Annotated in this window: 375 protein-coding genes, 3 tRNA genes, 38 pseudogenes and 1 riboswitch (1 of these 417 running past the window's edge); of the genes and pseudogenes, 180 read left to right on the top strand and 236 right to left on the bottom strand. The window is 71.3% G+C overall.

The features are described from left to right. Positions 1-45: 45 nt before the first annotated feature. The 8 genes and pseudogenes from ACQEV8_RS39665 to ACQEV8_RS39630 form a co-directional block, all read right to left on the bottom strand. Positions 46-1,208, bottom strand: a pseudogene (locus tag ACQEV8_RS39665) (NAD(P)/FAD-dependent oxidoreductase). Continuing rightward, positions 1,205-1,567 (bottom strand): bifunctional 3-phenylpropionate/cinnamic acid dioxygenase ferredoxin subunit, encoded by a 363-nt coding sequence (locus ACQEV8_RS39660; RefSeq protein WP_432970890.1) that lies wholly within the window; start codon positions 1,565-1,567, stop codon positions 1,205-1,207. The pseudogene ACQEV8_RS39665 and the gene ACQEV8_RS39660 overlap by 4 nt, the downstream one beginning before the upstream one ends. A gap of 170 nt (positions 1,568-1,737) precedes the next feature. Continuing rightward, complete coding sequence (gene folP / locus ACQEV8_RS39655; protein WP_432973327.1) at positions 1,738-2,649, bottom strand: dihydropteroate synthase; 912 nt, start codon at positions 2,647-2,649, stop codon at positions 1,738-1,740. Positions 2,650-2,764: 115 nt separating this feature from the next. After that, positions 2,765-3,101 (bottom strand): annotated as a pseudogene (locus tag ACQEV8_RS39650) (chorismate-binding protein); the annotation flags it as partial. 87 nt (positions 3,102-3,188) lie between these two features. Then, positions 3,189-3,824: an MBL fold metallo-hydrolase gene (locus ACQEV8_RS39645; RefSeq protein WP_432970887.1), complete on the bottom strand. Its 636-nt coding sequence runs from the start codon at positions 3,822-3,824 to the stop codon at positions 3,189-3,191. Beyond that, on the bottom strand, positions 3,824-4,909 hold the full coding sequence (locus ACQEV8_RS39640) for an S-(hydroxymethyl)mycothiol dehydrogenase (protein ID WP_432970884.1): 1,086 nt from the start codon (positions 4,907-4,909) through the stop codon (positions 3,824-3,826). Before ACQEV8_RS39640 ends, ACQEV8_RS39645 begins: the two co-directional genes overlap by 1 nt. A 268-nt stretch (positions 4,910-5,177) precedes the next feature. Then, positions 5,178-6,755 (bottom strand): BCCT family transporter, encoded by a 1,578-nt coding sequence (locus ACQEV8_RS39635; protein WP_432970881.1) that lies wholly within the window; start codon positions 6,753-6,755, stop codon positions 5,178-5,180. A 296-nt stretch (positions 6,756-7,051) separates the two neighbouring features. Beyond that, a complete protein-coding gene (locus tag ACQEV8_RS39630; RefSeq protein WP_432970878.1) occupies positions 7,052-7,714 on the bottom strand; it encodes a TetR family transcriptional regulator in 663 nt (220 codons plus the stop codon). 278 nt (positions 7,715-7,992) lie between these two features. On the opposite strand from ACQEV8_RS39630, the gene ACQEV8_RS39625 reads away from it, so the two are divergent. The 3 genes from ACQEV8_RS39625 (at position 7,993) to ACQEV8_RS39615 (ending at position 12,274) form a co-directional block, all read left to right on the top strand. Continuing rightward, entirely contained in the window at positions 7,993-9,315 is a 1,323-nt protein-coding gene (locus tag ACQEV8_RS39625) for a UDP-glucose dehydrogenase family protein (RefSeq protein WP_432970875.1), read from the top strand. Between the two features lie 45 nt (positions 9,316-9,360). Beyond that, positions 9,361-10,569 (top strand): glycosyltransferase, encoded by a 1,209-nt coding sequence (locus tag ACQEV8_RS39620; RefSeq protein ID WP_432970872.1) that lies wholly within the window; start codon positions 9,361-9,363, stop codon positions 10,567-10,569. Positions 10,570-10,657: 88 nt separating this feature from the next. Next, positions 10,658-12,274, top strand: a complete 1,617-nt coding sequence (locus ACQEV8_RS39615; protein WP_432970869.1) for an MDR family MFS transporter — start codon at positions 10,658-10,660, stop codon at positions 12,272-12,274. A gap of 26 nt (positions 12,275-12,300) precedes the next feature. On the opposite strand, the gene ACQEV8_RS39610 is transcribed toward ACQEV8_RS39615, so the two are convergent. Beyond that, positions 12,301-12,675 carry a hypothetical protein gene (locus ACQEV8_RS39610; protein WP_432970866.1) on the bottom strand — a complete coding sequence of 125 codons (375 nt, stop codon included), beginning with the start codon at positions 12,673-12,675 and terminating at the stop codon, positions 12,301-12,303. Positions 12,676-12,774: 99 nt separating this feature from the next. On the opposite strand from ACQEV8_RS39610, the gene sigJ reads away from it, so the two are divergent. Continuing rightward, positions 12,775-13,692 (top strand): RNA polymerase sigma factor SigJ, encoded by a 918-nt coding sequence (sigJ, locus tag ACQEV8_RS39605; RefSeq protein WP_432970863.1) that lies wholly within the window; start codon positions 12,775-12,777, stop codon positions 13,690-13,692. On the opposite strand, the gene ACQEV8_RS39600 is transcribed toward sigJ, so the two are convergent. Together ACQEV8_RS39600 and ACQEV8_RS39595 are read right to left on the bottom strand one after the other, a co-directional pair. Beyond that, positions 13,689-14,612 carry a MerR family transcriptional regulator gene (locus tag ACQEV8_RS39600; RefSeq protein ID WP_432970860.1) on the bottom strand — a complete coding sequence of 308 codons (924 nt, stop codon included), beginning with the start codon at positions 14,610-14,612 and terminating at the stop codon, positions 13,689-13,691. The genes sigJ and ACQEV8_RS39600 overlap by 4 nt on opposite strands. 180 nt (positions 14,613-14,792) lie before the next feature. Beyond that, on the bottom strand, positions 14,793-15,965 hold the full coding sequence (locus ACQEV8_RS39595; RefSeq protein WP_432970857.1) for an epoxide hydrolase family protein: 1,173 nt from the start codon (positions 15,963-15,965) through the stop codon (positions 14,793-14,795). A gap of 82 nt (positions 15,966-16,047) precedes the next feature. Between ACQEV8_RS39595 and ACQEV8_RS39590 the strand changes: the two genes are divergently transcribed. Next, entirely contained in the window at positions 16,048-16,623 is a 576-nt protein-coding gene (locus ACQEV8_RS39590; RefSeq protein WP_432970854.1) for a CGNR zinc finger domain-containing protein, read from the top strand. Positions 16,624-16,800: 177 nt separating this feature from the next. Here the strand turns inward: ACQEV8_RS39590 and ACQEV8_RS39585 are convergent, their stop codons facing one another. The 3 genes from ACQEV8_RS39585 to ACQEV8_RS39575 all read right to left on the bottom strand — a co-directional run bounded on the left by ACQEV8_RS39585 (position 16,801) and on the right by ACQEV8_RS39575 (position 18,773). Then, positions 16,801-16,953, bottom strand: coding sequence for a hypothetical protein (locus ACQEV8_RS39585; RefSeq protein WP_432970851.1), 153 nt, complete (start codon positions 16,951-16,953; stop codon positions 16,801-16,803). 209 nt (positions 16,954-17,162) lie between these two features. Beyond that, positions 17,163-18,062 carry a dihydrodipicolinate synthase family protein gene (locus ACQEV8_RS39580; RefSeq protein ID WP_432970848.1) on the bottom strand — a complete coding sequence of 300 codons (900 nt, stop codon included), beginning with the start codon at positions 18,060-18,062 and terminating at the stop codon, positions 17,163-17,165. Positions 18,063-18,305: 243 nt separating this feature from the next. Then, positions 18,306-18,773, bottom strand: coding sequence for a GNAT family N-acetyltransferase (locus ACQEV8_RS39575; protein WP_432973324.1), 468 nt, complete (start codon positions 18,771-18,773; stop codon positions 18,306-18,308). A gap of 162 nt (positions 18,774-18,935) precedes the next feature. On the opposite strand from ACQEV8_RS39575, the gene ACQEV8_RS39570 reads away from it, so the two are divergent. Together ACQEV8_RS39570 and ACQEV8_RS39565 are read left to right on the top strand one after the other, a co-directional pair. Further along, positions 18,936-19,370 (top strand): VOC family protein, encoded by a 435-nt coding sequence (locus tag ACQEV8_RS39570; protein WP_432970845.1) that lies wholly within the window; start codon positions 18,936-18,938, stop codon positions 19,368-19,370. A gap of 229 nt (positions 19,371-19,599) precedes the next feature. Then, positions 19,600-20,784 (top strand): type III polyketide synthase, encoded by a 1,185-nt coding sequence (locus ACQEV8_RS39565; RefSeq protein WP_432970842.1) that lies wholly within the window; start codon positions 19,600-19,602, stop codon positions 20,782-20,784. Positions 20,785-20,789: 5 nt separating this feature from the next. Here ACQEV8_RS39565 and ACQEV8_RS39560 read toward each other — a convergent pair. After that, a pseudogene (locus tag ACQEV8_RS39560) lies at positions 20,790-22,951 on the bottom strand (SpoIIE family protein phosphatase). Positions 22,952-23,215: 264 nt separating this feature from the next. Between ACQEV8_RS39560 and ACQEV8_RS39555 the strand changes: the two are divergent. Beyond that, positions 23,216-24,184 (top strand): PAS domain-containing protein, encoded by a 969-nt coding sequence (locus tag ACQEV8_RS39555; RefSeq protein ID WP_432970839.1) that lies wholly within the window; start codon positions 23,216-23,218, stop codon positions 24,182-24,184. After that, positions 24,184-24,729, top strand: a complete 546-nt coding sequence (locus tag ACQEV8_RS39550) for a PP2C family protein-serine/threonine phosphatase (RefSeq protein WP_432973322.1) — start codon at positions 24,184-24,186, stop codon at positions 24,727-24,729. The genes ACQEV8_RS39555 and ACQEV8_RS39550 overlap by 1 nt, the downstream gene beginning before the upstream one ends. Positions 24,730-24,932: 203 nt before the next feature. On the opposite strand, the gene ACQEV8_RS39545 is transcribed toward ACQEV8_RS39550, so the two are convergent. Both ACQEV8_RS39545 and ACQEV8_RS39540 read right to left on the bottom strand, forming a co-directional pair. Next, positions 24,933-25,175 (bottom strand): DUF5302 domain-containing protein, encoded by a 243-nt coding sequence (locus ACQEV8_RS39545; RefSeq protein ID WP_432970836.1) that lies wholly within the window; start codon positions 25,173-25,175, stop codon positions 24,933-24,935. Between the two features lie 151 nt (positions 25,176-25,326). Continuing rightward, a pseudogene (locus ACQEV8_RS39540) lies at positions 25,327-26,741 on the bottom strand (DEAD/DEAH box helicase). 324 nt (positions 26,742-27,065) lie between these two features. On the opposite strand from ACQEV8_RS39540, the gene ACQEV8_RS39535 reads away from it, so the two are divergent. Together ACQEV8_RS39535 and ACQEV8_RS39530 are read left to right on the top strand one after the other, a co-directional pair. Beyond that, positions 27,066-27,749: a class I SAM-dependent DNA methyltransferase gene (locus ACQEV8_RS39535; protein ID WP_432970833.1), complete on the top strand. Its 684-nt coding sequence runs from the start codon at positions 27,066-27,068 to the stop codon at positions 27,747-27,749. Continuing rightward, a pseudogene (locus ACQEV8_RS39530) lies at positions 27,731-29,610 on the top strand (SpoIIE family protein phosphatase). The gene ACQEV8_RS39535 and the pseudogene ACQEV8_RS39530 overlap by 19 nt, the downstream one beginning before the upstream one ends. A 52-nt stretch (positions 29,611-29,662) precedes the next feature. Here the strand turns inward: ACQEV8_RS39530 and ACQEV8_RS39525 are convergent. Together ACQEV8_RS39525 and ACQEV8_RS39520 are read right to left on the bottom strand one after the other, a co-directional pair. After that, positions 29,663-29,803 (bottom strand): hypothetical protein, encoded by a 141-nt coding sequence (locus tag ACQEV8_RS39525; protein WP_432970830.1) that lies wholly within the window; start codon positions 29,801-29,803, stop codon positions 29,663-29,665. Between the two features lie 137 nt (positions 29,804-29,940). Beyond that, positions 29,941-30,156, bottom strand: a pseudogene (locus ACQEV8_RS39520) (NAD-binding protein); the annotation flags it as partial. Here ACQEV8_RS39520 and ACQEV8_RS39515 point away from each other — a divergent pair. The 5 genes from ACQEV8_RS39515 to ACQEV8_RS39495 all read left to right on the top strand — a co-directional run bounded on the left by ACQEV8_RS39515 (position 30,085) and on the right by ACQEV8_RS39495 (position 35,053). Further along, positions 30,085-30,348, top strand: a complete 264-nt coding sequence (locus ACQEV8_RS39515; protein ID WP_432970827.1) for a hypothetical protein — start codon at positions 30,085-30,087, stop codon at positions 30,346-30,348. The pseudogene ACQEV8_RS39520 and the gene ACQEV8_RS39515 sit on opposite strands and share 72 nt — an antisense overlap. Before the next feature lie 79 nt (positions 30,349-30,427). Then, positions 30,428-30,811, top strand: coding sequence for a hypothetical protein (locus ACQEV8_RS39510; protein ID WP_432970824.1), 384 nt, complete (start codon positions 30,428-30,430; stop codon positions 30,809-30,811). Between the two features lie 603 nt (positions 30,812-31,414). Then, positions 31,415-32,554, top strand: coding sequence for a PP2C family protein-serine/threonine phosphatase (locus ACQEV8_RS39505; RefSeq protein ID WP_432970821.1), 1,140 nt, complete (start codon positions 31,415-31,417; stop codon positions 32,552-32,554). A 108-nt stretch (positions 32,555-32,662) separates the two neighbouring features. Next, complete coding sequence (locus tag ACQEV8_RS39500; RefSeq protein ID WP_432970818.1) at positions 32,663-33,235, top strand: PadR family transcriptional regulator; 573 nt, start codon at positions 32,663-32,665, stop codon at positions 33,233-33,235. Between the two features lie 93 nt (positions 33,236-33,328). After that, positions 33,329-35,053 (top strand): acyl-CoA dehydrogenase family protein, encoded by a 1,725-nt coding sequence (locus ACQEV8_RS39495; protein ID WP_432970815.1) that lies wholly within the window; start codon positions 33,329-33,331, stop codon positions 35,051-35,053. A gap of 64 nt (positions 35,054-35,117) precedes the next feature. Here the strand turns inward: ACQEV8_RS39495 and ACQEV8_RS39490 are convergent, their stop codons facing one another. The 4 genes from ACQEV8_RS39490 to ACQEV8_RS39475 all read right to left on the bottom strand — a co-directional run bounded on the left by ACQEV8_RS39490 (position 35,118) and on the right by ACQEV8_RS39475 (position 40,114). Beyond that, positions 35,118-36,872 (bottom strand): lysyl oxidase family protein, encoded by a 1,755-nt coding sequence (locus ACQEV8_RS39490; RefSeq protein ID WP_432970812.1) that lies wholly within the window; start codon positions 36,870-36,872, stop codon positions 35,118-35,120. A gap of 239 nt (positions 36,873-37,111) precedes the next feature. Then, a complete protein-coding gene (locus ACQEV8_RS39485) occupies positions 37,112-37,777 on the bottom strand; it encodes an HAD family hydrolase (RefSeq protein WP_432970809.1) in 666 nt (221 codons plus the stop codon). 37 nt (positions 37,778-37,814) lie between these two features. Then, positions 37,815-38,807 carry an LLM class flavin-dependent oxidoreductase gene (locus tag ACQEV8_RS39480; protein ID WP_432970806.1) on the bottom strand — a complete coding sequence of 331 codons (993 nt, stop codon included), beginning with the start codon at positions 38,805-38,807 and terminating at the stop codon, positions 37,815-37,817. 98 nt (positions 38,808-38,905) lie between these two features. Continuing rightward, the gene (locus ACQEV8_RS39475; RefSeq protein WP_432970803.1) at positions 38,906-40,114 is read right to left on the bottom strand and encodes an MFS transporter; all 1,209 of its coding nucleotides are present in this window, start codon (positions 40,112-40,114) and stop codon (positions 38,906-38,908) included. Between the two features lie 90 nt (positions 40,115-40,204). On the opposite strand from ACQEV8_RS39475, the gene ACQEV8_RS39470 reads away from it, so the two are divergent. Continuing rightward, on the top strand, positions 40,205-40,966 hold the full coding sequence (locus ACQEV8_RS39470) for a DeoR/GlpR family DNA-binding transcription regulator (RefSeq protein ID WP_432970800.1): 762 nt from the start codon (positions 40,205-40,207) through the stop codon (positions 40,964-40,966). Positions 40,967-41,054: 88 nt separating this feature from the next. Here ACQEV8_RS39470 and ACQEV8_RS39465 read toward each other — a convergent pair whose 3' ends face one another. The 4 genes from ACQEV8_RS39465 to hisD form a co-directional block, all read right to left on the bottom strand. Beyond that, positions 41,055-42,842 (bottom strand): thiamine pyrophosphate-binding protein, encoded by a 1,788-nt coding sequence (locus tag ACQEV8_RS39465; protein ID WP_432970797.1) that lies wholly within the window; start codon positions 42,840-42,842, stop codon positions 41,055-41,057. Continuing rightward, positions 42,743-43,546: a ThuA domain-containing protein gene (locus tag ACQEV8_RS39460; RefSeq protein ID WP_432970794.1), complete on the bottom strand. Its 804-nt coding sequence runs from the start codon at positions 43,544-43,546 to the stop codon at positions 42,743-42,745. The genes ACQEV8_RS39465 and ACQEV8_RS39460 overlap by 100 nt, the downstream gene beginning before the upstream one ends. After that, complete coding sequence (locus tag ACQEV8_RS39455; RefSeq protein WP_432970791.1) at positions 43,543-45,153, bottom strand: APC family permease; 1,611 nt, start codon at positions 45,151-45,153, stop codon at positions 43,543-43,545. Before ACQEV8_RS39455 ends, ACQEV8_RS39460 begins: the two co-directional genes overlap by 4 nt. 95 nt (positions 45,154-45,248) lie before the next feature. Next, positions 45,249-46,574, bottom strand: a complete 1,326-nt coding sequence (gene hisD / locus ACQEV8_RS39450) for a histidinol dehydrogenase (RefSeq protein WP_432970788.1) — start codon at positions 46,572-46,574, stop codon at positions 45,249-45,251. Positions 46,575-46,702: 128 nt separating this feature from the next. Between hisD and ACQEV8_RS39445 the strand changes: the two genes are divergently transcribed. Next, positions 46,703-48,310, top strand: coding sequence for a PucR family transcriptional regulator (locus tag ACQEV8_RS39445; protein ID WP_432970785.1), 1,608 nt, complete (start codon positions 46,703-46,705; stop codon positions 48,308-48,310). Positions 48,311-48,334: 24 nt separating this feature from the next. On the opposite strand, the gene ACQEV8_RS39440 is transcribed toward ACQEV8_RS39445, so the two are convergent. Further along, on the bottom strand, positions 48,335-49,918 hold the full coding sequence (locus ACQEV8_RS39440) for a GMC oxidoreductase (RefSeq protein ID WP_432970782.1): 1,584 nt from the start codon (positions 49,916-49,918) through the stop codon (positions 48,335-48,337). 203 nt (positions 49,919-50,121) lie between these two features. Here ACQEV8_RS39440 and ACQEV8_RS39435 point away from each other — a divergent pair, with 203 nt between their 5' ends. Then, a complete protein-coding gene (locus ACQEV8_RS39435; RefSeq protein ID WP_432970779.1) occupies positions 50,122-51,702 on the top strand; it encodes a GMC family oxidoreductase in 1,581 nt (526 codons plus the stop codon). Between the two features lie 97 nt (positions 51,703-51,799). Here ACQEV8_RS39435 and ACQEV8_RS39430 read toward each other — a convergent pair whose 3' ends face one another. The 6 genes and pseudogenes from ACQEV8_RS39430 to ACQEV8_RS39405 all read right to left on the bottom strand — a co-directional run bounded on the left by ACQEV8_RS39430 (position 51,800) and on the right by ACQEV8_RS39405 (position 60,557). Continuing rightward, entirely contained in the window at positions 51,800-53,665 is a 1,866-nt protein-coding gene (locus tag ACQEV8_RS39430) for an RICIN domain-containing protein (protein WP_432970776.1), read from the bottom strand. Further along, positions 53,662-55,830 (bottom strand): beta-galactosidase, encoded by a 2,169-nt coding sequence (locus ACQEV8_RS39425; RefSeq protein ID WP_432970773.1) that lies wholly within the window; start codon positions 55,828-55,830, stop codon positions 53,662-53,664. Before ACQEV8_RS39425 ends, ACQEV8_RS39430 begins: the two co-directional genes overlap by 4 nt. Positions 55,831-55,879: 49 nt before the next feature. Beyond that, positions 55,880-56,811, bottom strand: a pseudogene (locus ACQEV8_RS39420) (carbohydrate ABC transporter permease). Positions 56,812-56,813: 2 nt separating this feature from the next. Continuing rightward, positions 56,814-57,731, bottom strand: a complete 918-nt coding sequence (locus ACQEV8_RS39415; protein WP_432970770.1) for a carbohydrate ABC transporter permease — start codon at positions 57,729-57,731, stop codon at positions 56,814-56,816. Position 57,732: 1 nt separating this feature from the next. Then, positions 57,733-59,121 (bottom strand): ABC transporter substrate-binding protein, encoded by a 1,389-nt coding sequence (locus ACQEV8_RS39410; RefSeq protein ID WP_432970767.1) that lies wholly within the window; start codon positions 59,119-59,121, stop codon positions 57,733-57,735. Positions 59,122-59,444: 323 nt separating this feature from the next. Then, entirely contained in the window at positions 59,445-60,557 is a 1,113-nt protein-coding gene (locus tag ACQEV8_RS39405) for a LacI family DNA-binding transcriptional regulator (RefSeq protein ID WP_432970764.1), read from the bottom strand. A gap of 635 nt (positions 60,558-61,192) precedes the next feature. Here ACQEV8_RS39405 and ACQEV8_RS39400 point away from each other — a divergent pair. Next, positions 61,193-62,308: an alpha/beta hydrolase gene (locus ACQEV8_RS39400; protein ID WP_432970761.1), complete on the top strand. Its 1,116-nt coding sequence runs from the start codon at positions 61,193-61,195 to the stop codon at positions 62,306-62,308. 146 nt (positions 62,309-62,454) lie between these two features. Here ACQEV8_RS39400 and ACQEV8_RS39395 read toward each other — a convergent pair whose 3' ends face one another. Continuing rightward, on the bottom strand, positions 62,455-62,739 hold the full coding sequence (locus ACQEV8_RS39395) for a DUF7336 domain-containing protein (protein WP_432970758.1): 285 nt from the start codon (positions 62,737-62,739) through the stop codon (positions 62,455-62,457). A gap of 747 nt (positions 62,740-63,486) precedes the next feature. Between ACQEV8_RS39395 and ACQEV8_RS39390 the strand changes: the two genes are divergently transcribed. Continuing rightward, positions 63,487-63,942 carry a MarR family winged helix-turn-helix transcriptional regulator gene (locus ACQEV8_RS39390; RefSeq protein ID WP_432970755.1) on the top strand — a complete coding sequence of 152 codons (456 nt, stop codon included), beginning with the start codon at positions 63,487-63,489 and terminating at the stop codon, positions 63,940-63,942. 86 nt (positions 63,943-64,028) lie between these two features. On the opposite strand, the gene ACQEV8_RS39385 is transcribed toward ACQEV8_RS39390, so the two are convergent. The 4 genes from ACQEV8_RS39385 to ACQEV8_RS39370 all read right to left on the bottom strand — a co-directional run bounded on the left by ACQEV8_RS39385 (position 64,029) and on the right by ACQEV8_RS39370 (position 66,177). Beyond that, the gene (locus tag ACQEV8_RS39385; RefSeq protein WP_432970752.1) at positions 64,029-64,454 is read right to left on the bottom strand and encodes a PPOX class F420-dependent oxidoreductase; all 426 of its coding nucleotides are present in this window, start codon (positions 64,452-64,454) and stop codon (positions 64,029-64,031) included. Positions 64,455-64,531: 77 nt separating this feature from the next. Further along, on the bottom strand, positions 64,532-64,927 hold the full coding sequence (locus tag ACQEV8_RS39380) for a nuclear transport factor 2 family protein (RefSeq protein WP_432970749.1): 396 nt from the start codon (positions 64,925-64,927) through the stop codon (positions 64,532-64,534). Between the two features lie 37 nt (positions 64,928-64,964). Then, the gene (locus ACQEV8_RS39375; protein ID WP_432970746.1) at positions 64,965-65,747 is read right to left on the bottom strand and encodes an MBL fold metallo-hydrolase; all 783 of its coding nucleotides are present in this window, start codon (positions 65,745-65,747) and stop codon (positions 64,965-64,967) included. A gap of 49 nt (positions 65,748-65,796) precedes the next feature. Further along, positions 65,797-66,177, bottom strand: a complete 381-nt coding sequence (locus ACQEV8_RS39370) for a VOC family protein (protein ID WP_432970743.1) — start codon at positions 66,175-66,177, stop codon at positions 65,797-65,799. 290 nt (positions 66,178-66,467) lie between these two features. Here ACQEV8_RS39370 and ACQEV8_RS39365 point away from each other — a divergent pair, with 290 nt between their 5' ends. Continuing rightward, positions 66,468-67,355 (top strand): SPL family radical SAM protein, encoded by an 888-nt coding sequence (locus ACQEV8_RS39365; protein WP_432970740.1) that lies wholly within the window; start codon positions 66,468-66,470, stop codon positions 67,353-67,355. Between the two features lie 30 nt (positions 67,356-67,385). Here the strand turns inward: ACQEV8_RS39365 and ACQEV8_RS39360 are convergent, their stop codons facing one another. Continuing rightward, positions 67,386-67,721, bottom strand: coding sequence for a winged helix-turn-helix transcriptional regulator (locus ACQEV8_RS39360; protein ID WP_432970737.1), 336 nt, complete (start codon positions 67,719-67,721; stop codon positions 67,386-67,388). A 65-nt stretch (positions 67,722-67,786) separates the two neighbouring features. On the opposite strand from ACQEV8_RS39360, the gene ACQEV8_RS39355 reads away from it, so the two are divergent. From ACQEV8_RS39355 to ACQEV8_RS39335, 5 genes are all read left to right on the top strand, one after another. Then, positions 67,787-68,854 carry an SDR family oxidoreductase gene (locus ACQEV8_RS39355; RefSeq protein WP_432970734.1) on the top strand — a complete coding sequence of 356 codons (1,068 nt, stop codon included), beginning with the start codon at positions 67,787-67,789 and terminating at the stop codon, positions 68,852-68,854. A gap of 44 nt (positions 68,855-68,898) precedes the next feature. Further along, a complete protein-coding gene (locus tag ACQEV8_RS39350; protein WP_432970731.1) occupies positions 68,899-70,371 on the top strand; it encodes a tyrosine-type recombinase/integrase in 1,473 nt (490 codons plus the stop codon). Beyond that, the gene (locus tag ACQEV8_RS39345; protein ID WP_432970728.1) at positions 70,368-72,200 is read left to right on the top strand and encodes a hypothetical protein; all 1,833 of its coding nucleotides are present in this window, start codon (positions 70,368-70,370) and stop codon (positions 72,198-72,200) included. The genes ACQEV8_RS39350 and ACQEV8_RS39345 overlap by 4 nt, the downstream gene beginning before the upstream one ends. 203 nt (positions 72,201-72,403) lie before the next feature. Further along, positions 72,404-74,395 (top strand): hypothetical protein, encoded by a 1,992-nt coding sequence (locus ACQEV8_RS39340; protein ID WP_432970725.1) that lies wholly within the window; start codon positions 72,404-72,406, stop codon positions 74,393-74,395. Next, positions 74,388-74,870 (top strand): hypothetical protein, encoded by a 483-nt coding sequence (locus tag ACQEV8_RS39335; RefSeq protein WP_432970722.1) that lies wholly within the window; start codon positions 74,388-74,390, stop codon positions 74,868-74,870. The genes ACQEV8_RS39340 and ACQEV8_RS39335 overlap by 8 nt, the downstream gene beginning before the upstream one ends. Before the next feature lie 140 nt (positions 74,871-75,010). Here the strand turns inward: ACQEV8_RS39335 and ACQEV8_RS39330 are convergent, their stop codons facing one another. Beyond that, positions 75,011-75,535, bottom strand: a complete 525-nt coding sequence (locus ACQEV8_RS39330; protein ID WP_432970719.1) for a hypothetical protein — start codon at positions 75,533-75,535, stop codon at positions 75,011-75,013. Between the two features lie 403 nt (positions 75,536-75,938). Continuing rightward, complete coding sequence (locus ACQEV8_RS39325; protein WP_432970716.1) at positions 75,939-76,556, bottom strand: TetR/AcrR family transcriptional regulator; 618 nt, start codon at positions 76,554-76,556, stop codon at positions 75,939-75,941. A gap of 72 nt (positions 76,557-76,628) precedes the next feature. Between ACQEV8_RS39325 and ACQEV8_RS39320 the strand changes: the two genes are divergently transcribed. Both ACQEV8_RS39320 and ACQEV8_RS39315 read left to right on the top strand, forming a co-directional pair. Further along, a complete protein-coding gene (locus ACQEV8_RS39320) occupies positions 76,629-77,570 on the top strand; it encodes a haloalkane dehalogenase (RefSeq protein WP_432970713.1) in 942 nt (313 codons plus the stop codon). Positions 77,571-77,923: 353 nt separating this feature from the next. Beyond that, positions 77,924-78,250 carry a TfoX/Sxy family protein gene (locus ACQEV8_RS39315; protein ID WP_432970710.1) on the top strand — a complete coding sequence of 109 codons (327 nt, stop codon included), beginning with the start codon at positions 77,924-77,926 and terminating at the stop codon, positions 78,248-78,250. 16 nt (positions 78,251-78,266) lie between these two features. Here ACQEV8_RS39315 and ACQEV8_RS39310 read toward each other — a convergent pair whose 3' ends face one another. The 5 genes from ACQEV8_RS39310 to ACQEV8_RS39290 form a co-directional block, all read right to left on the bottom strand. Next, complete coding sequence (locus ACQEV8_RS39310; RefSeq protein ID WP_432970707.1) at positions 78,267-78,656, bottom strand: hypothetical protein; 390 nt, start codon at positions 78,654-78,656, stop codon at positions 78,267-78,269. A 210-nt stretch (positions 78,657-78,866) separates the two neighbouring features. Next, positions 78,867-79,127: a nuclear transport factor 2 family protein gene (locus ACQEV8_RS39305; protein ID WP_432970704.1), complete on the bottom strand. Its 261-nt coding sequence runs from the start codon at positions 79,125-79,127 to the stop codon at positions 78,867-78,869. Positions 79,128-79,234: 107 nt separating this feature from the next. Then, complete coding sequence (locus tag ACQEV8_RS39300; RefSeq protein WP_432970701.1) at positions 79,235-79,624, bottom strand: hypothetical protein; 390 nt, start codon at positions 79,622-79,624, stop codon at positions 79,235-79,237. 97 nt (positions 79,625-79,721) lie between these two features. Then, a complete protein-coding gene (locus ACQEV8_RS39295; RefSeq protein ID WP_432970697.1) occupies positions 79,722-80,093 on the bottom strand; it encodes a nuclear transport factor 2 family protein in 372 nt (123 codons plus the stop codon). 135 nt (positions 80,094-80,228) lie between these two features. Beyond that, entirely contained in the window at positions 80,229-81,179 is a 951-nt protein-coding gene (locus ACQEV8_RS39290; RefSeq protein WP_432970694.1) for a haloalkane dehalogenase, read from the bottom strand. A 67-nt stretch (positions 81,180-81,246) separates the two neighbouring features. Between ACQEV8_RS39290 and ACQEV8_RS39285 the strand changes: the two genes are divergently transcribed. Continuing rightward, positions 81,247-81,885 (top strand): TetR/AcrR family transcriptional regulator, encoded by a 639-nt coding sequence (locus ACQEV8_RS39285; protein WP_432970691.1) that lies wholly within the window; start codon positions 81,247-81,249, stop codon positions 81,883-81,885. 141 nt (positions 81,886-82,026) lie between these two features. Here the strand turns inward: ACQEV8_RS39285 and ACQEV8_RS39280 are convergent, their stop codons facing one another. Further along, the gene (locus ACQEV8_RS39280) at positions 82,027-83,688 is read right to left on the bottom strand and encodes an MFS transporter (protein ID WP_432970688.1); all 1,662 of its coding nucleotides are present in this window, start codon (positions 83,686-83,688) and stop codon (positions 82,027-82,029) included. Between the two features lie 206 nt (positions 83,689-83,894). Further along, complete coding sequence (locus ACQEV8_RS39275; RefSeq protein ID WP_432970685.1) at positions 83,895-84,719, bottom strand: SDR family oxidoreductase; 825 nt, start codon at positions 84,717-84,719, stop codon at positions 83,895-83,897. A gap of 357 nt (positions 84,720-85,076) precedes the next feature. On the opposite strand from ACQEV8_RS39275, the gene ACQEV8_RS39270 reads away from it, so the two are divergent. Then, positions 85,077-85,700, top strand: coding sequence for a TetR family transcriptional regulator (locus ACQEV8_RS39270; protein WP_432970682.1), 624 nt, complete (start codon positions 85,077-85,079; stop codon positions 85,698-85,700). Positions 85,701-85,858: 158 nt separating this feature from the next. Here the strand turns inward: ACQEV8_RS39270 and ACQEV8_RS39265 are convergent, their stop codons facing one another. Beyond that, positions 85,859-86,287, bottom strand: a complete 429-nt coding sequence (locus ACQEV8_RS39265) for a tautomerase family protein (protein ID WP_432970679.1) — start codon at positions 86,285-86,287, stop codon at positions 85,859-85,861. 614 nt (positions 86,288-86,901) lie between these two features. Continuing rightward, on the bottom strand, positions 86,902-87,957 hold the full coding sequence (locus ACQEV8_RS39260; protein ID WP_432970676.1) for an aldo/keto reductase: 1,056 nt from the start codon (positions 87,955-87,957) through the stop codon (positions 86,902-86,904). 87 nt (positions 87,958-88,044) lie between these two features. Here ACQEV8_RS39260 and ACQEV8_RS39255 point away from each other — a divergent pair, with 87 nt between their 5' ends. Continuing rightward, the gene (locus ACQEV8_RS39255) at positions 88,045-88,668 is read left to right on the top strand and encodes a TetR/AcrR family transcriptional regulator (protein WP_432970673.1); all 624 of its coding nucleotides are present in this window, start codon (positions 88,045-88,047) and stop codon (positions 88,666-88,668) included. A gap of 405 nt (positions 88,669-89,073) precedes the next feature. Here ACQEV8_RS39255 and ACQEV8_RS39250 read toward each other — a convergent pair whose 3' ends face one another. The 4 genes from ACQEV8_RS39250 to ACQEV8_RS39235 form a co-directional block, all read right to left on the bottom strand. Next, complete coding sequence (locus tag ACQEV8_RS39250) at positions 89,074-89,361, bottom strand: hypothetical protein (protein ID WP_432970670.1); 288 nt, start codon at positions 89,359-89,361, stop codon at positions 89,074-89,076. Between the two features lie 566 nt (positions 89,362-89,927). After that, complete coding sequence (locus ACQEV8_RS39245; protein WP_432970667.1) at positions 89,928-90,950, bottom strand: alcohol dehydrogenase catalytic domain-containing protein; 1,023 nt, start codon at positions 90,948-90,950, stop codon at positions 89,928-89,930. A gap of 56 nt (positions 90,951-91,006) precedes the next feature. Beyond that, on the bottom strand, positions 91,007-92,443 hold the full coding sequence (locus tag ACQEV8_RS39240; protein WP_432970664.1) for a carboxylesterase family protein: 1,437 nt from the start codon (positions 92,441-92,443) through the stop codon (positions 91,007-91,009). Positions 92,444-92,751: 308 nt separating this feature from the next. Continuing rightward, positions 92,752-93,582: a helix-turn-helix domain-containing protein gene (locus ACQEV8_RS39235; RefSeq protein ID WP_432970661.1), complete on the bottom strand. Its 831-nt coding sequence runs from the start codon at positions 93,580-93,582 to the stop codon at positions 92,752-92,754. Positions 93,583-93,799: 217 nt separating this feature from the next. On the opposite strand from ACQEV8_RS39235, the gene ACQEV8_RS39230 reads away from it, so the two are divergent. The 3 genes from ACQEV8_RS39230 (at position 93,800) to ACQEV8_RS39220 (ending at position 96,006) form a co-directional block, all read left to right on the top strand. Beyond that, positions 93,800-94,195: an MmcQ/YjbR family DNA-binding protein gene (locus tag ACQEV8_RS39230; protein ID WP_432970658.1), complete on the top strand. Its 396-nt coding sequence runs from the start codon at positions 93,800-93,802 to the stop codon at positions 94,193-94,195. Further along, positions 94,192-94,560, top strand: coding sequence for an MmcQ/YjbR family DNA-binding protein (locus tag ACQEV8_RS39225; RefSeq protein WP_432970655.1), 369 nt, complete (start codon positions 94,192-94,194; stop codon positions 94,558-94,560). The genes ACQEV8_RS39230 and ACQEV8_RS39225 overlap by 4 nt, the downstream gene beginning before the upstream one ends. A 132-nt stretch (positions 94,561-94,692) precedes the next feature. Beyond that, positions 94,693-96,006 carry a replication-associated recombination protein A gene (locus tag ACQEV8_RS39220; RefSeq protein WP_432970652.1) on the top strand — a complete coding sequence of 438 codons (1,314 nt, stop codon included), beginning with the start codon at positions 94,693-94,695 and terminating at the stop codon, positions 96,004-96,006. Positions 96,007-96,247: 241 nt separating this feature from the next. Here the strand turns inward: ACQEV8_RS39220 and ACQEV8_RS39215 are convergent. Next, positions 96,248-96,421 (bottom strand): annotated as a pseudogene (locus ACQEV8_RS39215) (pirin family protein); the annotation flags it as partial. Between the two features lie 348 nt (positions 96,422-96,769). Here ACQEV8_RS39215 and ACQEV8_RS39210 point away from each other — a divergent pair. From ACQEV8_RS39210 to ACQEV8_RS39170, 9 genes and pseudogenes are all read left to right on the top strand, one after another. Beyond that, positions 96,770-97,096, top strand: a pseudogene (locus ACQEV8_RS39210) (transposase); the annotation flags it as partial. A 511-nt stretch (positions 97,097-97,607) separates the two neighbouring features. Beyond that, positions 97,608-98,648 (top strand): LacI family DNA-binding transcriptional regulator, encoded by a 1,041-nt coding sequence (locus ACQEV8_RS39205; RefSeq protein ID WP_432970649.1) that lies wholly within the window; start codon positions 97,608-97,610, stop codon positions 98,646-98,648. Positions 98,649-99,006: 358 nt separating this feature from the next. After that, positions 99,007-100,083 carry a sugar ABC transporter substrate-binding protein gene (locus ACQEV8_RS39200; RefSeq protein WP_432970646.1) on the top strand — a complete coding sequence of 359 codons (1,077 nt, stop codon included), beginning with the start codon at positions 99,007-99,009 and terminating at the stop codon, positions 100,081-100,083. Positions 100,084-100,090: 7 nt separating this feature from the next. After that, positions 100,091-101,050, top strand: a complete 960-nt coding sequence (locus ACQEV8_RS39195) for an ABC transporter permease (protein WP_432970643.1) — start codon at positions 100,091-100,093, stop codon at positions 101,048-101,050. 12 nt (positions 101,051-101,062) lie between these two features. Next, complete coding sequence (locus ACQEV8_RS39190) at positions 101,063-101,902, top strand: ATP-binding cassette domain-containing protein (RefSeq protein WP_432970640.1); 840 nt, start codon at positions 101,063-101,065, stop codon at positions 101,900-101,902. After that, on the top strand, positions 101,895-102,872 hold the full coding sequence (locus tag ACQEV8_RS39185; RefSeq protein WP_432970637.1) for a ribokinase: 978 nt from the start codon (positions 101,895-101,897) through the stop codon (positions 102,870-102,872). The genes ACQEV8_RS39190 and ACQEV8_RS39185 overlap by 8 nt, the downstream gene beginning before the upstream one ends. A 3-nt stretch (positions 102,873-102,875) precedes the next feature. Further along, a complete protein-coding gene (gene rbsD, locus ACQEV8_RS39180; RefSeq protein ID WP_432970634.1) occupies positions 102,876-103,271 on the top strand; it encodes a D-ribose pyranase in 396 nt (131 codons plus the stop codon). A 79-nt stretch (positions 103,272-103,350) separates the two neighbouring features. Then, positions 103,351-103,629: pseudogene (locus ACQEV8_RS39175) on the top strand (transposase); the annotation flags it as partial. 352 nt (positions 103,630-103,981) lie between these two features. Continuing rightward, positions 103,982-104,302 (top strand): annotated as a pseudogene (locus ACQEV8_RS39170) (tyrosine-type recombinase/integrase); the annotation flags it as partial. A gap of 194 nt (positions 104,303-104,496) precedes the next feature. Here the strand turns inward: ACQEV8_RS39170 and ACQEV8_RS39165 are convergent. Continuing rightward, a complete protein-coding gene (locus tag ACQEV8_RS39165) occupies positions 104,497-104,682 on the bottom strand; it encodes a hypothetical protein (protein ID WP_432970631.1) in 186 nt (61 codons plus the stop codon). Between the two features lie 75 nt (positions 104,683-104,757). Further along, the gene (locus ACQEV8_RS39160) at positions 104,758-105,519 is read right to left on the bottom strand and encodes a FadR/GntR family transcriptional regulator (RefSeq protein WP_432970628.1); all 762 of its coding nucleotides are present in this window, start codon (positions 105,517-105,519) and stop codon (positions 104,758-104,760) included. Positions 105,520-105,828: 309 nt separating this feature from the next. Here ACQEV8_RS39160 and ACQEV8_RS39155 point away from each other — a divergent pair, with 309 nt between their 5' ends. The 9 genes and pseudogenes from ACQEV8_RS39155 to ACQEV8_RS39115 all read left to right on the top strand — a co-directional run bounded on the left by ACQEV8_RS39155 (position 105,829) and on the right by ACQEV8_RS39115 (position 117,044). Then, positions 105,829-107,196: an ABC transporter substrate-binding protein gene (locus ACQEV8_RS39155; protein WP_432970625.1), complete on the top strand. Its 1,368-nt coding sequence runs from the start codon at positions 105,829-105,831 to the stop codon at positions 107,194-107,196. Next, the gene (locus ACQEV8_RS39150; protein WP_432970622.1) at positions 107,193-108,116 is read left to right on the top strand and encodes a carbohydrate ABC transporter permease; all 924 of its coding nucleotides are present in this window, start codon (positions 107,193-107,195) and stop codon (positions 108,114-108,116) included. Before ACQEV8_RS39155 ends, ACQEV8_RS39150 begins: the two co-directional genes overlap by 4 nt. Positions 108,117-108,171: 55 nt before the next feature. Next, positions 108,172-109,080 (top strand): carbohydrate ABC transporter permease, encoded by a 909-nt coding sequence (locus ACQEV8_RS39145; RefSeq protein WP_432970619.1) that lies wholly within the window; start codon positions 108,172-108,174, stop codon positions 109,078-109,080. An 8-nt stretch (positions 109,081-109,088) separates the two neighbouring features. Continuing rightward, positions 109,089-111,119 carry a hypothetical protein gene (locus ACQEV8_RS39140; RefSeq protein ID WP_432970616.1) on the top strand — a complete coding sequence of 677 codons (2,031 nt, stop codon included), beginning with the start codon at positions 109,089-109,091 and terminating at the stop codon, positions 111,117-111,119. Further along, positions 111,116-111,463 (top strand): L-rhamnose mutarotase, encoded by a 348-nt coding sequence (locus tag ACQEV8_RS39135; protein WP_432970613.1) that lies wholly within the window; start codon positions 111,116-111,118, stop codon positions 111,461-111,463. Before ACQEV8_RS39140 ends, ACQEV8_RS39135 begins: the two co-directional genes overlap by 4 nt. A 38-nt stretch (positions 111,464-111,501) precedes the next feature. After that, the gene (locus ACQEV8_RS39130; RefSeq protein ID WP_432970610.1) at positions 111,502-112,410 is read left to right on the top strand and encodes an amidohydrolase family protein; all 909 of its coding nucleotides are present in this window, start codon (positions 111,502-111,504) and stop codon (positions 112,408-112,410) included. 126 nt (positions 112,411-112,536) lie between these two features. Beyond that, positions 112,537-112,617 (top strand): annotated as a pseudogene (locus ACQEV8_RS39125) (PfkB family carbohydrate kinase); the annotation flags it as partial. Between the two features lie 35 nt (positions 112,618-112,652). Beyond that, positions 112,653-113,567, top strand: a complete 915-nt coding sequence (locus tag ACQEV8_RS39120; protein WP_432970607.1) for an aldo/keto reductase — start codon at positions 112,653-112,655, stop codon at positions 113,565-113,567. A 75-nt stretch (positions 113,568-113,642) separates the two neighbouring features. Next, on the top strand, positions 113,643-117,044 hold the full coding sequence (locus ACQEV8_RS39115) for an RICIN domain-containing protein (protein WP_432970604.1): 3,402 nt from the start codon (positions 113,643-113,645) through the stop codon (positions 117,042-117,044). Here the strand turns inward: ACQEV8_RS39115 and ACQEV8_RS39110 are convergent. Next, a complete protein-coding gene (locus tag ACQEV8_RS39110; protein WP_432970601.1) occupies positions 116,929-117,762 on the bottom strand; it encodes a DUF2397 family protein in 834 nt (277 codons plus the stop codon). The genes ACQEV8_RS39115 and ACQEV8_RS39110 overlap by 116 nt on opposite strands. A gap of 265 nt (positions 117,763-118,027) precedes the next feature. Further along, positions 118,028-118,993 carry a pirin family protein gene (locus tag ACQEV8_RS39105; protein WP_432970598.1) on the bottom strand — a complete coding sequence of 322 codons (966 nt, stop codon included), beginning with the start codon at positions 118,991-118,993 and terminating at the stop codon, positions 118,028-118,030. Between the two features lie 174 nt (positions 118,994-119,167). Here ACQEV8_RS39105 and ACQEV8_RS39100 point away from each other — a divergent pair, with 174 nt between their 5' ends. Genes ACQEV8_RS39100 through ACQEV8_RS39090 form a run of 3 tightly spaced genes read left to right on the top strand, consistent with a single transcriptional unit; the run spans position 119,168 to position 120,518 of the window. Next, complete coding sequence (locus ACQEV8_RS39100) at positions 119,168-119,650, top strand: MarR family winged helix-turn-helix transcriptional regulator (protein WP_432970595.1); 483 nt, start codon at positions 119,168-119,170, stop codon at positions 119,648-119,650. Next, entirely contained in the window at positions 119,647-120,093 is a 447-nt protein-coding gene (locus ACQEV8_RS39095; RefSeq protein WP_432970592.1) for a MarR family transcriptional regulator, read from the top strand. Before ACQEV8_RS39100 ends, ACQEV8_RS39095 begins: the two co-directional genes overlap by 4 nt. 50 nt (positions 120,094-120,143) lie before the next feature. Beyond that, entirely contained in the window at positions 120,144-120,518 is a 375-nt protein-coding gene (locus ACQEV8_RS39090; RefSeq protein WP_432970589.1) for a tetratricopeptide repeat protein, read from the top strand. Between the two features lie 65 nt (positions 120,519-120,583). Here the strand turns inward: ACQEV8_RS39090 and ACQEV8_RS39085 are convergent, their stop codons facing one another. Continuing rightward, the gene (locus tag ACQEV8_RS39085) at positions 120,584-121,993 is read right to left on the bottom strand and encodes a PepSY-associated TM helix domain-containing protein (protein WP_432970586.1); all 1,410 of its coding nucleotides are present in this window, start codon (positions 121,991-121,993) and stop codon (positions 120,584-120,586) included. A 179-nt stretch (positions 121,994-122,172) separates the two neighbouring features. Between ACQEV8_RS39085 and ACQEV8_RS39080 the strand changes: the two genes are divergently transcribed. Both ACQEV8_RS39080 and ACQEV8_RS39075 read left to right on the top strand, forming a co-directional pair. Beyond that, the gene (locus ACQEV8_RS39080; RefSeq protein ID WP_432970583.1) at positions 122,173-122,817 is read left to right on the top strand and encodes a peptide deformylase; all 645 of its coding nucleotides are present in this window, start codon (positions 122,173-122,175) and stop codon (positions 122,815-122,817) included. 24 nt (positions 122,818-122,841) lie between these two features. Then, positions 122,842-123,363 (top strand): annotated as a pseudogene (locus tag ACQEV8_RS39075) (ATP-binding cassette domain-containing protein); the annotation flags it as partial. Between the two features lie 53 nt (positions 123,364-123,416). On the opposite strand, the gene ACQEV8_RS39070 reads toward ACQEV8_RS39075, so the two are convergent. After that, positions 123,417-124,844, bottom strand: coding sequence for a dihydrolipoyl dehydrogenase family protein (locus ACQEV8_RS39070; RefSeq protein WP_432970580.1), 1,428 nt, complete (start codon positions 124,842-124,844; stop codon positions 123,417-123,419). A gap of 119 nt (positions 124,845-124,963) precedes the next feature. Here ACQEV8_RS39070 and trxA point away from each other — a divergent pair, with 119 nt between their 5' ends. After that, the gene (trxA, locus tag ACQEV8_RS39065; RefSeq protein ID WP_391112718.1) at positions 124,964-125,350 is read left to right on the top strand and encodes a thioredoxin; all 387 of its coding nucleotides are present in this window, start codon (positions 124,964-124,966) and stop codon (positions 125,348-125,350) included. Between the two features lie 110 nt (positions 125,351-125,460). On the opposite strand, the gene ACQEV8_RS39060 is transcribed toward trxA, so the two are convergent. From ACQEV8_RS39060 to ACQEV8_RS39050, 3 genes and pseudogenes are all read right to left on the bottom strand, one after another. Next, positions 125,461-126,897 carry an aldehyde dehydrogenase family protein gene (locus ACQEV8_RS39060; RefSeq protein ID WP_432970576.1) on the bottom strand — a complete coding sequence of 479 codons (1,437 nt, stop codon included), beginning with the start codon at positions 126,895-126,897 and terminating at the stop codon, positions 125,461-125,463. Between the two features lie 246 nt (positions 126,898-127,143). Then, entirely contained in the window at positions 127,144-128,193 is a 1,050-nt protein-coding gene (locus tag ACQEV8_RS39055) for a LacI family DNA-binding transcriptional regulator (RefSeq protein ID WP_432973319.1), read from the bottom strand. Positions 128,194-128,286: 93 nt separating this feature from the next. Next, positions 128,287-128,943: pseudogene (locus ACQEV8_RS39050) on the bottom strand (TetR/AcrR family transcriptional regulator); the annotation flags it as partial. Between the two features lie 130 nt (positions 128,944-129,073). Here ACQEV8_RS39050 and ACQEV8_RS39045 point away from each other — a divergent pair. Then, positions 129,074-129,634 carry an NAD(P)H-dependent oxidoreductase gene (locus ACQEV8_RS39045; RefSeq protein WP_432970573.1) on the top strand — a complete coding sequence of 187 codons (561 nt, stop codon included), beginning with the start codon at positions 129,074-129,076 and terminating at the stop codon, positions 129,632-129,634. 83 nt (positions 129,635-129,717) lie between these two features. On the opposite strand, the gene ACQEV8_RS39040 is transcribed toward ACQEV8_RS39045, so the two are convergent. The 4 genes and pseudogenes from ACQEV8_RS39040 to ACQEV8_RS39025 form a co-directional block, all read right to left on the bottom strand. Next, on the bottom strand, positions 129,718-130,842 hold the full coding sequence (locus ACQEV8_RS39040) for an XdhC family protein (RefSeq protein ID WP_432970570.1): 1,125 nt from the start codon (positions 130,840-130,842) through the stop codon (positions 129,718-129,720). Beyond that, on the bottom strand, positions 130,835-132,949 hold the full coding sequence (locus tag ACQEV8_RS39035; protein WP_432970567.1) for a xanthine dehydrogenase family protein molybdopterin-binding subunit: 2,115 nt from the start codon (positions 132,947-132,949) through the stop codon (positions 130,835-130,837). The genes ACQEV8_RS39040 and ACQEV8_RS39035 overlap by 8 nt, the downstream gene beginning before the upstream one ends. Continuing rightward, positions 132,946-133,937 (bottom strand): annotated as a pseudogene (locus ACQEV8_RS39030) (FAD binding domain-containing protein). Before ACQEV8_RS39030 ends, ACQEV8_RS39035 begins: the two are co-directional and overlap by 4 nt. After that, positions 133,934-134,476 carry a (2Fe-2S)-binding protein gene (locus tag ACQEV8_RS39025; RefSeq protein ID WP_432970564.1) on the bottom strand — a complete coding sequence of 181 codons (543 nt, stop codon included), beginning with the start codon at positions 134,474-134,476 and terminating at the stop codon, positions 133,934-133,936. The pseudogene ACQEV8_RS39030 and the gene ACQEV8_RS39025 overlap by 4 nt, the downstream one beginning before the upstream one ends. A 263-nt stretch (positions 134,477-134,739) precedes the next feature. Between ACQEV8_RS39025 and ACQEV8_RS39020 the strand changes: the two genes are divergently transcribed. Further along, positions 134,740-135,318 carry a TetR/AcrR family transcriptional regulator gene (locus ACQEV8_RS39020; RefSeq protein WP_432970561.1) on the top strand — a complete coding sequence of 193 codons (579 nt, stop codon included), beginning with the start codon at positions 134,740-134,742 and terminating at the stop codon, positions 135,316-135,318. Between the two features lie 45 nt (positions 135,319-135,363). Here the strand turns inward: ACQEV8_RS39020 and ACQEV8_RS39015 are convergent, their stop codons facing one another. Further along, positions 135,364-136,269 (bottom strand): LysR family transcriptional regulator, encoded by a 906-nt coding sequence (locus ACQEV8_RS39015; RefSeq protein ID WP_432970558.1) that lies wholly within the window; start codon positions 136,267-136,269, stop codon positions 135,364-135,366. Between the two features lie 115 nt (positions 136,270-136,384). Between ACQEV8_RS39015 and ACQEV8_RS39010 the strand changes: the two genes are divergently transcribed. Next, a complete protein-coding gene (locus tag ACQEV8_RS39010) occupies positions 136,385-136,615 on the top strand; it encodes a hypothetical protein (protein WP_432970555.1) in 231 nt (76 codons plus the stop codon). Positions 136,616-136,619: 4 nt separating this feature from the next. On the opposite strand, the gene ACQEV8_RS39005 is transcribed toward ACQEV8_RS39010, so the two are convergent. Next, positions 136,620-137,606: a metalloregulator ArsR/SmtB family transcription factor gene (locus ACQEV8_RS39005; RefSeq protein WP_432970552.1), complete on the bottom strand. Its 987-nt coding sequence runs from the start codon at positions 137,604-137,606 to the stop codon at positions 136,620-136,622. 56 nt (positions 137,607-137,662) lie between these two features. On the opposite strand from ACQEV8_RS39005, the gene ACQEV8_RS39000 reads away from it, so the two are divergent. The 5 genes and pseudogenes from ACQEV8_RS39000 (at position 137,663) to ACQEV8_RS38980 (ending at position 142,803) form a co-directional block, all read left to right on the top strand. Beyond that, positions 137,663-138,982, top strand: a complete 1,320-nt coding sequence (locus tag ACQEV8_RS39000) for an MFS transporter (protein WP_432970549.1) — start codon at positions 137,663-137,665, stop codon at positions 138,980-138,982. Continuing rightward, a complete protein-coding gene (locus tag ACQEV8_RS38995) occupies positions 138,979-139,953 on the top strand; it encodes an alpha/beta hydrolase (protein WP_432970546.1) in 975 nt (324 codons plus the stop codon). The genes ACQEV8_RS39000 and ACQEV8_RS38995 overlap by 4 nt, the downstream gene beginning before the upstream one ends. Before the next feature lie 50 nt (positions 139,954-140,003). After that, positions 140,004-140,301: pseudogene (locus ACQEV8_RS38990) on the top strand (helix-turn-helix domain-containing protein); the annotation flags it as partial. Positions 140,302-140,762: 461 nt separating this feature from the next. After that, positions 140,763-141,473 (top strand): annotated as a pseudogene (locus ACQEV8_RS38985) (helix-turn-helix domain-containing protein); the annotation flags it as partial. A gap of 139 nt (positions 141,474-141,612) precedes the next feature. Then, the gene (locus ACQEV8_RS38980) at positions 141,613-142,803 is read left to right on the top strand and encodes a CaiB/BaiF CoA transferase family protein (protein WP_432970543.1); all 1,191 of its coding nucleotides are present in this window, start codon (positions 141,613-141,615) and stop codon (positions 142,801-142,803) included. A gap of 9 nt (positions 142,804-142,812) precedes the next feature. On the opposite strand, the gene ACQEV8_RS38975 is transcribed toward ACQEV8_RS38980, so the two are convergent. The 3 genes from ACQEV8_RS38975 to ACQEV8_RS38965 all read right to left on the bottom strand — a co-directional run bounded on the left by ACQEV8_RS38975 (position 142,813) and on the right by ACQEV8_RS38965 (position 145,305). Continuing rightward, positions 142,813-143,802: a TerC family protein gene (locus tag ACQEV8_RS38975; RefSeq protein WP_432970541.1), complete on the bottom strand. Its 990-nt coding sequence runs from the start codon at positions 143,800-143,802 to the stop codon at positions 142,813-142,815. 85 nt (positions 143,803-143,887) lie between these two features. Beyond that, positions 143,888-144,532, bottom strand: a complete 645-nt coding sequence (locus ACQEV8_RS38970; protein ID WP_432970539.1) for a phosphoribosyltransferase — start codon at positions 144,530-144,532, stop codon at positions 143,888-143,890. A 116-nt stretch (positions 144,533-144,648) separates the two neighbouring features. Beyond that, entirely contained in the window at positions 144,649-145,305 is a 657-nt protein-coding gene (locus ACQEV8_RS38965) for a dienelactone hydrolase family protein (protein ID WP_432970536.1), read from the bottom strand. 156 nt (positions 145,306-145,461) lie between these two features. On the opposite strand from ACQEV8_RS38965, the gene ACQEV8_RS38960 reads away from it, so the two are divergent. From ACQEV8_RS38960 to ACQEV8_RS38935, 6 genes and pseudogenes are all read left to right on the top strand, one after another. Beyond that, positions 145,462-146,457, top strand: coding sequence for a GlxA family transcriptional regulator (locus tag ACQEV8_RS38960; RefSeq protein ID WP_432970533.1), 996 nt, complete (start codon positions 145,462-145,464; stop codon positions 146,455-146,457). Beyond that, on the top strand, positions 146,454-147,056 hold the full coding sequence (locus ACQEV8_RS38955; protein ID WP_432970530.1) for a DJ-1/PfpI family protein: 603 nt from the start codon (positions 146,454-146,456) through the stop codon (positions 147,054-147,056). Before ACQEV8_RS38960 ends, ACQEV8_RS38955 begins: the two co-directional genes overlap by 4 nt. Before the next feature lie 54 nt (positions 147,057-147,110). Then, entirely contained in the window at positions 147,111-147,566 is a 456-nt protein-coding gene (locus ACQEV8_RS38950; protein ID WP_432970527.1) for an archease, read from the top strand. Positions 147,567-147,615: 49 nt separating this feature from the next. Then, positions 147,616-148,722 (top strand): CapA family protein, encoded by a 1,107-nt coding sequence (locus ACQEV8_RS38945; protein ID WP_432970524.1) that lies wholly within the window; start codon positions 147,616-147,618, stop codon positions 148,720-148,722. A 76-nt stretch (positions 148,723-148,798) separates the two neighbouring features. Continuing rightward, on the top strand, positions 148,799-149,251 hold the full coding sequence (locus ACQEV8_RS38940) for a YbhB/YbcL family Raf kinase inhibitor-like protein (protein WP_432970521.1): 453 nt from the start codon (positions 148,799-148,801) through the stop codon (positions 149,249-149,251). A 153-nt stretch (positions 149,252-149,404) separates the two neighbouring features. Further along, positions 149,405-150,669: pseudogene (locus ACQEV8_RS38935) on the top strand (MFS transporter). Between the two features lie 31 nt (positions 150,670-150,700). Here the strand turns inward: ACQEV8_RS38935 and ACQEV8_RS38930 are convergent. Beyond that, the gene (locus ACQEV8_RS38930; RefSeq protein ID WP_432970518.1) at positions 150,701-151,129 is read right to left on the bottom strand and encodes a VOC family protein; all 429 of its coding nucleotides are present in this window, start codon (positions 151,127-151,129) and stop codon (positions 150,701-150,703) included. A 274-nt stretch (positions 151,130-151,403) separates the two neighbouring features. On the opposite strand from ACQEV8_RS38930, the gene ACQEV8_RS38925 reads away from it, so the two are divergent. Continuing rightward, positions 151,404-151,778, top strand: coding sequence for an SH3 domain-containing protein (locus ACQEV8_RS38925; RefSeq protein WP_432970515.1), 375 nt, complete (start codon positions 151,404-151,406; stop codon positions 151,776-151,778). 52 nt (positions 151,779-151,830) lie between these two features. Beyond that, a complete protein-coding gene (locus ACQEV8_RS38920; protein ID WP_432970512.1) occupies positions 151,831-152,208 on the top strand; it encodes a peptidase M23 in 378 nt (125 codons plus the stop codon). A gap of 71 nt (positions 152,209-152,279) precedes the next feature. Here the strand turns inward: ACQEV8_RS38920 and ACQEV8_RS38915 are convergent, their stop codons facing one another. Further along, positions 152,280-152,627 carry a hypothetical protein gene (locus ACQEV8_RS38915; protein WP_432970509.1) on the bottom strand — a complete coding sequence of 116 codons (348 nt, stop codon included), beginning with the start codon at positions 152,625-152,627 and terminating at the stop codon, positions 152,280-152,282. A 41-nt stretch (positions 152,628-152,668) separates the two neighbouring features. Continuing rightward, the gene (locus ACQEV8_RS38910; protein WP_432970506.1) at positions 152,669-153,118 is read right to left on the bottom strand and encodes a hypothetical protein; all 450 of its coding nucleotides are present in this window, start codon (positions 153,116-153,118) and stop codon (positions 152,669-152,671) included. A 243-nt stretch (positions 153,119-153,361) separates the two neighbouring features. Between ACQEV8_RS38910 and ACQEV8_RS38905 the strand changes: the two genes are divergently transcribed. Further along, a complete protein-coding gene (locus ACQEV8_RS38905) occupies positions 153,362-154,540 on the top strand; it encodes a hypothetical protein (protein WP_432970503.1) in 1,179 nt (392 codons plus the stop codon). Positions 154,541-154,609: 69 nt separating this feature from the next. On the opposite strand, the gene ACQEV8_RS38900 is transcribed toward ACQEV8_RS38905, so the two are convergent. The 4 genes from ACQEV8_RS38900 to ACQEV8_RS38885 all read right to left on the bottom strand — a co-directional run bounded on the left by ACQEV8_RS38900 (position 154,610) and on the right by ACQEV8_RS38885 (position 158,819). Beyond that, positions 154,610-156,190, bottom strand: coding sequence for a protein kinase domain-containing protein (locus ACQEV8_RS38900; protein WP_432970500.1), 1,581 nt, complete (start codon positions 156,188-156,190; stop codon positions 154,610-154,612). Beyond that, positions 156,187-156,990, bottom strand: a complete 804-nt coding sequence (locus tag ACQEV8_RS38895) for a serine/threonine protein kinase (RefSeq protein ID WP_432970497.1) — start codon at positions 156,988-156,990, stop codon at positions 156,187-156,189. Before ACQEV8_RS38895 ends, ACQEV8_RS38900 begins: the two co-directional genes overlap by 4 nt. An 87-nt stretch (positions 156,991-157,077) precedes the next feature. Next, positions 157,078-157,815, bottom strand: coding sequence for a class I SAM-dependent methyltransferase (locus ACQEV8_RS38890; RefSeq protein ID WP_432970494.1), 738 nt, complete (start codon positions 157,813-157,815; stop codon positions 157,078-157,080). Positions 157,816-157,877: 62 nt separating this feature from the next. Next, the gene (locus ACQEV8_RS38885; RefSeq protein WP_432970491.1) at positions 157,878-158,819 is read right to left on the bottom strand and encodes an SCO2400 family protein; all 942 of its coding nucleotides are present in this window, start codon (positions 158,817-158,819) and stop codon (positions 157,878-157,880) included. 317 nt (positions 158,820-159,136) lie between these two features. Here ACQEV8_RS38885 and ACQEV8_RS38880 point away from each other — a divergent pair, with 317 nt between their 5' ends. Then, positions 159,137-159,586, top strand: a complete 450-nt coding sequence (locus tag ACQEV8_RS38880; protein ID WP_432970488.1) for a spore-associated protein — start codon at positions 159,137-159,139, stop codon at positions 159,584-159,586. Positions 159,587-159,806: 220 nt separating this feature from the next. Continuing rightward, the gene (locus ACQEV8_RS38875; RefSeq protein ID WP_432970485.1) at positions 159,807-160,586 is read left to right on the top strand and encodes a restriction endonuclease; all 780 of its coding nucleotides are present in this window, start codon (positions 159,807-159,809) and stop codon (positions 160,584-160,586) included. 98 nt (positions 160,587-160,684) lie between these two features. Here the strand turns inward: ACQEV8_RS38875 and ACQEV8_RS38870 are convergent, their stop codons facing one another. Beyond that, a complete protein-coding gene (locus ACQEV8_RS38870; RefSeq protein ID WP_432970482.1) occupies positions 160,685-161,605 on the bottom strand; it encodes an EamA family transporter in 921 nt (306 codons plus the stop codon). A gap of 68 nt (positions 161,606-161,673) precedes the next feature. Here ACQEV8_RS38870 and ACQEV8_RS38865 point away from each other — a divergent pair, with 68 nt between their 5' ends. Together ACQEV8_RS38865 and ACQEV8_RS38860 are read left to right on the top strand one after the other, a co-directional pair. Next, positions 161,674-162,528: a LysR family transcriptional regulator gene (locus ACQEV8_RS38865; protein WP_432970479.1), complete on the top strand. Its 855-nt coding sequence runs from the start codon at positions 161,674-161,676 to the stop codon at positions 162,526-162,528. A 197-nt stretch (positions 162,529-162,725) separates the two neighbouring features. Further along, complete coding sequence (locus ACQEV8_RS38860) at positions 162,726-163,547, top strand: lipase family protein (RefSeq protein ID WP_432970476.1); 822 nt, start codon at positions 162,726-162,728, stop codon at positions 163,545-163,547. 33 nt (positions 163,548-163,580) lie between these two features. Here the strand turns inward: ACQEV8_RS38860 and fabG are convergent. From fabG to ACQEV8_RS38800, 12 genes and pseudogenes are all read right to left on the bottom strand, one after another. Further along, a pseudogene (gene fabG / locus ACQEV8_RS38855) lies at positions 163,581-164,299 on the bottom strand (3-oxoacyl-ACP reductase FabG). Positions 164,300-164,337: 38 nt separating this feature from the next. After that, positions 164,338-165,924: an MFS transporter gene (locus ACQEV8_RS38850; RefSeq protein ID WP_432970473.1), complete on the bottom strand. Its 1,587-nt coding sequence runs from the start codon at positions 165,922-165,924 to the stop codon at positions 164,338-164,340. Then, entirely contained in the window at positions 165,921-166,838 is a 918-nt protein-coding gene (locus ACQEV8_RS38845) for an NAD-dependent epimerase/dehydratase family protein (RefSeq protein WP_432970470.1), read from the bottom strand. The genes ACQEV8_RS38850 and ACQEV8_RS38845 overlap by 4 nt, the downstream gene beginning before the upstream one ends. Before the next feature lie 3 nt (positions 166,839-166,841). Next, a complete protein-coding gene (locus ACQEV8_RS38840; protein ID WP_432970467.1) occupies positions 166,842-167,372 on the bottom strand; it encodes a hypothetical protein in 531 nt (176 codons plus the stop codon). Beyond that, positions 167,369-169,030 (bottom strand): class I adenylate-forming enzyme family protein, encoded by a 1,662-nt coding sequence (locus ACQEV8_RS38835; RefSeq protein WP_432970464.1) that lies wholly within the window; start codon positions 169,028-169,030, stop codon positions 167,369-167,371. The genes ACQEV8_RS38840 and ACQEV8_RS38835 overlap by 4 nt, the downstream gene beginning before the upstream one ends. Then, a complete protein-coding gene (locus ACQEV8_RS38830) occupies positions 168,969-169,898 on the bottom strand; it encodes a hypothetical protein (protein ID WP_432970461.1) in 930 nt (309 codons plus the stop codon). The genes ACQEV8_RS38835 and ACQEV8_RS38830 overlap by 62 nt, the downstream gene beginning before the upstream one ends. Continuing rightward, the gene (locus ACQEV8_RS38825; protein WP_432970458.1) at positions 169,895-171,223 is read right to left on the bottom strand and encodes a beta-ketoacyl-[acyl-carrier-protein] synthase family protein; all 1,329 of its coding nucleotides are present in this window, start codon (positions 171,221-171,223) and stop codon (positions 169,895-169,897) included. The genes ACQEV8_RS38830 and ACQEV8_RS38825 overlap by 4 nt, the downstream gene beginning before the upstream one ends. Continuing rightward, on the bottom strand, positions 171,213-171,503 hold the full coding sequence (locus tag ACQEV8_RS38820) for an acyl carrier protein (protein ID WP_432970455.1): 291 nt from the start codon (positions 171,501-171,503) through the stop codon (positions 171,213-171,215). The genes ACQEV8_RS38825 and ACQEV8_RS38820 overlap by 11 nt, the downstream gene beginning before the upstream one ends. After that, positions 171,500-171,775, bottom strand: coding sequence for an acyl carrier protein (locus ACQEV8_RS38815; protein WP_031105264.1), 276 nt, complete (start codon positions 171,773-171,775; stop codon positions 171,500-171,502). Before ACQEV8_RS38815 ends, ACQEV8_RS38820 begins: the two co-directional genes overlap by 4 nt. A gap of 97 nt (positions 171,776-171,872) precedes the next feature. Beyond that, positions 171,873-173,285: a class I adenylate-forming enzyme family protein gene (locus tag ACQEV8_RS38810; protein ID WP_432970450.1), complete on the bottom strand. Its 1,413-nt coding sequence runs from the start codon at positions 173,283-173,285 to the stop codon at positions 171,873-171,875. A 6-nt stretch (positions 173,286-173,291) separates the two neighbouring features. Next, positions 173,292-174,527 carry a 3-dehydroquinate synthase II family protein gene (locus ACQEV8_RS38805; protein WP_432970447.1) on the bottom strand — a complete coding sequence of 412 codons (1,236 nt, stop codon included), beginning with the start codon at positions 174,525-174,527 and terminating at the stop codon, positions 173,292-173,294. Then, positions 174,524-175,342 (bottom strand): 2-amino-3,7-dideoxy-D-threo-hept-6-ulosonate synthase, encoded by an 819-nt coding sequence (locus tag ACQEV8_RS38800; protein WP_432970444.1) that lies wholly within the window; start codon positions 175,340-175,342, stop codon positions 174,524-174,526. Before ACQEV8_RS38800 ends, ACQEV8_RS38805 begins: the two co-directional genes overlap by 4 nt. A gap of 361 nt (positions 175,343-175,703) precedes the next feature. Between ACQEV8_RS38800 and ACQEV8_RS38795 the strand changes: the two genes are divergently transcribed. The 4 genes from ACQEV8_RS38795 (at position 175,704) to ACQEV8_RS38780 (ending at position 180,087) form a co-directional block, all read left to right on the top strand. Then, positions 175,704-177,035, top strand: a complete 1,332-nt coding sequence (locus ACQEV8_RS38795) for an MFS transporter (RefSeq protein WP_432970441.1) — start codon at positions 175,704-175,706, stop codon at positions 177,033-177,035. 240 nt (positions 177,036-177,275) lie between these two features. After that, entirely contained in the window at positions 177,276-178,793 is a 1,518-nt protein-coding gene (locus ACQEV8_RS38790; RefSeq protein ID WP_432970438.1) for a catalase, read from the top strand. Between the two features lie 193 nt (positions 178,794-178,986). After that, positions 178,987-179,850 (top strand): hypothetical protein, encoded by an 864-nt coding sequence (locus ACQEV8_RS38785; RefSeq protein WP_432970435.1) that lies wholly within the window; start codon positions 178,987-178,989, stop codon positions 179,848-179,850. A gap of 27 nt (positions 179,851-179,877) precedes the next feature. Then, positions 179,878-180,087, top strand: coding sequence for a hypothetical protein (locus ACQEV8_RS38780; RefSeq protein ID WP_432970432.1), 210 nt, complete (start codon positions 179,878-179,880; stop codon positions 180,085-180,087). Between the two features lie 9 nt (positions 180,088-180,096). On the opposite strand, the pseudogene ACQEV8_RS38775 reads toward ACQEV8_RS38780, so the two are convergent. The 3 genes and pseudogenes from ACQEV8_RS38775 to ACQEV8_RS38765 form a co-directional block, all read right to left on the bottom strand. Then, positions 180,097-181,064, bottom strand: a pseudogene (locus tag ACQEV8_RS38775) (pyridoxal-phosphate dependent enzyme). A 53-nt stretch (positions 181,065-181,117) separates the two neighbouring features. Next, positions 181,118-182,287 (bottom strand): DSD1 family PLP-dependent enzyme, encoded by a 1,170-nt coding sequence (locus ACQEV8_RS38770; RefSeq protein WP_432970429.1) that lies wholly within the window; start codon positions 182,285-182,287, stop codon positions 181,118-181,120. Between the two features lie 98 nt (positions 182,288-182,385). Further along, positions 182,386-183,054: a helix-turn-helix transcriptional regulator gene (locus tag ACQEV8_RS38765; RefSeq protein WP_432970426.1), complete on the bottom strand. Its 669-nt coding sequence runs from the start codon at positions 183,052-183,054 to the stop codon at positions 182,386-182,388. Positions 183,055-183,259: 205 nt separating this feature from the next. Here ACQEV8_RS38765 and ACQEV8_RS38760 point away from each other — a divergent pair, with 205 nt between their 5' ends. The 5 genes from ACQEV8_RS38760 to ACQEV8_RS38740 all read left to right on the top strand — a co-directional run bounded on the left by ACQEV8_RS38760 (position 183,260) and on the right by ACQEV8_RS38740 (position 189,453). Beyond that, positions 183,260-185,023, top strand: coding sequence for a hydroxysqualene dehydroxylase (locus tag ACQEV8_RS38760; protein ID WP_432970422.1), 1,764 nt, complete (start codon positions 183,260-183,262; stop codon positions 185,021-185,023). A 901-nt stretch (positions 185,024-185,924) separates the two neighbouring features. Beyond that, positions 185,925-186,434 (top strand): SRPBCC family protein, encoded by a 510-nt coding sequence (locus ACQEV8_RS38755; RefSeq protein ID WP_432970419.1) that lies wholly within the window; start codon positions 185,925-185,927, stop codon positions 186,432-186,434. Beyond that, positions 186,427-188,058 (top strand): phytoene desaturase family protein, encoded by a 1,632-nt coding sequence (locus ACQEV8_RS38750; protein ID WP_432970416.1) that lies wholly within the window; start codon positions 186,427-186,429, stop codon positions 188,056-188,058. Before ACQEV8_RS38755 ends, ACQEV8_RS38750 begins: the two co-directional genes overlap by 8 nt. Positions 188,059-188,080: 22 nt before the next feature. Then, positions 188,081-188,536 (top strand): hypothetical protein, encoded by a 456-nt coding sequence (locus ACQEV8_RS38745; protein WP_432970413.1) that lies wholly within the window; start codon positions 188,081-188,083, stop codon positions 188,534-188,536. Beyond that, positions 188,533-189,453 carry an SDR family oxidoreductase gene (locus ACQEV8_RS38740; RefSeq protein WP_432970410.1) on the top strand — a complete coding sequence of 307 codons (921 nt, stop codon included), beginning with the start codon at positions 188,533-188,535 and terminating at the stop codon, positions 189,451-189,453. Before ACQEV8_RS38745 ends, ACQEV8_RS38740 begins: the two co-directional genes overlap by 4 nt. Before the next feature lie 79 nt (positions 189,454-189,532). On the opposite strand, the gene ACQEV8_RS38735 is transcribed toward ACQEV8_RS38740, so the two are convergent. Then, entirely contained in the window at positions 189,533-189,937 is a 405-nt protein-coding gene (locus ACQEV8_RS38735) for an STAS domain-containing protein (protein ID WP_432970407.1), read from the bottom strand. 106 nt (positions 189,938-190,043) lie between these two features. Here ACQEV8_RS38735 and ACQEV8_RS38730 point away from each other — a divergent pair, with 106 nt between their 5' ends. The 3 genes from ACQEV8_RS38730 to ACQEV8_RS38720 all read left to right on the top strand — a co-directional run bounded on the left by ACQEV8_RS38730 (position 190,044) and on the right by ACQEV8_RS38720 (position 191,516). Continuing rightward, entirely contained in the window at positions 190,044-190,376 is a 333-nt protein-coding gene (locus tag ACQEV8_RS38730; RefSeq protein WP_432970404.1) for a helix-turn-helix transcriptional regulator, read from the top strand. Between the two features lie 36 nt (positions 190,377-190,412). Next, positions 190,413-191,081: a GAF and ANTAR domain-containing protein gene (locus ACQEV8_RS38725; protein ID WP_432970401.1), complete on the top strand. Its 669-nt coding sequence runs from the start codon at positions 190,413-190,415 to the stop codon at positions 191,079-191,081. Positions 191,082-191,222: 141 nt separating this feature from the next. Beyond that, entirely contained in the window at positions 191,223-191,516 is a 294-nt protein-coding gene (locus ACQEV8_RS38720) for a hypothetical protein (protein WP_432970398.1), read from the top strand. Between the two features lie 28 nt (positions 191,517-191,544). On the opposite strand, the gene ACQEV8_RS38715 is transcribed toward ACQEV8_RS38720, so the two are convergent. Beyond that, a complete protein-coding gene (locus ACQEV8_RS38715; RefSeq protein WP_432970395.1) occupies positions 191,545-192,129 on the bottom strand; it encodes a TetR/AcrR family transcriptional regulator in 585 nt (194 codons plus the stop codon). Between the two features lie 547 nt (positions 192,130-192,676). Between ACQEV8_RS38715 and ACQEV8_RS38710 the strand changes: the two genes are divergently transcribed. Both ACQEV8_RS38710 and ACQEV8_RS38705 read left to right on the top strand, forming a co-directional pair. After that, complete coding sequence (locus tag ACQEV8_RS38710) at positions 192,677-192,886, top strand: hypothetical protein (protein ID WP_432970392.1); 210 nt, start codon at positions 192,677-192,679, stop codon at positions 192,884-192,886. A 256-nt stretch (positions 192,887-193,142) separates the two neighbouring features. Then, positions 193,143-193,457, top strand: coding sequence for a hypothetical protein (locus tag ACQEV8_RS38705; protein ID WP_432970389.1), 315 nt, complete (start codon positions 193,143-193,145; stop codon positions 193,455-193,457). 442 nt (positions 193,458-193,899) lie between these two features. On the opposite strand, the gene ACQEV8_RS38700 is transcribed toward ACQEV8_RS38705, so the two are convergent. Both ACQEV8_RS38700 and ACQEV8_RS38695 read right to left on the bottom strand, forming a co-directional pair. After that, entirely contained in the window at positions 193,900-194,103 is a 204-nt protein-coding gene (locus ACQEV8_RS38700) for an ATP-binding cassette domain-containing protein (protein ID WP_432973315.1), read from the bottom strand. Between the two features lie 95 nt (positions 194,104-194,198). Continuing rightward, the gene (locus ACQEV8_RS38695; protein WP_432970386.1) at positions 194,199-195,629 is read right to left on the bottom strand and encodes an FG-GAP-like repeat-containing protein; all 1,431 of its coding nucleotides are present in this window, start codon (positions 195,627-195,629) and stop codon (positions 194,199-194,201) included. Positions 195,630-195,889: 260 nt separating this feature from the next. Here ACQEV8_RS38695 and ACQEV8_RS38690 point away from each other — a divergent pair, with 260 nt between their 5' ends. Next, entirely contained in the window at positions 195,890-197,281 is a 1,392-nt protein-coding gene (locus ACQEV8_RS38690; protein WP_432970383.1) for a Mucin-2, read from the top strand. 196 nt (positions 197,282-197,477) lie between these two features. Here the strand turns inward: ACQEV8_RS38690 and ACQEV8_RS38685 are convergent, their stop codons facing one another. Next, positions 197,478-198,866: a glycoside hydrolase family 43 protein gene (locus ACQEV8_RS38685; protein ID WP_432970380.1), complete on the bottom strand. Its 1,389-nt coding sequence runs from the start codon at positions 198,864-198,866 to the stop codon at positions 197,478-197,480. A 214-nt stretch (positions 198,867-199,080) separates the two neighbouring features. On the opposite strand from ACQEV8_RS38685, the gene ACQEV8_RS38680 reads away from it, so the two are divergent. The 4 genes from ACQEV8_RS38680 to ACQEV8_RS38665 all read left to right on the top strand — a co-directional run bounded on the left by ACQEV8_RS38680 (position 199,081) and on the right by ACQEV8_RS38665 (position 202,858). Further along, positions 199,081-200,505, top strand: coding sequence for an amidase (locus tag ACQEV8_RS38680; RefSeq protein WP_432970377.1), 1,425 nt, complete (start codon positions 199,081-199,083; stop codon positions 200,503-200,505). 20 nt (positions 200,506-200,525) lie between these two features. Continuing rightward, the gene (locus ACQEV8_RS38675) at positions 200,526-200,744 is read left to right on the top strand and encodes a hypothetical protein (protein ID WP_215117047.1); all 219 of its coding nucleotides are present in this window, start codon (positions 200,526-200,528) and stop codon (positions 200,742-200,744) included. Between the two features lie 134 nt (positions 200,745-200,878). After that, positions 200,879-202,369, top strand: coding sequence for an SPFH domain-containing protein (locus tag ACQEV8_RS38670; protein ID WP_432970373.1), 1,491 nt, complete (start codon positions 200,879-200,881; stop codon positions 202,367-202,369). Between the two features lie 42 nt (positions 202,370-202,411). Beyond that, entirely contained in the window at positions 202,412-202,858 is a 447-nt protein-coding gene (locus ACQEV8_RS38665) for a type II toxin-antitoxin system PemK/MazF family toxin (RefSeq protein WP_432970370.1), read from the top strand. On the opposite strand, the gene ACQEV8_RS38660 is transcribed toward ACQEV8_RS38665, so the two are convergent. Then, positions 202,843-203,688 carry a TIGR02452 family protein gene (locus ACQEV8_RS38660; protein ID WP_432970367.1) on the bottom strand — a complete coding sequence of 282 codons (846 nt, stop codon included), beginning with the start codon at positions 203,686-203,688 and terminating at the stop codon, positions 202,843-202,845. The two genes, ACQEV8_RS38665 and ACQEV8_RS38660, sit on opposite strands and share 16 nt — an antisense overlap. Before the next feature lie 289 nt (positions 203,689-203,977). Here ACQEV8_RS38660 and egtA point away from each other — a divergent pair. The 5 genes and pseudogenes from egtA to ACQEV8_RS38635 all read left to right on the top strand — a co-directional run bounded on the left by egtA (position 203,978) and on the right by ACQEV8_RS38635 (position 208,699). Further along, positions 203,978-205,278 (top strand): annotated as a pseudogene (gene egtA, locus ACQEV8_RS38655) (ergothioneine biosynthesis glutamate--cysteine ligase EgtA). Further along, positions 205,275-206,612, top strand: coding sequence for an ergothioneine biosynthesis protein EgtB (gene egtB, locus ACQEV8_RS38650; RefSeq protein WP_432970364.1), 1,338 nt, complete (start codon positions 205,275-205,277; stop codon positions 206,610-206,612). Before egtA ends, egtB begins: the two are co-directional and overlap by 4 nt. Continuing rightward, entirely contained in the window at positions 206,612-207,403 is a 792-nt protein-coding gene (gene egtC, locus ACQEV8_RS38645) for an ergothioneine biosynthesis protein EgtC (RefSeq protein ID WP_432970361.1), read from the top strand. Before egtB ends, egtC begins: the two co-directional genes overlap by 1 nt. Next, positions 207,400-208,362 carry an L-histidine N(alpha)-methyltransferase gene (egtD, locus tag ACQEV8_RS38640; protein WP_432970358.1) on the top strand — a complete coding sequence of 321 codons (963 nt, stop codon included), beginning with the start codon at positions 207,400-207,402 and terminating at the stop codon, positions 208,360-208,362. Before egtC ends, egtD begins: the two co-directional genes overlap by 4 nt. Before the next feature lie 121 nt (positions 208,363-208,483). Beyond that, positions 208,484-208,699, top strand: a complete 216-nt coding sequence (locus ACQEV8_RS38635; RefSeq protein ID WP_432970355.1) for a dodecin — start codon at positions 208,484-208,486, stop codon at positions 208,697-208,699. Between the two features lie 41 nt (positions 208,700-208,740). Here ACQEV8_RS38635 and ACQEV8_RS38630 read toward each other — a convergent pair whose 3' ends face one another. After that, positions 208,741-209,235, bottom strand: coding sequence for an LNS2 domain-containing protein (locus ACQEV8_RS38630; RefSeq protein WP_432970352.1), 495 nt, complete (start codon positions 209,233-209,235; stop codon positions 208,741-208,743). Between the two features lie 112 nt (positions 209,236-209,347). Between ACQEV8_RS38630 and ACQEV8_RS38625 the strand changes: the two genes are divergently transcribed. The 4 genes from ACQEV8_RS38625 (at position 209,348) to rpmF (ending at position 213,170) form a co-directional block, all read left to right on the top strand. Continuing rightward, positions 209,348-210,556 carry a right-handed parallel beta-helix repeat-containing protein gene (locus ACQEV8_RS38625; protein WP_432970349.1) on the top strand — a complete coding sequence of 403 codons (1,209 nt, stop codon included), beginning with the start codon at positions 209,348-209,350 and terminating at the stop codon, positions 210,554-210,556. 300 nt (positions 210,557-210,856) lie between these two features. Beyond that, entirely contained in the window at positions 210,857-211,303 is a 447-nt protein-coding gene (locus ACQEV8_RS38620; protein WP_432970346.1) for a DUF485 domain-containing protein, read from the top strand. Beyond that, positions 211,300-212,895: a cation acetate symporter gene (locus tag ACQEV8_RS38615; RefSeq protein WP_432973312.1), complete on the top strand. Its 1,596-nt coding sequence runs from the start codon at positions 211,300-211,302 to the stop codon at positions 212,893-212,895. Before ACQEV8_RS38620 ends, ACQEV8_RS38615 begins: the two co-directional genes overlap by 4 nt. 104 nt (positions 212,896-212,999) lie before the next feature. Further along, complete coding sequence (gene rpmF / locus ACQEV8_RS38610) at positions 213,000-213,170, top strand: 50S ribosomal protein L32 (RefSeq protein WP_381456582.1); 171 nt, start codon at positions 213,000-213,002, stop codon at positions 213,168-213,170. Here the strand turns inward: rpmF and ACQEV8_RS38605 are convergent. Further along, on the bottom strand, positions 213,153-213,863 hold the full coding sequence (locus tag ACQEV8_RS38605; protein ID WP_432970342.1) for a nucleotidyltransferase domain-containing protein: 711 nt from the start codon (positions 213,861-213,863) through the stop codon (positions 213,153-213,155). The two genes, rpmF and ACQEV8_RS38605, sit on opposite strands and share 18 nt — an antisense overlap. 134 nt (positions 213,864-213,997) lie before the next feature. Here ACQEV8_RS38605 and ACQEV8_RS38600 point away from each other — a divergent pair, with 134 nt between their 5' ends. Continuing rightward, on the top strand, positions 213,998-214,984 hold the full coding sequence (locus ACQEV8_RS38600; RefSeq protein ID WP_432970339.1) for an LLM class flavin-dependent oxidoreductase: 987 nt from the start codon (positions 213,998-214,000) through the stop codon (positions 214,982-214,984). Positions 214,985-214,995: 11 nt separating this feature from the next. Then, positions 214,996-217,370 (top strand): annotated as a pseudogene (locus tag ACQEV8_RS38595) (ABC transporter). A 4-nt stretch (positions 217,371-217,374) separates the two neighbouring features. Here the strand turns inward: ACQEV8_RS38595 and ACQEV8_RS38590 are convergent. The 6 genes and pseudogenes from ACQEV8_RS38590 to ACQEV8_RS38565 form a co-directional block, all read right to left on the bottom strand. Further along, a pseudogene (locus ACQEV8_RS38590) lies at positions 217,375-218,549 on the bottom strand (alanine--tRNA ligase-related protein). A 114-nt stretch (positions 218,550-218,663) separates the two neighbouring features. Beyond that, entirely contained in the window at positions 218,664-219,596 is a 933-nt protein-coding gene (locus tag ACQEV8_RS38585) for a lysophospholipid acyltransferase family protein (protein WP_432970336.1), read from the bottom strand. Further along, on the bottom strand, positions 219,596-220,363 hold the full coding sequence (locus ACQEV8_RS38580; RefSeq protein ID WP_432970333.1) for a GNAT family N-acetyltransferase: 768 nt from the start codon (positions 220,361-220,363) through the stop codon (positions 219,596-219,598). Before ACQEV8_RS38580 ends, ACQEV8_RS38585 begins: the two co-directional genes overlap by 1 nt. Before the next feature lie 256 nt (positions 220,364-220,619). Then, positions 220,620-221,369: a succinate dehydrogenase/fumarate reductase iron-sulfur subunit gene (locus ACQEV8_RS38575; protein WP_432970330.1), complete on the bottom strand. Its 750-nt coding sequence runs from the start codon at positions 221,367-221,369 to the stop codon at positions 220,620-220,622. Further along, complete coding sequence (locus tag ACQEV8_RS38570) at positions 221,366-223,315, bottom strand: fumarate reductase/succinate dehydrogenase flavoprotein subunit (protein WP_432970327.1); 1,950 nt, start codon at positions 223,313-223,315, stop codon at positions 221,366-221,368. The genes ACQEV8_RS38575 and ACQEV8_RS38570 overlap by 4 nt, the downstream gene beginning before the upstream one ends. 2 nt (positions 223,316-223,317) lie before the next feature. Further along, positions 223,318-223,989, bottom strand: coding sequence for a succinate dehydrogenase (locus ACQEV8_RS38565; protein ID WP_432973309.1), 672 nt, complete (start codon positions 223,987-223,989; stop codon positions 223,318-223,320). A 118-nt stretch (positions 223,990-224,107) separates the two neighbouring features. Between ACQEV8_RS38565 and ACQEV8_RS38560 the strand changes: the two genes are divergently transcribed. Next, entirely contained in the window at positions 224,108-224,992 is an 885-nt protein-coding gene (locus ACQEV8_RS38560; protein WP_432970324.1) for a LysR family transcriptional regulator, read from the top strand. A gap of 95 nt (positions 224,993-225,087) precedes the next feature. Here the strand turns inward: ACQEV8_RS38560 and ACQEV8_RS38555 are convergent, their stop codons facing one another. The 4 genes from ACQEV8_RS38555 to ACQEV8_RS38540 all read right to left on the bottom strand — a co-directional run bounded on the left by ACQEV8_RS38555 (position 225,088) and on the right by ACQEV8_RS38540 (position 229,967). Next, positions 225,088-227,232, bottom strand: a complete 2,145-nt coding sequence (locus ACQEV8_RS38555; RefSeq protein WP_432970321.1) for a putative bifunctional diguanylate cyclase/phosphodiesterase — start codon at positions 227,230-227,232, stop codon at positions 225,088-225,090. Continuing rightward, on the bottom strand, positions 227,229-228,041 hold the full coding sequence (locus ACQEV8_RS38550) for an SAM-dependent methyltransferase (RefSeq protein WP_432970318.1): 813 nt from the start codon (positions 228,039-228,041) through the stop codon (positions 227,229-227,231). The genes ACQEV8_RS38555 and ACQEV8_RS38550 overlap by 4 nt, the downstream gene beginning before the upstream one ends. 333 nt (positions 228,042-228,374) lie before the next feature. After that, positions 228,375-229,358 carry an SCO0930 family lipoprotein gene (locus ACQEV8_RS38545; RefSeq protein ID WP_432970315.1) on the bottom strand — a complete coding sequence of 328 codons (984 nt, stop codon included), beginning with the start codon at positions 229,356-229,358 and terminating at the stop codon, positions 228,375-228,377. A gap of 315 nt (positions 229,359-229,673) precedes the next feature. Further along, positions 229,674-229,967, bottom strand: coding sequence for a hypothetical protein (locus ACQEV8_RS38540; protein WP_432970312.1), 294 nt, complete (start codon positions 229,965-229,967; stop codon positions 229,674-229,676). Positions 229,968-230,130: 163 nt separating this feature from the next. Between ACQEV8_RS38540 and ACQEV8_RS38535 the strand changes: the two genes are divergently transcribed. The 3 genes from ACQEV8_RS38535 (at position 230,131) to ACQEV8_RS38525 (ending at position 231,830) form a co-directional block, all read left to right on the top strand. Further along, a complete protein-coding gene (locus tag ACQEV8_RS38535) occupies positions 230,131-230,262 on the top strand; it encodes a hypothetical protein (protein WP_432970309.1) in 132 nt (43 codons plus the stop codon). 55 nt (positions 230,263-230,317) lie between these two features. Next, positions 230,318-231,052: a DUF4239 domain-containing protein gene (locus ACQEV8_RS38530; protein ID WP_432973306.1), complete on the top strand. Its 735-nt coding sequence runs from the start codon at positions 230,318-230,320 to the stop codon at positions 231,050-231,052. A 217-nt stretch (positions 231,053-231,269) separates the two neighbouring features. Further along, a complete protein-coding gene (locus ACQEV8_RS38525) occupies positions 231,270-231,830 on the top strand; it encodes a hypothetical protein (RefSeq protein ID WP_432973303.1) in 561 nt (186 codons plus the stop codon). Between the two features lie 101 nt (positions 231,831-231,931). Here the strand turns inward: ACQEV8_RS38525 and ACQEV8_RS38520 are convergent, their stop codons facing one another. Next, positions 231,932-232,420, bottom strand: coding sequence for a hypothetical protein (locus ACQEV8_RS38520; protein WP_432970306.1), 489 nt, complete (start codon positions 232,418-232,420; stop codon positions 231,932-231,934). Positions 232,421-232,771: 351 nt separating this feature from the next. Here ACQEV8_RS38520 and ACQEV8_RS38515 point away from each other — a divergent pair, with 351 nt between their 5' ends. Further along, complete coding sequence (locus ACQEV8_RS38515; protein WP_391107345.1) at positions 232,772-233,440, top strand: class F sortase; 669 nt, start codon at positions 232,772-232,774, stop codon at positions 233,438-233,440. A 39-nt stretch (positions 233,441-233,479) separates the two neighbouring features. Here ACQEV8_RS38515 and ACQEV8_RS38510 read toward each other — a convergent pair whose 3' ends face one another. Both ACQEV8_RS38510 and lysX read right to left on the bottom strand, forming a co-directional pair. After that, the gene (locus ACQEV8_RS38510) at positions 233,480-234,313 is read right to left on the bottom strand and encodes a polysaccharide deacetylase family protein (RefSeq protein WP_432970302.1); all 834 of its coding nucleotides are present in this window, start codon (positions 234,311-234,313) and stop codon (positions 233,480-233,482) included. 89 nt (positions 234,314-234,402) lie between these two features. Continuing rightward, positions 234,403-237,693, bottom strand: a complete 3,291-nt coding sequence (lysX, locus tag ACQEV8_RS38505; protein WP_432970299.1) for a bifunctional lysylphosphatidylglycerol synthetase/lysine--tRNA ligase LysX — start codon at positions 237,691-237,693, stop codon at positions 234,403-234,405. Positions 237,694-237,782: 89 nt separating this feature from the next. On the opposite strand from lysX, the gene ACQEV8_RS38500 reads away from it, so the two are divergent. Next, on the top strand, positions 237,783-238,244 hold the full coding sequence (locus tag ACQEV8_RS38500) for a universal stress protein (RefSeq protein WP_189722485.1): 462 nt from the start codon (positions 237,783-237,785) through the stop codon (positions 238,242-238,244). A 31-nt stretch (positions 238,245-238,275) separates the two neighbouring features. Here the strand turns inward: ACQEV8_RS38500 and ACQEV8_RS38495 are convergent, their stop codons facing one another. After that, positions 238,276-239,430, bottom strand: coding sequence for a CapA family protein (locus ACQEV8_RS38495; RefSeq protein WP_432970295.1), 1,155 nt, complete (start codon positions 239,428-239,430; stop codon positions 238,276-238,278). A gap of 223 nt (positions 239,431-239,653) precedes the next feature. Here ACQEV8_RS38495 and ACQEV8_RS38490 point away from each other — a divergent pair, with 223 nt between their 5' ends. The 4 genes from ACQEV8_RS38490 (at position 239,654) to ACQEV8_RS38475 (ending at position 242,973) form a co-directional block, all read left to right on the top strand. Then, positions 239,654-240,199, top strand: coding sequence for a sigma-70 family RNA polymerase sigma factor (locus ACQEV8_RS38490; RefSeq protein ID WP_432970292.1), 546 nt, complete (start codon positions 239,654-239,656; stop codon positions 240,197-240,199). A gap of 153 nt (positions 240,200-240,352) precedes the next feature. After that, on the top strand, positions 240,353-240,865 hold the full coding sequence (locus tag ACQEV8_RS38485; RefSeq protein ID WP_432970290.1) for a hypothetical protein: 513 nt from the start codon (positions 240,353-240,355) through the stop codon (positions 240,863-240,865). A gap of 150 nt (positions 240,866-241,015) precedes the next feature. Beyond that, positions 241,016-241,675, top strand: coding sequence for a zf-HC2 domain-containing protein (locus ACQEV8_RS38480; RefSeq protein WP_432970287.1), 660 nt, complete (start codon positions 241,016-241,018; stop codon positions 241,673-241,675). A 116-nt stretch (positions 241,676-241,791) separates the two neighbouring features. Further along, complete coding sequence (locus tag ACQEV8_RS38475) at positions 241,792-242,973, top strand: PP2C family protein-serine/threonine phosphatase (protein WP_432970284.1); 1,182 nt, start codon at positions 241,792-241,794, stop codon at positions 242,971-242,973. A 7-nt stretch (positions 242,974-242,980) separates the two neighbouring features. Here ACQEV8_RS38475 and ACQEV8_RS38470 read toward each other — a convergent pair whose 3' ends face one another. The 3 genes from ACQEV8_RS38470 to ACQEV8_RS38460 all read right to left on the bottom strand — a co-directional run bounded on the left by ACQEV8_RS38470 (position 242,981) and on the right by ACQEV8_RS38460 (position 247,122). Further along, positions 242,981-243,844 carry an Fpg/Nei family DNA glycosylase gene (locus tag ACQEV8_RS38470; RefSeq protein ID WP_432970281.1) on the bottom strand — a complete coding sequence of 288 codons (864 nt, stop codon included), beginning with the start codon at positions 243,842-243,844 and terminating at the stop codon, positions 242,981-242,983. 22 nt (positions 243,845-243,866) lie between these two features. Continuing rightward, positions 243,867-245,954, bottom strand: a complete 2,088-nt coding sequence (locus tag ACQEV8_RS38465; protein ID WP_432970278.1) for a SpoIIE family protein phosphatase — start codon at positions 245,952-245,954, stop codon at positions 243,867-243,869. Positions 245,955-246,030: 76 nt separating this feature from the next. Further along, the gene (locus tag ACQEV8_RS38460; protein ID WP_432970275.1) at positions 246,031-247,122 is read right to left on the bottom strand and encodes a DUF6777 domain-containing protein; all 1,092 of its coding nucleotides are present in this window, start codon (positions 247,120-247,122) and stop codon (positions 246,031-246,033) included. Positions 247,123-247,254: 132 nt separating this feature from the next. Between ACQEV8_RS38460 and ACQEV8_RS38455 the strand changes: the two genes are divergently transcribed. Further along, positions 247,255-248,676: a lipase maturation factor family protein gene (locus ACQEV8_RS38455; RefSeq protein WP_432970272.1), complete on the top strand. Its 1,422-nt coding sequence runs from the start codon at positions 247,255-247,257 to the stop codon at positions 248,674-248,676. Here ACQEV8_RS38455 and ACQEV8_RS38450 read toward each other — a convergent pair. From ACQEV8_RS38450 to ACQEV8_RS38415, 8 genes are read right to left on the bottom strand one after another with little or no spacing between them, the layout of a single operon-like run. Then, on the bottom strand, positions 248,664-249,497 hold the full coding sequence (locus ACQEV8_RS38450) for an amidohydrolase family protein (protein WP_432970269.1): 834 nt from the start codon (positions 249,495-249,497) through the stop codon (positions 248,664-248,666). The genes ACQEV8_RS38455 and ACQEV8_RS38450 overlap by 13 nt on opposite strands. Further along, entirely contained in the window at positions 249,494-249,811 is a 318-nt protein-coding gene (locus ACQEV8_RS38445; protein WP_432970266.1) for an L-rhamnose mutarotase, read from the bottom strand. Before ACQEV8_RS38445 ends, ACQEV8_RS38450 begins: the two co-directional genes overlap by 4 nt. Then, entirely contained in the window at positions 249,808-250,794 is a 987-nt protein-coding gene (locus ACQEV8_RS38440; protein WP_432970263.1) for an aldo/keto reductase, read from the bottom strand. The genes ACQEV8_RS38445 and ACQEV8_RS38440 overlap by 4 nt, the downstream gene beginning before the upstream one ends. Further along, on the bottom strand, positions 250,791-251,546 hold the full coding sequence (locus tag ACQEV8_RS38435; protein ID WP_432970260.1) for an SDR family NAD(P)-dependent oxidoreductase: 756 nt from the start codon (positions 251,544-251,546) through the stop codon (positions 250,791-250,793). Before ACQEV8_RS38435 ends, ACQEV8_RS38440 begins: the two co-directional genes overlap by 4 nt. Next, complete coding sequence (locus ACQEV8_RS38430; RefSeq protein ID WP_432970257.1) at positions 251,543-252,886, bottom strand: L-fuconate dehydratase; 1,344 nt, start codon at positions 252,884-252,886, stop codon at positions 251,543-251,545. The genes ACQEV8_RS38435 and ACQEV8_RS38430 overlap by 4 nt, the downstream gene beginning before the upstream one ends. A 31-nt stretch (positions 252,887-252,917) precedes the next feature. Beyond that, on the bottom strand, positions 252,918-253,946 hold the full coding sequence (locus tag ACQEV8_RS38425) for an ABC transporter permease (protein ID WP_432970254.1): 1,029 nt from the start codon (positions 253,944-253,946) through the stop codon (positions 252,918-252,920). Then, positions 253,939-255,429, bottom strand: a complete 1,491-nt coding sequence (locus tag ACQEV8_RS38420; RefSeq protein WP_432970251.1) for a sugar ABC transporter ATP-binding protein — start codon at positions 255,427-255,429, stop codon at positions 253,939-253,941. Before ACQEV8_RS38420 ends, ACQEV8_RS38425 begins: the two co-directional genes overlap by 8 nt. Beyond that, a complete protein-coding gene (locus tag ACQEV8_RS38415; protein WP_432970248.1) occupies positions 255,426-256,499 on the bottom strand; it encodes a sugar ABC transporter substrate-binding protein in 1,074 nt (357 codons plus the stop codon). The genes ACQEV8_RS38420 and ACQEV8_RS38415 overlap by 4 nt, the downstream gene beginning before the upstream one ends. Before the next feature lie 166 nt (positions 256,500-256,665). Between ACQEV8_RS38415 and ACQEV8_RS38410 the strand changes: the two genes are divergently transcribed. Next, the gene (locus ACQEV8_RS38410; RefSeq protein WP_432970245.1) at positions 256,666-257,370 is read left to right on the top strand and encodes a FadR/GntR family transcriptional regulator; all 705 of its coding nucleotides are present in this window, start codon (positions 256,666-256,668) and stop codon (positions 257,368-257,370) included. Between the two features lie 33 nt (positions 257,371-257,403). Here ACQEV8_RS38410 and ACQEV8_RS38405 read toward each other — a convergent pair whose 3' ends face one another. Beyond that, on the bottom strand, positions 257,404-257,877 hold the full coding sequence (locus ACQEV8_RS38405) for a carboxymuconolactone decarboxylase family protein (protein ID WP_432970242.1): 474 nt from the start codon (positions 257,875-257,877) through the stop codon (positions 257,404-257,406). A 50-nt stretch (positions 257,878-257,927) separates the two neighbouring features. Further along, positions 257,928-258,767: pseudogene (locus ACQEV8_RS38400) on the bottom strand (glycoside hydrolase family 38 C-terminal domain-containing protein); the annotation flags it as partial. On the opposite strand from ACQEV8_RS38400, the pseudogene ACQEV8_RS38395 reads away from it, so the two are divergent. Beyond that, positions 258,751-258,906 (top strand): annotated as a pseudogene (locus tag ACQEV8_RS38395) (LacI family transcriptional regulator); the annotation flags it as partial. The pseudogenes ACQEV8_RS38400 and ACQEV8_RS38395 sit on opposite strands and share 17 nt — an antisense overlap. A gap of 66 nt (positions 258,907-258,972) precedes the next feature. Beyond that, positions 258,973-260,031 (top strand): alpha/beta hydrolase family protein, encoded by a 1,059-nt coding sequence (locus tag ACQEV8_RS38390; protein ID WP_432970239.1) that lies wholly within the window; start codon positions 258,973-258,975, stop codon positions 260,029-260,031. Between the two features lie 6 nt (positions 260,032-260,037). Here ACQEV8_RS38390 and ACQEV8_RS38385 read toward each other — a convergent pair whose 3' ends face one another. Both ACQEV8_RS38385 and ACQEV8_RS38380 read right to left on the bottom strand, forming a co-directional pair. Further along, positions 260,038-261,576, bottom strand: coding sequence for an alpha-L-fucosidase (locus ACQEV8_RS38385; RefSeq protein WP_432970236.1), 1,539 nt, complete (start codon positions 261,574-261,576; stop codon positions 260,038-260,040). A gap of 12 nt (positions 261,577-261,588) precedes the next feature. Continuing rightward, positions 261,589-263,451, bottom strand: coding sequence for a family 20 glycosylhydrolase (locus ACQEV8_RS38380; RefSeq protein WP_432970233.1), 1,863 nt, complete (start codon positions 263,449-263,451; stop codon positions 261,589-261,591). 254 nt (positions 263,452-263,705) lie between these two features. Here ACQEV8_RS38380 and ACQEV8_RS38375 point away from each other — a divergent pair. Both ACQEV8_RS38375 and ACQEV8_RS38370 read left to right on the top strand, forming a co-directional pair. Continuing rightward, positions 263,706-265,045: pseudogene (locus ACQEV8_RS38375) on the top strand (amidase). 206 nt (positions 265,046-265,251) lie between these two features. Further along, positions 265,252-265,674: a VOC family protein gene (locus ACQEV8_RS38370; RefSeq protein WP_432970230.1), complete on the top strand. Its 423-nt coding sequence runs from the start codon at positions 265,252-265,254 to the stop codon at positions 265,672-265,674. Between the two features lie 223 nt (positions 265,675-265,897). Here ACQEV8_RS38370 and ACQEV8_RS38365 read toward each other — a convergent pair whose 3' ends face one another. From ACQEV8_RS38365 to ACQEV8_RS38330, 8 genes are all read right to left on the bottom strand, one after another. Further along, a complete protein-coding gene (locus ACQEV8_RS38365) occupies positions 265,898-266,380 on the bottom strand; it encodes an N-acetyltransferase family protein (protein WP_432970227.1) in 483 nt (160 codons plus the stop codon). A gap of 57 nt (positions 266,381-266,437) precedes the next feature. Then, positions 266,438-266,611, bottom strand: coding sequence for a hypothetical protein (locus ACQEV8_RS38360; RefSeq protein ID WP_189722517.1), 174 nt, complete (start codon positions 266,609-266,611; stop codon positions 266,438-266,440). Positions 266,612-267,225: 614 nt separating this feature from the next. Beyond that, positions 267,226-268,728 (bottom strand): SDR family NAD(P)-dependent oxidoreductase, encoded by a 1,503-nt coding sequence (locus ACQEV8_RS38355; protein ID WP_432970224.1) that lies wholly within the window; start codon positions 268,726-268,728, stop codon positions 267,226-267,228. Positions 268,729-268,833: 105 nt separating this feature from the next. Next, positions 268,834-270,177: a wax ester/triacylglycerol synthase family O-acyltransferase gene (locus ACQEV8_RS38350; RefSeq protein WP_432970221.1), complete on the bottom strand. Its 1,344-nt coding sequence runs from the start codon at positions 270,175-270,177 to the stop codon at positions 268,834-268,836. Between the two features lie 144 nt (positions 270,178-270,321). Continuing rightward, positions 270,322-272,997 carry a PA14 domain-containing protein gene (locus ACQEV8_RS38345; protein ID WP_432970218.1) on the bottom strand — a complete coding sequence of 892 codons (2,676 nt, stop codon included), beginning with the start codon at positions 272,995-272,997 and terminating at the stop codon, positions 270,322-270,324. Positions 272,998-273,056: 59 nt separating this feature from the next. Further along, positions 273,057-274,277: a glucose-1-phosphate adenylyltransferase gene (glgC, locus tag ACQEV8_RS38340; RefSeq protein ID WP_432970215.1), complete on the bottom strand. Its 1,221-nt coding sequence runs from the start codon at positions 274,275-274,277 to the stop codon at positions 273,057-273,059. Positions 274,278-274,328: 51 nt separating this feature from the next. Further along, positions 274,329-275,480 carry a glycogen synthase gene (glgA, locus tag ACQEV8_RS38335; RefSeq protein ID WP_432970212.1) on the bottom strand — a complete coding sequence of 384 codons (1,152 nt, stop codon included), beginning with the start codon at positions 275,478-275,480 and terminating at the stop codon, positions 274,329-274,331. A gap of 39 nt (positions 275,481-275,519) precedes the next feature. Beyond that, on the bottom strand, positions 275,520-276,278 hold the full coding sequence (locus ACQEV8_RS38330) for a (2Fe-2S)-binding protein (protein ID WP_432970209.1): 759 nt from the start codon (positions 276,276-276,278) through the stop codon (positions 275,520-275,522). 209 nt (positions 276,279-276,487) lie between these two features. Between ACQEV8_RS38330 and ACQEV8_RS38325 the strand changes: the two genes are divergently transcribed. After that, positions 276,488-277,939, top strand: coding sequence for a DMT family transporter (locus ACQEV8_RS38325; RefSeq protein WP_432970206.1), 1,452 nt, complete (start codon positions 276,488-276,490; stop codon positions 277,937-277,939). Here the strand turns inward: ACQEV8_RS38325 and ACQEV8_RS38320 are convergent. Beyond that, entirely contained in the window at positions 277,929-279,149 is a 1,221-nt protein-coding gene (locus ACQEV8_RS38320) for a transglycosylase family protein (protein ID WP_432970203.1), read from the bottom strand. The genes ACQEV8_RS38325 and ACQEV8_RS38320 overlap by 11 nt on opposite strands. Positions 279,150-279,496: 347 nt before the next feature. On the opposite strand from ACQEV8_RS38320, the gene gndA reads away from it, so the two are divergent. Beyond that, complete coding sequence (gene gndA / locus ACQEV8_RS38315) at positions 279,497-280,936, top strand: NADP-dependent phosphogluconate dehydrogenase (protein ID WP_432970200.1); 1,440 nt, start codon at positions 279,497-279,499, stop codon at positions 280,934-280,936. A gap of 474 nt (positions 280,937-281,410) precedes the next feature. On the opposite strand, the gene ACQEV8_RS38310 is transcribed toward gndA, so the two are convergent. The 4 genes from ACQEV8_RS38310 to ACQEV8_RS38295 form a co-directional block, all read right to left on the bottom strand. Beyond that, positions 281,411-281,755, bottom strand: coding sequence for a GNAT family N-acetyltransferase (locus ACQEV8_RS38310; protein WP_432970197.1), 345 nt, complete (start codon positions 281,753-281,755; stop codon positions 281,411-281,413). 31 nt (positions 281,756-281,786) lie between these two features. After that, a complete protein-coding gene (gene panD / locus ACQEV8_RS38305) occupies positions 281,787-282,206 on the bottom strand; it encodes an aspartate 1-decarboxylase (RefSeq protein ID WP_432970194.1) in 420 nt (139 codons plus the stop codon). A 781-nt stretch (positions 282,207-282,987) separates the two neighbouring features. Continuing rightward, a complete protein-coding gene (locus ACQEV8_RS38300) occupies positions 282,988-284,652 on the bottom strand; it encodes a phytoene desaturase family protein (RefSeq protein WP_432970191.1) in 1,665 nt (554 codons plus the stop codon). Positions 284,653-285,070: 418 nt separating this feature from the next. Beyond that, entirely contained in the window at positions 285,071-286,312 is a 1,242-nt protein-coding gene (locus ACQEV8_RS38295; RefSeq protein WP_432970188.1) for a class I adenylate-forming enzyme family protein, read from the bottom strand. Between the two features lie 9 nt (positions 286,313-286,321). On the opposite strand from ACQEV8_RS38295, the gene ACQEV8_RS38290 reads away from it, so the two are divergent. Then, positions 286,322-286,462 (top strand): hypothetical protein, encoded by a 141-nt coding sequence (locus ACQEV8_RS38290; protein WP_432973454.1) that lies wholly within the window; start codon positions 286,322-286,324, stop codon positions 286,460-286,462. A 23-nt stretch (positions 286,463-286,485) separates the two neighbouring features. On the opposite strand, the pseudogene ACQEV8_RS38285 reads toward ACQEV8_RS38290, so the two are convergent. The 9 genes and pseudogenes from ACQEV8_RS38285 to ACQEV8_RS38245 form a co-directional block, all read right to left on the bottom strand. Then, positions 286,486-286,827 (bottom strand): annotated as a pseudogene (locus ACQEV8_RS38285) (AMP-binding protein); the annotation flags it as partial. Beyond that, positions 286,824-288,635: a CoA transferase gene (locus ACQEV8_RS38280; RefSeq protein WP_432970185.1), complete on the bottom strand. Its 1,812-nt coding sequence runs from the start codon at positions 288,633-288,635 to the stop codon at positions 286,824-286,826. The gene ACQEV8_RS38280 and the pseudogene ACQEV8_RS38285, both read right to left, overlap by 4 nt. Beyond that, complete coding sequence (locus ACQEV8_RS38275) at positions 288,632-289,453, bottom strand: class I SAM-dependent methyltransferase (protein ID WP_432970182.1); 822 nt, start codon at positions 289,451-289,453, stop codon at positions 288,632-288,634. Before ACQEV8_RS38275 ends, ACQEV8_RS38280 begins: the two co-directional genes overlap by 4 nt. A gap of 376 nt (positions 289,454-289,829) precedes the next feature. Continuing rightward, positions 289,830-291,398, bottom strand: coding sequence for a class I adenylate-forming enzyme family protein (locus ACQEV8_RS38270; RefSeq protein ID WP_432973300.1), 1,569 nt, complete (start codon positions 291,396-291,398; stop codon positions 289,830-289,832). A 1-nt stretch (position 291,399) separates the two neighbouring features. Further along, a complete protein-coding gene (locus tag ACQEV8_RS38265) occupies positions 291,400-292,770 on the bottom strand; it encodes a protoporphyrinogen/coproporphyrinogen oxidase (RefSeq protein WP_432970179.1) in 1,371 nt (456 codons plus the stop codon). Then, entirely contained in the window at positions 292,767-293,741 is a 975-nt protein-coding gene (locus tag ACQEV8_RS38260) for a UbiA family prenyltransferase (RefSeq protein ID WP_432970176.1), read from the bottom strand. The genes ACQEV8_RS38265 and ACQEV8_RS38260 overlap by 4 nt, the downstream gene beginning before the upstream one ends. Before the next feature lie 79 nt (positions 293,742-293,820). Continuing rightward, entirely contained in the window at positions 293,821-294,021 is a 201-nt protein-coding gene (locus ACQEV8_RS38255) for a DegT/DnrJ/EryC1/StrS family aminotransferase (protein ID WP_432970173.1), read from the bottom strand. Positions 294,022-294,092: 71 nt separating this feature from the next. Further along, a pseudogene (locus tag ACQEV8_RS38250) lies at positions 294,093-294,962 on the bottom strand (DegT/DnrJ/EryC1/StrS family aminotransferase); the annotation flags it as partial. Beyond that, the gene (locus ACQEV8_RS38245; protein WP_432970170.1) at positions 294,959-296,056 is read right to left on the bottom strand and encodes a DegT/DnrJ/EryC1/StrS family aminotransferase; all 1,098 of its coding nucleotides are present in this window, start codon (positions 296,054-296,056) and stop codon (positions 294,959-294,961) included. The pseudogene ACQEV8_RS38250 and the gene ACQEV8_RS38245, both read right to left, overlap by 4 nt. Positions 296,057-296,409: 353 nt before the next feature. Between ACQEV8_RS38245 and ACQEV8_RS38240 the strand changes: the two genes are divergently transcribed. The 6 genes from ACQEV8_RS38240 (at position 296,410) to ACQEV8_RS38215 (ending at position 302,282) form a co-directional block, all read left to right on the top strand. Then, on the top strand, positions 296,410-297,486 hold the full coding sequence (locus tag ACQEV8_RS38240) for a Gfo/Idh/MocA family oxidoreductase (protein ID WP_432970167.1): 1,077 nt from the start codon (positions 296,410-296,412) through the stop codon (positions 297,484-297,486). 1 nt (position 297,487) lies between these two features. Further along, positions 297,488-298,393 (top strand): sugar phosphate isomerase/epimerase family protein, encoded by a 906-nt coding sequence (locus tag ACQEV8_RS38235; RefSeq protein ID WP_432970164.1) that lies wholly within the window; start codon positions 297,488-297,490, stop codon positions 298,391-298,393. After that, positions 298,390-299,682 carry a M20/M25/M40 family metallo-hydrolase gene (locus tag ACQEV8_RS38230; RefSeq protein WP_432970161.1) on the top strand — a complete coding sequence of 431 codons (1,293 nt, stop codon included), beginning with the start codon at positions 298,390-298,392 and terminating at the stop codon, positions 299,680-299,682. The genes ACQEV8_RS38235 and ACQEV8_RS38230 overlap by 4 nt, the downstream gene beginning before the upstream one ends. An 82-nt stretch (positions 299,683-299,764) precedes the next feature. Then, positions 299,765-300,892, top strand: coding sequence for an Ldh family oxidoreductase (locus ACQEV8_RS38225; protein WP_432970158.1), 1,128 nt, complete (start codon positions 299,765-299,767; stop codon positions 300,890-300,892). Beyond that, on the top strand, positions 300,889-301,839 hold the full coding sequence (locus ACQEV8_RS38220) for a Gfo/Idh/MocA family protein (RefSeq protein WP_432970155.1): 951 nt from the start codon (positions 300,889-300,891) through the stop codon (positions 301,837-301,839). The genes ACQEV8_RS38225 and ACQEV8_RS38220 overlap by 4 nt, the downstream gene beginning before the upstream one ends. Before the next feature lie 29 nt (positions 301,840-301,868). After that, the gene (locus ACQEV8_RS38215; protein WP_432970152.1) at positions 301,869-302,282 is read left to right on the top strand and encodes a DUF6917 domain-containing protein; all 414 of its coding nucleotides are present in this window, start codon (positions 301,869-301,871) and stop codon (positions 302,280-302,282) included. A gap of 283 nt (positions 302,283-302,565) precedes the next feature. On the opposite strand, the gene ACQEV8_RS38210 is transcribed toward ACQEV8_RS38215, so the two are convergent. The 5 genes from ACQEV8_RS38210 to ACQEV8_RS38190 form a co-directional block, all read right to left on the bottom strand. Then, positions 302,566-303,099: an EF-hand domain-containing protein gene (locus tag ACQEV8_RS38210; RefSeq protein ID WP_432970149.1), complete on the bottom strand. Its 534-nt coding sequence runs from the start codon at positions 303,097-303,099 to the stop codon at positions 302,566-302,568. Between the two features lie 199 nt (positions 303,100-303,298). Then, positions 303,299-304,558 (bottom strand): nucleotide sugar dehydrogenase, encoded by a 1,260-nt coding sequence (locus ACQEV8_RS38205; protein WP_432970146.1) that lies wholly within the window; start codon positions 304,556-304,558, stop codon positions 303,299-303,301. 48 nt (positions 304,559-304,606) lie between these two features. After that, entirely contained in the window at positions 304,607-304,912 is a 306-nt protein-coding gene (locus ACQEV8_RS38200) for a hypothetical protein (RefSeq protein ID WP_432970143.1), read from the bottom strand. A gap of 377 nt (positions 304,913-305,289) precedes the next feature. After that, positions 305,290-306,098 (bottom strand): IS5 family transposase gene (locus ACQEV8_RS38195; RefSeq protein WP_432970140.1). Its coding sequence is split into 2 segments (ribosomal slippage): positions 305,290-305,778 and positions 305,781-306,098, totalling 807 coding nucleotides; the frame shifts between segments, so codons are not numbered across the junction. Positions 306,099-306,172: 74 nt separating this feature from the next. After that, a complete protein-coding gene (locus ACQEV8_RS38190) occupies positions 306,173-306,688 on the bottom strand; it encodes a hypothetical protein (RefSeq protein ID WP_432970137.1) in 516 nt (171 codons plus the stop codon). A 172-nt stretch (positions 306,689-306,860) separates the two neighbouring features. On the opposite strand from ACQEV8_RS38190, the gene ACQEV8_RS38185 reads away from it, so the two are divergent. Further along, positions 306,861-307,517, top strand: a complete 657-nt coding sequence (locus ACQEV8_RS38185; protein ID WP_432970134.1) for an isochorismatase family protein — start codon at positions 306,861-306,863, stop codon at positions 307,515-307,517. Positions 307,518-307,646: 129 nt separating this feature from the next. Next, positions 307,647-308,504: an acetylglutamate kinase gene (argB, locus tag ACQEV8_RS38180; RefSeq protein ID WP_432973297.1), complete on the top strand. Its 858-nt coding sequence runs from the start codon at positions 307,647-307,649 to the stop codon at positions 308,502-308,504. Here the strand turns inward: argB and ACQEV8_RS38175 are convergent. From ACQEV8_RS38175 to ACQEV8_RS38165, 3 genes are read right to left on the bottom strand one after another with little or no spacing between them, the layout of a single operon-like run. Continuing rightward, entirely contained in the window at positions 308,491-309,009 is a 519-nt protein-coding gene (locus tag ACQEV8_RS38175) for a GNAT family N-acetyltransferase (protein ID WP_432970131.1), read from the bottom strand. The genes argB and ACQEV8_RS38175 overlap by 14 nt on opposite strands. A gap of 35 nt (positions 309,010-309,044) precedes the next feature. Then, positions 309,045-310,619: an amidohydrolase gene (locus tag ACQEV8_RS38170; protein ID WP_432970128.1), complete on the bottom strand. Its 1,575-nt coding sequence runs from the start codon at positions 310,617-310,619 to the stop codon at positions 309,045-309,047. Between the two features lie 8 nt (positions 310,620-310,627). Further along, positions 310,628-310,840: an MbtH family protein gene (locus ACQEV8_RS38165; RefSeq protein WP_432970125.1), complete on the bottom strand. Its 213-nt coding sequence runs from the start codon at positions 310,838-310,840 to the stop codon at positions 310,628-310,630. 94 nt (positions 310,841-310,934) lie between these two features. Between ACQEV8_RS38165 and ACQEV8_RS38160 the strand changes: the two are divergent. Next, positions 310,935-312,040, top strand: a pseudogene (locus tag ACQEV8_RS38160) (alpha/beta hydrolase-fold protein). Positions 312,041-312,098: 58 nt separating this feature from the next. Here ACQEV8_RS38160 and ACQEV8_RS38155 read toward each other — a convergent pair. The 8 genes and pseudogenes from ACQEV8_RS38155 to ACQEV8_RS38120 all read right to left on the bottom strand — a co-directional run bounded on the left by ACQEV8_RS38155 (position 312,099) and on the right by ACQEV8_RS38120 (position 332,201). Next, positions 312,099-313,799, bottom strand: a complete 1,701-nt coding sequence (locus tag ACQEV8_RS38155) for an ABC transporter ATP-binding protein (protein WP_432970122.1) — start codon at positions 313,797-313,799, stop codon at positions 312,099-312,101. After that, the gene (locus ACQEV8_RS38150) at positions 313,789-324,720 is read right to left on the bottom strand and encodes an amino acid adenylation domain-containing protein (protein ID WP_432970119.1); all 10,932 of its coding nucleotides are present in this window, start codon (positions 324,718-324,720) and stop codon (positions 313,789-313,791) included. Before ACQEV8_RS38150 ends, ACQEV8_RS38155 begins: the two co-directional genes overlap by 11 nt. 57 nt (positions 324,721-324,777) lie before the next feature. Next, positions 324,778-326,565 (bottom strand): ABC transporter ATP-binding protein, encoded by a 1,788-nt coding sequence (locus ACQEV8_RS38145; RefSeq protein ID WP_432970116.1) that lies wholly within the window; start codon positions 326,563-326,565, stop codon positions 324,778-324,780. Then, a pseudogene (locus ACQEV8_RS38140) lies at positions 326,566-327,626 on the bottom strand (iron-siderophore ABC transporter substrate-binding protein). Positions 327,627-327,728: 102 nt separating this feature from the next. After that, positions 327,729-328,577: an ABC transporter ATP-binding protein gene (locus tag ACQEV8_RS38135; RefSeq protein WP_432970113.1), complete on the bottom strand. Its 849-nt coding sequence runs from the start codon at positions 328,575-328,577 to the stop codon at positions 327,729-327,731. 38 nt (positions 328,578-328,615) lie between these two features. Further along, positions 328,616-329,677 carry a FecCD family ABC transporter permease gene (locus tag ACQEV8_RS38130; protein WP_432970110.1) on the bottom strand — a complete coding sequence of 354 codons (1,062 nt, stop codon included), beginning with the start codon at positions 329,675-329,677 and terminating at the stop codon, positions 328,616-328,618. Beyond that, positions 329,674-330,734 (bottom strand): annotated as a pseudogene (locus ACQEV8_RS38125) (FecCD family ABC transporter permease). The gene ACQEV8_RS38130 and the pseudogene ACQEV8_RS38125 overlap by 4 nt, the downstream one beginning before the upstream one ends. Positions 330,735-330,845: 111 nt before the next feature. Beyond that, positions 330,846-332,201, bottom strand: coding sequence for a lysine N(6)-hydroxylase/L-ornithine N(5)-oxygenase family protein (locus ACQEV8_RS38120; protein ID WP_432970107.1), 1,356 nt, complete (start codon positions 332,199-332,201; stop codon positions 330,846-330,848). A gap of 246 nt (positions 332,202-332,447) precedes the next feature. On the opposite strand from ACQEV8_RS38120, the pseudogene ACQEV8_RS38115 reads away from it, so the two are divergent. After that, positions 332,448-333,394: pseudogene (locus tag ACQEV8_RS38115) on the top strand (methionyl-tRNA formyltransferase). Positions 333,395-333,523: 129 nt separating this feature from the next. Here the strand turns inward: ACQEV8_RS38115 and ACQEV8_RS38110 are convergent. Beyond that, positions 333,524-334,228, bottom strand: coding sequence for a response regulator (locus ACQEV8_RS38110; RefSeq protein WP_432970105.1), 705 nt, complete (start codon positions 334,226-334,228; stop codon positions 333,524-333,526). Further along, positions 334,225-335,853 (bottom strand): ATP-binding protein, encoded by a 1,629-nt coding sequence (locus ACQEV8_RS38105; RefSeq protein ID WP_432970103.1) that lies wholly within the window; start codon positions 335,851-335,853, stop codon positions 334,225-334,227. Before ACQEV8_RS38105 ends, ACQEV8_RS38110 begins: the two co-directional genes overlap by 4 nt. Before the next feature lie 106 nt (positions 335,854-335,959). Between ACQEV8_RS38105 and ACQEV8_RS38100 the strand changes: the two genes are divergently transcribed. Further along, a complete protein-coding gene (locus ACQEV8_RS38100; protein WP_432970100.1) occupies positions 335,960-336,937 on the top strand; it encodes a Bug family tripartite tricarboxylate transporter substrate binding protein in 978 nt (325 codons plus the stop codon). A gap of 2 nt (positions 336,938-336,939) precedes the next feature. Here ACQEV8_RS38100 and ACQEV8_RS38095 read toward each other — a convergent pair whose 3' ends face one another. Both ACQEV8_RS38095 and ACQEV8_RS38090 read right to left on the bottom strand, forming a co-directional pair. Continuing rightward, complete coding sequence (locus tag ACQEV8_RS38095; protein ID WP_432970097.1) at positions 336,940-337,446, bottom strand: hypothetical protein; 507 nt, start codon at positions 337,444-337,446, stop codon at positions 336,940-336,942. Positions 337,447-337,530: 84 nt separating this feature from the next. Next, on the bottom strand, positions 337,531-339,411 hold the full coding sequence (locus tag ACQEV8_RS38090; protein ID WP_432973294.1) for an ABC transporter ATP-binding protein: 1,881 nt from the start codon (positions 339,409-339,411) through the stop codon (positions 337,531-337,533). A gap of 225 nt (positions 339,412-339,636) precedes the next feature. On the opposite strand from ACQEV8_RS38090, the gene ACQEV8_RS38085 reads away from it, so the two are divergent. The 3 genes from ACQEV8_RS38085 to ACQEV8_RS38075 all read left to right on the top strand — a co-directional run bounded on the left by ACQEV8_RS38085 (position 339,637) and on the right by ACQEV8_RS38075 (position 342,784). Next, positions 339,637-340,620: a lysylphosphatidylglycerol synthase transmembrane domain-containing protein gene (locus ACQEV8_RS38085; RefSeq protein WP_432970094.1), complete on the top strand. Its 984-nt coding sequence runs from the start codon at positions 339,637-339,639 to the stop codon at positions 340,618-340,620. 43 nt (positions 340,621-340,663) lie between these two features. Then, positions 340,664-341,428 carry a crotonase/enoyl-CoA hydratase family protein gene (locus tag ACQEV8_RS38080; protein ID WP_432970091.1) on the top strand — a complete coding sequence of 255 codons (765 nt, stop codon included), beginning with the start codon at positions 340,664-340,666 and terminating at the stop codon, positions 341,426-341,428. A gap of 258 nt (positions 341,429-341,686) precedes the next feature. Beyond that, complete coding sequence (locus ACQEV8_RS38075) at positions 341,687-342,784, top strand: mechanosensitive ion channel family protein (RefSeq protein WP_432970088.1); 1,098 nt, start codon at positions 341,687-341,689, stop codon at positions 342,782-342,784. Between the two features lie 30 nt (positions 342,785-342,814). Here ACQEV8_RS38075 and ACQEV8_RS38070 read toward each other — a convergent pair whose 3' ends face one another. Further along, the gene (locus ACQEV8_RS38070; protein WP_432970085.1) at positions 342,815-344,371 is read right to left on the bottom strand and encodes a M1 family metallopeptidase; all 1,557 of its coding nucleotides are present in this window, start codon (positions 344,369-344,371) and stop codon (positions 342,815-342,817) included. A gap of 187 nt (positions 344,372-344,558) precedes the next feature. On the opposite strand from ACQEV8_RS38070, the gene ACQEV8_RS38065 reads away from it, so the two are divergent. The 3 genes from ACQEV8_RS38065 to ACQEV8_RS38055 all read left to right on the top strand — a co-directional run bounded on the left by ACQEV8_RS38065 (position 344,559) and on the right by ACQEV8_RS38055 (position 348,979). Further along, a complete protein-coding gene (locus tag ACQEV8_RS38065) occupies positions 344,559-346,778 on the top strand; it encodes an NADP-dependent isocitrate dehydrogenase (RefSeq protein WP_432970082.1) in 2,220 nt (739 codons plus the stop codon). A gap of 118 nt (positions 346,779-346,896) precedes the next feature. Then, complete coding sequence (locus ACQEV8_RS38060) at positions 346,897-347,685, top strand: N-formylglutamate amidohydrolase (RefSeq protein WP_432970079.1); 789 nt, start codon at positions 346,897-346,899, stop codon at positions 347,683-347,685. A 67-nt stretch (positions 347,686-347,752) separates the two neighbouring features. Continuing rightward, entirely contained in the window at positions 347,753-348,979 is a 1,227-nt protein-coding gene (locus tag ACQEV8_RS38055) for a cytochrome P450 (protein ID WP_432970076.1), read from the top strand. A 255-nt stretch (positions 348,980-349,234) separates the two neighbouring features. On the opposite strand, the gene ACQEV8_RS38050 is transcribed toward ACQEV8_RS38055, so the two are convergent. From ACQEV8_RS38050 to ACQEV8_RS38040, 3 genes are all read right to left on the bottom strand, one after another. Further along, positions 349,235-349,723 (bottom strand): hypothetical protein, encoded by a 489-nt coding sequence (locus ACQEV8_RS38050; RefSeq protein ID WP_432970073.1) that lies wholly within the window; start codon positions 349,721-349,723, stop codon positions 349,235-349,237. Continuing rightward, the gene (locus tag ACQEV8_RS38045) at positions 349,720-350,295 is read right to left on the bottom strand and encodes an RNA polymerase sigma factor (RefSeq protein ID WP_432970070.1); all 576 of its coding nucleotides are present in this window, start codon (positions 350,293-350,295) and stop codon (positions 349,720-349,722) included. The genes ACQEV8_RS38050 and ACQEV8_RS38045 overlap by 4 nt, the downstream gene beginning before the upstream one ends. Positions 350,296-350,357: 62 nt before the next feature. Beyond that, positions 350,358-351,788, bottom strand: a complete 1,431-nt coding sequence (locus ACQEV8_RS38040) for a S8/S53 family peptidase (protein WP_432970067.1) — start codon at positions 351,786-351,788, stop codon at positions 350,358-350,360. Between the two features lie 189 nt (positions 351,789-351,977). Between ACQEV8_RS38040 and ACQEV8_RS38035 the strand changes: the two genes are divergently transcribed. Then, complete coding sequence (locus ACQEV8_RS38035) at positions 351,978-354,545, top strand: CHAT domain-containing protein (RefSeq protein WP_432973291.1); 2,568 nt, start codon at positions 351,978-351,980, stop codon at positions 354,543-354,545. 107 nt (positions 354,546-354,652) lie between these two features. On the opposite strand, the gene ACQEV8_RS38030 is transcribed toward ACQEV8_RS38035, so the two are convergent. Then, entirely contained in the window at positions 354,653-356,398 is a 1,746-nt protein-coding gene (locus ACQEV8_RS38030; RefSeq protein ID WP_432970064.1) for a LuxR family transcriptional regulator AbsR2, read from the bottom strand. 95 nt (positions 356,399-356,493) lie between these two features. On the opposite strand from ACQEV8_RS38030, the gene absR1 reads away from it, so the two are divergent. Then, positions 356,494-357,579, top strand: a complete 1,086-nt coding sequence (gene absR1, locus ACQEV8_RS38025) for a beta-glucuronidase AbsR1 (RefSeq protein WP_432970061.1) — start codon at positions 356,494-356,496, stop codon at positions 357,577-357,579. A 363-nt stretch (positions 357,580-357,942) separates the two neighbouring features. Here the strand turns inward: absR1 and ACQEV8_RS38020 are convergent, their stop codons facing one another. From ACQEV8_RS38020 to ACQEV8_RS37995, 6 genes are all read right to left on the bottom strand, one after another. Further along, entirely contained in the window at positions 357,943-358,020 is a 78-nt protein-coding gene (locus ACQEV8_RS38020) for a 50S ribosomal protein bL37 (protein WP_370443954.1), read from the bottom strand. 262 nt (positions 358,021-358,282) lie between these two features. Further along, positions 358,283-358,356: transfer RNA gene (locus ACQEV8_RS38015), tRNA-Pro, on the bottom strand. Between the two features lie 65 nt (positions 358,357-358,421). Further along, a complete protein-coding gene (locus ACQEV8_RS38010) occupies positions 358,422-358,682 on the bottom strand; it encodes a hypothetical protein (protein ID WP_432970058.1) in 261 nt (86 codons plus the stop codon). Between the two features lie 178 nt (positions 358,683-358,860). Then, the gene (locus ACQEV8_RS38005; RefSeq protein WP_432970055.1) at positions 358,861-359,817 is read right to left on the bottom strand and encodes a M28 family metallopeptidase; all 957 of its coding nucleotides are present in this window, start codon (positions 359,815-359,817) and stop codon (positions 358,861-358,863) included. Positions 359,818-359,828: 11 nt separating this feature from the next. Further along, positions 359,829-362,519 (bottom strand): hypothetical protein, encoded by a 2,691-nt coding sequence (locus ACQEV8_RS38000; protein ID WP_432970052.1) that lies wholly within the window; start codon positions 362,517-362,519, stop codon positions 359,829-359,831. A gap of 213 nt (positions 362,520-362,732) precedes the next feature. Next, entirely contained in the window at positions 362,733-363,737 is a 1,005-nt protein-coding gene (locus ACQEV8_RS37995) for a LacI family DNA-binding transcriptional regulator (protein ID WP_189725946.1), read from the bottom strand. A 110-nt stretch (positions 363,738-363,847) separates the two neighbouring features. On the opposite strand from ACQEV8_RS37995, the gene ACQEV8_RS37990 reads away from it, so the two are divergent. Next, complete coding sequence (locus ACQEV8_RS37990; protein WP_432970049.1) at positions 363,848-365,011, top strand: Gfo/Idh/MocA family protein; 1,164 nt, start codon at positions 363,848-363,850, stop codon at positions 365,009-365,011. 4 nt (positions 365,012-365,015) lie between these two features. On the opposite strand, the gene ACQEV8_RS37985 is transcribed toward ACQEV8_RS37990, so the two are convergent. After that, on the bottom strand, positions 365,016-365,627 hold the full coding sequence (locus ACQEV8_RS37985; protein ID WP_432970046.1) for a TMEM175 family protein: 612 nt from the start codon (positions 365,625-365,627) through the stop codon (positions 365,016-365,018). Positions 365,628-365,700: 73 nt separating this feature from the next. Beyond that, entirely contained in the window at positions 365,701-366,735 is a 1,035-nt protein-coding gene (locus ACQEV8_RS37980) for a LacI family DNA-binding transcriptional regulator (RefSeq protein ID WP_432970043.1), read from the bottom strand. Positions 366,736-366,843: 108 nt separating this feature from the next. Between ACQEV8_RS37980 and ACQEV8_RS37975 the strand changes: the two are divergent. The 3 genes and pseudogenes from ACQEV8_RS37975 (at position 366,844) to ACQEV8_RS37965 (ending at position 369,925) form a co-directional block, all read left to right on the top strand. Continuing rightward, positions 366,844-368,000, top strand: a pseudogene (locus ACQEV8_RS37975) (phytanoyl-CoA dioxygenase family protein). Positions 368,001-368,008: 8 nt separating this feature from the next. Then, positions 368,009-368,785: an SDR family oxidoreductase gene (locus tag ACQEV8_RS37970; protein WP_432970040.1), complete on the top strand. Its 777-nt coding sequence runs from the start codon at positions 368,009-368,011 to the stop codon at positions 368,783-368,785. A gap of 135 nt (positions 368,786-368,920) precedes the next feature. Next, positions 368,921-369,925 carry a Gfo/Idh/MocA family protein gene (locus ACQEV8_RS37965; RefSeq protein WP_432970037.1) on the top strand — a complete coding sequence of 335 codons (1,005 nt, stop codon included), beginning with the start codon at positions 368,921-368,923 and terminating at the stop codon, positions 369,923-369,925. A gap of 18 nt (positions 369,926-369,943) precedes the next feature. Here the strand turns inward: ACQEV8_RS37965 and ACQEV8_RS37960 are convergent, their stop codons facing one another. Continuing rightward, on the bottom strand, positions 369,944-370,546 hold the full coding sequence (locus ACQEV8_RS37960) for a GOLPH3/VPS74 family protein (protein WP_432970034.1): 603 nt from the start codon (positions 370,544-370,546) through the stop codon (positions 369,944-369,946). A 100-nt stretch (positions 370,547-370,646) separates the two neighbouring features. On the opposite strand from ACQEV8_RS37960, the gene ACQEV8_RS37955 reads away from it, so the two are divergent. Continuing rightward, positions 370,647-371,663 carry a Gfo/Idh/MocA family protein gene (locus tag ACQEV8_RS37955; protein ID WP_432970031.1) on the top strand — a complete coding sequence of 339 codons (1,017 nt, stop codon included), beginning with the start codon at positions 370,647-370,649 and terminating at the stop codon, positions 371,661-371,663. A gap of 40 nt (positions 371,664-371,703) precedes the next feature. Here the strand turns inward: ACQEV8_RS37955 and ACQEV8_RS37950 are convergent, their stop codons facing one another. Genes ACQEV8_RS37950 through ACQEV8_RS37930 form a run of 5 tightly spaced genes read right to left on the bottom strand, consistent with a single transcriptional unit; the run spans position 371,704 to position 376,658 of the window. Then, complete coding sequence (locus tag ACQEV8_RS37950) at positions 371,704-372,723, bottom strand: Gfo/Idh/MocA family protein (protein ID WP_432970028.1); 1,020 nt, start codon at positions 372,721-372,723, stop codon at positions 371,704-371,706. A gap of 18 nt (positions 372,724-372,741) precedes the next feature. After that, entirely contained in the window at positions 372,742-373,644 is a 903-nt protein-coding gene (locus tag ACQEV8_RS37945) for a sugar phosphate isomerase/epimerase family protein (RefSeq protein ID WP_391112231.1), read from the bottom strand. A gap of 1 nt (position 373,645) precedes the next feature. Beyond that, on the bottom strand, positions 373,646-374,557 hold the full coding sequence (locus tag ACQEV8_RS37940) for an ATP-binding cassette domain-containing protein (protein ID WP_432970024.1): 912 nt from the start codon (positions 374,555-374,557) through the stop codon (positions 373,646-373,648). 5 nt (positions 374,558-374,562) lie between these two features. Continuing rightward, on the bottom strand, positions 374,563-375,639 hold the full coding sequence (locus tag ACQEV8_RS37935) for an ABC transporter permease (RefSeq protein ID WP_432970021.1): 1,077 nt from the start codon (positions 375,637-375,639) through the stop codon (positions 374,563-374,565). Beyond that, positions 375,639-376,658 carry a sugar ABC transporter substrate-binding protein gene (locus ACQEV8_RS37930; protein ID WP_432970018.1) on the bottom strand — a complete coding sequence of 340 codons (1,020 nt, stop codon included), beginning with the start codon at positions 376,656-376,658 and terminating at the stop codon, positions 375,639-375,641. Before ACQEV8_RS37930 ends, ACQEV8_RS37935 begins: the two co-directional genes overlap by 1 nt. A gap of 325 nt (positions 376,659-376,983) precedes the next feature. Between ACQEV8_RS37930 and iolC the strand changes: the two genes are divergently transcribed. From iolC to ACQEV8_RS37900, 6 genes are all read left to right on the top strand, one after another. Continuing rightward, the gene (gene iolC / locus ACQEV8_RS37925; RefSeq protein ID WP_432970015.1) at positions 376,984-377,961 is read left to right on the top strand and encodes a 5-dehydro-2-deoxygluconokinase; all 978 of its coding nucleotides are present in this window, start codon (positions 376,984-376,986) and stop codon (positions 377,959-377,961) included. 14 nt (positions 377,962-377,975) lie between these two features. Beyond that, complete coding sequence (locus tag ACQEV8_RS37920) at positions 377,976-378,854, top strand: Cgl0159 family (beta/alpha)8-fold protein (protein ID WP_432970012.1); 879 nt, start codon at positions 377,976-377,978, stop codon at positions 378,852-378,854. Between the two features lie 80 nt (positions 378,855-378,934). Beyond that, positions 378,935-379,828, top strand: coding sequence for a 5-deoxy-glucuronate isomerase (gene iolB, locus ACQEV8_RS37915; protein ID WP_432970009.1), 894 nt, complete (start codon positions 378,935-378,937; stop codon positions 379,826-379,828). Beyond that, on the top strand, positions 379,825-381,699 hold the full coding sequence (gene iolD, locus ACQEV8_RS37910; protein ID WP_432970006.1) for a 3D-(3,5/4)-trihydroxycyclohexane-1,2-dione acylhydrolase (decyclizing): 1,875 nt from the start codon (positions 379,825-379,827) through the stop codon (positions 381,697-381,699). The genes iolB and iolD overlap by 4 nt, the downstream gene beginning before the upstream one ends. 42 nt (positions 381,700-381,741) lie before the next feature. Then, on the top strand, positions 381,742-383,235 hold the full coding sequence (locus ACQEV8_RS37905) for a CoA-acylating methylmalonate-semialdehyde dehydrogenase (protein WP_432970003.1): 1,494 nt from the start codon (positions 381,742-381,744) through the stop codon (positions 383,233-383,235). A 21-nt stretch (positions 383,236-383,256) separates the two neighbouring features. Then, entirely contained in the window at positions 383,257-384,042 is a 786-nt protein-coding gene (locus ACQEV8_RS37900; RefSeq protein ID WP_432970000.1) for a GntR family transcriptional regulator, read from the top strand. A 9-nt stretch (positions 384,043-384,051) separates the two neighbouring features. Here the strand turns inward: ACQEV8_RS37900 and ACQEV8_RS37895 are convergent, their stop codons facing one another. Then, the gene (locus ACQEV8_RS37895; protein WP_432969997.1) at positions 384,052-384,867 is read right to left on the bottom strand and encodes a DUF427 domain-containing protein; all 816 of its coding nucleotides are present in this window, start codon (positions 384,865-384,867) and stop codon (positions 384,052-384,054) included. A gap of 131 nt (positions 384,868-384,998) precedes the next feature. Between ACQEV8_RS37895 and ACQEV8_RS37890 the strand changes: the two are divergent. Next, a pseudogene (locus ACQEV8_RS37890) lies at positions 384,999-386,341 on the top strand (PP2C family protein-serine/threonine phosphatase). A 31-nt stretch (positions 386,342-386,372) separates the two neighbouring features. Continuing rightward, positions 386,373-387,371 (top strand): MASE1 domain-containing protein, encoded by a 999-nt coding sequence (locus tag ACQEV8_RS37885; protein ID WP_432969994.1) that lies wholly within the window; start codon positions 386,373-386,375, stop codon positions 387,369-387,371. A 132-nt stretch (positions 387,372-387,503) separates the two neighbouring features. Here ACQEV8_RS37885 and ACQEV8_RS37880 read toward each other — a convergent pair whose 3' ends face one another. From ACQEV8_RS37880 to ACQEV8_RS37840, 9 genes are all read right to left on the bottom strand, one after another. After that, on the bottom strand, positions 387,504-390,092 hold the full coding sequence (locus ACQEV8_RS37880; RefSeq protein ID WP_432969991.1) for a non-ribosomal peptide synthetase: 2,589 nt from the start codon (positions 390,090-390,092) through the stop codon (positions 387,504-387,506). Positions 390,093-390,265: 173 nt separating this feature from the next. After that, a complete protein-coding gene (locus tag ACQEV8_RS37875; protein WP_432969988.1) occupies positions 390,266-391,090 on the bottom strand; it encodes an SDR family oxidoreductase in 825 nt (274 codons plus the stop codon). A 52-nt stretch (positions 391,091-391,142) separates the two neighbouring features. Further along, the gene (locus ACQEV8_RS37870) at positions 391,143-391,862 is read right to left on the bottom strand and encodes a thioesterase II family protein (RefSeq protein WP_432969985.1); all 720 of its coding nucleotides are present in this window, start codon (positions 391,860-391,862) and stop codon (positions 391,143-391,145) included. A 56-nt stretch (positions 391,863-391,918) separates the two neighbouring features. After that, complete coding sequence (locus ACQEV8_RS37865; RefSeq protein WP_432969982.1) at positions 391,919-392,134, bottom strand: MbtH family protein; 216 nt, start codon at positions 392,132-392,134, stop codon at positions 391,919-391,921. Positions 392,135-392,201: 67 nt separating this feature from the next. After that, positions 392,202-396,128 carry an amino acid adenylation domain-containing protein gene (locus ACQEV8_RS37860; RefSeq protein ID WP_432969979.1) on the bottom strand — a complete coding sequence of 1,309 codons (3,927 nt, stop codon included), beginning with the start codon at positions 396,126-396,128 and terminating at the stop codon, positions 392,202-392,204. A gap of 65 nt (positions 396,129-396,193) precedes the next feature. Then, positions 396,194-401,860 carry an amino acid adenylation domain-containing protein gene (locus ACQEV8_RS37855; RefSeq protein ID WP_432973288.1) on the bottom strand — a complete coding sequence of 1,889 codons (5,667 nt, stop codon included), beginning with the start codon at positions 401,858-401,860 and terminating at the stop codon, positions 396,194-396,196. Then, positions 401,857-402,567 (bottom strand): condensation domain-containing protein, encoded by a 711-nt coding sequence (locus ACQEV8_RS37850; RefSeq protein WP_432969976.1) that lies wholly within the window; start codon positions 402,565-402,567, stop codon positions 401,857-401,859. The genes ACQEV8_RS37855 and ACQEV8_RS37850 overlap by 4 nt, the downstream gene beginning before the upstream one ends. Positions 402,568-402,573: 6 nt before the next feature. Next, the gene (locus ACQEV8_RS37845) at positions 402,574-410,223 is read right to left on the bottom strand and encodes an amino acid adenylation domain-containing protein (protein ID WP_432969973.1); all 7,650 of its coding nucleotides are present in this window, start codon (positions 410,221-410,223) and stop codon (positions 402,574-402,576) included. Then, on the bottom strand, positions 410,220-411,518 hold the full coding sequence (locus ACQEV8_RS37840) for a cysteate synthase (protein ID WP_432969970.1): 1,299 nt from the start codon (positions 411,516-411,518) through the stop codon (positions 410,220-410,222). Before ACQEV8_RS37840 ends, ACQEV8_RS37845 begins: the two co-directional genes overlap by 4 nt. 263 nt (positions 411,519-411,781) lie before the next feature. Here ACQEV8_RS37840 and ACQEV8_RS37835 point away from each other — a divergent pair, with 263 nt between their 5' ends. After that, positions 411,782-412,924 (top strand): thiamine pyrophosphate-dependent enzyme, encoded by a 1,143-nt coding sequence (locus tag ACQEV8_RS37835; protein ID WP_432969967.1) that lies wholly within the window; start codon positions 411,782-411,784, stop codon positions 412,922-412,924. A 1-nt stretch (position 412,925) separates the two neighbouring features. Next, on the top strand, positions 412,926-415,013 hold the full coding sequence (locus ACQEV8_RS37830; protein WP_432969964.1) for a 2-oxo acid dehydrogenase subunit E2: 2,088 nt from the start codon (positions 412,926-412,928) through the stop codon (positions 415,011-415,013). A gap of 421 nt (positions 415,014-415,434) precedes the next feature. Here the strand turns inward: ACQEV8_RS37830 and ACQEV8_RS37825 are convergent. Then, positions 415,435-415,508: transfer RNA gene (locus ACQEV8_RS37825), tRNA-Pro, on the bottom strand. Between the two features lie 100 nt (positions 415,509-415,608). Here ACQEV8_RS37825 and ACQEV8_RS37820 point away from each other — a divergent pair. From ACQEV8_RS37820 to ACQEV8_RS37810, 3 genes are all read left to right on the top strand, one after another. Next, entirely contained in the window at positions 415,609-416,184 is a 576-nt protein-coding gene (locus ACQEV8_RS37820) for a DUF309 domain-containing protein (RefSeq protein ID WP_432969961.1), read from the top strand. A 219-nt stretch (positions 416,185-416,403) separates the two neighbouring features. After that, positions 416,404-417,174: a precorrin-6A synthase (deacetylating) gene (gene cobF / locus ACQEV8_RS37815; protein WP_432969958.1), complete on the top strand. Its 771-nt coding sequence runs from the start codon at positions 416,404-416,406 to the stop codon at positions 417,172-417,174. An 18-nt stretch (positions 417,175-417,192) separates the two neighbouring features. Next, positions 417,193-417,993, top strand: coding sequence for an HAD-IIA family hydrolase (locus tag ACQEV8_RS37810; protein ID WP_432969955.1), 801 nt, complete (start codon positions 417,193-417,195; stop codon positions 417,991-417,993). Between the two features lie 7 nt (positions 417,994-418,000). Here the strand turns inward: ACQEV8_RS37810 and ACQEV8_RS37805 are convergent, their stop codons facing one another. Together ACQEV8_RS37805 and ACQEV8_RS37800 are read right to left on the bottom strand one after the other, a co-directional pair. Then, positions 418,001-418,774 carry a sulfite exporter TauE/SafE family protein gene (locus ACQEV8_RS37805; RefSeq protein WP_432969952.1) on the bottom strand — a complete coding sequence of 258 codons (774 nt, stop codon included), beginning with the start codon at positions 418,772-418,774 and terminating at the stop codon, positions 418,001-418,003. 73 nt (positions 418,775-418,847) lie between these two features. Further along, a complete protein-coding gene (locus ACQEV8_RS37800; protein ID WP_432969949.1) occupies positions 418,848-420,035 on the bottom strand; it encodes a thiolase family protein in 1,188 nt (395 codons plus the stop codon). A 196-nt stretch (positions 420,036-420,231) separates the two neighbouring features. Between ACQEV8_RS37800 and ACQEV8_RS37795 the strand changes: the two are divergent. From ACQEV8_RS37795 to ACQEV8_RS37780, 4 genes and pseudogenes are all read left to right on the top strand, one after another. Further along, positions 420,232-420,490, top strand: a pseudogene (locus tag ACQEV8_RS37795) (WhiB family transcriptional regulator). Continuing rightward, positions 420,487-420,969 carry a Dps family protein gene (locus ACQEV8_RS37790; RefSeq protein ID WP_432969946.1) on the top strand — a complete coding sequence of 161 codons (483 nt, stop codon included), beginning with the start codon at positions 420,487-420,489 and terminating at the stop codon, positions 420,967-420,969. Before ACQEV8_RS37795 ends, ACQEV8_RS37790 begins: the two are co-directional and overlap by 4 nt. 35 nt (positions 420,970-421,004) lie before the next feature. Beyond that, positions 421,005-421,349, top strand: a complete 345-nt coding sequence (locus tag ACQEV8_RS37785; RefSeq protein WP_432969943.1) for a DUF3140 domain-containing protein — start codon at positions 421,005-421,007, stop codon at positions 421,347-421,349. 2 nt (positions 421,350-421,351) lie between these two features. Beyond that, on the top strand, positions 421,352-421,999 hold the full coding sequence (locus ACQEV8_RS37780) for an endonuclease (protein WP_432969940.1): 648 nt from the start codon (positions 421,352-421,354) through the stop codon (positions 421,997-421,999). A 24-nt stretch (positions 422,000-422,023) separates the two neighbouring features. On the opposite strand, the gene ACQEV8_RS37775 is transcribed toward ACQEV8_RS37780, so the two are convergent. The 9 genes from ACQEV8_RS37775 to ACQEV8_RS37735 form a co-directional block, all read right to left on the bottom strand. Further along, complete coding sequence (locus ACQEV8_RS37775) at positions 422,024-422,713, bottom strand: SDR family oxidoreductase (RefSeq protein ID WP_432969937.1); 690 nt, start codon at positions 422,711-422,713, stop codon at positions 422,024-422,026. Then, a complete protein-coding gene (locus ACQEV8_RS37770; RefSeq protein ID WP_432969934.1) occupies positions 422,710-423,591 on the bottom strand; it encodes a cupin domain-containing protein in 882 nt (293 codons plus the stop codon). Before ACQEV8_RS37770 ends, ACQEV8_RS37775 begins: the two co-directional genes overlap by 4 nt. After that, entirely contained in the window at positions 423,588-424,949 is a 1,362-nt protein-coding gene (locus ACQEV8_RS37765; RefSeq protein ID WP_432969931.1) for an amidohydrolase family protein, read from the bottom strand. The genes ACQEV8_RS37770 and ACQEV8_RS37765 overlap by 4 nt, the downstream gene beginning before the upstream one ends. Before the next feature lie 45 nt (positions 424,950-424,994). After that, entirely contained in the window at positions 424,995-425,975 is a 981-nt protein-coding gene (locus ACQEV8_RS37760; RefSeq protein WP_432969928.1) for an alpha-ketoacid dehydrogenase subunit beta, read from the bottom strand. Further along, positions 425,963-426,940: a thiamine pyrophosphate-dependent dehydrogenase E1 component subunit alpha gene (locus ACQEV8_RS37755; protein ID WP_432969925.1), complete on the bottom strand. Its 978-nt coding sequence runs from the start codon at positions 426,938-426,940 to the stop codon at positions 425,963-425,965. The genes ACQEV8_RS37760 and ACQEV8_RS37755 overlap by 13 nt, the downstream gene beginning before the upstream one ends. After that, the gene (locus tag ACQEV8_RS37750) at positions 426,940-428,277 is read right to left on the bottom strand and encodes a M24 family metallopeptidase (protein WP_432969922.1); all 1,338 of its coding nucleotides are present in this window, start codon (positions 428,275-428,277) and stop codon (positions 426,940-426,942) included. Before ACQEV8_RS37750 ends, ACQEV8_RS37755 begins: the two co-directional genes overlap by 1 nt. Before the next feature lie 52 nt (positions 428,278-428,329). After that, positions 428,330-428,518 (bottom strand): cupin domain-containing protein, encoded by a 189-nt coding sequence (locus ACQEV8_RS37745; protein ID WP_432969919.1) that lies wholly within the window; start codon positions 428,516-428,518, stop codon positions 428,330-428,332. Then, positions 428,518-428,967, bottom strand: a complete 450-nt coding sequence (locus ACQEV8_RS37740; RefSeq protein WP_432969916.1) for a helix-turn-helix domain-containing protein — start codon at positions 428,965-428,967, stop codon at positions 428,518-428,520. The genes ACQEV8_RS37745 and ACQEV8_RS37740 overlap by 1 nt, the downstream gene beginning before the upstream one ends. A gap of 146 nt (positions 428,968-429,113) precedes the next feature. Continuing rightward, positions 429,114-430,241 carry a sensor histidine kinase gene (locus tag ACQEV8_RS37735; protein ID WP_432969913.1) on the bottom strand — a complete coding sequence of 376 codons (1,128 nt, stop codon included), beginning with the start codon at positions 430,239-430,241 and terminating at the stop codon, positions 429,114-429,116. A 242-nt stretch (positions 430,242-430,483) separates the two neighbouring features. Here ACQEV8_RS37735 and ACQEV8_RS37730 point away from each other — a divergent pair, with 242 nt between their 5' ends. The 7 genes from ACQEV8_RS37730 (at position 430,484) to ACQEV8_RS37700 (ending at position 437,316) form a co-directional block, all read left to right on the top strand. Then, positions 430,484-431,224, top strand: coding sequence for a response regulator (locus ACQEV8_RS37730; RefSeq protein WP_432969910.1), 741 nt, complete (start codon positions 430,484-430,486; stop codon positions 431,222-431,224). A gap of 110 nt (positions 431,225-431,334) precedes the next feature. Then, the gene (locus ACQEV8_RS37725) at positions 431,335-432,159 is read left to right on the top strand and encodes a hypothetical protein (RefSeq protein ID WP_432969907.1); all 825 of its coding nucleotides are present in this window, start codon (positions 431,335-431,337) and stop codon (positions 432,157-432,159) included. A gap of 137 nt (positions 432,160-432,296) precedes the next feature. Beyond that, a complete protein-coding gene (locus ACQEV8_RS37720; RefSeq protein WP_432969904.1) occupies positions 432,297-433,109 on the top strand; it encodes an SAM-dependent methyltransferase in 813 nt (270 codons plus the stop codon). Positions 433,110-433,125: 16 nt separating this feature from the next. Then, a complete protein-coding gene (locus ACQEV8_RS37715) occupies positions 433,126-434,529 on the top strand; it encodes a glutamine synthetase (protein WP_432969901.1) in 1,404 nt (467 codons plus the stop codon). Between the two features lies 1 nt (position 434,530). Continuing rightward, a complete protein-coding gene (locus ACQEV8_RS37710; RefSeq protein ID WP_432969898.1) occupies positions 434,531-435,670 on the top strand; it encodes an amidohydrolase family protein in 1,140 nt (379 codons plus the stop codon). Between the two features lie 76 nt (positions 435,671-435,746). After that, positions 435,747-436,283: an NUDIX hydrolase family protein gene (locus ACQEV8_RS37705; protein WP_215117242.1), complete on the top strand. Its 537-nt coding sequence runs from the start codon at positions 435,747-435,749 to the stop codon at positions 436,281-436,283. A 31-nt stretch (positions 436,284-436,314) separates the two neighbouring features. Beyond that, a complete protein-coding gene (locus ACQEV8_RS37700) occupies positions 436,315-437,316 on the top strand; it encodes a glycoside hydrolase family 43 protein (RefSeq protein ID WP_432969894.1) in 1,002 nt (333 codons plus the stop codon). 67 nt (positions 437,317-437,383) lie between these two features. Here the strand turns inward: ACQEV8_RS37700 and ACQEV8_RS37695 are convergent. The 13 genes and pseudogenes from ACQEV8_RS37695 to ACQEV8_RS37635 form a co-directional block, all read right to left on the bottom strand. After that, positions 437,384-437,457, bottom strand: a tRNA-Pro gene (locus tag ACQEV8_RS37695). Positions 437,458-437,565: 108 nt separating this feature from the next. After that, positions 437,566-437,925: an MmcQ/YjbR family DNA-binding protein gene (locus tag ACQEV8_RS37690; protein ID WP_432969891.1), complete on the bottom strand. Its 360-nt coding sequence runs from the start codon at positions 437,923-437,925 to the stop codon at positions 437,566-437,568. Positions 437,926-437,955: 30 nt separating this feature from the next. Next, positions 437,956-438,489, bottom strand: a complete 534-nt coding sequence (locus ACQEV8_RS37685; RefSeq protein WP_432969888.1) for a GNAT family N-acetyltransferase — start codon at positions 438,487-438,489, stop codon at positions 437,956-437,958. Next, positions 438,486-439,065: pseudogene (locus ACQEV8_RS37680) on the bottom strand (helix-turn-helix domain-containing protein). The gene ACQEV8_RS37685 and the pseudogene ACQEV8_RS37680 overlap by 4 nt, the downstream one beginning before the upstream one ends. 46 nt (positions 439,066-439,111) lie before the next feature. After that, complete coding sequence (locus ACQEV8_RS37675) at positions 439,112-440,029, bottom strand: LysR family transcriptional regulator (protein WP_432969885.1); 918 nt, start codon at positions 440,027-440,029, stop codon at positions 439,112-439,114. A gap of 26 nt (positions 440,030-440,055) precedes the next feature. Continuing rightward, the gene (locus tag ACQEV8_RS37670; protein WP_432969882.1) at positions 440,056-441,258 is read right to left on the bottom strand and encodes a glycine C-acetyltransferase; all 1,203 of its coding nucleotides are present in this window, start codon (positions 441,256-441,258) and stop codon (positions 440,056-440,058) included. A gap of 35 nt (positions 441,259-441,293) precedes the next feature. Continuing rightward, positions 441,294-442,322: an L-threonine 3-dehydrogenase gene (gene tdh / locus ACQEV8_RS37665; protein ID WP_432969879.1), complete on the bottom strand. Its 1,029-nt coding sequence runs from the start codon at positions 442,320-442,322 to the stop codon at positions 441,294-441,296. 181 nt (positions 442,323-442,503) lie between these two features. Then, complete coding sequence (locus ACQEV8_RS37660; protein ID WP_432969876.1) at positions 442,504-443,076, bottom strand: GAF domain-containing protein; 573 nt, start codon at positions 443,074-443,076, stop codon at positions 442,504-442,506. Between the two features lie 61 nt (positions 443,077-443,137). Then, entirely contained in the window at positions 443,138-443,767 is a 630-nt protein-coding gene (locus ACQEV8_RS37655; protein WP_432969873.1) for a GTP-binding protein, read from the bottom strand. Continuing rightward, a pseudogene (locus ACQEV8_RS37650) lies at positions 443,745-444,114 on the bottom strand (DUF742 domain-containing protein). Before ACQEV8_RS37650 ends, ACQEV8_RS37655 begins: the two are co-directional and overlap by 23 nt. A gap of 2 nt (positions 444,115-444,116) precedes the next feature. Continuing rightward, positions 444,117-444,551 carry a roadblock/LC7 domain-containing protein gene (locus ACQEV8_RS37645; RefSeq protein WP_432969870.1) on the bottom strand — a complete coding sequence of 145 codons (435 nt, stop codon included), beginning with the start codon at positions 444,549-444,551 and terminating at the stop codon, positions 444,117-444,119. Positions 444,552-444,637: 86 nt separating this feature from the next. Next, complete coding sequence (locus ACQEV8_RS37640; RefSeq protein WP_432969867.1) at positions 444,638-446,509, bottom strand: ATP-binding protein; 1,872 nt, start codon at positions 446,507-446,509, stop codon at positions 444,638-444,640. A gap of 397 nt (positions 446,510-446,906) precedes the next feature. After that, a complete protein-coding gene (locus ACQEV8_RS37635) occupies positions 446,907-448,172 on the bottom strand; it encodes an MBL fold metallo-hydrolase (RefSeq protein WP_432969864.1) in 1,266 nt (421 codons plus the stop codon). Positions 448,173-448,296: 124 nt separating this feature from the next. On the opposite strand from ACQEV8_RS37635, the pseudogene ACQEV8_RS37630 reads away from it, so the two are divergent. Both ACQEV8_RS37630 and ACQEV8_RS37625 read left to right on the top strand, forming a co-directional pair. Continuing rightward, positions 448,297-449,474 (top strand): annotated as a pseudogene (locus ACQEV8_RS37630) (Glu/Leu/Phe/Val dehydrogenase dimerization domain-containing protein). Between the two features lie 63 nt (positions 449,475-449,537). Further along, positions 449,538-450,140 (top strand): TetR/AcrR family transcriptional regulator, encoded by a 603-nt coding sequence (locus ACQEV8_RS37625; protein ID WP_432969861.1) that lies wholly within the window; start codon positions 449,538-449,540, stop codon positions 450,138-450,140. A 36-nt stretch (positions 450,141-450,176) separates the two neighbouring features. Here ACQEV8_RS37625 and ACQEV8_RS37620 read toward each other — a convergent pair whose 3' ends face one another. From ACQEV8_RS37620 to ACQEV8_RS37605, 4 genes are all read right to left on the bottom strand, one after another. Further along, positions 450,177-450,962 (bottom strand): SGNH/GDSL hydrolase family protein, encoded by a 786-nt coding sequence (locus ACQEV8_RS37620; protein WP_432973285.1) that lies wholly within the window; start codon positions 450,960-450,962, stop codon positions 450,177-450,179. Positions 450,963-451,107: 145 nt separating this feature from the next. Further along, entirely contained in the window at positions 451,108-451,824 is a 717-nt protein-coding gene (locus ACQEV8_RS37615; RefSeq protein ID WP_432969858.1) for a DUF6250 domain-containing protein, read from the bottom strand. A 173-nt stretch (positions 451,825-451,997) separates the two neighbouring features. Continuing rightward, entirely contained in the window at positions 451,998-452,921 is a 924-nt protein-coding gene (locus ACQEV8_RS37610) for a M23 family metallopeptidase (protein WP_432969855.1), read from the bottom strand. Positions 452,922-452,925: 4 nt separating this feature from the next. Continuing rightward, positions 452,926-453,082, bottom strand: a riboswitch (cyclic di-AMP (ydaO/yuaA leader). Positions 453,083-453,413: 331 nt separating this feature from the next. Beyond that, positions 453,414-455,498 (bottom strand): alpha-galactosidase, encoded by a 2,085-nt coding sequence (locus tag ACQEV8_RS37605; RefSeq protein ID WP_432969852.1) that lies wholly within the window; start codon positions 455,496-455,498, stop codon positions 453,414-453,416. A 179-nt stretch (positions 455,499-455,677) separates the two neighbouring features. Here ACQEV8_RS37605 and ACQEV8_RS37600 point away from each other — a divergent pair, with 179 nt between their 5' ends. Continuing rightward, positions 455,678-456,475 carry a tyrosine-protein phosphatase gene (locus ACQEV8_RS37600; RefSeq protein ID WP_432969849.1) on the top strand — a complete coding sequence of 266 codons (798 nt, stop codon included), beginning with the start codon at positions 455,678-455,680 and terminating at the stop codon, positions 456,473-456,475. 8 nt (positions 456,476-456,483) lie between these two features. Here the strand turns inward: ACQEV8_RS37600 and ACQEV8_RS37595 are convergent, their stop codons facing one another. Beyond that, on the bottom strand, positions 456,484-456,603 hold the full coding sequence (locus ACQEV8_RS37595) for a DUF6126 family protein (RefSeq protein WP_037834720.1): 120 nt from the start codon (positions 456,601-456,603) through the stop codon (positions 456,484-456,486). Beyond that, positions 456,600-456,674, bottom strand: the 3' portion of a protein-coding gene (locus ACQEV8_RS37590; protein WP_432969844.1) for a helix-turn-helix domain-containing protein. The gene runs 531 nt beyond the window's last position; 75 of the gene's 606 nt are visible here — the last part of the coding sequence; the start codon falls outside the window, past its right edge; it ends in the stop codon at positions 456,600-456,602. The genes ACQEV8_RS37595 and ACQEV8_RS37590 overlap by 4 nt, the downstream gene beginning before the upstream one ends.

Below are 456,674 nucleotides of genomic sequence, written 5' to 3'. Positions count from 1 at the left end.
TCGTGGGTCGGTCCGTGCACGCGCCGGGGAGAGCGGTCGGCGCTGTCAGGACGCCGTGGCTGCGAGCTGCTTGCGCCAGCGCATGAACAGCCGCGGCTGGTTCATCCCGAGTACGGCGACCGGGTGTCCGGCACGCCGGTAGACGGCCAGGACGTTGCGCTCGTCAGGGGTGCCTTCCTCGATCGTCACGCTGTCGGCACGCGTCGCGTGACCGGCGAACTGGATCTTCACGCCGTACTGGTCCGACCAGAAGTACGGCGGCCGGGGTATCCCCGGTGCCGATTCCCCCAGGACAGCAGGGCCGCCACGGCCGCGTCGGGGCGCTCCCGCGCACCGGTCCAGTGCTCGACACGCCGGTGGCTGCCCGCGCGCGGGTCGTACCAGGATGCGCAGTCTCCCACCGCGACCACTCCGGGCATGCTGGTGCGGCCGTCGGCACCGCAGGTGACGCCGTCGTCGAGCTCGATGCCGGAACCTCGCAGCCAGTCGACGCAGGGACGCGCGCCGACACCCACGACGACGACGTCGGCGGGGATGCTGCGGCCGTCCTCGAGCAGGACGGCGTCGACCCGGGTCTCGCCGCTCAGGCCCTTGACCCCCACACCGCACAACAGGCGTACGCCGTGGTCCATGTGGAGGGCGGAGACGAGGCCGCCCATGGTCGCGCCGAGCGGTCCGGCAAGCGGCGTGGGCGCCGCCTCGACGACGGTCACGTCGAGTCCGAGAGCGCAGGCGGTGGAAGCGACTTCGGCGCCGACGAATCCGCCGCCGATCACGACCAGCCTTCCGCCCTGGGCCAGTTCGTCCCGCAGGGCGCGGGCGTCGTCGAGCGTGCGCAGGGTGTGCACTCCGGCCAGACCGTCCATGCCCGGAAGGGTCCGGGCGGCCGCGCCGGTGGCGATGACGATGCCGTCGGCCCGCACGTCCCGGCCGTCGAGGAGCCGCACGGCGCGGGGCGCCGTGTCGAGTCCGACGGCACGGGTCCCGAGCAGCCACTCGGCCCCCAGGTTCTCGTCCTCCGGCTCCAGCGCCAGCTCGGCCTCGCCGATGTCACCGGACAGGAACTCCTTGGACAAGGGCGGCCTGTCGTACGGTCGGTGGATTTCGTCCCCGATGACGACCAGCCGGCCGTCGTACCCCTGTTTCCGCAGTGAGCGCGCCGCTGACAGACCTGCCAGCGACGCGCCCACCACGGCGACCGTCCTCACGCGACCCCTCCGGCGAGGCGGGCCGCGATGCACGGAGGCAGGTTGGGGGCTGCCGTGGACAGCCGGACGTAGATCATGCCGTCCTCGATGAAGACCTCATGGGTGCGCACCGGGAGCTTGGCCGGCGGGGCGTCGACGGCTCCGGTCTTGAGGTTGAACTTCGAGGCGTGCAGCGGGCATTCGACCTCACCCCCCTCCAGCCAGCCGTCGGCGAGCGAGGCGTCCTGGTGGGTGCAGGTGTCGTCGATGGCGAAGAGTTCGCCGTCATCGGTGTGGAACACCGAGACCGGCGGGTCGATGTCGAGCCTGTGGGCCTCGCCTCGGGGCAGATCCACGAGACGGCACGCGGGAATCATCATGACACTCCGGGTGCGTATAGCGAAACGGATTGCGGTGAACGCAACGCCAGTTTGGAGGCGGCCTCAAACCCTTGTCAAGAAGTTCACGGGAGGTGGAACCCGCCGATTTCGTGTTGCCTGTCACGCAACGCCCTGCGCCATGGGAAACAGCAGGCGGCGAGGGGCACCTCTCAGATCAGGGGCGCCGGCGGCGCTGGGGCGTCGGCCTCGACGCCCCAGCGGGCGGCCACGCGCACCGCGTCCGCGGTCGAGGCGACGTCATGGACGCGCACGCACCAGGCGCCCTGCGCGGCGGCCAGGACCGACACCGCGGACGTGGCCGCGTCCCGCAGGTGCGGCGGCCGGGGCCGGCCCGTCTCGGGGTCCGTCAGCAGGTGACCCAGAAAGGACTTCCGTGCCGCCCCCACGAGGACCGGTCTGCCGAGAGCGGTGATCTCCGGGAGGCGGGCGAGCAAGCGCCAGTTGTGATCGGCGTGCTTGGCGAAACCCAGCCCCGGGTCGACGATGAGACAGTCCGGCGGGATACCTGCGTCCAGAGCGGCTTCGAGTCTCGCACGCAGCTCGCCGACCACGTCGGTGACGACGTCGTCGTAGACGGCGTTCGCCTGCATGCCGACGGAGTGCCCGCGCCAGTGCATGACCACGTACGGCGTGCCTGCCCCCGCCATCAGCGGCAGCATCGCCGGGTCGGCGAGTCCGCCCGAGACGTCGTTGACCAGCGCGGCGCCGGCCTCGACGGCACGGGAGGCGACCTCGGCCCGCATGGTGTCGACGCTGACGGCCGCGCCCGCGGCGGCGAGTTCGCGGACGACCGGCAGCACGCGCCGCGACTCCTCCTCGGGTGTCGGACGCGCGGCGCCGGGCCGGGTCGACTCTCCTCCCACATCCAGGATGTCCGCACCCTCGTCCAGCAGCGCGAAACCGTGTGCGACGGCGCGGCCGGAGTCGAACCACCGCCCACCGTCGGAGAACGAGTCGGGCGTGACGTTCACGACGCCCATCACCAGGGTCCGGCCGGGGCGCGGGAGGCCTCGCGGGCACGGAGCCGGAGCGGCCTGACCCGGCCGGGCGGCGGCGCTCATGCGAGGGAGAGCGAACAGGCGACGGGGCATGCGGGACTCACCATGGGACCTCGTTGCGCATAAGGGAACATCTTGCGATGTGTGCAACGAGTTTGGAGAGGGCCGCGCGGCACTGTCAAGGCAGCTGGAGGGCCGGCGCCTGCCGCTGCGGTCCCGGGGCCGGAGTCGGCAGCCGGGAGGCCTTCAGGCCGGTCCCGTCCCACTCCCGCTCGAGGTCGGACCCCCAGGTGATTCCGGCGTCCGTGCCGAAGCACGGCACGGACCCTCCCGGGGCGGAGCGGTGGAACCAGAAGGTGCGGATGCCCACGGCCGGTTCACCAATCCTCGGACCAGCCCGCGCCTTCCGCCGGTTCCCCGCGCACGGTGGGGACGAGACGCACCTCGGCGGGGACGAGAGGCACCAGCCCCGGGTGGGGCCAAACGGCACCCAGTGCCGCCGTACGTCCGGGGTCTGTCGCCCGTTCCGGGCTCGGGGCCGGTGCGTAGCCGGGACGGCCACCGCGTGCCGGTCCGCCCCGGCCCGGCACGCGGTGGCCGTGTCACCAGCCGCGGGCGGCCCACTCCTCCAGGTGCGGCGCCTCCGCCGCGATGGTGGTCGACGCGCCGTGCCCGGTACGGACGGTCGTCTCGCCCGGGAGCGTCAGCAGCCGCTCTCCGATCGAGGTGATGATCGTGCCGAAGTCGCTGTGGGAACGACCGGTCGCGCCAGGTCCTCCCGCGAACAGCGTGTCGCCGCTGAACAGTGCCCCCAGTTCGGGTGCGTACAGACACACGGCCCCCGGAGCGTGTCCGGGAGTGTGGAGGACGCGCAGGCCGATGCCCGCCACCTTGAGCTCGTCGCCGTCGGCGAGCGGGCCGTTGGGCAGCCGACCGGGGTGCACCATCTTCCACAGCACCTGGTCGTCGGGGTGCAGGAGAACGGGCGCGCCCGTGGCGAGAGCGACGTCCGGTGCCGCGCGCACATGGTCGTCATGGGCGTGGGTGCACACGATGGCCGACAGGCGGCGGTCACCGACGGCCGCCAGGACGGCGTCGGAGTCGTGCGCCGCGTCGATGACGACCACCTCGTCGTCGTCACCGATGATCCACACGTTGTTGTCGACGTCCCAGGTGCCGCCGTCGAGGCTGAAGGTCCCGCTGGTGACGAGGTGTTCGATCCGAGGTGCGCCGGCCATCACAGCACCACCACGGAGCGCAGTACGTCACCGCGGTGCATCTTCTCGAACGCCTCCTCCACGTCACCGAGGCCGATGGTCTCGGAGACGAACGCGTCCAGGTCGAAGCGCCCCGACAGGAACAGGTCGATGAGGGCCGGGAAGTCCCTTGAGGGCAGGCAGTCGCCGTACCAGCTGGACTTCAGCGCGCCTCCACGTCCGAAGACGTCCAGCAGCGGCAACTCCACCTTCATCTCCGGGGTGGGTACGCCGACCAGCACGACGGTGCCGGCCAGGTCGCGGGCGTAGAAGGCCTGTTTGTACGTCTCGGGGCGGCCGACCGCCTCGACGACGACGTCCGCGCCGAAGCCTCCGGTCAGCTCGCGCACCGCCTCCACGACGTCGCCCTTCGCGCCGTCGACCGTGTGGGTGGCCCCCATGGTCATGGCCCGGTCCAGCTTGCGCTGGTCGATGTCGACGGCGATGACCTTGCTCGCACCGGCCAGCCGCGCCCCGGCGACCGCGGCCATTCCGACGCCGCCGCAGCCGATGACGGCGACGGAGTCGCCCCGGCCGACGGCACCGGTGTTCACGGCCGCGCCGAAGCCCGCCATGACGCCGCAGCCGAGAAGGCCGGCGGCCGTCGCCGGAGCCGCCGGGTCCACCTTGGTGCACTGGCCCGCGGCGACCAGTGTCTTCTCCGCGAAGGCGCCGATGCCGAGTGCGGGCGAGAGCGGGGTGCCGTCCAGCAGCGTCATCGGTTGCGTCGCATTGTGGGTATCGAAGCAGTACCAGGGCTTGCCCTTGCTGCAGGCCCGGCACTGGCCGCAGACCGCACGCCAGTTGAGGACGACGAAGTCGCCGGGCTCGATGCCGGTGACCCCTTCTCCGACCGCCTCGACACGACCGGCCGCCTCGTGCCCCAGGAGGAAGGGGAATTCGTCGTTGATCCCGCCATCGCGGTAGTGGAGGTCGGTGTGGCAGACACCGCAGGCCTCGATCTCGACCAGCGCCTCACCGGGACCGGGGTCGGGGACGACGATCGTTTCGACGGAGACGGGTGCGCCCTTCTTCCGGGCTACGACGGCACGAACCTCATGAGCCATGAGCTGCTCCTCAGACGGGAAACACGCGCGAGTGCGTTGCCTCATTAGATACACGCACCGCTATACGCAACCGAGCATCGGGGAGGGGGACGCCGGGGGTCAAGGGGTCGGCCGGCTCCAACCGGGTGGACTCGGCCGGGTGCGGCGAGCGGGACGTGCTCGCCCGTCGGCACAAGAAGGGCCGCACCCCGGGAACACTCCCGGGATGCGGCCCCTAACATGCCTCTGCATCCGGCCGAGTCGTGTCCCCCTGCCCTCGGCCGGCAGCTCAGCCCGCGGGCTGTGAGTCGGCCACGGCTTCGGCCGTCCGCACACCGCCCGTCGGCTCCGGCTCCGGCTCGGCACGCAACGCCTTCACGAGGGAGACGCACAGGCCGATCATCACGAAGAGGAACGGGAACGCGGCGATGATGGCCACCTGTTTGACCGCCTCCAAGCCGCCCGCGAGCAGCAGCACCGCCGCGACCAGACCCGTCAGCGCACCCCAGAGGATCACGACGAGGCGTCCGGGACTTGTGCTGCCCCGACAGGAGAGCATGCCCAGCACCACGGAGGCCGCGTCCGCGCCGCTGACGAAGAACAGACCCACCAGCACGATCACCAATACCGAGGTGACGGGGAACCAGGGAAGGTTCTGCAAGGTGGCGAACAGGCCCGCTTCCTCGCCCTTGGCGACCGCGGCGGCCAGGTGACCGCCGTGCATCTCCTGGTTCAGCGCGGTGCCGCCGAGGATCGCGAACCACACGACACTCACCAGACTCGGCGCGATGATCACGCCGACGATGAACTCCCGGATGGTACGGCCACGGGAGATCCGCGCGATGAACGTCCCGACGAACGGCGTCCAGGAGATCCACCACGCCCAGTAGAAGACCGTCCAGCCGGACAGCCATTCGCCGCCGCCGAAGGCGCCCGTGGTGAAGCTCATCTTCGGAAGCGAGGCCAGGTAGCCGCCCAGCGCCTCGGTCTGACTCTCCAGGATGAAGACGGTGGGACCCGCGACGAAGACGAACAGCAGCAGGACGGCGGCCAGAATCATGTTGCCGTTGCTCAGCCACTGGATGCCGCGGTGCACGCCGGAGAGAGCGGAGATCACGAACAGGACGGTGAGGACCGCGATGATCGAGACGGCCAGCACGGTGGAGTCGGGGATGCCCCAGACCTCTTTCAGCCCCCTGTTGACCTGTAGCGCGCCGAGTCCGAGCGAGACGGCGGAACCGAAGAGCGTGGCGAAGATCGCCAGAATGTCGATGGCCTTGCCCAGCGGCCCGTCCACCCGGTCGCCGAGCAGCGGCCGGAATGCGGAGCTGATCAGGCTGTTGCCGCTCTTGCGGAATCCGAAGTAGGCGAGCGCCAGTCCGGCGACGGCGTACATCGCCCAGGGGTGGATCGCCCAGTGGAAGTAGGAGTACTCCAGAGCCAGGCGGGCCGCGCCCTCGCTGCCCGCCTCGGCGGTCCCCGGCGGCGGTCCGGCCATGTGCATGATCGGCTCGCTCGCGCCGTAGAACATGAGGCCGATCCCCATGCCGGCGCTGAACATCATCGCCACCCACGAGGCGGTGCTGAACTCCGGGCGCTCACTGTCTCTGCCGAGCCGGACGGAGCCGAACCGGCTTGACGCGAGCACCGCCGCCAGCACCACGAACCCGGAACTCGTGAGGACGAACAGCCAGCCGAAGTTGTCGAGGATCCGGTCCAACGTCGTCTCGGCGACCGTGGTGAGGTTGTCGGTGAAGAACACCCCCCAGGCCACGAACAGGGCGGACAGCGTGACAGAGATGTAGAGGACGGCCGGATCCACCCGTGCGAGGGCCGATGTCGTCTTCTTCGTCGAGGCGGTACTCATCCGCGGCCTTCCGACAGGGGGCGGGCATGGCGGGTCTGCGTCCCCGCGAGAGCATCGCGCACGGCGGTGCACAGGACGCAACTTCAAGCTCGATGTGCAACACAGTTCCTGCCGTGCCCCGGTGCGTCAACCCCCTGTACACCGACCGTTCTCGCCGTCCCTGACGTCAGACCAGCGACCCCGGGAGCGTGCCGAGGGGCAGGACCGCCACTGTCCCGGCACGGGTGAAACGGCCAGGGTCCTGCCTTCTCATGGCCGCCGGCCGCCCATGGCTCCCCCTGGCCCGGCGCTCGGGGTCAGGCATCACCGGCACGGCCTTCGCCCTCGTCCCCGACCGCCCCGCCGGCGTCCTCCGGCGCCGGGCCCAGCAGGACCTCGATGCCCGCTCGGAGGTAGCGCTCCAGCGTGGCGTCCGGCGCCGAGGCCAGGGCAGGCGGGCGGATCTCCGATCGCATCAGACTGGTGCCGAGCATCCAGGCCGCCAGGAGTTCCGCCCGCAGATCCGCGTCGGGGCCGCCGAGCCGGGCGGCCAGGCGCTGCGAGAACACCTCCGTGAAGTCCGCCCGCAGCCGTGCCACGGCGTCGTCCCGGCCGGAGGAGCGCAGCACGGACAGCACCGGGTGCGGGAAGTCCCCCTCCCTCGGCGGGCCCATGAGGAGCGCGCAGAACCAGTCGGGTATCGCCTCGACCGGCTCGTTCAGCAGCGGTTCGAATATTTTCCCCGTACCCGACACGTCGTTGAACAGCGCTTCTTTCGAGCCGAAGTAGCGGTAGACGAGGGCCGCGTCCACACCGACGTCGCCCGCGATGTCGCGCACGCTGGTGCCCTCGTAGCCGTACTTGCCGAAGCGGAACGCCGCGGCGGCCCGCAGCGCGGTACGCGTCCCCGACGCCGAGCGTTTGTGGGCGGGCCGGCATGCCTCCGCCTTCGACGCCTCGCCCTTGTGTGCTCCGGTCACGTACCGCACCTCCGTGGTCCACGGCCCCTCGGCCATCCGCCCATGTTCCAGTCTGCGGCGGCTGTCTCAAAGTCACCGACCGATGTCATCACTCGTTGACTTACGTTCTCGCCGCATGACATACCTGACTCAGGTCAACGATTGGTGACTTGAGTCCTCGCTCTTCCCGGGCCGTACGACGGAGTCGGCCCTTCCAGGTCTGCCCGCCGGAGGCGACGGAGCACGCACCGAAGCCGTCGTACGCGGGCACCCCCACCGACCGGAAAAGGTGATCTTCTGTGCCTGCTCGACGCGTCGCCGTCATCGGAACCGGCTACGTCGGACTGACAACTGGAGCCTGTCTGGCCTCTCTCGGGCACCACGTGGTGTGCGCGGACGCCGACCCGCACAAGGTCGAGCGGCTGCGCGAGGCCCGGGTGGACATCCTGGAGCCCGGTCTGCCCGAGACCGTCCGCGATGCCTTGGACGCGGCCCGGCTCGACTTCACGGGCGACACCGCGGCCGCCGTCGCCGAGGCGGAGGTGGTGTTCCTGTGCCTGCCCACGCCCATGGGGGCGGGCGGCGCGGCCGACCTCGCCGCGGTGGAGGCCGTGGCCGCGCAGATCCGCGACGTACTGCCGCCCGGCTGTGTCGTCGTCAACAAGTCGACGGTGCCGGTCGGTACGTGCGAGCGGGTGGCCGCGCTGCTCGGCCGGGACGACGTGGCCGTGGTGAGCAATCCGGAGTTCCTGCGCGAGGGCCGCGCCGTCCAGGACTTCCTGCACCCCGACCGGATCGTCATCGGCGCTGCCGACCGGGACGCCGCCCGGCGCGTGGCCGAGCTGTACACCGCACTGGACGCGCCGTTGGTGCTCACCGACGCCGCCAGCGCCGAACTGACCAAGTACGCGGCGAACTTCTTCCTCGCGATGAAGCTGTCCTTCGCCAACAACCTCGCCACCGTCTGCGAACGCTTCGGCGCCGACATCGGCGATGTCACCGAGGGCATAGGCCGGGACCCGCGCATCGGCTCCGCGTTCCTGCGGCCCGGTCCCGGCTGGGGCGGTTCCTGTCTGCCCAAGGACACCCACGCGCTGCTGACCGTGTGCGATCTGGCCGGGGTCGACTTCCCTCTGCTGCGCGCCACCATCGAGACCAACGTCGCCCATCAGCGGCAGCTCGTCGAGCGGGTCGCCGCCGCGTGCGGGCGTGCCGAGGACGGTTCGCTGCACGGCGTACGACTCGCCCTGTACGGACTGACCTTCAAGGCCGGCACCTCCGACCTGCGCGACTCCCCCGCGCTCTCCATCGCCCGGCTGCTGCGCGAGCAGGGCGCCGAACTCACGGCGTACGACCCGGCGTTGCGCGAGGAGCGGCCCGACCTGAGCGATCTGGTCGAACTCGCCGACGACCCGGTGCGGGCGGCGGAGGGGGCGGCGGCCTGTCTCGTCCTCACCGAGTGGCCTCAGCTGCGCGACCTCGACTGGGCGGCGATCGCCGCGCGCATGACCGGCCACGAGGTCCACGACTTCCGCAACCTGCTGGACGCGGACCGCATCGCGCGGGCCGGACTGACCTGGCAGGGCATCGGGCGCGCGAAGGCGCCGACAAGGGTGGCCTGACGCCTCCTCCCTCCCCCGAAGAGACTCCGACAGAAAGGCTCATCCATGCGGGTTCTGTGCACCACGCTCGGCAGTCCCTCCCACGGCCGTGCTCAACTGCCCCTGCTGCGCGCCCTCTCCAAGGACGGGCATCAGGTGCTGGTGGTCACCACCGAGGCCCTCGCCCCCGTCTTCCATGACGACGACGTACAAGTGAAGGCCGCTTTACCGGAGTTCGATCCACTCGCCGCGATGGGCCCGTATCTCGCCGATCTTCAGGACACCGCCGACCTCACGGAGCCGACGGCGGCGCTGACCCGGCTGCTGATGCGGCACGTGGCGGGGCCGGGCGTCAAGCCGCACCTGGACATCCTGCTCCCCCTCGCCCGGGACTTCCGGCCGGCTGTGATCCTGCGGGACGGCATGGACATGGGCGCGGTGCTGACCGCCGAGCTGCTGGGCGTACCGCAGTTGCCGACGCCTTCGGGGTTCAGCAACATCCTGGACCCCGCCGATGTGCTGCCACAGCTCAACGAGCGGCGCGAGGAGCTGGGGCTGCCCGTGCGGGACGACCCGCTGTCCCTCGTTCCGCACGGCCGGGTCGACTACGTGCCGCCCGCCTTCTCCTTCGCCCGGCATCTGCACGAGGTGTGGGCCTACCGGCAGACGGTGGACGTCGAGCGGGGCGGTGTGCTGCCGGAGTGGCTCGCCCGGCTGCCCACGGACCGGCCGCTGGTGTACGCGGCGATCGGCACGGCCCTGCCGGTGATGAGGGAACGCATGGCGGTCCGGGACACGCCTGTGCCCGTGAAGTTGCCGGACCCCACCGAGAGCCTCGACGCGATCGTGGGGGCGGCGGCCGAGCTGGACGACTGCACGGTGGTCGTGTCGACGTCCGGCATTCCGGTGGACACCGAGGGACTCCCCGGGCACGTCCATGTCGCCGACCGGGTGCCGCAGCCCCTGCTGCTGGAGTCGGTCGACCTGTTCGTCACCCACGGCGGCTTCAACAGCATCCGCGAGGCCATGCGCACCGGCACGCCGCTGGCGGTGCTGCCGCACTTCGGGGACCAGCCCGCCAACGCGGACCGGGTGGCGGAGCTGGGGCTCGGCCGTCACATCACGGACCGCGGCGCGGCCGGCATCGCCGACGCGTGCCGGGAGCTTTTCGCCGATCCCGGGCCCCGGGCACGGGCCCGGTCGGCCCAGCTGGCGATGCTGACGCTGCCGGAGGTCGACCAGGCGGTCGGCGACCTGGCGAAGATCGCGGGCTAGCCGCCCGGCCCCCGGTACGGGCCGCTCCGGAACCCCCGGGGCGGCCCGTACCCGCGAGCTGTACCCGCCCCCACCCCAAGGACGACACGTGACCTTCTCCGACACCCAAGAACAGGGCGCGTCCGGGGACATACCCCCGCGGCTCAGTCACCGGCAGATCACCACCGTCATGTCCGGGCTGGTCCTCGGCATGTTCCTGGGGGCGCTGGACCAGACGGTGGTCTCGTCCGCGCTGCGGACCATCGCCGACGACCTGCACGGGCTGACGGCCCAGGCCTGGGTGACGACCGCGTATCTCATCACCGCCACCCTCGCGACGCCGCTCTACGGCAAGCTCTCCGACATCCACGGCCGCCGGCCCGTCTACCTCGCCGCGATCGCCCTGTTCACCGTAGGCTCGCTGCTGTGCGGCTTCGCCACGTCGATCTATGAACTCGCGGCGTTCCGCGCCGTTCAGGGTCTTGGTGGCGGCGGGCTGATGTCGCTGGCGATGACGCTCATCGCCGACATCACCTCCCCGCGGGAAAGGGGCCGCTACCAGGGCTACTTCATGGCCGTGTTCGGCGGCGCCAGCATCGTCGGCCCGCTGGTGGGCGGTGCGTTCGCGGACCGGGCCGAGCTGCTCGGCATCGCCGGCTGGCGCTGGATCTTCCTGATCAACGTGCCGCTCGCCGCCGCGGCCGCGGTGACGATCATGCGGGTGCTGCGCTTCCCGCACCGGCGGGTGCGGCATCGGCTCGACTACGCCGGGGCTCTCGCCCTGTCCGTGGGCATCGTGCCGCTGCTGACGGTCGCGGAGCAGGGCCGCACCTGGGGGTGGGACTCGCCCCTGGCCCTGTCGATGTACGCGACGGGTGCGGCGGGGCTGGCCGTGTTCCTGGTGGTCGAGCGGCGGGCGGGCGACGCCGCGCTGCTGCCGCCGCGTCTGTTCCGCATCCGGACCTTCCGGCTGGGCGTCGGGCTGCACTTCGTCGTCGGCATCGGCATGTTCGGCGCGATGACGACCCTGCCGCTCTACTTGCAGCTGGTCCGCGGCATGAGCCCCATCGCGGCGGGCCTGGCCACCCTGCCCACGGTCGCCGCGAACCTCGCGGTGACGCTGCTGACGGGCCGGACGATCGCCCGGACCGGCCGGTTCAAGGTCCATCTCGTCGCCGGTGTCGGCTCGTTCACCGCGGCGATGCTCGTCTTCGCCACGCTACGGGCGGACACCCCGCTGTGGCACCCGGCGCTCGGCATGGCCCTGATGGGCGCGGGGCTCGGCGCGTCGATGCAGACGCTCACCACGCTCGCGCAGTGCGAAGTGCCCCGTACGGACATGGGCGCGGCGACGGCGTCGGTCAACTTCTTCCGCTCCAACGGCGGCACGGTCGGTACCGCGGCGTTCCTGTCGATCCTGTTCACCACGGCGGCCGGCAGCATCGCCGACCGGCTGGCCGAGGCCCGCCACGACCCGGCCTACCGCCACCTCCTGGCACAGCCCGACAACGCGCACGCCCTGACGGGAGTGCTCCGCCCCGACGGCGGCGTCGGCCTGGAGGACTCAGCGTTCCTGCGCGCCCTCGATCCGAGTGCTGCCCTGCCGTTCCTGGAGGGCTACGTCGCCTCGATGCGCGTCGTCTTCCTCACGGGCGCCGCGGTGTCCCTGGTCGCCTTCGTGATCGCGGCCTGGCGGGTCCCCGACCTCACCCTGTCCGACGAGTAGCCGGTGACCGGGTGCCGCGCCGAGCCTCAGCGCCTGGCCAGCGCCAGCACGCTCAGACCGAACATCAGGACACCCAGGGGGAGATGGACCGACGGTACGTGCGCGATGCCCACCGCGACCTGGACCGAGGCGAGTGCGAGGAAACCCGTGGCGTGCCAGACGGGCCGTTGCGATCCGCCGCCGGGCTTCCACGCCAGCACCGCCGCGAGCACGTAGAGCATCGATGCCCCGTACATCACCCGGGCTCCGACGTCGTGCAGCATCGCCCCGTAGGACGAGGTCAGCAGCAGTCCGGCCGAGACCGCCTGAAGGAAGATGGTCAGGGTCTGCAGGGCGATCGCGACCCGCAGGAACGAGGAAGTGCGCTGCGCGTTCGCCGTCGCCGTCACCTGAGTGGCCATGTCACGGTCCCCTTTTCCCGCCGTCGGGCGGTAGATCGATAAGGTCACACCAGCCCGACGACGCGGGCCTGCGAAAGGTAAGGCGAGGGGGCCGAAGCCATGGGGACGGTCGGGGCCGGAGCGGATGAGACAGCAGGCGAGCGACGCCAACTGATCAATGTCGCCTACCGGTTGCTCGGTTCGGTGACCGAGGCCGAGGACGCCGTACAGGATGCCTACGCGCGCTGGTACGGGCTGTCGCGAAGCCGGCAGGAGGAGATCCGGTCCCCCGGCGCCTGGCTGTCGACGGTGACCAGCCGCATCTGCCTGGACCTGCTCGGCTCTGCTCGGGCCCGCCGCGAACGCTATGTCGGCGCATGGCTGCCCGAGCCGCTGCCCGACCGCACCGAGTGGGACCACACGGGCGGCGCGGACACCACCGGCCCCGCGGACCCCGCCGACCGGATCGTCCTGGACGAGTCGGTGTCCATGGCCTTCCTCGTCGTCCTGGAGTCGATGACGCCCGCCGAGCGGGTGGCGTTCGTCCTGCACGACGTCTTCCGTTACCCGTTCGCCGAGATCGCCGGCGTCCTCGGCCGTACCCCTGCGGCCTGCAAGCAGCTGGCGGCCTCCGCCCGCCGGCGGGTGAGCGCCGAGCGGGCCCCGGTGCCGGCGTCCAACCGGGCCGACGTGGTGAGGCACGTCAAAGAGGCGTGGGAGACCAAGGACATCGCGGCCCTCGTAGGACTCCTCGACCCGGCCGCCGTGATGACCGCCGACGGCGGCGGCATGGCCGGCGCCGCCCTGCGCCCGGTCGAGGGCGGCGCGCGCATCGCCCAGTACATGGTCGCCATCGCCGACAGGGCTCCCGGTCTCGAACTCCTGGAGCGGTCGGTCAACGGTGTGCCCGGCCTGGTGGCCCAGCGCGCCGGCGTCGTCATGACCGTGGCCGCTTTCGACGTCTCCGACGGCCGTGTCACCCGGATCTGGGCGGTCCGCAACCCGGAGAAGCTACGGGCGTGGGCGCGGGAAGACTAGGCCGTGTCTTGGGTAGCGGGTGAGTCTTGGGCGGACAGTTCTTCGGCCAGTTCCATACAGCGCAGGCGGGCTGGGGAGAAGTCGTAGGGCATCTTGCCGGTGGCTTCGAACACGCTCATGGAGTCAGTCTTGCGCCTGCCAGAGCCGAGGTCGGCCTCGCCCTCGCCGTCATCGGTGCTGGCAGGGTGCAAGGTGTCCCAGGCGTCGAAGAGGGCATCGTCGTCCTTATCCAGGCCGGACTCCTCGATGACGGCATGCAGGGCGCTCTCGAAGGCGTGCCGCTCGACGGCCACTTGAGCCACCCGTGGATCATCGACGGCGACACTGTCATCGAGTGCCTCCTCGGCGGCGTCGATGCGGTCGGATTCCTCCCGCAGAGTGGGGTGCGTGGCCAGGACGACGAAGCGGGTGGCCTGGACGGCCGCGCCGAGCGGGCCGAAAATCCGCTCAGTGACCAGCAGACTGTCCAGGTCCGCCTGACGCAGGGAGCCCTCGGGCAGGCTCTTGAGGCGTTCGGTGACGAAGTCGGAGAGCAGGCCCATCCGGCTGCCTTCGGTGCGCATCCGCTGCACGGCGGCCCGTTGCCGCCGCAATTCCGCCTCCTGCTCGGCGAGGGTTTCCTCCAACCGCTCCAGGATGCCCGCGATACCTTCTCCGCTGTCCGCACCGGCCAAAGGCGTGCCGGTGGTAAAGGCGTCACGGATGTCGTCCAGGGCGATCCCGGCGTCGGCCATCTTGCGAATCCACAGCAAGCGGATCATGTCCTCGTACCCGTAGCGGCGGCGGTCATCGCCGCCCCGCTCGGGCTCGGGGAGCAGGCCGATCTCGTGGTAATGACGAATCGCCCGTGGTGTGCTGCCGACGAAGGCCGCCGCGTCACCGATCTTGACCTGACGTGGTGGCATGAAAGACGAATGCATGAACAGGGACCTTTCCTCAAGGCATCGGGACGTAAGTCCACCGGACCACATGCCGCTACGGAAGGTGCAACCTCATACACACCACGCCGCGCCAATGCCGGAAACGCGCCCTCCTCCGTAGTGACCGCAGGGCCGTCCCTAGACGGCTGATCCCGCGAGGGCCGGGTCGCCGAGCCGCGTTCACCGATGAGCGGCCAGCACTGCCGCGAGGCCCTCTTGCAGATCTTTGACGAAATACTCGGGAACCTCCAGCGACGGGAAATGTCCCCCGGCTTCGGGCGACCTCCATCGGACGATCCGTCGGTACCGCTCCTGCGCCCAGGCGCGCGGACACTTCTCGACGTCGCGGGGATACATGGTGATTGCCGACGGGACGTCGACCCGGAGTTCGGGGTCCAGCGAGTTGTGGCTCTCGTAGTAGATGCGTGCGGACGATGCCCCGGTCCGCGTCAGCCAATACAGGGTGACGTCGTCGAGAACCCTGTCCCTGGAAATCGTCTCGAATGGACTGTCCTCGGTGTCCGACCACTCGGCGAACTTGTCCAGGATCCAGGCGAGAAGCCCGACCGGTGAGTCGACCAGTGAGTAGCCGATGGTCTGCGGCCGGGTCGCCTGCTGCTTCGCGTAGGCCGCCCGGTGGCGCCAGAAGTAGCGGGTTTCCTCGGCCCATTCGCGCTCGACCGCTGTCAGCCCGTCCGTGGTCAACCCGGGCGGTCCCTCCGCGAACGTTGTGTGGATACCGAGAACGTGCGCCGGGAACCTGCCGCCGAGAACCGTGGTGATATTGCCTCCCCAGTCGCCGCCGTGGGCTGCGAACTCGCTGTAGCCGAGCCTTCCCATCAGTTGCACCCATGCGGCCGCGATCTTCTCGGTTCCCCAACCGGTGCCGGCGGGCTTGTCGCTGTATCCGAATCCCGGTAGCGACGGAACCACGACGTGGAACGCCGGCGCTTCTGCGTCTTTCGGATCTGCCAGCTCGTCCACTACATCGACGAACTCGGCGATGCTGCCCGGCCAGCCGTGCGTCAAGATCAGAGGGGTGGCATCTGCGCGCGCGGACCGGCGGTGCAGGAAGTGGATTCCCAGACCGTCAATGGTCGTGCGGAACTGGCCGAGCTGGTCAAGACGCGCTTCGAACGACCGCCAGTCGTACCCGGTGCGCCAGTAGTTCACGAGATCGACGAGGTCGGCGAGAGGAACGCCCTGTTCCCATCGGCGCGGGTCGGGCGCGGCGCGGCGGACCGTCTCGGCCTCCGGTAGCCGCGCCGCGGCCAGTCGCGCCCGCAGATCGTCGAGGTCGGCGTCAGTCGCGTGGGCTTCGAATGCTTGCACGTCGCTGGTGGGACGGGTCATGAGACCTCCTGACCATTACGGAACCGGCTAAGACGGTTCTAACAGGTTCCCGAGCCGCGCCGCAACCCTCTAAGGTGGTTCCATGTCTGCTGGATTCCCTGACTTCCGCCTCGGCAGCGTGCTGGCGACCAGCTTCACGGGGACTCTCTCGGAGCGTCATGGCGACGCCGTGGAGCGCATTCCCACGCCCCACCGACTCGTCGACTGGCTGGCGGTGTACGGCCTCGCCGTGGACTCCTGCACCACTGCCCAGCTCGACCTCGCCCGGGAACTGAGGGAGTCGATTCACGCCGTCGCGACAGCGGCCGCGCTCCAAGACGCTCTCCCCGCGTCCGCTGTCCAAGTCATCAATGACCGAAGCGCTGAGGGCCGGGCGGCGGCGATCCTCACGCCCGAGGGCGAGCGGCGATGGCGGCTCAGCTCGGCTTCCCGCGTGGAGGATGCGCTCGGCGTGATCGCCGCCGACGCGATCAGCATCATCGCGGGCGAACGAGACGGAAAGCTGGCCTTGTGCGCATCACCGACCTGCCTGGCCGCGTTCTTCGACACCAGCCAGAGCCGCACCCGCAAATGGTGTGACATGAACACGTGCGGAAATCGCCAGAAGAAGGCACGCTTCCATGCCAATCAGCGCAAGAACCTCAGATCAACGGAGTGATCGTCACCTCGAGGCATGGCGCGTCGGGTGTGGCGGCTCAAGGCCTTGAGACGGTCGATACATTCGGCGGTCCGGGGCGAGGGCGGTGGAGAACTCGACGAAGCCCCAGCCGGTCGTCGTGTCGTCGCCGCGGTGGCCCCACTCGAGGTCCGGCCTGTTGGGGATGCAGCTATCCGGTCACATTCGGCGGGCGGACGCCGGTCCGGTCGGCACCTGCAGATCCCCGTCCCGCAGCCGGCCGGTCGCCCACACGCTGACCAGGCCGGTCAGCGCCAGATAGCCGCAGGCCCACCACGGACTGCCCGAACCGAGCGCCAGCAGGGCGGTCATGATCAGAGGGAGGGACGCCGGACGCGAAGATGCCGGACACCTGGTAGACGAAGGACATGCCCGTGTACCGGACCGGGGTGGCGAACAGGGCGGCGAACAGGGTGCGGCGTACGGTCCAGCTTCAGCGTCTCACTCACACATGGTTACGCTCACTCACCCGGCCTTGAAGACCAGCAGTTGAAGACCCCCGCCGAGCTCAAGTGGGCCGGTCACACACTGGTTCCCAGGGCGAGGTTCTCCAGGACGGTGACCAGTCGGCGTCGGGCGCCGGAGGGCAGTCCCCGCAGGGGCAGCGGGAGATTCGGCTCGGGCGCGAGGCCCAGATGCGAGGCGGCCGCCGACATCACGCGCAGGCCGCCGTACTGGCAAAGGAGCTCCCAGAGGGGCCCCAGCCGCTCGGAGTGAGCCGTGGCGCCTGCCGCATCGCCGGACTGGGCGGCCCGGGTGAGGGCGAGGGCGGTGGCGGGGAACAGGCCGCCGACGACCGAGTACCACGCGTCACACCCCGCGTTCAGTCCGGTGGCCGCCGTCCAGTCGCCGCTCACACCGACGCTGACCGTGTCCGGGAGCAGTGTTCGCAACGCCGCGACGCGCTGTCGCGCGGCCGCCGGTTCCTCGGGCACCGGCGGAATCTTGACCGCTGCCACGTTCGGCAACTCGGCGATGCGGCCGTGGAGTTCGTCGGTGAAGTGGACGTGGGTGGTGCGGGGATTGTCGTAGACGCACAGCGGTACCGACAGCTCACGGGTGACGCTCTCGTACAGGCCGAACACCTCGTCGTCGGTGAGGGACTGATACGTCATCGGGGCGAGCAGGACCGCGGACACGCCGGCCTTCTGCGCGTCCTCGGCGACGGAGAGCACCTGCGAGGTGCGCAGTGCCCCGATGCCCGCCATGACCGGGACACCGTCGGCGGCTTCGACCGCGAGCCTCGCCACGCGGGCGCGCTCCTCGCGCGTCAGGTAGGCGTAGCCGCCGGTGGAGCCGAGGGCGCCGATGGAGTCGACGCCCGCTGCGGCGAGGCGGGAGACCAGGGCACTGAACGCCCGCTCGTCGATGCCCTCTTCCGTCGTGGGCGTGAGGGGGAAGGCACTGAGGCCGCGGAACATGGAAGGACTCCTCGGTATGGGTTCGTTCATCATGGCGCAGGCGGAGGGTTCTCGAGCAGCCCGGGCCAGGACGTGCCGGGCGTGCTCGTCCGGCGGGAAGACCGGGTGGAAGGGAAGCCGCACACCTCGGTCGCACCCGCTCTTCCGGCCTTCTCCATCCTGGTCCGTGGCGGACCGTCCCTCTCCCCCGCTGATCACCGCCGACGGTGTCGGCTGCCTCACCGGAGCGCGCGATGCCTCGATTCAGGCGGGGACTTCAAAGATGAGCTCGAGGCCGTCCTCCTCGTCCCATTGCTCTCCGACCTCCACGAAGCCGAACCCGGAGATCGTGGCCAGGGACGCGGCGTTGTCAGGGCTGATCGTCGCCCGCACGATCCTGACCTCGGCTTCGGCGGCGGCCCGCCGCACCAGCGCGGTCAGTATCGCCCTGGCGTAGCCCTGACGGCGGTGGACGGGGACCACCGAGTAACCGAGTTCCACCATGCCCGCCTCGTCCGGCGGCCCATGGAACCCGGCATATCCCACGACGACCCCCTCCGGCTCGGCCACCACGATCTGTGTGAGCCACCCCGCGCACCCCGGGTCCGAGGCCAGCTGATCGACCCGGTACCGCCACACCCACTTCGCCCTGTCGGTGACGAAGTACTCGGTGAGAGCGACACCCGCTTCGTCACTGGCTCCAGCCAGGTCGTCCTCCAGCAAGGCGACCATGGCCGTGCTCGACAACTCGACACATCGCACGGACTTCGTGCTCGTGGGGACTGAGGTCAGGCGCTCGGCTTTGTCTGTCACAGCGCGAATGGTCTGGGAGAGCCGACGACATGTCCAACAAATTCAGCGGTGGCCGGGCGGACGAGGCGCTATGGTGCGCCGATGTCATCGATCAAGCAGTTCCAAGTCACCTTCGACTGCGCGGATCCTGAGCGTGTCGCCCGCTTCTGGTGCGAGGTGCTGGGATACGTCGTACCTCAGCCGCCGGAGGGGTTCGCCACCTGGGACGAATTCAACCGCTCCCTGCCTCCTGAGGATCAGGGTGCGTGGTTCGCATGCGTTGATCCCTCAGGGGTGGGGCCGCGGCTGTTCTTTCAGCGCGTTCCGGAAGGCAAGGTCGTCAAGAATCGGGTGCATCTCGACGTGCGGGTCGGCACCGGGCTCGTGGGGGCGGAGCGCCTGGCCACGCTTGAGGCCGAATGCGCACGGCTGGTCCCGCTCGGCGCGGTACGCGAGCGACTGCTCGTCGCCGATGGTGTCAATGAGTCGTGCATCGTGATGCGGGACATCGAGGGCAACGAGTTCTGCCTCGACTGAGGGACCTCCGGGGCGACGAGTCGAGCAGTGTGCGCCATGTCACGCATGACAAAACTGCCTAAGTTGCCCAAATCACAGCGCAAATGTCCATTTAGCGTCCATTCTCGGAACGGCTGCCGAAGCCCGAAGTGGAGCGCGCCGGCATCGACTTGGACGTACCACGTCCAAGTGATCCATGACACAGCGTTCGTGATGCTCCGCCTCGTCACCCCGGAGAAAGGTGCCGACCATGGCCGCTTATCTGTACCCGCCTGCCGTGATACACGGCGAGCACACCGTGAAGACCAGCCAGATCGTCGCGGAAGTACGCGACCGGCACCCGGACGCCGCGTGGGCGCCGCGGATCGACGGCATCGCGGCCAGTACGGGCATCGAGAACCGCGGGTGGATGCTGCCGCTGGAGACCGCCGTCGCACCTGGCAACGGGAGCGCCCTGCCGGCTGCCGGTATCGGGCCCGCCCGGGAGGCCCTGACCGGCGACGGGTTCACCGAGAAGGACGTGGATCGCGTGATCGCCGCCCTCGAGTCGGTACCCGCGCCGCAGACCGTCCAGGAGCGCACCGCGCCGGCCTGGGCGGCCGTGCGGTCCTGCGGGGAGCATGCGGCACGCGGGGCCCTGCAGATCGCCGGGCTGGACGCCGCGGACGTCGACTGCCTGATCACCAGCCACTCCACCACCCCGGCGCTGCCGGGCCTGGACGTCGCCCTGGCCAACAGGCTCCCGCTCCGCGACGACGTGATGCTGCTGCCGGCCACGCAGTGGGCCTGTGTCGCCGGGACCCGCTCCCTGGCGCTGGCAGCTGATCTCGTGGCGGCGGATCCCGACCGGGTGGTCCTGGTCGTCATATCGGAGGCACTGAGCACGACCTACCAGCCCGCGGACGACACCCTGGAGTCCTTGATCGTCCGGTTGCTGTTCGCGGACACCGCGGTCGCCGCGGTGGTCACGGGCCGTCCGAAGCCCGAGTCGGTGCTGCGCCTGGACGCCGCCTGGCACCACACGCTGGCGGGCACCCAGGACCTGCACCGCCTGGAGACACGTGAGGACGGTACCCACTTCGTGATGGACCGGCGCGGGCCGCGCGCCGTACAGGAGACGGTCACCGCGATGTGGGAGTGGCTGCGCGTCCGCTACCAGGACGACCCCGACTCCTGGCACCCCGACGTCCTGCTCGCGCACCCCGGCGGGACACGCGTGCTGGAGTACATGGAGCAGACGATGCCCGACGGGTGGCCGTCGGGGCTGCTGGACTACAGCCGGGACAGCTACACCAGCGGCAACCGCGGAGGCGCCGCCGTCTTCGACATCCTGCGCAGGGCGTACGACGCCGGGCAGGAACGAGGCAGCCACGCCGTCCTGTACGCGGCGGCCCCGGGGCTCACGGCCACCGCTCTGGAAGGGCAGTGGCTGTAGCCGCTTCACCTCTCGACAGACGCCCAGACCACCTTCCCGGTGTCCGTCCACCGCACCCCCACCGGGTGGTGAGCCCATGCACGACGTGCAAGCCACGGCCACTGTCGTCGAAAAGCCCGCCCCGGCCCAGCCGCGGCCTGCCGTTGCCGGTGTCACCCACCTCGCACAGCAGCCCGTGGCCGGCCCTGATCAGCCGAATCGTGATCGGTCCCTCGGCGAAGCGGACCGCGTTGGCGACCAGCTCGCTGACCACCAGCAGCACGCTGTCCCGGGTGTCGCCTCTGGTGCGCCATTGCCCCAGCAGCGCGGAGACCAGCACGCGGGCCCGGGCGGCCGCGTCGCCGCGGGCGGGCAGACGCCAGGTCGCGGTGTCCTCCTTTCGGTAGCCGATCATGCGCGCGAGCAGCAGGGTCACGTCGTCGCGCCGGCGTACGGGGGCCAGCTCGGACACCAGGCGCCGGGCGGCCTGCTGCAGGGCATCCCAGGGGTGCACCGTGGACACGGCGTCCGCCAGCCTGCCGATGCCCTCGTCGATCGACAGGGCGGGATCCTCCACCAGGCCGTCGGTGTAGAGGGCGAGCAGCGAGCCCGGGGGCACGGCGAACACGTGCACGTCGAACGGCTCCCGCAGCGCGAACTCGGCGCCCAGCCCGGGGTGCGGGCGTACCGCGACAGAGCCGGCGGGCCCGTCCGGAGGCACCAGGACCGGGGGGAGGTGGCCGGCGCTGGACAGCGCCACCTGGTGGCTGACCGGGTCGTAGACGGCGATGCAGCAGGTCGACCCGAGGGCGCTGTAACCGGCCACCAGCCCGGACTCCGTGTCGTCCAGCAGCGTCACGGTCTCGTCCAGGTGCTCCAGCACCTCGTTCGGCGCCAGCCCCGCGGACAGCAGGGCACGGGCCTCCATGCTCAGCTGTCCCATGGTCGCCGCGGCTCCCAGGCCGTGCCCGACGACGTCTCCGACGACCAGCGCGGTACGGCCGTCCGGCAGCGGAAAGCTGTTCACCCAGTCACCGCCGACACCGGCGCTGTCGGGGGTGGCGGGCTGGTAGACACTGGCGGTCTCGATGGTGTCGCCGGCGGACCGTGGCAGCAGTCGGCGCTGCAATGCCAGCACCTGCGTGTGCTCGCGCTGGTGCTGACGGGCCAGGTCGACGTGGTGCGAGGTCCGGGCCACCAGCTCCTGCAGGTCGAGCAGCTCGCTGTCGTGGAAGGGGCGGTCCGCCCGCCGCCAGACCTCCGCCACGCCCAGCACCACGGGCGGCGCACCGTTCAGGACCAGCGGTATGTACGCCACACCCGCCGCACGGTCACCGGGCACCAGCGCACGTACCAGCCGCGGACTGCCGAGTACCCGCTCGATCTCCGCCCGGTCGGGTATGACGATGGCCTGAGCGGCGTCGTCACGCCGTATCGCCTGGGACAGCAGGCGACTCGCATCGCCGGGAAGATCGTCGCCCGGAGTCACGTAGCCGTCGGGCCAAGCCCGGTCCGGCACCAGGGCCGCGCGCCGCAGCCGGATGCGCCGCTGCGGCTGCTCGGTGACCACCTCCCCCGTCCACACGGCGAGGTCGAGGTCGATGGCGGCCACGTCTCCCCAGGCCAGCAGTGACTCCGCCAGCGACTGCGCGGTCTCGCCGATGTCCAGCGAGGTGCCGATCGCGGTCTCGGCGGCGTACAGGTGCAGCCTCCTGGCCATGGCGATCAGGGAGACGGTCAGGCCGTCCTGAGGCGGCGCGGCGGCCAGGATGCTCATCGAGACCACCAGCTCCGACCCGTCACCGCGCCGCAGGCGCTGGACCCGGGCGACATGCGGCTCACCGGTCTCGAGCACCTGCCGCAACCGCCGCGTGACCGTAGGTACGTCCCAGGGAGGCAGCAGATCGACGAAAGCGCTCCCGGTCACCGCCTCCACCCCCGCGAAGACGGGGGCGCCCAGGTTGGAGCGGGTGATCCTCAGATCCCGGTCCAGATTGACCGCGCCGAGGATCTGCTCCTGACGGCCGGTCGTCGGATCGGCGTGTACCCGTTGGCTGGAGGCGCTGTCGCCCCGCGGGGCGGCAGAACCGGCGGCCGCTGCCGCCCCGCCGCGTGGGATGTACTGCCCCAGAGCGCCGCTGACCATGTCGAACGGCGACGCGGACGAGGGGTAGGGGGTGGAGTCCATGCGGCTCTCTCAGCTCGCTCGCCAACCCCGGCACAGCGCCGGGGCCGTACCAGAACCCGGGCGACAGGGCCCGAGATTCCTGACCGCACACCTCATTCAATAACACTCGGGGCCGCTTCGCCCACACCAGCGGATCGCGCGGCGAGCACGGACATTGAGGGCAGGCGACGCCACCCGTGTCCTGCGCCCCGGCTGCCCGCCCACGCGGCGGAGGGGACGATGGAGTTGCCGAGGTTCGACGGGAGCCGGGAAGGAGCCTGGAGCATGGGTGCGGCTGAACCCTTCCGGGATGATCCCGGCACAGCGGATGTCGCTCCGTCCGGGCCGGGTGGGCTGCTCGACGTGCTGAACGTCGCCGCTGTCCTCCTCGACGCCGAGGGCAGGATCGATCTCTGGAGCCCGCAGGCCGAGATCCTCTTCGGCTACACCGCCGAGGAGGCACTGGGCCAGTACGCGGCCCACCTGCTGATCGACAAGAAGCACCTCGACACCGTCCTCACCCTGCTCGCCCAGGTCATGCGGGACGGCGAAAGCTGGGCCGGGGTCTTCCCCGTCCGGCACAAGGACGGCAGCACCCGACTGGTGGAGTTCCGCAACATGCGGCTGCAGGACGACCGGCACGACTACTGGGCATTGGGGCTGGCCACGGACCAGGCCACGCTGCGGAGTGTGGAGCGGAACCTGTCCCTGTCCGCCCGGCTGGTGTCCCAGTCACCGATCGGGCTGGGCATGCTGGACACCGATCTGCGGTACATCTCCGTCAACCCCGCGGAAGAACGGATGAACGGCGTGCCGGCCGCCGAGCACATCGGCCACCACATCCATGAGGTGCTGCCCTTCCTCGACGAGTCCTTCGAAGCGGCCATGCGTGAAGTCCTGGCCACCGGGACCCCATCCTGGACCAGTACGTCGTCGGGCGCACAGCGGCCGACCCGCACAACGATCATGCCTGGTCGATCTCGTTCTACCGACTCGAAGCCCCCAACGGGAAAGTGCTGGGAGTGGCCACCTCCAGTGTCGACGTCACCGACCGCCACCGTGCCGTGGAGGAACAGCGTCGCACCGCCCTCACCCTCCAGCGCAGCCTGCTCCCCCATCCCCCGCCGCGGCGGCCCGGCCTCGACATCGCCTACCGCTACCGCCCCGCCCAGGCCACCATCGAGATCGGCGGCGACTGGTTCGACGTCATCTCCCTGGCCGGCGACAAGACAGCCCTCGTCATCGGCGACGTGATGGGCAGCGGTGTCACCGCCGCTGCCGCCATGGGGCAACTGCGCACGGCCGCGAGAACCCTCGCCGACCTCGATCTGGCCCCCGCCCAGGTCCTGCACCACCTCGACCGCATCACGGACGGCCTCGGCACCATCGCGACCTGCGTCTACGCCGTCTTCGACCCCCGCACCGCGGAATGCCACATCTCCGTCGCCGGGCACCTGCCGCCCGTCCTTCTCCACCCGGGCGGACCCGAACTTCTCGACCTGCCCACGGGCGCGCCCCTGGGCGTCTGCGGCACCTCCTTCGACACCACCTCCATCGCCTTCCGGCCGGGGAACCAACTCGTCCTCTACACCGACGGCCTCGTCGAGACCCGCGACCAGCCGATCGACGCGCGCCTGGACACGCTCCTCGAAGTCCTCGGCCATGCCGGCCGTTCGCTGAACGCCACCTGCGAGCTGCTTCTGCGCACCCTGCGTGGGGAAGGAAACCCCGACGACGTGGCCCTGCTCATCGCCCGGGCCAGTCACAGTCCGGCGGACGAGGCACCCACCAGGGCCTGAGTATCGACGAAGGCACTGTGGCTGCTCGTCCGCGGCTGCTTCGGCCCGTCCCCGACGGTCACCGACGTTCCCGTCCGGAGTCGGCTGCGGGGAGGACCAGGCGGAAGGTCCAGCCCTCTCCCCGGGCGGTGTCCAGTTCGGGGCGCGCGAGTGGACAGCGCGCAGAGTGCCGGTGAAGCGGCCAGATCGCGGGACTGATCGACTCAGCCGCCGCTCTTACGCCTGAACGACCGCTGGTTCACCGCCGGGCCGTGCGCCCCGCGCACCTTCGACGCATCGCGGTTGGCGGCGATGTCAGCGGCGTCCGCCTGCGCACCGCGCTTGCGCGCCAGGGCTTCGCGGAACTTGCGCTTGAGGTCGTAGTTGCCGTCGCTGTCCGGCGCCAGAGGGGACGTCTCGGGCGTGGTCGGCTCCGAACCTTCCGGGGATACGGGCTCTGCGGTCATGGTGACCTCCTGGGTTCGGGGGGGTGAGCAAGCACAGCTTGTCATGCCGGGCGCCTTCCGGGGCGCAACATCATCCTGCTCCTTCGGCACGGGCCGGGCCGAGGGGTGCCGAACGCGCGGCCAGGACGTTCACTTCCCAGGGCAACGGCTCTCAGCCGTTGCGACGCACGAGGGCGGCCTTGCGGGCCTCGGCGAGCTTGCGGGCCTCGCCGGCCTTTCGGGACTTGCCACCGGCACCGCGGGAGGTGTCCTTGCTGGTGCCGAGGCCGCGGAAGGGAACGTTGGTGTTCTTGGGCCGGGGGGCGGCGGGCCCCCCGTCGAGCGGGGTACCGGAGGGAGCCTTGGCGCCGGTGACCCGGCTCAGCTCCGCCTCGCCCGAGCGCACCTTGGTGACGGTCGGTTCGATGCCGGCCTCGGACATCATGCGGCTCGTCTCGCGGCGCTGGGCCGCCAGCACGAGCGTGACCACGCTGCCGGACTCACCGGCGCGGGCGGTGCGGCCCGCCCGGTGCACATAGTCCTTGGGGTCGGTGGGCGGGTCGACGTTGACCACGAGATCGAGATCGTCGACGTGCAGGCCGCGGGCCGCGACATTGGTCGCCACCAGAACGGTGATCTGGCCGTTCTTGAACTGCGCCAGGGTCCGTGTGCGCTGTGGCTGGGACTTGCCGCTGTGCAGGGCCCCGGCGTGCACCCCGCTGGCCCGCAGATGCCGGGTGAGCTGGTCGACAGCGTGCTTGGTGTCGAGGAACAGCAGTACGCGGCCGTCGCGGGCGGCGATCTCCGTGGTGACGGCGTAGCGGTCAGGACCGTGGACGACCAGCACGTGGTGCTCCATCGTCGTGACCGTGCCCGCGGACGGGTCGACCGAGTGGACGACGGGGTCGTGGAGGTAGCGGCGGACCAGCTGATCGACGTCGCGATCCAGAGTGGCCGAGAACAGCATCCGCTGACCGTCGGGGTGCACCTGGTCGAGGACGTCGACAACCTGCGGCAGGAATCCCAGGTCGCACATCTGGTCGGCCTCGTCCAGCACGGTGATCCTCACCCGTCCCAGGCGGCAGGCGTTGCGCTCGATCAGGTCGTGGAGGCGCCCGGGGGTGGCGACGACCACTTCGGCTCCCTGGCGCAGCGCGGCGGCCTGCCGGCCGATCGACATGCCGCCGACGACCGTGGCCATCCGCAGCCGCAGTGCCTCGGCGTACGGCGCCAGCGCCTGGGTGACCTGCTGGGCCAGCTCCCGGGTGGGCACGAGGACCAGAGCGAGGGGCTGCTTCGGTTCGGCGCGCCGCCCGGCCGTACGTGTCAGCAGCGGCAGGCCGAAGGCGAGTGTCTTGCCCGATCCGGTGCGCCCGCGTCCCAGCACGTCGCGCCCCTCCAGGGCATCGGGCAGTGTGGCGGCCTGGATCGGGAAGGGTTCGCGCATCCCGAGTCCGCTCAGGGTCCGCTGCACCTCCCCGGCAGTGCCAGACCGGCGAAGGAGACAGCCGGGGGCAGCGCCGGGGTCGTGGCCTCGGGCTGGGCGGGACCGCCGTGAGCCGTGCCGGAGTCATCGGGATGCTTCATGAACAGCCTTCCGCAGAGGAACACACCGAGGAAAGCCCGGCAGGATCGAACAGCCCACGCACAAGCGGAACCGCATACGCGGGACCGTCCACCGCGACGACCACGCAAACGCGTGACATTAACACAAGGCATGACGTCACCGCCCGCCGCGCCTGCTGATCAGTGCAGGTCCTGGTGCGCCACTCCCGGCCCGCCTCCCAGCGGCTCAAGGCCGCCCACTCCATGCGCTGTGCGAGGGCTACCGTGCGTATGAGGATGTCGACCCGGACCCGACAGGGGAGGATATATGGAAAAATTACGCAGGATGGGCAAGGGGGTACGCCTGTGAGCAGCAGCCCTCCCGGCAAGCTGGGCTACGAGGACGAGCTGCCTGACCGCACCGGCCAGGCCGAGGCCTTCGACGCCATCGGCGACCACTACGACGAGGCCTTCCCGCACAAGGAAGGGCAGGTCGCGGCCGCCGAGTGGCTCGTGGACTCCCTGCCGGCCGGGTCCCGCGTGCTGGACCTGGGATGTGGCACCGGGCTCCCGACCGCCCGGCAGCTGGCGGAGGCCGGCTTCGAGGTCGCCGGCGTCGACCTGTCAGGCGGAATGGTCGCCCTTGCCCGCGAGCACGTGCCCGACGGCACATTCCACCAGGTGGACATCGCTGATCTGCGGCCGGGAGGACCCTGCGACCTCGGCCGGTTCGGCGCGGTGGCCGCCTTCTTCTCCCTGCTCATGCTGCCGCGCACCGAGATCCCCCTCGCACTGCGGACCGTCCGCCATCTGCTGGTGCCGGACGGCATGTTCGTGCTGTCGATGGTGGAGGCCGACGTGGACGACTTCTCGATCCCGTTCCTCGGAAGGACCATCCGGGTGTCCGGGTACCTGCGGGACGAGCTGCGGGAGATCGTCGAGGAGGCCGGCTTCGAGATCGTCGAGGAGGCCTCCTACACCTACGCACCCGCGAGCGCCGACGTACCGCCCGAGGTGCAGATCTTCCTGCGCTGCCGGCGGCACGGCTGACGGCCCTATCTCCGCCCGCACCGGCAGGGGCCCACCCAGACGGAAGCGACACAGTGACGAAGCACCTGGGAGCTCATGAACACCCCGGCAGGGGGGCCAGGGCGAAGGAGCATGTCACGCCCCCGCGTTCGCCACAGCTCCTCGGACCGCAGACCGACCGGCTCCGCTACCTCGACGAGGCGACGCGCCGGATCGCCCGCGGCATCGATCTCGACGAGGCGTTGCACGAACTCTGCCGGGCGGCCGTGCCGGCCTTCGCCGACACGGCCTTCGTCCACCTGTCCGATCCGCTGCCGGTCGGGGACGAAGGTCCTGGCGCCCCCGCTATGCTGCGGTTGCACAGCACGGACCGGGCGCCGCCGAGGGATCCGGCCGCCCGCGGGCCCGGTCTCCCCCGGAGGCCTCGGCGGACGTGGGACCGGCGGACGTCGTACGCCCGGCCGCCGACGGCCGGCTGGCCGAGCTGCTGCAAGCCGGGCAGCCCGTGTCGGGGGATGCTCCTGGGGTCGTTCCCGCCCTGACCGAGTTGCTGGGACCGCTGGGACCGGCGAGTCCTCCCGGAGCGGCGCACCCGGGACCGCGGCTGATCATCGCCCCGCTGCACGGCCGCCGCCACGTCATGGGCAGCGTCGTCCTCATCCGCCGCCCCGACCGGCCCGCCTTCACCGAAGACGACCTGCTCGTCGCCTCCCAGCTCGCCACCCACACCGCACTCGGCGTCGACAAGGCCGCGCTCTACCTGCGCGAGACATCGGTCGCGGCCGCACTGCAGCGCACGATGCTCCCTCCGGCACTGCCCCAGCCGACCGGAGTCCGGCTGGCAAGCCGTTACCTGCCCGCCTCGCGGGCCTCCGAGGTGGGCGGCGACTGGTACGACGCGATCCCCCTGCCCGGCAACCGTGTCGCGCTCGTGATCGGCGACGTCATGGGCCATTCCATGACGTCGGCCGCCATCATGGGCCAGCTGCGCACGATCGTGCAGACCCTGGCCGGGCTCGACCTTCCTCCCGACGAGGTCCTGCACCACCTCGACGAGCAGGCGGAGCGGCTGGGCAGCGAGCACATGGCGACCTGCCTGTACGCGATGTACGACCCCGTACTGCATCGGCTGCTGGTCGCCAACGCCGGTCACCCACCCCCGGTGCTCCTCCACACGGACGGCCGGAAGGAGGTACTGCCGATCCCGCCCGGGGCGCCGATCGGCGTCGGCAGCGGCGTCTTCGAGTCCACCGAGATGCACGCGCCGTCCGGAGCGACCCTGCTGCTGTACACCGACGGGCTCGTCGAGTCCCGCGACTCGGACGTGCTGTCCGGCGTGGAGCGGCTGTGCGCACATCTGCGCGCTGCCACTGCCGGTTCCACCACGGGTTCGGAGCCCCCGGCGCTGGAAGTGCTGTGCGACCAGGCACTCGGCACGCTGGGCACGCGCGACCGGGACGACGACATCGCGCTGCTCGCAGCCCGGTTCGAGGGCATCCTGCCCGAGACGGTGGCGTACTGGTACATGGCTCCACGGCCGCAGACCGCGGGGCAGGCACGCCGGCTGACGCGAAGGACACTGCGGCACTGGGGTCTTGACGCGATCGTGGAGCCGGCCGAACTGCTGGTCAGCGAGGTGGTGGCGAACGCCGTACGCTTCGCGTCCCGGCCGATCACCCTGCGCCTGCTCCGCACGGACGTACTCCGCTGCGAGGTGGGCGACGACTCGCCGCAGGTGCCGAGGATGCGGCACGCCAGGCTGAGTGACGAGGGTGGCCGGGGACTGTTCCTGGTCGACCAGCTGGCGGAGCGCTGGGGAGCGACCCGGGTGAGCACGGGCAAGGTCGTCTGGTTCGAGCAGGCGCTGCCCGGCCGGGAATGACAGGGGGCGGGTCTGGGTGGCCCGCCGTGTCGGCAGCGTCCGCCGGGCAGGGTCAGTCCAGGGACGGCTGCCGTTCGCGGTCGGCGTCCCAGGCGGCGAGGTCCACGACTCGGTCGTCCGGGAAGAGCGCGCACGTCCGGCCGTCGGCCACGAAGACGCTGAGCGGGGCGGCGTCCAGCACGGACAGGGCCACGGACGCGGCGACGATCTGCGTGACGTCGCAGACGGCACCGATACGGAACAGCGACCGCGACTCCCGGGTGACCTCGTCTCCCCGGCCCGCAGGACGATGCGCTGGTCGGCCGCGACCGCGCGGGTGGTGACCGCGACCGCGATGTTCTCCAGCCCGTCGGAGGCGACGGCCGCCAGCGCGCGGGCCCGCCGGACACAGAGGCGTTCGAGCAGGAAGCGGTCGCCGCCACGGCCCAGGACGACGGGGATGCCGAGGGCGCGGGCCAGGGGCAGACAGGGCGCGTGCGGATCACGCTCCACGGCGACGACGCGCAGCCCGAGGCGGCGCAGCCGGGCCGACAGGCGCAGGCCCACCTGCCCCAGTCCGACCACGACGACATGGCCTCGGCGCGGGATCGACCGGGCTCCCAGGATGGTCGTCATGCGGTGCCCGGTGAAGCGGTCGACCACACTGGCGGTGAAGACGGCCGCCAGGACCAGGGCGAAGAGCATGGAGAGGGCGGAGACGATCTTGTACCACCCGGGTCCGTGCTCGGCGGCCGGTGAGGAGCCGATCGTGGTGAGCGTACGAGCGGCGTGCCAGGTGGCGTCGGTCCAGTGCTCGTGCAGCACGAGGACGCCCAGGGTGACATCCACGACGAGGACCGTGAGCAGGGCGGCGAAGCTCGCGACGAGTGCCCTGGCCGAGGTGCCGAGCGAGCGGAACCAGGCGGGGAAGGTGCCGCGCGGCCGGGAGCGCCCGCCGGCGGTGAGGGCCCGCCTGGGGACCCGCTCGACGACGGCGGTCCGTCCCTCGTGGCGGACCCCGACCACGTCGTCGCCGGCCGGCAGGAGCATGGCGTACCGCGGTGCGAGACAGCCGGCGAGGAGGCTGGGCACGATGACGTCGGTCGTGCTCAGCACCGTGCAGTTCGGGACCGTCCGGGAGACCTCGTCCGCGACCGTGCGGTCGAAGATGGTCACGACCAGGCGGACGCCGGGCTTGAGATGCTCGGCCAGCAGCGCGTAGCGCAGGGCGACGATGTCGTCCCGGGAGACGATGACGATGCCGTCGGCCGGCTCCCGCAGACGCCTGCGCAGAGCGTCGTCGTCGGGGCGGCTCAGGCGGTCCGCGGTGCTGCCCCAACGGCTGATGCGCGCGGCGGCCGAGCAGCCCAGGGCCTCGTCGTCCTCGATGATGACGACGTGCTGCCCTGGTGCCGGGGCGGCGGCTGTGGCAGAGGCCGGGGCGTGCGGGTGGGCGTCGTCGTGCGATGTCCGTGGGCTCAACCCTTCGGCCTTTCTACGGCTGCCGGGGGCCCGGAGTACCCCGTGATCGGCGATGATCGGCAAGGGCGCGGCGGATGGCCTGGTCGAGGTGTGCGCAGGGGTGAGGCACAGTCGAGGGTGGGTGCCGAAGCGGTCTTTTTTGTACCACTCCCCCACGCGGGGCCGACTCGTCCGGCTGTCTGAAGTCTCCCGGCCGGATTCGTACGTCTGTCGAAGGGACCTGCCGCACCCTGGCGCCGCCCGGCGACCCGCAGACCGGCGTCCCCGGCACCGGCCGGCACGAAAGGCCGGTGTGCCCCACGGCCTGTAGAACGGAGAGAGCACCCCCTGCCCGGGAGTCCCCATGACCGGTACCCACCTCCTCCGCGCCCGGCGGAGAAGGCCTGCTCACGCCCCACAGGCCATCCAGCCACCGGGGAACGCCGAGCTGGTCGTCAGCGTGCTGGCGGTGACGGTCCTGGTCGAACTCCTCGGCGCCCTGTCCCGGTCCCCGGTGTGGCTTCTCGGGCTGCTGGTCTTCCTGCCGGGCACGGCGTCGGCCCTGTGCACGGTCCGGCAGACGCGGTTCGTCTCCGCGTGGGCCACGCTCGTCGTCACCCTCACCGTGCTGCTCCGCCACGACGAAGGGGGCGGATGGCTCGACCGGACGCTGCTGGTGCTGTTCACCCTCGCGCTGGGGACGACCTCGGTCTACGCCTGCCGGCGGCGCATCAGGCGCGAGGACGAGATGCTCCGCCTCCGCTCCACCGCCGCGGCCATGCAGCGGCACATCCTGCGTCCGCTCCCCCTGGTGACCGACGACGTTCTGGTCAACGGTGTCTACGAGCCCGTGCAGGAGGATCGTCTGGTCGGCGGCGACATCTACGACGTCGTGGCCTGCCCCTGGGGGACCCGGGTGCTGATCGGGGACGTGCAGGGCAAGGGGCTGGCCGCCGTGGGGGCGGCGTTCGCCGTGATCGGTGCCTTCCGCGAGGCGGCGCACCGCGAGCCCACGCTCACGGCTCTCGTCGACGCCCTGGACACCGCGGTCGTCCGCCACAACTTCTACGCCGAACAGACCGGCGACGACGAACGGTTCGTCACGGCGCTCATCATCGGGGTCGACGACGGTCCCGAGGCGCAGCTCGTCAACTGCGGGCATGTTCCGCCCTGGTTGATGCATGACGCCGAAGTGACCACACCGCCGCTGGACTCCGGTGTGCCGCTCGGTCTCGCCGGGCTTGCCGCCGAGCCCACGACCGTGCACTGGTTCGACTTCCCGGCCGGTTCGACGCTGCTGCTGGGCACGGACGGACTCACCGAGACCCGCGCGCCCGACGGCACGTTCTACCCGGTCGAGGAGCGGCTGACGAGCCACCTGGGGGTCTCCCCCACCACGCTGCCCCGGGCTCTGTTCGAAGACGCCCGCGCCTTCACCGACCACGACAACCGCCACGACGACTTCGCGGTCCTGACCGTCCGCCGCTCCCCGCACCTCCCTTGATCGAACGGCCCGCTCGCCTGAGGCAGGGAGGACGTGCGGGCGTGAGCCACGTCGCATCGGCATGGGTGAGACTTGCTATGCAACGAGTTGCATAGCACGATCGTCGTCATGGCGCTCGAACACGCGATCCTGGTGTCGCTCTTGGAGAAGCCGGGATCCGGCTATGAGCTGGCCCGGCGTTTCGAACGGTCCATCGGCTACTTCTGGACCGCGACCCACCAGCAGATCTATCGCGTACTGAAGCGCATGGAGAACGACGGCTGGGTCGAGGCCCGGGACGTCCCGCAGCAAGGACGGCCGGACAAGAAGGAGTACTCCGTCGCCGACCTCGGCCGGGCCGCGCTGTCCTCGTGGCTGCACGATCCGATCGAGCCGGAGAGCGTCCGCCACGACCTGGCGGTGAAGATCCGGGGCGCCGCCTTCGACGACCCCGCTGCCCTGATCCGTGAGGTGGAGCGGCACCGGAATGCGCACCGGGACCGGCTCGCGCACTATCTGGCAGGCGAGGAGCGGGACTTCACGGGTGCCGAGGCGGGAGCGGCCGTTCTGGAAGCGCCGCTCGACGCGGAGCGGGAACTCCAGCACGTCGTACTGCGCGGCGGCATCGCGTACGAGCGGATGATGATCGGCTGGCTGGACGACGTACTCGCCACGCTGGCCCGGTTCGGCCCCGGCCACTGACCGCGCCACCGCACCGGCCACAACCCCTCCTCCTCTTTGGCCGCCACACCTCTCGATTCCCATCCGTCCACCAGCCGAAAAGGGGTCCTCACCATGGCTGACCAACTGCTCTTCAACCCGCGCACCTACGACCCCGCGCACTTCGACCCCGAGACACGCCGCTTGCTGCGTGCCACCGTCGACTGGTTCGAGGAGCGCGGTAAGCGGCAGTTGATCGAGGACTACCGGAGCCGCGCGTGGCTCGGTGACTTCCTCGCGTTCGCCGCGAAGGAGAGCCTGTTCGCCACCTTCCTGACGCCGTCGTCCACCGCAGGGGAGGGGGAGCCGGACAAGCGGTGGGACACCGCCCGTATCGCCGCGCTCAACGAGATCCTCGGCTTCTACGGTCTGGACTACTGGTACGCCTGGCAGGTCACCATCCTCGGCCTCGGACCGGTCTGGCAGAGCGACAACACCGCCGCCCGCGCCCGCGCCGCCGAACTCCTCGCGCAGGGAGAGGTGTTCGCGTTCGGCCTGTCCGAGAAGGCCCACGGCGCCGACATCTACTCCACCGACATGCTGCTCGAGCCCGACGGCGACGGCGGCTTCCGCGCCACCGGCTCCAAGTACTACATCGGCAACGGCAACGCCGCCGGACTCGTCTCCGTCTTCGGCCGCCGCAGCGACGTCGAGGGCCCCGACGGCTATGTGTTCTTCGCCGCCGACAGCCGTCATCCGGCCTACAACCTGGTCAAGAACGTCGTCGACTCGTCCAAGTTCGTCAGCGAGTTCCGCTTGGAGGACTATCCCGTAGCGCCCGATGACGTCCTGCACACCGGCCGTGCGGCCTTCGACGCCGCCCTCAACACGGTCAACGTCGGCAAGTTCAACCTGTGCACCGCCTCGATCGGCATCTGCGAGCACGCGATGTACGAGGCCGTCACCCACGCGAGCAACCGCGTCCTCTACGGCCGCCCCGTCACCGCCTTCCCGCACGTGCGGCGCGAGCTGACCGACGCGTACGTCAGGCTCGTCGGCATGAAGCTGTTCAGCGACCGCGCCGTCGACTACTTCCGCTCCGCCGGCCCGGACGACCGCCGCTACCTGCTCTTCAACCCGATGACGAAGATGAAGGTGACCACGGAGGGCGAGAAGGTCATCGACCTGATGTGGGACGTCATCGCCGCCAAGGGCTTTGAGAAGGACAACTACTTCAGCCAGGCGGCCGTGGAGATTCGCAGCCTGCCGAAGCTGGAGGGCACGGTCCACGTCAACCTGGCGCTGATCCTGAAGTTCATGCGCAACCATCTCCTCGACCCGGCCGAGTACCCGAGCGTGCCGACCCGTCTCGACGCGGCCGACGACGACTTCCTGTTCCGGCAGGGACCGGCCCGGGGCCTGGGCTCGGTGCGCTTCCACGACTGGCGCCCGGCCTTCGAGGCGTACGCGCATCTGCCCAACGTCGCCCGCCTTCGCGAACAGGCCGACGCGCTCTGCGAGTTCGTCGCCGCGGCCGCCCCCGACGCGGAGCAGAGCCGCGACCTCGACCTCGTCCTCTCGATCGGCCAGCTCTTCGCTCTCGTCGTGCACGGGCAGCTCGTCCTGGAGCAGGCCGGCCTGACCGGACTCGACGAGGACGTACTCGACGAACTCTTCGCCGTCCTCGTACGGGACTTCTCCGGGCACGCCGTCGAACTGCACGGCAAGGACTCGGCGACCGAGCGGCAGCAGGGGTGGGCGCTGGCCTCGGTCCGGCGGCCGGTCGTCGACGAGGCACGCACGGAGCGGGTCTGGCAGCGGGTCGAGGCGCTGTCCGGCACGTACGAGATGGCCCAGTAGGCGCGCGGGGCCGTGTCCCCGCCCTGATCTCGGGCGGGAACACGGCCTCAGTCGCACGGCGGGGTCAGTTGGCGTTCACCAGGTCGTGCGCCGGCACGGTGACCGTCCGCTGACCCGGCTTGCCGCCGAGCACGATCTTCCGCAGGGCACTGTTGTTGTCGAGGTTGGTTTCCTTCAGCCGCTTCTCGGGGTTGGCCAGCACCTGGATGTAGTAGGTGCCGTTGGGCACACCGGTGATGTCGAAGGACTGGCCCGGCAGGTCCTGGGTGTACGTGTCACCGGAGCCGACGTCCAGCACCTCGCGGACGGAGATCGAGTTCTCCTCACCGCAGGCGGTGGCAAGATCGGTGTTGAACGGGTGCCAGTTGGCGTTCTTCACCGTGTAGTCGATCGCGTCGGTGTTGGCCAGGCAGAACGCTTCCTTGCCGCTGCGCACGGCCTCCTTCTTGTCGGCCTTCAGCAGCCGGTAGCTGGCGAAGTCGGTGAAGTGCCAGTGCACGTGCCCCGGGCGCGGGTCCCACTCCATGGTGCCGGTGGGGGTGTAGCCGACCTGCTTGCCCTTGGCGTCGTAGAAGTACTGGAAGGCGTCCATCTTGGCCTTGCCGGGCGAGCGGAACCCGTCCACCACGAGCTGTGCCGGACCGGCGTTCCAGACGTTGGCGCTGAACGCCAGGTAGTCCTTGCCCGGGACGTCCTTGTCGCCGTCGCCGATGGTGATGCCGTAGGCCGGCAGAGAGCGCAGATCCGGCTTGGGGACGTCCGGGACGGAGGCCTTGCCGGCGGGCCGCTTCGACAGCGGTTCGAGAGCGGGCGCCTGACGCGATCCGTCGGTCTGGCCACCGCTGTCCCGGGCCTGCTGGGACAGTGCGGACTGCTTCTTCTTCAGCGCCCACGGCAGGGCAGGCGGCGCGGCCTTCAGCGGACCGTGACCCACGTTGTACGAGGGGCCCGCACCGCTCGTCACCGGCGCGGCGGCCTCGGCGGGGGCCGGGGCGTGCCCGGGCCCGTGACCGGCGTGCGCGGTCGGCGCCTGATGACCGGCACCGTGCCCGGCGTGCTCGCCGGCCTTCGCGGAGCGGGGCGCCGCCCCGGTGGTGCTCTCTTCGTCCTCGTCGCTTCGTTCCACCACGGTCACCTTGACCGTGGCCGGTTTGTCGGCGATGCCGAACAGGTCGCGGTACTTCTTGGCGACACCGACCTTGGCCGTGTACGTACCGGCCGGCAGCTGGACCGGATCGGTGTAGGAGCCCGCGTAGGTGTTGGCCGCCCAGCCCTTCTCCACACCCCACACCGAGCCGAGAGTGAAGGGGTTGGTGGAGCAGCTCTCCGGATACTTGGAGGTGGAGGGCGCGTCGGGCCGCACCCGGCCGCTGGCGTTGTTCGGGCAGAAACTCTCGCTGCGGGTGAGGACCTTCTTGCCGGCTTTGTCGGTGAGGGTGATCTCTGAGAAGCCGGGCAGCCCGGAGAAGTCCTTCACGGTGCCCGTGGGCAGCTTCTTCGCCTTGGCCTTGCCGCCCTCGTACACGGTCTGGGTGACAGTCACCGGGTCCTTGTAGGACTTCCGGGTCACCTTGAGCTCCAGCGGCTTCCCCTCTGCGACGAGGTAGGTGCCGAGGTCCAAGTACACACCCGGCTCCTCCTTCCAGGTGGTGAGCGTCACCGAAGTGGTCGCCGCGACGAGGCCCAGCTCGGGGCCCGTCGCGGCCTTCGCAGGCTCCTGCGCCGCGGCCACGATGCCGGCCGTGACGGCCGTCACGGCGATGGCCGTGGTGCCGGCGAGCAGCGTACGCCGCAGCCGAGCGGTGCGTCTTCTGGTCATGGTTCCCTCGTCCTCCGGTGCTGTGAGAAGGAAGCAGGCGGCACGGCGCGTCCGCGAGGTCCGGGCCGGGGCTGTCCTGTGAGAGGCGATGTGCTCCGCCCGCGCTGTGAGAGGAACGGACCGGTAGCGCGGTTGTCCGAAGGACGGAAAGGGGTGGAGTGTTGGCCGAATGCCGTTGCGGTGACGAGATCCGGCCGTCGGTGCGACAGTGGCGTCCGCCCCCGGGCCTGTCGCGAGGACTACCGGTGGCTGCTGCCCGGCGGAGTCGTCGAATCCGGCGAGTATCCGTTGGCCGGCAGCCACGCGTCGATGACGCCCGCGAGTTCTTCCTGGCCGCTGAAGATGTGCCCGTCCATGCCGACGGCTCGCGCCGCGCGGACGTTCTCCTCGCGATCGTCGACGAAGAGGAAGTCGGCGGGTGCGGCGTGCAGGGCGGTGACGCAGTGCTGGAAGGCGGCCGGGTCGGGCTTGGCCGCCTGGATCTTGCCGGAGAAGGCGACGTGGTCGAGGTCGTGCAGCCAGGACTGGGCGGCGAGGAAGACGTCCGCGTGGTCCGCGGGGATGTTGGACAGCAGGGCGACCTTGGCGCGGTCTCGCAGGTTCCGCACGTAGGTGACCATGCGCTCGTCGACGCGGGACCAGCTGTCGATGTCGGTGAGCCGCAGCTCTTCGACAGTGTCGGCGTCGGCGGGGCGGGACAGCGCGTGCAGTACGTCTGTCCAGTACGCGGACGCCGTGTGCCGACCCGCGTCGTAGGGCGGGCGGTGGGTCCAGTAGGCCGTGGTGAAGGCGTCGAGGGAGGTGTGGCAGTGGGCTGCCATCTTCTCCAGAGCGCCTGGGCGTTGGTGACGGGCGATGACCCCGAAGAGGTCGAAGAGCACGATGCGGCGGCGGTCGGTGGACATGAGGGGCGGTTCCCTGGGGGTCTCGGGGGTGTTCGGTTCAGGGCCGGTGGGGCAGGGCGCGGGCGAGTGAGTCGAGTGCGGCCAGGGCGCCGGGGCCCGCCGGGGCGAGGACGACGCTGGTCGCGCCCGCCGCGTGGCGGGCGTCGATCGCCGCGCGGGCTTGGACGGGGGTGCCGGCGATGCTCAGCTGACGGACCCAGTCGGCGGGCATCGTCCGGGCGAACTGCCGGGCGTCGGCGCTGGCGTCGCGGTGCGCGCGCAGTTCGCCGGCGAAGGGCAGGGGGGCGATGTGCGCGGCCCACTCCGGTTCGCCGACCGACTCCAGGGCGGCGCGAACGCGGGCGAGGGCGGCTTCCTCGTCGTCGTCGACGGCGGCCGCGTCGTAGACGACGACCTCCCGAGGGTGCGCGGAGGCGGCGGCGCCCAGATTACGCAAGGAGGCGGTGATGTAAGCGGGGGCGGCGGGCTCGGCCAGGAGGAGTCCGTCGGCGACCTCGCCCGCGGCTGCCTGCGACTTGGGGCCGCGGACACCCAGCACGACCGGGGGCACGGTGTCCGGGATCTCGGTGAGGACGACGCCCTCGCAGCGTACGTACCGGCCGTTCTCCGGGCCGGGCTCACCGGCGATGAGCAGGCGCAGCGCGCTCGCGTACTCCTTGATCAGCGTCAGGGGGCTGGCGGGCCAGGATCCTGCCTGGCGCATCCAGCCGGGCATGCCGTGGCCGATGCCCGCGATGAGCCGGCCGGGGTGGAGCTGGGCGAGGGTGGCCAGTTCCATCGCGGCGAAGCCCACGTTGCGGGCGCCGGCGGGCATGATGCCGATCCCGACGGTGAGGTTCGTGGTGGAGGCCAGGACGGTGGCGGCCTGGGCGACACCGCCGCGCCAGCCGAGGTCCTCCACCACCCAGACCTGGTCGAACCCGAGCTCCTCGGCCCGTCGGGCGAAGGGCAGCACGTCGTGGACGGGGAGATCGCGGGGCAGCATGACACCGACCCGGCCGCGGGCGGGGTGTGCGGGGGACTCGGACATCGAGGGCTCCTTCGGTCGGCTGAGGGCCCCCGGCCATGGTGACCGGGGAGAGGAAGGCTTGTGCGGCACGGTTGTCAGGGACCGTGCCGCACAAGCGGTCAGTGGAGGCCGGCAGCCATCTCGCGGCGGCGGGCACGGTCGGACTCCGTGCGCAGGACGCGGGCGCCCACGGCGGTGGCCACGCACAGCAGGGTCAACAGGACGAAGGCGTGGTTGAGGGCGACGAGTTGGGTCAGCCAGCCGATCACTGCGGGGCCGGCGAGCATGCCGACGTAGCCGAGTCCGGCGACGCGGGAGACGTTGGCACCGGCGGCGGAGGGGTCGGCGTGCCCGGCCGCGCTGAACAGCTGCGGGACGCAGCCGGACAGGCCCAGGCCGAACAGTGCCCAGCCGGTGAACGCGGCCCACATCCAAGGGCCGAGGGCCACGAGTGTGATGCCCACGGCGGCCGTGGCCGCGCCGTGGCGCAGGATCGCCAGGGAACCGAACCGGGTGACGAAGCGGTCGGCCAGCAGCCGGCCGATGGTCATGGTCGCGGCGAAGGTGCCGTACGCGAAGGCCGCCGTGCCGGCGGGCGCGCCCAGGACGTCCTTCATGTGCAGGACGCTCCAGTCGTGGGCGGCGCCTTCGCACAGCATGGCCATCAGCGCCAGGACGGCCAGCAGCCAGACCCGGCCCGTGGTGCCGCCGGGCTCCGCGGCCGGTGAAGTCCCGGTCTCCTCCGCGGAGCCCGGACCCTCGACGGCGGGAGCGGCAGGCAGCAGGGCACGCGCCGAGGCCAGGGCGATCACTACGCCCACGGCACCCATGGCGGCCATGGCAGCCGCCGGGTTCAGGCCGGCGCTCGCCGCGCCCGCTCCGGCGAGCGCGGCGAGGACACCGCCGACGGAGAACGTGGCGTGGAAGCCGGACATGACGGGCCGGCCGTACGCCTTCTCGACGTGCACGGCGTGGGCGTTCATGCTCACATCCAGGCAGCCGTTGCAGAGCCCGAAGACCAGCAGCGCGCCGGCCAGGGTCCACGGATCGTCGGCGACACCGGGCAGCACCAGAGTGGCGCCGCAGAGTACGCCGCCGGCGGGTACCACGACGCGGGTGCCGAGGCGGTCGGTCAGGGGACCTGCCACCTGCATGCCTATGAAGGCTCCGAGCCCGAGCACCACCAGCAGGCCGCCGAGCGCGGCGTGGCCGATGCCCACGCGTTCCTCGATCGCCGGGATGTGCACCACCCAGGTGCCCAGCAAGGTGCCGTACAGGACGAAGTAGACATAGGTCGCCACGCGGGCGGCCCGCAGGGAACGTTCCATACCGTTCAGCGTAACGAACGTTTGAAGTGTTTGAAACTGGCCTCAACGAACAGATTGATTGTTCATTTCTCGGTAGTGTTCAATCACGGCATGAGCAACACAGACCGGCACGGGCTGATCGCGAAGGCCGTCAGGGACTCCGGAGGCGCCACGGTCCAGGAACTCGCGGAACTGACCGGCGCCTCGGAGATGACCATCCGGCGCGACCTCGACACCCTCGCCGCCCAGGGCGTCCTCGAACGTGTCCGCGGAGGGGCACGCACCCTGCTGCTCCGGGGTGAGGAGCCTCCCTTCGCGCTGCGCGCCCACGAGGGTGTCGACGCCAAACGCCGGATCGCCGCCGCGATCTCCGCGCTCATCGCCGACGGCGAGAGCGTCCTGCTGGACAGCGGCACCACCTGCCTGGAGGTCGCCCGCCTCCTTCGCGAGCGGCCCGTCACCGTGATGCCGCTGTCCCTGCAGGCCGTCCACCTGCTCGGCGAGACACCCGGCCCGGCCACCCTGGTCGTGCCCGGCGGACAGCCCCGCGCCGCGGAGGGAGCCCTCACCGGCCCCCTCACCCTCGCCTCCCTGGCCGCCCTGCGCTTCGACACAGCCGTCATCGGCTGCTGCGGGCTGACCGCGGCCGACGGCCTGACCGCCTACGACCTCGACGACGCCGCGGTGAAGAAGGCGGGCATCGCCTCCGCCCGCCGCGTCATCGCCGCAGCCGACGGCAGCAAACTCGGCCACACCGCCTACGCCTACGTCGGCCCCGCCGCCCTCCTGCACACCCTGGTCACGGACACCACCGCGGCCGCCGGTGAGGTCACCGCGCTCGAAGACGGCGGCACCATCGTCCAGACCGTTTGACGGACCCTTCGGCTCCGCCGGCGCCGATCGCCCGTGCGGCCGGGTCTCGGCTGCACGGGCGGCCGGCGTCACCGGGCGCGGGGTCTTCTCAGAGGTGCTGTTCGGAGGCCCGGGTGCGGTGGTACTCGTCCTGTCGCTCGTCCGTGATGTACGCCGGGATCGGGAAGTCCCACCAGCCGGGTACCCAGGGGCCCGCGGCGTCGCGGTCCGTCGGTACCTCGACCAGGGCAGGAGCTCCGGACTGGACGGCCTTGCGCAGGGTCGGTTCCAGGGACGCGGCGTCGCTGACCTTCCACGACTCGATCCCGAAGGCCCGGCCCATGGCCGCGAAGTCGGGGCTGTACGGCGAGCCGTCGGGGTGCGAGAACTCCGTGCCGATGTGCCGCGAGGTCTGCTTGCGCTGGCCGCCGCGGATCGACATGTAGCCCGCGTTGTTCTGCACGACGAAGATCACCGGCGCGTCGGCGGTGACGCTCAGGGCGATCTCCTGGGAGGTCATGAGGAAGTCACCGTCGCCGAGGACGCACACCACGGGGCTGTCCGGCCGGGCGAGCTTGGCGCCGACGGCGGCCGGGACGGCCCAGCCCATCGAGGAAAAGCCACCGGAGGTCAGGTGGGTGCGCGGTGAGTACACCGGGAAGGTCTGCTTCACCGCTCCCTGCGTGTTGCCCGAGCCGGCGACGATGATCGCGTCGCGCGGGAGCACGGAGCGCAGGGCGCCGAGCGGGCGCTGGGAGGTGAACGGGAAGCGGTCGCTGTCGCGGCGTCCGGCGAGCTTCTCCTCCCAGTCCTGTTTCAGCTGGGCGAGTTCGGCGAGGTACTCGGACCGGTCGACGCCCTTGGAGGGGAGGGAGTCGACGATGGCGGCCACGGCACGCTGCGCGTCCGCGACGATGCCCACTTCGGCCGGATAGTTCTTGCCGATCTCGTGCGGGTCGATGTCGATGTGGATGAGCTTCGCGGGCGGGATGGAGAAGGTGACGCCCTTGGCGTAGCTGGAGGCGGACCAGTCGGTGAAGCGGCAGCCGACGGAGATGACGACGTCGGCGGCGCTCGCGATCGCGTTGCCGGTCATGGTGCCGGTCTGGCCGACGCTGCCGGCGAACAGCTCGTGGTCCTCGGGGAAGGCGCTCTTGCCGTTCCACGTGGTGACGACCGGGATCTGCCACCGCTCGGCGAGCGCGAGGACCTGGTCGGACGCCTCGGACGTGATCGCACCGCCGCCGACCACGATGACCGGCCGGGTGGCCGTACGCAGCACGTCGACCGCGCGGTCCACGGCTTCCGGGTCGGGGTGCTGGCGGCCGACGGGGATGCGCCGTTCCAGGTCGTGAAGGTCCACGTTCGCTGCCTCGGCCTGTACATCCATGGGGACTTCGAGGTGCACCGGGCCCGGGCGGCCGGTCAGCATGGAGTTGAAACAGCGGTGCAGGACGAAGGGGAGCTCCTCGACCCGGGTGACGACCCAGTGCCGTTTGCTGACGGCCTCGGCCACCTTGGGGAAGTCGTTCGCCGTGTAGCGGTCGAGTTCCTGCAGCAGCCCGTGCCCGCGCATATGGGTCGGCGGGCCGCCCGTGACGACGAGAACACTGGTGGAGTCCGTGAACGCGGTGCCCATGCCGATGACGGTGTTGCTCGCGCCGGCGCCGATGGAGGTGACAGCGGCCTGCGGGCGGCCGGTGACGCGGTAGTAGCCGTCGGCGAGGTGGACGGCGCTCTGCTCGTGGAAGGTCTGGATGAAGGGGATCCTGGACTCGTCGTCGAGGAAGGCGTCGGTCAGTGACCAGATGCCGTGGCCGGGGATGCCGGCGACGACGTCGACCCCGTAGTTGCGCAGGGTCCGCGCGACGATCTGGCCTCCGGTGAGGACAGGCATGGTGTGCTCCCGATGAGCTCGGTTCGGACGGTGGGATCAGGCGTTCTGACGGGCGGCCCAGGCGAAACCCTGGGTGCACAGGCGGGTGACGTCCGGGTTCTGGAGGTCGTCGAGGTCGTGTCCGACCGCGCTGTAGAAGACGCGGCCCTGTCCCAGGTGCGGGTCCATGCCTGAGGGATCGTCTTTCCGTCCAGCCACGGCAGGTGCTCGCCGGTGAAGGCGGTCTCGGCCAGGACGTGGTTGTTGGGGTCGACGGACATGTAGTACTGCTCGGAGGCGACCCGGAAGTCATGCACTCCGGCGGTGATCGGGTGGCCGGTGTCCGTGACGGTGACCTGGTAGGAGTACTTCACGCCTTCGCCGGCGGGGTGTTCGAGGAAGCTGCCGCCGATGAGCCAGTGGTACTTGAGGCTCGTGCGGAACGCTGCGGCCGCGCCGTGCCAGGCGGCGATCCCGGTGCCGTTCTCCACCGCACGCAGCAGGTTCGACTCCTGGGCGGGGGTCAGCCCCTCGGACAGCAGGGCGTTGTTCCAGTTGAGCGCGATGAGGTCGTAGCCGGTGAGGTCGGCGTCGAGCGCGAAGATGTCGTTGGTCTCGTCGACGTCGAATCCGAGGTTCTTGAAGATCGGGAGGGCCCATTCCTCGGCCACCTGGTAGGGCTTGTGCCCCGGCCAGCCTCCGTACAGATACAGGACGCGGGTCATGCGTTGTTCCCTCCGGTCGTAAGGGGCAGGGCCGCGGCGCGGCTGCGCAGGCGCTCGGCCACCGCCATGGCGTCGCCTTCCGGCGCGGTGGACTTGCGCTCCGGCTTCGCGGTCAGCAGGTACACCAGGCCCACGGCCGAGACGACGAGGAAGCCGATGAGTGCGATCCACCGGTCCAGGAGCGCGGTTCCGGCGTCGCCGGTGGGCCAGGCGAGAAGGACCATCCCGAGCACGCCGTAGACCAGGGCCGCCACGTTGACCACGAATCCCCAGCGGCCGAGGGTCCAGGCTCCGGCGGGGCGCCAGCCCTTCAGGCGCATCCGCAGCGCGGCCAGTACGACCATCATGAACGCCGCGTATCCGGCCAGCACCTGGAACGCCACGATCTTGGTGAGGGAGTCGGGCGAGTAGTAGACGAACACGAAGATCAGCAGCGGGACGACGTTCACGGCCAGCAGCGCGTTCATGGGGACGCGGTGCTTGCGGGAAATCTTCGAGAAGACACGGGAACCCGGGAACATGTCGTCGCGGGCGAAGGAGAAGACGATCCGGCTCGCGGCGGCCTGCTGGCTCATCACACCCGCGATGAAGGACGTGATGATGACCGCCAGCACCGCCTTCGTGCCCACGATGCCGAGCGAGTTCTGCAGGATCGAGGGGATCGGATTGGTGTCCTTGCCCGAGAGGATCGAGGCGAGGTCCGGAGCCGCGAGGGCGTACCCGACGAACGCGAGAAGCGCGGCCACTCCCCCGACGGCCACGGTCAGCTGCATGGCTCGCGGGATGCTGCGGGAGGGGTTGGGAACCTCCTCCGCGATCTCGCCGCACGCCTCGAAGCCGTAGAAGAGGAAGAGTCCGACGAGTGAGGCCGCGATGAAGGCCGTGACGTAGCTGTCGTGGTTGGAGCTGCTGGTCTCGAAGAAGATCGTGACGGAGTTGTGCCGTTCGAAGATCAGCAGGTAGAAGCCCACAAGAACGATGCCGATCAGCTCTGCGGCAAGTCCGATCTTCGAGATCAGCGCAAGGGTCCTGGTGCCGAAGCAGTTGCAGACCAGGCAGACGGCGGTGACGCCGATCGCGATCCACAGGCGCTGGGCGGGCGTGGAGCTGATGCCGGGCGCGTCGGCGGTTCCGGCGAAGAGGCTGGCAACGAAGTCCGAGCTGAAGAGTGCGGTGCTGGTGATGCCGATGGTGATGCAACAGATGTACGTCCACGCGTTGAACCAGGCATAGCGCCCGTTCCAGAGCCTTCGGACCCATTGGTAGAGCCCGCCCGCGAGCGGGAACTGCGAGACGACCTCCCCGAAGACCAGCGCGACCAGGAACTGCCCGGCCCCGACGATGCCGATCCAGAAGATGGACGGTCCGCCGGCGGTCGCCAGTCCGACCGCGAAGAGGGCCACGACGCCCACCAGGGGCGAGAGGTACACGAAGCCCAGGGCGAAGTTCCCCCACAGGCTGACCTTGCGGTCGAACTTCTGCTCATAGCCCAGTGCGGCGAGCAGTTCGGCGTCCTCGGCCGATGAGACAGGGGTCGCGGTCCCACCCGAGGGGCCGACGGGGGTGGGTGTGGGCGCCGCGTGCGCCTCGTTGTCCGTAGCTGACATGACGATCTCCGTGGGTCGAGGGGGACGTGCTCCTTGTCGAACGGCTGCCGTACCGCGTCCGCGGTCCGGCCTAAGTCGCGAGGGGTCATCGCGGATCAGCTCTGGTCGAAGGTGTGGTCGATCCAGGCCGGCCGGGCCGATCCGTAGCGCGCGGCGCGGACGTCTCCCGAGCGCGCGTGTCCCTCGAAGTTCTCGATGCGCGAGGCCCTGCCACAGAGCTCGCCGAGCCGGGCACTGGACCCGGAGTCCCTGATCTCCTGGTAGGTCATGGTCTTGAGGTACTTGCCGACCCAGAGGCCGCCGGTGTAGCGGGCCGCTCCCAGGGTGGGCAGCACGTGGTTGGTGCCGATGACCTTGTCGCCGTACGCGACGCACGTCTTGTCCCCGAGGAACAGGGCACCGTAGTTGCGCATCCGGTGCAGGGCCTCGCGGGGCTCGGCGGTGAGGATCTGGACGTGCTCGCTGGCGTACTCGTCGGCGAGTGCGTAGGCGGCGTCCAGGGTGGGGACCAGGATCACCTCGCCGTGGTCGCGCCAGGCAGGCCCGGCGACGTCTCCGGTGGGCAGGTCCGGCAGCAGCTTGTCCACCCAGGAGACGGTCTGCCTGCCCACCTCCTCGGACGTCGTGATGAGCACCGTCGGGGAGTCGGGTCCGTGCTCGGCCTGGGACAGCAGGTCCGTCGCGACCACGAACGGGTCCGCGGTGCCGTCCGCAACGATCAGCACCTCCGTCGGCCCGGCGAAGAGATCGATGCCGACCTCGCCGAAGAGCTGCCGCTTGGCCTCCGCCACGTAGGCGTTGCCGGGGCCGGCGAGCATGTCGACCGCGTCGATCGTCTCGGTGCCCAGCGCCAGGGCGGCCACGGCCTGGACGCCGCCCATGACGTAGATCTCGTCGGCTCCGGCCAGATGCATCGCGGCGATGCTGACGGGCGGCGGAGCGCCGCGGTCCGGCGGGGTCGTCGCGGCGACCCGTTCGACACCCGCGACCTTGGCCGTCAGGACGGTCATGTGGGCCGACGCGGTGAGGGGATAGCGGCCGCCGGGCACGTAGGCGCCGGCCGCTCCGATGGGGATGTTGCGCTGCCCCAGGAAAACTCCGGGCAGTGTCTCCACCTCGAAGTCGGTGAGGGAGTCCCGCTGCGCCTGGGCGAATCCGCGGACCTGCTGCTGGACGAACCGCAGGTCGTCGAGGACCGTCTCGGGGACGGAGGAGACGACGGAGGCGATCTGGTCGGGGCCGAGCCGATAGGAGTCCGGGCTCCAGTCGTCGAACTTCTGCGACCAACGGCGTACGGCGGCGTCGCCGCCCGCTCGTACGTCGGCGATCACGTCCGCGACGGTCTCGACGATTTCCGGACGGCTGGTCCGCGACGTCTTCGCGGCGACAGGAGCCTTGATGGTCTTGTGTTGTGCTGACACTCTGCACTCCTTGCACGGGGTCGTGCCTGCGGGCTTGACCTGAAAGTCTGGATAAGCGGGGGGTGGGACGACAGGCACAGTGTGTGCAATATTGACTGCGGATCCTGCACACAACGAGGTTTTGGATCATGGCTGAAGTCCTGACTGTTCGCACCGCCCTGGAGCTTGAGGTGTTCACGCGCACCACCGTGCGTGTGTATGCCGGGGAGAGGAATCTGGACCGCCCTGTGCGCTGGGTGCACGCCGGTGAGATCCCGGACATCCATCGCTTTCTCACAGGTCAGGAGATGCTGCTGACGGCCGGCCTCGGCATGGGCGCGACGCAGCTCGAGCAGCGTGCCTTCATCCGGCGACTCGCGGACGCCCACGCGGCCGTCCTCGTCATCGAACTGGCCGGCCGCATGTTCGACTCCATGCCGGATGCTGTGATCGAGGAGGCGGCAGCGGTCGGCCTCCCTCTGGTGGGACTCGCGGACGAGATTCCCTTCGTCGAGACGTCGGCCCAGGTCCATGAGGTCCTGGTCGGGATGCGCGTCAAGCAGCTCATCGCCGAAGAGGCCACCAGCCAGGCGTTCATGGATCTGCTGCTGGCGGACGAGGACTACGTCGGCGTGGTCAGGGAACTGGCCCGTCGCACCGGGCACCCCGTGGTGCTGGAAGACGTCGCCCACCAGATGCTGGCGTACGGAGGCGCGACGCCGGAGGCCGACGGGGTCGTGGACGAGTGGAGTGCGCACTCCCGGGCGATTCACGAACGTCACCCCTCGCTCTCGGCACACGGCCCCGGCGTTCCCACCGCCTCGGCGGCGTCGTTCCGCGAGGTCGCGCCATGCGCTCGCCAGCCCGTGATCCTCCGGGGTGAGTCATGGGGGTGGCTGCACCTTCTGCACGGTGGAAAGCAGCCGAGCCCGCCCGAACTACGCACGCTGGAGCGGGCCGCCGCGGCCGTGGCGATCTCGCTGCTGAGCGAGCGGGAGAGCGGCGCCCGCGCGTCCCAGCGCCAGACGGCGCTGCTCAACCGGCTTCTGCTCGGCGACATCACAGGAGAGCGGTTCGTGACCCTCGGTCTGGCGCTCGGCCAGGACCTGCGCGGACGGGACCTGATCGTGGTCACGGCATGGGCGGGGGACGAGGAGCCCGTCAAAGACCACCTCCTCGCCCGTCTCCTGGACGAGGCCGGCTGGCCCGCCGTCGTGGGCGACACCGGAGACTTCGACGTGGCGGTCGTGGGCCTGCCCACCCGCGCGGACGCCGGCCATGTGCAGACCCTGCTGGCCGATCACGGAGTACGGGGCGGCATCAGCCGCATCGTGGAGCCGGCGGTGCTTCCGCTGGCCCTGCGCCAGAGCCGCAGCGCGGCGTCCGTCGCCGCGGCGGCCTCGACCACGGAAGTGCGTCATTTCGACGATCTGGGAGCTCTGCGCCTCCTCGTCGCCCTCTCCGAAGGTCCCGAGCTCAGACGTTACGTCGAGGACGAACTCGGTCCGCTTCTGGAGCACGACGCACTGGCGAAGAACCCTCTGCTGCCCACCCTGCGCACGTTCCTCGACTGCGGTGGCAACAAGGCACGGGCAGCGGAGGAAATCTTCATCCAGCGACGCACCCTCTACCACCGGCTCGACAAACTCTCCGAGATCCTCGGCCTCGACCTCACGCAGGTCAGCAACCAGCAGCGGCTGCAACTGGCCGTGCGCGGACACGACCTGCTGCGCAAGCCGACGCTGCGGCGGACCTGACCTGAGGACCTGACCGTTACGACGTCAGCCCTTCGTCGCCCTGGCGAGGGCCGGGGCGATCCGCAGGGCGTTGGCCCCGATCGTCAGGGCCGGATTGAGTGCCGCGGAGGACGGGAAGAACGAGGAGTCGGTCAGCCAGAGGTTCTCGACGTCATGGCTGCGGCACAGCGGATCGAGCACGCTCTGCTTCGGATCGTGACCGGCCACGGCCGTTCCGCACATGTGGGAGTTGGTCTCGATACCCATGCGCTGGGTGAAGATCAGCGGATAGCCGGCCCTGCGGACCGCCCGGGTCACCCGGCGCACGAGTTCGTGGTGGGGCGCGAGGTTGGTCGGCGTCCAGTCGATGAGGATGCGGTCCCCGTCCACGCGTACCCGGTTGTCCCGGGACGGGAGGTCCTCGGTCGTCAGATAGATGTCGAGGCTTCTGGCGGCCATGAGCTTCAGGGCCCATGCCGGTGCCCACGGACGCGCCGGCTTGAGCATGGGGGCTTGCAGCTTGCCCAGCATCTGGAGGTTCCCGAGCGGGAAGCGCGTCCCTGGCCCGGCTTCGTAGAAGTCGTTCAGACCGAGCGTCTTCTGCCACTTCGTGGGGTTGGTCCGCAGAGGGTTGACCCCGACGAAGAACGTGCTGTTGTGGACCATGTAGTTGCGGCCCAGCAGTCCGGACGAGTTGGCGAGACCCTCAGGGTGGGAGTCGTCTGCCGAACGGAGCAGCAGCGCGGCCGAGTTGACCGCCCCTCCGGCGAGGGCGAAGGTCTTGGCGTTGATACGGATGATCCGCCCCGCGTGCCGTGCCTCGGCGGCGACGACCTTCCGGCCGTCGGTCGAGGTGATCAGGCGGGTGATCTCCGCACCCGTGAGGATCTTGACGCCGTCGCGCAGCGCGGGGAGCAGGATCCGGTTCTCGGCGTCGGACTTCATGCCCGTCTCGTCCGGACAGCCGTCGGCGGCCGTCACAGCGGCGCGATCGGCCTGCGTGGCGATGTTCAAGGCGTTCGGGGTGTGGAACGGATGCAGGCCCTGCCCGCGCAGCGACCGGGAGAACCGCTCGATCTCCGGTTCATGCTGAAGCGCCGGATACGGGTAGGGCTTGGAGCGCGGCGGCTCGGTCGGGTCCTCGCCGGTCTGCCCGTGCACCTGGAGCAACTGCTCCATGACGGTGTAGAAGGGCTCCAGTTCGTCGTAACCGAAGGGCCAGGCACGCGAGACACCTTCGTGGTGTTCCACCTCGGTGAAGTCACTGCTCCGGAAACGGGGCAGCATGGCACCGTAGAAACGGGTGTTTCCGCCCACCCAGTAATACACACCCGGCGCGAACGGCTTGCCGGTGCTGCCGTCGTACCAATATCCGGCGTTCTTGTACCGGCCCTTGATATACATCTCGGCCGGTTGCGAGTTCTCGGGTTCTCGGGGAAGGAAACGGCCCCGTTCCGCTACGAGCACGTCGAGACCGGAGTCCTTCAGCGCCCAGGCCAGCGAGGACCCGCCCATGCCGGAGCCGATGATCAGGACATCGGTGCTGATCTCTTCGGGGGTGCCGACTGAAACAAGGGAATCGGGCCGAAGCTCCGGGGGTGTGTAATTCTGACGGACCGGGTCGGACATGAGTCGGGATCCCCTTAGGCGCTCGGGTGGGCGGAGGTTCCAAGAGAGCCTAAGCAGCGGCCTGGATGCAGCACATGCACGGAATGAGTAATGTCTGCCGCCTGATTTGCTCACGTCGTGCATAGGCCGAGCACGCCTGGCGTCTCTAGCGTCTCCAGGGACCACGCCGCCGATCAGGGCGACCGGACTTCCATGGAGGCGCAATGGACAGGGAATCGTATGACTACATCGTCGTCGGGGCCGGCTCGTCCGGCTGTGCGGTGGCGGGCCGCCTGTCCGAGGATCCTGATGTCACGGTCGCGCTGATCGAGGCGGGACCGCCGGCCCGGGGCCGCCTCTTCGAGATCCCCGCACTGTTCTCGCAGCAGCTCAAGACGACGTTCGACTGGGACTTCGAGACGGACCCCGAGCCGCAGCTCGGCGGGCGCCGCGCCTACCTGCCCCGCGGCCGGGTGATCGGCGGCACCAGCTCGATGAACACGATGCTGTACGTCCGCGGTCACCGCTACGACTACGACACATGGGAGCGGCTCGGCAACCCGGGCTGGGGGTATGACGATGTTCTGCCGTTCTTCAAGAAGTCCGAGGACAACGAGCGCGGCGCCGACGACTTCCACGGCGTCGGCGGGCCCCTCGCCGTCAGCAACCCCACCTCCGTCCATCCCCTTCTGACGGCATGGGTCGAGGCCGCGCAGGACGCGGGGTACAGGCACAACCCGGACTTCAACGGATCCGAGCAGGAGGGCGTGGGCTACCACCAGGTCACACAGCGAAACGGACTGAGGTGCAGTAGCGCGGTGGCGTTCCTGGAGCCGGCCGCGGGCCGTCCGAACCTCACCGTCCTGCCCTCGACGACCGCTCTGCGTCTCCGCTTCGACGGCACGCGGGCCGCCGGCCTGGAGGTCGACCACCTCGGCACCGTCCGGACGATCCATGTCAACCGTGAGATCGTGCTGTCCCTCGGGGCCTACAACTCACCCCACCTGCTTCTCCAGTCCGGTGTCGGACCGGCCGACGAACTCTCCGCGGGAGGGATCACACCCCTGCACGACCTCCCTGATGTCGGCAGGAACATGCAGGACCACACCGGGTGCTTCATCAGCTTCTTCAGCGACGCCGAGCCGCTCCTGGGACCGGACACCTCCCGGGAAGAGCGGCTCCTGCGCGAGCAGGCCACCGGCCCGATGGCCTGGAACGAGACCGGCGGCTTCTTCAGCTCCAGCGATGACGTGCCCGCCCCGGACATCCAGGTCCATGCCGCACTGGGCATCGTCCGCGACGAGGGTCTGGCCGCGCCGCTCGAGCCCGGAATGTCGTTCGGCCCTTACGTCGCACGGCCGGCGAGCCGCGGCTCGGTGCGGCTGCGGCATTCCCACCCCTACGCCAAGCCGCGCATCTTCCACAACTACCTCGACGACCCCGACGACCGCCGACGGCTGCGGGAGGGCGTCCGGCTGTGCATGGGCATCGCCCGTGAAAAGCGGCTGACGTCCCTGCTCCAGGCCGATCTGCGCGCGGCCGCCGACGCCGGACTCGCCCCGCTGTCGGACGGCGACCAGGACATCGACGAGTTCATCCGCACGCAGTCGTTCTCCTTCTACCACCCGTCGGGCACCTGCATGATGGGCAAGGTCGTCGACCACGAACTTCGTGTGCACGGGCTGGAGAACGTCCGCGTGGCGGACACGTCGATCATGCCGACCCTCGTCACCGGGAACACGAACGCTCCCGCCATCATGATCGGAGAGAGGGCCGCCTCGTTCCTGCGGGCGTCGGCGGGGTGAACCCCGCACGCTCGCCCGCTCGACAGCAGGGACCCGGTGCCCCCGACGGGACGGAGGCACCGCGTCCGAGCGTGTCATTCCCCCGGGCCGGCAGGCATCACGAGCCGCCGCGCCGGGTGTCCCGGACGAGCCGCCAGTCCTGCGAACCGTCATTGGCCGCGCTCTGGAGGGTCAGCGGCCCTCCCGCGGTCGCGCCGGTGAGATACAGACCGGCATTCTTGACCGACTGGAGCTTGTAGGAACCGTCGGCGTTCTTGACGAGGTTCCAGCTGCCTGTGGGGCTGTCGTCGACCCACTGGCCGATCCGCTGCCCGGCCGTGGCACTGCCCGTCCAGATGGCCGCCGCGCGTCCCCCCGACTTGTTGAGCAGGGTCGTACCGCCCTTCGGCTCGGTCACCACGTGCCAGTACTGGGTGTCCGGGTTCGCCGCGGCGCCGGCGTCCTCCAGGACCACGTCGGGGACGTTCCCGTTGCCGATGTTCGCGTCGTTGGTCCTGTTGCCGGTGCCGATCACCTGGCCGGTCCTGCGGTTCACCAGTCGGTAGTAGGCGCCTTCCGAGTCGCCGAGGTCGACCTCGGCGTAGGCGATCTGGGACGTGCCCTGGTTGTTGAGGATCGCGATACGGCCGGTGCCCTCGACGTACTGGAGGTTGCGGCTGTAGCCGGGCTGTGAGGTCGTCTGGTATTCCGTCCACACGCCGTCGCTGCGTCCGCTCTCGTTGACCCAGACGTTGCCGCTGTTCGCCGCGTTGTAGACCAGGCGCCCGTCGGGCAGCCGGATGATCACCGGGCTGCCGCCGCCCGAGAGCGGACGGGAACCGGCGGTGACGGGCAGCGAGGCGACGGACATGCCGGTCTGGGTGCCGCGGAAGAATTTCAGCGGGTCGTCGGCGATCACGTATCTGGTGTTGGCCCCGCCGCCCCAGTACTCGAACGTGAGCATCCACTTGCCGTCGGTCGTGCGGACGACGTTGGTCATGCCGGGACGGCCGCCGCCGATCTCCGTCTTGCCGCCGCTCATGTCCTGGACCGATCCCGAGACGTCGACGACGGCGTCGCTCCACCGCGCGCCGCTGCCGTCCCACGTGCGGTGGGCGAGGATCTGGCCGTGCGAGTCGGTGGCGGTGCCGTTCGCGGGGTCGGGCTTCGGAACGCCGGTCTTGGGGTCGAAGCCGAGGTAGTCGTTCTCGTCGGAGTAGTAGCAGACCAGCTTGCCCTTGTGGACCATCAGGTACGGCTCCCAGAGGGGATCGACCTGCTTGGTCTTGTTCGCGTCGGCGACGTTCCGGCCGATGGCACCCGCGCTGCCGCCCTGCCAGCCGCCCGTCGCGACGATGTTGAGGACCTTCCAGGTCCTGCCCTGGTCGGTGCTGGAGTACAGGGCGATCGCCAGGTCACTGCGGTCACCGTCGTTGTCCGGTGTCCAGCCGGGGTCGGCCGCCTTGTGCTCCGTGTAGTAGGCGTCGTCGCCCGACACGACGCTCGCCAGGAGCAGGGTGCCCGACTTGAGCTTTCCGACGTTCTGCGGAAGCACGTAGAGGTAGGGGTTCGTCCAGTTGCTCGTGTACTTGGCGTACTTGGGGTCCTTGGACAGGTACGCGGGTGCCTTGACCTCGGACAGCGGCTGCCAGCTCGTCCCGTGGTCGTCGCTCTTGTAGACGGGCAGGGTCTGACCGTCGGCGCTTCCCGACTCTGCCACGACGGTGGACTTCTCGAACGAGGCGACCAGGCGCCCGCCGGGCAGCTGTGCCGACTTCGGATAGACCGCGCAGTTGCCCCGGCCCTTCAGGCACGGCTCGCTGCCGAGCTGGTAGAGGGTCCCGCCCGTCGGGTTGTACGCCTGCGCGCTCCCGGCGGGTATCGCCAGCAGCGCGGAGGCCGCGGCGAAGGTCCCCAGGGCTCTGACCGTCCTGGCTGTTCTGGTGGCCCCTTTCGGGGACGACCACGGTGCGGCTCGGTTCATCGGTGGTGTGCCTCCTTCTCATCGGTTGCTGCGACGAAGACGCGCACGTCCCACGCGCCGAGTTGGACGGACGTGCCGGCCTGGAGCGCCTCTCCGTCCAGGACGTCGGTCAACTGCACCGGTGCTTCGGCCCGGGCGGGCTCGAAGCTCCAGTTGTGGACGACGTGGACGCGGCGGCCGTCGGCGGCCGTGCCGGTGGTGGCGGTGACGGACGCGGGGAGGTCGCGCCAGCCGCTGCGGGTCTCCGGCACGAGCCAGGTGGCGAGCGCCCGGGCGAGGCCACGACCGGGGACCGTGCCGACGTGGGTGACGCGGCCGGCTCCGTGACGGCGGGTGGTGAGCGCGGGCCAGCGTCCGAAGTGCGGGTGGTCGTACTCGCCGAGGACGTCGGCGTCGGTGACGGTCAGGCCGTCGACCCAGTGGGTCGCCGTCGCCTCCTCCGACACCTCCAGGGGGCTGCCGGCCGCCGCTCGCACCGGGACGGCACGCGTGAGGTTGCTGAACTCGTCGTACGACACCCCAGCGGCCTCGGTGAGGCGTCCGGGCGCCGCCTCGTGCCGGGCCCGGGCCTCGTGGTCGGCGTAGCCCGTGCGGGGGCCGAGGACCAGGTGGCCGCCCGCGTGGGCGTAGGCGGCGAGCCAGTCGAGCAGCTCGTCGTGGGCGATGTAGAGCGCCGGGACCACCAGGACCGGGTGGCGGTGCACGGCCTCCTCGGGGGTGAGGCCCGCGTTCTCGCCCCGCGGGTCGTGCAGTTGGCGGGCGTGGACGATGCGGACCTGGCGGTCGGCGTCGAAGGCGCCGCGGTAGAAGGGGTCGAGGATGCGGTGATAGGCGGCCGGGTCCGGTTCGCCGGCGGCGGTCGCCAGCGGCGGGTACTTCTGCATCAGCCACTTGCTGGGCGTGGAGTAGAGAACCGTGATGTCGGCATCCGGTTCGAGGTCCGCGACCAGCGAGCCCGCCCGGTCGAACTCGGCGCCCAGCCGGGCGATCTCGGCGTACGTCCGGCCGGGCTGACCGGTGTGCGGCAGGACTCCGCCCCAGTACGTCTCGGCGCCGAAGCGCAGCGTCTGCCACTGCCAGTACTCGATCATCCGCGCACCCCGCGCCACGTGCGCCCAGGCGGCCTGGCGCCACTGCCCGTCGTAGCCGGGCCGGTTGTCCCAGCAGAACCCGATGGAGTTCGCGTTGGTCTCGGTGACCAGGAAGGGCTCCTGGCGGGAGGAGAACATCCAGTCCGCTGTCTGGTACATCGACCAGACGCCGGTGGTCTTCCAGACCTGCTCGTGCTCTTCGGGCGTGGGGTCGGGCAGCAGCAGACCGTCCTGCATGTCGTAGTACGGGTTGCCGGAGGCGATGTCGAGCCGGGCGGACAGCTCGTCGTCCGCGACGCCCTGCCGGGTGTAGGAGATACAGGTGGTGACGAACTGGCCGGGGAGGGCGTACTCACGGACGATGTCCGCCTGCCAGCCGATGAACTCCGTGACCTGACGGGCCTGGAACTCCCGCCAGGCGACGTCGTACTGCGGCTGTTCGTTGCCGTCCGGAGTCCACAGGTCGGCCCAGGTGGACAGGCGGTGGGACCAGTAGACCAGGCCCCACTCCCGGTTGAGGGCCTCGACGTCCCCGTACTTCTCCCGCAGGTGGTCCGTGAAGCGCTGGAAGACGCCGTGGTTGTGGAAGAGGTGCAGGCCCGGCTCGTTGTCCACCTGCCAGCCGATGACCGCCGGATGGTCCGCGTAGCGGGCGACGATCCTGCGGATGACCCGCTCGGCGAAGAAGCGGAAGGCCGGGTGGGTGAAGTCGACCTCCTGGCGAGCACCCCAGCCGATGCGCCCACCGGTGTGCCGCTCCCCCGTGATCTCGGGGTACTGGCGGGCCAGCCACGGCGGCACCGCGTACGTCGGTGTGCCGAGGATGACGGAGATGCCGCGTTCGTGGGCGCCGTCGAGGACCGGCTGCAGCCAGTCGAGGTCGAAGCGGCCGTTCTCGGGCTCCCAGGTCGACCAGACCGACTCCCCCACTCGGATCACGGTGAAGTGCGCGTCGGCCATCAGGTCGAGATCGGTCTTCAGCCGTTCGTCGGGCCGCAGGCCGGCGTCGTAGGAGGGGGTGTACTCGTGGTAGTACGCGGCACCGAACAGCACGCGGGCGGGCAGATCCGCCATGGGAGGAACCTCCGTGAACAAGAAAAGGGGGACGAGGGCTGCGCGCGCCCTACTGCTTGACGCTGCCGGCGGCCAGGCCGCTCTGCCAGTAGCGCTGGAGCAGCAGGAAGGCCGCGACGAGCGGCACGACGGAGATCAGGGAACCGGTCACGACGAGGGGGAGCATGTCGCTGCTGGCGCCCGCGCCACCGTTCTGTGCCTGCTCCGCCCAGGACGACAGCCCGACCGTGACGGGGTACAGGTTCGGGTTGTTGAGCATGATCAGCGGCAGGAAGTAGTTGTTCCAGGTCGCCACGAGCGTGAAGAGCAGGACGGTCACCAGGCCGGGGGCCAGCAGGCGCAGCGCGATCCCGAAGAAGATCCGCGCCTCGCCGGCCCCGTCTATGCGGGCGGCTTCCAGGAGACTGTCCGGGACGGCGTCGGCGGCGTAGACGCGCATCAGGTACAGGCCGAAGGGGTTGACGAGGGAGGGCAGAATGACGGCCCACGGGGTGTTGACCAGGCCGACGCCTGCGAACAGCAGATAGGTCGGGATGGCCAGGGCGGTGGCCGGGACCATGATGGCGCCGAGGACCAGGTTGAAGGCCAGGCGGTCCCCACGGAAGCGGAACTTGGCGAACCCGTACCCGGCGGCGGCCGCGAGCAGCGCCGCCCCGACCGCGCTGACCCCGCGTACACGGCGGTGTTGAGCAGCCAGTGCGCGAAGACGCCGCCGTCCTGGGCGAAGGTCGCCCGGATGTTGGTCAGCAGCTGTGGGGCGTGCGAGAACCACAGGCCGAAGCTGTCGAACAGGTCCTGGGTGTTCTTGGTGGAGGCGACGAACAGCCAGAGCAGCGGCAGCAGGAAGTAGGCGAGCGCCGCCAGCATGGCGATGGTCAGCGGGGTGCTGCGGCGGGCTCGGGACCGGCGAAGCGGTGGATGCGCCGGAGTGTGCTTCCGCTCGGTTCGGCGAGCGGCGGTGGTGCCCGCGGAAGTGGTCATGGTCACGGGGTCCTCCTGCGGTTCGCCGTGAGCAGGACGCCGTAGGAGGCGATGACGATGACCAGGCCGAGGAGGAAGGAGACCGTGGCCGCGTAGTTGACCTGCTGGCCGGTGAAGGCGAGGGAGTAGGCGTAGAGGTTGGCGGTGTAGGAGCTGCTGATGACGTCGGGGGCGATCTTCATCAGCAGGTTCGGCTCGTTGAAGAGCTGGAAGCTGCCGATCACGGAGAACAGCAGCGTCAGCAGCAGGGCGGGTTTCAGTGCGGGGAGTTTGACGGACCGCGCGATGCGCCAGGGGCCGGCGCCGTCCATCGCGGCGGCCTCGTACAGCTCGTGCGGGATGGTCCGCAGGGCCGCGTACAGGATGATCATGTTGTAGCCGACGAACTCCCAGGTGACGACGTTGGCGAGGCTGCCGAGCATCCATCCGTCGCTGAGGAAGTTCGGTGCGGCGACGCCGAATTCGCGGCCCAGCTGGGCGAACGGGCCGAAGTCCGGCCCGTACAGATAGCCCCACATGAGGGCCGCGACCACGCTCGGGACGGCGTACGGCACGAAGATGCCCAGCCGGATCACTCGCGCCAGCCGCAGCAGTCCGCTGTCCAGCGCGAGGGCGAACACCAGCGCCAGCGCCAGCATCAGCGGGACCTGGACGATGAAGAACAGGGCCACGCGGCCGACACCGCTCAGGAGCAGGGGGTCGGTGAGGGCGGTGACGTAGTTGTCCAGACCGACGAACACCGTTCCGCCGATGAGGCGTTCCTGGAAGAGGCTCAAGTAGGCGGCGTAGCCGAGCGGGGCGAGGAAGAGCAGCAGGAAGAGGACCATGAAGGGGGCGACGAACAGGGGCCCGGCGACGCGGTGGCGACGCGGGCCGGCTCCCTTCGGCCCGGAGGCGGGGGGTGCGGTGGCGACGGTCATGTCACGTTCCCTTGACGGTGAAGCCCTGCTTCTTGGCGTACGTGGTCAGGCGCGTCTGCCAGGCGCCGAGCGCGGCGACCGTGTCGGTCTTGCCGGCGAGAGACGTGCCGACGGTCTCGATCCAGTCGGTCGCCGCCTGGTCGTAGAAGGGCGGCCACTGGAAGGCGGGGTCGACCGTGTCGCCGATGGAGGCGAACAGCTCATTCACCTTCTGACCGCCGTAGAAGGAGGCGGCGTCACCGGTGAAGGAGGGGTCGGTGAGAAGCGCCTTGGTGGCCGGGAAGAAGGACTGCTCCGTGGCGAAGAGCTTCGCGCTGGCGGGGTCGCTGTTGAGGAACTGGGCGAACTGCGCCGCGGCGATGGCGTTCTTGGTCGATCGCAGGACGGCCGTGGTCGAGCCGCCCCAGTTGCCGGAGGCCGGCTTGGACGCGTCCCACTGGGGCAGCGGGGCCGCACGCCACTTTCCGGCGGTGGACTTGGCCGAGCCGGACAGGAACGCCGGCCCCCAGGCCGCGGTGAGCCAGGTGGCGTACTTGCCCTTGTTGAAGCCCGCGTACCAGCCGTCGGTGAAGTCGGGGTCGGTGCTGATGACGCCCTCCTTGGCGAGCCCGCCCCAGTACGTGCCGAGCTTCTTGGAGACCGCGTCGTCGACGCTGATGGAGAGGTCGCTCTTGCCGGAGACGCCGTACGGGCTCGCGCCCGCCTGCCACAACAGGCCGTGCCAGGCGGCGGGTTCGTTAGCCGCGAGGTTGGTCAGGTAGACGTCGGGGTCGGCCTGGTGCAGCTTGCGGGCCGCGGCGGCGAAGTCGTCCCAGGTCTCGGGGACCTCGATGCCGTGCCGGTCGAAGATGTCCTTGCGGTACAGCATCCCCATCGGGCCGGTGTCCTGGGGTATCGCCCAGACCTCCCCCTTCGGTCCGCTGACCTGTCCCCAGGTCCAGTCGACGAACTTCCCGTTGAGGGCCGAGGCGCCGTGCGGGCCGAGGTCCAGCAGGCTGTCCGTGATCGTGAACGTCGGAATCGCCTGGTACTCGATCTGCGCCAGGTCCGGGGCCCCGCTGCCGGCCTTGAGCGCGGTGCGGAGCTTCGTGTAGTGCTTGATCCCCTGGCCGGCGTTGACCACATTGATCTTGATCGCGGGGTACTTCTTCTCGAAGAGGGCGACCTCCTGCTGGATGTTCGGGACCCAGGTCCAGAGCGTCAGCCGGGTCGGCGTCCGCATCGCCTTGTCGATGTCGGACTGGCTGACCGGTTTGGCCGCGGCGGACGAGCCGCTTGAGTCGCCACCGCCGCCGCAGGCGGACAGGGCCGCGCCGAGGGTCACCGCGCCGGTGGCGGTGAGGAAGAACCGGCGGCTCGGTGCGGACGAAGGGATGGGGGTTCTGGACATGCTGGACTCCCGCCGAGGCGAAGGACGAGGGAAGGCAGAGGCCTGCAGCGGCATGCCGGGGGAAATGCGAGCAGAACGAAGCGTGTGGACCGGTGACCGCGGACGTCGGGGTGGCCGAGCAGGGAAACGGGTCCTGCGCAGTGGGGCGTAGTAGGTGGCCCGGAGTGGGCCGGGTCCTGGACCGGTCGGGCGACCGCCGGTGGTGGGGCTTCCATGGCTGGGCGGGGCGCGGAACCTGGGACCGTGCTGACGGATGTCCGGTCACCTCGTGGTGCCCTCGCACTCCCCACGTGCGACGAACGCGGGCGCGTGGGGAGTCCCTCTCAGGCGGCCGGAGGGGCGTGCGCCTCGCCGGTCGGGGGGTGCTCGGTATGGTGCACCGCCGGACCCGACCCCGCCCGGGCCGGTGGCGGCGCGGTGGAGGAACGGACGACGAGCTCGACGGGTTGCCCCTGCGCCATCGGCAGCTCCGCCTCCGGATTCTCGATGGCGTGGACGAGCAACCGCAGGCCCTCGTGGGCCACCGCGTCGAACGGCTGGCGCACCGTCGTCAGCGGCGGTCGGACGTAGGCGGCCAGCGGGATGTCGTCGAAGCCGACCACGCTGACGTCCTGGGGCACCCGCAACCCGGCATCGGTGAGGGCGCTGATCAGGCCGACGGCCATGTCGTCATTGGCGGCGAAAACCGCGGTGAGGTCGTCCCTGGCGGCCAGTTCGCGTCCTGCCGCGTACCCGGACGCGGCGGACCAGTCGCCCTCGGCGACCGGGGGCTGCTCACGGCCACGCGCCGCGAGCGCCTGCCGCCAGCCCGCCAGCCGGTCCCGGGCGGCGAACCACCGCTCGGGGCCCGCGAGGTGATGGACTGTCCGGTGTCCCAGGTCCAGCAGGTGATCGGTGGCGGCCCTGGCCAGCGCCTCGGAGTCGACCCCCGCGGCGATGGTCCGCTCCCCCGTGCGGGTACCGGCCGGCGCCCCGAGGACCAGCACCGGAACCTCCAACGCGAGCGGCTCGGCGTCCTCGTCGATGGGCTCCGACACGACGATGCCGTCCACGCCCCGCTCCAGGAGTGACTGCACGGCGCCACCGACGCCGCCCTGGTCACCTTCGAGGGTGTTGACCACGCTCAACGCGTATCCGGCGTCCCGCGCCGCCCGCTCGACACCGAGGAGCAGCGAGGCAGGACCGTACAGAGCGGTTCCCAACGCCACCACGCCGATGGCCCGGGACCGCCCCGAGGCGAGGGCCCGCGCCGCGTTGTTGAGCCGGTAGCCGAGACGGTCGGCCGCCTCCAGCACACGGCGTTGCACGTCCACCGAGACGTATCGCTCGCCGTTGAGGACCCGTGACACCGTCTTCTGGGAAACGCCCGCGGCTCTGGCCACGTCGACGCCTCGCGGCGCGGCGGGACCGCCGTCCCGCCCCCTTGCTCGCGTCATGGCGTCTCCCGGTGTGCGGTGGATCGGATCGTGTGGACGGCCTCGGTCGCCCGCCGGTACCGCCGGGTGACTGCGCTGTCATGACTGCGCAGACATATCTACGCAGTCGAGCGCACCGCGTCAAGACCTCGCACGAAGTCGGCTTCTTCGACGGCCCGGACCTGTGAGGAATCGACCGTCCGGTCTGGACCGGACGACCAGGTGCCGAGCGAGGACGGGTGAACGGCTGGAGCTCAGGAGGTCCCACCCGTACACGAAGAAGTGCAGCTGTTCGCCGTCGACCGCGTGCCACGTCGAGGGCATCGGGAGGCTCAGATTCGACGCGACCGCCGCTGCCGACGCCTCCAGCACGGACAACGGGGCGGACTCGGGCCTCGAAGGCTGCGCACTTGCTCCCGACACCCGAGAAGCGCTGAGCCGCACCGGTCACCAGAGCAACGGCGCGGGTGTCCGGGAGGTGTCGGTGTGCCCTGTCCCATGACGCACACCCCGCGGCGTGGGGGGGCGAGCTTGTACCCCCTATAAACCCGACCTGCCACGCCTGGCGCAGAAGCGGTTCCCTGGAATCGTGCCTCGGTCACGACACCCCCGACCGTCGCGCCATTCCCCCACCGATCGGAGATGAGGTCCACTCCATGGAACGTCGCAAAGCGCTCGGCCTGATCGCCGCCACCGGCGCCGCCTTCACGCCTACGCCCGCCTTCGGCGCGGAGACCGGCCGCGCCGCGGGCGTCACAGGACGGGGCAAGGCCACGGCCAAGGGCTACTACACCTTCGCGCTGGACAAGAACGTCAAGCGGACTTCGGTGCGGTTCAAGAACCGTTACGGCATCGAGGTCGCCGCAGACCTCTACGTGCCGAAGAACGCCAGGGGCAAGCTGCCCGCCCTGGCGGTCAGCGGTCCGTTCGGCGCGGTCAAGGAACAGTCCTCGGGGCTCTACGCCAACGAGTTCGCCCGCCGCGGCTACGTCGCCCTCGCCTTCGACCCCTCCTTCACCGGGGAGAGCGGCGGCACGGTGCGCGACGTGGCCTCGCCCGACATCTTCACCGAGGACTACAGCGCGGCCGTCGACTTCCTCGGCCTGCAGAGGATCGTCGACCGCGAGCGGATCGGCGCGCAGGCCATCTGCGGCTTGAGCGGTATGGCGCTCACCGCGGCGGCTGCGGACAGCCGCATCAAGGCGGTCGCCACGGCCTCGATGTACGACATGTCGCGCAGCATGTCCCGCGGTCACAAGGACGGCTACACGCCCGAACAGCGCCGGAAGGTCGTGGACTACCTCAGCCGGCAGCGCTGGACCGACGCCGAGAACGGCACCTTCGCGCGGGGATCCCACGAGGTGCCCTTTGACGAGAACGGCAACGTCGCCCCCGCAGACCGCATCCTGCCCAAGACCCTCCCGGCGGACGCCGACCCGGTCACGGCGATCTTCTTCGACTACTACCGCACCGAGCGCGGCTACCACCCGCGCTCGATCAACTCCACCACCGCGTGGACCGCGACCACGCCGATGTCGTTCTTCGCCTTCCCGCTGACGACCGACATCGAACTGTTGGCGCCCCGCAAGGCCCTGCTGGTGGCCGGCGCCGACGCGCACTCCCGCTACTACTCCGAGGACGTTCAGGCGAAGGCCCCCGACACCGTCGACCTCGTGATCGTCCCGGACGCGAACCACGTCGACCTGTACGACCGCAAGAACCTCATCCCCTTCGACAGGCTCGACGAGTTCTTCACCAAGAACCTCACCTGACCGGACATGCCCCGAGGGGGCCGGAACCTGCCACCGGACAGCTTCCTAGGCCCTGCGCCTCACGAACCGAACGTCACGCAACTACGCCGAAGCCCTGGGGCTTCGTGACCACGGAACGGCATCCCACCGGGACTCTGCCCACTGGCCTACTCGCCCGGTGGAACCCGAACGAAGCCCTCGACCCAATGGTCCTCATCGAGCTCATAGGCGTCGAAGTGGAAGCACTCCGGTTCATCACGGAAACCTGGTAGCAGTCGAGCCTGACGCATACGCTCTTCAACCCGTTCGAGGGTGGAGTAGATACCGAGCAGCTTCACGTCGTCGCCGTCCACCTCGTCGCAGAACACGTCGCTCCCATCGACGTGCACTGTCGAGCCGTCGTCGCCGGCTTCGTTCTGGTGGCCGACATGCCACAGCGGATACACGATCACGGACGCGAAGCTATCAGCGCGCGAGTTCGTCGGGCCCACTACGTTCGGCGCCCCTCACTCCCTGGGACGCCACGAACACAAACCGGGCATCACGCGACTTCACCGAGGCCCTGCCAGCGGCTGTCCGGGGCTCGCTGACGCCCATTTCCAGTGATCAGGGACTCGCCCGACGTCGGGCTCGTCGCTCGACAGGGGTCGGTGAGCACTTTCTGCGTGGCGCATTGGGCTTCCCGGCGCGCGGCGACCGAACTCGGGGCATGACTTGCTTTGTAGTGCACGTGCGAGGCGTCCGGGCGCTGCCAGTGGACCGACCACGCCCACTGCCCGAGGGTCGGGGCCTGGCTCCACAACGGACGGCCGTCGAACGGCGCCGGGTCGGTCTTGGCCCACACCAGCTGATCGGGTTCTGGGATGGGAACTCACACTCTGGCGCAGCGGTGGCCGGCTCCGCAGGTCACGATGGAAAACAGCCAATTGCACCAGCAGCTCGTCGACCGCCATGCCACCGTCCGCAGATTGCCGACGCAGGCCACGCTCGGCCCGTAGCTGGCCCTTTGTCACCGACGACCGGCTGAGACCTTGGCTTCAACCCGTCCACGTCGGTACGTACACCCGGCATCCGCGGAGAGCTCCGACCGGTGACCTACAATTAACTGTCTATGGAAGATAATTCTTTGGAAGATGAGTAATGGCTGACGCTGACCTGAAGCTGCTGTACCGGGAGCTGGTCTCGCTGGAGATCGAGTTGTGGGCGGCATCGAGGAGCGGTTGCGGGCGGAGTACGACCTGGCGCTGACCTCGTTCGAGGTGCTGCACCTGCTGTTGAGGCAGCCTGGGCGGCGGATCCAGGACATCGCGGAGGAGTTCTCGATCACGGTGGGCGGCACGAGCAAGGTCGTCGACCGTCTGGAGGCGGCTGGGCTGTGTGGCCGGAAGGCCAATCCGAACGACCGCCGTTCCTCGATCGTCGAGCTCACCCCTGAGGGGCGGAAGCTGGTGGACGGGGCGCTGAAAGTCTTCGAGGAGGAGCTGGAACTGCGGATCGGGACGGTGATTCCCGAGGAGTCGGTACGCGAGGTGACCGCGGTCCTCAGCACTCTGCGGGCGGCCGGACGTGCTCTGGACGCGGAACGGAAGGCCGCGGGTCAGACGCCGGTTCCGGCGATGCGGGCGCCGAAGCAGCCCGGCCGGTCGGCCTTGTGAGCCAGGGCGTCGCGGGCACGCCGATGGGCGGCTGGTGCGGGGCAGATGACCATGCTCACCTGTCCCGCACCAGCCGCCATTGCCTGTCAGTCGGCGATGCCGTTGAAAGCGATGACTTTGCCGATGTGCGCACGGACGAGGAGGTTGCCGGGGCCGCCATTGCGGGCGGCGTACTCCTGGGCGCGGTCTTTGCCCATGTAGCGGGCGCCGAGAAGGCCGCCCCAGTGCAGCATCTCGTCGGGGTGCGCGGAGGTCTCGGCGTGTCCTTGGAGGATGACGAACGCGTATGGGGGATGGTCGTCGTCGATGCAGAGGGCGAAGCGCCCGTCGCGAACGAGGTTGCGGCCCTTGACTCCGTCCTTCTCGGTGGTGAACACGATGTCGTCGCCGTCGAGAAGGAACCAGACCGGTGTGACGTGCGGGCTGCCGTCGGCCCGGACCGTCGACAGCTTGCCGGTGCGGGTGCCGTGCGTGACGAACGCCCGCCACTGCTCGTCAGTCATCTTCCGCATGGGATGCCTCTCACTCTGGTAGGGCCGTTCGTCATGCACTGCGGCCGGGCCGACCGCAGTGCATGACCAAGTGGGGGTCAGCGGCCCCAGAAGGCGTCCTCGGCGTTCTGGTCGCCGGAGAAGAGCCACATCTCGGTGATCTTGCCGTTCTGGAGGCGCAAGAGATCCACGCCGTCCATGGCCATGGACGTGTCGCCGCGGCGGCCCGTGAAGTGGATGGTGGCGGCTACCAGGTCGCCGTTGCCCATCAGGGAGTGGATCTTGTCGATGGCGAAGGTGCCCTGGCTGGCCTCCATCATGCCGCCGAGCATCTGGAAGACGGCGCCCTGCCCCTTGTGCTCGCCGGAGAACCGGTTGGCGCCGGGCTGGTGCCAGACGATCGCCTCGTCGAGGAGATCGCCGAGGGTGGCCATGTCGCCGGTCTGCACGGCCTGAAAGTAGGCGCGGGCGATGTCGATGTTCGCGCTGGTCATGGTGTGTGTTCTCCAGAGTGTTCTGTGGGGACGGCTGTTAGCGGGCGAAGTCCAGGCATCCGGCCAGGCCGGCGTCGGTGAACGCGGTTTCGATCTCTTTTCGGCCTTCGGTGAAGTGGGCCCAGCTGTCGAAGTGGGCGGGGACGACCCGGCGGGCGCCGAGCGTCTTCGCGGCCTCGGCGCCCTGCGCGCTGTCGAGGGTGAGCAGGGCGCCGTCGAAGGCGAAGGGCATGCGGGCGCCGCCGAGGAAGAGGATCGCGGTGTCCACCGGGGCGAACCGTTCGGCGATCTCCTTGACGTGCTCCAGGGCGGCGTTGTCGCCGCTGACGTAGACCGGAGGCAGGTCGTCGCTGGTGAGCATGAAACCGATGACGTCACCGGTGATCGGTTCACAGCCGAGGGGGCCGTGCCGGGCGGGCACGCCGGTGACGGTCACGGTGCCGGCATCGGGCCGCTTGAGCTCGGCGGTCTGCCAGACGTCCAGCCCGCGGGCGTTGCCGCCCAGGCGACCGGAGCCGCTGACCGTGGTGAACACGACAGGGACCTCGGACAGACAGGTGCGGCCGGCGTGGTCGAGGTTGTCGTCGTGCTCGTCGTGGGAGAGCAGGACGGCATCGACGCGGCCCAGGTCGGCGGCAGTGACGGCGGCAGGGGCTGTCTTGACGAGCCTGTGGTCGCCCGGGAGCGGCATGGGGTACTCGCCGGGCGGGTCGAAGGTGGGGTCGGTGACGAACCTGAGCCCGCCGTACTCGATCACGGCGGTTGGTCCGCCGTAGACACGGACGGGGATGTGTTCGCTGGTGGCGCTGGCGCCGGGCATCGGAAACCTCCAGGCGGAGTACAGGCGGGACGCGGCCCCGCGGAACCGGTCAGGGGGCGGGCGGGGAGAACACGCCGAAGTGGTTGCCCGCCGTGTCCCGCAGCCGGGCGAAGGTGAAGCCCGCGGAGTCGGAGACCGGCGCCATGAGCACCTCAGCGCCCAGTCGTTCGGCGCGAGCGACGGTCGCGGCGACGTCCTGGACGACGACGTAGAAGACCGCGTAGTCGGGGAAGCCGCCTTCCGAGTCCCACACTCCGCCGGCCGGCTGCTGGGCGCCCGGTGTCATCACCGAGTGGTAGGTGACGCCCGGGGTGTTGGTGTTGAGGACGTACTTCCAGTCGAAGAGCTCGCCGTAGAACTCCTTGACCTTCTCGGGCTGGTCGGTGCCGAACTCGAACCAGGCGACCGAGTTGAAGGCGGGAACGATCATGACACTCACTCCTCACCCCCGTAGGGGCGCAGAACCACTTTGAGGTGGATTGGACTCGATGGGTGACGCGGCTCTGCGGCTGCGACTCGGCGAGCCGACCCGTGGGAAGCGTGACCGCGAGCCTCGATCAGCTGTCGCCCAGCCAATCATTTATGTTCCACGGAATCAACTTCCTGAGATTATTGTTCCATGGATGTGGGTCTGGCGGCGTCCCTCCGGCCGTCCCATGGACAGCTCAGGAGCCCGGCCGCCCAGTAGGCGGACGGTGAACAGCAGGAAGGAAGTCGGCCATGGAACCGGTCGAGATCGAGGCGAAGACTCTGATCCAGAAGTCGAAGACCCCGTCGAACGACTACGTCATCAACCCCTACACCGGCTGCGTGCTGGGCTGCGCCTACTGCTTCGCCTCCTTCGCGGGGCGGCAGTTCGGCCGGTCCGTCAAGGAGTGGGGCGACTACCTGTACGTGAAGAAGAACGCGGTCGAGCTCGCCCGCACAGAGCTGGTGAAGATGCCGCAGGACAAGCGGCGGGGCACGATGCTGCTCAGCTCGGTCACCGACCCCTACCAGGGCCACGAGACGAAGTACCGGCTCACCCGCGGCATCCTGCGCGAACTGCAAGCGGTCGGGTACCCGGGCCTGGTGCGCATCCTGACCAAGTCGCCCGTCGTCACCCGCGACATCGACCTGCTCACCAGTCTGCCGCGCGCCGAGGTCGGCATGACCGTGACCACCACCGACGACAAGGTCAGCCGCTGGCTGGAGGTCCGCGCCCCGCTCGCCTCCCGCCGCCTGCGCACCCTGGCCGAACTCAACGAGGCCGGCATCGCCACCTACGCCTTCGTCGGCCCGCTCCTGCCCCACTTCGCCACCCAGCCCGAGCTTCTGGACGACCTCTTCGGACAGCTCGTCGAGGCGGGAGTCGGAGAGGTGTTCATGGAGCACATCAACCTCAAGCGCTACATCCGCGAGCGCATGGACCACGTCCTTGCCGGCGAGTCCGAAGAGGTCCGCGAGGCGTACCTCCAGGCGCGGACCAAGGAGCACCGCGAACAGCTCGACGCGATCGTGGCGGAACTGCTGGACAGGCACGGACTGCGACTGCGCTTCGAAGAGGTCGTCCACCACGACGACAATGACGCCTTGCGGGAGAGGCTCGCATCCTCAGCGCGACCATGACCGTCACCAGGTCGCTGGGCCAGGCGTAGGTCAGGCGGTGACGCCGGACTCGGGGTCGGGCACCGCCATGGCCCAGGTCCCCATGGCCTCAAGGACCTCGCGCAAGCCCTCGCCGAGAGGAGTCAGCGCGTACTCGACACGCGGCGGGATCTCCGCGTAGGTCGTGCGAGTGACGATGCCGTGCCGCTCGAACTGACGCAGCCGACTGGTCAGAGTGTGCGGGCTGATGCCGGGCAGGACCTCGCGCAGCTGGTTGAACCGGTGAGGGCCGTGGAGCAGCTCGCGCACGATCAGAGTGGCCCACGGTCCGTTGAGCAGCGTGAGGAACCGGGCAACACCGCAGTCGGGCAGACAAGGATCAGTCACAGTTTTGAACCGTACCCCATTAGTGCAGTTGATGTAACTGGTGCATCACATGCACTAATGGCGCCATGACCTACGTGATTCATGGCACCACCGGCGCCCAGGGCGCCCCCGTCGTCGCCGCTCTCGCCGCCGCGGGCAAGACCGTGACCGCCCTGACCCGCAACCCCGACGCCGTCGTGCACGGCGCGCAGCGCGTGCTGGCCGCCGGATACACCTCCGCCGCCGACCTGACCGACGCATACCGAGGCGCCGAGGGAGTCTTCATCCACCTTCCGGTGGCCCCGGAGGAGGACCGCCAGACCTACGCGCACAACATCCTCACCGCCGTTCGCGAGGCCCGGCCGGACCGCGTCGTGTTCTCCACCAGCGGCTTCCCCATCGATCCCGCCATCGGCGGTGCCGCCGCGACCCTGGCCGCCGGCCTGTCCGACAGCGGCGTGTCCCACGCGGTCATCGCGCCCGAGCTCTACCTCGAGAACCTGCTCATGCCGCACGTCATCGGCTCCGTCCGCGAACGCGGCGTACTGCCTTACCCGATCCGGGCCGACTTCCCCGTCTCCTGGACCTCCCACCTGGACATCGCCGACGCCGTCGTCGCCCTGCTCGACCGCACGGACGTCACCGGCGTGGTCTCTGTCGGCCAGTACCCGGCCATCACCGGACCGGATCTGGCCGAGGCGTTCGGCACCCGACTCGGACGGGAGGTGGTCTTCGACCAGATCACCGCCGAGGAGTTCCGCACCTCAGTGACTCCCCTGATCGGGGCGAGCGCCGCCGCTGACATCGCAGGCGCCTACCAGGCGATGAGCGCCATGCCCGGCCGCTCGATCGCGCCGGAGACCTCCGCCCGGAAGCTGCTGGGAGTCACCCCCGGACCACAAGCCAGTGGCTGGCCGACATCGGCCTCTGACCACAACCGCTGTCAGCTCCCGCCGAGTTCGCCAAGGCTTGGCAGGCCGCCGTACTCGACAGGCGGCCTGCCCAGCCTTCAACTTCTGTCCACCGCCCGGGCCAGGACCGCCTCGACCGCTCGAACGCCGGCTGGTCGTTCCACACCACCAGCTCCCCGTTTATGTGAGCTACCACATGTGTCTCATCAACTGCCTCTGTACGTCGGCAGATCACCGGCGTGAGTGGTTTCTGAGCGGAGAGAGGGCGACTGTGCTTCGGCTTCGGGATGGTGGACGGATTCGGCGTAAACGAGGTGGTCGAAGCGGGAGAGGGCGGCGCCATGATCGCGGATCTGTGCATGACGAGCCGGGCTCGTTCGGAGAGCTGCCTGGGTGCTGCTGGCGCGGTGGCTGTGCTGGACCGTGTAGGTGTCCGCGAGGGTCAGCCGTTCATTTTGGCAGGGGACGGGTCGTATGACCTGCAACTGAACCGCTTTCTGCGGGAGTTGCCGAGTTGGGGTGTGCGTGCCGAGAACAGCGTTCTGGGATACGCCCGGGACATGATGCTCTTCGTCCGGTTCCTGGAGACCTCGCGACATGGAAAGCCGATTTGGGCGTGCGACGGCGATGATCTGCGGGCTTACAAGCGAGTGCGGTTGTGGTGTGACGGGCCGGGTGCTGTGTCGGTGGGGACGTGGAACCGGTCGGTGGCGGCGCTGGACAAGTGGGTGGCGTGGTCACTGGATGCCGGATTGCTGAAGCAGGTGCCGTTCCGGTACGTCGACAAGACGGTGATGACCCCAGTCGGCCCCCGCCGGGTGCACGTGAACTCAGAGATGGAGCAAGACCCGGAGGACGAGCCGCTGCGGTTCGTCTCCTTCGAGGATTACCTGCTGTGGCGGAACGTGGGACTGCGCGGGGAGCTGCCGGAAGGCGGCGTTGATCCGGCGTGGCGGGGGCGGCATGGCGAGCGTAACGCCCTGTTCGCAGACGGTCTTGTGCACAGTGGGATGCGGCTGGGTGAGGCGTCATGTCTGCTGGTGCCTGAGGTGCCGGCGCCGGGCAGTCTGGGGGAGTTCAGGGTGGCGGGCGCGGTGGCGAAACGGCGCAAGGGGCGCCGGGTGTTCCTTCCGCCGCGCAAGGTGCGCCAGTTCCACCACTTCATAGCTGTCGAGCGGGATGCGATCGTGGCCCGCTGTATGGCGCAGGGCCGGTTCCCGTCGGCGTCTGCGGACTGGACGGTGATCCGCACGGGCCGGTATGCGCTGGTGCTGGACGGCGGCGCCCGGAGCTGGCCTTACGGGCGTATCGGCCTTGCGGAGCGGCGACGTCTGGTGAGGCGCACTGGGGAACCGATGTGGTTGTGGCTGGCCGATGACGGGCGGCCGCTAGCGTCGGCCGCGTGGCAGGCGGTGTTCCGGCGGGCGAACGCGCGGTGCGCTTCGTTCGGGATCGATATCGAGGTGCACCCGCACACCCTGCGTCACACCTATGCCGTGTACATGCTGGGGCTGTTGCTGCGCCAGACAGTCCGGGCTCTGGGCCGTCGGCTGGACGGGCCGCTCGCGCACGCCGAGCTGCGGCGGCTTCTGATCGGTAATCCGATGAGGACCCTGCAGTTGCTCCTCGGCCATGCCCGCGAGGCCACCGTCTACGTGTATCTCGACGTGCTGGATGAGGCGCAGGAGATCGTGCTGGCCGCGTTGGCCGAGTGGGACGCGCAGAGCGTGGCGCTGGAGCGGGCCGGGGAGGCATCGTGAGTCGGCGGGTGCGGTTCCCCTCGCCGGAGGAGCTGCCGCTGGAGCCGGAGGTGGTCCCGGCGGTGGGACCGGTGATGTTCACCGCGAGGTTCTTCGGCGGGGTCGAGCGGTGCTACGACTTCTCCGCGCTGGCGTGCCCTCGGCTGGTGCGGCACCTGGCCCGGGCGCTGGCGGGACTGGCCGGAGTGGAGAACCGCCAGAAGTACGTGGGTACGACGGACAGCTACGCGTCCACGCTGACCGAGTTCATCACCCACCTGGCCAAGACCGGGGACACGCACAGCGACGTGGATCTGGAGGACCTGCACCCGGAGTTGCTGGATTCCTTCGAGACGAGCCTGGTCGCCCGGTACGGGGATTCCAGCACCACGCCGTACCTGCGGATACAGCAGCTGGTGAAGTTGCTGCGGCTCGTCCAGGAGGAACACCCGGACAGGCTGGGCACGGCGATGCAGGCCCGGCTGGGTTTCACCACGGTCCAGGCCGGCCAGGGCCGCGGCCGGCCGCTGGACGCCTACCCGGACGCGCTGTTCGAGGCGATCCAGGCTGCGGCCCTGTCCGACGTGCGGGCAGCCCGTGACCGGATGCTGGCCGGTGAACGGCTGGCCGCGGCCGGACGGGACCCGGCCGGCGGGGGCTGGCACGGCTGGACCCAGGAGAACGCGGCGTGGTACATCGCCCGCCACGGACCGCTGACGGGAGCACTGCGCGCGGAGCACGGCGCCATGGACAAGATCACGGATCTGGGCGGGATCGGCAGACTCAACAGCCACTTCTTCCTCACGGCGTACGACGTGCTGGCGTTCGTGGTGCTGCTGATGTGCCAGACCGGCCTGGAGCCGGAAGCCGCGTGCCGGCTGTCGGCCGACTGCCTGATCAACCCGGCCCGCGGGTATGTGAGTATCGCCTACGTCAAGAACCGAGCTCATGGCCAGTCCCGCAAAGCCCTGCGGGTGACCGACGGCGGCGCCGTGCACCAGCCGGGCGGCCTGATCCGCCTTGCGGTGCGGCTGACGGCGCACGGCCGCCGCCTGACCGGAACGGATCTGCTGTGGACACACGCCCTGCGCGACGGGCGGGTGATTGCCACCTTCGGTCGTCACCGGGCCACCACCCTCGCCACGGTCAAGCAGGCGTTCGTTGAACGCCATCAGCTCACCTCGCTGTTCGAGGCATCCGGCGAGGACGCGGTCTTGAACCTGCGGCGGCTGCGCAAGAGCTACAAATCGCGCCGCTACCGGCAGACCGGCGGATTGCTGGAGGACTTCGCCGAGGGCCACAGTCCCCGGGTCGCGGCCAAGCACTACGCCGACATCGACGCGCACCGTCCGCTGCATGAGGAGGCTGTCGAGAAGGGCCTGCGCGAGGCGTTGGACGCCGCGCTGGAAGCGCCTGTCGTTCTTGACGACCAGGGCCGCCGACTGGACACCTCGGCGGCCGAGGTCCCTCCCGATGAGGTTGCGGTGGCCTTGTCCGGGGACAGCGACGTGTGGCTGGCGTCCTGCCGTGACTTTTACGCCTCACCGTTCGCCCGCCGCCCAGGCTCAGGCTGCCCGGTGGCGGTGTGGGGCTGTCTGGAGTGCCCGAACGCGGTATTCACCACCCGGCACCTGCCCGCGATTCTCAGCTTCGCCGGATTCCTGAGCACCCAGCGCGAGGAGATGACGGTCCTGGAGTGGAACGCCCGCTATGCACTGGCGTGGGAGCGGATCACCACCGGCATCCTGCCGCAGTTCACCGGCGACCAGCAGGCCACCGCCCGGCTCATCGCGGAAAGCCACGACGGGTCCCTGCACCTGCCCGGCCAGATCCTTCAGGGACTGACATGACTCCCACGACCCCCTCTTCCGCCGCTGTCGAGCAGCCCGGTCCGGATCGGCCGACAGGACCTGCGCCTGTCCCGGGTGACGCGCCTGTGCTGCCCGACCATGTGCTGGCCGCCGCGGGTCATCCGGGGCCGGGGCCCCGCTTCGCCGACCCAGTCTGGGACATGGGGCCGTTCCTGCCGCGCAGCACTAGCGAGCGCACCATCGTGTTCGCATCGGTTGCCGACCCGGTCACGGCCCTGGTCCTGGTCCTGCGGGAATACCTCTACTCCCGCCTGCGGCGCGGCAATTCCTCCCTGGTCCGGCGAGGCCCGATGAAACTCACCGGTATCTTCGGGGCCTTCCACAAGGCCCGGACCGTCATCGCCACCTTTCAGGCGGTCGGCGCCCGCCGCCTGAGTGACGTGACGCCAGATCACCTGCAAGCCGCGTTGGAGCGGTGGCGGACCGTCTCGGCAGAGGAGGCGGCACTGCGGGTGACCGCCGTGAAGCACCTGTTCGCTCATGGGCCGTTCCTGACCGCTGACCGGCTGCTGGTCAACCCCTGGCCTGGCCGCTCCGGACACGCGGTGGCCGGAGTGATCCGCGACGGGGAGAACACCACCGAGCGCATCCCCGAGGAGATCATCGCTCCACTCGTGAAAGGCGCCGTCTTCTACGTCACCACCGCCGGCCCCGACATCCTGGCCGCGCAGCGCGAACACACCGAACTAACCTCCGCTCACCAGATACCGCGGCGCTTCTGCGGCAACGGCTCCGCCCGGGCCCGGATCGATACGTTTGTTGCCGAGCTGCGGGCCACCGGTCGCGGCGTTCCCGCCCTGCCCCGCCGCCAGGCCCCCCGCTACCCGAGCGTCCCCGTGATCGACGGAGTTCCGCAGGCGCCCAACACCGCGCTCGTCGCCCGCATGACCGGAGTGTCCGTCTCCGCCGAGGTCCGCCGGTACCTCACCGAGGCAGCCGCCGACCTCGGCTACCAAACAGGCGGCCTGCGGACTGCGCTGTCGATCTGGCCCGGCACCGGACGCCCGTGGCGGCCGGGCCTTGGCCCGATGGAACTGGCCACCGAAGTGGTCCAGTTGCGCATGGCTTGCTGGATTGTGATCGCTTACCTGTCCGGAATGAGGGACGCCGAAGTCAGGGAGCTGGCCCCCGACTGCGCGTTCACCGAGAACGGTCCCGACGGCCGTGTCCGCCACAAGCTGCGCGGCCGGGTCCTCAAGGGCCGCAAGCTCTCCGGCGAGGAAGCCGAATGGGTCGTGCTCGACATCGTCCACCAGGCCGTCGCGCTGGTCGCGGCCGTCAACGACGACCCGACCCACCTGTTCGGCCACAAGGGCATGACCAGCAACAGCCTTGTCCTGTTCGGATCGGTCAACAGGCGCCTGAATGACTTCCGTGACCACCTCAACGAACTGTTCAGCACCCCGGACGCCCCCTACCTGCCGCTCCACACGGCCGCGCCGTCGCCGGACAACGGCACGTCCGCTCATGAAGAACCGGGGAGTGAAGAAGGAGCGGAGGGCCTCATGCCGTGGCGGCTGAGTACCCGGCAGTTCCGCCGCACCCTGGCCTGGCACATCGCGCATCAGCCGTTCGGCGTCGTTGCGGGCGCCCGGCAGTACCAGCACGCCGAACTCGCCCTGTTCGAAGGCTACGCAGGCACCTCCGCCTCCGGATTCGCCGCCGAGGTCGCCGCCGAACGCGCCATCGCCCAGCTGGACTACGTCGAGGACCTCTACCGCGACTGGAACGACGGCCACCGCACCAGCGGAGGCGCCGCCGGTCGCGTGGACGCCGAGTTCGCCCGGATCCGCCGGGAGCTGGGCGATCTGCCGGGCATCGTCGCCAGCCCCGCCCGGCTGCGCACCATGCTCCAGCACCTGACGAAGACCCTGCACCCCGGCATCCTCAACGACTGCTTCTACCAGCCCTCCTCCGCCCTCTGCGCGAAGCGGGCCCAGCACACGGGCCGGCCCCTGCCGCTCCTGACCATGTGCCTGACCTGCCCTAATGCCCGCCGCTCCAGCATCCACCTGCCCCGCCTGACCACCGCCCGCGCCCAGGCCCAGCGCCCGCTCGACGCCCCGACTGGACTGGTCCGCCTCCAGACCGCCGCGCTGACCACCCACATCGCCGAACTCGACCACGCCATCGCAGAACTCCGCGCCTCACCGGACACCTCGACGCATGGATGACTCCGCCGCGCTGCGGCTGCGGCACGCCCTGGAACACGCCGGCGTTCCCATCCGACCGGGTACGGACCAGACCGTCCTCCACGCCTTCGAGCGAATTGTCACCGGAACCCCTGAACACACCAGCGGCGTCCTAACCATCTCCACGCTGTGCAAGGAAGCGGGCGTCTCGCGCGCTACCTACTACCGCTCACCCCTGGCGAAGATCATCACCGGGCTCCTCAAGAAACCCGACGTGCCCCGCCCGCAGACCGACGTCTTGGCCGCGGACATCTCTCGCCTCAAGAAGGCAGAGCGCACATTGCGCTCCCAGCACGCGGCAGAGCAGCGAGAGGCGCGCGCCACCATCGCCGCCTACGCCAACCACATCCAGGCATTGACGCTGCGTAACGCCGAACTCGAAGCGGAGAATGCCGCCCTGCGCGAAGCTCTCCACCAGCCCGGCGGCAACATAGCCTCCCTCCCGGTGACGTCTTGAAAGCTGCCGCCTGGATGAGTGGCTCCAGCTCGGTGCACGCACCTCCGGGGCACCCGCCCCTGGCCTGCGCAGGGCCAGTCGCAGCTGGCGACGTACGTCGGCGAGGGGACGGGCGAGCCGGGGCTGGGGGTGGGTGACGATCAGGCGCCAGGTCCAGCCGGCCGCGGACTCGGGAGGGTGAACTGTGGGGCGGCGGGGGCTCGGGAGATGATCGTGCTGAGGGTCCCGGTGTAGGTGGTGCCCAGTTCGGTCACGGTTCCGGGGAAGGGGCCCAGGCCGTGGCGCATGGCGCTGAAGTAGTTTTCGGGCAGGAGGACGCGGTCACCGACTTCGAGTGTGCCGGAGCCCTTCCAGCGGTATCCGTAGCCGTCGACGGTGACCGCCTGGCCCCCGTAGACCTCGAATCGACGGTTCCCGGCGTGGGGTTCGTTGCGCAGGATCCGTATCTGCCGCCCAACGTGTTCCACCTCGGCGGCCTCTGCGTGGTGCTTGCTTTCTTGCAGCCGGCCTGCCTCAAGGCCCTGCTGGTAGGCATCCACGAGCGCCTTATCGTGGTCGGTGGTGTGCAGTTTGCAGGCGAAGCCCGGGCCGGAGAACTGCGTACGGCAGGGGGTGCCGGACCTGGTGGGACGTCCGCAGGGCCGGTGATGTACCTCTTCGAACACGGGGGTTCCTCACGTGGTGGTGGCGTGGTAGCGGATGGTCGGCAGGGCAATCACCGGCTGGGAGATGTCTTGCGCAATACATCTGGGGTGCGGTGCGGCCCTCGTGGGCGTAGCCCGGCGCCGGGAGCAGTCCCGGGCTGCAGGGGCGCCGCTTCCCGAGTGACGACCTGCCGCCCCATCAACCGGCAGGGTCCCGGCGGTTGGCGGGCACGTAGCTGCGGTTGGACAAGGGTGCGGCCGCTCATGGCTGGCGGGCCAGATCTGGGCCTTGCCATGGATCAAGAGGCTTCCGGGTGCCGGTTCCGCGAGGGTTGCACCGCCAGAGCGTCGCGGCCCTGATCGAACGTCATAGCTGGCGCTGGGCGCGCTGATGGACCCGGTCCCACTGGCCTTGAGAAAGGTTTCAGCCGGGGGCGGTGAGTGCGGTGACCGTCTCCACGAGGAGGTCCTCGGAGGTGGCTTCGATGTGGGCGTGCAGGTCGCCGCCTAGGTCGAGGGATGCGACTCCGTGTACGAGCGCCCACAGTGAGCCGGCCAGCGCGCCGACGTCCCTTTCCTGTAGCACTCGGGCGGCGTCGAGTGCCTCGAGATGGACGGCGCAAGCGGCTTCGAAGGCGCGGTCGAGGCCGGGGTGGTCGGCGCCTTTGACCTCGGAGCCGAACATCACGAGGTAGAAGGAGGGGTGTTCGAGCGCCCAGCGCAGGTAGGCGCGGCCCAGCTCTATGAGGCGGTCGCGGCTGTCGTGGCCGTCGGGCGCGGTGCGGAGGGCGTCGTGCAGGCGTTGGAAGCCGAGTTCGGCCACGGTCGCCAGCAGGTCGGCCTTGTCGGTGAAGTGGCGATACGGGGCGGCCGTGCTCACGCCCGCCCGCCGTGCGACCTCGGTCAGGGTGAAGCCCTTGGGTCCCCGCTCGCCGATCAGGTCCAGAGCGGCGTCCGTCAGCGCCCGTCGTAGGTCGCCGTGGTGGTACGGGGCTGGTTTTCCGGTCCGGGGCCGGTCGGCGGATGCAGAGTCAGCTGGCATGTTGACGACCTTAACATTGGTCCGTATGTTAAAGGCATCAACATTGCTCAGCGTTGCCAAGAGAGGAGCGACATGTCGCTCTCATCAGCCAACATGCACATCGAGCGGACCCCGGACGAGCGTTTCGAAGGTCTCGCCGACTGGCCCTACGAGCCGCGGTACGTCACCGTCGGCGACGGTCTGCGGATGCACTACGTCGACGAGGGGCCGGCCGACGGCCCGGTCGTCGTCCTCGCCCACGGCGAGCCGACCTGGGGCTACCTGTACCGCAAGATGATCCCCGGACTGGTGGCAGCGGGCCGGCGGGTCCTGGTCCCGGATCTGATCGGGTTCGGCCGCTCGGACAAGCCGGTCGACCGGGCCGCCTACACCTACGAGGCTCACGTGACCTGGACCGGTGACTGGCTGGACCAGCTCAACCTCACCGACATCACCCTGTTCGGCCAGGACTGGGGCGGGTTCATCTTCAACGTGCACGTTGGGCTCACGCCTGACCGGTTCGCGGCCGTGGTCGCCGCCAATACGGGGCTAGCCGACCCGGACTACATGGCCACGCTGACGGAGGAGCAGTTCGCGGATACTTTCGGTGCGTTCCTGCAGTGGCGGGAGATGTCCGAGTCACCCGACCTGACGGCGTCGCTGGCGGTCGCCAGTGCTCTCGCTGTGACCGGCGATGTCCTGACCGAGGAGCAGGCCGCCGCCTACGATGCCCCCTTCCCCTCGGATCGGCACTTCGCCGGGGCACGGCAGTTCCCTCGCCTCGTCCCGCTCGACGAAGCGGACCCGCCCGCCTCGATGCTGCGGCGGGCCTGGGCCGGACTGGGAACCTTCGACAAGCCGTTCCTGACCGCCTTCGCCGAAGACGAACAGGTCACGCGCTCCCATGAGCCGGTCCTTCAGGCCCGCGTCCCCGGCGCGCAGGGGCCGGACCACGTGACGGTCCCCGACGCCGGTCACTTCCTGCAGGAACAGCAGCCCGACCTGCTGGTCAAGGCCATCCTGAGCCTCGGCTGACAGCCCGCCCGCACGTCGGCCCACCACGCCTGCCCGGCCCGCTCACGTGGCTGGGCGTGGTGGGCATAGCGGAGGCTGGCCTGACCTCTACCGGGACAACGAACACGACGGGAACGTCAGCCTCGTCGCCCAGGAACTCGCCGTACTGGACGTGTCGTCCGCCGAGAGCAGCGGGAAGCCCTTGTACGGCGATGCGACGTCCCGTGAGTTCTCCCCAGTCCCGCGACGATGCCCGACTCGTCGTCCCGCCTGGTCCCGCGCGTCGTCGAGGTCGTCACCTCCTCAGCGACCGGCCACCTTTCGGAGGGAACCGTCGCGTTGCGCCGCGGACGGCCGCGGGGGACGCTGCTCGCATGGCCTACGACGAAGGACTCGCCGAACGCGTCCGGGACGCCGTCGCGGAGCGCGCCACCTTCACCGAGCAGAAGATGTTCGGTGCCCTGGTGTTCATGGTCAACACGCACATGGCGGTCGGGGTCATGCGCGACGAGCTGTTGGTGCGCGTCGGCACGGACGGCCGCGAGGGCGCGCTGGCGGACGGCGCCCACGAGGCGAGTGTGGGGCGGGGCATGGTGGCGGCGCCGCCGGAAACCGCCACGGACGACGACGCGCTGCGAGCGTGGGTGAGCCGTGGCGTCGAGTTCGCGCTCGCGGCCCCGCCCAAGCCCGTGAAGCGCTAAAGGGTGGTGCGACGGCTCATCGGCCGAGGTCGTTGCGCAGCGCGACGGCCCCGGCGGCTGCAGCGGTCAGGGACACTCCCACACCCAGTGCGGCGGAGGTCGCACTGACGTCCTTCCTTTGGCCCGCGGCCAGGAAGGCGACGGCGTCGACCGTATCGATGAGCACGTTGATCTTGACGAAGGTCCTGGGCTCGCTGAACTTCTCAAGGTTCAGCAGCCCTGCGGCCAGGAACGCGGTGCGGATGCCGAACATGCGCCCGTAGGCGATCGCCGGGGTGCCGGTGGCCTTCATGCCAAAGGCGCGCGTGATCAACCTGGGTGTCAGCAGGTGGGTGGCAGCGACAAAGATGCGACCGCCGGCCAGCACTCGCAGCGGAAGCGAGTTCGTGAGCTCCGAGGCTGCCATGGTGTGTCCCTCAGTTCGTAGGTGTCAGGCGCTACCGTTTCCTGGATGACCAGGGGCGGTGGCGTGCGGCTGATGGCGTACTGGGTTCGCGGCAATGCGCCTACGTTGCTGTCGGCCGCGGTGCTTCGAACGGCAGCCGGTCGAAGATATAGCGGTTGGCAACGATTTTTCCGTTCGCCACGGTCACGCACTGGGCTGCGGGCGCACTTTTCACCGGCCCGTGCGGGTGTCGTAGGTGAGGACCGCGTTCTCGTCGTCGCCGAATGGGGCGATCAACTCGGCCAAGGTGAGGATCTGCGCGAACGGCTCCATGGACACGCGGTACGCCTCGGCACCTTCGATCCGCCCGGCGGGTGCGTAGCAGACGATGCCGTCGGCGATGTAGGTCATCGCACGGCCGACGTCGTGCGTGGACCACGCCTCGTCGTGGGCCAATCCGGTCCGAAGCGCGGGGCTTTCGTTCTCACTCAAGGGAACTGCTCTTCCGGAAGATGTCCAGCCGCTGCCGGCATGAGCCGGCCCGGCACAAAGCCGCCAGGCTCAGGCCGCGGACCGGCTGACTACTGGGTGGAGGCGACTCACACGGAGGGGGTGATGAGGAGCGCGAGGACGCCGAAGGTGACGGCGAGCAACGAGATCGCCGTACCCTGCGTGGCGGACTTCGCGCTGATGTCCTTCTGCCGGCCCTCGGTGTAGAAGGAGACGGCGTCGACCGCGTCGATGAGCACGTTCAAGGCGACGAACGTGGCCGGCGAGGAGAAGCTGTCGAGGTTCAGCAGCCCTACGGCCAGGACCGCGTTACGGATGCCGAACATCCGCCCGTAGCCGATCGCCGCTGTGCCGGCGGCGTTCACGCCGATGAGTCTCATAGCCCACTTGGGAGCGAACAGGTGGGTGCCAGCGGCGAAGATACGGCCGAATATCAGGAAATACAGGGGAAGTGAGGCCAGGACCTCCGAGGTCGACATGGCGAATCCTTAAGTTAGTAGGTGCTAGGCGCTACCGCCCTGGACGACCAGGGCGGTAGCGTGCGTCTGATGGCGTACTGGGTTCGCGGCAATGCGCCTATGTCCCTGGACGCTGCGGTGCTTCGAATGGCAGCCGGTCGAAGATGTAGTGGTTGGCGACGATTTTCCCGTTCGTGACGGTCACGCACTCGGCAGCGGGCGAGTTTTCGACCGGCACCGTGTGGGTGTCGTAGACGAGGACTGCCTTCTCGTCGTCGCCGAACGCGGCGATCAATTCGGCGGAGATGAGGATCTGTGCGAAAGGCTCCATGAAAGCGCGATAGGCCTCAGCACCCTCGATCAGGCCGCCGGGTGCGTCGCAGACGATGTTGTCGGCGATGTACGTCATCGCACGATCGAGGTCGCGCGCCGTCCAGGCCTCGTAGTAGGCCAGCGCGGTCCGCAACGCGGGGCTTGAGTTGTCGCTCAACGGAAGTACCTTTCTGAATACGGAGCGCATTTCGGCAGGCACCACGGGGCGGTAGGTCTGAGGCAGACCTCCGCTATACCCCCCACACCACTCGCGTGGGCGGCCGGGTGTGGGGCGTGGCGTGCGGGTGGACTGTCAGCCCAGGCTGAGAATGGTTTCCACCAGCAGGTGGGGCTGCCGTTCCTGCACGAAGTGCCCGGCGTCGGGGACCGTCACGTGCTCCTGCCCCTTCGCGCCGGGGACGCGGGCCTGGAAGATCCCCTCAAAGGGGCGCGAGATCTGCTCGTACTCGGAGAAGGCCGTGAGGAACGGCTTGTCGAAGGCTTCCAGCCCCGCCCAGGCGCTGCGCAGCGTCGAGGCCAGCGGCTCCGGGGTCTCGAGCGTGACCAGGTGGGGGAACTCGCGCACCCCGGCGAAGTACCGCTCGGAGGGGAAGGGGGCGTCGTACGCGGCGGCCTCCTCCTCGCTCAGGGTGTAGCCGGTCTGGTTGAGGGGGCTGTCGGGGCTGCCGACCGTCCAGGAGGCGGTCAGGTCGAGCGACGCTGACTGATCGCGCCACTGCACGAACGCGCCGAATCCCTGCGCGAAGGCCTCCGGGGTCAGCGTGGCCATGAAGTCCGGGTCGGTCAGGCCGGTGTTGGAGGCGACCACGGCCGCGAACCGGTCGGGCGTGAGTCCAACGTGCACGTTGAAGATGTAGCCGCCCCAGTCCTGGCCGAACAGGGTGATGTCGGTGAGACCGAGCTGGTCCAGCCAGTCACCGGTCCAGGCGATGTGGGACTCGTAGGTGTAGGCGGCCCGGTCGACCGGCTTGTCCGAGCGGCCGAACCCGATCAGATCCGGGACCAGGACCCGCCGGCCCGCTGCCACCAGACCGGGGATCATCTTGCGATACAGGTAGCCCCAGGTCGGCTCGCCGTGGGCGAGGACGACGACCGGGCCGTCGGCCGGCCCCTCGTCGACGTAGTGCATCCGCAGACCGTCGCCGACCGTGACGTACCGCGGCTCGTACGGCCAGTCGGCGAGCCCTTCGAAACGCTCGTCCGGGGTCCGCTCGATCTGCGCGTTAGCTGCCGAGTTCGACATGTCGCTCCATTCCTCGTAATGCAATGTTGATGCCTTTAACATACGCGTCGATGTTAAGGTCGTCAACATGTCAGCTGACTCGACACCCGCCGACCGATCCGCCGACCGGCCCCGGACCGGAAAACCAGCCCCCTACCACCACGGCGACCTACGACGGGCGCTGACGGACGCCGCTCTGGACCTGATCGGCGAGCGGGGACCCAAGGGCTTCACCCTGACCGAGGTCGCACGGCGGGCGGGCGTGAGCACGGCCGCCCCGTATCGCCACTTCACCGACAAGGCCGACCTGCTGGCGACCGTGGCCGAACTCGGCTTCCAACGCCTGCACGACGCCCTCCGCACCGCGCCCGACGGCCACGACAGCCGCGACCGCCTCATAGAGCTGGGCCGCGCCTACCTGCGCTGGGCGCTCGAACACCCCTCCTTCTACCTCGTGATGTTCGGCTCCGAGGTCAAAGGCGCCGACCACCCCGGCCTCGACCGCGCCTTCGAAGCCGCTTTCGGCACCCTGCTCGAAGCGGTCGACGCCGCCAGGTCCGACGGGACGCTTCAGAACAGGGACGCCAACGCGATGGCCGGCTCGCTGTGGGCGCTCGTACACGGAGTCGCATCCCTCGACATAGGCGGCGACCTGCACACCCACATCGAAGCCACCTCCGAAGACCTCGTCGTGCAGACGGTCACCGCACTCACCGCCCCCCGCTGAAACGGTTCTCAAGGCCAGTTGCTGCCAGGGCATCGCTCAGCCCACGGGCACGACCTCCTGCGTCTGCGAGGGGTGTGGGGGAAAGGAGGTCGACCTCCTTTCCCCCACACCCCTCGCGCGTCCAGCGCGCCGGGGCCGCGCTCAACGGGCCTCGCTGTCCACCAACTCCTTCTCTTCCTGCTTTTCCGCCGTCTGGGCGCCCTTCCGCCCCGGCAGCAGCGCCGCCACCAGCACGGTCCCGACGGCAAGGATCACCGCGCCGACCAGGCTGGCGTGGGCGACCCCGTCCGCGAAGGAGGATCCGACCGCGTCCGCCATCTGCCGTGCCCCCTGGGCGAGTTGGCCTGCCTGGGCCTTCAGCTGGGCGTTGTCGGTCTGGGCGGCCTGCGCGGCGAGCTGCTGGGCCTGGTCACCAATGGCTGCGGCGACCTGGTAGCCGGCGCCGACCGAACCCTGCGCGGCCTCCAGCGCGCTCGCCGGCAGGCCGCTGCCGTAGGTGGCGTCCGCGAGGTGCGAGGAGTACGACGTCCCCAGCAGCGAACCCAGGAGCGCGATGCCGAGTGAGCCGCCCAGCTCCAGTGAGGTGTCGTTGACCGCGCCGCCGACGCCGAGCTGGGACTCGGGGAAAGATCCCATGATCGCGTCCGTGCTGGGCGACAGTGCCAGGCCGACCGAGAAGCCCAGGAGGATGAGGGGCGCGACGAGATCGCCGTAGGAGGATCCCGCGTCGATCCGCGTGAGCAGGGCCATCGCGGTGGTGGCGCCGACCATGCCCGTGGTGACCATGATCTTCATGCCGACCCGCGGGGTGAGGTATCCGGTCAGCACCGAGCCCACGGAGACCGCTGCGGCCAGCGGCAGCATGCGCAGGCCGGTGCCCAGGGCGTCGTAGCCGAGGACGAACTGCAGGTGCTGGGTGAGGTAGACGAAGGCGCCGAAGACGGCGACGAAGAACAGGGCCACGGCGAGGTTGGAGCCCGCGAACCGGCGGTCGGCGAAGCGGCGTACGTCCAGGAGCGGGAGCGGGTGGCGCAGTTCCCAGAGGATGAAGGCCACGAGGCCCGTGCCGGCGACGACGGCCGCCGTGATCGCCTTGACGCCCCAGCCGAACTGAGGGCCTTCGATGATCATGTAGACGAGTGTGCCGATCCAGACGATGGACAGCAGTCCGCCGACGTAGTCGATCCGGCCGCGGATCTTCGCCTTGGAGGGCGGGACGAGGACGAGGGCGGCGACAACGGCCGCTGCGGCCACGGGGACGTTGATCAGGAAGGTCGAGGACCAGCCGTGGTTCTCCAGGAGCGCGCCCGCGACCAGGGGGCCGGCCGCGATCGCGAAGCCGGCGGTGGCGGTCCACAGGGTGATCGCCCTGGTCCGCTCCTTGCGCGGGAAGGTCGCTGCGAGCAGGGACAGCGTCGCGGGCATGATCAGCGCGGCGCCCACGCCCATGACGGCACGCGCCGCGATGACCCCGGTGGCCGAGCCGACCAGTGAGCCCGCGACCGACCCGCCGCCGAAGACGACCAGGCCGAGCACGAGCGCCCCGCGTCGGCTGTACTTGTCGCCGATCGCGCCGAGCAGCAGCATCAGCGCCGCGTACGGGACGGTGTAGCCGTCGAAGACCCACTGGAGGTCGGCGCTGGACAGGCCGAGGTCCTGTGTCATGTCGGGGGCGGCGACGGTGAGGGCGGTGTTCGCCATCAGGATGATCAGCAGGCTCAGGCAGAGGACGAGCAGGGCCCACCAGCGGCGCCCGTAGGGGCGGTCCATCTGCTCGACCGGTTCGTTCATGACGAGTCGCATGGCGGGAGTTGCCTTCCGGAGGTGCGGAACTTGAGTAGTGCCCACTCGTGTGGGCGGTCGGGTGCGGGTCATGGCGGGCGGGTGCCGGTCAGCCGGGGCTGAGGATGGTTTCGACCAGCAGGTCGGGCTGCTGTTCCTGCAGGAAGTGACCGGCGTCGGGGACAGCCCCGTGCCTCTGGCCCTTCGCGCCGGGGATGCGGCTTGCTCTAGGCGGTGGTGCCTTCGGCCTCGGCGGAGACTGTGGCCCACTCGTCCCACGTCTTGAGCCGCTCGGCGTAGACCGGCGGGGCTATGTGGAGGGGGGCGGTGCCGAAGAAGACGCGTACGGGCGGGTTGTCGGCGTCCACGATCTTCAGCAGGGCCGCACCGGAGGTGGCCGGGTCGCTCTTACCCACCCGGCTCGCCCCGGCGTGGGCGGCGGCGCGTACCTCGTCGTAGGCGGGCAGCGGTTCGGCGAAGGCGGCGGAGGCGCCGGCCCAGTCGGTGGAGAAGCCGCCGGGCTCGACGAGGGTGACGTTGATCCCGAAGCCGGCGGCCTCCTGGGCGAGGGCGTCGCTCAGTCCCTCCAGGGCCCACTTCGAGGCGTTGTAGCCGCCGAGGTAGGGGAAGGCCACGACGCCGCCGACGGTGGAGATCTGCACGATGTGACCGCTGCCCTGGGCCCGCAGGAGCGGCAGGGCGGCCTGGGTCACCCACAGTGCGCCGAAGAAGTTGGTCTCCATCTGGTCGCGGATCTGCTGTTCCGTCAGTTCCTCGACCATGCCGAACAGGCCGTAGCCGGCGTTGTTGACGATGACGTCCAGGCGGCCGAAGTGGTCGTGTGCGCGCTGGACGGCGTCGGTGGCGGCGGCCTTGTCGGTGACGTCCAGGGGCAGGGGGAGGATCGCCTCGCCGTGGGTTGCCACCAGGTCGGCGAGGGAGTCCGTGTTGCGGGCGGTGGCCGCGACCTTGTCGCCGCGCTCCAGGGCAGCCGTGGCGAACTGGCGGCCGAAGCCGCGCGACGAGCCGGTGATGAACCAGATCTTGCTCATGAGAACACTCCGATCGAGATGACGTCTTGATCGGAGACTCTACATTCACATGAGACTAAGTCTCAAGGGGAGTCTCTGTGCCAAGGGTCGCTTCCGTCCGCGCCAACCCGTCCCGCAGTCGGCTGGAAGCGGAGCGGGTGCGACGCTCCGCTTCGGCGTGGCCTGGTCGTCATCCGAGGGCAGCCCAGGCGGTTTGCGGGTGCGGTGGGAGTTCGTCGCATCGATGGGGCCTTCAAAAGGCCGACGGGTGGGCATAGCGAGAGGATTCCGGGCTGGACGTCGCGGGGCGGGGGTGCCCTGGGCGGCCCGTCTGCTGAGACTGAGTATCAGATTGAGTCGTTGCGGTACTCTCGCCGTATGAGCGACTCCGCGAGCACCGCCCCCCAGTCCCCGGCGAGACCGCCCGGCCTGCGTGAGCGCATGCGGGCAACGGTTCGGGAAGAAGTGGTCGCGGTGGCGCTCCGGCTCTTCTCCACTCAGGGCTTCGACCGGACGACCGTCGACCAGATCGCCGCCGAGGTGGGGCTGTCCCGCGCGAGTCTGTTCCGGTACTTCAGAACAAAGGAAGACATGGTGCTGGTCGGCCTGGAGGACAGTGGCCGACACATCGCGGAAGCCCTCGCCGCCCGTCCGGACGAGGAGCGGCCCTGGGTGGCGCTGCGCCGGGCGTTCGACGCTCTGCTGCGGCAGCACGAGGAATCGCTTGAGCAGACGCTCAGCTATGTGCGCATGCTCCAGGAGACCCCGTCACTACGGGCCCGGCAGCACGAGAAGCATCTGCAGTGGCAGGAGCTGCTGGTACCGGAGGTCGCCAGGCGACTTGCGACCCGTCCTGACCTGCCGGAGGACCCCAGGCCGAGTGCGCTGGTCGCGGCCGCCATCGCCTGCCTGGAGGCGGCCACCACGGGGTGGGTGGCCTGCGACGGTGCTGTTCCCATCGACGTGCTGCTCGATCGCGCGATGGGCGCGCTGGCGGAGTAAACCGGCCAGCTCCCGGTAGTCTCCAGGACACCGCCGCTCTCGGCATCAGGGAGGACCACCAGAAACTCACGTGAACCGGTGTCCACCCTTACGCGGGCACGTCGACTACGCGGACACGTCGACCGAAAAACCGTAGTTGAGGGTCCACAGGTGAGCTGCTATGTACTGGACAGCACCTCCCCGAGTACGTCCTTGTGGCGTTTGACCCAGGCCGCCTCTTCACCGGGGGCGGGCATGATCAGGCCGGCTTCCATGACGGAGGTTGAATCGAGTTCGTTGAGCCCGATCACCACGCTGCGGGGATGCTGACCCGTGGTGGCGGTCCAGGCTTCGGACAGCCGGGTCAGGAGTTCGGCGCGCGCCGTACGATCCCTGCCGGCCCGGATCGCTCCGTTGATCACCGACAGAGTGTTGGGCCTGCCGGCGGTGAAGAACTCCGACGGCTCGTACTCGGTGAACACGACGTGGACGAATCCCCGGGGGGCTCCGGTGACCGCGGTGTGCACGGTGGTGATTGCTTCCGCCAGCTCGGCGCGGCGGTCCGCATCGAGCGAGCCGGCCGGGACGAGACACTGATAGATCGGCATGTATTCCCTTTCTGTTCTGTCACCGGGTTCGATGAGAACTGCCCGGCCTGTCCGCGGGATTAGGGGGTCGGGGCGGGCGGCACTGGAATGTCCAGGAACACCAGCAGGTCCGCGAGTTTGGCGTCGAGCTCCAGGCCGACGTTGGCGAACTCGGGGTTGTCGAAGGTGGCGAACCGGGTGCTGGGCTGGTCGACCGAGAACCAGGCGGCCCCTGGTCGTCCTCGTGAATGGTCGTGCGCTGCGGGGCGACCAGCACGGCCGGGGCGCGGGTGTACACACGATGGGCGATCGTGTGGTTGCCCATGAGGTACGTGGTGCAGGAGCCGGTGTCCGCGGCCGCGTTCCGTCGCGCCGGCCCCCGGAGCTCCAGTACCGGACGAACCCGTGCGGTGCGTTCTCGGCGGTGGCGGCGAGGACGGCGTCCCAAGTGACCGGCTCGGGCGCCAGCTCACTGAACCGAGCGGTACCGAACGACGGCACGTCACGCTTGTAGCTGGTGCGGAAGTCGTCGAAAGACTCCCGTGTGGATCGAGAGCTGCACGACCTCGTGCGTCACCGTCGTGACGGTTCCGGGGGCGGCCTTGCCCATCGTGCCCTGTCCCGCTGTCCCGCTGTCAGGCGACGGGCACGATCGGGGGCCGGAAGTCGACGTCCGGGCCGCCGAGCAGTGTCGGGGTGCGCTCGGCCACGGAATCGTGGGGCTGGCCGAGGGGGATCCGGCTGACCTTGTCCAGGCGCTGGAACTGGTCCTCGCTCAACTGGACGTCCAGGGCTGCGAGGTAGGTGTCCAGCTGGGACACGTCGCGGGGCCCGATCACCGGGACCATCCCGGTCGTGGAGATCGCGGCCCGGTGTCGTAGCCACGCCACCGCGACCTGCGCCGGCACCGTCTGGAGCTCGTCGGCGACCTCGAGGACCGTGTCGACCACCGTGGTCTTCTGCGCGCTGTCCTCGGTGTGGATCAACTGCCCCAGCGTGGTGAGCCGTCCCTCCGTGTTGTGGCGGTACTTGCCCGTCAACAGCCCACCGCCCAGCGGCGACCACATTGTCGCGCCCAGGCCCAGCGCCTCGGTCATCGGCAGGATCTCGCGGTCGGCGGACCGTTCGACGAGGCTGTACTCGAACTGCGCGCCCACGATCGGCGCCCAGCCGCGCAACTCGGCGAGCGTGACAGCGCGAGCGGTGCGCCAGGCCGGGAAGTTCGACAGCCCGGCGTAGAGGATCTTCCCGGACCGCACAAGATCGTCCAGTGCGCGCAGGGTCTCCTCGATGGGGGTGACCGGGTCGGGGAAGTGCACCCACAGCAGGTCGATGCGGTCCGTGCGCAGCCGGGCCAGGCTGCCCTCGACCGCCCGGATCATGGCCTGGCGGGAGTGTCCCGTGCCCTGGACGCCCGAGGTGGGGTCGATCCCGATGGCGAACTTCGTCGCGAGGGTGAACCGGTCGCGCCGCGTGGACAGCAGCTCCCCGAGGATCTCTTCGGACTCGCCGGCCTGGTAGCTCTCGGCGGTGTCGATGAAGGTGCCGCCCGCATCTGCGAACCGGTCGAGCACCCGGGTGCTCTCGCCAAGGTCGCTGCCGGTGCCCCACCGGGTGCCGAAGGTCGCGGCCCCCAAGGCGTATTCCGAGACACGTAGGCCGTTGTTGCGTCCGAAGGTCAGGTACTGCATGGCGTCCTCCCAGTAAGTAAAGTGATCGCTGTACTTGACGGTAGCGGCCACTCCGTCAGAAGTAAAACGATCGCTATACTCGGGGGTGTGACCAATACCGAATCGATCCGCCGGGGCGGGCGGGGCGCGCGGGACCGCATCCTGCGGGCCGCGGCGGAACTGTTCGCGCAAGACGGCATTCACGCCACCGGCATCGCCCGCCTTACCGACGTGGCACAGGTGTCCACGCGCACCCTCTACCAGCACTTTCCCAGCAAGGACGCCATCGTCGCCGCCTATCTGCGGCGCTTCATTGACGAGACTCCGCGGCCCGCCGCGGTGCAGTTGGCGCGTGAGGATCTCGATGCGCGGGCGCGACTGCTCGCGGTGTTCCTCGTCGAACCCACGACCCGTCCGGACGGGGTGGTGCGCGGATGCCCGTTCCACAACGCCGCCGTCGAGGCCGCGGGAACCATGCCCGAGGTGACCGAACTGGTCGAGCAGCACAAACGGGAGTTCACCCGCCGCCTGGCCGAGGTCGCCGCCGAAGCGGGTGCCCGCGACCCGGAAACGCTGGCCCGGCAGCTGGCCCTGCTCTATGAAGGCACCCGCGCCCTCTCGACCTCACTCAACGACACCCAGCCGGCCCACGACGCGCACGAGCTCGCGAAAACGCTGATCGACCAGGCCATCACACCGCTCCGAGAGTCATCTCCAGCTACCGCATCCTGACGATGACCCTGACCTCGCTGAAGCAGATCACTGGTGCGTCGGGCCAGATGGTCGTGTTCCCGCGCAACACGCCGCTGTGCCGGAGGTTCGCCAGCCGCTCCTCGAAGCTGCGGGGCCGGCATCCGGAAGTTCTTCGTCCGACCCTCGGGGCTGGCCCATGAAGTGGAGCAGAGGTTCGGGCCGCAGCCATGCACATGCGGAACGCGAGCTCGCCGCGGTGCCTGAGGTGGAGAGGGACGAGAACAACGCCGGCCACGTCCCGGTTGGACAAGCCACCTGAGACACCGAGCACCTGAGACACCCGTACAGGTCGCATAACGCCGTCCAGCGCGGCCGCGTCCGGAAGCTGGCTGTTCTCTGGGGCAGAGGCATAAAGCGACGCCCCTCAAGGTGCGTCAGTGCAGCTCAGCGCTGGTTGGCATTGACGATATCCAATGCAACAGGTGCGGCGCCATCCTGTCCCGAGCGCGGACCAGCTCCGGCTTCGTGGGCGCGGGCGAACAGCGCGTTGACGGCGAACGCGGCCGCGGGGTCGGAGAGCCAGTTGACGGCGGCCCGCTCGTCCTCGCTGAGGGAGTCCAGCAGGCCGATGCGGGCGAGGGCGCGCAGCAGGGCGTGACGCAGCACGTCGGGTGTGACGGCGCGGCGGGCGGCTTCCACCTCCTGGTGGCGCTTGTCGTCCTGCAGCTGCACGATGCGCGTCCACTCCGCGACTTCGGCCGGGCCGCGCTGATCGTCGGCCAGGTCCTGTCCCCCAGCTTGGCCTCCAGCTTCTTGGTGGGCAGCTCCTCCAGCAGCGCCCATGCCACGGCGTCAAGGTCGACGGTGAACTCCAACGTCTCCACTCCACCAACAGGACCGTCCGCATTCACCGTGTACGTGTACGCGCGGGGCAGCTCAGTGCTCTTGAACCTGTCACGGCTGTCCAGAAGGAAGGTGAGGCGGCTGCGTGGTGGCAGCATCGGGATGGGCTGGGCCAGAACCCGCTGGATGACCTGGGTCAGGTCCGGTTCATCCCCCCACAGGAACCCACCGGACTCCAATGGTGGGTTGCAGGAGATGCGGACGTTACGCGCGACGGTTGGACCGCATTCTCGATGACCAGCAGGAGCGAACCGTCGTTGTGCCGTCAGAAAAACAGCTCCCCGCGCCTCCTCGACGGGCGCCGCCGGGCTGATGTACCCACTGCGCACGATGTGCGGGTTCGAGCCGATCGACTCGCTGTGTCCGATGGCCTTGTCGCGTCCCGCGATCCGTTTTCAGTCGTCCAGGACGACGACGTGCTTGCCCGGCGTGGTGCCGGACTCGAGGTCGGCCTGTGCGTCACGGATCTGTTCCAGGCCGTGGTAGACCTTCGCGACCGGGACCTTGAGGCGTCCTTCGGCGATGGCCTGGAGCTGGTGGGCGAGGACGTCGGCCGGGAGGTCGGCGGCCTCGCCCGCGTAGCTGGTCAGCCGCACCCCGCCCGGGATCATGAACGGACTGAAGTCGGGGATCGTCCACTGGCCCGCCAGGGCTCCGGTGAAGCAGACCGTGCCGTGCCGACGGACCGTGCGCAGGGTGTCGGCCAGGACCGAGCAGCCCACCAGTTCCAGTGCGGCGTCGACACCGTCCGGCATCTGCTCGCGCACCTGGTCGGCGAGGGTTCCGTTGTCGACGAGGGGATGGTCGGCGCCCGCGGCCCGCAGTTCCCCTGACCTCTCCGCGCTGCGGGTGGTGGACAGCACGGTGGCTCCGAGTTCCTTCGCGATCGTGGTCGCGCTCAGCCCGACCGTGGAGGTGCCGCCGCGGATCAGCAGCGTCTGCCCGGCCTTGAGGTCCAGGCCGGTGGTCAGCGATCCGTAGGCGGTCTGGAACATCTCCGGCAGCGCACCGACGACCTCCCACGGCAGGTCGGTCTCGAACGGGATGACCTGCGCCGCGGGGACGGTCACGTACTGGGCGTAGGCGCCGTCGTAGGAGCGGCCCATGCCGCCCATCATCGTGGCCACCTGCTGTCCTGGCTTCAGCGAACTGTTCTCGTCGGCCTGGTCGACGATGCCGACGCCCTCGATGCCGGGGATGCGCGGGTAGGTGACCTCCGCGTCCGACCCACCCTTGCGAGTGGTGACTTCGGATTCATTGACGCCGAATGCCTTCACCCTGATCCGCACCCAGCCGGGCTTGCGTACGGGCACTGGGACGTCCTTGATCTCCAGTGCGTCGAGGCCGCCGGGCCGGGTGACGACGACGGCCCTCATCGTCGCCGGTGCGGCGTCGCCGGCTGCTGTCGGTTGGCTCATACCGAGTACCTCACTCCGTGTTGTCCGCTGCGCTCTTCCGTATCGCCCGACGGCCGTCAGGGGCGGGCGATGCCCTCCCACAGGTCGAGGGCCCGCTGGTAGTGAGCGGTGCCCTCGAAGGGAGCGTTGCCGACGGTTTCCGCGGTGGGCTTGTCCGTGACGGCGGGCCACAGGCGGGAGTGCTCGCCGGTGGCGAAGTCGAGGACGATGTCGCGGATACGGGTATCGCGCTCGGCCTGCTCGGCGCTGCGGCCCGGCTTTTCCTGGCCGACCAGGGCGTACATCTCGGTGCCGTGCACGGCGGGCGCGCCCTCGGCGGGGCCGATCATCAGGAGGTGGGCGTTGCCGCCGGCGGCGGCGTGCGCCAGGGCGCCGCGGGCGGCGGGGAGCGCGAAGAGGTAGTCCGCCATGACCGCGGCGCGGACCTCGGCCGGGGTACGGCCGCCCTGGTCGTAGGCGTCGACGATCTTCTGCGCGCGGGAGCGGGAAACACGCCACCCCGCGACCTCGTCGACGACGCGGTCGAGGGTATGCGGGTCGAAGCGGTCGAGGTCGTTCGCCACCCACCAGCCCATGTCGTCACTGGCCATGCTCAGCAGGATGTCGACATCGCGGTGCGTGCCCGAGGCGAGGACGTCCATGGGGTGGGCGTGCACCACCGCGCCGGGCTGCCCGATGTCCAGGACGACGCCGGTGGCCTTGTTGTCCACCCCGCCGCGGACTCCGAGGTCCGTCGGGGCGACCTTGCGCAGGGCGTCCCGCAGGGAGAGCGGGTCGAGGTCGAGCAGCTTCTCCGGGTTGTCCGCGACACCGAGTTCGGTGACGAACAGGTGCGCGAGCTCCTCGGCCCACCAGGCCGGGATAGAACGCGCGGGCCCGCCGGAGAACCCGGCCAGGCGCCGGTACAGGCCGTCGGCGGAAGCGGCGCCGAGCAGTCCGAAGGTGGAGTAGGCGCCGGCACTGTGGCCGTAGACCGTTATGTTGTCGGGGTCGCCGCCGAAGTGGGCGATGTTCTGCCTGACCCAGGTGAGCGCGGCGATGATGTCCTGGAGGAAGAGGTTGCTGGCCTCGGCGAGCTTCCCGCCGTATTGCGAGAGCGAGAGCGGGCCCAGGGCGCCGAGCCGGTAGTTGACCGACACGCTCACCACCCGCCCTGTCGCGGCGAGTCCGGCGGCGTTCGAGGTGACCTGCGTGTTCGCGCCGTACTCGAATCCGCCGCCGTGGATGTACACGGTCACCGGGAGCGCCTTGTCGGCCGGCTGCTCGGGGGCCCACACGTTCAGGTTGAGGCAGTCCTCGCCCATCCCGCTGTCCGCTTCGAGCCAGTCGCCGCTGTCGGGCTGGACAGAGACGACGCCCTTACGGTCGTACGGGAGGCTTGGATCGAAGTCCGCGACCACGGGACGGCGGTACCGCTCGGCGGTGGCGTACGGGATCCCCCACCAGGACCGCACCCCTGGTGCAGTCGGAGCCTTGGGAGCGGAGGCGGTCATGACATGTCCTTCCAGCGCGATTCGGATACTTCGAGTGGTGAGTCGGCGGCTTGTCGCTCGCGGTGACGTCTCCCATCGTTTCCCGGGATACGACAAAACGACTGGCGCGCAGCGGTCACCTGGTGGTCAGCAGGTGACACTTCCTTGCTGAGCGATACGGCAAACGGCTGAAGGGCCGGGCCCTGTCGGCCGGACTGAAAGCCAGAGGGCAGTGCGCGGCCCGGTGTTCGCCACCCACCGCAAGCCGGGCCCCGGGCAAGGTGGCCGGCCCGCGGGCGGTCAGAGGTCGGTCAGCCGCCGCGCTCCGCTCAGGGGTGGGTCGTGGTGTCGCCGGCCGCGTAGGCGGCGGGGGTGAGGCCGGTGCGGTCGCGAAAGAAGCGGCCGAAGTTCGTGGGGTCGGTGAAGCCGAGGTGGGCGGCCACCGTCCGGGCGTCCCACCGGGCGCCGCCCAGCAGTCTCCGGGCTTCCAGGAGGCGCCGCTCGTCGATGACCTCACGCACCCCCTTGCCCGTGGCGTCCCGGGCGGCACGACTGAGGGTGCGGACCGAGCAGCCGAGCAACTCGGCGTAGTCCGCGGCTTGGTGCAGTTCGCGGAAGTGCAGTTCCAAGGCGTCCAGGAAGCGCCCGTACCGGTCGGCGGGGCCCGTGCCGACCGTGGCCGGGCCGACGGGGGCAAGGCCCGGGGTGTCGGCCAGGCGCAGCAACAGAGATTCGAGCAGGCTGCGGCGCAGGGCGTGGTGGACGTCGAGGGGGCGGCGCCCGAGGGCGCGGTGTTCGGACAGGAGCTGGAGTGCCGTCTGCCGGAGCCAGGCGGCGTCCTCGGGGTGCGGGCTCAGCACGGCGGGGGCGTCGTGTGCGGTGAGCGGGGCCAGGAGGTGGGCGAGGTCGGGCCGCAGTACGTCCGGTTCGAACAGGATGAAGGGGCCGCGGGCCGTGCCGGGCGGATGCCAGCACTGCGTGTGTCCGGGACGCACCCACAGCCACTGGCCGGGGGCGACGGTCCGCGTGACGTGGTCGACGTCGTGCCGCAGCTCACCCTCGGTGACCGCGATGAGGTAGTGGAAGGTGGCACGGCCCGGACGGGGCGGGTTCCACGGCCAGTCGTCGTGCTGGGCGAAGAAGTCCTCGACGGTACTCACCTCGAGGCCGTACGGAGTGCCGACCGGCGGCTGGAAACCGTACAACGGAAACACGGCCTGTCCGGCCCGCCCGCTCGGTCTGGGGTGTCGCTTGTCGACCATCACGTGTCCGCAGCCTACCGCCGTCCTCGTCGGTTTCGAGGGAAGGATGGGACGTGTTCCCGCCCGTATGCCTTCGCCACCGCAGTCCGTCATCGCCCGAGGAGGCCCACCGCCCATGAACGGACCGACCCTGCACAAGACCGCCGCCGACTGTGCGCAGGAACTCCCCGGAGCCCAGCTGGAGCACCCCTTCGGCCCCGACTGGGAGGTCTACAAGGTACGCGGCAAGGTGTTCACGCTGATGACCGAAGTCCCGGGGCGTCCCGTCGTGATCCTGAAGTCGGACCCCGCCGAGGCCCACGCCCTGCGGCAGCAGTACAGCCACATCACGCCCGGCTACCACATGAACAAGAAGCACTGGATCACGCTGGAGGGCGGGGAGGGCGTCGACAAGGAGCTCGTCCGGGAGCTCGTCACCGAGTCCTACCGGCTCGTCGTCGCCCTCCTGCCCAGGGCCGAGCGGCCCGTCGACCCGCACACCTACGGCACCGGCACGCGGGTGGCCGGGTGAGCGCGGCCGGCGACCGGATCCAGGACACCGCCCGCCGGGCGGCGCTGGCCCTGCCCGACGTCAGTCACGGCTACCCCTTCGCCCCCGGACTCGACGTCTACAAGGTCGCGGGCAAGGTGTTCCTGATCGTCACCGACGACCCGGACGAGCAGATCATCACGGTCAAGTGCGAACCAGAACACGCCCGCACGTACGTGCACGACCACGCCTCGATCACACCGGGCCGCTATCTCGACAAACGGCACTGGATCTCGCTCGGGGCAGGTCCCGGCATCACCGAGCGGCTGGTCACCGATGTGGTCGAGGACTCCTACGACCTGGCCGTCGAGCGGCTGCCGCAGCGTGACCGCCCCGGGGCTCGATGAGCGCCGCGAGCCTCCCCACGAGCGGCTGAGCCGACGCCTGAACCTGAGTACCGGCATCAATGTCAGTGCCCCGTGCGAGGCTCGTCATGTCCGCACACGTACGCACCCGTCCGCCTGCGACCCGAGAGACCGATGGAACCGACCGAAGCGACCCTGCCGCTCTTCGGCGAGGAGCCCGCCCGACCCCTCGCCGACCGCTTGCGCCCCACTCGGCTGGACGAAGTCGTCGGGCAGAACCACCTCCTGGCCCCGGACGCCCCACTGGGCCGCATGGTCGCCCAGCAGCGCCTCAGCTCCGCCGTCCTGTGGGGCCCGCCCGGCGTCGGGAAGACGACCATCGCCCGGCTCCTCGCGGACGCCGGCGACCTGGCCTTCGAACCGGTGTCTGCCACCTTCTCCGGCGTGGCCGATCTGCGGAAGGTCTTCGCCGCCGCTCGCAGCCGACGCGACATCGGCCAGGGCACCCTGCTGTTCGTCGACGAGATCCACCGCTTCAACCGTGCCCAGCAGGACAGCTTCCTGCCCTACGTCGAGGACGGCACAGTCACCCTGATCGGCGCCACCACGGAGAACCCGAGCTTCGAACTCAACGGCGCCCTCCTCTCCCGCACCCAGGTCCTCGTCCTCAGACGCCTCGACGAAGCCGCACTGTCCACGCTGCTCGACCGTGCCGAGCAGCTCACCGGCCACCGTCTGCCCCTGGACGACGACGCCCGCCGCGCCCTGATCGCCATGGCGGACGGCGACGGCCGCTACCTCCTCAACATGGCCGAACAGCTCTATGCCCTCCCGGACACCGGGACCACCCTGGACACCGCCGGGCTCGCCCATCACATCCAGCAGCGGGCCCCGCTGTATGACAAAGCGCAGGAGGGCCACTACAACCTGATCTCCGCGCTCCACAAGTCGATGCGCGGCTCCGACCCGGACGCGGCCCTGTACTGGCTCGCCCGCATGCTCGACGGCGGCGAGGACCCCCTGTTCGTGGCCCGCCGCCTGGTCCGCTTCGCGAACGAGGACATCGGCATGGCCGACCCGCACGCCGTCCAGCAGACACTCGCCGCCTGGGACGTGTACGAGCGACTCGGCTCCCCCGAGGGCGAGTTGGCGATCGCCCAGGCCGTCGTCTACCTCGCCACCGCCCCCAAATCCATCGCCGTCTACCGCGGCCTCAATGCCGCACACCGCGCCGCCCACCGCACCGGCTCACTCATGCCACCCGCCCACATCCTCAACGCCCCGACCCGGCTGATGAAGGACCTCGGCTACGGCAAGGACTACCAGTACGACCCCGACACCACCGACGGCTTCTCCGGCGCCGACTACTTCCCCGACGACATGCGCCGCGAGACGTACTACCAGCCCACCCGCAACGGCTACGAAGCCCAGATCACCGAGCGCCTGCGCCACTGGGCCGCTCTGCGCGCCCGTCGGCAACGCGGTTGACCGGCCGACGCCCACGAAGCCCTGTCAAGGCCGGAGAAGTGAAGGCAGCTCGGCCCCAGTTGTCCGTGACGTGCACTCACCAGCGTCGCCGACCTTGGGCGCACCATCGGTGCTCCCGCCCTGACGAGGCCCGACCTGCCCGATCAGCCGCCTGACGCCCCATCAGAACGAGCGTCAAATGAGCGTCGCAGCCCGACAGTCTTCCGCCCCGCGGCCACCAACGTTGACGCGTTTACGCAGGTCAGCGCACCCTTCCCCGCGGTTTCAACGGCACCGGCGGCAGTTCCGGTGCGGGCAGCGGAGCCCCGTCGCACCCCTTCACCTCCCCGAACCTTGCACCCTCCATCCAGTCCCGCCGCGCCTGCTCGATCTCCTCCTGGGTCCGCCCGATCCAGTTCCAGAACATAGCGGACTCTGCGCGCATCAGTACAGGTCAACGGCGTTCCGGACCGCCGACGGTTAGTAAACCGTCATCATCGGTCCCGGAGGAGTCAGCAACCATGAGCGCCACTGCTTTGGTTCGTGGGATGGGTTCGTTCTTCAAGGAGTGTGAGCATCCGCGGTCGCGGTGGTCGAAGTGCCCGCACCCGCACAAGGTGCGGTATCGGTCGGCGGCGGGGAAGCAGGTGAAGGAGTCCGGGTTCGCGACCCAGGACGGGGCGATCGGGCGTTTGACGGAGGTCTACAACGCGAAGCGGGCGGCGCCGCGGGGGCAGGCGAAAGCGGAGCGGATCGCGAGGTACGGGGTGATGCGGTTCGAGGAGTCCGCCACCGGGTGGAAGGCCGGGCAGCGGGATCCCGGGTCACCCACCTGCGCAACCTGCCCCTGCACCGCAAGGCCCAGAACCGGATCTGGCTGGAGATCGTGCAGATCGCTCTCAACCTGCTGGCCTGGATGCCGATGCTCGCTCTGACCGGCAAAGCCCGGCTCTGGGAGCCCCGCCGACTACGGCTCCGCCTTTTCACCACGGCCGGACAGCTCGTGACCACCGGCCGTCGGCGAATCCTCCGCCTGGCCCGGCACTGGCCCTGGACCAGCCACATCACCACAGCCCTCGAACGCTTCGCACTCCTGCCGAACCCCGGCTGACCAAGGGATCCCCGTTCCTACGACAGCAGCTCAACACCCGGAGCAGCGGAACCCGGCGCCACCCCGAGACGACACTCGGGTCCTGAGCATGCACAACCTCAGCCCACGGCACGAGAACGGTCCACCGACTCCGTCGCGGACCGTCACGAAACTTCGAGGCTAGGCAGTTGACGATCCACCGTGCCTCGTCCTCGTCCTCGTCCTCGATCTTGAGCGCCACAGCGGTCACCGCGCCCTCCAGATCGAACGGGTCACCCTTGAACTCATCATCGAGGGCCTCGACGAACACATCCCGCCGCGATGATCAGGTGATCACCGAGGTGGCGATCAAGGTCCCGCCCGATTTTCACCTACAAAGCAAGGTTTCGAACTCTTTACCAAATGATTTCGGGCAACCTCTTGCGCATCGGTGGATGAGCAGTCGATATTCATCGAACGCAACCGCATCAACTCGTGTTGACAACACGAGTTGATGCTTCCAGAACGCAGCCCCGAGCCGATGGAGGGTCTGATGGCAACTCGCCGCGACGTGGCGCGTCTGGCGGGCACCTCCGAGGCCCTGGTCAGCTACGTCCTCAACAACGGCCCCCGCAAGGTCGCCCCCGCCACCCGCGAGCGGATCCTCGCGGCGATAGACGAGCTCGGCTACCGCCCCAACGTGGTGGCCCGGTCCCTGAAGACCTCGCGGACCATGACCTTCGGGCTGGTCGTGCCCGACAATTCCAACCCCTTCTTCGCCGAGTTGGCCCGCGTCATCGAGGATGTCGGCTTCGCCTCCGGCTACACGATGCTGCTGGGCAACGCGATGGGTGACGATGCCCGTGAGGCGACGTACATCCGGACCCTGCTCGACCGGCAGGTGGACGGGCTCATCGTGGTCCCGATCCACGGCCCGCACAGTTGGGTCGCGGAGCTGTCCGACCAGACCGTGCCCCGGCTGGTGCTCGACCGCGAGCTGGACCTGCCAGGGGCGACGCAGGTGCTCACCGACAACGAGGGCGGCGCGTACCAGGCCACCGCCCATCTGCTCGGTCACGGCCGGGAGCGGATCGGGTGCATCGCCGGGCTGGAGGGCGTGCACCCGACGGTCGACCGGGTCGCGGGATGGCGCCGGGCCCTCGTCGAGGCCGGGCGGGATCCGGAGAGCGCGTCGCTGACACATGTGCCGTTCGGACGGGCCGACGGGTACCGGGCCGGCTGGCGGATGCTCGCGGAGGCGGGACATCCGGACGCGCTCTTCGTGGCGAGTGACGAGCAGGCCATCGGCGTCCTTCGCGCCGCCGCCGAACTGGGGCAGCGCGTCCCCGACGACGTGGCGGTCTGTGCCTTCGACGGTATCGACGGCAGCGAGTACACGGTGCCCGCGCTCACCACCATGCAGCAGCCCTTCGACGAGCTGGGCCGCTCGGCCGTCGAGTGGCTCCTGGCCAAGATCGCCGACCCCGACCTCCCGGTACGGCGCATCACCCACCCCACCACCCTGATCGCCCGCGGCTCCTGCGGCTGCCCGGACCTCACCGGGGGCGACTCGATGATCGGCGAGGGCTTATAGCGCCGACGGGCGAGCGGTCGGAGCGGGCGAGCGGTTATGGCGCCCGGCTCGCACCAATGCCCGACTCGTACGCCGCGTACACCCGTACGACTCGTACGACTCGTACGACTCGTACGACTCGTACGACACGCCTGACCCGTACGACGGACTACGACCTCACTTGGGCCCCGGGCTCACCTGGCCCCGACCTCGAACTCGGCCCCCGGTCCCGGACTTACCGGCTCCCGGACTCATGAACTCCCGGACTGCGACCCAGCCTCCCCTGGCCTCGGAGTCCTGGCGGCTCCCCGCGCCCCACGCCCCGCGCGGACCTCACCCCACCCCGTTTTGACGCAATGACGCGACGAAAGGCACTCCCATGAACACCAACGTCACCGCCCACTCCGGCGCCACCGCCAACCGCACCGCACGCAGAGTCCGTTCCGCCACCGCTGTCGCCGCCGCCGCGACGATGCTGCTGGTGGTGGCCGGCTGCGGCCGGGGCGGAGACAGCTCCGACAGCGGCAGCAAGGCGGGCGAGGCCAAGATCGCCATCGTCACCCGGAACTTCACCAACCCCTACTGGGCGGCGCTGCGCGACGGTGCGATAGCCGAGGGCAAGAAGCAGGGCGTCAAGGTGGAGGTCCAGGCGGGCGCGTCGGAGACCGACAGCACGGGTGAGAACGCCAAGATCTCCACCCTCGCGGGCCAGGGCTTCAACTGCTTCGGCGTCGTGCCGGTCAACGCCACCAACGTGATCACCCCGCTCGTCCCGGTCGCCCAGAAGAAGATCCCGATCCTCAACCTGGACACCCAGATCGACGCGAACGCCTCGAAGCAGGCCGGGGTGTCGTACGCCTCGTTCATCGGCTCGGACAACCTGTCGGCGGGTGAGCAGGCGGGCGAGGGTCTGCTGAAGCTCATGGGCGGCAAGGGCGAGGTGGCCATCCTCCAGGGCATCGCCGGTGAGCAGAACGGCATCAACCGCCAGAAAGGCTTCACGGAGAAGGTCACGGGCAAGCTGGACATCGTCGCCACCCAGCCCGCCGACTACGACCAGGCCAAGGGGCAGACGGTCACCGAGGCCATCCTCAAGGCCCACCCGAAGATCACCGGAATCTTCGCCGCCAACGACACCATGGGTCTGGGTGCCGCGCAGGCGGTCCGCAACGCCGGTCTGACCGGCAAGGTCTCCATCATCTCGGTGGACGGCATCAGCGCCGCGCTGGAGGCGGTCAAGGCGGGCACCCTCAGCGGCACGATCTCCCAGTACCCGTACGCCGAGGGCCAGTTGGCCGTGCAGGCCTGCATCGACCTGGTCGCCAAGAAGAAGGTGCCCAGCCGGATCGTCGCCCCGATCGCCCTGATCGACTCCACCAACGTGGACAAGGCGATCAGCTCCGCCCCGCAGCCGTTCGTCCCGTTCGAGAACCCGCTCTCCTCGGCCGGGAAGTGATCTGATCATGGCTGACACTCAGGCGCCGGGCCGGCTCGGCCTGGACTTCTCGGTCGAGGCGGCGGCACGCTACGCCGCCCCGATCGGGCTGGGCGTGGTGTTCCTCGTCTTCTTCATCGCCACGCCCGACTTCCTCACGACGTCCAACATCAGCGACCTGCTGGTGTCGGCCTCGATCCTGCTGGTCCTCGCCATGGGCCAGCAGCTGGTGGTCACCGTCGCCGGTATCGACCTCTCGGTGGGTTCCAACCTGCCCTGGTCGGCGGCGGTCCTCGGGTACGCCTACACCAACGGCTGGGGACTGACCGTCTCCATCGGCCTGGCCCTGCTGGCCGGGCTGGCGGTGGGCGTGGTCAACGGTCTGCTGGCGGCCCGGCTGAACATGACCGACTTCATCGTCACCCTCGGCTCGCTCTCCGTGGTCAGCGGTCTCACCCTGCTGCTGACCAGCGGCAACACCGTCCCCGTGAACTCGGACTTCCTGCGCGCGCTGGCGATCAACGGCATCGGCCCGGTGCGCTGGTTCTGGGTGCTGGCCTTCGTGGTGGCCGCACTGGTGGGCTTCCTTCTCTACCGCACCCGTACCGGCACCTATCTGCTGTCGACCGGCGGCAACATCGAGGCCGCGCGGGGTGTGGGCATCCACGTCAACCGGATCCGGCTGATCGCGTACGCGAGTTCCGGGCTGGCCTGCGGGGTCGCGGCCGTGCTGTTCGTGGCCCGCACGGGCGGCGCCGACCCCAGCCTCCAGACCGACCTGCTGCTCAGCTCCATCGCGGCGGTGGTCCTCGGCGGGTCCAGCCTGTTCGGCGGGAAGGCCTCCGTGCTCGGCACGGTGACCGGCGCGTTGCTGCTCCAGAGCCTCATCAACGGGTTCACCCTGCTCGGCATCTCGCAGTACTACCAGCCCATCGCGGTCGGCACCGTCGTACTCGGCGCGGCCTTCATCTCCCGGTTCCAGAAGTAGGAGAAGCCAGCCATGACCGACACTCCGGCCCGTGTGACGGGCACATCCTCCGCCGCCCCGGCCGCCACCCAGAGCGCCGCCTCGGCCGGTCAGGTCGTCTCCCCGCTCGTGGAGATCACCGGGCTGCGCAAGTCCTTCGGTGCGGTCCACGCGCTCCAGGGCGTGGACCTGGAGCTCGCTCCCGGCGAGGTCACCGCGCTCCTCGGCGACAACGGCGCGGGCAAGTCCACGCTGGTGCGCTGTCTGACCGGTGTGCACCCGCAGGACGCGGGCGAGATCCGCTTCCGGGGCGAGCCGGTACGGTTCCACTCCCCCGACGACGCCCGGCAGTTGGGCATCGAGACGGTGTACCAGACCCTCGGCCTCATCGAGGACCTACCGGTCTGGCAGAACCTCTACCTCAACCACGAGCTGACCAGCGGTCTCGGCCCGTTCCGGGTGCTGGACAAGAAGTCCATGATCGCCCAGAGCGGCGACATCCTGTCCCGGCTGGACGTGAACGTGCCGAACGTACGGGCCACCGTGCGGCGGATGTCGGGCGGTCAGCGGCAGTGCATCGCCATCGCCCGTGCGGCCAACTGGGGCCGCACCCTGGTCATCATGGACGAGCCGACGGCGGCGCTGGGCGTCCGGGAGACGGCGGCCGTGGAAAAGCTCATCGCCCGGCTCCGCGAGGCGTCGGTGACCGTGCTGCTGATCAGCCACGACATGGCGCAGGTGCTCCGGGTCGCCGACACCGCGTACGTACTGCGCCGAGGCCGGACCGCCGCGCGGCGGACCGTCTCCGCCACCACGGGTGACGAGCTGGTCGGCCTGATCACCGGGGCCGTGCAAGGGGACGCCCATGCCTGAGGCCGTGCCGGGTGCGTCACCGCAGGTCGTGGTGATCGGCTCGGTGAACATCGACCACGTCGTCGTCGCCGACGCCTTCCCCTCCCCCGGCGAGACCCTCCTCGGCCGTACCGCGTACGTCACCCTCGGCGGCAAGGGCGCCAACCAGGCGGCCGCGGCGGCCTCCGGAGGCGTTCGTACGGCGATGATCGCCCGGGTGGGCGAGGACGCCGAGGCGGGCCGGGCCCGTGCCCGGCTGGTCGCCGGCGGAGTGGACGTCGACGCGGTGACCACGGTGTCCGGTACCGAGACCGGTACCGCGTGGATCACCACGGCGGCCGGGGACAACACCATCGTGGTGGTCGCCGGTGCCAACCACCAGTGGCCGTCCGAGGGCGACCCCACCGAGGGCCTCGGGGCTCAAGCGGCCGTCGTACTGGCCCAGTTGGAGATCCCGCTGGACGTCGTCCGCCGCGCGGCGGACGCCTGCCGGGGGCGGTTCCTCCTCAACGCCGCCCCCGCCGCCGAACTCCCCGACGACCTGATCGCCCGCTGTGACGTGCTCATCGTGAACGAGCACGAACAGGCGGTGGTGTCGGGCCAGTCGGCGACGGATGGGGCGGAGGAGGCGGAGGGTACGCCGGAGACCGCGGCCATACGGAAGGCGCACGACGCGCTGCGCGCCCGGGGTGCCAAAGCCGTGGTCACCACCCTGGGCGAGGCGGGCGCTGTCGTCACCGACGCCGACGGCGTCTCCACCGCGCTCCCGGCCGTCCCCGCGACCGTCGTGGACACCACGGGCGCCGGTGACGCCTTCGCCGGGGTGCTCGCCGCCCGGCTCGCCGCCGGTGACTCACTCCTGGACGCCGCCCGCCTGGGCATCGCCGCGGGCTCCATGGCCGTACGGGTCTCCGGCGCGCCCCAGCAGTACGCCGACCTGGCCACGCTACGCGCCCTCGCCCCCACCACTCCCCCTACCGATAAGGACTGAACCGTGCAGCGCAACGGCATCATCCACCGCGAGCTGGCCGGGCTGATCGCCGGTCTCCGCCACACCGACACCTTCGTGATCAGCGACGCCGGGCTCCCCCTGGCGCCCGACACCCCCGTCGTGGATCTCGGCTACCGGTACGGCCAATCCCCGTTCCTGGACGTCGTCCAGACCGTGCTCAACGAGATCGTCGTCGAGCACAGCTGGGTGACCGACAAGATCCGCGAGGTCAACCCCACCGTCCACACCGGCCTGCGCTCCTTCGGGCTCGACCCCGAACCCATCGACCACGACGAGTTCAAGGCCAGGGTCCGGGACGTCAAGTTCGCCGTACGGACGGGCGAGGACACCTTCTACGCCAACGTGCTCCTCCGCGCGGGGGTCCCCTTCACCCCGTGACCGCCGCCTGCGTGACGGGCAGCCGGACCTGGAGGGAGGAGAACCGTGTGGTCGGGGCGGCGTTCTGGTTGTCGTCGCTGTGCAGTTCGCGACCAAGCCCCGCCTGGCCCGGGAGATGATCGCCGCCGCGTTGGACGCCGGGGTGCAGGCATGGTGGGTGACTGGCGACGAAGCCTACGGGCAGGACCCGCAGCTTCGTGCCGCCCCGGAGGCACGCAGGACCGGCTACGTGATGGCCGTCGCCTGCTCGACGCGGGTACGGATCAACTCACGCCGCGCTCCCGTCCGCGCGGACAGCGTCGCCGAACGCCTGCCCACCAGCGCCTGGCAGCGGCAGAGTGAAGGACAGCCCGCCCGGATTCGCCCCGACCGCTACCGCGGACGCGGGCTTCGTGGAGACCGAGCAATACTGAACGTTGCGCTGCGCCGGTCATAGGGGCACGTCGCGGACAGGGACAGCAGAATCTCCACGCCGTCCGTCCGTGCCCACTGAGTGGCCTTGGCCAGGTCGGCGCCCGCGCGCACAAAACCTGGCGAAGGCTGCCCCCGACGACGCGGCGCAGCCTTTTGGGCCGCCACTCGTCGAACGTCTTACGGTCACGCCGCCGCCGTGCCGCCACCCGGGATTCCCGTGCATGAGTCGGGCGCGGCACGGCCGGAGTTAGCCTGAGGGTGTGGCGAAGATGGGCAGCGCGCAGACCATCCAGTGATACGCCAACCAGCACGACACCATCGACGGCTACCTGCTGCGCCACCCCAGCGACCCGACCCGCACGTTCCCGCACTACCACATCGCCAACCAGTGGCAGCAGATCAAAAGGGCCGGCCAGGTCGACATCCCCGAAGGGATGGTCGTCTACGGCCTGCGCCACTTCTTCGCCTCCAACTGCCTCACCCACAACATCCCCATCACCGACGTCGCCGAGTGGATGGGCCACAAGACCATCGAGATCACCTTCAAGATCTACCGCCACCTCATGCCCGGCTCCCTCAGCAAAGCCGCCAAAACCCTCAACCACCACCTCACCGCACGAGACATGGAGGCCCGTCTCGCGGGCGACACGCGCATTGGAATGCCCCCGTGCCGCATGAAGCACGACATGCGCGCGGACCCGGGCCTGATGGGGAGTCTTGTAGCCGTACGTCATCTTCTTCAGCTGGTGCCTGTGCGAGGCGGTTAGCGATATCGGGCAGGCCGCGGCAAGAGGCAAGGCAAGCAAGCCAATCAGCAGCAGCGGAGCTTACCGGCCGGGGATAGGTACACGAAGCCCAGGGTGGAGTCGCCCCACAGGCCGACCTTCCGGTCGAACTTCTGCTCATAGCCGAGGACGGCGAGCATGTCCGCGTCCTCGGCCGGCGAGACGGGGCTCGCGGGCCCGCCCGAGGGGTTGACGGGGGCGGATGTGGGCACCGCGTCGGTTTGTGACCGCGGCCCGGTGAGACGCACCGCGGTGCTCTACACCCACCGGCATGTCTGGTCTGCAGGTCATCCGAACAGGCGCCGCTGGATCTCCCGCCGGTAGTCCTCCAGCGTCCGGTCGAGGTGTATCGCCGTGGCCTCGGCGGCCTCGTCGGGCCGGCCGTCACGAATGGCGCGGTAGATCGCCTCGTGTTCCTCGACAGCGGACGCGGTGCCCGCACCGAAGGTGTCGTGGAGGCCGATCGCGCTGGACTGGCGCTGCAGTCGGCGGGCGTCACGCACCGCGCTGCCGAGGAAAGTGTTGTGCGAGGCCGCGGCGACGGCCGCGTGGAAGTCGTCGTCGGCCTGGTTGAAGACGTCGACCTCGCCATGCTCGTACCCGTGCCGGCACTGCTGCATGGCGACTTCGATGGTGCGCAGTTCGGCGGGCGTGGCGCGGGTGGCCGCGAGGCTGGCGGCGGCCATCTCCTGCACCCGTCGGAACTCGAACAGCATGAGCACGTGATCCAGGTCCACAGGCCGGAAGAAGCCGCCCCAGCGACTGGTGATCAGCATGCCGTCGTCGTCCGCGACGAACAGTCCGCGCCCCTTGTGCGCCCGGACCCGGCCGAGCGCCGAGAGGATCTTCACGGCTTCCCGGACCACCGCTCGGCTGGTGTCCAACTGCTGCGCCAGGTCGTTCTCGGTGGGCATCCGATCGCCGGGGACCAGGCGTGCCTCGGCGATGAACTCGAGGATCCGCTCCGCCACGATCTCGTATCCGGGCCGGTAGTCGCGCCGCTCGTCCCCGCCGTTCACCACTACTGCCACGGCGGGCGTTTCCTTCATTTGTCCTGCCTCCGGGTGACTGCGACGACGCTGACTGCTCGGTCATGAAGCCGAAGTCATCATACCTCGGTCGGTAATGAGTCGTACTCATCTGGGAGAACCCTGATCGTAAACGTGTATTCGATTCACGGCTTTAGTGGCGTTTCGCCCTCCTTAACGGCCGATTAGAGCTACCTTGACACGCACCTTGAACCTCCAAAAAAGCCGTACACACCCCTTGACTCAATCGTTCGATAGGGCGGCTAATTTCTCTCGCGGAGACAACGACAGAGCCGTCAGCAGCGTCATGCAACCCCAGTGGAGTCGCGCATGTCCGTCTACAGGCCTTCGGCCGACCAGGAGACACAGACCAGCAGGAGACGTGTCGCGTTGCTGGCCGGCTGTGCCACCACCGTGATGCTCACCGTGGTGGCCTGCGGCAGTGGCGGCGGCACTGCCGACACGACCACCAAGGACGGATTCACCCAGGCCGCCCAGAACGACGGGGCGTTGATCGTCTGGGTGGACGCGACCCGCATGGAGGCCGCGAAGCAGTACCAGGCGCTGCACCCGGGCGTGAAGATGGACATCGTCAGCTACGACGGCAACGCCAACGGGTCCAACTACCTCCAGACGAAGGTCCAACTGTTCAACCGCACGGGCAAGGGCTGGCCGGACGTCGTCTTCAGCTCCCAGAACAACGAGGCGAGCTGGGCGGTCGACGCGGGCTTCGCGGCGCCGCTGAACAAGGGCCTGATCCCGGACGCGACCCTCGCCGGGTTCGCCAAGGGGGCCAACGACGTCTGCACGGTGAACGGCACGCTCTACTGCCTGCGCAACGACCTCTCCCAGGGAGTGCTCTGGTACAACGCGCCGCTGCTGAAGAAGTTCGGCTACGCGGTCCCGACGACCTGGGAGGAGTACCAGGCGCTCGGCGAGAAGGTCGCCAAGGAGCACCCCGGCTACCTCGTGGGAGACGCGGGCGACTCCTTCACTCCCGAGATCTACCTGTGGGCGAGCAAGTGCGGCGCCAACCACATCACCGGCCCCAAGTCCGTGTCGGTCAACACCACCAGCGAGGCCTGCACCAAGATGGCCAAGCTGATGGACGTACTGATCAAGAACAAGTCCATGTCGATCAGCGGTGTCTTCAGCACCGACTTCGCCAAGAACAAAGCCGACAAGGTCCTGCTCATGCCCGGCCCGGCCTGGTTCGGCGGCGCGGTCTTCAAGGACACTCTCAAGACCCCGGCCAAGCAGATAGCCGTGGCACCCGTCCCGCAGTGGCGGGGTGACACCTCACCCTCCACCGGCAACGTCGGCGGCGGCACCTGGCTGCTGTCCAAGCACTCCACCCACATCAAGGCCGCCACCGACTTCCTGAAGTGGGTCACCACCGACAACGCCTACCAGGGCGAGAAGGCCCCCGGCTTCCCGGCGTACGCGCCCGCGGCCGAGAACTGGCTGAAGGCACAGGCCGCCTCCGGGTACTTCGTCGGGGACCTCAATACCCTCAAGGACGCCTCCTCGCAGGTGTGGTCCGACTGGGGCTCGGGCCAGTTCAGCCAGGAGGCGATCTGGGCCGCCACCGTCAAGCCCGGCATCACGCAGGGCAGGACGATCGAATCGCTGCTGCCCGCCTGGCAGGACTCGATCGTCAAGTACGCCAAGTCCAACGGATACCAGGTCTCCCAGTGACCCTCACGGACTCCCCGGCCGGCTCTGGCCGACGGCGCCCTCGCGGCCCTCGCGGCCCCTTTCGGCAGAGCCGCGCCGGCATGGCATTCGTCGCCGGCTACGCACTGCTGCTGATCACCTTCGGCGTCCTTCCGACCTGTTACGCCGTCTACTTCGCGTTCACGGACGCCGGAGGCGCGTTCACCGGCTTCACCAACTTCGTCACCACGGCAAGGGACTTCCGCTTCGTCGACTCCCTGGGCCATGTCGCCCTGTATCTGGTCTTCTGGCTCCTCTCGCTCGTGGTGTTCGTGCTGGTCCTGGCGCTCCTCCTGCATCGGCTGGCCTCCGGGCCGCTCAGCCGGGCACTGCGCTTCCTCTACTACATCCCCGGAGCACTCGCCGGCGCCGCGAGCGTCCTGGTGTGGCTGTTCATGCTCGACCCGACGGTCAGCCCGGTCAGCTCACTGCTGGAGACGCTGGGGTTCCACACCTTCGGCGAGGTCATCGCCCCCGGCAACCTGGCGCTGCTGTTCACGATCATCGCGTTCTGGACCGGCGCGGGCGGCTGGATCGTCGTCATGTACGGCGCGCTCAACAACATCCCCAAGGACGTCATGGAGGCCGCCCGCATCGACGGCGCGAACGGCTGGCAGACCGCCTGGCGGGTGCAGATCCCCATGCTCCGCAAATGGATCGTCTACATGGTGATCCTGGCCTTCGCGGGCGGCGCCCAGCTCTTCGTCGAGCCGCAGCTGCTCTCCCTCGCCAGCGTGGGCGTGGCCGGACGCGACTACTCGCTCAACCAGCTGACGTACGACTTCGCCTTCCAGATGAACAACATCAATGGCGCCGCCGCGGTCTCGGTGGAGCTCCTGGTCGTCAGTGTGTCGGTCGCCGGTGTCTTCGTCGCACGGTCGGGGTTCTTCGATGCCGACTGAGACCCGCCCCACCTCGCCGGTCACCGCCCCACGGACGGAACGGGATCCGAACGTCATGAGCCGAACTCGACACGCGGAACCACGGCGACCCGGCCGGCCCGCGCGGCACCTGGGCACCCGGCTCCTGGCCGGGTCCGTGCTCACCGTGTTCGTGGTGTTCTTCGTGCTGCCGGTGCTGTGGCTGCTGCTCGCGGCGACCAAGACCGATCGGCAACTCGTCCACGACAGCCCGCTGTCCTTCGGTTCCTGGGACACGCTGAGCGCCAACTGGCACGCGCTCACCGCATTCCAGGACAACGCCGTGTTGCTGTGGCTGGGCAACTCCGCCGTCTACGCCGCGATCTCGCTGGTCATCACGCTCTGCCTGGCCATACCGGCCGGGTACGCGCTGGCGATGACCGAGTTCCGCGGCCGGCGCACGCTGCTGATCGCGACCCTGGTCGTGATGCTGATGCCGAACGCCACACTGGTCGTGCCGCTGTTCCTGGAGATCAACGCGGTGCGCCTGGTCGGCACGATGTGGTCGATCATCCTGCCGTACTCGTTCTACCCGTTCGGGGTGTACCTGACGTACATCTACTTCACCACCGCGGTACCCAGGGACCTCCTGGCCGCGGCACGGATCGACGGCTGCTCCGAGTTCGGTGTGTTCCGGCATGTCGCCCTGCCCCTGGCCACACCCGTCATCGCGCTGGTCGGGTTCTTCAGCTTCGTCGCCAACTGGACCAACTACTTCCTGCCGTACGTGATGCTCCCGGAGAGCGACCAGATGCCGATCCAGGTGGGCGTCGGCAGTCTGCTCAGCAATGTGCCGTCGTTCAACCCGGCCGTCGGCGAACTCGCGATCCAGCGCCCGCAACTGGCACTGGCGACGCTGGTGGCCATCACACCGGTACTCGTCGTGTTCCTGTTCGCCCAGCGCTTCCTGGTCAGCGGAATGCTCGCCGGCGCCACCAAGGAGTGACAGCTCTCATGCCCTTCGGCCCTCACCCCAACGGCTCCGGGGACGACACCCCGGCCACGGACCGGTCCGCCCCCGCATCCGGTGTCCGGGCCACGGTGCCGCTGCTCGAACCACCCGGCTGGGCCGTGGCCCAGCGCGCCCTGTTCGAGCTGCTCGACCACGCCTGGCGCCGCTTCGAGCGCGACTTCACCGGCCCCGACGGACGGTTGACCTACAACGACCGGCTGACCAGCCGCGACGGTGTGGACGACTTCTACGAGGTGTTCTTCAACTGGCCCCAGCTGTACCTGCTCGGCGGTTCCGGCGACCTGCTGCCCGCCAGCGAGCGGCACTGGGAGGGCGTGACGAGGCAACTGACCGAACTGCACATGCTGCGTGACGAGTTCGAGCGGGGCTACGACTGGTTCCACCAGGGCGAGAGCCTGCTGCTGCTCTACTTCCTGTGCATGGCCGCCCCCGAGCGCTGGGGCGAACGGGCGCTGCGCTTCGCCGAGTTGTACATCGACCCCGCCAAGGGCAACTACGACCCCGAGCACCGCGTCATCACCCGTCCGCACAACGGCAGCGATCCCGAGCGCACCGGCCTGTTCGACGGCGCCACGTACCCCTGGCTGCCCAATGAGGCGGAGACCTACGGTTTCCCTCTCGACTGGCTCCCCGAGGCCGAGGGCGGCCCCTTCCCACTGTCGGCTGACCCGCGGCTGGGAGATCAAATGCGGGACCGGATGGGCGTCGGCGACACCGCGCTCAACCTCGCCGCGGCCGGTCTGGTCCTCAACGCCTGGATCCTGTCAGGCGAGGAGCGCTACCGGGACTGGATCGTCGAGTACGTGGGCGCCTGGCGCGAACGCACCCGGACACAGGGCGGCCTGATCCCGGACAACGTCGGCCCGGACGGGGTCGTCGGCAGCCTCCTGGAAGGACGCTGGTACGGCGGCCACTACGGCTGGTCCTGGCCGCACGGCTGGCACAGCGTCGGTCACGCGGCCTGCGTGGCGGCGCTCGCGGCGGCGACGGTCACCGGGGACGACGACTACCTCTCCATGGTCGCGACCTCGCTCGACACCCTCATCGACCGCGGCAAGGTGATGCCGAACGCGGAGGCGGACTCCAGCCTGCCCTCCAAGTGGGTGGCGGAGCTCGGTCCGGACCGTCACACGCCCACGCTCCACCTGCCGTTCCGGCACAACGACTCGGGCTGGTTCGACTACAACCCGGCCACGCTCCCCGTTCCGGTGGCCCTGTGGCACCACACCTCGTCGGAGGCCGACCGTGCCCGGCTGGAGCGGCTACGCGAAGCCGACGGCATCGACTGGCGCACCGTGCGGCCGTTCCGCGCCAAGGAGGAGTCCGGTCACGAGAAGGCGTGGTTCGCCTTCCTCGCCGGTGACGACCCGGGCTATCCGGAGCGAATCCTCACTGCCGCCCAGGCCCAGGTCCGGCACCGACTACGGCGCATCGACCGCTACGGCGACCTGGACGTGCCCGAGCCCGACATCCACGTGTGGCAGCAGTGCAACCCGGTGGCCACCGAGGCCCTGGTGCAGCTGACCTGGGGCGGCCCGCAGGTGCTGTACAACGGCGGTCTGCAGCAGGCGAGGCTGCGCTACCACGACGCCGACGCCCGCCGGGCGGGGCTTCCGGCGGACGTCGCCGCCCTGGTCACCTCCATCGACCCCGAGGCGACCACCGTCGAGCTGGTCAACCTCTCCCCCGGCACCGACCGCACGGTCATCGTCCAGGCGGGCGCGTTCGCCGAGCACACCATCGCCGGCGTCCGATACACGACCTGCACGGACGACGGCTGGATCGGGGACATGTACGACTACGGCCACACCGACCCGGTGGTCTCCGAGAGCGAAGCCCTCTGCGACGGACCGTTCCTGACGGTCCGACTGCCCGCCTCCACACGTATCCGGCTCACCCTGCGGTTGAGGCTGCGCACCCGCACCCCCAGCTATCGCACGCCGTTCGACACCTCGGCCGGCCGGCCCATCGCAGACCCGAAATCGGCTGTCACGAAAGGGGAATCGGCGTGAAGCGCATCACCCAGACCATCAGGCTCCGCCCAGAACACCGCGAGAGGTACCTCCGGCTCCACTCCGCGGTCCGGCCCGGCATCGAAGCTGCCCTGCACCGGGCGAACATCCGCAACTACAGCAACTTCCTCCACGGTGACGTGCTCTTCGGCTACATGGAGTACCACGGCGATGACTTCGAGGCGGACATGGCGACCATCGGGGCCGACCCCGAGACCCGGCGGTCATGGAAGCTCACCGACCCGTGCCAGGAACCATGGCCCGACCGGGGCGAGGGCCGCTGGTGGAGCGAGCTCCCCGAGATCTGGCACCTGAGCCCGCCCGGCCACGAAGCCACCGTCTGATCCGGCCCGCATCGGCCCGACCCGACTTGGATCTCCTCGTGAACACACCTGTGCTCGTCGACGCCCACCACCACCTGTGGGACCTCTCCCACCGTCCGCAACCCTGGCTCGACGACCCCGGTCTGGGGTCGATCCGCCGCACCTTCACCGCGGAGGACCTGCGCTCCGCCGCCACCCACCCCGTCGTGGGCCGGCGGCTGCACAGCACGGTGGTCGTGCAGTGCGTGGCGGAGGTCGCCGAGACCGAGGACCTGCTCGCGCTCGCCGAGCGGGATCCGCTGCTGCAGGCCGTGGTCGGCTGGGCCGACCTGACTTCTCCGGCGATCGGTGACGTGCTCGACGAACTGATCGCCGGACCGGGCGGCGGGTATCTTCGCTCCCTGCGCCACCTCATCCAGGGCGAGACGGACCCCAACTGGCTGCAACGACCCTATGTGGAACGCGGGTTGGGGGCGGCAAGGGATCGCGGACTGCGCTACGACGTGCTCGTGCGCGACCACCAGCTCGACCAGGCAATCCGGCTCGCGGAGCGCTTCCCCGACCTGCCCCAAGTGCTCGACCACGCGGGCAAGCCGGCCATCGCCCGGCGTGACCTTGCGGACTGGGAACGCCGGATCCGGGTGCTGGCCGGACACCCGCAGGTGGTGTGCAAGGTCTCGGGGCTGATCACCGAGGCCGACCACACCCACTGGACCACCGCCGGCATCCGTCCCGTCTGGGACGTGCTGCTCTCCGCCTTCGGCCCCGGCCGGCTGATGTTCGGCTCGGACTGGCCGGTCGCCAACCTGGCGGGCGGCTGGAACCGGTGGGCCGCCACCGTGGACGAACTGCTCACCGGCTGGAGCCAGGGCGATCTCCACGCGCTCCTCGCCGGCACCGCGACCGCGTTCTACGGCCTTCCTCCCCCCGCCGCCAGGGAGGGCGACACCATCGCACAGACGACCTGACCGGCTCCCGTCGCGCGGCGAGAGCCACCGCCGCCGAGCCACATCTCACGCCACGAACCCGCCACCGCACCAGCGCCGGACACACAGCCACGGATGCCGAGCCACACCGCGCCCGGGTCATGGCCCACTCCCGGCGATGTCTCGATGGCCGCCCTCGCCGAGGTCGAGGCGCTCATCGCCGGCGGCTCGGCCCACGTCAGACGCTGACCGGCGTCCCTCACCCCTGTCCCCAGGAGCACGTAGTGGACCACCGGAAGATTCAGAACAAGCCGGTCACCGTCACCGAGTTCGGCTTCGGTGCCTCGGTGATCGGCAACCTCTACCGGGTGACCTCCCCCCAGGCCGCGCCGGCCGCCGTCGACGCCGCCTGGGACGCGGGCGTCCGCTACTTCGACACCTCACCGCACTACGGCCTCGGCCTCTCCGAACGCCGGCTCGGCGACGCCCTGCGCGACCGGCCCCGTGAGGAGTACGTCGTCTCCTCCAAGGTGGGCCGCCTCCTCGTCCCCAACGAACGGGCGCGGGGCGTCGATGACCAGGGGTTCGTCGTACGGGACGATCTGCGCCGGCATTGGGACTTCAGCCGTGACGGTGTACTGCGTTCCCTCGAGGACACCCTGCGCCGTACCGGCCTGGACCGGCTGGACGTGGTCTACCTCCACGACCCCGACGACCACTGGCGCCAGGCCGCCGACGTGGTGATGCTGGCCGGGCGCTACACCCTGCTCGACCGGTCCGCCCTCGACGACGTCCTGCCCGCCGCGCAGGCCCACGGCAAGAGCGTCGTCGCGGTCGGTGTCTTCAACTCCGGCCTGCTCTCGCGGGACCGGCCCGCAGGGGGCATGAAGTACGACTACCAGGACGCCCCGACAGACCTGGTGCACCGGGCGCCGGCCATCGCCGAGGTCTGTGAGCGGTACGGCACCACCCTGCCCGCCGCCGCCATCGCCTTCCCCTCCGCGCACCCGGCCGTCGTCAACGTCACCCTGGGCATGCGCACCGCGGAACAGCTCCGGCGCAACGTCGAACTGCACGCCCGGCGCGTCCCCGACGGCCTCTGGGACGAGTCGCGTGCACAGGGCCTGATCAGGGCTGATGTCCCCACCGCGAGCGGCGACGGCCGCCCGCCCTCGAAGCCCTCAGAGCCGACGCGCTGAGTATCCGCACCACCTCTCACCGACACCCCCTGGATTTTCATCAACCGCACGCAACACCCCCCGTGGAGCCGCCCCATGTACGCCTTCCCGACCATCCGAACCACCAGGAGGGGCAGACGCCCCGTCGTCTCCGCCCTGCGTGTCCTGCCGTCAGCGCTGGCGACGGCGGTCTCCGCCGTCCTGCTGGCCTCCCTCACGATGCCGCCCGCGGCCTCGGCCTCGGCCGCCATTCAGGCGAGCTACTACGTCGCCCCCGACGGCCACGACTCGAACGCCGGCACGTTCAGGGCGCCGTTCAAGACCCTGCAGCACGCACGGGACGTCGTGCGCAGGGTCAGCGACAATATGACCGGAGACATCAACGTCTATCTCCGCGGCGGCACCTACCCGGTGAGCAGCACCATCGGCTTCACCTCGGCCGACTCCGGAACGAACGGGCACCGTGTCGTGTACGCCGCCTACCCGGGCGAAAAGCCGGTCCTGGACGCGGGCGTTCAGGTGACCGGCTGGACACAGCACAGCGGGAACATCTGGAAGGCCACCCTCAACCGCGACAACAAGCTCCGTGCTCTCTACGTCAACGGCAAACGCGCCCAGATGGCCTCGAAGACGATCGACTCGGCCGGATGCTACGCGACCTACGAGATCAGTCCTCCCTTGCCTTCCTGGGCCTGGGAGGCGGGCAAGGAGTGCGACGGATCCAAGTACAGCCTCTCCGATCTGCCTGCCATCGCGTCCAACCAGGATGACGTAGAGATCAAACGCTCGACGACCTGGACCACGGCGATCGTCGGCGTCCGGCAGATCACGAAGAGCTCGGACGGCGCCCATCGCGTGGCCATGTTCCAGCAGCCTGGCGCGGCCATCGCCCAGGGACCTCCGAACGGCAACTTCAGCCCCACCGGCAGCCACACGTTCATGAACGCGTACGAGTTCCTGGACCAGCCGGGCGAGTTCTACTTCGACAAGACCAACCACGCGCTGTACTACTACAAGTCCAGTTCCGAGGACATGACCAAGGCGAAGGTCTTCGCGCCCAACAACGTGTCCACCGTCCTCAAGATCGCCGGCAAGTCCAGGACCGACCACGCGCGGAACATCACCTTTTCCGGTCTCACGGTCGAGCACTCCGACTGGAACCTGGTCAAGGTGGCGGGCTCCGTCTTCCGGCAGGGCCAGCAGGGCAACGCCAGCTCGAACGTGTACGCAAAGGGGAACTTCCACGTCTACACGTACCGCAACGTCGACCTGCCGCCGGCCATCATCCAGATCGAGAACGCCGACCGGATCATCCTGCGGCGCAACACGGTGCAGCACACCGGTGCCGACGGGATCGCCCTGGCCAACGACGTCAGGGACTCGCAGTTGACCGGCAACTACGTCAACGACATCGCCGGGTCCGCCATCAGCGTGGGGCACCCCCAGCACGTGTACATCGGGGATCACACCTCCGAGAACAAGGAGAAGTACCCGGTGAACGTCGAGGGGCTCGTCAAGAGAATCTCGATCACCAACAACTACCTCTACGACAGCGCGGTCCTGTTCCAGGGGTCCAGCCCCGTGTCGGCCTTCTTCGCCGACACCCTGTCCGTGCAGCACAACCGCATCGAGAAGTCCCCGTGGGCGGGCATCACGCTCGGCTGGGGTTGGTGGAACTTCGACGGTTCGGCGGGCTCCATCAACCCTGGGAACCCGACCACCACGGCGAGGAACAACACCGTCAAGTACAACGAGCTCATCGACACCATGCAGACACTCGGCGACTCGGCTCCCATCTACACGCTGGGCAATCAGCCGGGCACAGAGATCAGCGACAACTTCCTCCAGGGGGTGCCGGCCGGCCACAAGTACGGAATGCACCCCGACGAAGGCTCCGCCAACATCATCGAGCACGACAACGTCCTCGACGTGGACCCGAACGTCGCGTACGCCATCAACTCCGGCACCTGGGGCCGTCAGCACGACCTGTCCATCACCGACACCTACGGCCCCGTCAACACGATCTACAACAGGGACGTCCCGAACAGCACCATCGACGACGTGCGCGTGTACGCGGACCGCGTGTGGCCGTCGCAGGCCTACAGCATCGCCGTGAACGCAGGGCTGGAAGACGCCTACAAGAACGTCATCCCCGCCGGCAACGTAACCGCGCAGGACTACGCGCTGCCCGCCAGCACCTTCACCGGCAAGGGGGTGACGAGCATTCCGGTCCGCAGCCCCGGAGACAGGACCAAGACGCTCTGGCTGGCTCCCCCCGGTACGAAGACGTTCACCGCCGGTCCCACCAAGACCAGCGCGAGCGGCACCTCGTCGTCCATCCACGTACCGCAGTCGGCCGGTGACTACGGCCTCTACGTCGTGGACGCCCGGGGGAACGCGTCCGCCGCGTCGAAGGCTCTGGTGCGGCAGCGCTGGAACCACGTCGACGACAAGGCGGCCGGGGTGACCTACTCCGGCACCTGGTCGAACCGGAACGACGACAAGGACCTGAACGGGTCCGCGAAGTTCACGAGCCGTGCGGGCAACTACGCCGAGCACCCGTTCACCGGCTCGGGCATCCGGTACCTCGGCATGAAGCAGCCGAACATGGGCAAGGTGGACATCTATCTCGACGGCACCCTCGCCAAGTCGGGCATCGACGCCTACGCCTCGACGGTGACGAAGCAGGTACCGCTGTTCGAGAAGACGGATCTCGCCGCCGGCCCCCACACGATCAGGGTGGTGTGCACCGGGAGGAAGAACGCCGCCTCCTCCGGCACCGTCTGCGCGGTGGACGCGTTCGCCTCCATCTCGTTCCCCGCCACGAACGCCAACTACAAGATCCTCAACAAGGACAGCGCCAAGGCGGTCGATGTCTCGGGTGGATCGATGTCCGCCGGAGCCGACGTCATCCAGTGGAACGACAGCGGAGCCCAGAACCAGAACTGGCGGTTCGTCGCGGTCGGTGACGGCAGCTACGAGATCGTCAGCCGGAACAGCGCACTGCTGATGGACGTCAGCAACGCCTCCAGCGCGGACGGCGCCTCCATAGTCCAGTCGTCGGACAAGAACGTCGCGAACCAGCGCTGGACACTGATCGCCGCCGGAAACGGCTACTACAAGATCAAGAACGTCAACAGCGCCAAACTGCTGGACGTGTCCCCGAGGGAACTCAGCTCGTTCAGACGACGGACACGAACGCCGACAGCCAGCTGTGGAAGGTCATCAACGTCGACTGATGCGCGAGAGAGGGTGAAAGGCCTGCGGGACGGTGCCGGCGAAGGAGGCCGGCACCGCCAGCCCTCACGCCGAAGCACGGGAGTGTGCAGTAGGGCTCGAACCACCTCGCGGCATTCGTGGCCCTCCTGTCCGGTCCAGCCCTTCACCGGCGCCCAAGCTCCTCCACCAGCAGCGTTAACTCGAAGTCTCGCGTACTCACCACTCCGCCCCGTAACTCCACAGCGGCGGCGGTGCTTTCCACCGCAGGACGCAGTGTGATCAGCAGACGGCCGTCAGGGGTACGTGTGCGCCGGACACCCCCGCTTCGCTCCCGCACCGACAGGACGAGTCCCAGACAGGTCAAGAAGATCTCCGCCTCGGCGGAGTCCAGCTGACCGAGCTCCGACAGCCGCACCGGGCCTCTGTCTGCCAGCGACCGCTCCGCGGCTTCCGCCGTCGCGTGTTCCTGCTTCTGCCGGGCTGCCAGCAGGCTCTTGGCGCGGCGCGCGTCGCGAATACGCGGCGGGGATCCCGTGTGCGCCCGAGGCCCACGCGAGCGCAGCTCCGCCGACACTGGAGCCGGCTCACTCTGCCACCAGCCGACCTCGGGCCGAGCATCGCAGTCGTCCTCGATCACACCAGGATGGCCGAGGTGCCTGGACGAGTAGGCGCCGAAAGCCGTACGCCACAAGGCGATGGTCTCGCGCCCGCCGCTGGTCATGTCGAACCCTTCGAACCAGCCGGCCAGGGCCACCAGATCCGCCGTTCGGCGCGCCCGCCGGAAGCGCGGGTCGTTGATGTGTCCGACGGTCATGACAATGAAGGCGATCGCGTCGGAGGCCCGGTCGAGCAGCAACTCGGCGACCGGTGGGCCGTCTTCGGCGGCCACGAACCAGCGGCGCAAGCCCTCCCACATCTCTCCCATCCGCTGGGCCTCGCGGACGACGACCTCCTCGTGGCTGACACCCAGGACCGGCGCGGCCTCCAGAGCCGCCATCTCAGTGAACCGGTGCGCCTACACATGCGCAGAAGCTAGGAGAAGGACCTCGCATCCCCACCTGACAAGGCGTCAGCAAAGTCAGCATCAGGTCAGCAAGAGTCCTGCCACAGCCACCCACAGACAGCCACACCGTGGAATCGTTAACCGCACCGGCCTGAGCCAGCCGGCTGTTTGGACGCCGTCCGGCAAGCAGGTGGAAGACAGCGAGAAGGCCCGATCGTCTTCCGCCCTGCAGCCACCAACGCTGACGCGTTTCCGCAGTTCAGCGCACCCTTCCCCGCGGTTTCAACGGCACGGACGGCACTTCCGGTGCGGGCAGTGGAGCCCCGTCGTACCCCTTCACCTCCCCGAACCGGGAGCCTTCCATCCAGTCCTGGCGGGCCTCTACGATCTCCTCTTGAGACCGCCCGATCCAGTTCCAAAACATGATCAGCTCCTCCTCGAACGGCTCACCGCCCAGGAGCATCAGGCCCGCGTCCGACTCCGCCCGCAGGGGCAGTTCGCTGCGGCCGCAGCCGAGGTAGAGCATCGAGCCGGGCAGAACCGGGACGCCGTCGACGTGGGCCTCGCCCGACATGGACAGGACGGCGTACTCGAAGTCCGGTTCCAGGGGGAGGCGTACGTCCGCGCCTCGGGTCAGGGCGAGGTCGGCGCCGACGATCGGAGTGAACGCCGTGCCGGGCGAGGTCGCGCCGTCGAGGTCGCCGAGGATGAGTGTGGCCTTGACTCCGGGTGCCGTGACGACCGGCAGGTCGGCGTGGTGTTCGAAGCGCGGGTCGGTGTGGCGGTGGCCGTCCGGAAGGGCGACCCACAGTTGCGCGCCGTGCAGGAAACGGGCGTGCGAGCGAGGGCTCTCCTCGGAGTGGCTGATCGCCCGGCCGGAGGTCATCAGGCCCAGTTCGCGCGGGCGGATCGTCTGGAGGCTGCCGGTGGAGTCGCGGTGCAGCACCTCCCCCTCGTGCAGCCAGCTGACCGTCTGCAGACCCATGTGGGGATGCGGCGGCACCTGCATGCCGGGTTCGTCGGCGATGTCGTCGGGGCCGTAGTGGTCGATGAAGCACCAGGCTCCGACCATCCGGCGGCCGAGGTTGGGCAGCAGCCGGCGGACCTCGCTGGACTCGCCCAGTTTGACGCGCCGAGGACTGAGGAGTTCACGTACCGGCTCCGCCACCACGAAGCCCCGGCCACCGCACAGAGCGGGGACCGCCTCGCGCTCAAGATTGCTCATGGCCACAACCTAGTCCGGCGGGAGGCCTTGCGTCAGCGCGTCACCGCGTCATCCGGGCGGCCGTGTCCTGGCAGCCCGGGAACCATATAGTAGCCATGTACATAGTAGTTATGTACATAGTAGTTATGTACATGGTAGCCATGTACTGTATCGCTCATGAGCAACGGTTCGGGCATGAGCAATGAGTCAGAGGGCGCGACGCCCGGGTTCCTGGTGTGGCGGCTGTCGATGAAGTGGCGGGTGGCCGTCGACCGGGCCGTCGCCCCGCTGGGGCTGACCCATGCGCAGTACTCGCTCCTGGCCTCGCTGTACGGCATGCGACGGTCCGGCGAACGGCCCAGTCAGCGCCGCCTCGCCGACCACACGGGACTCGAGCCGCTCTACGTGTCCAAGCTCGCCCGCGCACTGGAGACCGCCGGCCTTCTGGAGCGCACCCGGGACCCGCGCGACCCGCGCGCTGTGCAGCTCGCGCTCACCGAGCAGGGGCGTGAGGTCGCCGCGCGGGCCATCACCGTCGTACACGGGCTGCTTCAGCAGCTCCTGGAACCGCTGGGCGGTCTCGACAGCGCGCGGACCAGGGAGTTCGCGCGCGACCTGACGGCCTTGCTCGACGCACCTCTTGATCCCTTCAGCGAGAACGAGACGGAGCAGTCATGACCACCACCACACAACTGGTCGGCCCCCGCGTCATCGCCCTGGCCCACTACGCCGGCCGGGCGATCCTCGAGACCGTACTGACCCGGCACGGCGTCACCTTCCAGCAGTCCGTCACCCTTCGCCTCGCGGCCGTCGCCGAAGGCCCGGTCGGGCGCGAGGAGCTCGTCGACGGCGTCACCGGCGCGCTGAAGGTCGAGGCCACGGAGGCGCACGGCGTGGTCGACGAGCTGATCGCCGCACGGCTACTGGCCCAGGGCGAGGCATCGGGCGTGCGGATCACGGACGCCGGGCGGAGGCTCCACGACAGGACCTCCGGCGAGACGGCTCCCATCACCGCCCGGATCTACGACGGCATTCCGGCGGAAGACCTGGCCGTCGCCGGCCGGGTGCTCAGCCTGATCACCGAGCGGGCCGACGCCGAACTGGCCGCCCTCACCAAGTAGTGGAATATTGAACCAACCCGCTCGGTTGTCGGCCTCGAAGGAGGCCACGAGTGAACACGACCCACGACGCCACGTACTACGACGCCACGTACTACGGCCACGGGACACCGGCGGAGCGCTGGGAGCGCGCGCAGCTGTTCTTCGACGCCAAGGACTACGCGGCCGCCGCGCGTGTCCTGGTCGGGCTGGTCGAGGAGGTGCCCGAGCAGACGGGGCCGCGGCTGCTGCTGGCGCGCTCCTACTACCACTCGGCCCAACTGTGGCGTGCGGAGACCGAGTTGCTGACGATCGTCGAGCGCGACCCCGTCGAGCACTATGCCCGGCTGATGCTCGGCCGCACGCTCCAGCGGCAGGGGCGGCACGAGGAGGCGGAGTCGCATCTGCGGATCGCCTCGGCGCTCGCGGGTGACTTCGAGCAGCGCTGACCGCCGGTGACAGAGACGGTGCCCGGCTCCGTGAGGAGCCGGGCACCGGTGTCTGCGGCCCTCCGCTATTTCGCCGGTGTCCCGGCTTCGTAGGACCGCCGTCCCCGCCGGTAGGCGATCTCGCCCAGCAGGATGTCGACGGCGAGGAAGGCCGCCAGCGGGATGCCGAACAGCGGCAGGAAGTAGCCGAGCACGGCGACCCCGGCGAGCAGCGGGACCAGGATCTGCGGCGGTACCTGCTGCCAGGCGCCGCGCGGGATCGGCCGGCCGAAGGCGGAGCCGCGGCCACGCTGCCACCACATGCGGTAGCCCCACACGATGAGCAGGATCAGGGAGAGCGTGAGCAGCATCAGGACGATCTGGTTGGCCAGGCCGAACAGGATGCCGGTGTGCAGGTCGATGCCCCACCGGGTGAGCTTCGCGAGCAGGGGGTAGTCGGCGAACCGCAGCACGTCCATGACCTCGCCGTCGGCCGGGTCGATCGCGACGGAGTCCTGCTTCTCGGGCCAGCTGCGCTGTACCTGCTTGACGACGTACGCCGATGTCGCGTCGGCCGGCGGCACGATCTCCACCGGGTCGCCGAGGCCCTCGGCCCGCGCCGCCGCCAGGACCTTGTCCAGGCCCACGCCGTGTGCCGCGTCTCCCGCCTGCCCGCCCGCGGAGCCGTGGCCGGCGTGTTCACCGCCCGCCGCCGCCGACACCGACGGGGTGGCGTGCCCCAGCGAGGTGCGCAGCTCGTCGATGTTGGCCCCGGCATAGGCCGACCAGGTGAGACCGGTCGCCGAGAGGAAGAAGAACCCGGCCGCCGCCCAGACGCCGACGCTGCCGTGCAGTCCGAGCGTGCGGCGCCGTCCGTTCGTCCCCCGCACCTTGCGCAGGGCACGGCGGCGGGAGAACCACAGGACCAGCCCGCCGGCCGAGATCACCCCCAGCCAGCTGGCCGCCAGCTCGCTGTAGTAGCGCCCCGGTTCGCCCAGGTGAAGGTCCCGGTGGAACTCGTCGATCCAGGTGCGCAGCGGCAACGCGCCGGTCGAGCCGTACTGTTCGAGGGAGCCGCGCACCTTCGCGGTGTACGGGTCGACGAACACGGCGAGCGCGTGCCCCTCGTCGACGCCCGGGACGCCGGACAGCATGACCCTGGTCGTCGCGTCCGCCTCGGGTGAGGGGCGCACGGCCGAGATGGTGCCCTCGGGGTGGGCCTTGCGGGCGGCGGCCACCTGCTCGCTGATCGGCAGCTTCCGCTCGCCGACCGGGACGGTCAGTTCGTGGTCGTACACGATCTTCTCGGCCTGGAAAGAGGCGGCGTACAGCAGGCCGGTGACGGCGGCGACGAGGAGGAACGGCGCCACCAGCACCCCGGCGTAGAAGTGCAGGCGAAGGACCAGCGGGCGCAAGGGTGCCCAGCTGCTCTTCGACGGTGCCGGGGCGGCTGATTTCGGGGCCTCGTCCGTGGTGGTCGAGGGAGCGGTGGTCATCGGCGGGATTCTCCGGGGGACGTCTTCTTTGGCCGTTGCGGTGCGGTGATCGTCGTTGTGGTCGCGGTGCGTGGTGGTCGTTGCGGTGCAGTAGTCGGGGCGGCGGGGCGTTCAGTTCCCGAGGAGTGCACGTGATGTGCATCACATGAGCGGGGAGGGTGCCGTGTCATCCTGACGCGATGGGAACTCCGAGTGATCGCGCACCGCTGGCCGAGCGGGTCGAGGAACTCCTCGCGGACGGCCTCCCGTTGACCATCGTCGCGGCCGGGGACCCGGTGCTGCGGCGGGGTACCGAGCCGTACGACGGTCAGCTGGAGCCCGCGCTGCTGGCCCGGTTCGCGGAGGCCCTGCGCGTCACCATGCGCGCGGCGCCGGGGGTCGGTCTGGCGGCGCCCCAGATCGGTGTGCCGCTCAGGATCGCGGTGATCGAGGACCCCGCTCCGGTGCCGGAGGACGTGCGTCTCGCGCGCGGGCGGGTGCCACAGCCCTTCCGGGTGCTGGTCAATCCCATGTATGAGCCCGTCGGCGACGCGCGGGCCGCGTTCTTCGAGGGCTGTCTGAGCGTGCCGGGCTGGCAGGCGGTGGTGGCGCGCCACGCCGAGGTGCGGCTGACCGGGCAGGACGAGCACGGGCGGGCGCTGGACGAGGTGCTCTCCGACTGGCCGGCGCGGATCGTGCAGCACGAGACGGACCATCTCGACGGCGTGCTGTTTCTGGACCGGGCCGAGCCGCGTTCGCTGTCGTCCAACCTGGCGATGGCGGAGCGCTGGGCTCAGCCGACGCCGGAGGAGGCCGCGCGGGCGCTCGGGTTCGAGCTGCCGTAGGACAGAGAAAACCGGAGGCGGCCCGCGGGGCCGACGACCCTGTTGCGCCTCCTCGCGGGCCGGGACACCCCCGACAGCGGCCGGGTGGTCCGCGGGCACGGGCTGCGGCTCGGCTATTTCGCCCAGGAACACGACACGCTGGATCCGGAGCTGACGGTGCGCGAGCACCTGGCCGGTGCCGCCCCGCACCTCACCGACGGCGAAGTCCGCCAGGTGCTGGGATCGTTCCTGTTCACCGGCGACGACACGGACAAGCGCGTCGGTGTCCTCTCCGGCGGCGAGAAGACCCGGCTCGCCCTCGCCGGTCTGGTGCACTCGGGCGCCAACGTCCTGCTCCTGGACGAGCCCACCAACAACCTGGACCCGGCCTCGCGCACCGGGGTCCTGGCTGCGGTGGGCACCTACCCGGGCGCCCTCGTCATGGTCACCCACGACGAGGGAGCGGTGGACGCGCTGCGGCCGGACCGGGTGCTGCTGCTGCCCGAGGCGGAGGAGGACCTGTGGAGCGACGACTACCGGGAGCTGGTGGTGCCCGCGCACGCGTGATCCGGTCCCGGCGGCCTACGGGCGGGCCCGCTGCCCGCCCGGGCCGGGCCCGGTCAGGCGTCCCGGTACGCCTCCAGCAGCCGGAGCCACACCTCGCTGATCGTCGGGTAGGACGGGACCGCGTGCCACAGGCGGCTGACGGGGACCTCACCGGCCACGGCGATCGTCGCGGAGTGGATGAGTTCGCCGACGCCCGGGCCCACGAGGGTCACGCCGCGAAGGATCTCGGCCTCGACATCGACGACCATGCGGGCGCGGCCCTTGTAGCCGTCGGCGTACAGGCCGGCCCCGGCGACGGTGGACAGGTCGACGTCGACGGCCTTCACCCGGTGGCCGGCCTGTTCCGCCTCGGCCAGGGACAGGCCCACCGCCGCAGCCTCCGGGTCGGTGAAGACGACCTGGGGGACTGCGGCGTGGTCGGCGGTCGCGGCGTGGGCGCCCCAGGGCTGGGCGAGGAGGCTCTCCCCCGTGGCCCGCGCGGCGATGGCGGCGCCCGCGACGCGCGCCTGGTACTTGCCCTGGTGGGTGAGCAGGGCGCGCTGGTTGACGTCGCCCACCGCGTACAGCCAGTCGTGGCCGGCGACGCGGAGGCTGTCGTCGACCGGCAGCCAGGAGCCGGGTTCCATGCCGATCGTCTCCAGGCCGATGTCGTCGGTGCGCGGCGCGCGGCCGGTGGCGAAGAGGATCTCGTCGGCCTCGATGCGGTCGCCCTTGTCGGTGACGGACACGACGATGCCCTCGCGGGTCACCGACTCGACCGACGTGCCGGTGCGGACGTCCGTGCCGGCCTCGGTGAGCGCCTCGGCGATCAGTTCCCCGGCGAAGGGCTCCATCCGGGGCAGGAGGCCCTTGCCGCGGACCAGCATGGTGACCTGGGAGCCGAGGGCCTGCCAGACGGTGGCCATCTCGGTGGCGACCACGCCGCCGCCGACCACGATCAGCCGGCCGGGCACGCTCCGGGAGCTGGTGGCCTCCCGGCTGGTCCACGGCCGGACCTCGTGCAGCCCGGGCAGTTTCGGGAGGGACGCGCGGCTGCCGGTACAGACGGCGACGGCGTGCCGGGCGGTCAGGACGTGCTCGGCGCCGTCGGGGCCGGTGACCGTCACCGTACGGGGGCCGGCGAGCCGTCCGTGGCCGCGGTACAGGTCGGCGCCGATGGAGTCGAGCCACCCGACCTGGCCGTCGTCCTTCCAGTGGGAGGTGTAGTAGTCCCGGTGGGCGAGGACCGCGGCGGCGTCGAGGGGACCCCGCACCGACTGGCTCAGACCGGGTACGCGGCGGGCGTCCGCCCGGGCGATGACCGGCCGCAGCAGGGCTTTGCTGGGCATGCACGCCCAGTACGAGCACTCGCCGCCGACCAGTTCGCTCTCCACGACCGCGGTGGTCAGACCGGCGGCGCGGGCGCGGTCTGCGACGTTCTCCCCCACGGGCCCGGCCCCGAGCACCACGACGTCGTACGCGTTGGTTTCCGTTTCCGTCATGGGGTCAGTCTGGTGGGTGGTGTGCGCCCTGGCCACACGGGTAGGGGCGCGGAATACCTACCAGGTCGGCCGTGTTGTGCCGACGGTTTGCCCCCACACCAGGAAGAGGGATTTACACCATGAGCAGCACCGTGGAGCTCACCAAGGAGAACTTCGACCAGACGGTCACAGACAACGAGTTCGTCCTGATCGACTTCTGGGCCGACTGGTGCGGGCCGTGCAAGCAGTTCGCCCCGGTCTACGAGAAGGCGGCCGGGGAGAACCCGGACCTGGTGTTCGGCAAGGTGGACACCGAGGCGCAGCCGGAGCTGGCCGCGGCCTTCGGTATCCAGTCGATTCCCACGCTGATGATCGTCCGCGACCAGGTCGCCGTGTTCGCCCAGCCGGGCGCCCTGCCCGAGGCCGCCCTGACCGACGTCATCGGCCAGGCCCGGGGCCTGGACATGGACGAGGTCCGCAAGGCCGTCGCCGAGCAGCAGGCGCAGCAGCCGCAGGGGACCGAGTAAGCCGCCCGGGGGCGATCGGACGCCCCCGAGCAACCGGATCCGGGGCCGGGCCGGGCCTGCTGGGGCCGGGCACGGCCCCAGGTCGCGTCCGGCCCCAGGTCGCGTCCGGCCTAGAAGGGGTACGGGGCCACGTCCGCGCGTACCGTCGTCCAGCGCAGTTCGGTGAAGGCCTCCAGATTGGCCTCGCCACCGAAGCGGGCGCCGGTGCCGGATGCGGCCACTCCGCCGAACGGCGCCACGGCCTCGTCGTTCACGGTCTGGTCGTTGATGTGGACGATGCCGGTCGGTATGCGCTCGGCGAGGTCCAGGCCCCTGGCCGTGTCCCTGGTGACGATGCCCAGGGAGAGGCCGTACGGGCTCTGCGCGGCCAGGGCCGCCGCCTCGTCGGCGGTGGTGAAGGAACGGACGGGCGCCACCGGGCCGAAGACCTCCTCGGTGTACGCCGGGGTGTGGTCGTCGACATGGGCGAGGACGGTGGGCCGGTAGAAGAGCCGGTCGTGTGTGCCGCCCGCGGCGATCTTGGCGCCCGCCGCCCTGCTGGAGTCGACCAGGCCGCTGATCTTGGCGAGCTGTCCGGAGTCGATGATGGGGCCCAGGTGGACGTGGTCGCGGTACGGGTCGCCGACGGCGAGGGAGTCCGCCTTGGCGGCCAGCCGCTCGACGTACTCGTCGTACAGGGACGCGTGCACCAGGTGGCGTCCGGTCGTCATGCAGATCTGGCCCTGGTGGAAGAACGAGCCCCAGGCGGCGGTGGAGATCACCGCGTCGAGGTCGGCGTCCGCCAGCACGATCATGGCCGAGTTGCCGCCCAGTTCCAGGTGGGCCCGCTTGAGGTGCCGGCCGGCGGCCTCGCCGACTGCCCGTCCGGCGGCGGTGGAGCCGGTGAACGAGATGACCGGCACGCGCGGGTCCGAGACCAGGGCCTGTCCGGCGTCCGGGCCGCCGGGGAGGACCTGCAGCAGGTCCTGCGGGAGGCCCGCGGCGGCGAAGACCGCGGCGAGGGCCAGGCCTCCGCAGACGGCGGTGCGCGGGTCCGGCTTCAGCAGGACCCCGTTGCCCAGGGCCAGGGCCGGTGCGACGGAGCGGATGGACAGGATCAGCGGTGCGTTGAACGGTGAGATGACGCCCACCACACCGGCCGGGACGCGGCGCGTGTACGACAGGCGCGGCGCCTCGCTGGGCAGGACCTGGCCGGCCGGGCGGGAGGCGAGCGCGGCGGCCTCGTAGCACTCCTGGGCGGCGACGTGCAGCTCGAAGTCGGCCTTGCCGGGGACGGAACCGGACTCGCGGACGATCCATTCACGCAGCTCGGCGGCGTGCGCGGTGAACAGGTCGCCCGCCTTACGGAGGACGGCGGCGCGGGCGAAGTGCGGGGCACGGGCCCACTCGCGCTGGGCGGCGGCCGCGCGCCCGGCGGCGGCACCGACGTCCTCGGGGGTGGCGAGGGCGAGAGTGCCGAGGGCCCCGCCGGTGGCGGGCTCGGTGACGGTGTACCCGGGCCCGGCCAGGGCGCGGGGCTGCCAGGTCCTGGTGTCGAGCAGCGGCATGACGGCTCTCCGATCGATCGGTCACCGGCGTACGGGGTGGGTGGAACTCCCGCTGGAACGTGGCCGGTTCGGCGGTCACAGGGCAGGGCGCGGCGATCCGGGCAGCCGCGTGTGCTGCGACCGCGTTCGCACGCGCCCCCGTTTTGTTGACGATGCAACATCCTAGTCATGCGCAGGACGATGACCGGTGCCGCCTGCCGGCCGGAGAATTCCGGCCGTCCGCCGAGGAGTTGTCTTCCGGTCGGGTCAACTCGAGTCGCGGTGCAGCACCGTCGCGCCCAGCACCTTGTGCGTCTCGGGCTCGGTCATGGGCTTGCGTACGGCGCGGTCGACCAGTTCGGCGAGTTCACGGCCGGAGGGCAGTTCCAGGTGGACCGTGCTCAGCCGGGGCCGCAGCAGCCGGCCGAGCATCAGGTCGTCGGCGCCGACCACGGCCGTCTCCTCCGGGATGCGGATGCCCTCGTCCTGCAAGGCCCGCATCAGCAGCATCGCGTATTCGTCGTTGTAGGTGAACACGGCGTCCAGACCGAGGGTCCGCCAGCGGGCGGCGAGACGTGCCGCGTCCTGTTCCTCGTGGGCGAGGGGCAGTTCGGTCACCGTGGCGCCGGTGCCCCGCAGGGCGTGGCGCACCCCGTCGAGCCGGGGCGCGGAGAACGCCTCGAGGCCGGGTTCCTGCGGGACGACGACGCCGATCCGGCGGCGGCCGCGGTCGTAGAGGTGGGCGCCCGCGCTGTAGCCGACGACGTCGTGATCCATGAGCAGGGCGTGCGCGCCCTCGATGGTCTCGGGGCCGAGGGTGACCACGGCCCGGGCCCCGGAGCGCTTGAGCACCGCCACTCCGCGCGGGCCGAGTCCGGAACCGGGCACCAGCACGGCCACGGGCCGCAGTTCGGCCCAGGCGCGGGCGGCGTCGTCGCCGTGCGGGCCGCCGGTGCCGTACTGCACCACCGTGTAGTCCAGGCCGCCGAGCGCGACCTGGAGATCGGTGAGGAACCGGCTGTAGAGGGGACCGACCGGGAAGGTCGGCGCGGGAATGAGGACCATACGGCTGTGCCCGGCGCGCAAGGAGCGGGCCGCCGCGTGCGGCACGTACCCGAGTTCCTTCGCGGCCTCGTGGACCCGGCGGCGGGTGGGCTCGCTGATCCGTACGGCGCTGGTGTTGTTGAGGACGTAGGAGACGGTCGCGCGCGAGACGCCGGCCAGGCGGGCCACATCGGCGCTCGTGGGCACGGAGCGCATCGGTGCGGGGGACGGGGGCGCGGGCGTTTTCGGTATCTGCACCATGACGTACGGCATCTTGGCAGAAGCCCCAATGCGCCCATCAGGCGGGGGAGTTGTGACGAAGCCGTGAGCGTTCACGGAGGGGCGGGCGGGCGCCCTAGGGGTGGATTCCGTGCCCGTCAGCCGGTCGACCAGGTCGGTCCACGCCTCCTCGAGGCGGGCCAGGGGTATCCCGCACTGCTTGGTCAGGTGGTGGATCAGGGCCGGGTCGAGCTGGCCCATCAGCGTGTAGGAGAGGATCTCGCAGTCCGCGCCGGGGGCCGCCTGCCGCAGGAGCATGGCCATGTGGTGCCGCAGCACACGGCGGGCGGGGACGACGAAGCGGCGGTTCGCGCCGGGTTCGGCCGCCAGCTGCAGTTCCAGTTCGTCGACCGAACGGCGCAGCATCGCGCGGCCGAACGCCCGCAGCCGCTCCACGGGCGGCGCGCCGGGGCCGAGCGGCGGCGGGCCGCTGAGGAACGCGGCCTGGAACTTCTTCTCGGAGTGGTCGAGCAGTGCCGTCAGCAGGCCGGTGCGGTCACCGAACCGGCGGAAGACCGTGCCCTTGCCGACGCGGGCCGCCGCGGCCACCGCCTCCATCGTGACGGCGTCCGCGCCGCGCTCCGCCACCAGCCGCCCGGCGGCCTCCAGCAGCCGGGCCCGGTTGCGCGCGGCGTCGGCCCGCAGGCACGGCTCGTCGATCTCCGGGGCGCTGTCGACCTGGAGCAGCTCGGGACGGGCGACGGGCTCCTGAGGCGTCGGGAAGGGGGGCGGGGCGGTGGACATGAAGCCAGCGTAAAGCATCGGGAACAAAACTGGACCGCGGTCCGGTTAGGATGCTAGAACATTAAACGGACCTCGGTCCGGATCGTAACGGCTGTGTTTCGCAGCAGTCTTTCTCTACGTGGGAGTCAGCATGTCTGTTCGCATCCTCGCGCTCGTCGGCAGCCTTCGCGCCGGGTCGCACAACCGCCAGCTCGCCGAGGCGGCCGTCAAGCTCGCCCCCGAGGGTGCCGAGGTGAACCTGTTCGAGGGCCTCGCCGAGATCCCCTTCTACAACGAGGACATCGACGTCGAAGGCAGCGTTCCGGCCGCCGCCGCGAAGCTGCGCGAGGCCGCCGGGGCGGCCGACGGTCTCATCCTGTTCACGCCCGAGTACAACGGCACCATCCCGGCCGTCCTGAAGAACGCCATCGACTGGCTGTCCCGCCCGTACGGCGCCGGTGCCCTCAGCGGCCTGCCGGTCGCCGTGGTCGGCACCGCCTTCGGCCAGTTCGGCGGTGTGTGGGCGCACGACGAGACCCGCAAGTCCGTCGGTATCGCCGGCGCCAAGGTGCTGGAGGACGTCAAGGTGTCCATCCCCGGCTCGCTGACCCGCTTCGCCGAGACGCACCCGGCCGACGACGCCGAGGTCGCCGCGCAGCTGACCGAGGTCATCACCCGTCTGCACGGCCAGGCCACGGAGCCGGCCGCCTGACCCGTCACGCGACCGGTGCGACCGGTGCCAGGGAGGGGCCGCAGCCGGCTACGGCTGCGGCCCCTCCGGCGTGCTCGACGGTGTCAGACCGCTCGGGGCAGCTGCTCGGTCCGGTGGATCGGGGTCCCCGAGCCGGTGAGCGGCAGGCCAGTTCCTCCGCGCCGTGCCGCGACGATCTCCGCCGCGATGGACACGGCGGTCTCCTCGGGCGTGCGGGCCCCCAGATCGAGCCCGATCGGCGACCTCAGCCGGGCCAGCTCGCGCTCGCCGACTCCCGCTTCCCGCAGCCGCCGGTCACGGTCCTGGTGGGTGCGGCGGGAGCCCATGGCACCGACGTAGGCGACCGGCAGGCGCAGGGCCTCCGTCAGCAGGGGCACGTCGAACTTCGCGTCGTGGGTGAGCACGCACAGCACCGTGCGCCGGTCGGTCTCCGTCGACCGCAGATAGCGGTGGGGCCAGTCCACGACGATCTCGTCCGCGTCGGGGAAGCGGGCCCGGGTGGCGAAGACCGGGCGGGCGTCGCACACGGTGACGTGATGGCCGAGCAGCTTGCCCGCCCGCACCAGGGCCGCCGCGAAGTCGATCGCGCCGAAGACGATCATGCGGGGCGGCGGCACGGCCGACTCCACGAGCAGGCTGAGACCGCCCGGGCAGTGCGAGCCGTCCTCGGAGAGCTCGACCGTGCCCGTGCGGCCGGCGTCCAGCAGGGCGCGGGCCTGGCCGATCACCGTGCGATCCAGGTCCGGGGTGCCGCCGAGACCGCCTGCGTGCGAGCCGTCGGGGCGTACGAGCACCGCCCGGCCGAGGAGCCCTGCGGGCCCCCGGGCCACCCGGGCGAGAGCCACCGGCTGGCCACGGGCGGCGGCCGACAGCGCGGCGGTCTGGGCTGTCTTCGAGGCGTCGTACGGGGTGATCATGACGTCGATGGTTCCGCCGCAGGTCAGACCGACGGCGAAGGCGTCCTCGTCGCTGTAGCCGAACCGCTCCACGAGCGTCTCGCCCTCCTGGAGGGCCTGGAGGCAGAGGTCGTACACGGCTCCCTCCACGCAGCCTCCGGAGACCGAGCCGATCACCGTGCCCTCGCTGTCGACGGCCAGGGCGGCGCCGGGAGGGCGCGGGGCGCTGCCGCCGACGGCGACGACCGTGGCGACGGCGAACTCCCGGCCCTCCTCGATCCACTCCTGAAGTGGTCGGGCGAGGTCAAGCATCGCCGCCCGCCATCAGGACACGGTCGGGCCGGATCGGCAGGTTCCGGTGGCGTACGCCGGTCGCGTGCCACACGGCGTTGGCGACCGCGGCGGCGGCACCCACGATGCCGATCTCGCCGATGCCCTTGATGCCGACCGGGTCGTCCGGGTCGGGGTCGTCGACCCAGTCGGCCTCGATGTGGGGCACGTCGGCGTGCGCGGCGACGTGGTAGCCCGCGAGGTCGGCGCCGTAGAGGCCGCCGCTGGCCCGGTCCCGTACGGCCTCCTCGTGCAGGGCCATGGAGATACCCCAGGTCATGCCGCCGACGAACTGGTTGCGGGCGGTGAGCGGGTTGACGATCCGGCCGGCCGCGAAGATGCCCAGCATGCGGCGGACGCGGACCTCACCGGTGGCCGGATCGACGGCGACCTCGGCGAACTGCGCCCCGAAGGAGTGCCGCTCCTTCTGGGCGAGGGCGCCGATGGCCTCGGTCGTGTCGGACCGCACGGTGATGCCCTCCGGCGGGATGTCGGCTCCCGGCGCGAGGCTTTGGCGCAGCTCGTCGGCGGCGGCCGTGACGGCCCAGGCCCAGGAGCGGGTGCCCATCGAGCCGCCGGCGATCATCGCCGGGCCGAGGTCGCTGTCCCCGATGCGGACCCGGACGCGGTCCGTCTCCACTTCCAGGGCGTCGGCGGCGACCAGCGTGAGCGCGGTCCTGGCTCCGGTGCCGATGTCTGCGGCGTTGATCCGCACCGTGAAGGTGCCGTCCGCCTCCGCGGTGACAGCCGCTGTGGAGGGCATGGCTCCGGCGGGGAAGGAGGCGGCGGCGGTGCCCGTGCCGAGCAGCCAGCGGCCGTCGCGGCGCACTCCCGGCCGCGGGTCCCGGTCCGCCCAGCCGAACCGGCGGGCGCCCTCACGGAAGCAGGTGATGAGGTTGCGGCTGCCGAACGGCAGCCCGGACACCGGGCCCACCTCGGGCTCGTTCCGTATGCGCAGCTCGATCGGGTCGAGGCCGCACCGCTCGGCGAGTTCGTCGAGCGCCGACTCCAGGGCGAACGAGCCCGGTGCCTCACCCGGGGCGCGCATCCACGTCGGGGTCGGTACGTCGAGCCGCACGATCCGGCTGGCCGTGTGGTGGGCGTCGGCGGCGTACATCGACCGGCTCGCCGCAGCGCTCGGCTCGACGAACTCGTGCACGGCCGAGGTGAGGTTCAGCGACCGGTGCTCCAGCGCGCGCAGCCGCCCGTCCGGGTCCGCGCCGAGCCTGACCCGCTGGGCCGTGGGGCTGCGGTACCCAGCGAGCGAGAACATCTGCCGGCGGGTCATGACGACCCGGACCGGACGCTGCAGGACGGTCGCGGCCATCACGGCGCCCACCTGGTGCGCACGGACACCCTTGCTGCCGAAGCCGCCGCCGACGTGCTCGGACCGCACCCGCACGGAGGCCGGGTCGAGGGAGAACAGGTTGGCGAGCTCGCCGGCGACCCAGATGGTGCCCTGGTTGGAGTCGACGACCTCGAGCCGGCCGCCCTCCCACCGGGCCGTCGCCGCGTGCGGCTCCATCGGGTTGTGGTGTTCCTCCGGAGTGGTGTACTCCGCGTCCAGCACGACGGCCGACGCCGCGAGCTCGGCCTCCAGATCGCCCTTCTCGACGACGCCCGGCATGTGGCCGTCCAGCGCGTACGCCTCGCTCTCCCGCTCGGCGGAGAACGCGATGTCGTGCGGCTCCTGGTCGTAGTGGACCTGGAGGGACTCGGCGGCCTCCCGGGCCTGTTCGGACGTCTCGGCGACGACCAGCGCCACCGGCCAGCCCCGGTGGGCCACCCGGTCGTGCTGGAAGAGGGCGATGCTCGGGTCCGGGGCCATGCCCATCAGCCCGGCGTAGTCGGTGTCGACACGCGGGGCGTTCTGGTGGTGGAGCACGGCGAGGACACCCGGCATGCCGAGCACGGGCTCGGTGTCCAGGGCGCGGACGCGGCCGCGGGCGACGGTGGACAGCACCAGCCAGCCGTGGGCGAGTTCGGCGAACGGGATCTCGCCGGCGTAGCGGGCGGCGCCGGTGACCTTGTCGCGGCCTTCCACGCGGGTGTGCGAGGAGCCGACGGAGCCCCTGGTGACGGTGGTCATCGGGTGGCCTCCTCGGCGAGTTCGCTCAGCACGGCCACGACGAGGTTGCGCATCAGGGTCACCTTGTATCCGTTGTGGGGCAGGGGCCTGGCGGCGGCGAGTTCGAGCTCCGCGGCGGCCGCGAACGTCTCGGCGTCGGCGGGGGCGCCGAGCAGGACCCCCTCGGCCGCGCGGGCCCGCCAGGGGCGGGAGGCGACGGCCCCGAAGGCCAGGCGCACGTCGTGCACGACGCCGTCCCGGACGTCGAGCGCGGCGGCGATCGAGCCGATGGCGAAGGCGTACGAAGCGCGCTCGCGCACCTTGCGGTAGCGGGAGTGGGCCGCGACCGGGGCGGGCGGCAGGGTGACGCCGGTGATCAGCGCGCCCGGCGGCAGGGCGGTCTCCAGATGCGGGGTCTCCCCACGGGCAGATAGAAGTCGGCGAACGGCACCTCCCCCGGCCCGTCCGCCGTCTCGTAGGACACGGTCGCGTCGAAGGCGGCCAGGGCCACGCCCATGTCGGAGGGATGGGTGGCCACGCAGTGGCCGGAGGCGCCGAGGACGGCGTGGTTGTGGTGCTCGCCCTCGATCGCCGGGCAGCCGCTGCCCGGGCTGCGCTTGTTGCAGGGGGCGGTGACGTCGGCGAAGTAGCCGCAGCGGGTGCGCTGGAGCAGGTTGCCGCCGACGGTGGCCATGTTGCGCAGCTGCCCGGAGGCACCGGCCAGTACGGCCTGCGCCAACGCCGGGTAGCGGCGCCGGACTTCGGGGTGCGCCGCGAGATCGCTGTTGGTGACGGTCGCCCCGATGCGCAGCCCTCCGTCCTCGGTGGGCTCGACGCGGTTCAGGGGCAGTTCGCGTACGTCGACGAGGAGGGCGGGCCGCTCCACGCCGGTCTTCATCAGGTCGACCAGGTTGGTGCCGCCGCCCAGGAAGCGGGCTTCCCGGTCGCCGTCGAGCAGCGCCACGGCGCCGGAGACGTCGTAGGCCCGCTGGTAGCCGAACTCCCTCATACCGCTGCCCCCTTGGACTCCGCGGCGCGGGCCACGGCCTGGACGATCGACACGTACGCGCCGCAGCGGCAGAGGTTGCCGCTCATCCGCTCCCTTATCTCTTCCGGCGTCAGGGGTGGTGGTCCTGCCTCGGGCCGTACGTCGTCGGTGGCGGCGCTCGGCCAGCCGGCGGCGTGCTCCTCGATCATCGCGATGGCCGAACAGATCTGTCCCGGCGTGCAGTAGCCGCACTGGTAGCCGTCCAGTTCGAGGAACGCCTGCTGCACGGGGTGCAGCCGGTCGCCCTCGGCCACGCCTTCGATGGTGGTGATCTCGCGCCCTTCGGCCGCCACGGCCAGTTGCAGACAGGCGACGCTCCGGCGGCCGTCGACCAGGACGGTGCACGCGCCGCACTGGCCCTGATCACAGCCTTTTTTCGTGCCGGTCATGTCGAGTCGTTCGCGCAGGGCGTCGAGCAGCGTGGTGCGGTGGTCGACGGTCAGCGTGTACTTCTCGCCGTTGACGGACAGGGTGAGGTCGCTGGACGTCGATGGGGGCATGGAAGCCTTCTCTCTCAGTGTCGCGAGGCCGGGGGGCGGGGGCGGGAGCGCTGTGGGGGGGGTGGTGCAGGTGGTGTTGCCGGTCGGTGACCGGGCAGGATGCGGGGCGGGTCGGCCGGGGTGCGGCCGTCGCGGGCTGTCCGCGCGGACGGCACATCGATACGATGGAGCAAGCGGACAGTTGTCCGCCTCCCGGAAACTTAACGGACAACTGTCCGCTTAACAAGGGCCGGGTTTCGGCCATGGGATCGCGAGGAGGGCGAGTGCGGCAGAAGAAGGACGCTCCGCTGCGCTCGGACGCGCAGCGCAATCGCGAGCGCATCCTGGAAGTGGCGTTGGAGGAACTGACGCGTTCGGCGGACGCGCCGCTGAGTTCGATCGCGAGGAAGGCGTGCGTCGGGCAGGGGACCTTCTACCGCCACTTCCCCAGCCGTGAGGCGCTCGTCCTGGAGATCTACCGCCACGAGATGCAGCAGGTCGCCGACACCGCCGCACCCCTGCTCGAGAGCCGGGAGCCCGACCGGGCGCTGCGGGAGTGGATGGACCGGCTCGCGCGGTTCGCCATGACCAAGGCGGGCCTGGCCGACGCCATCCGCCAGGCCACCAGCGCGCCGGGGCAGCCCTCGAAGCCGGGGCACACCCCCGTGACGGAGGCGGCCGAACTGCTACTGCGCGCCGCCGAGGAGGCCGGCACCATCCGTCCGGGAGTCACCGCGGACGATCTCTTCCTCACGATCGGCGGCCTCTGGACGATCGACCCCCACACCGACTGGCAACCGCGCGCCACCCGGCTGCTGGACTTCGTCATGGACGCGCTGCGGGTGGGGGCGCCGGGGCGCTGAGGGGTCCACTCCTCGGGCGCCGCCTGGTGCATGCGCCGCGGGCGGTCAGGCGACCGCCGTGCGGGCCAGTTCGCGCAGCTCCCGCAGGGCCGCCGCGACCGCCGGGCGGGCGTGGCCGCCTCCTCGGGTGCAGGTCAGGAGCTTGCGGTGAGGGTTGCCTGTGCAGCGGACCCGGGTGATCGGGAGGTGCGGGGTCAGATGGGCCAGGCGCGGGACGAGGGCGACGCCGAGCCGGTGGGCGACGAGGTGGGCGGTGACGTTCCAGTCCAGGGCGTGGTGGACGACGTCGGGAGTGAATCCCGCCGCGCCGCAGGCGGACAGGACGTGCGGTCGGCAGGGGCTCTCCTCCACCGGCGCGATCCACGTCTCGCGTGCCGCCTCTGCGAGGTCGACCCGGGCCCGCCCGGCGAGCCGGTGCCCGTCGGGGACGACCAGGTCGAACGGGTCGTCCAGCAGCGGCTGCTGGTCGAACCGCGTGTCGCTCAGCGGCGGGTTGAGCGGGGTGGCCTCGACGATCGCCAGGTCGGTCTCCCCCTCGAAGAGCAGGTCGAAGCTCTCCGGAACGCCCACCTCGCTGATCCGTACGGACAGCCGCGGGTGCCGCTCGCCCAGCCGGGCCGCCATCGGGGCCAGCAGCACCGAGACGGCCACGGGGAATCCGGTCACGCGCAGCACCCCGGAGGGTGCTCCGTGGTCGGCCCGTAGATCGAGTTCGGCCAGGTCCCAGCGGGCCTGGATGGCGTCGGCGTGCGCCAGGAGGCTCTCGGCGGCCGGAGTGAGACGCACCCCGCGCCCCTGGGGCTCCAGCAGATCGACGTCCAGGTCACGGGCGAGCTGCCGGATCTGCTGGGAGGCGGCGGACGGAGTGAAGTGCAGGGCCCGGGCGGCCGCGGTGACCGTGCCGTAGTGGGAGACCGCCCTGAGGACGTGCAGCCTGCGCAGGTCAATCATGTAGCCCAGGTTTCACAATGGCGTCCACAAAGTCAACCTGGACGTGTACGGATATCTCGACGCACCCTGGCTGTGTCGCGACGGTCAACCAGCCACGACGTACGAGGAGTCAGTCATGACCAGCACCAACGCCACCGCCTGCCCGCACTGCGGCTGGCCGGACGCAGGCGAGCCGTTTCAGGTGCTGTCCCGGCACACCACCGCGACGGGCCGCACGGAGTGGACGCGCTGCGGGTGCGGCTCGCTGCAGGTCCGGGTCGTCGACGGCTGCGGGACGCGCGTCGTCTCCCGCGGCGGTCCGGCCTCCGGTTCCGCTCCGGCACGCTCGGGCACGGCGTGCCGCTGAGCGCTCAGGCTCCGCCGTGCCGCGCCAGCCGCTCCCCCAGCGGGCTGCGCCGGTAGAGCACCCGGCGCCCGTCGCGGGCCCGGGTAACCAGGCCCGTCGCGTGCAGGACGCGCAGGTGCTGGGACACGGCACTCGGGGTCACGCCCAGGCGCCGGGCCAGCTCCACCGTCGGGAGCGGCTCGGCCAGCAGCCGCAGCAGCGTGGTGCGGGGGGCGCCGAGCAGGGCCGCGAGGGCGGTGGCGTCCGGCTCGGGTTCCGGCTCCCACAGCGTCGCGGCACCCCGGCTCGGGTAGGCGAGCATCGGCGGTTCCGCGGCGCTGACCGGGGGCGCCGGCTGGTGCGCGAACAGGGAGGGGACCAGACGCAGGCCCCGCCCCGAGCCGTCCACGTGATGGCGTCCGCGCATCCGGTCGACGCGCAGGACACCCTCGTCCCAGCGCAGGTTGCGGTGCAGATCGGCGAAGAGCAGCCGGGCACCGCCGGTGGCCAGCTGCCGTGCCCGGTGGGTGATGTCGGCCTCCAGGACGAGCCGCATCCGGGGCCAGGACGGCAGCAGCGCCGACTCCCAGTAACGGCGCAGGAGTGCGCACAGCTCGTCCAGCAGCTCCGCGACCGGCGCGTCACCGGGCGCGGCGACCGCCCGCAGCACGTCCGGCAGGGGCCGGGGCGCGTGGGCGGCGAGCAGGTCGCGGCGTACGGCCTCCGGTGGTGTGGCGCGTACGACGGTGAGCTGTTCGTCGAGGGTGGGCGCGAAGGACGTCGGCCTCGGGGTCAGGAAGTCGGGCAGGGCCAGGGTGTCCCCCACCAGGGCGGCCAGCAGCCGGGCGTCGGCCGGGTCGAGTGCCTGGAGCACGGTGGCGCGCCACCGGACGTGCAGGGGGTAGAGGGCGGGGGCGCGCAGGGCACGCAGGCTGCCCATCACCTCGCGCAGGGGCGAGATCGCGAAGCGGGTGTCGGCGAGGTCCTCGACGTCCAGCCGGAAGCTGATCATTAAGGCCCCCGCTACATTCTTTGGCAATCGCCCGGCCCTGGCGTGGACTTCGGCCCATGACGGATCACGACCACCGGCAGCGTACAGCGGAGCCGGGCGCGAGCCCCCGGCTGATCCTGGTGCTGGCCCTCGTCTGCGGCGCGGCCGTGGGCAATGTGTATTTCCCGCAGGCCGTCAGCCCGTTGGTGGCGTCCGGCCTGCGTGTCACGCCCGACGCGGCCGCCGCGGTCGTCACCGCGACGCAGTTCGGCTACGCGGCCGGGATCTGCCTGCTCGTACCGCTCGGCGACCGCCTCCCGCACCGCCCGCTGCTGGTCACTCTCCTCACCGTCACCGGCTTCGGGCTGCTCGCCGCGAGCGCCGCGCCGGGGCTGGTGCCGCTGGTGGGGGCCAGTGCCCTGGTGGGCGTGACGACGGTGGTGGCGCCGCTCGCCGGGCCACTCGCAGCCCGTCTCGTGCCGAAGGAGCGGCTCGGCGTCACCGGCGGCACGCTGCTGAGCGGCTCCCTCGCGGGCATGCTGCTGTCGCGCGCGGTCGGCGGTGCGCTCGGGGACTGGCTGGGCTGGCGGGCGCCGTACGTCCTGGCCGCCGTGCTGTCCCTGGCGGTGGCAGCCCTGTCGGCGCGCCTCCTGCCGCGGACGATTCCGCCGTCCGCCCAGCGCTACCCGGCGCTCCTGGCCGAGCCACTGCGTCTGCTGCGCACGGAACCCGAACTGCGACGCTCCTGCCTGTACCAGGCCCTGGTGTTCGCCGGCTTCTCCGCCGTGTGGACGGCTGTGGCCCCGCTGCTCACGGGGTCGTCGTACGGCATGGGCGCGGGTGCGGCGGGGCTGCTCGCCCTGGTCAACGCCGTGACCATGGTGTGCACGCCCGTCGCGGGCCGCCAGGTCGACCGGCACGGGCCGGACGCGGTCAACCGGGTGTGCTTCCTGGTGGTGGGTGTCTCGGCCGCGGTGCTGGCGCTGGGCGGTCTCGGTGGCGCGGTGGGGGTGGCGGCCCTGGTCGTGGGAACGCTGCTGCTCGACATCGGCATGCAGTCCGGGATGGTGGCCAACCAGGTGCGGATCCAGGCGCTGCGGGACGAGGTGCGCAGCCGGCTCACCACCGCGTACATGACCTGCGCGTATCTTGGTGGCGCCGTCGGCTCGTGGCTGGGCATCGTCGCGTACGGCCGCTACGGGTGGCTGGGCGTGTGCGCGCTGGTCGCCGCGCTCACCGCGGTCGCCCTCGCCCATCACCGCGGCGCCACCCGGCACCGCGGCGCCACCCGCCGAACGGCGGGCAGGTTCCGCCGCTCGGCGGCGCCCGCTGCCGGGGCGGCGGGGCCGACCATGGCAGCACGAGCCGCCGCGACCTCGCGTGAGGAGACGCCATGACGCATGTTCCGCCGCCGTTCGACCCGGAACTCGCCGGAGCCCTTGAGCTGATCAAGGACATGATCAGCCCGGGTCTCACACCGGACCAGATAGCCGAGGTGCGCCAGGGCCCGGGCATAGAGCTGCTGGCCGAGCTGGACCTGACGATGGGCGGGACGTTCGAGGTGGAGGACCGGCAGGTGCCCGGTCCCCAGGGCGAGCCCGACATCTCGTTGCTGATCTGCCGGCCTGCCGCTCCGGCGCCCGCCGGTGCCCGGCCCGTCATCTACCACGTGCACGGCGGCGGCATGGTCATCGGGAACAACCGGGTCGGGGTCGACGTCCCGCTGGCGTGGGCGCGGGCGCTGGACGCGGTCGTGGTGTCCGTGGAGTACCGGCTGGCGCCGGAGCATCCGCATCCCGCACCGGTCGAGGACGTGTACGCCGGGCTGCTGTGGACGGTCGACCACGCAGCCGAGCTGGGCGCCGACCCCGAGCGGATCGTCATCGCGGGTGCGAGTGCGGGCGGCGGGCTGTGCGCGGCCCTGGCCCTGCTCACCCGGGACCGCAAGGGGCCGCAGCCGATCGGGCAGCTCCTGATGTGCCCGATGCTCGACGACCGCAACGACACGCCCTCGACACACCAGATGGCGGGCCTCGGAGTGTGGGACCGCACCGCCAACGAGACCGGCTGGACCGCGCTGCTGGGCTCGCGACGGGGCGGGCCCGACGTACCGGCGTACGCGGCACCGGCTCGTGCCGAGGATCTGACCGGGTTGCCCCCGGCCTTCCTCGACGTCGGCTCGGCGGAGACCTTCCGCGACGAGGTCGTCGCCTACGCTTCGCGCATCTGGCAGGCCGGCGGCGTGGCCGAACTCCATGTGTGGCCCGGCGGCTTCCACGGCTTCGACGGTTTCGCACCCCAGGCGGCGCTGTCCCAGTCGGCGAGGGCAGCGCATCTGGACTGGCTGCGGAGGCTTCTGAACGGGTGACGGCAGGGCTCCACTCCTGACCGGGCAGCCGCATGGCGCACCATAGGCCTATGAAAGAGCTGGCCGGACGCCTGACCGCGCTCGACCCGGATGCCGGTGCGGCGGTCCGGGTCATCGCCTACTTCGACCGCCTGGCCGAGTCCAGGGCCGGTGTCGAGGCCCTCGTACGCGGCGCCGCCGTACTCTCCGGCTGCCCCGCCCGCCTGGTGGACCCCGAGCGCCGCGTCCACGTCCGCGTACGGCCCGACGGCACCCGCCAGGACACCGACACCCCGCCGGACCCCGCCTGGCCCTCCGCCCGGCTGAGCCCGAACGGGGCCGCGGTGCTGTGGCTGGAACGGGGCGGAACGGAGGGGGACGGGGGCGTCGCGGAGGGGGTCGTAGCCCACCCCGGGCCGGTCGGCGCGGAGGCCACCGGGGCCGGGAACCGTCTGGGCGATGCGGACAGGGCCGGTGCGGCAGTCGCGGAACCGGCCGGAGCAGAACCCGGCACAGGCGAGGCAGAGCAGGCCCCGCCGGCAGCCGGTGCGGTCATCGCGGAGAGTCCTGAGGCAGCCCCCCACCGAGTCGACGCACAGCACGCCGGGGCCTCGCCCGGTGCGACAGGCGCGGAGCAGGGCGGGGCAGGACCCGGCGCAGCCATCGCGGGGCGCGCCGGGGCGACGCCCAGCCGGGTAGGCGCGCAGCAGGTCGGGACCGCGCCCGGTGTGTTCGTCACGGAAGACGCCGGGGCGGCATCCGGCCGGGTCGGCGCCCAGCAGGCCGCAGCCGAATCCGGCCCGGCCGTCGCGCGGCCCGCCGTGCCCCCGCCCAGTGTCGTCGACGCGGTGATCCTCGAACGCGCCGCCGCTGCCCTGCGGCTCGTTCTCGACCGTACTCGTGGGCGGGCCCCGGCCGATGATCCGGCGTTGGTCGAGACGCTCCTCGACGCCACGGCCCCGGAGCAGGCCCGTCTGTATGCCGCCCGGCGCCTCGGTCTGGACCTCACGGCACCGGCGCGGGTTCTCGTGCCGCTGAACGACCGGCCTCGGGTCGAACCCGCCGGGGCGCAGGACGCGGGCGTCGCGGAGTCCCGCCCGGCTCCCCCGGGCGCCCGCTTCGGGGTCGGGCCCGCCGTGCCCGTGCTCGAGCTGCCCCGGTCATGGGCGGCGGGCCGTACCGCCCTGCGGTTCACCGCCGAGGGGACCCCGCAGGACCCCGGGCCGCGGGTCGTGCACGCCGACGAGCTGGGCGGGATCGCCCTGCTCGCCGACCTCGTCGTACCGGGAGCCGAGCCGCCGCCCGACGTCCGTGCCCTGGAAGCGGCCGCGGCGGCCACGCCCTGGTTGCCGGCCACCCTGCACGCGGTCGCGTCCAGTACGAGCCTGCGCGCGGCCGCCGCCGGGATCAACGTCCATCACTCCACGCTCCAGGACCGGCTGACACACGCGGAGCACCTGCTCGGCTGGCCGCTGCGCACCCCGCAGGGCCGCCTCCGGCTCCAACTGGCCCTGGCCATGCGGCACCTGGCCCGTCCGTAGCCGAGCGGCCGCGCCCGGGGGCCACCCGGTCGTGATACGCCCCGTCGTGATCCAGATCGCGCCACTGGCCCGTGCCACCGCCCGCTGCCCGGGAGAGACTGTCCGGGCGCCGTCCGTACGAGGTTCAGGAGCATGAGGCATGAGCGTGCAGCGTTATCCCCTGTCCGGGGTCACGGTGGTCAGTGTGGAGCAGGCCGTGGCCGCGCCCTACGCCACCCGGCAGCTCGCCGACCTCGGTGCCCGTGTGATCAAGGTGGAGCGGCCGGGCGGCGGCGACTTCGCCCGCCGTTACGACGCGACCGTGCACGGCCACTCCAGCTATTTCGTGTGGCTCAACCGGTCCAAGGAGTCCCTCACGCTGGACCTCAAGGACCCGCGCGGCCGCGAGATCCTGCACGATCTGCTCGACGGCGCCGACGTGTTCGTGCAGAACCTCGCCCCGGGCGCCGCCGGACGGCTCGGCCTGGACGCGGTCACCGTCACGAGCCACCGGCCCGGCCTGATCCCCTGCACGATCTCCGGCTACGGCACGACAGGGCCCTGGGCCGACCGCAAAGCCTACGACCTGCTCGTGCAATGCCAGACCGGGCTGGTGTCCCTGACGGGAACACCGGAGGGAACCGCCCGGACCGGGATCTCCGTGGCCGACATCGCCGCCGGGATGTACGCCTACAGCGGCGTCCTCACCGCCCTGTACACCCGCGCCACCACGGGCGAGGCCCACCCGGTGGAGGTGTCCCTGTTCGAGGCGCTCGCGGAGTGGATGGGCCAGCCCGCCTACTACACCCGGCACGGCGGCGTGCAGCCCCCGCGCCTCGGCACCCAGCACGCCACCATCGCGCCGTACGGGACCTACCCGGCCGCCGACGGCCAGGAGGTGCTGTTCTCCATCCAGAACGAGCGGGAATGGACGGCCCTGTGCGCGGAGTTCCTCGGCCGGCCTGAGCTCGTCGACGACCCGCGCTTCGCCACCGCCTCCGACCGCGTCGCCCACCGCGAGGAGCTCAACTCCGTCGTCGCGGGCCGCATCGCCCGCTCCGGCTCCGACGAGATCCTCAAGGACCTGGAGCGCATCGGCATCGCCTGCGCCGGGGTCAACGACGTCGCCGCGTTCCTGGACCACCCGGTGCTGGCCGGCCGCGACCGCTGGACCGAGGTCGCGGTGCCGGGCGCCACCGTCGAGGCCCTGCTCCCGCCGGCCGACCTCAGGGGCCTGCCCGCGCGCATGGACCCGGTCCCGGCGGTCGGCGAGCACACCGAGGCGATCCTCACCGAACTGGGCCGCACCGGCGAGGAGGTGGCGGCACTGCGCGCGGACGGCATCGTGTGACGAGAGGCCCTAGCGGGATCCGACGCCCCGCTGTGAGTTCCCCTCAGCCTCCTCGGCCTCCTGCTTCTTCGAGGCGCGCAGGCTGGTGATCGTCGTGACGGTCAGGACCAGCACGATGAAGCCCAGCGAGAAGGGAATGCTGATCTCGGGCACATGGACGCCCGACTCGTGCAGGGCGTGCAGCACCAGCTTCACGCCGATGAATCCGAGGATGATCGACAGCCCGTACGAGAGGTGGACCAGCTTCTTCAGCAGGCCGCCGATGAGGAAGTACAGCTGGCGCAGGCCCATCAGGGCGAAGGCGTTCGCGGTGAACACGATGTACGGGTCCTGGGTGAGGCCGTAGATCGCGGGGATGGAGTCGAGGGCGAACAGCACGTCTGTGGAGCCGATCGCGAGCATCACGACCAGCATCGGGGTCATGATCCGCTTGCCGTTCTCGGTGATGAAGAGCTTCGTGCCGTGGTAGCGGTCGGCCACCCCGAAGCGCTGCTCCGCCATCTTCAGCAGCTTGTTCTCCTGGTACTCCTCATCGTGCTGGTCCTTGCGCGCGTCCTGGACCAGCTTCCACGCGGTCCAGATCAGGAAGGCTCCGAAGATGTAGAACACCCAGGAGAAGGCGGTGATGATCGCCGCGCCGGCCGCGATGAAGATCGCTCGCAGCACCAGGGCCATCAGTACGCCGACCATCAGCACCCGCTGCTGATACTGCGAGGGCACCGCGAACTTCCCCATGATCAGGACGAACACGAAGAGGTTGTCCACGCTCAGTGACTTCTCGGTGATGTACCCGGCGAAGAACTCACCGGTGGGCCCGCTCCCACCGAAGTACCACAGCCCCAGCCCGAACAGCACGGCCAGGACGATCCACACCACCGTCCACGTCCCGGCTTCCTTGATCGACACGTCGTGGGGCTTGCGGCCGACGAAGAAGTCGACGGCGACGAGCACGCACAGGGCTGCCACCGTCAGCAGCCACACGGACAGCGAGACGTTCACTTGTTACTCCTGATGCAGGTGTGGGGATGGAACATCGTTGTCCGTCTTGGCCGATTTCCGCCAGTCCTGCAAGGTGAACAATTGGTCAAAGCTGCACGTGGAGGGCTTCCAGGACGTCCTGGTCCGTCAGCTGGTCGAAGTTCTCGTACCAGAGGCCCACGGCCATGAACGCGGCCGGCCGGTGGAGGCAGAGCACCTCGTCGGCCTCGGCGCGCATCAGCTCGGCCGCCTCCGGCGAGCACACCGGCGCGGCCAGCACCAGCCGTGCGGGTGCCTGACGGCGTACGGAGCGCAGCGCGGCGCGGGCCGTGGAACCCGTCGCCAGGCCGTCGTCGACGACGATCACCGTCCGTCCACGCAGGTCGGGAGCGGGGCGGCCCTGCCGGTACAGCCGCTCGCGACGGCGCAGTTCCGCCCGCTCCCGCTCGATGACGGGGGCGAGGTCGGCCACGCCGAGACCCAGGTGCCGCAGGGAGTCCTCGTCGAGGAGCGGCACCTCGTCCCCGGCCATCGCACCGACGCCGTACTCCTCCTGGAAGGGCGCCCCGATCTTCCGTACGACGAGCACGTCGAGCGGGGCGTCCAGCTCCTCCGCGACCTCGCTCGCCACGGCGACCCCGCCGCGGGGCAGGGCGAGGACGATCGGACGGGGCAGAGCCCCCGCCTCCTGCCGGGTGCGCAGCTGCTCGGCCAGTTCCCGGCCTGCCTGCCGGCGATCGCGGAACCGCATGACGGTCACCTCTGCTTCCCGCACGGAGTGGGCCCTCGGCCGGCCCTGCCTCCGCGTACCCCCTGCCCGGCGGACGACGCACCGGCGGCCGGGCCCTGCCGGGCCGAGCGGGTCCGTCAGCCCGCCGTGGTGCTCAGCCGTTCGTCGCACCACTGCCGGGCCGCCTCGGTGACGCGGTCCAGCGTGCCGGGCTCCTCGAACAGATGCGTGGCCCCGGGCACCACGTGGAGGGTGTGCGGGGCGTGCAGCCGCCGGGCCGCTTCCTCGTTGAGCCGCAGCACGTGCTGGTCCCGGCCGCCCACGATGAGCAGCACGGGGGCCCGGACGGCGGCCAGGGCGTCGCCCGCCAGGTCGGGCCGGCCACCGCGCGAGACGACCGCCGGCACCCGGCCGGGCCGTTCGGCGGCGGCGACCAGGGCCGCGCCCGCGCCGGTGCTGGCGCCGAACAGGACGACGGGCAGGCTCCGGGTGCCGTACCACTGCTCCAGCCAGTCGATGGCGGCCACCAGCCGACGCCCCAACAGGGGGATGTCGAAGCGGAGCTCGGCCGTGCGCAGGTCCTGCCGTTCCTCCTCCTCGGTGAGCAGGTCGATCAGCAGGGTGCCGAGTCCGGCGGTGCGCAGGCCGGCGGCGACCTCGCGGTTGCGGGGGCTGTGCCGGGAGCTGCCGCTGCCGTGCGCGAACAGCACGACCGCGCGGGCGTGAGGCGGCAGGTTCAGATCACCGGTGAGCGCGGCGCCGCCGGCCGGCACGGTGACCGTCTGGGTGATCATCGGAGGTCTCCTCTCCCCCCGGTTCCCCTGTGGGTCCTGCCGTCCGCCTACCCGCGCCGCGGCGGACGTCCCGCGTGCGGCATGGCACGATCTGTGGGGTGCGTGTCGTTGACGCCATGACGGGAGCGGACGGAGCGTGGAAGTGTGACTGCGCGAGTGACTCCACGTCGTATCGTCTTCGTCGTCTTCGACGGCTTCCAGCCGCTCGATCTCACCGGCCCGCACGAGGTGTTCCACGGCGCGGGCGACTACGCCTGCGAGATCGTGGCCTCCCGGCCGGGACCGGTGAGGTCGGCAAGCGGGCTGCTCGTGCACGCCGCGCACGGTGTGGCGGACCTCGACCCGGCGGCGACGGACACCCTGGTGGTGGTCGGCGGCCAGGGTGTCGACCGGGCTCGGGAGGACGCGGCGCTGGTCTCCTGGATCGCGGCCGCCGCGGCCGGTGCCAGGCGCGTCGCCTCGGTGTGCAGCGGAGTGTTCCTGCTGGCGGCCGCGGGGCTGCTGGACGGGCGGCGGGTCACCACGCACTGGGCCCGGGAGGAGCAGCTGGCCCGGGAGCATCCCGAGGTGCGCGTGGACTGCGACCCGATCTTCGTACGGGACGGGCGGGTGTGGACCTCGGCCGGGGTGACCTCCGGCATGGATCTGGCGCTCGCCTTGGTGGAGGACGATCTGGGCCGGAACGTCGCGCACGCGGTGGCCCGCCGGCTGGTGCTGTTCCTGCGCCGTCCGGGCGGCCAGTCGCAGTTCAGCGTGGCGCTCTGGTCACGGCAGCCGGCGACGGACCCGGTGCGGGCCGCCGTCGTCGCGATCCACTCCGATCCGGGCGCCCGGCACGACATCGCCGCCCTCGCCGCCCACGCCGGGCTGAGCCCACGTCACCTCCAGCGCCGCTTCACCTCCGAGCTGGGCGTGCCGCCCGCCGCGTATGTCGAGCGGGTGCGTGTCGAGGCCGCCCGGCGTGCGCTCACCGACGGGGACGAACCGGTCGAGGCGATCGCCCGCCGCTGCGGCTTCGCCACGGCGGAGACCCTGCGCCGCACGTTCCACCGCCGGCTCGGCGTCGCGCCGTCGGACTACCGCGCCCGGTTCCGCTCCACCACGGGGCCTGCCGGCGCCCACCCTGTTCCAGAGGAAGGAGAAACCGTATGACGACCTACGGACTGCTGGTCTTCGAGGAAGCCGAGGAGCTCGACTTCGTGGGGCCCTGGGAGGTCTTCACCGTCTCCGCCCGGCTGCGCGACGGCGCCGACACGGCCGTGCTCGTCGCCGAGCGTCCCGGCCCGGTGCGCTGCAACAAGGGCCTGCGTGTGCTGCCCGACCACACCTTGGACGACCATCCGCCCCTGGACGTGCTGCACGTGCCGGGCGGGCGGGGCGCACGTGAGGTCCAGCTGCACAACCCGGTGCTCACCGACTGGATCGGGAGGACGGCCAAGCGGGCCGCCTGGGTGCACGGCGTGTGCACCGGCACCTTCCTGCTGCATGAGGCGGGTCCCGCGCGCGGGCGCCGGGTGGCCACCCACTGGAGCCAGGAGGACACCCTCGAGGCGCGGGGCGACGTGACGGTCGTCCGGGACGTCCGCTATGTCGTGGACGGCAACCTGGTCACCAGCCAGGGCGTCTCGGCCGGCATCGACAGCGCGCTGTGGCTGGTCGGACGGCTGCACGGCCGGGACCACGCGCGGGCCGTGCGCCGCTACATCCAGTACGACCCGGCCCCGCCGTACCTCGCGGACGAACCCCTCTGACGGCTGCGGCGGCCGTCGCTGCATGGGTGGGCCGGTGTCGGGCAAGCGCAGTTCATGGGCGGTGACACGGGCGACGGCGGGCAGGGACGGCAGCCGGGCGAGTGCGGGCACCGGGCGGTGCCCCACCCGGGTGACGTCCGGATCGAGGCGTGGGCGGCGTGCCGGGAGCACTGTCTGGCGGAGGCTGTGCTGGCGTTGGTGGAGTGTTTCGCGGACGTCTCCGGGGTGCGGGGCACCGCCGTGGACCGGGTGCGCCTGGCCGAGGCCAGCGACGACGATCTGCTGGCCACGCTGCTGGACGAGGTCATCTTCCGGTGGGAGGAGTACGGCCAGGTGCCCGTGGACGTGGAGGCCGACGAGGCCGACGGCGGCCTGGACGTGCGGCTGGCGGTCATCGGGCTCGCGGACGTGGAGATCACCGGGTCGGTCCCGACGGCGGTGGCGTGGGAGGAGCTGCGGATCGGGCCGGATCCGTACGGGTGGTCGTGTGCGGTGAGGGTCGACGCCTGAGAGGCAAGAGCGGCCTGAGTGGCCTGGGCAATCGTCCTACCGTGGAGGTGTGGGCGGCGGCATCGTGACGCTGTTCCTGTGCGGTGACGTGATGCTCGGGCGCGGCGTGGACCAGGTCCTGGCGCATCCCTGCGATCCGGCACTGCGGGAGGCGTACGTCGAGGACGCGCGGACCTACGTCCGGCTGGCGGAGTCGGCGCACGGCCCGGTGCCCGCGCCCGTCCCGCCCTCCTGGCCGTGGGGCGAGGCGCTGCGGTTGCTGGACGAGTCCGCGCCGGACGCCCGGATCGTGAACCTGGAGACGTCGGTGACGAGCGGCGACACGTTCGCGCCGGACAAGGAGATCCACTACCGGATGCACCCGGCCAACCTGCCCGCCCTGGCCGTGGCCCGGCCCGACGTGACCGTCCTGGCCAACAACCACGTCCTGGACTTCGGCCGCGCCGGCCTGCTGGAAACCCTGGACGCGCTGGCCGGGGCCGGCCTGCGGACGGCGGGCGCGGGGCGGGCCGCCGCAGCGGCGTACACACCCGCAGCGGTCCCTCTCCCGGGCGGCCGCCGTCTGCTGGTGTTCGCCCTCGGGGCACGTTCCAGTGGGATCCCGTCCGGCTGGGCGGCGACGGCGGAGCTGCCGGGGGTCGCGTACGTGCCCGCGCTCTCGCCCGTCGCGGCCGACGCCGTGGTGCGGCACGTCCAGCGGACCGTACGGGCCGGTGATCTCACCGTCGTGTCCGTGCACTGGGGCTCGAACTGGGGCTTCCGCGTGCCCCGGGAGCAGGTCCGTTTCGCACGCGCCCTGGTGGACGGCGGTGTCGACGTCGTCCACGGCCACTCCTCGCACCACCCCCGCCCGCTGGAGGTGTACCGGGACCGGCTGATCCTCTACGGCTGCGGCGACTTCGTCGACGACTACGAGGGCATCTCCGGCTACGAGGAGTACCGCGACGACCTGCGGCTCGCGTTCCTCGTCTCGGTCGAGGCGGACAGCGGACGGCTGGCGGGGCTGCGCATGGTGCCGCTGCGGGCCCGGCGGATGCGGCTGGATCCCGCGTCCGGGGCGGACCGCGCCTGGCTGCGGACGACGCTCGACCGGATCAGCGGCGGGGTGGGCGTGACGCTGGAACCCGGCGGATCGCTCACGCTGGCGGGCGGATGATCCGGTGGCCACTCGGCCGGCCGGGCGATCGCCCCCGCACCGCATGTCCGGGTCCCGCAGGGGTACCCCGGGCCACATGACCGGCATCGAACTCAGCAGCAACGCGTTCAACGACCACTCCTTCATCGCGCGCCGGTACTCGTACGAGGGACCGAACCTCTCCCCGCCGCTGGCCTGGAGCGGCGTACCGGACGACGCGGCGGAGCTGCTCCTGCTCTGCGAGGATCCCGACGCCCCGTCGGGCACCTTCGCGCACTGGGTCGTGGTCGGCATCGACCCGCACAGCGACGGCGTCGAGGCCGGGCACTGCCCGCCGGGCGGCACGGAGCTCGTCAACAGCTACGGGCAGCAGGGCTGGGGCGGGCCGCATCCCCCGCCGGGTGACGACGCCCATCACTACTTCTTCCGGCTCTACGCCCTGTCCGAACCCTGCGTCCTGCCCGACGCGCCCGGTGCGGACCAGGTGCACGAGGAGGTCGAGAGGCGCCGGCTGGCGGACGGGACGCTGGTGGGGCTGTACCAGCGCTGACCCGGAAGCCAGGCTCCACCCACGAGGCCAAGGCACAACGATTGGTTGTGGCTCGGGTGCCGGACGGTTGTTTGCCCGCCGGGCCTGGTCCTCGCTTGGATGGCTCCCGGACAACACCGGGTTGTCCGCGGGAGCTGGGGGTGTGCGCCGGGTATGGCGGGCAGAGGGTCGCTGGGGCGGCGGTTCGGGTGGCTGTGGGGTGCGTACGCGGTCAGCACGGCCGGTACCTGGCTCGCGTTCGACGCGTTCGCCCTGATCGCGGTCCTCGTGCTGCACGCCGGGCCGACGCAGGTGGCCTTGCTGGCCGCGGTGGGACCGGCGGTCGGCGCGGTGGTGTCGGTGCCGCTCGGGCCGTGGGCGGAGGTCCGCCGCAAACGGCCGGTGATGATCGCGGCGGACCTGGTGCGGTGCGCGGTGCTGCTGAGCATCCCCGTGGCGTTCGCGCTGGGCCGGCTGAGCTTCGGGCAGTTGCTGCTGGTGTCGGTGGCCGTGGCGGCGGCCGACATCACCTTCAACGCTGCGGCCGGGGCGTTTCTGAAGGACTTGGTGCCCCGCCGGGACCTGCTCGTCGCGAACGGCCGGTTCGAGGCGACGAACTGGACCGCGAGCATGGTCGGGCCGCCGCTGGGCGGTGCCGCGATCGGGCTGTTCGGCCCGGTGACGAGCGTGGTGGCGAACGCGGTGAGCTACCTGCTCTCGGCGTTCGGGATCGGGGCGATCGGCGGCGGAGAGAAAACCCCTGCCCGGTGCCTGCCCGCCGAGGCCAGGCCCCGGGCGGGCGACCTGCTCGACGGCTGGCGGTACATCCTGGCCGATCCGGGCCTGCGCCCGCTGTTCTTCAACACGGTCCTGTTCAATGCCCTGGTCCTGGCGGCCTCGCCGCCGCTCCTGGTCCTGATGGTCGACCACCTGCGCTTCGCCCCCTGGCAGTACGCCCTCGCCTTCGCGGTGCCCTGCAGCGGCGGCCTGCTCGGCTCCCGGCTGGCGCCACGGCTCGTCGCCCGGTTCGGCCGGCACCGGGTCCTGCTCACGGCGGGGGTGCTGCGGTCGGGTTGGTCGCTCGGACTGGCCTTCGTCGGCCCCGGCGCGGCCGGTCTCGCGCTGGTCATGGCGGTCGAGTTCGGGCTGATCACCTGCTGCGCCGTGTTCAACCCGGTGTTCGCCACCTACCGCCTCGACCGCACCCCGAGGGCCGGGTCACCCGCACCCTCTCCGCCTGGTCCGCCACCGGCAAGGCCACCCTCGCGGCCGTGACCGCGCTATGGGGCGTCCTGGCGGGCCTGACCGGCCCCCGCACTGCCATCGCCCTCGCCGGGGTCCTCCTCCTCACCACCCCGCTCCTGCTCCCCCGCCAGGACCACGCTCCGGACGCCGGCCCCGGGCCGACCCACCTGCCGCTCAAGGCGGACGGCGGCTGACCGGGGCCGACAGTTTTGTTTCCGGGCCGGCTCAGACCGCCCCGGGCACGTCCTCCGCGACGCCGTTCAGCGGGGAGGACGGGTCGGTGCCGTACGGGCGGGTGATGATTTCCAGGCCGTGGCCCGCCGGGTCGAGGAAGTACACGCCTCGGCCTCCGTCGTGGCGGTTGATCTGGCGCGGCTGATTGCCGTGCGGGTCGGCCTGGATGGGGATCCGGGCCTCGACGAGACGGACGAGGGCCTCGTCGAACTCTTCCTCGGAGACGAGGAACGCGTAGTGCTGGATGGGAATGTCGGCGTCGATGGTGAGAAAGTCCAGGGTGACGCCGTTGTCGGTCGTCACCGGCAGGAACACTCCGGCCGGTGCCCCGACCTCGAGTCCCAGGATCTCCGCGAGAAAACGAGCGGACTTCTCCCGGTCACGGGACAGGACGATGGTGTGATTGAACTCGACTGACACTGGTCAATGCCTCCACGGGCATTTCCGCGGCGCCTCCATGCCTCACCCGGCCGGTGACCGGCACGCGAAGCCGCGCCGTGGATCGTAGACCGAGGCCGTGAGGGGCGTCGAGCGGTTTTCGGCCGCATCACGGCAGGATGGCCGAACGCCCTCGTCCCTGCCGCCCCGGACGACCCTGACAATTGTCAGGGACCGTGTCGCCCCGGGCCTCCCTACATTACTGAGCGTCGGCCACGAGCCGCACCGCCGCACATCAGTTCAGGGGGAAATCGACATGTCCACTCACATCTTCGCCAGGGCCGCGCTCGTCGGCGCCGGGGCACTCGCGCTGCTCGGCCCGCTCACCGCGGGAACCGCCGCGGCGTCGGCCGCCAGCCAGGAGAGCGTCACGCGCGTCAAGGCGGCGCCCTACGCGGTCGTGCCGTACGAGAACATCAACGTCCGCTACGGGCCGGGCACTTCCTACGGCAAGATCACCACCAGCCCGGCGGGGCAGCCGCTCGGCGCCTACTGCTGGACCCGTGGCGAGCGCATCACCGACAACGGCTACAGCAACGACGTCTGGGTGAAGCTCCTCGAGGGCTACGTCAGCGCCGTGTACCTCAAGGGCGACGAGTACGGCGACCTGCCGTCCTCGGCACGCTGCTGACCCGGACCATGACCACTCCCGACCACATCAACGTCCTACGGGGGACAGACACATGAAGCGACTGATCAGCCGTACCACCATGGGCCTCGCCGCCGTCGCGCTCACCGTCGGCGCGCTCGCCGGCACCGCCCACGCGGCCCCGGCCGCCGCGGCGAACAACGGCGACCCGACGCTCACCGACGTCTACATCTGGGCCACCGACGTCAATCTGCGTCAGCAGCCGACCACCGACTCCCCGCGTCTCGCGGTCCGTTCGAAGTGGTGGGGGGACGCCGTGTGCCAGACGCAGGGCCAGCGGGTGCACGACCCGGCCGTGGGCACCAACAACTGGTGGACCGCCGTCATGGAGTTCTCGGGCAGCGACATCGCCTGGGTGAACAACCTGTACATCCGGGGCGGCGAGAAGATCGCCGGAGTCCCGGACTGCTGACGCACCGTCCGCTCCACACGCCTGCGGCGGGTCACCGAGTGATCGGTGCCCCGCCGCGGGCTCCTGCCGGGTCAGCAGTAGCCCATCGGGCCCATGTCCGTGTAGTAGACGTAGTCGACCTTGACCCACCCGGTGACGTTGCCCCGGTGGGCGGTCAGGTAGATCCAGTGGCCGTCGCCGTTCCAGCAGTGCGCGGTGAACGTCTCGCGGAAGTACCCCTGGCCGTGGATCGTGCCGTCCACCGGCCTGCTGCGGATATTGACGCCGTCTCCGAGGAAGTAGCCGCCCCGGGACTGCACCTGCCGCGTGGACGTGCCCGAATCGGGCGCCTGCTCCTGGGCGTTGGCGGTGACGGGCGACAGCATCAGGGCCGCGCCCGCCAGGGCGAGACATGCGGCGCGCCGGATGTGTCCGCGCATGACTGACTCCTCCTTGTCGTCCTGTGTGGTGTGGGTGCGGCTCAGTACCAGCCGGTCGAGGTCAGGTCGTGGCCGTCGCACGAGAGCAGCGCGCGCGAGACGCGGCCGTTGAGGTTGTTGCCCATCTGCGTGTAGGCGTAGTTGATGCCGGAGTCGACGGTCTCGGAGACCCATCCGTCGACCCGTGCCGCGCCACTGTTGGAGCGCTGCAGCACGGCCGCGCAGCCGGGCCGGGAACTCTCGATCCGGGCGAAGGAACCGCACTTGTCGGAGTAGAAGTACTTCAGGGCCATGCCTTCGGCGTACTTGGTGGGCCCGATCTGCCGGAACGAGCCCGAGCAGAAGGAGGTGGTGGGGTACTGCCCCTCCATCCCGTAGGCCCCGTAGTCGCCGCCCGAGTACGGCGCGGCCTGGGCGGAGGTGGGGAGGAGCGCCATCACCGCGGCGGCGCCCCCGGCGGCCAGCAGTGTCCTGAGCGATCGGCGGCTCATGAGCTCTCTTTCGTTGTCGGCGGGTGGTCTGGTCGTGACCGTAAGGGCCGTCACCACATCCCCGACACCTGACATTTATCAGGGTCGAAGCCCCAGGTCGTCTCGTTCCGGGGGCTCCCTGACATACGTCTCCTGACATACGTCTCCTGACATACGTCAGGACCGCCCGCGCCTCACCTCCTCCTAATGTGGCGGCGCGGGGGCAGGTCCCGCCGGACACCCGGGCGACCATGAAGGGCAACCATGCGCACTCTCCTGCGCGGCGCCGCCGCGCTCGCGACCGTCGTCACGATCGTGTCGCTTCCGGGCGGCGCGACCGCGGTTCCCCGGTCGGCCACGGCCGTTCAGGCGGGCCGTAGTGCCGAGGCCGTCCAGATGCCGGACGGTGTCACCGCCGGGGTCGCCGTCTTCGACCGCCGCACCGGCACCTTCACCGAACAGGTCGACGAGAGCGCTCGGTTCCGCTCCGCGTCGGTCGTCAAACTGCTGCTGGCGCTGGACTTCCTGTGGGACCGAGGGCCCGACTACACCGTCCCCGAGGCCGACCGGGCCCGGCTGGAGCCGATGCTGCGCAGCAGTTGGGACGACGCCGCGGACCACTACTGGTCGAATTACGGCGGCCCGGCGATCATCGACCGGATGTCCGCCCGGCTCGGCCTGCGCGACACCGCGCCACCGCCCGCCGGGTACGAGGGCTACTGGGGCTACACCGCCCTGTCGGCCCGCGACACCGTGGCGGTCTACCGCTACCTCCTGGACGAGGCCCCCGCGCCCGTCCGTGACTTCGTCATGGACAATCTGCGCCGCTCCACGCGCTGTGCCTCGGACCGCTTCGACCAGCACTTCGGGGTCGCCGGTTCGTTCGAGCGGCCCTGGGCGGTGAAGCAGGGCTGGTCCGGGAAGTACGCGAAGGGGACGTGCGGCGCCTCGGGGGCGACGGCCGCGGCAGAACCGGCCGCCGCACCAGGAGCGAGGGCCGCCGCGGCCTTGGATCTCACCCGTCCCGCGCTGCACACCACCGGCACGGTGGGCGCGGACGACCGGACGATCGTGGCCGTGCTGACGCTGCATCCGGTCGGGACGTCGTACGGGAAGGCCTACACCGACCTCGGCCGGCTGACCCGCTCGCTGAACGTGCCGGGCGGGGTGCGGCCCTCCGGCACGTGGTTCGGCACCTGGGGCGAGTTCGTGAACGTCCGCAAGGGCCCGGCGACCGGCGATGCCCGGGTCACGCAGCTCCCGGCCGGGGTGGAGGTGCTGGTGGGCTGCCAGGTCCGGGGCCAGGTGGTGAGCGTGCCGCCCTACACCAACGAGTGGTGGGCCTTCCTGCCCCAGTACGGGGGCTACATCTCCAACATCTACATCAGCTCGCCGGACAACCGGCTGCCGAACGTCCCGGAGTGCGGCCCGGCGCGGCCGTGACGGGAGCGGGGGACGAGCGGCGGGCGGGGCCCTGACGGGTCCGGCCCACCGCTCGCGCGGGTCCGGGGGTCAGCGCTCGTAGGCAGCGAGATAGCGCAGCACCTTGTCCACGTGCGGCCGTACCCGGGCCGGGACGCCGCCCTCCTCGATGACGGTGCGGTCGCTGGTGCGGTAGCCGGCCGCGACCAGCGCGGGAAGGTCCTTCTTCGGCAGCCCGGCCTGTTTGAAGCGCTGGTCGAGCCAGCACACGTACAGGCTCATCGTGGCGATCGCGTCCGGCGGCGACATGTGGTCCTTGTCGCCGTCGCCGTCCCCGTCCACGGCCCAGGCGCGGAACACCGACGGGGTCCACATGGCGATGCCGTACTCCTCGCTCTCCGGGCGGGACGCCTTCGTGTCGAAGCCGCTCTCCGCCTTGATCAGCGCGGCGAGCAGGACGGGCGTGATCTCCTCGTCGGTGCAGCGGTGGGCGGCGCGGGCGATGACGGGGCGCAGCGCCTCGGGCACGTCGGAGTCCGCGGGTATCTCCCCCGGCACCGGTCTTCGCGCGCCGGTGACGGTGGCGGAGACACCGCTGTCACGGTCGTCGTCCCGGGTGCCGATGCCTCCACCCAGCAGAGCCACCCCGGCGACCGCTGAGGCGGCGAGGACGACGAGCCCGGCCGCGACGGCCGGCATCAGGCGTCGTCGGCTGTGGCGCGGACCGCCGGTGATGTCCTCGACCCGGGTGGCGATGTCGGACGCGGTGTGCGGGAGGCGGGCGGTGTGGTCCGGTGCCAGGCAGTCGGCGATCAGCCGCCGCGTGTCGTCGCCGAGGCCGGCGTCGAGCCGCAGGGGCGCGGTGCCGCGTGCGTAGGTCTGGGCGGCGAGCGAGCGGGCCCGGGCCGTCGCGCCCGCGAAGGGATGGAGTCCGCCGGTGAGCACCTGGTGGGCGAGGACGCCGAAGGCCCAGATGTCGGCGGTGGGCCGGACGACGGCGCCCTGGGTGCCGGTGCGCTGGGACCACCACTCGGGCGGCAGATGGTCGAGGGTGCCGAGCGGCGGCAGATGGGCGTGGGTGCCGTCGAGTTCGGTGGCCAGCCCGAAGTCGGCCAGCCACACCTGCCCGCCCGGGCCCAGCAGGACGTTGGCGGGTTTGAGGTCGCCGTGCACCCAGCCGGCGTCGTGCATATGGGCCAGTCCGGCGGCGACTCCGCGCAGGACGCGTTCGGCGCCGTCGATCGGAGGGCCGTTCCCGGCGGCGTCCAGTACGTCCTTCAGGCTCGCCTCCGCACGGTCCATCACCAGCGCGATCGCACCGTCCAGGGCGGGCAGCTCCGGGGCCTCGACGGTGCACACGGCGTGGGTCCGGACGAGGTGCGGATGGTCGGCCTCGGCGCTGAAGCGGACCTCGCGTGCCACGAGTTCGCCGAGCGCGGCGCGCTGGCCGGGGCCCAGGGCGCCGGTCGGCAGCACCTTCACCGCCACGGGCGTGCCGTCGGCGACCGTACGGGCCTCGTAGACGGTCCCCCAGCCGCCGGAGCCGATGACCGCGCCCACCTCCCAGCCCTCGATCCGGAAGCCCTCGGGGAGGCGGGGGCGAGGCGCTTCCAGGTCGTCGTCCCGGAGATCCTGGGGATTCCGGGGATCCTGTGCGTCGGGTGTCGTCATGCTCCGGCCTCCTGCGGGGTCAGGCGGCCGGCGCTGCGGGGCGGCAGCAGGCCGAGGTGCTCCTCGCGCACCAGGCCGAAGCGCAGGGCGACCGAGGCGAGCCGGGTGCGCTTGGCGCCGGTGCGGCCGCCGTCGGCTCCTGCCGCGGTCTCCTCGCCCAGGTCCAGGCGCAGTTTGGCGAAGGCGAGGTAGTCGATGTGGTAGTTGACCGCGGACCGGGTCAGGTCCCGGCAGGACTCCAGCGGACGCAGCCGCTCCACGATCTGTCCGACGCCGGGCAGCGCCGAGTCGGAGGGATCGCGCAGCCGGGGCTCGCACAGGGCCACCAGGACGAGGAAGTACTTGGACGTGGGGTCCAGGGCGAAGGGGTGGACGGTCTGTTCACCGCCGCCCGGCGAAGACCGCTCGCCGAGGTAGGCGTGCTGGGGTGCGAACACCTTGAAGGCGGCGTTGCCGGACAGGGCCGGGAGCACCACACGGGAGAACTCGAAGGGCACGGGCGCGCCGAGGCGCCCGGGGGCGACGGTGAGGTACTCGCCGGCTCCCTCCAGGTTCTCCACGACGTACGACACGCTGCGGCTGAAATTGGACAGCCGCCAGTAGTCCCCGGCCGCCTCGAGCTGCCCGGCGCGGCGGGAGACGCCGGGGTCGGTCAGGGTGATGCGCACGTCCGTGCCGCCGGGCATGCCGCGTCCGAAGTCGGCGATGTCCCCGGGCCCCAGGTGGATCAGTTCGGGACTGCCCGTCTCGTCCGCACCCCACTGTGCGGGACCGGGCAACTGCACGATGATCGTTTCCACAACGGATTCCCCCGATGCTGACGCCCCCGATTTGGTCGCGAGGATTGTACGGGCGGATTCCGGTTGCGCAGAGCCGGCGGGGCCGTCTCAGCCGGCGGATTCCGGACGTCGTGCGACGAACACGAACTCCCTTCCCGGCCGGTCGGGCGCGTCGCGTACGTCCTCCACCGAGAAGCCCTGCGCGACGAGTTCCGTCTCGACCTCCCGCCGCTCACGGAAGCGCAGCGTCGACTCCGAGGTCAGCACCTGTCCGTCGGCGGCGAACGAATAGACCTGACGGAACGTCACCAGCGGGCCGGACACGTCGAGCAGTTCGACCCAGTACGCGACGGCGCCGGCACCGGGGACCTCCGCCGCGGCATAGGTGGCCTCACGATTCCACTCCTTCCAGGCGCGGCGAGCCGGGACGCGGGTCTCGAAGACCAGGCGACCGCCCGGCCGCAGCGCCGCCCGGGTCCCTCGCAGGAACGCGCGCCAGTCCTCGGGGTCGGTGATCTCCTGGGCGGCGTTGCCCGTCATCGTCGCGAGGTCGGCGGCCAGGGGCGGCAGGGTGGTCGCATCGCCGTGGATCCACCGCACCCGCTCGCCGCCCGGCTTGCCGCGGGCCACGTCCAGGGACGCCCCGGCGGGATCGACGCCGACGACCCGGAAACCGCGGGCGGCCAGGCGCAGCGCGAACACGCCTGTCCCGCAGCCGATGTCGAGCACCTGACGCGCCCCGAACTCCTCCGCCATGCGCAGATACGGGTCGAGGTCGCCGCGGCCGGGGTCGAGCGGGTCGTAGACCGCGGCGAGCCGCGGATGCCGGAAACACTCGTCGGACATGCGCCCGAAGGTACGGAGAGCCGGGCACGGTCGGCCACCGGTTTTCGGCGACCGTCCTCTCGTCACTCAGCCCAGGCAGATGACGAGCAGGCAGAGCTCCTTCGGCTTCGAGTCCGAGTCGGAGTTCGAGCCCGACCCCGAGTTGGGGGAGAGGACGGCGTGGGGCTCGCCGACGGCGGGGGCGTCGTGGGGTCCGCGGGCTGCTGGGTGTCCGCACCGGTGTCGTCCGCGGGCGGTGTCGTCCGCTCGATGACCTTCGACGTGGACGTACCGGCGCCGCCGGTGATCGTGTCGACGGTGCTCGGGACGGTGGTCCGCTGCCGCGGGGTCGTCAGCGGCAGCTCGCGGGGCGTGGCGGCCGCGTCGGTCCGCGGGTCCGCCGGCGTGGTGCGGGGCGCCGCGGTCCGGGGCTGCTCGCGGTGCGGTGACTTGCCGGTTCCCGGCCCCGTGGGCGTGGAACTCGGGGTGTCGCGCCGGCTCGACGTCGGTTCGGTGTACGTCGGGGCCTCTCCCCCGGCGCCGCCCATGGTCGTGTCCTCCGGCGCCGTGGCCGCCTGGACGCCGGGCTTGGCGTCCCCCTTCATGGCGGCGACGGTCAGACCGCCTCCGACGAGCGCGACTGCGGTCGCCACCACGGCCCGGCGCTGGTTCTTCCTCCAGCGGGCCATCTGGCGGCGCCGGGCCGCCCGCCCCTGCTGCGGAACCTGGTAGTCGTCGGCCCCGGCGGCGTCCGCGCTCCCGTGGCCGACGGACGGCGCCGTGTCCGGGGTCCCGTGGCCATCGGCCGGGTTCGCGGCCGGGGCCTCGCGGCCTCCGGACGGCCCGGTGTACGCGAGGGGGAACTCCCGTGCGCGGGGCCGGTCCCACACCGTCCGGTCGTCCCACACGTTGCCTTCGCGCCACGCGGGGGACGCGCAGGGGTCGATGTCCGGGGCGTAGGCACCGCACCCCGGGCAGACCAAGGCGCCGTTGAGGTGCCGACGGCACGAGGAGCAGTAGTCCATGTGTGGTCTTCCCGATCTGGCTGGCTGTGTCGGCGTGCGCGCCGGCCGCAGCCTGGTCACGTTCGCACGTGGGATCGAGCCGTAACGCTAACGAGACTTTGAAAGGGCCGTGTGCAGCCTGTGTGACACCCCTGCACAGATCCTCTGCGCTTCGCGTGTGCCATAAGCGACCCGTGAGTAAAGCCGGATGAGGCTGGGCACACTCGGGCCTCCGCCGTCTCGCCTGATTTTCCCGGGAGTTGGCGCACAACCCTTTGGATGCCCTGCGGGTCACACCATGCAGGAGCAACCACCTCGAAGAGTTGCAAGGGGGAAATATGAGATTCACCCGTTCCGTCCTGGCCGCGTCCGCGGTGGCGGCGCTGTCGATGGGGACCATGACCGCCCTGGCGTCGCCCGCCTCCGCCGCACCCAACACCACCCCGCAGAAGGTCTGCGGCAGCGGCTACAAGACCGTGAACTCGGCGGCCGTCGGCTCGCTCGGCACGATCTACCTCACGTACAACGCGTCCAACGGGCACAACTGCGTCACGACGATCCGCAACAACCCGGGGACCGCCGTGGACATGTCCGCGTACATCTGGGTCCCCGACACCGAGGAAGGTGACTCGGACGCGGGGCTCTTCAAGTCGTACGCCGGACCGAGCTACGTCCGCGGCAAGGGCCACTGCGTCGACTGGGGCGGCAGCATCTCCAACGTGTACGTCCAGGTGGTCGGCTCCAACTGCGGCTCCCTGAAGGAACACCGGACCACCTTCACCCGCTGATCCCCCTCCAGCCGGGTCACCACACCCCCTCGGGGGACCGTGGTGGCCCGGTTCTTCACGCGGCCCCTTGCCCCAGGCCGCGACCTGCGCGAACGTACTCGCTGGCTTGGGGGGGGACCCTCGCGCGTGCCCGGAGGCTGAAGTTCCCGCGGGTGGCGGGCCCTGATCTTGGGCACACGGTGTAAATGATCTTCCCACCGGCCCCATCAGGGGGTATGCCGTGACCGCACCTGTGCGTCGTACACCACCTGCGAACCGTCGGCACGGGTTCGACCTTCGCTCGACCGCCCTGTTCTTCGTCCTTCTCGCTGTGGTCGTCACCGTCCTGGGCCTCACGGCTCGCATGGTGGCCGACGCTGTCGAGCGGCGTCCCGCCTGGGTGTTCGCCCTGGTCGCTGTAGGTGTCGCGGGCTTTGTGGGCCTGCGGCGCCGGGTGCATGTGGCAAGGGCGGCACGCCAGGCCGCAGCAGCGCTCGACGAAGCGGCGAGGGAGGCGGCAGACGAGCTGGAGACTCCCGCGATTCCCCCTCAGCGCCCGGCCGCTGAGGCCACCGCCGACTACGACACCCTGACGCCCGAGGAGTTCGAGGAGGCGATCGCCGCCCTCTGCGAACGCGACGGCTGCTCTGCCGTCGACGTCGCGGGGGGCGCCGGCGACCTGGGCGCCGACGTCGTGGCCGTGACCCCCGACGGGCACCGGGTCGTCATCCAGTGCAAGCACTACGGCGACACCCACTCGGTCGGCTCCCAGGATCTTCAGCGCTTCGGCGGCACGTGCTTCACCGTCCACGAGGCCGACATCGCCGTCCTGGTCACCACAAGCGACTTCACCACCCCGGCGCTGGAGTACGCCGACCAGTGCGGGATCGTATGCGTGGACCGGGAGACCCTCCGGTCATGGACGGACGGCACCGGCCCCCGGCCCTGGGAGGCCGCCGCCGTGGCAGGAGAGGCAGCGGGGTGGGGAACGGCAGGCGCCGAGACGCAAGGGCAGCGGTGAGGCCGAACTCCGCACCGGCGACCGGGGCCTGGGCCGACGTCCTCCGGCTCGCGGCCCGACCCACCACCCGGCGGTACTCGGCGAGCCACCGTTGCGGGTCAGGTGCGTGACGTGAGGATGCTGATCGCGTTGGCGGCCACGATGGCCGTGATGGCCGCCGCCTCGGCCCGGCCCAGGTTCTGGCCGAGGACGATCCAGCCGACCACGGCGGCCAGCACGGGGTTGACGCTCATGAAGAGCCCGAAGACCCGGGCCGGGACGCGGCGCAGGGTGAGGAGGTCCGCCAGGTACGGAACGGCCGAGGACAGGACGCCGGCCACGAGGGCACAGGCGACGGCCCCCGCGGTCGGCGGACGGTGAGCGACGAGGACGATGCCGACCGGCAGGAACATCAGGGCGGAGACTCCCGCCGCGGCGGCCGATCCCTGCACTCCGGGGACGCGTCGGCCTACGGTGCGGTTGAGCAGGATGTACGACGCCCAGCAGACGGCGGCCAGCAACCCGAGGCCCATGCCCAGGTAGTCGGTGGAGGGCTGCGGCCGCATCAGGGTGACGACGCCCGCCGCGGCGATCAGCGCGCAGCACGCGTCCACACGGCGGCGCGAGGCGGCGAGGGCGATGCTCAGGGGACCGAGGAATTCCAGGGTCACAGCGAGGCCGAGGCCGATGCGATCGATGGCGCTGTACAGGGACAGGTTCATCGTCCCGAACACCAGGGCCAGCAGCAGGACCGGCCACCACTGCTCCTTGGTGAAGGTACGCAGACGGGGGCGCCCGACGGCCATCAGGACGATCGCGGCGACGTACTGGCGTACGGCGACGACACCGATCGGCCCGAGGACGGGGAAGGCCAGGGAACCGATCGCGGCGCCGGTCTGATTGGACAGACCGCTGCCGAACATGGTGACCACACCGGCCAGGCGTTGTCCGCCGGGGTCCCGGGCGCCGAGGTCCGGGGCGGAGGACGTCACGAGGGTTCCCTGCGCGGGTGCCGGCGTCGGTGCGGAGGCTGCGTGCATGGCCCGATCCTGAGACGCCCCGGGGCTTGCGCAAAATGCATCCGTGGTTCCATCTATACGCTGGAGTCATGGATGTGGAGCTGCGGCAGTTGCGCTGTCTCGTCGCGATCGCCGACGAGGGCAGTTTCACCGACGCCGCCATCGCGCTCGGAGTCTCCCAGGCGGCCGTGTCCCGCACGCTGGCCTCACTCGAGCGCGCCCTCGGTGTACGGCTGTTGCGGCGGACCTCCCGTGAGGTGAGTCCGACCGGAACAGGACTGCGCGTGCTGGGGCATGCCCGGCGGGTGCTCGCCGAGGTGGACGATCTGGTCCAGGAGGCCACCTCGGGTCACACCACCCTGCGGGTCGGTTACGCCTGGTCGGCCGTGGGCCGCCACACGTTGGCCTTTCAGCGCCGCTGGGCCGAGATGCGCCCGGAGACGGAGCTGCGGCTCGTCCGCGTCAACTCCGCCACCGCCGGGCTCGCCGAGGGGGCCTGCGACCTGGCCGTGGTCCGCAGACCACTGGACGACCGCCGCTTCGACTCCGCCATCGTGGGCCTGGAACGGCGCCTCTGCGCGATGGCGTCCGACGACCCCTTGGCCCGGCGCCGCTCCGTGCGGCTCGCCGACATCGGCGGACGCACGCTGCTGATCGACCGGCGGACCGGCACCACCACGACACAGCTGTGGCCGGCGGACTCCCGTCCGGCGACCCAGGCCACCCACGACGTCGACGACTGGCTGACCTCGATCTCGCTGGGCCGCTGTGTGGGCATGACGGCCGAGTCGACCGCGCACCAGTACCCGCGCCCCGGCATCGTCTACCGGCCGGTGCGCGACGCGGAGCCGATCGCGGTGCGCCTCGCCTGGTGGCGGGACGAACCGCATCCCGCCGCCCAGGCCGCGCTCGAACTGCTCACGACGCTGTACGGCACGGGATGACGACCCGGCCGCACGTGCCGGGGGAGCGTCCCGGTTTGTGCCGACGGTGGCGTGCGGGTGACTCCGGGGCGCGCTGCCGCGGGTGCGGCCACCATCCGCGATAGGACGGGCTGACTCCCCCCTCCCCCGCCACCTCAGGGTGCCGTTTCCGCGGCCGGTTCAGCCGCCGTGTGCCGCACCCGGGAAAGGACCCGCTGGTGTCTGCGCCCCCCAGCATCGATCACTCCGTCACCCGATACAGCCTTCAGCACGCCTACTGGATGGCCAAGGCGTCCGACCTGGCTTACAAGGACCGGGCCACCATCGAGCAGCAGGCACGGCGGTGGGGTTTCAACCGGGTGCTCCATCACGAGACGCGGTTCACGCCGCCGTTTCCGCTGGAGGACACCCAGGCGTACAGGATGGCCAGTGACAGGATGATCATCATCGGTTTCCGCGGCACGGAACCGGTGCAGATCCGCGACTGGCTCACGGACGCCGTCACGCCGCCCGTACCGGGCCCGGCAGGCACCGGATACATCCAACACGGCTTCGGCGAGGCCCTGGAGTCGATCTTCCCCACGGTCCGGGACGGGCTCGCCGACCTGCGCGACCAGGAACAGTCGGTCTGGTTCACCGGCCACAGCCTGGGCGGGGCACTCGCCATGCTGGCGGGCTGCCGGATGTACCTCGAGGAGCCGCAGCTGCGGGCCGACGGCGTCTACACCTTCGGCCAGCCGCGTACCTGCGACCGGCTGCTCGCCAAGGCCTGCGACAAGGGCTTCAAGGACCGGCTCTACCGGTTCGTCAACAACAACGACATCGTCCCGCAGATGCCCCCGGAGCCGGCCTTCATCCACGTCGAGGCCCTGCGGTACATCGACTCCCACGGCAAGGTGCACACCACGCTGCCCTTGGTCACCGGCTTCGTCGACCGTGTCGGCGGCATGACCGCCGACGCCTTCGCCCCGGCGAGCGACGGAGTGCGCGACCACTTCATGAACAATTACGTCACCGCCCTCGAACGCAACCTGGCCTGAAGCACGGGGACGCACCGGACACCGGTCCCGCCCTCAGTGCCCCAGCCCGGCACCTCCGTCGACCGGGACGACGGCGCCGCGCACATACCCGGCACCGGCCAGGAACGCCACCGCGTCGGCGACCTCCTCGGGGCGGGCGAGGCGTCCTGCCGGGGTCCGGCTCAGCAGATGCTCGCGCTGCCGGTCGGTGAGGGCGCGGCTCATGTCCGACTCGGTGAGGCCGGGCGCCACCACGTTGCAGGTGATGTCCCTGGGGCCGAGTTCGTGGGTCAGCGACCGTGCGAATCCGACCAGCCCGGCTTTCGCCGCCGCGTAGTTGGTCTGTCCGGGGGCGCCGTGCAGCGCCGCCGTGGAGGAGACCAGCACGATACGGCCGTGGCCCTCGCGGAGCATCCCGCGCACGGCTCGCCGGGCGACCCGGAAGGCCCCGTGAGGTTGGTGTCGATGACGGAGGTGAAGTCGGCGTCGCTCATCCGCACCAGCAGACGGTCGTTGGCGGCGCCCGCGCCCGCGACCAGGACGGTGACCGGGCCGTGGGCCGCCTCGGCCTCCGTGAAGGCCCGGTCCACCTGTTGGCTGTCCGTCACATCGCACCGTACGGCGAGGAAGCCCTCGGAGGCGGGCGGCTCCGCGGCTCTGAAGGTCACCGCCACCCGGTCTCCCGCCGCAGCGAAGCGGCGGGCTATGGCCAGCCCGATCCCCCTGTTTCCCCCGGTGACGAAGACCGAACGGGTCGTTGCCTGCGCCGGCATGGTCTCCCTCTCCTGTTCTGCTCCCGTGCTGTGGTCACTCACGTGGATTCCACCGGTTCGTCCCGTGCCCCTCGTTCCGGGGCGTTCCGCGGTCGCGGTGCCGGTGTACGCAGCCCCGCGACGGCTACCGCGCATCCGACGAGGGCCAGTGCGGCGACGGCGAGGGTGGCGGCGTACATCGCGTCGAGGAAGGCCCGGTCCGCCGTGGCCGCCAGTTCGGGCAGGCGCAGTGAAGCGGCCAGTGAGCGGGCCGCCTCGGCGGAGGCACGAGCTTGCTCCTCGGCGGCCGGGGACAACCCCTGTGCGGCGCCGGGCAGTTCGGCGTCCGCCATCCGCTCCCGGTACACGCCGGAGAGGATCGAACCGGCCAGCGCCACTCCGAGCGTTCCGCCGACCTGCCGGGTGACGCTGTTGACTGCCGAGCCGGCGCCCGCGAGATGCGGTGGCACCCCGCTCATCATCGCGGCCGTGACCGGCGTTCCGACCAGGCCCATCCCGAATCCCTGGATCCACAGCAGCGCGACGACGACCCCGACCGGGGTCCGCCCGTCGAGCCAGGCGTAGGCGACGTAGGTGACCGCCGTGGCCAGGACACCGGCGGCGACCGTCCACCTCGCCGACAGCAGCCTGCTCAGGCCGGGGGACGCCTGGCTGCCCAGGACGATGCCGACCGCGGCGGCGATCATGACGGTGCCGGCCTCGGCGGGAGACAGCCCACGGGGCCCCTGGAGATAGAAGGCCGCGTAGAACAGGTGCCCGGCCAGAGCCATGAACGCGATCAGCAGCACCACGCTCCCGGCCGTGAACCCGGGCTGCCGGAAGAGCCGCAGATCCAGGCTGGGCGCCGGGGACTTGCGCTGACCGGCCACGAAAGCGGAGAGCAGGGCGCCGCCCAGGGTCAGCGGGAGGAGGACGTGCGGCCCGTACCAGACCTGTCCGTCACCGGCTTCGATGATCCCGTAGACCACGCCGCCGAGGCCGAGCACCGACAGGGCGAGGCCCGGGAGGTCGAGCGGTCTGCGCCGGGGACCCTTCAACTCGGGTACGACGGCGGCGACTCCGGCCAGGCACAGGGCGACGATCGGCACATTGACCAGGAACACCGATCCCCACCAGAAGTTGCTGAGCAGCGCCCCGCCCGCCACCGGGCCGACGGCCACGCCCAGCCCGCTGGAGGAGCTCCAGATCGCGATCGCCCGGGTACGTTTGGCCTCCGGGGTGCTCTGCACGATGACCGACAGGGTCGCCGGCATCAGCAGCGCGCTGCCCGCGCCCATGAACGCGCGCGCCACGACCAGCCATGCCGGGCTCCCCGCGAACGCGCCGGCGGCGGATGCCGTGCCGAACAGCGCGAGTCCGGCGAGGAGGGTGGCCCGGGGGCCGAACCGGTCGGCCAGCGCGCCGCCCGCGAAGAGACCGCCGGCGAAGACCAGGGTGTAGGCGCTCGCCACCCACTCCAGTTCGGCGGGCGTCGCGCCCAGGCCCTCGGCCGGATCGGCCAGGGTGGTGACGGCGACGTTGAGGATCGAGGTGTCCAGCCAGATCAGCATCTGGGCGCAGACGACGACCAGGAGGACGGCCCCCGGCCGGGACGGGACGGCCGCCGGCTCGCCGGACCCGGTCATCGCGCCCCCAGCCCGTCGCGCCAGCTCGGCCGCAGCGGTTTCCAGCCCAGCGTCGTACGCGCCCGGTCGTTGGACGCGCCCCGCGCCGCGGTGAGCTGATGGGCCGTGAACCAGCCGAGCAGCCGGGGCGCCATCGCCGCCGGAACCGTGCGCGGGGCGGGGGCGCCCAGCGCGCGGGCGTAGCGCGGCAGCCACTCGGCGGCCGGGGCCGGTTCGTCGTCCGTGATGTGGAGGGCCCCGGTGGTCTTTGACTCGACGGCCGCCACGGCCGCTCCCACGGCGTCCTCCACGTGCAGGAACGAGGTGATCCCCGACCCGCCTTCGGGCAGCGGGAGCTTCCCCGCCAGCACGCGCTGCCCTGTGCCGCCGGTGCGGGCGTACGCGGTGCCGGGGCCGTACAGGGTGCCGTACCTGAGGACCAGGCCGCTCAGGCCCTCGGCGCTCGACACCAGCCGTTCCAGATCGGCGACGGCCCGTACGGTGGCGGCCCAGCCGGGGTCCGGGGCGTCCAGGTACAGCGGTGCGTCCTCGTCGAGGACCGGATCCCCTGCCGGGGCCGCGGCGAAGGCGATGGACTGCGCGACCAGCCGCCGCGCACCGGCCGCCCGGGCCGCCTCGATCAGGTGGGTGGTGCCCTCGGTGCGCAGCCGCGCGGTCTGTGCGAAGGCGCCCGCGGGATCCTCGCGCAGCAGCCGCAGTGCCGTCATCTGGTGCACGACCACGTCGGGCCGGGCGGCCGAGACCGCCGGCAGCAGGGACGCGCGGTCGAGGGCGTCGGCGGTTACGGCCTCGTCCGCGTCCGGGGCCCTGGAGGCGTCCCGTACCAATGCGCTCACATGATGCCCGCGCGCCCGCAGTGCGCCCACCAGCGGCTGTCCGACCAATCCGGAGGCACCGGCGACAAGTACCCGCACCGCTCAGCCCTCCGTACCCGGGGCGACCCGCATCAGCAGGCGGCACGCCTTGTCGCCGTCGCGCAGACAGCTCTCGGCCCGGTTCTCGGTCAGGGTCACGCCGAGCCCCTCGGACCAGCCCGCGTGGATGTCGGTGCAGGGGCACCGGTAGCCCTCCAGCGAACCGGCCATCCGCACCATGGTGATGGCGAAGTTCCGCCGCAGCGTGAGGACGATCGTGTCGTCGCTCTCCACTTCGGTGGAGGCGTTGCGCAGTTCGGGAGGGAACATGCGGTCACCGCACTCGTCGTAGCGGCGGCGCAGTTCCTCCAGGTCCTTGCCGGTGTCGCCGCTGTCGGGCAGCGGGCCCGACCGGCGGGCGACGCGCTGCCCGACGTGCACGGCCACCTTGCGCATCGCCTCCGCGTTGATCTCGTTGGCGGTCTCCTGCCCGAAGCGCCCGGCCACCCCCTGGTACCAGTGGGCGTCGTGCTGCCACCACAGCCGGTACGCGTCCACCGTCTGCGCGCGGTGGTTCGTTTCGTCGTCCCTCACTCTTGCCCCCTGGCGGCGAACCGGTCGCGCATCACGCGTTTGAGTACCTTGCCCGTGGCGCCCTTGGGCACCTCGTCGGGTTCCGTCCGCAGGGCCCGGGCCACCAGCGGGAACCCGGCGGCCGCCAGGACCGCGTTGACCCGCTCGGTCCACGCCTCGCCCTCACCGGCCCGGGCGTCGTCGTCCGCGAGTTGGAGCAGCGCGTACGCCTCGGCCTCTCCCTCGCCGTCCCAGTCCGCCCGCACGCCCTCGGGGGCCACCCCGACGACCGTGCAGTCGGCCAGTTCGGGCAGTTCCCGCAGGAGCAGTTCCTCGGTCCGGGTGCTGAACAGGATTCCGTCGGGGGTCCGGATCGCGTCCGGCGCCCGGTCGAGGTGGTAGAAGTTGCCGTCCTCGTCCTGGTGGGCGAGGTCCCCGGTGAGCCAGTAGCCGCCCAGCCGCAGCCGGTTCCAGGTCAGCGAGTCGTTCCAGTAACCGGGCGTGAGTGTCGGCGACTTCAGGCCGAGGCGGCCGATCCGCCCCGGCGGCAGCGGGGTGCCGTCCTCGGCGAGCACGGCGGCTTCGGCGAAGCTGATCGGCTTGCCGACGCAGCGCGAGTAGGCCGAGGTGTCCTTGGTGTGCCGGTTGTGGAAGACGGAGTAGCCCGCTTCGGACGAGCCGAGCCCGTCCACGAAGACGGAGCCCTCGACCCGGGTACGCCGCAGATCGCGCCCGATCCTCTCGTGGCTGCCGTACCGCACCAGGGCCCGGATGTGCGCCTCGTGCGCCGCGTCCCCGGTGTTGAACCACACCTGGACGCTGTCGAGGTGGCGCCTCGTCAGGTCTTGTGCGGCCATCTCGCCGAAGGTCCCGGCGAAGGCCAGCACCGTGGTCGGCCGGTACTCCTCGATGGCGTCCAGCACATCGGTACCGCGCCGGCTGGAGAGCAGTTTGATGTCGGTGCGGAGCAACAGGCAGTACAGCAGGGTCGCCACCATGGCGTTGTGCGCGCCCGGCAGCCCGACCAGGGTGCGCTCCATGTCGGTCCCGGTGGAGTAGCGCAGCCGGTGCAGCTGCGCGTACATCAGCGTCCTGTGGGTGTGCGGAACCCCCTTGGGCATGCCTGTGGTTCCCGACGAGTGCGAGATGAGCACCGGGTCGGTGGGGTCGTGCCGGTACGGGTACGACGGCGGCAGGGCCGTGCGGTCCCCGGGCCGGATGCCGGCGGCGGTGACGCAGAACCCGAGCCCCGATCCCGACAGCAGCGCATGGTGCTCCGGGTCCGTGAAGGCGCCCACCGCGCCCTGTCCCCGCACGTACTGCCGGGCGGTCTCCGGGGCCAGGTCGCCGTTGACGAACGAGGGAATCGCGCCGAGGGACGTCAGCGCCAGGAAGTTCACCGCGAACTCGGTGCTGGAGTGGGAGTGCACGGCGACCGGGTCGCGGGGCCGCACTCCTCGGGCCGCGTACCAGCCCGCGTAGGTCTCGGCGGCCTCGGTCAGCTGCCCGAGCGTCAGCATCCGCGGACGGCTGCCGTCCGGGGCCTGCCAGCCGCCGTCCGTGCGCAGCACCGGCTCGTCGAGCGGGCGGCCGTACGCCGTCAGGCGCTCCAGGACGTTACCTGCGCCCAGTTCGGTGTCGGAGCAGATCCGGGCGCGCTCCTGCCTGCTGATGAGCATGGGTCTCCGTCTCCTTCCTTGCCTCGGAGTCGGCCGTGAGGACGAACGCGGGCGTCTGCGGCCGGGTCACCAGGAGGTGGCCGCCGCCGTCCCGCGCCAGCCGCCGGTGGCCGGCGGCCAGATCGAAGAGGCCCTGGATGCTTCCGGGGCAGGCGCCGGTCCCGGTGTCACGGCCGTGTGTCTCGTCCGCCCGGACCGTGACGGGAGCCCCGGCGCCGGGACGGGCGAGCAGCAGCGCTGCCGCCCTGCCGGCGTTCGCGGGGAGGTCCGCCAACGGGTGGTCGCCGACGGCCAGTTCCTGGTACACGGCGGCGGCCCGCTCGCCGCCGCCCAGCTCCACGCCCAGCACCAGCACCCGGTCCAGTTCCGGGTCCTCCAGCAGGAGATCCGCCATGGCCAGCAGTTCGGTCAGCGCGTCGTCGAGGGTGGAGAGGCTGAACATCTGCCCGGTGATCCCGAACTCCCGGCTCATGTGGCCCAGTACGGAGTTGGGGGTGGCCTGCATGAACAGCAGCGGGTTGTGGACCCGCCCGGCGACCATACGGCGGCTGGCCAGATCGGCGGTGGTCGTGTCGCCCATCAGGCCGGCCAGCGCCACGGCGGTCCGGGAGCCTTCCTCACTCTCGGCTTCTCCCCCACTCTCGGCTTCGCTCGCGCGGGGGGACCCCCATGAGCGGGAGGTGCCCCCATCGGTCCGTTCGGCCAGGCAGCGCCCGGCGACCTCGTACGCCAGCGGGCTGAACGCCGACTCCACGAAGCCGGGCAGCCTCGGCAGCGCGATGTCGTCCGGGTGCCCGGTGCCGTGGGTCGCGGTGGCGCTCGCCAGGATGCCGAGGGGAGAGCGCGGTACGGGCTTGTCCGTCGTCACGGCCGCTCCAGTACGAGTGCGGTGTTGGCGCCCCCGAAGGCGGCGTTGATGGTGAGGGCCCGGCGTGGGTCGGCCCGGCGCGGCCGGTTCGGCACGTAGTCGAGGTCGCATTCCGGGTCGGGCAGGGTGAATCCGGCGGTCGGCGGCAGCACACCGTCCGTCAACGTCAGCATCGTGATGACGAACTCCACGATGCCCGCCGCCTCCAGGAGGTGCCCGGTGGTGCTCTTGGTCGAGCTCACCGGGATCGACCCGGCCCGCTCCCCGAGGGCGGCTCGCAGCCCCCGGGTCTCGGCGCCGTCGTTGTAGCGGGTGCCGGTGCCGTGGGCGTTGACGTAGCCGAGGGCCGCTCCGTCCGGGTCGCCGGCCAGCCGCAGCGCCTGCCGTGCGGCCTGCGCCAGGCCGGCCCCCTCCGGATGCGGCTGGGCGATGTGGTGGGCGTCCGTCGCCGCGCCCCAGCCCGGCACGGACGCCAGCGGCCGGGCACCACGCCGCCGGGCGTGCTCGGCGGACTCCAGTACGACGGCCGCGACTCCGTCGCCGAGCAGCAGCCCGCTGCGGTCGGCGCTGAACGGGCGCACCATGCCGTCGCGGGAGAGCGCCCGGCCGGAGTCGAACTTGCCGAAGGTCTCCTCCTCCACGAGGTACCCGCCCGCGCAGACCGCCACGTCGATCCGGCCGGAGGAGATCAGCCGGCAGGCGTGGATGATCGCGGCGGAGGAGGCGACACAGGCGTTGGTGAAAGTGAGCCGGGGCCCGGTCAGCCCGAGGTGCCCGGCCAGCAACTCGGCGAGCCGGGCGGGAACGGCGTCGGCGAACCGCGCCGCACCCACGTCCGGCTCGGCATCAGGCCCACCCCGGGACAGCTCCCCCGCCTTCGGGGCTACGCCCTCGTCGGCAGCATCGTTCGGGACAGCGTCCTCGTTCCGGCCCGCGCCCTCACCGGCGACGCCGTTCGGAACGACGCCCCGGCGCCCCGATACGGACGTCGCTTCCCCCGTCCGCCTCCGCCAGTACCGCGTGACGCTCATGTGGTCGCCCGCGACCCCGAGCAGGGTCGCCGCCTCCGTGCCCGGGCCGAGGCCGGCCATGTCGAAAGCTTCCTCGCCGCAGCGGGCGAGTGCGTGACGCAGCGCCCAGTCCTCGACCGCGTCGGGTCCGTCGGGGGCGGCCGCAGCCATGGGCGTGCGGTACGGGCTGGTGTCGAACCGCGTGGTGGGGCGGAAGGCGGGGATCCCCGCGAAGACCCCGCGCCGCAGGGCGTCGGCGCCCGTGCCGAACGCGGTGCGTAGGCCGAAGCCGGTGATCGTCACGTCACCGCTCATCCCGGCCTCCCTCTTCCACCCGGCCGGTCTGCGCCGCGCGCAGATATCCGGTGAGCCGCCGCAGCGAGGTCAGCCCGGCGATGTCCTCGTCGGTGGGCTCGACGACCAGGCCGTAGCGCTCCTCGACCACATGGAGCAGCCACACCAGCCCGAGGGAGTCCAGGACCAGTTCGGCGTCCTCGCCGAGGTCGTCGGGCAGCCCGGGGAAGACCTTGCGGTCCGACAGCAACTGGCGGACGGTGTCAGTGGTGATGGGGGACGTCGAGGCTTCCGTGCTCATGCCCGCGCACCGCGTCGGACGACCTCGGCGACGAGTCCGCCGAGGGTGAGGGAGGCCAGCGGCTCGATGTCGGTGTCCGGGATCTCCACGCCGAACCGGGACTCCAGCCGCATCGTGAGCTCGATCAGGCTGAGTGAGTCGACGTCCAGCCCGCCGACGGTCACCGGGCTGTCGTCGGTGATGCCCTCACGGCTGGTCAGGATGTTCATCTCGTCGATCACCGCGGTCAGGACGAACTCGCGGATCTCTTCTTCCAGGGTCGATGTGCTCATGGTCGGAGAACTCCAGTGAGAAGTACCGGTGGGGAATCAGGGCAATCGGGGAGATCGGGGCAATCATGGGGAAGGTGTCCGGGCGGGCCGGGCCGGCCTACGACGCAGCGCTCGCCGCCGCCTGCAACGCCGCCGCCTGGCGCAGCAGCTTCCCGTTGGACGTACGCGGCAGGGTCTCCAGCAGCCGGATCACCCGCGGCAGCTTGTAGTCGGCCAGCCGCTCCCGGCACCACCGCAGCAGTTCCTCGGCGGAAGGTGACTCGGCGCCGGCGGCCACCGCGACATACGCCTCGGTCACGCCCTCGTGGACCAGGACCGCCTGCTCGACCGCCGGGTGCTCGCGGAGCACCTGCTCGACCTCGGTCAGATCCACCTTCAGACCGCCGATCACGACGAGCGAGTCGGCCCGGCCGTGCACGCTGACCGCCCCGGTGTCGTCCACGGTGGCCCGGTCCCGGGTGTGCAGCCAGCCGTCCGCGTACTGCGTACCGCCCGAGTCGAAGAGATACGGCGACTCGGCCAGCGCCACGTCCAGTTCGCCCCGGTACTGGCGTACGACCACGCCCGGCGCGGCCCGGCCGACCGAGGGCCGCAGCGCGCCGGCGACGTCGATGGCGACGATGCCGGTCTCGGTGGTGCCGTAGGCCTCGCCGACCGGGACGCCGTACCGTTCGGCGAACCGCGCCGCGACCGGCGGTGGCATCAGCTCGCCGCCCGACACCGCGATCCGCAGCTCGGGCAGGGCGGGCGGATCGAGGGCGGCCGCGAGCAGTTCGAAGTGCGCCGGCACTCCGAACAGGGCGGTGACCCGGTGGTCCACCGCGGTCCGCAGGATGTCGCGGGCGGAGACACGGGGCGCGAACACCACGGAGACACCGGCCGCCAGCGAGTACAGCAGTCCGCCGATCAGGCCGAAGCTGTGCGCCGTCGAACTGAGCAGCAGCAGCCGGTCGCCCTCTCCCGGCATGCGGGGAACCGCGGCGAACGCGTCCACCTCGGCGGCGAGCGACCGGACGGTCCTGCCGATCACCTTCGGCCGTCCCGTGGAGCCCGAGCTGAACTGCACCAGCCGGTGCCCGGTGGCGGCCGGCCGGCCGGGCCTGCGGCACTCGGTGGTGACCTCGTACTCGGGCCGGAAGCCGAAGGTCGCCCGGACGTTGGACCCGGCGCCGACGAGGAACTGCGGCCGGCAGACCGCGCAGAGGGCCTCCACCTCGGCCGGTTTGAGCCGGAAGTCGAAGAGCAGCACCTGGGCGCCGAGCCGCCACAGCGCGAGCAGCACCTCCACTTGGGTGAAGCTGGGCGGTGTCCGCAGGCCCACGGTGCTGTCCGGGCCGATGCCGTATCCGGCGAACACAGCGGCCTGTTTGACCACCCGCTCACGTAACTCCGCTCGGTTCAGCGTTTCCTGTCGGTGTATCAGGAACGGCAGGTCGTCGTCGTGCGCGTCGAACAGACGCTGGACCAGGGAGCCCATCGAGTCGGCCGGGTCTGTCGCGAGTTCGCGCATGAGGCCTCAGACCTCCTTGCAGAACTCGCCGATGGGCAGGCCGACATGGCGCTTGTCCGTGGCCAGGTAGCCGAGCAGTTCGTCACCGGTGCGCAGTTCGGTGACGTTGAGGACCTTACCGCCCGGGCCGAGCACCCGTACGTGCCAGTCGTCCTGCACGGTCAGGCTGACCAGCCGTCCGTCCTCGGCGTGGGTGCGGATCTCCAGCAGCGGCCGGGACTCCAGCTTGGCGCGGCCGACGACGACCCGCCGGGTTCGGCCGTCGGCTCCGACCGCCAGCAGGACGCTGCCGGAGCCCACCTCGCTCAGGTAGTTGGTGCGGTTGTCCGGTCCGAGGGTGTACGAGTGCAGGGCCCCGGCGTTGACCCGGAACGGCCGGGTCGGCATGTACGGCAGCGGGTGGGTCTCGCTGCAGCACAGGACGAAGCCGGAGGAGTACGAGCCGACGAGGATGCCCTCGTCCTCCTCGAAGTGCGAGCAGGTGTCCACGCAGACCCGGTCGCCGAGCCCGACGTGCCGGATGCTCTCCACGGTCAGCGTGGACAGCTCCAGCTGGGGTGTGGTGGCCTGCAGCAGCCGTGCCAGTGCGAACACCTCGTCGGCGCTGCGGGGCGCGTACAGGATGCCGTCCGAGCCGCGCTCCAGCACGTCGAAGACGATCGCCGCCTCCTCCAGGCCGTCGACGACGGTCACCAGCTTGCCGTCCGCGGACTCGGCGGCGGCCAGCACGATCTCCAGCGGGATCTTGGTCGGGTCGGCGAAGTGGATGACGGTGTACGGCAGTTTCATGGCACCGGCGCACGACAGCTGAAGTGTGCGGTCGTCCCGTACGTCGACGATGCCGGCGGCGGGTGTGCCCCCGGCGGCGCGGTTGCCGGCGGCGAGGGCGTCCAGCTCGTCCTCGGTGCCGAACCTCCGCAGCAGGACGTCGATTCCGGGGCCGGGCGCAGAGCTTCCGGACTCGGACGGGAACCCGGCGTCTGCGGTGCCCTTCGCCTCCTTGGCGCCGGGAGCCTTCCCGGCCGTGCCCGTCCCCTTCCCTTCTTTGTCACCGGGCTTCTTCGTGGCGGCCGGGCTCTGGCCCTCGGGCGCGAGCACCCGGGTGACGGTGGGGGGCAGGGTCTCGAGCAGCTCGGCATCGGCGGCCACCACTCCGCCCATCCGGGCGTGGACGGCCGCGTCGACCACCGCCTGGAGCTGCCGGCCGGGGACTTCCCGCAGATCGATCCATGCGAACCTCATGCGACTCCTGCCACGAACGTCGAGGGACTAGTCATGCTCATGTCATGCGAAACGCCGTCGCCGCCGTGCACGACCGCGGCGAGACGCGCCACCAGGGAGGCGGGCGAGGGGGCCGAGAAGATCCGCCGACCGACGGCCAGTCCCCGGCAGCCGGTGGCCATCACGGCGGTGCCGTACTCGACGAGGTCGGAGCCGTCCGGCGGCCCCCCTGCCGCGAGGACGGGAATGGGGCTGCCCGCCACCACCTCCGCCATCCGCTCGAGCGGCAGGGCGACGGAGGTCTTCACCATGTCCGCGCCCAGGTCCGCGGCGACGTTGGCCAGGTGGGCCAGGAGGGCGGGATCGCGCGGGTCCTCGATCCGGGGGCCGCGAGGGTAGACCATCGCGATCAGCGGCATGCCCCATGCGTCGCAGGAACGGGCCACCGCCCCCAGGTCGGAGAGTTGCCGCGCTTCGGTGTCCGAGCCGATGTTCACATGGACGCTGACCGCGTCCGCTCCGAGCCGCAGGGCCTCCTCGACATCGGCGACCAGCACCTTGGCGTGGACGTCGGCGGAACAGGCGGTACTGGCGCTCAAGTGCACCACCAGGGCGCAGTTCTTGAGGATGTCCGGCGCGAAGGCACGGGCGCGTCCCTTGTGGACGATGACCCCGTCGGCCCCGCCGTCCACCAGCGCCCGGAGCAGGTCGTCCCACTTGCCGGCGGGGACGATGGGGCCGTCCGAAACGCTGTGATCGAGAGGAACGAGCAGATGCCGGCCGTCACCCGCCGGCGAAAGTCTCCTCAAGCGTAATAACTTGCCGGATTTCAGCATGGGTAATACGCCTCCCCAGCCGGTGGCCGCATTAAAGTCCGAAAAACGATGGTCGTAGAACTTTCAAGTTGCGCCGCTGTGAGCATTTCCCGTGCGGCCACCGGTTGGCAAGGTGTGATCACCGGTCAATATTTATGCAGAACTTGGCATGAATATTGACAGCAATGCGACAGGTGCAGCGGGATTGACGACCGCAGGTAGGTGCTGTTCGTGGAGGCTCGGGCGCTTTGTTGCGGATTCCACGTGTAAACGGCCGACAATTATTCCGCCACCCCTCCGGTCTCGTTCGACAATTCGGACGACCGGATTTCCCTGACGCTTCCTTGTCGAATTCGAATTTCCGGGCCTAGGGTGACTTCCCATGCCCGAATCACTGTCCAAGACGACAGAGAAAGCCACCGCGAGGACCGAGGCCCCGCGAGTCGCCGTCGCGAGCCTGGTCGGCACCACGATCGAGTACTACGACTTCGCCGTGTACGGCACGGCCTCCGCACTCGTCCTCGGCCCCGCCTTCTTCCCCTCCGGCAACCCCGCCGTCTCCTCACTCGCCGCGTTCCTCACCTTCGCCGCGGCGTTTCTGTCCCGGCCCCTCGGCGTCGTCCTGTTCGGGACGATCGGTGACCGGCTCGGCCGAAGACAGGCCCTGGTCTCCTCCCTCTTACTGATGGGCGTGGCCACGGTCGGCGTCGGGCTGCTGCCCACGTACGAGACCGCCGGACTCCTCGCTCCCGTCCTGCTGGTGACACTCCGTCTGCTCCAGGGTCTCAGCATGGGCGGCGAGTGGGGCGGGGCGGTGCTGCTCGCCGCCGAGCACGCACCGCCCGGCCGCCGCGCGCTGTACGCGTCCGTCCCGCAGGCCGGCCCCTCACTCGGCTTCCTGCTGTCCAGCGCCGTCATCCTGCCCACGCTCCACATCGCGGGCCGGGACGGCTTCACCGACTGGGCCTGGCGCGTCCCGTTCCTGCTCAGCACCGCGCTCGTCCTGATCGGCCTGTGGGTCCGCACGACGGTCTCCGAGTCACCCGTATTCCGCGACGCGGCGCATCGCACAGCGCAGGTGGGGGTCCCGGCACCGGAGTCCCGCTTCCCGCTGGCCACCCTCCTCAAGCGGTACCCCGGCCGGCTGCTGCTCGGCACCGGCGCGGCGATCGGCGGTTCGGCCGTCTACTACCTGACGATCGTCTACAGCCTCTCGTACGGCCCGAAAGAACTGGGCATCCCTCAGAACACGATGCTGACCGCCGCGAGCATCGGTGCCGCGGCCGGCATCGCCATCACCCTCCCGGTCGCCAGGCTCTCCGACCGGATCGGCCGCCGCCCGGTGATGCTGACCGGAGCCGTCGGTTGCGTGCTGTGGGCCGTACCCATGTACGCCTCCCTGAGCTCGCGTGACGCCTGGCTGATCACCGGCGCCTACACGGTCGGACTCATGCTGCTCGCACTCATGTTCTCCCCGGTGGCGGCGTTCCTCCCCGAGCTGTTCCCCGCCCGGCTGCGCTACAGCGGAGCCTCCGCGGCCTTCATCCTCGCCAACACCCTCGGCGGCGGCTTCGCCCCGCTGGTCGCCACCTGGCTGAACAGCCGCTGGGATTCCCCGCTCGTCCTGGGCTTCTACACCGGCGGCCTCTGTCTGCTGAGCCTGCTGTGCCTGCTGGCCCTCCCGGAGACTCGCGACCAGGAGTTCGACACCTGACATCCGGGATCCGCACCCATCCGGGCGAGAAGGTGTCCGCAAGAGAGGGCTTCTTCGGCCTCGTCGGGCAAACCGGTCAGCGGCAAGGCAGACATGGCTCCAGAAAGATCAACGCATTGGTCGCGAAAGCGATGTTTGTGGCGGCCGATGAAGGTCACCTGGCCTGGACGGGGCCGACAGGCTCCGGGCGCGGGCAGCGTGCCTGGTTCGCCGCTGCTCCGTACGACGAAAGGCAGACTCATGACGGAGACCTCACCTGTCACCACGACCGATTCCGGCGCCCCGGTCGAGAGCGACGAGCATTCGCTCACCGTGGGACCCGCCGGTCCGATCCTGCTTCAGGACGCCTATCTGATCGAGCAGATGGCGCAGTTCAACCGGGAGCGGATCCCCGAGCGTCAGCCGCACGCCAAGGGGAGCGGCGCGTTCGGTCACTTCGAGGTGACCCACGACGTGAGCGCCTACACGAAGGCGGCCGTCTTCCAGCCAGGCACACGCACCGACCTGGTCACCCGCTTCTCGACCGTCGCGGGTGAGCGCGGCAGCCCGGACACCTGGCGCGACCCGCGCGGCTTCGCGGTGAAGTTCTACACCAGCGAAGGCAACTACGACATGGTCGGCAACAACACGCCGGTGTTCTTCGTGAAGGACCCGATGAAGTTCCAGCACTTCATCCGCTCCCAGAAACGCCGTGCCGACAACAACCTGCGCGACCACGACATGCAGTGGGACTTCTGGACGCTCTCCCCCGAGTCCGCCCACCAGGTCACCTGGCTGATGGGCGACCGCGGCATCCCGCGGACCTGGCGCCACATGAACGGCTACACCTCCCACACCTACATGTGGATCAACGCCGCCGGCGAGCGTTTCTGGGTCAAGTACCACTTCAAGACCGACCAGGGCATCGAGTACTTCACCCAGCACGAGGCCGACCAGATGGCCGCCGCCGACACGGACTACCACACCCGCGATCTGTTCGAGCACATCCGCGACGGCGACTTCCCCAGCTGGACCCTGCACGTGCAGGTGATGCCGTACGAGGAGGCCGCGGGCTACCGCTTCAACCCCTTCGACCTCACCAAGGTGTGGCCGCACGGCGACTACCCGCTGATCCCGGTCGGGCGTATGACGCTCGACCGCAACCCGACGGACAACCACGCGGAGATCGAGCAGGCGGCCTTCCAGCCCAACAACCTCGTCCCCGGCATCGGCCCCAGCCCGGACCGGATGCTGCTGGCCCGTCTGTTCTCCTACGCGGACGCGCACCGCCACCGGATCGGCGGCAACTACCAGCAGCTTCCGGTGAACGCCCCCGTCGTGGACGTCCACACCTACTCCAAGGACGGGGCGATGGCGTACCGGAAGACCACCGACCCGGTGTACGCCCCCAACTCCAAGGGCGGCCCCTCGGCCAACACCGCACGCTACTCCCCGCCCAGCTGGGAAGCCGACGGCTCCATCACCCGCGCGGCCTACGTCAGCCATCCCGAGGACGACGACTGGGGCCAGCCGCGCACCATGGTGCGCGAGGTCCTGGACGACGCCGCGCGCGACCGTCTGGTCGACAACGTCGTCGGTCATCTCCTCAACGGCGTCTCAGAACCCGTCCTCAAGCGGGCCTTCGAGTACTGGTCGAACATCGACGAGACCATCGGCGAGCGCATCGCTCAGGGAGTGCGCGCCAAGGTGGGCGAGAAGGATCCGAAGGCCGCCGAGCAGGGCAATCCCGCACGGCGCGACATGCAGTCCAAAGCCTGAGCCTGACGGATCGGGTCCTCATGGGTGGGCTTCCGCGTCCCGGCATCGCCGACGCGGAAGCCCACCGCCCTGTGCGCAGCCGACCGACCGAGATGCGCTGATCGCGCACCGATCGAGATGCCCTGACCGCGCATCGATCCACATAATGGATGAAAATGGTCAAAATATACGCCAAAAGCGCGGAGGCGTGGCGATGCGCGGCAACGCCGAGAACGACGAGGGCTCCGTCGAGGAGTACGACGAGCACGATGAGGAACTCGACGCCGAGGGCAGTGACGAGTACGCCGGTCCCGAGGCATTCGACGAGGAGGACGCGGCCGCTGTGAGCCCCGACGTCTTCCTCGACGTTCCGATCCTGAAGGTCGACGAGATCGACCTGGACGTCGAGGACCTGCGGGCGCATGTCTCGCTGCAGGCCGAGGTGCTGGATCTGCTCAAACTGAACGTGGGCGCCGACGTCACCCTCGGCCAGGTACACCTGGGCATCTCGGGCGTCGAGGCCCAGGCCCAGCTCAAAGTGCGACTCCACAACGTCGCAAAGATCATCGATCGAGTCCTCACCACGCTCGACCGCAACCCGGAGCTGCTGCACGAGCTGGCGCGTGGAATCGGGTCCGCCGTCCAGGACGTCGGCGGCGGAGCCCGTCAGGCCGTGGGAGAGGTGGGCACGGGTGCCGGGAGGGCCGCCCAGGAGGTCGGCCGGGGTGCCGGAACCGCCGTCCGGGACGTGGGCCAGGGCGCCGGAGCGGCCGTACAGGACGTGGGGCAGGAAGCCGGAGCCGCTGCCCGGGACGTGGCCGCCGGGGCAGGGAGCGCGGTGGAGGACGTCGGCCAGGAGGCGAGCCGGACCGTCGGAAGCGCCGGCGAGGTGGTGGGCGGCACCGCGGAAGGGGCCGAGCCGGCTGATTCGGCCGAGCGGGGCCGGGCCGGCCGGGGCCAAGCCGGCACCCGCACGCGCCGGGGACGCGGAGACGACGGGAAGCTGCCGCCCAGGACCAGTCGCCGTCAAGCCGCCAGGAAGCCTGCGGAGCCTGAGGAGTCTGCTGAGCCGCCCTGAAACCGAGGCGCGGGGGCCGGGAGCCCGGTGGAGGACATCTCGTTCCGGTCGACGGTCCACGCCGAACGGCTCCGCTTCACTCGGGAGCCCCAAACAGCTGTCCGCTTCCCCGGCACCGGGAAGCGGGAGTCGACGAGCCACAGCGACCGCACCCACCTGTCGGACCCGGTCGCTCCCGGTCAGGAGTACCAGGACGTCACCGTCGCGTACCACCTCGCGACCCGGCTCACCAGGTAGTCGGCTCTGTCAGCCGTTGATGATGTCGGTGAATCGCTGGGTGTCGATGTTTCCTCCGGAGGCGATGACGCCGATCCGCCGGGGGCGGCGGCCGACGTGTCCGGCGAGGAGGGCGGCCAGGGCGGTCGCGCCGCTGGGTTCGAGGACGATCTTGAGTCGTTCGAAGGCGAAGCGCATGGCGTCGCGGATCTCGTCGTCGCTGACGAGCGCGATGCCGTCCACGAGGTGCCGGTTGACGGCGAACGTGATCTCGCCGGGGGTCGGGAGAGCCTGTCCGTCGGCGAGGGTCCGGGGCACGGGGATGGTGACGCGCTCGCCGGCTTCCAGGGAGCGCTTGGTGTCGTCGCCGGTGTCGGGCTCGACGCCGACGACGTGGATACCGGGGTGGAGCGTCTTTGCTGTGATGGCGCTTCCGGCCATGAGGCCGCCACCTCCGACGGGCGCGACGAGAGCGTCCAGTCCCCCTGTCTCCTCGAGAAGTTCGAGGGCCGCGGTGCCCTGGCCGGCGATGACGTGCGGGTGGTCGTAGGGAGGGATGAGCGCGAGGCCGCGCTCGGCGGCGAGTGCCTCGCCGAGCGCGGTGCGGTCCTGGGTGTAGCGGTCGTAGGTGACGACTTCAGCGCCGTAGCCGATGGTTGCCTCCCGCTTGGAGCGCGGGGTGTCCTCGGGCATCAGGATGACGGCGCTGGTGCCGAGTTCCCGGGCGGCCAGTGCGGTGGCCTGGGCATGGTTGCCGGAGGAGTATGCGGCGATGCCCTTGGCCAGTCGGCCGGGGGCAGCTGTGCGGCGGCGTTGTAGGCACCGCGGAACTTGAACGCGCCGATGCGCTGGAAGTTCTCGCACTTGATGAACACCTCCGCGCCGACCAGGGAGTCGAGAGTCCGGGAGGTGAGCACGGGGGTGCGGTGGGCGATGCCGTCGAGGCGTGCGGCGGCGGCGCGGACGTCGTCGAAGGTCACGGGCAGGGCAGTGGTCATGGGGTGTCCTTGAGCGGGTCGGGGCGGCCGGGTGAGAGTGGTCCTGCCGCTGGTCACCAGCCGGTGACGCGCTCCCAGTCGGCCTGGATGGCGGGCGCGGCGTCCGAGGTCAGGGCGCTGTCGATGACGTGGTAGCCGCGGAACTGGGCCGCGGTCGCGCACGCGTGGTTTGGCAGGACGCGCAGCCGGGTGCCGATGGGCAGGTCGGGCAGGTCGGCGCCGTCGCGGGTGGTGAGGGTGCCGTGCTCCTGGCTCGCGGCACTCATGACCAGGTTCGGGATCAGGTTTCCGGCCAGGTCGAGGACCAGGCCGTAGCCCTGGTCCTGGGCCTGGCCGGCGGTGCCGCGGTCCCGGGACATGGCCATCCACCCGCCGTCGGTGACGATCCGGCCGTGTTCGGGACGGTGGCCGATGACGGTCACGGCCACCGAAAGGGCGAGGTCCTCCACTCGACAGACGCCCAGACCGGCCATGACCAGGTCGAAGAACACGTAGTTGCCGGCACGGAGTTCGGTGACGCCGGTGAGATCCTCCGCCGCGTGGGCGGTCGGCGTGGAGCCGACGCTGACCGTGCGGACGGGCAGCCCGGCGGCGCGCAGCCGCTCCGCCGCCGTGACCGCGGTGTCGCGTTCGTTCCTGGCCGCCAGGCGCTGTTCCTCGGGGGTGCGGGCGAAGTAGGACTCGCCCGCGTGGGTCAGAACACCGTCGAGGCATCCGGCCTCGTGCAGGACGCGGCCGATGCCGATGAGTCCGGGGGCGTCGGGTTCGAGGCCGCCGCGGTGGCCGTCGCAGTCGATCTCGATCTGCGCCGGGACGGCGAGGCCCGCTTCTCTGGCGGCGTGGGCGACGGAGGCGGCCTGTTCGCTGCTGTCGAGCAGCACACGTACGGTGACGCCGCGGCGCAGGAGGGCGACGACGCGGGGCAACTTGTGCGGGTCGATGCCGACGGCGTACGTGATGTCGGTGTAGCCGCCGTCGGCGAACGCCTCGGCTTCGGCGAGGGTGGAGACCGTGACCGGACACGGCGGGCCATCGTGCATCAGGGCAGCGATGTCGAGGCTCTTGGCCGTCTTCATGTGCGGCCGCAGGGCGACTCCGAGCCGCTCGGCCCGCTTCGCCAGTCGCTCGATGTTGCCCAGGGTCTTGTGCACGTCGACGACGGCGAAGGGAGTGCCGGGGTCGGCCAGCGTTGTCACGGGGTCCGGGGGCGGGGTGATGTTCACAGGGTCACGTCCAACTTCTCGCGAGGAGGGCCGGTCCCAGGCAGAGGCCCTGCGGACGACCCCGGAACTGGCGAAGAGCACGTTGCCGTCGATTCCGCTCACTTCGTGTAGGAGTAGACGCTGGCCCGGGAGATGCCGATGAGGTCGGCGATGGTCTGGGCGGCATTGCGGGTGTCGAAGTAGCCGTCCTCGTACAGGCGTCGGACAAGGTCCTTCTTCGCCTCCCGGGGCAGCGCCCGTGGGGTCGTGGAGCGCTCGGCGGCCGCTGTCTCGATGACTTCGCGCAGTTCCCGGCGGCTTCGGTCGCGCAGCGTCTCGAGCGGGGCGTCCCGGTTCTCGGGATCGGTCGCGACCAGGTTCGACAGCGTGAGCGTCATGGGTGACAGCGTCGAGATGTCCAGGTTCAGACAGAGGGCGGCGATGTACTGCCCGGCTTCGTTCTTGATCCCGATCGACGTGCTCTTCGCGGGGCGTCCGTCGGGGAACCGGCCGGCGTAGTTCTGGATGACGCCGGGGTAGTGCGGGTCCCGGATACGGGCGAGACCCAGTTCGGTGGCGGACTCTCCCACCTGGCGCCCCGACAGGTTGTTCTCGATGAAGCGGATGGCGTGATCCGGATCGCGCAGATCATGCAGCACGACCTCGCAGATACCGGGGAACATGCGACCCAGCCCCTGCGCGACCTTCTCGAACTCGGCCAGCAGGTGCTCGTCGTCCGGTGCCCCGGACACGGCCCGGCCGTCCGAGGCTGTGTCACCTTCGCTCATCTCCTGCTTCCCTGCTCCCGCCCGGTGCTCCGCACAGAGCTTTGATTTTTCATCCAACCCTATACAGACAATCTATCCACCCTTAGAGCCATCGTCCAGCCGGGGGTTGATACGACATCAAGCCAAAGTCACGCAGGCCGTCTTCCGGGATCGGCCCCTCGCTCATATCCTCGTGCGCCGGTGTTACCGACGGTAAGGGGTGGCGATGAGCGGCACCACGCGCAGAGGATTCCTGGGCACCGCCGCGGCCGCCGGCGGCGGGGTCGCCCTCGGGGCCCCACAGCAGGCTCGGGCCGAGGGCGGTGCGGCAGCGCAGACCGTGGCCGTACTGGGCGGGGGCGTCGCCGGGCTCACGGCCGCGCACGAACTCGCCGAGCGCGGCTTCCGGGTCACTGTCTACGAACGCAAGGCGTTGGGCGGCAAGGCCCGCAGCATGGACGTACCGGACAGCGCCACGGGCGGCCGTCGCCCCCTGCCGGGAGAGCACGGCTTCCGCTTCATCCCCGGCATCTACCACAACCTGCCCGACACCATGCGGCGCATCCCGTTCCCCGGCAACCCAGGTGGTGTCCACGACAACCTCGTCGCCCCCAAGGAGATGCTGTTCGCCCGGTCGGGCGGCCGCGAGGACATCCGGATCCCGCTGCCTTGGCCCGGCAGCACCCCGGCCGAACTCACCCCGGACGAGATCCGCCGCGCCCTCACCTCGGTCCTGGACACAACCTTCAACCTCCCCCTCCATGAGGCCCTCTACTTCGCAGGCCGTTTCCTGGTCTTCCTCACCAGCTGCGACGAGCGCCGCGACGACGTATGGGAGCGGACACCGTGGTGGGAGTTCGTGCGGGCGGGGCGCATGTCCTACGACTACCAGCGCATCCTCGCCGTCGGCATCACCCGCAACATCGTGGCCACCAAGGCGGAGGAGGCCAGCACCCGTACGGTCGCCACCCTGCTGGAGGCCTTCGCCTTCAACCTCCTCGGGCGGGGCGCCGACGGTCCACTGGACCGGATCCTCAACGCGCCCACCAACGAGGCCTGGATCGACCCCTGGGTGACGTACCTGCGGTCACTCGGGGTCGAGTTCCGCGTCGGCTGGACCGTACGGGACCTGACCCTGGACTCGGGTGTGATCGCCGGGGCCGTCGTGGAGGAGCCCGGAGGCGCGCGCAGGACCGTCACCGCCGACCACTACGTCTCGGCGATGCCGGTCGAGCACGCCCGCCGCACATGGAACTCCGCCGTACGCGCCGCCGACCCCCAACTGGCCGAGTGCGACCGGCTGGAGACGGACTGGATGACCGGCATCCAGTTCTATCTGACGGAACGTACGCCGATCCTGCACGGCCACCTCGACCTCATCGACTCCCCGTGGTCGCTCACCGCGATCGCCCAGGCCCAGCACTGGCCGGGACACGACTTCCCCGCCGACTTCGGCGACGGCACGGTCGCGGACTGCCTGTCCGTCGACGTCTCGGAGTGGGACCGTCCGGGCATCCTGTACGGCAAGACGGCCAAGCAATGCACCCGCACCGAGGTCGCCCGCGAGGTGTGGGCCCAGTTGAAGGCGGCGCTCAACGACAGCGGCCGTACGGTCCTGAAGGACTCCGTGCTGCACTCCTGGTTCCTCGACCCGGCCGTGGACGGACTCGGCACGCCGAACCCGGTCAACGAGGAACAGCTGCTCATCCACCCGGTGGGGACCTTCCACCACCGCCCGCGGTCGGCCACGAAGATCCCCAACCTCTTCCTGGCCGGCGACTACGTGGCCGTGCCCATCGATCTCGCCACCATGGAAGGCGCCAACACCTCGGCCCGGCAGGCCGTCAACGCCCTGCTGGAACAGACCGGCTCGACCGCCGAGCGGTGCACCGTGACCCCCTTGTACCGGGCCCCCGAACTGGAGGCGCTCAAGCGGCACGACCGCACCCGTCACCTCCTCCGGCTGCCGAATGTCTTCGACATCGGCTGAGAGCCCGTCAGGCCCGAGCCGCCACCGGCACGAACGTACTGTCCCGCCGGGACCGTCCGCGCCCCTCGCGGGCCCTATCCCCCTCGTGGTGGCGGTGTCCCTGGCGGTGGCGGGGCCGGCGTTGGCGCAGTAGGGCGTTTTCCCTGACGGGGGCGCAGCAGGTAGGGGAAGAGGAAGCCCACTACAGTTCCGGCCGCAGCACCGACCAAGAGTGCGAGAAGGACATTCCAGCCGACACCGGAGTCGAAGAACTCCGGTGGCCCCGCGACGATGGCTCCGAAGCCACCAAGGGCGAGCGCGCCACGCCAACGGCGGCGCAGACTCGACCGGTCCTTCTTCACGACTCGCTCCTCTCTGACCTGCGCGACCTCGTAGGTCGCCCTACCCCGGAACGCGTCCCAGCCAGGACCGGCTGGACCGGAACCGAGCCCCTGCACACAGCGCGCCGTTCCTGAAGGCATCGGCTCGGTCCTCGTTGCCACCGCCGAGCAACGCCGATCGGATCGATGCCCCCAATCCGTCCTGAGACCTCCCCGTACCGCCACGGCGGCAACGCATCCGACGCCCGTGGAGCAGACTGCGGCAGCTGCTGCCACGCCGAGGACGCCTCCCGCAAAGTCTCCAGGTTCTTCCCCGACGTCCGGCCATCGGAACAAACCGGTGGGGCGGCGTTACGGTCGCCGGGGTGGGCCCGCTCGGGGTTTGTGCAGCAGGGCCGGGTCCAGCTTCTGGTGCCCCGACCTCGCCGGATGAACGGATAGGCCGGAGCCGGCGACTGCTGCGCGGCCGGGCGGTCTCGGATGGTTCTGGGACAGCAAGGGTGGGTCAAGGCCTGTGGTATCCGGTTTGTCTGGTGTGGGCTGGGCACTTGGCTGTGGACCGGCGGACCTGGAGGTGTGGTGTGGCGGTACGGCATCGACTGATCAAGGTGAGTCCGCAGACTGTCTGGGAGGTCCTCGCCGACGGCGGCCGGTACGCGGAGTGGGTGGTGGGAACGTCGGCCTCCGAGCCGGTGCGGGGGCAGTGGCCGCAGACGGGATCGGCGATCGGCTACGAGGTTCGCCTCGGACCGATGCGGCTGACCAACGAGACGGTCGTCCGGCACTGCGAGGAGGGCTCCAAGCTGGGCCTGGAGGCACGGGCAGGAGTGCTGGGGACAGCACGGATCGCCATCGAGCTCCTCCCCTGGGGCGAGCACTGCCTGGTGATCGTGGACGAGCACCCCCTGCAAGGGACCAGCGGACGGCTCCACAACGTGGGAGTGGAGGCACTGATCCAGCTGCGGCACCGCGCGATGCTGGCCCGGCTCGCCAAGGTCTGCCAGGCGCAGGCCGCCGGGGCGGGCCGGCCTCAGAGCCTCAGGCAGCGGCGCAGCGCGGCAGCCCACGGTGACGGTGCTGGCCATGCCTGACGCCGTGGTGATCGGGGCCGGACCCAACGGGCTGGTGGCAGCCAACCTGCTGGCCGATGCCGGCTGGAGCGTGGAGGTCCTCGAGGATCAGTCCGACGCCGGTGGCGCGGTGCGCCACAACAGAGGTGTCGACCCCGAATTCGTCAGCGATCTCTTCAGCTCCTTCTATCCTCTGGCCGCCGCCTCACCGGTACTGGACCGCCTGCGCCTGGGGGATTACGGCCTGCGCTGGAGCCATGCGCCGCGCGTACTGGCCCACCCCCTCAGCGACGGCAAGTGTGCCGTGCTGGCCCGCGATGTCGATGCCACCGCCGACTCCCTCGACATGTTCCACCCGGGTGACGGGGATGCTTGGAGGCGTCTGCACGGGACCTGGGAGCGCCTTGGTCCCGACATTCTGGGGGCCCTGTTCACCCCCTTCCCGCCGGTGCGCGCCTCCGCCCGCCTCGCCCTGCGGCTCAAGGCGGCCGGCGGATTGCGGATGGCCCGGACCCTGGTCCTGCCGGTGCGCCGGATGGGCGATGAGGAGTTCCGCGGCGAGGGCGGAAAGCTGCTGCTTGCCGGGAACGCGCTGCACGCGGATCTCGCCCCCGAAGCGGCGGGCAGCGGAGGTTTCGGCTGGTTGATGTCCATGCTCGGCCAGACCTACGGCTTTCCCGTGCCTGCCGGCGGCTCCGGCGCCCTGACCGGGGCTCTCGTACGCCGACTGCGGGCGCGTGGCGGCACCCTGCGGTGCGGACAGCGCGTGCGCCGGGTCGTCGTGCGCGACAGGCGGGCCGTAGGGGTGATCACCGCCGACGGTGAGACGGTGGCGGCACGTCGTGCCGTCCTGGCGGATGTGTCCGCCGCAGCCCTGTACGGCGAGCTCGTCGAGGCGGAGCACCTCCCTTCCCAGCTCGCGTCCGACCTGAAGCGTTTCCAGTGGGACTTCGCCACCTTCAAGGTCGACTGGGCGTGCGACGGACCCGTGCCCTGGCAGACCGAAGCCGCCGCGCGGGCCGGAACCGTCCATCTGGCCGACGGGATGGACGAGCTCACCCGCTTCGCGGCCCAGATCGCCATGGGCCAGGTGCCGGACCGCCCGTTCGCCCTCTTCGGCCAGATGACGACCGCCGACCCTTCCCGCTCACCTCGCGGCACCGAATCCGCATGGGCCTATACACACGTGCCGCACGTCATCAAGTCCGACGCCGGTGGCGAGGGCCTGACCGGCGCCTGGAGCGCCGCGGAGCAGGAGGTGATGGCCGACCGGGTCGAGCGCCAGGTCGAGCGGTTCGCTCCCGGTTTCCGCTCCCGTATCCGAGCGCGGCGCGTGCTGGCCCCGCCCACGCTCCAGTCGCTCGACAGCAATCTGCACGGAGGCGCCATCAACGGCGGCACCGCGGCCGTACACCAGCAACTCGTCTTCCGTCCCGTACCCGGCACCGGCCGCCCCGAGACACCGGTGCACCGTCTCTATCTCGCCTCCGCTTCCGCACATCCAGGCGGAGGGGTCCATGGAGCCCCGGGAGCCAACGCCGCCCAGGCAGCGCTGCACCGGTACCGGCTTGCCGGCCTCACCCGCGCCCAACGCGTCCTCACCCACCGGGATCGCACCGGGCGAAAACCACCGCCGCTCCGCTGACGGCCACTGAACGGAAATGATTATGGACACTCATCGTGACGGACCGGACCGGGCCCACCAGCGTCCCGAGGGCGTCAGTGACGAGACGGTGGAAGCACTCGGTGCGCTGTCCAAGGCCCTGGAGATCACCGAACGCGCCAGAGGCCACCTCTACAGCTTCCACCAGATGACCGGCAGCGCAGACCTACAACTCGACCAGGCCGTCCAGCTGCTGCGCGAGTCCGGGCACCCCGAGTGGGCCGACCGGGTGAAGTCGGAGATCCTGGGCCGCAACGTCATCCCGGGGCACTGGACCTTCCAGATCGTCGAGGCCTACGACGCCACCTACCACCGGCCGTTCACGCACCTGAACCGTGCAGCCGTGAACCAGCTGGCACAGGGCCGCGACCACCTCTACGAGGCGGAGATGAAGGAGGCACGCCGCACTGCCGGCCACCCTGACCACGCCGCCCGCCCGGCCGACGCACCTCTGGAATGAGCAGGGCACACCAGGAGGGATCCACCGTGGACGGCAGCCCCGTCAAGGACCGCACGGTCGTAGTGACAGGAGCAGCACGCGGCGTGGGAGCGGCACTGGCGGACGCGCTCGCGCGCAAAGGCGCCCGCCTGGCCCTGCTGGATCACGACGAAGCCGCACTCGAGGCGACAGCCGCCGCCCTGCCGGACGCGCCGCTGGCCCTGTGCGTCGATGTCACCGACGGCACTGCTCTCGCCGAAGCCGCCGAGGTGGTCCGCGGGCGTCTGGGTCCGGTGTCCGTCGTCGTGGCCAACGCGGGCATCGCCGAAGGCGGCCCCTTCACCCAGGGCGACCCCGCCACCTGGCAACGCGTCATCGACGTCAACCTCACCGGCAGCGCCAAGACGGCCGCGGCATTCCTCCCCGACCTGCTGCAGACCGCGGGCTACCACCTTCAGATCGCCTCGCTGGCATCGATCGGTGCCGCCCCCATGATGAGCGCCTACTGCGCCTCCAAAGCCGGCGTGGAAGCGTTCACCCACACCCTGCGCGCCGAGGTGGCACACCACGGAGTGGCCGTGGGCATCGCCTATCTCAGCTGGACCGACACCGACATGATCCACGATGCCGACCGGTACCCGGCCCTGCGGGAACTGCGCACCCACATGCCGCCTCCCCTCGGGCGCGTCCATCCCACCGAGGACGTCGCCGCCCGCCTGGCCCGTGCCGTCGAGCAACGGCGCACCGCCGTCTACATACCCGCCTGGCTACGCGTGCTCCAGCTGGGCCGAGCCGCGATCCCGCCCCTCGTACTCCGCCGGACCCGGCACGTACTGCCCCGGCTGGAAGCCGAGGACACCTTGCACGCCACCGGCCTGCTGGGTGCCGGTGGACGCGCCGACAGCACCACCGCGACGGGCCGGCATCAGCTTCCCTAGCCGTCGCGTGCGGAGCCGGCAAGGCAAGCCGCAAGCGTCGACACCAGGTGGCGGGGCTCTGACCTTGGTGCCCGGCTGCTCAAGAGGCGGCAGCGTCGTCGACCGTTTCCCGAACCTGCAGGATGCTGTCGACTCCGGTGATCTCACAGAGCCGCTGAAGCTGTGGGGACGGCGCGACCACTCTCAGGTTGCCCTCTCGGTGGGTAAGGATCAGCAGGTTCAGAAGCGTCGAGTCCGCGAAGGTGACGCCGGAGGCGTCCAGGATCACCTTCGAGTACGTCCCGGCTGCTGTCTGCAATGCCTTTGCCAAGGGCGTGATCGAGTGCATGTCGTAGGCACCGTGGGCGGCGACGACCCAGGCTCCGTGCCATTCGTATTGACGCACCGCAGGCTCTTGCGGGACATGCCCGGCGACCTGTTGCGGCGACGGCTTCCCACCGGTGTTGTTCATAGGTGTCGGCATGACGGCCTCGTCCGAGGGCACCACAAGGCTCCTTCTACGGGTCTCCCCCAACGGGAGCATGTCATTCGTTACCTGAAATGTATGTCATGTATCTGCGATCAGGCAACAGCCTCGTAGAATGCCGAGCATGGTTGGAGTGCCCGAATCTCACACCGGATGGACGTTCATCACCAGCCACGCACGCGTGCTGGCAGCCATCGCCGACAACCCGAGCGTCCGTGTCCGTGACATCGCTGCCCACTGCCGGCTCACCGAGCGTGCCGTCGCGCGGATCATCGCCGACCTGGAGCAGGACGGCTATCTCTCCCACACCCGCGACGGGCGCACGAACACCTACCGCATCGAACCCGACAAGGTACTGCGCCACCCGGCCGAAGCAGGCCTTGCCGTGGCTTCCCTGCTTTCCCTCCTCGTGCAGGACGAGACCGAACGCATCGGCAAACCGGTCGCTCAGCAGTAACGCTCGCGGAACGCCAAGGCCGCCAGGCAATGGCGAATGAGACACCGAGCATCACCTCAGCCCCGTCCCGACCGCAGCTCCACCACCTCAGCCGGTCCGGCTCCTGCGCCACGAGTGTCTCGTGCTCTTTGGGTCTTTGGGTGGCACCTTCGCGTCCAGCGCCATACCGCTGCAGCGGTACACCGATGCCACCGCGAGGGTTGCGCGGAAGGCTGGATATGTGGGCAATCCAGGCGGCGCGAGCAGCAGCGGGGGGAAGTGGCCCACAGCTCGCAAGGCGAGCGGGTCTTCCGCATCGCCGACCTCACCGGCGAGCACCAGCGCCGGCCCGCCTACGCTCCGCAGGCCCATGCCCTCGGCGTGGGCAGCATGATGGGCCTCCTGCTGTTCACCGACGAGCAAGACCTCGGCGCGCTGAACATCTACTCCCGAAAGCCCGGCGCGTTCACCGAGAACAGTGAGCTGGCCGGCTGGCTGCTGGCCTCCCACGCAGCCGTCGCCTTCTCCAGCGCCCGCACCCACGCCCAGATGGAACAAGCCGTCTCCACCCGCCACACCATCGGTGAAGCCATGGGCATCCCCATGGGCGCCCGCCACCTCACCGAGGAGCAGGCCTTCGACGTGCTCCGCCGCTACTCCCAGGAGAAGAACATCAAGCTCCGCGAGGTCGCCCGCCCGGCCTGCGAACGGGGCAGCCTCGGATAAGCGGCTTCCCCGGCACGTTGGCTGAACCAGAGAAGCCTGGACCGGGCCAGTCCCCAGGGAAATACTGCAGAACCCGGCCTGCCCACCAAGTCCCCTGCCCGGCCGTGCCCACACCTGCCCAAGCAGCACCAGACTGGGGCGGTGGCCGACACGGGACGGAAGAGGTTGCTCATCGAGGGACGCGGGAGCGCCGTCAGATCTCGGCCGACGCGGGTTTCCTCGGCCGGCTGGGGCCCTTTCCGCACGAGGCTGGCCGCACTGGCGGCTGCCTGCGGGCTGGACAAGCCGGCGCCGGCCTGGTGGGTCAACTTCCGGGTGATCGACGAGGGCAGCTGGGGCTCGTCCGGCGGTGTGCTGTCGATCCTGCCGCTCCCTCAGAGCGGAGTGTTCACCCAGGAGCGGGTCAAGGCGGTCCGTGCCGCGCTGGGCACCTGAAGCCCGAGCTGTCGGGCGCGAGTCGGGCTCAGCCCTTGACCTCGGCGAGGATGACCACTCGCAACTGCTCGGCGGTGCGATCGAGGGGCTGGGTGCTGCGCTTGGCGCGGCACATGGCCACGGTTCCCTCGACGGCCGCGACGATGAGCGTCGCGAGGTTCGCCGCTCGCTCAGGCTCGGCACCGTGCTCACGCAGGGAGTCGGCGAGCAGCTCCTCCCCTGTGGTGAAGACGTCGGCAGCCGCCGCCAGGGCGGCGGACGTCTCACCGGCGGCCGGCTCCTCGATGGAGACCGCGAGGACGGGGCAGCCGGCCCGGAAGTCGCTGTCGACGACGATCTTGCGCCACAGAGCGAGGAAAGCTTGCAGACCGGCGACCGGACCAGCCCGCAGTTCCTCGCGCAGACTGCGCGCGGTCCACTCACCCGTGTGGCGCACGGCCTCGGTGACCAACTGCTGCTTGCCCTCGGGGAAGTAGTGGTACGTCGAGCCGAGCGGCGCCCTGGCGTGCTTGGCCGTCTCGCGGATGCTCGTCGCGTTCAGGCCACGCCGGCTGATCATGTCGGCCGCACCGGCCACGATCCGCTCACGCGCTGACGGACTGGACTTGGTCACCTGCGAACCCCTCTGATCCCTGAGCTATAACAATTGTCATATTCTACCGCCCTCGCCCTCGCCCTCCACGGAGAAAGCCGATGCACACCCCCCCTCACCGAGCCGCCCGCAGGAACGGGAGCCGAGCCCTTGGAGCACCAGAGGGCGGCCGTCACCCGCCTGGGACACGAACTGCGCGCACTGGTGGAAGCCACGGTCCGCACCGCCGCCTCACCTGGCACTCTCCACCGCGTGGCGGACGGCGTCCGTCATGTCACCGGCCAGTTGACCGGGCGACGGCGCGCACGAGCGGAGATCCCCGAAGTGGACGGGTTTCCCGGGGGGCCGCGGATGTACAGCCCTGTCGTCGGGCTCGGCAGCCCGCTGGCCCCGCCCGTGAGCATCACACCCACCGACGACGGCCTGATCGGTCACTGCACGCTGGGCATCGCCCACGAAGGCCCGCCCGGCTACGGCCACGGCGGCATGAGCGCCATGCTCCTGGACGAACTCATGGGCCAGGCCTGCACCGCCGCCGGAACACCAGGCCTGACCGTCTCCCTCCCAGATGCGCTACCACCAGCCCATCCCGCTGGAGACACCACTGCGCATCCTCGGACGCGTCACCGGCACGGACAACCGCAAGGTCTTCGTGACCGGGACGATCACCACTCAGGCGGCCCCTTCCACAGAGCTGGTCACAGCGGACGGTGTCTTCGTCACGCCCGGCCCCGACCGTGTCCACGCGCTGTTCCCCGGCCTGCGGGAAGAGACGTGACGGAGGGCTGGTCAAGAACTGCGGCCGAGGCCGGAACACCGCGAGCGATATCCGTGACCGGGCCGGTTTCCTGGAGCCCGCGCCGCGCCGCCCGGCGACGAGACGGTTGACGCATGCAGAGGGAGATCCGGGCCGCTGCGATCCGGGGCATCGATCGCCTCATCGACGACCTCGGTGGCGACGGAGCGGCGCTGCTGGCCGAGTTCGGTGTCACGCCCGCTGAACTGGATAGCGCGAGAAGGACTTCCACCTCGCCGTGGACGCCAGCTGCAACCCCGAGCGGTTGCGCAAGGCACTGCTGTCGGTCATGCCCGAGGGGCACGTCAACAGCGTCGGCATCTACTTCGACGACGTCCAGCTCCCCCTGCTCGCGCTGTACCAGCGCGGAGTCCACTTCCACAACGGCAAGGGCCACGCACGGCCGAACATGACACCGACCCTGGAGGCGGTGGCCGCCGGCACGCTCCACCCCGAGCTGGTCACCAGCGGAATCCACGACTGGGACGAGATCCCCGACGTGCTGACCTCCGGCCGGGCCGGCCACAAGCCGATCTTCGTCCTGGAGAACTGAGGCATCGGAGCCGTCGGCCTGTCGCGGAGAGCACCGCTCGAATCGGCGACTTCGAGGTGATCGGCGGGCGGTGCGAACGGTGCGGGCCGCTCAGCAGGCCAGGGCACCTCGTGCGTCCACGGACCGGATCGTCCGTCTGTCAGCGACGGAGGACTTCTCGCGATCAGAGCGTTGCGCCGGTCAGCAGGCCCACCTACGGTGTTCCCGCTTGAGTCGTGCCATGGTGCCGACTCACCAACGTGGCCTGCAACCGGCCGGCGAAGACGAACTTGTGGCTCGCCCCGACTCCTGAAGCCCGGTGACCCCAACACGCCACGATCACCTCACGCGCCCTCCCCCAACCATGCGCAGTTTCAACGAGCCACGTGGGCACCGAGCCACGGCCAACCGCGCACGAGACCCTTGAGGACACGGCCCTGCTGGTGCCCAGCTGTCCGCACTCCTACCGATCGAGCCTGGCCCTGCTCCAGGCCCAGCCCCATGTTTCCACGGCCGCAGGCACCTCGTGCAGGGCCAGGACCAGTACCGCACGGGGCAGTCGGCGGCGTACGGCTGCGAGTACGCGGGCAGCGGTGCGGGTGTCGAGGCCGGTGGTCGGTTCGTCGATGAGCAGGACGTCGGGGCGGGTGGCGAGGGCACGCGCGATGGCCAGGCGGCGTTGCTCGCCGCCGGACAGGCCCGCGGCGACAGCTTGATCACGATCCCCGACGGTCCTCTGACGAGGAGGGCCAAGAGGTTGGATCAGTCCGCCATCTGGCTGCCGAACAGGGGAGTGCCGGACGTGGAGACCTTGGCGGCGGTCAGGCCGATGCCTCGGCCTGATGTATTGATCTTCGAGCCGTCGGAGGCGAAGGCCACCACGTAGCCGTCGCTGTTGTTCTCCCCCGGCAGGCCGACCGTCAGGTCCGCCTTGCCGTCGCCGGTGGTGTCGGTGAGCAGCAGTTCGCCCCCGAAGCCGTCGTTCTTCTCGTTGCCTCCGGGCACGCCGGGCGTGTCCTGGGCCAGGGACTGGGCGGCGCCGCCCTGGAATCCGGATGTCGAGCCGTAGAGGACGGAGACCATGCCGGCGTCGGCGATGCCGTTCAGGTCCTCGCCCGGCGAGCCGATGGCGAGGTCGTCGTAGCCGTCGCCGTTGATGTCGCCGAGGGAGAGCTCCCAGCCGAAGGCGTCACCCGTCTCGCCGGTACCGGGAACACCGGCGCTGTTCTGCTCCAAGGTCCCCGTGCCACCGGTCGGACCGGTCGATGTGCCCCAGACGAACCGGATGGCACCGCCCTTGGCGGCCCCCGGGCTGTCCGAGGAGGCGTCCCAGTGGTTGCCGATGGCGATGTCGCCGTAGCCGTCGTTGTCGGCGTCGCCGATGTCGGAGATGAGCCCGGCCGGCAGTTTCCGGGCACCTGAGGTGGTCACACCGCCGGTGGAGCCGGGCAGGTAGTAGTTGGCGTTGAAGTGGTAGTCGCCGCTCGTCTCGCCCTCGTAGCCGTCGACGAGCAGGTCGGTGCGGCCGTCGTTGTTCACGTCGCCCGGTGTGAGGTTGAGGATGTCTTTGCCCTGCACCTTCAGGACGGGTGTGGTGACCTTGTAGTGGCCGCCGGTGGAACCGGACTTGGTGAAACCGCCGCGGTAGATGTCGATCGTGTTCTGGTCCGATCCGATGGCGAGGTCGTCACGGCCGTCGCCGTTGTAGTCGCCGGCTGCGAGCAGGGCGCCGAAGGAGTCGTGGCCGCTGCCTGCGGGGTCGGAGACCGCGGTGCCGCCTGACAGACCGGCGGAGCCGCCCCACAGGGTGACCGCGGTGCCGCCATTGGTGTCAGAGCCGACGTCCTCGCCGGGCACGCCCACGGCCAGGTCGGCATAGCCGTCGCCGTTGAAGTCACCGGCCGTGGTGTGCGAACCGAAGCCGTCGCTCGCCTCGGCGCCGCCCGGCACCCCGGTGCTGTTCTGGGAGAGCGTCTGGATCCTGGCGGCGCCCGCACCAGTGGGGGAGCCGTACAGGACCGTCACGGAACCGGCCGCCGCATGGCCGCCGACCGAGGCGCGCGGGGCGGAGACCGCTACGTCCTGGTACCCGTCGCCGTTGAAGTCGCCTTCCAGGCCGGAGACGGCCGCCGCGGGGCCGGCGACAGCGAAGAGCAGACCGCCGGTGAGTGCGCCAACGGCTGCGGTCGCCATGGCTGTGCGGAGGTTCTGGCGCATATGGCTCCCCTGCCGAATACGGATGGCTGCCCGTTGGCCCGGTGTTCTCCTGGACTCAACGGGGCGATTGCGGTGCAGGAGACATCTGGTGTGCGCGGATGGTTGTATGTCGAAGGAGAGATGGCAAGGGGTGGCGGAGCTTCAGCCCTGTGGGCCGGTGAGGTGGCGGAGGGCGCTCTACACGGCGGGACCAACAGTCGTATAGGCAGCCGACGGAGACACAGGGGTAGGGGATCATGGTCGCGTTCCACGCGTCCGCGCTGGACGGAATCGCCCGCAACCCGGCGCTGCCGACACCGTTACTGCTGCGCTTGCTCGCCTTCGACGGCGGCGGTGACGGCCCGCCCCGTCACGCCCTCCAGCGGGCTGGACTTCCCGAGCCGGCCGTCGCGGTGATCCTGGCTCACCCGAACCCGGGCGCTCGGATCGACTTCGCGATGAGCCCCAGGGCGGAGCCCGCGCAGCGGGCCCGGCTCGTGAACGACCCTTCCCCCAAGGTGCGGGCCGCTCTCGCGTACGGACCCGAGTGGCGCGCCCCGCGTACGACGGTCGCGCCGCTGCCGGACGACATGTGCGCCCGCCTGCTCGACGACCCCGATCCTTCCGTACGGGCGGCCCTGCTGGACTCGCCCCATCTGGCGCCGTCGTTCGTGGCCTCGCTGGCCACACACCGCGATCCGGCAGCGCGCCGGAACGCCGCGCGCGCATGGGAGAGGCTGCCCCCGGGCGTGCGGTCGGCACTGCTGGCCGATCCAGACCCCGAGGTGCGGCGGGCTGCCGCGCTGTGGGAGTGCCGACGGGATGCACGCCTCACCGCCGAACTCCTCCACGATCCGAAGTCCGGCGCCGAGGTGCTGCGCCGTGGGCTCTTCCACCGCGCCGACGCCGAACGGTGTGTCGCCGAGCGGACGCACCTGGCCGCTCTCGCCGAGAACCCGTCGCTGCCCGCCGACCTCGTGGAGCGGCTCGCCGTCGACCCCGATGAGGCCGTACGGCTCGCGGTCTCCCTCAGGCCTGAACTGGACGAGACACGACGCATGTCGATCGACTTCACAGTGGAGGCCTTCGCCAGGGGGGACGTGGGGTGGGTACGGGACGGGCTCGCCGACCACGAGGTGCTGCGACGGGCCGCGACCTCCGCCCACCCGCTGCTCCGGCGCACCGTCGCCCAGAGCCCTCATCTGCCGCCCGACCTCACGCGCCTGCTCGCGCGCACCGAGGACCCGTTGGTGGAGGACCTCTTGGGCATGCACCACCCCGACACCCCGGAGGAGGTCCTGATGCGTGTGTACGCGCGGCTCGGTGGCACGTTCTCCGCCTGGATGGCGGAGACGCACCCCCGCTTCCCCCGCGAGGGTCTCGCCGCGCGCTACGCGGATCACCCGGACGGCAACTACCGTCGGCTGGCCGTCCGGGACCCGGCCGCCACACCCACGTTGATCGAGCGGCTCAGCCGTGACCCCGCGGTCTGGACGCGCCAGGCGGCGGTCAGCGACCCACGCCTCCCGCTCCACCGGCTCCGCGAGGCACTTCATATCCCTGAACTGGCCTCCAGCGCGGGTGCCAACCGGGCGCTCCCCGAGGACGAGATGGCCGCCGTCCTGGACCGGGCCGATGTCCCCGCCTAAGGACTCCTCACCACAGTGGTGGGCTTGACCTGGTCAAAGGTCGGTGTCGTGCACGAGGCCGCCGGATAGCGGGATGCGGTCAGGCGCGAAATCGCACGCGACAGACCCGGCGATGTCGGCGATCATCTCCGGGATAGCGTGGAGGGAACTGCTCCGAATCTGCCGACGCGCTTGACCAGATCAGCAGGGGTGCAGGTCACGCCCAGGACGTCACCGGCACGAACGAACTGTCCTGCCGGAACAGGTCCGTCCCGTTCGAGCGTTCCACGCGGAGCTGGTAGGCGTAGTGGCGCAGGTAGTACCCCGGGTAGTTGTACGACTCGAAGCGGACGGATCCCGACGCCGCGCCGGTCCGGAGGACGAAGGTGGCGTCCTTGGCGAAGGTGCTCGTGCCGTCGTTGGGGTCGAAGCGGGCGCGGAAGTCCCAGTGGCGCAGGTAGTTGCCGGCCGCGTCCCGGAAGGAGCAGCCGTTCGCGTCGGCGAGGCCCGCGACGACCGTGAAGGTGGCGGCCTGCTTCTCGGCGGTGGTGCTGGAGCCGCTGACCACGGGCAGGTTGAGAAGCGCGGACTGCTGCTGCCAGTAGCGGGTCGAGTAGTTGGCGGAGCGGAAGGAGCGGGTGGTGTTCTTCGTCAGGCTCGGGCCGCCCGGGACCGTCTCCTTGACCACGGTGAAGTGCCGTGCCGTACCGGAGATCGCCGGCAGTGCGGCCGGCGCCGACCAGGTGGCGAAGACGTCGTGGCTGTCGCTGTAGTAGTAGTTCCCGTCGCCGTAGCCGTCGAAGAAGACGCGCCAGCCGCCGTTGTCCAGCTGGACCAGCGCGGGGCCCTCGCGATAGCTGCCCCAGCCCGCCCAGTCGCCGGTCCGGCGGATCGTGTAGGGGCCGGTGAGGTTCGTGGCGGTGGCGTATTCGATGTACTTCGTCGTCTCGTTCTTCGGGAAGGCGTGGTAGGTCGAGCCGATCCTCACGATGAACGTGTCGATGTGGTTGGCGCCGATGCCGGAGAGCGCGACCGGTGAAGTCCACGCCGTGAGGGCGGAGTTCGTGGCCCTCAGCCGGTACGGCGTGAAGATCCACTCGTCGTTCGTGGTGGAGCAGGACACGATGACGTTGACGCTGCCGTCGCTGTCGACGAACCATTCCGGCGCCCAGGCCCGGGAGAGGTTCGCGAGGGGGACGGTGTAGTCGTAGAGGAACGTCCAGTTGAGGCGGTCGGAGCTGCGGGCGAAGCCGATGGTGGTGCTGGTGTCCTGCCAGGTGTGCGTGGTGTAGGTGACGTAGTAGAAGCCGTCGGTGTGTCTGAGGACGCTCGCGTCGCGGATCCGGCCCGCCGGTGGCGTGTACGCGGAGGAGCGCAGCAGCCGGAAGTCGGTGGCGTCGTCCGACTGGTAGACGTTGACCGTGCCGTCGTCGCTGTTGAGGAACGGCACGATCGTGTAGCGGCTGGCCGAGCCGTTCGGGGGTGCGGCGGCCAGGGCGCTGCCGAGCAGCCCGGGAGTCTCGCCGAGCAGCAGCGCCGAGGCGGGCAGGGCGGCCGCGGCACGCAGCAGGGCACGGCGGGACGGGGTGGCGGGGCGGGGAGTCATGTGCGGCTCGCTCTCGACGCAGGGTGTCGAAATACCGAACAAGGTTCGGAAAGTCGGTCAGAAGGTAGAGCTGAGGCAGAAGTGCGTCAATGGTTTGTACGAGAGCCGCAGAACCCAGAAGGGACCGGTGAACAATCACTTCCGTCGCCGCCGTTCCGTCACCGGCCACCGGACGTTACCGTTCGGTAGACCGCCCGTTCCTGGAGGTGTCCGCATGACGCTCGACCGCGCCGCAGGCCTGGCGGAGACCGCCCGTGCGCTGGCCGCCGGGGAGGTGACGTCCCGCGCCCTGGTGGAGCACACGCTGGCGCGGATCGAGGCGACCCAGGGCAGCCTCAACGCCTTCCGGATCGTCCGGGCCGAAGCTGCCCTCGCCGAGGCCGAAGCGGCTGACCGGGAACTGGCCACGGGCGCGCGCAAGCCGCTGCTCGGTGTCCCCGTGGCGGTGAAGGACGACATGGACGTGGCCGGCGAGCCGACCGCCTTCGGCTGCTGCGGGGAGTTCCCGCCGGTCGTTGAGGACGGTGAGGCGGTACGGCGGCTGCGCGCGGCCGGGGCCGTGATCGTCGGCAAGACCAACACCTGCGAGTTCGGGCAGTGGCCCTTCACCGAGGGGCCCGCCTTCGGCGCGACCCGCAATCCGTGGAGCACGGAGCACACGCCCGGCGGATCGTCCGGCGGGTCGGCCGCCGCGGTCGCCGCCGGGCTGGTACCCGCCGCGCTCGGCTCGGACGGCGCCGGCTCGGTGCGGATCCCGGCCGCCTGGACCCATCTGGTCGGCATCAAACCGCAGCGCGGCCGGGTCTCCACCTGGCCGCGTGGCGAGTCCTTCCAGGGCATCACCGTCAACGGCACCCTGGCCCGTACGGTCGCCGACGCGGCCCTGCTGCTGGACGCGGCGAGCGGCAACCACGCGCAGGACCCGCACCAGCCGCGGCCCGTCGACGCGTCGGCGGCCGTCGGCCGCGATCCCGGGCGGCTGCGGATCGCGCTCTCCCTCAAGCCGCCGTTCACGGCGGTGCCCGCCCGGCTGCTGCCCGAGGTACGGACCCGGATCGTCGAACTCGCCGAGCGGCTCGCCGCGTTGGGGCACACGGTCGAGGAGGCGGACCCGCCGTACGGGCAGATCGGGCTGACCTTCGTGCCGCGCGCGACGGCCGGGATCGCCGAGCGGGTGGGCGAGGCGCCCTTCCCGGCGCTGCTGGACCGGCGCACCCGGGACGCGGCCCGGCTGGGCCGGCTGCTCGGCGGGGCCCCGCTGCGGGCGGCCCGGCGGGCGGAGACCGTCCTGCACCGCCGTATCGGAGGGTTCTTCACCTCGTACGACGTCGTCCTGGCGCCCACGACCGCCGCTCCCCCGCCTCGCATCGGCGCCCTGCTCGAACTCAGCGGTTTCGCCACCGACCGCGCGATGATCGCCGCCTGCCCGTACGCCTGGCCGTGGAACGTGCTGGGCTGGCCGGGCGTCAATGTGCCCGCCGGGTTCACACCCGACGGCTTGCCCGTCGGGGCGCAGTTGCTGGGGCCGGCCGCCAGCGAGCCACTGCTGCTGCAGGTGGCGGCCCAACTGGAGGCGGAGCTGCGCTGGTACGAGAAGTGGCCGTCGCCGCCGGTCACGGCGCGTTCCACTGCCGCCTGAGCGACCGTACGCTGTCTGTCATGGCGGACGCGTCGATGGTCGGGCTCATGGGGCGGGTCACCGGAACGATCGGGCCCGGGCTGGTCGGTGAGGTGATCGTCCGGGTGCGTGGCGGCGCCGAGCACTTCCTGGCTCATCCCGTCTCTCCGGCGGACCGCATCGAGCCGGGCACGGTCGTGACGGTGGTCGAGTACCTGCCCCCGAGGACCGTCTACGTCGCGGCGGCGTACGACAGTTGAGCCCGCCGCGACGCAGGTGAGAGCCGTACGCGTCAAGGTTTGGACAAGGATGCGCGGGCGTCTGTACCCGGGCCCCGTGCAGGAGCACACTCCCCTTCGTCCGGTGCCGAGAGGGCACCATCCCAAGGGGGCGAATGCCGATGGTCGTCGGCGTCGTGGCAGGGGCGGCGGTTGCCGCCGTTGCCGTTCTGATCGGTCTGTTCAAGCTCATGTGGCGGGTCGCCGAACCCAACGAGGCACTGATCATCTCAGGTTCCAAGCACCGCACGGACGGCATCGAGGAGGGCATGGGGTTCCGCATCGTCACCGGGCGCGGCACGCTCGTGATGCCCGGTGTGCAGGCGGTGCGCAAGCTCTCGCTCGACCTGAACGAGACCGAACTCCAGGTGGACTGCGTGACCCACCAGGGCATTCCGCTCAAGGTGCGGGGCGTGGTCATCTTCAAGGTGGGCGACGACTTCGTGTCGATCGCCAACGCGGCCCGCCGCTTCCTCGACCAGCAGAAACTGATGTCGGAGCGGGTGCACAACGTCTTCGCGGGTCATCTGCGGTCCATCGTGGGCGGGTTGACGGTCGAGGACATGATCAGGGACCGGGAGAAGCTCACCGGTCAGACGCGGGTCGCGTGCGGCACCGAGATGGAGAAGCTGGGTCTGATCGTGGACTCGCTGCAGATCCACGAGATCGAGGATCCGACCGGGTACATCCGGAATCTGGCCATGCCGCACGCGGCGGCCGTGCAGCGGGACGCCCGGATCGCGCAGGCGGAGGCGAACCGGCTGGCCACCGAGGCCGAGCAGCAGTCGTTCGCCCGAATGGCGGAAGCCACCCGGGACAGCGAGATCCTCCAGGCCGGCTATCAGGCCGAGCGCGACAAGGCCGCCGCCGAGGCCCAGCAGGCCGGGCCGCTCGCCGAGGCCGGGGCCAGGCAGGAGGTCGTCGTCCAGGAGACGCGGGTGGCGGAGCTGGAGGCGCACCGCCGCGAGCAGCAGCTCCAGGCCGATGTCCGCAAGCCCGCCGACGCGGCGGCCTACGAGAAGCGCACCCTGGCCGAGGCGGAGCGCGACGCGCGGATCTCGGGGGCGCAGGCCCAGGCGAAGGAGACGGAACTGGCTGCCGCAGCCGAGGCGACCCGGGTCAAGACGGCCGCGGGCGCCGAGGCCGAGGCGACCAAGGCGCGGGGCGAGGCGGCCGCGCAGGCCACCCGGGCCACCGGTGCGGCCGAGGCGGCGGCCGCGCAGGCCAGGGGACTGGCCGCGGCCGAGGCCGCCAAGGCGAAGGGTCTCGCGGAGGCCGACGCCATCAAGGCCCGCGCCGCCGCCCTCGCCGAGAACCAGGAGGCCGTCGTCGCCCAGCAACTCGCCGAGCACTGGCCGGAGATCGTCAAGGCCGGCGCGTCCGCCTTCGGCAACGTCGACAACATGGTGGTCCTCAACGGCGCCGACGGCATGGCGGACATGTTCGCCAAGGCGCTCACCATGGGCGGTACAGGACTGGGCCTGGCCCGTCAGCTGCTCGCGTCGATGAACCAGAACGGGATGAACCAGAACGGGCAGAGCCCCAACGGAGCTTCGCCCCTCAACGGCACGGCGCCCGCGCAGAAGGTTCCGATGGACGGCCAGTGACCCGTCGGGCGGTGACACGGGGGCAGCCCTTAGGGTGCCCCCGTGACCGCGTTTACCGATGAGAACGTCCCGGGCCGCCAGGGTCCCTCCGCCACTGTCCAGGCCGACCCGGGCAAGGTGGGCCGGGTCCGGACCGAGTACTCACCCGCCTATGACGGCGACCCCGACCCCGGCGAGATCGTCTGGACCTGGGTTCCCTTCGAGGAGAACGACGGGCGCGGCAAGGACCGCCCGGTACTCGTGGTCGCCCGCGAGTCTTCGGGGACTTTCCTCGCCGTGCAGTTGTCCAGCAAGCGGCATGACGGAGACCGGGAGTGGGTGCCGATCGGCAGCGGGCCGTGGGACCGCTCCGGCCGGGAGTCGTGGGTCGACGTGGACCGGGTCCTGCGCCTGCACGAGGACGGCATGCGCCGGGAGGCATGCGCGCTGGACCGTATGCGGTTCAACCTGGTCAGGCGCCGGCTGCAGGAACGCTACGGCTGGACCTGAAAGGTCTTCTCGAAGGCGCCCAGCACCGCACGGTCCGGCGTCCGGTCCAGGATGCCGAACGCCACGTGCTCGAAGGTCTCCGCGAACCGGCCGCCGGGCTCCAGCAGCGCCCGGAACGCCCCCGCCACCTGGGCCGGGTCGTTGCGGAACACCCCGCATCCCCAGGCGCCCAGTACGAGCCTGCGATAGCCGTGGGCGGCGGCCGTCTCCAGGACCCGTTCGGCCCGGACCGCCAGGGCCTTGGGCAGCTCGGGGGCCCGTTCGGGTGCCGTGCGCAGCACCACGCCCGCGTTGGGCGCGGGCGAGGTCAGGAAGCCGGCGGTGTACGGCTCGTCCAGCAGCCCGCCCCGGTCGTCACGGAAGACGGGCACGGCGGGTGAGTGGATGACACGGTCCGTGTAGAAGGGGTCGCGGTGGGCGCGGTGGTGGTCGTAGTACGCGCGGGCCTCAAGCAGGCAGGTGTACAGCGCGGAGGCCCGGCACAGGGCCTCCTCCTGGGCCTGGGCGCCGTTCAGGTAGCCGCCGCCGGGATTGCGGGCCGAGGCGAAGTTCAGCACGGCCACGTCCCCGCCGAGCCTGCGGGCGGCCTCCAGGCTGCTCTCGCCCGTGACCTCGATCCGCGTCTGTACCTGCGCCTGCGCCTGCGCCTGCGCCTGCGTCACCCGAACGGCGGGCACCGGTACCGGTTCCGGTCCGTACAGGCGCGTGCCCTCGCGCGCCGCCCGCAGTTCCCCGGCGATGGACACCTCGCGGCCGTTCGGCGCCCGGTAGGCCCCCGCCGCCACGATCTCCTCCGTCTGCCGCGCGATACCGCGCAGGCGCGCGCTCACGGCGCCACCCCCGTGTGCGCCGTGACCGCGTGCCCCGCGGTCTTCTTTGTCGTGCTCACGCAGGCATCGTGGGTGATAGCGGATCCGCGGCGCAACGGAGTTTTCGCCGTCGGGAAACGCCGGGGAAAGCACCGGGAAACGCCCGGTCGGCCCGGAAAACAGGCCCGGAACGCCCCGCTTCGCCCCCTTGTGCCGAGCGTCGTGAGGGTTTTGGGTGGACGGGTGATCCCGGCTCGGGCGCCAAAGAGCCCGGACCGATGGCATGGTGGAATCTCAGGAGGATCCCGACATGTCCGATTCGGCGAGTGGCTGTACCGAGCCACACACCGCCCTGTCCGCTGCAGACGTCGAGGCCCTGGTCCGCGGCATCTGCTTCAAAACCGGCCCGCCACGCCGCCTCGGGGTCGAGGTGGAATGGCTCGTCCACGAGCTGCGCGCACCGCAGCTCCCCGTCACACCCGAACGGCTCGAAGCGGCCTACGCCGCGGTACGGAACCTGCCTCTGAGGTCGGCGCTCACCGTGGAGCCCGGCGGCCAGCTTGAGCTGAGCTCGCCCCCGCCTCCTCGCTGACGGAGTGCATCGGTACCGTCTCCGCCGACCTCGACGCCGTCCGCACGGTTCTTCGCGAGGACGGCCTCGCGCTCGTCGGCCTCGGCCAGGATCCCTGGCACGAACCCCGCCGGTTCCTGCGCGAACCGCGCTACGACGCCATGGAGGCCTGCCTGGACCGTACGGGCCCCTCCGGCCGCGCCATGATGTGCACCTCCGCCTCCGTGCAGGTGTGCCTCGACGCCGGCCACGAGGAGCCCGGGCCCCTCGGCCTGGTGCGGCGCTGGTGGCTGGCCCATCATCTGGGCCCGGTCCTGGTGGCCGCTTTCGCCAGCTCCCCGCTCGCCGGTCACCGGCCGACCGGCTGGATGTCCTCCCGGCAGTTGCTGTGGACGCGGATCGGCACCGGCCGGGCGGGCGGACCGCCCCTGGACAGCGACCCGCGCGGCGCCTGGGCCCGGCACGTGCTGGACTCCCCCGTGATGTGCGTACGGCGGGAGAGCGCGCCCTGGGACGTCCCGGAAGGGCTCACCTTCCGGGAGTGGATCCGGACAGGGATGCCGAGACCACCCACGAGGGAGGACCTCGACTACCACGTGACGACGCTGTTTCCGCCGGTCAGGCCCCGCGGCCACCTGGAACTGCGCATGATCGACGCGCAGCCCGGGGACGACGGCTGGATCGTGCCGCTGGCCGTGACGGCGGCGCTGTTCGACGACCCGGAGGCCGCCGAGACCGCCTACCGGGCCGTGAAGCCGCTGGCCGAGCGGACGCTGGGGCTGCCCGCGCCGCACAATCCGCTGTGGCTCGACGCGGCCCGCAGCGGGCTGGCCGACGCCGAACTGCGCGAGGTGGCCGTCACGTGCTTCACGACCGCGCTGGACGCCCTGCCCCGGCTCGGCGCCGAGCCCGAGGTCCTGGAAGCCGTCTCGGCCCATCTGGACCGCTATGTCGTCCGGGGCCGCTGCCCCGCCGACGACCTGCTCGACCGACAGCGCGCCACGGACGGCCGTGCGCACGGGAAGGACATCCGACCATGACCGACACCGATCCCGCCGTCGACATCGACACCGTCGACCCCGAGATGCTCCGCGAGCGCGCGGTCGCCTCGCTGGTGGTCGCCCGCGAGCGCACCACGCTGCTGACGAGCTGTGTCGAGGAGCCGGACCTGACCGCGCAGCACTCGCCGCTGATGTCTCCGCTGGTGTGGGACCTGGCGCACATCGGCAACCAGGAGGAGCAGTGGCTGCTGCGGGCCGTCGCCGGGCAGGAGGCGATACGGCCCGAGATCGACAGTCTCTACGACGCCTTCGAGCACCCGAGGGCCGAGCGGCCGAAGCTGCCGCTGCTGTCGCCCGGGGAGGCGCGCACCTACGCGGCCGACGTCCGGGGGCGGGCGCTGGACGTGCTGGAGCGGGCCGCGTTCCACGGGACGCGGCTGACGGAGGCCGGGTTCGCCTTCGGGATGATCGCGCAGCACGAACAGCAGCACGACGAGACCATGCTGATCACACATCAGCTGCGCAGGGGTCCGCAGGCCCTGACCGCGCCCGACCCGGAGCCGGCGCCGCTGTTCACCGGCCCGTCCGAAGTCCTGGTCCCGGGCGGCCCGTTCACGATGGGCAGCTCCGGCGAGCCGTGGGCCCTCGACAACGAACGCCCGGCGCACCGGCGCGAGGTCGCGCCGTTCCACATCGACACCACACCGGTGACGAACGGCGCGTACCAGGCCTTCATCGAGGACGGCGGCTACGACGACTCGCGCTGGTGGACGGCGGACGGCTGGGCCCACATCCGCCGGAACTCCATCACGCACCCGCTGTACTGGCGGCGGGACGGCAGGCAGTGGCTGCGCCGGCGCTTCGGCCTCACCGAGGTCGTACCGCCCGACGAGCCGGTGCTGCACGTGTGCTGGTACGAGGCCGACGCCTACGCCCGCTGGGCCGGGCGCCGGCTGCCCACCGAGGCCGAGTGGGAGAAGGCGGCCCGGTACGACCCGGCCGGCGACCGTTCCATGCGCTACCCGTGGGGCGACGCCGATCCGGGCCCCGAGCACGCCAACCTCGGCCAGCGGCATCTGCGTCCGGCGCCCGCCGGGAGCTACCCGGCCGGCGAGTCCCCGCTCGGCGTACGGCAGTTGATCGGCGACGTGTGGGAGTGGACGTCGAGCGACTTCCTGCCGTACCCGGGGTTCAAGGCGTTCCCGTACAAGGAGTACTCGGAGGTCTTCTTCGGGTCCGACTACAAGGTGCTGCGCGGCGGTGCGTTCGCGGTGGACGCGGTGGCCTGCCGGGGCACGTTCCGCAACTGGGACCATCCGATCCGGCGGCAGATCTTCTCCGGGTTCCGCACGGCCCGCTCGGAGGATGTCTGATGTGCCGTCACGTGGCGTACGTGGGCCCGGACGAGCCGCTCGGGCGGCTCCTGGTGGGTCCCCCGCACGGCCTGTACCGGCAGTCGTGGGCACCCCGGCGGCAGCGGTACGGGACGGTCAACGCCGATGGTTTCGGCGTCGGCTGGTACGCCGAGGGTGATCCGGTGCCGGCTCGCTACCGCCGGGCCGGGCCGATCTGGGCGGATCTGTCCTTCGCCGATCTCGCCCGGGTCGTCCGGACGAACGCGCTGCTCGCGGCGGTGCGGGACGCGACCCTGTCGGGCGCGGACGCGGAGGCCGCGGCGGCGCCGTTCGCCGCGGGGACCTGGCTGTTCAGCCACAACGGCGCGGTCAAGGGCTGGCCGGGTTCGCTCGCGCCGGTGTCCCGGAGCCTGCCACCGGAGGACCTGCTGTCGCTGGAGGCCCGCAACGACTCGGCGCTCGCGTGGGCGCTGGTGCTCGCCCGGCTGCGCGGCGGCGACGAGGAGGGCCAGGCGCTGGCCGACACGGTCCTGGAGGTCGCCGCCGCGGCCCCGGGGTCCCGGCTCAACCTCCTGCTCCACAACGGCGACACCATCACCGCGACGGCCTGGGGCGACACCCTCTGGTACCTCACCCGGCCGGGCGGCGGCACGGTCGTGGCCTCCGAGCCCTACGACGACGATCCGCACTGGCAGGAGGTCCCCGACCGCACCCTCCTCGCGGCGAGCCCCACGGACGTGCTGCTCACACCGCTGAAGGAGCCGGCCGGCCCCCTCGTCCCCGCATCACCGAAGGAGCCCCGTACGTGAGCCCGTTCCGCCTCACCCGCACCCTGCCCGAGGACGCCACGGACGCCGCGCTGCGCGCCGACGTCCACCGGGGCCTGACCGGCACCCCCAAGACGCTGCCGCCGAAGTGGTTCTACGACGCGCACGGCAGCGACCTGTTCGAGAAGATCACCGAACTGCCCGAGTACTACCCGACGCGCGCCGAACGGGAGATCCTGCTCGCGCGCTCCGGCGACATCGCCGCGGCGACCCGGGCCCGCACCCTGGTCGAGCTCGGCTCCGGTTCCTCCGAGAAGACGCGGCATCTGCTCGACGCCCTCACGGAGCTGCACACCTACGTCCCCGTCGATGTCAGCGGGAGCGCCCTCACCCAGGCCGGGCAGGCGCTCGCCGCCGAGCGGCCAGGGCTCGACGTGCACGCGCTGATCGCCGACTTCACGGCGGAACTGACGCTGCCGGACACTCCGGGGCCCCGGCTGGTGGCGTTCCTCGGCGGCACGATCGGCAATCTCCTGCCGGCCGAGCGCGCCGCGTTCCTGGCGTCCGTGCGGGGCATGCTGGCCCCGGGCGACGCCCTGCTGATGGGCACGGACCTGGTCAAGGACGAGGAGGTGCTGGTCCGGGCGTACGACGACGCGGCCGGGGTGACGGCCGCGTTCGACAAGAACGTGCTCACCGTGATCAACCGTGAGCTCGGCGGCGATTTCGAGCCCGCCGAATTCGACCACGTGGCCCTCTGGGACGCCGAGCACGAGTGGATCGAGATGCGGCTGCGGTCCCGTACGGCCCAGACGGTCAAGGTGCCGGCCCTCGGCCTCGCCGTCGACTTCGCGGCGGGCGAGGAACTGCGTACCGAGGTGTCGGCGAAGTTCCGGCAGGAGGGTGTGCGTACCGAACTGTCGGCGGCGGGGCTGGACCTGGCGCACTGGTGGACGGACGGTGCGGGCCGGTTCGCGCTGTCGCTGAGCATGGCGCGCTGACACCCGGCGGGCGACGTCTCGCGCTTCGCCGCCGTGTGGGGCACGGTGGAGTGACGCGTGGCACATCCGTCCCGGAACGTCACGGGAAGTCACTGAAATTCGGCAGAAGAGGAGCAGCGGTATGTCGGACCACACCTACCGGGTCACGGAGATCGTCGGGACCTCGCCCGAGGGCGTCGACGCGGCCATCCGCAACGGCATCGGCCGGGCCTCGCAGACGCTGCGCAACCTGGACTGGTTCGAGGTGACCCAGGTGCGCGGCCAGCTCGAGAACGGGCAGATCGCGCACTGGCAGGTGGGGCTCAAGGTGGGCTTCCGGCTGGAGGAGGGCGAGTAGGCCGTTCCCGGCGGGGGTGAGCGCTCCGTTCACCCCTGCTCTCAGGTCCGGCCTTCCCGCTCCTGCGCTTCCTTCAGCTCGGCGGACCGGGCCGCCCAGTCGGCCCGGACGACGGTGAAGCCCGCGCGCCGGGCGTCCTCGCAGACCAGTTCGTCGTCGTCCACGAGGGCGCGGATCTCACGCGTGCGGGCGAGCCGTCGCAGGATCTCCAGCTTGGTGACCCGGGCGGGCCTGCGGTCGGCGTTCGGCCGCATGTGGACGCGCCCCTCGGGCAGGCCTTGCGCGGCCAGCCAGTCGAGCGTGTCGCGCCGGCAGCGCTCGGGCCGGCCGGTGAGATAGACGATCTCGCACTCCCGCGCGTTCTCCCGGACCATCGCGATGCCCTCGGAGAGCGGCGGGTCCTGCGGCGCCGCCGCGAAGAACCCGTCCCAGTCCCGCGGCCTGCGCTCCAGGAACCGCTGCCGGTGCGCGGTGTCGGCGAGGGTGTTGTCCAGGTCGAACACGGCCAGCGGGGCTTTGCTGCGATCGTCACTCACACAGCCCACCTTAGGCCGTGTCCGCCCGGCGCTTCCCGTCGTCGCCCGGCAACCTTCGTCCGCCGGGCGGCCACTGCTCTGCGACATCCAGCAGGCAGAGGCGGGAGGCCGTATGCGCAACACGAGGATCTGGTCGGCGGCGGTGACAGGGGCGGCGCTGGCCATGGCGCTGGGTGGTCCGGCGGGGACGGCGGCCGGCGCGGGAACCACCCTGGTCGTGGCGCCGAACGGGGACGACTCCGCCCCCGGCACGCTCGCCCGGCCGCTGAAGACCATCCAGCGGGCGGTGGATCTGGCGAAGCCCGGCGACAGCATCAGCGTGCGCGGCGGGACGTACGCACTCACGGACAACATCACCGTCACCACCTCGGGGACCGCTTCCCAGCCCATCACCCTCGCCGCCCGCCCGGGCGAGCGTGTGGTCGTCGACGGCGAGAGACTGCCCGCGAGCCATACGCCCGTGGGCGGCAGCATCCCGCGCGCCGAGCGCGGAGCGGTCCACATGGAGGCGTCGTACTGGCGCATCTCGGATCTGGAGATCGTCAACGGCCCGTACGGGGTGTACTGCGACGGCTGCGACGGCAATGTCTTCTCGCGCCTGAGCACGCACGACAACTACGAGTCCGGCTTCCAGCTCCAGGGCGTCTCCAGCGGCAACCAGATCCTGAACCTGGACAGTTACGGCAACCGCGACCCGCGCAAGAACGGGGAGAGCGCCGACGGCCTGGCCGTCAAGGAGGGCAGCGGCACGGGCAACGTGGTGCGCGGCGCCCGGCTCTGGAACAACGTCGACGACGGCTTCGACGCCTGGGCGTTCGCCTCCCCCGTGACGATCGAGAACACGGTGGCGTACGGCAACGGATTCAACCGCTGGAACTTCCCCGACTTCGCGGGCGACGGCAACGGCTTCAAGCTCGGCGGCGGCAGCCCGGCTCCGGCGGTGGCCCACACCGTGCGCGAGAGCGTGGCCTTCAAGAACGCGAAACACGGCTTGACCGACAACGGCAACCCCGGCTCCCTCGCGCTGAGCCGCAACTCCACGTACGGCAACGCCGGTACGGGTTTCGACGCCGACGTCTCGGGCGGGACCGCCCGGCTCACCGGCAACCTGTCCATCGCTGACCAGCGTGCGGCGGCCGTCGGGACGAAGACGGTCGTCAGCGGCAACTCCTGGAACGTCGGCGGCACATGGAACGCCTCCTCGGTGCTGAGCACCGACCCGGGTCCGCTCACCGGCCCCCGGGCGGCGGACGGCTCGCTGCCGAAGGCGCCGGCGTTCCTCGTCCCACGGAACGGCACCGCCGTCGGCGCCCGTTTCTGATCCCGCTCATTTGAGACAGCCTGACCGGGCAAATGGTCCGGACTATTTGGCCGGGGATGTGAACGAGGCATGACCACAAGTCAATCGACCATCACAGTTGATGACTCAAGCACGGCACTGACATACTCCCCGTGGCCGTCCCCGCGATTCCGGACAGCGATTTCCGGTTTCACGAGCCCCCCACAGAGCCCGCACCCCCTCACCGTGTCCGGCGCCCCTTCCACCCTGCTCGAAAGCCGGACGCGACACCTCCCCGACAGGGTCGAGTGCGGGGCACGAAGCAGCGAAGAAGGTGCGCCTGTGCCCGAATTCCCACCACGGCGGGAAGACACTCCCACATTCCCGCTTCCGCACATCGAACACACACCGCCGTCTCGTATATCCGACCATCCCGAATTCCACTCACTGCGTCGCGCGCAGCGCCGGTTCGGCATCCGGGCGACGATCCTGTCCGCCGGCGGATTCCTGCTGTATGTGCTGCTGTCGGGTTTTGTTCCCGCGCTGATGAATCAGCCGCTGTTCGGCCACCTCACGATCGGACTCGCCCTCGGGCTCGGGCAGTTCGTCATCATGGGTGTGACCGCCTGGTGCTATGTCCGGCACATGCGCGACCGGGTCGATCCGCTCGCCCGCGGTCTCAGGTCCCGGCAGCACGAGAACGACAACCGCCGCGCCCGTTCGGCCGCGGCACCCCAGGGCGCCGGGCAGCCCCTCCAGCACGGCACGAGGGGGTTCCGCACGTGGTGACGACCGCCGCCGCCATCGACGACAGCAGCCTGCAGCTGACCTTCGTCCTGTTCCTGACCGTGGTCGTGATCACCCTGTTCACGGCCCTGCTGACGGCTCCTCAGCGCGACGAGATCAGCGAGTTCTACCTCGGCAACCGCACCATGTCGCCGTTGCGCAACGGCCTGGCGATGTGCGGCGACTACCTGTCCGCCGCCACCTTGCTGGGCAGCACCGGACTGGTCGCCCTGACCGGGTACGACGGACTGATGTACCTCGGCGGCACCACCGTCGCCTGGATGATGGTGCTGCTGCTGATCGCCGAACCTCTGCACCGCACGGGGAAGTTCACACTGGGCGACACGGTGGCACTGCGCCTGCCCCGGCAGCAGCGGCCGGTGCGGGTCGCCCTCGCGGTCTGCATCCTGGCCATCACGACGCTCTACCTGGTCGCGCAACTGGTCGGCAGTGTCGCGCTGTTGACACAGTTCACCGGAGCACCGAGCGCCACCACCCGCACCCTGTGCGTGGCCGTGATCGGAACGTTCGTGATCCTGTACGCCTCCCTCGGCGGCATGCCCGGCGCCACGGTCATCCAGATCATCAAGGCCGTGATGCTGGTGGTGGGCGTGCTGTTCACCGCGGGCTGGGTGCTGTACCACTTCGACTGGAACCCCAACGCGCTGCTCGAGAGGGCGGCCGAACGCAGCGGCACCGGCCTGCAATTCCTCGAACCCGGGCTGCGCTACGGCGGGACCGTCAGCAACAAGCTGGACTTCTTCAGCCTCGAACTGGCCATCGTCCTCGGCCTCGCCGCCCTCCCGCACGTGCTGATGCGGCTGCTCGCCCCGCGCAAGAGCAGCGTGCTTCGCTCCTCCGTCCTGTGGGCCGTCGGCCTGGTCGGCGCGGTCTGTTTCGGGGCCGGCATCCTCGGCCTCGGCGCCACCGCGCTCCTCGGCCGGGACACCATCGAGAACACGGACCGTACCGGCAACGCCTCCGTCCTGCTGCTCGCCCACGAACTGGGCGGCAGCGTGCTCACCGCGCTGCTGACCTGTCTGGCCTATCTGACCCTGCTCGCCGTGGCGGTGGGCCTGACCCTGGCCGCGGCCTCGTCCCTCGCGCACGACCTGTACAGCGAGGTGATCCGCAAGGGCCAGGCCAGCGAGACGGAGGAACTGACCGTTGCCCGGCTGTCGGGAGCGGTCATCGGCATCCTCGGCATCCTGCTGGCCCTCGTCGCCTGGGGGGCGAACACCGCGACGCTCGCCTTCCTCGCCTTCGCCATCGCGGCGTCCGCGATCCTTCCTACGATCATCTACACCCTCTTCTGGCGGCGCTTCACCGCGAAGGGGGCGCTGCTCAGCCTCTACGGCGGCCTGGCCACCTCCGTCCTGCTCGCCGTGTTCTCCCCCGTCGTCTCCTCCGCCCCGGCCTCCTTCTACCCCGACGTCGACTTCGCCTGGTTCCCTCTCCAGAACCCGGGCATCGTCTCCATCCCCGCGGGCTTCCTGCTGGGCTGGCTCGGCACGGTGACGGACAAGGGCCCGGCCGAGGAGACCACCACGCACGAGGAGTTCGAGGTGCGGATGCTGGTGGGCGCCGACGACTGACGCACACCAGGGACACCGGCGGCCGGGCACTCGGGGACGCACATTGTTAATGGGATCCATTTTCATGTAGCGTCCTCGGTGCCCGTCCACCGAGGAGGAGTCCCATGGCTGTCCCGAAGCGGAAGATGTCCCGCAGCAACACCCGCCACCGCCGCGCCCAGTGGAAGGCGACCACGCCGGCCCTGGTCCCGGTCACGGTCGACGGCGTCCGCCACCTCGTGCCGCAGAACCTGGTCAGGGCCTACGAGCGCGGGCTGCTACGCCCGGACGGCTGAGCTCGCCGCCTCCGCGTAGAAGTGCGCGCGGACCCGGCGCAGCCATGCCTCGACCGGCGCCTCGTCGGGCTGGTCCGGCAGCACCGTGGGGCCGGCGTCGAATGCAGCCTCGTAGTGTCTGAGCAGGGGCAGCGCGACGGACGGGTCGGCGGCGACGCGCTCCCCGAAGGCGTGGTACTCCTCCGGGTTCTCGACGCGGATCGCCAACCGCCCGGTGGTGTACAGCTCCAGGCCCTGCCCGCACAGCCTCTTGAGATGCCGGGCGTGCTTCGCGGTGCGCCTGCGGGTGTCCGCCGAGAACGAGCCGTCGCCGCGCGCCTCGAGCCGCCGGAACTGCTGGGTGGCGTAGCCGAGGTAGGCGTCCCTGACGCGCCGGGCGCACAGGAAGGCCGTACGGATGCCGATGAGCTCGTCGCCGAGCGGGGTCCGCACCTCGTACAGCTCGTCCGGGAGCCACGCCAGCTCCATCGCGGTCGGATTGCCGCCCAGGGCGAGCCGGCACCATTTGGCGGCCTCGTGCAGCGTGCTGTCCGGCGCCGTGCCGACGTGGGACTCCTTGGGCCTGTGCAGACCGTGCAGCTCTGCGGTGGGCGCCGCGAACATGCCGAGGCGGTCGACGTCGGAGCCCTCGCGGGCGAGTCCGTACGCGGTCGATCCGACGATGCCGGAGAGCAGGACGTGGGGGACGGTCACGGTCGGCCGCCTTTCACTACGGGATACCAGGACATTGTCCTGACCTGCCAGGACACGGTCATCCGGTTTTCCGGCGGTGGTCCCCGCGCCCCGGCGGCGGAATACCGGCGGCCCCGTGCGGCGTAGAACCTCGTATGGAACCAGTACGCCTGTCCGTCCTCGACCGCTCCCGCACCCGCGAGGGCCACACCCACCCCGAGGCGCTGCGGGACACCGTGCGGCTGGCCGGGGAGCTGGAGCGGCTCGGGTATCACCGGGTATGGGTGTCGGAGCATCACGGCGTTCCCGGGGTCGCCGGGTCCGCGCCGACCGTGCTGGCCGCCGCCGTCGCCGCGGCGACCCGGACGATCCGGGTGGGTACCGGCGGTGTGATGCTGCCCAATCACCGGCCGCTGGTCGTGGCCGAGCAGTTCGGGGTGCTCGAGTCGCTGTTCCCCGGTCGGATCGACATGGGCCTGGGCCGGTCCGTCGGTTTCACGGACGGGGTGCGCAGGGCCCTGGGCCGCGACAAGGACGACGCCGAGGACTTCGAGGCCCAGCTGCGGGAGCTGCTCGGCTGGTTCCGGGGCACCTCCCCCACCGGGGTCCATGCCCGCCCCGCCGAGGGGCTGACCGTGCCGCCGTTCGTCCTGGCCATGGGCGAGGGCGCCGGGATCGCCGCCCGCGCGGGCCTGCCCATGGTCATCGGCGATCTGCGGAACCGGGAAAAGATGCGTCGCGGCATCGACCACTACCGCGACCACTTCCGCCCCTCCGTCTGGGCGCCGGAACCGTACGTCGTCATCTCGGGGACGATCGCTGTGGCCGCCACCCCCGAGGAGGCCCGGCGGCTGCTCGTCCCGGAGGCCTGGGCGATGGCGTACTCCCGTACCCACGGCACCTTCCCTCCCCTGCCGCCCGCCGAGCGCGTCGAGGCGCTCACCATGACGGCCAAGGAGCACGGCTTCTACACGTCCGGGCTCACCGGCCACATCGCCGGCACCGAGGAGCAGGTCGCCGACGAACTGGAGACGGTACTGAAGGAGACCGGGGCGCAGGAGGTCCTGGTCACCACCAGCACGTACGACCGCGAGGCCCTGCTGGACTCCTACCGGCGGCTGGCCGCGATCACCTCCGGTTAGAGTCGTTTCCCATGCACGACCGCGACCCTCATGACCCGTTCGTCCGCGTCCGCGGCGCCCGCGAGCACAACCTCCAGGGCGTCGACGTCGACATCCCTCGGGACGTGCTGGCCGTGTTCACCGGCGTGTCCGGCTCGGGCAAGTCGTCCCTGGCGTTCGGCACGATCTACGCGGAGGCCCAGCGGCGCTACTTCGAGTCGGTCGCGCCGTACGCGCGCCGGCTGATCCACCAGGTCGGCGCCCCGAAGGTCGGGGAGATCACCGGTCTGCCCCCGGCCGTCTCGCTCCAGCAGCGCCGCGCGGCTCCCACCTCGCGCTCCTCCGTCGGCACCGTCACCAACCTCTCCAACTCCCTGCGCATGCTGTTCTCCCGCGCCGGCACCTACCCGCCCGGTGCCGAGCGCCTCGACTCCGACGCGTTCTCGCCCAACACGGCGGCCGGGGCCTGCCCGGAGTGTCACGGGCTCGGGCAAGTGCACCGTACGAGCGAGGAGTTGCTGGTCCCCGACCCGTCGCTGTCGATCCGCGAGGGTGCCGTCGCCGCCTGGCCGGGCGCCTGGCAGGGCAAGAACCTGCGGGACATCCTCGACGCGCTCGGCCACGACGTGGACCGGCCGTTTCGGGAGCTGCCCGCCGCGGCCCGGGAGTGGATCCTGTTCACGGACGAGCAGCCGGTCGTCACCGTGCACCCGGTGCGGGACGCCGACCGCATCCAGCGGCCGTACCAGGGCACGTACATGAGCGCCCGGCGGTACGTGATGAAGACCTTCTCGGACTCCAAGAGCCCGACCCTGCGAGCGAAGGCCGAACGGTTCCTGGCCAGTGCGCACTGCCCGGCCTGCGGCGGGAGCCGGCTGCGCCCCGAGGCACTCGCCGTGACGTTCGGCGGCCGTACCATCGCCGAACTGGCCGCCCGGCCGCTCGTGGAGCTGGCCGCCGGTCTCGACGCGACATCGGAGACCGCCCGGGTCCTCACCGCCGACCTCTCGTCCCGGATCGCGCCCGTCGTCGAGCTGGGCCTCGGCTACCTCAGCCTCGACCGGCCCACCCCACCCTCTCCGCCGGCGAACTGCAGCGCCTGCGCCTCGCCACCCAGCTGCGCTCCGGCCTGTTCGGCGTCGTCTACGTCCTCGACGAGCCGTCGGCCGGGCTGCACCCGGCGGACACCGAGGCACTTCTCACGGTGCTGGAGCGGCTGAAGTCGGCCGGGAACTCGGTGTTCGTGGTGGAGCACCACCTCGATGTCGTACGCGGCGCGGACTGGCTGGTGGACGTGGGCCCGGAGGCGGGCGAGCACGGCGGGCGGGTGCTGCACAGCGGCCCGGTGGGGGAGCTGGCAGCGGTCGAGGAGTCGGCCACGGCACGCTATCTGTTCGACCGCTCCCCCGCTCCGGCCCGGGAGCTCCGCGCACCGAGCGGGTGGCTGAAGACCGGCCCGGTCACGCGGCACAACCTGCGCGGTGTGACCGCCGACTTCCCGCTCGGCGTGTTCACGGCGGTCACCGGGGTGTCCGGCTCCGGCAAGTCCACGCTCATCGGCGAGATCACCGAGGACACGGCGGGCACCGCGGGGGTGGACCGGCTGGTCTCGGTCGACCAGAGGCCCATCGGGCGCACCCCGCGCTCGAACCTCGCGACCTACACCGGTCTCTTCGACGTGGTGCGCAAGGTGTTCGCGGCGACCGACGGGGCGCGCGAACGGGGCTTCGGGGTCGGCCGGTTCTCCTTCAACGTGGCTGGGGGTGCCCCCTCTGGGGGAGGACGGTGTGAGACCTGCCAGGGCGAGGGCTTCGTCAGCGTGGAGCTGCTGTTCCTGCCGAGCACGTACGCGCCCTGCCCGGACTGCGGCGGGGCCAGGTACAACCCGCTGACGCTGGAAGTGACGTACCGGGGGCGGGACATCGCGCAGGTGCTGGACCTGACGGTGGAGAGCGCGGCGGAGTTCTTCGCGGACACCCCGGCCGTGGCCCGCAGCCTGGGCACCCTGCTGGACGTGGGCCTCGGCTATCTGCGCCTCGGCCAGCCCGCGACCGAACTGTCCGGCGGCGAGGCGCAGCGCATCAAGCTGGCGAGCGAGCTGCAGCGCGGCCGGCGCGGCCACACGCTCTACCTCCTCGACGAGCCGACCACCGGTCTCCACCCGGCCGACGTGGACGTACTCATGCGCCAGCTGCACGGCCTCGTCGACGCCGGGCACACGGTGATCGTCGTCGAGCACGACATGTCCGTCGTCGCGCGCGCGGACTGGGTGATCGACCTCGGGCCTGGCGGCGGCGACGCGGGCGGCCGGATCGTGGCGGCGGGGCCGCCCGCGGAGGTGGCCCGGGCTGAGCCGAGCGCCACGGCACGGTATCTGGGCCGGGCGCTCGGCCGGGAGCGGTCGTAGCCCGTCAGCGGGTGGCGAGCAGGCCGGCGACGAGGTCCCGGGGCAGGCCGTGGGTGTCGTGGAGGTAGTCGTAGTCCTCTTCGCTGAGCGGTCCCCGGTACTCGGGCCGGGACAGCAGACGGCTTCCCCGTTCGAGGAGTTTGCCGAACCGCTGTTCCTCGTCGAGGAGGACCTCCCGGACGAGGCCGGGGCCGACGGACTGGCGGAAGTGGCCGAGGGTGTGCTCGATCAGCTCCGGGGCAGGTCGGCGAGTGTGCGGGAGGAGTCGCCGCGCCCGAGTGTGGTCAGGAGACGGCGGATCAGCCGGCGCAGGACGTAGCCGCGGCCGGTGTTCGACGGCCGTACGCCGTCGCCCAGCACGACGACGCCGGCCCGCAGGTGGTCGCTGACCAGGCGGGTCGACGGTCCGTCCAGGCCCCACAGCGAGGGCACGGTCCGCATCCACGGTGCGAAGAGGTCCGTGTCGTAGACCGACCGGTGTCCTTGCAGGACGGCGACCAGTCGTTCAAGGCCCATACCGGTGTCGACGCCGGGCTGCCGCAGGGGGACGAGAGTGCCGTCGGTGTGGCGCTCGTAGCGCATGTGGACGTGGTTCCAGAGTTCCGTCCAGCGAGGGTCGGTGCCCGGGCTGCCCTGGGGCGGGGTGCCGGCCTCGCCGGTCCAGACGAAGATCTCCGAGTCGGGGCCGCAGGGGCCGGCCGGGCCGTTGGACCACCAGTTCTCCTCCCCGGCCCGCTCCACCGGCAGCCCCAGCTCCTCCCAGACGCGCAGCGAATCCGTGTCGGGACCGGCCTGCTCCGATCCGCCGAAGACCGTGACGTGCAACCGCTCGCGCGGGATGCCGAATCCGTCGTGCAGCAGCTCGTATCCCCAGCGAAGGGACTGGGCGTGGTCGTAGTCGCCCAGCGACCAGGAGCCGAGCATCTGGAACACCGTCAGGTGCGTGGTGTCGCCGATCTCGTCCAGGTCGGTGGTGCGCAGGCAGCGCTGGAGGTTGACCAGCCGCGGCCCCTGGGGATGCGGGCGGCCCAGCAGATACGGCGTGAGGGGCTGCATGCCGGCCGTGGTGAACAGCACCGGGTCCGAGGGCGGGGGCAGCAGTGTGCTGCCGGTGATCAGCCGGTGTCCGCGCTCGCGGAAGAAGTCGTTGAACGTCCGTACGGTCCGATCCGTGTCCATGGCGGTCTCCTTGAGGTCGGGGGACCGGAACGAACCGCGCGAGGGATACCGGAGAGTACGGAAGTACGGGGGTCCTGGCGGTCCGTTTCCGGCCGCCGGGAAGGGGTGACGAGGTCAGGCGTCGGCAGCCGGTGAGCTGGTCGCTCGCGCGGCTGCGGCGTCGGTGCGCTTGATGACCTCCATGGATCCGACGGTAACAGCGGGCGCCGGGAGAGTCGCGGGATTTCTCGTGCCGCCGTACGGCCGGGTCACCAGTGCGGCGTGGGTCCAGGCCGGCTGGGCGGGCCGCGCCGGCTGGGCGGCCCGGGCGAGCGAGCGCCGGTCGGGGTGGGCGCCCGGGGGTATGACGTCCTGGACGTCCACGTCGGCCACCAGCCCGCGTGCCGACACCACCCGCCAGACCGAGGCCGGCAGCGTGTCGTCACCGACGAAGGCGGGCGCGGTGCTGGTGGGCCCGCCGGCGATCCGGTACCGCAGACGCACCGGCTGGACGGCGGCCCCCGCGTCCAGCGCGGCCTGGAAGACCGCTCGGCGGAAGACGCCCTGGGAGCGGCCGCACCAGGTGCTGCCCTCGGGGAAGACTCCGACGGCGCGGCCGTCGCGCAGCACCTCGGCGATCCGGGCGACGGTGTCCGGCAGGGCCCGCAGCCGGTCGCGGTCGATGAACAGGACGCCGCCGCGCGCGGCCAGCGGCCCGGCGACGGGCCACCGCCGCACCTCGGTCTTGGCCAGCATCCGGGCGGGACGTACGGCGGCGAGCAGCGGGATGTCCAGCCAGGAGATGTGGTTGGCGACCAGCAGCAGTCCGCCGGAGGGTGCGGCGGCGCCGGTGATGCGGACCCGGACCCCTGCGGCCCGCACGATCCACCGGCACCACCGCCGGACCAGGGACGCCGGTACCCGTGCTCCGAACGGCGTCAGCACGATCCCGGCGAGGACGAGCAGGACGACAGCGGCGAGCCGCAGCACGGCCCACGGCGCGGCCCTCGCCACCGGTTCGACGCAGGTCCGGGGCGTACAGGGCGCGAGGGGCAGCCAGGCGCTCATCAGGCCGGAACGAGGGAGAGGAAGTGCCGCAGGTAGCGCGAGTTGACCCGGCTCATCGGCAGCAGCACGTACAGGTCGGCGACGCCGAAGTCCGGGTCGTGGGCCGGTTCGCCGCACACCCAGGCGCCGAGGCGCAGGTAGCCGCGCAGCAGGGCGGGCAGTTCGACGCGGGCGGCGGGTGCGGGACCAGGGATCCACGGCAGCAGCGGCTGGACGCGGAATTCGCGCGGCGACAGGTGCTTGTCGTTCACCCGGTCCCAGGTGGCGGAGGCGAGAGCGCCGCCGTCGGCGAGCGGGATGGAGCAGCAGCCGGCGAGCCACTCGTGGCCGCGGTCGACCATGTAGCGGGCGATACCGGCCCAGATGAGGCTGATGACCGCGCCGTCGCGGTGGTCGGGGTGCACACAGGAGCGGCCGACCTCGACGAGGTCCGGCCGGATCCCGCCGAGGGAGGTCAGATCGAACTCGCTCTCGGAGTACAGCCGCCCGGCGACCGCCGCGCGCTCCGGCGGCAGCAGCCGGTAGGTGCCGACGACCTGGCCGGTCGTCTCCTCGCGGACGAGCAGGTGGTCGCAGTACGCGTCGAACGAGTCGGCGTCGAGGCCCGGCTGCGGGCCGGTCAGCAGGGCGCCCAGCTCCCCTGCGAAGACGTCGTGCCGCAGCCGCTGCGCGGCACGCACATCCTCCTCGTTCCGGGCGAGGGAAACGGTGTAGCGGGTGGGGGCCGTGGGCTGCGCGGGGCGGTCGACGGTCAGTACGCCGGTCATGGCTCTCTCCTGGTCAGGGCCGGAGGCGGCGAGCGGTGCCGCCGCCCCCTGTTGTGCCCATGCCGCCTGTCGTGCGCGTGACGAGTGCCAGGAGCCCGGATGCCGGGAGGTTGAATGCCAGGGTCCCGGACGGCGAGACGGGGCCGGGGAGCACCTCCCGGCCCCGCCCGTCCGCACATTTCGGCGAACGTTCACTGTCCGTGCCCAAGGGCGCGGGGAACCGCGCGACCAGCCACAGACGGTCCGCACCCGGCACCTACCGCTTGCCCGCCCTCCGAGTGGCCCGCAGCCATTCCTTGTTCATGCTGGTGATGGACATCAGTGGAATCCCCTTGGGACAGGCCGTGGCACACTCCCCCGTGAGGGTGCAGCCGCCGAAGCCCTCCTCGTCCATCTGCTCCACCATGTCCAGCACCCGCGTCTCCCGCTCGGGCGCCCCCTGCGGCAGCACATTGAGATGGTTGACCTTGGCGGACGTGAACAACATCGCGGCCCCGTTGGGACAGGCCGCCACGCAGGCCCCGCACCCGATGCACTCCGCGTGCTCGAACGCGAGGTCGGCGTCGGGCTTCGGCACCGGCGTGGCATGCGCGTCCGGAGCCGCGCCCGTCGGCGCGGTGATGTAGCCACCGGCCTGGATGATCCGGTCGAAGGCGGACCGGTCCACGACCAGATCCTTGACGACCGGGAAGGCGGACGCCCGCCACGGCTCGATGTCGATCGTGTCGCCGTCCTCGAAGGACCGCATGTGCAACTGGCAGGTCGTGGTGCGTTCCGGCCCGTGCGCGTCCCCGTTGATCACGAGGGAACAGGCACCGCAGATGCCCTCGCGGCAGTCGTGGTCGAAGGCCACGGGGTCCTCACCCCGAAGGATGAGCTCCTCGTTGAGCGTGTCGAGCATCTCCAGGAAGGACATGTCGGGCGAGATGTCGTCCACCTCGTACGTGGACATCGTGCCGTCGGCGTCGGCGTTCCGCTGGCGCCAGACGCGCAGGGTGAGCTTCATGCGTAGCTCCGCTGGGTGGGGTGGACGTAGTCGAAGGCCAGGTCTTCCCTGTGCAGGGCCGGAGCCTCGCCGGTGCCGGTGAACTCCCAGGCGGCCGCGTAGGCGAACTCCTCGTCCTTGCGGGCCGCCTCGCCGTCGGGGGTCTGGGACTCCTCGCGGAAGTGGCCGCCGCAGGACTCGGCGCGGTGCAGCGCGTCGAGGCACATCAGCTCGGCCAGTTCCAGGTAGTCGACGACGCGGTTGGCCTTCTCCAGCGACTGGTTGAACTCCTCGCCGGTGCCGGGCACCTTGACGCGCCGCCAGAACTCCTCGCGGACCTGCGGGATGCGCTCCAGGGCCTTGCGCAGCCCCGCGTCGGTGCGGGCCATGCCGCAGAACTCCCACATGAGTTCGCCGACCTCGCGGTGGAAGGAGTCGGGGGTGCGGTCGCCGTCGACGGACAGCAGCAGGTTGAGGCGGTCCTGGGTCTCGGCCAGCACCTCCTGGACGACGGGGTGTTCGTCGGTGACCGGGTCGTGGTGCGGGTTGCGGGCCAGGTAGTCGTTGATGGTCGCCGGGAGCACGAAGTAGCCGTCGGCCAGGCCCTGCATCAGCGCGGAGGCGCCGAGCCGGTTGGCCCCGTGGTCGGAGAAGTTGGCCTCGCCGATCGCGAACAGCCCGGGGACGGTGGTCTGGAGGTCGTAATCGACCCACAGGCCGCCCATCGTGTAGTGCACGGCGGGGTAGATCCGCATGGGCACCCGGTACGGATCCTCGTCGGTGATCCGCTGGTACATGTCGAAGAGGTTGCCGTACCTCGCCTCGACGGCCCCCCGGCCCATCCGGGCGATCGCGTCGGCGAAGTCCAGGTACACGCCCTGGCCGCCGGGACCGACGCCCCTGCCTTCGTCGCACACGTTCTTCGCGGCACGGGAGGCGATGTCACGCGGCACGAGATTGCCGAACGACGGGTAGACGCGCTCCAGGTAGTAGTCGCGCTCGTCCTCGGGGATCTCTGCCGGGGGCCGCTGGTCCCCCTTGGCCTTCGGCACCCAGATACGCCCGTCGTTGCGCAGCGACTCGCTCATCAGCGTCAGCTTGGACTGGTGGTCGCCGGTGCGCGGGATACAGGTGGGGTGGATCTGGGTGAAGCAGGGGTTGGCGAAGTAGGCGCCGCGCCGGTGGGCCCGCCAGATGGCGGTGGCGTTGGAGTTCATGGCGTTGGTCGACAGGTAGAAGACGTTGCCGTAGCCGCCGGAGGCGAGCACGACGGCGTCCGCGAAGTACGTGTCGATCCTGCCGGTGATCAGGTCGCGGGCCACGATCCCGCGTGCCTTGCCGTCGACCACGATCAGGTCGAGCATCTCGGTCCGCGGATGCATCTCGATGTTCCCGGCGGCGACCTGCCGGCTGAGGGCCTGGTAGGCGCCGAGGAGGAGCTGCTGGCCCGTCTGCCCGCGGGCGTAGAAGGTGCGCGAGACCTGCACCCCGCCGAAGGACCGGGTGTCGAGCAGCCCGCCGTACTCACGGGCGAACGGCACGCCCTGGGCCACGCACTGGTCGATGATCTCGACGGAGATCTGTGCGAGCCGGTGGACGTTGGACTCGCGCGCCCGGAAGTCGCCGCCCTTGACGGTGTCGTAGAACAGCCGGTGGATGGAGTCGCCGTCGTTGCGGTAGTTCTTCGCGGCGTTGATGCCGCCCTGCGCGGCGATGGAGTGGGCGCGGCGCGGGGAGTCCTGGTAGCAGAACTGGACGACGCGATAGCCCTGTTCGGCGAGGGTGGCCCCGGCGGAGCCGCCGGCGAGGCCGGTACCGACGACGATGACGGTGTGTTTGCGCCTGTTGGCGGGGTTCACGAGCTTCGCTTCGAAGCGGCGCCGGTCCCAGCGCTCGTTGACCGGCCCGGACGGGGCCTTGGTGTCGACGACCGGCTCACCGGTCGCGTAGTCGGCGTAGGAAGTCATCTTCAGCTCACCACTCCGGTCATGACGCCCACGGGTACGGCGATGAAACCGGCCGTGAGCAGCAGCGCGAGAAAATTGGCGACGGTCTTCAGGGCGCGGTCGCGGCTGCGGCTGCCGACGCCGAGGGTCTGGGCGGCGCTCCAGAAGCCGTGCCGGATGTGCAGGCCGAGCGCGAGCATCGCGACGATGTAGACGACGTTGCCGTACCAGGTGGAGAACGTGTCCACGACGTTCTGGTAGGGACGGCCCTCCTGGAAGCCGCCGGGGTGCACGGTGCCGGTCGTCAGGTCCAGGATGTGCCAGACGATGAACAGCCCGAGGATGATGCCGCCCCAGCGCATGGTGCGCGTGGCGTAGGAGGCGCGCGGCTTCTTGTGCACGTACTTGCTGGGCCGCGCCCTGATGTCGCGGCGGCTGAGCTGGTACGCCGAGGTGGCGTGCGCGACGACGGCGACGACCAGCACGATCCGGACGAGCCAGAGCGTCCACTCGTAGTGCATGAACGGCTCGCCGACGACCCGCAGCCAGTGCCCGTAGTCGTTGAACTCGCCGGCCCCGAAGAAGATCTTCAGGTTTCCGATCATGTGGACGACCAGGTACAGCAGCATGATCAGCCCGCTGACCGCCATCACGGTCTTCTTGCCGAGGGTGGAGTCCCACACGGTGCGTGCCATGGACGGCCGTCGGTCCGTCCGCGTTGCCAGAGCCATGGCCAGAACGCTACGGACGTGCGACCGATCGGTCCAAGACATGGTCCGGCTTGATTCCATAGGCCGGGGCTATCGTACGAGTATGCAGTTCCAGCAGCTCCAGTACTTCGTGGCCGTCGCCGAGACCCGGCACTTCACCCGGGCCGCCGATCTGGTCCATGTCGCGCAGCCGTCGTTGTCGCAGCAGATCAAGGCGCTGGAGCGGGAACTGGGAGCGGACCTGTTCCGGCGCGCACGCGGCAACATCACGCTCACGGACGCCGGGGAGGCGCTGCTGCCCCTGGCCCGGCGGATCCTGGCCGACGCGGACACGGCCCGGCAGGAGGTGCAGGAGCTGGCACAGCTGCGGCGGGGGCGGGTGCGGCTGGGGGCGACGCCGAGTGTGTGCACGGGTCTGCTGCCGGATGTGCTGCGCGCGTTCCATGATCGATACCCGGGGATCCGGCTGCTGATCGAGGAGGGCGGCTCTCATGATCTGGTGCGGGAGCTGGCCCGTGGCGCGCTGGATCTGGCGCTGGTCGTGCTGCCGTTGCCGACGCCGTCGCCGGCGCTGACCACGGTGGAGCTGCTGCGGGAGGATCTTGTGGTGGTGTCCTCACCTGACGCGGCGAGGCCAGGCCAGGGCTCGCGTACCGTGCGGGTCGCCGATCTGGAGGGTGAGCGGATGGTGATGTTCCGGCACGGGTACGACCTGCGGGAGCTGACCGTGGCGGCTTGCCGGGCGGAGGGGTTCGAGCCGGACTTCGCGGTGGAGGGCGGGGAGATGGATGCGGTGCTGGGGTTTGTGCGGGCGGGGTTGGGGGTCGCTGTGGTGCCGCGGATGGTGGCCGCGAGGTCGGGTCGGGGGTTGCGGGTGACGCCGCTGGCGCGGCCCGGGCTTCATCGCACGATCGCTCTGGCGCATCGCAGTGATGTGGCTCCGCCTCGGGCCGCGCGGGAGCTGCAGCGGATGTTGCTGGAGCGCTGACTTCTCCGGAGCGCCGCTGAGTGTGAGCGTCATTCGGGGGTGCGGGTGCGTTGTGCTTGATCGCGCAGTTCCCCGCGCCCCCAAAAAAGGCCGACTCAGCCCGTGGCGTCCACAAGTGCCAGTTCGTGCAGCCTCTCCGGCGGGCCCGGCCTCGCGTAGTACCAGCCCTGGGCCGTGTCGCAGCCCATCATGCGCAGTTGCTCGGCCTGTGCGCCCGTTTCCACGCCCTCGACCGTGACCGCGAGGTCCAGGCTGTGGGCCAGGGAGACGATTCCCTCGACGATCTTGAGGTCGACGGGGTCGGCCGGGAACTGTTGCATGCTCTGGGTGAAGGAGCGGTCCAGCTTCAGGATGCTGACCGGCAGGCGGCGCAGGTTGGCGAGGTTGGAGTAACCCGTGCCGAAGTCGTCCAGGGCGATGTCGACGCCCATCTCCGCCAAGCGGCGCAACGGCTTCAGCAGGTCGTCGTCCGCGCCGATCAGGGCCGACTCCGTGACCTCCAGGCAGAGCGCGTTCGGCTCGATGCCGGTGCGCTCCAGGATGTCGACGGTGTCCTGGACCAGGCCGGGGTGGGTCAGCTGGCAGGGCGAGAGGTTGACGTTGATCCGCAGCGGGCCCACGGCCTCGGCGCCGCCGTGCAGTTCCCGCCACTCGCGGGCCTGCCGGACGGACTGTTCCAGGACCCAGCGGCCCAGCGGCACGATCAGCCCGGTGTGTTCGGCGAGCGGGATGAAGCGGTCCGGGCCGAGCACGCCGTGCTGCGGGTGCAGCCAGCGCACCAGGGCTTCCGCTCCCCGGACGCTGCCGTCGCCGAGGTGGACCAGCGGCTGGTACTCGATGAAGAACTCGCCCCGTTCCAGCGCGGTGGGCAGGGCGGTGGTCAGTCCGTGCCGGGTGATGGCGCGGGCATCGGCCTCGGCGTCGGCGAGTTCGAAGCGGTTGCCGCCCGCCGACTTGGCCCGGTACATGGTGATGTCCGCGCTGCGCAGCACCTCCGCCGGGCTGCGCTCCCCCGCCGGGCCCTCGACGATGCCGATGCTGCCGCGCACGGTCAGCTCCCGGCCGTCGACGCTGATCGGCGCGAGCAGCGCGTTCATGATGCGGCCCGCGAGCTCGTCGACCTCGTGCTGGGTGTCGGGGCCGGTGGTCAGCGCCACGAACTCGTCGCCGCCGAGCCGGGCGACCATCTCGCCGGGCGCGGTGGCGCAGGACTGCAGCCGGTCGGCGACCTCCACCAGCAGCCGGTCGCCGGCCGCGTGGCCCAGGCTGTCGTTGATGGTCTTGAAACCGTCGAGGTCGAGGTAGCACAGCCCGAACCGCTGACCTTCCCCGGCACCCAGTGCCTTCTCCAGGCGCTCGAAGAAGAAGGTGCGGTTCGGCAGGCCGGTCAGCGCGTCGTGCGTGGCCTCGTAGCGCAGCCTCAGGTTGAGCAGCCGCCGCTCGGTGGTGTCCTCCATGAGGGCCAGCTGATACTGCGGCTCACCGTCGGCGTCGCGCAGCAGGGAGACCGTCAGATTGGTCCACAGGACCGTTCCGTCGGGGCGGTAGAACGCCTTCTCCAAGTGGTAGTGCTCACGATCGCCGCGTACGAGCTCGTCGTAGAGCCGCCAGGTCTGCGGCGCGTCGTCGGGGTGGGTCCACTCCCTGACGTTGCGGCTGCGCAAGGTCGGCTCGGAGATGCCGAACATGCGCAGCAGCGCGCCGTTGACCTGGAGGATGTTGCCCTCGAGGTCGGCCATGCCGATGCCTATGGCCGCGCCCTCGAAGACCGCCCGGAACCGGGCCTCGCTCGCGTGCAGGGCCTGCGCCACCACGCCCTGCGCCTTCAGGGCGGCCTCGGCGATGGCCTCCTGCTCGGCCAGCGTCCGCTCGCGCAGCGCCCGGGCGAAGCCGGCGGACATCGCGTGCTGCAGTCGTGCGCAGCGCGCCCGCAGGTCCTCCTGGTCGCCGTCGCCACCGCAGTACAGGACCAGGTAGGCGTCCACGCAGTCCAGCGTGTGGCTGAGTGCCTCGGGGTCGGTGCAGTGCGCGTCCACGAGGGCGGCGCCCACGGCCTTGCCCTCGTCGGAGTCGAAGGCCCGGGCCCGCAGCGCCTCGCTCAGCCGCCGGGCCAGCGGCAGCAGTTGCTCCTCGAACTCCGCGCGGGTCGACGACGTCGAGGTCACCGGGTACACCGCCCGGCTCCAGATCGTCGCGAATCTGCGCAGTCTGTCCTCCGGCCCGTCCGGTTCCGCGATCACGCCGTACGCCCCACGCCCGCGAAACCGGAGAACGCGTACGGATCCTCGTCCTCCGGCGCGGTGTCGGGCCGCCAGCGTGGCATCGCCACCAGTCCGGGTTCCACCATGTCGTACCCCTCGAAGAACCGCGCGATCTCCTCGCGCGAGCGCATGATCAGCGGGTTGCGGATCTCCTCGTACACGTCCACCGCACCCCCGGCCCGCTCCGGCGGCAGCGGGATCCCCTCGTAGGAGGCATGGGTGAGCACGAGCAGGCTGCCGGGCGCGAGCGCCTGCCGCAGCTCGGCCACCGCCCCGTACGGGTCGTCCTCGTCCTCCACGAAGTGAAGTATGGCAACGAGCAGCAGGGCAACTGGCTGATTCAGGTCGATCAGCCGCTCCACCTCGGGGCTGCCCAGGATGTCCTGGGGCTTGCGGAGATCCGCGGCGACGACGCCTGCGCCGTCGTTGCCCGCCAGGACCGCCTGGCTGTGTGCCACGGCCACCGGGTCGTGGTCGACGTACACCACGCGCGCGCCGGGGCGGGCCGCCTGGGCCACCTCGTGCACATTGCCGAAGGTGGGGATGCCGGAGCCGATGTCCAGGAACTGGGTGATGCCCTCGTCGGCCGCGTAGCGCACGGCGCGGCGCATGAACGCCCGGTTCGCCTGCATGATCTTGGGGAGTCCCGGCAGGAACTCCATGGCCCTGCGGGCCGCTTCCCGGTCGACCTCGAAGTTGTGCGATCCGCCCAGATAGAAGTCGTACATCCGGGAAACGCTGGGCACCGAGATGTCGATGCTCCGTGGGGCCCAGGCGGGACGCTCCATCTATCTCTCCAAGGCGTTGGCGATCCGGTGTTCGAGCAGAGGCTACTGATCGCCCGCCAAGGGAGCGACCCGAAACGGAAATTGACCATCCGTTCCCGGTCACTGCCTGCGGCACGTGCCGAATTGATACCCGCCCGCATGCCCTTCGAACATATGACGAACAGTGTTCGAGGCATTCCGGAGAGTTCCGGTGCGGAAGGGGAAGAGTGTTGATAATTCGATGAGTTCAGGTGAAGCACGGCAAAACGGTCCGCCCCTCCGTGAGACACGGAGGGGCGGACCGGGACGGCTCCGCCGGGTGACGCGAGGGTCAACCCCGGGGAGGTCTCTCTGCTATTCCGACGCGCCGACCAGCTTTCCGTCGGGGCGCACGGCGTACCAAGTGCCGCCCACACCCTGGCCGTTGGTGTCGCCCGGAGCCTTGTCGCCGGCGAAGGTGTAGATCGGCGAGCAGTTGATCGTCTGCTGCTTGCCCTTGCCGTCGGTCCGGTCGAAGATCATGTAGCCCTTCTCCTGGATGCCCTTGGTGTCGGCGAAGTCGACGGGCTCCACGAGCGGCCACTTCTTCAGGCACTCGCCGGTGCAGTTGGAGACCGGCTTGGGCCAGGCCTTGTCCTTCTTGAACCTGTAGACGGTCATGCCGTTCTTGTCGACGACGATCTCGCCGAGCTTGGCGTCCTCACGGGTGGACAGGCCGGCCTCCACCTCGGCACCGCCGCCGCCGGCGGCGCCCGCACCGCCCTCCTGCGCCTTCTTGCCGTCGGGGGCCAGCGCGTACCACTTGCCGCCCACACCCTGGCCCTTGACGTCACCGGCGTTGACGTCCTTGGCGTAGCGGTAGGCCGGCCAGCCGGCGACGGTCAGCTGCTTGGTGCCGTCGGCCCGGGCGACCGAGCCGAGCAGCGCCTTGTCGATGCCCTCGCCCGCCTCGGCGTCGTCCGCGGGGACCGGCGGCCAGGTCTTGGCGCAGTCTCCGTCGCAGTTCGACTTGGGCGGCTGCTCGGTGTCCTGGTCGAACCGGTACAGGGTGAGGCCCAGGCTGTCGGTCACCACCTTGCCGATCTCATCAGCGGTGGAGACGGACAGCTTGCCCGCGGGGTTGGACGGGCTGGAGGCACTCGGCACGGCCGGGCTGCTGCTCGCGGTGCCGCCCACACCGGCGGTCCCGGAGCCGATGTTTCCGTAATCCCCGGGCGCCGCCGTGGCACCCACGTTCTGGCTGGCCGCCGGTGGGCTGTCCTGACCGCACGCCGTCGTCAGCGCCAGGACCGCCGCGGCGCTCGCCACGAGTGAGGCGCTCCGCCAGGAGGTCTTCATCGTCAACTCCCCATAATCGCAAGGGTGTTGCAGCGCCCTGCTGCGCCGCCGCACGGCCATGAATACGCACGGGAGCAGCGATCGTGTTCAACGACCGGCCAAATTTCTTTCCGGAAGTTGTGACGAGCGCCGCCAGCGCCCCGTGACGGGTGCCGCCCTTCGTCACACAGACATGCGTGTCGAGCACACCGCGGGCGAACGCCGATCAAACCGACGGCACCCGAAATTCCCTCTTTCGGGGCAATCCCCTTGCACTCCGGCACGTCCCGGCGGAACAGGGCTCATGATCTTCGTCGTGTATGGACCCCTCTCGATTCAACCCGCCGTTGCCGTAAGGGCCTTGGCGGTGGCGGCGCTGACCTGGGCGCTCGTCGGCGCACCGGGTTCAGTGGCGGTGGCCACCGCCTGCGCGTACGCCTCGACGGGGCCGGACGGCACGAAGGCGGTGGCGTACGCCGGGAGCAAGACCTGGCCGACCAAGCCGCCGTGCCCGACACCCACACCGACGCCCACACCCACACCGACCCCGACGCCCCCGCCGCCGAAGCCGTCGCCGACGCCGAGTCCGTCTCCGGACCCGACGCCACCGCCGCCGAAGCCGACTCCCACGGCCCGGCCCGAGCCGTCGCCACCGCCGCCGCCCGCTCCACGTCCGGCGGCGCCCCGGCCCGAGCCGACCCTCAGGCCCGTGCCACCGCCTCCGCCGCCCCCTCCCCCGGCTCCGGCACCCGAACCGTCGGCGACTCCGACGCCGCGTCCGTCCGCCTCACCCGTGCACTACCCGCGGTATCGCGCCGCCCCGCCCCGGCCACGGCGGACGAGCAACACGATGTCGCCGCTCACCTTCGTCCTGCTCGTCACGGTGCCCGCGGTGGTCGCCGTCGCCGCGCTGCGCGCGCGCTGATCTCTGAAAGCCCAGGAGGTACCTCTTGCCGGAATGGCTTGTTCTCACCCTCGCGATGCTGGCCGCGTGCGCCGTGGTGGTCATCATCACGCTCGTACGCCACCGCACGGCGTCCGACGACGAGGACCCCAGCGAGACCCCGGACGTCATCGAGTACATGACGATGTGGATCGGCGTGGTGTACGCCATCGTCCTGGGCCTGGCGATCGCCGGTGTCTGGGAGGGGCGCAGCGCCGCCCAGGACCACGTCCAGGCCGAGGCCACCGCGCTGCACGAGATCTCCGAGCGGGTCCGGGTCTACCCGGCCGACGCACGCGACCGGATCCGGGACGACATCGAGGCCTATGTGGGACACGTCGTCACCACCGAGTGGGACACCATGGCCGACGAGGGCCGTGTCACCGAGCGCGGTCACCGGCTCTTCGAGCGCGTCCGGCAGGACGTCACCGACTACGAGCCGAAGACGGACTTCCAGGCCCAGGCCTACCAGCCGCTCCTCGACCAGGTGACCGCGGCGAACCAGGCCCGCATCGCCCGGGCGGAGTCGACCGGGGAGACCATGCCGGGCGTGGTGTGGTTCGGGCTGATCGCCGGAGCCGTCGTCACCATCGGGATGATCTTCGCCCTGCAGATCCGCAGAACGACACGGGAAATGGTCCTGGCCGGGCTGTTCTCGGCGCTGATCGCCTTTCTGCTGTTCCTGATCTGGGACTTCGACTCGCCGTACAGCAGGGGCGTGACCGCGTCGGCGGACCCGTTCCTCAACCTCTTCCCGGGCGCCGGGGACTGACGGCGCCCGCACCACGGATCCGGCCCGGGAGACGCGCGACACGCCGTCGCCGTCCCCCGGCCGCGGTATCGGAGTTCCCCCGGGCGGCGCACACGCATGCCCCATTCGCGCTACTGCGATCGCGCCACGGCGCACCCGTTCCTAGCGTTTCGGGCAACGAGGTGCACACGTGAGCGGAACAGGTCCGCGGCTGCTCCTCGGGGACCCGGAGGTCACCATGCGCGCGATACGCGTCGCTTCGGCCGTACTGCTGGGCGCCGGCGCCCTCGCCTCCTGCATGCCGACCGCCTACGCGGCGGTCCGGACCGATTTCGGCTTCATTGTCGAGCCCTCAACCATCGCGGCTGGCGAAAGAGTCACGCTGCGGGTGGTCCGCAACGCGGCGTGCCGGGGAGAGGCGGTGGTGTCCTCACCGGTCTTCGACCTGGTCGCCATCCCGCCCCGGGAGTCTTCGGCGCGGGCCGTGGTCGACTGGGACGCCAAGCCCGGCGCCGTGTACGACGTGGAGTTCGTCTGTGACGAGTCGAGCGGCACCGCGCGCCTGACCATCGCGGGCGGCCGTCCGACGCAGCACCCCACACATCAGCCGACGCACCACTCCCCGCACCACCCGGGGGGCCACCACGGCCACCCGTCGAAGGGCGCGCACGCCGGAGAAGGCGGCACCCTCGCCGGCTTCGACCTCAAGGAGATCGGCCTCGGCGCCGCGCTCATCGCCGGCGCGCTGGGGACGACCTACCACCTCGCACGCCGCCGCACCGATGAGGAAACCGGCTGACCAGGCCGACGCGGACGCCGCCCAAGGGTTTGGTCCTCGCCCCGGGCCCAAAGAGGGATCCGGGGCGAGGACCGTACGTGCGATGCGCGATGCGGCCGGCGTCAGACGCGCCGCTCTGCCCGGCGCCGCATCCAGAACACGCCGCCGCCGAGGGCCGCCGCGGTCACGAGGCCGCCGCCGATGGCGACGTCGGTCGGCGTCGCACCAGTGGTGCTGCTGCCGCCGATACCGCCGCGGACACCGCCGATGACGGTGAAGGCCTGCGGCTTGGTCAGGGTCTTGCCGTCGCATCTGACCGTGATGTCGTACGGACCCGGGCGGGCGTTGTTCCTGATCGTGGCGGTGCCCCTCGCCGTCTCGTTGGCGCCGCGGATGGGCGAGAGCGTCGCCGGCATCGTGAACGCACTGGAGGTCGCCGTGCCGCCGTGGCGGCAGCCGTCGACCGTGATCGTCAGCTGACCACCGCGGGCGATCACGCTGGGCAGGGCGACGATGTTGCTCGGTCTGTCCCACGCGACGGCCGCGGGGGCGGAGAGCCCGAGGGCGGCGACCGCCGCGCCGGCGACCGCCAGAGCACGAGTGTTACGCATGTGAACCTCCGCGGAAGACGCCCCGGGACCCGTCCCCGGTCGATCGGCGAGAAAGCGCCTCCCAGAAAGACAGTCAGTTGCCCTGACCTGACCCGCATTTCGGGAATGGTCCGTCCTGGTGAGAGCGGGTACCGCGGAAAATCCACGCAATCGGATATCGCCGCAGGTCACGGTCCGTCAGAAATTTCCTCGCAGCGGCAACTCGGATGGCGCACCTGAAATACCCGGGCCGCCCATCGCGGACCCGGGCCACCCGTTCGCCGCCGCCCCGTCGCCGGTTTCACGCGCGGCACTTAGCGTTCTGATATGCGCGAAAGACACGGCGACGGCCGCGTCGAGAGGGGATGGCCCATGTCTGCGTCCGAGCTGGCCCAGGCCGAAGAGGAGGCGCGGCCGAGGAAGCGCGCCCCATGGGGCGTGATAGCGCTGGTCCTGCTGACCGGCCTCGCCCTCATCCGGAATGGCTCAGGGGAGTTCGACGAGGGTCCGCCGCAACCGGCGACGGCGGCCGCGACGGACAGCCGGGTGCCCGGCGCCACCTTCGCCGGCACCGTACAGCCCCTGCCCTACTCCCTCCCGGACCGGGTCAGGATCCCGGCGATCCAGGTCGACACGCCGATCATTCCCGTGGGCCTGGACGCGGACGGCTGGGTCGGCGCGCCCCCGCCGGAGGACCCGAACCTGGCGGGCTGGTTCACCGGGGCGGTCACCCCCGGCGAGAAGGGCACCGCGGTCGTCGTCGGCCATGTCGACAATCAGCTGGGCCCGGCCGTGTTCTACGCGCTCGGCGCCCTGAAGAAGGGAAACCGTGTCGAGGTCGCCCGGCAGGACGGAAAGACCGTCGTGTTCGAGATCTACGGCGTCGAGGTGTTCGAGAAGAACAACTTCCCGGGCGACCGTGTGTACGCGTCCAAGGGCGCGGCGGAACTGCGGGTCATCACCTGCGGCGGCGGTTTCTCCCAGCAGAACGGCTATGCGGGCAACGTCGTGGCATTCGCCCGCGCGGTCGAGGTGCGCTGAGCGTTCCCGGCCGGACGGGCGAAAGACTCACGGCGTCCGTCACTCGTAATGCCGCCGGGGGACGCTGACGTGGTATCCGGCGTCCAGCAGTTCGGGCAGATAGCGCCGCAGGGCCCGCACGCTCTGCGAGCGGTCGCCCCCGGCGTCGTGGGAGAGCACCACGACTCCGGGGGCGGCACCGTTCTCCACCCGGCGGACGATGGACCGGGCGCCGGGGGTGGTCCAGTCGAGGGTGTCGACCGTCCAGGCGAGGGATTCCATGCCGAGTTCGGCGCCGAGCCGGAACGCGGTGCGGTTCCAGGCGCCGTAGGGGGCGCGGAACCACTCGGGGCGCTCACCGTAGGCATCCTCGATGACGTCGCAGGTGCGTTCCATCTCGGAGCGGATCCCCCCGCGGGTGAGGCGGGTGAGCAGCGGATGGGACCAGGTGTGGTTCCCGACGACATGGCCCTCTTCGGCCATTCGCGCCAGCAGTTCCCTGTTGCCGGCGACCATGCCGCCGCATACGAAGAACATCGCGCGCACGTCGTACTTGGCGAGGGTGTCAAGGACGGCCGGGGTGTAGCGGGGGTCGGGGCCGTCGTCGAAGGTCAGCACCATGTGGCGGCCGCGGCCGGAGAAGCGCAGCAGCGGTGCGCGCCGTACCAGGGTCCGGCGGGGCGCGGCATGCGGCGGGCCGTATCCGGTCAGGGGCTGGAGCCGGTACGCGGAGGAGCTGAGCGGGCGGCGCGCCTGGGGCCCGCCGGCCGGGACGGTCCCGGCGGGGCCGCCCCCGGTGACCGCCGCGAACACACCGGCCGTGGCGGCGGCGCCCGCTGCGCCGGTGCCGGCGAGCAACACCCGGCGACGGGTGAGCAACTGATCCTTCTTCATGACTCATGAGTCGCCCGGCGGGAGACCGGCGCACCTGAGCAACACCGGTGCGGCGGCGCGGATTCACCCGTTCGGCCCACGCAGACGGGTCAGCGGCGGCGCACCAGGGGGAAGGGCAGGGTCTCCCGGATCGTCAGTCCGGTGAGGAACATGACCAGCCGGTCGACACCGATGCCGAGGCCGCCGGTGGGGGGCATGGCGTATTCGAGGGCGTCGAGGAAGTCCTCGTCGAGTTCCATCGCCTCGGGGTCGCCGCCGGCGGCGAGCAGGGACTGGGCGGTGAGGCGGCGGCGCTGCTCGACGGGGTCGGTCAGCTCCGAGTAGGCGGTGCCGAGTTCGGTGCCGAAGGCGACGAGGTCCCAGCGTTCGGCGAGGCGCGGGTCGGTGCGGTGCTGCCGGGTGAGCGGGGAGACGTCGGTCGGGAAGTCCTTGTAGAAGGTGGGCAGCTGGGTCTTCTCCTCGACGAGCCGCTCGTACATCTCCAGGACGACGTCGCCGGGGCCGTCGTCGGCGGTGTACGGCACGCCCACGCGGTCGCACAGCCGCAGCAGCTCGGGGAGTTCGGTGCCGGGGTGGATCGACTCGCCGAGGGCCTCGCTGATGGCGCCGTGGACGGTCTTCACGGGCCACTGCCCGGAGATGTCGTGCTCCTTGCCGTCCTTGTGGGCGACGGGGGTGCCGAAGGCGGCGGTCGCGGCGCCCTGGACGAGTTCGCGGACGAGGTCGAGCATCACGTCGTAGTCGGCGAAGGCCTGGTAGGCCTCCAGCATCGTGAACTCGGGGTTGTGCTTGTAGGAGACGCCCTCGTTGCGGAAGGTGCGGCCCAGTTCGAAGACCTTCTCCAGGCCGCCGACGCACAGCCGCTTCAGGTACAGCTCGGGGGCGATGCGCAGATACAGGTCGAGGTCGTAGGCGTTGATGTGGGTGGTGAAGGGGCGGGCGTTGGCGCCGCCGTGGATCTGCTGGAGCATCGGCGTCTCGACCTCGAGGTAGCCGCGGTCCAGGAGGCCCTGGCGCAGGGCCTGGACGGCGGTGGAGCGGGCGCGGATCACCTCGCGGGCGTCGGGGCTGGCGACCAGGTCGAGGTAGCGGAGGCGGACCTTGGCCTCGGGGTCGGCGAGGCCCCGGCGTTTGTCGGGCAGGGGGCGCAGGCACTTGGCGGTGAGTTGCCAGTCGGTGACGAACACGGTCGGCTCGCCCCGGTCGCTGACCCCTGCCTGGCCGGTGGCGGTGATGTGGTCGCCGATGTCGGTGTCGGCGGTGAAGCGGTCGAGGGCGGCGCCGGAGCGGTCGCGGGTGAGGGCGAGCTGGTGGTCGCCCGACCAGTCGCGGAGCACGAAGAAGACGATGCCGCCGAAGTCGCGGACCAGCATGATGCGGCCGGCGACGGTGACCTGTTCGCCCTTGGCGACCTCGGCGAGGGTGTGGGTGCGGGCCGGGAGGCCCACCGGGTAGGGGTCGGTGCCGGCGGCGCGCAGCCGGTCGAGTTTGCGGTGCCGGACACGGACCTGGTCGGACAGGCCGGAGAGAGGGTCGGCGGGCTCGGTCCCGTCCCCTCCGGCGAGGCCGAGCTCCGCCAACGACGGCAGCCCCTCCGTGGTGACGGGCCGCTGTCCGGCCTTCGGGTGCCCTCTTCCCCACAACGTGTGCATCGACGGTACGGAGACGAAGCCCTCGGCGATGCCGGAGGCGAGACCGACCTTGGCGAGGGAGGCGGCCTCCGCGTAGCAGAGGAATCGGGGGTACCACTCGGGGCGGTACTTGGCGTTGGACCGGTACAGGGCCTCCAGTTGCCACCACTTGGAGAAGAACAGCAGCAGGCGGCGCCAGAGGCGGAGCACCGGTCCGGCGCCGATGCGGGCGCCCTCCTCGAACACGGAGCGGAACACGGCGAAGTTCAGCGAGACCTTGCGCACGCCGAGTTTCGGGGCGGCGTGGCACAGTTCGGCGACCATGAACTCCATGACGCCGTTGGGGGCGGCGCGGTCACGGCGCATGAGGTCGAGGGAGACGCCGTCCCTGCCCCAGGGCACGAAGGACTGGATCGCGAGGAGCCGGCCGTCCTTGTCGTGGGCCTCGAGGAGGAGGCAGTCGCCGTCGGCCGGGTCGCCCAGCCGGTCCAGGGCCATGGAGAAGCCGCGTTCGGTCTCGGTGTCGCGCCAGGCGTCGGCCCGTTCGACGATCTGACGCATCTCCTCCTCGCTCAGGGTGGAGTGGCGGCGGACGCGGCAGCCGGCTCCGGTGCGCCGGACCCGGTTGACGGCCTGGCGGGTGACGCGCATGTCACGGCCGTCGAGGTCGAAGTCGAGGACGTGCAGGATCGCCTCGTCGCCGAGCTGGAGGGCGCCGAGTCCGGCGCGCACGAACGCCCTGGCGCCCTCTTCGGAGGCGCCCATCACGGCCGGTATCCAGGCGTAGCGGCGGGCCACGGCCTGCCAGGCGGCGATCGCGTGCGGCCAGGCCTCCCGGTCGCCGACCGGGTCGCCGCTGGCCAGGCATACCCCGGCCTCGACGCGGTAGGTGACGGCGGCCTTGCCGCTGGGTGAGAAGACGACGGCCTTGTCGCGGCGGGTGGCGAAGTAGCCGAGGGAGTCCTGGTCGCCGTAGCGGCCGAGGAGGGCGCGGATGCGGGCCTCCTCGTCGTCGTGCAGGGCGGCTTCCAGGCGCTGGGAGCGGAAGAGGGTGGCGGCGGCGTTCAGCAGGGCGAGCGCGCCGAACAGGCCGAGCAGGAAGTACAGGGCGTGCGGCGGGCGGCCGTCGAAGCTGCCCGCGGGCACCAGTCCGCCCAGGACCCGGTTCGCGGCCCAGGCCAGTCGCTGGTTGCCGGGCAGGGTGCCGGGGAAGGCCGCGACCAGGGCCCAGCCGGCCAGGATCGCCACGACCAGCCCGGCCACCAGGACGGCGAGGGCGCGGCGTACGGCGGCGCGGCGGGAAGCGGCGTAGAACTCCCCGCGGGCGACGATCAGCAGGGCCAGGGCGAGGCCGCACACCACGAAGGACGGGACGGACTCGGCGAACTGGCCGACGGCCATGCCGACGATGTCGGACAGGACCAGCAGGCCCAGGTAGACCACGACCAGCCACCAGGCGACCTTCTTGCGGGCGCCGGTGGCGGCGGCGAGCAGGAACAGGAAGACCGCGTAGGCGAGGTTGGCGCTGACGGGGACGAGCAGCAGGTCCAGGAAGCGGACGAGCGGGCGCAGTCCGGTGCGCAGCGGCGGGATGAGCGCCAGCAGGGCGCAGAGCAGACCGAGGGCGCCGAAGAAGACCGCGAAGCCTCCGGGTACCCGGCCCGGAAGGCGGTGGGTCCGGCCGCGGGGCGGCCGTATCGGGCCCCCGGTGTCCTTCTCGGCCGTCCCGGTGTCCGCGATGGCACTCATGCTTCCGACTCTAGGAACACCCGCCTCTTCTCGCCCGTCGAGCGCTCCCGGCCTGCGGGCGCGGTGGATGGCTCCGATAGCCTCGCGGCGTGACGGAACAGCACGCCCATCAGTTCGAGCGGGGCACGGACGGGCCGAAGGTGATCCTCGTCGGAGTGGACGGCTCCGACTCCTCCCTGCGGGCCGCGGCCTACGCTTCTGGCCTGGCCCGGCGGCAGCACGCGCTGCTCGCCGTGGTGTATGTGCAGCCGGTGCTGGCGGCGGGGGCGGCGCTCGGGGCGCCGGTGGCGGAGACGACCGACGAGATAGCAGAGGACCTGGTCGCACAGATCCGGGACGCGGCCGAGCGGCTCAAGGGGATATTCGAGGTCCGCTGGGAGTTCCACACGTTCCCCGGCGACCCGTACAACGGCCTGGTGCAGGCGGCCGACGAACTCAAGGCGGACGCCGTGGTCGTGGGCGCCTCCGAGCAGGCCGGCCACCGGATCGTCGGCTCGGTGGCGGTACGGCTGGTGAAGGCCGGGCGGTGGCCGGTGACGGTGGTGCCGTAGCGGGACCTGCCGGGGGCGCGGTGCTCCCGGCTCACTCCCCCATCACCAGTCCGTCCCCTGCCGCGCCCCTGCCGAGTACGACGGTCCGGATGCGGTCGCGGACGGCCTGGCCGTCGGCGCCCTGGGCGATCGCCCGGTTGAGGTTCACGACCCGGCCGGCGTCGACGTCGAACAGTTGAGGGACGAACTCGGCCTTCGTCACCTCCCAGCGGCCTCCCGGTCGTGCGGGCGGGGCGAAGGTGAAGCGGCCGAGGGTGGACTGGTTGCCGCGCGGGTCCTTGGCACCTTGGTGGTTGGTCATCTCGCCGGCGATCTGGTCGCCCATGCCGTAGATCACCCAGGTGCCGTTGACCTTCTCGTACGCCTGCGGGACGTGCGCGTGGGTGCCGAGGATCAGGTCGATGTCGGGGCGTGCGCCGCTGCGCGCCGCCGTGAGGTTCCGGGACAGGGTCAGCTGCCGCTCGTCGGGCGCGTCCTGCCACTCGGTGCCCCAGTGCAGGGAGACGACGACCACGTCGGCGCCCGCCCGGCGCGCGGCCCGGGCGTCCGCGAGGACCGTGCCCTCGTCGATGAGGTTCACGGCCCAGGGCTGTCCGGCCGGGAGCGGGATGCCGTTGGTGTCGTAGGTGTAGGCGAGATGGGCGATCTTCGCCGAGCCCGCCTGGAGGACGGTCACCGTGCGCGCCTCCTCCTCGGCGCGTGCCGAGCCGGCGTGCCGTACGCCCGCGCGGTCGAGGGCGTCGAGGGTGCGCCGGATGCCGTCGGCGCCGTCGTCCAGGGTGTGGTTGGAGGCGGTGGAGCAGCCGTCGTAGCCGGTGGCGGCGAGGGCCTCGGCCACCTCGGGCGGTGACTTGAAGGTGGGGTAGCCGGTGTAGGCCCCGTTCTCGCCGTAGACGGTCTCCATGTGGCACAGGGCCACGTCGGCCCGGGAGACGACGGAGCGGATCCCCGCGAGCATCGGCCGGAAGTCGTAGCCGGTGCCGCCGGCGTCGAAGCGGGCCCGGTCGATGATCGAGCTGTGCGGGAGGACGTCGCCGGAGGCGACCAGTGTGAAGCCGCGGGGCACGGCGGACGGTGCCGGGCGTCCCGGGCCGCGCGGTTCATGGCTGCCGCGGGCCTGGCAGGCCGCACCCGCGGCGAGGACGACGGTCAGGGCCAGGGCCACCTGTCGACTGCGTGCGATCATGCCATTCACCCCACTGTGGGCGTTGTGGTCGTATTTACGCACCATCAGGAAAGAAGGCTCCCGGCGTCCCACGCGGCTCCGACACGCTCATTAGCCCGTCCGGAACGCACCGGTCCGGGCGAGGTGACCGTTCGTCGAACCGTTCGTCGACGCGATCGACCGTCCGCCGCACGGGCGGGTACGTGCCCTGTCCCCCGGCTGCCCCCTGCTGTGGCATACGGCCATGACGGCCGGATCCACTCTCACGAACGGGACGACCGCCGAGCACGAGCTCGCCGCACTGCAGCGGGAGCACGGCCGGCCCCTCTTCGCGCTCCTGCTCCGGCTCTGCGACGGTGACCGGCAGCGCGCGGAGGATCTGCTGCAGGAGACGCTCGTACGCGCCTGGCAGCACCCCGAGGCCCTGCGCGCCGACGACTTCGAGTCCGTACGGCCCTGGCTGATGACCGTCGGGCGGCGGCTCGCGATCGACGCCCGGCGGGCCCGGCAGGCGCGTCCGGCCGAGGTCGGCGACGCGGTGCTGGAGAACGCGCGGGTCACCTCCGACCACGCCGAGCGGGCCGCGGCGATGCTCGACGTCCGCCAGGCTGTGAAGACACTCACTCCGGAGCACCGTGAAGTCCTGGTGCTCGTGTACTTCCAGGGGGCGAGTGTGGCGGAAGCCGCGGCGACCCTCGGGATCCCGCCCGGTACCGTGAAGTCCCGCGCGTACTACGCGCTGCGTGCCCTGCGCCGGGTGCTTCCCGGATACGCCGCCGACCTGCGCTGAAACCAATGCTCGGGTCAAGCCTCCGTAAAGCGCCTTGCTGAACACCCCGGTTGAGTAATCGGCTGTTCTCATCCGTGTTCCGGAAGAGGGCCGACAGCGCCCCCGGGGCCCGGTGTCGGGCTACGCGCACGTACCGGAGGAAGGCAGGAAGGGATGCTGCACAGAGGTGAAGAGAGCACGGACGGCGCCGACGGTGAACTGACCGTCCCCATGGCGTGGTTGTACGCCGAGTACATCGCCGACGAGCTGCTGCGGACCGGCGATCTGATGCCGCCGACGTCCTTCGAGTTCCGGGCGGGGCGGGACGCCCTGGCGCTGACCATCTTCCTCTCCGACACCGACGGGGAGCTGTCCGGCATCCGGGTCGTCACCCAGCTGGAGACGTGGCTGTCACTGACCGCGTACGACCAGCCGTGGCAGGAGTGGGTGCGCGAGCGGCTGGCCGAGCTGGCCGGCGTGGCCGCGGAGTCGGGGCTGCCCGCGCCGGACCTGGACCTGGCGGACGAGGCCTGGCGCTGGCTGCAGGAGACGGAGCTGCTCGCGCCCGATCTGAACGCGGTGCCGGGCGGGGCTCCGGTGGCCGGGGAGGACGAGGGGCCGAAGGTCTGGACGCCCGCCTGGCAGCTCGGACTGCCGCTGGGACACCTGGCGATCCATCTTTTTTAGATTTCTGTGCCTCGGACCAATCCGCCCGGCGGAGGGCTCCGAATCCATAGGTTGCGATTGTGTCACCGGCTTGAGTGATTCCGCTGCCTGGTCCGTACCGGTGGGAGCAAGGAGTAACCCCACCCGCACCCAACGGCACGAGGATTCGGCATGAGGTCCCTGGAACGGCATCGCGACGTCGGCGCCTACGCGCTCGGCGTGCTCGACGAGGCGGAGGCCTTCCGCTTCGAGGACCACCTCATGGAGTGCCCTCGGTGCGCTGCAGAGGTGACGGAATTCGGCGCCACGACACGGCAGTTGATGCTGTACCGGCGGGCGACCCCTCGGTTCGTGCACCCGATGGCGCAGCCCGGGCCGCGCATGCTGGACCGGCTGCTGGCCGAGGTGGCGACGAAGCGCCGGGCCGGACGCAGACGCCTGCTGTTCGCCCTGGCCGCCTCGGTGGCACTGGCGGTGTCCGTACCCGGCGTCGCGATGATGGCCCAGGGCAGCAGCGACACCGAGGGGCCCCTGACGGTCGCGGCGACCGACGCTCGCTCGGGCGTCTGGGCCCAGGTCACGGTCGAGGACAAGGCCTCGGGCAGCCAGGTCGAGCTGAAGGTCAAGGACGCGGCCGGTCCCCGCTCCTGCCACCTGGTCATCGTCGGCCGCGACGGCACCGAGGAGACCGCGACCAGCTGGCACGGCCCCGGGCACGACACCCACCCCAACACGATGATGGCCAGTTCCTCCAAGCACCCGGACGAGACCGCGCGCTGGGAGGTCCGCTCGGCGTCCGGGGAGGTCCTGGTGAAGCTTCAGCCCCGCTAGCGGGTGTCGTCCGTCCGCCCCTGTCGCCGGGCCCCTCGCGGGCCCCGGTGTGAGACTGCTGGTTGGCGCACCCGGGAGCCGGCCGGGTGTCCTCGGTCCGGACGAGGGGAGACGAGGTGGCGGCGTCACAGGACGGGGACGGCCGTCTGGAGGAGTACCTCGCCGATCCGGGGAACAGGGCGCTGGATCTGACCACGGCGGCGGCCCGCTGCACCGAGGCCCTGGGGCTCCGGCACTCCGCGGTCTACCTCGCCGACATCCAGCAGCGCCGGCTCGTGCCGCTCACCGACGTGGACCCACCCCTGCCCGTCGACGGCTCACTCGCCGGCTGGACCTACCGCACCCAGTCCCTGCGCGTGGAGGAGTCCGAGTCGGGCGGCATGACGGCCTGGATCCCTCTCGTGGACGGCGCGGAACGCGTCGGTGTCCTCGCCGTGCACTCGGCCTCGCTGACCCCGGCCGTGCTGCGCCGCGGCAAGGCCCTCGCCACGCTCCTCGCCATGATGATCACGTCCACCCGGGCGTACCAGGACTCGTTCGTCCGGCGGACGCGCACCGAACCGATGCGGCTGCCCGCCGAGATGCTGCGGGCTTTTCTGCCGCCGCGCACGATCGGCACCGCGCACGTCGTGTCCACGGCCGTGCTGGAGCCGGCCTACGAGCTCGGCGGCGACGCCTTCGACCACTCCCTCACCGAGACGGCCCTGCACGCCACGGTCCTCGACGCCATGGGACACAACCTGGCGTCCGGGCTCACCACGGCCGTGTCCCTGGCCGCGAGCCGCAATGCCCGGCGGACCGGGGCGGACCTGCCCGACCTGGTGCGGAGCGTGGACGACGCGCTGGCGCAGTGGCTGCCCGACCAGTTCTGCACGGGGGTCCTGGCCCAGCTGGACCTTGCCTCCGGGGTGCTGCGGTGGTGCAACTGCGGGCACCCGACCCCGCTGCTCATCCGTGACAGGCGGCCGGACGTCGACGCCATGCGGCGCGAGCCGGAACCGCCGATGGGGCTGCCGTCCCGGCTGGCCGGGCTGAAGCGGCGGACGCACGAGATCGCCCTGCAGCCCGGGGACCGGGTGCTGATGTACAGCGACGGGGTCACCGAGGCCAGGGCCGTCGACGGCGCGGAGTTCGGTCTTGAGCAGTTCGCCGACTACATCATCCGGGCGACGGCCGCGGGCGAGCTGGCGCCCGAGACGCTGCGGCGGCTCATCCACTCCATCCTCGACTCGTCCGGCAGCCGGCTGCGGGACGACGCGACCATCCTCATGTTCGAGTGGTCGCTCCCGGCCCGGTGACGGCGCGTCACTTCAGCAGCCGGGACATCCTGCGGTCCGCCAGCGGTTTGCCGCCCGTCTGGCAGGTCGGGCAGTACTGCAGCGAGGAGTCGCTGAAGGACACCTCCCGCACGGTGTCGCCGCACACCGGGCAGGGTTCGCCGGTGCGGCCGTGGACGCGCAGGCCGCTCTTCTTCTCGGCCTTCAGCCGGCCGGCCGCCACGCCCCGGGAGCGTTCGACCGCTTCGGTGAGCGTGTCGCGCAGGGCCTCGTACAGCCGGTGGGTCTCCTCAGTGCTCAGGGACGCGGCGAGTTTGAAAGGCGACATCCTCGCCGCGTGCAGGATCTCGTCGCTGTAGGCGTTGCCCACGCCCGCGATCAGGCTCTGGTCGCGCAAGGCGCCCTTGAGCTGGCGCCGTTCACCGGCCAGGAGTTCCGTGAAGCGCCGCTCGTCGAAGTCGTCGGCGAGGGGGTCAGGGCCGAGCCGGGCGACGCCCGGGACCTCCTGTGGGTCCCCCACGACGTACACGGCGAGCCTTTTCTGGGTGCCGGCCTCGGTCAGGTCGAAGCCGGCGCCGGTCTCCAGGGCCACGCGCAGCGCGAGGGGGCCCTTGCCGGGGCGGGGCGGGCCGTCGGGCAGGCGGTCCTTCCAGTGCAGCCAGCCCGCGCGGGCCAGGTGCGTCACGAAGTGCGGGCCGTCCGCGGTCGCGAGGTCGAGGAACTTGCCGTACCGGCGTACGGCGGCGACCTCGTGTCCCTCCAGCGCGGACAGGGGCGGGTCGTACGTCTTCAGGACGCTGATCGCGACGGGCAGCACCCGGACGATCTCGTGGCCGACGAGGTGCTCGGTCAGGAAGTCCTTGAGCGCCTCGACCTCGGGGAGTTCCGGCATAGGTCCAGAGTGCCACGCGGGGTCAGTCGCGGTCGGGCACCACGAACTCGCACCACACGGCCTTGCCGCCGCCGCGCGCCTCCACGCCCCACACGTCGGTGAGCAGCTCCACCAGCAGCAGGCCCCGCCCGGAGACGCCCGACTCGCCCGCCTCGCGGCGGCGCGGCAGGGCGCTGGAGGAGTCCTCGACCTCGACGCGCAGCCGGCGACCGGAGCCGGTGAGGACCCGCAGGGTGACGATCGCGGAGCCCTCGGTGTGCATCAGGGCGTTGGTGATCAGCTCGTCGGCGACGAGTTCGATCTCGTCGGCGCGGTCCCGGGCTCCCCAGACGCCGACGGCGGTGCGGATCATGTGCCGGGCCTCGGCCAGGGCCGCCGGGTCGCCGGGGGCCACGTGCCGCTGGAGCCGCCGGCCGGTCCTCGGGCCGTCGGGGCCGCGCCGGCGCAGCAGGAGCAACGCCACGTCGTCGTCGCCGCAGCGCTCGGCGGCCACGTCGATGAGCCGGTCGGCGAGGTCGCGCACGTCGTCGGGGCCGGTGGCGACGAGCGCGGTGAGGGTGCGCATGCCGTCGTCGAGGTCGGCTCCGGGCTGCTCCACCAGGCCGTCGGTGCACAGCAGCAGGGTGTCGCCGGGGTCGAGCTCCACGGTGCCCACCGGGTAGTCGAGGCGGCCGAACTCGGCGGACAGGCCGAGCGGCAGTCCGCCCTGGACGGTGACGCGGCGGCAGGAGCCGTCGGGCCGGCGCACGAGCGGGTCGATGTGGCCGGCCCGGACCACCTGGAGCACGCCCGTCGACAGGTCGGCCTCGGCGTAGAGGCAGGTCGCGGAGCGGTCGGTGTCGAGTTCGTGCAGGAAGACGGAGGCCCGGGCCATCACGGTGGCCGGAGGGTGCCCCTCGGCGGCGTAGGCGCGCAGCACGATGCGCAGCTGGCCCATGACGGCGGCCGCGTGCGTGTCATGGCCCTGGACGTCGCCGATGACGGCACCGACGCGGCCACCGGGCAGCGGGATGAGGTCGTACCAGTCGCCGCCGATGTCACGGCCGACGGAGCCGCCGATGGTGGCGGCGCGGTAGCGCACGGCGACGTCGGCTCCGGGCACGCTCGGGATGGTCCGGGGCAGCATGGCCTGCTGGAGGCCCTGCGCGAGGTCCATCTCCTGCTCGTAGAACATGGCTCGCTGCAGGCTCTGCGCGATGCTGCTGCCGAGGGCGACGAGGATGTTGCGCTCCTCGGGTGTGAAGCCGCGCCGGTCGCTGTAGAGCAGGCCCATCGCGCCGATGGGCTGAGCCTGGACGATGAGCGGCAGATAGGCGGCCGAGGTGATGTTCAGGTCGGTGATGTGCGGCCACAGGATCGGGTAGCGCTCGGCGAACTCCTCCGGCGATTCGATGAAGCGGGGGCCTAGGGTCCGCACGGCCTCGCTCATCGGGTAGGGCTCGTCGATCCGGGTCACGCGCGTGCCCGGCACGAAGCTGTCCGAGGGCCCCTCGGCGACCAGGCGGATGCGCCCGGCCTCCACCAGGCCCATGACCAGGCTGGTCGCGCCCAGGTGGGTGAGGCCGTGGGTGTCCTTCAGGACGTCGATGACGTCCTGCACGGTGCGGGCGTGGGCAAGGGCGGCCGTGGTGAGTTCGACGACGCTGGTCTGCTCCCGGCGGGCCTCGTCCCGGGCGGCCTGGTCGAGGCGGGCCTCGCTCTCGCCGAGTTCCTGGGTGGCGTCCCGCACGATGCCGATGATGCGGCGGGGCCGTCCGGTGTCGTCGCGCCGGATGTAGCCCTGGGTGTGGGTCCAGCGCAGGGTGCCGTCGCGGCGGCGCATGCGGAAGTAGGCGCCGTAGTTCTCGCTGCCGTCCTTCAGGGCCTGGGAGACGGCGGTGTCCAGGCGCTGGGCCTCGCCGGGCGGGACGCGCTTGGAGAGGGTCGCCGGGCGGTCGTCGTACTCGTCGGCGCGCACGTCGAAGATGTCGTGTGCCTGGGCGTCCATCTGCATCAGGCCGGTGTCCAGATCCCAGTCGAAACTGCCCATCCGGTTGAGCGCGAGGATCGGATCCGGGTGGGCGGGCCAGTCGTCCGGGAGTGACGGAGCGCTCCCTCCCCGATCAGCCATGGGCCCACCTTGCCAGGAAACATCCGATTCTTCGACCGATGTGCCGAGCTTACGGGCCTCCCGGCCGGAGCGTTCCTCAGTCGCCATCGGGGATCAGACCGGCTCCGTCGGGCAGGTCGGGGCCGTCCGGCACGGTGTCGGGGCCGACCTCGTCGGAACCGGCGGGAGCTGCCGGAGCCGGTTCGTCCGGAGCCGGGTCGGTCTCTTCCGGGAGTGGGGCGGGCGGGTCGGGAAGCGGGCCGGTCGCGTCGGGTGGCGGTACGGACGCGTCGCCCGGCGGTGAAACCGCAACCGCCGGGCTGCTCTCGTCCCGGGGAGCCTCACTGCCCACGCCCGGGGAGAGGGACGAGGGCGTGGGGGACGTCGCGGGCCGCCGCGCCCAGAGCGGTGGCGGCAGGGCCCGGTCGTGGCGTACGTCGTGGCCGGTCGGCCGTACGAGCCAGGTGCGGGAGGCGACGTCGATGATCGTGAAGTCGGTGATCACCTGCGGGGCCGGGGTCACCACGATCACCTGGCCGGGCCGGTAGCCGGGCCAGGGGCTGCCCCGGCCGCGCGGAGTGCCCCGCGTCGCGACCGGCGGACGGAGCGGGTTGCCGCAGGCGCAGCGGACGCGCGGCACGCCCCGGTCGTCGACCAGGACGGCGGTGCCAGCCTGGAGGACGGACTGGTAGCCGCCCGCCCGTCCGGCCCGGAAGCCGTGGTTGGTGACGCGGGTGTCGGCGCGCAGCACCACCGGGGTCAGCCGGCGTACATGGTCCGGGACGGAGGCCGGGGGGACGCCCGCGACCCCGGCGAAGGCGCGCATCCTGGCCCGGTCGCGGGTGAGGTGGCCGATCTGCCGCGCGATGTCGCAGCTGCCGGTCCGCTCGATGCCGCCGTACAGGCCGGGTGTCCCGCCGGAGAGCGAGCGCGGGCCGGCCAAGACCCGGGCCGCGCCGGACGCGCCGGACGCCCCCGGCGTTCGCGGGGCGAGGGACGGGGTAGCCGTCGTGAGGGCCGTGGAGTCCGTGAAGGGGTCCGGTCCCCGGGCCGCGGCCGGCTGGAGGAAGAGCTCTCCGCCCGCGTCCGCGTCGTCACCGTCGTCGTCGCCGTCGATGCCGCAGCCCGAGAGGAGGAGCGCCGTCGAGAGCGCACAGGCCATGACGAAGGTCCCGGTGTGTGTCCGCACCCAGCCCTCCTGCCTCGTTTTTGGCCATTCATCCCTATTGTTTGCTTCACTCGCTCGGGTCACGCAACCGGAGCGGCGTCGCACGGAGCGTGACACTGGGGTCCGGCGCGGCATCGGGAGGAGCGCACCGCCGTGGACTGGTTCACCGCATCCGACTACTGGCTGAGCCGGCTGGTCTTCCAGCGGGCGCTGGCCGCCGTGTATCTGGTCGCGTTCCTGACGGCCGCGCTCCAGTTCCGCGCGCTGATCGGGCGCCGCGGAATGCTGCCGGTGCCGGAGTTCGTCGAGCGGGTGCCGTTCAAGCGGGCGCCGAGCCTGTTCCAGCTGCACTACTCGGACCGCTTCTTCGCACTCTGCGCCTGGGCGGGCTGCGCGGTGTCGGCGGCGCTGCTGGCGGGGCTCGACTCGCTGCTGCCGCTGTGGGGCGGCATGCTGCTGTGGCTGGTGCCGTGGGTGCTGTACCTGTCGATCGTGAACGTGGGGCAGACCTGGTACTCGTTCGGCTGGGAGTCGCTGCTGCTGGAGGTCGGCTTCCTCGCCGTGTTCCTCGGCAACGACGAGGTGGCGCCGCCGTTCGTCGCGCTGTTCCTGCTGCGGTGGATCCTGTTCCGGGTGGAGTTCGGCGCGGGGCTGATCAAGATGCGTGGCGACGAGTGCTGGCGGAAGCTCACATGCCTGGACCACCATCACGAGACCCAGCCGATGCCGGGCCCGCTGAGCTGGTTCTTCCACCATCTGCCCAAACCCCTGCACCGGGTCGAGGTGGCCGCGAACCATGTCACCCAACTCGTGGTGCCGTTCCTGCTGTTCACCCCGCAGCCGGTCGCGACGGCCGCCGCCGCGCTGATGATCGTCACCCAGCTGTGGCTGGTGCTGTCGGGTAATTTCTCCTGGCTGAACTGGATCACGATCGTGCTGGCCCTGTCGGCGGTACAGTTCCCGGCCGATCCGCCGGACGTGCCCGAGGCCCCGCTCTGGTACGTGGTCGTGGTGCTCACGGTGGCCGCGCTGCTCGTGGGCCTCAGTTACCAGCCGGTCCGCAACATGATCTCCCGCCGCCAGGTGATGAACCGCTCCTTCGACCCGGTCCATCTGGTCAACACCTACGGAGCGTTCGGCAGTGTGAGCCGGGTCCGCTACGAGGTGGTGGTGGAAGGCACCGCGGACGAGGTGCCGCGCGAGGATTCGGACTGGCGGGAGTACGAGTTCAAGGGCAAGCCGGGCGATCCGCGGCGCTGGCCGCGCCAGTTCGCGCCCTACCATCTGCGACTGGACTGGATGATGTGGTTCGCGGCCCTCTCCCCCGCCTACGCCGGATCCTGGTTCGGCACGCTGGTGGAGCGGCTGCTGGAGAACGACCGGACCACGCTGAAGCTGCTGCGCCGCTCGCCGTTCCCGCCGGACGCGCCCCCGCGGTACGTACGCGCCCGTCTGTTCCGTTACCGCTACACGACATGGCGCGAGCTGCGGGAGACGGGCGCGTGCTGGGAGCGGACGTACGTACGGGAGTTCCTGCCGCCGACGCGGCTGGCGGAGAGCGCTCAGAGGCCGTAGACGCGGGTGGCGGTGGTCGCGAGGATCTGCTCGTGGTCCTGCTCGGAGGTCAGGCGGCGTACGAGGTCGAGGGTGCCGCCGTAGGAGGTGGCGAGCGTGCACACCGGCCAGTCCGAGCCGTACATCAGACGCTCCGGCCCGAAGGCCTCCAGTGCCACGTCGGCGTACGGGCGCAGGTCCTCGACGCTCCAGGAGGCGAGGTCGGCCTCGGTGACCAGGCCGGACAGCTTGGCGACCGTGTTGGGCAGGGCGGCGAGGGCGCGCAGGCCGGATGCCCAGGGTTCGAGGCTGCCGGAGGCGGCAGGCGGTTTGCCCAGATGGTCGAGGACGAAGGTGAGGCCGGGCAGGTCCGCGGCGGCCCGCGCGCAGGCCGGGAGTTGGTGCGGCAGGACCACGAGGTCGTAGACCAGCCCGGCGTCGGCGACGGCGGCCAGTCCCCGGCGTACGTCGGGGCGCAGCAGCCATTCCGGGTCGGGTTCGCCCTGGACCTGGTGGCGGATGCCCTTGAGGTGGCGGCCGCCGGGGAGTTCCCGCAGCCGGGCCAGTTCCTCGGCGACGCCGGGGCGGGTGAGGTCGGTCCAGCCGACGACGCCCGCGATCAGGTCGTGCTCGTCGGCCAGGGCCAGGAACTCCGGGCTCTCCTCGGGCACGGTGATCGTCTGGACGAGGACCGTGCGGTCCACTCCGGCCGCTCTCGCCTCGGGTTCGAGGTCCTTCATGGTGAAGTCGCGGCGCAGGGGCACGAGTTCGGGCCCGGTGATCCAGTCCTGGTCCCGTACGGAGAGGTCCCACACATGGTGGTGGGCGTCGACGACGGTCATGACGGCAGCTCCCAGACGACCGGCAGGCCGGCGTCGGCGCCCTCACCGGAGTAGTCGTGCACGACGTCCAGCAGCTCGGCCATGCGGGCCTGCCAGGCGACGTTGACCGGGAGCTTCTCCAGTTCGGCGAGGAGACGGGCGTAGTCCTCGCACTCCAGGACGTGGAACAGGTCGGTGCCGCTGCGCCAGATCGTCCAGGAGGTGGCGCCGGAGGCCCGGATGGCGTCGGTGAGCTCCTCCGGGACCTCGCGGTGGGCGGCCTCGTACGCCGTGATGCGGTCGGATCGGACCTTGGTGTGCAGGGCGACTCTCATGACGGCTCCTCGGCGGGGACGGGGGCGTCGGCGGGCAGCAGCCCCTTGGCGCGCAGGTCCTGCCAGAACCCGGCGGGCACGCGCGCGGCGAACTGGTGGGCACAGTCGCGGACCTCGTGCGCCGAGCGGGCCCCGACGAGGACGCTGGCGACGGCCGGATGGGCGGCGCAGAAGGCCAGGGCGGCGGCGCGCAGCGTGGTGCCGTGGCGGTGGGCGACGGACTTCAGCCGCAGGGCGCGCTCGACCAGCTCGGAGGGCGCGGCGGTGTAGTTGTACGTAGCGCCGGGTCTGGGGTTGGCCAGCAGACCGGAGTTGAAGGCGCCGCCGATGACGACGGACGTGCCGCGTTCGTGGGCCGCGGGCAGCAGGTCGGTGAGGGCGCTCTGGTCGAGCAGGGTGTAGCGGCCGGCGCACAGCACCACGTCCACGTCGGTGTCGCGGACGAAACGGGTGAGCATCTCCGCCTGGTTCATTCCGGCGCCGATCGCGCCGACCACGCCCTCGCCGCGAAGCTTCTCCAGGGCCGGATAGCCCTCCCGGAAGGCCTCTTCGGCGTGCTCGTCGGGGTCGTGAAGGTAGACGACGTCGATCCGGTCGAGGCCGAGCCGTTCCAGGCTGGCCTCCAGGGTGCGTCGTACGCCGTCGGCGCTGAAGTCCCACACCCGGCGGTGGGTGGCGGGCACGGCGAATCCGTGGGCCAGGTCGTCGCCGGTGCCCTCCGAGGGCTCCAGGCGGCGGCCCACCTTCGTGGAGATCGTGTACTGGCCTCGGGGGCGGTCGCGCAGGGCGGCGCCGAGGCGGCGTTCGGAGAGGCCGAGGCCGTAGTGCGGGGCGGTGTCGAAGTAGCGGATGCCCCGCTGCCAGGCGGCCTCCACGGCGTCGTGCGCCTGGGCCTCGCCGACTTCGGAGTACAGGTTGGCGATCGCGGCGGCGCCGAAGGACAGGGCGCTGACCTCGACGCGGCTGCCGCCGAGCCTGTTCACCGGGCCGCCGGGCGCAGCCGCAGGCCCTGCATGCCGCCGTCGACGGCGAGGGCGGTGCCAGTGGTGGCGCCGGAGAGGGGGCCGGCCAGGTAGGCGATGGCGCCCGCGACCTCGGCCGCGGAGACCAGGCGGCCGGTGGGCTGGCGGGCCTCCAGGGCGGCGCGTTCGGCGGCCGGTTCGGGCGCGGCGTCGAGGAGGCGGCCGACCCAGGGCGTGTCGACCGTGCCCGGGTTGACGCAGTTGACGCGGATGCCCTCGCGGACGTGGTCGGCGGCCATGGCGAGGGTGAGGGAGTACACGGCGCCCTTGGTGGCGCTGTACAGGGCGCGCTGCGGCAGGCCCGCGGTGGCGGCGATGGAGCAGGTGTTGACGATCGCGGCGTGCGCGGAGGCGCGCAGGTGGGGCAGGCAGGCGCGGGCGGTGCGGACCATGCCGACGACGTTGACGTCGTAGACGCGGTGCCAGTCGGCGTCGGAGTTGTCCTCGACGGTGCCCTGGGCGCCGATGCCCGCGTTGTTGACCAGGACGTCAAGACCGCCGAGGTCGGCGACAGCGGCCGCCACGGCCTGGCGCACGGACGCGTCGTCGGTGACGTCCGCGCGGTAGGCGAGCAGCGGCTTGTCGACCGGCGACGGGTCCAGGTCGAGGACGGCGACCTGGGCGCCGCGCTCGGCCAGGAGGTCGGCGGTGGCCCGGCCGATGCCGGAGGCGCCGCCCGTCACCAGGGCTTTGATGCCCTCGAAGTCGCTCATACGGCCTGGCCCTTCTTCCGCTCGTCGAGGTCGGCGGCCCAGAACTCGCCGCCCGGGTAGGTGAATCGCGCCAGTGACTCGGGCCGCATGGCGGCCGAGAAACCCGGTGCGGTGGGTGCCATGTAGTGAGCCTGGCGGATCACCACCGGGTCGAGGAAGTGGTCGTGCAGATGGTCGACGTATTCGATGACGCGGTCCTCGGTGGTGCCGGACAAGGCCACGTAGTCGAACATGGACAGGTGCTGGACGAGTTCGCACAGGCCGACGCCGCCCGCGTGCGGGCAGACCGGCACGCCGAACTTGGCCGCGAGCAGCAGGATCGCGAGATTCTCGGGAACACCGCCGACGCGGGCCGCGTCGATCTGGACGACGTCGAGCGCGCCGGCCTGGAGGAGCTGTTTGAAGACGATCCGGTTGTGCACGTGCTCGCCGGTGGCGACCTTCACGGGGGCCACGGCCCGGCGGACCGCCGCGTGGCCGAGGATGTCGTCGGGGCTGGTGGGCTCCTCGATCCAGTACGGGTCGAACTCGGCGAGGGCCTTGGTCCAGCGGATCGCCTCGTCGACGTCCCAGCGCTGGTTGGCGTCGACGGCCATGCGGATGTCCGGGCCGATGACGGACCGGGCGACGCGGCAGCGGCGGATGTCGTCGTCGAGGTCGGCGCCGACCTTGAGCTTGATCTGCCGGAAGCCGTCGGCGACGGCTTGTGACGCGAGCCGGGTGAGCTTCTCGTCGTCGTAGCCGAGCCAGCCGGGTGAGGTGGTGTAGGCGGGGAAGCCGCGCTCCAGCAGCCGGGCCGTGCGCTCCTCGGCGCCCTCGCGGCCGCGACGCAGCAGGGCCAGGGCCTCCTCGGGGGTGAGGGCGTCGGTGAGGTAGCGGAAGTCGATCTGGCGCACCAGCCATGCGGGCTCGGCCTCGGCGAGCAGCCGCCACAGCGGCAGTCCCGCGCGCTTGGCTGCCAGGTCCCACACGGCGTTGACGACCGCGCCGATCGCCATGTGCATCACGCCCTTCTCAGGCCCGAGCCAGCGCAGCTGGCTGTCGCCGATCAGGTCGCGGTTCAGGGTGGACGGGTCGGCGCACAGGTCGTCGGCCGAGCGGCCGATCAGGTGTCCGCGCAGCGCGTCGATCGCGGCGACCTGCACCTCGTTGCCCCGCCCGATGGTGAAGGCGAACCCGTGCCCTTCGTGCCCGTCGGCCGCGTCCGTGCGCAGGACGACGTAGGCCGCCGAGTAGTCGGGGTCCGGGTTCATCGCGTCGGAGCCGTCGAGCTCGCGCGAGGTGGGGAAGCGGATGTCGTGGGTGTCGACCGCGATGATGCGGGCGGGCGTCGGGGACACAGAGTGCCTTTCGGTTGCAGGGGCGGGGGCGTCAGTCCTGGGCCCGGCCGGTGGTGACCCGGGCGATCATGAGGGCGACCAGGATGATCCCGCCGTAGATGGCCTGGATCCAGAACGACGGCACCTGCGCGAGGGTGAGCAGGTTCTGCACGACCCCCAGAAGGAGTACGCCGGTCAGGGCGCCGAACATGGTGCCCTTGCCGCCGTCGAGGGCGATGCCGCCGATCACCGCGGCCGCGAACACCGTGAAGATCATGTTCTGGCCCTGGTTGGCGCTGATCGCGCCGACGTAGCCGGTCTGCATGATGCCGCCGACCGCGGCGAGGACGCCCGCGACGACGAACACGCCGAGCATGACGCGCTCCACCCGGATGCCCGCCGCCCGGGCGGCGTCCGCGTTGCCGCCGATGGCGTACAGGGCGCGCCCGACCCGGTGGTACTTCAGGACAAGACCGGCGACCGCGAAGGCGATCGCGGCGAGCCACACGGACAGCGGGACGCTGAGGAAGGTGGTCGTCGCCAGCGAGTAGAAGCTGTCGGGCATCCCGAACAGTGTCTTGCCCTTGGTGGCGCCGACCAGCAGGCCGCGCAGCACGATCAGCATCGCCAGCGTCACGATGAACGCGTTGAGCTTGAACTTCACGACCAGGACGCCGTTGAAGGCGCCGACGGCCGCACCCGCGACGAGGATCGCCAGCAGGGCGAGGGCAGCGGGGAGTTCGGTGCCCCAGCCGGACTGGGCCGCGGGCAGGACGAGCAGTGCGCCCACGGCGGGCGCGATACCGACGACCGATTCCAGGGACAGGTCGAACTTTCCGGTGATCAGCACGAGCGATTCGGCGAGCACGACCATCGCGAGGGCGGCGGAGGCGCCGAGGATCGAGACGATGTTGCGCTCGGTGAGGAACGAGTCGTTGACGACGGTGCCCAGCACCAGGAGCAGCAACAGGGCGGGTACCAGGGCGAGTTCGCGGGCCCGGCGGAGCAGGACGGCCTTGGCGGCACGCGGGTCGGTGGCTCGCGCGGGCGCGAGCGGCGGGGCCGCCTTGGTGTCAGCCATGGTCCACTCCTTCGATGGAGGCGATGAGCTCGTGGTCGCGCCAGCCCGCAGGGTGCTCGGCGACGACCCGGCCGTGGAAGAGGACGAGGACCCGGTCGCAGCGCCTGAGGTCGTCGAGTTCGTCGGAGACGACGAGCACGGCGGTGCCGTCCTCGCGGGCGGTGTCGACACGGGCGAGCAGGGACTCCTTGGACTTCACGTCGACGCCCGCGGTCGGGTTGACGAGGACCAGGAGCCGCGGGTCGGAGGCGAGGGCCCGGGCCATGACGACCTTCTGGGCGTTGCCGCCGGACAGGTCGGAGACGGGCTGCTCGGGTCCCGCCGCGTGGATGTCGAGGCGTTCGATCAGCGCGGTGGCGACATCGCGCTTGTTGTCGGTGCCGACGAAGCCGAAGCGGCCGAGCCGGTCCAGGACGCTGAGGGTGGTGTTGTCGCCGATGGACATGCCGAAGACCAGGCCCTGCTCGTGCCGGTCGCGGGGCACGAAGCCGACGCCGGCTTCCAAGGCCCTGCGGACATCGCCGAACGGCAGCGGTCGCCCGTCCAGCCGGACCGTCCCGCTCGTGGGGGTGTGCAGGCCCGTGAACGACTCGGCGAGCTCGATCTTGCCGCTGGCGCTCGATCCGGCGAGTCCGACGACCTCGCCGCGCCGGACGGTGAGGCCGACGTTCTCGTACGCGGCCGAGGTGAGACCCCGCACGTCGAGCAGGACGGGACCACTGGCCCCGAGGGTCCGCTGCCGCTCGGCCTGGTCGGCGATCGTCTCCCCCGCCATGGCCTCCACCAGGGCCTGGCGGGGAAGGTCGGCGACCGGTGCCGTGGTGATCCAGCGGGCGTCACGCAGCACGGTGACGGTCTGGCAGACCTCGTACACCTCCTGGAGGTGGTGCGAGATGAACAGGAAGGTGACGCCCGAGTCCTGCAGGGCGCGCATGCGTGTGAACAGCCGCTCTATCTCCCGGTTGTCGAGCTGCGCGGTGGGTTCGTCGAGGATGATGAAGCGGGCGCCGAAGCTCAGCGCCCGGGCGATCTCCACCATCTGCCGGTCCTCGACCTTGAGGTCGGCGGTGCGGGCCTGCGGGTCGACGCGCACGTCCCAGGTGTCGAGGAGCCGGGCCGCCTCGGCCTTCAGGCGGCGCCAGCTGATGAACCCGCGCCGGAGCGGCTGCCGGTTGATGAACAGGTTCTCGGCGACGGTCAGTTCGGGGACGACCGTCGGGTGCTGGTAGACGCAGGCGACCTTGCGGCGCCAGGCGTCCCGGTCGGTGAGCGGGGGCGCGGGGTCGCCGTCGAAGCGGACGGTGCCCTCGTCGGGGGCCTCGAGGCCGGTGAGGATCCTGACCAGCGTCGACTTGCCGGCGCCGTTGCGCCCGACGAGGGCGTGGGACTCACCCGGCAGGACGGTGAGCCGGCCGTCGGCGAGGGCGGTGGTGGGGCCGTACCGCTTGACGACGTCCCGTGCTTGAACGAGTGGCGTCGTCATTTGACCGTGTTGCCCCAGAGCTTGGGGTCGTCGACGTTGTCCTTCGTGACCAGCGGCGCGGGCAGCTGGTCCTCCAGGATGCCGCTGGGCAGCTTCACGATCGTCGAGTCGTGGTCGGTCGGGCCGGGCTTGAACGTCTTCCCCTGCATCGCCGCCTTGATGTAGTACATGCCGTACTTGGCGTAGGCGTCGGCGGGCTGGGAGACGGTCGCGTCGATCTCGCCCTTGCGGATCGCGTCGAACTCCTGCGGGATGCCGTCGTTGGAGACGATGGAGATGTGGCCCGGCTGCCCGGCCTTCTTCAGCATTCCCTTGGACTTGAGGGTCTGGAGGGTGGGCGCGAGGTAGACGCCGCCCGCCTGCAGGTAGATGCCCTTGATGTCGGGGTTGGCGTTGAGGAGGGTGTCGAGTTTGGAGGCCGCCGTGTCGGACTCCCACTTGGCGGGGATCTCCAGGACCTTGAGCTTGGGGAAGTTCTTCTTCACGCAGGCGCGGAACGCCTCGGAGCGGTCGCGGCCGTTGACCGAGGCGAGGTCGCCCATGATCTGCACGACCTTGCCGGAGGTGATGTGCTCGCCGAGGTACTGGCAGGCCTTCTCGCCGTACGCCACGTTGTTCGCGCGGACCACCATCGCGACCTTGCCCTTGTCGGGCGCCACGTCCACGGCGACGACCGGTACGCCCTTGCGCTCGGCCTGGTCGAGTCCCGCCTCGATGGCGGCGCTGTCCAGCGGGGCGACGACCAGGCCCTCGACGCCCTGGTTGAGCTGGTTGTTGATGTCGGTGATCTGCTGCGAGGGGTCGCTGTTGGAGTTGACGGTCTTCATCGCGTCCACCCCCTCGGACTTCGCCATCTTCGGCACGTAGTCGTTGTACGACTGCCAGAACGGCGAGGTCAGCAGGGGCAGGACGACCCCGACCTTGCCGCTGCCGTCGCCGCCGCCGGCCCCGGAGGCGCCGGTGTCCTTGGTACTGCCGCACGCGGCGAGCACCAGGGAGGCACCGGCGGCCAGCGCCACCGCGCCGACGATCCGGGACCTGTTCCGCTTCCGCACTGTGCTTCCGGGCATCTGAGGGCGCTCCCATCGACCGGTCTTCGAGCAGATGCCCGCATACTTATCAGACCACTCCCCCACCGGAACACCCTGCGACGGCACATTTTCCCGCTCCGGGCTCATAGTGGTCCGACCACCTCGCTGGTTAGACTGCGCCGGAGCCTGTGATCGGAGGAACGGCGTGGACGACGAGACCGCCCCGCAGAAGGGCACCGTGACGCAGCGCGCCATCGAGCGGATCAAGGCGATGATCGGCGAGGGCCGGCTGGAGCCGGGCCAGCGGCTGCCGACCGAGCGTGACCTGGCCGTCCAGCTCGGCATCTCCCGCAGCTCGATGCGGGAGGCGATCCGCGCGCTCACGGTGCTGGGCGTGCTGGAGGCCCGGCACGGGTCGGGCATCTACGTCACACAGCTGGAGGCCGGGGACCTGCTGGAGACGTTCGGTGTGGTGGCGGACCTGTCGCGCGGTCCGCGTCTGGTCGAGCTGCTGGAGATCCGGCGGATCCTGGAGTCGACGGCGACCGCGCTGGCCGCCGCCCGCATCACCGACGACGGGCTGGCCGAGGTCGAGAAGCACTTGGCGGCGATGAACGCCACGGACGATCCGGAGGAGATCCTCGCCCACGACCTGGCCTTCCACCGGGAGATCGCGGCGGCGGCGGGCAACGAGACCATGGCCGCGATCCTTGAGGGCCTGTCCTCAAGGACGTTCCGCGCCCGGGTCTGGCGCGGCTACCAGGAGGAGGGCGCCTTCGAACGCACCCGCCGTGAACACGCCGCGATCCACCGCGCCCTGGCCGCCCACGACCCGGAGGCGGCCCGCGCGGCGGCGGCCGCGCACGTGGGCGAGGTGGAGGAGTGGCTGCGGACGCAGCTCGGGCCCTGAGCCGTGTCCGCCGCTACTTGAACGTGCGCGCGGCTACTTGAACTGGCCGGGCCGGTAGTCGCCCGCCGGCTGCTCCAGCATGACGTTCAGCCGGTTGGCGGTGTTCATGAAGCCGATCAGGGTCACGAGGGCGGCGAGCTGCTCCTCGTCATAGTGCTTGGCGGCCCGCTCCCAGACCTCGTCCGGGACACCGCCGGCCCCGTCCGCGATACGAGTTCCCTGTTCCGCCAGTTCCAGCGCGGCCCGCTCGGCCTCGGTGAACACCGTGGCCTCCCGCCAGGCCGCGACCAGATGGAGCCGTACGGAGCTCTCGCCCGCGGCGGTCGCCTCCTTGGTGTGCATGTCGATGCAGACCGCGCACCCGTTGATCTGGCTCACGCGGAGCGAGACCAGTTCCCGGGTGACGGCCGGCAGCGGTGACTCCACGACCGACCGACCCAGGGCGGTGAACTGCTTGATGACCTTGCCGGCGCCGGGGAGGGCGAATACGTCCAGACGCGCGCTCATGGTGAGCTCCTCTGTCGTTGTCGATGCGTACACCCCTATGAGTCAGCGGCTCACCGCGATGTGACATCGACAGTTGTGACCTGCGTCACTGACTGCGCGCGCCGCAGCCGCAGCGTCATCAACTCGAAGGGGGCAGCCGCACCGCGATCCGCCCGTCCCGGATCTGCCGGTGCCGTCGCATGGGCCAGCGGCCGTTCCAGCAGGTCCGTGACCGAGACAGCCGCGACCTCGAAGCCGGCGGTGAGCGTGGCGCGCGTCCGGCCTCCGAAGGCCTCCTGGAACCGGACGACGACGTCCCCGCTGCCGTCGTCGGCCAGCTTGACCGCCGTGACGACCACCGCGTCCTGGTCTGCCGTCACCAGCGGCACCACCTCCACGGCACCGGTGAGCCGCCGCTCCGGCACGTTGATCCGCCAGCCCTCCCGCACCGCGTCGGCGATGCCCGCGCCCGGCACCAGCGCGTGCCGGAAGCGGTGGACGCCCTGGTCGGTCTCCGGGTCGGGGAGACGCGGGGCGCGCAGCGGGGAGACGCGCACGGTGGTGGTCGTACCGTGGTCGCCGTCGGTACGGACCGTACGGGTCACGTCGTGGCCGTACGTCGAGTCGTTGACGAGCGCGACGCCCCAGCCGGGTTCCTCCAGGTGGACGAAGCGGTGGTTGCACACCTCGAACTTGGCGGCCTCCCAGGAGGTGTTGGTGTGGGTGGGCCGGTGGAAGTGCCCGAACTGGGTCTCGGAGGCGTACCGTTCGGCGTGCACGTCGAGCGGGAAGGCGAGTTTGAGGAACTTCTCCGTCTCGTGCCAGTCGACCTCCGTGTCCACCGTCAGCCGCCGCTCCCCCGGCGCCAGTGACAGCAGCTGGGTGACACGGGAGGCGCCGAAGCTCCGTAACGCGGTACCGGCCGACGTGTCGGTGGTGGCCTGGGAGGACACCGCCCTCCTCGACGGCGGCCCGGCCCGGGCGGTACGGGTGCCGGTGCCGCGGCTGATCGAGCGGGACAGTACGGGGGGGGCGGCGCGGGGCACGTGAGCACGCCCCCGGGGCCGGGCAGCACGGACCTGCCCTCCTGGGCCCGGCGGAGTCACAATGGACCGTATGCGGCTACGGGGCACCGTCTGGGCCTCCGCCGGACTGCTGCTGACCGTCGCGGTCGGCTGCACCGGCGGCGGGGACGAGGACGCGCCCGGGACCGCTCCCACCTCGGAAAGGGCCGAGGCCGCTCCGACCTCGGCCCCCGCCACGAGCGAGCGACCTCGCGGCACAACCTCCCCCGCCCCCTCACCGGCCGACCCCGTCTCCCTCCCCGCCCTGATACGGCGCGAGCACACCGGCTCCGGGCTGCGCCTCGGGGCCGTGCTCGACCGGACCTCCGCCTACACCCGGTACGCCGTGACGTACGAGGCGAACGGCCTGACGATCTCGGGGATCATGAACATCCCGGAGGGCGACGGCCCGTTCCCGGCGCTGGTGCTGGCGCACGGATACATCGACCCGGACGTCTACTTCAGCGGCCAGGGCATGCCACGCGAACAGGACCGCCTGGCCCGCAGCGGCTACGTGGTCCTGCACACCGACTACCGCAACCACGCCCGCTCCGACAAGGACCCCGACAACGACGTGAACCTGCGGCTCGGCTACACCGAGGATGTCATCGGCGCCGCCCTGGCCCTGCGCGACTCGGGGCGCCCGGAGATCGACGGCGACCGCCTCGGCCTGTTCGGCCGGTCGATGGGCGGCGGGGTCCTGTACAACACGCTGGTCGTGGCGCCCGGTCTGTTCGACGCGGCCGTGGCGTACGCGCCGGTGAGCGCCCGCCCGCAGGAGAACATCGACCACTTCCAGCGGCCGGACGGCGACCCCCTCGTGGCCGAGATCGAGGAGAAGCACGGCACCCCCGAGGAGGACCCGGACTTCTGGCGCGGCGTCTCGCCTCTCACCTACGCCGACCGCGTGAGCGAGCCCCTGCTGATCCAGCACGGCACCGCCGACGACACCTGCCCCCTCACCTGGTCACGGGAGGTCTCCGCCACGTTCGAGGAGGCAGGCAAGGACGTCGAACTCCGCACCGTCTCCGGCGAGGGGCACACCTTCGGGCGCCGCTGGGCATCCGAGATGGACGTCACCGAGGCCTTCTTCGCACGCCACCTGCGCTGACCCCGTTCAGACCCGGGACCGGTACAGCCCGAACTCCGCGATCCGTACGGTCCCTCGCGCCCCGGTCACCCGCACCCGCCACCGCCGGGCCCGCACGGCGCCGGGCAGCAACAGGATCCGGCCGGCGCCGACGACGCCCGCCCGGGCCGCCTCCCTCCAGCCGCCGTCGCGATACGCCTCCACCACGAAGCTCTCCACCTGCTGGCCGTACCGGATGTCCTCCGCCAGCCGGACCCGGTCCACCGCCCGCTCCCGGCCGAGGTCGACGGTGACCCGGCCCGGTGAGCTGCTGGTCCGGGCACCGTGAGCCAGGTCCTCGGGCAGTTCGCGGTCGATACGCTCGCGGAACTCCCGCAGGCGCGTGACATCGGCGGCGGGCAGCAACCCGTCGGTGTCGGGCGGGATGTTGAGGAGCAGCACGGAGTTCCGGCCGACGGACCGGAAGTAGATGTCCGTCAGCTGCTCGACCGTCTTCGGCTCCTGGTCGGCGTGGTAGAACCAGCCGTCCCGGATCGACACGTCGCATTCGGCGGGCCACCACTGGAGGTAGTCGGCGACGGGTTGCGCCGCGGCCAGGGCGTCCCGGCTGCCCATGTCGGGGGCGTCGTAGGAGAGGGCGTAGTCGGTCCGCCCGTAGTCCTTCTCCTGGACGGGGACGACGCTCCACTCGTCCTCCCGGGCCAGCCCGCCCTCGTTGCCGACCCAGCGGACGTCCGGCCCGGTCACGGCGACGACGGCGTCCGGGGCGAGGGACCGCACGAGGGTGTACCAGCTGTCCCAGTCGTACTTCTCGACCTTGTCCGGCGGGATGTGCCCCTGGGCTCCGTCGAACCACACCTCGTCGACCGGTCCGTACTCGGTGAGCACCTCGTAGAGCTGGTTGAGCATATGGGCGCCGTAGTCGGTGGCGGGGAGCGTGTACGAGCGGGGCGGGGTGCGGTCGTCGCCGTCGACGAGGGTGGGGACACCGCGGTCGGCGCGGGCGCTGCCGTTGGCGTACACGCCGTGCAGGTACTGGTTCTCGTCGGCGGGCGAGATGTAGACGCCGACCTTGATGCCGTGCCGCCGCATGGAGTCGGCGAAGTCGCGCAGGACATCGCCCCGGCCGTCGCGCCAGTTGCTGGACTCCACCGTGTGGCCGGTGTAGCGGGAGGGGTAGAGGACGAAGCCGTCGTGGTGCTTGACGGTGAGGATGGCCAGCTTGAAGCCGCCGTCGCGCAGAGCGCGGGCCCACTGGTCGGTGTCGAGGCCGACGGGCTGGAAGACGTCCGGGTCCTCGTCGCCCGTGCCCCATTCCAGGCCGGTGAAGGTGTTCACGCCGAAGTGCAGGAAGGCCGTGCGCTCCAGACGCTGCCAGGTGATCTGCCCTGCGGTGGGGCGTACTTGGGAGGCCTTGCGGACCAGGTCCTCCGGGCTGTCGCCGGGGCCGACGGGGATACGGCTGCGCCGGGGGTCCGGCGGGACTGCCAGTGCGGGTGCCGTCGTGCCGCCGGTCGCGGCGAGGACGACGGCTGATGCGACGAACACGCGTCGGGACACGGCCATGGCGACGACTCCTCAGGTCAGATGCCAGACGGCGGGGGTGCGCTGATCGGGCGGGTACTGCGCGAGCCGGCCGTCGTCGGTCACGCTCACCGTCATCTGTGTGATGGCGTTGACGAGCCGGTAGCCGCCCCGTCCGGCCGGCGCCAGCTCCCAGCGCTGGAGAGTGGAGGCGGGGTAGCACGCCTGCGGCGTCACCTCGACGCCCGGCTGGAGGGGCACGTTGAGCGTGAGCTTCCCGCCCCGCACCTCCAGACAGCCGTCCTGGGTCCGCAGGGTGGCGTAGCCGTCGGCCGTGCGCCAAAGGGAGGCGGTGAACGACCGGCCACCGGACGTCCGGAACGTGTACGTCCCGTCCGCGACCGGCACCCGGGTCAGATCACGGAAGCCGGGCGCGTGGCCCACGGCCGTACCGCGCGCGGTGAACCCGTCGTACGTGGCGTCGGGACGCGGATCGCCCCAGGTGGCCTGGGCGATGTGCCGCAGGGCGGGCCACAGGGCGACGGCCACCTCGTTCTCGGTCTCCCCGCGGCCGTTGTCGGGCCAGAGACTGATCTTCGCTCCGGTGATGCCTTCGCTGGAGGTGAGCTTCTCGCCCTCGAAACTGCGCGGGTCCCAGCTCTGGTCGTACAGCGCCTCGGTGTCGGTGTGGAAGCCGCCGCGGACGAGGTAGAGGGCGTACGCCGCGTTCATCAGGGGGTAGCCGTCGGCGATGAGTCGACTCGGCTCGACCGCCACGTTCAGCCAGTGCTCGACCGTCGTACCGGCCGCTACCGGCACGGTGTTGGCGCCCGTGAGCCCGTCGTTCCAGATACGGAGCCGCTTGCCCTTGGACGTCGCGTAGGCGTGAACACGGTTGACGAAGTCGACGAACGCGTCCTGGGGTGTGGCGTCGGGGCCGTGCCTCTCCCGCGCGTACTTGAGGACCTGCGGGTACTTGGCGAAGTCGGAGCCGAGCATGTACTCGTCGGCGCCCATGTGCCAGTCCCGCCCGGGGAAGACCTCGGCGTACTCGTCCATGAGGCTGGTGTAGTAGGCGAAGGCCTCGGGCCGGGTGATGTCCAGCCGGGAGGGCTGCCTGGCGCCGTCCGTGTCGGTGAGCTGGAGGTCGGGGCGGTTCTCTATCCACGGGTCCATGTGGCCCGGGGAGTTGATCTCGGGAATGATCTCGACGTGGTACCTCTCGCCGAGCGCGACCAGCCGGCGGATCTCGTCCTTGGTGTAGTAGCCCCAGGTGTTGGCCTCGGGGTGGGCGCCGCTCTTCACCTTCAGTTCGAGGAGCAGCTGGTTGAGCTTGTGGTACGCCATCTCGCGCACCAGGTTCTCCAGCCAGGGCAGCGAGACATGGACGTAGCAGGCGCAGACGCCGACGCCCCGTTCCTTGTAGCGCGGCACGTCGACGGTGCGGCCGGCGGGGACGCGGTCGCTTTGGGCGAGGAGCTGGAGGAGGGTCCGGGTCCCGTAGAAGGCGCCGGTCTCGGTAGCGCCGGTCACCGACAGCCGCCGCCCCGCGTGGAGTTCGTAGCCCTCGGGGCCGAGCGAGGATCTGCCGGGCCGGATGTCGATAACGATGTCACCGGCCCGGGCTCCGCCCCCTACGACGGGGACCGTGCCGTGACCGGCTGCCCGGAGGTCGGCGGCGAGAGTGCCGGCGACCCGGCGCTCGGCCCCGGTGCCGGCGACCAGCCGGGTGCCCCGGCCGTAGGCGTAACTCCCGGATTCCGGGGACCAGTCGGTGAGTGCGGGCACGGTGACCGGGGTTCGCGACACTTCCGCGACCGCGGGTGCCGCCGGTGCCGCGGGTGCCGCCGTGACGAGCAGCGCCAGTGCCGCCAGGACTCCGGGCCACCACGTTCGCCGTCTCCTGCGCTGCGTCATACGGCTCCCCAATCATCGGACGTCTGATCATTGAGCTGACGTCGACGGCTGTCAATGGGGCGTGCAGACGTGAAAGTTGAGCCATTGATCGGATGTCCGGAGGTGCGTGGGGCGTATCGAGAGCCTTGTCCGGCCGTGACCTCGACGTGCGCCCCGTGCCGGTGCACAGTTCTCCCTACGTACTCGCCAGTAAGCCCGTCCCTCTCCCTTCCGATCCCTTCCGATCCCTTCCGATCCCTTCCGAGGAGTTGTCCGTGACCAGTTGGGCCGGCCGCACCGCCGCCGAGATATCCGCCGCCGTCCGCGAGAAGCGGGTCACCCCGCGCGAGGTGGTCGCCGAGCACCTCGACCGGATCGAGCGGCTCGACGGCCGTGTCGGGGCCTTCCGCACGGTGCGTGCCGAGGCGGCGCCGGCCGAGGCCGACGAGGTGGCCGCGCGCGGCGACTTCGCAGATCTGCCCCTGGCCGGGGTGCCCGTGGCCGTCAAGGACAACCTCACGGTGCGCGGCGAGTCCCGGCGCGTCGGCTCGGCCGCCACACCCCACACCTCCGCGGCCGAGGACCATGTGACGGTGGCCCGGCTCCGGGCGGCAGGCGCGGTGGTCGTGGGCCTGACGAACGTCCCCGAACTGTGTGTCTTCGGCACGACGGACGGCGTGCTGGGCACCTCCCGCAACCCCTGGGATCCGACGCGTTCGGCGGGTGGTTCGTCGGGCGGCAGTGCCGCCGCGGTCGCGGCCGGGATGGTGCCGATCGCCCTCGGCAACGACGGCATGGGTTCGCTGCGCATACCGGCCGCCAACTGCGGCCTCGTCACCATCAAGCCGGGCCACGGAGTGGTCCCGACCGGCGTCGGGGACAGCGACTGGTTCGGCATGTCGGAGAACGGGCCCCTCGCCACGACCGTCGAGGACGCCCGGCTGATGCTCTCGGTCCTCGCGGGCGCCGACTGGCCCCGGTCCGAGCCGAGCGCCCTCCGGGTCGCCGTGTCGCTGCGCAGCCCGCTGGCCGGGGTCACGATCAGCCGGCCGTACACGGCCGCCGCCCGGGAGGCGGCCGAGGTGCTGATGAAGGCGGGCCATCAGGTCCGGCGCGCCGATCCGCCCTACCCGATGTCGCTCCCCCTGACCTCGCTGATGCACTGGACGGCGGGCACGGCAGCGGACGCGCGGCACCTCGACCGGCGTCTGCTCAACCGCCGCACCCGGGTCCACGCCGCACTCGGCCGGCCCTTCGTGGCCACGGCACGCGCCGGGGCGAGCCGGGAACAGCTGCGCCGACGGCTGGAGCCCTTCTTCACCGAGTACGACGTGCTGCTCACCCCCGCGCTGGCCCGCCGCTCCCCGCAGGCCGCGCCCTGGCACGAGCGGGGCTGGCTGCGCAACGTGCTGGCGAACACGAACTACTCGCCGTTCACGCCCGCGTGGAACCTGACCGGCTGGCCCGCCATGTCCGTCCCCTGCGGAACCCTCCCCTCCGGCGCCCCTGCGCCGTGCAACTGGTGGGACGCCCGGGTACGGAGTCCCGACTCCTGTCCCTGGCCGAGCAGTTGGAGGCAAGAATCCCGTGGCGGCGTACGGCGCCCGTGGACTAGAGTCGGCCGGGTGACTGCCGGGTCGGCCGTAGGCCATGCACGAGTGAGGCGCCCGGCCTCGGCGTGAGCGCGGCGGGGGTGACCCCGCCCGGGCCCGTCCGAGTGCCGGCGAGGGCACGCGCCCCGCCTCTCGTCTCCGTTTCCCCGTTCCCCGCGCCGCAATGGCGCTTCACCACGGATCCCGAAACCCGGAGACGAACCCACTCATGTCCCACGCACAGCACACGCCGCCCGCCCTGCCGACCACCGTCGCCCACCTCAATCACACCGTCGTGTTCGCCTCGGACCGCCAGTTGTCCGCGGAGTTCCTGGCGGCCGTCCTGGGCCTCGAGGTCGGTGCCCCCTTCGGACCGTTCCTGCCCGTCGACCTGGGCAACGGCGTGACCCTCGACTACTACGAGAAGCGCGACGAGCCGATCCAGTCCCAGCACTACGCGTTCCTCGTGCCCGAGGAACGGTTCGACGCCATGATCGGCCGCCTGGAGGCGCTCGGGGTCACCTACTACGCCGACCCGAGCCACACCGAACCCGGCCGCGTCAACGACCTCTTCGGCGGACGCGGCGCCTACTTCGACGACCCGGACGGCCACAACCTGGAGATCATGACCCGGCCGTACGTCCGCCCCTGACGACCACCCCGGGATGCCGATGCCCTCGGCGCATACCCAGGGCCTGTCGTTTGGATCACGCCGCAGACGCGGGGTCCGGCACGCGCATCTGCCGCGTTGTCGTCGGTTGCCGATGCTCCGCATCGCCGCCCTCCTCCGCCTTGCAACTGCACGCACCAGACCCCGCTCACCGGCGATTTCCAGGAACCGTCAGTTTCCTGCGACCTGATCCAAACGACAGGCCCTAGAGCGCGCGGTACATGATGTGCAGCCCCACCCGGCCGTCACGGGGATGGTCGAACGCTTCCGGCACCGTGCCGAGGATCGTGAAGCCGAGGGAGGTCCACAGCTTCACGGCCGGGTTGGTCTCGACGACGGCGTTGAACACCATGCCCCGGTAACCCGCGGCCCTGGCTTCGGTCAGGAGGTGTTCGGCGAGGGCACGGCCGTAGCCACGGCCGCCCTGGCCGGGGTCGACCATGAAGCCGGCGTTGGCGATACGGGCGGCGGGGCCACCGTAGTTGGGGGTGAGATACGCGGAGGCGACGACGCCGCCGCTGTCGTCCTCGACGACGTAGACCTGTTTCGCCGGACTCATCCACAGGACCCGGGCCTCCTCCTCGGAGGTACCCGGGTCCCATGCGTAGGTCTCGCCCGCGGCGACGATGTGGTGCCAGAACGGCCAGATACGCGGCCAGTCGTCAGCCGTTGCTTCCCTGATCAGCATGGGCGTGAGTCTGGCACGCCCATGCGTCCGGCGAAGTTGGAGGGGGTGCGCCCTTGGTCAGTCGACGCTGGGCAGGATGTGGGGCTCTGCGAGGTCCTCCTCGTAGCCCGCGAGGCGGATCGGGGCCGACCGGGCCCACACGTCAAGGCTGCCGAGCTCGTCGGCCCGTCGGCCGGCGCGCTCGCCGCGTTCCTTGGGGCGCTGATCTCGATTCGTCTTCTCCGGTGTCACCGCGCACTCCTTATGTGTCGGTCACCCTCGGGACGCACGCGCCGGTCCTGCTGCGCCTGACGCCCGTATGGGTCTGATGTCAAAAGCAGTTCGGACGCGGTGGCGCCGGTCGACTCACGGGAGAGGCCGTGGTGAACCGGCTTGTCCCACGACGGACCGTTGGGTGTGGGTAGGACCCCGTACTGCTGTCCGTCCGGACCAGATTAACCAAATGAGCGGGCCCCCGCTCGATGGGGCTGAAAACGGCCGGTAACAATCGCGCGTCATCCGGTGTTCAACTCGGGTTTAGACGCCGTTTTGTTCACTCACGGGCGATTTGAGTACCACCCGAACGGCGTACAGGGGCGTAGGTGCTTTCGACACGGTTGCGTAGTTCGAGTGCCGTTGACCGAGTCGAAAGCTCGCCATGATCTGAGGTACACCAGCTGTGGCCCGGCGATCCTGCCGCCCGTGCCGACCACGCGGCCCACGCGGTGCGCGCCCTGCTCGGCATGGAAGTCCTGGCGGCACACAACTCCCGCCTCGGGGCGGTCGATCGGCGGGGAGGCGTCAGGGGCGCGGGGAGCTGCGCGCCCGGCCTGCCGCAGCCCGCAGACGTACCACCGGGTCCCCGACTACCACTTACCCGGCGCGTAGTCCTTCAGAAAGACCCCGTACACGTCTTCCCCGGCCTCACCCCGCACGATCGGGTCGTACACCCGCGCCGCTCCGTCGACAAGATCGAGCGGCGCATGGAACCCGGCCTCGGCCAGCCGCAGCTTGTCGTAGTGAGGCCGCTCGTCCGTGATCCACCCCGTGTCGACCGAGGTCATCAGAATCCCGTCGCCCTGGAACATCTCCTGCGCACTGGTGCGCGTCACCATGTTCATCGCGGCCTTGGCGGCGTTCGTGTTCGGGTGCCCCGCACCCTTGTAGCCGCGGCCGAAGACCCCCTCCATCGCCGAGACGTTCACGACGTACGCCCGCCCGCTCGTCGCCTTCTTCGCGGCCTCGGCCATCGCCGGGCGCAGGGCGCTGATCAGGATGAACGGAGACGTGTAGTTGCACAGCTGGGTCTCCAGCAGCTCCACCGGGGAGATCTGGTCGATGGTCTGCACCCAGGTGTTGGAGTCGACGACGTCGGGGACCAGGCCGCCCGCGTCGATCGCGGTGCCGTCGAGGTGCCGCTCGACGCTGGCGTTGCCCGCGACCAGGGCGAGGTCGGCGACCTTCTGCGCGTCGAGGCCGCTGGTGCCGAGCGGCAGCGCGGCCAGACCGTCGACCGCACCGGAGTTGAAGGCGCCGATGACGTGGTGGGCGGGGAGTTCCCCGGCGGGCAGCGGGGCGCTCTCGCCGTCGACCAGGGCGGCGTAGGCGGAGGGCAGCCGGCGCACGGTCTGCGTCGCGTTGTTGACGAGGATGTCGAGGGGACCGGCGTCGGCGACCTGGTCGGCGAGGGCCACGGCCTGTGCCGGGTCGCGCAGGTCGATGCCGACGACCTCGAGGCGGTGCATCCAGTCCGCCGAGTCGTCCATCGCCTTGAAGCGGCGGATGGCGTCCTTCGGGAAGCGCGTGGTGATCGTGGTGTGCGCGCCGTCGCGCAGCAGCCGGAGCGCGATGTACATGCCGATCTTGGCGCGGCCGCCGGTGAGCAGGGCGCGCTTGCCGGTGAGGTCGGCGCGGACATCGCGCTTGTCCCGGTTCAGGGTGGCGCAGTCGGGACAGAGCTGGTGGTAGAAGTAGTCGACTTCCACGTACCGGGCCTTGCAGGTGTAGCAGGAGCGCGGGCGCTGGAGTATCCCGGCGATCCTGCCCGTCTCGGTGGCGGACGACGGCAGGATGCCCTCGGTCTCGTCGTCGATGCGCTGGGCGGAGCCGGTCGCGGTGGCCTCCGTGACCGCCTTGTCATGGGCGGTCTTGGCGGCCCGGCGCTCCTGGCGGCGGCGCTGCTTGACCGTGCGGTAGACGCCCGCGGTGGCCCGGCGCACGGCCACGGCGTCCGGGTGGTCGACCTCCAGCTTGTCGAGTTCCTCGAGCACGCTGAGGCAGACGGCCAGACGCTCGGGGTCGATGCCGGGTCCGTACGAGAACCCGCTCGCCTCATCCATGGCCTGCGGGCCGTCCTCTGTCACCGTCATCGCCGCTGTCGTTCCCTGCTCTGCCGTCGCGGCGCGCCGGTCGCGCCCGCATTCGAAGGGCGAATTTTACGGAGCGCCGGGCCGGACCGCCAAACCCGCTCCTGATCAGGACTCGCAGGCCGTGATCAGTGTCCGCACCTCCTCCGTGACGGCGGCGGCGAATCGGTCGAGGTCAGGAACGGCCTCGGCGTCGGCGACGAGGCCGTAGTGGACGCTGCCCCGGTACGTCGAGACCGCCACCGCCAGGGAGTGGCCGGGCGGCAGCGGGGCGAAGGGGAACACGGCGGTGAGCGGGTGGCCTCCGAGTTTCAGGCCGAGACTGGGCAGGGGCACGCTGGTCACCAGGATGTCGAACCAGAGCCGTGCCGCCTGGCCGACCAGAGGGCCGCCGAGCCGGTGGGCGAGGGCGGGGACGTGGTCGGCCAGCAGGGCGACGGCGCCCGCGCCCCGGTTGGGGCCGGCGTCCTTGTTGCGGTCCATGGCGGTGCGGACCGAGGCGAGGCGCGCCAGCGGGTCCTCGTCGTCCACCGGAAGCCGTATCAGGTAGCCGGAGAGCCGGTTGCCCTGTGGGTACGCGGTGCGCGGGCGGCGCTTGGAGACGGGGATCAGGGCGCGCGGCTCCACGCCCTCGCTGCCGTCGCCGCGCTCGTCGAGCCAGCGGCGCAGGGCGCCCGCGACGACGGCGATCAGCACGTCGTTGACGGTGCCGCCGACGGTCTTGCGGACGCGGTGCACGTCGTCCAGGTCGAGCACCACTCCGGCGGTGCGGCGGGTGCCGCTGGGCTCGCAGGTGAGCGCGGGGGTGGAGCGCACATCGAGGGAGGAGCGGGCGACGGAGGCGCCGATGTCCAGGGCCCGGGACACGTCGGACAGGGCGCCGCGCACCAGCCCGGGCAGGTCGCGCACGTCCGGCAGCAGAGGGCGTGGGGGCGCGGCGGGGCGGGGCCGGGGCGCCGGCATGTCCATCGGGTCCATGAGCCCCGCGGCGAGGGCGAGTGCCCGGAGCCCGTCGGCCAGGGCGTGGTGGAACTTGAACAGCACCGCGAAGGAGCCGCCGTCCTCGCCCGGCAGGACATGCGCCTCCCAGGGCGGCAGGCCGCGCTCCAGCGGACGCCCCATGAGCCGCCCCGCCGTCGCGTGGAAGTCGGCGGTCGGGGCGTGCAGCCGCACATGGTGCTGGGAGTCGAAGTCCGGGTCCGGTTCCCGGGCCGCGCCGCCGAAGGCGTGCGGCCGGCGCAGCGCCGAGGGCAGCGGCTGCCACACGTCGCGGATGCGCATGCGCAGTCCGGGGACATCGGCGGCGCGGGCCGCGAGCAGGTCCGCGGCGTGGGCGCCCGCAGCCGGCGAGTGGGCCGGGAAGATCCCGAGCGCCCCGAGGTGCATCGGGTGCTCGGCGGACTCGAGGTTCCAGAACGCCAGGTCGAGAGGAGCGAGCAGGTCAGCAGTCAAGGGCTTGCCTCGCGTCGACGACGGGGTGGGTCAGCAGTCAACCGCCCCCAGCCGATTACGGTCAAGTACGATCAGGCTACGTACAGTTAACAGCAGATTAAGTCCCGCCCCGGCGAGGGGGCGGGACTTATGGTGCATGTGCCGTCAGTCCAGCACAGGTTGCGGCGCCGGGCACCCCGTGGGAGTCACCCGGGAGGCGTCATGGATCAACGCCTGGTGCGCCGCCTTGAGCCGGGCCGTGTCCGGTTTCAGGACCGCTCGGTCGTAGGTGAGGAAGCCGTTCAGCTCACCCTCGACGTCCGCGATCTGGGTGTACACGGCACCGTTGCTGCCCCGGCAGACCAGGGCCCGGACCTCGTCGAGCTTGGCCAGGTAGTCCCGCGTGTAGGTGGCCGGGTCGACGTCGACGTACGACTGCTGCACCGACCAGGCATGGCCGGGCACCGCGAGGCCCAGGCCGCCGTACTCGCCGCTGACCAGGGCGCGCTCGCCGTCAGGGCGCGGCGGCAGGGCGGGACTGGGATAGCCGTGCTCGTCCATGAGGTCACCGGTGCCGCCGTCGGCGCCCAGGTTCAGCCCGGACTGGCCGTTGACCAGCCGGGTGGGGTCCCACGCCTTGGCCTGCTCGGCGACCCGGCCCACGTCGTACTGGCCCCAGCCCTCGTTGAAGGTCACCCACATGACGACCGACGGGCTGCTGATGTGCTCGTCGATCATCTCCTTCATCTCACGCTCGTAGCGCGCACGGGAGGACGCGCTCGGGTTCACCCCGGCCGTCATCGCGGGCATGTCCTGCCACACCAGCAGCCCGAGCCGGTCGGCCCAGTAGAACCAGCGGTCCGGCTCGACCTTGATGTGCTTGCGGACGGAGTTGAAGCCGAGCCGCTTGTGCGCCTTCAGGTCGTAGGCGAGGGCCTCGTCGGTGGGCGCGGTGTGCAGGCCGTCCGGCCAGAAGCCCTGGTCGAGGGTGGCCATCATGAAGACCGGCTCGCCGTTGAGGACCGTGCGCGGGACGCCGTTGATCTTCTCGACGGCTATCGAGCGCATCCCGAAATAGCTGCCGACCCGGTCCGCGCCGACCTTCACCCTGAGCTTGTAGAGGAAGGGGTCGTCAGGGGACCACAGGTGCGGGTCGCGCACGGTCAGGGTCAGGGGGCTGCCGGTGCGGCCGCTCGCCGTGGCCACCTCGCGCCTCCCGTCGTACGCCGTCGCCGTGATCGGTACGCCGTCCCGGACGCCCCGCGCCTCCACGGCCAGCTTCTCGCCGGCCACGTCCGGGGTGAGCTTGAGGGAGTCCGCGTGGTCGCGGGCCACCGGCTCCATCCAGACCGTCTGCCAGATACCGGAGGACGGGGTGTACCAGATGCCGCTGGGGTCCAGGCGCTGCTTGCCGAGCGGCGGGTTCTCGCCGGATGCCGCGTCGGTGGGGTCGTAGACGCCGACGATCAGTTCCTGGGTGCGGCCCGGCTTCAGCGCGTCGGTGATGTCGGCGCCGAACTTGTCGTAGCCGCCCTCGTGCTCTGCGACCTTCGTGCCGTTGACGTACACCTCCGAGCGCCAGTCGACGCCGCCGAAGTTGAGCTTGAGCCGCTTGCCGGAGCCGATGTCCCAGTCGCGCGGGACCGTGAAGGTGCGGCGGTACCACATGCGGTCCTCGTGCCGTTCGACGCCGGAGAGCCGGGACTCCACCGGGTACGGGACGAGGATGCGCTCCTTCAGGTTCTTCCCGACGGGCGGCTGCTCGCCGGGCTCGGCGGCGGCGAACTGCCAGCGGCCGTTGAGGCCCTGCCAGTCCTCCCGGGTCAGCTGCGGGCGCGGGTACTCGGGATGGGCGTTGTCCGGCCCGACCTCGTCGGCCCAGCGGGTACTCAGCTGGTGCGTCGAGCGGTTGGGGCCGCTGCTCCAGAACTCCTTGACAACGTTGCCGTCGGTGCCGGAGAGGCCACCCCGACCGTCGTAGCGGATGTCGGCGGCGCCTCGGGCCGTGCCGGTCTTGTTGCCGACGACCGGCTCGTCGAGGGCGACCAGGAGTGACGTGGGGTCGGACGGGTCCGGTCGCGCCGCACCCAGGGGCCATTCGGCGCCGCCGATCACCGCCTTGAGGTGGCCGGTGAAGCCCGCCGGCGGTGCGGCCAGGGGCTGGGCGAAGTCCAGCTTGAGCGTGCGGCCGGTGGACTGCACCGTGGCCGCGAGTGCTCCGTCGTAGTCGAAGCCGTCGGGGAGGCGGAACGCCGACTGCGGGACCGGCTCCTTCGCGCCGCCGGGCGGGGTCCAGCGGAGGTGGAGGTTGGAGCCGCCGTAGTGCTCGAAGTACTCGATCTTGATGTCGTAGGCCTTGCCCGCGGTCAGGTCGACGGGCCGGCCGGTCTGTTCGCGGTCCCAGTCGTCCACCCAGTGGTCGACGACGGGCTTTCCGTCGATCCAGAGGCGGAAGCCGTTGTCGCCGATGACCGAGAACGTGTGGGCGCCGGTCTTCTCCGGGACGATCTTCCCGGTCCAGCGGACGCTGACGTCGTCGGACTGTCCGGTGGTGAAGTTCAGGCGCGGCTCCAGGTTGCCGAAGTCGAGGTCCTGGTCGAAGGTCGTCGCCTTGAGGGTGTGGAAGTCGAAGGCGCCGGGGGCGGAGTGGGTGAAGTACTCGCCCTTGAGGCCGTGGATCTCTTGGACGTCTGCGGGGTCGTCCGCCAGGGCGGGTGCCGCGGTCAGGCCGGTGAGGGCGAGCAACGCGGCGAGCAGTAACGCGAGCCGGTTCCTGAGAGGTCTGGGTCCGGTATGCACGGAACCTCCGTTTACAACGATGTCATATCCGGGCGCAGGCATGACAACACGGATTCCGCTCTTCGTCCAGAGGCAGGACAAAGTCCCCGGGCAGGGACCCGTCAGGTGACCAACTGCCCCTTCCCCAGGGCGATGACGCCGCCCTTGGACACGGTGTACAGCTCGGCGTCCCGCTCCGGGTTGACGCCGATCGTCGCGCCCGGCGGCACCTCGACGTTCTTGTCGAGGACGGCGCCCCGCACCACCGCTCCCCGGCCGATGTGCACGTTGTCGTGCAGCACGGAGCCCTGTACGACGGCCCCCGGGTCCACCACGACACCCGGCGACAGCACGGACCGCGTGACCTGGCCGCGCACGAGGCAGCCCGCGCTGATGATGGACTCGCTGGCGATGCCGCCGGCGTTGAAGCGGGCCGGCGAGAGCTGGTACGAGTGCGTGTAGATGGGCCAGCTGCGGTTGTACAGATTGAAGGCCGGGCGCTCGGCGATCAGGTCCATATGGGCCTCGTAGTAGGCGTCCAGTGTGCCGACGTCCCGCCAGTAGCCCTGGTCGCGGGTGGTCTCGCCGGGCACGTGGTTGGCGCTGAAGTCGTACAGCGCCGCCTCGCCCCGGTCGGTGAGCTGGGGCAGGATCGAGCCGCCCATGTCGTGCACGGAGGCCTCGTCCTCCGCGTCCCGCCGGAGCGCCTCGATGAGGGCCTTGGTGGTGAAGACGTAGTTGCCCATGGAGGCGAAGACCATGTCCGGACTGTCCGGCAGACCGGGCGGATCCGCCGGCTTCTCCAGGAAGCGCTCCACCGTCTGGCCGTCCGAGCCCGGCGTGATCACACCGAACGACGAGGACTCGGTGCGCGGCACCCGGATTCCGGCCACCGTCACGCCCGCGCCGCTCTCGATGTGCTGGGCGAGCATCTGGCGGGGGTCCATGCGGTAGACGTGGTCGGCGCCGAAGACGGCGACGTACTCGGGTTGCTCGTCGTAGACGAGATTCAGCGACTGCAGGATCGCGTCAGCGCTGCCCAGGTACCAGCGCGGGCCGAGGCGCTGCTGGGCGGGCACAGGTGTGACGTAGTTGCCGAGCAGGTTGGACATCCGCCAGGTGGTGGTGATGTGCCGGTCCAGCGAGTGCGACTTGTACTGCGTCAGAACGCAGATGCGCAGGACGTCGGCGTTGACGAGGTTGGACAGCACGAAGTCGACCAGGCGGTAGGTGCCGCCGAAGGTGACCGCGGGTTTGGCGCGGTCCGCCGTCAGGGGCATCAGGCGTTTGCCCTCGCCGCCGGCCAGCACGATTCCCAGGACCGAAGGACCACCACGACGCATGGCCGCTCCCCTCACGCCGATTTCCCGATGCCTGCCCCTGAGCGGGACGCGCTAAGCCTCTTTCAGGATCTCCTCGTAGAGCCGGACGGTGCGGCGGGCCACCGCGTCCCAGCCGAACTCGCCGACCGCCCGCTCCCGCCCGGCCTCGCCCATCCGCCGTGCGGTCTCCGGGTCGCCCAGGACGGTGTCCATGGCCCGGGCGAGACCCGCCTCGAAGTCGTCACCGGCCGGGACGAGCAGACCGGTCCTGCCGTCGTCCACGACCTCGGGGATGCCGCCGACCGCCGAGGCCACCACGGGCGTGCCGCAGGCCATCGCCTCCAGGTTCACGATGCCGAGCGGCTCGTACACCGAGGGGCAGACGAACAGCGCGGCGTGCGTGAGGAGCTGGATCACCTCCGGGCGCGGCAGCATCCTCGGAATCCAGAACACGCCGTCGCGGACCCGGCTCAGCTCCCCGAACAGCTCGCGGAACTCCTGGTCGATCTCCGGCGTGTCCGGTGCTCCCGCGCACAGCACGACCTGTGCGGCCGGGTCGATGTCCCGCACGGCGCGCAGCAGGTGGGGCACGCCCTTCTGCCGGGTGATACGGCCGACGAACAGGACGTACGGCCGGGAGCGGTCGAGCCCGATCCGGTCCAGGGCGTCCGTGCCGTGGTCGGGCCGGTAGAGGCTGGTGTCGATGCCGTTGTGCACGACGTGGACGTTCGCCGGGTCCAGGGCCGGATAGCAGCCGAGGATGTCCTCGCGCATGGCCCCGGACACGGCGATCACCGCGTCGGCGGCCTCGATCGCGGTGCGTTCGGCCCAGCTGGACAGCTCGTAGCCGCCGCCGAGCTGCTCGGCCTTCCAGGGACGCAGCGGCTCGAGGGAGTGGGCGGTCATCACGTGCGGGATGCCGTACAGCAGCTTGGCGAGGTGGCCGCCGAGGTTGGCGTACCAGGTGTGGGAGTGGACCAGCTCGCGGCCCTCCAGGGCGGCGGTCATGGCGAGGTCCACGGAGAAGGTGCGCAGCGCGTCGTTTGCCCCGTCGAGCGCGGACCAGGGCCGGTGGCGCCGCACGCCGTAGGCGCGCCCCTCACCCCAGCAGTGCACGTCCAGGTCGACCAGGTCTCTGAGCTCCCGGGCGAGGAACTCCACATGGACGCCCGCACCGCCGTACACATCCGGCGGGTACTCCCGGGTCAGCAGTCCCACTCGCACCCGCAACTCCCTGCTCTCAGCGGCCGTTCCCTTTCATGGTCACCCAGATGGGGCGTGTGGGGAAGAGCGGGGCGGCGTCGTGAAGCAACAGTCGCCGCAGAGACCCCCGCCGGGCACCCGGTAGTACAGACAGCAGCTGCGACGCCGAAAGGCGGTGCCGGTGAGGATTCCGGTGCCCGTGAGCAGGGGGTGCGCGAGGAGTTCCGCCGCCAGCGAGCGGGCCCGGGCGGCGGTGTCGCCACGGTCGTGCCGCCGGGCCCAGCGGTCGAGTTCGCGGGCGGCCCCCGCCAGCGCGGAGGCGGCGTTGCCGCGCAGGAGACCGGGGGCAAGGCGGTAGTGGGCGCGCAGGGCCGCCGCCAGGGGTTCGAGGTGACCGTCGAGGACGGTGGCCGCGAGAGTCGCCGCACCGGCCCCGGGAAGCGGCCGTACGTCCGTGAGCCACAGGTCGTCCGGAGTGCTGCCGTCGGCGTCCCAGCGCAGCAGCCGGGCGTCGAGGTCGGGGACGCCGCCGTAGAGGACGGCGCAGCCGAGCGCGACGGACCACAGGCGGGCGGCGAGGCCCAGGTGGGCCACGGAGGCGGCGATGCGCAACTCCGGGGCGTGCAGGGAACCGGCCACCTTGCTGACGCGAAAAATCAGGGGATTTCCGTACACGTCAGGTGACGTTTCGCGGTAGGCCTGTGCGAGAGTGGGAAGAGGCCTGACCGCCGCTCCTGCCGTGCGCAGCACGAAGAAGCCGCCGAGCGGGCGGAGCGCGGCGAGGTCGGGGTCGAGGTCCACGACGACCAGTTGTACCAAGGCCCCTAGGGGACGCGACCCGGTGGACCCGGCCATGGTCGCCCACCCTGGGGATGATGATGCTCCCCTCGTACTCCATCGGCAGTAGGACCCAATGAGTGCTCAGGGACGACGACGGGAAGACCTGGACACGGCAGGGTGTTGGTCATGAAAGCCGACCTTTCGCCGCGCCGGGCTGAGTGCCCCCGCCTGACGCAGAGGAGCAGCCGATGAGCGCCCTCGCGTTGTCCGTCCTGCTCTCCCTCGTGTCCGCCTTCGCGTACGCGGGCGGGGCGATCGTGCAGGAGCGGGTGGCGGAGTCCTCGCCGGGCGAGCAGTACGCTCCGCTGCGCCGGCCGGGCTGGTGGGCGGCGGTCGGGCTCAACGGTCTCGGCGGAGTACTGCACGTGGTCGCGCTGGCGTACGGTCCGCTGAGCCTGGTGCAGCCGCTGGGCGCGCTGACCATCGTGGTGGCCCTGCCGATGGCGGCGCTGTTCGTCGGCCGCAAGGCGGGTGCCACGGCCTGGCGGGGCGCGATCATGGCGACGGTGGGGCTCGCGGGTCTGCTGTCCCTGGTCGCCGCCTCCGACGCGCGGTCGCTGGACACGGCCCAGCGGGTGGCCGTGGCCGTCGTCACCGCCGGCGCGGTCGTGACGCTGATGATCGCCGCCCGGGCCGCGCACCGGCACCCGGCGGTCCGCAGCATGCTGCTGGCGACGGCCTCCGGTATCGCGTTCGGCATGTCCTCGGTGTTCACCAAGACCGTCGCTGTCGACTGGACCGGTGGTGTGTCGGCGGCCGACGTGCCCTCGCTCGCCGTGATCGGCGTCCTCGCCACGGCCGGCATGCTGCTGTCGCAGGCCGCGTACCGGGGCGCCGGCCTCACGGCCCCGCTGGCCACGCTGACGGTCGTGAACCCGGTGGTGGCGGCCGCGGTCGGCATCACGATGTTCGGAGAAACCTTCCGCTACGGCACGACGGGCACGGCGCTCGCCCTGAGCTGTGGCGTGGTCGCGGCGGGTGGGCTGATCCTGCTGACGACGGAGCGGCTCGCGCAGGGCCGGCCGGAGCCGGAGAGCACGGGGACGGTGCCGGGGTCGGTGGTCACGGGCACGGGCACGGGCACGGGCCTGGTCACCATCGACACGCACGTCGGGACGCCGGGGTCGGTGCCCGAGCCTGCCGGGAGGGGGCGGGGCCGGCTGGAGACGGTGGATGCCAGGTCCGCGTCCGTGGGCACGGGACATCCGGCCGGGATGGTGGGCGGCGTGCCCGGAAGCGGGGGTGCGCTGCGCGAGACGGTGAGGGCGTCGCCCGTCGGCGTGGGCAGCCCGGCCGGGGCGGTCAACGCCGCGCCGGAGCCCCGGAGCGCCCCGGCCGAGGTCGGCGCGCTGCCCCAGACCGTGGGTGCGCTGCCCCAGACCGTGGGTGCGCCGCCCGTGGCCGTGGGTGTGCTGCCCAAGACGCCGAGCGCGGGAGCAGGGGAACGTGGCGTGGCCGGGCGCGGCCCGTGCGGGGACGAAGCCGTGCCCGTGCCCCGGACGGCGGCCGCGGAGGAGTCCGAGGCCGCCCCGAGCGGGGAACCCGGCGGACGCCGCCCGCTCTCCTACGTGCCCTTCTACGGCGTCCCGTACGTCCCGCTGCCCACGGTCGACCGGCACCGCACGCGCGTCAGATCGTGACGCCGCCGGCCCTGAGATAGGCCACCGGGTCGACGTCCGAACCGAAACCGGGCCCCGTCCGCACCTCGAAGTGCAGATGCGGGCCCGAGCTGTTGCCGGTGGAGCCGGAGCGGCCGATGCGCTGGCCGGCGGTCACCGTCTGCCCGTCCCGCACGGAGATCGCCGACAGGTGGGCGTACTGGCTGTATCGGCCGTCGGCGTGCCGGACCACGACCTGGTAGCCGAAGGAACCGCCCCAGCCCGCGCTGACGACGCTGCCCGCCGCGACCGACCTGATGGACGTGCCCGTGGGCACGGGGAAGTCGACGCCGGTGTGGTAACCCTTCGACCAGGACGAGCCCGCCTTGCGGTAGGGCGTTCCCAGGGAGCCGCTGACGGGAGCGACAAGACCCTGACGGGCGGACGTGGACCTTCCGGCGCGCTCCTTGCTCTCGTCCTTGGAGCGCTCCTTGGCACGTTCCTTCGAGCGGTCCGGCTTCTTGGGCGACGGCTTGGCCGACGGGGCCGGCTTGTGCGCGGGTCGCGTCTTCGTAGCGCCCTCGCCGCTCAGCGCGAGCCGCTGACCTGGCACGATCAGGTCGGGGTCGGCTCCTATGGCCGAGCGGTTGGCAGCGTACAGCACCCGCCAGCCGCCCCGGACCTCCTGGTCGGACGCGATCCCGGAGAGAGTGTCGCCGCGGACCACGGTGTACATCTCGGCGCTGCCCGCCCGGGACTGCGGCGTGGACTGCGGCCGCACGTCCTCGATGGAGGTCTGGGCCCTTTTCTTCCCGTCGTTCTTCGCGTCCCTCTTCGTGCTCTCGGAGGCCGGGCGGATGTCGGGCTCGCCTCCGCCCCGGGTCAGTCCGGCCCGTACCGAGCAGACCGGCCAGGCGCCCGGGCCCTGCCCGTCGAGCACCTTCTCGGCGACGGCGATCTGCTGGTCCTTGGTGGCCAGGTCCGCGCGTCCCGCGTAGGTCCGGCCGCCGTAGGCCTCCCAGGTGGACTGGGTGAACTGCAGACCGCCGTAGAACCCGTTGCCGGTGTTGATGTTCCAGTTGCTGGTGGACTCGCAGGCGGCGACCTTGTTCCAGGTGTCGACGTCCGCCGCGTGGGCGGCGCCGGTGCCCATGAACGGCAGTGCCATGCCCGCGCCACCCGCCGTGACGGTGAGTGAGGCCCGGTTGATCCTGTTCGGCTGATACCGGCGGTGCCGGCCGCGTACGGCCATCGTTTGCCCCCTAGACATGCGTCAGGAGGGGCAAAAGTAAGCGCTGCGAACCGGCCAGAACAAGACGGCTATCAGCCGCCCGGGCGCCCAAATGGCCGGTATGAGGCCCCTGTTGCGCGACGTGCGCCACGGCGGTGCATCGCGTACGCCACCCGGTGCGCGTGTGCGACGTGCGCGGGTACGCGTACATCGGCTGAGTGCGACGGGGCTTTCGTGCGTATCACGCTGCGCGACGTCGTACGACCCGCGCGTGCGGACGGAGTAGCGGCACGTCAGGATGGTCGACGGGGGCATGCTGGTGGACACCACCGGCAGCACCGATACCGAGGTCTTTAGGAGCCAACCGTATGAGCAGTACAGCGCAGATCGGCGTGACGGGTCTCGCGGTCATGGGACGCAACCTCGCCCGCAACTTCGCCCGCAACGGCTACGCGGTAGCGGTGCACAATCGGACGCCCGCGCGCACGCGCGCCCTGGTCGAGGAGTTCGGCGGCGAGGGGGACTTCGTCGCGTGCGAGAGCGCCAAGGAGTTCGTCGCGGCGCTGGAACGGCCGCGGCGGCTGGTCGTGATGGTGAAGGCCGGTGACCCGACGGACGCGGTGATCCAGGAGTTCGCCCCGCTGCTGGAGCCCGGCGACATGATCATCGACGGCGGCAACGCGCACTTCGCGGACACCCGGCGCCGGGAGCGCGAGCTGCGCGAGCAGGGCATCCACTTCGTCGGCATGGGCGTCTCCGGCGGCGAGGAGGGCGCACTCAACGGGCCGAGCATCATGCCGGGCGGCCCGAAGGAGTCGTACGACTCGCTGGGCCCGATGCTGGAGAAGATCTCGGCGAAGGCGGCCGACGGTTCGCCGTGCGTCTCCCACGTCGGTCCGGACGGTGCCGGGCACTTCGTGAAGATGGTGCACAACGGCATCGAGTACGCGGACATGCAGCTCATCGGCGAGGCGTACCAGCTGCTGCGCGATGTCGCCGGCTACTCCCCCGCGCAGATCGCGGAGATCTTCCGCACCTGGAACCAGGGCCGCCTCGACTCCTACCTGATCGAGATCACGGCCGAGGTGCTGTCGCACGTCGACACGGAGACGGGCAAGCCGTTCGTGGACGTCGTGGTGGACCAGGCGGAGCAGAAGGGCACCGGCCGCTGGACCGTCCAGATCGCCCTCGACCTGGGCGTTCCGGTGTCCGGTATCGCGGAGGCCGTCTTCGCCCGCTCGCTCTCCGGCCACGCGGCGCTTCGGGAGGCCTCGCGCGGGCTGGCCGGCCCGAAGGCCAAGGCGCTCAGCGAGTCGGAGGCGCAGGCCTTCGCCGACCGCGTGGAGCAGGCGCTGTACGCGTCGAAGATCGTGTCGTACACGCAGGGCTTCCACGAGATCGACGCGGCCCGCGACGAGTACGGCTGGGACATCGACCTCGGTGCGGTCTCCGCGCTGTGGCGTGGCGGCTGCATCATCCGCGCTGCCTTCCTGGACCGGATCCGCTCCGCCTACGACACCCGGCCTGACCTGCCGAGCCTGCTGTCGGACGCGACGTTCGCGCAGGAGATCACGGATGCCCAGGACGACTGGCGCGAGGTGCTGGTCGCGGCGACGCGGCAGGGTGTGCCGACGCCGGGCTTCGGGGCGGCGCTCGCGTACTACGACGCCCTGCGCGCGGAGAGGCTCCCGGCCGCTTTGACGCAGGGGCAGCGGGACTACTTCGGTGCGCACACCTACCGGCGGGTGGACCGGGACGGCGCGTTCCACACGCTGTGGGGCGGGGACCGGTCGGAGGTCTCGGCGTAGGCGCTCGCCGCTGAGGGAACGGTGAGGGGCCGGTGGACAGCTGCCTTGGCTGCCCACCGGCCCCTTTCCCTTGTTCTCTTGCCGTCCGTTCAGGATCTCTTGTTCTCTCTTGCCGTCCGTTCAGGACAGCGGCGGGCCCGGCTCGGGGTTCGGTACGGGTTCCGGGCCCGGGGGGATCGGTGACGGGTCGGGACCCGGCACGGGGTCCGGCCCCGGTGGCGGGGTCGGGGACGGGGGCGGCGGGGTCGGCTCCGGGCCCGGCGGTGGCTGCGGATCAGGCACCGGGTCGGGGCGCGGCTCCGGGTGCTGGGGATCCGGGCCCGGTGTCGGCCCCGGATGCACGGGGTCGGGAAACGGATTGGTCATGAGGCCCTCCAGCCAGTCGATCGACTCCGGCTCTGGACTACTCCCCCGCCTACCCGGCACCTGCTTCGCCAGTCACTCCGGCGCGGGACGGGCAGGGGGCCAGGTGGGTCAGAAGCGGCCGGGGTGGGCGGACAGCCATTCCTTGGCCGCCGTCAGCAGGTCCTGATCGGCCGGGCGGGCCTCGTCGGGATGACGCTCGGCCCATCGGGTGACGTAGGGGCACAGCGAGGCGACCGGGCTGTGCTCGCGTCCGGCGATGGCGTACAGCTCGCGTGCGAGCGACCCCGCGATGCCCTGCCCCTCGTGGGCCGGTTCGACGATCGTGTGCACGGGCACGAGCGCACGCTCGGGGCTGTCGAGCACGAAGTACTCGATGCGGCCGACGACTTCACCGCCGGTCAGCGCCTCCAGGCGGCCCGCCGCCCGGTCGTCGCGGATCTCCAGGTCCTTCATACGGACGTGCTCCTGTCCCGTGTGCGTCCGGTCAGGCCCCGACGGCCTGCGGGCTGCGCTGCTGGTCCGAGTCCGGCACCGGCTCGGACGGGTCGGCACCCAGGGCCGCGATCCGGTTGTCGCGGTCCACGTGCACGACCCTGGGGGTGAGTGCCCGCGCCTCGGCGTCCGTCACCTGTGCGTAGCTGATGATGATCACAAGATCGCCGGCGTGCACGAGATGCGCGGCGGCCCCGTTGATCCCGATCACGCCGGATCCGCGCTCGCCCTCGATGACGTACGTCTCCAGCCGGGCGCCGTTGGTGATGTCCACGATGTGCACGAGCTCGCCGGGCAGCAGATCGGCGGCGTCGAGCAGGTCGGCGTCGATGGTCACCGATCCCACGTAGTGCAGGTCGGCCTGGGTGACGGTGGCGCGGTGGATCTTGGACTTGAACATGGTGCGCAGCATCGGAGTACTCCCAAAAGTAGGCTCCCTGCCTGCGTTTTTGCAGGTCAAGGGCTGTTTCCATACCCTACAACGAGTCGCATGTCCGGGCAGCTGTCCCCAGGTTTTTCAGGACTCATGCTGACCACTTGCCGACTTTTCTGATGCCTCGTCAGGCGACCGGAGGAGGGCTTCGCCCACTCTCGCGGACCCCACCGTGGCGACGGCCCAAGCCTACGCAGCACCCCCGAAGGACGTCCGTGATCACCGTCACGCGGACGGTCTGGACGGTGGGCAGGAGCGAAGGCGCTCGACCGGAAGTCGGACCACGCGCCACCATGGGTCAGCTGGCCCCGACCCCTCGTATCCCGCCTCAGAGAAGGAGGCACCCACAGTTCCATGAATCTGAGTGGCCGAAGCAGCGCGGCTGCATAGCGGCGGATCGCCGGTTGGCCAACCGGCCGATTCTCACGACCATGGCTGTGGCTCGTCCTGTGATTCTTGGCGGTGGCACAGGGGTATGTCCACGAGCTGGGACTATGGGGAGGCTTCGAAACTGGGCTTGAGGGCTACAAGCTCGGCCGAGGCAGGAACGCCGAGGTCCTGTGCAAGAGGACCGAGATCTTCAAGTGGCCGGAGCAGCAGAAGATCCATTGGAAGCGGGCCGTTTCCTGCCGGCCCCGGACTACAGACACCCAGCGGTCGTCGGCACGGCGGCCGCTGGAGATCCCGATGCCCCGACTTCCTCACGGCCGGTTTCGGCTTGCATCGCGTTGCTCGGTGTCCTGATCAGGACGAAAGCACCTCAGGCTGACCCCTTGGCCGAGGTACGCCCGGAACCGGTCGGTCGGGGTCGCACGCCATGGCGCAGCAGCCCTGCCCACAGGCGGGCCCGGCCAGCCCGGTCCAGGGCCTCGTGGGCGGCCAGCAGGCCGCTGGTGACCGCGCCGAGGAAGCCGCCGGCCAGGCAGTCCTGGCCCGAGAGGTACAGGCCCTTGACCTCTGTCCGTGGGCGCAGCCAGTCCGCCAGGCCGGGGCGGTGGCCGTCGCCGAAGCCGGCCACGTCCTTGGCCAGCCCGTACAAGCTGCCGCCGGGCCAGCCGGCGAAGTGCTCGGCCGTCAGCGGGGTGCCGAGCTCGTGGTAGGCCACCCGGCCTGTGGTGCGGGGCAGCTGGCGGTGGAGTTGCTCGAGGAGCTGTGCGGTGAGCTCGGCTTTGAGGGCCATGTAGGCGGGGTCCCGGTGTCGCCATCGTGAGCCGTGGAATGGCTCGAACAGCTCTGGCCGTACATAGGTCAGGATCTCTCCGGTCGACCGGCCGGGGTGGCGCGTGGTCCAGGTCGGGTCCTTGGCGCAGGAGAACGAGAAGAAGTAGCCGCTGGTCCGCCCGCCCGTGCCGTCGAAGAGGGCGTCGCAGTCCTCGTCGGTCACCATCAGGTTGTGGCGCGGCAGCCCGAGTTCCGCGGGGTCGCCGTCCAGTCCGAGGAAGAGCACCACGAACGGGAAGCCGCGCCGCATGCCGTCCAGCCGGTCTGCGCTGCGGTCGGGTCGGCGTGGCAGCAGGGTGCGGTACGTGTTCTGGGCACCTGCCGCGCTCACCACCACCGGAGCCCGCACGCGGGTGCCGTTCGCCAGCACCACGCCCGTCGCGCGCGACCCGTCCAGCTCGATCCGGGCCACCGGCGCCCGCACGAAGACCTCGCCGCCGGCGGCGCGGATCGGTTCCAGCATCGCCCGTGCGATCGCGGCACTGCCACCCACCGGGTACCAGGCGCCGGTCCGGAAGTGCTCGAACAGCACCGCGAGGAGGAAGAACGGCAGCCTTGCCGTGGAGTCGGCCAGCAGCAGCGCGCTCGGAGTGAGCACAGCCTGCCGCAGCCTCTCATCGCGAACCAGCCCTTCCACCACCTCCCGGGCCGGCCGCAGCGCCTGAGGCGGAACGGCCGTCGCCCGCAGGACCCGGGCCAGCCGCCGCACCACCGGGCCTGTCAGCCGTCCCAGTGCAAGCGCGGGAAGGACTGTCCGGCATCGCCTGATCAGCCCGAACAGCGCCTCGATGCCCGCTCGTTCGGCCGGGAAGCGCGCGATCAGACCGGACCGGTAGGCCGAGAAGCCGACCGGCGCCTGGTGCACCTCCCCCGCCAGGCGGTACTCGTCGTACGGGTCCCCGAGCGGGGCCCATTGCAGCGTGCCGCCGGTCAGATAATCCGAGAGCACACGGACCGGCTCTCGCTCCGTCAGCTGTCCCACGTAGTGGATTCCGACGTCCCACTCCCAGCCGCGCCGCCGGTAAGCGTGGGTGTAGCCGCCCGCGGTGTAGTGCTGCTCGAACACCGCCACCCGCCGGTCCTGGCGCGCCAGGCATACCGCGGTGGTCAGCCCGCCGGCCCCGGACCCGACCACCACCGCGTCGTACTCGTCCGTCACCCCGCCCGCCGCCAACGGCCGACCCACCAACACACGCCCCGTCATAGCCACCACCTTCCCCCGCAGCCCTGCACACCCGGGCTAAACGAGCTGTTCGCCCACCCAGTCACGCAACCGCATCGCTGCGAGCGACGACCTGTGGCTGACCCAGGGGACTGAAGTCCGGATATTTGCCCTCTCTGAGGGCTGCGTACGGCCGGACCCGCGCCCGTACCGGTGAGTTGCCGATGAACGCAACCGTCAGACAACCGCGCCTGGTTGACCATCTGCGAGTCACCCGACGGCCCATCAGGTCGACGACATCCCCCAGTCCCTCATCACCTCCGCCGAGGAGCCGCGAGGGCCTTCCTGACGGTGATGGCGTCCTGTTGCCACGGGCAGACGCCGCTCGCCCACCCGCGAGAAGAGCACCCGACGACGGGGGGGCTCGCTGCCGGGGTCTCCCATCCCGGGGAAGCCTCCCCTACGCCGGCTCCGCAGGTGGCGTTCTGTCGGATCCGCCCCGGCTGCTCTCCTCAGCCTCGCGAGGGCCCTGTGGTCTTTCCCGGGCAAAGCGCGCGGTCGCTCGGGACATCAGGGTGCGGTAGCAGACCTTCCCGGTGGGGCCGAGGGGCATCTCGTCGAGGACCAGGAGACGTTCGGGGTGTTTCCGGCGTGCCAGGCCACGGTCCCCCAAGTGGGCCGTGAGGTCGGACAGCGTGGGAACGGGTGTGCGCGGGGCCGGGCGGATGCAGGCGCACAGTCGTTCCCCGAGGTCCGGGTCGGGCACCGGGACGCAGACCGCCTCGGAGACCGCGGGATGGGTGCCCAGTTCGCGTTCGACCTCGGCGAGACTGATGTTGAGCCCCCCGCGCACGGCGATGCGTTTGAGCCGGCCCAGGACATGCAGCCTTCCACGCTCGTCCAGCCGACCGAGGTCGCCCGAGCGCACCCAGCCGTCGGAGGTGCGGTAACGGGCGTCCAGTTCAGGCGCGTTGACGTAGCACAGCGGCGTCATGGGACCCAGGGCCTCGATCTGACCGGTCCGGCCGGTGGGGAGCGCCGTGCCGTCGGGTCCGGTGATCCGGAGGCGGGCCACCGCGGGGTCCGGGGTGCCCACGCTGTCGCCCGGCGGGCGGTGTTCTCCGGCCGTGTGGCAGTTCACGCCGTCCGACGAGCCGTACACGGTCACCACCGGTCGGCCGAACCGTTCGCGGCATGCCTGCGCGGTGGCCGCCGGCAGGGGGGCGCCGCTGGAGACGACGGCACGCAACGACGATGTGTCCTCGTCCGGCCGCACCGGGAGGTCGGCGATGCGCCGGAGCATCGTGGGCACCGCGAAGAGGTGGGTCGGACGATGCTCGGCGACCATCCGCAGCGCTCCGGCCGGGTCGAAGGCCGACTGCACGATCAGGGTGCCGCCGAGGGCGGCGAGGGTGGCCGGTGTGCCCAGGGAACCGAAGGAGGAGGCCAGCGGGACGAGGACCAGGTGGCGGGGCGGCACCGTGGTGTCGGGGTGCAGGCTCCGGACGTACCGCGCACGACCGCCGGCCAGGGCGTGATGGCTGTAGGCGACCATCTTCGGCTCGGCCTCGGAACCGGACGACACCAGGATGCGGGCGGGGCCGTACGGGTCGGCCTGCCGCGGCCGCCAGGGACGATGGGCCAGGGTGTGCGGGGCGTGCAGCCCGTGCGCCCGTCCGTCGCCCGGGCCGGGGGCGAACACGGTGCGCAGGTGCGGAAGATCCGCGACGACCTGTGCCCGGTGGGCCGATGCGAGGACGGCGCCGCGGGCCCGCGAGCGGGCGAGCAGTGCCCGGAGGTCACGGTCGTCGCCGCCCGGGGGATCGGGAGGGCCACCGAGCCGATCGCGTAGACGGCGAGTTCCGCGGCCACGGCGTCGCGTCCGTTGGAGAGCATGATCGCCACTACGTCCCGGTCTCTCAGGCCCGCCCGGGCGAACAGGGCGGCGATCCGGCGCACTTGGACCTCCAGCGCCGTGTAGGAGAGCACTCCGGCGTCGTCCACCAGCGCCTGGCGGTCCGGGTGTTCGCGGACCCGGTCGGTGAACAGTGCGTAGAGGTCGGTGTCCGGGCACAGGCCCGCCGTCGCCCAGGCACGTCGTTGAGCGCGGGGCACCAGATCCGGGAAGCGCACTCCGGCGCGTGAGGTCCACACCGGCTGCCCGCCCCGGCTCGCGGGTGGGGCGGTACCGTGCCGGGTCGCGGGGGCGGCCGTCATGCGAACTCCCAGGGAGCGTACGGGCGTGCGTGGCCGGTGAACGGACCAGGTGGTGCGACGGCCGCCCGGAAGGCCGGGTCGCGGGCCGGAGCCGTCAGGTCGGTGAGGACGGGGGTCGCGGTCAGACCGGCCTCGGCCAGCCGTGCCGTCCACTCCTCGGTGGTGCGGCGGGCGAAGCGGGCCGCGAGGTCCTCGGTGGCCATGGCGCCGGCGCCGTCCAGGAGGCGGAGCACCTCCTCGGGGCGCGCCCGGACCTCGGGACCGAGGCACAGATGGCCGTCCGCTGTGCGCAGCGGCCGGTCCAGTGCCGTCCAGCGGGCCCGGTGCGCGGGTCGGGGAACGAGAGCGGCCGCGGAGACCAGGGAGGAGTCGACGCGGTTGCCCCGGCCGGTCGCCTCCCGAGCAGCCAGCGCGGCCAGCACCCCCTGGGCGCACACCAGCCCGCCGAGCACGTCGGTGAGGGTCATCAGGGAGGGGGCCGGAGGCTGGTCGGCCGGCCGTACCGCCGCGGCGAGGCCGCTGTGCACCTGGGCGAGGTAGTCGGTGCCCAGAGGCGGCCGGTCACCGAAGGCGTCACCGAAGCCGGACGCCCAGGCGTACACCAGGGCGGGGTGGCCGGGCAGCAGATCGGACGCGTCCAGGCCGAGCCGCGCGGCTTTTCCGGGGGCCCAGTTGTGCAGGAAGACGTCGGCCGCGGCGGCCAGCGCGCGGACCTTGTCCCGGCCCGGCGCGGTGGTGAGGTCGGCCTCGACCGACGGCTTGCCCGCGTTGAGGGCCGAGAACCGGGCCGAGCAGTCTCCCGCCAGCGGAGGGAGCCAGCGCATCGGGTCGCCGCCGGGCGGTTCGATCCGGACCACGTCGGCACCCAGCATCCGCAGGACGTGCCCGGCGAGCGGGCCCTGCACCCTGCGGGTGGACTCCACCACCCGCAGGCCCGTCAGCGGCAGCACGGCACCGGAGACCGGGGCCGCCGGGCGGGCGCCGGGCACAACCGTGTTCGGGTGCGCCCGGTCCTTGGTGACCGGTGCCGGTCCCGGAGTGAGGCGCCAGGGGGCCGGGCGGACGGCGGGGGCCGGGTCGGAGCCGACCGCGAGGAGGCTGACGCCGGTGTGGTGCGCGGCGGTCCGCAGCTCCGCCAGCGTGCGGCGGCGGGCGGCCTGGCGCAGTTCGTCGGGCAGCGGGCAGACGGCGGTGGCGAAACGCTGCTGGAAGGGCAGCCAGCCGCGGCCGGCGAGCGCGGGGGCCACGCCGAGCCGGGCCCAGAACTCCCGCCACGCCAGGGGGTCGAGGGTCTCGACCTCCACGCGGTCGTCGTCGGACGTCTCCAGCGTCGCCAGGCCGTCTGTCTGGGGTACGTCGGATGGGGCCACCGGCACATCCGGCTCGGGTGCACCGGAGCCGGCACGGGCCGTCGCGGCGGCGAGGTACTGGCCGACCGCCAGCAGTGCCCCCTGCGCCACCGAGGTCCGCACCTCACGCAGGTCCAGGCCGCGGGCCCGCGCGACGCGGAGAGCGGTGGCGCCCTGGGCGGCGAGCACTCCCGCCACCACCGAGGCGTAGTCGACGGCCAGTGGGAGTGGCCCGCCCGTCGCCCGGCCGTGGACATACATGAGACCGCAGGCGGCCTGTACGGCGCGCTCGTCCGGCAGGTCCGCCTCGACCGGACCCGCCCAGTCGACGGTGTACCGCACCGTTTCCCGGCCTGGGCCACTCGTCTCTCGCAGGTCCGGCGCGGCGTGCCGCAGCAGCCGGCCGGCGATCGTGGTGGCGACGGCCGGCCGGGCCGGGGTGCGCAGGCGCGGTGTCACGGTCGCTCCCGGCCGGGCCGGCGTCCCTGCACCGAGTAGAGGACGCTGGAGGCCGCGCGGAAGGACGGGTCCTGCATCAGCCGTCCCAACCGGTCCAGGTCCTCCTGGGTCATGCCCTGTTCCGTCAGCCGGTCCCGGAGGTTGCGGGTGTGGTTCAACTGGAGTCCGAGGCCGGGGTCCTGGGCGTGCCGTACGCCGATGTGGAGGTGGACGTCGATGGCGGTAAGCCCCGCCGCCCGCAGGGCCGCCGGCACCTTCCGCCCCCAGTGCGGATCCCCGCCCGCAACGCGCAGCGCTGCCGTCTTGGCCCGCAGGAACCGGACATAGAGCGTTTCCGCCTCCGCGTCCGGGGTCAGCAGGGGCGGCTCGTAGGAGGCGTCGATCTCGTCGATCTGCAGGAGGCCGCCGGGTTTGAGAGCGCGCAGGAGCTTGTGCAGGACGGCGTCGCGGGTGGGCACGTGCTGCAGGACCAGGCGGGCCACCACGAGGTCGTAGGCCGCCTCCGGAAGCGGATCGCGGGCCACGTCGAGCACGGCGACCTCCAGGCCCGGCGTGGGTGCCAGGTCGCGCGGGTCGAGGTCGGTGGCGAGCACGGACCCGCCCGGTGCCACCCGGCCCGCCAGCCAGCGCGCGATGCTGCCACCACCGGCGCCGACCTCCAGGCAGTGCCAGCCCGGGCCGACACCGGCGGCGGCCAGGCGGGGCAGGGTCACCGGGTCGTAGGCGGCGGCCAGGCAACGGTGCTGGTCGCGGCTGTGCGCGCTGCCGTTGCCGAAGACCGCGTGGGTGCCCTCCCGGGCGGGAGCGGGCTGGGACACGGTGTGGCTCCTCTCGTCAGAACGCGGCCCGGCCAGGCCCGGCGTCGTCATGTGCGGCCCGGACGGACTCGGAATCGTCATGTGCGGCCCGGACCGGCTCGGAATCGTCATGTGCGGCCCGGACAGGGCTCGGCGGCCGACACCACCGGGCTCGATACCGCCCCGTGAATCCGTCGGCGGGCGCCTACCCGGGCTGTCCGGTGCCGTCGAACCGGGGCCCGGACAGGCCCGGCGGCCGACATCGACGAGCTCGATGGCTCAGCCATGCACCCGGCGGGCGGGCATACACCCCGGCGGAAGGCGGGCTGTACCCCGGCGAGACTCCTCTCTGCGGGGAGCGGCCCCGACAGCCCGGCGCCGTCGAACCGCGGCCCGGTCATGTCCAGCGGCCGATGCCGGCGGGTGCGGTGCCGGTGAGCTGCCGTGCCAGGGCCGCGCGGCGGACCTTGCCGGTGCCGGTGCGGGGCACCTCGTCCCAGGTGAGGACGGCCGGGTCGCGCAGCGCCGGCAGTCCGTGCGTGGCCTGCTTCCAGGCATCCGGGTCCAAGCGGCCGTCGGCGGTGACCACGACGGGCAGCGGATCGCCGTCCGGGGCGCCGAGAACCACGCATTCCAGGACCTGCGGCAGTCGCTGCTCCAGTACGTCCTCGGTCCGCAGGCAGCTCATACCGGGCAGGGTGTCGGCGGCGCGGTCCAGGAGACTGACGCTGCCGTCAGGGTGGTGAACGCCCATGTCGCCCGTGGACCACCAGTCACCCACGCGTTTGGCGTCCCAGCGACCCTGTTCGGCGACATAGCCCAGGGCGAGGGAAGCGGTGCGGACGAGGAGCAGACCGGGACGGCCCCGCGGCACCGGCCGCAGCGTGTCCGGGTCCACCACGCGCAGCCGGGTCCGGCCCGGCACGGGACGGCCGAGCCGGCGCGCCGTGGTCTCCGCGTCCGGTGCGAGCGCGGAGCGCCGCGTGTGGAAGCGGAACGTCAGCGGTCCGGTCTCGGTCTGGCCCCAGCCCTGCATCCACAGCGGGCGGGCGCGGCGGCTGGCTGTCAGGTACGCGCGCAGGGCGGGCGGGTGCACGGCGTCGTAGGTGCTGATGTACAGGCGGACGTTCCGGAACGGGTTGTCCAGCCGGGTGGTGAGCGGCCGCAGCCGGACGTAGGAGGCGGGCAGGGCCTCGACGACGGTGGGTGGGTGGGCTCGAAGCAGCGGGTCGGCGGTCCCCGGGTCGTCGCCGGTGAGGACCACGATCCCGGCGGGCGCGCGCGACACGACCACGGCCGTCCAGCAGAAGGTGCGTCCGTGTCCGTATGCGCTGGCGTTGGCCAGGATGTCGTCCGGGCGGATGCCGATGCCAGGGCAGCGCACCGCTTCGAAGCGGGCCAGCTTGTGCACGAGTGTCCGTGTGGAGTGGACGACCAGCTTGGGCACGCCGGTCGTCCCCGAGGTGTGGTGGATGACGAGGGGTTCGTCGTCGTAGCGCCGCACCGGTACGCAGGGGCGGGACGCGTCCAGCGCGGCCAGGTGGACCGCGCCGGGCACGGCGGAGTCGACGGTGACGAGGATCCGGGCCGGTTCGCCGGCGTCGGTGCCCCGGCAGCGGGCCAGCACCGCGGAGGTGGTGACCAGCGCGGCGGGCCGCAGCCGCTCCAGCAGGGCGACGAGGTCCGCGGTGGCGAGCCGTGCGGACAGCAGCGCGGGTACGGCGCCGAGACGGACCGCGGCGCACCCGAGCAGGTCGTAGTCCCAGTGGTTGTCCTTCACGATCGCCACGCGGTCCCCGGGACCGACCCCGGCGTCGGCGAGGCGGGCCGCGGTGGCGCGGACCAGGCCGGCGAGTTCGGTGACGGTCCACCGGGTGCCGGCCCGAGGGGCGATGTCGAAGGGCCGGTCCAGGTGGACCACGGTCCGGGCGCCGCCCGCCGCCGCGTCGTCGAACAGGGTGCCCATGTCATGCGGTCGCAACGGTCTCCTCCGCTCGGTCGGGGCCGGCCGGGGAGTTCCGTCCGACCCTGCTCAGCACGCGTGACGCGGCCAGCGCGCCCGCCCGCACGGCGCCCTCGGAGGCGGGCCGCAACATGAGCCAGTCACCGGCGTACTCCACCGCGCGCACCGGCCGGGACAGGAAGCCGGCGCGTTCCCGCAGGGCCTGGGGTGTGGCTTCCGGCAGGCCGTGGCGGAAGGCGTGCACGAGACGGTGGCGGCAGGCGCCGCCGATGCCCGGGACATAGCGTTCCGCCGCACGGACGAGGACGTCGGCGGCCTCGTCGGGAGGGGCGTCCAACAGCTCGGGGACCCGGCGCGGAGCGGCCACGAGGGTGACCAGGCCCCGGCCGGCGGGGACCCGGCCGGGGTCCTTGGCGTGGTCGACGACGACGCCGGAGAGCACGTCCTCCTCGGCGGCCGGGGTGAGCAGAATGTGCACCGGCCGCCGGGCGTCGGGGGCGAGGGGGCGGTCCAGCAGGCAGCTGACCTTCAGCATGGGCGTGAAGGTGCAGGCGGTGAGGAACGGCTGCTCGTCGGCGCGGGCGTCCGGGCGGAGGACCGACGCGACGGGTGCCGGTACGGCGAGCACCGCGGCCCGCGCGGTGACCTGCCCGTCGTCGAACCGCAGTACGGCGTGCCCGCCCGCGTCGGTGACCTCGCGCACGGTGCGGCCGGTGACGACGTCGGTGTCGGCGGCGAGCCGGCGGGCCAGGAAGTCCATACCGTCCCGGTAGGTGCGCCAATGGGACGGGGAACCGGCCTCCAGCAGCAGGCTGACCATGGGGGCGGCCGTCGACCGGGCGGTGTCCCAGCCGAAGAAGCAGCCGGCGACCGGCTGGAAGAGGTAGTCGTGCAGGTCGCGGTGGTAGCGGGCGGCCACCTCCCGCACGGTGGCGGCGCCCAGCGGACTGTGCTCGGGACGGTCGCCGTCGAATCCGGCGCGGCGACGGCCGGTCCAGGCGGAGAAGACGGCCAGGTCGAGCCGCGCCCGGGCGGACAGGCCCGCTCCGGTGGCCACGGCCGTGCCCTCGCCGACGCCCAGGTGGGCGCGTCCGCCGCGCCAGACGGCCACCGCGCCGCCGACCCGGGGCACGTCCTCGGGAGTGACGCGCAGCCTGCGCAGCAGCTCCCACGTCGCGCGGTAACCGCGGGACGGGACCTGCTCGGCGCCCGTGTCCACCGTCCAGCCCTCCTGGCGGATGCTGCGCATCCGGCCGCCGACTTGCGGCAGTTGCTCGTACACCCGGACGGCCAGCCCGGCGCGGCGCAGTTCGTGGGCGGCGGTCAGGCCGGCGATGCCCGCGCCGACGACAGCGACATCGAGATCGGGCTTCATCGGGCGGCTCCCGTTCCGACGACGACGTTGGCGACGGTCATCAGCACCACGCTCAGCCGGTGCACCGCGAAGCCCGTCCGGCGGGCGGTCATGATGTCGCCGCGGACGAACCCGGTCAGGTACTGACGGGCCCGCAGCGCGGTCGCCGGCAGCATCAGCAGCACGAACCACCAAGGGGCCACCCCGGTCGCCGAGGCGACGGCGCCGATGAGGAACTCGGCGACCGACAGGGCTCCGATGAAGACGGCGTTGCCCCGCTCGGAGACCAGGGCGGCCACGGTCGGACGGCCCACGGCCCGGTCGCCGGCCACGTCGTTGGTGTTGGAGTAGACGCCGAACATCAGCGGCCCGAATCCGAACAGCACCGCCTGCACCATCAGGAAACCGGAGAAGCCCCCCGTCACCAGGCCGTAGGGAACGATCACCAGCACGGCGCCGAGGGCGACGAGGAACGCCTCCTGGAAACCGTGATAACTGATCTTCAGGCCGTACGAGTACTGCAACGACACCGCGAACAGCGCTCCCGCCGTCACCAGTGCCCACAGCGGGTGGTGCGGCGCGAGGGCGGCGGCGCCCGCCCACAGCACCGCCCCGGCCGCAGCGCAGGCCCAGGCGAAGCGCAGCGCCTGGGGCACCGTCAGCGCCCCGGCGACCAGGGGTTTGCGTGCCTTGCTGCGCAGCGGGTTGTCGGGGCCGTAGTTGGCGAGGTCGCTGCCGTCCCGGAACCCGGTGACGTCGTCCAGGGCGACCATCGCCATGAGGACCGCGACTTCGCCGGCCAGGAACAGCGCCAGCACCAGTGCCTGCCGGGCGGTGAAGGCGCCGGCCGGGAACAACGCGGCGGTCAGGGCGAGGAAGATGCCGAGGTAGTAGTCGTACACGTCCAGCTTGCCGAGCCGCGCGTAGGCGCGCAGTCGGCTGTGGCCGTGGACGGTGGCGGCCGGACGGCCGACCGCGATGTTGTCCGTCATGGGTGACCTCTTGAGAGTGGCTGCGTCCGAAGGGGGGTGCTCCTCGCCCGGGCGCTGTGTCCGGGGCGGCGGCCGCGCGTCAGCGGTGGCCGTTCGCGAAGGCGCACACGAGGTCGGCGACGTGCTCTACCTGCGCGTCGGTCAGCAGGTGGTGCACCGGGAGGGCGAGATGGCGGCGGGCGGCCTGTTCGGCGCGCGGCCAGCGGGCACCGGGCGGCGCGTAGGGAGCGAAGGCACGGTGGGCGGGCAAAGGCTGCGGATAGTAGACGTGCGTGGCCACCCCCACTCGGCCAGGTGGGCGCCGAGGGCCTCCCGGTCCTCGGCGAGGACCGTGTACACGTAGAAGCACCGGCCGTCCGGGCCTGGCGGCGGCGGTGCCACACCGTGGTCGGCCAGCGGGGTGAAGCGTTCGGTGTAGTACGCGGCGATCGCCGCCCGCCGCGCCAGCCGCGCCGGGAAACCGGAGTAGCGGTGCGTTTGGAAGGCGGCCTGGATCTCGTCGAAGCGGCTGTTGAGTCCGACGGCGTGGTGGACGAACCGGCGCCCGGCGTACTGGCCGTGGTTGCGCAGCATCCGCACCTTCTCGCCCACTGCCGGATCCCGGGTGACGACCACGCCGCCCTCTCCGGGCATGCCGCAGGTCTTGACCTGTACGAAGGAGTAGAGCCCCGCCTCGCCCCACAGCCCGGCCGGGACGCCCCGCAGCACGCCGCCCTGGGCGACCGCCGAGTCCTCCAGCAGGCGCAGTCCGTGCCGCCGGGCCAGTTCGGCGAAGCGTGGCATGTCCGCCATGACGGAGAACATGTGGGCAGGCAGCACCGCCTTGGTCCGCTTGTTGACGAGCCGCTCGGCCTCGTCCGGGTCCATGGTCATGGTGTCCGGCCGGATGTCGGCGAAGACCGGTGTGGCCCCGACATCGACCACCGAGGCGGCCAGGGGCGCGCAGCCGAACGCGGGCACGATCACCTCGTCGCCCGGACCGACGTCCATGGCCCGCAGCACCAGCGAGAGCGCGGAGGTGCCGCTGGAGCAGGCGACCACGTCGGCGGCCCCCAGGTCCTCGCGGAGCAGGTCCTCGAAGGCGGCGGTGCGCCTGCCCAGGATGAAACGCTGCTCCGGGTCGAGGCCCACCTCGCGGACCAAGCCGATCAGTGCGGGGCGGTCGGCTTCGAAGAGGGCGGGAGGGAAGAACGGGACGCCGGGAGGGAGCGATGCGGTCATGCGGTCGTCCTCGTTCCGGCGAGGAAGGGGCGGATGATGTCGCAGACGCGGTCCAGGTCGCCTGTTCGGAGATCGGGGTGGAACGGCAGGGCCACGGCGTGCCGGGCGGCCGCCTCTGCGTGGGGGAACTCGCCCTGCCGGTGGCCCAGGTGGGCGAAGGCAGGCTGGTGCGGCAGGGGCAACGGGTAGTAGACCTCGGTGCCGATGCCGTGCCGGTCGAGGTGGTCGACGAGGGCGTCCCGGTGCTCGGTCTCGATCAGGTAGACGTAGTGCACGTCGCGGTCGTCCGGTTTCCCGGCGGTGGTCCGCGGCAGGCGGATGATCCCCGGTGTGTCCCGCAGACGGGCGGTGTAGGCGTCCGCCAGTTCGGCCCGGCGCGCGATGTGCTCCTCCAGGAGGGACAGCTTGGCGAGCAGGACGGCCGCCTGGATGTCGTCCATCTTGCTGTTCGCGCCGGGCAGCGCGCTCTCGGTGGAGATGGCCGGGAAGTTGTTGAGTGTGCGGCCCGTCCTGCCGTGGTGGCGCAGGGCCTCGACGGTGGCCGCCACCTGCGGGTCGTCGGTGAGCACGGCTCCCGCGTCGCCGAGCGCACCGAGCGTCTTGGAGGGGAAGAAGGACAGGACGCCGCCCACCCCGTGCAGGCCCGCGTGCACACCGTGCCGGCGCATGCCGATCGCCTCGGCGCTGTCCTCGACGACCGTGAGGCCGTGCCGCCGGGCGACGGCGGTGACGGCTGTCATGTCGGCCATCGTGTGGAACAGGTGCACCGGCATCGCGAACCGGCTGTGTGGGGTGACGGCCGCCTCCAGCGCCGCGGGGTCCATCGCGTACGTCTTTGGATCGATGTCGACGAACTGCGGTGTCCCGCCTGCCAGTACGACGGCCGAGGCGGTGGCGAAGAACGAGTACGCCGGCACCAGGACACCGTCGCCGGGACGGACTCCGCAGGCGCGCAGCAGCAGGACCAGCGCGTCGGTACCGCTGTTGACGCCGATCACATGCCGGGCGCCGGTGTACTCCGCGAGCGCCGCCTCGAGTTGCCCGACCTGTTTTCCGTGGGAGAACTTACCGCTGTGGAAGACCTCCTCCAACACCTCTTCGATGGAAGGCCACAATCGTTCGAAAGTCGCGGCCTGGGAGAAGAAGGGAATGCGATCGGTCGTTCCCGGCACATGCGGTAATGCGCCCCCGGTGCGCGCCGGAATCTGTCCGCTGGAAGGCAATCTCTCACCTGTCTCCGTCGTGTCTGCGGAATGTCCACGCTAATCGGACTTCCGGTCGACGGGGAAAGGAAAGGATCATCTTCACACGTTCTGGGTAATGGCGTTCCGGACGTCTTGACCGTTTCCACGCGGGACAGCAACAGTGATGCGGCGCACCGGAGTTGTGCGCGGCGAGAAGAAATAAGCGCGCCCGTCTCCTTCCCGCTTACCTCTCAGGAGGCCTTGTGCTGCAGCCCCTCGTGGTCGGGCTCGGCCGGTCCGGATCAGGACTGCATCTGAACACCCTCGTCCGGCTGGCCCGGCGGACAGCGGCCACGGGTGATCCGCTCGTCGCTCTGCCCGCGGTCGGCTGCGACCCGCGTGCCGGCGCTCTGCACTCTGCGGGCATGTCCGACGAGGTCACGGCCGTCACCACGCTGGAACAGGCCCTGCAACACGTCGACCCCGCCACCGCGGTGGTCCACGTGTGCACACCGCCCCGGCTGCGCTACGACCTCCTCGCGGAACTGGCCGGACACGGCTTCCGCCGAATGATCGTGGAGAAACCCCTCGCGGCGTCCGCGGGCGAACTCGACGCCCTGGTCCGGCTGCGCCATGAGTCCGGCCTCGATCTCGTTGCCGTCGCCCACTGGACCACCTCCCGGCTCGCCGGCCAGTTGCGTCGGCTGGTGGGCGGCGGACGGCTCGGCTCCCTGCGCCGTATCACCGTCGACCAGCACAAGCCCCGCTTCCTGCGGTCCCTGGCGACCGACGGGCATCCGTCCGCCCTGGACGTGGAGATTCCCCACTCCCTGGCGCTCGCGCTCGATCTGGCCGGTCCGGCCGAGCTGCGCACCGCACGCTGGTGGGACCTGCGCTGCGAGGACCGCGGACTGCCTCGCCTGGGCGGCGCGCACGTCGAACTGGAGCACCGTTCGGGAGTGGTGACGCTGCTGCGCTCCGACCTCGGCGCACCCGTCCGGCAACGCAGCGTCGTCTGCGAGTTCGAGGGCGGGACGGCCACTGCCCACTTCCCGCTCAGCGAGGACGACGACCACGCGCAGTTGGTCATCGCCCCCTTCGACCGCGGTACGGCCGCCCCGCCGGCCGGAGTCCTCGACGCGAACGGAGTGCCGGGGGCCGGACACCACGTCTTCCGGGACGACGCCCTGACCGACTTCCTGGACGGCGCCTACCGCGGCTTCGCCTCCGGAGCGGCAGGCGTCGGGAACTTCCCGCTCGCCTGCGCGACCGCCCGGCTGCTGTGCGCGGCCCGGGAGCACTGCGCCGACACACCGCGCGCCCGCGCCGGGAGCCGCTGACATGTCCGGGAACAGCGCCACCGAGCGCCGTGTCCAGGGGTTCGGGCCGTTCGCCGGCATCGGCGACGAGGCGGCGCCCGGCACCGACGGGCAGTTGGCCGCCTTGCGGCGCCTGGGCTGGAACGCGGTCGAACTGCGCACGGTCGACGGCTCGGCCCTCGCCGACCTCTCCCCTGCCGCCTTCGGCGCGCTGGTCCGGCGGCTCGCCGAGGCCGGCGTCACCGTGACCGCCGTCGCCTCCCGGATCGGCAACTGGTCCCGTCCCATCACCGGCGACTTCGGCCAGGACCTCGCCGAACTCGACATCCTGGCCGGGCGCTGCGCGACCCTCGGCTGCCGTCTGGTGCGGATCATGTCGTACCCCAACGACGGTCTGACGGAGGCCGAGTGGGCCGATCGCGTCCTGGCCCGCACCGCCGTCCTGGCGAACCGCGCCGAGCGCGCGGGCCTGGTACTGGTACACGAGAACTGCGCGGGCTGGGCCGGGGACCGGGCCGACCGCGCGCTACGACTGCTGCGCGCCGTGGGCAGCCCGGCCCTGCGCCTGCTGTTCGACACCGGCAACGGTGTCCCGTACGGCTACCGCGCCCCGGACATGCTCCGCGACCTCGCCCCCTACGTCGCCCACGTCCATATCAAGGACGCCGTCCGCACACCGGACGGCGGCACCGCCTACACACTGCCCGGCGAGGGTGAGGCCGGGGTGGTGGAATGTCTGGAGTTGCTGGCCGCCCACGGCTACACCGGAGCACTGTCCCTCGAACCCCATCTCGCGGTGCGCCCCCACGAGGGACTGGCCCGCGCCGGTGAGGACGCCGCCGACCTGTTCGTCCGGGCCGGAAAGGCCCTGGCCGGGCTGCTGGGTGCCGGACAGCCGGTCACCGGCCCGCTGGACGGCCCGGTGTGAGCGACCTGTTCACCGACCGGCACCGGGAGTTGCTGCTGGACCTGCTGCGCCTGTCGAGCGTCAACCCCCTGGAGGCCGGCCCGGACGATCCGCCGTCCCGGTTGCCCGAGATCCTCCAGCGGTACGCGACGGCCGCCGCCGAAGCGGGATTGCGCACCGTCCACCTCGCCAGTCCGCCCGCCGCCTGCCTGGACCGTCCCGGCGTACCGTCCACGGTCCGCGCCGCCGCCGGCGATCCGCGCTTCCTCGCGGACCAGCCCAGCCTGCTGCTGCGGCTGGGACCCGAGCGTCCCCGAGCGCACACCGTGATGTTCAACGTCCATCTGGACACCGTCGCCGGACACACCCCACCGGCCTTCGACGGCGTGCGGTTCACCGGCCGGGGCGCGGTCGACGCCAAGGGACCCGCCGTGGCCCTGCTCGCCGGGCTGCAGGCCGCCGCGTCCGACCCCGCCGTCGGCCGGGACGTCACCGTCCTGCTCCAGGCCGTCGCCGGGGAGGAGGGCGGCGCCCTGGGCACCTACGGCACCCGCCCGCTGCTGGAGGCCGGGCACCACGGCCGACTCAACGTGTTCTGCGAGCCGACCGGGCTGCGCGCGCTGCCCCGGGCCACCGCCGCGATGACCGCGCGGATCACCGTCACGGGCGAGGACGCGGTGGACGACCGCCCGGACGCCGGACACAACGCCACCGTACTGCTGGGATTCCTGGCCCAGCACCTCGCCGCCCGCCTGGACGGGTCCGTACCCGGTACGCGGGTGTGCGTCGCCGGACTGCACACCGGCCGTACGCACAACCGCGTCCACGGCACCGGCACCCTGCTGATGAACCTGTCGTACCGCCGCACCGCCGACGGCGACCGCATGAAGACCGAGGTCACCCGGCATCTCGCCGACGGCCTGCGCCACTTCACCGAACGCTTCGCCCGCACCCGGGAGTTCGCGCGCACGGCGCGGGACGCGGCACGGATCACCCGGCTCGGCTGGGACAAACAGGGCCTGCCCGCGCTGGACGACTCCGACCCGTGGGCCGAGGAACTCCTGGCCCGCGCGGGAGCCCGGCCGGCAACCGGCGACCCCGGCTTCACCTGCGACGCCATCTGGGCGGCCGGCCTGGACGACGCCTTCACCACCGTCCTCGGACCCGGCTGTCTCGCCGCCAACCGTGCCCACGCGTCCGGTGAGTTCGTCGACCTCGCCGACCTGGAGGAGTTCACCGGCGTGGTCCGCCGGCTCGTCACGTTCTTCGCGGAAGCGATGCCGTCGCCGGCAGCCCACCGACCCCCGTAGAGCATCGCAAACCCCGTAGAGCATCGCGCCCCCGGGCGAACGACCTCCGAAGAGAACCACCCCGCCTCGTAAGGAATCCCGAATGACGGCACCCACCGCCCCCCGAGCGGCGGTCGAGCCCACATCCGTCCTCGTCGACCACGCGGAGCTGCAGGCTTCGCTCACCGGCCTCTTCACCGGCCACGGCATCCCTGACGCGCGGGCCCGGCTCGCCGCGGACGCGCTGTGTCACGGCGACCTGACCGGGCTGGACTCGCACGGCGTGTTCAACCTCACCCGGCTCTACCTGCCGTTGCTGGAGTCCGGCCGCTGCGACCCCCACGCCGAACCGCGGACCCTCAACGACCTGGGCGCCTGCGCGGTCGTCGACGCCCACCGCGCCCTGGGCCTGTGGGCCGCGGCCGAGGCCATGGACGACGCCGTGGCACGGGCCGGCCGGCACGGGGTCGGGCTGGTGTCGGTGCGCGGGGCCACCCACTTCGGGTGCGCCGGCTTCCACGCCGTGCGCGCCGCGCACGCCGGGATGATCGGCGTGGTCGCGAGCAACTGCGGCGGCCAGCGCATCGCACGGCCCCCGGGCGGCACGGTGGCGATGCTCGGCACCAACCCGCTGAGCGTCGCCGCGCCGGCCCTCGACGGACACCCGTTCCTGCTGGACATGAGCACCACCGTCGCGCCCACCGGGCGGGTCCGTGTCGCCGCCCGCCGTGGCATCCCGGTGCCCGACGGCTGGTTGGAGGACGCGGCGGGCGAGCCGGTGACGGACCCGTCCGCCTTCGACCGCGGCGAGGCCTTTCTGCGCTGGCTGGGCGGCACGGCCGAGACCGGCGTCCACAAGGGCTACGGGCTCGGCATCGCCGTGGAACTGCTGGCCGCCGTGGTGTCAGGCGCGGCCGTGGGACCCTCGCCCGCCGCCCTTGAAGGGGACGGTACGGCGCACGGCAGCGACGACGACATCGGCTTCTTCCTCCTCGCGATCGCCCCGGAGGTGCTGCGACCCGGCGCGGACTCGGCCGCCGCGACCCGGTCCCTGTTCGGCGCGCTCGTCGGCTGCCCGCCGGTGTCCGGCGGCGAGCCGGTGCGCTACCCGGGCTGGTGGGAGGCGGAACTCGCCGCCGAGCGTCGCCGCCACGGGATCCCCCTGCCCCCGCACCTCCACGCGGAACTGACCGCCCTCGGTCTCCTCGGCGGTACCGGGAGTCCGCGATGACTCGGCCCTTGCAGCTCGGCGTCGTCGGTCTGGGCGCCATCTCCCCCTACTATCTGGCCGCCGCGGAACGGCTGCCCGAGTGGCAGCTGACCGCTGTGTGCGACGCCCGTGCCGAGGCCCTGGAGCAGTTCCCCGGCCGGGCGGCACGCTTCACCGACCACCGCGCGCTGCTGGACCGGGCGCGACCGGACGCCCTAGTCGTGGCCGTTCCCAACGACGTTCACCTGCTCCTGTGCCGGGACGCGCTGGCCACCGGCGTCCCGGTCTGCGTGGAGAAGCCCCTCGCCCTGACCGCGGCCGAGGGTTCCGTGCTGGTGGATCTGGCGCGGCGCCGCGGAGTCCCGCTGATGACGGCGTTCCACCGCCGCTACAACACCGCCGTCCACGCACTGGTGCGCCGGACGGCGGGCCGGGAGATCCGCTCCGTCCGGGTCCGCTATCTGGAGCGCATCGAAGAGCATCTCGGCGGCGAGGACTGGTACCTGGACCCGGCCCGCTGCGGCGGCGGCTGCGTGTCCGACAACGGCCCCAACGCCCTCGACCTGGTGCGGCTGCTGCTCGGTGAACTCGCCGTCACCGGCTGCGAGATCCACCGCGACGGCTCCGGCGTCGACCGTCAGGCGATGATCCGTCTGCGTGGCCGCACGGGAGCCACGGCCTCGGTCGAGCTGGACTGGTCGTACCCGGGGGAACGCAAGGACATCGAGGTGGAGTTGGCCGGCGGCGAGATGCTGCACGCCGACATGCTGGCCGGACACACCGGCTTCAAGGGGTCACTGTGGCACGAGTACGAGGCGATCCTCACCGAGTTCGCGGCGCTCGTCCGCACCGGTGCCCCGGCGGGCACGGGAGCGCACGGCGGCCTGCCCGCGCTCGAACTGGTGGAGGCGGCCTATCGCTGTGCCCGGCCCGCACCGAATACGACGGCGGCGGGGGCGGGCCGGTGAATCCGGCGGAGGACGGCCCGAAGCGCGCCGTGAGAGCATCACTGGTCAAGGTGCTCGTGCACCGCCGCACGGACCGCGGCATGCGGCTGGAAGAGCACGCGGCACGCTGCGTACGCCGGGGCGAGGTGCACGAACTGGTCACCACCGACCAGTGGGACCCGCGCTCCGGCGCCCGGATCGACCGGGTGGGTTTCCTGGGCTTCGCCGAGCTGCTGTGCGGCGGTGTGATCGACCGGGGTGACCTGGTGCGGGTCGGGGACACGACAGTCGGCACGGTGCTCGGCTTCGACGCCTGTCACCTTCCGAACCACTACAACATCCTGATCCACGCGGCGCGTCCGGTCAGCGGCCGGGACCTGGGCCTGCGGCCGGAGACCGTCGTCACGTTCGTCCAGGGCCGGGCCGGGGACCACGGCACGGTCCCCGCACCGCCCGGCGCCTGACAGTCCCGCGCCGAAGCGGTCTCCGGCAGGGCATCCACAGACGCGGGTGACGAGAGGACAGACATCCGCGAGACGGTTCCGGACAGCGCTTACGCGGAAGCGGACGCGTACTCTCCTGCTCCAGACAGCGCCACCGCACAACAGGCGGACATGAGCAACGCGCCATTTCGCGAACAAACGGTCGCGCACCGGATGGCGCCGGCCCGCTGAACGGGCGGCGCCATCCGGTGACTCCGGAACCCGGGTGGTCGCCCACCCGGGTCAGAGCTGCCGCTCCGGCAGGTCAGCCGAGCAGCTCGACCTCCAGGCGGCCGAAGTGGAAGTCGCGGACGGTTTCCAGCAGTTCGTCCTCGGACAGCCTTCCGTCGCCGTTCCTGTCCACCTTCTGGAAAATGTCCCCGGCCTGGGAGACCGGCACGCCGACAGCGGACAGCCAGGCCTGGAACTCACGGGCGTCGATCTCGCCGTCGTGGTTGTCGTCGCACAGGCGGACCAGCGCCTTCACGATGGGAGAGAGCGCGCGGTTGAAGCTCGCCTCACCATCCTTGAACAGCAGCTCCCCCGTGGCGTCGAGGAACTGCTCCCGGCTGATGGCGCCACCGGCCGGGACGCCGGCCTTCTGGGCCAGGTGCTGGTACAGCCCCTGGAACGCGCTGTGGAGCTCCTTCACTTCCGGGGAGTCGGCGCTCTTGCCGAGGTTCTGGGCGATCCGGGCGGCCTCGCCCTGGAGGTCGCTCGCCTCCAGGACGCCGTTGCCGTTGGTGTCCCACTTCTCGAAGCGCTTCACCAGGCGGTCGTTGGCGACAGCGGTGCTCATGTGTCTCTCCCTGTCTCGGACGGAGGTCCGATGGTGTCGGATGGTGTCGGATGGATGACGGACCGCGGCACCTGGGCAGGGCCGCGACCGCGCAGGGCGGTACCGCTGCGCGGGCTCTGGGGCCGGCGAAGGCCGGCAGGAGGAGACGCCGGCTCAGGGCCGGCGCGAGGAGGCACCGGCTTACGCCGGAGCGAGGAGATCAGAGAAGGGTGACGCGGCTGCCCACGGCCTTGCCGCGGGTGTCGAGCAGGACGCAGCGAGCCTGCCCCAGTGCTTCCCTGGCGTAACAGGCGTGATCCTGCAACAGGATCGCCATATCGGCCTGGGCCATGGCTTCCTGGAGGTTTTCGGCGCGCGGCAGAGACCGGCCGCCGACAGTGAACTCGGCTATGTACGGGTCGTGGTAGGACACCTCGGCACCGGCGGCGAGCAGTCCTGCCGCCACCGGGTGCGCCGGTGTCTCCCGCACATCGGCCACATCCGCTTTGTACGTGATTCCGAGCAGCAGGACCCGCGCGCCCTCAGGGCGGCCCAGGACCTCGGTGAGCAGGGCCAGCGCTCGGTCCACGACATGGTTCGGCATACGGCCGAGGACCTCGTGGGCGGCTGCCAGCGTACGGAAGGCGAAGCCCTGGGATTCGGCCCGCGCTGCGAGATAGCGGGGGTCGACGGGTACGCAGTGCCCGCCGACGCCCGGTCCGGGCCTGAACGGCGCGAAGCCGAACGGCTTCGACGCGGCGCAGTGCAGCACGTCCCAGATGTCGATGCCGGTCTCGTGGCAGAACATCGCCACTTCGTCGACCAACGCCATGTTGACGTACCGGTAGGTGTTTTCGAGGAGTTTGGCCATCTCCGCCTCCCGCGTTCCACGGGCGACGACGAGATGGTCCACGAACCGGGAGTAGAACGCGACGGCGTACTTGGCGCACAGAGCGCTGCAACCGCTCACGACCTTCGGCGTGTTGCGGATGGTCCACGTCTCGTTGCCGGGGTCGATGCGCTGCGGCGAATACGCCAGGTGGAAGTCCTCGCCCGCCTGCAGCCCGCTGCCGTGTTCCAGCAGCGGGCGCACGACGTCCTCCGTGGTGCCGGGATAGCTGGTGGACTCCAGGACGACGAGCATGCCGGGGCGCAGCCGGGCGGCGACGGCCCGGGCTGCGTCCTCGACCGCGGACAGGTCGGGTAAGCGCTCCGGTGTGAGTCCGGTCGGCACACAGATCACCACGGTTTGAGCGCCGTCCAGGACCGCTGGGTCGGTCGTGGCATGAAAGCCCGCGTCCAGCATGACCGCGACCTCGGCGTCGAGGACGCCGCCGACATGGGAGCGGCCTGCGGCGAGTCCGGACACCACCGTGCCGGACACGTCGTACCCCACGGTCGCCAGACCGGCCGAGACCGCGGCTCTGGAGAGCGGCAGCCCGACGTGCCCCAGTCCGATGACGACGAGATCGGCGGCCATGTGTGTACGTTCTCCAGTGTGTGGGGGGGGAACGGGAACAGGGGTGGCTCAGGCGGAGAAACTGCCGCTGCCGGGCGCCACATGCGAGCCGTATCCGGGCTGCACGGTGAGGCCGGGGGTCAGACAGAACGGGTCGGCGTAGACGGTGACCGGACGATCGGTGTGGTTCGTCAGCACATGCGCGTCGGGCGGAAGCTTCTGGCATCCGTGCGGGTCGCTATAGGCAGTCAGCGGCGTCGATTCCGTACTGAACACCACAACGTCGCCCTGCTCCGCCGCGGCAGCGGTGCCGCTGGCGGCGTTTGCCGCGAGCAGCGCACCGGCGGCGAGCATGAAGGCACGGGCACAGCGCATGCATTGGTCCTTTCGGTAGCGTGTTGTCGAAATGATTCTTTTCGGGAGATGCACCCGTTAAGCACGGGCGCACCCTGATGCGCCCGTATCAGCGACGCCGTCAAATGAAGTTGACGCATCGGTTGGTGATCTGCGCGCCCCGTCGGTATCGGACGCGCTCGGGGCCTGGCATGGGTTCACCGTCACGGCGAGAAACCGGTTCCGGCTCAGGCGATCCCTCGTCGGTTCCCGACCAGCGCCCCCGGGGAAGGACGTGCCGCCCGCGGCAGCATCAAGGGCGGCAGCGCCGCCAAGCACGTCATGTATCACCACGTCTGCGGCGAATGGCGGCTGGCCGCTCCCCTGCGCGGCATGGACCCGTAGAGCTCGTAACACGATCATGGTCGGGCCTTCTTGAGGCGTCTCCAGCAGATGAGGCTGCAGGCCAGCGAGATGAATGCGTCGTGGAGTTCGGTTCGGCGTTCCCAGCGGACGGCGAGGTGCTTGAACTGGTGGAGGAGGGCGAAGGTCTGCTCGACGACGTAGCGGAGTTTGCCCAGGCCTTTGATGTTCGGGGCGCCCTTGCGGGAGATGACCGGCAGGATCCGTCGTTTGCGCAGCTCACGCCTGTTGGGGTTGGAGTCGTAGCCCTTGTCGCCGAGGAGTGAGTCGGGGCGGCGGCGCGGACGGCCGGGCCGTCCGGCCACGGGCGGGACGCCGTCGACGAGGGCGAGGGTCTGGGTGACGTCGTTGACGTTGGCCGCGGTGGTGATGACCTTGAGCGGGGTGCCGCGTCCGTCGCAGATCAGATGGTGTTTGCTGCCTGTCTTGCGCCGGTCGACCGGCGACGGACCGGTGTCGGCTCCCCTTTTTTCGCGCGGATGTGGGAGCCGTCCACACACGCGCGGGACCAGTCGAGTTCGCCGGCCGCGTTCAGTTCGGCCAGCAGGATGCGGTGCAGCTGGTCGAAGACCCCGGCCTGCTGCCACCGCTCCAGCCTGCGCCAGCAGGTCTGTCCCGATCCGAACCCCAGCTCCAGCGGCAGGAGTTGCCAGGCGATGTCCTGGTGGAGCAAATACAGGATCCCCTGCAGACACAGCCGGTCGTCCACCGGCCGCGGGCCCGGCGCCTTCTCTGGCCAGGGCGGCAGCAACGGCTCGACCAGCGCCCACAAGTCGTCGTCCACGATCCACGGCCGGGTGCTCACACATCACGAACGGCCGAATCATCACATCGGTCACGCCCGACCAGGACACCTCTACAAGATCGTGTTACGAGCTCTTATGAGAAGTGAGAGGACGCGTTGTCGTTCTTCAGAGCGGAGATCAGGTTCGTGATGTTGCAGTCCCCGTACGGACCGTTCTTCGCGAAGTACTGAGAGGTGCCGCCGTAGCCGGAGCTGAAGTACACGCGGTAGTTGTCGTCTCGGGCGCAGTTCTGCACGGACGCCGCGTTGTTCTTCATGTACTGGCCGTTGCCGTTGCCGCGGTTACCGAAGACGTACCGGTAGGTCGTCAGTGACGATCCCTGGTACTGGCTCGTGCCCCAGTGGTCGGACACGTTGCTGTAGAACGTCGTGTACGCCGACTTGATGTAGCCGTCCTGGATGGCGATGTCCTTGGAGTTGTAGAACAGCCACAGGTCACCGTAGGAGCAGGTGATCCATCGAACGTCACAGTTGTCCGTGACGGTGTACTCCGCCGCGTTCGCCGGCTGGGCGGTCGCCATCACAGCCGCCACGGCTGCGAAGGACGTGGCGCAGGCAGCCAACTTCGCCCTGAAGTGGGCACTCCTCATCACAGCTCCACCGACAGGTCGCTGATGTGAAGGGGATCTTCGCACCCCGAACCGTGTCATGACCATGAACTTTGCCTGATCTAGACCGGCAACCCATCACCGACTTAGGCTAGGCTAAGCTAATCAACTCCATGGAATCTGGAACGCGTTGCTCGGGGGGAGAGAATCAGCCATGGGCCTGCCGGACATCGGCTCCTACTCCATGCCGGATCGCTCCGCGATCCCCCGGTCGCAGGTCTCCTGGCGGATCGACCCGGCCCGTGCCGCGCTCCTGGTCCACGACATGCAGAACCACTTCGTCCGGGCCTTCCCCGCCGGCCGCGCCCCCGTGGTGGAACTCGTCGCCAACATCGCCGCGCTCCGGGAACTCGCCGGCACGCTGGACATGCCGGTCGTGTTCAGTGCGGAGCCGGCCGGGCAGCCGCCCGCGCAGCGGGGGCTTGCCGGTGACATGTGGGGGCCGGGGATAGGAGACGAGCCGGACGCCGCGGCGATCGTCGCGCCTCTCACGCCCCGCCCCGGGGAGCACCTCCTGGCGAATGTGCGCCACAACGCCTTCCTGCGCAGCCATCTCGGCAGGCTGCTGCGCTCCCAGAACCGGGACCAGCTGATCATCTGCGGGGTGCACGCGCACCTCGGCGTCCTGCTGACCGCCGCTGACGCCTTCATGAACGACATCCAGCCGTTCGTCGTCGCCGACGCGGTCGCCGACTTCTCCGCCGAGGAGCACACCTTGGCGCTCCGGTGGGCCGCGCGCAGTGGCGTGGTCTGTACGACGGACGGGCTGCTGCGCGGCCTGCTTCTGCACCGGGAGCGGAGGAACGCGTGACGACTGCGGCACGCGGCGTCGATACCGACCCTCGACTCACCCTTGATTTGGAGTGAATTCGTGAGCGTGACCCAAGCCGACCCGGTCGCGACAGGCTCTTCTCGCCTTCCCCGGCCGCCGGGAGAACTCCTGGGCAGCGCGGTCGTCGTGAAGTTCGGCGGCAACGCCATGGTGGACGCGAGCCTGCAACGGACCTTCGCCCAGGACCTGGTGGAGCTGTGGCACGCGGGTCTGCGCCCGGTCGTCGTGCACGGCGGCGGGCCGCAGATCAGCGCGATGCTCGACCGTCTGGGCCTGGAGACCCGTTTCGAGGCGGGCCTCAGGGTCACCACCCCGGAGACCATGGACGTGGTCCGCATGGTGCTGACGGGCCGGGTCCAGCGGGAGCTGGTCGGCCACATCAACGCCCATGGGCCCTTCGCCGTGGGCCTGACCGGCGAGGACGCGCACACGATGACCGCCGTACGGCGACCGGCCCGGGTCGACGGCAAGACGGTGGACATCGGGCTCGTCGGCGACATCATGGACGTGAACCCGGCGATGGTGCGCGCGCTGCTGGACCAGGGGCACATCCCGGTCGTCTCTCCCGTGGCACGCGGTGCGGACGGGCAGGTCTACAACGTCAACGCCGATCTCGCGGCGTCGGCCCTCGCCGTCGCCCTCGACGCCGAGCGGCTGGTGATGCTCACCGATGTGGAGGGGCTGTACGCGGACTGGCCGCGCAGCACCGAGGTGATCGGACGGCTGACCACCGGTGCGCTGGACGGGCTGCTGCCCGGGCTGGCGAGCGGGATGCTGCCGAAGATGGAGGGCTGTCTGCGGGCCGTCCGCGGCGGCGTGCGCAAAGCGCATGTACTGGACGGCCGGGTGCCGCACGCGGTACTGCGCGGCCTCCTCGCGGAGACCAGCCCGGGCACGACCGTGGTTCCCGACGCGGATTCCGACGCGGTCTCCGACTCGGTTTCCGGCGTGGTCACCATGTCCTGACCAGGACCTGCGCGTTGCGCCGCGGGTCCAGGGACTCCGCCCAGGACCGCGGCGCCTGGCATGCGGTCGTGGGCGTGAAGCCGTAGCGGAGGAACAGTCCGCCTCCGCCGGTGGTCGCCGTGAACAGGGCGTCGAGCGATCGGGCGCGGGCCATGGCCAGGACCGCGCGCAGCAGCCCTGCTCCGGCTCCGCTCCCCTGCTGGTGCTCCGTCACGCAGAAGTTGTAGACGACGCCTGCGGGTCGGGCGCCTTCTCCCCCGCCGGGATACGCCCGCATGCCCACGCACCCTTCCAGGGTGCCGTCCGGTGCCTCCAGTACGAGGAAGTCAGCGGCACGGTCGGCGTAGAGGGAGACGGGGCGTTCGCGCAGCGCTCCCGAGCGTACGAAGGGGAGGGACAGGGCGGCGAGTGCGGTGGCGTCGTCCGGGCGAGCGGTGCGCACCGAGGGTGACGGCGCGAGAAGAGCGTGCGGCAGCGCGGCAGGGCGCGGCATAGCCGTGGTCAAGGGAATCCTTCCTCGGTACCGGGGCCGGGCCCGGATCAGACGCGCGGACGGCTCGGGCGGCCGTCGACGTACGTCTCGACCACCTCGATGTCGCCTATGCGGGAGGTGTCGACGCGCCGGGGGTCGTCGCCGAGGACGACCAGGTCGGCGCGTTTGCCGGGGGTGAGACTCCCCAGACTGTCCTCCCAGTGGCAGGCGTGGGCGCCGGCGACGGTGTACGCGTGCAGTGCCTCGTCGACGGTGACGGCCTCGTCCGGGCCGATGAGCTGTCCCGAGGCCGAGGCGCGCTCGACCATGAACTGGACGGCCCGCAGGGGCGATCCGTCGGCGACGGGCCGGTCCGAGCTGCCCACCAGCGGGATGCCGTGATCCAGGAACGCCCGGCCCCGGTACATCCACGGTGCCCGTTCCTCGCCCATGATCGACGCGTAGTCGTCGCCGAAGTACCGCAGGAAGTTGGGCTGGATCACCGCGCTGACGCCGAGTCGCGCGAAGCGCGGGAGCTGGTCGGGACGGATCAGACCGGCGTGTTCGATGCGGTGGCGGGCCTCGGGCCGGGGCCGCAGGCGCTGGGCGCGGTCAAAGGCGTCCAGGGCCAGATCGGCCGCGCGATCGCCGATCGCGTGCACGGCGAGCTGCCAGCCGGCGAGGTGGCCGTCCACGATGAGGTCCGCGAGCGTCTCCGGGTCGTCCTGCAACTGCCCCGTGTGGTCGAGCCCTTCGTACGGGCTGGTCAGCGCGGCCGTACGGGCCATCATGCCGCCGTCGGTGTAGATCTTCAGCGCGCCCACGGAGAGCCGGTCGTCGCCGAACCCGGTGCGCAGGCCGAGGTCGAGTGCCCTCGGGATGCCATCGGTCTCGTGTGCCAGGACCGGGCTCAGCCGGTCCCCCGACACCATCAGCTGCACACGCAGGGGCAGCAGGCCCTTGTCCCGGGCGAGCTGGTAGGCGCCGAGTTCGACGGGGCTGTGGCCGAAGAGCCTGCCGCCGATGCCCGCTTCGGCGCAGGCGGTGACGCCCTCGGCGACGCAGGTGCGGGCGGCGCGGCCGATCGCCTCGGCCAGGTCCTCCTGGGAGTGCGGCAGGCGCAGGGCACGGGCGGCGCCCATGGCCTGCTCGGCGAGGAAGCCGTTCTCGTGCGGGACGTCGGCGGGCAGCAGGTCCAGGACGGCCGTGTTGACGACGCAGCCGTGGCCGGAGTCGTGCAGCAGGAAGATCTTGCGTCCGTCGCTGACCTTGTCGAGATCGGCTGCGGTCAGATGGCGGCCCAGCGCCCGCTGGTCGTAGCCGGCGATGCTCACCCAGTCGCCGGGGGCGGGGGTGCGGGTGACGGCTTCCGCGACGACCTCGAGTACGTCGTCGATCCGGGTGCGGCCGGCGATGCTCGGGGTGTTCTCCTTGAACCCGGTCCAGGCGAGGTGCACATGGGCGTCGATGAACCCGGGGAGCACGGTGGCGCCCTGCAGGTCGATCACCTCGCGGGCGGGCAGGGAGGTCACGGCCTCGTCGAGGCCCGCGATCCGGCCCTGCCAGATGCCCACGTCATGGGCGACCGGATGGTCCGGGTCCATGGTGAGGAAACGGGCGTTGGTCAGCCTGGTGCACAGCATCGGTGAGGTCAGACGTCCATCGTCGCGGCGAGGGACCTCGGGCGCAGGTCCGTCCAGTGGGTCTCGACGTACTCCAGGCACGCTTCTCGGGTGTTCTCCTCGAAGGCGGTCGTCCAGCCCCCGGGTACCTCGGCGAACGACGGCCAGAGTGAGTGCTGGCCCTCGTCATTCACCAGGACCAGGAAACGGCCCTCGTTGTCGTCGAAGGGGTTGGTGCTCATGTTCGAAGCCTCCTTGGAGGGCCAAGATTAGGTTAGGCTCGCCTAATTGATTGGAGCTTAGCCTTTGTCCCTTCCCTCTCACAAGGAGACGTTCATGCGCCTGGTCGCGGCCGACATGGAGGACGCCGGCGCCTTCGCCGGGTTCGGGCTGCCCGGCGCGCCCGGCACCGACGAGTTCTGGGCCGCCGCGGGAGCGCCCGCCTCGAGACCCGCCGACGACGGCGGTTGGGTGACCCTGTTCCTGTGGCGCGGGTCGGAGGCGCGGGTCGGTTTCGAGAGCTGGTCCGATCCGGTCGCCTTGCGCCGCTGGGCCGACTCGGACTGCTGGTACGCCGAGGTGCGGATGCCCGAACGCCTGCGGGTGACCTACCAGTTCCTGGTGGACGACGTGGCGTACGCCGATCCGTTCAACCCCGCCGGGGCGGGGGGTGACCGGTCCATCGCGGCGACGCCGGACGCGCCGGAGCAGCCGCACTGGCCGGCTGTGGGTGCCGACGAGGTCCTGCCCCTGCCGCGTACGCGGATCCGCTGGGCCAGTGAACGGCTCGGGGGCGGCGTACGGTGCGGGTCCATCCGGTGGGGGGCGGTGGGCCCGTGGTGCTGCTGCTCGACGGGGACGACTGGCTGTATCTGCACCCGGCCATGACCGCGTTCGACTCGGCCGTGGCCGCGGGTGAGATGCCGCCGGTCACGCTGGCCTTTCTGCCCGCCAAGGACCGGGCCGAGGAGTTCACGTGCCGGTCCGAGCTGTGGGAGGCGGTGCGGGACGAACTGCTGCCGCTGGTGGCGGAGTCGGGAGTGCGTGCCGATCTCGATCGGCTGGTGGTCGCCGGGCAGAGTCTTGGTGGGCTGAGCGCGGTGTACGCGGCGCTGGAGTTTCCCGAGTTGGTGTCGCGGGTTGCCTGTCAGTCGGGGTCGTTCTGGTGGAGGCCGGGTGCCCTGCGGGCGGCTGATCCGTTGGGGGGTCCGGTCGGGGGTGTGATCGCTGAGCGGTTGCGGGAACGGCCTGACCTGTCGGGGCTGCGGGTCGCGTTCGAGGTCGGGGAGCATGAGGCGCGGATGCTGCCGCACTGCGAGGTGGTCGAGGCCTTGGTTGAACAGGGCGGGGCGAGTGTGCGAGTTTCTCGGGCGGCGTCCGGGCATGACCGGGCGGGGTGGCGGCATGCGTTGGTCAGGGACGTGGGCTGGGCACTGAAGTAGTCTTCCGCGGGCCGGTGGGGGCTGGTCGCACAGTTCCCCGCGCCCCTGACGGGGCGCGTTACCGCGCCACCGCCAGGCAGTACGCCTCGTCGTTGGCCAGAAGGTTTCGGTGGGTGTCGTCCGCCGCGATGACGCCGTCGGCCAGGACCAGGACCCGGTCGGCGGCGTCCAGGAACGCCGGGCTGCTGGTGATGACGATGGTCGTGCGGCCTCGGCGTAGTTTCGCCACGTTACGGGCGACCAGTTGTTCGGTGACCGCGTCGACCGCCGTCGTCGGGTCGTGCAGGACGAGGATTTCGGTGTCGGCCGCCAGTGCCCGGGCCAGGGAGAGGCGTTGGCGCTGGCCTCCGGAGAGGTTCGCGCCGCGGTCGCGGACGCCGTGGTCGAGGCCTTCGCGGTGCAGGGCGACGACGTCGGTCAGCATGGACGCCTCGACGGCCTCGGGGACCGAACGGCTGGTGCCCGAGGGGTCGATGTTGGTGCGCAGGGTGCCCGCGAAGATCTCCCCGTCGTACGGGTTCACGAGGATGTGCTCGCGGACCGCCTCGACCGACAGGTCCGCCAGTTCCTGCCCGCCGATCCGTACGAGTCCTTCGTACGTGTCGGGCGGGACGTTCACGGCCAGGACGGCCGCCAGGTCCGCCGCGGCGCGCGGCTGGTAGGCGGTGATGGCGACGAACTCGCCGGCCGCCACCTGGAACCTCACCTTGTTCAGGGCGCCGCGGCGGACGCAGTCGATCTCCAGGTCCGCGCCCGGAGCCGGTCGCCCGGACCCCGGCGCCGTGACCGGCGGCGCCGACAGCACCAGCGCCATCCGCTCGGCCGACGCTCGCGCCATCATCACGTACTTGGGCATCTCCGAGAACAGCCGGAGCGGCTCCATGATGAACTGCGCCAGGCCCACGGCCATGACGAGTTCGCCGATGGTGATCCGGCCGTCGAACGCCAGCCAGCCCGCCGTCAGGGTCACGGCACCGGCCAGGACCGCGTTGAGGGCCAGCGCGGTGCCCGCGTACACGCCGTTCACCTTGGCGACGACGATCGACTGGTGCCTCGCCTCGGTGCTGACCTTCCGGTAGGAGCCGAAGGCCGCGTGGTTGCCGCCGAATCCGTGCAGCGGGCGCAGGCCGGTGATCAGGTCGGCGACCTTCGCACCGGCCCGCGCCACCCGGGCCTGCTGTTCCTGGGTGCTGCTGCCGATCCGCCGGGACATCACGCTCAGGGTCGACAGGATCGCGACGGTGCCCACGATCACCAGCAGGCCGAGCCGGATGTCGGCCATGCCCAGCGCGACGGCCGCGACGATCACCGCGACCAACGAGCTGATCAGCATCGGCACCACTTCGACGATGTCGGAGGTCTGGTCGGCGTCCTCGGTGGCGATGGTCAGGACCTCGCCGGACTTGAGGTCGACGTCCCTGGCCACCGGTTGCAGGCCGCAGGCCGCGACCTTCACCCGCCAGCGGTGTGCCTCGGTCGTGTTGGCCTTCTGCAGGATCCGCATGCCGAACCGCCACGACAGCGACACGGTCGTGATGATCACGGCCAGCGCGGCGATCGACAGGGCGAGCGCGCCGAGGCTCCGGTCGCCCCGCATCGTGTGCTCGACGATCATGCCGAGCGCGATCGGGAAGGCCGTCTCGCCGGCCTGGTAGAGGCCCATGAGGACGGTGCCGCCGGCCATGGCGCCGACGTTGCGGCGCAGGGCCGTGCGGAGGATGGCGGCCCCGGGGCGGGGCCGCTGCGTGTCAGTTGTCATCGAGGTGGCGGGCAATCGCTTCGGGGGTTCGCAGGGTGAACAGGTCTCGGATGGTGATCACGGGGCCGAACTCGCGGCGGAGCAGCCCGATCAGGCGTACCGCCAGCATGGAGTGTCCCCCGAGGGACACGAAATCGCTCACGGCGCTCACCTCGTCGTCGTCCAGGTCCAGTGCCTCGGCGAAGTACTCGCAGACCACGGTCTCGGTCTCCGTCTGCGGGCCCCGCTCCCCCACCGTGGTCAGCGCGCCGAGCGGCTTGGCCTCGGGCAGCGCCTTGGTGTCAGCCTTCCCGTTCACCGTCAGCGGGATGCTGTCGACCTGGGCGTAGTGCGTCGGGCGCAGGAAGTCCGGCAGCCCGGCGCCCACGTCGGCGGCGACCGCCGCCAGATCGGATCCGTCCAGCACGAGGTAGGCGGCCAGCCGGTAGGCGCCGTCGACCTGCGGGTCGGGCTGGGCGACGGCGGCGACGAACCGGACCGCCGGGTGCGCGGCGAACACGGCCTCGACCTCGCCGAGTTCCACCCGGTGGCCCCGGATCTTGACCTGCTGGTCGGTGCGTCCCAGGTACATCAGATTGCCGTCGGGCCGGCGGACCACCAGGTCACCGGTGCGGTACATGCGCTCCCCGGGCTCGCCGAACGGGCAGGCGACGAAGCGGTGCGCGCTCTGGGCGGGCTGCCCGAGATAGCCGCGCGCGATGCCGATGCCGGACACGTACAGCTCGCCGGGAACGCCGTCGGGCAGCGGTCGCAGCCAGGGGTCGAGCACGTACACGTCGGTGTTGTCGATCGCGACGCCCACCACCGGGTCCTCGCACTCGAAGGTGCCGACGCCCAGGGTGTTGATGGTGTACTCGGTGGGTCCGTACAGGTTGTAGCCGACCGTTCCCTCGGTCTCCGCGAGCCGCTGCCACAGGGTCGGGGTGACGGCCTCGCCGCCCAGCAGCACCAGTGCGGGCCGGCGTTCCGGGTTGTCCAGCAGGCCCTCGGCCACCAGCTGCTGCGCGTAGGTCGGGGTCACGTTGATGACGTCGATCCCGTGCTCCAGGCAGTACTCCACCAGCGCGGGCGCGTCACGGCGCAGCTCCTCGTCGCAGATGTGCACCTCATGGCCGTCGGCGAGCCACAGCAGTTCCTCCCACGACATGTCGAAGGCGAACGACACGGTGTGGGCGATCCGGAAGGTCCGGTGGCCGTGCTCCGCCAGTACCGGCTCGAAGATCCGGCGCTGATGGTTGATCAGCATGTTGGTGAGCCCGGCGTACTCGGTCACCACGCCCTTGGGCCTTCCGGTCGACCCGGAGGTGTAGATCGTGTACGCGGGGTGCCGCAGCCGGTCCGGGTCGTCCGGCGCGAACGTCACGTACGGCTCGGCCTCGGGAAGAGGCCGGTCCAGTTCGATGAGGTCGCCGGTCAGCCGGGGCGAGACGGCACTCACGGTGAGGATCACGTCCGGCCGGGCGTCGTCGACGATCGCGGCGATCCGCTCGTCCGGGTGGTCCAGTTCCAGCGGCACGTACGCGGCGCCGACCCGCAGCACGGCGAACAGCGCCGCGATCCAGTCGAGGGAGCGCGGGATCGCGAGCCCCACGGTCGTCTCGGGCCCGATGCCGCGACCCGCGAGCACACCCGCCACCGCCCGGCTGCGGTCCCGGAGCTCGGCGAACGTCATCGTCGCGCCGTGGGCGACGAGCGCCACCCGCTGCGGGTCACGGTCCGCCGCCTGGTCGAAACGGTCGACGACGGTGTCGGTTCCGACATCCGTACGCTCGTCCCGCGCGGGCTGCGGACCGAGCCCCCTCAGCGCGCCCACCGGGCCGGTCGACCGGGCCAGGTCTTCGAGCACGCTCAGGTAGTCGTCGAGCAGGCCGCGGGCACCCGCGGTGTCGCCGTCGCGGTACTCCAGTTTGACCGTGAGCCGGTCGCCGGGGGTGACGACCCAGGTGAACGGGTAGTGCGTGGAGTCGTCGGCCTTCACCGCGGTGATGCCGTGCCGGGCGTTCATCTCGGCGAACGCGTCCATGTCCAGGAAGTTCTGCAGCACGAACAGGTTGTCGAACAGGGCGTCGTGCCCGCTGGCCCGCTGGATCTCGCCGAGCCCCAGGTGCTCGTGCTCCATCGCCTCGACGCGTGCCGTCTGTACGGCCGACAGGTACTCCCGGACCGACTGCGCCGGCCGGGCCCTGGTCCATGTGGGCACGGTGTTGAGCAGCACGCCGACGATGTCGTCCAGGCCCTCGCCGTCACGGCCGGAGACGGTCACGCCGAACACGGCGTCGCTGCGGCCGGTGTGCGCGCCGAGCAGCAGGCCGAACGCGCCGGTCAGTACCGAGTTCAGCGTGACACCGTGTACCCGGGCCGCATCCCGCAGCGTCTCCGACTGCTCGGCGGACAGCGTGTGCACGAGCGCGCGCGGCAGGTCGTCCGAGAGGGCCGGCGCCGGTCCGGCGAGCAGCGTGGGGCCGGGAAGCGCCGCCAGGTGCTCCGCCCAGAAGCGTTCCGATACGGCCGGGTCCTTGGCGTCGAGCGCCCGGGCGTACTCCTCGAAGCTCGGCCTGGCCGGCGTCGGGTCGAGCGGCTCGCCCGCGAGGACGGCACGGTAGGCGTCGAACAGGTCCCGCAGGACGATCTCGCGGGACCAGCCGTCCCACAGCAGCAGGTGGTAGCTGAGCAGCAGGCCGTCGCGGTCGCCGGGCAGCCGCACCACGGTCAGCCGGATCAGCGGCGGCTCGCCCGGGTCGAACCCGGTGTCACGGTCCCGGGCGCGCAGGGCGTCGACCTCCGCGTCCGTCGACAGCGCGACCGTACGGACGTCGACCCGCCGGCCGGCCTTGAGTACCTGGACGGGATTTCCGTCGTCGTCCGTGCTGAAGCCGGCACCCACGACCGGATGCCGAGCGATCACGTGTGCCATCGCCGCGGCCAGCGCGTCGGTGTCCAGGCGCCGGTCGAAGGTGAACCAGCTCTGCGCGACGTAGTGTCCGGCCGTTCCCGCCAGCTGGGCCTGGAAGAACAGGCCACGCTGGAGCGGGGTGACCGGTGCGGTGCGCTCGGCCGTCGTGGCTGCGTCGGCGATGTGCTCCAGCGCTCCGCGCCAGTGCTCGGTGATCGCGTCGGGTATGCCCTCGGCGAGGGTGAACTCGGCGAGCAGGCTGCCGGTCGCCTCGTCGGTCCAGGCGTTGACCTCCACGGCGTACGGGCTGCCCTGGTCACCGGCGGTGAGGTGCGGCGCCTGGGACTCGCTGCCCCGGCCGAGGTAGTTGAACAGCACCTGCGGGCGGGCGGTGAGCAGCGGGGCCGTCTGCGGATCGAGGTACCTGAGCTGCCCGTAGGCGACGTGGGCGCGCTCGTCCGGCTGGCGTTCGGCGACCTCTCGGGCCGCGGCGACCGGGTCGGTGTGCGCGGTGAGCCGCACGGGTGCGATGGAGGTGAACCAGCCGACGGTACGGGTGTAGTCGTGCTGTTCGAGGACCGGGACCCGGCCGTGCCGCTCCAGTTCGACCGCGAGATCGGTGGGCGACGGCTGGACGCGGGTCAGCGCGGTGCGCAGCGCCCCGCACAGCAGCTCGGTGAGTCCGACGCCGAGTGCGGCGGGTGCGGTGCGGGTGAGGCGGTCGCTCACGTCGGGGGCGAGCACGACGGTGGTCTCGCGCAGTCCGCCCACCGTGGGCAGCAGTTCGGGCGCCTGGAGCGTGGTGGTCCAGTGGCCCAGGTCGTCGAGTGCGTGGGTGGAGTGGAGCGTCAGTGCGTCGGCGTACTCGGCGTACGACGTGGTCGGCGGGGCCAGGGGCTCGTCGCGGAGGGCTGTGGTCAGGTCGTCCAGCAGGATCAGCCAGGACACCGCGTCGACGGCGAGGTGGTGCACCGTGACCACGAGGGTGCGGGTGGCTTCCAGCCAGGCGAAGGCAATGACGTTGCCGGACTCGGGGTCGAGCTGTGCGGCGGCGGTGTTCGCCACGGCCGTGGCGTCGGTGGTGTCCGGGCGTACGACGGTGACTTCGTGGGCCGGTTCGGTGCGCAGGGCCCATACGCCGTGCGTGGTACGGAGGCGCAGTCGCAGGGTTGGGTGTGCTGCGACGACCGCGTTCGCGGCGCGCTGGGCGTCCGTGAAGGTGGTGCCTTCCGGGGCTTCGAGTGTCCTGGCCTGGGCGAATCGGGTGAGGGAGCCGCCCAGTTCGCGTTGGCGCAGGATGATCGGGGTCGGGGTGAGGGGGCCGTCCTCGCGGCGGGCGGGTGCGGGGGCGGCTGTGTGCGGTGTGTTCGTCGCCAGGTTGTCGGCCAGTGCGCGGGGGGTCTTGAGGAGGAAGACGTCCCGGGGTGAGATCTGCAGGCCGAGGGTTCGGGCGCGGTTCACGACCGTGATGGCGACGATGCTGTCGCCTCCGGCGTGGAAGAAGTCGGTGTCGGGGTCGACGGCTGTGCCGGGCAGCGTCTGAGTGAAGATTTCGACGAGTGCGGCAATAGCCGAGTTCTTGTCTGCGGGCGCGTGGGGGCTGGTCGCGCCCCGCGGCGGAGCCGCATACGGATACAGCCCCGCGCCCCTTTGAGCGCGTTCGAGCAAGGCCTTCCGGTCCAGCTTGCCGTTCACCGTCAGCGGTAGGGCGTCGGTCGTGAGGACCTGGCTCGGGACCATGTGCACGGGCAGCTTCGTGGACAGCAACTCGGCGAAGTCGTCCGGCACCTGGCCCACCACATGCGCGACCAGGTGATCGCCGGTGTCCGCCACCGTGACGGCCACGTCCACCACACCGTCGAGTTCCCGTACGGCGGACTCCACCTCGCCCAGCTCGATGCGGAAGCCCTTCAGCTGTACCTGGTCGTCGGCACGGCCGGTGAACCGCAGCTCGCCGTCGAGGGTGCGGATGGCCAGGTCGCCCGTGTGGTACATGCGGGAGCCGTCGTCCGCGAACGGGTTCGCCACGAAGCGGCCGGCGGTGAGTCCGGGCCTGCCGAGGTAGCCGAGCGACACCTGGTCGCCTGCGACGTAGATGGCGCCGACCTTGCCGGGCGGGACCGGGCGGAGCCGGTCGTCCAGCAGGTAGGTGACCAGGCCGGGGATCGGGCCGCCGATCGGGCTGACGTCGTCACCCGGCCCGAAGTCCTCGTCGGTGAGCACCCGGTGGGTGACGTGGACGGTCGTCTCGGTGATGCCGTACATGTTGACCAGCTCGGGCCCGCCCGTGCCGTGCCGTTCGACCCAGCCTCGCAGCCGCCCGAGGTCCAGGGCCTCGCCGCCGAAGATGATCCGGCGCAGTGCGGGGAGGGGTTCGCCGGCGAGCCGGTCGGCCTCGATGAACTGGTAGAACGCCGACGGGGTCTGGTTGAGCACGGTCACCCCGCGCTCGCGGACGAGGCGGTGGAAGTCGACCGGGGAGCGCGTCAGGCCGTACTCGGGCACCAGCAGCTCACCCCCGTGCGCCAGCGCGCCCCACAGCTCCCAGACCGCGAAGTCGAAGGAGAAGGAGTGGAACTGGACCCACACGTCCTGCGGGCCGAAGTCCATGTCGGGCTGGGTGTTGGCGAGCAGCGTCACCACGCTGGAGTGCGGGACCGCGACGCCCTTGGGCCTGCCGGTCGATCCGGAGGTGTAGATCACGTAGGCGGGGTTGTGCCAGCTCACCTCGGGCTCGGTGGCGGCGTCCCCGACCGGCAGCTCGTCGCCCTGGACGAGCACCCGGGCCGGTACGTCCGCCCTGGCCAGCAACTCCGTGAAACGGTCGCGCTGCTCGCGGTCCACCAGGACGACCTGGGGGGCCGCGTCGGCGAGGATGTACTCCAGCCGGTCGTCCGGGTACGCCAGGTCGAGCGGGACGTAGGCGCCGCCGGCACTGACGATCGCGACCAGGGCCACGACCTGTTCCAGGGAGCGTGGGACGGCGACTGCGACCCGCTTGCCCGGACCGACGCCGGCCGCGCGCAGGGCGGAGGCCAGGTCGTTCTTGGTGTCGGCCAGTGCGCCGTAGGTCAGGGAGCGGATGCCGCCGTCGAGGCCGCACTGGGTGACGGCGGTGGCGGCGGGGTCGCGGCGCGCGGCGGTGTCGAACAGGTCGCCCAGCGTCGTCGGGGTGATCGGTGCGGGACGGCGCTCACTCCCGGGTGCCAGGTCTGTGACCAGGGCGTCCGGACGGGTGAGCAGGCCCGTGAGGATGTGGGTGAACGTGTGCAGGATCGACTGTGCGGTGGTCTCCCGCAGCAGTTCGCCGTCGTAGATCAGGTTGAAGCGCGGCCGTCCGTCGAGGGCACGCTCGACCACCAGCGTGAGCGGGTAGTGCGGGGCGCCTTCATTGACGAGGCCGGAGACGACCAGTGTGTCGCCGGGTCGTCGCAGGGCGGAGACATCTGTCGCCACGTCGAAGACCACGAGGGTGTCGAACAGGGAACCGGCGCCGGCCTGGCGGCCGATCCTCGCCAGGGAGACGTGCTGGTGCGGCAGGACCGCGCTCTGGTGCTCCCGTACCGAGGCGAGCAGGTCGCCGGAGGTGGTGTCGTCGGCCCAACGGGCGCGTACGGGGATGGTGTTGATGAAGAGGCCCACCATGTCCCCGATACCGGGCACCTCGGCGTCGCGGCCGGAGACGGTGGAGCCGAACACCACGTCGCCGCCGCGCAGGATGCCGCCCAGGGTCACGGCCCAGGCGCTGTGCACGGTCACGCTCAGCGGCACGCCGGCTTCGCGGACGGCGGCGTCGAGGTCGCCCTCGGGCTCCACGGCGATGTCGGCGAAGCGGTCGGAGGGGGTGTGGTCCTCGGCGACCAGTGAGGGGCCGGGCAGGTCGGAGAGTTCGGCGTGCCAGACGCGGTCGCTCTCGTCGTCGTCACGGCCGGCGAGCCAGTGCACGTAGTCGGTGAAGCCGCCGATCGGGTAGACGGTCCCCGGGGCGTGGTACTCGGCCAGCAGTGCGCGGAGCATCGGCGGCACGGACCAGCCGTCGGCGATGATGTGGTGCACCGTCTGGACCAGGACGTTCCGGCCGGATCCCGCGCGCACGAGTGTGTACCGCATCAGCGGGCCGGTGGCCAGGTCGAAGCCTTCGCGGCGGTCACGCTCGGCGAGGTCGCGTATCTCCTCGTCGGTGATGCCGGGGCGGTCGAGTGTGGTGAAGGGCGCCTCGACACCGCCCTCCAGCACGGAGACCACACGGCCGTCGGCGAGCGCCGTGAACCGTGCGGCCAGGTTCGGGAAGAGGGTGAGCAGGCGGGTGGCCGCCGTCGCGAGGCGGTCGGGGTCCACCTCGCCGTCCAGGGTGAGGAGTTGCTGCTCGACGTAGGCGCCCGCGGAGTCGTCGTCGAAGACGGAGTGGAAGTAGAGGCCCTCCTGGAGCGGGGTCAGCGGCAGGATGTCCCGCAGGGCCGGGCCGTCGAGGGTGTCGACGTCGGCCTGGGTGAGCGGCACCAGGGGGAAGTCGCTGGGCGAGTGGCCGCCCTGGTCGAGTGCGGCGAGGGAGGCCAGGGCCACGCGGAAGTAGTCGCCGATGGCGGTGATGTCCGCGTCGGTGAACATGCCGTCGGGCCAGGAGATGGTGGTGACCAGCTCGTAGTCGCCGGTGGAGGCTGCGGGTTCGGCGATCGCGTTGAACTCCAGGGCGCGCGGCAGGCGCATCCCCGGGTCACGCTTCTCGCCCAACTGGCCGGTGGTGCCCGCGAGCTGCCAGTCGCCGGGGGCGCCGGCGGCGAAGCGGCCCAGGTAGTTGAAGAGGATCTGAGGTGCGGGGGCGTCGAACTCGCTGCCGGCGAGGTAGCGCAGAGCACCGTAGGAGACGCCGTTGTCGGGGACCCGGGCGAGGTCTTCCTTGACCGACTTGAGGGCGGCGGCCAGATACGCGGGGGTGGTGAGGTCGGCCGCCGCGCCGGGGTCGACGGTCACCGGGAAGAGGGTGGTGAACCAGCCGACGGTCCGGGACAGTTCCGGTTCGAAGCCGGCGGAGCTCGCGACGAACTGTCCTTCGCGGCCGTGGCCTTCGAGTTCGATGTGCGCGAACGTCTGGTCCTGGCCGAGGTCGCGGCGCCAGCGGGCGAGGGCGACGGAGAGCGCGGTCAGCAGGACGTCGTTGACGCCCGCGTGGAACTTCGCGGGGATCTCGCCCAGCAGCGCGGCCGTGATCTCGGGACCGACCGAGACGGTCCGCAGCCGCTCGTGCGCGACGGTGTCGGCCTCGGACAGGGCCCGCCTGCCGATCAGCTGGTCCTCGCCCGGCAGGGGGCGCCGGTAGTAGGAGCTGTCCGCGTCGAACGCGGCGCGTTCCAGCAGCTGGGTCCAGCGCCGGAACGACGTGCCCACCGGGGGCAGTTCGATCGGCGTGCCCGAGGTGAACTGCCGCCATGCGGTGGCCAGGTCCTCCATCAGGAGCCGCCAGGACACGCCGTCGATCACCACGTGGTGGGCGACCAGGACCAGTTGCCGTTCCGCGCGGCGCCAGACGGCACGCAGCATCGTGCCGCCGTCCGGGTCCAGCCCCCCGGTGGCGAGCGCCACGCACTCCTCGACCGGCAGATCGCTCTCCTGCCAGGTCACGGACGCCCCGTCCGCCTCCGGGATGTCGAAACTCCAGGTGATGCCGCGCACCAGCTTGGCGCGCAGCATGTCGTGGTGCCGGACGAGGGCCGAGAGTGCCTCGTCGAGGGCGTCCGCGGTCAGGTCCGCCGGGGTGTTGAGCACGACGGACTGGACGAAGCCGTCGACGGCGTCCGTGGTCTCGCCGAGCCACTGCACGATGGGCGATCCGACGACGGTTCCGGTGGCGACGTCGGCGTGGTCCGCGGTGGAGACGTCCTCACGGCTCGCGACCGCCGCCAGGGCGCCCACGGTGCTGTGGATGAAGATCTGCCGTGCCGTGACGTGCAGGCCCTCGTCGCGCAGGGCGCTCAGCAGGGAGATCGCCAGGATGCTGTCGCCGCCGAGCTGGAAGAAGTCCTGGTCGACCCCGACCTCGTCGAGCCGCAGCACCTGCGCGACCGCGGCGCACACGGCGCGCTCGTCGTCGGTGGTGGGGCGGACGAGCGAGCCCGTGTCGATCGTGGGCTCGGGCAGGGCGTTGCGGTCGAGCTTGCCGTTGGCGGTGAGCGGGAACTCCTGCATCACGACGAGGTGGGTCGGCACCATGTACTCGACCATGTGCTCGCCGGCCCACGCCTTGACCTCGTCCGCCCGCAGGTCCTCGCTGCCGGCGGCCGGGATGACGTAGCCGACGAGGTAAGTGCCGCCCGCCGAGTTCTTCTTCGCGACGACGCAGGTGTGCCGGACCCGGGGGTGTTCGGCGAGGCCCGCCTCGACGTCCTCTATCTCCAGCCGCATGCCGCGGATCTTGATCTGGTTGTCGGCGCGGCCGAGGAAGTCCAGGGATCCGTCCGGGGCGAAGCGCGCGAGGTCGCCGGTCCGGTAGAGGCGGGAGCCGTCGGCGGCGAAGGGGTTGGCCACGAACCGGGAGGCGGTCAGGCCGGGGGCGCCCACGTAGCCGCGGCCCAGGAGGAAGCCGCCCACGTAGAGTTCGCCGCCGACGCCGACGGGGACCGGGCGCAGCTCCTCGTCCAGGACGTACAGCTGGGTGTTGGGGTTGGCCTTGCCGATGGACGTCGACAGGCGTTCGGCCGCGCCCCGGTAGATGACGTGCGAGACGCCGATGGTCGTCTCGGCGGGGCCGTAGCCGTGGTACATGGGGATGTCGAGCTTGGTGCGGAACCGCTCGTACAGCTCGGGGGTGAGTACCTCGCCGCCGCACCACACGTGCCGCAGGCTGTCAAGGCGGCCGGTGTCGCCGGCCATCTCCAGCAGCACGTCCAGCATGGACGACACCAGGTAGGTGAAGGTGACGCGCTGTTCGGCGATGACGCTCAGCAGGTGGTGCGGGTCGCGTTCGCCGCCGGTGCGAAGGACCACCAGCCTGCCGCCGGAGACCAGGGGCAGGAAGATCTCGTTGATGGATATGTCGAAGGACAGCGGAGCTTTGAAGAGCGACGCGTCGTCGTGGCCGAAGCCGAGGATCTCGTTGACCTGCCACAGCAGGCGTTCGCTGATCGCCTCGTGCCGGATCATCGCGCCCTTGGGCCGCCCGGTGGAACCGGACGTGAAGATGACATAGGCCAGGGCGTCGCCGTGGACGGTGACGCCGGTGCCCTCGGCGGGGTAGGAGGCGTATCCCCAGTCGCCGAGGTCGACGGCCACGGCCTCCGGTTCGGCCGGGTCGTGTTCGCCCGAGGCGTTGAGCTGCAGGACGACCCGGGCGTCCTCGATGACGACGGCCCGGCGCGCGCCGGGCCACTGCGGGTCGAGCGGCACGAACGCGTATCCGGCCTGGAGCGCGGCGAGCAGCCCGATCACCATGTCGGCGGAGCGGGACAGGGAGATGCCGACGACCTGTTCGTGGCCCAGTCCGCGCGCCATGAGGTGGCGGGCCAGCTGGCTGGAGAGCTCGGCCGCCTGGCGGTAGGTCAGCGACCGGTGCTCGTCGACGATGGCGACGGCGTCCGGTCTGGCCCGCGCCTGCTCCCGGAACATCTCGACCACGGTCGGGCGGACCCGGTCGGCCTCGTTGTCGTTCCACTCGGCCAGGGTGCGAAGCCGGGCGGCCACACTGGACGGGCCGATGGTGCCGAGGGGCCGGTCCGGGAAGTCCGCCAGGTCGTCCAGCGCGAGCTGCGCGTCGGCCGGCGTGACGTCTTCCGGGACGGTGATGCTCCGGCCGTCCGGGCTGACGTCCCAGCCGGCGGGTGCCGCCCCGCCGTTGTCGACCCAGCCGAGGACGTCGGCGAAGAGCGTGCCGGGGGTGAGGTCGATGCCGTCGGGGCTCTGTCCCGTCGCCCAGTACGACAGGCCGATGGCGCAGGCTTCGGCGATGGTCCTGTCCGGGTAGTCACCTGTGCGCCGGCGGACATCTGCCAGACGGGTGGGAGAAAGCAGTGCGAGACGAGCGCGCGGTTCCATCATCGAAGACTCAGCGTCCCTTCCAGAATATGGAGTTAGGCTAACCTAAATAAGGGTTGCCTAACTACCCTCTCGCCAAGCCCGCCACAGTCGTGCGTACCGGCCGCCCAGAGCCACCAGTTCCTCGTGTGTGCCCTGCTCCACGACGCGTCCCGCGTCCAGCACGGCGATCCGGTCGGCGGCCATCGCCTGGGTCAGCCGGTGCGCCACGAACAGCGTCGTCCGGCCCGCGCAGGCGGCCAGTACGGCCCGCTCCAGCTCGGCGGCGCCCTCGCTGCCGGCCTCCGCGGTCGACTCGTCGAGCACCACCACGGGCGCCCGGCCCAGTACCAGCCGGGCCAGGGCGATCTGGGCGACCTTGGTGACGTCCAGGCGCTCACCGCCCTCGCCGACCGAGGTGTGCAGCCCCTCGGGCAGCGCGTCGACCCAGCCGTCGGCGCCGACGGTGCGCAGGGCGTCCGTCAGTTCGGCGTCGGTCGCCTCCGGCGCGGCCAGCCGCAGATCCTCGGCGAGCGGACCGGAGAACACATGCGTCTCCTGTGTCAGGATGCTCACCAGGGCCCGCGCCCCGGCCTCGTCCAGGTCGGCGAGATCGGTCGGCCCGACCCGCACCGAACCGGCTTCCGGGATCCCGATGCCGGCGATCAGCGCGGCCAGGGTCGTCTTGCCCGCACCCGTCGCCCCCACCAGGGCGAGCGAACCACCGGCGGGAATGGTCAGGTCGACCTCCCGCAGCACCGGATCCTCGGAGCCGGGATAACGGAACGTCAGCCCCCGCACCACCACCGGGTACGAGCCGGCCTCGGCCGCCGGGACGGACTCGTCGCCCACCAGGCGCTCCTCGGCGGCCTCCCCCAGCACCCCGACCAGACGGGTCAGGCTCGCGCCCGACTTCTGCGCCTCGTCGAAGGTGAACATGATGGCGCCCAGCGGGGTGAACAGCCGGTGGAACAGCAGCGGAGCCGCCGACACCTCGCCCAGGCTGGCGGCGTCGGCCTCCAGCAGGGCGTACCCCACGACGAGGATCAGGACGAGACCGATGAACTCGGCGCGGTTCTCCCGGCCGACGAACCGGCCGAAGAACCGGAACACCTCGATGCCGAGGTCGCGCACCCGCCACGACTCGCTGGTGACCTTCTCGCGGAAGTCGCCCTCGAGGCGGTACGCGCGGACCGTGTCGATGCCGTTCAGACCGCTGATGAACGCCTGCGCCCGGTCGGCCTGGGCCACCCGCTGCTTCCGGTAGAGCGGGGCGGAGCGGGGCAGATACCAGCGCAGGGCCAGGGCGTACGCGGGCAGCGCGCCGGCGCCCGCCAGGCCGAGCCGCCAGTCGAGACCGAACATGCCGAGGGTGGCGATGACGACCAGCACGCCCGCCGAGAACACGGTGGGCACGGCCGTGCGGATGCCCTTGGACAGCACGGCCACATCGTCACCGACGCGGGAGAGCACGTCTCCCCGGCCCACTTGCTCGATCCGGGCGCTCGGCATTCCGAGCACGGCCCGGACGGCGCCCTCGCGCAGCCGGGCGAGCAGGTCCGCGCCCAGCCGTCCGATCAGATAGGTGGAGACCGCGGTGGCCGCCGCGCCGAGCAGCGCGGCGGCACCGATCAACACCCCGATCGTGACGAGGATCGAGCGTTCCTCGCCCCCGACGACCCCGTCGACCACCCGGCCGAGCAGGAGCACCGGGAGCACTTGGAGCGCCGCCCCCGCGACCGTGGTGAGCACGGTGGCGGCCGTCAGCCAGGGCATCTCACGGCAGTGCGCCGTGACCCATCGGGTGGCTTCGCGGCCGGTCGTCGTGCGCAGGGTCGCCGGGGCGGCATGCGTTTCGGTGGTGCTCACTTACTGATCGACCGACTTGACGAGCTCGTCGATCGCGTACGGCATGGACAGCAGGGTGCCCTGGGAGATGGCCGCGCCGACCGCGGGTCCCTCACTGTCGAGCAGGTACGACACGTTGCCCTTCTTCACGGCGTCCAGGTTGGCGAAGAGCTTGAACTTCTTCAGCGCCTCGGTGTCGGCCTTGTCGTTGATGACGAAGATGTGGTCGACGTCGACGAGGTCGACGCGCTCCGGCGAGAGCGTGGTGTAGAAGCTGCCGCCGGCGATCTTGTCGATCTCGGTCTGGTACTTGTAGCCGATGCCCGTGACGAGTCGTCCGCGCACGTCGGTGGAGGTGAACGGCGCCACCGAGTCCTTGTACCAGGACAGCGCGACGGCGGTTTCCTTGCCGAGCTCGGGGTGTTCCTTCTTGGCGGTGTCGAGCTGGCCCTGGATGTCCTGGACCATCTTCTCGCCCTCCTTGGCCTTGCCGAGGGCCTTGGCGATGTGGAGCGCGTTGTCCTGCCAGGGGGCGCTGAAGGGCTCCTTCTCGGCCTTGGTGCGCGCCACCGTCGGGGCGATCTTGGACAGCTTGTCGTAGGCGGCCTTGTCGATCTCGGAGTAGACCGCGACGATCAGGTCCGGGCGCAGGGCGGCGATCTTCTCGTAGTTGGGGCCGGAGTCGCCGTTCTTCATGACGACCTCGGGCTTGGTGTCGCCCCACTTGCCCTTCACCCAGGGCCACTGGGTGTTGATGTCGGGGCTCTTGCCCGGGGGTTCGGGTACTGGTCGACCATGCCGACGGGCTTGATGCCGAACGCCAGGATGGTCTGGTCGTCGGTGTAGCCGACGGAGACGACCCTCTTGGGCGCCTTGTCGACGGTCGTGGATCCGAAGGCGTGCTCCACGGTCACCGGGAAGGCGCCGGCGGACGCGGCCTGCGTGCCGTCGTTCTCCTGGTCCGTCTTGTCCGCCGAGTCGGAACCGCATCCCGCGAGGAGACCGACGCCGAGGGTGGCGGCGGTCAGAATCGCCGCCATGCGCCGCCAGGGCCTGCCGAGCGTCGTTCGGTGGAGGAGCATCCAAAACCCCTTGCTTTCGTGCTAGTTCGCTGCACCCTCGCCTAAGGGCAGGCAAACCTTACCGCGAGGAAGTGAGGTGAGCCTAGCCTTACTTCTTCGTCTTTATCGGGATGTGTCCAACTGGACGTGTGTGCGACCGATCGGGACGATGAGCGGCCGGTCCCCCACCGGGTCGTCGATGACCCGGGCGCGCAGCCCGAACGCCTCGTGCAGCAGCTCGGCGGTGATCACGTCGCGCGGGTGGCCCTGCGCCAGGATCGATCCCTCCCTCATCACCACGAGGTTGTCGCTGTAGCGCGTGGCCAGGTTGAGGTCGTGCAGCACCATGACGACGGTGCAGCCCGACTCGTGCAGGTCGTCCACCAGGTCCAGGACGTCGATGGCGTGCGCCAGGTCCAGATAGGTCGTCGGCTCGTCCAGCAGCAGCAGATCGGTGCCCTGAGCCAGCGTCATCGAGATCCAGACGCGCTGGCGCTGCCCGCCGGACAGCGCGTCGACCGGGCGGTCCGCCAGATCGGACACGCCGGTCATGGCCAGCGCGCGCTCCACCACCTCGGCGTCGTCCGAGGACCACTGCCGCAGCCAGCTCTGGTGCGGATGGCGGCCCCTGGCGACCAGGTCGGCCACCGTCAGCCCCTCCGGCGCGACCGGCGCCTGCGGCAGCAGGCCGAGCTTCTTCGCCACGTCCCGGGTCCTGAGCCGGCCGATGTCCTCGCCGTCCAGGACGACGCTTCCCCCGGACGGCTTGAGCAGCCGGGACAGCGTCTTCAACAGGGTCGACTTCCCGCAGCCGTTGGGGCCGATGATCGTGGTGACCACGCCCGGCGGTATCGCCACATCGAGCTCGTCGATGACGACCCGGCCGCCGTACCCGACCGTGACGCCCTTCGCTGCCAGCCGCGAGGCGTCATCGATCCCGGCTTTGGTCTGGGTGACGGACTGTGCGACCACAAGCCCCCCTTACTTAGGTATGCCTGACTTTTGTACACCTATCTACGGTTCGCCCGCACCAGCAGATAGACGAGGAAGGGGCCGCCGATCGCGGCGGTGACCACACCGACCGGGAGCGAGACCGGAAGTGCCGTACGTGCGAGAAGGTCCGAGCCGATCAGCAGCAGCGCGCCCACCAGACCCGAGGCCACCATCGGCGGTGTCGGGCACCTCGCCAGACGCATCGCCACCTGCGGCGCCACCAGCGCGACGAAGGGGACCGGGCCCGCCGCGCTCACCGCCACACCGGCCAGCAGTACGGCGCACAGCAGCAGGACCGCCCGTACGGCGGCGTACCGGACGCCCAGGCCGGCGGCGACCTCGTCGCCGAAGTGCATCGGCCTGAACTGGAACGCGACGAAGGACACCACGACGAGGAGGACGAGCGAGCACCACAGCGCGATCCAGACCTCGTCCCACGCGCGGTCCTCCAGCGAACCGACCAGCCACGCCTGAGCCTTGGCCACGTCCCTGATGTCGGCCGTGACGAGCAGCCAGGTCGTGATCGCCTCCATCACGGCACTCACCGAGATACCGATCAGGATGAGCCGGAAGCCGTCGACCCCGCGCCGCCAGGCCAGGAAGTACACCAGCAGGCCGGTGCCGAGCCCGCCGGCGAGCGCCGCCGCCGACAGACCCACGGAGTCCACGACCGCTGCCGCGGTTCCGCCCGACACGGTCACGGCGAACACCGCGACGGCGCTGGCGCCCGGAATGATGCCCAGAACGTCCGGGCTGGCCAGGGGATTACGGGCGATGGACTGCGTGAGCGCCCCGGACACCCCCAGCGCGATGCCCACGACGAGCCCGGCCAGGGCACGCGGCATCCGCAGATCCATGATCACGAACTGGTCGACCTGCTCGCCCCGCCCGAGGAGCGTCGCCATCACCCGCGACAGGCTGATGGGGAAGTCTCCGACGCCGATGGACAGGCAGAACACCAGGAAGGTCGCCGTCGCCAGCAGCAGCGTCACGCACAGGACCCAGGGCCGCCAGAAGAACGACATCCGGCCGAGCCGTACGCCCGGCAGCACCGACGGCTTCACATCTGTCACGTTCATGCTTTCCTGAACTTTCCGCGCCACACCAGAACCGCGAAGAACGGGGCGCCGAGGAGCGCCACGAGGACGCCCGCGTCCAACTCGCCCGGCCGCACCACCAGTCGGCCCACGATGTCGCAGACCAGCAGGACGACGGCCCCGAGCAGACCGGCACAGGGCACCAGCCAGCGGTAGTCCGGCCCGGTCAGGTACCGGGCCACGTGGGCGACCATGAGCCCGAGGAACGCGATGGGTCCGCAGGCGGCCGTCGCCGCGCCGGCCAGCAGGGTGATGGACGCGATGCCGACGGTCCGGCTCAGCGCGATGTTCACGCCCAGGCCGCGCGCCACGTCGTCCCCCAGGTTGAGCAGGTTGAGGGAGGGCAGCGTGGTCAGGGCCAGCACGAGACCGGCGGCGATGAAGGCGGTCACCGGCCAGATGACGTCGAATCCGACCCCGTTCAGGGAGCCCGAGTTCCAGAACCGCAGGGCGTTGAGAGCCTGCTGGTCCGAGAGCGCGACCGCCGTGGTCATCGCCGCCAGGAACACCGTGACGCCTTGTCCGGCCAGGGCGAGCGTCAGCGGGTTGCCGGCGCCCCGGCCGATGCTCGCCAGCCCGAACACGACGACACCGGCGATCCCCGCCCCAGGAAGGCGAACCAGACGTACTGGAACGGATTGCCGAACCCGAACACGGAGATAGCCACCACGACCGCGAACGAGGCTCCGGAGTTCACGCCCAAGAGGCCCGTGTCGGCGATCGGGTTGCGGGTGTACCCCTGGATCAACGCCCCGCCGACACCCAGGGCGATGCCCGCCACGACCCCGAGAACCGTCCGGGGCACCCGCACGGTCTGCACGATGAGCCGGATCTCGGTGAGCCGCTGGTCGGACTCCGGGGCCGCGAACAGCCCGTGCCACACGTCGGCGGGGCTCAACGCGCGTGCTCCGACGGCCAACGACAGCACCGTGGCGACCACCAGGAGCGCCACGAGGGAGCCCAAACCCACGACCCGCCGCCGACGGGCCTTCGACGAGCCCCTGGGCGCGGGGCGCTCAACCACAGCAGTCTGGCCCATGTCGACGTACGTTATCCCTTGTGCGGTCGGCGACTTGATCCGGACCGTCGTGCGCCGCCCGGGGCGAAATCCGGGCGGCGCACGACGGCAGGTGGTGGAACCACCCGCCCGCTAACGGGCCGGGCTGCCGGTGTCGTCGGCGAGCGTCCGGGCCTCCTCGGGGGCGGTCGCGGAGCCACGGCCGAGGAGCGAGTCGAGTATCTCGCCCACCCTGATGGCCGTGTTGGAGAGCAGGGACGACGTGATGCCGTGCGTGTGCTCGGTACCGCCCTGGAGGTAGATGCCGCAGCGCAGGTCGGGGTCGGTGGCGATGCGGTAGTCGCGCTCGACGCGCACCCGGCCCTCCTCGTCGCGGGCGCAGCGGCCCGCGACCTCGCCGAGCAGGCCGGTGGGGTCGGCCTGGCTGTAGCCGGTCGCGAAGACCACGACGTCCGCGTCCAGGTCGCTCTCCTCGCCGGTGACGAGGGACGTCACGGTGGCCCTGGCGCCGGCCGCCGTCTCCTTGACACCGGTGAGCCGGGAGACGTTGAGGAAGCGCAGCCGCTCGGTGCCCAGGACTTTCTCCTGGTACGACTGCCGGTAGAGGTCGTCGATGAGGTCGATGTCCACCACGGAGTAGTTGGTGTTGCCGTGGTAGTCCATCAGCCGGCGCTTGACGTCCTCGGGGGCCGAGAAGTAGTCGTCGACCGCCTGGGGGTCGAAGATCCGGTTGGCGAAGGCGCTGTCGTCGGCGGGGCTGTAGCCGTAGCGGGAGAAGACCGCGCAGACCTCGGCCTCGGGGAAGCGCCGGTGCAGGTAAGCGACGTTCTCGGCGGCGCTCTGTCCGGCTCCCACGACGACGAACCGGTCGGGTGACGTGCCCTCCAGCTCGTCGACCTTCGCGAGCAGTTCGGAGTTGTGCCAGACGCGGTCGCCGCGCTCCACGCCCTCGGGCATGAGGGGGCGCAGCCCGGTGCCGATGACGAGGTTGCGGGCCCGGTGGACCTCGAGCCCCTCGCCCGAGCGGACGGTCACGTCGAGGTACTCCACGACGCCGTCGCGGGTCACGGGCGCGACGCCGACGACCTCGTGGCCGTAGGAGACCATGTCGTCGACCTGGGCCGCCGCCCACTCGAAGTAGTCGTGGAACTCCACACGCAGCGGGAAGAGGTTCTTGTGGTTGATGAAGTCGATCAGCCGGCCCTTGCTCTGCAGGTAGCAGAGGAAGCTGTACTCGCTCGACGGATTCCGCAGCGTCACCAGGTCCTTGAGGAAGGAGACCTGCATGGTGGCGTCGTCGATGAGCATGCCGCGGTGCCAGCCGAAGCGGGGCTGCTGCTCGAAGAAGTGAGCGGTGACTGCCTCCTGCCTGCCGACGCGCGCGTTGTGCTCGCGGAGCGCGATAGCCATGGCCACATTGGACGGTCCGAAGCCGATGCCAATGAGGTCGTGGACCGGTTGTGCGTCACCAGGAAGAACCTGCGACATGTCACTCCCATCGTGCGGGGCAGCCGCGTGTCAGGTGTGGAGGGAACGAAAGGCGGGCATGCCAACGGAGCGACCCGCCACGGAACTTAGGTGAGCCTAAGCTAAACCGACGAAGGTGTCGACAGGACAAAAGGGACGCCCACCGAACAGGGCTCCGCAACTGGGGCGTGACGACCCCCCGTTGCAGACTAAGGTAAGGCTTGCTTTACTTGCCTCGGCCAAGCCCTTGCTCTGAGGAGGAACCCCATGCGGGTCGTCATGTTCGGTTACCAGACCTGGGGCCATCGCACCCTGCAAGCCCTCCTGGAGTCCGAGCACGACGTCGTGCTGGTCGTGACGCACCCCAAGAGCGAGCACGCCTACGAGAAGATCTGGAGCGACTCGGTCGCCGACCTCGCCGAGGAGCACGGCGTACCCGTGCTGATCCGCAACCGCCCGGACGACGACGAGCTGTTCGACCGTCTCAAGGAGGCCGACGCGGACATCATCGTCGCCAACAACTGGCGGACGTGGATCCCCCGCGCATCTTCGGCCTCCCGCGCCACGGCACGCTGAACGTGCACGACTCGCTGCTGCCGAAGTACGCCGGCTTCTCCCCGCTGATCTGGGCCCTCATCAACGGCGAGCCCGAGGTGGGCGTCACGGCGCACATGATGAACGACGAGCTCGACGCCGGCGACATCGTCCGGCAGGAGGCGGTACCGGTCGGTCCGACGGACACCGCCACCGATCTCTTCCACAAGACCGTCGACCTCATCGCCCCGGTCACCATCGGCGCGCTCGGCCTCATCGCCTCCGGCCAGACCGAGTTCACCAAGCAGGACCGCTCCCAGGCGTCCTTCTTCCACAAGCGCGCCGACGAGGACAGCCGCATCGACTGGACCTGGCCGGCTGAGGACCTGGAGCGCCTGGTCCGCGCCCAGTCCGAGCCGTACCCCAGCGCCTACACCTTCCACCGCGGCAAGCGGCTCGACATCCTGGCCGCCTTCGTGTCCGAGGGCCGCTACGGCGGCACCCCCGGCCGCGTCTTCTACCGCGAGGGCGACGGCGTGGTGATCGTCGCCGGCGCCGACGCCCGCAACGGCCGCAACCAGGGCCTCGCCATCACCCGCGTACGGACCGAGGACGGCCGGGAACTCCCCGCCGCCGAGTACTTCACCTCCATGGGCGGCTACCTCACCAACCGCCCCTGACGTGCCGGCCCCGGTACGGTCCCGGGGCCGGCCGCACATCGCCGCCGCGCGGACTCCGGTCCGCGCGGCGGCGATCGCGTCGCGATGACGCGGACGGTGCCCCTACCCGGTCCGTTCCGGGCGTGAGGATCACGCCCGCCAGGAGTAGCCGCGTTCCGGCCGTCCCGCCGCGCCGTACCGCAAGGTCACCTCCGCGCTGCCCGTGCCGTGGAAGTACTCCAGATAGCGGCGGGCGCTCACGCGGGAGATGCCGGTCCGGGCCGCGCACTCGGTCGCGGACAGCGTGCCGTCCGTCGCGCGCAGGGCCCGCTCGACCAGTTCGGCGGTCTCCACGCTCATGCCCTTGGGCAGGGTGTGGGCAGGGGCGGGGACGATCGCGCCGGCCAGGACGCGGTCCACGTCGGCCTGGCCCCGTACGACCGTCGTCAGCAGGCGGCCGCGCTGCGCGGCGTAGCGCTCCAGGCGGGGGCGCAGGTCCTCGAAGTCGAAGGGTTTGAGGAGGTAGTCGACGACGCCCCGGCGGACGGCGCCGCGTACCGTGCCGGCCTCCTGCGCGGCGCTGATGACCATGACGTCGCAGTCGTGGCCTGCGGTGCGCAGCCGGGGGATGACGTCGAGGCCGAAGAGGTCGGGGAGATACAGGTCGAGGAGGACGAGGTCGGGGCGCAGTTCGTCCACGGCCTCGATCGCCTGCCGGCCGGTGTGGGCCACGCCGACGACACGGAACGGCCGGACGCGTTCGACGAAGGTGCGGTGGACCCGGGCCACCATGAAGTCGTCGTCGACCACGAGGACGTCGATGGTGCCCGCCTCGCGGGGCGTTCCGGGGGTCATGGGGCCGCTCCTTCCGCCAGTGTGCCGGTGAGCCGGCCGACGGTCATGCGTGCCGTGAAGACCGCTCCGTCGGGGGTGTTGGACACCGAGATCTCGCCCCCGTGCCGTTCGCAGACCAGCTTGGTCAGGGCCAGTCCGATGCCGCGCTCGCCCTCGCGCGCGGCCTTGGTCGTGAAGCCGTGGGAGAACACCTCGCGGGCCAGTTCGGGAGCCACGCCGGGACCTGAGTCGCGTACCACGATCTCCACGCTGGAGGCGTCCTGCCGCAGCGCCACCTCGACCCACCGCTGCCCGTCGGGCGCGGCGGCGTCGACGGCGTTGTCGACCAGGTTGCCCACCACGGTCGCCACGTCGGCGGCGTCCTCCGGGGCCAGCCGTTCCAGTGCGGTGTCGTCGGAGATCCGCAGGCTGACCTTCCGTTCGGACGCGAGGGACGCCTTCGCCATCAGCAGCGCGGCCACCGCCGTGTCCCGGACGCGGCGGCTGAGGGTGACGTCCAGGGACTGGCGGCGCTGGTTCAACGCGCGGATGTAGCGCACGACTTCGTCCTGCTCGCCGATCTGGATCAGCCCGGAGATGGTGTGCAGCTGGTTGGCGAACTCGTGCGCCTGCGCGCGCAGCAGCTCCGAGGAGCTCCGGAAGGAGCCGATCTCCCGTTCCAGCCGGGCCAGTTCGGTGCGGTCGCGCAGGGTGGTGACGGAGCCGAGGAGCCGGCCGTCCTTGGTGACGGTCATCCGGTTCATCACCAGCACCCGGCCGCGGCGGACGACGACCTCGTCCCGCTTGTCGGCGGTGGTTCCGGCCAGCACGTCGCGCAGCCGTCCATCGATGCCCAGGCCGTCCAGGCTCTGGCCCACGCAGTCCTCGGGCAGATCGAGCAGGCGGCGGCCCATGGCGTTGACGAGGGTGAGCCGGTGCTGCGGGTCCAGGGCGATCACGCCCTCGGCGATCCCGTAGAGCATCGCCTCCCGGTGCTCGGCGAGCCCGGCGATCTCCCGTGGTTCCAGCCCGAGAGTCTGCCGTTTCACGCGCCGCGCGAGCAGCCAGGAGCCGGCCACACCGAGCCCGCTGGCGATGCCCAGATAGGCGAGCAGGTACGAGGAGGCGCCGCTGAGCCGCTGCCACACCGTCGGGTCGGCCTCGCCGATCATCACCGTGCCGAGGATCCGGCCGAGGTTCTCCTCGGCCGCCCCGAGGACGGGGACCTGGGCGGCCAGCTCGCGGTTGCCGTCCAGGGTCAGCTGTCCCGACCAGCCCCGCTTCCTGGTGGCGCCCGGCTCGAACGGCAGCCGCTCGCCGACGACCGTGGGGTTCGTGGAACTGACGATCCGGCCGGCGGCGTCGGCCACCGTCACCGAGGTCACCCCGGACTGCGCCTGCGTGGAGTGCACCAGCGGGGCGAGCGTCTCCCCCGGCGCGGGACGCACCAGCTGGCTGCGCACCAGGGGGTTGGCGGCCAGCTGTTCGGCCAGCGCGCTCACCCGGCGTCCTTCGACCCGGGTGAAGGTGGCCTGCGACTGGGCGAGGGAGACCGCGGCGACCGCCAGCAGCACCACCACGACGATGGCGAGCTGGAGCACCAGCATCTCGCCCGCGAGCGAATGGCGACGAAAGGTGGCGACCACAACGAACTCAATCTTCTCTGCGGACACAAGCGGGGAGGCTCGGTGGCGAGTCGGACAATCATGACGCCCACCAGTGGAAATCGAAAGGGATCGACAGGGAGGTGGCATGAGAGGCCCGGCGCGCGCCTTTCTCGGCACCTTCGCCGTCCTGGCACTGCTGGTGGTCTGCGCGTGCGGGGCGGGGCCGGGCGGCGACGCCGCGACCCTGCGGGTCATGGTGCCCAACACACCCGGTGGGGGCTATGACACCACGGCCCGTACCGCGGCCCGGGTGCTGGAGGAGACCGGGATCGCGTCCGGCGTGCAGGTGTTCAATCTGCCGGGTGCCGGCGGCACGGTGGGTCTGAAGCGCGTCGTCGACGAGAAGGGCAACGGCGAACTCGCGCTGCAGATGGGTCTGGGAGTGGTGGGCGCGTCACACGCGGCGGGCGCGAAGGTGTCCGTGGCCGACACCACCCCGATCGCCCGCCTGATCGAGGAGGCCGGCGCGGTCGTCGTCCGCGAGGACTCGCCGTACCGCACGATCGGTGCGCTGGTGGACGCCTGGCGCGAGGATCCCGGGCGCCTCAGGGTGGGCGGCGGCTCCTTTGCCGGCGGCCCCGACCATCTGCTGCCGATGGAGCTGGCCCAGGCGGTCGGCATCGACCCGCGGAAGGTCGCGTACGTCCCGTACGACGGCGGCGGCGATCTGCTGCCCGCGCTGCTCGACGGCAGGGTCGACGTCGCCACCAGTGGGTTCGGCGAGTTCCTGGACCAGATACGCGGCGGCCGGCTGCGGGTCCTCGCCGTCACCGGCGAACGGCCGGTCGGTGTCTTGCCCGGAGTCCCGACCCTGAGGTCCTCCGGGATCGACCTGGTCTTCGAGAACTGGCGGGGCATCGTGGCCCCGCCCGGCATCAGCGACACGGAGCGGCGGCGCTGGGTGGACGCCCTGACCGAGTTGCACGGCTCCCGCCGGTGGCGGGCCGAACTCCGCCGGCACGGCTGGACCGACGTGTTCGCCACCGGCCGCGCCTTCGAGACCTTCCTCGCCCGGCAGGACGCGCAGGTCGCCGGACTCGTCCGCCGTCTGGTACCGGAGTGACGTCAGGAGGGGTTCGCGGAGGGGCCGATGCCCTGCAGCTCCTGGATCGTGCCGCCGAGTCTGGCGCGCAGGGACTCGTACATGCCCGGCTTGGCGCTGACCACCCAGCGCATGCCGACGAGGTACTCGCCCCCGTACACGCTGGCCGACTCCAGCCAGGTCTCCTTGAGTTTCTCCTCGGGGAAGGTGGTGATGAGGAAGTCGCCCTTCTTCGTGTGGCACACGCCCTCGCGCAGCTCGTCCGCCTCGGTGCGGATCTTCGCCTTGCAGCCGGCCAGCCCGGCGATGACCTCGACCTTCGCCGGGGCGACAACACCGGCGGCGGGAGCGGCCGCCCCACTGGGCTTCGCCGCTTTGCCGCTGCCGGCCGGCTTCTCGCCGTCACCTCCGCCGCAGGCGGTGACCAGGGGGAGCACGACCAGGGCGCCCACCGCAGCGGCGGTGCGCAGCCGGTGGGCGCGGGACGGGGTCCGGCGGTTGGATGGTGCGTGCGGTTGCTGCTGGGACACGTCGCCTCTCCGGATGGGCGCTGTTCTGCCCTGGTGGGCAGGTGTGAGTACTCGCAGGAGGTACGGATACGCGCCCGGAGCCGTTCACGCGCTTTCGATGACCGTGCGCTCCGTCTCGCTGAACTGGGTGCGGTACAGCTCCGCGTACCGTTCGCCCGCCGCCAGCAGTTCCTCGTGCGTGCCCCGTTCCACGATCCGGCCGGCCTCGACGACGAGGATCTGGTCCGCCGAGCGGACCGTGGACAGCCGGTGGGCGATCACGACCGCCGTCCGGCCTTCGAGCGCTTCGGTGAGTGCCTCCTGCACGGCGGCCTCGGAGGTGTTGTCGAGGTGGGCGGTGGCCTCGTCGAGGATGACGACGCGCTGCCGGGCCAGCAGCAGCCGGGCGATGGTCATGCGCTGGCGTTCGCCGCCGGAGAGCCGGTAGCCGCGTTCGCCGACCACGGTGTCGAGGCCGTCGGGCAGGGACCGTACGAGGTCGTCGAGGCGGGCCCGGCGCAGGGCGTCCCACACCTCCTCCTCCGTCGCCGCGGGGCGTGCCAGCAGGAGGTTGGCGCGGACGGTGTCGTGGAAGAGGTGCCCGTCCTGGGTGACCATGCCGAGGGTCTCCCGCAGGGCCCGGGCGCTCAGGTCGCGGACGTCGACGCCGCCGACGCGTACGGCGCCCTCGTCGGCGTCGTACAGGCGGGGCAGCAGTTGCGCGACGGTCGACTTGCCGGCGCCGGAGGAGCCGACGAGCGCCACGGTCTGCCCCGGTTCGGCGCGGAAGGAGATGCCGTGCAGGACCTCGTCGCCGCCTCGTCGGTCCAGGGTCGCGACCTCCTCCAGGGAGGCCAGGGAGACCTTGTCGGCGGCGGGGTAGCCGAAGCGGACCTTCTCGAACTCGACCGCCACGGGCCCCTCGGGCACCCCGCGCGCGTCCGGCTTCTCCTCGATGAGCGGCGTGAGGTCGAGCACTTCGAAGACCCGCTCGAAGCTGACCAGTGCGCTCATCACCTCGACCCGGGCCCCGGCCAGCGCGGTCAGCGGCGCGTACAGCCGGGTCAGGAGCAGCGCCAGCGAGACGATCGCGCCCGGTTCCAGGGTGCCGCGCAGGGCGAACCAGCCGCCGAGGCCGTAGACCAGGGCCAGGGCGAGGGCGGAGACCAGGGTGAGGGCGGTGATGAAGGCGGCCTGGGCCGTGGCCGTCCGGATGCCGATGTCCGCGACGCGGCGGGCGCGTTCGGCGAACTCCTCCGATTCCTCCTCGGGCCGTCCGAAGAGCTTGACCAGGGTGGCGCCGGGTGCGGAGAAGCGCTCGGTCATGCGGGTGCCCATCGCCGCGTTCAGCGTCGCCGCCTCCCGCTGCATCCGGGCCATGCGGCTGCCCATACGCCGGGCCGGGATCACGAACACCGGCAGCAGCACCAGCGCCAGCAGGGTGATCTGCCAGGACAGGGTCAGCATCACGGCGAGGGTGAGCAGGAGCGTGACGAGGTTGCTGACCACGCCCGACAGGGTGTTGCTGAAGGCGCGCTGGGCTCCGATGACGTCGTTGTTGAGCCGGGAGACGAGGGCGCCCGTACGAGTGCGTGTGAAGAACGCCACCGGCATCCGCTGCACATGGTCGAAGACGGCGGTCCGCAGATCGAGGATGAGGTGCTCGCCGAGCCTCGCCGACAGCCTCCTGCCGATGATGCCGAGCGCCGCCTCCGCCACCGCGATCAGCGCGATGAGCAGCGCCAGGCGTACGACGGTGCCCTCGTCACCGGCCGAGACGATCACGTCCACGACGTCCCCGGCCAGGACGGGGGTCGCCACGGCCAGCAGGGCGGTCCCGACGCCGAGCAGGACGAAGAGGGCGATGCGGCGCCGGTGCGGGCGGGCGAACCCGCCGATGCGGCGCAGGGTCGAGAGGGCGAAGGGGCGGCGTTCCTCCTGGGCGGTCATGACGCTGTGCAGTTGTGTCCACGCTGTGGTCTCCATGCTCATGGCACGAAACCTAGAACCTTAAGCATCCTTGAGGTCAAGGCGCTCGCACATCGCCCCCGACATCCCGCACAATCAGCCCGATCCCCCTCTTCCCGTCCCCCGTCCGCTCCCCGCGCGAAGGCCCCTATGACGATCTCCTCCCAGCCGCTCCCTGTCCGCAATCCGCAGTCCCCGTTTCCGCAACCCGCCGTTGGCGCGGCGTGGGAAGCCTCTGCGGATGTGACAGCGGTACAACTCCCCGAAATCCGCCCGGGACGACTCCCCCGTCGCGTCCCGGTCCGCCGCCTGCGTCAGATCCTGTGTCTGCTGCCGCTCCTGCTCGTCACCGTGGTCGCGGTGCGGCACCGGTCGGTGCTGGCCGAGGGCTTCGCACACCTGGGCACCGCCGAGTGGCCATGGCTGCTGGCCGCGGTCGGCGCGACCTGTCTGACCTGGGTCGCCGCCTCCTGCACCCGGCAGGGCGCGGTCGTCGAACCGCTGCCCAAACGGCGGCTCCTCGCGACCCAGTTCGCCGCGGGCGCGGCCAACCACCTGCTGCCGACCGGGCTCGGCGCGAGCGCGGTCAATCTGCGGTTCATGACGGTGTGCGGGCTGCCGCTCGCCCGCTCCTCGGCCGCACTCGCGCTGTATCTGCTGGCGGAGAGCATCGGGCGGGTGGCCCTGCTGGGCGCCCTGTTCCTCGCGTTCCCCGACGCGCTGCGGCTGAGCGCCCTGGTCCCGGAGACGGCGTTCGGTCCGCTGCTGGCGGGCGCCGGTGTGGTGCTCGTGGTCGCGGCGGCCGTGGTCGCCCTCGTCGGGCGGGTGCGCTCGGCGCTGGTCTCCTTCCTGCGCACGGCACTCGGCGAGGCACGCTCGGTGCACACCCGCCCGGCCCGGGTCCTGGCCCTGTGGGGCGGGTCCTTCGCCTTCCCGGCGCTGCAGGCCTCCGTGCTGGTGCTGGTGGGGCAGTCGCTCGGGCTGGATGTGCCGCCCGCGCACATGGCGGTGGCCTACCTGGCGGCCACGGTCGCCGTCGCGCTGGTGCCGACCCCGGGCGGGATCGGCTCCGTGGAGGCGGCGCTGGTCGTGGCGCTGGTGGCGGCGGGCGGCCCGGCCGCGGTGGCCACGGCCGTGGTTCTGGCCTTCCGGGTCATCACCGTCTGGCTGCCGCTGCTGCCGGGCGCGGTGACGCTGGGGGCCCTGGTGCGGCTGAAGGTGATCTGACCCGGGTAGCGTGCCGACTCCGTCACGCAGAAGGGACTTCACCATGCCGGTGCGGATCGAGCGTCAGGAACACGTGACCACGGTCGTCCTCTCCCGCCCGGAGGCGCGCAACGCCGTGGACGGCCCGACCGCCGCCGACCTCGCCGCCGCCTTCCGGGAGTTCGAGGCGGACGAGGAGGCCAGGGTGGCGGTGCTGTGGGGCGAGGGGGGCACCTTCTGCGCGGGCGCCGACCTCAAGGCGCTGGGCACCGACCGAGGCAACCGGGCCGAGCCGGACGGCGACGGTCCGATGGGACCGACCCGGATGCGGCTGTCCAAGCCGGTGATCGCCGCGGTCGCCGGGCACGCCGTGGCCGGTGGTCTGGAACTGGCCCTCTGGTGCGACCTGCGGGTCGCCGAGGAGGACGCGGTGTTCGGCGTGTTCTGCCGCCGCTGGGGCGTGCCGCTGATCGACGGCGGCACCGTACGGCTCCCCCGGCTGATCGGCACCGGCCGCGCCCTGGACCTGATCCTCACCGGACGGCCCGTGCAGGCCGCCGAGGCCCACGACATCGGACTCGTCAACCGTGTCGTCCCGGTGGGCCGCGCCCGCGCCGAGGCCGAGGAACTGGCCGCCGCGATCGCCGGGTTCCCGCAGGCGTGCCTGCGCGCCGACCGTGCCTCCGTCCTCGACCAGGAGGGCCTGGACGAGCCGGCCGCGCTGCGCGCCGAGTTCCGGCACGGCACGGGCGTGCTCGCCGAGAGTGTCGAGGGCGCCGCCCGCTTCGCCTCCGGCGCGGGCCGGCACGGGTCGTTCACGGACCTGTGAACGAGGCGGATGCGAGCCAGGCGGATCCGGCGCGCGCGACGGCGCGTCATGTGCAGTAACTCACCCCCCGCTCACCCCCGTCTCCGGTACGAAACCCCTTACGGAATGCGGCAGGATGAACGATTGTGCCGACCCCGGGTCAGGGTGGTCGGGCGCGATTCGACTTCCCCGAAATCGAGCAGGTGACTACGTGACGAGACTTCACATCCGGCCGTCGACGACGGCGTTCGCCGCGGTTCTCGCCCCCGGAGGTGACCGGTGAACCGGGCGCTCACGGTGGACGACCTGGTCTTCGCCGGCATCGCCCTGGCCTCGGGCCTGCTGGCGGCCTTCGCGCTGCGCATCCTGCTGCGCTGGCTGGGCGGGCACGCGGACCGCACCCGCTGGAGCGGGGACGACGTCATCGTGCACGCGCTGCGGGCCGTGGTGCCGTGGGCCGCGGTCGTGGGCGGCGCGGCGGGCGCGGCGGCGGTGCTGCCGCTCACTCGGACGGTGCAGCACCACACCAACCAGGTGCTGACCGTGCTGCTCATCTTCGTCGCGACCGTGTCGGCGGCCCGGGTGGTGGCCGGCCTGGTACGCACGGTCACCCAGTCCCGTTCCGGTGTCGCCGGATCGGCCACGATCTTCGTCAACATCACCCGGATCCTGGTCCTCGCGATCGGCTTCCTGGTGGTGCTCCAGACCCTGGGCATCTCCATAGCCCCGATGCTCACGGCCCTGGGCGTCGGCGGTCTGGCGGTCGCGCTGGCACTTCAGGACACGCTCGCCAACCTCTTCGCGGGCATCCACATCCTCGCCTCCAAGACCGTCCAGCCCGGTGACTACATCAAGCTCAGCAGCGGCGAGGAAGGCTACGTCGAGGACATCAACTGGCGGCAGACGACGATCCGCAACCTGTCCAACAACCTCATCGTGCTCCCCAACGGTCAGCTCGCGCAGGCGAACATGACCAACTTCATGCGCCCCGAGGAACAGCTGACCATCCTGGTGCAGGTCGGGGTGGCCTACGACAGCGACCTGGACCATGTGGAGCGCGTGACCAACGAGGTCATCGCCGAGACGATGACCGAGGTCGACGGCGCCGTGCCGGACCACGAGCCCATCATCCGGTTCCACACCTTCGGCGACTCCCGCATCGGTTTCACCGTCATCCTGGGCGTCGGCGAGTTCAGCGACCAGTACCGGATCAAGCACGAGTTCATCAAGCGCCTGCACAAGCGCTACCGCGGGGAAGGCATCCGCATCCCCGCCCCGGCCCGCACGGTGGCGCTCCAGCAGGGCGCGGCCGTCATCCCGCAGCAGCGGACCGGCGAGTTCGAGCCGGGCGACATGACGGCCGCCCGGCTCGACTGAGACACCTCGGCCGACTTCTCCTCTGGGGCGTTACAGCGTCGCGGAGTTGTCGTGGTGCCCGCTGTCCCTCCGGCTGCGCGGAGCCGTGAGGGACGGCTTCACCGGCGTCACGGTCCAGTCCGGGTGGCCCGGCATCCTGGGCGTCTTCGTCCCGTACAGCCAGTCCCGCAGGAAGCTGGTGAGGTCCTGTCCGGAGACCTCCGAGGCGACCGCGATGTAGTCCTCCGTGGATGCCGTGGCGTCGCGGAACCGCTCCAGGAACGCGCACTCGACGGCGCTGAAGGCCGCCTCGCCGATCTGCTGCCGCAGCGCGTACAGGACGAGCACGCCGCCGAGGTAGCGCTGGCTGTCGAAGAGGTTGGCCGCGTTGGGCGCGGCGACCGGCCCGGAGGTGTGGCGCCACTGGTCGCCGAGGGCGTAGGTGTCCTTCATCCGGGCTTCCATGGTGGTCAGGCCCTTGGAGTCGGGCCAGCCGCGCTCGTAGCGGTACAGCAGGCCGTAGAAGTCGGCGTGGCCCTCGTTCAGCCACAGGTCGGCCCAGGTGGCGGGGCTGACGCTGTTGCCGAAGTAGGAGTGGACCAGCTCGTGCATCATGTGCGAGCCGATCTTGCTCTCCTCCTGGAGGAGGTAGTTCGGCTTGTAGAGCGTGAGCGTCTGAGTCTCCAGGCCGGTGAAGTCGAAGGCGTTCGGGTCGTCCGAATTGCACGGGAGCAGGCCGTACGTCTCGAAGGGGTACGCCCCGAGCCGCCGCTCGACCCATTCCACCAGGGCCGGGGTGAGCGACAGGGCGGGTTCCAGGGCGGCGGCGCGGGCGGTGGGGACGACGTCCCGAAGCGGCAGGCCGTGCGGGCCCTGCCGGTCCTTGATCGCGTAATCGCCGACGGTGATCTGCACCACCTCGGTGGCGATGGGCGAGCGGGAGCGGTACGTGTACGCCGTCCGGTCGCCGTCGAGCTGCTCGGTGCGCACGAGCCGGCCGCTCGCGACGCCCCGCAGTCCCCCGGGCACGGTGAGGCGGAAGGTGAAGCCGGCCTTGTCGGAGGGGTGGTCGTTGCAGGGGAAGACGGTGTGCGCGGAGTCCGGCTGGCAGCACACCGCGAAACCGTCCGGGGTGGCGACCCAGCCGGTGTGCGGCAGGGCGCGGCGCGGGTCGGCGGTGTAGTCCACGCACAGGGTGACCCGGGCTTTCGTCGGGAGCGTACGCGCGGGGGTGATCCGCAGCTTCTCGGCCACCTGCTCGAAGGCGGCCGTGCGGCCGCCGACGCGGACGGAGCGTATGTCCAGGCCGAGTGCGTCGAGGGAGAGGCGGCTCAGGGGCCGGGTGGTGCGGATCTTCAGGGTCGCGGTGGCCTCGACGAGCCGGGTCGTGGCGTCGTACGCGAAGTCCAGGTGGTAGGCGGAGACGCGGTAGCCGTCGTTCCCGAGGTCGGGGTAGACGGGGTCACCGAGGGTCTCCGGGCCCGGGGAGGCGTCCGTGCGCGCGGACTCCTCCGAGGCGGCCGCCCGGGCCGGGGCCCCCGTGGTCAGAGCCGCCGCCGTGCCGATCAGGGCGGCCGCCGGGGCCGTCACTCTGGTGCGATATCTCATGGTCCGCTTTCGCTCGGACGGCCGGGTGGTCAGGTCCGGCCGTGTCATGGAGTGAGTGATCTATGTCCATGACAAAGGAGCGGGTCGATCAGTTGCCCGAAACTGGCGGCGGACCCCTGTCGAGACGAGGCTGCTCACGAGATATCTTGATGTCGAGCAATGTTGCAGACGTGGAGCGGAGCACCCGGTGACTGACTCGACCATCATCTATACGCACACTGACGAGGCCCCCGCACTGGCGACGTATTCCTTCCTGCCGGTGGTGCGCGCGTATGCCTCGCAGGCGGGTGTCGCTGTGGAGACCCGCGACATCTCGCTGGCCGGGCGCATCATCGCCGTGTTCCCGGAGTACCTCACCGAGGACCAGCGCATCCCGGACGCCCTCGCGGAGCTCGGCGAGCTGGCCAAGACGCCCGCCGCCAACATCATCAAGCTCCCGAACATCTCGGCGTCCATCCCGCAGCTCAAGGCGGCGATCGCCGAGCTGCAGGGCCAGGGCTACGCGCTGCCGGACTACCCGGACGACCCGAAGACCGACGAGGAGCGCGAGATCGGCGCCCGCTACGACAAGATCAAGGGCTCCGCCGTGAACCCGGTCCTGCGTGAGGGCAACTCCGACCGGCGCGCCCCCGCCTCGGTGAAGAACTACGCGAAGTCGCACCCGCACCGCATGGGCGCCTGGACCTCCGAGTCCAAGACCAACGTGGCGACCATGGGCCAGAACGACTTCCGCTCCACCGAGAAGTCCGTGGTGATCGCCGAGGACGGCGCGCTGCGCATCGAGCTCGTCGGCGACGACGGCTCCACCACCGTGCTGCGCGAGTCCGTACCGGTCCTCGCCGGTGAGGTCGTCGACGCCTCCGTGATGCGGGTCGCCGCGCTGCGCGAGTTCCTGACCGCGCAGGTCGCCGAGGCCAAGGCCCAGGGCGTGCTGTTCTCGGTGCACCTCAAGGCGACGATGATGAAGGTCTCCGACCCGATCGTCTTCGGCCACGTGGTGCGTGCCTTCTTCCCGAAGACCTTCGCGCAGTACGGCGACAAGCTCGCCGCGGCCGGTCTGACCCCGAACGACGGTCTGGGCGGCATCTACAAGGGCCTGGAGGGCCTGCCCGAGGGCGCCGAGATCAAGGCCTCCTTCGACGCCGAGCTCGCCGAGGGCCCGGACCTGGCGATGGTCGACTCCGACAAGGGCATCTCGAACCTGCACGTCCCGTCGGACGTCATCGTCGACGCCTCCATGCCGGCCATGATCCGCACCTCCGGCCACATGTGGGGCCCGGACGGCCAGGAGCACGACACCCTCGCCGTCCTGCCGGACTCCTCCTACGCGGGCGTCTACCAGGCCGTGATCGAGGACTGCCGCGCCAACGGCGCCTTCGACCCGTCGACCATGGGCACGGTGCCGAACGTCGGCCTCATGGCGCAGAAGGCCGAGGAGTACGGCAGCCACGACAAGACCTTCGAGGTCCCGGTCACGGGCACGGTCCGGCTGGTCGACCAGAGCGGCACCGCGCTGATCGAGCAGACCGTCTCGGCCGGTGACATCTTCCGCGCCTGCCAGACCAAGGACGCGCCGATCAGGGACTGGGTGAAGCTGGCCGTCACCCGTGCCCGCGCCACCGGCGACCCGGCGGTGTTCTGGCTGGACGAGACCCGTGCGCACGACGCCAACCTGATCGCCAAGGTCAACGCGTACCTCACGGAGCACGACACCGAGGGCCTGGACATCCGGATCCTCAACCCCGTCGAGGCGACCAAGCTGTCGGTGGAGCGCATCCGCCGCGGCGAGAACACCATCTCGGTGACGGGCAACGTCCTGCGTGACTACCTGACCGACCTGTTCCCGATCCTGGAGCTGGGCACCAGCGCCAAGATGCTGTCGGTCGTCCCGCTGATGGCGGGCGGCGGCCTCTTCGAGACGGGCGCCGGCGGCTCCGCCCCGAAGCACGTCCAGCAGCTGGTCAGGGAGAACTACCTGCGCTGGGACAGCCTGGGTGAGTTCTTCGCCCTGGTGCCGTCCTTCGAGCAGCTGGCGAAGGTCACGGGCAACGCCCGCGCCCAGGTCCTGGCCGACACCCTCGACCGCGCCACGGCGACCTTCCTCAACGAGGACAAGTCCCCGACCCGGCGCGTCGGCGGCATCGACAACCGCGGCAGCCACTTCTTCCTGTCCCTGTACTGGGCGCAGGAGCTGGCCGAGCAGACCGACGACGCGGACCTGGCGAAGGCCTTCGCCCCGCTCGCCGAGACGCTCACGGCCAACGAGCAGAAGATCGTCGACGAGCTGATCGCCGCCCAGGGCAAGCCGGTCGAGATCGGCGGCTACTACCAGCCCGACCCGGCGAAGGCCGCGCAGGCCATGCGCCCGTCCACCACGTGGAACGAGACCCTGGCGTCCCTGGCCTGACGCCCGGGCCCGCAGGGATCCACTGACTCCGCCCCGACCGGCACACCGACCGGCCGGGGCGGAGTCGTGCATGGGTGAACTTGCCGCACGCCACTGACGACGCCCCCGGAGCCGCCCCATGACCGACGCCCCGCCTTCCTTCGAGCTGCCGGCCGGGGACGGCCGCTCCCCCGTGATCCTGCATGTCCCGCACTCCGCGCGGGAGATACCCGATGACGTACGCGCGGGGATCGTGCTCGGTGACGAGGAGCTGGAGCGGGAGCTCGATCACATCACCGACGCGCACACGGCGGAGATCGCGGAGGCGGCGGCCGGGCTTGCCGGGGTGACGCCCTGGCGGTTCGTCAATCGGCTGTCGCGGCTGGTCGTCGACCCCGAGCGGTTTCCGGACGAGCGCGAGGAGATGCGGGCCGTCGGTATGGGCGCGGTGTACACGCGGACCACGCACGGCGGTGTGCTGCGGCCCGAGGGCCTCGACCCCGAGCCGCTTCTCAAGCGGTACTTCCGGCCGTACGCGCGGGCGATGACACAGGCCGTGGCGGACCGGCTGGCGGCCACCGGGCGGGCCGTGATCATCGACGTGCACTCCTACCCGAGCCGGAGGCTGCCGTACGAACTGCACGGGGACGGTCCCCGGCCGGCGGTCTGCCTCGGCACCGACCCGTTCCACACATCGCCCGGCCTGCTGGACGCCGCCCGGGAGGCGTTCGGGGAGACGGGGCTCGACAGCCCGTTCAGCGGGACCTACGTCCCCCTGGCGTTCTACGGGAAACGGCCCGAGGTCGGCGCACTCATGGTGGAGATCCGCCGCGACACCTACATGACCGAGCCGGGCGGTCCCGCCGGGGCCGGACTGGAGCGGCCGGCCGGCGCGCTGGCCCGGCTCGTCGACGCCGTGTCCCGCTGAACGCCGGACGTCACCGGCTGGAGCACTCCCGCGCGACAAGCGTCCGGGGCCCGGCGAGGGTGGGTGCATGACGGAGGAGACCACCACGCTGACCGGCCGCCAGGCACCGCCCCCGGTACGGGACTGGCCCGCCCTCGACCTGGACGGGACGGACTTCGACCCGGTCCTCGCGGAGCTGATGCGCGAGGGGCCGCTGACCCGGATCCGGCTGCCGTTCGGCGAGGGATGGGCATGGCTGGCCACCCGCCACGACGACGTGAAGCTGATCACCAACGATCCGCGGTTCAGCCGGGCGGAGGTGACAAGGCGTCAAGTGACCCGGATGGCACCGCACTTCAAGCCGCGTCCCGGTTCGCTGGCCTTCGCCGACCAGCCCGACCACAACCGGCTGCGCAAGGCCGTCGCCGGGGCCTTCACCGTCAGCGCCATGAAGCGGCTGCGGCCCCGCGCGCAGGACATGCTCGACGAGCTGGTGGACGGGGTCGTACGGGACGGGCCGCCGGCCGAGCTCATCGAGCGCGTGCTCGAACCGTTCCCGATCGCCCTGGTCAGCGAGGTGATGGGGGTGCCCGCCGCCGACCGGGAACAGGTGCACGCCTGGACCCGGCAGATCATCTCCACCTCGGGCGGGGCCGAGGCCGCCGACCGGGCCAAGAACAGCCTGTACGGATGGATCACGGAGACGATCCGCTCCCGCGCGGACGGCACCGGCGAGGACGTGTACTCCCTGCTGGGCGCCGCCGTGGCCGCCGGCGACCTCAGCGAGCCGGAGGCCGTCGGCCTCGCCGGTCCGCTCCAGATCGGCGGCGAGGCCGTCACCCACAACTGCGGGCAGATGCTCTGTCTGCTGCTGACCCGGTCCGAGTTGCGGCAGTGGTGGCACGAGCGGCCCGAGGGCCGCGACGCGCTGCTGGACGAGTTGCTGCGCTACATCCCCCACCGCAGCTCCGTGGGCCTGGCGCGGATCGCCCTGGAGGACATCGACCTGCACGGACACCGCATCCGCGCGGGCGAGGCGGTGTACGTCTCCTACCTCGCCGCCAATCGCGACCCGGACGTCTTCCCCGATCCGGACCGGATCGACCCCGGCCGCGCCACCAACCCGCACCTGGCCCTCGGCAACGGACCTCACTACTGCACCGGCGCCGTCCTGGCCCGCCTCCAGACCGAACTGCTGCTCGGCACCCTGCTGGACCGGCTGCCGGACCTGCGGCTCGCGGTCCCCGCCGACCAGGTCGAGTGGCGGCGCAGGACGATGATCAGGGGACCACGGACCCTGCCGTGCACCTGGTGACCCGGGCGCGCCGGCCGACACCCTCACCGGGTGGGGCACGCCCGGCGGCCGGTGACCTGAGCCGCCGCTCCCGGTCCGGTACCTGAGGAGATCAGCCGCTCCGTCACCATCGCGCTCCGGTCGGCCCGCCGCCGCGGCCACAGCTCGCGGCTCGGCGACGTCGGGCGGATCCCACGCAGCCGAGAAGACCCCCGGCGCCCCGTTCCTCGAGCACGCCCGGCGATCAGTCCCCCGGGCGCGTCCGCAAGGGAGTGGCTAGGCCCGCAGCCACTCCGTCACCACCACGTCCCCGCCGGTCCGCAACCGCAGCGCGAACGGGCCCGAGAGCGGTACGTCGCCGGTGAAGCGGCCCAGGTCGTCGGCTGTGAGCGGGGAGCCGGGCCGCGGGCCGCCCAGGACCTCGATCCGGGCCGGCTGCGGCGGCAGCACCTGTCCGAGCAGTCCGTGCGTGGTCACCTCGACGTCGACGGTCACCTCGCCCGCCCGGAAGGTCAGCATCCGGGGCGCGTCGGTGACGCCCCGGACCGGAAGGGCGTCGACCAGCGAGTCGAAGGTCAGCTCGGCGACCCGGGCGTCGAGGTCGTGCAGCGCGTACGCGTCGACGGCGATCTGCTGGAGCTCCGCGGGCACCGGGTCCAGGACGGCCGCGGCCTGCCGCAGCTCCTCCTCCAGCAGCGCCGCGTCGAACTCCTCGCCCGTCCACTCCTCTTCGCCGATCAGGTCGTCGTCGTTCAAGTCGCTCATATCGCCCCCCGTGCCTCGAGCCGGGCCCGCAGACGCCGCAGACAGCGCTGACGCAGCGGCCCGATGCTGCCCACCGCGATGCCGAGCGCGGCGGACACGTCCTGATAGCTGGGCGGCGGTGTGGCCATCAGCACGCGCAGCAACTGCCTGCACCGCTCGCCCAGTTCCTCGAACTCCTGCCACAGCCGCCGTACGCGTTCGCTCTGGGCGGCGGCCTCCTCGGAGTCGAGCAGCGACTGTTCGGGCGTGCCCTCCTCGCTGACCCGGTCCAGGATCCGTGGATCGTCCGTCAGGGTCAGCCGTTGCGAGCTGCGGATGACCTTCAGGCACTCGTTGCGCGCCGTGCTCGCCAGCCACGCGCCCGCCTTGCCGGGTTCGCGGATCCGCCCGAGGTGCTGGGCGAAGCGGAACCACGCGGTCTGGTACACCTCATGGGCATCCGCGTCGGAGAGCCGGTGGGCCCGCACCACGGACCACACCAGAGGGCTCAGCCCCTCCACTAGCGCCTTCCAGGCCGCCGCGTCGCCGTCGGCGGCTGCCTGGACGAGCGCGCCGGCATCAGTTCGGTCCACGGCAGCCCCACCCCTCGAGTACGGCAGGTCATGGTACGCCGTGGAGGGGGCGGCTTCGGCCCTCACGAGCCGGGGACCAGGCGCACGACCGGGACCGGGCGCCAGGTGGGCGGACGCAGCGCGGGAACGTGCGCCCCGCGCACTTCGGCGAGCCCGGTGTGGGCGGCGAGCAGTTGCCGCCGGGCCGCGCGCGGGTCGGTCTCCTTGTGCGCCGTCATATGGGCGGCGACCATGCCCGCGGTCACGGGGGTGGCGAAGGAGGTGCCGCTCCACTGCGCGTACCCCTCGAACATCACCTGGTCCGGCTTCGCGACGGCGTTCTCGTCGCTCAGCACTCCGGTGTGGCGGGGGTGCCGGCAGGTGCAGCCGTAGCGGAAGCCGTAGCGGCAGGCGTCGTACGTGGAGTGCTGGTACACGTACGGGACGGGTGTCTCGAAGCCGGTGAGGGCGCTGGTGAGGCGCTCGCCGGGGGCGTAGACCCGCACCCAGGGGCCGTGGTTGGTGAAGCAGGCGCCGAACTCGCCGTCGCTGCGCAGGGCACCGACCGACAGCACGGAGTCCTCCCAGCCGGGGAGGTCGGCGTAGGCGGCGGGCCAGAACGGCGTGGCGCTGCCGTTGTTGCCCGCGGCGGCGACCAGCAGGGTGCGCTGCTCGCGCAGTTCCCGCATGAAGTTCTCCACGCCGAGCAGGCCGTCGGTGCGGCCGTTGGAGGTGCCGGCGGAGAGGCTGAGGACGTCGGGCCAGCCGCCGGCGTCGACGGCCTCGAAGAGCTTCTCGCCGAACTCCGACTCCAGGATGGCGCCCGCGTCGTTGAGGCTGCCGCGCACGGTGATGTCGGTGTTGGGCGCGACGGCGGCGACGAGCCCGGCGATGAACGTGCCGTGGCCGACGTACTGCTGGAGGATGCCCTGCTCGTCGCACTCCTGGACCTGGGCGTCGCCGCCGGTGTGGGAGAGCAGGCCGCAGGAGCGGTAGTCCTTCATCAGCCCCGTGTCGACGACGAGGACACCGACGGCGGTCTCCGGGTCGTGGGCCGTGTCGGCGGCCGCCGGGTTGAGCGGCTCGCTGAGCGGGACGGGGACCGGTTCGTCGCCGGGGCAGGCGTTGACCGCGATGTGGACGACATGGTTGCGGGCGGCCATCCGGTGCCCGGCCCGGTCCTCCCGTTCGCGCACGGACCGCAGTGCCTGTGCGACGGCGCGGTCGGCTTCCCGGCCGCCTGCACCGGGGTCGCCGACCCGGATGCGGGTGATGCCACTGCGGTTGGTCCGCGGGCCGGCCCGGCGGACCTCGTCCTGGTCGAGGTCGGGTGCCGCCGTGAAGTGCGCCCGTACGGTGTCCTCGACGATGCCGGCCTCCTCGCCGTCGCGGACGAGGACGACGCCCTTCTCGTACATGAACTCGGCCGAGTCGTCCGGGCCCATCGCGAGGGGGACGTCCGGCATCGAGCGCTGGATCTGTTCGAACTGCTCGTGGAATCGCTGAGGTGCCATGGCGGGTCCTCCCACTGGGCGACGGCGTCGATCGGTGCGGCGGAGCGGTCGTCGGTACGCGCCGATCCTCCTCGACATGAGCCGCCGGGCGGTCATTTGATACAGCGCCGGACCTGTGGGGTGGGGTCGGGGGCCACTACCATCCGAGGAGTGACAGCGGGAAACGACTCGGTGGCGGCGTTGCTGCCGATGGTGTTCGCCGATCCGGGCGAGGCTCTCACGAGGGCCCGGGCGCTCCTCGACGCCGATCCCGCCCCGTCGCACGCCTCCGTGGCCCATCAGGTGATCGGCATCTGGCAGCGGGACTTCGGCGATCTGCGGCTCGCGCTGAACCATCTGCGGCGCGCCCGGGAGTTCGCGGCGCGCGCGGACTCGGCCGACCGGGAGGCGGACGTGCTGGCCACACTGGGCGTGGCCCTGGTGCACGCGGGCCGGACCCGGGAGGGCCTGTCGGCGTTCGAGCGGGGGGTCGCGCGGGGCGGCGGGCTCACGAGGGCGCGGGTGCTGTACCGGCGGGCGTACGTGTGGTGGGTGCTCGGCCGGCATCGCGAGGCGCTGGAGGACGTTCGCCGGGCGGTTCCCGTGCTGCGGCAGGCGGAGGACGTGATCTGGACGGCGCGGGCGCTGACCCTGCGCGCGACGGTGCATCTGGCGCTGGGGTCGGTGGAGCGGGCCGAGGCGGACTTCACCGCGGCCGAGGCGCTGTGGGACACCACCGGCCAGGAGCACGACAAGGCCGACGCGGTGGAGAGCCGGGGGCTCGCCGCGTTCCGGTCCGGTGACGTGCCGGCGGCACTGCGGCTGCTCGACGAGGCCGAGGAGCGGTACGCCCGGCTCGGCACGCCGACGTTCATGCTGAACATCCGGCGCTGCGAGGTACTGATGGCGGCCGGGCTGGCGCCCGAGGCGCTGGCCGAGGCGGACGCGGCGATCAAGACGCTCGACGGGATCGGCGGGCAGTCCACCCGCAAGGCGGAGCTGCTGCTGGTCGCCGCGCGGGCCGCCCGGCCGGCCGGGGATCCGCACACCGCGATCGCCCGCGCCGCCCTCGCGGTACGGCTGTTCGCCGGGCAGCGGCGCACCTGGTGGGAGACGCACGCCCGGCTGGTGCTGATCGAGGCGCGGCACGCCGCCGGGCGCGGCTCGGGACGGCTGGTCGCCGATGCGGCGGCGGTGGCGGAGAAGCTGGCCTCCTTCGGGGCGCCGGCCGCGCCGGAGGCGTCGCTGCTCGCGGGCCGGATCGCGCTGGGCCTGGGCTGGACGGCGGACGCGGAGCGGCATCTGGCCGTCGCCGCCCGCAGCAGGCACAGCGGGCCGCCGCTGGCGCGGATGACGGGCTGGGCGGCACAGGCACTGCGGGCGCGGGCCGCCGGTTCGGCCCGGGGTGTGCTGGAGGCCTGCCGGCGGGGTCTGGACGTGCTGGACGACCACCGGATGACGCTGGGCGCCTCGGAGCTCAGGGCACGCGCCACCGAGCAGGGCGCCGAGCTGGCCGCGCTCGCCCAGCGGGCGTCTCTGGTCTCGGGCGGGCCGCGGCGGCTGCTGGTGTGGAGCGAACGCTGGCGGGCCACCGTGCTGTCCACGGCGCCGACCCGGCCGCCCGCCGACCCCGAACTGCTCAGCGGCATGACCGCGTTCCGTGAGATCGCCTCCCGTGCGGAGGCCGCCCGCATGGAGGGCCGGCCGGTTTTGGCGCTGGAGCGTGAACAGCGGCGCCTGGAGCGGGAGATCCGCTCCCGGACCCTGCACATGCGGGGCGAGGCGCCCGGGGACGGGGACCGCTTCGACGTCGGCAGGCTGCTGGAGCGGCTGGGCGACGAGGTACGGCTGGTGGAGCTCGCGGTGCTCGACGGGCGGGTGCAGGTGCTGCTGTGCGGGCAGGGGCGGGTGCGCAGGTTCGAGGCCGGACTGCTGGCCGAGGCGGAGACGGAGGCCGAGCACGTACAGGCCGGACTGCGGCGGCTGGCCCACCCCGGGGCCGACTCGCGCCTTCCGGTGGTGGAGGCGGCCGGGCGCCGGCTGGAGGAACTGCTGCTCGGCCCGGCGGCGGCGCACCTGGGCGGCGGCCCGGTGGTGATCGTGCCGCCGGGGCGGCTGCACCGGGTGCCCTGGGCTCTGCTGCCGTCGCTGCGGGAGCGGGTGCTCAGCGTGTCGCCGTCGGCGGGCAGTTGGCTGCGCGCCAAGGAGACCGCGCCGCCGCCGGACGGCTGCCATCTGCTGGTACGCGGCCCGGGCCTGGCGACCGGCGGCGCCGAGGTGCCCGAGCTGGCCGGCCGGTACGGCTGCGCGACGGTCCTGGAGGACGGCGAGGCTCGCGTGCCACGGGTGCTGGAGGAGCTGGACGGGGCGGCGCTGGCCCATATCGCCGCGCACGGCACGTTCCGCGCGGACAGCCCGCTGTTCTCCTCCCTGCGGATGGCCGACGGGCCGATCGTCGTGCACGACTTCGAGCGTCTGGACCGCAGCCCGTACCGGATCATCCTGTCCTGCTGCGACACCGCCCGCCTCGCGTCCGTCGGCGCCGACGAACTGCTCGGCCTGGTCACCGCGTTGCTGCCGCTGGGCACGGCCGGGGTGGTGGCGTGCAGCGCGCCCGTCAACGACGCCGCGGCGGTGCCGCTGATGCTGGCGCTGCACAAGGGCCTCGACGCCGGCCTGTCCCTGGCGGAGGCGCTGCGCGACGCCCGGGCCGCCCTTCCGGGCGACGCGCTGCACCAGGCCACGGGCTGGGCGTTCTCGGCGTTCGGGGCGGCCTGAGGGGCGGGCTCACGGCGGGGACTGAGGGCGTCAGCTGAGGGCGTGAGCTGAGGGGCGGCCTGACCCGTCCCCTGTGCGGGTCAGGCCGCCGGTCTCTCGGGTGCGGCTCAGGCCGGCTGGGCCTCCGGCACCTCGGTCAGCCACGGCAGGGCACCGCGGTCGCTCGCGCCGAGCCGTGCGTAGGCGCCGTACAGGTGGTTGCCGACGGTGCGGATCGACAAGGTGAGGCGTTCGGCGATCTGCCGGTTGCTCAGGCCCGCCGCCGCGAGCGTGACGATCTGCCGCTGCCGGGCGGTGAGTTCGCCGAGAACCAGCCCGGACAGCGCCGGCGTGCGCGCGCCCTGGCAGCGCCGGGCCAGTGCCACGGCCCGGGTGCGGGAGTGCCGGGCGGCACGGGGATCGCGGTGTGCCCCCACGGCCTGGGCGTGCGCCTCGGCAGCGAACAGCGTGAAGCCGCGCCGCTCCAGCTCCTCGGCGACCTCGTCCAGGGCCGGGCCGTCGGCGCGGGTGAGCGCGTCGGCGTGCCGGGCGAACACGCCGGAGAGCCGGTCGATGACCTTCTCGGGGGCGCCGAGCCGGACGGCGTCGTAGGGGTCGGCGAGGTGCGCGAGGGCGGTGTCCAGGCCGCCCCGGACGTCGACCGGAGGCTCGCCCAACAGGACGGAGGCGCGGTCGAGTTCGTCCTGGCACGACGCGTCCGAGGGTGTGCCGCGCAGCCCCTCCCCCGCCCAGGCCGCCGCCTCCCGCAACTCCCCGCGCAACCGGGCGAACCGGGCGCGTACGGCGGCGTACCCGCACGGCAGCGTGCCGCCCTCGGCGACCAGCCACTCCCCCACCGGCGTCGGCAGGGCCCGTACGTCGTCCTGGTCGATACGGTGTGCCAGTGCGGCCGACTCGGCGTCGAGGGCGGCGGCACAGGCGTCCGGTGTCCGGGACAGCCGGCGTGCCCGCAGCCGGCCGGCCGCCGCCCTGAGCACCGGGCCGTGCAGGGGGTGGGCGAGGCGGACGGTGCCCGCGTCGTCGACGCGGATCAGGCCGTCGGACTCCAGGACTTCCAGGGCACCGAGGTCCGCGTCGTCCGGACGCAGCGGCAGCGGTTCGGCGAGGGCGAGACGGTCCAGGGTCTCGCGTTCGCGGGGGCAGGTGCGGCCGAGGGCGGGGGCGGTGCGCTCACGCACGGCCGTGGTCAGCGGCACCGGGCCCCGCCACGCGCGTTCCTCGGTGCCCGGGCGGTGGGTGAGCCGCCCCCGCACCGCGCCCAGCAGGTCGCGCAGCAGCCGCAGATCGCCCTGGCTCAGCCGGTGCAGCCGGCCGACGGTGAGCGGGTCGAGCGGGCCGGCGCCGGCCGTGAGGAGCTGTGCGGTCTCCTCCTCCCCCGGCGGCTCCAAAGTCAGGCGCGGCAGCAGCTCCCCGGTCCACAGCCGGGAGATCGCGCCGGGCACCGGGGTGCCGTCCGTGGTGACGACCAGCAGTCGGGTGCGGCCGTGCACGGCGAGTTGGTGGACCAGGGCGGCGGAGGCGTCGTCGAGGAGGTGCGCGTCGTCCACGACCAGCGTACGGACGCCGGACAGGAGTTGGACCGCGCGGTGCAGGGTGAGCGTCTCGGGCAGCAGATGGGCGAACGCGGCGAGGGGAAGGGCGCGGCTCTCGGGCGTACCGGCCGCCCGGGCGCAGTCGGTGCCGCGGACCGCCTCGGTGACGAGACGCGTCTTGCCGCAGCCCGCCGGGCCCGTCACCACGATGCCTCGGCGTCCGCCGGTCAAGGACCTGCGGACCAGCTCCAGTTCGTCCTCCCGCCCGGCGAACGGCCAGGGCAGCTCCAGGGGCGTCGCGTCCCGCTCGTAAGTCGTCACACAAGCATGAGCGCGGCTGCTCACTTCTGATACAGGGCGACTTGAGTAGCCCCCGACTCAGGCGCCCGGGACAGCCCGCGAGGCAGGCTGAGGCCATGACCGCACGCTACTGCTCGCTGGCTCAGGCGCCGGCGCCAGCCTTCGCACCGGGGCTGGCGGCCGAGCGGCTGAGCGCGCTCGCGAGCGGGCGGCGGATGTGGGTCAACGGCACTGTTCTGCACTACTGGTTCTTCGACGGCGACAGCGACGCGTCCGTCATCCCCGTGCCGGGGAGGGGGATGACGCGACGCGTGTCGTGGGCCGGCGCCGAGGAGCAGCGGGACGTGGTGCGCGCGTGCTTCCAGGAGTGGCAGGACCTCGGCGCCGGGATCTCCTTCGCCGAGGTCGACGACCGCTCGGAGGCCGAACTGCGCATCGGGTTCCAGCTCGGCGACGGTTCCTGGTCGGCCGTGGGCCGCGACGCGCTTCTGGCCGGACGGCACGAGCGCACCATGAACTTCGGCTGGGACCTGACCGCGCCCGGGGAGCGCGGGACGGCCCTGCACGAGATCGGGCACGCGCTCGGCATGCTGCACGAACACCAGAGCCCTTTCGCCGGCATCCACTGGGACGACGAGGCCGTGTACGCCGAACTGGCGGGCCCGCCCCACCACTGGAGCCGGGAGAGGACGCACTACAACATTCTGCGCAAGCTCGACCCTGACGAGGTCAACGGCTCCGTCTGGGACCCGCAGTCGATCATGGAGTTTCCGTTCTCGTCGGGGCTGGTCCTGGAGCCGGAGCAGTACCGCGCGGGTCTGAACCCGCCCGGCACCCTGTCCGCCGCCGACAAGGAGTTCGTGCTCCGCTGGTATCCGTCGGCGGATCCTCCGGGACCGTCCGAACTGGTGCCGTTCCGCTCGGCACCGCTCGGTCTCGGCCCGGGCGAGCAGGCCGACTTCGTCGTCGACCCGCCGGAGACCCGCAGCTACACGCTGGGCACCTTCGGCGACAGCGACGCCGTCGTCGTGGTCTTCGAGGAACGGGACGGGGAGCCCCGTTACCTCGCCGGGCAGGACGACGGAGGGACCGCACGCAACGCCACGATCAGCGCCCGGCTCGTCAAGGGCCGCCGCTACCACGTCCGTGTACGCCTGTACTCCGCATGGGGTTCCGGCGAGACGGCGGTGATGTGCTGGTGACAGCACGGACGCGCCGCGCGGACACCTGAGCCACAGTCCGGCACCGGGGGAGCGGTCGAGGACGTCACCCATGGGGGTGGGTGACGTCCTCGACCTCGCCATGTCCTGGTTCACGTCCGGGGCGGGGGCGCACGGCCGACGGACGCGGTGCCGTCGCGGGCCCCGCCTAGGGCGGCGGCGCGGCGGACACGGGGCACACCGGCCCTGGTGCCGTGGATCCACCCCAGGGGTGGAGACTACGCAGGAACGGGGTGCCGGAGGCGCTGCCGATCTGACGGAACCTGGTCGTACCGTGCCCGCGAACGCATCGGGTGGGTGGCACATGCCACCCACCCGATGCGTCGGCACGACCGCGGGACTTTCTCAGGACTGCGGACGGCTGCCGTGGTTCGCGCCGTTCTTGCGGCGGGCCTTCTTCTTACGACGTCGCTTCGAGGACATCGAACCTCCTCTTTCCAGCTTCTTGGTCACTATCCACCGGATTGTCGCATCCGGTGATCACAGAGCGCCTTTCCAGCCGTCGCCACGGCAAACACACCTCATGGGGATGCACATGGGTGGCCTGCGTCACGGACGCCGGGAGCCCGGTGCGAGAAGAGATGGCTCACCTGATCACACCCTCGGATCGCAGGGCATCCCTAAAACGATCAAGAGGTCGTGTCGGATTCCTTCGACACGACCTCTGACCTGCGACTCTTGCAAGTCGGGACGACAGGATTTGAACCTGCGACCCCTTGACCCCCAGTCAAGTGCGCTACCAAGCTGCGCCACGTCCCGATGCGTCTCGCGCGGGTGAACCGCGTGATCACGCAGGTCAACACTACCGCACCCGGGGAGGGACCTCAGCCTCGCGGCCCTCGTGATGACTCCGGCCGATCTGAGCCCCCGGTCCGGCCGGCGAGGCCCCCGGTCGAGACGGCGACGGCGAGGACGGCCCACCAGGGGATCTCCGCCTTGGTCGCGTGCCCGGCGCAGGCCGCGACGGCCAGGAGTGCCGGGACGGCACCCCCGATCAGTCCGGCACGCCGGACGGGTCGGTGCCGCGTCTCGTCCACGTCGTGGTCCCCCTTCGCCTGCGCGATCGCGCGCCCTGGGGAGCTCAACTCCCGGGCATATGCCGCAAACAATACGCTAAGTCGACGGCAACTCCCTACCAGGGCATACAGGTTGAGACGGACACCGGATGATGTGTCCCTGATCGCCTGATGTCCCTCGAAGCGCCGTGGTCCGGCCGGTGCGAAGGCGGTCGGTGGCGCCGTTCAGGGCTCTCACAGAGCTCAATCAGGGGAGGGCTTCGGCCAGTACGGTCGCCAGGGTGAACCTCGTGATGTCGGCGAGATAGCCGTAGTCGAGCGTGTCCGGAGCGTCGGAGGTCTGGTGGTAGTGCGGGTTGCCGTCCCCTTCGTAGGCACCGATCGCCACGTCGCCCCTCGCTTCGAACGGCATGTAGTCACTGGAGTAGATGGGTCCGAGCCGCACCGGCAGCGCCGTGTGGTCCGCCGCCGCCTGCGCCATGACCGCGCCGAAGGCGTGCGAGGCCGCGTCATTGCCCGGTACGGCGTTCCCCAGGTCGCGCTCCACCGTGACGGTGCCGTCCGCCGGCGGTCTGCCCACCATGTCCAGGTTCACCACCCGCAGGACCGAGACCCCCGCGGCCTGGAGTGCCGCCGCGTACGCCGTGGCTCCCCACAGCCCCTGTTCCTCGCCCGAGAAGGCCACGAACCGGACCGTGCCGGCCAGGGCGACCGGGGCGAGCAGACGGGCAATCTCGAGTGTCGCGGCCACCCCGCTGGCGTTGTCGTCCGCGCCCGGCGCGCGTGCCGTGGCGTCGTCCGGGTTCTGCATGCGGCAGTCGTAGTGGGCGCACAGGATGATGACGGGCCCGTCGGCCGCCGTGCCGGGCTTGGTGCAGATCACGTTGTCGGCGCTGTGACCGGCGTTGGTCCAGGTGCGTCTGGTCACCTGCGAGTATCCCGCTGCCGACAGCCGGCCGACGACCTCGTCGGCCGCCGGCCCGATGAACGGCGAGAAGGTGTGCCGCGTCGGGAAGTCCGCCAGTGCCTCCACGGTGTCGCGCAGCGCGTCCGCCGACACCGCGGCGACGAGCGGGGCGATCGACTCGTCCGTCCGCTTGTCCGTCACGCCGCGTTCCGCCGGTACGAAGGGTTCGGCCGGGCTGGGCGGGTGGCCCTTGAGCGGTGGCGCGAGCGGCAGACCCTCGAGTACGTCGCGGTTCATCTTCTGCCTCCTCAGCCGGTGTGGAGGGCGGGTTGGCAGTAGGCACAGCCGGTGTAGCCGCGGGCGAGCGCGTCCTCGGCGCGCCGGAAGGGCACCCTGCTGCCGGCGCCGAGCCTGGACCAGTGCGGGCAGCTGGAAACGTGCAGTTCGCCGCTGCGCGGGTTGCCGAAGAAGAAGTCCTCCAGTTCCCGCACGGCCGTGATCTGGATAGTCATCCGCCCCGCGAGCTGCCCGTCCTGGTACTGGGTGGCCACGAACGGATAGAGCCGCAGGTGCTCCCCGTGCTGGGAGAAGTCGATGGTGATGTCGGCCGTCACCCGGTCGTCGGGCTCCAGCGTGAACCCGTCGACGACGGCTGTTCCACCTCCGGGCATCTCCAGCGTGGAGCGCACGGCGCCCGTCTCGGTCAGGGTGCAGCCGGTCAGCTCCGCGTCCCGCGTGACGCGGGTCAGCGTCCGGACCGAGACCCGGGCGTCGTCCGGCAGGGCGGTCGCGTCCAGCTGCCAGGAGCCGGCGGTCTCGGTGAGGCCGCCGCGCAGCGTGATCGTCATGTGTGTCCTGCCGCCCGGTGCGGCCAGCTGCGGCGCCACGTTCCGCTGCGCCACGTTGTTGTCGAACCGCACCAGGTGACCGTGCGGCACCGGCCCGTTGAGGGTGGCGGTGACGGCGGGGTCGGGGGCTCCGTGCACGACGGCGACCAGGCATTCTTGGTCGGCGATCTGCGGGGTCCACACGAGCGGCCCGACCCGGACCGCCCCGCCCGCGGGGATCGGCTGGTCGATCACCACGGTGCCCAGCGACCGGAAGTGCGTCGGCCACAGCATCCCCGTGCCCGGATCGCACGCGAAGGCCTCCACCCGGAACGCTCCGCTCGCGGCTTCCTGGGTCCCCCGGTTGTGCACCCGCACATAGAGGTAGTTGGGCCGGTCGTTGACGGGCGGCTCGTGGCCGAGTTCGGGATTGTCGCCCGCACTGATGTCGGTGTTGCGGACCCAGATGTCCGGCGACTCCCAGAACGGGACACCGCTCGGCACCGCGCCGAGGTCGGCGGGGTTGTCGCCGATGTAGACGTCGACCGGCCGCGGCGCCCAGAGTCCCTGGTTCACGAAGGCCTCGTCCATCACCTTGCTGTAGAGGCCGCCGGTGAGCGTGGAGTCGGCCGTGATACAGCCCTTCGCCATGCTCACGGCATGGCTGCGACCCGATGAGGTGTCGTCCGGCACGATGAGCAGCATCTCCAGCATCGTCCTGTTGATCGCGTCGGCCGCCGCGATCCGTACGGCGGGATCGGGCGAGTCGCCGCCCATGCCCAGGTAGCACCGCCACAGCGCGGTGCCGAGCATCGAGTTGCGCAGGTTGAAGTGGAAGCCGTTGAACGCCGGGGCGTCGAAGCGCTGAGGGACGTCGAGCCGTCGCTCGGTACTCCACTGGTTCGTCGCGTTGTTGTCGAAGGGGAACGTCTCCGTACGCCGGTGCCCCTCGGGATTGAACCGGTCGCGGTAGATCGCGGGCAGTGCGTCGCAGACGCTGTGCTCGTACGACAAGGAACCGCCGTGCCGTGCGTCGAGCCACTGGAACACACCGTGGGTGTATTCGTGGCCGATGACGCCGAGGTCGCCCGAGTCGGGTGCGCCGCCCTCGCCGAAGCGGATCCGCGGAGGTGTCACGGTGCCGAGCCACGAGCTCTGGTCCTCGCCGTTGTGGGCCTGGGCATCGACCTCGACCTTGACCATGCTGGTGTTGAGGGCCGCGTTGCCCAGACCGCGCAGGTAGCGCGCGAAGGAGTCGAGCCAGTAGTAGGCGTTCGCGCTCAGGAAGGCACGGTCGGCGGGGTAGGGCCGATAGGTGAAGTCCGGTGACGTCTCCTCCGGCTGAGGGAAGGCCGGGGTGTCCCAGTCGATACACCGGAACCAGTCCCCGTCGAGCCGGAACCTGCCCCCGACGGCCGGAGCGACCTCCGCCTGGACATCGTGGCAGAGGGCGTCGAGGGTGGCCGCGCTGGAACCGCCGTGCACCGTGCCGTCGTCGGACTCCGTCACGGGATCGGGCATGAAGACTCTGAGATTGGCCGTCACGTATTTCCCCGCGAGGGCGAGCCAGAGCACCTTGCCGGAGACGGCGTCCACGACGACCCGGAAATGTTCGAAGGGGCCGCTGGTCTCGACGAGCAGATCGTGGACGAGATGGAGGGCACCGTCCGGCTTCTGCCCCTTTTTCAGCAAGGCGACCGTCGCGCTGGGATAGTCGGTCTCCGGCAGCGGGGGCCTGGCCGTGTCCCGCAAGTACACCAGCTCGTCCCTGACGATTCCGGCGGACGCGTATGCGCCCTGGAACGGCGCGAGGGCGTTCTTCCGCACGGCGTCGAGCGGCTGGGCCGTACCGGGGTCGGGGGCATCCGTGACATCGACCTCCGCCGTGTGATCGACCTGGATGACGGCAGCCTGTTTCACATCGGCCACGGCCTGGACGGTGGCGCCCACGATCGGCAGATCGTGGTGGAACTGCTGGTAGCGCACGCGCAGGGTGGCCGCGCCCTCGGCGGAGTCCACCTCGCGCAGGTCGATGCGCCCGGTCCTGAGGTCCTGGGAGCGCGCCTTCATGAAACGGTCGATGGCCTTGCGAGCCGTCGGCGCGCGGGTCAGGGTCGCCCCGGGATCCACGTAGGTCCGCAGAACACCGTCGGCGTCCGCGTGTTCACCCACACCGGGAACCATTCTCAGCGGCTTGTGGGCCTCAGGGCCCGGCATGTTCCTCTGCTGTCCGGAGTGGTGCGCATTCATGAGATGCCTCCTCCAGCGAATCTGGAGGGAAAGAGAAGAAGACGCCAAGCCGCCTTGGCACTCTCGGATTTGGGGTGTCGGGATAAATTCTAGTCCCGCCTGTCAGGGGCGGCGACTCGGGAAATCCCGCCGGAATCAGCCTCGTTGAAAACGAAACGTCGTTCCCCGGACTTCCAGTGTCGGGGTCGCGAGGTGCACGCGCCCCTCTCCCCCGGGCCGTTCGAAACGGTCGAGGAGGAAGCGGGCGGCGCGGCGGCCGACCTCGTGGCCGGCGTTGTCGACGGTGGTGAGCCACAGATGGCGCAGCCGGGAGATGCTCGTGTTGTCGTAGCCGACGAGGGACACGTCGTGCGGGACACGCAGGCCCAGTTCCTCCGCCGCCGAGAGGGCGCCGACGCAGGTGATGTCGTTGACGGCGAACACGGCCGTGGGCCGGTCGGGGCGGTTGAGGAGGCGGACGGCGGCACGGTAGCCGCCCTCCTCGGTCATGTCCCCGGTCTCGACGACGGCCCGGTCCGCCAGGCCGTGCTCCCGCATCGTCGCCTCGAAGCTGCGGCGGCGCAGTTCGCCGACGGCTCCGTAACCGGCGAGGTGGGCGATGCGGCGGTGGCCGAGGCCGATGAGGTGCTCGGTGACCAGCCGGGCGCCCTTCTCGTCGTCGCCCGCGACCTGGTCCACCCCGGGCGGCACCGGCTCGCGTGCGCCCGCCAGGACGACCGGCATCCGCGCGGCGACCGCGCCGAGGGCCGCCGGGTCGGGCAGCGTGCCGACCACGACCAGACCGTCGACGCGCAGGTCCAGCAGCGGGTCGGCGGGGTCCTGGCCGGTGCGGCGGTTGAGGCGTGCGTCGGCCAGCAGCATGTGCAGGCCGTGGGCGTGCAGCAGGGAGTTCAGGCCGTCGAGGAGGTCGACGAACCAGGGGTTGCGCAGATCGTTGAGGAGGACGCCGACCGTGCGGGTGCGCTGTTCGCTGAGGCTGCGGGCGGCGGCGTTGGGCCGGTAGCCGAGCTCGCGGGCGGCCCGGAGCACGGCTTCCCGCTTCTCGGGGCGCACCTGGTCGGAGCCGCGCAGCACCAGGGAGACCAGCGACTTGGAGACGCCGGCGCGTTCGGCCACGTCGCGGATCGTCGGCGGTCTCATGGATGGACCGTTCCATGCGGGTCCAGGGCTTGTCAAAGGCTTGACAGCTGCGGGAAACCGCGCTCAGGGTGGGCTGGACAGGTTCTGGAACGGTCCAAAGAGGGGCTCTCATGGTGGACACGCTCGGCGTCGCCGTCATCGGATTCGGCTGGATGGGGCGGGTGCACACCCAGGCGTACGCGCGCGTGCGGCACCACTTTCCGCGGTTGCCCCTCGTCCCGGAGCTGGTGACGGTCGCCGAGGAGGTGCCGGGCCGGGCGGAGGAGGCCGCCGCGCAGTTCGGGTTCGCCTCGACGACACGTGACTGGCGCGACGTGGTCGCCGACCCGCGGGTGAAGGCGGTCAGCATCACCGCGCCGAACTTCCTGCACCGCGAGATCGGCGTCGCCATGGCCGAGGCGGGCAAGCACATCTGGATCGAGAAGCCGGTGGGTCTGACCGCCGAGGACGCCGGTGCGGTGGCGGACGCGGTGGCCAGGGCGGGTGTGCAGGGCACCGTCGGCTTCAACTACCGCAACGCTCCCGCCGTCGAGGCGGCCCGCGAGCTGATCGCCTCCGGGGAGATCGGCACGGTCACGCATGTCCGCATCCGGCTGTTCAGCGACTACGCGGCTCATCCCGAGGGTGCGCTGACCTGGCGGTACGAGCGGGAGCGGGGTGGCAGCGGGGTGCTGGGCGACCTGGCCTCGCACGGCACCGACCTGGCCCGGCATCTGCTGGGTGACATCACGTCCCTGACCGCCGACACGGCGATCTTCCTGCCCGAGCGGGCCCGCCCGACCGGAGCCACGGCGGGCCACAGCCGCGCCTCCGGTGGGGAGGTCGGCCCCGTCGAGAACGAGGACTACGTCAGCTGCCTGCTGCGCTTCGCCTCGGGGGCGCGCGGTGTGCTGGAGGCCTGCCGGGTCTCGGTCGGCGAACAGAACAACTACGGCTTCGAGGCGCACGGCACGAAGGGCGCGGTGTTCTGGGACTTCCGCCGCATGAACGAGCTGGGCGTCAGCCGTGGCACGACGTACCAGGACCAGTCCGTCACCACGGTGTACGTCGGCCCGGGCCACGGCGAGTTCGCCGCGTTCCAGCCCGGGGCGGCGAACGCGATGGGTTACGACGACCTGAAGGTCATCGAGGCGTACCGCTTCCTGCGCTCGGTCGCCGAGGGCACCCCCCACGGGGCGACGCTCACGGACGCCGTGCACAGCGCCGCCGCGCTGGACGCGATGGCGCGGTCGGCGGCCAGTGGCGCGTGGGCGGACGTGTCCGCGGGCGCGTGACGTCTCAGGCCTGCTTCTGAAGGCGGCGGCCGAGGAGGAACCTCACCGGGACGAGGACGAGCCACAGCCACATGGCGTGCGACCCCACCACCAGGGCCAGCGGGACGGTCACGGCGAACACCACCACCATCGTGGCGCTGTCGAGGAGGTAGAGCGTGGTGCCTGCCTCCGATGGGGTGCCGTGGCGGAGCCAGGGGCGTTTGGCCAGGAGGGCGGCCAGCGCCAGGTGGCCGGCGCCGATCGCGGCGACCGCCGCCGCGTAGACGGCGACCGAGACGGGCTCGTCGCCGTACTCCGCGAGCAGCCTGGTCGGGAAGGGCACCAGGGCCGCGACACCCAGTCCGGCGATGGACAGGGTGATCACCTGTCCGTCGACCTCCCGCACATCACGGAAGATCCTGCGATGGTCGTGCCAGAAGCTGCCGAGCACCGTGACGCTGAGCACGTAGGCCCCGAGATCCGGGAGCAGCCGGCGCAGCGCCTGGTCGTACTGGTCCGCGTCGAGTCCGCGCGGTACGTAGAGGTCCAGGACCAGCAGTGTGATGGCGATGGCGAACACGCCGTCGGCGAGCGTCAGCAACCGGTCGGGGCCGCCGTCCGGGCGCGATGTCCACATGAGGACGACGGTAAGGGCCGCGCCGCGTCACGTTCGGGATCCACGCCCGGCCGTGCGCCGGCCTCACCCCACCTCACACGCCCGGGGCCTGCGGCGGCATGTTGTACGGCGTCACCACCTGGATCGCGGACGGCAGGGTCGCTCCCGCCGGCGGCAGCGCGTCGTGCGCCCGCATGACGGTGTGGCAGGCCTCGCGTACGTCCTGGCGCAGGTCGTGGTGGAGCACGGCGGACAGGCGGTGCTCGCGCAGCAGCCGGGTGTTGTCGTGGTCGAGGTCGTGCGCGACGAACACGGCGCACTCGCGGCCGAGGTCCCCGAACGCCCTGAGCGTGGCGATGTTGCCGCCGCCGATCGAGTACACCGCGCGGATCTCCGGGTCACGTTCCAGCGCGGCCCGCACGAGGTCGTACTGGGTGGCGTCGAGGCCCTGCCCCTCGGCGATCTCGACCAGTGTCCGCTCGGGGTGCCGGGCGCGCATGCCACCGCGAAAGCCCATCTCGCGCTCCTCCTCGTTGCGGAAGAAGCCGCTGCTGAGGCTGGTGAGGATGTTGCCCGGACGGTCGCCGAGCCACTGCCCCATCAGATACGCGGCCGTCGCCCCCGCCGCCCGGTCGTCTATGCCGACGTAGGCACGGCGGGCGCTGGCGGGCAGGTCGGTCACCAGGGTCACGACCGGGATGTCGGCGGCTTCGAGCCGGCCGACGGCGGCCGTGACCTCGGGTACGTCCGGGGCCTTGAGGATGACGCCCTGCGAGCCGCGCCGGGCGATCCGGTCCAGGATCCGCACCAGTTCCCCGGCCGGGCCGGTCTCGCGGAAGTGGAAGCGGGAGCGCAGCACCGCCGGGTGCAGGGACGGCAGCTCGGCCTCCAGGGCGGCGCGGATCGCCGTGGTGAAGCGTTCCGGTGCCTGCATCACGATGTCGACCATGAACGTCCGGCCCACGAGCCGGACCTGGGTGCGCTGCCGGTCCAGGTCGGCAATCGCCCGGCGCACCTCCCGCGCGGTGCTCTCCCGCACCCCGCCCCGGCCGTTGAGCACCCGGTCGACGGTCGCCTCGCTCAGTCCCGCCTGACGGGCGATCTCCCGGATCGGGAAGGGGTGGCCCATGCGCCGGCTCCTTGAGGGGTTTTTGATGGCTGCCTGCTGGTTGTTCGAGGGGTTTGTACTGACAAGAATGACAGGGCTGCGTCGCTCCGTGACCCCGAAGGGACGACGATGTCCTTCACTTCCGTACACCACCGTGCCTGGCTGTCCGAGCAGGACTGCGACCTCGACGCGTTCCGCGCGCTGGTCGAGCAGACGACGGATCCCGCCGACTATCCGCACGCCTGTGCCGTGGAGCGGAACGTGCCGGTCTACGACACCGGGCTGCTGGAGGACGACCGGGTGGTCCAGGCCGAGCTGTCCCGGGCGCTCGCCGACGGCCCCGGCATCGTCGTCTTCCGCGGTGCCTTTCCCGACCCGGAGGTCGTGGACCGGGCCACCGCCGTGTTCGAGGCACTGATCGCCGAGCAGCGTGCCTCGGGCGCGACCGCCGGTGACCACTTCGCGAAGCCGGGCGCCAACGACCGGGTGTGGAACGCGCTGGAGAAGGCGGCCCTGTACGACGCGGAGACCTTCGCCGACTACTACGCCAACGAGGTGCTCGCGCTGGTCGCCACGGCCTGGCTGGGCCCCGGCTACCAGGTCACCTCCCAGCTCAACGTGGTCAACCCGGGCGGCGCCGCGCAGAGCGCGCACCGCGACTACCACCTGGGCTTCCTGTCGAACGAGGCCGCCGCGGCCTACCCCGCGCACGTGCACCGCCTCTCCCCGTGCTCACCCTCCAGGGGGCGGTCGCGCACTGCGACATGCCGGTGGAGTCCGGGCCGACGATGTATCTGCCGCACTCGCAGAAGTACGAGCCCGGCTATCTGGCCTGGCGGCTCCCCGAGTTCCGGGCGTACTTCGAGGCGCACCAGGTGCAGCTGTCGCTCGCGAAGGGCGACGCGGTCTTCTTCAACCCGGCCCTCTTCCACGCCGCCGGCACCAACCGCTCGGCGGACATCCGGCGCATGGCCAACCTGCTGCAGGTGTCGTCCGCGTTCGGACGCGCCATGGAGACGGTGGACCGGGAGGCCGTGGCGAACGCGGTGTACCCGGTGCTGAGCGAGCGCCGCGCCGAGGGCGCCGACCAGGCGTGGCTGGACCGGGTGATCGCGGCGAGCGCCGAGGGCTACCCCTTCCCCACCAACCTCGACAGCGACCCGCCGGTCGACGGTCTGGCCCCGCCCTCGCAGGCGGATCTCCTGCGGCGGGCGCTGCGCGAGAAGTGGACTCCGGAAGCGCTCCGTGCGGAGCTGCGGGCCGGCACCGAACGGCGAGAGAGCTGAGGAACTCGATGGGACTTCTCGACGACAAGGTCGTCCTGGTCAACGGCGGCAGCCAGGGCGTCGGCGCCGCCGTCGCGCGGGCCGCGGTCCGCGAGGGTGCGGTCGTGGCCGTCACCGGGCGGCGCCCCGAGCCCGGCGAGGCCCTGGTGGAGGAGCTGATCGCGGCGGGCGGCAAGGCCCTGTACGTACGGGCCGACCTGTCGGACGCCGAGCAGGCGAAGGCCTCCGTGGCCCGGGTCGTCCAGGCGTACGGCCGGGTCGACTGCCTCGTGAACTCCGCCGGGCTGACCTCCCGGGGGACGCTGCTGGACACCACGCCCGAGCTGTTCGACCAGCACATCGGGATCAACCTCAAGGGGCCGTTCTTCGCCATGCAGGCGGTGGTCGCGGACATGGTCGCGCGCGAGGCGCCCGGCACGGTCGTCAACATCATCACGTCGTCGGCTCACGGCGGGCAGCCGTTTCTCGCGCCGTACGTCGCCGCCAAGGCGGGGCTGATCGGGCTGACCCGCAACGCCGCGCACGCGCACCGGTGGGACCGGGTCCGGATCAACGGGCTGAACATCGGCTGGACCTCGACGGAGGGCGAGGACGCCACGCAGAAGGCCTTCCACGGGGCCGGGGACGACTGGCGTGATCAGGCCGCGGAGAAGCTGCCGATGGGCAAGCTGGGCCAGCCGGACGAGATCGCCGACTTCGTGGTCTTCCTGCTGTCGGACCGGTCCGGGGTGGTCACCGGGTCGATCATCGACTGGGATCAGAACGTGCTCGGTGGACTCGACTGAGGAGGTGCCGCGTTCTGTGACTGGTCGTGTGCGGCGCCGTGGTGGCTGGTCGCGCCCACGCGGCCGAGCCGCAAATCGACACAGCCCCGCGCCCCTGAGGGGGCGTTCCAACCCTGCAACAAGGAGCAACACCCCATGCGTATCGGAATCCTCGGCCTCGGCCGTATCGGCGCCTTCCACGCCGAGACCCTCTCCGGGCTCGACGCCGTCGAGTCGCTCGTCGTCACCGACCCGTTCGCGGGGGCAGCCAAGGCCGCGGCCGAGCGGTTCGGCGCCGAGGTCGTGGACTCGCCCGAGGCCCTGCTGGCCGCCGGTGTGGACGGCATCGTCGTCGCGGCGGCGACCGACGCCCACCCGGCGCTGATCCTGGCCGGGGTCGAGGCCGGTGTCCCGGTCTTCTGCGAGAAGCCCGTGGCCAAGACGATGAGCGAGGGCGTCGAGGTGCTCAAGGCCGTCCGGGGCAGGGACGTGCCGATCCAGATCGGCTACAACCGCCGTTTCGACGCCGGGTTCGTCGCCGCGCGGGCCGCCGTCCAGGCCGGTGAGCTGGGCACGCTGCACACCGTGCGGTCGACCACGCTGGACCCCGCGCCGCCGCCGGCCGCGTACATCGCCGCCTCCGGCGGCATCTTCCGCGACTGCTCGGTGCACGACTTCGACATCATCCGCTGGGTGACCGGCCGTGAGGTGACGGAGGTGTACGCCGTGGGCGGCAACCGCGGCGCCGACTTCATCAAGGAGGCCGGCGACGCCGACACCACCGGCGCGATCCTCACCCTCGACGACGGCACGATCGCGGTGGTCTCCAACTCCCGCCACAACGCCCGCGGTTACGACGTCCGCATGGAGATCCACGGCTTCACGGACTCCATCGCCGTCGGTCTGGAGGACAAGCTGCCGCTGCGCTCGGTCGAGCCGGGCGTGACCTTCCCCGCGGGCACGCCGCACGACTTCTTCATGGACCGGTTCACCGAGGCCTACCGCGCCGAACTGACCGCGTTCACCGAGGTCGTCGCCGGCACCCGCCCCTCCCCCTGCACGATCGAGGACGCCCTGGAGGCGGGTTGGATCGCCGACGCGTGCACCCTGTCGCTGCACGAGCACCGCCCGGTGACCATCGAGGAGGTACGGGCGGTCTGACATGGAGGTCGCCGCCGCTCACGGAGCGCGCCAGACGTTCGCGAACGCCTCGTCCTCGATGGTCCGCCGACGGCGGACGGCGTCCAGCTCCGTCACGGCGTCGACCACCGCGGCGAGTACGGCCCGGGCCGCGTCGTCGGGCTCAGGGAGGTCCTCGGGCACCTCGTCGCGCACCCCGACGGCGGCCGCGAGTGTGGCGAGCACCGGCTCGTCGGTCGCCCCGCGGTGCAGGGCGCGCTGCCGGGCAGGGGACTCGACCGGCCCCCGCCCGGTGCCGCGGAAGGGGATCCAGGAGGCCCGCGGCCGTGCGACGGCCCCCTCTTCCTGGAGGACGGTCAAGTACTCCTCGGCCAGTCCACGGCCCCTGCGCCACAGCCAGTCCTCGATCGGCTCGTACGGCGCCTCGCGCACGAGCGCCGTCGCGGCCCGCTCCAGCAGAGGGTCGTCGAGGGTCGGCGCCGGGCGGGACACGATGCGGTCGCCGTCCAGCGTCACCACCTCGGCACCGAGCAGATCGATCACCTCGGCACCGGCCAGCCCGAGCGACAGGTCGCCCTGCGTCACCGGCCGGCCGGCGGCCGCGTCCATCGCCACGATCATCAAGTCGCGTGCCGTACCCATCACCACTCCCCTCGGAGGCACTGATCACGCTACGCCGCGACCGCCCTCAGGGCGACCAGGATCCGTACGACGCGAGGCCACAACGAGGAGGAAGACAGGCATGAGCGAGCCAGACCGGGAACCCCTGCGCATAGGACTGCTGGGAGCCGCTCGGATCACCGAACGCTCCCTGATCGACCCGGCCCGGGCGACCGGCCACCGTCTCGTCGCGGTGGCGGCCCGCGACCGTGCCCGGGCCGAGGCGTTCGCCGCCCGGCACGGGGTGGAGCGGGTGGCGAAGTCGTACGCCGAGCTGGTGGCCGATCCCGAGATCGACGTCGTCTACGACCCGCTCGCCAACGGCCTGCACGGCCCGTGGAACCTGGCCGCCCTGGCGGCGGGCAAGCACGTCCTGTCGGAGAAGCCGTCGGCGAGCAACACGGAGGAGGCGGCGGAGGTACGGCAGGCCGCCCGGAAGGCCGGGACGGTCTTCATGGAGGCCTTCCACTACCTCTTCCATCCCGTCACCCGCCGTCTGCACGAGCTGCTGGCCTCGGGTGAACTCGGCGAACTGCGGCATGCCGAGGCCCTGGTCGCCATCGCCGCCCCGCCGGACACCGACCCTCGCTGGTCGCTGCCGCTGGCCGGCGGAGCCCTGATGGACCTGGGCTGCTACAGCCTGCACGCACTGCGGATGCTGGCCCCCTGGGCGGGCGGCGCACCGCGTCTCGCAGGGGCGCGGGGCGGGGAGCGGGCGGGTGCGCCCGGGGTCGACGAGTGGCTGGACGCCGATCTGGAGTTCCCCGGCGGCGCGACGGGCTCCGCCCGCTGCCACATGGCGTACGACGGGCTGGAGATGAGCATCCGGATCGTCGGCTCCCGGGGCGAGGCGACGGCCCCGAACTTCGTGCTGCCGCAGGAGGACGACCGGGTCGTGGTCCGCACCCCGGAGGGCGAGCGCACGGAACGGCTCGGGACTCGCTCGTCGTACACCTACCAGCTGGAGGCGTTCGCCGCCGCGGTGCGGGACGGCGCTCCGCTGCCGCTGGACGCGGACGACGCGGTGACGACGATGGAGCTCATCGACGCCTGCTACCGCGCGGCCGGGTTCGAACCCAGGCCTCGTACCCGGGTCTGACGCACACGGAGAGGGCCCGGGGCATGGTCCCGGGCCCTTCTCACGCGTACAGCGCGGGTTTCTCCCCGAGTTCGACCTCGACCCGGCCGCCGTCCTCCAGGGCTCGTACGCCCGCCTCGCACACGGCAGCGGCGGCGTAGCCGTCCCAGACGCCCGGGCCGGTGACCTCGCCGCGCCGGGTGGCGTCGACCCAGGCCTGGATCTCGTGGTTGTAGGCCGTCTCGAAGCGTTCGGTCCAGTCCTGGGCGATGGTGCCGCCCCAGCGGCCGGCCATGTTGGTGACCAGGGCGTGGCCGTCGCCGATGCGGGCGGTGCCGCGTTCACAGACCACCTCGGCCTGGACCTGGTAGCCGAAGCCGCAGTTGACGAAGATCTCGACGTCACTGAGGGCGCCGCCGTCGGTCTCGAAGACGACGAACTGGGGGTCCTGCAACGCGTCCGGGGCGCTGGCCGACGGGGTGGGGCGCAGCACCGTGACGGCTGTGATCTCGTGGTTCAGCAGCCAGCGGGTCGCGTCGGCCTCGTGGGCGACGGAGTCACTGATCAGCATGGAGCTGGTGAAGAAGGGCGGGCTGGCGACGTTGCGGTGCCGGTTGTGCAGCATGAGCGGACGGCCCAGCTGACCGGTCGTCAGTAGGGCCTTCAGCTTCGCGTACTCGGGGTCGTAGCGGCGCATGAAGCCGACCTGGACCCGGCGGTGGCCGAGTCTCTGTTCGGCTTCGAGGACGCGCAGCGCGGACGCCGCGTCGGGGGTGAGCGGCTTCTCGCACAGGACGGGCAGATCGTGCTCGAAGGCGGCGAGGAGGGTGGCCTCGTGGGCCGGGCCCGGGGAGGCGATCAGGACGGCGTCCACGTCGGCCGCCGTCATCGCGGCAGCCGGGTCGGTGTAGGCGGTGCAGCCGTCGACACGGGCGGCGACGGCCTTCGCGCGCTCCGCGTCGACGTCTACGACGGCCGCCACCCGTGCTCCGCTGGTGACTTCGTGGATGCGGCGCACATGGTCGGCGCCCATCCTTCCGGTACCGATGACCGCGACTCCCAGAGGGGCACGCTCCGTCATGGCCGTCCTTTCGGGTCGTCAGGCGCCGCAGGACCTCAGGAACTTGCGGGTACGCACCGCGATCGGCAGGGGCTTGTCCGGCTCACAGGGGTACATGTCCTGCTCGACGATGGCGAACAGGTCCACGCCCAGCTTCTGGGCGGCCGTGAGGACCGGGCCCAACTCGGGCACGCCCGCAGGCGGTTCGCACATCACACCGCGCGCGACGGCGGGACCGAACGGCACCTCGTTCTTGACGACGTCGGCGAGGATCTCCGGGTCGACCTGCTTGAGGTGGAGGTAGCCGATGCGCTCGCCGTACGTCTCGATCAGCTTGACGCTGTCGCCGCCGCAGTAGGCGTAGTGCCCGGTGTCCAGGCAGAGGTTGACCGCGTCGGAGTCGGTCGAGTCGAGGAACTGCTCGACGTGCTCCTCGGTGTCGATGTGGGTGTCGGCGTGCGGGTGGACGACGATGTCCAGGCCGTACTTGTCCTTCACCTCACGGCCGAGGCGCTCCATGCCCGTGGTGAGGTTGCGCCACTGCTCGGTGGTGAGCTCCGGGGGCTCCAGGATCTCGGCGGTCTTGTCGTCGCGCCAGAAGGACGGGATGACGACGAGGTGCTTGGCGTCCATCGCCTGGGTGAGCGCGGCGACGTTGCTGACCTGCTCCCAGGTGGAGTCCCACTCGGAGGGGCCGCGGTGCAGGCCGCAGAAGATCGTACCGGCGGAGACCTTCAGGTTCCGCTTGGTGACCTCGTCGGTGAGCCGGGCCGGGTCGGTCGGCAGATAGCCGTACGGGCCGAGTTCGATCCACGAGTAGCCTGCTTCGGCGACCTCGTCGAGGAAGCGGACCCAGGGCACCTGCTGGGGGTCGTCGGGGAACCAGACGCCCCAGGAGTCGGGGGCGGAGCCGACCCGGATGCGGTCGAGCGCGAGAGCCATGTCAGGACTTTCCTTCCGAGGACGCGGCTACGGGAGCGGTGAGGTCCCCTTCTTCGGGGAGCTCTTCGACGTCGACACCGTGGACCTGGCTCAACTCGTGCTTGAGGGAGGCCAGTTCGGCGCCGCCCGCCATGTGGTTGGTCAGCTCTTCCAGGCTGACGTCACTGCGCGAGGCGGAGAGTTCCATGGTGCCGAGCCGCAGCACGCTGAAGTGGTCGCCGACCATGTAGGCGTGGTGCGGGTTGTGGGTGATGAAGATGACGCCCAGGCCCTTCTCGCGGGCGGCGGCGATGTACTTCAGCACGACACCGGACTGCTTGACGCCGAGGGCGGCGGTCGGCTCGTCCAGGATGAGCACGCGGGCGCCGAAGTAGACGGCGCGGGCGATGGCGACGCACTGGCGCTGGCCGCCGGAGAGCGTGCCGATGGGCTGCTCCATGTCGTCCAGGACGATGCCCATGTTGCGCAGTTCCTCGTCCGCGGTCTTCTTCATCTTGTCGATGTCGAGACGTCGGACCGGCCAGGGGCCCTTGGTCATCTCGGAGCCGAGGAAGAAGTTGCGCCACACCGGCATCAGCGGGACGACGGCGAGGTCCTGGTAGACGGTGGCGATGCCCTTGTCGAGGGCCTCGCGGGGGGTGGAGAAGCGCACCGGTTCGCCGTTGACGAGGAACTCGCCCTCGGTGTGCTGGTGCAGACCCGAGATGATCTTGATGAGGGTGGACTTGCCGGCGCCGTTGTCGCCCAGGACACAGGTCACCTTGCCGGGGTGGACTTCCAGGCTCACGCCGTGCAGGGCGCGGATGTTGCCGTAGGACTTGCCGGCGTTGCGCAGCTCGACCAGGGAAGGGTCCTGCGTGGGCGGGGTGTCGGTGACGACGGCGCCGTGGGTGTCGGCTTCTTTGTTGGTCATTGCGATCACCTCCGGGTCGCTGACTTGCGGACCCACAGATTGATGAGGGTGGCGCCGAGCAGCATCGCGCCCAGGAAGGCCTTGAACCAGTCCGGGTTCCAGCCGGCGTAGACGATGCCCTGCTGCACCAGGCCGAACATGAAGGCGCCGAAGACCGGGCCGATCGCGGAGCCGGAGCCGCCGGTGAGCAGACAGCCGCCGACGACCGCCGCTGCGATGTAGATCAGCTCGACGCCGACGCCCTCCCCGGACTGCACGGTGTTGAAGGAGAACAGGTTGTGCATGCCGACGAACCAGGCACCGACGCCGACCAGCATGAACAGCGAGATCTTGGTAAAGGTCACGGGGACCCCCACCGCGCGGGCGGACTCCTTGTTACCGCCGGCCGCGAAGATCCAGTTGCCGTACTTGGTGCGCAGCAGCACCCAGGTGGCGATGGCCGCGAAGACCAGCCACCACACCACCGTGATCTTCACGTTGACGCCGCCGACCTCGAAGGACGAGGCGAAGAGGGCCTTGGCCTGGTCGAAGCCGTCCATGTCGCTGATGTCGTCGGTGGCAACGTTGTTGGTCACCAGCTTGGTGACCGCGAGGTTGGCACCCTGAAGGATCATGAAGGTGCCAAGGGTGACCAGGAAGCTCGGCAACCCGGTCTTGATCAGTACCCAGCCGTTGAAGAACCCGACACCGAGGGAGAGCACGAGCGCGAGGAGCACGCCCATCCACACGTTCAACGTCAGCTGATAGCTGATCATGCTCGCGGTCAGCGCCGAGGTGATCACGGCGACGCCGGACGAGAGGTCGAACTCGCCGCCGATCATCAGGAGCGCCACGGGCAGCGTCATGATCCCGATGGTCGACGAGGCGTAGAGGATGTTCGCGATGGAGCTGCCGTCGCGCACCGGCGGCGCCACGATCAGGAAGAACACAAACGTGGCGACGGCGCCGAGGAACACGCCGACCTCGGGCCGGGCTAGCAGCCGCAGCGCCAGCGGGCGCTGCCGCGTCCGGCCGTCGGACTGCTTGCGGCCGGGGGCCGGCGGTGTGTCCACCGCCGGCGTGGCCTGCTGGGCCATGCTCATCACCGGGTGCCCTTCGCGGCGAACTCCCCGATCTTGTCGACGTTCGACTTGTCGACGAAGGCCGGGCCTGTCAGCACGGGCTGCTCACCGCCACCGCTGTAGTTGCCGTTGTTCTTGTAGAGCCACAGGCCGTCGACGGCCAGGTAGCCCTGGAGGTAGGGCTGCTGGTCGACGGCGAACTGGATGTCGTCGCCCTTGATGGCCTTGATGAGGTCCTTGTTGAGGTCGAAGGTGGCGACCTTCGCCTTGCTGCCGGCGTCGCCGATCGACTGCACGGCGGTCAGCGCGAAGGGGGCGCCGAGCGTGACGACGTAGTCGATGGACGGGTCCTGCTTCAGCTTGGCGGTGATCGTCGACTTCACGGCCGGCATGTCGGTGCCGTTGACGTTCTGGGTGTCGAGCTTGCCCTCGAAGGTCTTCTCCACGCCGTCGCAACGCTGGGTCAGGCCGACGTTGCCCTGCTCCTGGACGACGCAGAGGGCGTGCTTGGCGCCGACCTCGTTGAGCTTCTTGCCGAAGGCCTCGCCGGCGACGGACTCGTCCTGGCCGAAGAACTCCAGCATGTTGAGCTTCTTCCAGTCGCTCAGGCCGGAGTTGAGGCCGACGACGGGTATGCCGGACTTCTCGGCCTTGCCTATGACGCCCTTGAGCGCGTCCGGCTTGGCGAGGGTGACGGCGATGCCGTCGACCTTCTGGTCGATCGCGTTCTGGACCAGGTTGGCCTGGTTGCCCGCGTTCGGGTCGGCGGAGTAGATGAGCTTGATGTTGTCCTTGGCGGCCGCGGCCTCGGCGCCCTTGCGGACGGTGTCCCAGAAGGTGTCGCCCGGCGCCTGGTGGGTGACCAGGGCGACGGTCATGCGCGGCGTGGTCGCTTTGCCGGCGGAGGCGTTCGCGGCGCCTTCCTCGGCACCCTTGCCCCCGGAACTGCTGGAGCAGCCGGCGAGAGTCAGAGCCGCTGCCGCGGCCACGGCGACGACGGGCACGATTCTGCGGGAGCGGGGGTGAGAAGAGCGGTCCATCTTTCCTGGCACCTCACTGTGCTACTGCGGGGGAAAGGGGAGGGGATCACGAAGGGGATCCGTGGTCCCGGAACCTTACGGAGTCCGGATCATGATGCCGCAAACAGACTGTGGCGATGCCACGGGATACAAGTCCCTGCCGCGCCCGCTGTCAATACTTTGTTAAGACATCATTTCACAAGCAGGTCCGAATGTAAGTACAAACTATTGACAGCGCCGCCCTCCGGGACCTACACCTGAGGGGCGGCAGGTCCCCTGAACCCACGCCCCCACCGTGTCAGGGCGTCCCGGGACCCGCATCCCCAGCTTCCCGAGGAGGTCGCGCATGGCCGGGCCGGCAGAGTATTTCGACTTGATCACGATGGGGCGCATCGGAGTCGACCTCTATCCCCTGCAGACCGGCGTCTCCCTGGACCGTGTGGAGACGTTCGGGAAATTCCTGGGAGGTTCGGCGGCCAATGTGTCGGTCGCCGCGGCCCGTCTGGGACGCCGTACGGCGGTGATCACCCGCACCGGCGACGACCCCTTCGGCACCTACCTGCACGAGGAGCTGCAGTCCTTCGGCGTCGACGACCGCTGGGTCACCCCGGTCGAGGACTACCCCACCCCGATCACGTTCTGTGAGATCTTCCCGCCGGACGACTTCCCGCTGTACTTCTACCGCCGCCCCAAGGCCCCGGATCTGGAGATCCACACCGACGAGCTGGACTTCTTCGCGATCCGCGGGGCCCGCATCTTCTGGATCACCGGCACCGGCCTGAGCGAGGAGCCGAGCCGCTCCGCCACGCTCGCCGCCCTCAAGGCCCGCGACAAGTCCGGCATCACCGTCTTCGACCTCGACTGGCGGCCGATGTTCTGGCGCGACCCCGAAGAGGCCCGCCCGTACTACCGCGAGGCGCTGCGCCACGCCACCGTCGCGGTCGGCAACCTCGAGGAGTGCGAGATCGCCACCGGCGTGCGCGAACCGCAGGCCTGCGCCGACGCGCTGCTGGAGGCGGGCGTGGAGCTGGCCGTCGTCAAGCAGGGCCCCAAGGGCGTGCTCGCCGTGCACCGCGACGGCACCCGGGCCGAAGTGCCGCCGGTGCCGGTCGAGGTGGTCAACGGCCTGGGTGCGGGCGACGCCTTCGGCGGCTCGCTCTGCCACGGTCTGCTCTCCGGCTGGGACCTGGAGAAGATCATGCGCCACGCCAACGCCGCCGGCGCCCTCGTCGCCTCCCGCCTCGCCTGCTCCTCCGCGATGCCGACCGAGTCCGAGGTCGCCGGCCTCCTCGCCGAGGCGTCGTCCCCGAGCACGAGCCTCTGAAACGGAGCCCGCAATTGAACATCGGCATCCCCGACCTCACCACGGTCAGAGCCCGGAACCCCGAGGCGGTCGCGGAAGCGGCCGCCCGCCGGGTGCGCCGCCCGCTGATCGGCGACAGCGGCCGGCTGATGATCGTGGCCGCCGACCACCCGGCGCGCGGCGCCCTCGGGGTCGGCGACCGGCGCCTGGCCATGGCGGGCCGCGCCGATCTGCTGGAACGGCTGTGTGTCGCGCTGTCCCGGCCCGGGGTCGACGGGGTGCTCGCCACCGCCGACATCCTGGAGGACCTGCTCCTGCTCGGGGTGCTGGAGAACAAGGTCGTCATGGGCTCGATGAACCGCGGCGGACTCGCCGGGGCCTCCTTCGAGATGGACGACCGTTTCACCGGTCACCGCGCCGAGGACATCGCCCGGCTCCGCTTCGACGCCGGCAAGCTCCTGGTGCGCATCGACTACGACGACCCGGGCTCGCTGACCACGCTGGAGTCCACGGCCCGTGCCGTCGACGCCATGGCGGCCCACCGGCTCCCCCTGTTCGTCGAGCCGTTCATCTCCCGGCGGGTCGACGGAAAGGTCCGCAACGACCTGTCGGCCGACGCCGTCACCCGGTCCATCGCCATCGCCTCGGGGCTGGGCGGCACCTCCGCCTACACCTGGCTGAAACTGCCCGTCACCGACGACCCGGACGACATGGCCGAGGTGCTGGAGACCTCCACCCTGCCCGTCGTCCTGCTCGGCGGCGAGGTGGGCGAGGACCAGGAGGGCGCCTACGAACGCTGGCGCAAGTCCCTGCGCCTGCCCACCGTCCAGGGCCTGGTCGTCGGGCGTTCGCTGCTCTACCCGGCCGAGGGCAGCGTGGAACAGGCCGTGGACACGGCCGTCGGACTGCTCTGACCGCACGTGGCACCTGCCGTGATGCAAAGGCACCTGCTGTGATTTCAAAGTGGCACCTGCTGTGACCCGAAAGGCACACGATGACGTATCACCTTCCCGCGGGTAAGGCCCTCGGCGGCCCCTACATCGTCGACATCACGCCCGAGAAGGCCGGCTGGGGCCACTCCAGCCTGCGGATCCTGGAGCTGTCGCCGGGCGGCACGCACACCTTCGAGACCGGCGACAGCGAGTGGATCGTCGTCCCGCTGAGCGGCGGCTGCACCGTCGCCGCTGCGGACGACTTCGGACAGGACACCTTCGAACTCCAGGGCCGCCGGGACGTCTTCAGCGGCGTCAGCGACTTCGCCTACGTGCCGCGCGACGCCCGGGCGACCGTGACGTCCGCCGCCGGCGGGCGGTTCGCGCTGACCGGCGCGCGCTGCGACCGCCGGCTGCCCGCCCGCTACGGAGCGGCCTCCGACGTGCCCGTGGAGCTGCGGGGCACCGGGAACTGCTCCCGGCAGGTCAACAACTTCGGCGCGGCGGGCGTGTTCGAGTGCGACAAGCTCATCGCGGTCGAGGTGATCACCCCGGGCGGCAACTGGTCGTCCTTCCCGCCGCACAAGCACGACGAGCACCGGCCGGGTGAGGAGTCCGTGCTGGAGGAGATCTACTACTTCGAGTTCGCCGGCCACGACGGCATCCCCGGCCTCGGCTACCAGCGGGTCTCCCCCTCCGGGCCCGGCCGGGACACCGATGTGCTGGCCGAGGTCCGCGACGGCGACGTCGTCCTCATCCCGGACGGCTGGCACGGGCCCTCGATGGCCACCCCCGGCCACCACATGTACTACCTCAACGTCATGGCGGGCCCGGAGGCCGAGCGCGCCTGGCTGATCTGCGACCACCCCGACCACGCCTGGGTCCGCGACACCTGGCCGGACCAGCCGGTCGACTCCCGACTCCCCCTCTACACCGCCCCGGAGACCTCCGCATGAACGCCCGCACCCGCCGACTGACGACCGCCCAGGCCCTGGTGCGGTTCCTGTCCGCCCAGTACACCGAGCGGGACGGCGTGCGGCGCCGGCTGATCGCCGGGACCTGGGGCATCTTCGGCCATGGCAACGTTGCCGGGGTCGGCCAGGCTCTCCTGGAGGCGGGCGAGGAGGTCATGCCGTTCCACCAGGGCCGCAACGAGCAGTCCATGGTGCACGCGGCGGTCGGCTACGCCCGGCAGCTGAACCGCCTGTCGGCGCAGGCGGTGACGACCTCGATCGGCCCGGGCGCCACCAACCTGGTCACCGGGGCCGCGCTGGCGACGATCAACCGGCTGCCGGTGCTGCTGCTGCCCGGCGACTACTTCGCCTCGCACGCACCCGACCCGCTGCTCCAGCAGCTGGAGCACCCCGTCGAGGCCGATGTGTCGGTCAACGACACGCTGCGCCCGGTGTCGCGGTACTTCGACCGGATCACCCGACCCGAGGCGCTGATCCCGTCGGCGCTCCAGGCCATGCGCGTGCTGGCCGACCCGGCCGAGACCGGCGCCGTCACCCTGGCCCTGCCCCAGGACGTGCAGGCGGAGGCGTACGACTGGCCGGAGGAGTTCTTCGCCGAGCGCGTCTGGTACGTACGGCGTCCCGCGCCGGACCCGGTGGAGCTGACCGCTGCCGTCGAGGCGATCCGGGCCGCCGAGCGCCCACTGGTCGTCGCGGGCGGCGGCGTCCACCACAGCGAGGCCGAGCAGGCGCTGAAGGCGTTCGTGGAGGCCACCGGCATCCCGGTCGCCTCCACCCAGGCCGGCAAGGGCTCCCTGCGCTTCGACCACCCCGCCGACCTCGGCGGCATCGGCCACACCGGCACGGCGGTCAGCGACGACGCCGCCCGCACCGCCGACCTCGTGATCGGCGTGGGCACCCGCTACACCGACTTCACCACCGCCTCCGGCACCCTCTTCCAGAACCCGGACGTCAGGTTCCTCAACCTCAACATCACCGGCTTCGACGCGCACAAGCTGGCCGCGCGCACACTGGTCTGCGACGCGCGGTCCGGCCTGGAGGGACTGCTGGAGGCGCTCTCCGGTCACCGCGTGAGTGAGGCGTACGAGGCGGAGTACCGCTCCGGCAAGGACCGCTGGGAGGAGATCGTCGAGGCCGTCTACCGCGCCGACGACGAGAACGCCGTGCCGACCCAGACGCAGGTGCTCGGCGCGCTGGACGCGACCGTCGGCGACGACGACGTGGTGATCAACGCCGCCGGATCGCTCCCCGGCGACCTGCACAAGCTGTGGCGCTCCCGCAGCCCGCGCCAGTACCACCTGGAGTACGGCTACTCCTGCATGGGCTACGAGATCCCGGCCGGCATCGGCGTCCAGCAGGCCGCCCCGGGCACGCCGGTCTGGGCGCTGGTCGGTGACGGCACCTATCTGATGATGCCGACGGAGATCGTCACGGCCGTCCAGGAGGGCCTGCCGGTCAACATCGTCCTCATCCAGAACCACGGCTACGCCTCCATCGGCGGACTGTCGCAGGAGACCGGCGGCGAGCGGTTCGGCACCGCCTACCGCTTCCGGGCCGCCGACGGCACCTTCACCGGCGCCCCGCTCCCCGTCGACCTGGCCGCCAACGCCGCCAGCCTCGGCATGGACGTGCTGCGCGCCAAGAGCGTGCGCGAGCTGCGCGAGGCACTGGCCGCGGCCCGCGCCTCCGACCGGCCGACCTGCGTCTACGTCGAGACCGACCCGGCCGCGACCGCTCCCGGGGCCGAGGCCTGGTGGGACGTGCCGGTGGCCGAGACCGCCTCCCGCGAGGCCGCCGTAGAGGCGCGCGAGCGCTACGACCGCCAGGTCGCCGATCGCCGCCGCCACCTCTGAACTCCCCGCTGACATCACGCTCCACGAAAGGCCCCGCACACCATGAAGACCATCACCCACTGGATCGACGGCAAGCCCGTCGAGGGCAGCTCCGGCCGCTTCGGCCCCGTCTACGACCCGGCCACCGGCGCCCAGGAGAAGCAGGTCGCCTTCGCGACCGTCGACGAGGTGGACGCCGCCGTCGCCTCCGCCAGGGCCGCCTTCGAGTCCTGGGGCGAGTCCTCCCTGGCCAAGCGCACGGCGATCCTGTTCAAGTACCGGGAGCTGCTGGACGCCCACCGCGACGAGATCGCCGAGCTGATCACCGCCGAGCACGGCAAGGTGCACTCCGACGCGCTCGGCGAGGTCGCGCGCGGCATGGAGATCGTCGAGCTCGCGTGCGGCATCTCCGTCCAGCTCAAGGGCGAGCTGTCCACCCAGGTCTCCACCCGGGTCGACGTGGCCTCGATCCGCCAGCCGCTGGGTGTGGTCGCGGGCATCACGCCGTTCAACTTCCCGGCGATGGTGCCGATGTGGATGTTCCCGCTGGCCATCGCCTGCGGCAACACGTTCGTGCTGAAGCCGTCCGAGAAGGACCCGTCGGCGTCCCTCAAGCTCGCCGAACTGGCCACCGAGGCCGGGCTGCCGGAGGGCGTCCTGAATGTCGTGCAGGGCGACAAGGTCGCCGTGGACCGCATCCTGGAGCACCCGGACATCGAGGCGGTCTCCTTCGTCGGCTCGACCCCGATCGCCAAGTACATCCAGCTCAAGGCCGTCGAGCACGGCAAGCGCGTGCAGGCCTTGGGCGGCGCCAAGAACCACATGCTCGTCCTGCCCGACGCGGACCTGGACCTCGCCGCCGACCAGGCGATCAACGCGGCGTACGGTTCGGCCGGCGAGCGCTGTATGGCCGTGTCGGTCGTGGTCGCGGTCGGCGACATCGGTGACGAGCTGGTCGGCAAGATCACCGAGCGGGCGAAGAACCTCAGGATCGGCCCCGGCAACGACCCGGCGAGCGAGATGGGCCCGCTGATCACCCGCGAGCACCGCGACAAGGTCGCCTCGTACGTGGCGAGCGCGGCCGAGCAGGGCGCCGAGGTCGTCGTCGACGGCACCGGCTACTCGGTCGACGGACACGAGAACGGCTTCTTCCTGGGCGTCTCGCTGCTGGACCGGGTGCCGCTGACGGCGGACGCCTACCGGGACGAGATCTTCGGCCCGGTGCTGGCCGTGGTGCGCGCGGAGACGTACGAGGAGGCCATCAAGCTGATCAACGACTCCCGCTGGGGCAACGGCACCGCGATCTTCACCCGGGACGGCGGCGCCGCGCGCCGCTTCCAGTTGGAGGTCAAGGCGGGCATGGTCGGCGTCAACGTGCCGATCCCGGTCCCGGTCGGCTACCACTCCTTCGGCGGCTGGAAGGACTCGCTCTTCGGCGACCTGCACATCTACGGCAACGACGGCATCGCCTTCTACACCCAGGGCAAGGTCATCACCACCCGCTGGCCGGACCCGTCCGACGGCGGTATCAACCTCGGCTTCCCGAGCAACTCCTGACACCCCAAGGGGGGTTCATCCATGGCGAAGACCGGTGACCGGGCCCGCACCACGGCCGCCCCTGCGCTCAGCCAGCTGGACTTCGCCCTGGACCGGGGCAGTCCCGTGCCGCTGTACCACCAGCTCGCGCAGCAGCTGGAGGCCGCGATCGAGCACGGGGTTCTCATCCCGGGCAACCTCCTGGGCAACGAGGTGGACCTCTCCGTGCGCCTCGGCCTGTCCCGCCCCACGGTCCGTCAGGCCATCCAGTCCCTCGTCGACAAGGGGCTGCTGGTCCGGCGGCGCGGGGTGGGCACGCAGGTGGTGCACAGTCAGGTCAAGCGCCCGCTGGAGCTGAGCAGCCTCTACGACGATCTGGAGGAGGCCGGGCAGGGCCCGACCACGGAGGTCGTGCGCAACGAGGTCGTCCCGGCGTCCTGCGATGTCGCGGCAGCGCTCGGCGTCGTGGAGGGCAGCGAGGTCACCGCCCTGGAACGGCTGCGCAGCACGCACGGCCAGCCGGTCGCCCTGCTGTGCAACTACCTGCCGTCCGCCCTGCTGGACCTCGACAGCGCCCGCCTGGAGTCGACGGGCCTGTACCGGTTGATGCGCTCGGCGGGCATCACCCTGCACAGTGCCCGCCAGACGGTCGGCGCCCGCGCCGCCACCGCGCAGGAGGCCGTCCGCCTGGACGAGCAGGAGGGCGCGGCGCTGCTCACCATGCAGCGCACGGCGTACGACGACACCGGGCGCCCGGTCGAGTACGGGACGCACATCTACCGGGCGTCGCGGTACACGTTCGACTTCCAACTGCTGGTCAGGCCGTGACCGGGCCGGTCACCGCCGGCGCAGCATCCGGCTGAACGGTGTGTCCGGGCGGTCCAGACGCTCTCCGTCCAGCGTGATGTCGACGACCTCGTTGAAGAAGGCGACGCGTCCCTGGACCGCCGTCACCGCGGGCAGCGGGGCGGCGTAGCTCCAGCCGATGTTGGGCGGCACGTCGCTCCCGCCGCGCCAGGACCAGTACTCGGCGGTGCCCTTGTAGGGGCAGCCGGTGCTGTGGTCGGTGGCGTCGAACAGGTCGAGGCGGACGTCCTCGCGGGGCAGGTAGTACCGGGTCGGCAGGGAGGTCTCGAAGAGCAGGACGGGGTCCCGGGTGTCCGCGACGACCTGACCCTCGATCTCGACCAGGACATGGCGGCTGCTCGGCAGCGCGTCCACGCGTTTGTGCGGGTCACGGGGGTGGATGAAGATCTCCTCGTCCTCCTCGTACCAGTGGTCGAGGCCCGTGTCGGTGCGCAGGAACCACTCGAAGGCGATGTGACCGGCCAGGTCGTCGGCGGGGAACGTCCAGGCCGCGTTGGAGCGCACCTCGCCGTCGGCGTCGAGGTCGTAGAAGATCCGGGAGCCGGTGTGCTTGCCGGTGGGCGGGTTCTTCGCCGGGCGGAGCAGGTCCATGCGGACGTCCGCACGCGGGAAGACGTACTGCGGCACCGGCAGCTGGGGCTCCCAGACGAGGACGGGGTGCCGGCTGTCGACGACGGTGACGTCGCCCTTGCGGCCGCGCACCCAGCGCTCGCTGGGCTCCCACAGGAGGCCCTCGGGGGTGGTCCTGATCGACGGTGCGGCGGTGTGGGCCGGGCGGATGGTCATGGCCGGTGCTCCTTCCGGAGGTCCGGATGTCCGGTTCCTTCCACGGTCCCACGGTCTCGGCGCCCAGGGTCCAGCCGGGCGGACCCGCACTAAGCTGTAGGGACCGTACTTCAGGCCACGAGGCGCTCGTGATGGCAGGAGAGAGGCGAGGTCGGCATCCCAGGCAGCCGCAGCTGCCCGACCTGCACGTGCGCCTGCGTTCCGAGCTGAACCGGATCGACGAGCAGTTGCGCGCCCTGCTGGACGCCATGGACCGGATGCAGGGCCTGCTGGACGCGGTGGTGGCCATCAGCCGGGAGATGGAGCTGACGGCGGTGCTGCACCGCATCGTGACCACGGCCATGGACCTGGTCGGTGCCCGCTACGGCGCGCTGGGCGTACTCAACGCGTCCGGCGAGCGCTTGGAGGAGTTCATCACCGCCGGTCTGTCCGAGCAGGAACTCGATGATTTGGCCGGCACCGATCTGCCTCGGGGTCTGGGCGTCCTCGGCCACTTGATCAGCCACCCCGAACCCCATCGGATCGACGACATCCTGGCCCATCCGTCCTCCGTCGGCTTCCCGCCCGGCCATCCGCGTCTGCGGACGCTGCTCGGCGTCGCCATCAGCGTCCGCGGCGAGATCTACGGGGATCTGTACCTCGCCGAGCGGCGTGACGGACAGCCCTTCGACATCCAGGACGAGAACGTCGTCACCGCCCTGGCCAGCGCCGCCGGCATCGCCATCGAGAACGTCCGCCTGTTCGAACAGGTGCGGGTCGGAGCCGAGCAGTTCCAGCGGCTTCTCCTGCCCGCGCTGCCCGACCTGCGGCCCTTCACCGCCGCCGCCGTCTACCGGCCGGCCGCCGAGCCCAGCAAGCTCGGAGGCGACTGGTACGACGCGATCCCGCTGTCCGGCGGCACCGTGGCGGTCGTCATCGGTGACGTGGTCGGCCACGATCTCAAGGCGGCGGCCGCCATGGCCTCCACGCGCAACATGCTGCGGGCCCTGCTGTTCGACCGGGGCAGTACGCCCGGCGCGCTCCTGGCCCGGCTCGACCGCATCCTCCAGGCCATCACGACCAACCCCGTCACCACCACCGCCCTGGCCCGCATCGAACCGGAGGGACCGGGCTGGCGCATCCACTGGAGCACGGCGGGCCATGTCCCGCCCCTGCTGATCACTCCCGACCGACGGACGGAGTACCTGGCCGCCGAGCCCGGACTGCCGCTCGGGGTCGACCTGGAGGAACCCCGCCCCGACCACTCCCGTTTCCTCCCCCGGAAGCCACCGTGGTCTTCTTCACCGACGGGCTGATCGAGCATCCCGCCCACCCCATCGACGAGAGCCTGGACGAACTCGCCGGGCTCGCCGCCGTCCATGCGCACCGGCCCCTGCCCGAGTTCGTGCGGGCGCTGGCCGACCACCACCCGAGCGACGGTCATGACGACATGGCCGTCCTGGCGCTGCGCACCCCACGGGGATCCGACGGATGATGGGCGAGAGGATGTCGAGGCGGAGGTCCCGATGACTGTCGCGCGGCATGCCGGAGCCCGGCGCGGTGGCGTGGTCGCCCTGGAGATCTGCGCCGTTGCCGCGCTGTACTGGGGCTCGGCCGAGATCGGACTGCTCCAGCAGCAGGTGCGTGGCCAGGTCACCCCGATGTGGCCGCCGAGCGGTATCGCAGTGGCCAGCATGCTCCTGCGCGGGCCGCGGGTCTGGCCCGGGATCGCACTCGGGGCGTTCCTGGTCAACATCTCGCTGGGGCCGTCGTTCCCGGCCGTACTCGCGATCGCGGCGGGCAACACGCTCGCACCTGTCTGCTCGTACGCCCTGCTCCGCCGTGCCGGGTTCCGCGGCGAGATGAACCGCCTGCGGGACGCCCTCGCCCTGATCTTTCTCGGCGCGTTCACCGGCATGCTGGTCAGCGCCACGGTGGGCACCGGGACGCTCGTCCTCGCGGGTGTGCTGGACGTCGGCGAATTCTGGGCTACGTGGTCGGTCTGGTGGACCGGCGACGCGGTGGGCGTACTGGCGGTCACCCCGATCCTGCTGCTTCTCCGCTCGGCACGCCTGCCCCGGGGCGCCCCGCTGTCCCGGTGGGTGGAGGGGACCCTGCTCGTTGGGGTCACGATCTGCGTCGGCCTCGTCGAGACCAGCACCACGCCGCTGTTGTTCCTCGGCTTCCCGCTGCTGATCTGGGCTGCCTTCCGCTTCGGGCTGGCCGGGGCCGCGCCCTGTGCCCTCGCCGTGTCGAGCTTCGCGATCATCGCGGCCGCGCAGAACACGGGCCCGTTCGCCGGTCACGACCTGTTCACCAACATGATCACTCTGCAGGCGTTCAACGGTTCCGTCTCGCTGACCGCCCTCCTGCTCGGAGCGGCGGTCAACGAACGAGCCCGGACCGAGCGGGAGATCGCACTGGCGTGCGGACAGCTCGCCGAGATGGTCACGAAGATCGCCGCGACGGATCGCCGACCGGCTCTGGGCCCGGAAATGACGAAGGGCCCCGCCCCACCGAAGTGAGGCAAGGCCCTGCCCTGGGAGATTTCCCGGGCACCCTGTCGGGACGACAGGACTGGACCGGCTCTGAGCCAGCCGCCCTGCGAGACGTGTCGTCGCCATGGGGGGAGCCTGAATGCCTCTGATCGCCTCCGGTCAGTTCCGCACGTGCTCGTCCTCGGCGTTGAGACTCGCCACCGCTCCGCGGACGGTCGGGGATCGGTACAGCTCCCGCAGCCGCAGGGACGGCAGACCGTGGGCGCGCAGAGCTGCACCGATACGGACGGCGGACAGAGAGTTGCCGCCGAGTTCGAAGAAGTCGTCGTCCGGGTGCACGGGCACGCCCAGCACCTCGCTCCAGATCTTCGTCAGGCTTGCGGTGAGGTCGTCGGCGGAGGCAGCGGCTTGGGCCGTGTCCCGCCCCGACGGGCACAGGGCGGCGGGCGCGGGGAGCTGGGTGGCGTCGAGCTTGCCGTTGGCCGTCAGCGGGAGTGCGTCCAGCGCGGTGACGGTGGCAGGGAGCATGTACTCGGGCAGGATGCCGGCGGCCCGCTCGCGCACCCCGGCGGGGTAGCCCCCGGACGACAGGGTCACATAGGCGTCGATCCTGGCCATGGCGTTGCCCGCCGGGTCGTCGCGGCGTACCAGGACGGCCGCGGTGCGCACGTCGGGGTCCTCCAGCAGTACGGAGCGGATCTCGTCGAGCTCGATCCGAAAGCCGCGGATCTTCACCTGGCTGTCGATCCGGCCCAGGTGTTCGAGCCGCCCGTCGGGCCGCAGGCGTCCGAGGTCGCCGCTGCGGTACATCGTGCCGCCGGTGTACGGGTCCGGCACGAACCGTCGACCGGTCAGCTCCTCCTGACCCAGGTAGCCGAGTGCCACGCCGGCGCCGCCGACGCATATCTCGCCTGCCACGCCCGGAGGCTGGAGCCGTCCGGCCGGGTCCATCACGTACAGGTGCCAGCCTGGCAGGGCGCGACCGACGGAGCGGGTGGCGGCGAGCGCCAGTTTCCGGGTGAGGGTCTGCTCGGTGACATGGACGGTGGTCTCCGTGATTCCGAACATGTTCACCACCCGGCAACAGCGCTCCGGGTGCCGGTCGAACCAGGGCAACAGCATGCGCGTGTCCAGCGGCTCACCGCCGAAGACGATGAGCCGGACGGACACGTCGGTGTGCTCGACGTCCAGGAACTGGGCGAAGGCCGACGGGGTCTGGCTGAGCACGGTGACCTTCTCGGCCACCAGCAGATCGCGGAAGTGGTCCGGTTCACGGGAGACGAAGTACGGCACCACGACCAGCCGCCCGCCGGTCAGCAGGCAGCCCCAGATCTCCCACACCGAGAAGTCGAAGGCACTGGAGTGGAACCAGGTCCACACGTCCGCTGCTCCGAGCCCGTACTCGTCGCGGGTCGCGTCGACCAGGGCGATCACGTTGCGGTGGGGGACGACGACGCCTTTGGGCCGGCCGGTGGAGCCGGACGTGTAGATGACGTAGGCGGCGTCGTCGGGTGAGGGGGGAGGTGGGCTCGTGTCCTCCTCCGGTGACGGCCAGCCGCCTCGCGGCTCTTCCAGCAGTTCGTTGGGGGTCACAAGCACGGAGTCCGCCACGGCCGGGATCTCCGGGAGCCGGGTGATCACCACGTCCAGATGCGCGTCGCGTGCCGTGTGGGCGAGCCGCTCCGCCGGGTATGCGGGGTCGAGGGGCACGTAGGTCGCGCCGGCCTTCAGCACGGCCAGCAGGGTGACGACGTGTTCGGCGGAGCGCTCCAGGCACACGCCCACCCGATCTCCGGCGCCGACTCCGCGTGCTCGCAGGCCGTGTGCCGACCGGGCGGCTCGCTGGTCGAGTTCGCGGTAGGTCAGTCCTGTGTCGCCGTCGGTCACGGCGGTGTGGTCCGGCGTCGCTGCCAAGATCTCTGCGAACGCACCGGGCAGGCTCAGCGGCTTGGTTGTCAGGGAACGGAGCGGGCGGCCGAGCGCCGCCGTGCGGGCCCGCTCTCCCTCGTCGAGGAGTTCGACGTCGTCCAAGGGAGTCTGCGGGCGGTGCAGGACCTGCTGGTGTACGTGGACGAGGTGCCGTACGAACTGGGCCGCGATCCGGGCGGAGAAGTGGCTGCTCAGGTGGTCGCAGCGGAGCCGTAGACCGCCCGAGTCCCGCAGGACGGATACGGTGAGCGGGAACGGGGGCGCGAGACAGGGCACGTATTCGGTCTCGTCCCTGCCGGGGAGGGAGGTGCCGTCCGAGTCCGCGCCGTCGGCATCGTCGGCATCGTCGACGAAGAGCAGACCGGTGAGTGCGGGGCCTGCCGCAACGGTGGGCTTCGACTCACCGAGCGTGGCGGCTGGTTCGACGGTGAAGACGCCGTGGTCGGTGCCGATGACCGGTGGGGTGTCGGGGTCGTAGCGGCGCAGGGTGATGGCGAGTGCCGTGAGCCAGCTCGCCTCGTCGCCGCCCTCGTCCAGGGCGACGGCATGGGCAGTGCTGGGGCCGTCGCCGCCCAGCCCCCAGGAGGGAGGGGGCGCGGCCGGGGACGCCGCGGGAGTCGGAGGGGCGTCGCTCGGGGCCACTGGCTTCCCGGCTGCGAGCCGGTCGACGGCCGTACGGTCCCAGCGCCCGCGTGGGGCGACGACGATCAGGTCGGACAGGCCGTCGGCGTAGCGCAGGAGGACGCTGCGCGGTTGGCGGCTCGGGCGGGCGAGTTCGGTGGCCCGTCGGCGCTCGGCGAGCGGGTCCGTCGCCGGCACGGAGATGTCCTCGACCCACAGCCCCGGTCGGCGGGCCGGGTCCGGGGGTGACCCGACCGGACGCGCAGCGCGTGGCAGTGGGTCGCATGGAGGAGGGGGTCGGGCAGCGACGCGGACACGGGCCGTACTCCTTGTTGTTTCGTGTTGTTCCAGCTCGACTTGCTGACGTGGTCTCAGCGGGCGCTGAATCCGCCGTCCACGGTCAGGACCGACCCGGTGACGTGCCGGGACTCGTCCGAGGCCAGGAAGACGACCGCGGCGGCGACGTCCTCGGGTTCGATCAGCGCGTTCAAGGGCTGCGCCTCGACGAAGGTCCTCTCGTGCTCGTGGACGGGCACCTCCAGTGCCCTGGCGATCTCGGCGAGCATCCTGCCCTCGGCCCACGCGTCGTCGCGCACGGACCCCGGGCAGACCGCGTTCACCCGCACCTTCGTCGGCGCGAAGTCGAGCGCGGCGGCTTTGGTGAGGCCGACGACGGCGTGCTTGGCGGCGACATAGCCGGCGAAGTGCCGGTAACCGACGAGTCCGGCGGTGGAGGCCACGTTGACGATGCTTCCGGCGCGCCGGGCGCTCATCGCCTTGCCGACCTCGCGGATCACCCGCCAGGCCCCGGAGAGGTCCACATCGATCATCAGGGACCACTCGTCCTCTTCGATCTCGTGCACCGGTTTGCCCGAGGGCGCGGCGATGCCCGCGTTGTTGACGGCGACGTCGATCCGGCCGAACCGGTCCTCGGCACGGGTCACCGCCTCCCGTATGCCGTGAGTGTCGCGGATGTCGGCCATCGCGGTGAGGACGGCCGCACCGGCGTCCCGGCACAGCGCGGCGGTGTGCTCCAACTGCCCGGCAGTGCCCAGCGGGTAGGGGACGCCCGGCAGGTCGGCACAGATGTCCAGCAGGGTGAGGTCCGCGCCCTCGGCCGCACAGGCGACCGCGGCTGCTCTGCCGAGTCCGCGGGCGGCGCCGGTGATGAGGACCGACTTGCCGTGCAGACGCATCGGGTACTCCCTGGAAGGTGTGGTGACGTGGGCAAGGGTGCTGGGGCGACGGCTAGAGCAGCTGTGAGGTGATCGCACGGACCAGGGCGGGTGCCGACTCGGTCAGGTACATGTGGCCGCCGGGGATCTCGATGTGCGCGAAGTCGCGGCCGCACGTCTTGTTCCAGGACGCGGCGTCGTCGCGGCCGACCAGGGCGTCGTCCTCGCCCCGGATGGCGGTGAGGGGCGCGTCCAGCGGAAGGGGAGTACTCGGTACGTAGGTCTCGTGCATCTCGACGTCCGCGCGCAGGGTGGGCAGGAGCATGTCGCGCATCTCCGGGTCGGCGAGCGCGGGATGGATGCAGCCCGCCAACTCGCCGACGCGGGCGAGGAACTCGTCGTCGGACAGGCCGGTGGCCCGCTGTTCACGGCCCTGGCCGGGGTGTGGCGACCCGCTGACGAACAGGTGGACGAGCTCGACGCCGGGCTGGGCGACCAACCGGTGTGCCAGTTCGTAGGCGAGGACGGCACCGAGGCTGTGCCCGAAGAGGGCCACCCGGTGCTCGCCATGGCCGAGCCGTTCCCGCAGCTGGGGCAGGAGTCCGTCGACGGCTTGGTGCACGTCCCGGTGGGGCTCCTCGTCGATCAGCCTTTCGCGGCCGGGCAGTTGGAGCGGCACGACTTCCAGCGCGTCCCCGGCCAGGGCAGTCCAGGGTCGGTAGAACGAGGCACCCGCTCCGGCGTACGGAAGGCACACCAGCTTGGTGGTGTCGGTCGGGGTGTCGATGGGCATGGCTGCCGGTCTCTCTGTGCGGGGGTGGGCGTTGTTGGGGCATGCCAGGGGGGTGGCTACTCGCCCATGGCCTCGATCAGGCTCTTGGGACGCATGTCAGTCCAGTGCTCGCCGACGTAGTCAAGGCAGGAGTGGCGGCTCGCACGTCCGTGCGCGACGGTCCAGCCGGCCGGCACCTCGGCGAAGGCGGGCCACAGGGAGTGCTGGCCCTCGTCGTTCACCAGGACCAGGTGCTCGATGCTGTCGTCGTCGAAGGGGTTGGTGGCGGTCATGACGGTTCCTTCTGTGGTGGGCGGTCGCGGTCGGTTGTGGTGGGCGGTCGCGCCCGGTGCTTTCGGACTACTTCCGGAGCCGGCTGTCCAGCACCGGGCCGATGCGGTCCAGTGCCGTGGGCCGGGTCATCTCTCCGTGCGTGCAGGGGATGTCGTGGTTGTCGACGTGGCCTTCGACGTACGGCTGCCAGGCGCGGTACCGGTCGGGGATCGCGTCCGGATCCTGTGCGGCGGTGAAGAAGAGCAGATCCCCCCGGTACTGCGTAGGGGCGAACTCACCCAGCAGGCGCCGGTTGTTCGCCGTCACGTCCACCAAGGCCGCCAGTTCGGCGTCATCGAGACTGCCGGGCATGTCGGGTACGCGGCGGACCAGCTCCGCGAACCGGCTCTCGGTCAGCGGTTCCGTCTCGTCGTCGGGTGCCGGCCGGCCGAGGATGGTGAGGAGGCTGCGCAGCAGCGTCGGGCGGTCCGGCAAGGTGGGGCCCTGTCGTATCCACGCCCCGGGAAAGGAGTCGAACAGCCCGAGGAGCGCGACCTTTTCTCCCGCCGCCTGGAGGCCGACGGCGACGTCGTACGCGACGAGGCCGCCCATGGAGTAGCCGAGCAGGTGGTAGGGGCCGTGCGGCTGTATCTCGCGGATGAGAGCGGTGTGCTCGGCCACCACCTCGTCCAGGCTGCCGGCCCGCTGCTGGCCCGGGATCAGGCCACGGGACTGCAGGCCGTACAGCGGGCGGTCGGGGTCGATGTGGCGGGCCAGCCCGGCGAAGCCCCAGGACAGACCGGAGGCCGGAGGAAGGCAGAACAGGGGTTCGCCATCGCCTCGAGTGCGCAGCGGGAGCAGGGGGCCGACGGGGGCCGTACCGGATCCGTCGCAGGCGCGCTGGTCACCTTCGTCCAGACGTCGGGCCAGCGCCGCCACGGTTGGCGAGTGGAAGAGGGCGCGCATGGGCAGGTCGACGCCCAGTTCGGCGCTGACGCGGGAGGTCAGGCGGGGTGCCAGCAGGGAGTGGCCGCCGAGGTCGAGGAAGCCGTCGTGGACGCCGACCTGGGCCGGGGCCAGGCGGAGTACCTCGGCGAAGAGGCTGCGCAGGACCCCCTCGAGCTCGGTACGCGGCGCCGTCTTCGCAGCGAGCGGAGCGTCGGGGGCGGGCAGCGCCTTGCGGTCCAGCTTGCCACTGGCGGTGTGCGGGAGGGCTTCGAGTGAGACGAACGCCGAGGGGATCATGTGGGCGGGGAGGGTGCGGGCGAGATGGTCGCGGAGGTCGTCGGCGGTCACGGCAACGGCTTTTGGAGATACGACGTAGGCGACCAGTTGTTTCTCGCCTCGCTGGTCCTCCCTCACGGTGGCTGCCGCCTTGACGACAACCGGATGTGCGGCGAGTGCGGCTTCGATCTCGCCCAGTTCGATCCGGAAGCCGCGAAGCTTGACCTGGTGGTCGGCCCGGCCCAGGAAGCGCAGTTGTCCGTCGGATCCGCGCACCGCCAGGTCGCCCGTGCGGTACATGCGCTCCCCCGGTCCGCCGAACGGGTCGGCGACGAACCGCCCGGCCGTCAGACCCGGCCTGCCGAGGTAGCCGCGGGCGGGGCCGCCGCCCGACACGTACAGCTCACCGACGGCCCCGTCGGGCACGGGATGCAGCGCTTGGTCGAGGAGGTGGACGAGGTTGCGGGCGAGGGGGCGGCCGATGGGTGGGGCGGTCCTGTCGTTCGGGCCGGCGTCGGACTGCCAGGCGGTGGCGTAGACGGTCGCCTCGGTGGGCCCGTAGAAGTTGACGAGCCGTGCTCCGGGGAAGGCGGCCTCGATGCCGGCCCCGAGCTGTTCGGGGATCGGTTCGCCGCCGAGGGCCACCGTGTGCGGTGACACGGCCGGCTGCTCGGCGAGCACGCCGGCCATGACCGTGGGTACGCCGCTGATCAGGCCTGCGTCCCGTGGGGTGCCGTCGGTGAGTGCGAGGAGGTTCTCGACGATCTCGATCCGGCCGCCGCACAGCAGCGGCGAGAAGATCTCGAACACCGACACGTCGAAGTTGAGCGAGGTCGAGAACAGCGTTCTGGCGAGCCGTTCGGGCCCGAACTCGGTGTGCGTCCACTCGACGAACTCGACGGCGTTGCGGTGCGTGGCCAGAACACCCTTGGGGCGGCCGGTGGAGCCGGAGGTGTAGGTGATGTAGGCGAGGTTGTCCGGGGTCAGGCTGCGCGGAGAGAGCCGGCTTTGCTGCTCTGCCACCGCACTGCCCGGATCGAGCAGGGGTGTGCCCTCCGGCAAGGCACCCGCCGTCTCCGCGGTGGCGAGGACGACGACCGGGCGAGCGTCGGCGACGATGTACGCCAGGCGGTCGGCCGGGTATGCGGGGTCGAGCGGCAGATAGGCGGCACCGGACTTCAGTACCGCGAGGACGGCGACGACCAGCTCCGCCGTACGGGGCAGCGCGATGCCGACGACTCGCTCGGGGCCTGCTCCCAGGGCCGTGAGCCGACTGGCCAATTGCTCGGCCCGGGCGTCCAGTTCGTGGTACGTGAGACGAGTGCCGCGGTCCAGGACGGCGTCGGAGTCCGGGGTGGCCGCGGCCTGGGACGACCAGAGGTCGGTGAGGGTGTGGGTGGCGGGCGGCGTGAGGCGGGTCCGCGGCGGGAGTTCCTCGGGTGCCAGGAGCCCCAGGCGGCCCTGCGGGAGTTCCGGGTCGGTTGCCATGGCCTCGAGGATGCGCACCAGGCGGTCGAGCGTGGCGTCGGCCCAGCAGGCGTCGAACAGTCCCGGGTGGTAGGCCAGCCGGAAGCGGGGCCGGGGACCGGGGAGGGCCACGAGGGTCACGGGATAGTGGGTGGCGTCGCGACCGCTTGATCCGACGAGGCGCAGCCGTCGGCCGTCGCCATCCGGCACGTTGCCGACTTCGCCGATGCCGCGCCCGTCGCCCGTGGCCTCCGGGTCCGCCGGATAGTTCTCGAAGACGACGAGGCTGTCGAAGAGCTCCGGGACGCCCACGGCCCGCTGGATGTCGGCCAGGCCGACATGGTGGTGGTCGAGGAGGCGGACGTAGCCGTCCTGGACCTCGCGGAGCAGGCCGCCCAGGCTCTGTTCGGGTCGCAGGCGAATGCGTGTCGGGATGGTGTTGATGAACAGGCCGACCATCGACTCGACACCGGGGAGTTCGGGCGGGCGGCCCGAGACGGTGGCGCCGAAGACGACGTCGTCACGGCCCGTCAGACGGCCGAGCAGGATCGCCCAAGCGCCCTGGACCAGGGTGTTGACAGTCACGCCGAGGCTCCGGGCCCGTGCCGTGAGGGTGGCTCCGAGGTCCGCCGACAGCTCGGTCCGGGCCTGTGCCGGGTCGGTGGCGCCCGGCGTCGCGGCCGGGGCCAGTCGGGTCGGTTCCGTCACGTCGGCAAGCGCGTCCCGCCAGGCGGCTTCGGCTGCGGTACGGTCCCCGCGCCCCAGCCATTCGAGGAAAGTGCGGTACGGCGGGACGGGCGCGAGCACGGCCGGGTCGCCGTCGGCGGCGTACAGCGCGAGCAGTTCCCGCAGGAGAACCGTGACCGACCAGCCGTCGAGCAGGATGTGATGGTGGGTGACGAGAAGTCGGTGACGGCGCTCGCCGGTTCGGATCAGGGTGCAGCGCAGGAGGGGAGGGGTGGCGGGGTCGAAGCCGAGGGCGCGGTCCTCGTCCAGCAGTTGTGTCCACGCCTTCGCGGGGTCGGTGTCCCACTCGGTCAGGTCGGCTTCCGCCCACGGCAGCGTCGCCCGGCGCGGGATGACCTGCACCGGCTGGCCGCCGCGGCGCCGCCGGAAGGCCGCCCGCAGGTTCGGGTGGCGTTCCAGCAGTGTCTGCGCGGCAGCGCGGAGGCGGTCGGCGTTCACCAGGCCTTCGAGTTCGAAGACAAGCTGCACGACGTACACGTCGGGGGCATCCCGTTCGTGCTCGTGGAGAGCGTGGAAGAGCAGACCCTCCTGGAGTGGGGTCAGGGGGAGCACGTCGACGGGCCCGGTCTGCGTCATGTCGTCTCGTCTCGTCTCGCTGTGTTCTGGCTCGGCTGGGCTGCTGGGTCTCGTCGGAAGTCGGGCTAGTCGAGGCCCGCGGTCAGCTCGTCGAGCTCGTCCCGGGACAGGCCCTCGACCGACATGCCGGCGCCGCCCCCGGCCCGGGACACGAGTGCGGTGAGCGCGGTGAACCAGGACTCGGCCAGCTCCCGCACTTCCGGCTCGCTCAGCACGCCCTCGCAGTACGCCCAGTCGGCCACCAGCCGCGGCCCGGCGGCCGTGTCGTGGACAACCGCGTTGAGGTCGAGGGCATGGGCGGCGGCGAGGCCGGGGTCACAGCCGGCGCCGAGTGCCGACGACTCGGGCGCGAAGGCCCACAGCCCGGTGCCGGTGGTTCCCGGGGCGCTGAACCGGCCGAGATAGTTGAAGCCGATGGCCGGTGTGGCTGCCTTGGCCAACTCGGGTGCCGTGTCCGGGTTGAGGTGGCGCAGGAGGCCGTGTCCCGCGCCGTGGTCGGGCAGTTCGCGCAGCCGCTCCGTGACCCGGGTGGCGGCGAGGTCGGCGGCGGGTCCGCCCGCCAGGGCGTCGCCCACGTCCACTCCCTGAAGGTCCAGGTGGACCGGGTAGAGGGAGGTGAACCAGCCGACCGTGCCCGACGGATCGAGCCCGGGCACCAGCTCCTCTCGGCCGTGTCCCTCGACGTCGAGCACGACGTGCGGGGAGTCCTGCCGGTCGGCGACGGCCAGCGCCAAGCCGGTGAGCAGGACATCCTGGACACCGGCGTGGAAGGCGGCCGGGACGCTGGTGAGCAGCGGCCTGGTGGTCTCGGGCGGCAGGGCGAGTCGCAGTGAGCGCGTGGTGGCGGCGGTGTCGCGGTCGGGGTCGAGTGGGCGCCGACCCAGCTTGGCACGCGGGGCGTCGGCGATACGGCGCCACAGCTCGGCCTCGGCGACCCGCGACGGCATGCTCGCCTGTCGGCCCAGCCCCATGGACCAGTGGCGGAACGACGATGTGACGGGAGGCAGTTGGGGGCCGCGCCCGGCGACCAGGGCCTCCCAGGCGGCCTTCAGATCGGATACGAGAATGCTCCAGGACACACCGTCCACGGCCAGATGGTGGACGGCCAGCAGCAACCGCCCCGCCCGGTCCGGTCCGGCGTCGAACCACACGGCTCGGACCATCGCCCCGGCAACCGGATCGAGCAGTCCCAGGGCCGTGTCGGACTCCTCGGCCACGCACGCGTGGAGTTCGTCGGTTCCGGACATGGCGAAGACGTCCCGGCGGTCGAGCAGGTCCGCGGCGCGGACGCCGCCGGCCGGGCTGACGTCGAGTTCCATGCTCGGGGTGAGCCGGGAGCGCAGCATGTCGTGGTGGTCGAGCACGGCCTGCAGGGCGTCGGTCAGCCGTGGCAGACCGGCGCCCGCCGGGACCGTCAGCAGGACGGACTGGCTGAACCGCCCGATGGGGCCGCCGCGTTCGAGCAGCCATCGCATGATGGGAGTGAGCGGGACCGGGCCCACACCGTTGACGTCATGGACGCCGTCCGCTCCCACGCCGTCGGCCGAGCCGTCGACCGTCCCCACGTTGCCGGGCCGGCTCACCGCTCCCCCACCGCCCACCGGCCCACGAGCCACCGCCGCCAGCTCCTTGACCGTCTGGTGCTTGAAGACGTCCCGGGCGCTGATCACGACTCCGGCCTCGGCTGCCCGGCTCACGAGTCGGATCGAGGAGATGCTGTCGCCGCCGAGGGCGAAGAAGTCCTCGTCGAGGGGGACTTCGGGCAGGCTGAGCAGCTCGCGGAAGAGTGCGGCGAGGACGCGCTCGGCCGGGGTCTCTGGTTCCTGCCCTCCGGCGGGCCCGGTGACATCGGCTGCCCCCGGCGCGGGCTGCACCTCGCGGTCCGGCTGTACGTCGGGCGTAGGCGTCGGCGCGTCGAGTTGCCGACGCGTGTCGTCCTCCGGGAGGTCCACGGACTCGATGCGCAGGTCGGGGTCGGCGGCGACTGCGGCCAGGAAGCGGACGAGGCACCGTGTGAGCCGCTTGGCCGTGGCCGGGTCGAACAGGTCGGTGCTGTACTCGGCGACGCCGTCGATGCCTGCCGGGGTGCCGTCGCCGTGGCGGCGCTCGCCCAGGTAGAGGCAGAGGTCGAAGCGGGCCGCGCCGGTCTCGACGGGCTCGCGTTCGACGTCCAGGCCGGGCAGGGACAGGTCGACGTCCGAGGCGTGACCGGTGAAGGCCAGCATGACCTGGAACAGCGGGTGGCGGGCGAGGGTGCGCCGCGGGCTGAGGGCGTCCACGAGGAGGTCGAACGGCACGTCCTGGTGGGCGTAGGCGGCGAGATCGAAGTCCCGGACACGGACCAGGAGTTCACGGAAGGTGGGGTTGCCAGAGGTGTCGGTGCGCAAAGTGAGACTGTTGACGAAGAAGCCGACCAGGTCGTCCAGCCTGCTGTCGGCCCGTCCGGCGACCGGCGTACCCATCGTGACGTCGGTGCCCGAACCGAGCCTGGTCAGCGTCGCGGCGAGCCCGGCCTGGAGCGCCATGAAGAGGGTGACCCGGGACTCCGAGGCCAGGTCGGCGAGTGCGGCGTGCAGCCCTGCGTCGACCGTGAAGCCGGCGCGGTCGCCCCGTCCGCTGGGCTCGGCGGGCCTGGGGCGGTCGGCGGGGAGCGGCAACTCCTCCGGAGCGCCTGCCAGGGCCTCTCGCCAGAAGGCCGTCTGACGTTCCAGCAGGCTCTGTGTCTCGCCTGTCGCCGTGTCGAGCAGTTCGCGCTGCCAGCGTGCGAAGTCGGCGTACTGGACGGGCAGCGGCCCCCACTGCGGGGCACATCCGGTGGTCCGGGCCGTGTACGCCGTCTCCAGGTCGCGCATCAGCGGCGCCATGGACCAGCCGTCGACGGCGATGTGGTGGGCGAGCAGCAGCAGGACGTGTGTGTCGTCGTCGAGCCTGAACAGGGTGGGGCGCAGCGGCGTTTCGGCGGACAGGTCGAAGCGGTGCCCTGCGGCGGCGGTGAGCAGCGCGGCGAGTTCCGCTTCGGTGGCCGGTACGACGGTGAGGCTCCGGCGTCCCGCCTCCGGGTCCAGGATCCGCTGGTACGGAATGCCCTGGAAGTCGGGGTGGAGGGTACGCAGCGGTTCGTGGCGCGTCACGACGTCGGTGAGCGCCGCCTCCAGGGCCGGACGGTCGAGGGGGCCGGTGAGGCGCAGGGCCCAGGGAACGATGTAGGTGTTGCTGCCGTCGAGGCGGCCCAGGAACCACAGCCGCTGCTGGGCGTACGACAGTGGAATCGGAGCGTGTCCGCGTTCCCGCGCCGTGAGCTCGGGACGCCCGGCGCCGCCCTCGCTCTCGCTGAGCCGCACGGCCAGCCCTGCGGGGGTCACCGCCTCGAACACCGCCCGTACGGGCAGCGCAGTGCCCAGCACGCTCCTCATGCGGTCGCCGAGTCGCATGGCGAGCAAGGAGTCGCCGCCGAGGTCGAAGAAGCCGTCGTCCGCGCCGACCTGGTGCGGGTCCAGGCCGAGAACGTCGGCGAAGAGCCCGCACAGGATCTCCTCCTGCGGGGTGCGCGGGGCACGGCCCCCGCTCTCCGTGGAAGGCGCGGGCAGGGCGGCGCGGTCCAGCTTGCCGTTGGAGGTCAGGGGCAACCGGTCGAGGACGACCACCGCGGAGGGGACCATGTGGTCCGGCAGCGTCCGCCCCGCGTGGCGGCGCAGAGCGTCCGCGTCGACGAGGACTGGTCCCACGGCATAGCCGACCAGCCGCCCGTCCCGTACGAGGACGACGGCCTGTGTCACGTCGGGGTGGCTTGCGAGCGCCGCCTCGACCTCGCCGAGTTCGATACGGAAGCCCCGGATCTTGACCTGGTCGTCCGCCCGGCCCAGGTACTCCAGCTCCCCTTCGGCCGACTGACGCACCAAGTCGCCCGTACGGTACATCCGTTCACCCGCGACGGCCGCGAAGGGGTCGGCGACGAAGCGCCCCGCCGTCAGCCCTGGCCGCCCGAGGTATCCGCGGGCCAGGCCCGCTCCCGCCACGTACAACTCTCCGGTGGCACCGGGCGGCACCAGTCGGAGACCCACGTCCAGGACGTAGGCGCGCAGGTCGGGGAGAGCGTGTCCGATGCCTGCTGTCCGAGGCCCTTCACGTACCGCGGGTTCGGTCAGGGGAAGACCCGTGACATGCACCGTCGTCTCGGTGATGCCGTACATGTTGACCAGTACGGGCGCGTCCTGCGGGTGCCGGGTGTACCACTCGGCGACCCGCGTGAAGTCGAGTGCCTCACCACCGAAGGCCACGTATCGCAGGACCAGTTCGCGCCTGACGTCGGGCAGGGCGGCGTCCGCGCGCAGGAGTTCACCGAATGCCGAGGGCGTCTGGTTCAGCACCGTGACGCGCTCGCGGGCCAGCAGCCGCAGGAACGCCTCCGGATCCCGGCTCACCGCGTGCGGGACGACCACGAGCGTGCCACCGTGCAGCAGCGCGCCCCACAGCTCCCACACCGAGAAGTCGAAGGCATAGGAGTGGAAGAGCGTCCACACGTCGTCCGGGCCGAAGTCGAACCAGTGCCGGGTGCGGTCGAAGAGCCGCACGACGTTGCGGTGCGTGACCGCCACGCCCTTGGGGCGGCCCGTGGAGCCCGAGGTGTAGATGACGTACGCGGCGTGATCGCTCCGCAGGTCCACGGTGGGTGCGTGGGGTTCGGCGGAGAATTCCGGGTCGTCGAGCAGGACGACGGGGATCTGGGAGGCGGGGAGGCCGGGGGCGACGTCGCCGGTGGTCACCAGCAGCACGGGGGCGCAGTCGGCCAGTGTGAAGGCCAGGCGGTCCGCGGGATATTCGGGGTCGACGGGCACATAGGCGGCGCCCGTCCTGAGGACCGCGAGGATCGCCACCACGAGTTCCGGCGAGCGGGGCAGCGCGAGCGCCACCAGCCGCTCAGGCCCCGCACCGCGGGAGGCGAGCAGCCGGGCCAGCCGTTCGGCACGGGCGTCGAGGTCGGCGTAGGTGAGCCGGGTGTCCTCGTACACGACGGCGGTGGCGTCGGGGGTGCGGGCGGCCTGGCGGGCGAAGAGCGCGGGCAAGGTGTCCGTCGGTGTGCCGGCCGGAGCCATGCCCTGCCACTTCTCCAGCATCCGCTGCCGCTCTCCCGGCAGCAGGATCTCCACTTCGCGTACGCGGCGCGTGGGATCGGCCACGAAGGCCTCCAGGACCGCGGCGAAGCGGTCCAGGAGCTGCCGGGCGCCCGTCTCGTCGTACAGGCCGGGCCGGTAGGACAGGCGCAGGGCGAGGCGGCGGCCGGGCAGGACGGCGAGAGTGAGGGGGTAGTGGGTGGCGTCGCGGCCGGTGAGCTGGGTGACCCGGGACGTTCCGGGGGCGCCGGCGGCCGGGTGGTTCTCGAAGGCCAGGAGGGAGTCGAAGAGTTCGCCGCCGCTCCCCGCGGCGCGCCGGATGTCGGCGAGGCCCAGGTGCTGGTGCGGCAGCAGGGCCGCCTGTCGCTGGTGGAGCTCGGTGAGGAGATCGTCGACGGTGCTGTCCTCGCTCCAACGCACGTGGGTGGGAACGGTGTTGATGCAGAAGCCGACCATGGACGCGATGTTCGGCAGTTCGGGCGGGCGGACGGTCACCGCCTGGCCGAAGACGACGTCGGTGCGGCCGGTGAGCCGGCCGAGCAGCACGCCCCAGGCGCCCTGGACGAGCGTGTTGAGGGTGATTCCGAGGGACCGGGCCGTGGCCTCACCGACGCTGGTCAGCTGCTCGGGAAGCTCGACGACCAGGTCCCGGGGCAGGACGGTGGTGGTGGCGCCGGTCGCCCCCGGGCGAGAAGCGTGGGCTCGCCCACCTCGGCCAGGGTCTCGCGCCAGGCGGTCTCGGCAGCGGTGCGGTCCTGCCGCCCCAGCCAGGCGAGGTAGTCGCGGTATGCGGGCGCCGGCGGCAGGGCGGCCGGGTGCTCGCCCGAGTGCAGCGCGGTGAACTCGCGCACCAGCAGCTGCTTCGACCAGCCGTCCAGCAGGATGTGGTGGTTGGTGAGGAGCAGGCGGTAGCTGTCAGCGTTCCATTTGACCAGCAGGTACCGCAGGAGCGGCGGCTTGGCGAGGTCGAAGCGGCGGGCGCGCTCCTCGTCCTGCAGCCGCTGCCATTCCTTGTCGCGCTCCGTCTCCGAGAGGGTGGACAGGTCGTCCTCGGCCCAGGGAAGTTCGACGTCCGTGGGCACGATCTGCAGGGCCCGCCCGGTGTCCCGGCGACGGAAGCAGGCACGCAGGTTGGGATGCCGGTCGAGCAGGGCCTGCCCTGCGGCGCGCACGGCGGCGGGGTCGACCTGGCCCGTCAGTTCCAGGATCTGCTGGGTGGCGTAGAGGTCGGGGGCCTGCTCGTCGTCGTACAGGGTGTGGAAGAGCAGGCCTTCCTGCAACGGCGACAGGGGCAGGATGTCGGCGATTCCGGAACCGGACCGAGTCACCGTGGGTTACCTCCACTCATTGCCGAACTCGGCTTCGAGTTCGTCGATCTCTGCTTGGGACAGCGACACCAGGGGCAGATCGGACGGGGTGTGCCCGCCCGTCGCACCGGTGCCCCTCTCGGCTTGGGCGTTCAGTTCCGCCACCCACCGGTCCGCGAGGGCGCGTACGTCGTCCTCGGACCAGATGCCGGGGGCCCAGGACCAGGTGGTGTCGAGCCGGCCGTCCTCGGTGGTCACGGCGGTGATCTCCAGGCCGTGGGCCACGGGCATCGCCGGGTCGTGCACGACACCCAGGTCGCGCAGCGCTTCCGGCGCGAGCGACCAGTCGCCGTCGCCTGAACGGGCCGTCCGGCCCAGATAGTTGAAGCCGACTTCCGGAGCCGGGAGGGCTGCGAGGAACGGCCCGTGGCCGGGGTCGAGGTGACGGAGCAGGCCGTATCCGATGCCGTGGTCCGGGACGGACCGCAGCTGTTCCTTGACGGTCTTGAGGACCTGAGGCGAGTCCGCGGTGTCGACTCCGGCGAGGTCCAGGCGTGCGGGTACGACGCTGGTGAACCAGCCGACCGTACGCGACAGGTCGACGCCGTCGGCGATGTCCTCGCGGCCGTGCCGCTCGATGTCCAGCAGCAGCGCCGGGTGCCGCCGCCATCCGGCGAAGGTGGCGGCGAGTGCCGCGATCAGGACGTCCTCGGGCCCGGCGTGGAACGCCGCGGGCACCTTGGTGAGCAGGTCGGAGGTGACCTCGGCCGGGAGGGTTCTGGTGAGGTGACGCATCGCGCCGACGACGTCCCGACCGGGATCCGGCCGACGGAGACCCAGCTGCGGGCCCGGGTCCTCCCACACCCCTCGCCACAGGTCCCGTTCGGCCTGCCGTCTCTGCGTACCGGCCTCCCGCTCGAGCAGGCGAGCCCAGTGCCGGAAGGAGGTACCCCGCTCGGGCAACTCCTCCTCGCGCCAGGCCGCGGCCAGGTCGGAGCACAGGATGTGCCAGGAGACCCCGTCCACCGCCAGGTGGTGGACGGTCAGCAACAGCCGTCCGGGCCGGTCGGGACCGGCATCACACCACACCGCACGCACCAGGCCGCCCGCCTCCGGGCGCAGTCGCGAGGCCGACCGCTGCGACTCGGCGGCGAAGTCCACCGGGCCGGTGACGCGGGCCAGCACCATGGCGGCGTCGACGGTCCCCGGAGGCGGAATCTCCGCCGACCGCCCGTCGGGCGCCAGACGCAGCCGTAGCACATCGTGATGATCGAGTACGGCCTGCAAGCTGGTCGTCAGCCGCTTCTCGTCGGCGCCCACGGGCGTGACGAGCAGGACGGACTGGCTGAACGCCCCGATCGGACCGCCGCGTTCGAGCAGCCGGTGCAGGGACGGAGTGAGGGGCAGTGGGCCGGTCGGCGCGTCTTGTTCCTGGACGGGGCCGACCGCCGGGCGAGCCGCCGCCGTGGCGGCCAGACCGGCGGCCGTACGCTGCTCGAACACGTCACGCGGGGTCAGCCTCAGCCCCGCGGCGAGCGCGCGGCTCACCAGGTGGATGGAGGTGATGCTGTCACCGCCCAGGTCGAAGAACCCGTCGTCGGCACCGATGCCGTCGACGGTGATCCCGAGGACCTCCGCGAACAGTTCCCTGAGCGTCTCCTCCTGGGGAGTACGCGGCGCCCGGCGGGCCGTCTCCCGGGCGGTGACCGGTTCGGGCAGGGCGGCGCGGTCCAGCTTGCCGTTGGGCGTCATCGGCAGCGCGTCGAGCGTGACGAGCGCCTCGGGGACCATGTGGGCGGGCAGCTGCCGGGCGGTGTGCGCGAGGAGGGCCGGGCCGTCGGCCTCGGCGCCTCCGACGACGTACCCGACCAGGCGCCGTACGCCCGCCCGGTCCTCCCGCACCACCACCGCGGCCTGGGCGACAGCCGGATGGGAGGTGAGCACGCCCTCGATCTCGCCGGGCTCGATCCGCAGGCCGCGGATCTTGAGCTGGCCATCGGCCCGCCCGCGCAGCTCCAGAGTGCCGTCGACCCGCCGTACGGCCAGGTCACCGGTCCGGTACATGCGCCGGCCGGACGGCCCGAAGGGATCGGCGACGAACCGCTCGGCGGTCAGGCCCGGCCGCCTCCAGTAGCCACGTGCCACCTGGTCACCGGCGACGTACAGCTCGCCCTCGACACCGACCGGTACGGGGTTCAGGCGGGCATCGAGCACGTACGCCCGGGTGTTCCACATGGGGCGGCCGATCGGCACCGGACCCGTCGGCAGCTCTTCACCGGGCTCGATTCGATGGTCGGTGCAGCCGACGGTGAGTTCCGTCGGGCCGTAGTGGTTGATCAGGCGTACGTCGGGGTGGTCCCGGCGCCAGCCGCGCAGGACCTCGCCGACCAGCGCCTCACCTCCGAGCATGAACTCCTCGGCCGGCGACAGATCGTGCGGCAGGGCGGGCAGCAACGGGAGGTGGCTGGGTGTCGCCTTGAGGAAGGTGTAGCCGCCGTTCAGGGGTGCCGCGCCCGCGTCGTGGAAGCCTGCGATGTGCACCCGACCACCTGCGGCGAGCGCCCCGTGCAGGGTGGTCACGGTGGCGTCGAAGGACATCGTGGCGTGCAGCAGCGAGGTGCCGCGCAGGCTCGGGTACGCCTCCACGCAGCGGGCCACGTAGGTGGTGAGGTTGCGGTGCTCCAGGACGACGCCCTTGGGGCGGCCTGTGGTGCCGGAGGTGTAGATCAGGTACGCGGGGTCGGCGGGCCGGGCCTCGGGCAGGGGCACGTCCGGATCGTCCGGGACGGCGTCGGGATCCACTACGGAGCAGCCGACCGGGCAGTGGGCAGGGCGCGGGTCACGGGTGATCAGACACACCGGCTCCGCGTCGGCGAGCAGACGGGCGGTGCGCTCGGCCGGCTGTTCCGGATCCTGCGGCAGATAGGCGGCGCCCGCTTTGAGAACGGCGAGCACGGCGACCGCCAGGTCGACCGAACGGGCCAGCGAGAACGCGACGATCCGGCCCGGCCCGGCACCGTGCGAGACGAGTACGCAGGCCAACCGGTCTGCCCTGAGGTCGAGTTGCCGGTACGTGAGTGACGTCGTGCCGTCCTCGACCGCGACCGCGTCCGGCAGCTCGGCGACGCGTGCCTCGAAGAGCCGGGGGAAGGTCGTGTCCGGCAGCTCGCGTGCCGTGTCGTTGAACTCTTCCAGCAGCCGGTGGCGTTCGCCGTCCGTGAGGATGTCGAGCGCACCGATCCTCCGGTCGGGCTCGCGAGCCGCGGCATGCAGCAACCGCTCCAGACGGGCGGCCAGTTCCTCGGCGGTGCGCCGGTCGAACAGGTCGGCGCTGTACTGGAGGAGGCCCTCGATGCCGTCCGGGGAGCCGTCGGCGGTGTGGTTCTCGCCCAGGTTGAAGGTCAGGTCGATCTTGGTGGCCCCGGTCTCCACGGGCAGCGTACGGGTGTGCAGTCCGGGGAGGTCGAGGCGGGGCCCGGCAGTGGGGCGGAAGGCCAGCATCACCTGGAACAACGGGTGCCGCGCGAGCGAGCGGGGCGGATTGAGGGCTTCCACCAAGTGCTCGAACGGCAGCTCCTGGTGGGCGTAGGCCGCCAGGTCGCTCTCCCGTACCCGGCCCAGGAGTTCCCGGAAGCCGGGGTCGCCCGAGGTGTCGGTGCGCAGGACGAGCGTGTTGACGAAGCAGCCGACCAGGTCGTCCAGCACCTCGTCGGAGCGGCCGGCGACCGGGGTGCCGAGCGGGATGTCGGTGCCTGCGCCCAGCCGTGTGAGGAGGGCGGCGAGTCCCGCCTGCACGACCATGAAAACCGTGGTGCCGGTCTCTCCGGCGAGCGCGCGCAGCCGCCGGTGCAGATCTGTGTCCAGCCGGACGGGGATGTCGCCGCCCTGGTGGGTGGCGTGTGCGGGCCGCGGGCGGTCGGCGGGGAGCGGGAGTTCGTCGGGGAGCCCGGCGAGTGCCTCGCGCCAGTGGTCGAGCTGACGCTCCCGGTCGTCGCCGAGCACCTCGTGCTGCCAGAAGCAGTAGTCGGCGTACTGCACGGGCAGTGGCGCCCAGTCCGGCTTCTGCCCGTTCTGACGGGCCCGGTAGGCGGCCGCCAGGTCGCGCAGGAGGGGGTCCAGGGACCAGCCGTCACCGGCGATGTGGTGCAGGACGAGGAGGAGCACGTGGTCCTCGGGGCCGAGGACCAGGAGGTGTGCACGGAACGGAGTGTCCTCGTCGATCCGGAACCCGGCTCCCGCCAGCCGACCCAGCTGATGGTGCAGGTCCGCCTCGGCGACGCGTTCGACGACTTCCAGGTCCAACGCGGCCGGTTCCAGGTATCGCTGGCACGGACGACCGTCGGCGTCCGGGTAGACGGTGCGCAGGATCTCGTGCCGGGCGGCGAGGTCGGCGAGGGCCGAGCGCAGGGCGTCCACGTCGAGGCCGGCTCCGGTCAGCCGTAGAGCGAGGGGGATGTTGTAGGCCGCGCTCGGACCCTCGAGACGGTGCAGGAACCACAGCCGCCGTTGGGCGGACGACAAGGGGGCCTCCCCCTGTGTCGCGCGCGGAGTCGGCCGCGGGGCGGGGCGTCCGGCAGTCGCGGCACGGTCCAGCAGCCGGGCCAGCCCGGTCGGAGTGGGCGCCTGGAAGACATCGCGCAGCGTCAGGCCGACGCCGAGGGTGGTGCGGATGCGGCCCAGCAGACGCAGGGCGAGCAGCGAGTGGCCGCCGAGCGCGAAGAAGCCGTCGCCGGGGCCCGCCTCCGGCCGCCCGAGCACGTCGGCGAAGAGCGCACACAGGACCTGCTCGTGCGGGGTGCGCGGGGCGGCGTGCGTCTGCGGTGCGGCAGCGTCGGGCGGCGCGGGGAGTGCGGCCCGGTCGAGCTTGCCGTTGGGGGTCAGCGGCAGCCGGTCGAGGACGACGACGGCTGAGGGGACCAGGTAATCGGGCAGGTGGGCTGCGAGATGGTCGCGCAGAGCGTCCGGGGCGGAGGCGACACCATTCGCGCACACCGCGTACGCGATCAGCCGCCGGTCACCGCCGGGCCGGTCCTCGCGGAGAACAGTCACCGCCTGCGCGACGTCGGGGTGGGCGGCGAGGGTCGCTTCGATCTCGCCGGGTTCGACGCGGAAGCCGCGGAGCTTGACCTGGCCGTCCGCGCGGCCGTGGAACTCCAGCTCGCCGTGGGCCGTCACGCGTGCGCGGTCACCGGTGCGGTACATGCGGGCGCCGGGCGGGCCGTACGGGTCGGCGACGAAGCGTTCGGCGGTCGCGCCCGGGCGACCCAGGTAGCCGCGGGCCACACCGGGCCCGGCGACGTACAACTCCCCCACCGTGCCCGGCGGGAGCAGCTGCAGGGCGGTGTCGAGGGCATAGGCGCGCATGCCGTCGAGGGGGCTGCCGATCGGCAGCGGATCGGGGACGGGTGTGTCCGCCGAAGAGGGCCGGGAGGTGGCGAAAGTGGTGGTCTCCGTCGGGCCGTAACCGTCGGTGACCGTCAGCCCCGGGCACGCTGCCAGCACTCGGCGCACGGAGTCGGCGGGGACAGCCTCGCCACCGGTCCACACCTGGCGCAGCCCAGCGAAACAGCCCGGATCCTCCGCGGCGGCGAGACGGAACAGCCCGGCGGTCAGCCACAGGGCCGTCAGACCGTGGAGCTCCGTCAGGCGGGCGACGGCCGCGGCGTCCACGTCCTCCTCCGGCCCGGCGACCACGGCGGTGCCGCCGTTCAGCAGCGGCACCCACATCTCGTATGTGGAGGCGTCGAACGCGGTCGGCGAGTGCACCAGCACCCGCGCATGCGCTCCGCCGCCGAACGCCGAGTCGGCGGCCAGGGCGACGACGTCGTGGTGGGCGACGGCGACTCCTTTGGGGGTGCCGGTCGAGCCGGAGGTGTAGCTGATGTAGGCGAGCTGGGCCGGACGCAGGAGCACGGCAGGGTCCGTGTCCGGTTCGGAGTCGAGCGTCGCGGCGTCGGCTCCGACCACGACCATGCCCTCGTACGACTCGGTGGGCACGGTGTCGCTCAGCAGGACCTTCGCACCCGTCTCAGCCAGGATGTGCCGCGTGCGGGCGTCCGGTGCGCGCGGGTCGAGGCCGACGTACGCACCGCCGGTCTTGAGCACGGCCAGCAGCGCGGTGAGGAGTCCGCCGGAACGGCTCATCAGGACCGCGACGCGGTCCTCAGGGCGGACGCCGAGGGCGATCAGTCGATGCGCGATCCTGTTGGCGCGGGAGTTCAACTGCCGGTAGGTGCTCTCGTGTTCGCCCTGGAGTATCGCTGTCGCGTCCGGGGTGGCGGCGGCGTGGGCGGCGAACACCTCGGGTACGGTCATCGCTCCCTCGCGGGCCACTGGGCCGGCGAGCTGAGCCTCCGCCCGCTCCTCAGGCAGGGTCACCTCGATCCGGCCGATCGGTGTGCCGGCGACGACGGACGCCGCGAAGTGCTCCACGAAGCGTGCGTAACGCCGGTGGTGGGCGGTGAGTTCGGTGTCCGTGTAGTGGCCGGGACCGGCGTCGAGGTCGATGCGGATGCCGTGGCCGTCCGCACGGTCGTACACGTTGACGGCGAGGTCCTCGATGGGCCCCGTGGACAGGTTGTGGCGTGTGGTGGCGTGCCCTGCGAAGCGCAGCTCCGGCCCGAACGCCATGATGTTGACGACGGGTCCGAAGAAGCGCCGCTCCCCCTGTGGCCAGTCCAGCTCACGCCGCAGGTCCTCGCCGCGGTAGCGCTGGTGCGCCAGCAGGTCGCGGGTGGCGGACGCCGCCTGGCATACGAGGTCGTGGGCGGCCGTGTCGGGCCGCACGGACAGGCGCAGCGGAAGCACGTTGGACGCCATGCCCGGCGTGCCGAGTTCGGTCTCGCTCTCGCGGGCGGTGACGGCGAGGCCCAGGAGGATGTCGCGGGCGCCGGAGAGCCGGTGGAGATAGGCGGCGGTCGCCGCGAGCACGACACGTGACCAGCGTGTGCCGGCCGATTCGGCTGCCGCGTGCACGACGTCCCCGGCGGCCTGCGAGAGATGACCGGTTCGGCGGAGGAAGCGTCCGGCCACGTGCGGGGCCCGGGTGGACAGGCTCACCGGCTCGGGTCGGTCGGCGAGCGCCGCTGTCCAGAACTCCCGGTCGAGGGCGTGCCGTTCTCCTGAGCGGTAGGCCTCGTCCGCCTCGATCAGCGGAGCAAGGGGCGCCGATGGCGGGGTGTGCGGTGTGCCCGCGACGAGGGCGCTGTAGGCGGCGGCGACCCGACTCGCGACGAGCGAGCAGCTGTAGCCGTCGACAGCGATGTGGTGGTAGGGCTGGTACCAGATCCAGTGGGCGTCGGCGAGTTTCAGCAGGGCGTACCGGAAGAGCGGGGACCGTTCGAGGTCGAAGGGCGCGGCGAAGTCCGCGGCCAGCCAGGCTTCGGCGGCGGACCGGGGGTCGGGCTCGCCCGTGAGGTCGACCACGGGCAATTCCGGGGTGGGACCGGTGTCCACGAACTGGCGGACGGAGTCGTCGGCGGCCGCGAAGCGGACCCGTAGCGCCTCGGTGGCGTCCACGACCTGTCGGACGGCCGCCCGGAAGCGCACCGGGTCGACAGGTCCGTGAATCTCGGTGTACTCGCCCACGTTGTAGGCGGGTCCGGCGGGATCGAGCCGCTGCCCGAACCACATGGAGCGCTGGGCGGCGGAGACCTCCAGAGCGCGCGGGGCGGTCATCGGACGCCCTCCGTGGCGGTCACGAAGCCGCTCGACTGCTCGGCCACCAGTCCGGCGACGGCCCGCGGGCCTTCTTCGCGGCCGGGCCAGGGCACGCGCAGCCAGGGCTCGGCGGATATGAGCGCCAGGTCGCGGGCCTGGCGGGCCCGGCCGCCGCCGGTGATGTTCAGCAGGACGAGTTCGTCGCGGCGGACGTGGCCGGACCGGGCCGCCTCGGCCAAGGCGGCCAAAGCCACACCGGCGCCCGGTTCGATGTCGATGCCCTCGACCTCCTCGAAGAGGGCCATGGCCTCGAGGGCAGCGACGTTGTCGGTGCGCAGGACGTCGCCGCCGCTCTCGGTGAGCACGTCGCGCACCCCGCCGCAGACCGCGAACGGCGGACGCCTGTTGGTCAGTTCGCGAGCCAGCGGCTCGTGCTCGCAGTCGGCCGGAGCCGCTCCGGTACATCGCCAGGCTTCGTACAGCGGCGCGAAGGGCGCGTTCTGGCACATGAGGAGGCGGGGCAGGCGCTCGCCGTCGGCGCGCAGCCGGTGTGCGGCCTCGTGGGCACCGATGGCGCCGGTGCCGCTGCCGACGGCCTGCACATAGGTCTCCGGCAGCCGCCCGAGAGCCTCGGCGGCGGTCAGCATGACGGTGCCCAGGCCGTCCCGACGGCCGATGTTGCGCGAGCCTCCCTCGGCGTGATGGCCGGGCAGGGCGGCGAGCAGGTCGGCGCAGGCGATGGCGTCGCTGTAGGTGGCGGTGCCTTCGAGGACCACGATCCGGACGCAGGGGTCGAGCGGGCCGGGGAAGCGCATCCGCTCCAGGGCCGGGGCGGGCACCACGAGCAGGCAGGGCACCTGGTGGCGGGTGGCCGCCCAGGCGAAGGCGGCGGCCGTGTTGCCCGCCGAGGGGATGACGAGTACAGGCGACTCGGCGGGCAGCCGGCCGAGCACCGTGTAGGCCTCCAAGTCCTTGAACGTGCAGGTGGGCAGGTGCGCCTCCCGTTCCGGCCAGTACCCGTTGAAGGCAACCCACAGCCGGTCGAGGCCGAGGCGGCCGCCGAGCCGTTCGGCAGGCCGGACGACCGGGCCGGGGACATCGGGGAAGGTACGCACCACCGGCAGCATCGGGGCGTGCCGGAAGAGACCAGTGTTTTCACCGACAGGGATTCCGCTTCTGTTGTAGTCGGTGCGCAGGAATGCCGGTTCGTGGAGACGGGCGCAGTCGAGGAGGAGGCCATCGTCCTCGTAGCGGGTCCCGCATGAGGAACAGACAACGCTGTAGTGACGTGTTCCCGGGCGTACTCCGGACATCTTCACTTGCCTTCCGCAGTGCCACGTTTCGCTGGTCAATTGGAACCGGGCCTTCGAGTCGGGCGGGCGACGTACGGATGACGCCTTGCTGACGTGCAGTTGACACATAGGAAGCGCTTGCCGCGACCGCGCCCCAGCAAGGGAAACCACCCGCGGACTGTTCAGTTCCGCTTCACTTCCCCTTTCCTGTCCGGAAGTTGAGAAAGCCCTCACTACAGAGAGCATCCAAGGCGCACGAGCCAAGATGAAAAGGCGGCGGAAGTATGGGCGATACGCCGACACATGCGACTGTGAGAAATCGGATGGACCCTTCTCCCTGGCTTCCTTCCCAAGTTCCGGTTTCTTTTCGGTCAAAGAATGGCAAGGCGCGGACACTCGACACCGCTCAGGGGCCGCGGAAGCGTGCGTATCCCGAGCCGCCGGCCGAGTCACTGCTGACGGCGTACCGGAAGATGGTCCTAGGGCGCCGCTTCGACGAGCAGGCGACGGCACTTGCCCGGCAGGGCAGGCTCGCGGTCCATCCCTCCAGCCTCGGCCAGGAGGCCTGCCAGGTGGGCGCCGCGCTGGCACTCCGCGCCACGGACTGGCTGTTCCCCACCTACCGCGACTGTGTCGCGCTGGTCAGCCGCGGGATCGACCCCGTCGAGACGCTGACACTGTTGCGCGGCGACGCACACTGTGGCTACGACCCAGTACGGCACCGCACGGCACCGCAGTGCACCCCACTGGCCACCCACGCTGCCCACGCCACAGGACTGGCCCACGGCGAGCGGCTCAAGGGCACGGACACCGTCGCCCTCGCTCTGGTGGGCGACGGCGCCACCAGCGAGGGCGACTTCCATGAGGCCCTCAACCTGGCAGGCGTGCTGAAGGCTCCGGTGGTGTTCCTGGTGCAGAACAACGGGTACGCCATCTCCGTCCCGCTGTCCGAGCAGTGCGCGGCGCCGAGCCTGGCGTACAAGGGAGTCGGTTACGGCGTGCGCGCGGAGCAAGTGGACGGCAACGACGCCGCGGCGGTGCTCGCCGTGCTGACCACGGCGGTCGAGGACGCCCGGTCGGGCGGTGGACCGTGGCTCGTCGAGGCGCACACCTACCGGATGGGCCCGCACACCAGCGCCGACGATCCCTCCCGGTACCGCACGGCCGCTGAGGCCGACCGCTGGCGGGAGCGCGACCCGATAACCCGGCTGGAGTCGTCACTGCGCGAGCGGGGTCTGCTCGCGGACGCCGATACCAAGGCGGCCGAGGCCGAGGCCGAGGCCTACGCCGCCGGCCTACGCGAACGACTGGCCGCAGACCCGGAGCTGCCGGCCCCCCACACCCTCTTCGACCACGTCTTCGCCGAGCCACTCCCACACCTTGTCGATCAACAAGCACTCCTGCGGGCCGCATGGGAGGACTGCTGACATGACCACAGCTGACACGGGGATGGCCAGGGCACTCAACGCCGCCCTGCGGGACGCGCTGGGGGCGGACGAGCGCGTCATCGTCTTCGGTGAGGACGTCGGGCGCCTCGGCGGTGTGTTCCGGGTCACCGACGGGCTGCGAAACGCCTTCGGCGACCGGCGCTGCTTCGACACACCGGTCAGCGAGGCGGGCATCGCAGGCCTCGCCGTCGGTATGGCGATGGCCGGCTGGCGGCCGGTGGTGGAGATGCAGTTCGACGCGTTCGCCTACCCGGCGTTCGAGCAGATCGCCTCGCACATGGCCAAGATGCGCAACCGCACGCGGGGCGCCCTGGCACTGCCCCTTGTCGTGCGGATCCCCTACGGCGGCGGCATCGGCGGAGTGGAGCACCACAGCGACTCGAGCGAGGCGTACTACGCACACACGCCGGGCTTGAAGGTCGTGACACCGGCTACGGCGGCGGACGCCTACTCCCTGCTGCGTGAGGCCATCGACGACCCGGACCCGGTGATCTTCCTGGAGCCCAAGCGCCGCTACTGGACCAAGGAGCCACTCGAACTCCCCGTCCGCGCCGAGCCCTTCGGCACCGCGGCCGTGCGCCGCACCGGAAGCGACGCCACGCTCGTCGCCTACGGGCCGTCGGTCGACACGGCCCTGGAAGCGGCTCATCTGGCCGCCGCGGAGGGCTTGGACGTCGAGGTGCTGGATCTGCGCACCCTCGTCCCCCTCGACGACTCTGCGCTGACCGCGTCGGTGCGGCGAACCGGTCGGTGCCTGGTCGTGCACGAGGCCCAGGGCTTCGCCGGAGTCGGCGCCGAGATCGCGGCGCGTGTGCAGGAACGGTGCTTCGACGCGCTGCGGGCTCCGGTGCTGCGGGTCACGGGGTTCGACATCCCGTATCCGCCCCCGCTGCTGGAGGACGCCCATCTGCCGGACGTGCGCAGGGTGCTGGACGGTCTGCACCGCCTGCTGCCCACCACTGCCATGGCCATCACGCGACCGGCCCACGGCGCCCCGGGCGCCGTCGGTACCGCCGCACCCGCCCGTACGTTCCTCCTCCCCGACCTGGGCGAAGGGCTGGCCGAGGCGGAGGTGCTGGAGTGGAAGGTCGCCGTGGGCGACCCCGTCGAGCACGACCAGATCGTCGCGGAAGTCGAGACGGCCAAGTCCGTGGTGACACTGCCGAGTCCGTACGCCGGCACCGTGACTGCGCTGCACTGCCGTGCCGGTGAGGTGGTCGGGGTGGGCGCGCCGCTGCTCACGGTGGGAGAGGAAGCAACGGCATCCGGTGCCGTCCTGACCGGCTACGGCACGTCGGGCCGGCCCGGACGCCGGTCGACGTCACGGCCGACGGCCATGCGGGCGACGACCACGCCCGCGACGTTCGAGGCCGCGCACGACGGGGGCGCCCCGGCCCGCCCCCTCCCGTCCGCCACCCGTACCCCGCTGGGCCCCGCGGCGGAGAAGTTCGTCCGTGGACAGCGTGACACGCCGGCCGTGACCATCTGGGCGGACACCGAGGCCGACGGCCTGCTCGCCGCCCGTGCCACCCGCGAAACCGGTCTGCTGCCACTGCTCGCCCGGGCGTGCCTGGACGCGCTCGCCGCGTTCCCGGAGCTCAACTCCCGCGTCGACGCCGACCGTCAGGAGCTCGTCCGGCTGCCGCAGGTGCATCTCGGCTTCGCCGCACAGACCGACCACGGTCTGGTCGTCCCGGTCGTACGGGACGCCGCCGGCCTCGGTCTCGACGACCTCGCCACGGAAATCCGGCGGCTCACCGCCCTCGCCCGCCGCGCGGAACTCCCCTCCGAGCACCTCACCGGCGGCACGTTCACCCTGAACAACTACGGCGGCTTCGAAGTCGACGGCGCCACCCCGATCCTCAACCACCCCCAGGCCGCGATGATCGGGGTCGGCCGCATCACCGACCGGCCCTGGGCGCGGGACGGCCGAGTCGAGGTCCGCAAGGTCGTCAACGTCTCCCTCACCTTCGACCACCGCGTGTGCGACGGCGGCACTGCGGCCGGCTTCCTTCGGCATGTGATCGACGGCCTCAGTTCGGCCGACCGTCTGGGCCGGGGCTTCTGAGCGAGTGCACCTTGAGGACGCGTATCCCAGGGTTGCGCCCTGGTGACGGGGTAGGCCCGCCGACCCCCGGGACACTTGGGTCAGGGCGACTCGCCGGGCCTGGTCACGGCCACGGCGTTCCCTTTGGGCGGTGTTGGCCAACCCTGTGGCGGTTGCCCGGGGCCTCACTGTGGTGCGGACCGGCGCGGTGAGGACCGCGAGGCAGCCGACGACCAAACCGATGCCGGCCCATCCCGGCAGGGGCAGGCGTTCACCGACGACAAGGACGGCCAGTACGGCCGCGACGGCGGGTTCCAGTAGCGAGAGGGTGGTCGCGGTGCTCGGACCCGCTGCCCCCGGTCAGGTACGCCGGTCCCCAAGAATGATCAAGGGCCGGTTTCGGATGGCTCCGAAACCGGCCCTGACCTGCAACTCTCACGAGTCGGGACGACAGGATTTGAACCTGCGACCCCTTGACCCCCAGTCAAGTGCGCTACCAAGCTGCGCCACGTCCCGATGCGCGCCCACTCGCGGTGAAACCGCGTGATCGCGCGAACAGCACCCTACCCCACACCCCAGGCCGCGCCGAAAACGGCCCGGGCGGGACAATCGGCGTATGGGCAGCACAGACAGCAGGGGAAGCACGGGAGACACGGGAGACACGGGGAGCACCTCCGCGGACCGGTCGGGCGACGCCCGGGACCGCGACAGCGAGGGGCGGGCTCGCAACGCGCGGCCGAGGGACGGTCTGGGGCGGCCCCTGCCGTACGGCGCGGACGGCGTGCCCCGGCAGCCCGAGGGCGTGGTCCGTACGCCGGAGGAGACCGTCGCCGAGGCACAGCGGCTGCTGGACGAGGGGAAGCCGTTCCACGCGCACGAGGTCTTCGAGGATGCCTGGAAGTCGGGCCCCGACACGGAGCGGGAGCTGTGGCGCGGTCTCGCCCAGCTCGCTGTGGGCCTCACGCACGCCGCCCGCGGCAACCTCACCGGCGGGGCACGGCTGCTCCGCCGCGGGGCGGCCGCGGCCGAGACCTGGGCCTCCGGCTCCGGACAGCCGCTGCCGCACGGCATCGACCTCGAGGCCGTCGCCGCCTGGGCCCGGGAACTGGCCCAGGACGTCGAACGGCACGGCCGCGCCGTGGACGCGGGCGCACGGGCCCCTCGGCTCCGGGGAGCGAGCGCGGGGCACTGAGGGGGCCGGCGCGGGGCGGTCGGTGAAGTGCGGCCTTGGGGAGGGCGGCCCGGGGCGTCGGGGCACGGGGCGTCGGGGCACCGGCCCTCGACGCTCGCGCCCGGGCTTTCCGGATCCGGTCACGCAGTCGGGTCCTCGACCCGAGCCGCCGAGTATGAGCGCGCGGGCCGACCCGTGGCGCGGTGCGGGGCTGTCCGCGGTGTGCGGCAGACTCGGGGTGTGCGAAGGATTCATGTCATCGGTATCGGCGCGGGCGACCCGGAGCAGCTCACCCTGCAAGCGGTGAGGGCGCTGCGGAGCACGGACGTGTTCTTCGTCCTGGACAAGGGCGAGGTGAAGGCGGACCTCACCCGGCTGCGGCGGGACATGCTCGACACGCACCTGGCCCAGGGGACGTACCGCGTCGTCGAGGCGCGTGACCCGGAGCGGGACCGGACCGCCGACGGCGCGGCCTACTCCCCCGCCGTCGGGGACTGGCGCAGCGCCCGCGCCGATATATACGAGCGGCTGATCGCGGAGGAACTCGGCGAGGAGGAGACCGGCGCGTTCCTGGTCTGGGGAGACCCCTCGTTGTACGACAGCACGCTGGGGATCCTGGAGGAGGTGCTGGAGCGGGGCGCGGTGGCGTTCGAGTACGACGTCGTCCCTGGCATCAGCAGCGTCTCGGCGCTCGTCGCCCGGCATCGGACAGGGCTCAACCGCATCGCACGGCCCGTGCAGATCACCACCGGGCGGCGCCTGGCGGAGGGTTTCCCGGAGGGCGTGGACGACGTGGTGGTGATGCTCGACGCCCAGCAGACCTTCCGGCGGTACGCGCAGGAGGACGTCGACATCTACTGGGGCGCCTATATCGGCACTCCGGACGAGATCCTCGTCTCCGGCCCGATCGCCGAGGCCGCGCCCCGCATCGAGCGGTTGCGTGCCGAGGCCCGTGAGCGCAAGGGCTGGATCATGGACACGTATCTGCTGCGCAGGCGCCCTGGGGACTGACACGGCTATCGTCCGGACATGGAGTCCGTGCGTGCCGTGCTCGTCGACATCGACGGGGTGCTCACCGTGTCGTGGCGGCCCCTGCCCGGGGCCGTGGAGGCGTTGCGGGAGATCCGGGAAGCCGGGCTCGCCGTCCTGCTGGTCACGAACACGACCTCCCGCACACGGGCTTCGATCGCCGGGACGCTGGCGGACGCGGGGTTCCCGGTGTCCGCCGAGGACATCCTGACCGCGCCCGCGGCCACCGCCGCGTACCTCGCGGAGCACTGTCCCGGAGCCCGGTGCGCCCTGCTGAACAGCGGCGACATCCAGGAGGACCTCGACGGTGTGACCGTCGTCGACGCGTCGGACACCGAGGCCGTGCCGGATGTCGTGCTGGTCGGCGGGGCCGGTCCGGAGTTCGGCTATGAGGCGCTCGACCGGGCCTTCGGGCATCTGCAGCGCGGGGCCCGGCTGGTGGCGATGCACCGCAACCTGTACTGGCGTACGGACGAGGGGCTGCGGCTGGATTCCGGTGCGTTCCTGGCCGGTCTGGAGCAGGCAGCCCGGATGGAGGCCGAGATCACCGGCAAGCCGGCGCGGGCGTTCTTCGAGTCGGCGCTCGCCCGGGTGGGCGCCGGTGCGGGCGAGACCGTGGTGGTGGGCGACGACGTCGAGTCCGACGTGCTCGCGGCACAGCGGGCAGGAGTCACCGGGGTCCTCGTACGGACCGGCAAGTTCCAGCCGGAGGCGCTCCGGGCCGCCGGCGGCACGCCCGACCACGTGATCGACTCCTTCGCGGACCTCCCGGTGCTGCTGCGGAGCTCCGCGCGGCGGTAGCTTCCCGTCAGCGCAGCAGTAGTTGCAGACCGCCCACGACGGTCGCCGCGATGACCAGCTGCTCGAACAGCCGCTGGTTGATCTTGTGCACCGCCCACTTGCCGAAGAGCGCGCCGGGCACGACGAACACGACGAGCGCCAGGTCGAGGAGCAGCGAGCGGCCGTCGATCAGGCCGAGACCGGCGCTGAAGGGCAGCTTGGAGACGTTGACGATCAGGAAGAAGAAGGCCGACGTGCCGAGGAAGCCGAGCTTGCGGAAGCCCGCGGAGAGCAGGTACATCGACATCACCGGGCCGCCCGCGTTGGCGACCATGGTGGTGAAGCCGCCGAGCACGCCGTAGGAGCGGGCCTTGACCCGGCCCGCACGGCTGGTGAGCGAGTCCGGTTGCTCCTCCGCGTCCGCCGTACGCCGTCGCCACACCGTCACGGCCGCCATCAGCAGCAGGATCGCGCCGATGGAGGTCCGTACGATCGCGTCGTCGGCCCACATCAGGAACACCGTGCCGACGACGACGCCCGCGGCGACCGCCGGGAACAGCCGCCACAGGGTGGGCCAGTGGGCGTGCCTCCGGTAGGTGGCGACGGCCAGCAGGTCACCGGCGATGAGGACCGGCAGCAGGACGCCGGTGGAGGCGCGGGCGGGCAGCACGGCGGCGAAGATGGCGAGGCTGACCGTGTTGGCCCCGCTCACGGCGGTCTTCGAGAAACCGACGAGGAGGGCCGCGAAGGCGAGTGCGGCGAACTCCCAGCCGGTGATGTTCCAGAGCGTCATCGTGTTCATGCGAACACTGATGCTATGTGCAACGAACAGGGCTCTGCAGTGCCGTCTCGCCTGGTGGCCCCGGCGCGCCGGGCTACCCCTGTTCGACGAGGAGCGCGCTCCCCTGCCCGACCCCCACACACATCGTCGCCAGGCCCCGCACCGCCCCCGTACGACGCATCCGGTGGAGCAGCGTCGTCAGGATCCGGGCGCCCGAGCAGCCCAGGGGGTGGCCGAGGGCGATGGCGCCGCCGCTCGGGTTGACCAGGTCCGGGTCGATGCCGAGCCGGTCCACGCAGGCCAGGGCCTGGGCCGCGAACGCCTCGTTGAACTCGGCCTCCTCGAGGTCGCCGACGCTCCAGCCGGCCCGGGCCAGGGCCTTGCGGGTGGCGGGGACCGGGCCGATGCCCATGACGTCGGGGTGGACACCGGCGGAGGCGCCGGCGACGTAGCGGCCCAGGGACTGGAGACCCAGCTCGTTCAGGGCCTCCTCGCTGACCAGGAGGAGGCCGGCGGCGCCGTCGTTCATCGGGGAGGCGTTGCCCGCGGTGACCGTGCCGCCGTCCCGGAAGACCGGCTTCAGCCGGGACAGCTTCTCGTACGAGGTGTCCTCACGGACGCACTCGTCGGTGTCGACGACCACGCCGTCGGGGCGTTCCACGGGCAGGAGTTCGTCGTCGAAATGGCCGTTCTTGCGGGCGAGAGCGGCGCGTTTGTGGCTGCGCAGGGCGAAGTCGTCCTGGCGTTCGCGGTCGATGCCGTAGCGCGCGGCGACCTCCTCCGCCGTCTCGCCCATGGACAGCAGGCCGTGCAGGTCCCGCATCGCGGGGTTGACCAGGCGCCAGCCGAGGCGGGTGTCGACGGTCTCGATGCGGTGGGGCAGGGCCTCATCGGGGCGGGGCAGGACGAAGGGGGCGCGGCTCATCGACTCGGAGCCGCCCGCGATCACGACGTCGGCCTCGCCGGCGGCGATGGTGCGGGCGGCCGTGGTCACGGCCTCCAGACCTGACGCGCAGAGCCGGTTGACCGTGGCCCCGGGGACGGACTCGGGGAGGCCTGCGAGCAGGGCGGCCATGCGGGCGACGTTGCGGTTGTCCTCGCCGGCCTGATTGGCGGCGCCCCAGTAGACGTCGTCGACGCGGGCCGGGTCCAGCGCGGGCACGTCCCCGGCCAGGGCGCGGATCACGGTCGCGGCGAGGTCGTCGGGCCGCACCGAGGAGAGGGATCCCCTGAGTTTGCCGATGGGGGTGCGGCGGGCGGCCGCGAAGTGGACGGGACGCACGGAAGGCTCCTCACACCGCACATTAATTAGCGCTGCTAGTTTCGGACTATAGACCCTCGTCCCGCCGCCTGTGAAGGTTCCGGGACCACGCGGCTGCGGAGCGGGTGTCGCCGCAGGTCGGCGCGTCACGGTGGGGCCCGGTCGCGAACGTGACCGGCCGCGTTTGCGCCGGTGCGCCCCGGGCACCCGCGCGGTCATGGAGTGGTTGCGGAACGCCGCCTGCGTGGACGAGGACCCCGAGTTGTTCTTTCCGGTGGGCACGGCGGGGCCCCGCCCTGCGGGACGTCGCGGCCGCGAAGCGGATCTGCGCGCGCCGCCCTGTGACCGGCCAGTGCCTGAGCTTCGCGCTGAGCAGCGGCCAGGCCTCGGGCGTGTGGGGCGGGACCTGCGAGCAAGAGCGTGACGCACTGCTCCGGACCACGAGGAACGACGCGAGAAGGAGAAGCGCCCCATGACGGCCGTGAGGAGCACACTGCCCGACGAGGCCCGCAGGGTCTCCTGCGAGGCACTCCAGGACACCCTGGTCGACCTGCTCGGACTCTCTCTGATCGGGAAGCAGGCCCACTGGAACATCGTCGGACCGCGCTTCCGGTCCATCCACCTCCAGCTCGACGAGGTGGTGTCGGCCGCGCGGAACTTCGCCGACACGGTCGCGGAGCGGTCCGCGGCGCTCGGTGTGCCGCCGGACGGCCGGCCGGAGACCATCGCCAAGACGTTCACGCTGCCCGCCCCCAAGGAAGGCTGGGTGCGTGACTCGGACGCCGTGCAGGTGCTGGTGGAGTCCCTGGGGGACGCCGTCCGCCGGCTGCGCGAGCGCATCGACGCGACCGAGAAGGCGGACCTGGTCACCCAGGACCTGCTGATCAGCATCACCGCGGAGCTGGAGAAGCAGCGGTGGATGTTCGACGCCGAGAACGTCCCCCGCGAGGACTGACCGGCGCACGCACATACGTACGAAAGGGGCAACCGATGACCGACGCCCTCGAACTCGACGCGCTGTGGGAGGACTTCCACCGCGTAGTGAACATGACCTCGCAGGAGCTCGCGGCCTGGCTGCGGACGCGGGACGCCGACGAGGACGCGGAGCCGCTGCCCGACCAGGCGGGAAGCGAGACCGGGCAGCACGTCCTGGCGATCCTCCAGAAGCGACGCACCGACCTGACCGAGGACGATCTGCGGGTGATGCGGAACGTCGTGGACAGGGTCACCTCCCAGGTGGACCTGGAGAACGAACCACTGCCGGAGATGACGGCCGAGGACACCCGCCGCCGGCACCGGCTGATGACGGTCGGCCACGATCCGCTGAAGGGATAGCCGTGTCCGGCCAGGAGCGCGTCGTCCGCGAACTCGTCGGCGCGCACGGCCGGACGTTCGCGGACGAGGCGGGCATCCTGCTGAAGGACACCCCGCAGCCGCTGTACCGGCTGCTGGTGCTGTCCCATCTGCTCAGTGCCCGTATCCGCGGCTCGATCGCGCTGGCCACCGCCCGTGCCCTGCACGAGGCGGGGCTGCGCGATCCGCGCCGTATGGCGGCGGCCGACTGGCAGGAACGGGTGGACGCGCTCGGGCGGGGCGGCTACCGACGCTACGACGAGCGCACGGCCACCCAGCTCGGAGACGCGGCCGAGCTCTTGAACGAACGGTGGGGCGGCGACCTGCGGCGGCTGCGCCGGGAGGCGGACGGCACAGTGTCCGAACTGCGCCGTCTCCTCCGGGAGTTCCCCGGGATGGGCCCGGCCGGCACCGACATCTTCCTGCGCGAGGTCCAGGGCGTCTGGCCCGAGGCAGCCCCCTACTTGGACGGCAAGGCCCTCCAGGGCGCCGAGCGCCTGAAGCTGCCGAAGGACCCGGAGCGCCTCGCCCAACTGGCCGGGAAGACCGGCCCGGCCGTCCTCGCCGCGGCGCTGGTGCAGGCGGCGGTGGACAAGGAGATCGCCGAAGACACCCTGCGGCGGGCCGGGTGACCGTCAGGTCCCCGGCCCGGACACTCACCCCAGCAGCCACCCTCCGTCCACGCTCAGTTCGACCGCGTTGACCGAGCGGTTGCGCAGCAGGAAGTCGACCGCGTCCACCACGTCCGCCATCGTGGCGAGGCGTCCCGTGGGTGTCTCGGTGCGCAGTGTGGTGAGCACCTTCTCGGGCTTGGCCTGCCAGTACGGGCTGTCGCCGACGACACCCGGATGCACGGAGTTGACCCGGACCGGAGCGAGTTCGACGGCGAGGGAGTTCATCAGGCCGCGCACACCCGCATTGACGGTCGCCACTGTCGTCGCGCCCGGATACGGACGTTCCTTGGCCTGTCCGCCGAACAGCACGATGGCGCTGTCGTCGTGCAGCCGGGTGCGCAGCGTGTGCACGACCTCGGTGTAGCCGACGAGCTTGAGGGTGACCAGCCGCAGCGCGGCGTCGATGTCGTACTCGGTCACCTTGTTGTCATCCCGGGAGACACCCGCGATCACCAGATGGTCGACGCGCCCCATGCCGGCCAGCGCCGCCGCGACCTCCAGCGGTCGTCCCAGGTCGAGGGCGATGCCGCGGGCACCGAACTCCTTGGCGAGCGTGTCGGCTCTGTGGGCGTCGCGGCCGGTCAGGACCACGTCGTCCCCGCACTCCGCCCGGCTGCGGGCGAATTCGAGGCCGATCCCCGACGTGCCTCCGACGACAAGGACACTGCTCATGACTCCTCCTCAAGCGCCTGGCGCAGGTAGTCCCAGTCCCGCGTGAACCGGTAGGAGTGTCGCGACGGCGGCTGCGGCGCCTGCGTCTCCAGCCACCTCAGGGGCCCCTGCCCGGCGTTGACGAACCCATGCACACAACCGGCGCCCGCCCACGCGAGGTCCCCGGGTTCCAGCCGGTACCGCTCGCCGTCGAGGGTGGCCTCCGCCACGCCCTCCAGGATCAGATACGTCTCCTCGAAGGGATGGTCGTGCGTGCCGATGACGCCGTCGGACGCGTACCGCACCATGAACATCGTCGAGGCGACCGCGCCCAGGTCGCCGTCGACCATCATCTTCACGGTGATCCCGCTGTAGACCAGCAGCGCGGTCCGCATGCTCGCGGTGACGGCCAGCAGGTCCTGGGACTGTCTGGCGGGATCCATCTGGTCGGGCTCGAAGTGCCCGAAGGTCCGGGTGCGCGGGTCACGGACGTCGATGGGGACCGGGTCGCGTGCGGGCAGCTCCGGTACCGCCTGGGTGTCGTGCCCGTAGCGCGCCCGCGGCACGGGGGCCAGCATGTCCGCCCAGCGCCCGCCGGTGTCCCCGGCCCCCCGCCAGGCGTGCGGAACGCCGGTCGGCAGGAGGCCGTAGTCGCCTCCCTCCAGGAGGTAGGACCCCTCGGGCACGTCGAGGATCACCGCCCCGTCGAGGACGTGGAAGGTCTCCTCGTACGAGTGCACATGGGCGGGCACGCGGCCGTCCGGCCGCAGTTCACAGAGGCCGAAGCCGGTGTGCACACTGCCGTCGTCCTCGCCGACCAGCGTCCGCCGCCGGTGGCCGTGGCCGTCGTACGGCGGATCGGCCCCGTCGGCGGCGCGGCGCACCAGGTGGTTCGTCATGCGGTGGCCCTCTCCCCCTTCGCCTCCTTCGCCGCGAGGAGCCGGTCGCGGGACTCCTCGACGAGCCGGCGGGCCCGCCCGGTGTCAGCGAGCAGCCTCCCGTCGCGCTTGTGGATCACGCCGTCGACCAGAACGGTGTCCACGTTGGAGACGTCGGCGCACAGGGCCACCGCGGCTGCCGCGTCGTGCACGGGAGCGACGTTCGGCGCGGTGGCGTCGATCGCGACGATGTCGGCGCGCTTGCCGGGCGTCAGGGAACCGGTGCGGTCCTCCAGACCTGCGACGTGGGCGCCGTTGACGGTGGCGAGCTCCAGCATCCGGCGCGCTGTCAGCATGGTGCTGGGCGCCGGCAGGTTGGCCTGCCAGCAGTCGGCGTTGACGCGGGCGCGTTCGGCGCCGAAGGCGGCGCGGATCTGGGTGAACATGTCGCCGGGCACGGTGGTGACGACGTCGATGCTGAGCGAGGGCCGCAGACCGTGCTCGATCGCCTGCATCACGGGCGGCCAGCCGTGCCCCATCTGGAGCTCCACCTGCGGCGCGACCGACACCGTGCCACCGCTGTCGGCGACCATCCGCCACTCCTCCTCGCTGAAGTAGCAGCAGTGGACGTAGGTGGTGTCCGGGCCGAGGAGTCCCATGCCGTGGAGCTGCTTGACCATGCCGAAGCGGCCGGCGAGGCGCCCCATGGCCACGTGCACGGTGATCGGGATGCCCAGCTCGCGCGCCAGGGCCCACTCGGCGGCGACGACCTCGTTGACGCAGAACCCGGGTCCGCGGGTGGCGAGGCCCATGGTCAGCAGGCCGTCGTCGGACGCGAAGTACCTCGACCGGATCCTGCGTACGTCGTCGGCCGGGATCGCGATCTTGCTCTCGAACCAGTACTCGGCGAGGGAGGTGTTGGCGCTGCCGTACGCGTACTGCGCCCGGATGCCGGACTCCTTCAGGCCCTGGATCGCGGCGTCCGGGTGCTCGGGGGTGTTGTTGATGTGCGACCAGTCGACGAGCGTGGTGATGCCGGCGTTGAGGCATTCGAGCGCGCCCGCGAGGTTGCCGGCGTAGACGTCCTGCGGGGTGTAGAGGGGTGCGAAGCTGTCGAGGACGTCGACGAAGTAGTCATCGAGGGTGGCGTCGGGTGCGACGCCCCGGAGCGGGGCCTCCCAGGTGTGGCGGTGGGTGTCGACGAATCCGGGGACGACGATGCGGCCGGTCATGTCGAGGACCTCGGCGTCGGCGCTGATCTCGGGCCGCACGGCCGCGATCCTGCCGTCCTCGACGAGGACGTCCCCCTGGGGCAGGTCCCCGATGTCGGGGTCCATCGAGATCACGTGACCGGAGCGCAGCAGTGTCCTGGTGGTCATCGCGCTTCCTCCCATGGGCTGTTCGGTGCGGGGCCGGCGGGCAGCTCAGTACGCGGCGAGTCTTCGGACCGCCGTGACGACCTTGTCGACGGTGGGGATGACCTGCTCCTCCAGCGCGTCGGCGAACGGCAGCGGGACGCACTCCCCCGCCACCCGCCGCACGGGCGCGTCCAGCAGGCCGAAACCCTCGTCGGCGACGACCGAGACGACGGTGGCGCCCCAGCCGCCCTGGTACGGGTTCTCCTCGACGGTGACGAGCCGCGAGGTCTTGTTCAGTGAGCCGAGGACCGTCGTGGTGTCCAGCGGGACCAGCGAGCGCAGGTCGATCACCTCCGCCTCGATCCCCTCCCCCGACAGCACGTCGGCGGCCCGCAGGGCCAGGGGCACCGTGGAGGCCAGCGCGACGAGCGTGACGTCCGTGCCCTCGCGCACGACGGAGGCCCGCCCCAGTTCGACGAGGTGGCCGGGCGGTGGCGGTGTCCCCTTGGTGGCCAGCAGGGCCTTGTGCTCGAAGAAGACCACGGGGTCGTCGCTGCGGATCGCCGCCGCCAGCATGCCGATGACGTCGGCAGGGGTCGCCGGTGCCGCGATCTTCAGGCCGGGGACGGTCAGCGCCCAGTTCTCGGTGGCCTGGGAGTGCTGGGCCCCGAAGCCGAGTCCGCCGCCGTTGGCGGTGCGCACGACGAGCGGCACGGTCACCTGGCCGCCGGTCATGTAGCGGACCTTGGGGATCTCGTTGGCGAGGTAGTCCCAGCAGCAGGCCAGGAAGTCGGAGAACATGATCTCCGCCACGGGCCGCATCCCGGTCATGGCGGCGCCCATCGCCGCGCCCACGATGGCCTGTTCGGAGATGGGCGTGTCCCACACCCGCTCGGGCCCGAACTCCTTGTGCAGCCCCACGGTCGTCTTGAACACACCGCCGGCCGCGCCGATGTCCTCCCCGAGGCACACCACCGACGCGTCCCGGCGCATCTCGCGCGCGATGCCCTCGGCGACGGCGTCCCGGTAGGTGATCACGTCCGCCATGCGGCACCTCCGTCGGCCCACACGTCGGTCAGCGCCTCCCGCGGGTCGGGCGGCGGCGCGGCCTTCGCCGTCTCGACGGCCCGCTCCACGACGGCCCGGGCCCGCTCGTCGGCCTCAGCGACCGCCTCCGCCCCGATGCCCAGCTCGGCGAGCCGTCCCCGCGCGAGGTCCAACGGGTCGTGCTTCAGCCACCGTTCGACCTCCTCGGCCGGGCGGTAGGTGGCGGGGTCGGCGCGGCTGTGACCGTAGTGCCGGTAGGTCTCGGCCTCCAGCACGGCGGGCCCGTCTCCCGCCCGGGCCCGCCCCGCGAGCCGGTCCACCGCTTCCGCCACGGCCACCACGTCGTTGCCGTCGACGACCTCGCCCGGGATGCCGTACGCGGGCGCCCGGTCGGCGGCGGGCCGGGGCACGGCCGTGACGTCGGCGATGGGGGTGTACTCCATGTACAGGTTGTTCTCGCAGACGAACAGCACGGGCAGCTTCCACACGGCGGCCAGATTGAGCGACTCGTGGAAGGCGCCGATGTTGGTGGCGCCGTCGCCGAAGAAGGCGACCGCGAGCTGCTCGGTCCCCCTGAGCCGGGCCGACCAGGCCGCGCCGACCGCCATAGGGAGGTGGGATCCGACGATGGCGTACGAGCCGTGCATGCCGGTGGCCGCCTTGGTCAGGTGCATCGAGCCGCCCTTGGCCCGGCACAGCCCGGTCGCCCGGCTCATCAGCTCGGCCAGGCACTCCTCGGGGCCGGCGCCCCGGGCGAGGGCATGGTGGTGGCCCCTGTAGGTGGCGAACACATAGTCGTCGGGGCGCAGGGCGGCACTCGCGCCGACGGCGATGGCCTCCTGCCCGGCGGCGAGGTGGGTGGTGCCCTTCACCAGCCCTTGCAGGAACAGGTCGTGGGCGGCCTTCTCCGTACGGCGGATGACGGCCATCCGCTCGTAGGCGTCGAGGAGCCGGGCCGGTTCCATCAGTCCGCCCCGTCGCCACGGGAGGTGTTGAGGTGGGACTGCGCCTCGCGGCGGGTGTTCAGCTCGCCGCCCACCGTCCAGTACTTGCGCCCGGCCACCAGCAGTTCCTCGGCGGGGAACTTGGTGATGACCTCGCAGCCGTCGGCGGTGACGACCAGTTCCTCCTCGATCCGGGCGGCGGACCAGCCGTCGGCGGCCGGCCAGTAGGTCTCCAGGGCGAACACCATGCCCTCCTCGAGGACTTCGGGGTGGTCGAGGGAGACCAGACGGCTGAAGATCGGCTTCTCCCAGATCGACAAGCCCACGCCGTGGCCGTACTGCAGGGCGAAGGCGGCCGTCTCGTCGGTGAAGCCGAACTCCTCGGCGCGCGGCCAGACCCGGACGATGTCGGCGGTGGTGGCGCCCGGCCGGACGAGCGCGATCGCCTGGTCCATGTACTCCCGGCAGCGCACGTACGCGTCCCGTTGCGCGCGGGAGGCGCTGCCCACGGCGAAGGTGCGGTAGTAGCAGGTGCGGTAGCCGAGATGGCTGTGCAGGATGTCGAAGAAGGCCGGGTCGCCGGGGCGGATCAGCCGGTCGCTGTAGACATGCGGGTGCGGTGAACAGCGCTCGCCCGAGATGGCGTTGACGCCCTCGACGTACTCGCTGCCGAGGTCGTACAGGACCTTGCTGACGACCCCGACGCACTCGTTCTCGCGGACCCCCGGGCGCAGGTAGCCGTAGAGCTCCTCGTAGGCCGCGTCGACCATGGCGCAGGCCTGGGTGAGCAGGGCGATCTCGTCGCCGGTCTTGATGCGGCGGGCCTCCAGGAAGACCTGCTGTCCGTCGACGACGTCGATGCCCTCGGCACGCAGGGCGGCGAGGACGGGCATCTCGGCGACGTCGACGCCGAGCGGTTCGTTCGCCAGCCCGTGCTCGCGCAGCTCGGCGGCGATCTTGGCGGCCACGTCCTCGGCGATCCCGGCGTCCGGGTGGAAGGCGCCGCGCAGGGTGGAGATGCCGGCGCGGGCGCCGGTGGGAGGGCCGCCCTTGCCGTCGCTGTAGTCGAGCCACGGGTTGTACAGCTGGTGGTGGCGGGCGGCGGAGCCGAAGTCCCAGACGACCGGTTCGCCGTCGCGCACCAGCAGGGCGAAGCGGATCAGCTTGTCCATCGCCCAGGTGCCGATATGTGTGGCCGTCATGTAGCGGATGTTGGCGAAGTCGAAGCTGAGCACCGCGCCCAGCTCGGAACGGTTCAGGGACTCGTGCAGCCGGGCCAGCCGCTGCCCGCGCAGCCGGTCCAGGTCGACGCGCTCTTCCCAGTCGACGGCGTTGGGGCCGTATGTGCGGATCGCCATGGCGACCACCCCCACTTCGGAGTGAACGCCCGGGTGACAGGAGTGTCAAGTGTCACTGAACATCGCCGGACACGAACCAGACGCCCACAGCGGGTACCTCTCCATCGTTGCGGTATCGGTGGGGAGTCGTCGACTCGAAGCAGACGGCATCGCCCGGGCGCACCGTGTACTCGTCGAAACCGAGGGTGAGGATCAGCTCGCCGGAGGTCAGATAGCCGTACTCGGCGCCCCCGTGCCGCATCAGGCCGCCGGAGCCCGCCGAGGAGCCGCCGGGCCGGTAGGTGACCAGCAGGAAGTCGACGTCCGCGCCCGGCACCCGCCCGAGGCGCTCCCACACGACCCCGAGTCCAGCTCCAGCGTCTCGCGCTCACCCGCGCCGACCAGCGGGCCGATCCGCCGCCCCGGGTCGGCGGCGAAGGCCGCGAGGGCGTGCGGGAGGGAACCGGGCGTGCTCGCACCCACCACGGGCGACGAGACCCGTGCGTCGAAGAGCGACTCCACGGAGATCCCCAGGGCCGTCGTGATCGCGTACAGCGTGCTGACGGAGGGCTGGCTCTTGCCGGTCTCGATCTGCGACACGAGACTGGCCGACACGCCGACCTCCCGGGCCAGCGCGCGCAGGCTCGTGCCGCGCTCCAGCCGGGCCTGCCGGATGCGCGCGCCGACGGGCGGCACGACGGCGGGTGACACGGGCGGCTCCTCTCACGCTCGGCGGGTCTGCGGCTTCGCTCCCCGGGTGTACGGCTTCGCTCGGCAGGTGTACAGCTTCGCTCGGCGGGTGTACAGCTTCATTGAACAGCGCACGGGAGCCCGGAAGCCAGGTGCGGAGTGGCCACTCACTGCTTCCCGGCCGGGAACACCGCCCGCACCTGCCAGCCCGCACCCGCTTCCCCGGCCGGGCCCCCGCGCGGCCCGGCGCGCAGTTCGCCGCCCAGCGCGGTCACCCGTTCCGTCAGTCCGACCAGGCCGAAGCCGCCGCCGTGGGCGGCCTCCGGGAGCTGAGTGCCGCCGTGGCCGTCGTCGGTCACCGTGACCTCCACCCGGTCGCCGGATCGGGCCAGACGGACGGTGACCCGTGTGGCGTCGGCCGCGTGGCGCCGTACGTTGGTCAGCGCCTCCTGGACGACCCGGAAGGCCGCCGCCTGAACCTCGTGCGGCAGGTCGTCGGAGACGGCCGGGTCGCGTTGCAGGGTGGACTTCTGGACCGGGCTTGCGAAGCCCGCGACCAGGTCGGAGATGCCGGCCAGATCGCCGACGGGGCGGCGGTCGGCGGCCTCGGGACCGGTGTCGCGCAGCACGCCGACCGTGCGCCGCATGGAAGCCAGTGCCTCGGTCGCGGCGTGCTCGATACCGGCCAGGACGGGGTCCAGGTCCTCCTGCGGTTGCCGGTCGGCCATCATGCGGGCCACCCGCGTCTGCACGAGGATCCCGGTGACGTGGTGGGCGACGAAGTCGTGCAGGTCGGCGGCGATCGCGACACGTTCGGCACGGCGGGTCTCGCCGACCGCGACGGTGCGCCGGTAGTCCAGGGAGCGCAGGTACGCGGCGGATCCGGCGGTGAACCCGATCAGGATCAGGCCGACCACGATGAACACGAGGGCGTCCGACAGCGACCGGAAGTAACGCCCCGGCAGCAGAAGCAGGGCGACCGCGTCGAGCACGCCGCAGAGCAGGGCCGACGGCCACGGGCAGTGACGTACGGCGATGAACAGCAGGCTCAGCAGGATCACCACCTCGCCCGGCCCGAACAGCGCCTCCGCGCGGTCCGTCAGCAGCACCCCCGCCGTGAAGAGCACGGAGATCATGGCGGGCACGGCGGTGCGCAGCTGCGGGGTGAGCCACGAGGGCCGCCGCTCGACCGGCCACAGCACGGCGGCGAACCCGGCGAGGAGCACCGTCGCCGACAGCCAGAGGCCGTGGCTGAAGGCGGCCGCGATCAGCAGGTCGTAGACCGAGGCCGCCACGAGGAGCCCGACGCCGAAGCCCCGCGCGCAGCCCCGGGGGAGGTGGATCTCATGCGGATCACGGTAGGCGAGACCCCCGCGCGGCGGGATCGGCCGAACGGCCGAGGGCCCGCTTCCGGGCCCGGCCGTTCGGCGGAGGCCCGCATCCGGGACCGCGGGCGAGGATGGAGCAGCTTCCGGAAGATGGAGCCGCTTCCACCTGACGCCCCTGCCCGGCCCCCGCCCTGAGGCATGATCGACCCATGACGACCCCCGTCCCACCGGGCCCGGCCCGCGCCTCCGGCGCCGCCGGTCGCTCCGGCGCTCCCATCCGGGTGCTCATCGCGGACGACCAGGACATGGTCCGCACCGGATTCCGTTTCTTCCTCGACGCCCAGCCGGACATCACCGTGGTCGCCGAGGCCCGCGACGGCGAGGAAGCCCTCGCGCTGGCCCGCCGTGAGCGGCCGGACGTGTGTCTGCTGGACATCCGGATGCCGAAGCTGGACGGTCTGGAGGCGACCCGGCTGCTGGCCGGACCGGATGTCGCCGACCCGCTGCGGGTGGTCGTGGTCACCACCTTCGATCTCGACGAATACGTGTACGGCGCGCTGCGCGGCGGCGCCTGCGGCTTCCTGCTCAAGGACTCCGGGCCGACCCTGCTCGCGGAGGCCGTCCGCGCCGCCGCCGCGGGCGACTCGCTGGTCTCCCCGTCGGTCACGGTCCGTCTGCTCAAGCACATCACCGCCGTCCCGGCCGCCGACGGCGTGCGACAACCGGCCCCCACCGCCCCGCTCCAGGAGCCGCTGACCGAGCGCGAACTGGACGTGGTCCGCCTGGTCGCCCTCGGCCGCACCAACGCCGAGATCGCGGCCGGACTGTACGTCTCCCTCTCCACGGTCAAGACGCACCTGTCCAGCGTGCAGCTGAAACTGGCCGCCCGGAACCGCGTCGAGATCGCGGCCTGGGCCTGGCAGAACGGGCATGCGCGGGCCGGAACATGAGCCGTCTTCGCTCCGGGCGGCGCTCACCCGATCGGTCCGGTGCCGGTGGTGGGCCGTCGGTGCCGGTGGTGCGCTGAGGACACGCGTCCCGTTCCCAGGAGGCACTCCCGATGACCCGTCGTCCGTCCCCGCTCGCCCGCGTTCTCTCCTCCGCTCTGGCGGCAGGCACTCTGCTCACCACCGCCGCCTGCTCGGACGGCGGCGCCGAAGACGGATCACGGGCGTCGGGCATCACCGCGACACAGGTCGCCGGGAAGCAGCAGACCCCCTCTCCCACGGCCACCCTCACCGAGAGCGGCGCCCGGACCGCGCTGATCACCGAAGCGGACATCGAGGACGACTGGACCCAGGTCAAGGACACGGAGGCCGAGAACTGGAACGACAGTCTGGTCATCGGCACGGTCGACGTCTCCGACTTCCTCACCGCCAAGACCGACGCCGCCGACTGCCAGCGCCTCATGAACTCCCTGTTCGACGACGATCTGCTGGGCAGGCCGTCGGGAGCGAACGCGCTGCGCGGCTTCGAGGAGGGCGACTCACGCCTGCTGTACCAGGTCGCCTCCTACGACCGGACCGACCCGCAGGACTCCCTGAACTGGATGGCGACCCTGCCGGAGAAGTGCGACCAGTTCACCGTCACCGAGGACGGCGAACAGCGCACCGTCCAGGTCATCGAGACCTCGCCGCCGAAGGTGGGCGACGCCCGTCAGGGCCTGCGCGTGACGGTGCAGGGGACGACCGGGGGTGCGGAGGCCACGCTGACCCTGACCGTGGCGGCCGTACGCGTCGGCAACGACGCCATCACCGTCACGGCGGGCGGGCTCGACGGGGACGAGCAGGACTCCGTCGAGCAGGCGGTGAAGACCGGCACCCAGAATCTGAAGGACGTGCTGGCCGGCAAGACGCCCTCCCCGGACCCCAGCCAGGTCGAGTAGCCCGGCGACGGCTCTCTCCCGCGACGCACCGAGGGCCCTGCCCGCTCCGCCGATTCCCGGGACAGCGTGATCACCGGAACGGCACAATGGCGGCGATGGCCGGTCCTCCGGTCGCTCGTGCGAGGAGAGGAAGAGACGTGAGTGAGAGCCACACCCCGTCGAGCGGCTCGGCGCGGCTGAACACCGGTGTGGCGCACAACGCCCGCGTGTGGAACTACTGGATCGGCGGCAAGGACAACTACGAGGTCGACCAGCGGGTCGGCGAGCATGTCGCCGGCATGTTCCCGATCATCCGGGACATCGCCCGGGCGGACCGGGAGTTCCTGGGCCGGGCGGTGTCGTTCCTGGCCTCCGAGCGTGGGGTGCGGCAGTTCCTCGACATCGGCACGGGGCTGCCGACGGCGGACAACACCCACGAGATCGCCCAGCGGGTCGCGCCCGATTCACGGATCGTCTACGTCGACAACGACCCGATCGTGCTGGTGCACGCCCGCACCCTGCTGACGGGCACCCAGGACGGCGTCACCGCCTACATCGACGCCGATGTGCACGACCCGGACGCCATCCTCGAACGGGCCGGGCACACCCTGGACCTCACCCGGCCCGTCGCCGTCATGATGCTGGGGATCCTCAACTTCGTGCTGGACACCGAGAAGGCCCGGGACATCGTGCGCCGCGTGATGGCCGCGGTCCCCTCCGGCAGCTTCCTGGTCCTCACCCACCCCACCTTCGACGACGAGCTCGGCGGCGCGGGCCAGATACCGGCCATGAAGTTCTGGAACGAGAACGCCACTCCCCCGATCACCGCCCGCAGCGGCACGGACATCGCCGCGTTCTTCGAGGGTCTTGAGCTGCTCGAACCGGGCCTGGTGTCGTGCGGGCAGTGGCAGGCCGAGGCCGGCTCGGCCGTGCTGGTACCGCAGTTCGGCGCGGTGGCCGTGAAGCCCTGACCGGAGGAAGAGGCGTATGACCACCCTTGCCGATCCCGTGCCCGGCGGCCGCCCCGGCGACGTCGAGCGGGCCACCGCGCTGAGCGGCGAGCTCTCCGGGCGGGGCGTGCACGGCGTCGTGCTGGCCTATGTCGACACCGCGGGCATCGGCCGGGTGAAGACCGTCCCGACGGCCCGGCTCGCCTCCGCCGCGGCCTGGGGCGTCGGCATGTCCCCGGTGTTCGACACGTTCCTGGCGAACGACTCCATCGTCACCACCGACGTCCTCGGCTCACCCGACGGCGACCTGCGCCTCTATCCGGACCTCGACCAGCTGGTGGTGCTGGCCGGGCAGCCCGGCTGGGCGTGGGCGCCGGTCGACCGGATCACGCAGGACGGTGAGCGGCATCCCGGCTGCGCGCGCACCTTCCTGCGCCGGATCGTCACCGAGGCGGCCGAGCGCCACGGCCTCACCTTCCGGGCGGGCATCGAGATCGAGTGGACCGTGGCCCGGGGCGACGCGCCCGACGACACGTTCGTGCCCGCGACGACCGGCCCCGCCTACGGCGCCACCCGGCAGGTCGAGCTCGGCGACTACACCGCCGACCTGCTGGCGGCCTGCGCGGCGCAGGGCATCGACGTCGAACAGGTCCATCCCGAGTACGCGGCCGGGCAGTTCGAGATCTCGGTGGGGGCCGTCGACCCGGTGGCGGCGGCCGACCGCAGCGTGCTGGTACGGCAGACCGTCCGCGCGGTGGCCCAGCGGCACGGGCTGCGGGTCTCCTTCGCCCCGGCCGTCGTGGGGCAGGGCGTCGGAAACGGCGGCCACGTCCACCTCTCCGCGTGGCGCGACGGTGTCAGCCTGCACTCCGGGGGCGAGGGCCGGTACGGCATGACGGCCGAGGCGGAGTCGTTCACAGCCGGCCTCCTCGCCCATCTGCCCGCCCTCACGGCCGTGACCGCCCCGAGCCCAGCGAGCTATCTGCGGCTCAGGCCCTCCCAGTGGGCCGGCGTGTTCACCGCCTGGGGCCGCGAGACCCGGGAGACCGCCCTGCGCGTCATCACCGGCACGGCGGGCCTGCGCGACCAGGCGGCCAACCTGGAGATCAAACCGGTCGACCTGGCGGCCAACCCCTACCTCGCGATCGGCTCCCTGATCGCCGCCGGGCTGGACGGCCTGACGTCCTCCGCCGCCCTGCCCGGGGAGATCACCGGGGACCCGGCAGGGCTGGCCGAGGCGGAGGCGGCGGCGCGGGGCGTGCGGCGGCTGCCGGTCTCGCTGCAGGAGTCCGTCGAGGAGTTCCGCCAGGACGCAGCACTGCGGGCGGCACTGGGCCCGGTCCTGGCCGACGCGGTGATCGCCGTACGGCGGGGCGAACTGGCGTCCGTGGCCGGGCTGGACGACGACCAGGTGGCGGCGGCGTACCGCTGGAAGTACTGACGTGAGCGCGGTCCGCGAGACGCTCGACGCCCTGAGGCTGGTGGACCACCACTGCCACGGCACCGTCACCGCCGACCTCGACCGCGCGGCGTTCGAGGCGCTCCTCACGGAGGGCGATGTCTGGCCGGGCCTCTCGCCCTTCGACAGCCCCGTGGGCGTGGCCGTGCGCCGCCACTGCGCTCCCCTGCTGGACCTGCCCCGGCACGCCCCGGCCGAGGAGTACCTGACCCGTCGCACGGAGCTGGGGTGGCGCGAAGTGCGGCGGCGCTTCCTGCGCGCCTCGGGCACGGACGTCCTCTGCGTCGACACCGGCTTCGCCGCCGACCGGCTCACCACCCCGCCCGAACTCGCCGAGGCCGCGGTCGGGTCCGCGTACGAGGTCGTACGGCTGGAGGGGGTCGCCGAGTCGGTGCATGCCGGCGGCGTCGAACCGGACGCGTACGCGGACGCCTTCCGCGCGGCCGCGCTCGACGCCGTGCGGCGGCCCGGTGTGGTGGCGGTGAAGTCGGTGGCGGCCTACCGCACCGGCTTCGACCTGGACCCGGGCCGCCCCTCGGACGCGGAGGTCACCGAGGCCGCCCGGCGCTGGTCCGCCGACGGCGGACGGCTGGCCGACCCGGTCCTCGTACGGCACCTGCTGTGGACCGCCGTCGACCTGGGCCTGCCGCTCCAGCTGCACACCGGGTTCGGCGACAACGACATCCGGCTGCACCGGGCCGACCCCGCCCACCTCACGGACTGGCTGCACCTGACCGCCGGGACGATCCCCGTCCTGCTGCTGCACTGCTGGCCCTACCAGCGGCAGGCCGCCTACCTCGCGGCGGTCTTCGAGCAGGTGTACCTCGACGTCGGTCTCACCCTGCACTACGTCGGCCCCGCCCGGGCCGGTGCGGTCCTCGCCGAGGCTTTGGAGATCACACCGTTCCGCAAACTGCTGTACAGCTCCGACGCATACGGTGTGGCGGAGTTCTTCCACCTCGGGGCCCTGGCCTTCCGGCAGGGGCTCGCGGGGCTGCTCCAGGAGCGGGTGGACGCCGACGAGCTGTCCCTGCCGGACGCGCTGCGCATCGCGCGGTGGGCCGGGCGGGACAACGCCCTGCGGGTCTACCGGCTGCCGGACGACATGCCAGGAGGGGATTAGGACGGCGTGTGGCCGGTCACAGTTCCCCTGGAGCGGCTATCCAGGAAGCCCGAACGGCTGAAAGTATGATCAAGCGATGTCTGACATGACCGATACCACGCCCGGCTGGCTGTCCTCCGACGAACTGGAGATGACACGTGCCCGCATGCCGATCCTGTACGTCGAGGCCGTCCCCGTACGCGTCGACGACAGCGGCGAAGTCACCAGTGTCGGTGTGCTGCTGCGCATCGGACCCGACGGAACGGTCAGCCGAACGCTGGTCTCCGGCCGCGTGCTGCACCACGAGCGGGTCCGCGACGCCCTGCTGCGCCATCTGGAGAAGGACCTGGGCCCGGTCGCGCTCCCCCGCGTCCCGGCGTCGCTGCAGCCCTTCACAGTCGCGGAGTACTTCCCGACCCAGGGCATCACGGCGTACCACGACCCCCGCCAGCACGCGGTGTCGCTGGCCTACATCGTGCCGGTGACGGGCGACTGCCGTCCTCGGCAGGACGCGCTCGACCTGGTGTGGTTCAGCCCGCAGGAGGCCGTCTCCGAGGCGGTGCAGAGCGAGATGCCGGGCGGACACGGAGTGCTGCTGAAGCAGGCGCTGGCCCATGCGGGCTGTGTGATCTGACCGGGGCGGACCCGCACGAAGGGGTGAGCTGATGCGGCTTCCCGACATCCCGCTGCACGATCCGTTCGTCGTCGCCGACGGCGAGACCCGCACCTATCACCTCTACACCTCCAACGTCCCGTCCGTGTCGGGCGTGGACGGCACGGGCACGATGGTCTACCGCAGCCACGACCTGCACGACTGGACGCGCCCCGTCGTGGTGTTCCGGGCCGCCGAGCAGGAGGGCATCTGGGCGACGGACGGCGCGTGGGCGCCGGAGGTGCACGCGTGGGACGGCAGGTACTACCTGTTCACCACGCTGCACAACGAGGACAGACCGCTCCCGGTCCCGCCGCCCAACCAGTGGGGCGTCCCGTTCCGGACCCCGACCCATATGCGCGGCACGATCACGGCGGTCTCCGACTCGCTGCTCGGCCCGTTCACCGTGCTCGACCCCGCACGCCCCGTCCCGCCCGAGCACCTCATGACCCTCGACGGCACGCTGTACGTCGACCCGTCCGGGCAGCCCTGGATGGTGTACGCGCACGAGTGGCTCCAGACCGTCGACGGGACGATGGAGGCGATCCGGCTGGCTCCGGACCTGTCCCGGACGACCGGCGACCCGGTGTATCTCTTCAAGGCCTCGGACGCCCCCTGGACCGCCGAGCAGATCCCCGCGGGCGTACCGCACCAGCTCCCGCCGTACATCACCGACGGCCCTCAGCTGTACCGCACCCCTGACGGGTCCCTGCTCATGCTGTGGTCGACCTACGAGAAGGACACGGCCGGCGAGGACGGCACCGTCAGCGGCGGCTACGTGCAGACCTACGCGGTGTCGAGATCCGGGGACGTCCAAGGCCCCTGGGAGCAGCATCAGCCTCTGGTCCGCGACGACAGCGGCCACGGCATGCTGTTCCACACCTTCGACGGCCGGCTGATGATGATCCTCCACCGGCCCTTCGAGAACGCGCGCGGGAAGCTGTACGAGATGGAGCTGCGCGGCCACCAGCTGGAGGTTCTGCGCCGGCGCGACGACCTCGATGGTGGCGGGTGACCCGCAACGCTGACGCCACAACGCAATCAGCGGGCCTGCCTTCCGGCAGACCCGCTGGTCGTTTCTGTCGGGACGACAGGATTTGAACCTGCGACCCCTTGACCCCCAGTCAAGTGCGCTACCAAGCTGCGCCACGTCCCGTTGCCCGTCTGACCTGGGGGTTCCCCCGGCCGAACGCGCAGGGAAACAATACCGCACTCGCACCGGTGATCGCGCATCCGTTTCCGGGGGCCGACCCTCCCGGGGACATCACTCCGCCGTCGGGAGTCCCAGCCGGGGATGCGCCTCCAGGAGCCGGTTCGGGGCCGCCTGACGCCAGGAGTCGGCGAGGATGACCCGCAGCTCGCCCTCGTCCTCCAGCGCGTCGAGCCGGGCCCGGACCCAGGCGAACGACGCCTCGTGGTCGGCGATCCAGAACTTCTTCGGCTCGGCGAGCACCAGTTCGTCCCGCTCCACCTTGGGACAGCGCACGGCGATGGACGTCTCGTCCTCGGGCAGCGTCGCGAACATCTTCCCGGCGACCCGGAACGTGGGCATGCTCCAGGCGATCTTCTCCGTCGTGTCCGGGAAGGAGAGGGCGATACGTCGTACGTCTTCGGCATCCGGCATGGCAGGCACGGTAGCCGCTCCCACTGACAATCACCTGGTGAGGGCGCCTGCCGGAACGTGCTTGTAGTAGATCGTCGTCGGCCGGAGCACTCCGTCGGGGCTCGCCGCGTAGTCGGGGATCGCGCCGATCGCGGTCCAGTCGGCGGAGCGGTACAGATGCTCGGCGGGGCTGCCGGTCTCGGTGTCCAGGTGCAGGAGGGTGACCCCGGCCGCCGCGGCGGCGCCCTCCGCCGTCGCCAGGAGCCTGCGGCCGAGGCCGCGTCCGCGGGCGTCCGGGGCCACCATGAGCTTGACGAGTTCGGCGCGGTGACGGCTGTTGGCCTTGCCCGGGAAGGCGAGGCTCGCGGTGCCCAGCAGCCGGTCCCCGTCATACGCCGCCCACACGACGAGCCGGCCCGCGGCCACGTCGGCGGCCCGCTCCGCCCACCAGGCGAGGGCCTCCGCGCGGTCGAGCGGGGCGAGGAAGCCGACCGAGGCACCGGCGTCGACGGTGTCGGCCAGCAGGCCTGCCAGTTCCGAGAGGACCTTGCGGAGTTGCTCTTCGTCGAGACGGTTGACGATCACGGCCGCACCACCGCCAGCAGATATCGCACGCCCTCGGGAGCGGCACACCGGAACCGGGTCGGCCCCCACACGCGCATGCGCAGGCAGTCGCCGGTGCCGAGGTGGTGCTCGGTGTCCTGCGCGGTCAACGTCGAGGGCGCCTTCCAGGATCCAGATGTGCTGCTCCAGACCGGCGACGGGCGGACGGTCGTAGGCGATGTCGGCGCCCGGCGAGAGGCGCGCCTCGACGAGTTCGCCGCGCAGGGCGGAGTGCGGAGGGGACACGGACCGCCGTACGAAACCGGAGGCCTGGTCCTGCCACAGGGGCTGGTCGGTCGCCCGCACCACGGGTGCCGGCTCGGCCTCGACCTCGCTGAGCAGCTGGGACATGGTCCGCCCGTAGACGGCGCACAGACGGTTCAGCAGCGAGGCCGTGGGACTGATCTCCGCCCGCTCGGCCCGGGACAGGGTGGACCGGCTCACTCCGCTACGATCGGCCAACTCACCCAGGGACCAGCCGTGTTCGGCCCGCAGCTCGGCCAGACGGACACCCAGTCGGGTGTCGACGGGGTCCGCGCCATCACCATCTGTTCTCATATTCGGGAAACTGTCCCAGATATGAAACAGCCAGGTTTCCCACTCCTCACACCGGCAGCGGCTGCGCCTGGGCCGCCGTGCGGAGCGCGTCCAGCACCGGGCGGATCAGGGGATGCTCCTCGGCTCCCCGGCGTACGGCGGCGAAGACGCGCCGGGTGGGGGCGGTGCCGTCGACGGGGCGGACGACCACGCCCGTGAGGTCCATGCCGCGCAGCGCCGAGCGCGGCACCAGGGCGACGCCGGCGTCTGCGGAGGCCAGGGCCACGACCGCGCGGAAGTCGTCCGAGGAGTGCTCCATACGGGGCTGGAAGCCGGCGTTCTCGCAGGCCAGGACCACCACGTCATGACAGGGATTGCCGGGGTACGGGCCGATCCAGGAGTCCTTGGCCAGTCCGGCGAGCGGGACCTCCGGCGCGCCGGACAGTGGGTGGGTGACCGGCACCACCGCGTCGAAGGGCTCGGCGTACAGCGGTACGTGGGCCAGTCGCGGATCGTCGGCGGGCGGGGCACCTCGGTACTCGACGGCGACGGCGACATCGACCTGCCGGTCCAGCACCATCGGCAGGCTGGCGTCGCCCTCGGCGTCCTGGACTCGGATACGGATCCCGGGCGCGGACTCGGCGAGCCTGGCCACCGCGGGTGCCACGACCAGGGCGATACCCGTCGCGAAGGAGGCGACCGTGACGGTGCCCGCGGCTCCCGAGCTGTACGCGGCCAGCTCGGCCTCGGCCCGCTCCAGCTGGGCGAGGACCGCGTTGGTGTGGTCGAGCAGGATCTCACCGGCGGGGGTGAGCCGTACGCCCTTGGCGCCGCGCTCGACGAGCCGGTGTCCGGTCTCCTGCTCCAGCGCGGCGAGCTGCTGGGAGACGGCCGAGGGGGTGAGGTACAGCGCGGCGGCAGCCGCCGTCACCGTACGGTGGTCCGCCACCGCACGGAGGATGTGGAGCCGCCGCGCTTCGATCATGCGATCGATTATCTCAAACGCGCCGCTCAGGCCTGCTCGGCGTCCAGCTCGGCCCGTGCCGCCACGAACGCGTCGACCGCGCGGTTGACGTCCTCCGTCGAGTGCGCGGCCGACAGCTGCACCCGGATCCGGGCCTGCCCCTGTGGCACGACCGGGTAGGAGAAGCCGATCACGTACACGCCGCGCTCCAGCAGCAGCTCCGCCATACGCCCGGCGACCGTCGCGTCTCCGATCATCACCGGCGCGATGGCGTGGTCGCCGGGGAGGACGTCGAAGCCCTCCTCGGTCATGCGGCCGCGGAAGAGGGCGGTGTTCTCGGCGAGCCGGACCCGCAGGTCGTCGGCGGACTCCAGCAGGTCGATGACCTTCAGGGAGGCCGCCGCGATCACCGGGGCGAGCGTGTTGGAGAAGAGATAGGGCCGGGAGCGCTGGCGCAGCAGGGCGACGATCTCGGCGCGGGCCGCCACATAGCCGCCGGACGCGCCACCGAGCGCCTTGCCGAGGGTGCCCGTGATGATGTCGACGCGGTCCATGACACCGTGCAGCTCGGGCGTGCCGCGCCCACCGGGGCCGACGAAGCCGACGGCGTGCGAGTCGTCGACCATGACCATCGCGTCGTAGCGGTCGGCCAGGTCGCAGATCTCGCGCAGCGGCGCCACATAGCCGTCCATGGAGAAGACGCCGTCGGTGACGATCAGCCGGCGGCGCGCGTCGGACGCCTCCTTCAGCCGGGCCTCCAGCTCGGCCAGATCACGGTTGGCGTAGCGCAGGCGGCGGGCCTTGGACAGGCGGATGCCGTCGATGATCGACGCGTGGTTGAGCGCGTCGGAGATGACCGCGTCCTCCGGACCGAGCAGGGTCTCGAACACGCCGCCGTTGGCGTCGAAGCAGGAGGAGTACAGGATCGTGTCCTCCTGGCCGAGGAACGCCGACAGCCGCGCCTCGAGTTCCTTGTGCACCTCCTGCGTGCCGCAGATGAAGCGGACGGAGGCCATGCCGTAGCCCCAGCGGTCCAGGGCCTCGTGGGCGGCGGCGACGACCTCGGGGTGGTCGGCGAGGCCGAGGTAGTTGTTGGCGCAGAAGTTGAGAACCTCGCCGGGGCGGCCACCCGCGGTGACATTGACGGTGGCGGACTGCGGGGTGCCGATCACGCGCTCGGGCTTGTGCAGGCCGGCGGCGCGGATCTCGTCGAGGGTGGCGCGCAGGTCGTCGCGCACGGAGTCGAACATGAGGGGGCTCCTGAGGTGCTTGCGGGACAGGGGATTCACGCGGTCCAGTCGAGGATGACCTTGCCGCCGCGGCCGCTCGCGGCGTCGGCGAACGCCGCCTCGAAGTCGTGGAAGCCGTACCGGCCGGTGATGACGGGCGCGAGGTCGAGGCCGCCTTCCAGCAGCACGGACATCGCGTACCACGTCTCGAACATCTCGCGGCCGTAGATGCCCTTGACGGTGATCATCGAGGTGACGATCCGGGCCCAGTCGACGGGGAACTCCTCGGCGGGCAGGCCGAGCATCGCGATACGGCCGCCGTGCGTCATGTTGGCGATCATGTCGCGCAGGGCCTCGGGGCGGCCGGACATCTCCAGGCCGATGTCGAAGCCCTCGCGCAGACCGAGCGCGCGCTGCCCGTCGGCGATGCCGGCGCCGGAGACATCGAGGGCGAGGCTCACCCCGACCTTGCGGGCCAGCTCCAGCCGCTCCGGGCTGACGTCGGTGATCACGACGTTGCGGGCGCCGGCGTGCCGGGCCACGGCCGCGGCCATCAGGCCGATGGGTCCCGCGCCGGTGATCAGGACGTCCTCGCCGACGAGCGGGAACGACAGCGCGGTGTGCACGGCGTTGCCGAACGGGTCGAAGATCGCGGCCACGTCGAGGTCGACGGGCACCCGGTGCACCCAGACGTTGGCGGCGGGCAGCGCCACGTACTCGGCGAACGCCCCGTCCCGGCCCACCCCCAGTCCCACCGTGGCCCGGCACAGATGACGGCGGCCCGCCAGGCAGTTTCGGCACTTGCCGCACACCAGATGGCCCTCGCCGCTCACCCGGTCACCGATGCCGATGTCGGTGACGTCCCGTCCGGTGCCGACGACCTCGCCCACGAACTCGTGCCCGAGCACGAGCGGGGTGCTGATGGCCTGCCGCGCCCAGCCGTCCCAGGCTCTGATGTGCAGGTCGGTGCCGCAGATACCGGTGCGCAGCACCTTGATCAGTACGTCGCCGGGCCCGACGGCGGGCTCCGGGACGTCCGTGAGCCACAGCCCGGGCTCCGCCTTCTCTTTGACCAGTGCCTTCACCGCTAGGGCTCCTGTGGGTGAGTCCCGGCTCCGGGCATGCCGAAGAAGCCCCTGGGCCGGGAGAGGAGTGGGATCGCACTGCAATCTGCCGTACGGCGGCCGCACCGGTCCATCGAGGATTTCTTAAGCGCCGCCTCAGCTTTCCTTCACGCCCTCAGGAGACCCCGGGGAACGCGGGCGCTCAGCAGGGCAGCGAGCCGTCCAGGCCCTCCAGCCGCAGGACGAGCTGCGCGGCGTGCTCCTTGATGGCCGTCAGGCCCGGCTTCCCCCAGGGCCGCGGCTCGACGTCCGCGACACTGACCGTGCCCAGCACCAGCCCCGTGCCGTCGAGGAGCGGCGCCCCCAGATAGGAGCGGATGCCGAACTCGTCCACCACCGGATTGCCCGCGAACCGCGGATAGTCGCGGACGTCCTCCAGGACCAGGGCCTTGCGTCGTGCCACCACATGGGGGCAGAAGCCATGGTCGCGGGGCAGGGCACGGCCCACCTGAGGGCTGGTGCCGTCGCCGCGCACCACCGGCGCGACAGCCGGGACGTACAGGCCGGCGTAGAACTGCCGCTGCTCGTCGGGAAAGTTGACCATGGCGTACGGCGCCCCGGTGAGTTCGGCGAGGCGACGCGCGAAGGCGTCGAGTGCGGGTTCGGGGCGCTCCCCCAGACCCAGTCGGCGCAGTCGGTGGGTACGGGCGGGGGCCTCCTTGTCCTCGGGGGTGAGCAGCAGACGACCGGCCGGGCGCGGCGGGTCGTAGCTCATGGGCGTACTCGGGAAGTGTGGGCATGCGTCATACAGGGGCTCCGTGGCAGGTGTGAGGGGGTCACATATGGGCGCCGTACCCCGTCGTGGGGGCCGGGGTGTGGGCGATGAGGTGGCGCACGAGGGTCAGCAGGGTCCGGACCCCGGAGCTGGAGATCCGGGCGTCGCAGCACACGACGGGGACGTCCGCGGCCAGGTCGAGGGCCGCGCGCACCTCCTCGGGGGCGTAGCGGTGGGAGCCGTCGAACTCGTTGACGGCGACGATGAAGCCGAGGCCGCGCTGTTCGAAGAAGTCGACCGCCGCGAAACACTCCTCCAGACGGCGGGTGTCGGCGAGGATGACCGCCCCGAGAGCGCCCTCGCACAACTCGTCCCACATGAACCAGAACCGCTCCTGGCCGGGTGTGCCGAACAGATAGAGCACGTGTTTCGGGTCGAGGGTGATGCGGCCGAAGTCCATGGCCACGGTCGTCTCGACCTTGTTCTCGATGCCGTCGAGGTTGTCGGTCGCGGCACCGACAGTAGTAAGAAGCTCCTCCGTGCTGAGCGGCGCGATCTCGCTGACCGCGCCGACGAAGGTCGTCTTGCCCACGCCGAACCCGCCCGCGACCAGGATCTTGAGCGCGGTGGGGAACGGATCGGCGCTGCCGCGCGGTCCGTCGGCGTAGTCAGAGCTGTCGTCGTAGTCCATCGAGCACTGCCTCCAGAAGAGCCCGGTCCGTCGGGTTGTGGTAGAACGCGGGGGCTTGTCGGTCAGCGCCCCGCAGTCGACGAGGTCCGCCAGCAGCACCTTGGTGACGGCCACCGGCAGTTTCAGATGGGCGGCGACCTCGGCGACCGCGACGGGCGCGCGGCACAGGTCGAGCGCCTGCGTGTGCTCGGGGCCTAAATAGCCGAGGGGGTCGCCCCGGTGGCCATCAGCTGCGACATGAGGTCGAGCGCGACGGTGGGACGGGTGCGGCCGTTGCTGACGGTGAACGGGCGCACCAGCCGCCCGGCCGCGTCGTCGAGCCAGGGCCCGTCACCGGCCGCCGTCACGGTCAAGGCCTCATCGCCGGGGATTCGACGGACTGCTGCCGGGGAGCGGTGACCAGGTAGGGGCGGACGCTCTTGACCAGCATCGCCATCTCGTAGCCGAGCACGGCGGCGTCGGCCTCGCGGCCGGCGAGCACGGCCAGGCAGGTGCCGGCGCCGGCGGTGGTGACGAACAGCAGGCTCGAGTCGAGTTCGACGACGACCTGCCGCACGTCACCGCCGTCGCCGAAGCGGACACCGGCGCTGCGGCCGAGGGAGTACAGACCGGAGGCCAGGGCGGCCATGTGGTCGGCGCTGTCCGGGTCGAGGCCGTGCACGGACTTCACGAGCCCGTCGCAGGACAGGAGTACGGCGGCGTTCGTGTGCGGTACGCGCTGCACGAGGCCGCTCATCAGCCAGTCGAGATCGGATACCTGGGCGGTCGGCGCATCGCTCGCCATGGTGGATCGACTCCTTGGGGTACGAAGGTCTGCGGGAGCGCTGGGGGTGGGGGTGGACAGGGGTGTGGGGGTGGATACGGGGGTGGTCATCCGGCGGGTGCGCTCCCGTCCTGCCGGGTGGTGGTGCTGTGGTCGGTGTGCACCGGCTCCATGTGCCCCGACTCCATGTGCTGTTGGGCCTCGGCGAGGCTGATGCCACGCTGGAAGGCCGCCATCAGACCGGGGTCGTGGCCGACGAGGTACTCGGGGTCCTGGCGCGGCGTGGGACCGTCGCGCAGCTGGGGTGCGATGTGCTCCTGGGCGCGGCGGCGGGGCAGTTGGGGTTTGCCCATGGTGCCGCGCACGGCGCCGTTGTGGGGAGTGGGCGGCTCGGTGACGTTCCCGGCGAGGACGCGCCGGTCGTCCGGGCTGATCCCGGGCCGTGCCTCGGCCGGGGTGGGCCGCTCCCGGCGGGTTCCGCGCACGGGCAGGGGCGCGGGGTGGCCGTTCTTCGGGGTTCCGCCCGAGTCCGGTTCGGTTTCCGGCTGGTGCGCTCGGGACGTGGCACCCGACACGGACGAGAATCCGTACCCCGTCGGGGACCCTGACGCGGGTGCGGAACCGGACTCGGGCGGGCCGCCGGGGCCGACCCCGCCGGGCACCGCTCCCTCGGCCGAGGGGGACCTCATGGACTCCGCCCGGGCTCCGGCCTCGGCCACCGTCCCGGCTCCGGCCGCGGGCCGGCTGCCCTCCGACGCACCCGCCTCCGCCCCCAGCAGCGCCTGCGGCACGACGAGCACCGCCTGCACTCCGCCGTAGATGTTGCTCTGGAGGCGGACGTTGATGCCGTGCCGCCGGGCGAGCTGGGAGACCACGAACAGGCCGATGCGTCCGTCCGCGAGGAGCCGGGCGACGTTCACCTGGTCCGGGTCGGCGAGCAGGGCGTTCATCCGCGTCTGCTCCTCGACGGGCATACCGAGTCCGCGGTCCTCGACCTCCACGGCGAGCCCGGAGGTGACGAGGCCCGCGCGCAGCAGCACCTGGGTCTGCGGGGCGGAGAACACCGTGGCGTTCTCGACGAGTTCGGCCAGCAGGTGGATGACGTCGGCGACGGCGTGGCCGCGCAGGGTGCCGTCGATCGGCGGCACGAGTTTGACGCGCGAGTACTGCTCCACCTCGGCGATGGCCGAGCGCAGCACCTCGGTCATGGAGACGGGGTTGCTCCACTGGCGGCGGGAGACCGCCCCGCCGAGCACGGCGAGGTTCTCGGCGTGCCGGCGGATGCGGGTGGCGAGGTGGTCGACATGGAAGAGCCCCTTGAGCAGCTCGGGGTCCTCCATCTCGTTCTCCAGCTCGTCGAGGATGGAGATCTCGCGGTGCACCAGTGACTGCAGGCGCCGGGCGAGGTTGACGAACACCTCGAGCTTCTGTTCGCTGCCGGCCTGGCTGGAGAGTTGCGCGGCTTCGACGACGGCGGTGAGGGCGCCGTCGTGGGCGCGGGTCAGGTCGGCGGCCAGAAGGTCGAAGTCGTCGGCGTCCTCGGCGGGACCGCCGCGCTGGTCGTCGGGGCCGGGCTGTGGCGGGCCGTCGCCGCGGCGCAGCGTCTCGACCAGGGCGCGCAGGTCGGCCTCGCGCCGCTCGGTGGTGCGGCGCAGCGCGCCGATGCGGTCGTGCACGGACCGGGCGGCGCGATTGGCGGCCACGGCGGCGACGACGATGCCGACGAGGGTCACCGAGACCGCCCCGGCGAGCACGGCCCACAGGGTGAGGCCCGGCCGCGCTCCGGTGGACCGGACGGTGAAGAGGACGGCGGCACAGCCGCTGAGGGCGACGGCGACGGGCGGCAGCACGGCGAGACGCAGCAGTTGGGGCCGTATATGGGTCTCGGGCAGCGCGGGTGCGGTGCGGGCGGCCGGCCGCCCGTGCCGCCCGCCCTCACGGCGGTCTGCGCGTGCGGCGGGGGCGCGGAGGTGAGACATCGGTGTCCTCGTGCTGGTCCGTCGGTGCTGGCTGCCAGGGGGGCTCGCGGGCGTGCGATCGGGCTCGCGTGGGCGGCGGGGATCCCCGTCGCGTCTACTCCCTCGTCCGCCTTGCGCCTGCACGTGCCGGTCCCCGCTCCCTGATCCGCCTGCTTTCCGACGGCCACTGACAGTAGTCGCCAGCGCATCATGTGCGGTGGGCAGTTGACAAACTCATACGGTGAGCGTCCTGCTCTGGTATGAGGTCTCGTACGACAGACCGATATCCCGGGCGCGCACCCGGCCGTTAATGGACACAGCACGATCCGACCTGGTCAGAAGCAGTCACACGGAAAGGGCGAGGGCCGGGGAGCCTTCAGCTCCCCGACCCTCGCCGTCTCCGTCCCGTCGGCCCCCGTCAGCCCGCCGGGAGCGTCTCGGGGTCCTCGGTACCCTTGGCCGACCCTCCCCGACTGTCACCCTCCGTATCAGTCTGGGCCATGGCTGCCGGGTCCGCCACGGTCTTGATCGTGGCGTCCGCAGGGGCCTCCCCGGCCGGAAAACCACCCGCCGGGGCGAGCGCCACCGCACGCCACCACGGCTCGGACGGGACGGTCTTTGCCGTGGGCTCGAAAGGCTCGCCGGGGCGGGGCAGGGCGATCCGGGCACCCACCGCGCGGGCCGCCGCGGCCGTCCCCTCGCCCGGGTCCGCCCACGGATGGGTCGCGAGGTTGAAGGTGGCCCAGTGGATCGGCAGCATCGGGCCGTGCTCCGGTCCGCCCTGGAGGTCGAGGTGGGCGCGCATGCCCTCCTCGGGGGTCATGTGGATGTCTGGCCAGAAGTCGGAGTACGCGCCGATCTGGATCATCGTGGCGTCGAACGGTCCGTGCTCGGCGCCGATCTCCTTGAAGCCGTCGAAGTAGCCGGTGTCGCCGCTGTGGTAGATCCGGTGCTCCTCCCCGGCCACGACCCAGGAGGCCCACAGGGTGTGCTGGGTGTTGCGCAGGCCCCGGCCGCAGAAGTGCCGGGCCGGGGTGGCGGTCAGGGCGAGGCCGCCGATCTTCGTGGTCTCGTGCCAGTCCAGTTCGCGCAGCCGGTCGGCGGACACGCCCCAGTGCTCCAGGTGCGCGCCTACGCCGAGCGGCACGGCGAACAGCGTGTCCGTACCTGCCAGGGCCTTGATGGTGGGCATGTCCAGGTGGTCGTAGTGGTCGTGGGAGATGACCACCACGTCGACCGGGCCGAGCGCGGCCAGCGGCAGGGGCGCCGGGTGCAGCCGCCTGGGTCCGGCGAAGGGGAACGGGGAGCAGCGCTCGCCCCACACCGGGTCGAACAGGACCCGCCGGCCGTCGACCTCCGCCAGCACGCTGGAGTGCCCCATCCAGGTCAGCCGCAGCCCCGTGGACGGGGGCCGGGCGATGTCGGCGAGGGTGGTGGAGTGCACCGGCACGGTGCCCTTCGGACTGCGGCGGGGGCGGGTCTCCTTGTCGAAGAAGACCTTCGCGAAGTCCAGGGTGGAGCCGGAGGGCCGGGTCCGCGCGGGGCCGCCGGGGTTCTGGAAGACCCCGTCCTTGAAGTGGGGCGATCTGCGGATGCGCGCCATGCGCTCACCGCGCGGATCCGCGCCGAACGCCCCGGGCCGCAGCGCGCGGAGCCCGGTGCTCAGGGGACGGAAACCGGCCACGGTACCTCCAGGTGGAGTCGGTCAGGCTTTCCATTATGGTCGGCCCCTCCCGACAACACCGGGGCACCGGGGTCTCTTCCGGGGCGATACTGACCGGAGATTCAGTAACCCCGAAGGAGCCCGCATGGCCGGCCCTCTGCTGTCCCTCACCTGGACCGACCACCTCACCGGTCACCAGGGCTTTCTGGTCGTCGACCGGCTGGTGCGCGGTGTCGCCAGCGGCGGTCTGCGGATGCGCCCGGGCTGCACCCTGGAGGAGGTCACCGGCCTGGCCCGCGGGATGACCATGAAGGAGGCGCTGCACTACGACCCCCGGAGCCGCTACGTCCCGCTGGGCGGCGCCAAGGGCGGCATCGACTGCGACCCCCGGGACCCTGAGGCCTACCCCTGCTCGTGCGCTACCTGCGCGCGATGCGGCCGTACATCGAGAGCTGCTGGACGACGGGCGAGGACCTCGGGCTCACCCAGGACCTGGTGGACCGGGCCGCCGCCGAGGCGGGGCTGGTCTCCTCCATACAGGCCGTGTATCCGCTGCTGGACGACGAGGCCGAGGCGCGGCTGCGGCTCGGGGACGCGTTCGCCGTCGAGGTGGACGGCCTCGGCCTCGACGAGCTGGTCGGCGGCTGCGGTGTGGCCGAGGCGGCTCTCACCGCCCTGGACCGGGCCGGGGTGCCGTACACGGGGACGAGGGTCGCCCTCCAGGGACTGGGCACCATGGGCGGGGCGACCGCCCGCTTCCTCACACGCGCGGGGCTTGAGGTCGTGGCCGTCGCGGACCTCAAGGGCACCATCGCCAACCCGGCGGGCCTGGACGTCGAGGCGCTGCTCGCCGCGCGGGACGCCCACGGCACCGTGGACCGCTCCGCGCTGCGGCCCGGCGACCGCGAGTTGCCCGGCGACGCGTGGCTGTCGGCCGACACGGACGTCCTGGTCCCCGCGGCCGTCTCGTACGCGATCGACTCCGGGAACCAGGAGCGGATCACCGCCCGCTGGGTCGTCGAGGCGGCCAACATGCCCGTACGACCGGAGGCGGAGTTGCTGCTGGCCGCGCGCGGGGTGACCGTACTGCCGGACGTGGTGGTCAACTCCGGGACGAACGCCTGGTGGTGGTGGACGCTCTTCGGGGACATCGGCGCCGACGCGGAGGAGGCGTTCGCCCACACCCGCGGCTCGATGCGGGCCCTCGTCGAGCGGATGCTGGCCCGGGCGCGGACCGACGGGACGACACCGCGGACGGCCGCCCACGCGATCGCGGCGGACCGGCTGCCGGTGATCGCGGAGCGCTTCGGCTGGTACCGCTGAGGGACGGCGAACCGGCCGAATCCACACGTCAAGAGGGTGCACGCGCATGTGTAGGGTGACGGCGTGACGAGGGTCCGGTTGAGCGTGGCGGAACGGCGCGGTGATCTGCTGCGGGCCGCCGTCGAGCAGATCGAGGCGCGGGGCGTGACGGCGGTCAGGATCGCCGACATCGCCTCGGTGCTCGGTGTGAGCAACGCGCTGGTCCTCTATCACTTCTCGACGAAGGAACAGCTGGTGGCCGCCGCGTTCCGGCACGCGGCGGAGGGCGACCTCGCACATCTGCGCAAGCTGCTGGGCCGCCGGACGTCCGCGCTGCGCCGGCTGCGGTCGGCCGTACGGTGGTACGCCCCGACGGGCCAGGCCAAGGGCTGGCGGCTGTGGATCGAGGGCTGGGCGGCGGCGCTGCGCGAGCCCGCGCTGCGGGAGGTCGCCCAGGACCTCGACCGGCAGTGGAAGGCGGCCATCGCCGAGGTCATCGCGGAGGGCGTGGCGGCCGGCGAGTTCCACTGCCCCGACCCGCACGGCACGGCCCTGCGCCTCACCGCCCTGCTCGACGGACTCGCCGTCCAGCTGACGTCCTACGAGGGTGCGGTGCCGCGGGCGCGGGAGTGGGTGGAGGACGCGCTGTCCCGGGAACTGGGCTTGGAGTCAGCGGCCCTGCCGTGAGCCCGTCGCCCCCGGGCACCCCCACCCCGGCCGCACTCACGCCACCGAATCGATCCGCATCCTGATGTCCGCCGGTGACAGCGCGCCCTTGGCCGTCACGTGGTCACCCGACGACTCCCCGCGCAGTCGGCGTCCGATCCACGGCACCAGGAACTCGCGTGCCCAGTGGACGTTGTCCCGCCGGATGTCGAGAGTGCCGCGGGGCGGCAGCGGGGGCCACTCCTGCTCGGGGTCGGCCGGTACCTCAAGCCCCAGCACCTGCCCCGCGCGGAGCGCCACGCGAGTGTGCCCGTCGGGTGACAGGTGCAGCCGGTCGGCGTCCCAAGCCCGGCGGTCCTGGACACTGCGCAGGGACCACAGGTCGAGCACCGGGCAGCCGTACCGGTCGGCGATGGCCCGGACATGCCCGTTGTACGTGGCGATCTTGCCGCGCAGATGCTTGAGCACGGGCACGCCACGGGTGTCGAACCCGGTCGTCACCATCACCGTGCCGGCCACCGCGGCCAGCTGGGCGATGGCACTCTCGAACCGCTCGGCCACCTCGTCCGGGTCGGTGCCGGGCCGGATGATGTCGTTGCCCCCGGCACAGAAGGAGACGAGGTCCGGGGCCATGTCGACGGCCCGCGGAAGCTGGTTCGCCACGATCTGGTCGAGGAGTTTTCCGCGTACGGCCAGGTTGGTGTACTGGAAGTCGCCTTCGGGCCTGCGGTCGGCGAGCAGCACGGCGAACCGGTCGGCCCAGCCGACGAACGCCCCCTCGGGGCCGGGATCGCCGACGCCCTCGGTGAAGCTGTCCCCCACCGCCACGTACGACCCGATCACTGCTCTGCTGTCACTCTTCGAATCGTCTGCCACAGCCGCTCATGATTCACCCTCGAATGTGACCTACGCGACCGTAGGAAGGGGTTGACGGGCGGTGATATAAGCCACTCCTAAAGTGTTCGCCAACTCCGGAATAGGCCACCCGTCAACGATGTTGCGGGGTCAGTCGCCAGACCCGGAAGCCCGTGATCCGGAAGTGGCTCCACACGGTCCGGAAGGCGAAGTGCCCGCTCGTGTACGGCTGCGGGTCGGTGTGGTCGAAGACGAGCCGCCCGTTGTTCCACCACCGCACCGTCGACCCGTCGGAGACGATCCGGACCCGGTTCGGCTCGCCCGGGACCAGCAGCGGCTCGGTGTAGTCGTGGATCAGAGGACGCACACCTGCCTGGCCCACGTAACGCCGCAGCCGGGTCGTGGTGTTGTAGTTGGCGCCGTACCCGGCGTAGTACGCCGTCAAGTGGTCGTACTCCTCCAGCGCCCCGCCACGCGGCGTCGCGAAGAGGTCCTCCGGGGAGCGGACGTCGGTCGCGTTCCAGAAGTTGTTGAGGTCCGAGACCCGGTCGTTGACCCCGCCCTCGGCGACGGGCGTCGCGGTGTACTCGATGACGTACGGCCCCTCGAGACGCCGTCTGAACCAGACGGTCGCCCCGCCGGGTACGTCGATCTCCAGCACGCCACGGGAAGCGGTGACGGTGCCGCCGTCCTGGAGTTCGGTCGCCCACTGGGCGAGACCGTGGCGGAAGCCGTCGTGGGCGATGAGGCGGCGGTGCCGGGGCGCGGCGGTCGCGCTCCCCGTCGGGGCGAGGGCCGCCAGCGCGGCTCCGGCGGCCAGGGCTCCGAACGTTCTGCGGGTGGTCGGCACGGGACACAGCTCCTTCAGAAAGCGCTTGCACTCACGACGGGATCACTGTGTCCCAACTGCCGCCCCCTGTCGATCCCTTGAGACGATCGACGGATGCGCACACACCGAAGGCCGGACCCGGGGATCGGGGTCCGGCCTTCGGCCGCGTGTCAGGCAGGTGGTCGTGCGATCGGTCAGCCCACGGAGACGCCGTGCGAACGCAGGTAGGCGACCGGGTCCACGTCCGAGCCGTAGTCCGGCGTGGTGCGGATCTCGAAGTGCAGGTGCGGTCCGGTCACATTGCCGGTCGCACCGGACAGACCGATCTGCTGCCCTGCCGTCACGGTCTGGCCGGCCGAGACGGAGAGCTGGGACAGGTGGGCGTACTGCGCGTACTTGCCGTCCTCGAGCTGGATGACGACCTGGTTGCCGTACGCGCCGCCCCAGCCGGCGGAGACGACCGTGCCGGCGCCGACGGCCTTGAGCGAGGTGCCGGTCGGGACGACGAAGTCGACACCGGTGTGGTAGCCGCTGGACCACATGCTTCCGGACATGTGGTACGGCGTACCGACGGAGGCGCCGTCCACCGGGAGGCTGAAGCCGGAGGCCTCGGCGGCCGGCTTCGCCGCGGCCGGCTTCGCGGCGGTGTCGGCCTTCGAGGACGACTCGGAGGCGGACGACTTCTCAGCCGACGCCTTCGGCTTCTCGGCCGCCTTGGGCGCGGACGACTGCGTCTTGGGCGCGCTCGCCGCCTTCTTGCCGATCGAGAGCTTCAGGCCCGGGTGGATCAGCGACGGGTCGGAGCCGACGGCGTCACGGTTGTCGCTGTAGAGCTTCTTCCAGCCGCCGCTGACGTGCTGGTCGCCGGCGATCTTCGCGAGATAGTCGCCGGCCTTCACGGTGTACGTGTGGGCGCCCGTGGCCTTCTCGGCGGCCTTCTTCCCGGCGGCCGGAGCGGACTGGACGGCCTTTTCCGGGGCCGACTGCGGGGTCGCGGCATGGGCGCCGGCGGCCCCCATGAGCGGAAGGGCGAGGGCGGCCCCACCGGTTCCGGCGACGGCTATGGAGCGGGTGAAACGCTGGGACTTCGGGCGGCGATGCTTACCCTTCGCGGGCATGGCGGATTCCTCTCCGGCGCCTGCGAGGTGAGCTGTCGGGTGCGGGCTGGAGATGCCCGGCCGCGCCGAAGTGCGGCTGTACCCCAAGCCGTTCCGGGAACCGGAACAGGCGTCTTACCTGTGGGTCCCCCGCTCCTGCCATACACGGGTGAGTGTGTGCGGGCTCCGGGCGGCGGCAGGATTAGGCGTCCGTCCGGATTGGTGTGGAACGTAAGCGACCGAGACGCAATGGGACAAGCTTGCGGTTGCCCGTGAGGACGTTTTTCTTGACGCGTCGGCACATTTCCCGTCACCGAGCGTGGATTCGCGATCTCTGTTTTTCCTCAATGCCCCTGAATAACGCAAGAATTACGTGAACATGATGACAACACATCGTCACGAATATGACGATGGTCACGCACCCCGACCTCATCTCCTTTACGATCGGGGCACGTTATACCGAAACACCTGAAAGGCCTTAAGTTCCCTAATCGCCAGATTCGGACAGAACGGCTACTTGCATCGAAGGCGGACGATCGTGGCGTCCAGGTCCCCGCGCAGACCGACCCGCAGTCCGTGATGGGCGAGTACGGCCCCTCGGTGAACTTCGCCCGTTTCGAGGCATTCGTACACCGCTGCCGGGGCGAGGCCCCGAAGCCGTAGAGCCGGAACGGGCTCGCCGTAGCGCTGCGCCTGGAGCCAGGCGAGGACGACGGTCTCGTCACCGAGGACGTACTGCACCGCGCTCAGGCCGCCCTCCGGGGGTCGCAGCCGGTACAGGTCGCCGCGCTGCACCACGGGCCGGATCTCCTTGTAGAGCCCGACCCACTCCCGCGCCTCGGCGAGCTCCTCCGGCGTCCATCGCGTGAGGTCGCCGCCCACCCCGAGCACTCCGGCCATGGCGCTGACGAACCGGAACCGCAGGGAACTGGCCCGCTGGTTGAGCATGGCGTTCGGGCTGTCGGTGACCCAGGCGGCCATGACCCGGGCCGGATGGATCTGGCTGAAGCCGTGCTGGATGGCGAGCCGGTCGAGCGGGTCCGTGTTGTCGGAGGTCCACACCTGGTCCGTGCGGCCCAGCACCCCGAGGTCGATGCGCCCGCCGCCCCCCGAGCAGGACTCGAAGGCCACCCCGGGGTGGGCCGCCCGCAGCCGGTCCAGCAGGGCGTACAAGGCATGGACGTGGTCGACCCAGAGCCGCTGCGGGTAGGGGTCGTCCGGCCAGCCGGCGTCGGTGAAGCAGCGGTTGAAGTCCCACTTGACGTAGTCGATCGGCGCGCTGGAGAGCAGCCCGTCGAGCTGCTCCCACAGGTACTCCTGGACATCCTCGCGGGCCAGGTTCAGTACGAGCTGATTACGGAACTCCGTCCGCTTTCGTCCTGATTGGTACTGCACCCAGTCGGGATGCGCGCGGTACAGGTCGCTGTCCGCGTTGACCATCTCAGGCTCGACCCAGATCCCGAACTGCATGCCGAGGCCGTGCACATGGTCGGCGAGCGGCTTCAGCCCGCCCGGGAAGCGGTCGGGATTGGGTGTCCAGTCACCGAGCCCGGCCCGGTCGCTGGTCCGGGACCCGAACCAGCCGTCGTCGACCACGAACAGCTCGACACCCATGGCGGCGGCCCGCTCGGCGAGCGCCCGCTGCTGCTCCTGCGAGATGTCGAACTCGGTCGCCTCCCAGGAGTTGAACAGCACCGGGCGGTCCTGGTCCGCGTCCGGGACGACGTGGGCCCGCTGCCAGGCGTGCCAGGCGCGGCTGGCCCCGCCGAAGCCGCCGTCGCTCCAGAGCCCGGCGAAGACGGGGGTGGTGTACGACTCGCCCGTGCCCAGCCTCAGCAGCCCCGAGTCGTCGTACCCGGCCCCGCCGGTGATCTGCACGCGCGCGTCCGGGAGCTGGGCGACCGAGATCCGCCAGGACCCGGACCAGCCCAGGGCGCAGCCGTAGACCTCCCCGCGCTCCTCGGTCGCGTCGGTGTCGAGCGCGACCCATGGCAGATGCTGGTGGGAGGTGTGGCCGCGGCGGCTGCCGATGACCTTCTCGCCGTAGGTGAGGGCGGAGCGCGTCAGCCGCGACTCGGCACCCCACCGGCCGTGCAGCTGGGAAAGCCGCCAGGTGTCGCGGTCGGGCAGGGTCCAGGTGGCGGAGTCGGCGCGCAGCACCTCGACGTCCGGCCCCTGGTTCTCCAGGGTCACCCAGCGCTCGACGACATCGGCCGAGGAGCGCATCCGGTAGTGCAGCGTGACGGACAGGTCGCCGTCGCGGAAGCGGAGCCGCAGCCCGCCGCCCTCGGCGTCCCCGGTGTCATGGCCCTCGTAGGACCACTCGGTGCCGCGGCGCTCGGCGGTGCGCACGGACAGGGCGGGCCGGGCGAAGCGAGGGCCGCCCTCGACCGGATACTCCTCGCGTCCGTCGAGCGGGGACTCGAAGGCCCAGTAGTCCGGCAGCGGCCGGACGGCCAGGGCCTGGGCGTCGGCGAGGCCGATCCGGGCGCCCCAGTGCAGGTGCAGCAGCTCGTCCCGGTCGGTGACGTGGACGGCGTAACTGCTGGCCGGCCCCGAGAGCACCCATGTACGACCGTCTTCGGAGATCTCCAGCATCAAGCCCTCACAGATTCGAACAAGCCCGACCAGGTGCGACCAGGCACGAACATAATCAAGGGCTTCGGGGGCTCCCGGCAACGTCTGTGGACAACTCATTGCCCCTGACAGGCATGTCGTATCGTCGAGTGGTGCCCGTCGACGAGCCGCGCCGACGGCGCCGTGTGGGAGGAGCCCCCGTGACGCAGCAGGTCCCGTCGACCGAACCCGAGCTGGCCGCAGTGCGCAACTTCCGTGATGTGGGCGGGCTGCCGACCGTGGACGGACGGCGGGTGCGGCAGGGCGTGCTGTTCCGCAGCGGCCACCTCGCGCACGCCACCGGTGAGGACGCCGCCTTCCTGACCACCCTCGGCCTGCACACGATCTTCGACTTCCGCAACGAGGCCGACCAGAAGCTCGAGGGGCCGGACGTCGAGCTGCCGGGCGTGCGCAATGTGAACCTGCCGCTGAGCGACCCCGCCGACGGCGCCGAGTTCTGGAAGCTGGTCCGCGACGGCGACCTCGAGCAGCTGCGCGCGATCCTCTCCGACGGCAAGGGCGCGGGCCGGATGATCGCCTCCTACCGCACGATCATCAAGCACCGCACCGCAGAGCACTCGAAGGTGCTGCACGCGCTCGCCGAGGACAGCGTCCCCGCGCTGATGCACTGCGCGGCGGGCAAGGACCGCGCGGGCCTGTCGATCGCGGTGACGCTGCTCGCGGTGGGCGTCGAGCGCGAGGCGATCGTCGAGGACTACCTGAAGTCGAACGCCAAGCACCGCCGCTACAAGGTGCGGCGCAGCGGCTCCGCCGACTCGGCCTACTCCCCCGAGGTCATGGAGCTGCTCAGCCCCCTGTTCGACGCGCGCGCCGAGTATCTGACGGCGGCCTTCGACACCGTCGAGGAGACCTGGGGCGGTGTGGAGGCCTATCTGGAGAAGGGGCTCGAGATAGCTCCGGAGACCCGTGAGCGACTGCGCGAGCGGCTCCTCGACTGAGGCACGGGCTAGCGGGCCCCCGCCTCGAAGAGGAAGTAGACGAACGCGGCGAAGACATGCCCCATCACGAGGTAGATGAACAGCCGCACCCACAGGGCGCGCGGGAACTTCTCCTCCATGTCGCTCAAGGCGTCTCTCCAGGGGTGGGGCCCAGGCACAGGGTGGCCGTGGGACTCTGCAACAGGGTGTGGACGAAAAG

It is taken from the genome of Streptomyces sp. CA-179760, assembly GCF_050937045.1.
Lineage (GTDB): Bacteria > Actinomycetota > Actinomycetes > Streptomycetales > Streptomycetaceae > Streptomyces.
Note: the sequence above shows the minus strand (reverse complement) of the source record. Positions and strands in the feature narration are given on the sequence as shown.

What these genes read in the sequence shown, in the direction of transcription:
- ACQEV8_RS38055 (WP_432970076.1), top strand. Translation starts at nt 347,753, where the DNA reads ATGACGGAGGAGACCACCACGCTGACCGGCCGCCAGGCACCGCCCCCG.
- ACQEV8_RS37935 (WP_432970021.1), bottom strand. Translation starts at nt 375,639, where the DNA reads ATGAGCATGGCCCAGCAGGCCACGCCGGCGGTGGACACACCGCCGGCC.
- ACQEV8_RS39060 (WP_432970576.1), bottom strand. Translation starts at nt 126,897, where the DNA reads ATGCCGCTGCTCGACACCAGGACCTGGCAGCCCCGCGCCCTGGCCGGG.
- ACQEV8_RS39190 (WP_432970640.1), top strand. Translation starts at nt 101,063, where the DNA reads ATGACCGACACTCCGGCCCGTGTGACGGGCACATCCTCCGCCGCCCCG.
- absR1 (WP_432970061.1), top strand. Translation starts at nt 356,494, where the DNA reads ATGACCGCACGCTACTGCTCGCTGGCTCAGGCGCCGGCGCCAGCCTTC.
- ACQEV8_RS37970 (WP_432970040.1), top strand. Translation starts at nt 368,009, where the DNA reads ATGGGACTTCTCGACGACAAGGTCGTCCTGGTCAACGGCGGCAGCCAG.
- ACQEV8_RS38035 (WP_432973291.1), top strand. Translation starts at nt 351,978, where the DNA reads ATGGTGTTCGCCGATCCGGGCGAGGCTCTCACGAGGGCCCGGGCGCTC.
- ACQEV8_RS37905 (WP_432970003.1), top strand. Translation starts at nt 381,742, where the DNA reads ATGAAGACCATCACCCACTGGATCGACGGCAAGCCCGTCGAGGGCAGC.
- ACQEV8_RS39635 (WP_432970881.1), bottom strand. Translation starts at nt 6,755, where the DNA reads ATGAGTACCGCCTCGACGAAGAAGACGACATCGGCCCTCGCACGGGTG.
- ACQEV8_RS39275 (WP_432970685.1), bottom strand. Translation starts at nt 84,719, where the DNA reads ATGAGCAAGATCTGGTTCATCACCGGCTCGTCGCGCGGCTTCGGCCGC.
- ACQEV8_RS37640 (WP_432969867.1), bottom strand. Translation starts at nt 446,509, where the DNA reads ATGTCTCACCTCCGCGCCCCCGCCGCACGCGCAGACCGCCGTGAGGGC.
- ACQEV8_RS38810 (WP_432970450.1), bottom strand. Translation starts at nt 173,285, where the DNA reads ATGCGCGAACTCGCGACAGACCCGGCCGACTCGATGGGCTCCCTGGTC.
- ACQEV8_RS38435 (WP_432970260.1), bottom strand. Translation starts at nt 251,546, where the DNA reads ATGAGCGACTTCGAGGGCATCAAAGCCCTGGTGACGGGCGGCGCCTCC.
- ACQEV8_RS38470 (WP_432970281.1), bottom strand. Translation starts at nt 243,844, where the DNA reads ATGCCGGAACTCCCCGAGGTCGAGGCGCTCAAGGACTTCCTGACCGAG.
- ACQEV8_RS39485 (WP_432970809.1), bottom strand. Translation starts at nt 37,777, where the DNA reads ATGTCCACCGACCGCCGCCGCATCGTGCTCTTCGACCTCTTCGGGGTC.
- ACQEV8_RS38450 (WP_432970269.1), bottom strand. Translation starts at nt 249,497, where the DNA reads ATGACCGTCGTCGACGCCCACCACCATGTGTGGGACCTCTCCGTACGG.
- ACQEV8_RS38800 (WP_432970444.1), bottom strand. Translation starts at nt 175,342, where the DNA reads ATGCTGAAATCCGGCAAGTTATTACGCTTGAGGAGACTTTCGCCGGCG.
- ACQEV8_RS38635 (WP_432970355.1), top strand. Translation starts at nt 208,484, where the DNA reads ATGTCGGACCACACCTACCGGGTCACGGAGATCGTCGGGACCTCGCCC.
- ACQEV8_RS38005 (WP_432970055.1), bottom strand. Translation starts at nt 359,817, where the DNA reads ATGAACCGCGACGTACTCGAGGGTCTGCCGCTCGCGCCACCGCTCAAG.
- ACQEV8_RS39265 (WP_432970679.1), bottom strand. Translation starts at nt 86,287, where the DNA reads ATGCCGATCTATCAGTGTCTCGTCCCGGCCGGCTCGCTCGATGCGGAC.
- ACQEV8_RS39095 (WP_432970592.1), top strand. Translation starts at nt 119,647, where the DNA reads ATGACCACCACCACACAACTGGTCGGCCCCCGCGTCATCGCCCTGGCC.
- ACQEV8_RS39035 (WP_432970567.1), bottom strand. Translation starts at nt 132,949, where the DNA reads ATGACCACCGTCACCAGGGGCTCCGTCGGCTCCTCGCACACCCGCGTG.
- ACQEV8_RS38425 (WP_432970254.1), bottom strand. Translation starts at nt 253,946, where the DNA reads ATGGCTGACACCAAGGCGGCCCCGCCGCTCGCGCCCGCGCGAGCCACC.
- ACQEV8_RS38325 (WP_432970206.1), top strand. Translation starts at nt 276,488, where the DNA reads ATGAGCGCCCTCGCGTTGTCCGTCCTGCTCTCCCTCGTGTCCGCCTTC.
- ACQEV8_RS39595 (WP_432970857.1), bottom strand. Translation starts at nt 15,965, where the DNA reads ATGACCCGTCCCACCAGCGACGTGCAAGCATTCGAAGCCCACGCGACT.
- ACQEV8_RS39055 (WP_432973319.1), bottom strand. Translation starts at nt 128,193, where the DNA reads ATGCCGTACGTCATGGTGCAGATACCGAAAACGCCCGCGCCCCCGTCC.
- ACQEV8_RS39445 (WP_432970785.1), top strand. Translation starts at nt 46,703, where the DNA reads ATGGCTGAAGTCCTGACTGTTCGCACCGCCCTGGAGCTTGAGGTGTTC.
- ACQEV8_RS39230 (WP_432970658.1), top strand. Translation starts at nt 93,800, where the DNA reads ATGAACGGACCGACCCTGCACAAGACCGCCGCCGACTGTGCGCAGGAA.
- ACQEV8_RS39590 (WP_432970854.1), top strand. Translation starts at nt 16,048, where the DNA reads ATGTCTGCTGGATTCCCTGACTTCCGCCTCGGCAGCGTGCTGGCGACC.
- ACQEV8_RS38890 (WP_432970494.1), bottom strand. Translation starts at nt 157,815, where the DNA reads ATGTCCGACGAGTGTTTCCGGCATCCGCGGCTCGCCGCGGTCTACGAC.
- ACQEV8_RS39200 (WP_432970646.1), top strand. Translation starts at nt 99,007, where the DNA reads ATGAACACCAACGTCACCGCCCACTCCGGCGCCACCGCCAACCGCACC.
- ACQEV8_RS37675 (WP_432969885.1), bottom strand. Translation starts at nt 440,029, where the DNA reads ATGATCGAAGCGCGGCGGCTCCACATCCTCCGTGCGGTGGCGGACCAC.
- ACQEV8_RS39260 (WP_432970676.1), bottom strand. Translation starts at nt 87,957, where the DNA reads ATGCAGTACCTGACCTTCGGACGCAACAACGGCCTACGTGTCTCGGAA.
- ACQEV8_RS39400 (WP_432970761.1), top strand. Translation starts at nt 61,193, where the DNA reads ATGGAACGTCGCAAAGCGCTCGGCCTGATCGCCGCCACCGGCGCCGCC.
- ACQEV8_RS38155 (WP_432970122.1), bottom strand. Translation starts at nt 313,799, where the DNA reads ATGACAACTGACACGCAGCGGCCCCGCCCCGGGGCCGCCATCCTCCGC.
- ACQEV8_RS38825 (WP_432970458.1), bottom strand. Translation starts at nt 171,223, where the DNA reads ATGAGCGGTGACGTGACGATCACCGGCTTCGGCCTACGCACCGCGTTC.
- ACQEV8_RS39355 (WP_432970734.1), top strand. Translation starts at nt 67,787, where the DNA reads ATGACCTACGTGATTCATGGCACCACCGGCGCCCAGGGCGCCCCCGTC.
- ACQEV8_RS37865 (WP_432969982.1), bottom strand. Translation starts at nt 392,134, where the DNA reads ATGACCGCCACCAACCCCTTCGACGACGACAGCATCGAGCACCTGGTC.
- ACQEV8_RS38905 (WP_432970503.1), top strand. Translation starts at nt 153,362, where the DNA reads ATGCGCACTCTCCTGCGCGGCGCCGCCGCGCTCGCGACCGTCGTCACG.
- ACQEV8_RS38310 (WP_432970197.1), bottom strand. Translation starts at nt 281,755, where the DNA reads ATGAAGGACCTGGAGATCCGCGACGACCGGGCGGCGGGCCGCCTGGAG.
- ACQEV8_RS38765 (WP_432970426.1), bottom strand. Translation starts at nt 183,054, where the DNA reads ATGAGCGAAGGTGACACAGCCTCGGACGGCCGGGCCGTGTCCGGGGCA.
- ACQEV8_RS39160 (WP_432970628.1), bottom strand. Translation starts at nt 105,519, where the DNA reads ATGAAGGAAACGCCCGCCGTGGCAGTAGTGGTGAACGGCGGGGACGAG.
- ACQEV8_RS39370 (WP_432970743.1), bottom strand. Translation starts at nt 66,177, where the DNA reads ATGATCGTTCCCGCCTTCAACTCGGTCGCCTGGTTCGAGTTCGGCACC.
- ACQEV8_RS38745 (WP_432970413.1), top strand. Translation starts at nt 188,081, where the DNA reads ATGGACACTCATCGTGACGGACCGGACCGGGCCCACCAGCGTCCCGAG.
- ACQEV8_RS39570 (WP_432970845.1), top strand. Translation starts at nt 18,936, where the DNA reads ATGTCATCGATCAAGCAGTTCCAAGTCACCTTCGACTGCGCGGATCCT.
- ACQEV8_RS39010 (WP_432970555.1), top strand. Translation starts at nt 136,385, where the DNA reads ATGACCAGCACCAACGCCACCGCCTGCCCGCACTGCGGCTGGCCGGAC.
- ACQEV8_RS39005 (WP_432970552.1), bottom strand. Translation starts at nt 137,606, where the DNA reads ATGATCAGCTTCCGGCTGGACGTCGAGGACCTCGCCGACACCCGCTTC.
- sigJ (WP_432970863.1), top strand. Translation starts at nt 12,775, where the DNA reads ATGGGGACGGTCGGGGCCGGAGCGGATGAGACAGCAGGCGAGCGACGC.
- ACQEV8_RS38070 (WP_432970085.1), bottom strand. Translation starts at nt 344,371, where the DNA reads ATGAGATATCGCACCAGAGTGACGGCCCCGGCGGCCGCCCTGATCGGC.
- ACQEV8_RS38575 (WP_432970330.1), bottom strand. Translation starts at nt 221,369, where the DNA reads ATGAAGCTCACCCTGCGCGTCTGGCGCCAGCGGAACGCCGACGCCGAC.
- ACQEV8_RS37885 (WP_432969994.1), top strand. Translation starts at nt 386,373, where the DNA reads ATGACTGTCGCGCGGCATGCCGGAGCCCGGCGCGGTGGCGTGGTCGCC.
- ACQEV8_RS38695 (WP_432970386.1), bottom strand. Translation starts at nt 195,629, where the DNA reads ATGGCGACCGCAGCCGTTGGCGCACTCACCGGCGGTCTGCTCTTCGCT.
- ACQEV8_RS38100 (WP_432970100.1), top strand. Translation starts at nt 335,960, where the DNA reads ATGAGAGGCCCGGCGCGCGCCTTTCTCGGCACCTTCGCCGTCCTGGCA.
- ACQEV8_RS39115 (WP_432970604.1), top strand. Translation starts at nt 113,643, where the DNA reads ATGTACGCCTTCCCGACCATCCGAACCACCAGGAGGGGCAGACGCCCC.
- ACQEV8_RS38525 (WP_432973303.1), top strand. Translation starts at nt 231,270, where the DNA reads ATGCGCGCGATACGCGTCGCTTCGGCCGTACTGCTGGGCGCCGGCGCC.
- ACQEV8_RS38980 (WP_432970543.1), top strand. Translation starts at nt 141,613, where the DNA reads ATGAGCGTGCAGCGTTATCCCCTGTCCGGGGTCACGGTGGTCAGTGTG.
- ACQEV8_RS39640 (WP_432970884.1), bottom strand. Translation starts at nt 4,909, where the DNA reads ATGGCTCATGAGGTTCGTGCCGTCGTAGCCCGGAAGAAGGGCGCACCC.
- ACQEV8_RS38950 (WP_432970527.1), top strand. Translation starts at nt 147,111, where the DNA reads ATGGGCGGTGACACGGGCGACGGCGGGCAGGGACGGCAGCCGGGCGAG.
- ACQEV8_RS39245 (WP_432970667.1), bottom strand. Translation starts at nt 90,950, where the DNA reads ATGAGCCAACCGACAGCAGCCGGCGACGCCGCACCGGCGACGATGAGG.
- ACQEV8_RS39205 (WP_432970649.1), top strand. Translation starts at nt 97,608, where the DNA reads ATGGCAACTCGCCGCGACGTGGCGCGTCTGGCGGGCACCTCCGAGGCC.
- ACQEV8_RS38625 (WP_432970349.1), top strand. Translation starts at nt 209,348, where the DNA reads ATGCGCAACACGAGGATCTGGTCGGCGGCGGTGACAGGGGCGGCGCTG.
- glgC (WP_432970215.1), bottom strand. Translation starts at nt 274,277, where the DNA reads ATGCGTCGTGGTGGTCCTTCGGTCCTGGGAATCGTGCTGGCCGGCGGC.
- trxA (WP_391112718.1), top strand. Translation starts at nt 124,964, where the DNA reads ATGAGCAGCACCGTGGAGCTCACCAAGGAGAACTTCGACCAGACGGTC.
- ACQEV8_RS38355 (WP_432970224.1), bottom strand. Translation starts at nt 268,728, where the DNA reads ATGACGGTGACAGAGGACGGCCCGCAGGCCATGGATGAGGCGAGCGGG.
- ACQEV8_RS38345 (WP_432970218.1), bottom strand. Translation starts at nt 272,997, where the DNA reads ATGCCTGCGCCCGGATATGACATCGTTGTAAACGGAGGTTCCGTGCAT.
- ACQEV8_RS38490 (WP_432970292.1), top strand. Translation starts at nt 239,654, where the DNA reads ATGACGGCCGGATCCACTCTCACGAACGGGACGACCGCCGAGCACGAG.
- ACQEV8_RS37930 (WP_432970018.1), bottom strand. Translation starts at nt 376,658, where the DNA reads ATGGACCGCTCTTCTCACCCCCGCTCCCGCAGAATCGTGCCCGTCGTC.
- ACQEV8_RS37790 (WP_432969946.1), top strand. Translation starts at nt 420,487, where the DNA reads ATGACGGCCGTGAGGAGCACACTGCCCGACGAGGCCCGCAGGGTCTCC.
- ACQEV8_RS37940 (WP_432970024.1), bottom strand. Translation starts at nt 374,557, where the DNA reads ATGACCAACAAAGAAGCCGACACCCACGGCGCCGTCGTCACCGACACC.
- ACQEV8_RS38600 (WP_432970339.1), top strand. Translation starts at nt 213,998, where the DNA reads ATGGAACCAGTACGCCTGTCCGTCCTCGACCGCTCCCGCACCCGCGAG.
- ACQEV8_RS37870 (WP_432969985.1), bottom strand. Translation starts at nt 391,862, where the DNA reads ATGCCCATCGACACCCCGACCGACACCACCAAGCTGGTGTGCCTTCCG.
- ACQEV8_RS38690 (WP_432970383.1), top strand. Translation starts at nt 195,890, where the DNA reads ATGGTCGCGTTCCACGCGTCCGCGCTGGACGGAATCGCCCGCAACCCG.
- lysX (WP_432970299.1), bottom strand. Translation starts at nt 237,693, where the DNA reads ATGAGTGCCATCGCGGACACCGGGACGGCCGAGAAGGACACCGGGGGC.
- ACQEV8_RS37785 (WP_432969943.1), top strand. Translation starts at nt 421,005, where the DNA reads ATGACCGACGCCCTCGAACTCGACGCGCTGTGGGAGGACTTCCACCGC.
- ACQEV8_RS37830 (WP_432969964.1), top strand. Translation starts at nt 412,926, where the DNA reads ATGACCACAGCTGACACGGGGATGGCCAGGGCACTCAACGCCGCCCTG.
- ACQEV8_RS39375 (WP_432970746.1), bottom strand. Translation starts at nt 65,747, where the DNA reads ATGCCCGGCGCCAGCGCCACCAGCGAACACATCCCCGTCCGTGTCTAC.
- ACQEV8_RS38170 (WP_432970128.1), bottom strand. Translation starts at nt 310,619, where the DNA reads ATGCTGTGCACCAGGCTGACCAACGCCCGTTTCCTCACCATGGACCCG.
- ACQEV8_RS39660 (WP_432970890.1), bottom strand. Translation starts at nt 1,567, where the DNA reads ATGATGATTCCCGCGTGCCGTCTCGTGGATCTGCCCCGAGGCGAGGCC.
- ACQEV8_RS39195 (WP_432970643.1), top strand. Translation starts at nt 100,091, where the DNA reads ATGGCTGACACTCAGGCGCCGGGCCGGCTCGGCCTGGACTTCTCGGTC.
- ACQEV8_RS39155 (WP_432970625.1), top strand. Translation starts at nt 105,829, where the DNA reads ATGTCCGTCTACAGGCCTTCGGCCGACCAGGAGACACAGACCAGCAGG.
- ACQEV8_RS37995 (WP_189725946.1), bottom strand. Translation starts at nt 363,737, where the DNA reads ATGAGACCGCCGACGATCCGCGACGTGGCCGAACGCGCCGGCGTCTCC.
- ACQEV8_RS38880 (WP_432970488.1), top strand. Translation starts at nt 159,137, where the DNA reads ATGAGATTCACCCGTTCCGTCCTGGCCGCGTCCGCGGTGGCGGCGCTG.
- ACQEV8_RS39435 (WP_432970779.1), top strand. Translation starts at nt 50,122, where the DNA reads ATGGACAGGGAATCGTATGACTACATCGTCGTCGGGGCCGGCTCGTCC.
- ACQEV8_RS37715 (WP_432969901.1), top strand. Translation starts at nt 433,126, where the DNA reads ATGACCACCCTTGCCGATCCCGTGCCCGGCGGCCGCCCCGGCGACGTC.
- ACQEV8_RS39000 (WP_432970549.1), top strand. Translation starts at nt 137,663, where the DNA reads ATGACGGATCACGACCACCGGCAGCGTACAGCGGAGCCGGGCGCGAGC.
- ACQEV8_RS38390 (WP_432970239.1), top strand. Translation starts at nt 258,973, where the DNA reads ATGCGGCTACGGGGCACCGTCTGGGCCTCCGCCGGACTGCTGCTGACC.
- ACQEV8_RS38200 (WP_432970143.1), bottom strand. Translation starts at nt 304,912, where the DNA reads ATGCGCTGTGCCCGTGCCTTCATGCTCGCCGCCGGTGCGCTGCTCGCG.
- ACQEV8_RS39085 (WP_432970586.1), bottom strand. Translation starts at nt 121,993, where the DNA reads ATGACCACCGCTCCCTCGACCACCACGGACGAGGCCCCGAAATCAGCC.
- ACQEV8_RS39100 (WP_432970595.1), top strand. Translation starts at nt 119,168, where the DNA reads ATGAGCAATGAGTCAGAGGGCGCGACGCCCGGGTTCCTGGTGTGGCGG.
- ACQEV8_RS39220 (WP_432970652.1), top strand. Translation starts at nt 94,693, where the DNA reads ATGGAACCGACCGAAGCGACCCTGCCGCTCTTCGGCGAGGAGCCCGCC.
- ACQEV8_RS38910 (WP_432970506.1), bottom strand. Translation starts at nt 153,118, where the DNA reads ATGAGCCGCCGATCGCTCAGGACACTGCTGGCCGCCGGGGGCGCCGCC.
- ACQEV8_RS39380 (WP_432970749.1), bottom strand. Translation starts at nt 64,927, where the DNA reads ATGACCAGCGCGAACATCGACATCGCCCGCGCCTACTTTCAGGCCGTG.
- ACQEV8_RS38120 (WP_432970107.1), bottom strand. Translation starts at nt 332,201, where the DNA reads ATGTCGCAGGTTCTTCCTGGTGACGCACAACCGGTCCACGACCTCATT.
- ACQEV8_RS37810 (WP_432969955.1), top strand. Translation starts at nt 417,193, where the DNA reads ATGGAGTCCGTGCGTGCCGTGCTCGTCGACATCGACGGGGTGCTCACC.
- ACQEV8_RS38485 (WP_432970290.1), top strand. Translation starts at nt 240,353, where the DNA reads ATGCTGCACAGAGGTGAAGAGAGCACGGACGGCGCCGACGGTGAACTG.
- ACQEV8_RS37725 (WP_432969907.1), top strand. Translation starts at nt 431,335, where the DNA reads ATGACCCGTCGTCCGTCCCCGCTCGCCCGCGTTCTCTCCTCCGCTCTG.
- ACQEV8_RS37610 (WP_432969855.1), bottom strand. Translation starts at nt 452,921, where the DNA reads ATGCCCGCGAAGGGTAAGCATCGCCGCCCGAAGTCCCAGCGTTTCACC.
- ACQEV8_RS37985 (WP_432970046.1), bottom strand. Translation starts at nt 365,627, where the DNA reads ATGTGGACATCGCGCCCGGACGGCGGCCCCGACCGGTTGCTGACGCTC.
- iolD (WP_432970006.1), top strand. Translation starts at nt 379,825, where the DNA reads ATGAACGCCCGCACCCGCCGACTGACGACCGCCCAGGCCCTGGTGCGG.
- ACQEV8_RS39550 (WP_432973322.1), top strand. Translation starts at nt 24,184, where the DNA reads ATGGGCAGCGGTGTCACCGCCGCTGCCGCCATGGGGCAACTGCGCACG.
- ACQEV8_RS37690 (WP_432969891.1), bottom strand. Translation starts at nt 437,925, where the DNA reads ATGCCGGATGCCGAAGACGTACGACGTATCGCCCTCTCCTTCCCGGAC.
- ACQEV8_RS39645 (WP_432970887.1), bottom strand. Translation starts at nt 3,824, where the DNA reads ATGGCCGGCGCACCTCGGATCGAACACCTCGTCACCAGCGGGACCTTC.
- ACQEV8_RS39280 (WP_432970688.1), bottom strand. Translation starts at nt 83,688, where the DNA reads ATGCGACTCGTCATGAACGAACCGGTCGAGCAGATGGACCGCCCCTAC.
- ACQEV8_RS39110 (WP_432970601.1), bottom strand. Translation starts at nt 117,762, where the DNA reads ATGGCGGCTCTGGAGGCCGCGCCGGTCCTGGGTGTCAGCCACGAGGAG.
- ACQEV8_RS37745 (WP_432969919.1), bottom strand. Translation starts at nt 428,518, where the DNA reads ATGCGGCACGGGGGCGCCGAGTACGGCTATCTGACCTCCGGCGAGCTG.
- ACQEV8_RS38710 (WP_432970392.1), top strand. Translation starts at nt 192,677, where the DNA reads ATGCGCTACCACCAGCCCATCCCGCTGGAGACACCACTGCGCATCCTC.
- ACQEV8_RS39335 (WP_432970722.1), top strand. Translation starts at nt 74,388, where the DNA reads ATGGATGACTCCGCCGCGCTGCGGCTGCGGCACGCCCTGGAACACGCC.
- ACQEV8_RS39315 (WP_432970710.1), top strand. Translation starts at nt 77,924, where the DNA reads ATGGCCTACGACGAAGGACTCGCCGAACGCGTCCGGGACGCCGTCGCG.
- ACQEV8_RS39240 (WP_432970664.1), bottom strand. Translation starts at nt 92,443, where the DNA reads ATGACCGCCTCCGCTCCCAAGGCTCCGACTGCACCAGGGGTGCGGTCC.
- ACQEV8_RS39140 (WP_432970616.1), top strand. Translation starts at nt 109,089, where the DNA reads ATGCCCTTCGGCCCTCACCCCAACGGCTCCGGGGACGACACCCCGGCC.
- ACQEV8_RS38300 (WP_432970191.1), bottom strand. Translation starts at nt 284,652, where the DNA reads ATGACGGGGCGTGTGTTGGTGGGTCGGCCGTTGGCGGCGGGCGGGGTG.
- ACQEV8_RS39620 (WP_432970872.1), top strand. Translation starts at nt 9,361, where the DNA reads ATGCGGGTTCTGTGCACCACGCTCGGCAGTCCCTCCCACGGCCGTGCT.
- ACQEV8_RS38235 (WP_432970164.1), top strand. Translation starts at nt 297,488, where the DNA reads ATGTCCGGGAACAGCGCCACCGAGCGCCGTGTCCAGGGGTTCGGGCCG.
- ACQEV8_RS39470 (WP_432970800.1), top strand. Translation starts at nt 40,205, where the DNA reads ATGAGCAACACAGACCGGCACGGGCTGATCGCGAAGGCCGTCAGGGAC.
- ACQEV8_RS38580 (WP_432970333.1), bottom strand. Translation starts at nt 220,363, where the DNA reads ATGACCGGCGTACTGACCGTCGACCGCCCCGCGCAGCCCACGGCCCCC.
- ACQEV8_RS38995 (WP_432970546.1), top strand. Translation starts at nt 138,979, where the DNA reads ATGACGCATGTTCCGCCGCCGTTCGACCCGGAACTCGCCGGAGCCCTT.
- ACQEV8_RS38090 (WP_432973294.1), bottom strand. Translation starts at nt 339,411, where the DNA reads ATGGAGACCACAGCGTGGACACAACTGCACAGCGTCATGACCGCCCAG.
- ACQEV8_RS38480 (WP_432970287.1), top strand. Translation starts at nt 241,016, where the DNA reads ATGAGGTCCCTGGAACGGCATCGCGACGTCGGCGCCTACGCGCTCGGC.
- ACQEV8_RS39070 (WP_432970580.1), bottom strand. Translation starts at nt 124,844, where the DNA reads ATGACGGAAACGGAAACCAACGCGTACGACGTCGTGGTGCTCGGGGCC.
- ACQEV8_RS39325 (WP_432970716.1), bottom strand. Translation starts at nt 76,556, where the DNA reads ATGCCAGCTGACTCTGCATCCGCCGACCGGCCCCGGACCGGAAAACCA.
- ACQEV8_RS38185 (WP_432970134.1), top strand. Translation starts at nt 306,861, where the DNA reads ATGGGCCTGCCGGACATCGGCTCCTACTCCATGCCGGATCGCTCCGCG.
- ACQEV8_RS38560 (WP_432970324.1), top strand. Translation starts at nt 224,108, where the DNA reads ATGCAGTTCCAGCAGCTCCAGTACTTCGTGGCCGTCGCCGAGACCCGG.
- ACQEV8_RS39610 (WP_432970866.1), bottom strand. Translation starts at nt 12,675, where the DNA reads ATGGCCACTCAGGTGACGGCGACGGCGAACGCGCAGCGCACTTCCTCG.
- ACQEV8_RS38225 (WP_432970158.1), top strand. Translation starts at nt 299,765, where the DNA reads ATGACGGCACCCACCGCCCCCCGAGCGGCGGTCGAGCCCACATCCGTC.
- ACQEV8_RS38885 (WP_432970491.1), bottom strand. Translation starts at nt 158,819, where the DNA reads ATGGACTACTGCTCCTCGTGCCGTCGGCACCTCAACGGCGCCTTGGTC.
- ACQEV8_RS39575 (WP_432973324.1), bottom strand. Translation starts at nt 18,773, where the DNA reads ATGGTCGCCTTGCTGGAGGACGACCTGGCTGGAGCCAGTGACGAAGCG.
- ACQEV8_RS39500 (WP_432970818.1), top strand. Translation starts at nt 32,663, where the DNA reads ATGGCGCTCGAACACGCGATCCTGGTGTCGCTCTTGGAGAAGCCGGGA.
- ACQEV8_RS38465 (WP_432970278.1), bottom strand. Translation starts at nt 245,954, where the DNA reads ATGGCTGATCGGGGAGGGAGCGCTCCGTCACTCCCGGACGACTGGCCC.
- ACQEV8_RS37750 (WP_432969922.1), bottom strand. Translation starts at nt 428,277, where the DNA reads ATGGCGATCCGCACATACGGCCCCAACGCCGTCGACTGGGAAGAGCGC.
- ACQEV8_RS39185 (WP_432970637.1), top strand. Translation starts at nt 101,895, where the DNA reads ATGCCTGAGGCCGTGCCGGGTGCGTCACCGCAGGTCGTGGTGATCGGC.
- ACQEV8_RS39455 (WP_432970791.1), bottom strand. Translation starts at nt 45,153, where the DNA reads ATGTCAGCTACGGACAACGAGGCGCACGCGGCGCCCACACCCACCCCC.
- ACQEV8_RS38750 (WP_432970416.1), top strand. Translation starts at nt 186,427, where the DNA reads ATGCCTGACGCCGTGGTGATCGGGGCCGGACCCAACGGGCTGGTGGCA.
- ACQEV8_RS38740 (WP_432970410.1), top strand. Translation starts at nt 188,533, where the DNA reads ATGAGCAGGGCACACCAGGAGGGATCCACCGTGGACGGCAGCCCCGTC.
- ACQEV8_RS39285 (WP_432970691.1), top strand. Translation starts at nt 81,247, where the DNA reads ATGTCAGCTGACTCGACACCCGCCGACCGATCCGCCGACCGGCCCCGG.
- ACQEV8_RS37840 (WP_432969970.1), bottom strand. Translation starts at nt 411,518, where the DNA reads ATGTCCGGAGTACGCCCGGGAACACGTCACTACAGCGTTGTCTGTTCC.
- ACQEV8_RS38785 (WP_432970435.1), top strand. Translation starts at nt 178,987, where the DNA reads ATGCGCGGCAACGCCGAGAACGACGAGGGCTCCGTCGAGGAGTACGAC.
- ACQEV8_RS38510 (WP_432970302.1), bottom strand. Translation starts at nt 234,313, where the DNA reads ATGAAGAAGGATCAGTTGCTCACCCGTCGCCGGGTGTTGCTCGCCGGC.
- ACQEV8_RS39555 (WP_432970839.1), top strand. Translation starts at nt 23,216, where the DNA reads ATGGGTGCGGCTGAACCCTTCCGGGATGATCCCGGCACAGCGGATGTC.
- ACQEV8_RS38060 (WP_432970079.1), top strand. Translation starts at nt 346,897, where the DNA reads ATGACCGACGCCCCGCCTTCCTTCGAGCTGCCGGCCGGGGACGGCCGC.
- ACQEV8_RS39025 (WP_432970564.1), bottom strand. Translation starts at nt 134,476, where the DNA reads ATGCCCCCATCGACGTCCAGCGACCTCACCCTGTCCGTCAACGGCGAG.
- ACQEV8_RS38530 (WP_432973306.1), top strand. Translation starts at nt 230,318, where the DNA reads ATGCTGGCCGCGTGCGCCGTGGTGGTCATCATCACGCTCGTACGCCAC.
- ACQEV8_RS38940 (WP_432970521.1), top strand. Translation starts at nt 148,799, where the DNA reads ATGACCGGCATCGAACTCAGCAGCAACGCGTTCAACGACCACTCCTTC.
- ACQEV8_RS37945 (WP_391112231.1), bottom strand. Translation starts at nt 373,644, where the DNA reads ATGGCTCTCGCGCTCGACCGCATCCGGGTCGGCTCCGCCCCCGACTCC.
- ACQEV8_RS37670 (WP_432969882.1), bottom strand. Translation starts at nt 441,258, where the DNA reads ATGTTCGACTCCGTGCGCGACGACCTGCGCGCCACCCTCGACGAGATC.
- ACQEV8_RS38420 (WP_432970251.1), bottom strand. Translation starts at nt 255,429, where the DNA reads ATGACGACGCCACTCGTTCAAGCACGGGACGTCGTCAAGCGGTACGGC.
- ACQEV8_RS37645 (WP_432969870.1), bottom strand. Translation starts at nt 444,551, where the DNA reads ATGGCGAGCGATGCGCCGACCGCCCAGGTATCCGATCTCGACTGGCTG.
- ACQEV8_RS39505 (WP_432970821.1), top strand. Translation starts at nt 31,415, where the DNA reads ATGACCGGTACCCACCTCCTCCGCGCCCGGCGGAGAAGGCCTGCTCAC.
- ACQEV8_RS37820 (WP_432969961.1), top strand. Translation starts at nt 415,609, where the DNA reads ATGGGCAGCACAGACAGCAGGGGAAGCACGGGAGACACGGGAGACACG.
- ACQEV8_RS38970 (WP_432970539.1), bottom strand. Translation starts at nt 144,532, where the DNA reads ATGCGGTTCCGCGATCGCCGGCAGGCAGGCCGGGAACTGGCCGAGCAG.
- ACQEV8_RS37900 (WP_432970000.1), top strand. Translation starts at nt 383,257, where the DNA reads ATGGCGAAGACCGGTGACCGGGCCCGCACCACGGCCGCCCCTGCGCTC.
- ACQEV8_RS39490 (WP_432970812.1), bottom strand. Translation starts at nt 36,872, where the DNA reads ATGACCAGAAGACGCACCGCTCGGCTGCGGCGTACGCTGCTCGCCGGC.
- iolB (WP_432970009.1), top strand. Translation starts at nt 378,935, where the DNA reads ATGACGTATCACCTTCCCGCGGGTAAGGCCCTCGGCGGCCCCTACATC.
- ACQEV8_RS38760 (WP_432970422.1), top strand. Translation starts at nt 183,260, where the DNA reads ATGAGCGGCACCACGCGCAGAGGATTCCTGGGCACCGCCGCGGCCGCC.
- ACQEV8_RS38385 (WP_432970236.1), bottom strand. Translation starts at nt 261,576, where the DNA reads ATGGCCGTGTCCCGACGCGTGTTCGTCGCATCAGCCGTCGTCCTCGCC.
- ACQEV8_RS37805 (WP_432969952.1), bottom strand. Translation starts at nt 418,774, where the DNA reads ATGAACACGATGACGCTCTGGAACATCACCGGCTGGGAGTTCGCCGCA.
- ACQEV8_RS38365 (WP_432970227.1), bottom strand. Translation starts at nt 266,380, where the DNA reads ATGCTGATCAGGGAAGCAACGGCTGACGACTGGCCGCGTATCTGGCCG.
- ACQEV8_RS39495 (WP_432970815.1), top strand. Translation starts at nt 33,329, where the DNA reads ATGGCTGACCAACTGCTCTTCAACCCGCGCACCTACGACCCCGCGCAC.
- ACQEV8_RS38570 (WP_432970327.1), bottom strand. Translation starts at nt 223,315, where the DNA reads ATGACTTCCTACGCCGACTACGCGACCGGTGAGCCGGTCGTCGACACC.
- ACQEV8_RS38835 (WP_432970464.1), bottom strand. Translation starts at nt 169,030, where the DNA reads ATGCTCATCAGCAGGCAGGAGCGCGCCCGGATCTGCTCCGACACCGAA.
- ACQEV8_RS38730 (WP_432970404.1), top strand. Translation starts at nt 190,044, where the DNA reads ATGGTTGGAGTGCCCGAATCTCACACCGGATGGACGTTCATCACCAGC.
- ACQEV8_RS38870 (WP_432970482.1), bottom strand. Translation starts at nt 161,605, where the DNA reads ATGCACGCAGCCTCCGCACCGACGCCGGCACCCGCGCAGGGAACCCTC.
- ACQEV8_RS38110 (WP_432970105.1), bottom strand. Translation starts at nt 334,228, where the DNA reads ATGACCCCCGGAACGCCCCGCGAGGCGGGCACCATCGACGTCCTCGTG.
- ACQEV8_RS38515 (WP_391107345.1), top strand. Translation starts at nt 232,772, where the DNA reads ATGTCTGCGTCCGAGCTGGCCCAGGCCGAAGAGGAGGCGCGGCCGAGG.
- gndA (WP_432970200.1), top strand. Translation starts at nt 279,497, where the DNA reads ATGAGCAGTACAGCGCAGATCGGCGTGACGGGTCTCGCGGTCATGGGA.
- ACQEV8_RS39405 (WP_432970764.1), bottom strand. Translation starts at nt 60,557, where the DNA reads ATGACGCGAGCAAGGGGGCGGGACGGCGGTCCCGCCGCGCCGCGAGGC.
- ACQEV8_RS38685 (WP_432970380.1), bottom strand. Translation starts at nt 198,866, where the DNA reads ATGACTCCCCGCCCCGCCACCCCGTCCCGCCGTGCCCTGCTGCGTGCC.
- ACQEV8_RS37765 (WP_432969931.1), bottom strand. Translation starts at nt 424,949, where the DNA reads ATGACCACCAGGACACTGCTGCGCTCCGGTCACGTGATCTCGATGGAC.
- ACQEV8_RS38850 (WP_432970473.1), bottom strand. Translation starts at nt 165,924, where the DNA reads ATGACCGGGTCCGGCGAGCCGGCGGCCGTCCCGTCCCGGCCGGGGGCC.
- ACQEV8_RS38920 (WP_432970512.1), top strand. Translation starts at nt 151,831, where the DNA reads ATGAAGCGACTGATCAGCCGTACCACCATGGGCCTCGCCGCCGTCGCG.
- ACQEV8_RS37730 (WP_432969910.1), top strand. Translation starts at nt 430,484, where the DNA reads ATGACGACCCCCGTCCCACCGGGCCCGGCCCGCGCCTCCGGCGCCGCC.
- egtB (WP_432970364.1), top strand. Translation starts at nt 205,275, where the DNA reads ATGACCGACACCGATCCCGCCGTCGACATCGACACCGTCGACCCCGAG.
- ACQEV8_RS38900 (WP_432970500.1), bottom strand. Translation starts at nt 156,190, where the DNA reads ATGACGACACCCGACGCACAGGATCCCCGGAATCCCCAGGATCTCCGG.
- ACQEV8_RS37700 (WP_432969894.1), top strand. Translation starts at nt 436,315, where the DNA reads ATGCGGCTTCCCGACATCCCGCTGCACGATCCGTTCGTCGTCGCCGAC.
- ACQEV8_RS38320 (WP_432970203.1), bottom strand. Translation starts at nt 279,149, where the DNA reads ATGGCCGTACGCGGCCGGCACCGCCGGTATCAGCCGAACAGGATCAAC.
- ACQEV8_RS37655 (WP_432969873.1), bottom strand. Translation starts at nt 443,767, where the DNA reads ATGGACTACGACGACAGCTCTGACTACGCCGACGGACCGCGCGGCAGC.
- ACQEV8_RS39440 (WP_432970782.1), bottom strand. Translation starts at nt 49,918, where the DNA reads ATGTCCGACCCGGTCCGTCAGAATTACACACCCCCGGAGCTTCGGCCC.
- ACQEV8_RS39365 (WP_432970740.1), top strand. Translation starts at nt 66,468, where the DNA reads ATGGAACCGGTCGAGATCGAGGCGAAGACTCTGATCCAGAAGTCGAAG.
- ACQEV8_RS39600 (WP_432970860.1), bottom strand. Translation starts at nt 14,612, where the DNA reads ATGCATTCGTCTTTCATGCCACCACGTCAGGTCAAGATCGGTGACGCG.
- ACQEV8_RS37775 (WP_432969937.1), bottom strand. Translation starts at nt 422,713, where the DNA reads ATGAGCAGTGTCCTTGTCGTCGGAGGCACGTCGGGGATCGGCCTCGAA.
- ACQEV8_RS37860 (WP_432969979.1), bottom strand. Translation starts at nt 396,128, where the DNA reads ATGACGCAGACCGGGCCCGTCGACGTGCTCCCCCTGACCCCACTCCAG.
- ACQEV8_RS38675 (WP_215117047.1), top strand. Translation starts at nt 200,526, where the DNA reads ATGGCGGACGCGTCGATGGTCGGGCTCATGGGGCGGGTCACCGGAACG.
- ACQEV8_RS38380 (WP_432970233.1), bottom strand. Translation starts at nt 263,451, where the DNA reads ATGACGCAGCGCAGGAGACGGCGAACGTGGTGGCCCGGAGTCCTGGCG.
- ACQEV8_RS39270 (WP_432970682.1), top strand. Translation starts at nt 85,077, where the DNA reads ATGAGCGACTCCGCGAGCACCGCCCCCCAGTCCCCGGCGAGACCGCCC.
- ACQEV8_RS37955 (WP_432970031.1), top strand. Translation starts at nt 370,647, where the DNA reads ATGAGCGAGCCAGACCGGGAACCCCTGCGCATAGGACTGCTGGGAGCC.
- egtC (WP_432970361.1), top strand. Translation starts at nt 206,612, where the DNA reads ATGTGCCGTCACGTGGCGTACGTGGGCCCGGACGAGCCGCTCGGGCGG.
- ACQEV8_RS38565 (WP_432973309.1), bottom strand. Translation starts at nt 223,989, where the DNA reads ATGGCACGCACCGTGTGGGACTCCACCCTCGGCAAGAAGACCGTGATG.
- ACQEV8_RS39580 (WP_432970848.1), bottom strand. Translation starts at nt 18,062, where the DNA reads ATGTTCCGCGGCCTCAGTGCCTTCCCCCTCACGCCCACGACGGAAGAG.
- ACQEV8_RS39040 (WP_432970570.1), bottom strand. Translation starts at nt 130,842, where the DNA reads ATGCTTGACCTCGCCCGACCACTTCAGGAGTGGATCGAGGAGGGCCGG.
- ACQEV8_RS37760 (WP_432969928.1), bottom strand. Translation starts at nt 425,975, where the DNA reads ATGGCGGACGTGATCACCTACCGGGACGCCGTCGCCGAGGGCATCGCG.
- ACQEV8_RS37960 (WP_432970034.1), bottom strand. Translation starts at nt 370,546, where the DNA reads ATGGGTACGGCACGCGACTTGATGATCGTGGCGATGGACGCGGCCGCC.
- ACQEV8_RS38020 (WP_370443954.1), bottom strand. Translation starts at nt 358,020, where the DNA reads ATGTCCTCGAAGCGACGTCGTAAGAAGAAGGCCCGCCGCAAGAACGGC.
- ACQEV8_RS38260 (WP_432970176.1), bottom strand. Translation starts at nt 293,741, where the DNA reads ATGACGGACAACATCGCGGTCGGCCGTCCGGCCGCCACCGTCCACGGC.
- ACQEV8_RS39350 (WP_432970731.1), top strand. Translation starts at nt 68,899, where the DNA reads ATGGTGGACGGATTCGGCGTAAACGAGGTGGTCGAAGCGGGAGAGGGC.
- ACQEV8_RS39585 (WP_432970851.1), bottom strand. Translation starts at nt 16,953, where the DNA reads ATGACCGCCCTGCTGGCGCTCGGTTCGGGCAGTCCGTGGTGGGCCTGC.
- ACQEV8_RS39425 (WP_432970773.1), bottom strand. Translation starts at nt 55,830, where the DNA reads ATGGCGGATCTGCCCGCCCGCGTGCTGTTCGGTGCCGCGTACTACCAC.
- ACQEV8_RS37875 (WP_432969988.1), bottom strand. Translation starts at nt 391,090, where the DNA reads ATGCGTCTGCACGGCAAGTCGGTCCTCATCACCGGCGCCGCCCGCGGA.
- ACQEV8_RS39385 (WP_432970752.1), bottom strand. Translation starts at nt 64,454, where the DNA reads ATGCGGAAGATGACTGACGAGCAGTGGCGGGCGTTCGTCACGCACGGC.
- ACQEV8_RS39310 (WP_432970707.1), bottom strand. Translation starts at nt 78,656, where the DNA reads ATGGCAGCCTCGGAGCTCACGAACTCGCTTCCGCTGCGAGTGCTGGCC.
- ACQEV8_RS38680 (WP_432970377.1), top strand. Translation starts at nt 199,081, where the DNA reads ATGACGCTCGACCGCGCCGCAGGCCTGGCGGAGACCGCCCGTGCGCTG.
- ACQEV8_RS39475 (WP_432970803.1), bottom strand. Translation starts at nt 40,114, where the DNA reads ATGGAACGTTCCCTGCGGGCCGCCCGCGTGGCGACCTATGTCTACTTC.
- ACQEV8_RS39145 (WP_432970619.1), top strand. Translation starts at nt 108,172, where the DNA reads ATGAGCCGAACTCGACACGCGGAACCACGGCGACCCGGCCGGCCCGCG.
- iolC (WP_432970015.1), top strand. Translation starts at nt 376,984, where the DNA reads ATGGCCGGGCCGGCAGAGTATTTCGACTTGATCACGATGGGGCGCATC.
- ACQEV8_RS38220 (WP_432970155.1), top strand. Translation starts at nt 300,889, where the DNA reads ATGACTCGGCCCTTGCAGCTCGGCGTCGTCGGTCTGGGCGCCATCTCC.
- ACQEV8_RS37980 (WP_432970043.1), bottom strand. Translation starts at nt 366,735, where the DNA reads ATGGGCCACCCCTTCCCGATCCGGGAGATCGCCCGTCAGGCGGGACTG.
- ACQEV8_RS38955 (WP_432970530.1), top strand. Translation starts at nt 146,454, where the DNA reads ATGACGACCTACGGACTGCTGGTCTTCGAGGAAGCCGAGGAGCTCGAC.
- ACQEV8_RS37755 (WP_432969925.1), bottom strand. Translation starts at nt 426,940, where the DNA reads ATGGAACCGGCCCGGCTCCTCGACGCCTACGAGCGGATGGCCGTCATC.
- ACQEV8_RS37990 (WP_432970049.1), top strand. Translation starts at nt 363,848, where the DNA reads ATGGTGGACACGCTCGGCGTCGCCGTCATCGGATTCGGCTGGATGGGG.
- folP (WP_432973327.1), bottom strand. Translation starts at nt 2,649, where the DNA reads ATGAGCGCCGCCGCCCGGCCGGGTCAGGCCGCTCCGGCTCCGTGCCCG.
- ACQEV8_RS39105 (WP_432970598.1), bottom strand. Translation starts at nt 118,993, where the DNA reads ATGAGCAATCTTGAGCGCGAGGCGGTCCCCGCTCTGTGCGGTGGCCGG.
- ACQEV8_RS37845 (WP_432969973.1), bottom strand. Translation starts at nt 410,223, where the DNA reads ATGACCGCCCCGCGCGCTCTGGAGGTCTCCGCCGCCCAGCGCTCCATG.
- ACQEV8_RS38550 (WP_432970318.1), bottom strand. Translation starts at nt 228,041, where the DNA reads ATGGAGCGTCCCGCCTGGGCCCCACGGAGCATCGACATCTCGGTGCCC.
- ACQEV8_RS39015 (WP_432970558.1), bottom strand. Translation starts at nt 136,269, where the DNA reads ATGATTGACCTGCGCAGGCTGCACGTCCTCAGGGCGGTCTCCCACTAC.
- ACQEV8_RS38520 (WP_432970306.1), bottom strand. Translation starts at nt 232,420, where the DNA reads ATGCGTAACACTCGTGCTCTGGCGGTCGCCGGCGCGGCGGTCGCCGCC.
- ACQEV8_RS38270 (WP_432973300.1), bottom strand. Translation starts at nt 291,398, where the DNA reads ATGGGCACCCTGTTCGACGACGCGGCGGCGGGCGGCGCCCGGACCGTG.
- ACQEV8_RS39080 (WP_432970583.1), top strand. Translation starts at nt 122,173, where the DNA reads ATGGGAACTCCGAGTGATCGCGCACCGCTGGCCGAGCGGGTCGAGGAA.
- ACQEV8_RS38820 (WP_432970455.1), bottom strand. Translation starts at nt 171,503, where the DNA reads ATGAGCACGGAAGCCTCGACGTCCCCCATCACCACTGACACCGTCCGC.
- ACQEV8_RS38050 (WP_432970073.1), bottom strand. Translation starts at nt 349,723, where the DNA reads ATGAGCGACTTGAACGACGACGACCTGATCGGCGAAGAGGAGTGGACG.
- ACQEV8_RS39480 (WP_432970806.1), bottom strand. Translation starts at nt 38,807, where the DNA reads ATGTCCGAGTCCCCCGCACACCCCGCCCGCGGCCGGGTCGGTGTCATG.
- ACQEV8_RS38165 (WP_432970125.1), bottom strand. Translation starts at nt 310,840, where the DNA reads ATGAGCACCAACCCCTTCGACGACAACGAGGGCCGTTTCCTGGTCCTG.
- ACQEV8_RS38495 (WP_432970295.1), bottom strand. Translation starts at nt 239,430, where the DNA reads ATGATCGCACGCAGTCGACAGGTGGCCCTGGCCCTGACCGTCGTCCTC.
- ACQEV8_RS39465 (WP_432970797.1), bottom strand. Translation starts at nt 42,842, where the DNA reads ATGCCTGTCCTCACCGGAGGCCAGATCGTCGCGCGGACCCTGCGCAAC.
- ACQEV8_RS38790 (WP_432970438.1), top strand. Translation starts at nt 177,276, where the DNA reads ATGACGGAGACCTCACCTGTCACCACGACCGATTCCGGCGCCCCGGTC.
- ACQEV8_RS38965 (WP_432970536.1), bottom strand. Translation starts at nt 145,305, where the DNA reads ATGATCACCCAGACGGTCACCGTGCCGGCCGGCGGCGCCGCGCTCACC.
- ACQEV8_RS39415 (WP_432970770.1), bottom strand. Translation starts at nt 57,731, where the DNA reads ATGACCGTCGCCACCGCACCCCCCGCCTCCGGGCCGAAGGGAGCCGGC.
- ACQEV8_RS39300 (WP_432970701.1), bottom strand. Translation starts at nt 79,624, where the DNA reads ATGTCGACCTCGGAGGTCCTGGCCTCACTTCCCCTGTATTTCCTGATA.
- ACQEV8_RS37660 (WP_432969876.1), bottom strand. Translation starts at nt 443,076, where the DNA reads ATGAGCTACGACCCGCCGCGCCCGGCCGGTCGTCTGCTGCTCACCCCC.
- ACQEV8_RS38040 (WP_432970067.1), bottom strand. Translation starts at nt 351,788, where the DNA reads ATGGCACCTCAGCGATTCCACGAGCAGTTCGAACAGATCCAGCGCTCG.
- ACQEV8_RS38865 (WP_432970479.1), top strand. Translation starts at nt 161,674, where the DNA reads ATGGATGTGGAGCTGCGGCAGTTGCGCTGTCTCGTCGCGATCGCCGAC.
- ACQEV8_RS38210 (WP_432970149.1), bottom strand. Translation starts at nt 303,099, where the DNA reads ATGAGCACCGCTGTCGCCAACGACCGCCTGGTGAAGCGCTTCGAGAAG.
- ACQEV8_RS38670 (WP_432970373.1), top strand. Translation starts at nt 200,879, where the DNA reads ATGCCGATGGTCGTCGGCGTCGTGGCAGGGGCGGCGGTTGCCGCCGTT.
- ACQEV8_RS38190 (WP_432970137.1), bottom strand. Translation starts at nt 306,688, where the DNA reads ATGAGGAGTGCCCACTTCAGGGCGAAGTTGGCTGCCTGCGCCACGTCC.
- ACQEV8_RS38725 (WP_432970401.1), top strand. Translation starts at nt 190,413, where the DNA reads ATGAGACACCGAGCATCACCTCAGCCCCGTCCCGACCGCAGCTCCACC.
- ACQEV8_RS37705 (WP_215117242.1), top strand. Translation starts at nt 435,747, where the DNA reads ATGTCTGACATGACCGATACCACGCCCGGCTGGCTGTCCTCCGACGAA.
- panD (WP_432970194.1), bottom strand. Translation starts at nt 282,206, where the DNA reads ATGCTGCGCACCATGTTCAAGTCCAAGATCCACCGCGCCACCGTCACC.
- ACQEV8_RS38130 (WP_432970110.1), bottom strand. Translation starts at nt 329,677, where the DNA reads ATGAACGTGACAGATGTGAAGCCGTCGGTGCTGCCGGGCGTACGGCTC.
- ACQEV8_RS39045 (WP_432970573.1), top strand. Translation starts at nt 129,074, where the DNA reads ATGTCTGTTCGCATCCTCGCGCTCGTCGGCAGCCTTCGCGCCGGGTCG.
- ACQEV8_RS38370 (WP_432970230.1), top strand. Translation starts at nt 265,252, where the DNA reads ATGTCCCACGCACAGCACACGCCGCCCGCCCTGCCGACCACCGTCGCC.
- ACQEV8_RS38795 (WP_432970441.1), top strand. Translation starts at nt 175,704, where the DNA reads ATGCCCGAATCACTGTCCAAGACGACAGAGAAAGCCACCGCGAGGACC.
- ACQEV8_RS38405 (WP_432970242.1), bottom strand. Translation starts at nt 257,877, where the DNA reads ATGAGCGCGCGTCTGGACGTATTCGCCCTCCCCGGCGCCGGCAAGGTC.
- ACQEV8_RS38545 (WP_432970315.1), bottom strand. Translation starts at nt 229,358, where the DNA reads ATGAAGACCTCCTGGCGGAGCGCCTCACTCGTGGCGAGCGCCGCGGCG.
- ACQEV8_RS39430 (WP_432970776.1), bottom strand. Translation starts at nt 53,665, where the DNA reads ATGAACCGAGCCGCACCGTGGTCGTCCCCGAAAGGGGCCACCAGAACA.
- ACQEV8_RS39565 (WP_432970842.1), top strand. Translation starts at nt 19,600, where the DNA reads ATGGCCGCTTATCTGTACCCGCCTGCCGTGATACACGGCGAGCACACC.
- rpmF (WP_381456582.1), top strand. Translation starts at nt 213,000, where the DNA reads ATGGCTGTCCCGAAGCGGAAGATGTCCCGCAGCAACACCCGCCACCGC.
- ACQEV8_RS37895 (WP_432969997.1), bottom strand. Translation starts at nt 384,867, where the DNA reads ATGACCATCCGCCCGGCCCACACCGCCGCACCGTCGATCAGGACCACC.
- ACQEV8_RS38205 (WP_432970146.1), bottom strand. Translation starts at nt 304,558, where the DNA reads ATGGCCGCCGATCTCGTCGTCATCGGACTGGGGCACGTCGGGCTGCCG.
- ACQEV8_RS38585 (WP_432970336.1), bottom strand. Translation starts at nt 219,596, where the DNA reads ATGAGCGCCTGGCTGCCCCTCGCGCCCTGTACGCCCCGGACCTGCGTC.
- ACQEV8_RS38265 (WP_432970179.1), bottom strand. Translation starts at nt 292,770, where the DNA reads ATGAAGCCCGATCTCGATGTCGCTGTCGTCGGCGCGGGCATCGCCGGC.
- ACQEV8_RS37965 (WP_432970037.1), top strand. Translation starts at nt 368,921, where the DNA reads ATGCGTATCGGAATCCTCGGCCTCGGCCGTATCGGCGCCTTCCACGCC.
- ACQEV8_RS39460 (WP_432970794.1), bottom strand. Translation starts at nt 43,546, where the DNA reads ATGACCCGCGTCCTGTATCTGTACGGAGGCTGGCCGGGGCACAAGCCC.
- ACQEV8_RS38080 (WP_432970091.1), top strand. Translation starts at nt 340,664, where the DNA reads ATGCCGGTGCGGATCGAGCGTCAGGAACACGTGACCACGGTCGTCCTC.
- ACQEV8_RS37770 (WP_432969934.1), bottom strand. Translation starts at nt 423,591, where the DNA reads ATGACGAACCACCTGGTGCGCCGCGCCGCCGACGGGGCCGATCCGCCG.
- ACQEV8_RS38150 (WP_432970119.1), bottom strand. Translation starts at nt 324,720, where the DNA reads ATGATGGAACCGCGCGCTCGTCTCGCACTGCTTTCTCCCACCCGTCTG.
- ACQEV8_RS39545 (WP_432970836.1), bottom strand. Translation starts at nt 25,175, where the DNA reads ATGACCGCAGAGCCCGTATCCCCGGAAGGTTCGGAGCCGACCACGCCC.
- ACQEV8_RS37950 (WP_432970028.1), bottom strand. Translation starts at nt 372,723, where the DNA reads ATGACGGAGCGTGCCCCTCTGGGAGTCGCGGTCATCGGTACCGGAAGG.
- ACQEV8_RS39320 (WP_432970713.1), top strand. Translation starts at nt 76,629, where the DNA reads ATGTCGCTCTCATCAGCCAACATGCACATCGAGCGGACCCCGGACGAG.
- ACQEV8_RS37605 (WP_432969852.1), bottom strand. Translation starts at nt 455,498, where the DNA reads ATGCTGGAGATCTCCGAAGACGGTCGTACATGGGTGCTCTCGGGGCCG.
- ACQEV8_RS37835 (WP_432969967.1), top strand. Translation starts at nt 411,782, where the DNA reads ATGGGCGATACGCCGACACATGCGACTGTGAGAAATCGGATGGACCCT.
- ACQEV8_RS39290 (WP_432970694.1), bottom strand. Translation starts at nt 81,179, where the DNA reads ATGTCGAACTCGGCAGCTAACGCGCAGATCGAGCGGACCCCGGACGAG.
- ACQEV8_RS38925 (WP_432970515.1), top strand. Translation starts at nt 151,404, where the DNA reads ATGTCCACTCACATCTTCGCCAGGGCCGCGCTCGTCGGCGCCGGGGCA.
- ACQEV8_RS38805 (WP_432970447.1), bottom strand. Translation starts at nt 174,527, where the DNA reads ATGAGGTTCGCATGGATCGATCTGCGGGAAGTCCCCGGCCGGCAGCTC.
- ACQEV8_RS38415 (WP_432970248.1), bottom strand. Translation starts at nt 256,499, where the DNA reads ATGCCCGGAAGCACAGTGCGGAAGCGGAACAGGTCCCGGATCGTCGGC.
- ACQEV8_RS38915 (WP_432970509.1), bottom strand. Translation starts at nt 152,627, where the DNA reads ATGCGCGGACACATCCGGCGCGCCGCATGTCTCGCCCTGGCGGGCGCG.
- ACQEV8_RS38445 (WP_432970266.1), bottom strand. Translation starts at nt 249,811, where the DNA reads ATGAGAGTCGCCCTGCACACCAAGGTCCGATCCGACCGCATCACGGCG.
- ACQEV8_RS38815 (WP_031105264.1), bottom strand. Translation starts at nt 171,775, where the DNA reads ATGAGCACATCGACCCTGGAAGAAGAGATCCGCGAGTTCGTCCTGACC.
- ACQEV8_RS39410 (WP_432970767.1), bottom strand. Translation starts at nt 59,121, where the DNA reads ATGTCCAGAACCCCCATCCCTTCGTCCGCACCGAGCCGCCGGTTCTTC.